This is a genomic window from Saccharothrix australiensis (assembly GCF_003634935.1).
Taxonomy (GTDB): domain Bacteria; phylum Actinomycetota; class Actinomycetes; order Mycobacteriales; family Pseudonocardiaceae; genus Actinosynnema; species Actinosynnema australiense.
Genome location: NZ_RBXO01000001.1, coordinates 4,828,476 through 5,289,848 on the forward strand (window position 1 = coordinate 4,828,476; position 461,373 = coordinate 5,289,848).

The 461,373-nt window shown below is 73.7% G+C and carries 347 protein-coding genes, 2 tRNA genes and 15 pseudogenes (2 of these 364 running past the window's edge); 147 read left to right on the forward strand and 217 right to left on the reverse strand.

Going from position 1 to position 461,373, the window contains the following annotated elements; translation table 11 throughout:
• Both C8E97_RS20545 and C8E97_RS20550 read right to left on the reverse strand, forming a co-directional pair.
• Positions 1-1,426, reverse strand: partial view of a hypothetical protein gene (locus C8E97_RS20545; protein ID WP_121007163.1) — the 5' portion only. It extends 44 nt beyond the left edge of the window; 1,426 of the gene's 1,470 nt are visible here — the first part of the coding sequence; its start codon is at positions 1,424-1,426; its stop codon lies off the left edge, out of view.
• A gap of 23 nt (positions 1,427-1,449) precedes the next feature.
• Entirely contained in the window at positions 1,450-2,934 is a 1,485-nt protein-coding gene (locus tag C8E97_RS20550; RefSeq protein ID WP_121007164.1) for a PKD domain-containing protein, read from the reverse strand.
• Between the two features lie 326 nt (positions 2,935-3,260).
• On the opposite strand from C8E97_RS20550, the gene C8E97_RS20555 reads away from it, so the two are divergent.
• Together C8E97_RS20555 and C8E97_RS20560 are read left to right on the forward strand one after the other, a co-directional pair.
• On the forward strand, positions 3,261-3,785 hold the full coding sequence (locus C8E97_RS20555) for an anthrone oxygenase family protein (RefSeq protein WP_121012000.1): 525 nt from the start codon (positions 3,261-3,263) through the stop codon (positions 3,783-3,785).
• 131 nt (positions 3,786-3,916) lie between these two features.
• Positions 3,917-4,687: a class I SAM-dependent methyltransferase gene (locus C8E97_RS20560; protein ID WP_121007165.1), complete on the forward strand. Its 771-nt coding sequence runs from the start codon at positions 3,917-3,919 to the stop codon at positions 4,685-4,687.
• Between the two features lie 88 nt (positions 4,688-4,775).
• On the opposite strand, the gene C8E97_RS20565 is transcribed toward C8E97_RS20560, so the two are convergent.
• Positions 4,776-5,207: a hypothetical protein gene (locus C8E97_RS20565; RefSeq protein ID WP_121007166.1), complete on the reverse strand. Its 432-nt coding sequence runs from the start codon at positions 5,205-5,207 to the stop codon at positions 4,776-4,778.
• Positions 5,208-5,395: 188 nt separating this feature from the next.
• On the opposite strand from C8E97_RS20565, the gene C8E97_RS20570 reads away from it, so the two are divergent.
• The gene (locus C8E97_RS20570; RefSeq protein WP_121007167.1) at positions 5,396-6,652 is read left to right on the forward strand and encodes a metal-dependent hydrolase family protein; all 1,257 of its coding nucleotides are present in this window, start codon (positions 5,396-5,398) and stop codon (positions 6,650-6,652) included.
• 39 nt (positions 6,653-6,691) lie between these two features.
• On the opposite strand, the gene C8E97_RS20575 is transcribed toward C8E97_RS20570, so the two are convergent.
• From C8E97_RS20575 to C8E97_RS20585, 3 genes are all read right to left on the reverse strand, one after another.
• A complete protein-coding gene (locus tag C8E97_RS20575; RefSeq protein ID WP_121007168.1) occupies positions 6,692-7,168 on the reverse strand; it encodes an arsenate reductase ArsC in 477 nt (158 codons plus the stop codon).
• Positions 7,169-7,271: 103 nt separating this feature from the next.
• Entirely contained in the window at positions 7,272-8,336 is a 1,065-nt protein-coding gene (arsB, locus tag C8E97_RS20580) for an ACR3 family arsenite efflux transporter (protein ID WP_121007169.1), read from the reverse strand.
• On the reverse strand, positions 8,333-8,632 hold the full coding sequence (locus tag C8E97_RS20585) for an ArsR/SmtB family transcription factor (RefSeq protein ID WP_121007170.1): 300 nt from the start codon (positions 8,630-8,632) through the stop codon (positions 8,333-8,335). Before C8E97_RS20585 ends, arsB begins: the two co-directional genes overlap by 4 nt.
• A gap of 488 nt (positions 8,633-9,120) precedes the next feature.
• Here C8E97_RS20585 and C8E97_RS20595 point away from each other — a divergent pair, with 488 nt between their 5' ends.
• Both C8E97_RS20595 and C8E97_RS20600 read left to right on the forward strand, forming a co-directional pair.
• Entirely contained in the window at positions 9,121-10,746 is a 1,626-nt protein-coding gene (locus tag C8E97_RS20595) for an MFS transporter (protein ID WP_121007172.1), read from the forward strand.
• Between the two features lie 254 nt (positions 10,747-11,000).
• Complete coding sequence (locus C8E97_RS20600; protein WP_246019044.1) at positions 11,001-11,990, forward strand: sigma-70 family RNA polymerase sigma factor; 990 nt, start codon at positions 11,001-11,003, stop codon at positions 11,988-11,990.
• Positions 11,991-12,322: 332 nt separating this feature from the next.
• Here C8E97_RS20600 and C8E97_RS20605 read toward each other — a convergent pair whose 3' ends face one another.
• Positions 12,323-13,858, reverse strand: a complete 1,536-nt coding sequence (locus tag C8E97_RS20605; RefSeq protein ID WP_121007173.1) for an alkaline phosphatase D family protein — start codon at positions 13,856-13,858, stop codon at positions 12,323-12,325.
• Positions 13,859-13,889: 31 nt separating this feature from the next.
• Positions 13,890-14,630, reverse strand: a complete 741-nt coding sequence (locus tag C8E97_RS20610) for a hypothetical protein (RefSeq protein ID WP_246019045.1) — start codon at positions 14,628-14,630, stop codon at positions 13,890-13,892.
• A gap of 140 nt (positions 14,631-14,770) precedes the next feature.
• Between C8E97_RS20610 and C8E97_RS20615 the strand changes: the two genes are divergently transcribed.
• The 7 genes from C8E97_RS20615 (at position 14,771) to C8E97_RS20645 (ending at position 23,715) form a co-directional block, all read left to right on the forward strand.
• Positions 14,771-17,653, forward strand: coding sequence for an AfsR/SARP family transcriptional regulator (locus tag C8E97_RS20615; protein ID WP_121007174.1), 2,883 nt, complete (start codon positions 14,771-14,773; stop codon positions 17,651-17,653).
• A 93-nt stretch (positions 17,654-17,746) separates the two neighbouring features.
• Complete coding sequence (locus C8E97_RS20620) at positions 17,747-18,958, forward strand: hypothetical protein (RefSeq protein WP_121007175.1); 1,212 nt, start codon at positions 17,747-17,749, stop codon at positions 18,956-18,958.
• Positions 18,959-18,980: 22 nt separating this feature from the next.
• The gene (locus C8E97_RS20625; protein ID WP_121007176.1) at positions 18,981-19,859 is read left to right on the forward strand and encodes a M23 family metallopeptidase; all 879 of its coding nucleotides are present in this window, start codon (positions 18,981-18,983) and stop codon (positions 19,857-19,859) included.
• Positions 19,860-19,870: 11 nt separating this feature from the next.
• A complete protein-coding gene (locus C8E97_RS20630) occupies positions 19,871-21,430 on the forward strand; it encodes a sialidase family protein (protein WP_121007177.1) in 1,560 nt (519 codons plus the stop codon).
• A gap of 361 nt (positions 21,431-21,791) precedes the next feature.
• On the forward strand, positions 21,792-22,106 hold the full coding sequence (locus C8E97_RS20635) for a hypothetical protein (RefSeq protein WP_121007178.1): 315 nt from the start codon (positions 21,792-21,794) through the stop codon (positions 22,104-22,106).
• Positions 22,103-23,266, forward strand: coding sequence for a WXG100 family type VII secretion target (locus C8E97_RS20640; protein ID WP_121007179.1), 1,164 nt, complete (start codon positions 22,103-22,105; stop codon positions 23,264-23,266). Before C8E97_RS20635 ends, C8E97_RS20640 begins: the two co-directional genes overlap by 4 nt.
• Positions 23,263-23,715 carry a hypothetical protein gene (locus C8E97_RS20645; protein WP_211347093.1) on the forward strand — a complete coding sequence of 151 codons (453 nt, stop codon included), beginning with the start codon at positions 23,263-23,265 and terminating at the stop codon, positions 23,713-23,715. Before C8E97_RS20640 ends, C8E97_RS20645 begins: the two co-directional genes overlap by 4 nt.
• A gap of 146 nt (positions 23,716-23,861) precedes the next feature.
• On the opposite strand, the gene C8E97_RS20650 is transcribed toward C8E97_RS20645, so the two are convergent.
• From C8E97_RS20650 to C8E97_RS20710, 13 genes are all read right to left on the reverse strand, one after another.
• Positions 23,862-24,878, reverse strand: coding sequence for a 3-deoxy-7-phosphoheptulonate synthase (locus C8E97_RS20650; protein ID WP_121007180.1), 1,017 nt, complete (start codon positions 24,876-24,878; stop codon positions 23,862-23,864).
• Complete coding sequence (locus tag C8E97_RS20655) at positions 24,871-26,274, reverse strand: MDR family MFS transporter (RefSeq protein WP_246019046.1); 1,404 nt, start codon at positions 26,272-26,274, stop codon at positions 24,871-24,873. Before C8E97_RS20655 ends, C8E97_RS20650 begins: the two co-directional genes overlap by 8 nt.
• Positions 26,275-26,291: 17 nt before the next feature.
• Positions 26,292-36,920 (reverse strand): non-ribosomal peptide synthetase, encoded by a 10,629-nt coding sequence (locus C8E97_RS20660; RefSeq protein ID WP_246019047.1) that lies wholly within the window; start codon positions 36,918-36,920, stop codon positions 26,292-26,294.
• A gap of 435 nt (positions 36,921-37,355) precedes the next feature.
• Complete coding sequence (locus C8E97_RS20665; RefSeq protein WP_121007181.1) at positions 37,356-38,378, reverse strand: FecCD family ABC transporter permease; 1,023 nt, start codon at positions 38,376-38,378, stop codon at positions 37,356-37,358.
• Positions 38,375-39,373, reverse strand: coding sequence for a FecCD family ABC transporter permease (locus tag C8E97_RS20670; RefSeq protein ID WP_121007182.1), 999 nt, complete (start codon positions 39,371-39,373; stop codon positions 38,375-38,377). The genes C8E97_RS20665 and C8E97_RS20670 overlap by 4 nt, the downstream gene beginning before the upstream one ends.
• A complete protein-coding gene (locus C8E97_RS20675; protein WP_121007183.1) occupies positions 39,370-40,368 on the reverse strand; it encodes an ABC transporter substrate-binding protein in 999 nt (332 codons plus the stop codon). The genes C8E97_RS20670 and C8E97_RS20675 overlap by 4 nt, the downstream gene beginning before the upstream one ends.
• Before the next feature lie 54 nt (positions 40,369-40,422).
• Positions 40,423-41,313 (reverse strand): siderophore-interacting protein, encoded by an 891-nt coding sequence (locus C8E97_RS20680; RefSeq protein WP_121007184.1) that lies wholly within the window; start codon positions 41,311-41,313, stop codon positions 40,423-40,425.
• A complete protein-coding gene (locus C8E97_RS20685; RefSeq protein WP_121007185.1) occupies positions 41,310-41,552 on the reverse strand; it encodes a phosphopantetheine-binding protein in 243 nt (80 codons plus the stop codon). The genes C8E97_RS20680 and C8E97_RS20685 overlap by 4 nt, the downstream gene beginning before the upstream one ends.
• On the reverse strand, positions 41,549-42,217 hold the full coding sequence (locus C8E97_RS20690; RefSeq protein WP_121007186.1) for an isochorismatase family protein: 669 nt from the start codon (positions 42,215-42,217) through the stop codon (positions 41,549-41,551). Before C8E97_RS20690 ends, C8E97_RS20685 begins: the two co-directional genes overlap by 4 nt.
• Before the next feature lie 3 nt (positions 42,218-42,220).
• Positions 42,221-43,858 (reverse strand): (2,3-dihydroxybenzoyl)adenylate synthase, encoded by a 1,638-nt coding sequence (locus tag C8E97_RS20695; protein WP_121007187.1) that lies wholly within the window; start codon positions 43,856-43,858, stop codon positions 42,221-42,223.
• Positions 43,855-45,060, reverse strand: coding sequence for an isochorismate synthase (locus tag C8E97_RS20700; RefSeq protein WP_121007188.1), 1,206 nt, complete (start codon positions 45,058-45,060; stop codon positions 43,855-43,857). The genes C8E97_RS20695 and C8E97_RS20700 overlap by 4 nt, the downstream gene beginning before the upstream one ends.
• A 161-nt stretch (positions 45,061-45,221) precedes the next feature.
• The gene (locus C8E97_RS20705; RefSeq protein ID WP_246019048.1) at positions 45,222-46,001 is read right to left on the reverse strand and encodes a 2,3-dihydro-2,3-dihydroxybenzoate dehydrogenase; all 780 of its coding nucleotides are present in this window, start codon (positions 45,999-46,001) and stop codon (positions 45,222-45,224) included.
• A 695-nt stretch (positions 46,002-46,696) separates the two neighbouring features.
• The gene (locus C8E97_RS20710) at positions 46,697-47,215 is read right to left on the reverse strand and encodes an FBP domain-containing protein (RefSeq protein WP_121007189.1); all 519 of its coding nucleotides are present in this window, start codon (positions 47,213-47,215) and stop codon (positions 46,697-46,699) included.
• A gap of 70 nt (positions 47,216-47,285) precedes the next feature.
• Between C8E97_RS20710 and C8E97_RS20715 the strand changes: the two genes are divergently transcribed.
• The 3 genes from C8E97_RS20715 to C8E97_RS20725 all read left to right on the forward strand — a co-directional run bounded on the left by C8E97_RS20715 (position 47,286) and on the right by C8E97_RS20725 (position 49,625).
• Positions 47,286-47,999 carry a TetR/AcrR family transcriptional regulator gene (locus C8E97_RS20715; RefSeq protein WP_121007190.1) on the forward strand — a complete coding sequence of 238 codons (714 nt, stop codon included), beginning with the start codon at positions 47,286-47,288 and terminating at the stop codon, positions 47,997-47,999.
• Between the two features lie 181 nt (positions 48,000-48,180).
• The gene (locus C8E97_RS20720; protein ID WP_121007191.1) at positions 48,181-48,687 is read left to right on the forward strand and encodes a SigE family RNA polymerase sigma factor; all 507 of its coding nucleotides are present in this window, start codon (positions 48,181-48,183) and stop codon (positions 48,685-48,687) included.
• Positions 48,687-49,625 carry a hypothetical protein gene (locus tag C8E97_RS20725; protein WP_121007192.1) on the forward strand — a complete coding sequence of 313 codons (939 nt, stop codon included), beginning with the start codon at positions 48,687-48,689 and terminating at the stop codon, positions 49,623-49,625. Before C8E97_RS20720 ends, C8E97_RS20725 begins: the two co-directional genes overlap by 1 nt.
• A 237-nt stretch (positions 49,626-49,862) precedes the next feature.
• On the opposite strand, the gene C8E97_RS20730 is transcribed toward C8E97_RS20725, so the two are convergent.
• The 3 genes from C8E97_RS20730 to C8E97_RS20740 all read right to left on the reverse strand — a co-directional run bounded on the left by C8E97_RS20730 (position 49,863) and on the right by C8E97_RS20740 (position 53,249).
• Complete coding sequence (locus C8E97_RS20730; RefSeq protein WP_121007193.1) at positions 49,863-51,014, reverse strand: YcaO-like family protein; 1,152 nt, start codon at positions 51,012-51,014, stop codon at positions 49,863-49,865.
• A 209-nt stretch (positions 51,015-51,223) separates the two neighbouring features.
• A complete protein-coding gene (locus C8E97_RS20735) occupies positions 51,224-52,471 on the reverse strand; it encodes a serine hydrolase domain-containing protein (RefSeq protein WP_121007194.1) in 1,248 nt (415 codons plus the stop codon).
• A 172-nt stretch (positions 52,472-52,643) separates the two neighbouring features.
• A complete protein-coding gene (locus tag C8E97_RS20740) occupies positions 52,644-53,249 on the reverse strand; it encodes a TetR/AcrR family transcriptional regulator (RefSeq protein WP_121007195.1) in 606 nt (201 codons plus the stop codon).
• 75 nt (positions 53,250-53,324) lie between these two features.
• Here C8E97_RS20740 and C8E97_RS20745 point away from each other — a divergent pair, with 75 nt between their 5' ends.
• Positions 53,325-54,302 carry a quinone oxidoreductase family protein gene (locus C8E97_RS20745; protein WP_121007196.1) on the forward strand — a complete coding sequence of 326 codons (978 nt, stop codon included), beginning with the start codon at positions 53,325-53,327 and terminating at the stop codon, positions 54,300-54,302.
• Positions 54,303-54,538: 236 nt separating this feature from the next.
• Here C8E97_RS20745 and C8E97_RS20750 read toward each other — a convergent pair whose 3' ends face one another.
• On the reverse strand, positions 54,539-54,961 hold the full coding sequence (locus C8E97_RS20750) for a winged helix-turn-helix transcriptional regulator (protein ID WP_121012022.1): 423 nt from the start codon (positions 54,959-54,961) through the stop codon (positions 54,539-54,541).
• Between the two features lie 107 nt (positions 54,962-55,068).
• Here C8E97_RS20750 and C8E97_RS20755 point away from each other — a divergent pair, with 107 nt between their 5' ends.
• Positions 55,069-56,469, forward strand: a complete 1,401-nt coding sequence (locus C8E97_RS20755) for an FAD-dependent monooxygenase (RefSeq protein WP_211347094.1) — start codon at positions 55,069-55,071, stop codon at positions 56,467-56,469.
• A 107-nt stretch (positions 56,470-56,576) separates the two neighbouring features.
• Here the strand turns inward: C8E97_RS20755 and C8E97_RS20760 are convergent, their stop codons facing one another.
• The gene (locus C8E97_RS20760; RefSeq protein ID WP_121007197.1) at positions 56,577-57,461 is read right to left on the reverse strand and encodes a helix-turn-helix transcriptional regulator; all 885 of its coding nucleotides are present in this window, start codon (positions 57,459-57,461) and stop codon (positions 56,577-56,579) included.
• Between the two features lie 204 nt (positions 57,462-57,665).
• On the opposite strand from C8E97_RS20760, the gene C8E97_RS20765 reads away from it, so the two are divergent.
• The 9 genes from C8E97_RS20765 to C8E97_RS20805 all read left to right on the forward strand — a co-directional run bounded on the left by C8E97_RS20765 (position 57,666) and on the right by C8E97_RS20805 (position 64,680).
• Entirely contained in the window at positions 57,666-58,601 is a 936-nt protein-coding gene (locus C8E97_RS20765) for an aldo/keto reductase (RefSeq protein ID WP_121012028.1), read from the forward strand.
• Positions 58,598-58,996: a carboxymuconolactone decarboxylase family protein gene (locus tag C8E97_RS20770; RefSeq protein WP_121007198.1), complete on the forward strand. Its 399-nt coding sequence runs from the start codon at positions 58,598-58,600 to the stop codon at positions 58,994-58,996. Before C8E97_RS20765 ends, C8E97_RS20770 begins: the two co-directional genes overlap by 4 nt.
• On the forward strand, positions 58,993-60,201 hold the full coding sequence (locus C8E97_RS20775) for an MFS transporter (protein ID WP_121007199.1): 1,209 nt from the start codon (positions 58,993-58,995) through the stop codon (positions 60,199-60,201). The genes C8E97_RS20770 and C8E97_RS20775 overlap by 4 nt, the downstream gene beginning before the upstream one ends.
• 275 nt (positions 60,202-60,476) lie before the next feature.
• Positions 60,477-61,211, forward strand: coding sequence for an AfsA-related hotdog domain-containing protein (locus tag C8E97_RS20780; protein WP_170211930.1), 735 nt, complete (start codon positions 60,477-60,479; stop codon positions 61,209-61,211).
• Between the two features lie 2 nt (positions 61,212-61,213).
• Positions 61,214-61,882, forward strand: a complete 669-nt coding sequence (locus C8E97_RS20785; RefSeq protein ID WP_211347096.1) for an HAD family hydrolase — start codon at positions 61,214-61,216, stop codon at positions 61,880-61,882.
• On the forward strand, positions 61,879-62,925 hold the full coding sequence (locus C8E97_RS20790) for a 3-oxoacyl-ACP synthase III family protein (RefSeq protein ID WP_246019049.1): 1,047 nt from the start codon (positions 61,879-61,881) through the stop codon (positions 62,923-62,925). Before C8E97_RS20785 ends, C8E97_RS20790 begins: the two co-directional genes overlap by 4 nt.
• 90 nt (positions 62,926-63,015) lie before the next feature.
• Positions 63,016-63,633, forward strand: coding sequence for a hypothetical protein (locus tag C8E97_RS20795; RefSeq protein ID WP_121007201.1), 618 nt, complete (start codon positions 63,016-63,018; stop codon positions 63,631-63,633).
• Positions 63,633-64,454: a hypothetical protein gene (locus C8E97_RS20800; protein ID WP_121007202.1), complete on the forward strand. Its 822-nt coding sequence runs from the start codon at positions 63,633-63,635 to the stop codon at positions 64,452-64,454. Before C8E97_RS20795 ends, C8E97_RS20800 begins: the two co-directional genes overlap by 1 nt.
• A 16-nt stretch (positions 64,455-64,470) precedes the next feature.
• Positions 64,471-64,680: a tautomerase family protein gene (locus C8E97_RS20805; protein WP_121007203.1), complete on the forward strand. Its 210-nt coding sequence runs from the start codon at positions 64,471-64,473 to the stop codon at positions 64,678-64,680.
• A 113-nt stretch (positions 64,681-64,793) separates the two neighbouring features.
• Here C8E97_RS20805 and C8E97_RS20810 read toward each other — a convergent pair whose 3' ends face one another.
• From C8E97_RS20810 to C8E97_RS20845, 8 genes and pseudogenes are all read right to left on the reverse strand, one after another.
• Positions 64,794-66,059, reverse strand: a complete 1,266-nt coding sequence (locus C8E97_RS20810) for a DUF2399 domain-containing protein (protein ID WP_211347097.1) — start codon at positions 66,057-66,059, stop codon at positions 64,794-64,796.
• Positions 66,056-70,249, reverse strand: coding sequence for a TIGR02680 family protein (locus C8E97_RS20815; RefSeq protein ID WP_121007204.1), 4,194 nt, complete (start codon positions 70,247-70,249; stop codon positions 66,056-66,058). The genes C8E97_RS20810 and C8E97_RS20815 overlap by 4 nt, the downstream gene beginning before the upstream one ends.
• On the reverse strand, positions 70,246-71,391 hold the full coding sequence (locus C8E97_RS20820) for a DUF2398 family protein (RefSeq protein WP_121007205.1): 1,146 nt from the start codon (positions 71,389-71,391) through the stop codon (positions 70,246-70,248). Before C8E97_RS20820 ends, C8E97_RS20815 begins: the two co-directional genes overlap by 4 nt.
• Positions 71,388-72,917, reverse strand: a complete 1,530-nt coding sequence (locus C8E97_RS20825) for a DUF2397 domain-containing protein (protein ID WP_121007206.1) — start codon at positions 72,915-72,917, stop codon at positions 71,388-71,390. The genes C8E97_RS20820 and C8E97_RS20825 overlap by 4 nt, the downstream gene beginning before the upstream one ends.
• A 217-nt stretch (positions 72,918-73,134) precedes the next feature.
• Positions 73,135-73,666, reverse strand: a pseudogene (locus C8E97_RS20830) (SDR family NAD(P)-dependent oxidoreductase).
• 25 nt (positions 73,667-73,691) lie between these two features.
• Positions 73,692-74,306, reverse strand: a complete 615-nt coding sequence (locus C8E97_RS20835) for a DUF3558 domain-containing protein (RefSeq protein WP_121007207.1) — start codon at positions 74,304-74,306, stop codon at positions 73,692-73,694.
• Between the two features lie 34 nt (positions 74,307-74,340).
• The gene (locus C8E97_RS20840; protein WP_121007208.1) at positions 74,341-76,422 is read right to left on the reverse strand and encodes an ATP-binding protein; all 2,082 of its coding nucleotides are present in this window, start codon (positions 76,420-76,422) and stop codon (positions 74,341-74,343) included.
• A 202-nt stretch (positions 76,423-76,624) separates the two neighbouring features.
• Positions 76,625-77,092, reverse strand: a complete 468-nt coding sequence (locus C8E97_RS20845; protein WP_211347098.1) for a MarR family winged helix-turn-helix transcriptional regulator — start codon at positions 77,090-77,092, stop codon at positions 76,625-76,627.
• Positions 77,093-77,179: 87 nt separating this feature from the next.
• Between C8E97_RS20845 and C8E97_RS20850 the strand changes: the two genes are divergently transcribed.
• Positions 77,180-78,760: an amidohydrolase family protein gene (locus C8E97_RS20850; RefSeq protein WP_121007209.1), complete on the forward strand. Its 1,581-nt coding sequence runs from the start codon at positions 77,180-77,182 to the stop codon at positions 78,758-78,760.
• Between the two features lie 652 nt (positions 78,761-79,412).
• On the opposite strand, the gene C8E97_RS20855 is transcribed toward C8E97_RS20850, so the two are convergent.
• The gene (locus C8E97_RS20855; RefSeq protein WP_121007210.1) at positions 79,413-79,796 is read right to left on the reverse strand and encodes a hypothetical protein; all 384 of its coding nucleotides are present in this window, start codon (positions 79,794-79,796) and stop codon (positions 79,413-79,415) included.
• 113 nt (positions 79,797-79,909) lie between these two features.
• Between C8E97_RS20855 and C8E97_RS36165 the strand changes: the two are divergent.
• Positions 79,910-80,121: pseudogene (locus C8E97_RS36165) on the forward strand (IS701 family transposase); the annotation flags it as partial.
• A 218-nt stretch (positions 80,122-80,339) separates the two neighbouring features.
• On the opposite strand, the gene C8E97_RS20865 reads toward C8E97_RS36165, so the two are convergent.
• From C8E97_RS20865 to C8E97_RS20880, 4 genes are all read right to left on the reverse strand, one after another.
• Positions 80,340-80,708, reverse strand: coding sequence for a hypothetical protein (locus C8E97_RS20865; RefSeq protein WP_211347099.1), 369 nt, complete (start codon positions 80,706-80,708; stop codon positions 80,340-80,342).
• 391 nt (positions 80,709-81,099) lie between these two features.
• Complete coding sequence (locus C8E97_RS34115; RefSeq protein ID WP_147455182.1) at positions 81,100-81,528, reverse strand: hypothetical protein; 429 nt, start codon at positions 81,526-81,528, stop codon at positions 81,100-81,102.
• 308 nt (positions 81,529-81,836) lie between these two features.
• Complete coding sequence (locus tag C8E97_RS20875) at positions 81,837-82,940, reverse strand: Gfo/Idh/MocA family protein (RefSeq protein ID WP_121007212.1); 1,104 nt, start codon at positions 82,938-82,940, stop codon at positions 81,837-81,839.
• Between the two features lie 20 nt (positions 82,941-82,960).
• Positions 82,961-83,899: an aromatase/cyclase gene (locus C8E97_RS20880; protein WP_121007213.1), complete on the reverse strand. Its 939-nt coding sequence runs from the start codon at positions 83,897-83,899 to the stop codon at positions 82,961-82,963.
• Between the two features lie 169 nt (positions 83,900-84,068).
• On the opposite strand from C8E97_RS20880, the gene C8E97_RS20885 reads away from it, so the two are divergent.
• Positions 84,069-85,079 (forward strand): aldo/keto reductase, encoded by a 1,011-nt coding sequence (locus C8E97_RS20885; RefSeq protein WP_121007214.1) that lies wholly within the window; start codon positions 84,069-84,071, stop codon positions 85,077-85,079.
• A 160-nt stretch (positions 85,080-85,239) separates the two neighbouring features.
• Here the strand turns inward: C8E97_RS20885 and rfbH are convergent, their stop codons facing one another.
• Together rfbH and C8E97_RS20895 are read right to left on the reverse strand one after the other, a co-directional pair.
• Positions 85,240-86,544 carry a lipopolysaccharide biosynthesis protein RfbH gene (gene rfbH, locus C8E97_RS20890; RefSeq protein WP_121007215.1) on the reverse strand — a complete coding sequence of 435 codons (1,305 nt, stop codon included), beginning with the start codon at positions 86,542-86,544 and terminating at the stop codon, positions 85,240-85,242.
• Complete coding sequence (locus tag C8E97_RS20895) at positions 86,537-87,544, reverse strand: Gfo/Idh/MocA family oxidoreductase (RefSeq protein WP_121012045.1); 1,008 nt, start codon at positions 87,542-87,544, stop codon at positions 86,537-86,539. The genes rfbH and C8E97_RS20895 overlap by 8 nt, the downstream gene beginning before the upstream one ends.
• A 307-nt stretch (positions 87,545-87,851) precedes the next feature.
• On the opposite strand from C8E97_RS20895, the gene C8E97_RS20900 reads away from it, so the two are divergent.
• Positions 87,852-87,934 (forward strand) — tRNA-Leu (locus C8E97_RS20900).
• Here the strand turns inward: C8E97_RS20900 and C8E97_RS20905 are convergent.
• The 5 genes from C8E97_RS20905 to C8E97_RS20925 form a co-directional block, all read right to left on the reverse strand.
• Entirely contained in the window at positions 87,916-89,673 is a 1,758-nt protein-coding gene (locus C8E97_RS20905) for a recombinase family protein (RefSeq protein WP_121007216.1), read from the reverse strand. The genes C8E97_RS20900 and C8E97_RS20905 overlap by 19 nt on opposite strands.
• A gap of 138 nt (positions 89,674-89,811) precedes the next feature.
• A complete protein-coding gene (locus C8E97_RS20910) occupies positions 89,812-91,878 on the reverse strand; it encodes a cell division protein FtsK (protein WP_121012048.1) in 2,067 nt (688 codons plus the stop codon).
• Positions 91,879-91,889: 11 nt separating this feature from the next.
• Positions 91,890-92,417: a hypothetical protein gene (locus C8E97_RS20915; protein ID WP_246019393.1), complete on the reverse strand. Its 528-nt coding sequence runs from the start codon at positions 92,415-92,417 to the stop codon at positions 91,890-91,892.
• Between the two features lie 56 nt (positions 92,418-92,473).
• Entirely contained in the window at positions 92,474-92,809 is a 336-nt protein-coding gene (locus C8E97_RS20920; protein ID WP_121012051.1) for a hypothetical protein, read from the reverse strand.
• Complete coding sequence (locus C8E97_RS20925) at positions 92,806-93,135, reverse strand: WhiB family transcriptional regulator (protein ID WP_121007218.1); 330 nt, start codon at positions 93,133-93,135, stop codon at positions 92,806-92,808. The genes C8E97_RS20920 and C8E97_RS20925 overlap by 4 nt, the downstream gene beginning before the upstream one ends.
• A gap of 348 nt (positions 93,136-93,483) precedes the next feature.
• Between C8E97_RS20925 and C8E97_RS20930 the strand changes: the two genes are divergently transcribed.
• The 3 genes from C8E97_RS20930 to C8E97_RS20940 all read left to right on the forward strand — a co-directional run bounded on the left by C8E97_RS20930 (position 93,484) and on the right by C8E97_RS20940 (position 95,933).
• Positions 93,484-93,867 (forward strand): XRE family transcriptional regulator, encoded by a 384-nt coding sequence (locus tag C8E97_RS20930; protein ID WP_121007219.1) that lies wholly within the window; start codon positions 93,484-93,486, stop codon positions 93,865-93,867.
• A gap of 150 nt (positions 93,868-94,017) precedes the next feature.
• A complete protein-coding gene (locus C8E97_RS20935) occupies positions 94,018-95,586 on the forward strand; it encodes a transcriptional regulator (RefSeq protein WP_121007220.1) in 1,569 nt (522 codons plus the stop codon).
• Complete coding sequence (locus C8E97_RS20940) at positions 95,583-95,933, forward strand: signal peptidase I (RefSeq protein WP_121007221.1); 351 nt, start codon at positions 95,583-95,585, stop codon at positions 95,931-95,933. Before C8E97_RS20935 ends, C8E97_RS20940 begins: the two co-directional genes overlap by 4 nt.
• On the opposite strand, the gene C8E97_RS20945 is transcribed toward C8E97_RS20940, so the two are convergent.
• The 8 genes from C8E97_RS20945 to C8E97_RS20980 form a co-directional block, all read right to left on the reverse strand.
• The gene (locus C8E97_RS20945) at positions 95,922-97,475 is read right to left on the reverse strand and encodes a transcriptional regulator (RefSeq protein ID WP_246019053.1); all 1,554 of its coding nucleotides are present in this window, start codon (positions 97,473-97,475) and stop codon (positions 95,922-95,924) included. The genes C8E97_RS20940 and C8E97_RS20945 overlap by 12 nt on opposite strands.
• 351 nt (positions 97,476-97,826) lie before the next feature.
• Positions 97,827-98,198, reverse strand: coding sequence for a hypothetical protein (locus tag C8E97_RS20950; protein WP_147455183.1), 372 nt, complete (start codon positions 98,196-98,198; stop codon positions 97,827-97,829).
• A gap of 5 nt (positions 98,199-98,203) precedes the next feature.
• Positions 98,204-98,425, reverse strand: a complete 222-nt coding sequence (locus tag C8E97_RS20955; protein WP_121007223.1) for a hypothetical protein — start codon at positions 98,423-98,425, stop codon at positions 98,204-98,206.
• Between the two features lie 101 nt (positions 98,426-98,526).
• Positions 98,527-100,293, reverse strand: coding sequence for a GmrSD restriction endonuclease domain-containing protein (locus C8E97_RS20960; protein ID WP_121007224.1), 1,767 nt, complete (start codon positions 100,291-100,293; stop codon positions 98,527-98,529).
• 396 nt (positions 100,294-100,689) lie between these two features.
• Positions 100,690-101,790, reverse strand: coding sequence for a recombinase family protein (locus tag C8E97_RS20965; protein WP_121007225.1), 1,101 nt, complete (start codon positions 101,788-101,790; stop codon positions 100,690-100,692).
• A gap of 34 nt (positions 101,791-101,824) precedes the next feature.
• Entirely contained in the window at positions 101,825-101,992 is a 168-nt protein-coding gene (locus C8E97_RS34775; RefSeq protein WP_170211933.1) for a hypothetical protein, read from the reverse strand.
• Positions 101,993-102,299: 307 nt separating this feature from the next.
• Positions 102,300-103,610, reverse strand: a complete 1,311-nt coding sequence (locus C8E97_RS20975) for a hypothetical protein (protein ID WP_121007227.1) — start codon at positions 103,608-103,610, stop codon at positions 102,300-102,302.
• A 6-nt stretch (positions 103,611-103,616) separates the two neighbouring features.
• Positions 103,617-105,047 carry a recombinase family protein gene (locus C8E97_RS20980; protein ID WP_121007228.1) on the reverse strand — a complete coding sequence of 477 codons (1,431 nt, stop codon included), beginning with the start codon at positions 105,045-105,047 and terminating at the stop codon, positions 103,617-103,619.
• Between the two features lie 297 nt (positions 105,048-105,344).
• Here C8E97_RS20980 and C8E97_RS20985 point away from each other — a divergent pair.
• Positions 105,345-106,233 (forward strand): annotated as a pseudogene (locus C8E97_RS20985) (IS5 family transposase).
• A 45-nt stretch (positions 106,234-106,278) separates the two neighbouring features.
• Here the strand turns inward: C8E97_RS20985 and C8E97_RS20990 are convergent.
• Both C8E97_RS20990 and C8E97_RS20995 read right to left on the reverse strand, forming a co-directional pair.
• Positions 106,279-107,226: a hypothetical protein gene (locus C8E97_RS20990; protein WP_121007229.1), complete on the reverse strand. Its 948-nt coding sequence runs from the start codon at positions 107,224-107,226 to the stop codon at positions 106,279-106,281.
• Positions 107,227-107,406: 180 nt separating this feature from the next.
• Positions 107,407-108,861, reverse strand: coding sequence for an AbiJ-related protein (locus tag C8E97_RS20995; RefSeq protein WP_211347102.1), 1,455 nt, complete (start codon positions 108,859-108,861; stop codon positions 107,407-107,409).
• 160 nt (positions 108,862-109,021) lie between these two features.
• Here C8E97_RS20995 and C8E97_RS36695 point away from each other — a divergent pair, with 160 nt between their 5' ends.
• Positions 109,022-110,701 (forward strand): P-loop domain-containing protein, encoded by a 1,680-nt coding sequence (locus C8E97_RS36695; protein ID WP_121007230.1) that lies wholly within the window; start codon positions 109,022-109,024, stop codon positions 110,699-110,701.
• A 4,039-nt stretch (positions 110,702-114,740) separates the two neighbouring features.
• On the opposite strand, the gene C8E97_RS34120 is transcribed toward C8E97_RS36695, so the two are convergent.
• The 3 genes from C8E97_RS34120 to C8E97_RS21015 form a co-directional block, all read right to left on the reverse strand.
• A complete protein-coding gene (locus tag C8E97_RS34120; protein WP_147455185.1) occupies positions 114,741-114,995 on the reverse strand; it encodes a hypothetical protein in 255 nt (84 codons plus the stop codon).
• Between the two features lie 193 nt (positions 114,996-115,188).
• Positions 115,189-115,812: a hypothetical protein gene (locus C8E97_RS21010; protein WP_121007232.1), complete on the reverse strand. Its 624-nt coding sequence runs from the start codon at positions 115,810-115,812 to the stop codon at positions 115,189-115,191.
• Positions 115,813-115,896: 84 nt separating this feature from the next.
• On the reverse strand, positions 115,897-116,784 hold the full coding sequence (locus C8E97_RS21015) for an NACHT N-terminal Helical domain 1-containing protein (protein WP_147455186.1): 888 nt from the start codon (positions 116,782-116,784) through the stop codon (positions 115,897-115,899).
• Positions 116,785-117,034: 250 nt separating this feature from the next.
• On the opposite strand from C8E97_RS21015, the gene C8E97_RS21020 reads away from it, so the two are divergent.
• Positions 117,035-118,204 carry a DUF5677 domain-containing protein gene (locus C8E97_RS21020; RefSeq protein ID WP_147455187.1) on the forward strand — a complete coding sequence of 390 codons (1,170 nt, stop codon included), beginning with the start codon at positions 117,035-117,037 and terminating at the stop codon, positions 118,202-118,204.
• A gap of 292 nt (positions 118,205-118,496) precedes the next feature.
• Here C8E97_RS21020 and C8E97_RS36855 read toward each other — a convergent pair whose 3' ends face one another.
• Positions 118,497-119,243, reverse strand: coding sequence for a hypothetical protein (locus C8E97_RS36855; RefSeq protein WP_425470671.1), 747 nt, complete (start codon positions 119,241-119,243; stop codon positions 118,497-118,499).
• A 185-nt stretch (positions 119,244-119,428) separates the two neighbouring features.
• Positions 119,429-119,536, reverse strand: a pseudogene (locus C8E97_RS36860) (hypothetical protein); the annotation flags it as partial.
• On the opposite strand from C8E97_RS36860, the gene C8E97_RS21035 reads away from it, so the two are divergent.
• From C8E97_RS21035 to C8E97_RS21075, 10 genes are all read left to right on the forward strand, one after another.
• On the forward strand, positions 119,517-119,903 hold the full coding sequence (locus C8E97_RS21035) for a transposase (protein ID WP_121007236.1): 387 nt from the start codon (positions 119,517-119,519) through the stop codon (positions 119,901-119,903). The pseudogene C8E97_RS36860 and the gene C8E97_RS21035 overlap by 20 nt on opposite strands.
• Complete coding sequence (locus C8E97_RS34125; protein ID WP_147455188.1) at positions 119,900-120,172, forward strand: hypothetical protein; 273 nt, start codon at positions 119,900-119,902, stop codon at positions 120,170-120,172. The genes C8E97_RS21035 and C8E97_RS34125 overlap by 4 nt, the downstream gene beginning before the upstream one ends.
• Before the next feature lie 46 nt (positions 120,173-120,218).
• Entirely contained in the window at positions 120,219-120,659 is a 441-nt protein-coding gene (locus tag C8E97_RS21040) for a hypothetical protein (protein WP_211347103.1), read from the forward strand.
• Complete coding sequence (locus C8E97_RS21045) at positions 120,646-122,073, forward strand: SUMF1/EgtB/PvdO family nonheme iron enzyme (protein ID WP_121007238.1); 1,428 nt, start codon at positions 120,646-120,648, stop codon at positions 122,071-122,073. Before C8E97_RS21040 ends, C8E97_RS21045 begins: the two co-directional genes overlap by 14 nt.
• A 15-nt stretch (positions 122,074-122,088) precedes the next feature.
• Positions 122,089-124,611, forward strand: a complete 2,523-nt coding sequence (locus tag C8E97_RS21050; protein ID WP_121007239.1) for a hypothetical protein — start codon at positions 122,089-122,091, stop codon at positions 124,609-124,611.
• Entirely contained in the window at positions 124,611-125,963 is a 1,353-nt protein-coding gene (locus C8E97_RS21055) for a hypothetical protein (protein WP_121007240.1), read from the forward strand. Before C8E97_RS21050 ends, C8E97_RS21055 begins: the two co-directional genes overlap by 1 nt.
• Positions 125,964-126,012: 49 nt before the next feature.
• Complete coding sequence (locus C8E97_RS21060; RefSeq protein WP_121007241.1) at positions 126,013-126,780, forward strand: Bax inhibitor-1/YccA family protein; 768 nt, start codon at positions 126,013-126,015, stop codon at positions 126,778-126,780.
• Between the two features lie 74 nt (positions 126,781-126,854).
• On the forward strand, positions 126,855-127,190 hold the full coding sequence (locus tag C8E97_RS21065) for a hypothetical protein (RefSeq protein WP_121007242.1): 336 nt from the start codon (positions 126,855-126,857) through the stop codon (positions 127,188-127,190).
• 356 nt (positions 127,191-127,546) lie between these two features.
• Positions 127,547-129,580, forward strand: coding sequence for an RHS repeat-associated core domain-containing protein (locus C8E97_RS21070; RefSeq protein WP_121007243.1), 2,034 nt, complete (start codon positions 127,547-127,549; stop codon positions 129,578-129,580).
• Positions 129,577-129,906 (forward strand): DUF7716 domain-containing protein, encoded by a 330-nt coding sequence (locus C8E97_RS21075; RefSeq protein ID WP_121007244.1) that lies wholly within the window; start codon positions 129,577-129,579, stop codon positions 129,904-129,906. Before C8E97_RS21070 ends, C8E97_RS21075 begins: the two co-directional genes overlap by 4 nt.
• A gap of 692 nt (positions 129,907-130,598) precedes the next feature.
• Here C8E97_RS21075 and C8E97_RS36700 read toward each other — a convergent pair.
• Complete coding sequence (locus C8E97_RS36700) at positions 130,599-130,868, reverse strand: hypothetical protein (protein ID WP_211347320.1); 270 nt, start codon at positions 130,866-130,868, stop codon at positions 130,599-130,601.
• Here C8E97_RS36700 and C8E97_RS21085 point away from each other — a divergent pair.
• Positions 130,843-130,992 (forward strand): annotated as a pseudogene (locus tag C8E97_RS21085) (RNA polymerase sigma factor); the annotation flags it as partial. The gene C8E97_RS36700 and the pseudogene C8E97_RS21085 sit on opposite strands and share 26 nt — an antisense overlap.
• 612 nt (positions 130,993-131,604) lie before the next feature.
• Here the strand turns inward: C8E97_RS21085 and C8E97_RS21090 are convergent.
• The 6 genes from C8E97_RS21090 to C8E97_RS21115 all read right to left on the reverse strand — a co-directional run bounded on the left by C8E97_RS21090 (position 131,605) and on the right by C8E97_RS21115 (position 137,202).
• Entirely contained in the window at positions 131,605-132,426 is an 822-nt protein-coding gene (locus C8E97_RS21090; protein WP_121007245.1) for a tryptophan 2,3-dioxygenase, read from the reverse strand.
• Entirely contained in the window at positions 132,423-133,235 is an 813-nt protein-coding gene (locus tag C8E97_RS21095; protein ID WP_121007246.1) for an alpha/beta hydrolase, read from the reverse strand. The genes C8E97_RS21090 and C8E97_RS21095 overlap by 4 nt, the downstream gene beginning before the upstream one ends.
• A complete protein-coding gene (locus C8E97_RS21100; protein ID WP_121007247.1) occupies positions 133,226-133,801 on the reverse strand; it encodes a DUF6875 domain-containing protein in 576 nt (191 codons plus the stop codon). Before C8E97_RS21100 ends, C8E97_RS21095 begins: the two co-directional genes overlap by 10 nt.
• 45 nt (positions 133,802-133,846) lie before the next feature.
• Positions 133,847-135,028 carry an FAD-dependent monooxygenase gene (locus C8E97_RS21105; RefSeq protein WP_170211935.1) on the reverse strand — a complete coding sequence of 394 codons (1,182 nt, stop codon included), beginning with the start codon at positions 135,026-135,028 and terminating at the stop codon, positions 133,847-133,849.
• A gap of 516 nt (positions 135,029-135,544) precedes the next feature.
• Complete coding sequence (locus tag C8E97_RS21110; RefSeq protein WP_211347104.1) at positions 135,545-135,688, reverse strand: transcriptional regulator; 144 nt, start codon at positions 135,686-135,688, stop codon at positions 135,545-135,547.
• Positions 135,689-135,924: 236 nt separating this feature from the next.
• Positions 135,925-137,202 carry an aspartate aminotransferase type Ic gene (locus tag C8E97_RS21115; protein WP_246019058.1) on the reverse strand — a complete coding sequence of 426 codons (1,278 nt, stop codon included), beginning with the start codon at positions 137,200-137,202 and terminating at the stop codon, positions 135,925-135,927.
• Positions 137,203-137,388: 186 nt separating this feature from the next.
• Here C8E97_RS21115 and C8E97_RS36560 point away from each other — a divergent pair, with 186 nt between their 5' ends.
• Positions 137,389-137,514 carry a hypothetical protein gene (locus C8E97_RS36560; RefSeq protein ID WP_281275448.1) on the forward strand — a complete coding sequence of 42 codons (126 nt, stop codon included), beginning with the start codon at positions 137,389-137,391 and terminating at the stop codon, positions 137,512-137,514.
• A 395-nt stretch (positions 137,515-137,909) separates the two neighbouring features.
• On the opposite strand, the gene C8E97_RS21120 is transcribed toward C8E97_RS36560, so the two are convergent.
• The 5 genes from C8E97_RS21120 to C8E97_RS34785 form a co-directional block, all read right to left on the reverse strand.
• Positions 137,910-138,638, reverse strand: a complete 729-nt coding sequence (locus C8E97_RS21120; RefSeq protein ID WP_121007250.1) for a G1 family glutamic endopeptidase — start codon at positions 138,636-138,638, stop codon at positions 137,910-137,912.
• Between the two features lie 3 nt (positions 138,639-138,641).
• Positions 138,642-139,910 carry a hypothetical protein gene (locus C8E97_RS21125; RefSeq protein WP_121007251.1) on the reverse strand — a complete coding sequence of 423 codons (1,269 nt, stop codon included), beginning with the start codon at positions 139,908-139,910 and terminating at the stop codon, positions 138,642-138,644.
• Positions 139,911-139,934: 24 nt separating this feature from the next.
• On the reverse strand, positions 139,935-143,852 hold the full coding sequence (locus tag C8E97_RS21130) for a hypothetical protein (protein ID WP_121007252.1): 3,918 nt from the start codon (positions 143,850-143,852) through the stop codon (positions 139,935-139,937).
• Between the two features lie 15 nt (positions 143,853-143,867).
• Positions 143,868-147,044: a hypothetical protein gene (locus C8E97_RS21135; protein WP_121007253.1), complete on the reverse strand. Its 3,177-nt coding sequence runs from the start codon at positions 147,042-147,044 to the stop codon at positions 143,868-143,870.
• A 1,636-nt stretch (positions 147,045-148,680) separates the two neighbouring features.
• A complete protein-coding gene (locus tag C8E97_RS34785) occupies positions 148,681-148,827 on the reverse strand; it encodes a hypothetical protein (protein WP_170211936.1) in 147 nt (48 codons plus the stop codon).
• A 186-nt stretch (positions 148,828-149,013) separates the two neighbouring features.
• On the opposite strand from C8E97_RS34785, the gene C8E97_RS21145 reads away from it, so the two are divergent.
• Together C8E97_RS21145 and C8E97_RS21150 are read left to right on the forward strand one after the other, a co-directional pair.
• Complete coding sequence (locus C8E97_RS21145) at positions 149,014-150,303, forward strand: lipase family protein (protein WP_121007255.1); 1,290 nt, start codon at positions 149,014-149,016, stop codon at positions 150,301-150,303.
• A 245-nt stretch (positions 150,304-150,548) separates the two neighbouring features.
• Positions 150,549-150,854 (forward strand): hypothetical protein, encoded by a 306-nt coding sequence (locus tag C8E97_RS21150; protein WP_246019060.1) that lies wholly within the window; start codon positions 150,549-150,551, stop codon positions 150,852-150,854.
• Positions 150,855-151,478: 624 nt separating this feature from the next.
• On the opposite strand, the gene C8E97_RS21155 is transcribed toward C8E97_RS21150, so the two are convergent.
• Entirely contained in the window at positions 151,479-152,045 is a 567-nt protein-coding gene (locus tag C8E97_RS21155) for a TetR/AcrR family transcriptional regulator (RefSeq protein ID WP_246019062.1), read from the reverse strand.
• 72 nt (positions 152,046-152,117) lie between these two features.
• On the opposite strand from C8E97_RS21155, the gene C8E97_RS21160 reads away from it, so the two are divergent.
• A complete protein-coding gene (locus tag C8E97_RS21160) occupies positions 152,118-153,362 on the forward strand; it encodes an NADH:flavin oxidoreductase/NADH oxidase family protein (RefSeq protein ID WP_121007258.1) in 1,245 nt (414 codons plus the stop codon).
• Positions 153,363-153,507: 145 nt separating this feature from the next.
• On the opposite strand, the gene C8E97_RS36185 is transcribed toward C8E97_RS21160, so the two are convergent.
• Both C8E97_RS36185 and C8E97_RS36190 read right to left on the reverse strand, forming a co-directional pair.
• Positions 153,508-153,828: a recombinase family protein gene (locus tag C8E97_RS36185; protein WP_246019463.1), complete on the reverse strand. Its 321-nt coding sequence runs from the start codon at positions 153,826-153,828 to the stop codon at positions 153,508-153,510.
• 101 nt (positions 153,829-153,929) lie between these two features.
• Positions 153,930-154,388: pseudogene (locus tag C8E97_RS36190) on the reverse strand (recombinase family protein); the annotation flags it as partial.
• 381 nt (positions 154,389-154,769) lie between these two features.
• On the opposite strand from C8E97_RS36190, the gene C8E97_RS21170 reads away from it, so the two are divergent.
• From C8E97_RS21170 to C8E97_RS21230, 14 genes and pseudogenes are all read left to right on the forward strand, one after another.
• Positions 154,770-157,226 (forward strand): ATP-binding protein, encoded by a 2,457-nt coding sequence (locus C8E97_RS21170; protein ID WP_147455192.1) that lies wholly within the window; start codon positions 154,770-154,772, stop codon positions 157,224-157,226.
• Between the two features lie 95 nt (positions 157,227-157,321).
• Positions 157,322-157,540 carry a hypothetical protein gene (locus C8E97_RS34130; RefSeq protein WP_147455193.1) on the forward strand — a complete coding sequence of 73 codons (219 nt, stop codon included), beginning with the start codon at positions 157,322-157,324 and terminating at the stop codon, positions 157,538-157,540.
• Between the two features lie 454 nt (positions 157,541-157,994).
• Positions 157,995-158,645 carry a hypothetical protein gene (locus tag C8E97_RS21180; RefSeq protein WP_147455194.1) on the forward strand — a complete coding sequence of 217 codons (651 nt, stop codon included), beginning with the start codon at positions 157,995-157,997 and terminating at the stop codon, positions 158,643-158,645.
• A complete protein-coding gene (locus C8E97_RS34135) occupies positions 158,627-159,463 on the forward strand; it encodes a hypothetical protein (RefSeq protein WP_147455195.1) in 837 nt (278 codons plus the stop codon). The genes C8E97_RS21180 and C8E97_RS34135 overlap by 19 nt, the downstream gene beginning before the upstream one ends.
• A 38-nt stretch (positions 159,464-159,501) precedes the next feature.
• Positions 159,502-159,663, forward strand: a complete 162-nt coding sequence (locus C8E97_RS34790; RefSeq protein WP_170211938.1) for a hypothetical protein — start codon at positions 159,502-159,504, stop codon at positions 159,661-159,663.
• Positions 159,664-159,924: 261 nt separating this feature from the next.
• Complete coding sequence (locus C8E97_RS21190) at positions 159,925-160,431, forward strand: hypothetical protein (RefSeq protein ID WP_121007263.1); 507 nt, start codon at positions 159,925-159,927, stop codon at positions 160,429-160,431.
• Between the two features lie 204 nt (positions 160,432-160,635).
• Positions 160,636-161,160, forward strand: a pseudogene (locus C8E97_RS36195) (UbiD family decarboxylase domain-containing protein).
• 223 nt (positions 161,161-161,383) lie between these two features.
• The gene (locus tag C8E97_RS21200) at positions 161,384-162,076 is read left to right on the forward strand and encodes a GntR family transcriptional regulator (protein ID WP_121007264.1); all 693 of its coding nucleotides are present in this window, start codon (positions 161,384-161,386) and stop codon (positions 162,074-162,076) included.
• Positions 162,073-162,861, forward strand: a complete 789-nt coding sequence (locus C8E97_RS21205) for a carbon-nitrogen family hydrolase (protein ID WP_121007265.1) — start codon at positions 162,073-162,075, stop codon at positions 162,859-162,861. The genes C8E97_RS21200 and C8E97_RS21205 overlap by 4 nt, the downstream gene beginning before the upstream one ends.
• A gap of 2 nt (positions 162,862-162,863) precedes the next feature.
• Complete coding sequence (locus C8E97_RS21210) at positions 162,864-163,520, forward strand: DUF2848 family protein (RefSeq protein ID WP_246019394.1); 657 nt, start codon at positions 162,864-162,866, stop codon at positions 163,518-163,520.
• Positions 163,520-164,977: a 4-hydroxyphenylacetate 3-hydroxylase family protein gene (locus C8E97_RS21215; RefSeq protein ID WP_121007267.1), complete on the forward strand. Its 1,458-nt coding sequence runs from the start codon at positions 163,520-163,522 to the stop codon at positions 164,975-164,977. The genes C8E97_RS21210 and C8E97_RS21215 overlap by 1 nt, the downstream gene beginning before the upstream one ends.
• Complete coding sequence (locus C8E97_RS21220; RefSeq protein WP_121007268.1) at positions 164,974-165,315, forward strand: cupin domain-containing protein; 342 nt, start codon at positions 164,974-164,976, stop codon at positions 165,313-165,315. Before C8E97_RS21215 ends, C8E97_RS21220 begins: the two co-directional genes overlap by 4 nt.
• Positions 165,316-165,324: 9 nt before the next feature.
• Positions 165,325-165,846 carry a flavin reductase family protein gene (locus C8E97_RS21225; RefSeq protein WP_211347107.1) on the forward strand — a complete coding sequence of 174 codons (522 nt, stop codon included), beginning with the start codon at positions 165,325-165,327 and terminating at the stop codon, positions 165,844-165,846.
• A 106-nt stretch (positions 165,847-165,952) separates the two neighbouring features.
• Positions 165,953-167,284, forward strand: a complete 1,332-nt coding sequence (locus C8E97_RS21230; protein WP_121007269.1) for an MFS transporter — start codon at positions 165,953-165,955, stop codon at positions 167,282-167,284.
• 67 nt (positions 167,285-167,351) lie between these two features.
• Here the strand turns inward: C8E97_RS21230 and C8E97_RS21235 are convergent, their stop codons facing one another.
• From C8E97_RS21235 to C8E97_RS21250, 4 genes are all read right to left on the reverse strand, one after another.
• Positions 167,352-168,239 carry a dioxygenase family protein gene (locus tag C8E97_RS21235; RefSeq protein ID WP_121007270.1) on the reverse strand — a complete coding sequence of 296 codons (888 nt, stop codon included), beginning with the start codon at positions 168,237-168,239 and terminating at the stop codon, positions 167,352-167,354.
• Positions 168,236-169,303: a maleylacetate reductase gene (locus C8E97_RS21240; RefSeq protein WP_121007271.1), complete on the reverse strand. Its 1,068-nt coding sequence runs from the start codon at positions 169,301-169,303 to the stop codon at positions 168,236-168,238. The genes C8E97_RS21235 and C8E97_RS21240 overlap by 4 nt, the downstream gene beginning before the upstream one ends.
• A gap of 32 nt (positions 169,304-169,335) precedes the next feature.
• Positions 169,336-169,740: a nuclear transport factor 2 family protein gene (locus C8E97_RS21245; RefSeq protein ID WP_121007272.1), complete on the reverse strand. Its 405-nt coding sequence runs from the start codon at positions 169,738-169,740 to the stop codon at positions 169,336-169,338.
• Positions 169,741-169,805: 65 nt separating this feature from the next.
• A complete protein-coding gene (locus C8E97_RS21250; protein WP_121007273.1) occupies positions 169,806-170,546 on the reverse strand; it encodes a helix-turn-helix domain-containing protein in 741 nt (246 codons plus the stop codon).
• 175 nt (positions 170,547-170,721) lie between these two features.
• On the opposite strand from C8E97_RS21250, the gene C8E97_RS21255 reads away from it, so the two are divergent.
• From C8E97_RS21255 to C8E97_RS21270, 4 genes are all read left to right on the forward strand, one after another.
• Positions 170,722-171,855: a zinc-dependent alcohol dehydrogenase gene (locus C8E97_RS21255; RefSeq protein ID WP_121007274.1), complete on the forward strand. Its 1,134-nt coding sequence runs from the start codon at positions 170,722-170,724 to the stop codon at positions 171,853-171,855.
• A complete protein-coding gene (locus C8E97_RS21260) occupies positions 171,849-172,691 on the forward strand; it encodes an NAD(P)-dependent oxidoreductase (protein ID WP_121007275.1) in 843 nt (280 codons plus the stop codon). The genes C8E97_RS21255 and C8E97_RS21260 overlap by 7 nt, the downstream gene beginning before the upstream one ends.
• Before the next feature lie 85 nt (positions 172,692-172,776).
• The gene (locus C8E97_RS21265; RefSeq protein ID WP_281275449.1) at positions 172,777-174,003 is read left to right on the forward strand and encodes an MFS transporter; all 1,227 of its coding nucleotides are present in this window, start codon (positions 172,777-172,779) and stop codon (positions 174,001-174,003) included.
• A gap of 106 nt (positions 174,004-174,109) precedes the next feature.
• A complete protein-coding gene (locus C8E97_RS21270; RefSeq protein ID WP_121007276.1) occupies positions 174,110-174,844 on the forward strand; it encodes a hypothetical protein in 735 nt (244 codons plus the stop codon).
• A gap of 363 nt (positions 174,845-175,207) precedes the next feature.
• Here C8E97_RS21270 and C8E97_RS21275 read toward each other — a convergent pair whose 3' ends face one another.
• Both C8E97_RS21275 and C8E97_RS34795 read right to left on the reverse strand, forming a co-directional pair.
• Complete coding sequence (locus tag C8E97_RS21275; protein ID WP_121007277.1) at positions 175,208-175,393, reverse strand: hypothetical protein; 186 nt, start codon at positions 175,391-175,393, stop codon at positions 175,208-175,210.
• Between the two features lie 91 nt (positions 175,394-175,484).
• Entirely contained in the window at positions 175,485-175,667 is a 183-nt protein-coding gene (locus C8E97_RS34795) for a hypothetical protein (protein WP_170211939.1), read from the reverse strand.
• Positions 175,668-177,365: 1,698 nt separating this feature from the next.
• Here C8E97_RS34795 and C8E97_RS21285 point away from each other — a divergent pair.
• Both C8E97_RS21285 and C8E97_RS21290 read left to right on the forward strand, forming a co-directional pair.
• A complete protein-coding gene (locus C8E97_RS21285; protein ID WP_121007278.1) occupies positions 177,366-177,923 on the forward strand; it encodes a NucA/NucB deoxyribonuclease domain-containing protein in 558 nt (185 codons plus the stop codon).
• A 179-nt stretch (positions 177,924-178,102) separates the two neighbouring features.
• Positions 178,103-178,705, forward strand: coding sequence for a hypothetical protein (locus C8E97_RS21290; RefSeq protein ID WP_121007279.1), 603 nt, complete (start codon positions 178,103-178,105; stop codon positions 178,703-178,705).
• Positions 178,706-178,800: 95 nt separating this feature from the next.
• Here the strand turns inward: C8E97_RS21290 and C8E97_RS21295 are convergent.
• Positions 178,801-179,041 (reverse strand): annotated as a pseudogene (locus tag C8E97_RS21295) (transposase); the annotation flags it as partial.
• Positions 179,042-179,278: 237 nt separating this feature from the next.
• Between C8E97_RS21295 and C8E97_RS21300 the strand changes: the two are divergent.
• Positions 179,279-179,893, forward strand: coding sequence for a hypothetical protein (locus tag C8E97_RS21300; RefSeq protein WP_121007280.1), 615 nt, complete (start codon positions 179,279-179,281; stop codon positions 179,891-179,893).
• Positions 179,894-180,471: 578 nt separating this feature from the next.
• Here the strand turns inward: C8E97_RS21300 and C8E97_RS21310 are convergent.
• From C8E97_RS21310 to C8E97_RS21335, 6 genes are read right to left on the reverse strand one after another with little or no spacing between them, the layout of a single operon-like run.
• The gene (locus tag C8E97_RS21310; protein WP_121007282.1) at positions 180,472-181,242 is read right to left on the reverse strand and encodes a cyclase family protein; all 771 of its coding nucleotides are present in this window, start codon (positions 181,240-181,242) and stop codon (positions 180,472-180,474) included.
• Between the two features lie 17 nt (positions 181,243-181,259).
• The gene (locus tag C8E97_RS21315) at positions 181,260-182,477 is read right to left on the reverse strand and encodes an FAD-dependent monooxygenase (protein WP_121007283.1); all 1,218 of its coding nucleotides are present in this window, start codon (positions 182,475-182,477) and stop codon (positions 181,260-181,262) included.
• A complete protein-coding gene (locus C8E97_RS21320; RefSeq protein ID WP_121012061.1) occupies positions 182,470-183,231 on the reverse strand; it encodes an SDR family oxidoreductase in 762 nt (253 codons plus the stop codon). Before C8E97_RS21320 ends, C8E97_RS21315 begins: the two co-directional genes overlap by 8 nt.
• Positions 183,228-185,513, reverse strand: coding sequence for an AMP-binding protein (locus C8E97_RS21325; RefSeq protein ID WP_121007284.1), 2,286 nt, complete (start codon positions 185,511-185,513; stop codon positions 183,228-183,230). The genes C8E97_RS21320 and C8E97_RS21325 overlap by 4 nt, the downstream gene beginning before the upstream one ends.
• On the reverse strand, positions 185,506-186,453 hold the full coding sequence (locus tag C8E97_RS21330) for an aromatase/cyclase (protein WP_121007285.1): 948 nt from the start codon (positions 186,451-186,453) through the stop codon (positions 185,506-185,508). Before C8E97_RS21330 ends, C8E97_RS21325 begins: the two co-directional genes overlap by 8 nt.
• A 17-nt stretch (positions 186,454-186,470) precedes the next feature.
• Entirely contained in the window at positions 186,471-187,253 is a 783-nt protein-coding gene (locus C8E97_RS21335; RefSeq protein ID WP_121007286.1) for an SDR family NAD(P)-dependent oxidoreductase, read from the reverse strand.
• 219 nt (positions 187,254-187,472) lie between these two features.
• Here C8E97_RS21335 and C8E97_RS21340 point away from each other — a divergent pair, with 219 nt between their 5' ends.
• From C8E97_RS21340 to C8E97_RS21355, 4 genes are read left to right on the forward strand one after another with little or no spacing between them, the layout of a single operon-like run.
• Positions 187,473-187,913 (forward strand): nuclear transport factor 2 family protein, encoded by a 441-nt coding sequence (locus C8E97_RS21340; protein ID WP_121007287.1) that lies wholly within the window; start codon positions 187,473-187,475, stop codon positions 187,911-187,913.
• A gap of 9 nt (positions 187,914-187,922) precedes the next feature.
• Positions 187,923-189,071: a cytochrome P450 family protein gene (locus C8E97_RS21345; RefSeq protein ID WP_121007288.1), complete on the forward strand. Its 1,149-nt coding sequence runs from the start codon at positions 187,923-187,925 to the stop codon at positions 189,069-189,071.
• A gap of 34 nt (positions 189,072-189,105) precedes the next feature.
• A complete protein-coding gene (locus C8E97_RS21350) occupies positions 189,106-189,426 on the forward strand; it encodes a hypothetical protein (protein ID WP_121007289.1) in 321 nt (106 codons plus the stop codon).
• Positions 189,423-190,712 (forward strand): DUF6365 family protein, encoded by a 1,290-nt coding sequence (locus C8E97_RS21355; RefSeq protein WP_121007290.1) that lies wholly within the window; start codon positions 189,423-189,425, stop codon positions 190,710-190,712. The genes C8E97_RS21350 and C8E97_RS21355 overlap by 4 nt, the downstream gene beginning before the upstream one ends.
• 138 nt (positions 190,713-190,850) lie before the next feature.
• Here the strand turns inward: C8E97_RS21355 and C8E97_RS21360 are convergent, their stop codons facing one another.
• From C8E97_RS21360 to C8E97_RS21395, 8 genes are all read right to left on the reverse strand, one after another.
• Entirely contained in the window at positions 190,851-192,488 is a 1,638-nt protein-coding gene (locus C8E97_RS21360) for an FAD-dependent oxidoreductase (RefSeq protein ID WP_170211940.1), read from the reverse strand.
• 33 nt (positions 192,489-192,521) lie between these two features.
• Positions 192,522-192,779 (reverse strand): acyl carrier protein, encoded by a 258-nt coding sequence (locus tag C8E97_RS21365; protein WP_121007292.1) that lies wholly within the window; start codon positions 192,777-192,779, stop codon positions 192,522-192,524.
• Positions 192,776-194,023: a ketosynthase chain-length factor gene (locus C8E97_RS21370; protein ID WP_121007293.1), complete on the reverse strand. Its 1,248-nt coding sequence runs from the start codon at positions 194,021-194,023 to the stop codon at positions 192,776-192,778. The genes C8E97_RS21365 and C8E97_RS21370 overlap by 4 nt, the downstream gene beginning before the upstream one ends.
• Positions 194,020-195,291, reverse strand: a complete 1,272-nt coding sequence (locus C8E97_RS21375; protein WP_121012064.1) for a beta-ketoacyl-[acyl-carrier-protein] synthase family protein — start codon at positions 195,289-195,291, stop codon at positions 194,020-194,022. Before C8E97_RS21375 ends, C8E97_RS21370 begins: the two co-directional genes overlap by 4 nt.
• A 40-nt stretch (positions 195,292-195,331) precedes the next feature.
• Positions 195,332-196,405, reverse strand: coding sequence for a methyltransferase (locus C8E97_RS21380; protein WP_121007294.1), 1,074 nt, complete (start codon positions 196,403-196,405; stop codon positions 195,332-195,334).
• Between the two features lie 30 nt (positions 196,406-196,435).
• On the reverse strand, positions 196,436-196,822 hold the full coding sequence (locus C8E97_RS21385) for a PPOX class F420-dependent oxidoreductase (RefSeq protein ID WP_121007295.1): 387 nt from the start codon (positions 196,820-196,822) through the stop codon (positions 196,436-196,438).
• Between the two features lie 13 nt (positions 196,823-196,835).
• Positions 196,836-198,476, reverse strand: a complete 1,641-nt coding sequence (locus C8E97_RS21390) for an FAD-dependent monooxygenase (RefSeq protein ID WP_170211941.1) — start codon at positions 198,474-198,476, stop codon at positions 196,836-196,838.
• Between the two features lie 68 nt (positions 198,477-198,544).
• A complete protein-coding gene (locus C8E97_RS21395) occupies positions 198,545-199,606 on the reverse strand; it encodes a methyltransferase (protein WP_121007297.1) in 1,062 nt (353 codons plus the stop codon).
• A gap of 204 nt (positions 199,607-199,810) precedes the next feature.
• Between C8E97_RS21395 and C8E97_RS21400 the strand changes: the two genes are divergently transcribed.
• Both C8E97_RS21400 and C8E97_RS21405 read left to right on the forward strand, forming a co-directional pair.
• Positions 199,811-201,451, forward strand: coding sequence for an FAD-dependent monooxygenase (locus C8E97_RS21400; protein ID WP_121007298.1), 1,641 nt, complete (start codon positions 199,811-199,813; stop codon positions 201,449-201,451).
• A 29-nt stretch (positions 201,452-201,480) separates the two neighbouring features.
• A complete protein-coding gene (locus tag C8E97_RS21405; RefSeq protein ID WP_121007299.1) occupies positions 201,481-203,379 on the forward strand; it encodes a KedN5 family methylcobalamin-dependent radical SAM C-methyltransferase in 1,899 nt (632 codons plus the stop codon).
• Between the two features lie 15 nt (positions 203,380-203,394).
• Here C8E97_RS21405 and C8E97_RS21410 read toward each other — a convergent pair whose 3' ends face one another.
• Together C8E97_RS21410 and C8E97_RS21415 are read right to left on the reverse strand one after the other, a co-directional pair.
• Positions 203,395-203,916, reverse strand: coding sequence for a PadR family transcriptional regulator (locus tag C8E97_RS21410; RefSeq protein WP_121007300.1), 522 nt, complete (start codon positions 203,914-203,916; stop codon positions 203,395-203,397).
• Between the two features lie 123 nt (positions 203,917-204,039).
• The gene (locus C8E97_RS21415) at positions 204,040-205,929 is read right to left on the reverse strand and encodes an AfsR/SARP family transcriptional regulator (RefSeq protein WP_246019395.1); all 1,890 of its coding nucleotides are present in this window, start codon (positions 205,927-205,929) and stop codon (positions 204,040-204,042) included.
• Between the two features lie 260 nt (positions 205,930-206,189).
• Here C8E97_RS21415 and C8E97_RS21420 point away from each other — a divergent pair, with 260 nt between their 5' ends.
• Positions 206,190-206,465, forward strand: coding sequence for an acyl carrier protein (locus tag C8E97_RS21420; protein ID WP_121007302.1), 276 nt, complete (start codon positions 206,190-206,192; stop codon positions 206,463-206,465).
• 48 nt (positions 206,466-206,513) lie between these two features.
• Here C8E97_RS21420 and C8E97_RS21425 read toward each other — a convergent pair whose 3' ends face one another.
• The 8 genes and pseudogenes from C8E97_RS21425 to C8E97_RS21490 form a co-directional block, all read right to left on the reverse strand.
• Positions 206,514-207,746: a class I SAM-dependent methyltransferase gene (locus C8E97_RS21425; RefSeq protein WP_121007303.1), complete on the reverse strand. Its 1,233-nt coding sequence runs from the start codon at positions 207,744-207,746 to the stop codon at positions 206,514-206,516.
• 10 nt (positions 207,747-207,756) lie between these two features.
• The gene (locus tag C8E97_RS21430; protein WP_121007304.1) at positions 207,757-208,248 is read right to left on the reverse strand and encodes a cupin domain-containing protein; all 492 of its coding nucleotides are present in this window, start codon (positions 208,246-208,248) and stop codon (positions 207,757-207,759) included.
• Positions 208,249-208,268: 20 nt separating this feature from the next.
• Positions 208,269-210,977 carry an ATP-binding protein gene (locus C8E97_RS21435; RefSeq protein WP_121007305.1) on the reverse strand — a complete coding sequence of 903 codons (2,709 nt, stop codon included), beginning with the start codon at positions 210,975-210,977 and terminating at the stop codon, positions 208,269-208,271.
• A gap of 441 nt (positions 210,978-211,418) precedes the next feature.
• A complete protein-coding gene (locus C8E97_RS21440) occupies positions 211,419-212,666 on the reverse strand; it encodes a class I SAM-dependent methyltransferase (RefSeq protein WP_121007306.1) in 1,248 nt (415 codons plus the stop codon).
• Positions 212,667-212,771: 105 nt separating this feature from the next.
• A pseudogene (locus C8E97_RS36200) lies at positions 212,772-220,547 on the reverse strand (SDR family NAD(P)-dependent oxidoreductase); the annotation flags it as partial.
• 26 nt (positions 220,548-220,573) lie between these two features.
• Positions 220,574-226,606, reverse strand: a pseudogene (locus C8E97_RS36565) (SDR family NAD(P)-dependent oxidoreductase); the annotation flags it as partial.
• A gap of 120 nt (positions 226,607-226,726) precedes the next feature.
• Positions 226,727-232,327 (reverse strand): type I polyketide synthase, encoded by a 5,601-nt coding sequence (locus tag C8E97_RS36570; RefSeq protein ID WP_121007308.1) that lies wholly within the window; start codon positions 232,325-232,327, stop codon positions 226,727-226,729.
• Positions 232,317-244,553 carry a type I polyketide synthase gene (locus tag C8E97_RS21490; protein ID WP_121007309.1) on the reverse strand — a complete coding sequence of 4,079 codons (12,237 nt, stop codon included), beginning with the start codon at positions 244,551-244,553 and terminating at the stop codon, positions 232,317-232,319. The genes C8E97_RS36570 and C8E97_RS21490 overlap by 11 nt, the downstream gene beginning before the upstream one ends.
• Before the next feature lie 279 nt (positions 244,554-244,832).
• On the opposite strand from C8E97_RS21490, the gene C8E97_RS21495 reads away from it, so the two are divergent.
• Entirely contained in the window at positions 244,833-245,558 is a 726-nt protein-coding gene (locus C8E97_RS21495; RefSeq protein WP_121007310.1) for a class I SAM-dependent methyltransferase, read from the forward strand.
• Positions 245,559-245,673: 115 nt separating this feature from the next.
• Here the strand turns inward: C8E97_RS21495 and C8E97_RS21500 are convergent, their stop codons facing one another.
• Entirely contained in the window at positions 245,674-246,426 is a 753-nt protein-coding gene (locus C8E97_RS21500; protein WP_121007311.1) for an NAD-dependent epimerase/dehydratase family protein, read from the reverse strand.
• Positions 246,427-246,446: 20 nt separating this feature from the next.
• Positions 246,447-247,292, reverse strand: a complete 846-nt coding sequence (locus C8E97_RS21505) for an MSCRAMM family protein (protein WP_170211943.1) — start codon at positions 247,290-247,292, stop codon at positions 246,447-246,449.
• Between the two features lie 114 nt (positions 247,293-247,406).
• Here C8E97_RS21505 and C8E97_RS21510 point away from each other — a divergent pair, with 114 nt between their 5' ends.
• A complete protein-coding gene (locus C8E97_RS21510) occupies positions 247,407-247,967 on the forward strand; it encodes a TetR/AcrR family transcriptional regulator (protein WP_121007313.1) in 561 nt (186 codons plus the stop codon).
• Here the strand turns inward: C8E97_RS21510 and C8E97_RS21515 are convergent.
• The 9 genes from C8E97_RS21515 to C8E97_RS21555 all read right to left on the reverse strand — a co-directional run bounded on the left by C8E97_RS21515 (position 247,964) and on the right by C8E97_RS21555 (position 260,922).
• A complete protein-coding gene (locus tag C8E97_RS21515; protein WP_246019064.1) occupies positions 247,964-249,391 on the reverse strand; it encodes an AMP-binding protein in 1,428 nt (475 codons plus the stop codon). The genes C8E97_RS21510 and C8E97_RS21515 overlap by 4 nt on opposite strands.
• On the reverse strand, positions 249,388-250,518 hold the full coding sequence (locus C8E97_RS21520; RefSeq protein ID WP_121012067.1) for an acyl-CoA dehydrogenase family protein: 1,131 nt from the start codon (positions 250,516-250,518) through the stop codon (positions 249,388-249,390). The genes C8E97_RS21515 and C8E97_RS21520 overlap by 4 nt, the downstream gene beginning before the upstream one ends.
• 17 nt (positions 250,519-250,535) lie before the next feature.
• Positions 250,536-251,570: a ketoacyl-ACP synthase III family protein gene (locus C8E97_RS21525; RefSeq protein WP_121007314.1), complete on the reverse strand. Its 1,035-nt coding sequence runs from the start codon at positions 251,568-251,570 to the stop codon at positions 250,536-250,538.
• A 13-nt stretch (positions 251,571-251,583) separates the two neighbouring features.
• Positions 251,584-252,774 carry a nucleotide disphospho-sugar-binding domain-containing protein gene (locus C8E97_RS21530; protein WP_246019398.1) on the reverse strand — a complete coding sequence of 397 codons (1,191 nt, stop codon included), beginning with the start codon at positions 252,772-252,774 and terminating at the stop codon, positions 251,584-251,586.
• A gap of 46 nt (positions 252,775-252,820) precedes the next feature.
• Positions 252,821-254,272 (reverse strand): MFS transporter, encoded by a 1,452-nt coding sequence (locus C8E97_RS21535; RefSeq protein ID WP_170211944.1) that lies wholly within the window; start codon positions 254,270-254,272, stop codon positions 252,821-252,823.
• Between the two features lie 98 nt (positions 254,273-254,370).
• On the reverse strand, positions 254,371-255,576 hold the full coding sequence (locus C8E97_RS21540; protein ID WP_121007316.1) for a cytochrome P450: 1,206 nt from the start codon (positions 255,574-255,576) through the stop codon (positions 254,371-254,373).
• A gap of 2 nt (positions 255,577-255,578) precedes the next feature.
• Positions 255,579-257,054 (reverse strand): NDP-hexose 2,3-dehydratase family protein, encoded by a 1,476-nt coding sequence (locus C8E97_RS21545; RefSeq protein WP_121007317.1) that lies wholly within the window; start codon positions 257,052-257,054, stop codon positions 255,579-255,581.
• A 35-nt stretch (positions 257,055-257,089) separates the two neighbouring features.
• Positions 257,090-260,134 (reverse strand): non-ribosomal peptide synthetase, encoded by a 3,045-nt coding sequence (locus C8E97_RS21550; RefSeq protein ID WP_147455196.1) that lies wholly within the window; start codon positions 260,132-260,134, stop codon positions 257,090-257,092.
• 5 nt (positions 260,135-260,139) lie between these two features.
• A complete protein-coding gene (locus C8E97_RS21555) occupies positions 260,140-260,922 on the reverse strand; it encodes a hypothetical protein (protein ID WP_121007319.1) in 783 nt (260 codons plus the stop codon).
• Positions 260,923-261,092: 170 nt separating this feature from the next.
• On the opposite strand from C8E97_RS21555, the gene C8E97_RS21560 reads away from it, so the two are divergent.
• A complete protein-coding gene (locus C8E97_RS21560) occupies positions 261,093-262,214 on the forward strand; it encodes a nucleotide disphospho-sugar-binding domain-containing protein (RefSeq protein WP_121007320.1) in 1,122 nt (373 codons plus the stop codon).
• A gap of 578 nt (positions 262,215-262,792) precedes the next feature.
• Here C8E97_RS21560 and C8E97_RS21565 read toward each other — a convergent pair.
• A complete protein-coding gene (locus C8E97_RS21565) occupies positions 262,793-264,259 on the reverse strand; it encodes an FAD-dependent monooxygenase (RefSeq protein ID WP_121007321.1) in 1,467 nt (488 codons plus the stop codon).
• Positions 264,256-265,281: a class I SAM-dependent methyltransferase gene (locus C8E97_RS21570; RefSeq protein WP_121007322.1), complete on the reverse strand. Its 1,026-nt coding sequence runs from the start codon at positions 265,279-265,281 to the stop codon at positions 264,256-264,258. Before C8E97_RS21570 ends, C8E97_RS21565 begins: the two co-directional genes overlap by 4 nt.
• 167 nt (positions 265,282-265,448) lie before the next feature.
• Here C8E97_RS21570 and C8E97_RS21575 point away from each other — a divergent pair, with 167 nt between their 5' ends.
• Together C8E97_RS21575 and C8E97_RS21580 are read left to right on the forward strand one after the other, a co-directional pair.
• Positions 265,449-266,465, forward strand: coding sequence for an acyltransferase domain-containing protein (locus C8E97_RS21575; RefSeq protein WP_121007323.1), 1,017 nt, complete (start codon positions 265,449-265,451; stop codon positions 266,463-266,465).
• Positions 266,462-268,057 (forward strand): FAD-dependent oxidoreductase, encoded by a 1,596-nt coding sequence (locus tag C8E97_RS21580; protein WP_121007324.1) that lies wholly within the window; start codon positions 266,462-266,464, stop codon positions 268,055-268,057. The genes C8E97_RS21575 and C8E97_RS21580 overlap by 4 nt, the downstream gene beginning before the upstream one ends.
• A 177-nt stretch (positions 268,058-268,234) precedes the next feature.
• Here C8E97_RS21580 and C8E97_RS21585 read toward each other — a convergent pair whose 3' ends face one another.
• From C8E97_RS21585 to C8E97_RS21615, 7 genes are all read right to left on the reverse strand, one after another.
• Entirely contained in the window at positions 268,235-268,810 is a 576-nt protein-coding gene (locus C8E97_RS21585) for a YceI family protein (RefSeq protein ID WP_121007325.1), read from the reverse strand.
• Positions 268,811-268,828: 18 nt separating this feature from the next.
• A complete protein-coding gene (locus C8E97_RS21590; protein WP_170211945.1) occupies positions 268,829-270,454 on the reverse strand; it encodes an MDR family MFS transporter in 1,626 nt (541 codons plus the stop codon).
• Between the two features lie 47 nt (positions 270,455-270,501).
• Complete coding sequence (locus C8E97_RS21595; RefSeq protein ID WP_121007327.1) at positions 270,502-270,972, reverse strand: hypothetical protein; 471 nt, start codon at positions 270,970-270,972, stop codon at positions 270,502-270,504.
• 124 nt (positions 270,973-271,096) lie between these two features.
• On the reverse strand, positions 271,097-273,133 hold the full coding sequence (locus C8E97_RS21600) for an ABC transporter ATP-binding protein (protein ID WP_170211946.1): 2,037 nt from the start codon (positions 273,131-273,133) through the stop codon (positions 271,097-271,099).
• A gap of 83 nt (positions 273,134-273,216) precedes the next feature.
• Entirely contained in the window at positions 273,217-273,594 is a 378-nt protein-coding gene (locus tag C8E97_RS21605) for a MaoC/PaaZ C-terminal domain-containing protein (RefSeq protein ID WP_170212141.1), read from the reverse strand.
• Between the two features lie 5 nt (positions 273,595-273,599).
• Positions 273,600-273,968: an FAS1-like dehydratase domain-containing protein gene (locus C8E97_RS21610; RefSeq protein ID WP_121007330.1), complete on the reverse strand. Its 369-nt coding sequence runs from the start codon at positions 273,966-273,968 to the stop codon at positions 273,600-273,602.
• A complete protein-coding gene (locus tag C8E97_RS21615) occupies positions 273,958-274,974 on the reverse strand; it encodes a beta-ketoacyl-ACP synthase 3 (protein ID WP_121007331.1) in 1,017 nt (338 codons plus the stop codon). Before C8E97_RS21615 ends, C8E97_RS21610 begins: the two co-directional genes overlap by 11 nt.
• Before the next feature lie 146 nt (positions 274,975-275,120).
• Here C8E97_RS21615 and C8E97_RS21620 point away from each other — a divergent pair, with 146 nt between their 5' ends.
• The 5 genes from C8E97_RS21620 (at position 275,121) to C8E97_RS21645 (ending at position 281,802) form a co-directional block, all read left to right on the forward strand.
• Positions 275,121-275,378 carry an acyl carrier protein gene (locus C8E97_RS21620; protein WP_121007332.1) on the forward strand — a complete coding sequence of 86 codons (258 nt, stop codon included), beginning with the start codon at positions 275,121-275,123 and terminating at the stop codon, positions 275,376-275,378.
• A gap of 250 nt (positions 275,379-275,628) precedes the next feature.
• A complete protein-coding gene (locus tag C8E97_RS21625; RefSeq protein ID WP_121007333.1) occupies positions 275,629-276,852 on the forward strand; it encodes a PP2C family protein-serine/threonine phosphatase in 1,224 nt (407 codons plus the stop codon).
• 620 nt (positions 276,853-277,472) lie between these two features.
• Positions 277,473-277,766 (forward strand): DUF1330 domain-containing protein, encoded by a 294-nt coding sequence (locus C8E97_RS21635; RefSeq protein WP_121007334.1) that lies wholly within the window; start codon positions 277,473-277,475, stop codon positions 277,764-277,766.
• Positions 277,767-277,891: 125 nt separating this feature from the next.
• The gene (locus C8E97_RS21640) at positions 277,892-281,020 is read left to right on the forward strand and encodes a hypothetical protein (RefSeq protein ID WP_121007335.1); all 3,129 of its coding nucleotides are present in this window, start codon (positions 277,892-277,894) and stop codon (positions 281,018-281,020) included.
• Positions 281,021-281,229: 209 nt separating this feature from the next.
• Entirely contained in the window at positions 281,230-281,802 is a 573-nt protein-coding gene (locus C8E97_RS21645) for a hypothetical protein (protein ID WP_147455197.1), read from the forward strand.
• A gap of 47 nt (positions 281,803-281,849) precedes the next feature.
• Here C8E97_RS21645 and C8E97_RS21650 read toward each other — a convergent pair whose 3' ends face one another.
• On the reverse strand, positions 281,850-282,347 hold the full coding sequence (locus C8E97_RS21650; RefSeq protein ID WP_121007337.1) for a hypothetical protein: 498 nt from the start codon (positions 282,345-282,347) through the stop codon (positions 281,850-281,852).
• 175 nt (positions 282,348-282,522) lie between these two features.
• On the opposite strand from C8E97_RS21650, the gene C8E97_RS21655 reads away from it, so the two are divergent.
• The 3 genes from C8E97_RS21655 to C8E97_RS21665 all read left to right on the forward strand — a co-directional run bounded on the left by C8E97_RS21655 (position 282,523) and on the right by C8E97_RS21665 (position 285,581).
• Entirely contained in the window at positions 282,523-283,650 is a 1,128-nt protein-coding gene (locus C8E97_RS21655; RefSeq protein WP_170211947.1) for a sensor histidine kinase, read from the forward strand.
• On the forward strand, positions 283,647-284,369 hold the full coding sequence (locus tag C8E97_RS21660; protein ID WP_121007339.1) for a response regulator: 723 nt from the start codon (positions 283,647-283,649) through the stop codon (positions 284,367-284,369). The genes C8E97_RS21655 and C8E97_RS21660 overlap by 4 nt, the downstream gene beginning before the upstream one ends.
• A gap of 192 nt (positions 284,370-284,561) precedes the next feature.
• On the forward strand, positions 284,562-285,581 hold the full coding sequence (locus C8E97_RS21665) for a competence protein CoiA family protein (RefSeq protein WP_147455198.1): 1,020 nt from the start codon (positions 284,562-284,564) through the stop codon (positions 285,579-285,581).
• A gap of 192 nt (positions 285,582-285,773) precedes the next feature.
• On the opposite strand, the gene C8E97_RS21670 is transcribed toward C8E97_RS21665, so the two are convergent.
• The 4 genes from C8E97_RS21670 to C8E97_RS21685 all read right to left on the reverse strand — a co-directional run bounded on the left by C8E97_RS21670 (position 285,774) and on the right by C8E97_RS21685 (position 289,002).
• The gene (locus C8E97_RS21670; protein WP_121007341.1) at positions 285,774-286,553 is read right to left on the reverse strand and encodes a methyltransferase domain-containing protein; all 780 of its coding nucleotides are present in this window, start codon (positions 286,551-286,553) and stop codon (positions 285,774-285,776) included.
• 178 nt (positions 286,554-286,731) lie between these two features.
• Positions 286,732-287,388, reverse strand: a complete 657-nt coding sequence (locus C8E97_RS21675) for an ESX secretion-associated protein EspG (protein WP_121007342.1) — start codon at positions 287,386-287,388, stop codon at positions 286,732-286,734.
• On the reverse strand, positions 287,388-288,698 hold the full coding sequence (locus tag C8E97_RS21680) for a WXG100 family type VII secretion target (protein ID WP_121007343.1): 1,311 nt from the start codon (positions 288,696-288,698) through the stop codon (positions 287,388-287,390). The genes C8E97_RS21675 and C8E97_RS21680 overlap by 1 nt, the downstream gene beginning before the upstream one ends.
• Positions 288,699-288,705: 7 nt before the next feature.
• Positions 288,706-289,002 (reverse strand): hypothetical protein, encoded by a 297-nt coding sequence (locus tag C8E97_RS21685; protein ID WP_121007344.1) that lies wholly within the window; start codon positions 289,000-289,002, stop codon positions 288,706-288,708.
• Between the two features lie 162 nt (positions 289,003-289,164).
• On the opposite strand from C8E97_RS21685, the gene C8E97_RS21690 reads away from it, so the two are divergent.
• Both C8E97_RS21690 and C8E97_RS21695 read left to right on the forward strand, forming a co-directional pair.
• The gene (locus C8E97_RS21690; protein WP_121007345.1) at positions 289,165-289,920 is read left to right on the forward strand and encodes an FHA domain-containing protein; all 756 of its coding nucleotides are present in this window, start codon (positions 289,165-289,167) and stop codon (positions 289,918-289,920) included.
• A gap of 226 nt (positions 289,921-290,146) precedes the next feature.
• Entirely contained in the window at positions 290,147-291,910 is a 1,764-nt protein-coding gene (locus C8E97_RS21695) for a serine/threonine-protein kinase (protein WP_147455199.1), read from the forward strand.
• A gap of 165 nt (positions 291,911-292,075) precedes the next feature.
• Here C8E97_RS21695 and C8E97_RS21700 read toward each other — a convergent pair whose 3' ends face one another.
• Positions 292,076-293,521, reverse strand: a complete 1,446-nt coding sequence (locus tag C8E97_RS21700) for a polysaccharide lyase 6 family protein (RefSeq protein WP_211347109.1) — start codon at positions 293,519-293,521, stop codon at positions 292,076-292,078.
• Positions 293,522-293,755: 234 nt separating this feature from the next.
• Here C8E97_RS21700 and C8E97_RS21705 point away from each other — a divergent pair, with 234 nt between their 5' ends.
• The 4 genes from C8E97_RS21705 (at position 293,756) to C8E97_RS34805 (ending at position 297,344) form a co-directional block, all read left to right on the forward strand.
• A complete protein-coding gene (locus tag C8E97_RS21705; protein WP_121007348.1) occupies positions 293,756-295,372 on the forward strand; it encodes a GH92 family glycosyl hydrolase in 1,617 nt (538 codons plus the stop codon).
• 107 nt (positions 295,373-295,479) lie between these two features.
• Positions 295,480-296,670 carry a cytochrome P450 gene (locus tag C8E97_RS21710; protein ID WP_121007349.1) on the forward strand — a complete coding sequence of 397 codons (1,191 nt, stop codon included), beginning with the start codon at positions 295,480-295,482 and terminating at the stop codon, positions 296,668-296,670.
• Positions 296,667-296,870, forward strand: coding sequence for a hypothetical protein (locus C8E97_RS34800; RefSeq protein ID WP_170211536.1), 204 nt, complete (start codon positions 296,667-296,669; stop codon positions 296,868-296,870). Before C8E97_RS21710 ends, C8E97_RS34800 begins: the two co-directional genes overlap by 4 nt.
• Positions 296,871-296,999: 129 nt before the next feature.
• Complete coding sequence (locus C8E97_RS34805) at positions 297,000-297,344, forward strand: hypothetical protein (protein WP_170211537.1); 345 nt, start codon at positions 297,000-297,002, stop codon at positions 297,342-297,344.
• Positions 297,345-297,493: 149 nt separating this feature from the next.
• Here the strand turns inward: C8E97_RS34805 and C8E97_RS36575 are convergent, their stop codons facing one another.
• The 3 genes and pseudogenes from C8E97_RS36575 to C8E97_RS21720 form a co-directional block, all read right to left on the reverse strand.
• Positions 297,494-297,616 carry a hypothetical protein gene (locus tag C8E97_RS36575; RefSeq protein ID WP_281275501.1) on the reverse strand — a complete coding sequence of 41 codons (123 nt, stop codon included), beginning with the start codon at positions 297,614-297,616 and terminating at the stop codon, positions 297,494-297,496.
• Positions 297,567-297,860: pseudogene (locus tag C8E97_RS21715) on the reverse strand (beta-ketoacyl synthase N-terminal-like domain-containing protein); the annotation flags it as partial. The gene C8E97_RS36575 and the pseudogene C8E97_RS21715, both read right to left, overlap by 50 nt.
• 478 nt (positions 297,861-298,338) lie before the next feature.
• Positions 298,339-298,992 carry a TetR/AcrR family transcriptional regulator gene (locus C8E97_RS21720; protein ID WP_246019065.1) on the reverse strand — a complete coding sequence of 218 codons (654 nt, stop codon included), beginning with the start codon at positions 298,990-298,992 and terminating at the stop codon, positions 298,339-298,341.
• A gap of 130 nt (positions 298,993-299,122) precedes the next feature.
• Here C8E97_RS21720 and wzt point away from each other — a divergent pair.
• Both wzt and C8E97_RS21730 read left to right on the forward strand, forming a co-directional pair.
• A pseudogene (gene wzt, locus C8E97_RS21725) lies at positions 299,123-299,913 on the forward strand (galactan export ABC transporter ATP-binding subunit Wzt/RfbE).
• A gap of 201 nt (positions 299,914-300,114) precedes the next feature.
• On the forward strand, positions 300,115-300,483 hold the full coding sequence (locus C8E97_RS21730; RefSeq protein ID WP_121007351.1) for an MFS transporter: 369 nt from the start codon (positions 300,115-300,117) through the stop codon (positions 300,481-300,483).
• A 48-nt stretch (positions 300,484-300,531) separates the two neighbouring features.
• Here the strand turns inward: C8E97_RS21730 and C8E97_RS21735 are convergent, their stop codons facing one another.
• The 6 genes and pseudogenes from C8E97_RS21735 to C8E97_RS21760 form a co-directional block, all read right to left on the reverse strand.
• Positions 300,532-301,587, reverse strand: coding sequence for an ABC transporter ATP-binding protein (locus C8E97_RS21735; protein ID WP_121007352.1), 1,056 nt, complete (start codon positions 301,585-301,587; stop codon positions 300,532-300,534).
• Entirely contained in the window at positions 301,587-302,408 is an 822-nt protein-coding gene (locus C8E97_RS21740) for a carbohydrate ABC transporter permease (protein WP_121007353.1), read from the reverse strand. Before C8E97_RS21740 ends, C8E97_RS21735 begins: the two co-directional genes overlap by 1 nt.
• Positions 302,405-303,286 (reverse strand): carbohydrate ABC transporter permease, encoded by an 882-nt coding sequence (locus tag C8E97_RS21745; RefSeq protein WP_121007354.1) that lies wholly within the window; start codon positions 303,284-303,286, stop codon positions 302,405-302,407. The genes C8E97_RS21740 and C8E97_RS21745 overlap by 4 nt, the downstream gene beginning before the upstream one ends.
• A 1-nt stretch (position 303,287) precedes the next feature.
• Positions 303,288-304,679 (reverse strand): extracellular solute-binding protein, encoded by a 1,392-nt coding sequence (locus C8E97_RS21750; protein WP_121007355.1) that lies wholly within the window; start codon positions 304,677-304,679, stop codon positions 303,288-303,290.
• 88 nt (positions 304,680-304,767) lie between these two features.
• A pseudogene (locus tag C8E97_RS34810) lies at positions 304,768-305,148 on the reverse strand (erythromycin esterase family protein); the annotation flags it as partial.
• Positions 305,082-306,122, reverse strand: a complete 1,041-nt coding sequence (locus tag C8E97_RS21760; protein ID WP_121012076.1) for a LacI family DNA-binding transcriptional regulator — start codon at positions 306,120-306,122, stop codon at positions 305,082-305,084. The gene C8E97_RS21760 and the pseudogene C8E97_RS34810, both read right to left, overlap by 67 nt.
• Positions 306,123-306,325: 203 nt before the next feature.
• Between C8E97_RS21760 and C8E97_RS21765 the strand changes: the two genes are divergently transcribed.
• The 6 genes from C8E97_RS21765 (at position 306,326) to C8E97_RS21795 (ending at position 311,841) form a co-directional block, all read left to right on the forward strand.
• Positions 306,326-307,366, forward strand: coding sequence for an asparaginase (locus C8E97_RS21765; RefSeq protein ID WP_121007357.1), 1,041 nt, complete (start codon positions 306,326-306,328; stop codon positions 307,364-307,366).
• Positions 307,363-308,241, forward strand: coding sequence for a polysaccharide deacetylase family protein (locus C8E97_RS21770; RefSeq protein WP_121007358.1), 879 nt, complete (start codon positions 307,363-307,365; stop codon positions 308,239-308,241). The genes C8E97_RS21765 and C8E97_RS21770 overlap by 4 nt, the downstream gene beginning before the upstream one ends.
• Positions 308,242-308,366: 125 nt before the next feature.
• On the forward strand, positions 308,367-309,713 hold the full coding sequence (locus C8E97_RS21780; protein WP_121007359.1) for an MFS transporter: 1,347 nt from the start codon (positions 308,367-308,369) through the stop codon (positions 309,711-309,713).
• A gap of 10 nt (positions 309,714-309,723) precedes the next feature.
• On the forward strand, positions 309,724-310,521 hold the full coding sequence (locus C8E97_RS21785; protein WP_121007360.1) for an SDR family NAD(P)-dependent oxidoreductase: 798 nt from the start codon (positions 309,724-309,726) through the stop codon (positions 310,519-310,521).
• Between the two features lie 12 nt (positions 310,522-310,533).
• Positions 310,534-311,310 carry an SDR family NAD(P)-dependent oxidoreductase gene (locus tag C8E97_RS21790; protein ID WP_121007361.1) on the forward strand — a complete coding sequence of 259 codons (777 nt, stop codon included), beginning with the start codon at positions 310,534-310,536 and terminating at the stop codon, positions 311,308-311,310.
• 3 nt (positions 311,311-311,313) lie between these two features.
• Positions 311,314-311,841: a hypothetical protein gene (locus C8E97_RS21795; RefSeq protein WP_121007362.1), complete on the forward strand. Its 528-nt coding sequence runs from the start codon at positions 311,314-311,316 to the stop codon at positions 311,839-311,841.
• Between the two features lie 301 nt (positions 311,842-312,142).
• Here C8E97_RS21795 and C8E97_RS21800 read toward each other — a convergent pair whose 3' ends face one another.
• Positions 312,143-313,327 (reverse strand): MFS transporter, encoded by a 1,185-nt coding sequence (locus C8E97_RS21800; RefSeq protein WP_121007363.1) that lies wholly within the window; start codon positions 313,325-313,327, stop codon positions 312,143-312,145.
• 130 nt (positions 313,328-313,457) lie between these two features.
• Between C8E97_RS21800 and C8E97_RS21805 the strand changes: the two genes are divergently transcribed.
• Positions 313,458-313,919: a MarR family winged helix-turn-helix transcriptional regulator gene (locus C8E97_RS21805; protein ID WP_121007364.1), complete on the forward strand. Its 462-nt coding sequence runs from the start codon at positions 313,458-313,460 to the stop codon at positions 313,917-313,919.
• Positions 313,920-313,979: 60 nt separating this feature from the next.
• On the opposite strand, the gene C8E97_RS21810 is transcribed toward C8E97_RS21805, so the two are convergent.
• Positions 313,980-314,723, reverse strand: a complete 744-nt coding sequence (locus C8E97_RS21810; RefSeq protein WP_121007365.1) for an AraC family transcriptional regulator — start codon at positions 314,721-314,723, stop codon at positions 313,980-313,982.
• A 55-nt stretch (positions 314,724-314,778) separates the two neighbouring features.
• On the opposite strand from C8E97_RS21810, the gene C8E97_RS21815 reads away from it, so the two are divergent.
• Entirely contained in the window at positions 314,779-315,948 is a 1,170-nt protein-coding gene (locus tag C8E97_RS21815) for an MFS transporter (RefSeq protein ID WP_121012079.1), read from the forward strand.
• Between the two features lie 319 nt (positions 315,949-316,267).
• Here C8E97_RS21815 and C8E97_RS21820 read toward each other — a convergent pair whose 3' ends face one another.
• The 16 genes from C8E97_RS21820 to C8E97_RS21895 form a co-directional block, all read right to left on the reverse strand.
• A complete protein-coding gene (locus tag C8E97_RS21820) occupies positions 316,268-317,110 on the reverse strand; it encodes a bacteriocin fulvocin C-related protein (protein ID WP_170211948.1) in 843 nt (280 codons plus the stop codon).
• Positions 317,111-317,384: 274 nt separating this feature from the next.
• Positions 317,385-318,425, reverse strand: a complete 1,041-nt coding sequence (locus C8E97_RS21825; protein WP_121007367.1) for a WxL protein peptidoglycan domain-containing protein — start codon at positions 318,423-318,425, stop codon at positions 317,385-317,387.
• A 70-nt stretch (positions 318,426-318,495) separates the two neighbouring features.
• On the reverse strand, positions 318,496-320,457 hold the full coding sequence (locus C8E97_RS21830) for a purple acid phosphatase family protein (RefSeq protein ID WP_170211949.1): 1,962 nt from the start codon (positions 320,455-320,457) through the stop codon (positions 318,496-318,498).
• Positions 320,458-320,891: 434 nt separating this feature from the next.
• Positions 320,892-321,998, reverse strand: coding sequence for a 3-dehydroquinate synthase II family protein (locus tag C8E97_RS21835; RefSeq protein WP_121007369.1), 1,107 nt, complete (start codon positions 321,996-321,998; stop codon positions 320,892-320,894).
• Between the two features lie 37 nt (positions 321,999-322,035).
• A complete protein-coding gene (locus C8E97_RS21840) occupies positions 322,036-322,860 on the reverse strand; it encodes a 2-amino-3,7-dideoxy-D-threo-hept-6-ulosonate synthase (RefSeq protein ID WP_121007370.1) in 825 nt (274 codons plus the stop codon).
• Between the two features lie 17 nt (positions 322,861-322,877).
• On the reverse strand, positions 322,878-324,119 hold the full coding sequence (locus C8E97_RS21845; protein ID WP_121007371.1) for an aspartate kinase: 1,242 nt from the start codon (positions 324,117-324,119) through the stop codon (positions 322,878-322,880).
• 185 nt (positions 324,120-324,304) lie between these two features.
• A complete protein-coding gene (locus tag C8E97_RS21850) occupies positions 324,305-325,351 on the reverse strand; it encodes a methyltransferase (protein WP_121007372.1) in 1,047 nt (348 codons plus the stop codon).
• Positions 325,344-327,122, reverse strand: a complete 1,779-nt coding sequence (locus C8E97_RS21855; protein WP_121007373.1) for a class I adenylate-forming enzyme family protein — start codon at positions 327,120-327,122, stop codon at positions 325,344-325,346. Before C8E97_RS21855 ends, C8E97_RS21850 begins: the two co-directional genes overlap by 8 nt.
• A gap of 92 nt (positions 327,123-327,214) precedes the next feature.
• Entirely contained in the window at positions 327,215-327,583 is a 369-nt protein-coding gene (locus C8E97_RS21860) for a VOC family protein (RefSeq protein ID WP_121007374.1), read from the reverse strand.
• A 148-nt stretch (positions 327,584-327,731) separates the two neighbouring features.
• Positions 327,732-330,557 (reverse strand): helix-turn-helix transcriptional regulator, encoded by a 2,826-nt coding sequence (locus C8E97_RS21865; protein WP_121007375.1) that lies wholly within the window; start codon positions 330,555-330,557, stop codon positions 327,732-327,734.
• A 510-nt stretch (positions 330,558-331,067) separates the two neighbouring features.
• Complete coding sequence (locus tag C8E97_RS21870; RefSeq protein WP_121007376.1) at positions 331,068-331,808, reverse strand: SDR family NAD(P)-dependent oxidoreductase; 741 nt, start codon at positions 331,806-331,808, stop codon at positions 331,068-331,070.
• Between the two features lie 76 nt (positions 331,809-331,884).
• Positions 331,885-332,787: an NAD-dependent epimerase/dehydratase family protein gene (locus tag C8E97_RS21875; protein WP_121007377.1), complete on the reverse strand. Its 903-nt coding sequence runs from the start codon at positions 332,785-332,787 to the stop codon at positions 331,885-331,887.
• A gap of 28 nt (positions 332,788-332,815) precedes the next feature.
• Complete coding sequence (locus C8E97_RS21880; RefSeq protein ID WP_121007378.1) at positions 332,816-333,685, reverse strand: NmrA family NAD(P)-binding protein; 870 nt, start codon at positions 333,683-333,685, stop codon at positions 332,816-332,818.
• 1 nt (position 333,686) lies between these two features.
• Positions 333,687-334,838, reverse strand: a complete 1,152-nt coding sequence (locus C8E97_RS21885) for an NAD(P)/FAD-dependent oxidoreductase (protein ID WP_121007379.1) — start codon at positions 334,836-334,838, stop codon at positions 333,687-333,689.
• 124 nt (positions 334,839-334,962) lie between these two features.
• Positions 334,963-336,570: an FAD-binding oxidoreductase gene (locus tag C8E97_RS21890; RefSeq protein ID WP_121007380.1), complete on the reverse strand. Its 1,608-nt coding sequence runs from the start codon at positions 336,568-336,570 to the stop codon at positions 334,963-334,965.
• 109 nt (positions 336,571-336,679) lie between these two features.
• Positions 336,680-337,051: a DMT family transporter gene (locus tag C8E97_RS21895; RefSeq protein ID WP_425470562.1), complete on the reverse strand. Its 372-nt coding sequence runs from the start codon at positions 337,049-337,051 to the stop codon at positions 336,680-336,682.
• Positions 337,052-337,239: 188 nt separating this feature from the next.
• Here C8E97_RS21895 and C8E97_RS21900 point away from each other — a divergent pair, with 188 nt between their 5' ends.
• Positions 337,240-337,854: a TetR/AcrR family transcriptional regulator gene (locus C8E97_RS21900; protein ID WP_121007381.1), complete on the forward strand. Its 615-nt coding sequence runs from the start codon at positions 337,240-337,242 to the stop codon at positions 337,852-337,854.
• An 8-nt stretch (positions 337,855-337,862) separates the two neighbouring features.
• Here C8E97_RS21900 and C8E97_RS21905 read toward each other — a convergent pair whose 3' ends face one another.
• Positions 337,863-338,363, reverse strand: a complete 501-nt coding sequence (locus C8E97_RS21905) for a cupin domain-containing protein (RefSeq protein WP_121007382.1) — start codon at positions 338,361-338,363, stop codon at positions 337,863-337,865.
• Between the two features lie 238 nt (positions 338,364-338,601).
• Here C8E97_RS21905 and C8E97_RS21910 point away from each other — a divergent pair, with 238 nt between their 5' ends.
• The 4 genes from C8E97_RS21910 to C8E97_RS21925 all read left to right on the forward strand — a co-directional run bounded on the left by C8E97_RS21910 (position 338,602) and on the right by C8E97_RS21925 (position 344,224).
• Positions 338,602-339,999 carry an FAD-binding oxidoreductase gene (locus C8E97_RS21910; RefSeq protein WP_170211950.1) on the forward strand — a complete coding sequence of 466 codons (1,398 nt, stop codon included), beginning with the start codon at positions 338,602-338,604 and terminating at the stop codon, positions 339,997-339,999.
• A gap of 275 nt (positions 340,000-340,274) precedes the next feature.
• Complete coding sequence (locus C8E97_RS21915) at positions 340,275-341,333, forward strand: patatin-like phospholipase family protein (RefSeq protein ID WP_170211951.1); 1,059 nt, start codon at positions 340,275-340,277, stop codon at positions 341,331-341,333.
• Entirely contained in the window at positions 341,330-343,729 is a 2,400-nt protein-coding gene (locus C8E97_RS21920) for a protein kinase domain-containing protein (RefSeq protein WP_121007385.1), read from the forward strand. The genes C8E97_RS21915 and C8E97_RS21920 overlap by 4 nt, the downstream gene beginning before the upstream one ends.
• A 126-nt stretch (positions 343,730-343,855) precedes the next feature.
• On the forward strand, positions 343,856-344,224 hold the full coding sequence (locus C8E97_RS21925) for a hypothetical protein (RefSeq protein ID WP_147455201.1): 369 nt from the start codon (positions 343,856-343,858) through the stop codon (positions 344,222-344,224).
• A gap of 85 nt (positions 344,225-344,309) precedes the next feature.
• On the opposite strand, the gene C8E97_RS21930 is transcribed toward C8E97_RS21925, so the two are convergent.
• Positions 344,310-345,371 carry a helix-turn-helix transcriptional regulator gene (locus tag C8E97_RS21930; RefSeq protein ID WP_121007387.1) on the reverse strand — a complete coding sequence of 354 codons (1,062 nt, stop codon included), beginning with the start codon at positions 345,369-345,371 and terminating at the stop codon, positions 344,310-344,312.
• Positions 345,372-345,546: 175 nt separating this feature from the next.
• On the opposite strand from C8E97_RS21930, the gene C8E97_RS21935 reads away from it, so the two are divergent.
• Positions 345,547-347,205, forward strand: a complete 1,659-nt coding sequence (locus C8E97_RS21935) for a RecQ family ATP-dependent DNA helicase (RefSeq protein ID WP_121007388.1) — start codon at positions 345,547-345,549, stop codon at positions 347,203-347,205.
• A 14-nt stretch (positions 347,206-347,219) separates the two neighbouring features.
• Here the strand turns inward: C8E97_RS21935 and C8E97_RS21940 are convergent, their stop codons facing one another.
• From C8E97_RS21940 to C8E97_RS21955, 3 genes are all read right to left on the reverse strand, one after another.
• Complete coding sequence (locus tag C8E97_RS21940; RefSeq protein WP_121007389.1) at positions 347,220-348,497, reverse strand: glycosyltransferase 87 family protein; 1,278 nt, start codon at positions 348,495-348,497, stop codon at positions 347,220-347,222.
• A gap of 712 nt (positions 348,498-349,209) precedes the next feature.
• A complete protein-coding gene (locus C8E97_RS21950; protein WP_121007391.1) occupies positions 349,210-349,533 on the reverse strand; it encodes a hypothetical protein in 324 nt (107 codons plus the stop codon).
• A gap of 493 nt (positions 349,534-350,026) precedes the next feature.
• On the reverse strand, positions 350,027-351,235 hold the full coding sequence (locus tag C8E97_RS21955; RefSeq protein ID WP_121007392.1) for a cytochrome P450: 1,209 nt from the start codon (positions 351,233-351,235) through the stop codon (positions 350,027-350,029).
• Positions 351,236-351,600: 365 nt separating this feature from the next.
• Here C8E97_RS21955 and C8E97_RS21960 point away from each other — a divergent pair, with 365 nt between their 5' ends.
• Complete coding sequence (locus C8E97_RS21960) at positions 351,601-352,500, forward strand: phosphorothioated DNA-binding restriction endonuclease (RefSeq protein WP_211347110.1); 900 nt, start codon at positions 351,601-351,603, stop codon at positions 352,498-352,500.
• Between the two features lie 111 nt (positions 352,501-352,611).
• Here C8E97_RS21960 and C8E97_RS21965 read toward each other — a convergent pair whose 3' ends face one another.
• Complete coding sequence (locus C8E97_RS21965; RefSeq protein WP_147455202.1) at positions 352,612-355,905, reverse strand: S8 family serine peptidase; 3,294 nt, start codon at positions 355,903-355,905, stop codon at positions 352,612-352,614.
• A gap of 473 nt (positions 355,906-356,378) precedes the next feature.
• Here C8E97_RS21965 and C8E97_RS21970 point away from each other — a divergent pair, with 473 nt between their 5' ends.
• The gene (locus C8E97_RS21970) at positions 356,379-359,246 is read left to right on the forward strand and encodes an AfsR/SARP family transcriptional regulator (protein ID WP_246019066.1); all 2,868 of its coding nucleotides are present in this window, start codon (positions 356,379-356,381) and stop codon (positions 359,244-359,246) included.
• Between the two features lie 62 nt (positions 359,247-359,308).
• Here the strand turns inward: C8E97_RS21970 and C8E97_RS36865 are convergent.
• Positions 359,309-359,662, reverse strand: a pseudogene (locus tag C8E97_RS36865) (alpha-glucosidase C-terminal domain-containing protein); the annotation flags it as partial.
• A gap of 227 nt (positions 359,663-359,889) precedes the next feature.
• Here C8E97_RS36865 and C8E97_RS21980 point away from each other — a divergent pair.
• Both C8E97_RS21980 and C8E97_RS21985 read left to right on the forward strand, forming a co-directional pair.
• Positions 359,890-361,245 (forward strand): cytochrome ubiquinol oxidase subunit I, encoded by a 1,356-nt coding sequence (locus tag C8E97_RS21980; protein ID WP_246019067.1) that lies wholly within the window; start codon positions 359,890-359,892, stop codon positions 361,243-361,245.
• Positions 361,242-362,261 (forward strand): cytochrome d ubiquinol oxidase subunit II, encoded by a 1,020-nt coding sequence (locus tag C8E97_RS21985; RefSeq protein ID WP_121007396.1) that lies wholly within the window; start codon positions 361,242-361,244, stop codon positions 362,259-362,261. The genes C8E97_RS21980 and C8E97_RS21985 overlap by 4 nt, the downstream gene beginning before the upstream one ends.
• A gap of 37 nt (positions 362,262-362,298) precedes the next feature.
• Here C8E97_RS21985 and C8E97_RS21990 read toward each other — a convergent pair whose 3' ends face one another.
• Together C8E97_RS21990 and C8E97_RS21995 are read right to left on the reverse strand one after the other, a co-directional pair.
• Positions 362,299-363,147: an alpha/beta fold hydrolase gene (locus C8E97_RS21990; RefSeq protein WP_121007397.1), complete on the reverse strand. Its 849-nt coding sequence runs from the start codon at positions 363,145-363,147 to the stop codon at positions 362,299-362,301.
• 260 nt (positions 363,148-363,407) lie between these two features.
• Entirely contained in the window at positions 363,408-364,733 is a 1,326-nt protein-coding gene (locus C8E97_RS21995) for a M20/M25/M40 family metallo-hydrolase (protein WP_121007398.1), read from the reverse strand.
• A gap of 359 nt (positions 364,734-365,092) precedes the next feature.
• Between C8E97_RS21995 and C8E97_RS22000 the strand changes: the two genes are divergently transcribed.
• On the forward strand, positions 365,093-365,929 hold the full coding sequence (locus C8E97_RS22000; protein ID WP_121007399.1) for a class I SAM-dependent methyltransferase: 837 nt from the start codon (positions 365,093-365,095) through the stop codon (positions 365,927-365,929).
• Positions 365,930-365,968: 39 nt separating this feature from the next.
• On the opposite strand, the gene cph is transcribed toward C8E97_RS22000, so the two are convergent.
• Positions 365,969-366,802, reverse strand: coding sequence for a capreomycin phosphotransferase (gene cph / locus C8E97_RS22005; RefSeq protein ID WP_121007400.1), 834 nt, complete (start codon positions 366,800-366,802; stop codon positions 365,969-365,971).
• A 261-nt stretch (positions 366,803-367,063) separates the two neighbouring features.
• Here cph and C8E97_RS22010 point away from each other — a divergent pair, with 261 nt between their 5' ends.
• From C8E97_RS22010 to C8E97_RS22020, 3 genes are all read left to right on the forward strand, one after another.
• Positions 367,064-367,579, forward strand: coding sequence for an OsmC family protein (locus C8E97_RS22010; protein WP_121007401.1), 516 nt, complete (start codon positions 367,064-367,066; stop codon positions 367,577-367,579).
• A 244-nt stretch (positions 367,580-367,823) separates the two neighbouring features.
• The gene (locus tag C8E97_RS22015; RefSeq protein WP_121007402.1) at positions 367,824-369,575 is read left to right on the forward strand and encodes a M28 family peptidase; all 1,752 of its coding nucleotides are present in this window, start codon (positions 367,824-367,826) and stop codon (positions 369,573-369,575) included.
• Between the two features lie 393 nt (positions 369,576-369,968).
• On the forward strand, positions 369,969-370,625 hold the full coding sequence (locus tag C8E97_RS22020) for a maleylpyruvate isomerase N-terminal domain-containing protein (protein ID WP_121007403.1): 657 nt from the start codon (positions 369,969-369,971) through the stop codon (positions 370,623-370,625).
• A 31-nt stretch (positions 370,626-370,656) separates the two neighbouring features.
• Here C8E97_RS22020 and C8E97_RS22025 read toward each other — a convergent pair whose 3' ends face one another.
• The 10 genes from C8E97_RS22025 to C8E97_RS34815 form a co-directional block, all read right to left on the reverse strand.
• Positions 370,657-371,445, reverse strand: a complete 789-nt coding sequence (locus C8E97_RS22025) for an FHA domain-containing protein (protein WP_246019068.1) — start codon at positions 371,443-371,445, stop codon at positions 370,657-370,659.
• A 10-nt stretch (positions 371,446-371,455) separates the two neighbouring features.
• Positions 371,456-372,601 (reverse strand): serine/threonine-protein kinase, encoded by a 1,146-nt coding sequence (locus C8E97_RS22030; RefSeq protein WP_121007404.1) that lies wholly within the window; start codon positions 372,599-372,601, stop codon positions 371,456-371,458.
• On the reverse strand, positions 372,598-374,643 hold the full coding sequence (locus tag C8E97_RS22035) for a transglutaminase TgpA family protein (protein ID WP_121007405.1): 2,046 nt from the start codon (positions 374,641-374,643) through the stop codon (positions 372,598-372,600). The genes C8E97_RS22030 and C8E97_RS22035 overlap by 4 nt, the downstream gene beginning before the upstream one ends.
• Positions 374,640-375,776, reverse strand: a complete 1,137-nt coding sequence (locus C8E97_RS22040) for a DUF58 domain-containing protein (RefSeq protein WP_121007406.1) — start codon at positions 375,774-375,776, stop codon at positions 374,640-374,642. Before C8E97_RS22040 ends, C8E97_RS22035 begins: the two co-directional genes overlap by 4 nt.
• 2 nt (positions 375,777-375,778) lie before the next feature.
• Positions 375,779-376,744, reverse strand: coding sequence for an AAA family ATPase (locus C8E97_RS22045; RefSeq protein WP_246019069.1), 966 nt, complete (start codon positions 376,742-376,744; stop codon positions 375,779-375,781).
• A 5-nt stretch (positions 376,745-376,749) separates the two neighbouring features.
• A complete protein-coding gene (locus C8E97_RS22050; protein WP_121007408.1) occupies positions 376,750-378,921 on the reverse strand; it encodes a fibronectin type III domain-containing protein in 2,172 nt (723 codons plus the stop codon).
• A gap of 57 nt (positions 378,922-378,978) precedes the next feature.
• Positions 378,979-380,631, reverse strand: a complete 1,653-nt coding sequence (locus C8E97_RS22055) for a serine/threonine-protein kinase (RefSeq protein WP_121007409.1) — start codon at positions 380,629-380,631, stop codon at positions 378,979-378,981.
• Positions 380,632-380,842: 211 nt separating this feature from the next.
• Entirely contained in the window at positions 380,843-382,300 is a 1,458-nt protein-coding gene (locus C8E97_RS22060) for a purine-cytosine permease family protein (RefSeq protein ID WP_121007410.1), read from the reverse strand.
• Positions 382,301-382,700: 400 nt separating this feature from the next.
• Complete coding sequence (locus C8E97_RS22065; protein ID WP_121007411.1) at positions 382,701-384,308, reverse strand: amidohydrolase; 1,608 nt, start codon at positions 384,306-384,308, stop codon at positions 382,701-382,703.
• Positions 384,305-384,499, reverse strand: a complete 195-nt coding sequence (locus tag C8E97_RS34815; RefSeq protein ID WP_170211952.1) for a pentapeptide repeat-containing protein — start codon at positions 384,497-384,499, stop codon at positions 384,305-384,307. The genes C8E97_RS22065 and C8E97_RS34815 overlap by 4 nt, the downstream gene beginning before the upstream one ends.
• 184 nt (positions 384,500-384,683) lie before the next feature.
• Between C8E97_RS34815 and C8E97_RS22075 the strand changes: the two genes are divergently transcribed.
• The 5 genes from C8E97_RS22075 to gabT all read left to right on the forward strand — a co-directional run bounded on the left by C8E97_RS22075 (position 384,684) and on the right by gabT (position 391,743).
• A complete protein-coding gene (locus tag C8E97_RS22075; protein ID WP_121007413.1) occupies positions 384,684-386,186 on the forward strand; it encodes a PucR family transcriptional regulator in 1,503 nt (500 codons plus the stop codon).
• Between the two features lie 157 nt (positions 386,187-386,343).
• Positions 386,344-387,639 carry a flavin monoamine oxidase family protein gene (locus C8E97_RS22080; RefSeq protein WP_121012094.1) on the forward strand — a complete coding sequence of 432 codons (1,296 nt, stop codon included), beginning with the start codon at positions 386,344-386,346 and terminating at the stop codon, positions 387,637-387,639.
• Between the two features lie 391 nt (positions 387,640-388,030).
• A complete protein-coding gene (gene speB, locus C8E97_RS22090) occupies positions 388,031-388,978 on the forward strand; it encodes an agmatinase (RefSeq protein ID WP_121007415.1) in 948 nt (315 codons plus the stop codon).
• The gene (locus C8E97_RS22095; RefSeq protein WP_121007416.1) at positions 388,975-390,405 is read left to right on the forward strand and encodes an aminobutyraldehyde dehydrogenase; all 1,431 of its coding nucleotides are present in this window, start codon (positions 388,975-388,977) and stop codon (positions 390,403-390,405) included. The genes speB and C8E97_RS22095 overlap by 4 nt, the downstream gene beginning before the upstream one ends.
• A 42-nt stretch (positions 390,406-390,447) precedes the next feature.
• Positions 390,448-391,743 carry a 4-aminobutyrate--2-oxoglutarate transaminase gene (gene gabT / locus C8E97_RS22100; protein ID WP_121007417.1) on the forward strand — a complete coding sequence of 432 codons (1,296 nt, stop codon included), beginning with the start codon at positions 390,448-390,450 and terminating at the stop codon, positions 391,741-391,743.
• A gap of 276 nt (positions 391,744-392,019) precedes the next feature.
• Here gabT and C8E97_RS34820 read toward each other — a convergent pair whose 3' ends face one another.
• Entirely contained in the window at positions 392,020-392,340 is a 321-nt protein-coding gene (locus tag C8E97_RS34820; protein ID WP_170211953.1) for a hypothetical protein, read from the reverse strand.
• 3 nt (positions 392,341-392,343) lie between these two features.
• On the opposite strand from C8E97_RS34820, the gene C8E97_RS22105 reads away from it, so the two are divergent.
• Entirely contained in the window at positions 392,344-392,601 is a 258-nt protein-coding gene (locus C8E97_RS22105; protein WP_170211954.1) for a tyrosinase family oxidase copper chaperone, read from the forward strand.
• 26 nt (positions 392,602-392,627) lie between these two features.
• Complete coding sequence (locus tag C8E97_RS22110; RefSeq protein ID WP_121007419.1) at positions 392,628-393,446, forward strand: tyrosinase family protein; 819 nt, start codon at positions 392,628-392,630, stop codon at positions 393,444-393,446.
• Between the two features lie 151 nt (positions 393,447-393,597).
• Here C8E97_RS22110 and C8E97_RS22115 read toward each other — a convergent pair whose 3' ends face one another.
• The 4 genes from C8E97_RS22115 to C8E97_RS22130 all read right to left on the reverse strand — a co-directional run bounded on the left by C8E97_RS22115 (position 393,598) and on the right by C8E97_RS22130 (position 397,425).
• On the reverse strand, positions 393,598-394,101 hold the full coding sequence (locus tag C8E97_RS22115; RefSeq protein ID WP_246019399.1) for a YbhB/YbcL family Raf kinase inhibitor-like protein: 504 nt from the start codon (positions 394,099-394,101) through the stop codon (positions 393,598-393,600).
• A 383-nt stretch (positions 394,102-394,484) separates the two neighbouring features.
• The gene (locus tag C8E97_RS22120; RefSeq protein ID WP_121007420.1) at positions 394,485-395,291 is read right to left on the reverse strand and encodes a carbohydrate ABC transporter permease; all 807 of its coding nucleotides are present in this window, start codon (positions 395,289-395,291) and stop codon (positions 394,485-394,487) included.
• Positions 395,291-396,184, reverse strand: a complete 894-nt coding sequence (locus tag C8E97_RS22125; RefSeq protein WP_121007421.1) for a carbohydrate ABC transporter permease — start codon at positions 396,182-396,184, stop codon at positions 395,291-395,293. Before C8E97_RS22125 ends, C8E97_RS22120 begins: the two co-directional genes overlap by 1 nt.
• Complete coding sequence (locus C8E97_RS22130; protein ID WP_121007422.1) at positions 396,181-397,425, reverse strand: ABC transporter substrate-binding protein; 1,245 nt, start codon at positions 397,423-397,425, stop codon at positions 396,181-396,183. The genes C8E97_RS22125 and C8E97_RS22130 overlap by 4 nt, the downstream gene beginning before the upstream one ends.
• A 293-nt stretch (positions 397,426-397,718) precedes the next feature.
• On the opposite strand from C8E97_RS22130, the pseudogene fdh reads away from it, so the two are divergent.
• From fdh to nrfD, 3 genes and pseudogenes are all read left to right on the forward strand, one after another.
• A pseudogene (fdh, locus tag C8E97_RS22140) lies at positions 397,719-400,955 on the forward strand (formate dehydrogenase); the annotation flags it as partial.
• 131 nt (positions 400,956-401,086) lie between these two features.
• Positions 401,087-401,977 (forward strand): 4Fe-4S dicluster domain-containing protein, encoded by an 891-nt coding sequence (locus C8E97_RS22145; protein WP_121007425.1) that lies wholly within the window; start codon positions 401,087-401,089, stop codon positions 401,975-401,977.
• Positions 401,977-402,957: an NrfD/PsrC family molybdoenzyme membrane anchor subunit gene (gene nrfD, locus C8E97_RS22150; RefSeq protein ID WP_121012100.1), complete on the forward strand. Its 981-nt coding sequence runs from the start codon at positions 401,977-401,979 to the stop codon at positions 402,955-402,957. Before C8E97_RS22145 ends, nrfD begins: the two co-directional genes overlap by 1 nt.
• A gap of 71 nt (positions 402,958-403,028) precedes the next feature.
• On the opposite strand, the gene C8E97_RS22155 is transcribed toward nrfD, so the two are convergent.
• The 3 genes from C8E97_RS22155 to C8E97_RS22165 form a co-directional block, all read right to left on the reverse strand.
• Entirely contained in the window at positions 403,029-404,741 is a 1,713-nt protein-coding gene (locus C8E97_RS22155) for a SelB domain-containing protein (protein WP_121007426.1), read from the reverse strand.
• On the reverse strand, positions 404,732-406,021 hold the full coding sequence (selA, locus tag C8E97_RS22160) for an L-seryl-tRNA(Sec) selenium transferase (protein ID WP_121007427.1): 1,290 nt from the start codon (positions 406,019-406,021) through the stop codon (positions 404,732-404,734). The genes C8E97_RS22155 and selA overlap by 10 nt, the downstream gene beginning before the upstream one ends.
• A 12-nt stretch (positions 406,022-406,033) precedes the next feature.
• Positions 406,034-406,128: transfer RNA gene (locus C8E97_RS22165), tRNA-Sec, on the reverse strand.
• A 187-nt stretch (positions 406,129-406,315) separates the two neighbouring features.
• On the opposite strand from C8E97_RS22165, the gene selD reads away from it, so the two are divergent.
• Entirely contained in the window at positions 406,316-407,320 is a 1,005-nt protein-coding gene (gene selD, locus C8E97_RS22170; protein WP_121012103.1) for a selenide, water dikinase SelD, read from the forward strand.
• Positions 407,321-407,466: 146 nt separating this feature from the next.
• A complete protein-coding gene (locus C8E97_RS22175; protein WP_121007428.1) occupies positions 407,467-409,089 on the forward strand; it encodes a cation:proton antiporter in 1,623 nt (540 codons plus the stop codon).
• A 191-nt stretch (positions 409,090-409,280) separates the two neighbouring features.
• Here the strand turns inward: C8E97_RS22175 and C8E97_RS22180 are convergent, their stop codons facing one another.
• Positions 409,281-410,501 (reverse strand): MFS transporter, encoded by a 1,221-nt coding sequence (locus C8E97_RS22180; protein WP_121007429.1) that lies wholly within the window; start codon positions 410,499-410,501, stop codon positions 409,281-409,283.
• 94 nt (positions 410,502-410,595) lie between these two features.
• On the opposite strand from C8E97_RS22180, the gene C8E97_RS22185 reads away from it, so the two are divergent.
• On the forward strand, positions 410,596-411,516 hold the full coding sequence (locus tag C8E97_RS22185; RefSeq protein WP_121007430.1) for a LysR family transcriptional regulator: 921 nt from the start codon (positions 410,596-410,598) through the stop codon (positions 411,514-411,516).
• 221 nt (positions 411,517-411,737) lie between these two features.
• On the opposite strand, the gene C8E97_RS22190 is transcribed toward C8E97_RS22185, so the two are convergent.
• The 3 genes from C8E97_RS22190 to C8E97_RS22200 all read right to left on the reverse strand — a co-directional run bounded on the left by C8E97_RS22190 (position 411,738) and on the right by C8E97_RS22200 (position 417,047).
• Positions 411,738-413,756: a P-loop NTPase family protein gene (locus C8E97_RS22190; protein ID WP_121007431.1), complete on the reverse strand. Its 2,019-nt coding sequence runs from the start codon at positions 413,754-413,756 to the stop codon at positions 411,738-411,740.
• Positions 413,757-413,952: 196 nt separating this feature from the next.
• Complete coding sequence (locus C8E97_RS22195) at positions 413,953-416,460, reverse strand: EAL domain-containing protein (RefSeq protein ID WP_147455203.1); 2,508 nt, start codon at positions 416,458-416,460, stop codon at positions 413,953-413,955.
• Entirely contained in the window at positions 416,460-417,047 is a 588-nt protein-coding gene (locus C8E97_RS22200; RefSeq protein ID WP_121007433.1) for an RNA polymerase sigma factor, read from the reverse strand. Before C8E97_RS22200 ends, C8E97_RS22195 begins: the two co-directional genes overlap by 1 nt.
• Positions 417,048-417,578: 531 nt before the next feature.
• Here C8E97_RS22200 and C8E97_RS22205 point away from each other — a divergent pair.
• Positions 417,579-418,355 (forward strand): SAM-dependent methyltransferase, encoded by a 777-nt coding sequence (locus tag C8E97_RS22205; protein WP_121007434.1) that lies wholly within the window; start codon positions 417,579-417,581, stop codon positions 418,353-418,355.
• Positions 418,356-418,604: 249 nt separating this feature from the next.
• Here C8E97_RS22205 and C8E97_RS22210 read toward each other — a convergent pair whose 3' ends face one another.
• Positions 418,605-419,483 carry an RNA polymerase sigma-70 factor gene (locus C8E97_RS22210; RefSeq protein ID WP_121012106.1) on the reverse strand — a complete coding sequence of 293 codons (879 nt, stop codon included), beginning with the start codon at positions 419,481-419,483 and terminating at the stop codon, positions 418,605-418,607.
• A 246-nt stretch (positions 419,484-419,729) separates the two neighbouring features.
• Here C8E97_RS22210 and C8E97_RS22215 point away from each other — a divergent pair, with 246 nt between their 5' ends.
• A complete protein-coding gene (locus C8E97_RS22215) occupies positions 419,730-420,470 on the forward strand; it encodes an SDR family oxidoreductase (RefSeq protein ID WP_121007435.1) in 741 nt (246 codons plus the stop codon).
• A 184-nt stretch (positions 420,471-420,654) separates the two neighbouring features.
• Here C8E97_RS22215 and C8E97_RS22220 read toward each other — a convergent pair whose 3' ends face one another.
• The 4 genes from C8E97_RS22220 to C8E97_RS22235 form a co-directional block, all read right to left on the reverse strand.
• Positions 420,655-422,430 (reverse strand): ABC transporter ATP-binding protein, encoded by a 1,776-nt coding sequence (locus C8E97_RS22220; protein ID WP_121007436.1) that lies wholly within the window; start codon positions 422,428-422,430, stop codon positions 420,655-420,657.
• 1 nt (position 422,431) lies between these two features.
• Entirely contained in the window at positions 422,432-423,484 is a 1,053-nt protein-coding gene (locus tag C8E97_RS22225) for an ABC transporter permease (protein WP_246019070.1), read from the reverse strand.
• An 11-nt stretch (positions 423,485-423,495) separates the two neighbouring features.
• Entirely contained in the window at positions 423,496-424,497 is a 1,002-nt protein-coding gene (locus C8E97_RS22230; protein ID WP_121007438.1) for an ABC transporter permease, read from the reverse strand.
• A gap of 82 nt (positions 424,498-424,579) precedes the next feature.
• Positions 424,580-426,148, reverse strand: coding sequence for an ABC transporter substrate-binding protein (locus tag C8E97_RS22235; protein ID WP_246019071.1), 1,569 nt, complete (start codon positions 426,146-426,148; stop codon positions 424,580-424,582).
• Positions 426,149-426,353: 205 nt separating this feature from the next.
• On the opposite strand from C8E97_RS22235, the gene C8E97_RS22240 reads away from it, so the two are divergent.
• Positions 426,354-426,818, forward strand: coding sequence for a hypothetical protein (locus C8E97_RS22240; RefSeq protein ID WP_121007439.1), 465 nt, complete (start codon positions 426,354-426,356; stop codon positions 426,816-426,818).
• Positions 426,819-426,921: 103 nt separating this feature from the next.
• On the opposite strand, the gene C8E97_RS22245 is transcribed toward C8E97_RS22240, so the two are convergent.
• Together C8E97_RS22245 and C8E97_RS22250 are read right to left on the reverse strand one after the other, a co-directional pair.
• On the reverse strand, positions 426,922-427,956 hold the full coding sequence (locus tag C8E97_RS22245; protein ID WP_121012112.1) for a LacI family DNA-binding transcriptional regulator: 1,035 nt from the start codon (positions 427,954-427,956) through the stop codon (positions 426,922-426,924).
• A 188-nt stretch (positions 427,957-428,144) separates the two neighbouring features.
• Positions 428,145-429,953, reverse strand: coding sequence for a B12-binding domain-containing radical SAM protein (locus C8E97_RS22250; RefSeq protein WP_170211955.1), 1,809 nt, complete (start codon positions 429,951-429,953; stop codon positions 428,145-428,147).
• Between the two features lie 261 nt (positions 429,954-430,214).
• Here C8E97_RS22250 and C8E97_RS22255 point away from each other — a divergent pair, with 261 nt between their 5' ends.
• Positions 430,215-431,375, forward strand: a complete 1,161-nt coding sequence (locus C8E97_RS22255; RefSeq protein WP_170211956.1) for an MFS transporter — start codon at positions 430,215-430,217, stop codon at positions 431,373-431,375.
• Between the two features lie 42 nt (positions 431,376-431,417).
• Here C8E97_RS22255 and C8E97_RS22260 read toward each other — a convergent pair whose 3' ends face one another.
• From C8E97_RS22260 to C8E97_RS22270, 3 genes are all read right to left on the reverse strand, one after another.
• Positions 431,418-431,996 carry an RICIN domain-containing protein gene (locus C8E97_RS22260; protein ID WP_121007442.1) on the reverse strand — a complete coding sequence of 193 codons (579 nt, stop codon included), beginning with the start codon at positions 431,994-431,996 and terminating at the stop codon, positions 431,418-431,420.
• Positions 431,997-432,292: 296 nt separating this feature from the next.
• Complete coding sequence (locus tag C8E97_RS22265; protein ID WP_170211957.1) at positions 432,293-432,973, reverse strand: response regulator; 681 nt, start codon at positions 432,971-432,973, stop codon at positions 432,293-432,295.
• A complete protein-coding gene (locus C8E97_RS22270; RefSeq protein WP_121007443.1) occupies positions 432,970-434,166 on the reverse strand; it encodes a sensor histidine kinase in 1,197 nt (398 codons plus the stop codon). The genes C8E97_RS22265 and C8E97_RS22270 overlap by 4 nt, the downstream gene beginning before the upstream one ends.
• Positions 434,167-434,537: 371 nt before the next feature.
• Between C8E97_RS22270 and C8E97_RS22275 the strand changes: the two genes are divergently transcribed.
• A complete protein-coding gene (locus C8E97_RS22275; protein WP_170211958.1) occupies positions 434,538-435,776 on the forward strand; it encodes an alpha/beta fold hydrolase in 1,239 nt (412 codons plus the stop codon).
• A 364-nt stretch (positions 435,777-436,140) separates the two neighbouring features.
• Here C8E97_RS22275 and C8E97_RS22280 read toward each other — a convergent pair whose 3' ends face one another.
• The 5 genes from C8E97_RS22280 to C8E97_RS22300 are packed head-to-tail and all read right to left on the reverse strand — an operon-like array spanning position 436,141 to position 443,229.
• Entirely contained in the window at positions 436,141-437,184 is a 1,044-nt protein-coding gene (locus C8E97_RS22280) for a methyltransferase (protein WP_211347112.1), read from the reverse strand.
• A gap of 45 nt (positions 437,185-437,229) precedes the next feature.
• Entirely contained in the window at positions 437,230-438,432 is a 1,203-nt protein-coding gene (locus C8E97_RS22285) for a CHAT domain-containing protein (RefSeq protein ID WP_121007445.1), read from the reverse strand.
• Positions 438,426-440,672 carry a hypothetical protein gene (locus C8E97_RS22290; protein WP_121007446.1) on the reverse strand — a complete coding sequence of 749 codons (2,247 nt, stop codon included), beginning with the start codon at positions 440,670-440,672 and terminating at the stop codon, positions 438,426-438,428. The genes C8E97_RS22285 and C8E97_RS22290 overlap by 7 nt, the downstream gene beginning before the upstream one ends.
• Complete coding sequence (locus C8E97_RS22295) at positions 440,642-441,685, reverse strand: hypothetical protein (protein WP_121007447.1); 1,044 nt, start codon at positions 441,683-441,685, stop codon at positions 440,642-440,644. Before C8E97_RS22295 ends, C8E97_RS22290 begins: the two co-directional genes overlap by 31 nt.
• Entirely contained in the window at positions 441,682-443,229 is a 1,548-nt protein-coding gene (locus tag C8E97_RS22300) for a hypothetical protein (protein WP_121007448.1), read from the reverse strand. Before C8E97_RS22300 ends, C8E97_RS22295 begins: the two co-directional genes overlap by 4 nt.
• 100 nt (positions 443,230-443,329) lie before the next feature.
• On the opposite strand from C8E97_RS22300, the gene C8E97_RS22305 reads away from it, so the two are divergent.
• Positions 443,330-444,469: a PA2928 family protein gene (locus tag C8E97_RS22305; RefSeq protein WP_147455204.1), complete on the forward strand. Its 1,140-nt coding sequence runs from the start codon at positions 443,330-443,332 to the stop codon at positions 444,467-444,469.
• A 159-nt stretch (positions 444,470-444,628) separates the two neighbouring features.
• Here the strand turns inward: C8E97_RS22305 and C8E97_RS22310 are convergent, their stop codons facing one another.
• The 5 genes from C8E97_RS22310 to C8E97_RS22330 form a co-directional block, all read right to left on the reverse strand.
• Positions 444,629-447,616, reverse strand: coding sequence for an amidohydrolase family protein (locus C8E97_RS22310; RefSeq protein ID WP_121007450.1), 2,988 nt, complete (start codon positions 447,614-447,616; stop codon positions 444,629-444,631).
• Positions 447,617-447,690: 74 nt separating this feature from the next.
• A complete protein-coding gene (locus C8E97_RS22315; RefSeq protein WP_121012121.1) occupies positions 447,691-449,271 on the reverse strand; it encodes an outer membrane protein assembly factor BamB family protein in 1,581 nt (526 codons plus the stop codon).
• A 95-nt stretch (positions 449,272-449,366) separates the two neighbouring features.
• The gene (locus C8E97_RS22320) at positions 449,367-450,386 is read right to left on the reverse strand and encodes an acetamidase/formamidase family protein (RefSeq protein ID WP_121007451.1); all 1,020 of its coding nucleotides are present in this window, start codon (positions 450,384-450,386) and stop codon (positions 449,367-449,369) included.
• Positions 450,383-451,774, reverse strand: a complete 1,392-nt coding sequence (locus C8E97_RS22325; RefSeq protein WP_121007452.1) for an APC family permease — start codon at positions 451,772-451,774, stop codon at positions 450,383-450,385. Before C8E97_RS22325 ends, C8E97_RS22320 begins: the two co-directional genes overlap by 4 nt.
• Positions 451,775-452,085: 311 nt before the next feature.
• Positions 452,086-453,201 (reverse strand): ABC transporter substrate-binding protein, encoded by a 1,116-nt coding sequence (locus tag C8E97_RS22330; RefSeq protein WP_121007453.1) that lies wholly within the window; start codon positions 453,199-453,201, stop codon positions 452,086-452,088.
• Positions 453,202-453,248: 47 nt separating this feature from the next.
• On the opposite strand from C8E97_RS22330, the gene C8E97_RS22335 reads away from it, so the two are divergent.
• Positions 453,249-453,674 (forward strand): MarR family winged helix-turn-helix transcriptional regulator, encoded by a 426-nt coding sequence (locus tag C8E97_RS22335; protein WP_246019073.1) that lies wholly within the window; start codon positions 453,249-453,251, stop codon positions 453,672-453,674.
• Between the two features lie 30 nt (positions 453,675-453,704).
• Here C8E97_RS22335 and C8E97_RS34825 read toward each other — a convergent pair whose 3' ends face one another.
• On the reverse strand, positions 453,705-453,848 hold the full coding sequence (locus tag C8E97_RS34825) for a hypothetical protein (RefSeq protein ID WP_170211959.1): 144 nt from the start codon (positions 453,846-453,848) through the stop codon (positions 453,705-453,707).
• Between the two features lie 425 nt (positions 453,849-454,273).
• Between C8E97_RS34825 and C8E97_RS22345 the strand changes: the two genes are divergently transcribed.
• Complete coding sequence (locus C8E97_RS22345) at positions 454,274-454,849, forward strand: hypothetical protein (RefSeq protein WP_147455205.1); 576 nt, start codon at positions 454,274-454,276, stop codon at positions 454,847-454,849.
• A gap of 214 nt (positions 454,850-455,063) precedes the next feature.
• Positions 455,064-455,849, forward strand: a complete 786-nt coding sequence (locus C8E97_RS22350) for a DJ-1/PfpI family protein (RefSeq protein WP_121007457.1) — start codon at positions 455,064-455,066, stop codon at positions 455,847-455,849.
• An 89-nt stretch (positions 455,850-455,938) separates the two neighbouring features.
• Here C8E97_RS22350 and C8E97_RS22355 read toward each other — a convergent pair whose 3' ends face one another.
• Both C8E97_RS22355 and C8E97_RS22360 read right to left on the reverse strand, forming a co-directional pair.
• Positions 455,939-456,373, reverse strand: coding sequence for a DUF3995 domain-containing protein (locus tag C8E97_RS22355; RefSeq protein ID WP_121007458.1), 435 nt, complete (start codon positions 456,371-456,373; stop codon positions 455,939-455,941).
• A gap of 54 nt (positions 456,374-456,427) precedes the next feature.
• Complete coding sequence (locus C8E97_RS22360) at positions 456,428-456,889, reverse strand: MarR family winged helix-turn-helix transcriptional regulator (protein ID WP_425470564.1); 462 nt, start codon at positions 456,887-456,889, stop codon at positions 456,428-456,430.
• 93 nt (positions 456,890-456,982) lie between these two features.
• Between C8E97_RS22360 and C8E97_RS22365 the strand changes: the two genes are divergently transcribed.
• Positions 456,983-458,017 carry an LLM class flavin-dependent oxidoreductase gene (locus C8E97_RS22365; protein WP_121012124.1) on the forward strand — a complete coding sequence of 345 codons (1,035 nt, stop codon included), beginning with the start codon at positions 456,983-456,985 and terminating at the stop codon, positions 458,015-458,017.
• A gap of 81 nt (positions 458,018-458,098) precedes the next feature.
• Here the strand turns inward: C8E97_RS22365 and C8E97_RS22370 are convergent, their stop codons facing one another.
• Positions 458,099-458,944 carry an NAD(P)-dependent oxidoreductase gene (locus C8E97_RS22370; protein WP_121007460.1) on the reverse strand — a complete coding sequence of 282 codons (846 nt, stop codon included), beginning with the start codon at positions 458,942-458,944 and terminating at the stop codon, positions 458,099-458,101.
• 190 nt (positions 458,945-459,134) lie between these two features.
• Here C8E97_RS22370 and C8E97_RS22375 point away from each other — a divergent pair, with 190 nt between their 5' ends.
• Complete coding sequence (locus C8E97_RS22375; RefSeq protein WP_121007461.1) at positions 459,135-460,313, forward strand: hypothetical protein; 1,179 nt, start codon at positions 459,135-459,137, stop codon at positions 460,311-460,313.
• A gap of 126 nt (positions 460,314-460,439) precedes the next feature.
• Here C8E97_RS22375 and C8E97_RS22380 read toward each other — a convergent pair whose 3' ends face one another.
• Positions 460,440-461,081 carry an NAD(P)-dependent oxidoreductase gene (locus tag C8E97_RS22380; RefSeq protein ID WP_121007462.1) on the reverse strand — a complete coding sequence of 214 codons (642 nt, stop codon included), beginning with the start codon at positions 461,079-461,081 and terminating at the stop codon, positions 460,440-460,442.
• A 103-nt stretch (positions 461,082-461,184) separates the two neighbouring features.
• On the opposite strand from C8E97_RS22380, the gene C8E97_RS22385 reads away from it, so the two are divergent.
• On the forward strand, positions 461,185-461,373 hold the 5' portion of the coding sequence (locus C8E97_RS22385) for a helix-turn-helix domain-containing protein (protein ID WP_121007463.1). Its footprint extends 663 nt past the window's final position; only the first 189 of its 852 coding nucleotides appear in the window; it begins with the start codon at positions 461,185-461,187; its stop codon lies off the right edge, out of view.

The window sequence follows — 461,373 nt, forward strand, 5'->3', positions numbered from 1 at the left end:
GCCGTTCGTTGTCCGCGGGCCGCGCGTCACCGTCGTACCGCTCGCTCAGCTTCGCCACCGCCTTGAACGTGACGCCGGCCGCGACGTCCTCCGCCCGGTAGGTGTAGGCGAAGGGGAACGCCACCGCACCGCCCGCCGACGCCGCGACCCACTGCGACAGCGCGCCGAGCCGCTCGGAGTAGCCGCTCGCCGCCTGCCGGTACAGCTCCACCTGCACCGTCTCGTCGTAGCGGGTGTTGGTCACCGAGACCCTGATCGTCCCGGTCCGGCCGACGCGCCCCGAGGCGGGCACCGCGAAGTCGCCGATCGCCACGTCGTGCGTCCGGACCTCCACCATCCGCGTGGCGGTCCCGCTCCGGCCGTCGTCGGTCGACAGGGTGGCCTCGACGAGGTAGTCGCCGTCGACGGCGTACCGGTGCCGGGGCGCGTCGCCGCCGACGGGCGCGGAAGCGCCGTCGCCGAACCGGATCGCGCCACCGGTGACGGGACGACCCAGGGCTCCGTTCGCCCACAGGTCGAACTCGATGTCGTCGAAGACCGACGGTCGCGGGGGATCCGGCGACACGACGGGCACGAGGGACGGCGCGTTCCGCACCCGCAGGTCGAACCAGCCGGCGTGCTCGGGCCGCGCGGCGACCCGGACGAGGTAGGTCTCGCCGGCGGTCGCGGTGAACACCGACCCCGGCCCCTGGTCCCCCACCACCGCGCAGTCCACCTCGGTGGCGGGGTCGGCCGTCACGCCCCGGTAGACGGTGACCACGGCCTGGTGGCGGAGGCTCACCGACACGCTGACCGACCGGGTGCGGTCGGGCGTGTAGCGGTACCACGCGGACCGGTCGGCGGCGGTGTCGCAGCTCGCCGCCGCCTCGCCCGGCTCGGCCGACGCGTGCGACAGGTCACCGGTCCGCGCCGCGGGGAAGTCGAGCACCTCGGCCGCCGCGCGGTCGTCGTTCGGCGCGGGCGGCTGGGCGCTGACGTCGAGCCGGACCTGTCCCCCGCCGTAGTACTCGATCAGCAGGATGTGGTAGGTCGTGCCCGCCGTGGCGGGGAACGTCTCCGGCGTGCCGGTGTCGGCGCTGCACGCGCCCGGCACCTGCGTCAGCGCGCCGCGTTTCCCCGTGTACACGGCGATGAGCGGTCGCTGGGCGGTGCTGTTCGCCGCCACCCGGACCAGGCCGTCGGCGGTGGGCGTGTAGTGGTACCACACGGTCCGCGAACCCCAGTGGTAGCAGGAGGTCGGGTCGTCGTCCGCCTTGGTCGCGGTGGTGGTGTCCTCGGTGGTGGTGAACGGCAGTGCGCCGATGGTGGTGGCCGTGTCGAAGTCGTCGTTGGCCGACGGCTCCGCGTGCGCGAGGCCGGGCGCGAGCACCGCGATCGCGAGCGCGACCAGGGCGACGACCGACGTGCGCTTGGTGGTGCGTCTCATGGTTCTCCCCCTCGGGAACGCGGTCAGGCGGCCTTCATGGCGGTGGTGCGCGGTTTCACGGTCGTGGCGATCGCGACCACCTCGTTGTCGGCCGACCTGGCGTCGCGCACCGGGTACGGCAGTTCCGCCACGGCCCGGAACGCCACCTTGCCGGCCACCGCGTCGTCCGGCGTGAAGGTGTACGAGAACGGGAACTGCACCCTGCGGGTCGGGTGCGCGGGCACGTCGAGGGTCAGCGACCCGACCGGCCTCCAGGACTCGTTCCCGGAATTCTTGTAGAGCGTGACGGTCGTCTTCTCGGTGTACCGCGTGTTGGCGACGTGGACCGTGATGGGCTTGCTCTGGCCTTCCCTGGCCGCGGTGGGCACGGCGAACCGCTCGATCGCCACGTCGTGCGTGCTCACCGTGATGTTGCTGCGCACGGTCGCGGTGCGGCCGTCCGGTGAGGTCACGCGCGCGGTGATCGGGTAGACGCCGTCACGGGTGTAGCGGTGCGCCACGCGTCCGACGGTGGCGGGCGCGGTCGTGCCGTCGCCGAAGTCCCACTCGGCGGTCAGCGGCCGGTCGATCGCTTGCCACGACGTGGTCTCGAAGGTGACCGTCTCGTAGACCGTCGGCTCGTGCGTCGACGTGCTCAGGCCCGGCGCGAGGGGCGGCGCTTCCGCCAGGAACAGGGTGAGCGGCTGGTAGGCGCGCTGCGGCCCGGTGACCCGCAGGTGGTAGGTCGTGCCCGGTCGCGCGGCGAACACCGTCGGGTCGGAGTGCTGGTTCGCCTCGCACGTGATCTCGGTGAGCCCCGGCAGCGAGTCCCCGGTGTAGACGGTGACCGCCCCCTCGTACGTGTCGACGCGCGCGGTGACCGACGTCGCCTGCCCGGCCGCGGTGTAGGAGTACCAGACCGACGGGACGCTCTCGTCCTGCACGCAGCGGGACTCCGGTTCGTCGGCCTCGAACGACGCCGTCGACAGGTCCGGCTGCCGCGTGGCGGGCAGGGCGGTGACGGGCTCGGCGTCCGCGAAGCGGTCGTTGGCCGCCGGCGCGATGCGGTCCAGGGCGAACGACAGCGACCCGCCGGTGGTGCGTTCGCCCGCGACCAGGAAGTGGTAGGTCGTGCCGGCCGTCGCGCGGATGGTGGCCTTGGCGTTCCGCCCGCTACCGCAGCCGTTCTCCACCCAGTGCAGGTCGCCGCGCGAGCCCGTGAAGGCGCTGACGAGCGTGCCCTGGTCGTCGGCCGCGGTGGTGGCGCGCAGCAGGCCGTCCTCGGTGGCGGTGTACCGGAACCAGATCGAGCCGCCGTGCTCGTAGGGGTCGCACCCGGTCGGGTCGTCGGTCGCCTTGGTCGCCTCCGCGGTGTCCTGCCGCGCCGTGAACGGCAGCGCCCCGACCTCCGTCGAGTGGTCGAAGTCGTCGTTGGACGGCGGCTCCGCGTGCGCGATGCCGGGTGTCGACATCGCCGTGAGCGCGGCGAACGCGACTATGAGCGCGCGCGACCGCGAGGATCCCGTCATGGACTGCCCCCCATTGCCTGCTTGCACAGTGGTTCTCATGCGGATGATCGGCGTGCCGCGGGCGGGTATGACGCGTTCCGCCCGAAGTTGAGCCGTCCGACGCAGCGGCGCTACGTCGTTCACCGGCCGGGCGCGGCCGGTCGGTCCAGGGCACGTCCACGGCGGGCTGCGAGCAGCGCTGTCCGTCCACTGTGGATTGTGTCGGTCGCGGCGCGGGGCGGTGCCGATCGCCCCGGTCCGGTCGGGGTTTCCGTTGCGTGGCCGGTGGTCCGGGGGTTGAGCGGCCGACCCGCTGTCGCATTTCCGCGAGCGCTAGGGTGGACGGCGTGCCAGCGTCCACGAGCCGGGCCGATCGCGGGTCCCGGCGCTTCCCGGTTCGACCGGTCACGGGTGTCGCGCTGCTGTCCACCGGCCTGCTCTCGGGCGCGTTCGGGTACGGCGCGGTGAACCTGGTGACCACGTTCAACGCGGTGCCGCTCGACCTCCGGCTGACGTTCCACGCCGAGATCATGAAGGTCAACGGCCCGGTCATGCAGACCACGATGGCGCTGGCGGCGCTCAGCACGCTCGCGCTGGCGGTCGGCACGCGGGGTGTGCCGCGGCTCCTGACGGGCGCGGCGGGCGTGCTGGCCGTGGCCTCGTTCCTGATCACGCGGTTCGGGAACGTGCCGATCAACGGGCTGATCAAGGTGTGGGCCGTGACGTCGCCGCCGGCCGACTACGCGGCGGTCCTCCAGCGCTGGGAGGCGTTCAACGTCGCGCGCACCGTCGCCGCGCTGATCGCGTTCCTGCTCGTCATCGTGGTCGCCACCCGGTTCCCGGCGTGCCGGCGGTGCAGCGCCACGACCTAGTGCTCCAGCCGTGGAACGGTCCCCATGGCGTCGTCGGCACCAAGCCCGAGCCGCGCCCGCCACTACCGACGGCGAGCAGCCGCGAGCAGTCACGGGTCACGGACAACGGTTGAGGTACTAGCGTTACGTCGGTGGACCGATCGAAGATCTTCGACATCGCGCACCTGCGCCACCCCATCGCGGCGCCGGTCGCGCCCGACCGGTTGCGCGAGTTGGTCGGGTGGTTGAGCCCCGCCGACGGCGCCCGCGTGGTCGACCTCGGCTGCGGTGAGGGCGAGTGGCTGCAGCAGGTGCTGCTGGACCATCCCGCGACGACAGGCGTCGGGATCGACCACATGCTGCCGGCCTCGGCCGCCCGGCGCACCGGCGAGCGCGGGCTGGCGGACCGGGTGCGATGGATCGAGACCGACGCCACCACCTGGAACGACGGGCTCTTCGACGTGGTGCTCTGCGTCGGCGCCCGGCACGCCTTCGGCGGGTTGGAGGACATGCTGGTCGCCGTCCGGCGGCACCTGCGCCCCGGCGGTCAGGCGCTGATCGGCGAGATGATCTGGGAAGGGACCCCGTCCGCGGCGGCGCTGGCCGCGCTCGGGCTCCCGGCCGACTCCGTCCCCGACCTCGCCGGCCTGGTGCACGCCTTCCACCGGCACGGTTTCGAGCCCTCCTTCGGGCACGTCAGCACACTGACCGAATGGGACGACTACGAGTTCAGCTGGACCGGCTCGCTCATCGACTGGGCCGTGCGGTCGGCCCCGACCGCCGAGGACCGCGACCAGGCGCTCGCCGCCGCCCGCGAGCACCGTGACACCTGGCTCGGCGGCTTGCGGCGTGAGCTCGGGTTCGCCACCTTCGTCTCGCACGATGTCGCGCCCGGACCGGTCCGAGGGGCCATCGGCTGCTGATCACGAACTACTACTGGAGCACCAGGCGGCCGTCCGCCCGCTCGGCACGGCCGGTCGCGCCCGGACCGACCGGCCGTGCTCGCGGGTCCTAGCTCCGCGCCGCAGGCTCGCGGTGGGGCAGTCGGGCCTTCCGGAGCGCGACGAGCAGCACGAGCGGCACGAGCACGGCCAGGCCCAGCGTGACGACGTTGCCGACCTGGTCGACCACCGGCATGTGGTCGAGGTGCAGCAGGTGGAACCACATGTGCGGCACCGCGAACAGCAGGTACCCGATCAGGACGACGCGCACCAGCAGGCGGTCCAGGGTGACCAGGGCGTAGGCCAGCCCCACGCCGATGGCGAGGTTGAGGCTGCCGAAGTCGCGCACCAGGTGCTCGTTGTACGGCGGGAACATCGCCACCCAGTGGTGGCCCGGCGCGGGGAAGCCGTCGTAGAAACCCCGGGGCGAGAGCAGCGCCCAGCCGCCGACGACGAGCTGCGTGGCGGTCAGGAACAACAATCCGACGCGGAAGAACTTCATGCCCGGTGGACGAGACCGCCGGCGGGAACGTGACAGCCGCGGCGTCGGTGATCCGCCGCACCCCGACGCCGGCCCCCGGAGCACCGCCCGCGCCCCACGGCCCCGCGCCCTCGTCCCACGACCTGCGGACGGGCCTCGCGCGGATTAGGGTGGGTGTGGTGCCCACCTGGTCGAGCCGGGGAGGGGTCATGGCGTCCGAATCGACCGTGGTGTCCGCGCCCGCCCTCTGGGACGGCGACGGCGGGCTCCCGAGCGGACCGGCCCGGATCGTCGTCACCGGCGGGGTGATCAGCGGGGTCGGCCCGGACGCCCCGGCGCCGCCCGGCGCGCGGGTGGTCGAGCTGGACGGCCACACCCTGCTGCCCGGCCTGATCGACGCGCACGTCCACTGCGCCAACCGGCCGATCGACGGGCCCGTCCACGCGGGCACCCAGGTGAGCCGCCACGTGCTGGGCGCGATACCCGCCCTGGAAGCCCTGCTGCACAACGGGTTCACCACGGTCCGCGACCTCGGCTGCCCCGTCGGCGAGCCGATCACGGTCGCCCTGCGCGACGCGGTCGAGGCGGGTGTCCTGCCGGGTCCGAGCATGGTGGTCGCGCCGCACATCGTGTCCTCCCACGCGGGGCACGGCGACGAGTCGATCGGGCTCACCACCGGCAGCAGCGTCGAGCTGGGCGCGCTGGCCGACGGCGTCGACAGCGTGCTGACCCGCGTGCGGGCGGAGGTCCGGGCCGGCGCGGACTGGATCAAGTTCGCCGCCAGCGGCGGGTTCACCTCCGGCGGCGACGACCCCGACGACTGCGCCTACACGCGGGCGGAGGTGGAGGCGCTGGTGGCGGCGGCGACCGACTTCCACCGCCCCTGCGCGGCGCACGCCCTCGGCGACCGGGCGGTGCGACGGGCCGTGGCGGCCGGGGTGCGGTCGGTCGAGCACGCCCTGCTCGCGACCGCCGACACGCTGGCGCTGATCCGGCGGCGCGGGATCTTCGTCGTGCCGACGGTGCACGCGGCCATGCACCTGGTGGACCGGCTGGACGACGACGAATTCTGGCGGACGCGGCCGGCCGACCTGCGCCGCAAGCTGGAGGTCCACGCCGAGGCGATGCGCGCGGCCGTCCGGCGGATGGCGCACAGCGACGTGCTCATCGCGTTCGGCACGGACGCGGGGGTGTTCCCCCACCGGGACAACGCGTGCGAGTTCGCGGCGCTGACGCGGCACGGGTTCTCGCCGCACCGGGTGCTGCGGGCGGCGACGTCGGTGGCGGCCGACCTGCTGGCGATGCCGGACCGGGGTCGGGTGCGGTGCGGTGGGCGTGCGGACCTGGTGGCGGTGCCGGGCGACCCCTTCGCGGACATCGAGGTGATGGAACGGGTCGACTTCGTGATGCGCGGTGGTCGGGTCGTCCGGTCACCGGAGCGGGAGCCGGGGCCTGAGCCCTGGTGACGGGGCGCGGGCCGGGGCTCGGGCGACGGCGCGCGGCCGTCAGCGATCCGGGTCGCGCCGCTCGACACCGAGTTCCGCCACGAGCCCTTCGACCAACTCCCTGATCCGGTCCCGGATGGGGCGCACCGCCGCGACGCCCCGGCCCGCCGGGTCGTCGAGCGGCCAGTCGAGGTAGCGCTTGCCGGGGAACACCGGGCACGCGTCGCCGCACCCCATCGTGACGCAGACGGTCGACTCGCGGACCGCGTCGTGGGTCAGCACGGCGGGCACCCGGCCGGCCAGGTCGACGCCGACCTCGCGCATGGCCTCGACCACGGCCGGGTTGACCTCGTCGGCGGGCGCCGAGCCGGCGGAGCGGACCTCCACGCGGTCCCCCGCCAGGTGTTCCAGCCAGGCGGCGGCCATCTGGGAGCGGCCCGCGTTGTGGACGCAGACGAACAGCACCGACGGACGCTCGGCCGCGGTCGCGCCGGGGTCGGCGGTGGAGGGCTCGGTCGGGGAAGGCAGGTCGGTCATCGCGCTCCTCCGTCGGGTGCGGTCGCCGCACCGGGTCGTGTGGTCGCACCGGACGTCCCGAGGGATGTCGTGCCGCGTCGCCGACGGCCCGTGCACGTGCCGCTCACCGCGCGACCCACCGGCGGCGCAGCCACAGGCTGACGTAGACCAGGCCGACCAGCACGGGCACCTCGATCAGCGGCCCGACCACGCCCGCCAGGGCCTGCCCCGAGGTCACGCCGAACACGCCGATCGCCACCGCGATGGCCAGCTCGAAGTTGTTGCCCGCCGCGGTGAACGCCAGCGTGGTCGTGCGCTCGTAGGACAGCCCCGACGCCCGGCCCAGCAGGTACCCGCCGCCCCACATCACCGCGAAGTAGACCAGCAGCGGCACCGCGATCCGCGCCACGTCCCACGGCCGTGACGTGATCCGGTCGCCCTGCGACGCGAACAGCACCACGATCGTGCCCAGCAGCCCGTACAGCGCGACCGGCCCGATCCGGGGCAGGAACCGCGACTCGTACCACGCCCGGCCGCGCACCCGTTCACCGACGCGGCGGCTCAGGTAGCCGGCCGCCAGCGGGATGCCCAGGAAGACCACCACCGACAGCGCGACCTCCCACGGCGAGAAGTCCAGCGACGTCGTGCCCAGTCCCAGCAGGCCGGGCAGCAGCTCCAGGTAGCACCAGCCCAGCACGCCGAACATCAGCACCTGGAACACCGAGTTCACCGCCACCAGCACGGCGGCGGCCTCCCGGTCGCCGCACGCCAGGTCGTTCCAGATGACCACCATCGCGATGCACCGCGCCAACCCGACGATGACCAGTCCCGTGCGGTACTCCGGCAGGTCGGCCAGGAAGACCCACGCCAGCGCGAACATCAGCGCCGGGCCCAGCACCCAGTTCAGCAGCAGCGACAACACCAGGGTGCGGCGGTCGCGGGTCACCGCGTCGAGCCGGTCGTAGCGCACCTTGGCCAGCACCGGGTACATCATCAGCAGCAGGCCGAGGGCGATCGGCAGCGACACGCCGGCGACCCGGACCGCGTCGAGCACGCCCCGGAGGTCCGGCACGAACCGCCCCAGGACCAGGCCCGCGACCATCGCGGCCCCGATCCACACCGGCAGCAGCCGGTCCAGGAGCGACAGCTCGCGCAGGACGGCGGGGCGTTCCGGGGAGGTGGTGCTCAACAGGGCCTCCGGGGGCGGTCGGTGGTGCGGGCGCGGCGCGCGAGGGCGTCCAGGGAACCGGCGACGCGTGCCAGCGCGTCCGGCACGAGCCGGTAGTAGGTGAACCGCCCCTGCGGCTCCGCCGCCACCACCCCGGCCTCGCGCAGCACCCGCAGGTGGTTGGACACGTTCGTCTGCCGCGCGCCCGTCTCGGCCACCAGGTGGCAGGTGCACAGGTCCTCGGCGGCCAGCAACTCGACGATCCGCGCCCGCAGGGGGTCCGCGAGCACGCGCAACACATCAGCATCCAGTGACATCAGCGTGGGATGATACGTCAGCGGTCGGCGCCCGGTCGACCGGGGCACGCCGACGTCGACGCGACCCCGACCCCGGTGCCGGCGACGGTCGCGGGCTTGGCCGCCGCGTTCGTGCGGGCTCGCTCGCCGCCCCGACCGCGCAGGGCGGGTTCACGGCGGCCCTGGGGCAGAACGGTGTGCTGCTCGATCACCGGCCGGGCGCGGCGGCGTGGGCGGCGGGGCGCGGACGGGCGCGACATACTCGTCCCGGAGCGGTGGAGCGGGTTTGGCGGCGCAACGGCGAGGTACCTGCTGGTGATGACCGGAGAGGCGCCTGAGACGTCCGGGTGGTCGGCGGCCCCCGTACCGCCCGGCCCTGCTCGACACCGTTCGCGGCGGGTGATCGCCGGTGACGCACGGCACGCCGCAGCGGCGCGCGACGACGACCACCCGCGGTCAGGGCCCGGACACGGCTCGTGGTCGAGTGCTTTCACCGGGGCAGCCGCCGCATGACCGCTCCCCCCGCTCCCCCCGCCCCCACCGCGTGGGCACCGCTGCGCCGCCGCACCTACCGCGCCCTGTGGCTGGCCCAGTTCGCCTCCAACATCGGCACCTGGGCGCAGACCGTCGGCGCGCAGTGGTTCATGGGCGACCTGGGCGGCAGCGACTTCGAGATCGCGCTGGTGCAGGCGGCGACCACCCTGCCGGTCTTCCTGCTGGTCGTGCCGTCGGGCGCGGTCGGGGACGTGCTCGACCGCCGGCACGTGCTGATGGCCGGGCAGGCGGTGATGCTGGCCGGCTCGGCCGGGCTGGTGGCGCTGGCCGCGAGCGGGTACGCCACGCCCGTGGCGCTGCTCGCCCTCATCGCCCTGATGGGTGTCGGGCAGGCGCTGTCCATGCCCTCGTTCCAGGCCATCCAGCCGGAACTGGTGCCGCGCGCGGAGATACCGCAGGCGGCGCTGCTCAACGGCGTCAACATGAACGTCGGTCGCGCCATCGGGCCCGCGCTGGGCGGCGCGCTGATCGGCGCCGCCGGGCCGGGCGCGGCGTTCGCGGTCAACACCGTGTCGTTCCTCGGCGTGCTGCTGGTGCTGGGTCGGTGGCGGCGGCCGTCCGACCACCGCCCGCTGGGCGCGGAGGGCGTGCCGACCGCCGTGCGCTCCGGCGCGCGGTACGTCCGCAGCTCGCCGCTGTTCGCCCGCGTCCTGGTGCGGTGCGTGCTGTTCGTCGTGTTCGGCAGCGGGCTGTGGGCGCTGCTGCCCGCCATCGCGCGCGGACCGCTCGGGCTCGGCGCGAGCGGGTACGGCGCGCTGCTGGGCTGCATCGGGGCCGGTGCGATCGGCGGCGCGGTCGTGGTGCCGCGCCTGCTGCGCAGGATCGGGAAGAACGTGCTGGTCACGGTCGCGACGTGCGCGTACGCGGTGGCGACGGGCGCGGCCGGCCTCACGACGTCCACGTGGGTCGCCATCCCCGCGATGCTGGTCGCGGGCGCGTCGTGGATCGCCGTGCTGTCCACGCTCAACGCCACGGCGCAGGTGCTGCTGCCGGCGTGGACGCGGGCCCGTGCGCTGGCCTACTACCAGCTGATGTTCATGGGCGGCCAGGCGTTCGGCGCGGTGGTGTGGGGCGCGGTCGCCGCCGGGTCGGGGCCGCGGGCCGCGCTGCTCGTGCCCGCCGTCGCGATGGTGCTGGTGGTGCTGGTCGCGGCACGGCTGCTGCCGCTGACCGAGCGGCAGCTAGACATCTCGCCCGCGCGACTGTGGGACGCGCCACCGGAGGTCGCCGACGCCACCGCCGGCCCCGTGCTGGTGGCCGTGTCGTGGCGGGTCCGCGCGCCGAGGGTCGCGGAGTTCGTGGCGGCGATGCGCAAGGTGGGCCGGTCCCGCAGGCGCACCGGCGCGACGTCGTGGGGCCTGTTCCGCGACTCCGAGGACCCGGAGCTGTTCCTGGAGACCTTCACCGTCGCGACCTGGCGCGAGCACCTGCGGCAACACTTGGAGCGCGGCACGGCGGTGGACGTCGAGGTGGAGCGGATCGCCCGAGCGCTCGCCGTCGAGGGGCCGGAGGTCCGCCACCTGCTCTGGGCGGCCCACCTCGACCGAGGCCGCGCGGGTGACGCCCCGGACGAGGAGTGACGGCTCACTGAGCGTGAACGACGTCACCCGCCGGGCGTGAACGACGTCACGCTGCCGGTGACGCGCAGTGACGGGAATACGGGTCGCCCCGGTTCCGTTGAACCAGTCGACGCCCTAGGAGGCGCACGGGCGAGGCTCCGACAGCCACCGCGATCGCGGACCGCCCTCCCCCGCACTCGATGTGCCACCCCGCACGTGTCAGCACCCGACCGCGCCGCGATCCGGCGAGGTCGCGACCCGCCAAGGAGACGGTCATGTCGTCGACGATGGAAACGCCCCGCCGACCGCGCACGGCCGCGTCCGGCCGTCGTGAGTGGTCCCCGGACGCCGACCTGGTCGGCCACTACCTGCGCGAGGTCGGCGCCACCCCGCTGCTGACCGCCGAGCAGGAGGTCGCGCTGGCGAGGCGGATCGAGGCCGGCGTGTACGCCGCCGAGCTGCTGCGCCGCGCCCGCGACGGCGAGGAGCCGCAGCCTGACGCCGAACGCGCGCGCGGGCTGCGCGCCGTGGTCCGGGACGGCGAGCAGGCGAAGGAGCACATGATCCTCGCGAACCTGCGCCTGGTCGTGTCGGTCGCCAAGAAGCACTCCTACCGGGGGCTGCCGTTCCTGGACGTGGTGCAGGAGGGCAACCTGGGCCTCATCCGCGCGGTCGAGAAGTTCGACTACGCCAAGGGCTACAAGTTCTCCACGTACGCCATCTGGTGGATCCGCCAGGCCATCGAGCGCGGTCTGGCCGACCAGACCCGCACCGTCCGGCTGCCGGTCCACGTGGTCGAGGAGCTGAACCGCACCATCCGGGCGGAGCAGCGGCTGCGGCGCGAGCTGGACCGCGAGCCGACCGAGGAGGAGGTCGCCGCGGCGGCCAGGGTGCCCGTCGCGCGGCTGCTGGAGCTGCGCCAGGCGGGCCGCACCGTGATCAGCCTGGAGACGCCCGTCGGTGACGACGGCAACTCCTCCGTCGCCGACCTGATCGAGGACGTCGACGCGGTGCGGGCGCACGAGGTGGTCGAGCAGGCCGAGCTGACCGCCGAGCTGAACACCCTGGTCAAGACCCTGCCGGAGCGGCAGGCGCGGATCATGCGCCGGCGCTACGGCCTGGACGACGGCCGCCCGTGCAGCCTCCAGGAGATCGCCCGCGAGCTGGGCCTGACGCGCGAGCGCATCCGCCAGCTGGAGAAGGAGTCGCTGCGGCTGCTGCGCGACACCGAGCGCAACCGGGCGGTGCTGGAACTGGCGGGCTGACCGCCCGCGCGCCCCGGTGCGGGCCCCGCGCGGACAACCGGCCCGCACCCGCCGGCCGTGCCGCGATCCCCCGCGCGGCACGGCCGCCGCCTCCCCGGACCGATCCCTGCCCGGTCCGGGGAGGCGGCACACCCGCACTCCCGCGCCCGACGCCGCGACGGCCGGCACGGGACCGCACCCCCGACGCCGGCCCACCCGACGCCGGCCCACCCGAGGCGGGCCGGCACCGCGACGGCCGGCCCGACACCGCGCCCAGCCGGCCCGGACCCCGCACGCGCCGAGCCGCTTCCCCGCGCCGCCCGCCGGTCACGCGGGCGCGGGACCCCGCGCCCTCACGCCCGGCGCAGGCCCCGAACGCCCTCCTCGATGACGTAGCTCGCGTCGGTGTTGATCGAGACCTTGGCGGGGTCGGCCTCCCACACGTCGGAGATCACCCGGAAGTCGGCGCGCACCTCCCGAGGCGTGGTCGTCACCCGCACGTACCCGCGCTTGTTCTGCGAGTACTTCACGTGCGGGTTGCGCGCGTACCAGGTCGAGTCCGGCGGCGCGCCGGGGTTGTTGCTGGTCGCCGACGTGACCACCAGCTCCGAGCCCACGATCGGGTCGCCGTGGTCCCAGTAGTCCAGCCGCAGGTCGGCCGCGTAGTGCCGGTGCACGTCGCCGGTCAGCACCACCGGGTTGGGCACGCGGCGGTCGATCCAGCCCTTCGTGACCCGGTCGCGGGAGGCCGCGTAGCCGTTCCACGAGTCCGGCGCGTGGCAGGTGGACCGGTCGCCGTCGTCGTCGCGCTGGGCGAAGAACACCTGCTGGCCCAGGAAGTCCCACGTGGCCGGGTGCTGCTCGAAGTTCTTCAGCAGCCACCGCTCCTGCGCCGCGCCGGTGATGGTGCGCCCGGTGTCCAGGTACGGCCCGCAGGCGCTGCCGGTGGCCTGCGCGCTGCGGTACTGCCGGGTGTCGAGCATGTGGAACCGGGCCAGGCCGCCCCACAGGAAGTCCCGGTAGAGCCGCATGGACGCCCCGCTCGGGCGGGCCGTCGAGCGCAGCGGCATGTTCTCGTAGAACGCCTGGAACGCGGCGGCCTTGCGCGCGCTGTTCGCCGGGGAGTCGGAGCCGTTCCAGTTGTTGTCGACCTCGTGGTCGTCGAGGATCACCACCCACGGCGTGGCGGCGTGCGACGCCTGGAGGTACGGGTCGGTGTGGTACTGGCCGTACCGGGCGCGGTAGTGCGCCAGGGTGGTGGTCTCCTCGTCGAACGCGAGCCGGCGCACCTTGTCCGCCGCGGGCAGGCCGGAGGGCTTCTCGTAGATGTAGTCGCCGAGGAACACCACCAGGTCCGGGTCGTCGGCGACCATGCCGCGGTGCGCGTGGAACCAGCCGTCCTCCCACTGCTGGCAGGAGGCCAGGCAGTACTTCAGGGCGGCCACCGCCGCGCCGGCCGCGGGCGCGGTCCGCGTCCGGCCGACCGGTGAGACGTGGCCGCCCGCCCGGAACCGGTAGAAGTACTCGCGGCCCGGCGCGAGGCCGGCCGGTTCGACGTGCACGCTGTGGCCGAGCGCGCGGTTGGTGGCGGTGGTGCCGCGCTGGACGACCGAGGTGAACGCCTCGTCGGTGGCGACCTCCCAGTCGACGTCGTAGGTCGCGTCGGGCATCCCGCCGAGGCCGTCGGGGTTGAGCGGCGCGGGCGCCAGCCGGGTCCACAGCACCACGCTGTCGGGCAGCGGGTCGCCGGAGGCCACGCCGAGCCGGAACGGGTCGCGGATCGGCGGCGCGGCGGCGGTGGTGCGGGCGTGGGCCCACGACGGCAGCGTCACGGCCCCTGCCGCGGCCAACCCGCCGAGCAGCACGGCACGTCGGTTCATCGGTGACATCGGTATCCCTCTCGAAAGCCGCGTGGTCGGGTCAAGCCGCGTAGTCGGTCAGCCCGTCGCTGCACGACTGGAGTCGGGGATCGGTGGCCGAGTAGTCGGCGACGCAGACCTTGTAGTAGATCCAGTCGTCGCGCGCCATGTCGACGGTCCGCTCGACGGCGGTGCCGCTGCCGCCGGAGTTCCAGGCGTACCGGGGGCCGACGCCGTTCTTGAGCCAGTACGCCACGACCGCCGACTTCCCGTCCGGGGCGCGGTCGTGGACGGTGAACCGCGCGCCGGCGGAGCGGAACTGCGCCTCCGCCGCGCACGCGCCGGTCGAGCACTCCGCGCTGCCGGTGCCCACCCCGCAGTCGGGCGCGACCCGGCCGTCCGAGCCGGTGCGGACGTAGCCGTCGGACACGTACCCGCCGAGCGCGGGCACGTGGTCCCAGATCGTGGTGGTGCCGAGCGGGCCGCTGACCGACGTCCCGGTGGTCTGGCAGTCGATGGCGACGGCCGCGCCGTTGGCCACCGAGCCGATCGCGCTCGCCGCCGTCGTCGGCGCGCGGCGCACGGTCAGCGGGTCGCCCGCGGTCACGACCGTGCCGGTCGCCGCGGCCGCCGCGGGTCTCGTGGCCGCCGCCGGGGATGCGGGTGCCGTCGCGACGGGTGTCGGGGCCGTCGACGGGTGTGTCGTGGCCGCCGCCGCGGGCGTCGTGGTCACGGCCGGACCCACCGCGGCGGCGACCAGCGCGGTCGCGGCGGCGATCCGCCGGATACGGGATGACGTCATCGGCCGAGGGTTGCCGGCAGGCGTACAGGAGTCGTACAACCGGCGCGGCGGATCACGTTGTCCCCGGCCGGGAACCGGTCATACGATCGGAAACGGGACGGGACAGCGAGGTTCTGGGGGAGCCGATCGCGTTGACTACCATGGAAATCCGCCTGTTGGGCCCGCTGGAGGTGGTGATCGGCGGCCGGCCGGTCCCGTTGGGCGGCGCGAAACCGCGCACCCTGCTCGCCGCGCTCGCGCTGGAACCGGGCGTGATCGTGTCCGGCGACCGCCTGGCGGACGTCCTGTGGCCCGACCGCCCGCCGCGCTCCGCCGTGGCGAACATCCGGACCTACGTGCACGGGCTGCGCCGGGTCCTCGCCGAGCGCGACACGCGGATGGCGGAGCGCATCGAGAACCGGTCCGCCGGGTACGTGCTGCACGCCGCGCCCGAGGAGGTCGACCGCACCGTGTTCGAGCGCCGCGTCGCCGCCGCGCACCGGGCGCTGGAGGCGGGCGACCGGACCGCGGCGCTGGCGGAGCTGGCGTCGGCGGAGGCGCTGTGGCGCGGACCGGTGCTCGCCGACCTGCCGCACGGGCACAGCTGGAGCGCGGCGCTGGCCCGGCTCACCGAGCTGCGGCTGGCCGCGCAGGAGCTGCGGACCCGGGTGCAGGTCGAGCTGGGCCGCTACGAGGACGCGGTGGTGGAGCTGCGCGGCCTGCTCAGCGACGACCCGCTGCGCGAGGAGCGGTGGACCCAGCTGGTGACGGCGCTGGACGCGGCGGGCCGCCGGGCCGAGGCGTTCGCCGCGTGCGCCGAGGCCGAGCGCGTGCTGCGGGAGGAGCTGGGCACCCGGCCCGGCCCGCGGCTGCGCCAGATCCGGTCGTCGCTGGCGTCCGTGGCGGACGACGAGCACGTCCCGCCCCGCCAGCTCCCGCTGGACCTGCCCGACTTCACCGGGCGGCGGGCGGTCGTCGACGACCTGGTCGGCCTGCTGCGCGCGCGGGCGGCGGAGGGCAGGCCGGCCGTCGCCGCGGTCACCGGCCCGCCCGGCGTCGGCAAGTCGGCGGTCGCCGTGCGGGTGGCGCACGCGGTGCGGGCCGACTTCCCCGACGGGCAGCTGCACGTCGACCTCGGCGGCACCACGGAGGACCCGCGCCGGCCCGTCGACGTGCTGGCGGTGCTGCTGCGGTCGCTCGGGGTGCCCGCCATCTCGACGCCCGACGACCTGGCCGGGCGGTCCGCGCTGCTGCGGTCCCGGCTGGCCGCCGGGCGGGTGCTGGTCGTGCTGGACGACGCGGCCGACGCCGCGCAGGTGCGGCCCCTGCTGCCGGGCTCCGGCGGGTCGGCGGTGCTGGTGACCAGCCGGGTCCGGCTGCCCGACCTGGCGGGCGCGCGCTGCGCGGAGCTGGACGTGCTGCCGCTGGACGAGGCGGCGGGCCTGCTGTCGGGCATCATCGGCGCGGCCAGGGTCGCCGCCGAGCCCGACGGCGCGACCGCGATCCTGGAGTCGTGCGGCTACCTGCCCCTGGCGATCCGGGTCGCCGGCGCGCGGCTGGCCCAGCGCCCCGCGTGGACGCTGCGGCGGATGGCCGAGCGGCTGGCCGACGAGCGCCGGGTGCTCGACGAGCTGCGCGTGGGCGACCTGGCGGTGCGCGCCAGCGTGGCGCTGAGCTACGAGCAGCTGCCCGGCACGGCGGCCCGCGCGTTCGGCGGGCTGAGCCTGCTGGGTCGGGCCCGGTTCCCCGCCTGGATCGTGGGCGCGCTGCTGGACCGCGCCGAGGCGGACGACGTGCTGGACCTCCTGGTCGACACCCACCTGGTCGAGCTGGTCGGCTCGGACGGGTACGGCGAACCGCTGTACCGGCTGCACGACCTGCTCCGGGTGTACGCGCGCGAGCGGGTCGCCGCCGAGCCGCGCGCGGTCACCGCCGCCGCCGTGCGCCGCGTCGCGGAGGGCTACCTGGCGTTCGCGCTGGCCGCCGCGGACGCGTCGCCCGCGAGCTTCTTCGGCCTGGTGCCGACGTGGGACGACGACGGCGCGTGGCGACCGCCGCGCCGGACGGCGCCCGCGGTGGACGGCGCGTCCTGGTACGACGAGGCGGGCAGGCGCGGCGTCACCGCCGTCGCGCAGGCCGCCGAGTGGGGGCACGACGACCTGGCCTGGCGCATCGCCGCCGCGCTCGCGCCGCACTTCGACCTGCGCGCCATGCACGACGACTGGCTGTGCACCCACCGGATCGCGCTGGAGGCGGCGCGCCGGGTGGACGACCGGCGCGGCCAGGCGATCGTGCTGCGCAACCTCGGCCAGGTCCACCTGTGCCAGGACGCCTACGGCGAGGCGATGGGCGCGTTCGAGTCCTCCCGCGCGCTGTTCGACGGCATCGGCGACGAGCACGGCGCGGCGATCGCGCTGGCCGGCGCGCTCACCGTGGCCCGCTTCCTGGGCGAGTACGACGTGGCCCTGGAACGCGGTGAGCGGGCGCTGGAGGTGTTCGTGCGGCACGGCGACCGGCACCGGGAGGCGGCGTTGCGCCTGGCGCTGGGCGCGGTGCGCATGGACCAGGGCGACCACGACGCCGCCGAGCGGTGGTTCGAGGACGCCCTGGTGCTGGCCGGGTCGATCGACGACCGGCACCGCGCGGCGCACGCCCGGCACAAGCTCGCGCGGCTGGCCCGGCTCCGCGGCCGACTGGCCGAGGCGCACGAGCAGCTCGACCTCGCGATCGCCGCGTTCGACGCGCTGGGCGACCAGAAGTGCGTCGTGCACGCCCACCAGAGCCTGGGCGAGGTGTACCTGCACGAGGGCGACCTCGCGCACGCGGAGGTGCTGCTGGGCAACTGCCTGGTGGCGCACCGCCGCAACCGCGACCGGCGCTCGGCGGCGCGGGTGTGCGGGCTGCTGGGCGAGCTGCACCAGCAGGCGCGGCGGTCGGCGGCGGCGCGGGAGCACTTCGAGGCGGCGCTGGCGCTGTGGCGCGAGCTGGCCGCGGGCGCGGAGGTGCGCGCCCTGACCGAGCGGCTGCGCTCCGTGGCGACCTGAGCGGACCGCGCGTTTGTACGGATCGTGTAGCGCCGGTCCGTTCACTCCTGCCCCAGCACGGAGAACCGTGCCACTGGGGAAGGGATTCCGGCATTGACCAGGAGAACGAGGACCACCGGACGGGTCGTCGCGCTCGGCGTGGCCGCGCTGTCGCTGCCCGCCGTGCTGGCGGCGGCGCCCGCACAGGCCCGGACGGCCGAACCGGCGTGGTCCGCCGATCTGTCCACTGTAGACGGTGATGACGTGAACGTCGCCGTGCGGGGCGACGCGCTGACCCTGCGCGACCCGGCCTGGCGGCCCGCCGAGGGCGTCGGGCAGGGCTACCTGCTGCCCGCGGGGCGCGACCTGGACCGGCCCGTCAACCGGGTGACCGCCCGGGTGCGCGGCGACGTGCCCGCCGACGCGGCCGTCGAGGTGGACGTGCGCGGCCGGACGGCCGACCGCGACTGGACCGAGTGGACGCCCGCGGGCGAGGTGCTGGCCGCGTCGGTGACGACCGTGCAGGTGCGGGTCACGCTGACGACGACCGGCGCGACGCCCGCCGTCCGGGGCGTCGACCTCGTCGGCGACACCGCGCCCGCGCCACGCGCCGGGGTCGCCGCCGCGCCGCTGACCTTCCGCGTGTTCGCCACCCGCGAGGGCCTGCCCGGCGGCACCACCGCCAACGGGCACGTCATCAAGCAGCGCGACCACTTCGTCGCCCTGCCCTCGCGCCGGGGCCTCGCGCCGAAGAACACCGGCGACTACACCGTCCGGGTGTGCCGCACCGACAACAGCCGCTGCGAGTACGCGCCGGTGTGGGACGTCGGCCCGTGGAACACCAAGGACGACTACTGGAACCCCCCGTCGGTGCGCCAGATGTGGCAGGACCTGCCGCAGGGCAAGCCCCAGGCGCAGGCGGCCTACCAGGACGGCTACCACGGCGGCAAGGACGAGAGCGGCAGGCGCAGGGTCGGCAACCCCGCGGGCATCGACCTTGGCGACGGCACCTTCTGGGACGGCCTGAAGCTGAGCGACAACGCCTGGGTAAACGTGTCCTACCTGTGGACCGGCTCCGGACCGACCGGTGTGGTCGGCACGGCGGGCGACCCGCTCAACATCCGGGCGCAGGCGAGCACGTCGGCGGCGGTCAAGGGCCTCGCGGCGAACACGGCCAAGGTGATCATCGAGTGCCACGTCGAGGGCGAGCAGGTGACCGGCCCGTTCGGCACCAGCACCATCTGGGACCGCATCGGCCCCGACCACTACGTCTCCGACGCCTACCTGCGCACCGGGTCGGACGCGCCCGTCGCGCCCAAGTGCTGACCCGGACCGGAAGGAAGCGCACATGAGGATCAAGTCCCTCGCCCTGGCGTTCGCGACCGCCGTGGCGGGCCTGGCGGTCACGGCCTCGCCCGCGTCGGCCGAGCCGAAGTTCCAGCTCCCGTTCCCCTGCGGCCAGACCTGGAACGGCGACAACGACAACAGCAGCGCGCACCGGGCGCACGAGATCGACTTCAACCGGGGCAGCACCGGCGGCGCGGACGAGGGCGACACCGTCCTCGCGGCGGCCGGCGGCACGGTCACCATCTCCTCGCACCAGGGCTCGACGAACAACTTCGGCAACCTGGTCAAGATCGACCACGGCGGCGGCTGGTACACCTACTACGCGCACCTGCGCGTCCGCAGCGTCAGCGAAGGGCAGCAGGTCGAGCAGGGCCAGAAGATCGGCGAGGTGGGCCACACCAGCGCGCCGGGCAACAACATCACCGCCCACCTGCACTACGAAGTGCGCGTCAACGGGACCTGGCCGGGCAACATCCGTCCCGCGTACTTCGACGGCGTGCGGTTCGGCTACCCCAACCAGAACGTCACCTCCCGCAATTCCTGCGAGGGCAACCCCTACGGCGTGACCGACGTGTGCAAGGGCGCCGGCTACAAGGTGATCGACACGGCGCAGCTGCCCGGCTCGGCGGGCTCGGTGCACCTGCTCTACGACGCCTCCACCCGCCGCAACTGCGTCGCCACCCTCAAGAAGACCTCGCTGGGCACGGCCGGCCCGACGTCGGCCTACCTGGAGGTGCAGGGCTCGGCGCGGCAGACCGACCAGGGCGACTACACCTTCTACGCCGGGCCGGTGAGCGCGGTGGCCGACGCCAAGTGCGTCAAGTGGGGCGGCTCGGTCGGCGACGCGAAGTACGACAGCGAGTTCGAGCACTGCGACTGAGAGGACCCTCGATGCGATTCCTGACCGGGGCGGCGGTCGTGCTGGCCGTCGCCTCGGCCGTCGGGACGCTCCCGCCGGCCGAGGCGCACACCGCCGAGGGCACCACCGAAGCGGTCGCCGCCGACGCGGCCACGACCCGCGCGGTCGCCGCCGACGAGGTCGCGAGCACCGTGACCGTCGCGAACACCGTGGTGTACCGCGAGAAGAGCGAGGGCTACGACTGCTTCCGCATCCCGGCGGTGGTCAAGGCCGACAACGGCGACCTGCTGGCGTTCGCCGAGGGCCGCAACGGCGGCGACCGCTTCTGCGGCGACCTCGGCGACATCGACCTGGTGGTCAAGCGCTCCACCGACGACGGCCGGACGTGGGGCCCGTTGGAGGTGGTGATCGAGGGGCACGGCGACACGAAGGGCAACCCGACGCCGATCGTCGTGCCCGGCACCGGCCGGATCGTCCTGCTGTCGGTGATGCAGTGCCACCGCAACCCCGCCTGCGGGCGCATCCCCCGCGTGTCGATCAGCGAGGACCACGGATCCACCTGGTCCACGCCCAGGGTGCTGACCGAGCAGCTCGGGTTCGACGGCGCGCCGCGCTGGCTGGCCACCGGCCCGTCGCACGGCCTGGTGCTCACCAGGGGCCCGCACGCGGGCCGGCTCGTCGCGGGCATGAGCTACACCATCGGCGACCGCGGCCACGGTTCGATCGTCTACAGCGACGACCGGGGCGACACCTGGCGGCGCGGCGCGGTCGGCGCGGGCGGACCGGGCCTCAACCCGCAGGAGATCAGCCTGGTCGAACTGGTCGACGGCCGCGTCTACGCCGCCGCGCGCAACGACGCGAACAGCGGCGACAAGTGCCTCGACGGCGGGCGGCGGAACCGGGCCTACGCGATCAGCCCGGACAGCGGCGAGACCTTCTCCGCCGGCTTCGCCTTCGAGGAGGACCTCGTCACGCCGGTCGTCCAGGGTTCGGCGGTCCGGATGAGCGCGACCGACCGGGGCGCGGGGCACAACCGCGTGCTGTTCGCCGCGCCCTCCACCTGCGACCGCCGCAAGCAGCTCGTCCTGCACTCGTCGTTCGACGAGGGCGGCAACTGGACGCCGAAGTCCGCCGGCTTCCCGGTGTGGGACCAGGACGCGGCGTACTCCGACCTGGTCCCGCTCGGGGCGTCGTCGGTGGGCGTGCTGTACGAGGCGGGGCCGGCGTCGAACGCGAACGCCTCGATCCGCTGGTCGAGGGTGACCGAGGACGACCTCGGCGCGCCGGTGTGCGGCAGCGGCTACCGGGTGATCGACTCCGAGCGGCTCGCCGACTCGGCGGGCACGGTGTACCTGGCCTACGACGCGCGGACGGGGGCCAACTGCGTGGCCACCACGAAGGCCACGTCGGTGGGCCGTGCTTCGCCGACGTCGGCGTTCCTGGAGGTCCAGGGCGGTGCGCGGCGCACCGACGCGGGCTCGTTCGGGCACTTCGCGGGACCGGTGACCGCGGTCGCGGCCGGGAAGTGCGTGCAGTGGGGCGGAAACGTCGGATCGGCGACCTACGAGAGCCGGTTCGAGCACTGCGGCTGACTCCCCCTCGCCGCGGTGGGGCGCACGCCACCTACCCCACGGGTGGCGTGCGTTCGTCCCTTCCAGGCGAACGCCCTTGGTGTGCGGACGATGCGCGAAGATCACCGATCCGATCGAATCCGATCCACGATCGCGGTACTTCGGACCGATGCCCGAACGGCGGCACCACCGGAACGGGGTGATGGACAGCGCCGTCACTGGGCCGTTCGAGTGCGGGCCGTTCGAGTGCGATGCCGTGCCCGACGCGCGCCGCCCGCCGCAGACCCCCGGCATCACCCGATCGGCAGCCGAGTTCGGCGGACGGGAACGACCCGACTTCCGGCACCCTTCAGAACCGGGCACCGGTGGAGGGAGGAGCGCGATGTCGGACGCCAACGGGTTCACCGTGCACCTGCCTGCCCTCCGCGAGCTGAGCGGGCGGCTGGTGGACCTCGCCGGCCGCGCCGGGCAGCAGGGCGACGCGCTCGCCGGGGTCACCGCGGACACCGGGCGGCCCGACAGCGACGAGGCGGGCAGGCTCTGCCCGGCGGGCGCGGCGGAACTGGTCCGGCTGCTCCGCGACGCGCTGACCGACGACAGCGGCCAGGTCGAGCAGTGCGTGGCCGGGTACGCCGACGTCGACCAGGGCGAGGCGCGCTCCCTCCTGGGCATCCGGGGCGCGGGCGGGGTCGCGTGACCGCCTACCTGACCGCGAAGGCCGCGGTCGGCGGCGACCCGGCCCAGCTGACCGCGATGGCCGACGTGCTCGCCACCGCCGCCGAGGACGTGGACGGCCTCGCCACCGCGTTGCGCCGCGCCGCCGACGACACGGACCAGTCGTGGCAGGGCAAGGCGGCGACGGCCTACCGGACCCGCACCGCGACCCACGTCGGCTCGCTGGCCAAGCTCACCACGCCGCTGAACCGGGCCGCCACCGCGTACCGCGCGCTCGCGGGCGAGCTGGAGGGCGCGCAGCGCAAGGCGGACAAGGCCATGCAGGACTCCGTCGCCCTGGGCATGGGCGAGGGCGACCTGGTCGGTCGCCCGTTCCAGGTCGCGAAGTTCGCCCTGCTGCACCCGCAGCACGTGGTCACCATCGGCCACCTGATCGGCGACGTCGTGGACGCGCGGGCGATGGCCGACGCCGCCCGCGACCGGTTCGTCACCTCGGCCGACGGCGTGCGGGCGGACGTGGCCGCGCTGCGCGACCCGGACGGTGCGGGCGGTCAGCGCCAGCGCAACGACCGGCTGTGGCGGCGGCCCGAGGGCGGGGACAGCCGCGACCTCGGCCGGGGCGTCGACCTGTCCAGCGACTGGGCGGGCCGGGCGATCCTGGACCGCTACCTGCGCGGCGGCGGCGACTGGACCATCGTCGACGACGCGGACTGGTCGAAGTACATGATGGGCAACGAGCAGCTGCGCACGCAGCTGTCGTCGGTCTCCGAGGCCCAGGCCCAGCAGGCGCTGCGCGACCACCTCGCGGGCAAGCACCCGCCCGGCGCGGTCGACCGGACGTTCCACGCCGAGATCCAGAACGGCGAGGGCATCGTGGGCTACCAGTACCTGCACGGCACCGACAGCAAGAAGGGCGACTTCCGCTACCAGGGCGAGTCGTCGGTGCGGGAGCTGCCCGACGGCACGTACGAGGTCACCACCAAGGCCGGGTACACGTGGAACGACACCATCGACCCCAACCCGCAATACTCCACCGACAAGTGGAAGAGCAAGTTGGCGGAAGTCCTCACGCTCGGTCAGGCTGACCCGTACGACCTCCACATCACCTGGCACGCCGAGAACAGGACGGTCCTGGACAAGGACGGCCGGGTGATCCGAGCGCAGGGGTACCCCGGATCGTGAACAGGCAGCGGGCCACGCTCGTCATCGGAGCCGTCGTGGTGCTGACGGTGGTGTCACTCGTACTCGTGCTGGGGTGGTTCTTGTTCGGCGGGGAAGCGGGCCCGGCCCGCGACGACGACCGGTTCGTGCGCCCCGACGCGCCCAAGGCGTCGCCCTCGGGGTCCTACACCGCGCACGCCGAGCTGGGTCCGGCGCAGAACGGCGTGGCGACGTGGGTGGTCGTCATCCGCGACCGCGGCGGGTCGGAGGTGTTCCGGGACGACTACGCCTACAGCACCCGGCACGGCGTGGGCATCACCTGGCTGTCCACCGCCGACCAGTTGTGGGTGCTGTCCTCGGACGTCGGCGACGCGCACGTGGACCGAGTCGGCACCACGTGGACGAAGACACCCATCACTCCGGACACGCTCGGCGACGAGCCGGAGGAGATCCGCCGGTTGAGCGGCTGAGCCGGGCGGCGTCGTCGTCCCGCGTGCCGCCTCGACGCCCGCACGACCCAGAGCGCGGCCTCTCCGGCGGCCCGAGGCGCGCGACGCCGGACAGGCGGCCGGACCGGCGTTGTCCGACCACTCCGCCTCCCCGACGCCGTGCGCCTTCACCCGGTCGCGCGCCGGCGGGCCGCCGCCCGTGCCAGGGTCTCCAGCAGTGGCACGGTGCGGTCCCAGCCCAGGCACGCGTCGGTCACGCTGAGGTCCGGCCTCGGCGTGCCCGCCCCCGCGTCCTGCCGCCCGTCCGACAGGTAGGACTCGATCATGACGCCGACCAGGGCCCGGTTGCCGTCCGCCACCTGACCGGCCAGGTCCTCGACCACGCCGGGCTGGCGGTGGTGGTCCTTGCCGCTGTTGCCGTGCGACGCGTCGACCACCACGCGCGCGGGCAGGCCGGCCGCGGTCAGGGCGGCCAGGGCCGCGGCCACGTCGGCCGCGTGGTAGTTGGGCGTCGGGCCGCCGCGCAGGACCAGGTGGGCGTCCGGGTTGCCGGCGCTGCGCAGGGTGGTGAGCCTGCCGTCGGCCGCCACCCCGGGGAACGCGTGCGGCAGGCCCGCCGCCCGGATCGCGTCGACGGCGGTGTCGACCCGACCGGACACGCAGTTCTTCATGCCCACCGGCATGGGCAGCCACGACGCCAGGTGCCGGTGCGGCTGGCTCGCGACCGTGCGCGCGCCCACCGCGCCCCACGTCACGACGTCGGCCACGTAGTGCGCGAGCATCGGGTCGACGAACTCGTAGGCCAGGGGCAGCCCGGTGGCCGCCGCCGCCAGCAGGAACGTCCGCCCCAGCCGCAGGCCGGCCGCGATGTCGCCCTTGCCGTCGAGGGTGGGGTCGGGCAGCAGGCCGGTCCACCCGGCGACGGTGCGCGGCTTCTCCAGGTACGCCCGCAGCACCACGACCAGGTCGTCGGACAGGCGTTCGGCGGCGGTGGCGAGCAGGTGCGCGTAGTCCAGCGCCGCGGCCGGGTCGTGCACCGAGCAGGGTCCGACGACGACCAGCAGCCGGGGGTCGCGGCGGGCGAGGACGGCGGCGACGGTCTCCCGGTGGCGGGCCACGGCGGTCGCCACCACGTGGTCGGCGGCGACCTCGCCGGGTGTGGGCAGGGTGTCCTGGTCAGGCATCTGACGAGCCCTTCTCGTGATCCGTGTTCCGGGGACGGGGCAACCTGGTCGCCCCGAGGGCCGCGACGAGGGCGAAGCCGAGGACCCACCAGAAGGTGTCGGCGAACGCCGCGGGCACGTCGGGGCCGTGCGCCGCCAACCGGCCGTGCAGGACGACCGCGAGGACCGCGGTGCCGACGGAGCCGCCGACCGTGCCGAGCAGGTTCAGCGCGCCGGCGGCCCGGGGCAGGTGGGCGGGTTCGATGCGGCGGTAGACGATGTTCATCACCGGCGCGCCGATCATCGCCGCGCCGACGCCGCGCACGAGCAGCGACAGCGCGATGACGGCGTCCGGCAGCGCCTGGTCGAGCTGCGTGAACGGCGCGGTGCCCGCGGCGACGAGGGCGATGCCGGTCAGGACGAGGGTGCGCGGCGACACGGTGGTGATGACGCGGGTGACGACGGTAGAGCCGACCGCCGCGCCGAGGCCCTGCGGCGCGAGCAGCAGCCCGGTCTCCCAGGCGGACAGGCCGCCGCCGGTCTGGAGGTACAGCGGCAGCAGGAACATGGTGCCGAACACGGACGCGCCCAGCACCGCCAGCGCCAGCGCCGCCACCCCGAAGGGCGGCCGGGTGAACAGGCGCGGGTCGATCAGCGGCGCGCCCGTCGTGCGCAGCCCGTGCACGACGAACCCGGCCAGCATCCCCAGGCCCACCAGCACCGCCGCGCCCGCCACGGCGGGCGGGAGGGTCCGGTCGAACCCGGTGAGCCCGAACACCAGCACGGCCAGGCCGGGCGACAGCAGCAGCGCGCCGCGCACGTCGAACGGCGTGCGCCCCTCCGCGCGCGGGCAGACGGGCACGGTGCGGCGGGCGAGCAGGATCGCCGCGACGCCGATCGGCAGGTTGACGTAGAACAGCCACGGCCAGTCCGCGACGCCGAGGATCGAGCCGCCGGCCAGCGGCCCCAGCACCGGCGACAGCAGGGGCACGACCGCGACCACGCCGAGGACGCGGCCGATCCGGTCGCGCCCGGCGGCCCGCGCCAGCAGCGCCTGGCCGGTCGGCGGCAGCAGCCCGCCCGCCAGGCCCTGCACCACCCGGAACGCCACCAGGCTCGGCAGCGACCAGGCGCAGGCGCACAGCACGGAGCCGACCAGGAACACGCCGACCGCGACGACCCAGGTGCGCCGCCCGCCGAACCGGTCCACCAGCCAGCCGGACGCGGGCACGGCCGCGACCACCGCCAGCAGGTACGCCGTGCCGACCCACTGGATGTCGGTGACCGACGCGTCGAACCGGTCGGCCAGCGCATCGATGCCGACGGAGACGATCGTGCTGTCCAGCGTCGCCATGAAGGTGCCGAGCACGAGGGTGAACGCCGTGCGCCACAGCGCGGCGTCCACCTTCGCGCCCACGCGGACCTCTCCCCCGGTCACCGCGGCGGCTTCCGGAACAGGGACGCGACGTCCCGGTCGAACCGCTCGGGCAGGTCACGCAGCACCCGCAGCAGGTCCGCCGCCAGCGCCCTGGCCTCGTCGGCGCGGAACACCCCGGCCTGGTAGCCGAGGACGCCGGTCCAGCCGCCGTCCTCGGGCACGACGGTCAGCGTCACCGGGTGGTGCGTCCGCTCCCGGAACCGGGTGGCGGTGACGGTCAGCCCCGGCGCGGGTTCGCGCAGCCGCGCCGGGTCGACGGGGTAGTTCTCGAACACGACGAGGCTGTCGAACAGGCGCTCACGCCCGGCCTGCTCCGCCAGGTCGGCCAGTGCGACGTGCTGGTGCTCGGCCATCGCCTGCCGCCGCGCCTGCGCGTCCACCAGGGAGCGCGCGACGGTGCCGTCGAACCGGACCCGCACCGGCACGGTGTTCGCCAGCAACCCGATGATCTCCTCGACGCCCTCGACGTCGGAGTCCCGCCCGGCGACCATCGCGCCGAAGCACACGTCGTCGCGCCCGGACCGCTCGGCGAGCACGGCCGCCCACGCGCCCTGGAGCACCGTGTTCGGGGTCAGCCCGTGCCGCGCGGCGGCCCGCGTGAGCGCGGCGACCTCCGCCGGCTCGACCCGCAGCAGCACCGGCTCCGCCGCGCCGACGGTCCGCGCCCGCCCGGCGGTCAGGTAGTCGCCCTCGGGCAGCCCGGCCAGTTCGGCGCGCCACGCCCGCAGGTCGGCGGCCCGGTCGCGCCCGGCCAGCCAGTGCAGGTGGCGGGCGAACGGGACGGGCGCGGGCAGCGCCCGGTCGACCGCCTCGCCGCGCGCCGACGCGGTGTACAGGGCGAACAGCTCCGCGAGGATGCGCGGCGCCGACCACCCGTCGGACAGCACGTGGTGGCTGGTCAGCACGAGTTCGTGCCGGTCGGGCCCGTGCCGCAGGACGGTCAGCCGCAGCGGCGGCCCGACCGCCAGGTCGAACGGCTCGGCGAGGTCGTCGGCCAGCGCCCGCGCCACGTCGTCCGCGCCGGACACGTCGGCGACCCGGAACCCCGGCTCGGGGTCGACCGGGACGACCTGCACGGGGTGGGACGGCGGGAACACCGCGCCCAGGTTCGGGTGCCGCCGCAGCAGCGCCCCGCCCGCCGCGCGCAGCGCGTCGACGTCGAGCGCGCCGGACAGCGAGAACGCCGCCTGCACGGTGTAGGGGTCGTCGCCTCCCGACCGCGCGTGCCGCACCATGAGGTCCTGCAACGGTGTCAGCGGCAGCACGTCGGCCACCGCGTGCGCCCGCTCCAGCGCGTCGATCGCGGCCTGGTCCAGGCCGGACAGCGGCACGTCGGACGGGGTGAGGCCCGCCTCGTCCAGCGCGTAGGGGTCCTCGGCGACGCGCGTGGCGGCCCGGCGGAAGCACTCGGCCAGCTCGGCGACCTCCTCCTCGGTGAACAGCGCGGACGGCCAGGTGAACCGGATGCCCAGCGCCTCGCCGTCGCCGTCGTCGCGCGCCAGGGCGTTGATCATCAGCGCGTGCGGCAGCGGCAGGTCGTCGCCGCCGCCCGAGCCCAGCGGGTCCGCGTCGGGCGGCGCCTGCCACGCCGTCGCGGTCGGCGGGAGCGCGGCGAACCGCCCGAGGTAGTTCCAGGCGACCTCCGGTCGGCGGCCCGGCGCGTCGGCGCCGAGGATGCCGTGGCCGAGCCCGTCGCCCGCGGCGCGCAACTGCTCCTTGACCGCCTTCAGCGCCGCCGGCACGCCCGCGTCGGGCACCCGGACGCGCGCGGGGTGCACGGCGGTGAACCAGCCGACGGTCTGCGACAGGTCCACCGGGCCGGACCGGTCGGGCGCGTGCCGCGGCCGGCCGTGCCCCTCCAGGGCGACCAGCAGGTCCGGCGCGCCGCCGCGCCACACGGCCACCGCCTCGGCGAGCGCGGTGAGCAGCACGGTGTCCGGGGTGGTGCGGTAGGCGGCGGGCAGCGTGGTGAGCAGGGTCCGCGTGGTCGCGGGGTCCAGCCGGACCTGGTGGTGGACGGCCGTGGCGGCGGTGTCGCGCACCGGGTCCAGCGGGGTCCGCGCCAGCGGTGTCACGGGCGCGGCGGCCACCTCGCGCCAGTGCGGCAGCTCGGCGCGCCGGTGCGGCACGGCCGCGCGCAGCGCGCGGGCCCAGCCGAGGAACGACTCGCCGTGCCGGGGCAACGCCGGCACGGCGGGGCGGCCGTCCGCGTCGACGGTGGCGGTGTCGTGGCAGTGCGCGAGGTCGTCGAGCAGGATGCGCCACGACACCGCGTCGACCACGATGTGGTGCGCCACCAGGACCAGCCGGCCGAGGCGGTCCGGTCCGGCGTCGACCCACACCGCCCGCAGCAGCGGCCCCGCCCTGAGGTCCATGCGGGCGCGTGCGTCGGCCACGTGCGCGTCGACCAGGGCGCGCAGGTCGTCGGACCCGGTCGCGCGCACGTGGGTCAGCACGTCGCCGCCGGTCACCGCGCCCACCCCGGGCACGCGCAGCACCGGTTCGCCCGCGTCGGCGTCGGCCAGGTGGGCGCGCAGGACGTCGTGCCGGGCCAGCACGGCGTCGAGCACCGCGCGCCAGGTCGCCGCCGCACCGCCCGCGGGCACGCAGACCTCCACCCACTGGCAGAAGCCGTCGGCGGGCGCGCCGGCCGCCGCGCACCGGTCCAGCAGGTCGCGCATGACCGGGGTGAGCGGCGCGTCGCCGGTCGCGGGCGCGGCCCCGGTCCCGGTCCCGTCGAGGCCGCCGCAGCGCGCGGCGATGCCGGCGACGGTGCCGCCCTCGAACACGTCGCGCGCGGTCAGGCTCAGCCCCGCGCGCCGCGCGCGGGACACCACCCGCAGCGACACGATGCTGTCGCCGCCGACGTCGAGGAACGCGTCGTCGAGGTGGACGTCGGCGGAGCCGAGCACCTCGCGGAACACGGCGAGCAGCACGGCCTCCGCCCGCGTGGCCGGCTCCCGCGCCGGCGCGCCGGACCCGGTCTCCGGCGCGGGCAGCGCGGCCCGGTCCAGCTTCCCGGACGGGCCGAGCGGCAGCCGGTCGAGCGCCACGAACGCCGTCGGCACCATGTGGTCGGGCAGCTCCGCCGCCAGGTGCGCGCGCAGCGACACCGGGTCCGGTTCGTCCGCGCCGTCGGCGGGGATCACGTAGCCGACGAGCCTGCGGTCGCCCGGCCGGTCCTCTCGGACCACCACGGCGCACGCCCGCACGGCGGGGTGCCGGGTCAACACCGTCTCGATCTCGGCCAGCTCGACGCGGAACCCGCGGATCTTGACCTGGTGGTCGGCGCGGCCGAGGAACACCAGTTGGCCGTCGGGCCGCCACCGCACCAGGTCTCCGGTGCGGTACATGCGGTCGCCGGGCGGGCCGAACGGGTCGGCGACGAACCGCTCGGCGGTCAGCCCCGGCCGGTTGAGGTACCCGCGGGCGACCTTGGGACCCGCCAGGTACAGCTCGCCGACCACGCCGACGCCGACCGGCAGCAGGCCGCCGTCCAGCACGTACGCGCGCACCTCCGGGTCCGGCCTGCCGATCGGCAGCGGTCCGGGGTCGTCGGGCTCGTACCGCCAGGTCACCGAGTTGATCGTGACCTCGGTCGGGCCGTAGGCGTTGAACAGGGCGCGGCGGTCGCCCCAGCGGCGCGCCAGCTCCGGGTCGAGCCGCTCCGCGCCGACGACGAAGAACACGTCCGGGTCGACGGCGAGGTCGTCGGGCACGGCGGCCAGGAACGACGGCAGCAGGTTCAGGCCGGTGACCCGGTGCCGGGTGACGTAGTCCAGCAGCTCGTCGCCGGGCACGCGCGCCTCGTCCGGCGCGACCACGCACGTGCCGCCGGACAGCAGGGGCAGCATGAACTGCCAGAACGCCACGTCGAAGCTGGTCGACGCGAAGTGCAGGTACCGCTCGCCGGTCCCGATGCCGACGACGTCCTCCTGTAGCGAGATCAGGCTGGGCACGCCGCGGTGGGTCACCGCGACGCCCTTCGGCCTGCCGGTCGTGCCGGAGGTGTAGATGACGTAGGCCAGCGAGTCCTCGGTGAGGCCGCGGCGGGCGTCGGCGGGGTCGGCGTCCCACGCCGCCGGGCCGGCGGACGCCGACGGGTCGTCCAGCCGCAGCACCGGCAGGTCGCGCCCGGCCACCACGTCCGCCGCGCCACCGGTGACCACGGCCGCCGCCGGCGCGACGTCGTCGAGCATGAACGCCAACCGGTCGCGCGGGTAGTCCGGGTCCAGCGGCACGTACACCGCGCCGGCCTTGAGCACGCCGAACAGCGCCACGACCATCTCCACGTCGCGGCCGACGAGCACCGCGACCGCGTCCTGGGGCCGCACACCGCGGTCGAGCAGGGCGTGCGCGAGGCGGTTGGCCCGCCGGTCCAGCTCCGCGTAGGTCAGCGACCGGTCGCGGCACACCACGGCCTCCGCGCCCGGTGTCCGGCGCACCCAGCCGCCGAACTCCTCCAGGCAGCCGCCGCGCGGCCGGGTCGGCTCGGGGCCCGTGCCCATGCGCAGCACCCGCGCCTGCTCCTCGTCGTCCAGCGCCCGCAGCCGGGCGACCGGCCGGTCCGGGTCGGCGACGATCCCGTGGAGCAGGGTGCGCAGCCGGCGGCCGTAGTCGCGGACGGTCGCCTCGTCGAAGGCGTGCGGCTGGTAGCCGAGGCCGATGACGATCTCGTCCTCGGGGATGACGATCACGGTGAGCGGGTAGTGCGTGGCGTCGGTGATGTCCACCCCGACCAGGTCCAGGCCGGGCGCGAGCGGCGTGCGCCGCCTGCTGGAGAGGGGGAAGTTCTCCATCACCAGCATCGTGTCGAACAGCTCGCCCACGCCGACCGCGCGCTGGATGTCCGGCAGCCCGACGTGGTGGTGCTCCGACAGCGCGACGCTCTCCTCGTGCACGCGGTCCAGCAGCCGGGCCGCCGTCTCGCCGGGGTCGTGCCGGACCCGCACCGGGATCGTGCCGCCGAGCTGGCCGATCATCGACTCGACGCCGTCGACCTCGGCGGGCCGGCCGGACACCGGGCAGCCGAACACGACGTCGCGCCGCCCGGTGAGCCTGCCCAGCAGCACGCCCCAGGCGGTCTGGAGCACCGTCGTCGGCGTGATGCCGCGCTCGCGGGCGAACGCGCGCAGCCGCTCGCTGAACGCCGCGCCCAGGCCGATCGTGACCCGTTCGGGGCGGTCGACGGCGGACGCCGCGCCCGCCGGCGCGAGCCGGGTGCCCTCGTCGACGCCGGCCAGCGCGTCCCGCCAGGCGGCCAGCGCGGCGTCGTGGTCGCGGGCGGCCAGCCAGCGGTGGTACTCCGACAGCGGCGGCGCGACCGGCGCGACCGGCCCACCGCCCAGCTCGGCGTAGATCGCGAGGAGCGTGCGGCCCACCAGCGGCATCGACCAGCCGTCCAGCAGCGCGTGGTGGTTGGTGATGACCAGGCGGTGCTCGTCCGCGCCCAGGGTGCACAGCAGGAAGCGGATCAGCGGCGGCCGGGCGGGGTGGAACGGCCGCTCCAGGTCGGCGCGGCAGTGGCCGGTCAGCCGCTCGTCGCGCCGGTCCGGTTCGTGCGCCGACAGGTCGACGTGCCGCCAGTCGAGGGTGACGTCCGCGGGCACGACCTGGACGACGTCGCCCGCCGCCGTGGTGTGCAGGTGGACGCGCAGCGCCGGGTGCCTGCGCAGCAGCTCGGCGGTGGCCGCCCGCATCCGGTCGGCGTCCAGCTCGCCGCGCAGCAGCGTCACCGCCTGGACGATGTAGACGTCGGTGTCCTCGTCGCCGCGCACCAGGCTGTGGAAGGACAGGCCGACCTGCAACGGCGTCGCGGGCAGGACGTCGGCGACGCGACCGCCGCGCTCGACGGCGTCGATCGCGGCCTGGTCGAGGTGCACCAGGGGCAGGTCGGACGGGGTGAGCCCGCCGCCGTCCGGCCCGATGCGCGCGGCGTGCGCGGCCAGCGCCTCCAGGGCGGTCGCCCAGGCGCGCTGGAGCGCGGCCACGGCGTCGGGCGGCAGCACCTCGCGGGCGGCGGTCCACTCGACCGCGATGCGGGGCGCGTCGCCCTCGTGCACGAACGCGTTGAGCGCCAGCACCTGCTCCAGCGCCTTGGCCGCCGGCTCCACCACGGAGAACGCGTCGTGCTCGGGCAGCCGCCAGCCGGCGCCCGGCAGCGGCGCGAACCGGCCCAGGTAGTTCAGCAGGACGTCGGGCGGCGGCACGGCGGCGAACTCCGCGCGGGTCACCGGGTCCAGGTGGCGCAGCACGCCGTAGCCGATGCCGCCGTCGGGCACGGCGCGCCGGGCCTCCTTGGCGGCGCGCAGCAGCCGTCCGGCGGCGTCGCCGCCCGCCAGCGCGTCGGCCAGGTCGGCGTCGGCGCGCACGGCGTCGGCCGGCACGCGCACGGGGTGCTCGCTGGTGAACCAGCCGACCGTGCGGGACAGGTCGGCGTCGGGCGCGAGCTGCTCGCGGCCGTGCCCCTCCACGGTGACCGTCACGCCGTCGGCGACGTCGTGCCGCCACTGGCGCAGCGCCAGCACGAGCGCGGCCAGCAGCACCTCGTCCACGCCCGCGCGGTAGGCCGCCGGCAGCGCCGTGAGCACCGCGTCGGTCACCTCCGGGGACGCGGTGGTGGTGGACCGGTCGGCGGTGGCCACCGTGTCCACCGCCTGGTCCAGCGCCCGGCCGCCCAGGCGGGTGTCGTCCAGGACGCCGCGCCAGAAGTCCAGCTCGCCCCGGCGGGCACCGGTCGCGCCCTGCTCGGCGAGCAGGGTCGCGTGCCGCCGCCACGACGTCCCGACCGGCGGGAGCGCGCCGCCCGAACAGGCCGTGCGCAGGTCGGGCAGCAGGACCCGCCACGACACGCCGTCGACCACCAGGTGGTGCACGACCACGACGAGGCGGTCCGGCACGCCCGGCGCGGTGCGCACCGCGGCCACCCGCACCACGTCGCCGGCCGCGGGGTCGAGGGAGGCCGCCAAGCGCCCGGCGACGGCCGCGATTTCTTCCTCCGCGACCTCTTCCGCCGTGACCTCTTCCTCAGCGACCTCTTCCGCCGTGACCTCTTCCTCAGCGCCCTCCCCCGCGTTCACCCCGGGGTGCTCCCCCGCCGCGATCCCGTTCACCGCCCCGTGCTCAGCCCGGCTCGCGGACCCGTCCCCGGACCCGCTGACGGACCCGCCGGCGGACCGGCTCACGACCTCGCTCACGACCCGCCCGGCCGGCACCGCGCCGCGCGGGCGCACCACCAGCTCGCCGTCGGCGACCACCAGGCGCAGCGCGTCGTGCCGGTCCAGCACCGCGGCCACGCCCGCGAGCAGGTTGCCCAGCGGCAGCTCCTCGTCCACGCGCACCGCCGTCCACTGCGCGTACCCCGCGATGGCGCCCACGTCGGGGTTCGCGTCGAACAGCGCCCGCACGATCGGCGGCGCGGGCACGACGCCCGTCGGGTCGTCCGCCACCGGCGCGGGGCCGTCGTCGACCAGCCTGCCCGCCGCCGCGAGCGACGCGAGGCTGCGCCGCGCCAGCAGGTCGCGCGGCCGCAGCTCCAGGCCGTGCGCCCGGAGCCTGCTGCTGACGCTGATCGCGGTGATGCTGTCACCGCCCAGGGCGAAGAAGTCGTCGTCCACGCCGACGTGCTCCGCGCCCATCACCTCGGCGACCGTCGCGCACAGCAGGCGTTCCCGCTCGGTGCCCGGCGCGCGGCCCGCGCCCGTCACCCTCGGCGCGGGCAGGGCGGCGCGGTCCAGCTTGCCGTTGACCGTGACCGGCAGCTCGTCCAGCAGGACCACCACGGCGGGCACCAGGTGGTCGGGCACCCGTTCGGCCAGCGCCGCCCGCACCGCGTCCGGCGTGAGCGCCGCGCCCGCCGCCGGCACGACGTAGCCGACCAGGCGGTGCGCCCCCGTGCCCGCGTGCACCGCCGCTGCGGCGGCGCTCACCCCGGCGACCGCGCCCAGCGCCGCCTCGACCTCGCCGACCTCCACCCGGTGGCCGCGGATCTTGACCTGCCCGTCGTGCCGCCCCAGGAACTCCAGGCCACGGCCGGGCACCCAGCGCGCCAGGTCGCCGGTGCGGTACATCCGCTCGCCGCCGCCCGCGAACGGGTCGGCCACGAACCGCTCGGCCGTGAGGCCGGGCCGGTCGAGGTAGCCGCGCGCCAGGTGCGGACCGGCCAGGTACAGCTCGCCGCGCTCGCCGTGCGGCACCGGCTGGAGCGCGTTGTCCAGCAGGTACACCCGCGTGCCCGACACCGGGAAGCCGATCGTCGGCGCGTCGCCCTCGACGCGGGCGCCGGTGCTGTCCACGGCGGCCTCGGTCGGCCCGTACATGTTGCGGGCGGCCACCCCGGACGCGGCGACCCGCCGCCACAGCGCGGGCGGCGCGGCCTCCCCGCCCAGCACGAGCAGCGCGGGCCGGTGCGGGCCGGTCAGCAGGCCCGCCTCCAGCAGCGGGGCCATCATCGACGGCGTGGTGTCCACGACGTCGATGCGGTCGCGCGCGAAGGTCGCCGCCAGCGCTTCGGCGTCCCGCGCCAGGTCGGCGTCGTAGAGGTGCAGCTCGTGCCCGAGCAGCAGCCACGACAGCTGGTCGAGGGCGGAGTCGAAGGCGAACGAGTAGGTGTGCGCGACGCGCAGCCGACGACCGGCCGCCCGTTCCGCCTCGGCGGCGGTCACCGCCCGGTGGTGGTGCAGCAGCCGCGCGAACCCGTCGGCCCGGCCCAGCACCCCCTTGGGGCGTCCCGTCGAGCCGGAAGTGTGGATCACGTACGCCAGGTGCTCGGGGTGGCGCGGCGCGGCCAGTTCGGCGTCGGACAGCGGCCCGTCGGGCAGGGCGGCCAGCTCCGCGCGCGTGCCGGGGTCGTCCAGCGCGATGCGCCGGACCCCGGCGGGCACGGCGTCGGCCGTCGCGCCGGTGCACAGCGCGAGCACCGCGCCCGCGTCGGCCACGAGTTCGCGCAGCCGCTCCGGCGGGTGCTCCACGTCCAGCGGCAGGAATGCCGCACCGGCGACCCGCACCGCCGCCAGCGCCACCACCAGGTCGGCCTCGCGGGGCAGCGCGAGCGCCACCACGTCGTCCGGCCCCGCGCCCGCCGCCCGCAGCGCGCGGGCCAGGCGGCGCGCCCGCGCGCCGAGGTCGCGCCCGGTCAGCCGGTCCGCGCCGGCGACCAGCACGACGTCGTCCGGGCGGTGCGCGACCAGGTCGTCCAGCAGGGCGGGCAGGTCCCGCGGCTCGCCGGGCGGCGCGGGCGTCGCCCACTCCGCCAGCCGCCGCGCGCGCTCGTCCGGCCCCACCAGGTCGACGCCGCCGATCATCGGCTCGTCCGGGCCGGTCAGCGTGGTCAGCAGGGTGCGCAGGGCGGTCAGCTTGCGCTCCACCGCGGCCTGGTCGTGGGTGCGCGCGTCGACCTCGAACCCCAGCAGCAGGCCGCCGTCGCGGGTCGGCAGGACGCTCAGCCCCATGTCCTCCGGCGGTCCGCCCGCGACGTTGCGCATGACGCCGGTCGCGCCCGCGAAGTCGATGGCCAGGTCGAACGCCTTGAGGTTGATCCCCCGGCCGTGCAGCAGCGCGCCCGCGCCGGGCACGGCCAGGTCGCGCGGCAGGTTCTCGCCGCGGTAGCGCTGGTGGGCGCGCATCTCGCGCATCAGGCCGGCCACCCGCGTGCTCAGCTCGCCCAGCCGGTCGCCGCCGCGCACCTCGACCCGCAGCGGCAGGACGTTCACCGCCATGCTCGGCGTGCGCAGCGCCACGCCCGTGCGGCACATCAGCGGCAGGGCGAACACGACGTCCGTGTGCCCCAGCATCCGGTGCAGGAAAGCGGCGTAGCAGGCGATCAGCACCTCGCCCCAGGTGACGCGCTCCCGTTCGGCGACGGCGCGCAGCCGCTCCACCTCGTCGGCGGGCACCACGGCGCGCGCGGTGAGCGTGCGGTCCGGCGGGCCCGCCGAGTCCGGTGCGTCGTCCAGCTCGGGCAGCGCGGCGAACCGCTCGCGCCAGTAGCGCCGGTCCTGCTCGGACCGCTCGCTCGCCAGGTAGTCGCGGTCGGCGGCGACCAGGTCCGCGAACCGGCCGAAGGTCGACGGCGGCGGTGGCGTGCCGGTCGCCAGGGCCGTGTGGTGCGCGGCGGTGCGGCGGGCCAGCATCGCGGCGGTGTAGCCGTCGAACACCAGGTGGTGGCCGAGCTGGGTGTACCAGACCTCGCGGTCGGACAGGCGGATGACGGTGGTCGAGTACAGCTCGCGGTCCACCATCGCCCGGCACGCCTCGGCGGTGCGCGCCCGTTCGGCCTCCACGAGGGCCTGCGCCGCGGCGGCGGGGTCGGGCTCGCCGCTGACGTCCACGATGCCGGGCAGCGCCACCGGCTCGTCGGAGACGACCTGGCGCGGGCCGTCGGGTGTGTCGAACACCCGCAGCCGCAGGCTCTCCGCCTCCTCGACGGTGGCCTGGACGGCGCGGGCGACCAGGGCGGCGTCCACGGGTTCCGCACCGGTGATCTCCACGACGTCGCCGACGACGTAGTACGGCGAGTCCGGCTCCAGCCGCTGCGCGTTCCAGATGCCCAACTGCGCGCTGGTCAGGTCGAGGACCTCCTCGACCGGTGGCGCGGCGGTGCGGTGCTGGACGTGGGCAGTGCTCAACTCGCCCTCCTGGGAGTACTCGGTCGTCGTGCCGCGGCTAGGGCTCGGGCACGAGCGTGGGTGGGAGACGGCGTGGCGGGAGGCGGCGTAGTGGGAGGCGGCGTAGCGGGGGACGACGTGGGTGGAACGACGTGGCGCGGAACGGTCCGCCGGGTCGGCCCGGCCCCGACCCGCCCGACCCGGACAGGCCCGACTCGAACAGGCCCGGCAGAGATCGGCCCGGCCCGAACCCGCTCGACCCGGACCGGGCCGGCTCGACCCGGCCTGCCGCGGTCGGAAGCCACCCGGACCGGGCCTGCGCGCGGGGACCTGAGCCGGATCTCCCCGACCCGGACCGGCCGGGCGCACGGCCACCCGCCGCGGACCGGCGGCCCGCCCGCCCGGCCCGGACCGCGCCACGCGCCGCCGGGACGTGCGGCGCGGCCGGCTGCGTCCTCATGTGCGCCGCACCTCCCTGGCCAGCAGCCAGATCAGGTAGCACCCGCCGATCGCCGTGCTCACCACGCCCACCGGCAGCGCCACGGGCGCGAGCAGCACCTGCGCGAGCAGGTCCGCCCCCTGGAGCAGCAGCGCCCCGGTCAGCGCGGCGGGCAACAGCGGGATGCCGGGCGCGCGGGCCAGCCGACGCCCGATCTGCGGCGCGGCCAGCGCGATGAACGCGATCGGGCCGGCCACGGCGGTCACGGTCGCGGTGCAGCCGACGCCGATCAGCACCAGCTGGAGGCGCAGCCGCTCCACCCGCACACCGGTCGTGACCGCGACGGCCGTGCCCAGCGCCGCCTGGTGCAACGCCCGCGACAGCAGGGCCAGCAGCACGAACAGCACGGCGATGACCGCGAACGGGATGCCCAGGTCGCCCCAGCCGACGCCGTTGAGGGAGCCCGCGCTCCACCCGACGGCGGCGATCGCGACCTCCAGCTCGGCCCGCAGCACGATCCACGAGTTCAGCGCGGTCAGGATGGCGTTGACGGCGATGCCGATCACCACCAGCCGCAGGCCGGACAGCCCGCCGCCCAGCGACAGCAGGTACACCGCCGCCGCGGCGAGCACGCCGCCCACCACCGAGCCCACCGTCAACTGCGCGGACGTGCCGGCCAGCAGGGTGATCACGGCCAGCGCGCCGGTGTACGCGCCCGCGTCGAGGCCGATGATGTCCGGGCTGCCCATCGGGTTGCGGGTGACGTTCTGGAAGATCGCACCCGCCACGCCGAGCGCCGCGCCGAACACCAGGCCGGCGAGCACGCGCGGGAGCCGCCACTCGCGGATCACCACGTTCGCGCCGCCGCGCGCGCCGCCGAGCGCCTCGACCACCTTCGCCGGGCTCGCCCACGTCGCGCCGTGGCACAGGCCGAGCAGGGCCAGGCCGGCCAGCACCGGGACCAGCACGGCGAGCAGCACCAGCGTCCGCCGCCCGACCCGGACGGAGAGGCCGCCGCGGCGGAGCACGACCGCGTTCACAGCGCCGCCTCCCCGTACCGCCGGACCGCCCAGATCAGCACCGGGCCGCCGAGGAACGCGGTCACGATGGCGACCGGCACCTCGCCGGTGGGCAGCAGGACCCGCGACCCGATGTCGGACACCAGCAGCAGGATCGGCCCGAGCACGGCCGCGTAGGCGAGCAGCCACGGCACCGACGCGCCCGCCGCGCGGCGCGCGAGGTGCGGCACGATCAGGCCGACGAACAGGATCGGACCGGCCACGGCCGTCGCCGCGCCGGCCAGCACGGTGATCAGCAGCAGGGTCAGCCCGCGGACCACGGCGACGTTCGCGCCCAGCGTGTGCGCCACGGCCTCGCCGAGTGCCACCGCGTCGAGCTGCCTGCCCAGCAGCAGCGCGCCGACCAGGGCCACCGCGATCACCAGCAGCGGCAGGCCCATCGCGGACTGCTCGCGGCCGGCCAGCGAGCCGACCGACCAGAACCGGAACTGGTCGAACACGTCGGGCAGCAGCAGGCGCAGCCCCAGCGTCACGCCCGCGAGCACCGAGCTGAGCGCCACGCCGGTGAGCACGAGCCGCAGCGGCGACCGGCGGCCGACCGCGTAGACCAGCGCGACCGCCGCCACCGCGCCGACCGCCGCGAGGCCGAGTTCGGCGGCGGCGGAACCGGCGAAGCCGAGCGCCGAGCCGACGGCGATCGCGAACCCGGAACCCGCGGTGACGCCCAGCACGCCGGGCTCGGCCAGCGGGTTGCGCGACAGCACCTGGATCAGCACGCCCGCCACGGCGAGCGCGGCGCCCGCGCCCGCGGCCAGCAGCGCGCGCGGCGCCCGGATGTCCCACACCACCACGTGGTCGCTGGACGCGTCGCGGTCCAGCAGGGCGCGCACGACCTCCGCGGGCGGGATCGCGTGCGCGCCGACCCCGATGCTGACGACCGCCACCCCGGCCAGCAGGACGAGCGCGGCGGCCAGCAGGGCCACCCGCCCGCCCTGCCGCCGACGGGTGGCCGTCACCGGTTCAGCAGCGGTGCGAACGCCTGGTCGACCGCGTCCAGCGTGGTCATGGCCGCCCGGTAGGTCGCGGCCTCGGTGTAGCGGAACGCGTAGGTCCGCCCCGCCTTGACCGCGGGCAGGTTCTTCCACAGCTCCGAGTCCAGGACGTACTTCACCGGTGCGGGCGGCGTGCCGTCGGGGTTGACCGAGTAGGTGATGGCGTCGGCCTCGCCGAACGCCGTCGTCAGCTCCTCGATCGACGGGTACTCGCTGACGTCCTTCGAGCCGCCGCCCTTGACCTTGACCTCGCCGTAGTAGTTCGCGCCGACGTCCTGGGCGATGTTGGTGCCCCACGAGCCGTTGAACTCGCGCTGGAAGTTGCCCTTGGCGACCTCGCCGTACGCGCCCACGTGCCCGAGCTTGAGCCGCGGCAGCACGGCGGCGTACTTCTCGGCGATCTTGGCCGCCTTGTCCTGGTAGGTGGCGCGGACGGAGTCGAACTGCGCCAGCGCGCCCGCCGCGTCGGCCTGCTTGCGGGACAGGTCGCGCCAGGCCGACGGGATCGACGGGCCGATCGCCACGACGGGCGCGACGGCCTCCAGCCGCTTGAGGTCGATGTCGGCCAGCACGGGCTTGGGCACGCCGATGACGATCAGGTCCGGCTCGGCCTGGGCGATGGCCTCGTAGTTGGTCTCGGTCGCCAGCTCGCCGGCCACCTTGGGCAGCTGGTCGTACTTGGCCCGGTCCTCGGGCCCCATCAGCGGCAGCCCGCGCTGCCAGGTGGAGATGCCCACCAGCGGCGCGCCCGCCTCCAGCAGCGCGGGCACCGCGTACCCGGTGGCGACCACGCGCTCGGGCTTGGCGGGGATCGTGATGTCGCCGTTGTCGGCCTTGAAGACCCTGGTCTGGGCGGACTCGGCGGGCGGCTGCTCGGTGCCGCCGGAGCCGCAGCCCGCGACGAGGGCGAACGCGAGCGCGAACGCGCCGGCGAATCTGGAGGTGCGGGCGATGGACATGGGTGTTCCTCGGGATCTGCTCGTGCAGGCGGCGGTCATCGTGCGTGCGGAAGGTCAGTGGTCGTGCTCGTCGTGCTCGTGATCGTGGTGCTCGTGCTCGTGGTCGTCGTCGAAGTCGGCGACGCCGCGCTTCCAGTAGCCGGTGATGTCGTGGTCGTCCTTGGCCAGGCGCAGCTCGTCGCGCACCCAGCGGCGCAGCGGCTTGATCGCGCCCGCCTCGCCCGCGACCCACACGTAGACGCGTTCGCCCTCGGGGACGGACACCGCGCGCACGGCGTCGGCCAGCAGGTCGCCGGTGCCGGGCGGCGCGTCGCCGCGGTGCAGCCAGCGCACCTCGACGTGCTCGGGCGCGGACAGCGGGATCTCCTCCGCCGCGTCGGCGACCTCGATGAACGCCCAGCCGCGCGCGGTGCGGGGCAGCTCCTCCAGCCACCGCGCGATGGCGGGCAGCGCGGTGAGGTCGCCCGCGAGCAGGTAGCGGTCGTAGTGGTGCGGCACGATCAGCCCGCCGGGCGGGCCGGCGACGTGCGCGACCGCGCCCGGTTCGACCGCGCGCGCCCAGTCCGCGCCCAGCCCGCCGTCGTGCAGGGCGATGTCGATGTCGAGTTCGCCGGTCGCCGGGTCGTAGCGGCGCACGGTGTACTCGCGGGACGTCGGCGACGGCCGCGGCCAGCGCAGCATGTCGCCGTCCTGCTCGGGCAGGCGCAGCGTGCCGTCCGGTTCGGGGAAGATCAGCTTGACGTGCTCGTCCGGCGAGTGCGCCTCGAAGCCCGCCGTGCCGGGTCCGCCCAGGGTGATCCGCACCAGGCCGGAGCCGACCTGCTCCGTCCGCACCACCTCGGTGGTGCGGATGCGGATCGGGTAGGGCACCTTCTCCGCGCTGCGGCCGGCGCGGACCTCGGCGATGCGCTCCAGGTGGCGGTGCCGGTGGTCGACGCGGCTCACGAGTCCGCTCCCAGCAGCGCGGTCCAGTGCCCGAGGCTGGGCTGCTCGGCCAGGTCCGCGAACTCCAGGCCGGTCGCGCCGGCGGCGCGCCAGCGCTCGACCAGGCTCATGATGCGCATCGAGTCGAGACCGAGGTCCTGGAGGTCGGCGTCGGGCGCGAGGTCGGCGGGGTCGCACCCGAGCAGCTCCGCGACGTCGGCGCGGACCCGCTCGGCGGGCAGTGACGGTGTGGTGCTCATAGCGGTGCTCCAGCGGCGATCGGGGCCGACAGCGCGGCCAGCGCGTCGGCGGTGGTGGTGACGGCGCCGCAGCGCTGCGCGACGTACTCGCACGCCTGGTCGTGCCGTTCGCGGGAGAAGTCGGCGACCGCGTCGCACACCAGGAACGGGCGGACGTCGCGCATGAACGCCTCGACGGCCGTGGCCTGGCAGCCGATGTGGGCGTAGACGCCGGTGATCAGCAGCTGGTCGCGGCCGAGCGCGGCGAGCTGCTCGGCGAACGTGCTGCGCTGGAACGCACTGTAGCGCCACTTGGCCAGCACGGTGTCCCCCGGTTCGGGGGCCAGGTCGGCGACGATGTCCGCGGCGCGCGGGTCGGCGTCGATGACCGCGCCGATGCCCTGCCCCCAGAACTCGGTGAGCAGGCCGCGGTCCGCGGCGTCCTGGTGCCCCGGCTGCGCCGTGTAGAACACGGGCGCCCCCTGCGCGCGCGCCGCCGAGGCGAGCGCGGCGATGTTCGCCGTCATCTCGTCGACGGGCGCGCCCTGGTAGGGGGCCAGGAAGTAGCGCTGCACGTCGTGGATCAGCAGCGCCGCCCTGGTCGGGTCTGGCCGCCAGTCCACCCGGCCCGCCGGTAGTTCCGCGGCGGTGGGCAGCGGGTAGGGCTGGATCTTCGGCAGGGACACTCGTCACCCCTTCTTCCGCGCCAGGGCGGACAGCGCCGCCCGCAGCTCGCGCTTGCTGGTCTTGCCCACCCCGGTCACGGGGAACTCCTCGACCACCTGCACCAGGTCCGGCACCTTGAACGCCGCGACCCCGCGTTCCCGGACGAACCGGCGCAGCTCCGCGCCGCTGGGCGCGGCGCCCGCGGCGGGCACGACGTAGGCGCAGGTCCGTTCGCCCAGGTACTCGTCGGGCACCGCGACGACGGCCGCGTCGAGCACGTCGGGGTGGGCCATCAGGTGGTTCTCGACCTCCTCGGCGGCGACCTTCTCACCACCGCGGTTGATCTGCTCCTTGGCGCGGCCGACGACCTCCAGGTGGCCGGTCGGCGTGCGCCGCACGAGGTCGCCGGTCCGGTAGAAGCCGTCCGGGGTGAACGCGGTGGCGTTGTGCTCGGCGGCCCGGTAGTAGCCGCGGATCGTGTACGGGCCGCGGGTGAGCAGCGCGCCGACCTCGCCCGGCGGCACCTCGGCGTCCGACGGCGCGGCCGGGTCGTCGGGGTCGACGACGCGGATCTCGTCGTCCAGCGAGATCGGCCTGCCCTGCGTGCCCAGCACGACGTCGTCGGGGTCGTCCAGGCGGGTGTAGCAGACCAGCCCCTCGGCCATGCCGAACACCTGCTGCAACCGGCAGCCCAGCGCGGGGCCGATCCGCTCGGCCAGCTCCCGGCCGCACTTCGCGCCGCCGACCAGCAGGACCTCCAGGGAGGACAGGTCGTGGGCGGTGCGCGCGGCGGCCTGCACCCAGGCCGCCGCGAGCGGCGGCACGACGCCGGTGATCGTCACGCGCTCGGATTCGATGAGCCGGAACGCGGTGTCCGCGTCGGGTCGTGGCGCGAGCACCGCCGCCGCGCCCGCGTGCAGCGCGCCCAGCACGCCGGGCGAGCTGAGCGGGTAGTTGTGCGCCACCGGCAACGCCGCCAGGTACACGCTGTCCGGGCGCAGCGCGCAGATGCGGGCGCTCTCGCGGACGCTGTAGAGGTAGTCGTCGTGGGTGCGCGGGATGAGCTTGGGCAGGCCGGTGCTGCCGCCGGACAGCTGGAGGAACGCCACGCCCGCCGGGTCCGGGTCGGGCAGCTCGCGCGGCCAGGTCGCCGCCAGGTGGTCGAACTCGGCGGAGCCGACGACCAGCACCTGCCGCACCGAGGCCACGTCGCCCGCGACGGCCCGCGCCGTGCCCGCGTGGTCGTGCCGCTCGTGCCGGTCGACGGTGACGATCGCGACGGCCTCGCTCTGCTCGGCGAAGTGCCTCAGCTCGCTGTGCCGGTGCGCGGGCAGCGCGAACACCGGCCACGCGCCCGCCCGCCACAGCCCGAACACCACGGGCAGGAACTCGGGCACGTTCGGCAGCTGCACCACGACCCGGTCGCCGGGGCGCACCCCGGACTCCACCAGGCCGGCGGCGATCCGGTGCGCCCGGTCGTCCAGCTCGGCGTACGTCCAGCGGGTGGTGGTGCCGTCGCGCTCGCCGACGACGGCGGGGCGGTCGGCGTGCGCGGCGGCGAGCGCGGTCAGCAGCGCGCCGAACGTCTGCCCGCGCCAGTGCCCGGCCGCGCGGTAGCGGGCCGCGACCTCCGGCGGCCAGGCCACGTGGTCGGCGGTCACGCGACGCCCTCCAGGCCGAGGGCGCGGAGCAGGGTGCGGAACTTGGCGCTGGTCTCGGCCAGCTCCGCCGCCGGGTCGGAACCCGCGACGACGCCCGCGCCGGCGAACAGGCGCACCGTCCGGTCGCACACCTCGGCGCTGCGGATGGTGACCACCCACTCGCCGTCGCCGGCGAGGTCGGTCCAGCCGACCAGGCCCGCGTAGTAGCCGCGGTCGACCGGCTCCAGCTCGGCGATCGCGGACGTGGCCCGCTCGGCGGGCACCCCGCACACCGCGGGCGTCGGGTGCAGCGCCTCGGCCAGCGCCAGCGCCGACACCGCCGGGTCGGCGGGGTCCGCGAGCCGACCGGTGACGCGCGTGGACAGGTGCCACATGGTGGGCGTGCCGACGACCACGGGTTCGGGTGACGCCTCCAGGTCGACGCAGAAGCGGCCCAGCACCTCGGCGACCTGCCCCGCGACGTGGGCGTGCTCCGCACGGTCCTTCGCCGAGGCGAGCAGCGCCGCGACGCGCCTGCGGTTCTCCTCCTCGTCCGCGACCCTCGGCAGCGAGCCGGCCAGCGGGTTGGCGACCACCGCCGGGCCGCGCCGGGAGACCAGCAGCTCCGGGCTCGCGCCGACGAGCGTGCGCGGCGCGGGGTCGCCGGGCGCGCTGACGTCGACCGCGAACGCGTGCGCGGCCGGGTCCAGCAGCACCAAGCGGGCCAGCAGCGAGGGCACCGGCACCGGCGCGTCCGCGACCAGTTCGAGGGAGCGGGCGAGCACGACCTTGTCCAGTTCGCCCGTTTTGATCAGCTCCAGCGCCCGGCGCACGCCGTCGACGTAGCCGGCGGGTTCGGGCCGGTGCGCGATCGACCACGCGCCCGCGTCCCACGGCGGCGCGGGCGGGTGCTCGGCGGTCGCCGTCGGCGCGCCGGACCGCCGCACCACGGCGGGCACGACCAGGCTGGCCTCCGAGTCCGGGCGGAACCCGATGGCGCCGACCACCACCGGCTCGTCGACCCCGCTCACCGCCGCGGCCTCCAGCGCCTCCGCCGCCGCGCCCGCGCGCGTGCCGTGCCCGGCCCGGACGGTCGCGTGCACGCCGTCCGCCAGCAGCGCTCCGCGAGCCGAGGAGTAGTAGAACGACCCCGGCAGGTAGGCGGCCAGCAGGTCGGCGGCCCGGTGCACGGGTCGCGGGCGGACCAGAGCAGATGGCGACACGTCAGGATTCCCTTTCACTGAAAGCGGGAAAACGCTTACCGGCCATTCGGCCGAGCGGATCCCGCGATGTGGAGGGCGGCACCGGCGGCAAGCCGCTTGCTTCGGTTAGCCTAACCTCATGATTCGGGCGACGGAAGGTCTTCCGCCCCCGACCGGCGGAATCACGCGCGAAGAGTGGCTCCGCCGTCCACGAACAGGTTCTGCATGGTGATGTGCCGCGCGCGGTCGGACACCAGGAACAGCACGGCCTCGGCGATGTCGACCGGGTCGGCGATGCGACCCAGCGGGATGCCGACCCGGAACTGGTCGGGGTCGCCCTCGATCACCCTGGCCGCGCCCCGGTCGTCCGTCCACAGCAGACGCTGCATCGAGGTGTCGGTCGAGCCCGGCGACACGACGTTGCAGCGGATGCCGGAACCGGCCAGTTCCAGCCCCAGGCAGCGGGTCAGCATCGTCGCGGCGGCCTTCGACGCCGCGTAGGCCGCCATGCCGGTGCGCGGCACGCCCGCCGCGTTCGAGCCGACGGTGACCAGCGCACCGCTGCCGCGCGGCACCATCCGCCGCGCCACCTCGCGCAGCACGTGGAAGACGCCGTTGGTGTTCACCGCGAAGGTGGCCGCCCAGTCCTCGTCGGTGGTGTCGCAGACCGAACCGGGCCGCAGGACGCCTGCCACCGAGACGCCGATCCCGATCGGACCGAGGTCGCGCTCCACCTCGGCCACGACGCGCGCGACCGCCGCGGGGTCGGCGACGTCGACGACGTGGGGCACGACCTTCCCCTCCAGGCCCGACAGGCCCTCGGCGTCCACGTCCAGCGCGGCCACCGTCGCGCCCGCCCGGACCAACTCGTCCACGACGGCCGCTCCGATGCCGCGGGCGGCTCCGGTCACCAAGGCGACCTTGCCCTCGATCCCCGCACCCCAGTGCTCCAACGAGGTCACTCCACACCCCCTCCACGGCCGAAACTTTACTTAGCCTTACCTAAGCTGATGTCCCGTGTCCAGCCTCCGAACGGCGGCTCGGGGTGGGTGATCCGGATCATGGCGACAAACCCCGCACAATATGCGCACCCGAGGCAAGTCCAGTGTGGATGGCAAGCGGACAAAACGGCCCGCCTTCACTTTTCACACTGCTCCGCTCAGTCCATTGTGGAGCGTGCGGCCCGGTTTCGCGAGATCAGCGGCGCTCGCGCCGACCGATCAGCGGATCACCGGGCGACCGGCCGCCTTCGGGATCACGCCGGGCCGCCGCGCTGCCGGCCGGCCGCCGGTCCCCCGCCGTTGACGCGCCACGGCCCGCGAGCGCCGCGTGACACGCCGGTTCGGGCCGTTCCGGGGCCCGCCGGGACCGTCCTGTGATCGATGTCATCGCGCGCGTGCGCACGCCCGAACGGCCGGGCGGTGAGGCCACGCGGCCGTGGCGCGACCCTTCGGAAACCGCGGCGCGCTCCTTCGGAAGCCGTGGCGTACCGCCTCGGACGGGACCGGGAGCGATCACCCGAGCACCTCAGGCAGCACGGCTCGCCGGTCGGCGCCGGGCCGACGGAGCCGGGCGATCGGCCGGAGGTGGTCGGCGCCCGGTGATCGGCGTCCCGTGGTCGGCCGATCACCGGTCGGCGGGACCAGCGGTCGGCCGATCACCCGTCGACGGAACCAGGCGGTCGGCCGGTCACCGTAGCGAGGAAGGCCGCCAGGTTGGCCACCGTCCGCTCGACCTTCTCCTCCAGCGTGAGCGACTCGTGGGGCCGCGCGCCGGGACCCGCCTGCTTCTTGCCGCGCAGGTACAGGGAGCAGGCCAGGTCGGCGCACATGTAGGTGCCCACGGAGTTGCCCTGCTGCCCGCCGCGCCCGGCCTTGCGCGCGGTCATCAACGTGACGCCGTCGCCCGTGTGCGTGGTCAGGCACAGCGCGCACATGCCGCTGCGCGGGTGCTTGGCACCGGATGTCGCCCGCCGCAGCGCCACGCCCACCAGCCCGTCGCCGGACTCGGCGACCAGGTAGGCGCGGTGCGGCGCGGACGGGTCCTGCCAGCCGAGGAAGTCCAGGTCCTCCCACGGCCGCGCGGCCAGATCACCGGGCAGGACCATCCGCTTCGCCTCGCCCTTGGTGCAGTTGACGAAGCAGGCGCGGATCTCGCGTTCGGTAACCGGTTTCACCCGACGGAAGGTAGTCTTCCTAGGAGCACTAGGCAAACGCTTAGGCTGATTAGGCAGCGGAGGGTGGCGCATGGCACGCGCGGGGCTGACCGCCGAGCGCCTGACCTCGGCGGCGGCGGAGCTGGCCGACGAGGTCGGCTTCGACAACGTCACCGTCTCGGCGCTCGCGCGGCGGTTCGGCGTCAAGGACGCCAGCCTCTACTCGCACCTCAGGAACGCCCGCGACCTGCGGGTGAGGGTGGCCGGGCTGGCGCTCGCGGAACTCGCCGACCGGGTGTCCGCCGCGATGGCGGGGCGCGCGGGCCGGGAAGCGCTGGCGGCCTTCGCCGACGCCTACCGCGACTACGCCAGGGAACACCCCGGCCGGTACGCCGCGATGCGGGTCGACCTCGACCCGTCGGCGGGCGGCGCGGCGCGGGAGAACCTGGAGCAGCCGGGCGAGGCCCCGAAACCGGATGGCAAGGGGCGCGCGGGCGACGCGACGACGACAGCCGGCGCGGAGCGGGCGCACAGCGCGGAGCGAGCCGAGCGGGCGGCCGTCGAGGCGGCGCGCCGGCACTCCGACCTGACGCGGGCGATCCTGCGCGGCTACCGGCTGCCCGAGCCCGACCAGACCGACGCGGTGCGGCTGCTGCACAGCGCGCTCCACGGATACGTCAACCTGGAGGCGTCGGGCGGGTTCGACCACCACCCGCGCCCGGTGGGCGTTTCCTGGTCCAGGGCCATCGACGCGCTCGACGCCCTCCTGCGCAACTGGCCCTCCGCCGGAAGCACCGGCCCATGATTCCGGGTGATGTCATCGACTGACATCACCCGCACGACAATTCCGCCGAAGAAGGCGGACCGAGTGCGCGCTGTTCATTCCTCGATCCATGACGACGTCCGACGCAACCCCGCTCGGCATGCGGTGCAACCCGCGCAGGCACATCGGCGTAGAGCCGGTGACCGAAGTGAGGGGACGAGGGATGCGAAGGGACGACGAGTTCTCCGAGTTCTTCGCCGGCCGGTTCGACCAGGCGCGCCGCACGGCGCACGCCCTGTGCGGCAACTGGGTGGAGGCGGAGGAGATCGCGCAGACCGCATTCGTGCGCGTCTACGTGCACTGGGCGCGGATCCGGAGGGAAAGCGCCGATGCGTACCTGCGCACCGTGCTGACCAGAGTGTTCCTCGACTCCCGTCGACGCGGGCGGGCGCGGGAGCACGTCGTGGCCTCGCCGCCCGAACCGCCCGTGCCCGCCGTGCCGCCGCACACCGCCGCGGCCGACGAGCGCCCGCCGCTGCTGGCCGCCCTCCAGCAGGTGCCGCCGAGGCAGCGCGCCGTGCTGGTGCTGCGGTACGTGCACGACCTGTCGATCGAGCAGGTCGCCGAGGCGATGGGCTGCTCGACCGGCACGGTGAAGAGCCAGGGCGCTCGTGGGCTCCAGGCGCTCCGCAGGGCCTATCGCGGGGCCGCGACCCCAGGAGGTGCGTGATGTGGGAGAACGAGCAGCAGTTGCGCGACGCCCTCCGGACGGAGGTGGGCGGTCCCGCGCCCGCCGCCCGGACCGACCTCGCCGAGGTGTTGCGGCGCGGGCGGCGCGGTGTGCTGGTGCGCCGGGCGGGCGCGGTGGTGGGCGTGCTGGTGGTGGTCGGCGTGGTCGGGTTCGGCGCGACGACCCTGGGCACGTTCGCCGGCAGCAGCGACCCGGCGTCCGGTGACACCGTGCCGACGTCGAGCGCGCGACCGCACGTGTGGACGACCCTGAACCGGGCGGCGCAGCAGCCGTACGGCACGTACGCGCCGGGTGCCAGCGCACCGCCGCCGACCGACAGGCAGTTGCAGAACACGCAACTGTGCAGCGTCGTCGAGGACGAGCGGAGCACGGAGTGGCTGCTGCCGGCGCCGTCACCCGACGTGCTGCGCGCGTGGGAGACCGCGGTCGGCAAGGCCGCGGCGCCGGCGCAGGCCGGTCCGCCGCGGTCGCACCTGTTCCCGGCGGACAAGGAGAAGAACCCGGCGTCGGTGGACGGGCACACGCACTGGATCGACGTCGCGGACCAGGCCGGCACGGGCAGCGTCGACCTCGAACGCGGTCGGACCGGCCTGTCGCCGGAGGCCGCGGCGGACGCCGACCTGTTCGCGGTCGGCAACTGCCTCCCGCCGCGCCGGGCGGTGCGGCCGAACGGCGTGGTGCTCCAGCTCTACGAGGTGCGGGCGAGCGAGCCGTTCCAGTCGCTGACGCAGGCGCTGCGGGTGTACGCGCCGTCGGGCGACGTGTACCGGATCACCGTCCGGAACTTCGGCAGCCCCGACTTCCACCCGCGGGCCGACCACCGGGCTTTCCAGCGGACGGGGCCGGGGCGGGCGACGCTGCCGCTCACCGAGGAGGCCCTGACCCGGATCGGGCTGGCGGTGGCCGACGCGCTGTGACCCGGAACCGGCTTGCCCGCGGCACTTCGGCTCGCCCACGCCGGATGTCCCCCGCGCGACACCGCCTGCGCCGGAACACCGCTTGCGCCGAACACCGCCTGCGCCGGAACACCACTCGCGTTCGTCCCCGCATCGGACGCGCCGCACGGCCGTCCCCGCGTCGAACGCCCCGGGGCGACGTGCTGCGGGCGCGTCGACGCGCTGACCGGACCCAGGGCGACGGTGCCCGGGGTCCGGTCAGCGCGCGAGTTCCGACATCGTGCGCGGGTCGATGAACTCCAGTCCCGGCGCGAAGACCTTGCTCACCGCGATGCCGATGTCCCGCCGGGTCAGGTCGACGACGAACGGTTCGACGCCGGTCCTGCGCTGGACGCGGCGCGCGCACGCGCGCACCGCACCCGCCACGTCGTCCGGCACCGGGATCGACGGCCGGACCGGCACCCGCGGCCGGTCACCGGTGCCGGGGCGTGGCTCCCCGGTCGACTCCTCCACCCGGTAGCGGTCCAGGTGGAGGTCGTCACCCAGCCCGGACGCCGACAGCAGCCGGGACTGCGCGGCCTCCAGCAGCGCGCGGCCCAGCGCGATGCCGGCGTCCGGGTGGCAGCCGTAGCCGCTGAACCAGGCGTTGCGGCCGGCCGCCCGGACCAGGGCGTGGAAGCACGGCACGCCGATGTCGTTGGTGATGTCGTAGACCCGGAACGGCGCGCCCGCGCCGGTGAGCGCCCCGACGACGTCCCGCGTGGCGGGGTCCTCGACCGTCGCCGGGTCGACCAGCGCGCACCTCGGCGGCCTGGTCCGCACGTCGGTGGCCAGGCAGTCGCGCTCGACGGCCTCCAGCAGGGCGTGCAGCGTCGCCTCGGCCGGGTCGTTGCCGCACGCCACACCGTTGGCCGTCGCGCCGAAGACGGTCGTGGCCCACGACGGCGGCCCGGTGTCCTCCGGCGGGATCACGGCGAACGGGGCCAGGCACGCCGACCCGCTGAGCAGCCCCTCGCCCGCCACCCAGTCGACCACGGCGGAGGGCGTCAGCGGGCTGCGCGCGGGGAAGTTGAGCCGCCGGACGTCGTAGTGCAGCGGGAGCCGGCCGGCCGGCGCGCGTTCCACGACCTCCAGCCGGGGGTGCTCGGCGTGCCAGGTCTCGACGGCTGCCATCACCGCGCCGACCCGCGACTGCGCCGTGGTCACGCCGGTGCCCGCCGAGACGGCGAGCGCCGGACCGGTGGCGCGGTAGGCGAGGTGCGTGGGGAAGCCGAGGTCGTCGAGCCGGGTGATGTCGGTGACCTTGGTGACCGCGAACAGCGGCAGCAGGGGCCGGACGTCCCGCCAGGTGTCCTCCGCCGTGCGCGTCCGGTACGTCCCGACGCGGTGGACGATCCTGCCCTCAGCCATCGCGGTACCCGGCCCCCTCGGTGTCGGTGCCGCTCGTCCCCGTTCGAGGGGTCGAGCCGTCGCACCGGCCCACCGTGCTCCGCCGAGCCTTCGTCAATCGTTGGTGATCCTTGTATCGGCTGGTCAGCCGGATGGGACAGGACCGACCGGGCCCGTGGCGGCGCGCGCCCCGCCGTCCTGCGGCGGCCCGGTCGGGCGGGGGTCGTCGGTCAGCCGAGGCAGGCTCGGACGGCCTTGATCAGGTTCGACGCCCGCGGGTCGTCGGGCCGGAAGGACCAGTGGTTGGTGACGTAGCCGAAGCCGACGCGGGCGTCGGGGTCGGCGAAGGCGATCGACCCGCCGGAACCGGCGTGGCCGAACGAGCCCGGCCCGAGCAGGGGCAGCGGCCGGCAGGCCAGCCCGAAGCCCAGCGCCATGTAGAACGAGCGGTCGGCCGGGATGTCCAGGCCCGGCGGCAGGCCGTACATCCGGGTCTTGTCGGTCTGCACGGCCGTGGCCCGCTCGACGGTCGCGGGGTCGAGCAGCCGCACGCCGTCGACGTCGCTGACCGTGGCGGCGTACATCCGGGCCAGTGAGTGCGCGTCGGTGAGCATGTTGGCGGCCGGGAACTCCGCCGCTCGCCAGGCCCGCGTGAGGAAGTACCCGGTCCCGGGGTCCGTGGCGCCGCCGAGCGTGCCCGCGCGGATCTGGAGGGCGTCCGGGGTCCACATCGATTCGACCCAAGCGTGCACCGTGTCCGCGTCGAGCCCGGTCAACGCGATCAGCCCGGCGGTCAGCTCCTCCGGGGTGAACGGCGCGGCGTTCTCGATCCGGGCGATCCGCGGTTCTTCCTGTTCGGGCAGGCCGATCCACGCGCTCAGCCCCAGCGGCGCGGCCACTTCCTCGGCGAAGAACGTGCCCAGCGACTTGCCGGAGATCCGCCGCACCACCTCGCCGACCAGGAAGCCGTAGGTCATGGCGTGGTAGCCGTGCGCGGTGCCCGGTTCCCACAACGGCTCCTGGGCTTCCAACGCCCGGATCACCGGGTCCCACTCACACGCCTGCTCGAAGGTCAACGGCCCGTCCACCACCGGCAGGCCCGCCTGGTGCGACAGCAGCCACCGCACCGGGATGTCCTCCTTGCCCGCCGCGCCGAACTCCGGCCAGTACCGGGTCACCGGGGCGTCCACGTCCAGCTCACCGCGCCGCGCCAACAGGTGCGCGCAGATCGCCGTCGCGCCCTTCGTCGTCGACGCCACCTGGACGATGGTGTCCTCGGTCCACGGCCGGTTCGCCTCGCGGTCGGCCAGGCCGTCCCACAGGTCGACGACCGGGCGGCCGTCCACGTAGACGCCGCACGCCGCGCCGATCTCACCGGGGTCGCCCTCGAAGTTCGCGCGGAACGCGTCGGCGACCTTCCCCCAGCCCTCCGCGACGCCGTGCTCGCCGTCGCGGGTGAACTCGTTCTTCGTGTCCACTGTGCCCGTGTCCTTCCTGGACTTCGATCGCCGGAAATCCGGTCCGCCGGCCGCCCGGCCGGCGGACCACCCCCTCGCACTACCCAGTCTCGCTAGGTACCAGTACACAGTAGCACTTACTAGTGTGGGCGCAAGGGTCCCGGACGAGCGCGCCCGCCCCGGCCGGGCGGCGTCAGGCCGAGGGTGACCGCAGCAGGGCGTCGGTCATGGCGAGGAGGCCCGCCCGGACCTCGTCCATCGTCATGCCGCCGCCGTCCACGAGCATGTCCACGAACTCCGCGCGCGGGGTGGTCAGGACCGCGTGGGCGATGAAGCGGGCGTCCAGGTCCGGCCGGGCCTCGGCCACCACCGGCGTCAGCGCGGCGTGCCAGGCGAGGTACCGGGCGGTGCCCCTGGCGTTGGCGTGACCGCCCTCCAGCACCCTCAGCAGCGGGCGGCCGGACACCACGACCACGTCGAACAGCTCGCCCATGAAGTTGCGGACGCGTTCCGCCGCCGGGCGGTCCGGCGTGGTCAGCCGGGCCAGCGCCCCCGGCTGCCAGTCCTCGGTCAACTGGTCGAACAGGGCCGCGAGCAGGCCCTGGCGGTCGCCGAAGTGGCGGAACGGGGTCCCCTTGCCGACGCCCGCCTCCGCCGCGATGTCCTGCATCGACACGTGCTCCAGACCGCGGTCGCAGATCAGCCTGCGCGCCGCCGCCAGGACCGCCTGCCGGTTGCGGATCGAGTCCCGGCGCTCGGCGCGCCGCCTCGGCGCCGGGCCGACACCCTCCACCGCCATGCCAGCAGTGTAGGTACCCTTAAGTTGACCGCCGGTCCGGAACAGATCGGGCCGTCGGAGGGAGGGACAGCGAGGATGAAGGCGATCCGGTTCCACGAGCTGGGCGGACCCGAGGTGCTCCGGCTCGAAGAGGTGCCCGACCCGACGCCGGGCGCGGGCGAGGTGCTGGTGCGGGTGTCGGCGGCCGGCATCAGCTACGCCGAGGTGCAGATCCGGTCCGGCGCGATGGCCGCGCACCCGTGGTTCCCCGCGCCGCCGCTGCCGTTCACGCCGGGCTTCGAGGTCGCCGGCACGGTCGCCGCCGTCGGCGAGGGCGTGGACGGGTCGCTGGTCGGCACGCGCGTCGTCGGCGGGCTCGCGGGCGGCGGGTACGCCGAGCGCGCGGTGCTCGCCGCCGGGGCGGTGCTGCCCGTCCCCGGCGCGCTCGACGACCACCGGGCGCTGGCCCTGTTCGGCCAGGGCGCGACCGCGGTCGGGGTGATCGGGACGGGCGAGCCGCGGGCGGGCGAGGTCGTCCTGGTGCTGGCGGCGGCGGGCGGCGTGGGCAGCCTGCTGGTGCAGCTGGCCAAGCGGTCCGGCGCGACGGTCGTGGCCGCGGCCGGTGGTGGGCGCAAGCTCGCCCTGGCCGAGCAACTCGGCGCGGACCTCGCGGTGGACTACACCGAGGACGGCTGGGCGGAGCGGGTGCGGGCCGAGGTCGGGCAGGTTCACCTGCTGCTCGACCCGGTCGGCGGCGCGGTCAGCCGGGCCGCGTTCGGGCTGCTGGCGATCGGCGTCGGCCGCGCGGTGGTGTTCGGGTCGGCCGGCGGCGAGCTGCCCGCCGTCACCCCGGTCGACTTCCTGGCCCGCGGTCTGCGGGTGTCCGGCTTCGGGCCGCGCGTGGTCGTCGACCCGGCGTACGGCGCGCGGTTGCGCGCGGAGGCGTTCCGGCTCGGCGTCGAGGGCGTCCTGAATCCGGTCGTGGGCGGGGTGCTGCCGCTGTCGTCGGCCGCCGCCGCGCACGCGCTGTTCGAGGAGCGCGGCACCACCGGGAAGATCGTGCTGGTGCCGTGAGCGCGGCGGGGCACCGCCGGCCCGGCCGGTTTCCCGGTCGACTCCCTGCCGGCGCCGCGGTGCTCACGCACTTCGAAGTGCCTTTTGTAAGCCCTCTTTTACTCACTCATGATGGTGTTACGCACTACCAGTGAGGTGAGGAAGATGGTCACGAGCAGGCGGACGCTGCAACGGGTCCTGGGAGCCGATGAGCGCCGCCGACACCTCAACCCGCCGACACCCAGCCCGCCGACGCCTCAGCCCGCCGACGCCTTGGCCGCGGCCTTGGCCCGGCCGATCCCGGTCAGCTCGCTGGCGGCCCGGTTGCCGGCGATCTCGCCGTGGTGGGCGACGGCCCACTCGGCCATCGCCAGCACCACCTCGATCAGCGACCGGCCCAGGTCCGTCAGCTCGTACTCCACTCGCGGTGGGACCTCGGCGTACGCGGTCCGGGTGATCAGGCCGTCGCGTTCGAGGTGCTTGAGCGTCTGGGTCAGCATCCGCTGGGAGATGCCCGCAATGTTCGCCTGCAAGTCGGAGTAGCGCAGCGGGCCGGCGCTCAGGGTGCTGATGGTCAGCATCGTCCACTTGTCGCCGATGCGGTCGAGCACCTCGCGGATGAAGGCGCTGTCCTCCGGCCATGCCTGGCACGGACCGCTGATCTGCCGCGCTGACGCCATCTCGTTCACCTCTCATCGGGGTGCTACCGCACCACCAGTATGTAACGCCCGCGTGCCCCGCCGGCATCACCGCACGCGTCACACCTCGATCCAATGGAGAGATCACCTTGAACGCACACGACACCATCGTGGTCGGCGCGGGCCCGGTCGGGCTGTGGACGGCGGCGGAGCTGGCCCTGGGCGGCGGGCGACCGCTGGTCCTGGAGCGGGCCGAGCGGCGCAGCCCGCACTCGAAGGCGCTGGCCATCCACCCGCGCACGATCGAGGTGCTGGCGATGCGCGGGCAGGAGCAGCCCTTCCTCGACGGCGGGCTGGCCGTGCCGGACGGGCACTTCGCCATGCTGCCCGCCCGCCTGGACTTCCGCGAGCTGGCCACGCCGTTCCGGTTCATGCTCGCCCACCCGCAGGTGCGCACCGAGGAACTGCTCGAACAGCACGCCCTCGCCCTCGGGGTGGTGATCCGGCGCGGGCACCGGGTGTCCGGGCTGAGCCAGGACGAACACGGCGTGACGCTGCGGGTCGACGGGCCGGACGGCGAGTACGGGATCACCGCGGACCACGTGGTCGGGGCGGACGGCGCGGGCAGCGTCGTGCGACAGGCGGCGGGCATCGACTTCCCCGGCACCGACTCGACCGTCTTCGGCTTCCTCGGCGACGTCGAGCTGGCCGACCCGCCGGAGCGGCCGGGCTTCTGGCACAACGCGCACGGCGCGCTGCTCGTGGCCCCGATGCCCGGCGGGCGCCACCGCGTCACCGGGTACGCCCCGTCGGTGCCCGCCACCCCGACCCCGGAGTTCCTGCGGGAGACGACGAACCTGATCGCGGGCACGGACTTCGGCCTGCACTCCCCGGTGTGGCTGTCCCGCTTCGGCAATGCCACCCGCCTCGCGGCGCGGTACCGCGAGGGCCGGGTGTTCCTGGCGGGCGACGCCGCGCACATGCACTTCCCGGCGGGCGGCGTGGGGCTGAACGTGGGCTTGCAGGACGCGATGAACCTGGGCTGGAAGCTGGCCGCGGTCCAGCGGGGCCGGGCGGACGCGACCCTGCTGGACACCTACCACTCGGAACGCCACCCCGTCGGCGTGGCCCTGGGCGAGCACACCAAGGCCCAGACCGCCCTGATCACCGCCACCACCGAGGAGGGCCGCTCCCTGCGCCGGTTCATGGCCGACCTGCTGCGCACGCACCCCGACGTGGCGACCGCGCTGGCCAACATGCTGACCGCGCTGGACGTGCGCTACCCGGGCGCCCACCCCCTGGCAGGTCTGCGCCTCCCGGCCACCCGCGAGCAGCTGCACCTGCTGCGCGAGGGCCGCCCGGTGCTGCTGGCCCGGGAAGCCGACCCGGCGTTGAAGGACCTGGCCGCGAACGCGGACCTCCAGCTGTACGAGACCGAGCTTCCCTGGCCCACGGCCGCCGTGCTGATGCGCCCGGACGGGCACGTGTGGGCCGCCGGGGACACCGCCGAGCAGCTCGCGGACGCCATGGCGGAACTGCCCCTGGCCTGACGAAGAGCCGCGTCCCCCGGGGAACTCCCCCAGGGGGACGCGGCACCGGCGGAGAACTCACCGACGCGGCCCCGGTCGTGGGCCCGCCGTCCTGGACGCCCGAGGGGTCAGCGCTGGTCCAGCCAGTGGCGCGAGCGCTCGTCCCCCGGCACGTCGGCGTCCGGGTGGATCAGGTTGAGCAGCGACATCGAGTCGTGGTCCGCGGTGCCCGGCGCCGCCTGGTAGACCACCAGGCGCTGGTGGTCGTTGGTGATGTCCAGCACCTCGTAGCTCAGCGTCATCCGGCCGACGCCCGGGTGGTCGAGCACCTTGCGGCCGGTCGACAGGCTGCGCACGTCGTGCCGCTGCCACAGCCGCCGGAACTCGTCGCTCTTCGCCGTCAGCTCGTCGACCAGGGCCGTCAGCGCGGGGTCGCCGGGCAGCAGGCCCTCCATCGCGTGCAGGTGGGCCACCGAGTTGAGCGCGATGGAGTCCCAGTCCACGAACAGCTTCCGCGCGGTCGGGTGCAGGAAGATGTAGCGGATGGTGTTGCGCCGGGCGGGCGGCCACGTGTCCAGGCCGGCCAGCAGCGCCAGGCCGGGCGTGTTCGCGGCCAGCATGTCGTTCCAGCGGTTGAGCACGTAGGCCGGTGACGGGGTGACGCCGTCCAGCAGCTGCCGCACGGCCGGCCGCACGCGGCGGTTCGCCGTCGACGTGGTCGGGACGCGCTTGCCGGAGTGCGCCGCCAGCCGGAACAGGTGGTCGCGCTCCTCGCCCTCCAGCAGGAGGGTGTCGGCCAGGGACTCCAACACCGCGATGCTCGGGTTGCGCTCCCGGCCCTGCTCCAGGCGGGTGTAGTAGTCCACGCTGACGCCGGCCGAGGCCGCGACCTCCTCGCGCCGCAGGCCCTGCGTGCGCCGGAGGGTGTGCCCCTCGGTCAGGCCGATGTCCGCCGGCCGGACCTTCGCCCGGCGCGATCGCAGGAAGGTGCTGAGATCCGTTTGCTGGGCCATGCGTCCATGCTCCCACGGGCGCGGGCCGGCAACCTGGCAGTGGCGCACCCGGGCGGGACGCACCCAGGGAGGGACGCGTCCTGCCGCCGCCCGGCCGGCGCGCGCAAGCTCGACGTCGTGACCGAATCCAAGACACCCACCGCCACCGGGTCGCCGGCGCGGGAGCTCGGCGGCCGGCAGGTCGGCGCCTTCGGCCTGGGCTGCATGGGCATGAGCGAGTTCTACGGCAGCCGCGACGACGCCCGGTCGATCGCGGTGCTCCACGCGGCGCTCGACGCCGGCGTGACCGTGCTGGACACCGCCGACATGTACGGCGATGGCCACAACGAGGAGCTGATCGGGCAGGTGCTGCGGCACCGGCGCGGCGACGCCTTCGTGGCCACCAAGTTCGGCATCCGCCGCGAGGCCGACCGCAGGTGGAGCGACTCCAGCCCGGAGTACGCCCGCGCCGCGTGCGACGCCAGCCTGCGCCGGCTCGGCGTGGACGCCATCAACCTCTACTACGCCCACCGCCTCGACGGGCGCACGCCGGTCGAGGACACGGTGGGCGCGCTCGCCGACCTCGTGCGCGCGGGCAAGGTGCGCCACATCGGGCTGTCCGAGGTGAGCGCGGCGACGCTGCGCCGCGCGCACGCCGAGCACCCGGTCGCGGCCGTGCAGAGCGAGTTCTCGCTGTGGACGCGCGACGTCGTCACCGACGGCGTGCTGGCCGCCGCCCGCGAGCTGGGCGTCGCCCTCGTGGCCTACTCGCCGCTGGGGCGCGGCTTCCTCACCGGAGCGCTGCGCGACCGCGAGGGCCTCGCCCCGGACGACTTCCGGCGGGTCAACCCCCGGTTCACCGAGGAGAACCTGGCGGCCAACCTGCCGCTGCTGGCCGCCGTGCACGCGGTGGCCGGGCGGTGCGGCGCCACGCCCGCGCAGGTCGCGCTGGCGTGGGTGCTCGCGCAGGGCCGGGACGTGCTCCCGATCCCCGGCACGAAGCGGTTGGCGTACCTGCGGGAGAACCTGGCGGCGGCGGAGATCGCGTTGAGCGCCGCCGACGTGGCCGCGCTGGACGCGGCGTTCAGCCCCGACAAGGTGCACGGCGACCGCTACCCGGCGGCGACCATGCCCGACACGTCGGCGGTGGTGCGGCCGTGAGCGACCGCGAGGAGGCCGGCCGGCGGGTCATGCGCGACCTGGGCATCGACCCCGACGCGGTGATCGCCTCGGTCGCCGAGCTGGACGAGCGGTTCGGCCACACGATCGCCGAGTACGCGTTCGGCGACGTCGTCGGCAGGCCCGGCCTGGACCTGCGCACCCGCCAGCTGGTGACGGTGGCGCTGCTGGCCGCGCAGGGCGGGTGCGAGGCGCAGCTCGACACCCACATCCCGGCGACCCTGCGCGCGGGCGCGACCCGCGAGGAGATCGTCGCGCTGCTGATCCACCTCACGCCCTACGTCGGCATCCCCCGGTCGTTGAACGCCCTCTACCAGGCCAAACGACTGTTCGCCCACGCTGACGCCCCGACCTCGAACCAGGAGAGCCGCTCATGACCACGTCCCGGTCCGCCCCACCGCCCGGCGCGGTGGCCGAACAGGTCGAGCCCCGGTCGTGGCCCGCCGTGTGGGTGCTCGGCCTCGGCACGTTCCTGTTCGTCACCACCGAGCTGCTGCCGGTCGGCCTGCTGCCGTCCATCGGCGCCGGGATGGGCGTCCCGCTCGGCATCGCGGGCCTGGTCGTGTCGGTGTACGGCGGGATCGCGGCGGTGAGCGCCGCACCGCTGACGTCCCTGGTGCGCCGGCTGGACCGCCGCACGCTGCTGGCGGCGCTGCTCGGCCTGCTGGTGCTGGGCAACCTGGTGTCGGCCGTCGCGCCGAACTACCTGGTGCTGATGGCCGGCCGCGTGATCATCGCCTTCGCGCACGGCGTGTTCTGGTCGACCACGCCCGCCGTCGGCACGCGCCTGGTCGACCCCAAGAGCGCGGTGCGGGCGCTGTCGGTCGTGCTGGGCGGCATCTCCGTCGCGTCGGTGGTGGGCGTGCCGCTGGGCACCGCCATCGGGCAGGCCGCGAACTGGCGGGTGGCCTTCCTGGTCGCCGCGGGTGTCGGGCTGCTGGTGCTGGTCGCCGTGCTGGCGCTGCTGCCGCCGATGGCCGCGCGCAACGGCGGCAGCCTCTCCGCCATCCCGAAGCTGCTGCGCAACGGCCCCTTCGTGGTGGCGATCGGCGTGGCCGCGCTGACCATGATCGGCCACTACCTGGCCTACACCTACGTCACGCCGTACCTGGAAGCCGTCGTGGGCATCCCGCCCGGCTTGGTCAGCGTGCTGCTGCTGGTGTTCGGCGCGGCCGGGGTGGCGGGCAACTTCCTCGCGGGCGGCGCGATCGCCCGAGGGCTGCGCCGGGCCCTGCTCGGCGGTGTCGGGCTGCTCGCCGGTTCGCTGCTGGTGCTGTCCGCGGTGGGTGCGGGCTCCGCCGTCACGGCGGTCGTGCTGCTCGTGACGTGGGGCCTGTCGTACGCGGCGCTGCCGGTCTGCCTCCAGACCTGGGTGCTGCGCTCGGCGCCGGAGGCCACCGACGCGGCGTCCTCGGTGTACGTGGCGGTGTTCAACGCGTCCATCGCGCTCGGCGCGCTCGGCGGCGGACTGGCCGTGGAATCGGTCGGTGTCGCGGCCGTCACGTGGGTCGGGGGAATTCTGGTGGGCGCCGCGCTCGTTGTGGTGGTGGTCACCCGTAATGTGCGCCGGACCGCCGGATAGCGCAGGACCGATTCGCGGCGCAGGCGAATAACCGACTTGCCGGCGAATTTCTCGAAAATGCGTGCTACGTTTACAGGGCAAGGTTCCGGCGGGAGCGCGCTGCCCAAAAATCTCCGGGCCCGCCCGCCGGACCGGACGCGAGTAATCCTTGTGAATTCACCGATCATCCGAAGCTGCACCCAAAGGGGAGATGTGTGATGTCAGGCACGAACGCGGCGGTCCACTTATCGAGGTACCGCGCCAGGGGGGCCGGGAAGTCGCCGGCGGACAACGTCGTGTGCCTGGTCGGCGACCGGTTCAGCGGGATGCGGGACGTGCCCGGCGTCCGCACCCTGGGCCAGTTGGTCGGCGACCTGCGCTCCGGCGCGCCCGCGCCGGACGCGATCGTCGTCGGCCAGGGCATGGGGGACTACGAGCTGGACTACCTCAACGCCGCGCTCGCCCGGCGGGAGGACGCGCGGGACGTGCCCGTGCTGGGCGTCGCCCGCACGCCGGTGGCGCGGTCGCTCGTGCACAAGCACCGCGAGCAGAACGTCCTGCTGTCCGGCCTGCGGGCGCTGCCCGACGGCAGGCACGCGGCCGACCTGGCGCTGCACGGCGAGAACGAGCTGCTGCTCGACCACCAGACCGGTCAGCACGTGCAGGGCATGGTCGTCACCGAGGCGATGCGGCAGATGTTCATCGCGGTCTTCGAGGCCGAGCACGGCGTCCGGTTCCCCGGCCGCCGCTTCTACGTGGTGTGGAACTCGATGTCGCTGACCTTCGAGTCGTTCCTGTTCCCGCTGCCCGCCGAGATCACCTGCGCGATCGTCGAATCGGCGGTGGCGGACCCGGAGCGGATGACCTTCCGGGTCACCATGGAAATCACCCAGGCGGGCACCTCGGCGGCGTGCGCGGACATTCGTTTCGCCGCGTTCGACGACCACCGGATCAAACGGTCCGAGTTGCGCCGGGCCACTTCGGCGGTGCAGACGCTGATGGCCGACCGCACCGCCGAAATGGCGTGGTGATGATGCGGGTCGCGGCTTTCTTCGACATCGACGAGACGCTCATCGCCGGCAAGAGCATGTTCGACTTCCTGCGCTTCCACCTCGCCGACGACCGCACCCCGGACCGGGGCCAGGCGGCGCGGCTCGCGGAGTTCGACCGCCTCGTGGCGGCCGGCGGCGCGTCCCGGTCGACCGTCAACCGGCAGTACTACCGCATCTACCGCGGCGTGCCCGCGGACCTGGTGCGGCGGCAGGGCCTGGAGTGGTTCGCGCGCAGCCGCCGCACGGCGGGCTTCATCAAGCCGGAGGTGGTCGGCGCGCTGGTCCGCCACCGCCTGTCCGGCCACCGCGTCGTTTTGGTCAGCGGCTCGTTCCCGGCGTGCGCGGACCCGCTGGCGAGCGCGCTCGGCGCGCACCACGTGCTGTGCACGAGGCCCGTCGTCGGCCCCGACGGCCTGCTCACCGGCGAGGTGGACCGGTCCGTCATCGGTGACGTCAAGTCCACCGCCGTGCGCGAGCTGGCGCGGCGGGAGGGCCTCTCGCTGCCACTGAGCTTCGGCTACGGCGACCACGCCAGCGACCTGCCGCTGCTGCGGGAGGTCGGGCACCCGGTCGTCGTGGGCGCGGACCCCGAGCTGGGCAGGCACGCCGACCGCAACCAGTGGCTGCGGATCGCGGGGGTGGCGGCGTGACGCGGGACTGCTTCTGCGGGTGCGCCCTGGCCGAGCCGCTGGACGGCGCGGGTGTCCACGAGCCGCGGACCCCGGTGCCGGGCGTGGGCGTCCTGGGCTGCGGCAGCCACCTGCCCGAGTGGGAGGTCGGCAACGACGTCGTGGCCACCGAGGTCGGCGTCGAGGAGTCCTGGATCGAGCGCAAGACCGGCATCCGGACGCGCCGGCGGGCCGCGCCGTGGCAGGCGGCCTCCGACCTCGCCGCGCCGGCGGCCGAGGAGGCCCTGCGCCGGGCCGGGCTGACCGCCGCGGACCTGTCGGTGGTCGTCGTCGCCACGTCGACGCCCGACTCGCCGCAGCCGGCGACCGCCTGCGTGCTCCAGGACCGGATCGGCGCGGTCGGCGCGGCGGCGTTCGACGTGAACGCGGTGTGCAGCGGCTTCGTGTTCGCGCTGGAGACCGCGCGCCGCCTGATCGCCGACGGCGGGCACGCCCTCGTGGTCGGCGTGGACGTCTACTCCCGCATCCTGGACCCGACGGACCGCCGCACGGCGGTGCTGTTCGGCGACGGCGCGGGCGCGGTCGTGCTCGGCCCGACGCCGCCCGGTCGCGGCATCGTCGCCTCGGCGCTGACGAGCTACGGGCAGCACGCCGACCTGATCAAGGTCGCGGCGGGCGGCAGCCGCATCCCCGCGTCCAAGGAGTCGCTCGCCGCGGGCGAGCACTACTTCAGCATGGACGGCCGCGGCGTCCGCGACTTCGTCGCGCGGGAGGTGCCGACCGCCGTGCGGTGCTTCCTGGCCGACCTGGGCTACCCCGCCGACACCGTCCGGCACTTCGTGCCGCACCAGGCCAACGGCCGGATGCTCGCCGAGCTGGAGGCGGAACTCGCGTTCCCGGCGGCCCGCGCGCACTACACCGTCGAGCGCTACGGCAACACCGGCGCGGCGTCGGTCCCGATCACCCTGGCCGCCGCGCAGCACGAGTTCGCCGAAGGCGACGTCGTCGTGCTCGCCGCGTTCGGCGGCGGCATGGCGATGGGCCTGTCGCTGCTCCACTGGTGATCCACCCCAGAACCGATCCCGCAGTACCGATCCCCCAGAACCGATCCCGCGGTACCGATCACCGCAGGACCCCACGGAAAGGGAACAACCATGCCTGCGACCACCTTGCTGGTCACCGAGGTCACCACCGCGCCGGGCGCGCTCGACAGCGCCGCGAAGGAGTGGGCCCGCCTGCGCGCCGACGACCGCTCGGGCAGCGTGCTGTACCGCGCCCTCGAAGGCGACACGCTGATGGAGCTGACGCCGCTGGCCGACCTGGCCGCCCTCGACGCCGAGACCTCGCTGTTCGAGCGGCAGTTCACCGAGCTGGCCCCGCACGTCGCGGGCGACTTACGCCGTCAAGTGCTCCGGTTCGTCGAAGCGCCCAAGTCGACGGCCGACGCCGTGCCCGCGACGCGGTACGTGCAGCTGCGGCACATCGAGGTGCCGCCCGCCGTGTTCGCCGACTACCGCCGGTGGCGCGAGGACACGATCTTCGACGTCGTGCGCCGCGCCGACGAGGTCGTGGTGTTCCTGGCCTACCACTCGCTGCTGAGCACCGAGCCGGGCGTGATGTTCGTGTCCGGCTTCGACACCACGCCCGAGCGGTACGGCGCGGTGTTCGCCTGCCCCGAGTACCGGGAGATCGTCCGGCAGGCCGGGTCCGCCTACATCGCCGGCGGCGAGCGCGGCCTCTACACCGCGGTGTACGAGCGGGTCGACGCCTGATGGCGGCGATCCCGCTGAGCGTCACCACGCAGGGGCCGCTGTACCCGCCCAGCGAGATCATGAACGAGGACGGCGACTTCGTCGTCGTGGGCCGGGTGAACCGGGCCGCGGCCGACGGCGGCGTGGTCGCGCCCTGGGAGTCCGTCCTGGTGAGCGCCGGGAGCCCGGTGCCGGAGTTCGGGCGGCACCTGCCGCACGAGGTGATCCGGCCGCTCACCGCCGAGGACGACGACATGGTGCTCCACACGCTGCCGGTACCCCTGCCCTGCAACAACTACCCGATGACCTTCGCGCCGGACCAGCCGCCCGCCGAGCGGGAGCTGCCGAGCTACCCGCTGCACCGCGTGCCCGTCCCCGACCTGCGGGACGAGGACGGGCCGAAGGTCACCGAGCCGATCACCCTCGGCCGGTGGCTGCGGGCCAGGGGCGAGGTGGCGGTGCGGGTCGCGCCGGACCGCACGGCGGCGGACTTCGAGTTCGAGTTCGCCGACCTCATCCCGAACAGCCTGTACACCGTGATGTCGCTGCGCGAGCGGGACCTGGACCCGGCCGGCCCGACCAGGCCGGGACCGCTGGGCGTGCCGAACGTGTTCACCACCGACCGCCGCGGCGCGGGCCGCTACTCGGCGACGATGCCCGACCCGTTCCCGGCACACGACCGGCCGGGCCGCAACCGGATCGTCAACGTCATCGTCCTGTGGATGAGCTACCAGCGCAGCTACGGCGGCGCGATCGGGCAGTTCGGCCTGGGCGGCGACATCCACGCCCAGCTGAAGCTCACCGCGCCGGGCTTCCACGAGCACACGACCACCGCCCCGTGAACCGAAGGAGAAACCCATGCCCATCGTGTCGGTGACCACCTGGCCCGGCCCGGACGACCTGGCCCGGCGGTTGGTGGAGGAGCTGACCGGAACCGTGCACCGGGTGACGGGCGCGCCGATGGACAAGATCACCGTCTACGTCCAGGAAGTCCCGCGCGACCGCTGGGCGGAGGGCGGCGTGCTCGGCAGCAATCCCGACTTCGCCACCCTGAGCCGCCGCACCTGACCGGGGCACCCGCTCACCGCGATGCGGTCGGCGGTGGGGAGCGTGCCGGCACGAGGCCCGGCGACACCCGTCGCCGGGCCTCGCCGCGCGCCCCTCGAACCCCGCACCACGAGTCATCGGTCCCGAGTACGTGACGGCCAGCTCGGCGAGCGGGACGCGTTCGCCAGGTCGGCCAGCAGTCGGTCGAGGAGACGCTCCTCGTGCACGGGAGCGCACATCCGGTCGTAGGCGGTCCGCAGTTCCTCGACCGCGGCCATGAGGCCGTCCGGGGTGGCGAACGAGCCGTCCAGCCCGGTCTCGTCGGCGTAGGTCGTCGCGTCGAAACGCCAAGCTCGGGCGCCGGGCGCGACGAAGAGGACTTGTTCGGCGATGGTGAACCCGGCGGGGTCGAAGTCCGCCCGTGCGTGGATCGCGCAGCCCGCGGCGGCCAGTCCGGCGAGCAGGTCGAGTGCCGCGCCGGACGCCATCCCGTCCGTGCACACCAGTGGCGGGCAAGCGTCGCCGAACGCGTCGGCGGCGGCTTCCGCGACGGTGGGGTTCTCGCACACGAAGACGTCGACGGCGGGTGCGGTCCACGTGCCGGTGAGCGAGCGGAGCGTCAGCCAGACGGGCTCGCCGGGCGCGGCGGCGCACAACCGCACCGCCGGCGACTCGCCGGTGAGCGGGAGGTTCAGCGCCAGCACCCGCGAGGACACCCCGTCGCACACCACCCCGGCGCTCGCCCACGCCGCACGCCACGCCCGACCGGCCCGCTGTGGCCGGGGAAGCCCGTGCACGACCGCCAGCACGCGGGCGACCGCACGGCCCAACTGCCGGTCGGGATCGAGCGCGTGGGCATCGCGCAGGAGGTCCGCCGCGAGGTGGGCGAGCCGCGTTCCGCCGCTGGTGGTGCGCAGCCGGGTGACGACGGCCGCCACCTGTTCGGCCAAGCTCTCCAGCGCACCGGCGCCGGCCTGCGGCGAACCGGGGTCGGCCAGCCACTGCTCCACCGCGTGCGCGGGCACGCCCGCCTCGACCAGGTGCGTCGCCGCGCGCGCCGTTTCGGCCGCCGCCTCGGCCCGCGCCCGGTCGCGGCGAGCGCGATCCGGTTCGACCCGCCCGCCGCTCAGGGCTTCGAGGAGCCCGCGCACGGTCAGGCCGTGCTCGGCGAGCTTCGCCGCGAGGTCCTGGAGCCGGACCGGCTTGCCGGACAGCTCCCAGCGGGTGCCGAGCAGCAGCGCGACCTCCCGACGCTGCTGCTCGGTGAGCACGAGCGCGGTGAGCGTGCCCGCCTCGGTGCGGTGCCCGCGCCTGGCGCGGGTGTGGACGACGTCGAGCACGCTCGCGGGTCCCGGCAAGCGGGCCCAGTCCTCGACACCCGACGGGATCTCCGCCGTCACTCCACATCCGCCTCGGCGAACAGTCCGTCGGCGGGCAACGGCGCGTCGTCGGTCGTCGGCAGCGCGACCGCGGTCCAGTCGCCACCGCACCACAGGTACGGGACCGCGTCGACACCGGGCAGGCCCCGGTGCCTGGCGAGGTCGTACACGGCCACCGCCGGAACGGTCGGGTACTTGCACCACTCGTCGTGGGCGGTCAGCATCACGTCCAGGTCGAAGTTCACCGTCAACCCCATGAACGACGCCTTGATCTCCTCGTCCACACCGGTCATCGCCTCGTCCAACCACACACAGCGCGGGGCGTGCCCACCGGCCGCGTTGTAGGCCACGACCGCGGCGGCGAACAGCGGCTGGGACAACAGCACGACCTTCTCGCCGCCGGACTTGGCTCCGTGCTTGGCGGTGTCGAACGGCGTCCACCGGCTGGTCGAACCGGGCCGGTGCTGCAAGGAGATCTTCAGCCAGCCGCGGTAGTCCAGCGCGGCGGACAACTGCTCCCGCCAGTCCGCCGAGCCGCCGGCCGCCGCGTCGGCTCGGGCGGCGTCGATCCTGCGGGCGAGGAAGGAGCGCACGGTGTCCTGTCGCGCCGACGACAGCTGCTGGTAGCCCTGGCTCAGCGCGTCCACCACGGCGCCGGCGTCCGGGTCGGTGGGATCGGGTTCCCACTTCAGCTGGACGGCGTTGCCGTGCCGGGTCGTGTGGCTCGCCAGCTGCTTGTTGATGTCGCTGAACGTCCGCGCGGTGTAGTCCAGCCGTTCCTTGAGGTGTTCGATGAACGTCGACCCCAGCAGCGTGGTCAACACCCGTTGCTGCTCGGCGTCGAACGACGCCTCCTGCGCCTGGACCTGTCGGGCCAGCAGGCTCGCGGCGTCCGCGGGCGCCTGCCAGCCGGCCGTGCTGTCGGTGAGCACGAGCACGCGCTGGATCCCGCCGTCGTGGTCCGGCTCGGACACCCGGGCGTCGCGGTCGGGCAACAGGTGGCGCCGGAGGTCGTCGAGCTTGCTGTAGCAGGTCCGCCAGGCGCGGTCTTCGTCGCCGGCGTCGGGCAGTTCCCGGCGGGCGGCACGGGTCGACTCGCGCGCCGACTCGACACTGCGCCGCTCCGGTTCCTCCAGTCCGAGCGGTCGTGCGAGGCCGGCGTCGTGGACCTCCCACCACCGCGCGAGCGCGAGGTCCCGCTCGTGCTCGGCAGCCCGCCGTCGGTCTTCGTGCCGCGCCAGCGTCTCCTCGGCGCGGGTGGCCGCGATTCGGGCATCCGTGAGAGCTTTCCGCTGGTCCTCCAGGTCCCGCTCGGCCTCCTGCACCAAGCCGTCCAACTCGGTGCGGCGGAGCAGCCGCGCGCGGACGTCGGTGGTGAGCGCCGCCTCGGCGGTGTGCAACCGGACCTCCGCCTGCCGCCGGCGCCCGCTCAGGTCGTCCAGTTCGGCGTCGACCTCGGCGAGCCGCCGCTGTGCGGCGGTGAGATCGCGGCGTGCTCGCGCCAGCGCGGCCGAGCGCAGGCCGAGCACTTCGCTCCGCCCGGCCAGTTCGTCGACGGCCTGGCGATAGGCGTGCAGCGCCGCCTCGTGCGCGGACAGGTTCTCCACCGGGAACGCGTGTTCGCCCGCGTAGTAGGCCAAGTCCGCCCGCGCGGTGTCCCGAGCGGTTTCGCGGGCGCGGTGGTCGTTCCTGGCCTTTGCGGCCTTGCGTTCGCTCTCGGCGGCCCGCCGTTCCCGCTCGCGCAGCGTGGTGACGGTGTCGGTGACCGAACGCTCCGCCGGGATTCCGGCGGACTCCTCGGCGAGGCGCCGCAGGTCCCGGTCGAGGTCCTCGATCCCGGCGTCGACAGCGCCGGTCGACGTCTCCAGCTCCGCCAGCCGCGTCCGCAGGCGATCGATCTCGCGCTGCCTGGCGGACTCGCGCGCGGTGGCCCCGAGGTAGGAGGCGGGGCGGACGACCTCGGCGCGCCCGGACAGGGCCGCGCACCGCCAGGTGCCGTCCGCCGCCAGCCACAGGTCCGCGGCCTCGTCGTCGCCGGGCCGGGCGGCGTGCCACCCGATCGCCGCGAGAACGGCGCGAACAGCGGTCTCCGGTACGCCGCCGACGGGTGTGGGCTCCAGCACCTCGGTGAGGTTGGCGGCAACGTGCGTTCCGCCCGCGTGCACGAGCGTGTCGGCCGGGCCCGAACCGCCGAGGACCGGCTCCCCGTCGGCGGTCAGCCAGGCGTCGAGCACACCCGCGGCGGCCAGGGTCGCCTCCAGCAGGTCCACCTCGTCGGTCGACAGGCCGTCGACGGGCTGGACGCACCGCCAGAACGGCGCACCGAGTCCGCGGTCGGGTTCCGGACGGTCGCGACGGCGCCAGGAGTCGGGCGGGGCCGGCGGGCGCTCCGCCCGGCCGAGCACGTCCGCCAACTGCGCGGTCGCCTGCTGGTGCTCCTCGACGAGTCCGGCGCGCTGGTGGTCGAGTTCGGTGCGCCGCGACCACAGCGTGTCGCGAACCCGCTCGACGTGCTGGGCGATCGCCGACGAGGGGTGGGCTCCGCGCCGGTCCCCCGGCGAGCCCGACGGGTCCGCGGTCAGGTCGGCCACCAGGTCGCACCAGCGCTCGACCGTGTGCTCGTCCGCCTTGGCGAGCACGGCGTCGGTGTTCCACGCCCTGATCCGCTCGCGCAGCGCCTCCACCGCGGCGGCGACGTCCTCCTCGGCTCGTGCCCGCTGCTCCGCCGCCTCCACCAGGTCCGCCTCGCGGCCGGCCAGCGTTTCGGCCGACCGCACCACTTCCTGGTCGGCCTGGTCGAACGTCGCGCGCAACGCCTGCAAGCGCGCGAAGCGCTCCCGGCGGACGGAGAGGTCGGCGCGCAGCGCCGCCACGTCACGTGCGGGCAGGTGCCGGGCAGCGGAGTCCTGTAGTCCGGCGGGCTGCCCGGTTTCCCGGACCCGTCCGGCGGCGCGCTCCACGGCCGTTTCGGCTTCCCCGGCGTGCGAGGTGGCCTCTTCCGCCGCTTCGGCGGCGTCGGCCGCGTCCTGCGCGGCCGACGCGCGGCGGTCTTCGACCCCTCCGAGCTGTTCGGCCAGCACGGCGAGTTGTTCCCGCAGCACTTCGACCCGGCTCGCCACGCTCACGGCGTCCTGGAACGCCTGGCTGTCCAGCAGCTCGCGCAGCTCGGTGCCGAGGTCCAGTTGCCGGGACCGCGTGCGGGAGATGCTCTCCTCCAGCTGTCCCACCGCGCCGAGAGCGGCGCCGAGGGCGGTTTCCGCGGACCGACGGTCTTTCGTGGTGCCGTCCAGCTCGGTGGTCGCCGCCGTCAGCGCATCGGCACGGCGGCGCACGACGGCGCGCGCCCACGGTGTCCAGCCGGTGCGGACGAACCCGGCCAGCCGCACGGCGGCGGTACGGGTCTGCTCCACGGCCGTCCGCAACTTCTCCAGGTTGTCCCACCCGTCCGCGAGCTGGGTGATCTCGGTGCCGGCCAAGGGCGGCAGAGCCGCGCGCAACGTCTCGGCCAGGCTCGCGGGGTTGAGCCGTTCCCCCAGCTTGGGCTTGCGCAACTGCTTGAGCAGTTCGGTGAGGTTGTCGTAGGCCCCGGTGCCGAGACCGAACAGCTCGGCAGCCAGCCTGGCGCGGTACCGCGCCGCGCTGTCGGGCACCGAGACGCCGGGGACCTTCTTCAGCTCCTTCTGGTCGAGCGGGCGGCCCGCCGCGGCGAGCTTGAAATCCCGCCCCGGGCGCAGGTGGGTGATCAGGTGCCACGTGGTCACCGCCGACGTGCCGCTGCCCCGGCGGGCGCTGACACCGAGCCCGCAGACGAAGAACCGCGCCGTGCCGTCGTCGTCCACCCTGCCGTACTCGGCCCAGGCGTAGCCCAGGCCGGCGTCCGAAGGCGGACGCGGGTCGTCGTCCTCGCCGGTGGGCAGCAGGTTGAAGCGCATCGTCCGGTGCTGGGAGCCGAAGGGGTCGAGCACGGACGCGCCGATCTCCCCGCGCAGCAGCATCAGGGTCGTCAGTTCGAGCACCTTGGTCTTGCCCGCCCCGTTGCCGCCGCGCAGCACCAGGCGGCCGTCGGCGAACCAGAACTCCGCTTGGTCGTACTCCCACAGGTTGACGATCCCGACGCGCAACGGCTGCCACCGCCGGAGGACCGGCTCGGGGAAGCCGCCCGTCGACGCAGCGGCCAGCCACCGCTCGCGGTCCGGTTCCCGTCGGGTCAACGGGCGCCCTCCTCGTCCAGTCTCGCGGTCACCGCCACCACCCGGGGATCACGGTAGCGCGCCGCCGCGGGCGTCAGCCGCCACCCGCGCGGGGTGCCGGTCGGGCGCAACAGGTCCAGCGCGCCGAGCACGTCCCGTGCCGCGGCCTCCACGGCGTCGCCCGTGCGCAGGTCGTTCGTCATCGCCTTGGCGTGGCGCACCCTGACCTCGGCGGCTGCCGAGGCGAGGTCGTCGGCCGTGACCACCGAGTCGACCCCGTGCAGGCGCAGGAGTTCGTCGAGCACCATCAACGCGGCGAAGTCGGCGGCGCGCAGCCGCGGGAAAGGCAGGTCCGTGTCGGCCTCGTCGGCGGCGATGAGCGCCATTCCCTCCGCCCGTTGCTCCACCACCCACCCCGTCATCTCCGCGCACCAGGCCAGGACGCGGTGGCGCTGACCGGTGAGGTAGGCCCTCTCCGCGTCGGTGAGGTCCTCGTGGAGCACCACGGGCAGTTCCACCAGCTTGCGCATCAAGCCGACGCGCGCCGCCGCCTCGTGGGGCGGTCCGTCGTGGCTCCGGTCGCCGAGGGCGGCGCGCAACGAGGTCGGGTCGACCAAGCGCAGCAGCAGCTCCCGGCGGACCTCGTAGGCACCGCCGATCGCGTCACGACGATGCGCCCACCCCTCGCGCTGCTCCTCGTCGTCCCGGCCGGTCGGTCGCAACGCGCCCAGGGACACCAGCAGTCGGACGGCCTTGACGAAGAGCGTCCGCTCGGCGAACCGGTCCGGGTCGTAGGTCGCGAGTTCGACATCGTCGCGGGTGGAGAGCACGCGCACCCGGTCGGAGAGGTCCTGCGTCGTGGTGAGGTCCTCGGCGTCCTCCGCGGCCGCGGCGGCGAGGACGGCCAGCACGAGCACGCGACGGCTCGGTGGCCGGAACCGCCGGGGCGCGAGCACGACGCCGTCGACCGGCAACCGGAACAGCCTGGCGGCGGAGTCGGTCACCAGCAGCCGGTAGCCGAGCCGCTGGGCGAACCACTCGCCCAAGGTCACCCGGTGGACCCGCACCAACGGCCACACCTCCGGGTGGCTGTGCCGATCGACCACCGGCGAGCGGAGCAGGGCGGTGAACGCCCGCTGCCGCTCGGCCGCGTCGCGGTTCACGCGGGCTCCATGCCGAAGTACCAGTTCAGGGTCGTCATGCTGCCGCTGTCGGCGCGCAGGGTCGTGGTGTCGTGCAGGTGCGGGGGTCTGCGCAGCGTGATCCGCCAGCGACCGTCCCCGGTCACCGCGCTCTCCGACCTGGTCCGCCGGACCACGCCGACGAACTCCAGCAGCAGGTCCAGTTCCGCGTCGGTGACCGCGCCCCATTCGGCCAGCCGGGTTCCGGATCGCTGCCGCAGCGCCGCCTCCGCGCTGCCGCGAGCGGCCTGGGCGGCGAGCCTGGCGCGTCGGGCCGCGTTCTTGCCCGTCGAGTAGTCCGGGATTTTGGTTCGCCTGCCGACCGCGGCGCGTGCGCCCTGCTCGCGGAACCGCGCGGTGACCGGAGCGGGTGGTGCGGCGGACCAGCTCACGTCGTGCTCGTCGGTGGAGCCCGAGGCCAGCAGCAGGTGTCGCGCGGAGAACGCGCCGACCGCGGTGTCCCAGATCCGCCAGGCGCTGTCGTCGTCGGGGGCGCGCTCGACGGCGACGGCCAGGGCGAGCAGTTCCGCACGGCGGGTGACGGCGCCCCCGGTGTCCAGCAGGAGGTTCATGTTGCGGGCCCACGGCGCGACGAGGTCCCGGAGTTGACGCCGCAGCCTCCGCGCCTGGCTGTCGACGCCGCTGAACCACGAGCCCAACGCCTCCCACGTGCGTTCCCAGCGGGCTGCCTGAGCGGCCACCAACTCCTCGTCGACGTCGGCGCCCAGGGCGGCGCGAACGCACGCGCGCCACACCTCGGGCGTCAGCAACGGGCCCAGCTCCACCAGCAGCTCCGCGATCCGCGGGGTGTGCACGTCGACCTGCTCGCCCCACATCCCGAGGTAGGACCGCAGCGTCTGCCACAACAGGTCCTGCTTCGCCGGGTCCGGCCCACCCGACAACGCGTGCGCCAGCGTGCGCTGCCAACCGCGGGCCGCGGTGGCCATCGCCAGGTGCATCGCCCCGATCTGCTGGAACTCCGTCGCCGCGGCCGTGTAGACGGCCCGGCGAACCGACTCGGCGAACGCCACCAGCCGCTCGTGGATGGCGCGCGGCGCGAGCGTCAGGTCACCCGCGGCCTCCTCCGTGTCGTCGACCGACGACCAGAAGACGTGGAGACCGGCCGCTCTCGGCGTCAGCTGGTAGCGGTCGCGCCGGCGCAGGAAGTCCTCCCCCGAACGGGCGGGCTCCTGCCAGCGGGTCAGGACCCGCCACTGCACGAGTCGCTCCAGCCGCTTGTCGAGGTGCAGCACCTCATCGGCGAGCAGGCGATCGACGACGTCCTCCGGCACCCGCGCGGCCAGGTGCGCCCGGATCCCGGCGGCCACCTCGTCGTAGGACAGACCGGTCAGGCTCGTGTCCTGCTCGGCCAGGAGGACGTCGACGATCACCCGGTACTGCGCCGCGAACCGCGAGGTCAGGTAGGCCGGGACGAACTCCTGCCCCGGCAGCAGCGCCGACCACGGATCAGCGGGCGCCTCCGCCTCGGGCGACTCGTCGTCGATCACGCCGTCCAGGTTACGAAGACCGGGCGCGGGACCCGGAAAGACGGCGGCACATCACCCGTTTCGCGGAGCCGATCCGTTCGAACGGCCCACCCGACACGCCTCGACGCCGATTCGGTGCCCTGCATGCGTTCACACCGGCGTGCCGGACCCGAGTTCGCCGATCCGGACAACGTCGCGGCTGAACGCGGTGCGAAAAACTTCCGCTCACCCGGCCCCCTCACGCCCCGGCGCCGCCGTCGACCGGCACGACCGCGCCGGTCGCCATCGACGCCCGGTCGCTGAGCAGCCACGCGGCCGCCTCCGCCACCTCGCGCGGCCCGGCCGTGCGCGCGGCGGCTGCCGATGCCGGAGGTGTTCACGATCACCCCGCCACCACCCCGGCGCATCAGCACTGCCTCGGCGGTCATCGCGGTCCGGTGCGCCCGGAAATTCACTTCGAACTGCTGCTCGACGTCCTCGTCGCCGGTCGTGTCCAGCGGGCCGGGCCGCTGGATCACCGCGCCGTTGTCGAACGCGCCGTCGAGCCGGCCGTGCGGCTGTTCGACCCGGTCGACCGCGGCGCGGATGCTCGCGCGGTCGGCGAGGTCGGTGGTCACGGCGTCCGCGACGCCGCCGTCGGCGCGGATCCCGGCGACGACCCGCTCCAGGGCGTCGGTGCCGCGGGCGGCGAGCACGACGACCGCGCCCTCCCGCGCGAAGAGCCGGGCCGCCGCCGCGCCGATCCCGCGGCTCGCGCCGGTGACGAGCACGACCTTTGTGGCTGTGGCCGCCGGGTCAGGCTGCGGGCAGCCGGTCCAGGACGAGTTCGGTCAGTGACTGCGCGCTGCGGCACACGTCGGCCCCGGCGTCCTGCACCTCCAGCATGACTCCCATCACCGGCCGATCGGTGTGCCTGTCCCCGGCGGGCTCGCGCAGCCCCACGCGCAGCAGGCACAGCCCATCACCGGCGCGTCGCCGCACCGGGTGCCCGCCGACCGCGCCCTGCTCGGTGCCCAGCCACAGATCGGCCGGGTGCGCCAGGATCATCAGCCACGCCACCGGCACGCCCTTGTCGTTCAGGGTGTCGCTGAGCTGCCAGCGGCACCACGCGTTCGGCTCGGTCGCGGCCACCCGCGCGAACGGCGCACCGGTGATCGACACGATCTCCTGTCCGGTCACCAGCGCGCACAGATCCCCGTCGTCGGCGAACCGCTTCGGGGCGTCGTTGGCCAACTCGTGCGGCCGGACCGATTCCCTGGACGGTTCCACCGACACCCAGGAGCTCGACTGCGCCGTGGTTTCCGACGTTTGCCCGGTCACCGCGGGAGCCGGGGTGGTGCATCCGCCGATCAGGAACACCGACGCCAGCAGCAGGCTTGAGACGGCCGACCGGCCGGCGAAACGGATCACGCCGGGATGATAATCCGACCGCCGAGGCTCGACCTCACTGCACCCGATCGAGGTCGTTCGCAACCGCGACCGCCACGGGATTTCCCAGTTCCCGATAGAGCGCGAGAGCTTTTCGCCAATGGGTCGCGGTCTCCTTCCAGCGCCCGGCCATTGCGGCCAACTCACCCAGGTCGCGCAGCGCTCGTGCTTGCTCGAACCGACTGCCGCACCGGTGGGCGGCGGCCAGCGCTTGGGACAGGGCGACCTCGGCTTTGATCGGTTCACCCGCGATCCGATAGCCGGCGCCCAGCGTCGTACTGGCTTGAGCGATGTCCAAGTCGTATGCGAGCCACGTCGCGATGTCCACGGCCTCTTGAGCGCAGCGGACCGCTTGCCAGGCTTCGCCCAGTTGGAGGTACGCACCGGCCATCCCCCGGAGAGTGATGCCCACGTAGCTCAACACCCCCGCGCGCCGGTAGTAGGACAACGCCTCCTTCTGGAGGTCGAGCGCTTCGCTGACTCTGCCCTGGCGGCGCAGGACGGAGGCGGTGTTGGCCACGGCTTTGCAGCGCCCGTACTCGTCACCGAGCCGGGCGAACAGTTCGCCGGCTTCGGCGTAATGCGTCAGGGCCTCCTCCCATCGGCCGCTCGCGGTCAGGACCATGCCGAGGTTGTTGCGCGTCGCGGCCTCTGCCCAAAGATCGCGCAGGCGCATAGCGGCCTGCAAGGCTTGCTCGTGCGTGTCCAGCCAACCATCCAACTGCTTCGTCAGGTAGAAGTGCGTGCGCAGCACGTAGGCGAGTTGCCAGCGGTGGACGTCCAAGGCGTCGTTGTCGAACCTGCACAAGGCGATCAGGTTCGGTTCTTCGGCGTGCAGCCACGCCTGTGCGGAATCCTTGTCCGCGAACGGCTCACGGAGCGGAGGTTGTCCGACGAGCTGCACACGGGTGCGATGGGGGGTGAGCACCAGGTCGGCGCTTGCCGCTGTGTGGAGGTAGTGCTCGAAGATCCGTCGTGCGACAGCCCCTCGTTCCTCGGGTTGAGCGGCGGCGAGCTCGGTCGCGTACGCGCGGAGAAGGTCGTGAGCCGAAAAACGCCCCGGCGAGACCTCGGTCAGCAGGTGGGCTTGCACCAACTCGTCCAACGCCGCGTCCGCGGTGGCCAGGTCGAGGTCGGAGGCCGCGGCAGCCGCGTCGAGGGCGAAGGTGCCGCGAGGAGCCGTGCCGACCGTTCGGAACACCGCGGCGGCATGGGGGCCGAGGCACCGGTAAGACCACGAGAAGATCGCCCGCACATCCACATGGCCGCTCAACGACGAGATGCGGGTTCGCTCGGCACCCAACTGGCGTACGAGCGCGGCGGCCGACAGCCCTGGACGCGACACCAGCCGTTCGGCGACGATCCGCAGTACCAGCGGCAGGCCGGCGCACAACGTGGTCACCACGCCGGCAAGCTCCGATTCGCCGGTGACCCGCTCCCCCGCCAGCGCGGTGAGCAGCCGCGTTCCGGCCGCCGCGTCCAGTGGTGCCAGGCGGACCGCCGGAACGTCGTGGTGGAGGCGCAGCCCGCCGAGCGCCGCGCGGCTGGTGACCATCACCGCGCTGGGGCTCGGACCGGGCAACAGGGGCAGGACCTGCTCGGCGGACCGGGCGTTGTCCAGCACCAGGAGCACCCGCCGGTCGCTCAGCACCGTGCGCAGGCGCGCCGCTCGCTCGGTGGCACTCGGGATCTCCTCCGGCCTGGCCACGCCCAACGACCGCAACAACCGCGCCGCCGCTTCCGCCGAGGTGAGCGGCGGTTGTCGATCGAAGCCGTGCAGGTCGAGGAAGAGCTGCCCGCCGGGGAACCCGGCGGTGTGCCGGTGCGCCCACCTGAGTGCCAACGCGGTCTTGCCCACTCCGGCCGTGCCGGTGACGACCGCGATCGCGGGCAGCCCGTCGGCGCGAATGGCCAGCAGCTCGTCCAACGCGGCCAGTTCGGTGTCGCGTTCGACGAAGTGCACGGGGCCAGTGGGCAGTTCGTGCGGCACCACGGCCGGCTCGCCGGTCACGACGACGTCCCCGTTGATCACCCCCGCCTGCACGACCGTGTCGACGGTGCCCCTGAACTGGTTCCGGATCGGTTGTCGGGCGTCCACGGGTGTCCTCCCCGCCTGTCGGTCTCAACGTCCGGCGCGCACGTACGCCGCCCGGATCGAAGGGCGTCGTCAGCGTTCCACGCGTCGGAGGAGGAAGCGGCGGAGTTGCCGGCGCAATCCCCTCCGATCCGGCCCGCCCCTGGCACGTCGGGGAGATTTCCCGTTCGTCGAACGGTATTCCGTGTGGCGAAGGGCCGCCTGATCAGGCCCCGCCGGCCGGCAGGTCCGCCTGGAGGTTGTCGAGGATCGTGCCGGCGATGCGGGCGAACCGGTCCAGCTCTTCCGCCGTGAGCGGGTCGACGAACAGCCGCCGGACCTCCCGCGCGTGGCCGGGCACGGCCTTCTTGAGCGTGGCGAGGCCCTTCGCCGTGATCACGGCGTCCACGCCCCGCGAGCCGCACTGCTCCCTGGTGACCAGACCTCGCTTGCCCATCCTGGTGAGCTGGTGGTGCATGCGGCTCTTCTCCCAACCGGCTGCCTGCCCCAGCTCGTAGGGGCGCATCCGGCCGTCGGGCGCCTCGGAGAGCAACGCGAGCACGGTGTAGTCGGCGTTGGACAGACCGCTGCTGGCCTGGAGCTGCTGCTCGACGCGTGTCCGCAGCAGCTCCAGCATCCGGAAGGACGTACGCCAGGCGCGGAGTTCGCGTTCGCTCAGTCGCTGCTGCACCATGCGGCCATCGTACTCGCGAGTTGATGTGTCAACCCAACCGTGTACCCTTGAGTTGATACATCAACTCGATGGCACGAGGGGGGCACCATGAGCAGGCGACGTGACGACGGCGAGCCGCAGGAGCCGTCGGCGGCTCGAACCGGGCGGCGTGACTTCCTGAAGAACTCCGCGGTGGTGACCGCAGCAGCGGCTGGTGCGGTCACGGGCATCGCCGGCCCGGCCGACGCGCACGACGACGGTCAACCCCCGAAGGACACCGGCCGCCGAGGACGCCGCTACGTCATCCGCGGCGGCGCGGTGATGTCCATGGACCACAACGTCGGCGACTTCGAGCGCGCCGACGTCCTGGTCGAGGGCAAGCGGATCGTCGAGGTCCGGCCCGACATCCGCGCCGCCGGCGCCGGCGTGATCGACGCGCGCGGGCGGATCGTCATGCCGGGTTTCGTCGACACCCACCACCACCTGTTCGAGACCGCGGAGCGGGCGTTCCTCCCCAACGGCCTGCTCCGCGACGACGGAACCGGGTCGCCGAGCGCGCAACCGAACTACAGCGAGCACATCCTCGAAGGGTTCGCACGGGTGTACCGGCCGCAGGACGTGTACATCAATGAGCTGTTCGCGGGGCTCTCGCAGCTTGACGCGGGTGTCACCACGGTGCTCGACGTGTCGCAGATCCACCACTCCCCCGAACACACCGATGCGGCGATCCAGGCTCTGATCGACACCGGGCGGCGTGCCGCCTTCGGCTATTTCGAAGGCGACGGCCGCATCGGAGCCCGGTACCCGGCGGACGCCCACCGCATCCGGGACACGTGGTTCCCCTCCGACGACCAGCTCGTGACCATGGTCATGGGCGGCGAACTCCACCTCGGCAGGGAGGTGTACACCAGGGCGTGGGCGATCGCCCGCGAGCTGGGTCTGAGGATCGCCGCGCACTCCGTCGGCTCGTGGGGGATGCGGCCCGTCGTCGACGCCGTCGCGCGGGGCGACGGCGGGGTCGAGGTGGGGTCGGACAACCTCTTCATCCACATGACCGGCATGTCCGACGAGACCTGGCAGCGGTTCCGGGACGCCGGCGCGCACGTCTCGCTGGCGTTCCCCATCGAGATGACCATGCGGCACGGCACCCCGCCCATCCTCAAGATGCAGGAACTGGGCATGGAGCCCTCCCTGAGCTCCGACGTCGAGACGACGATGACCGCGGACCCGTTCACGCAGATGCGCACCGCGATGACCATGCAGCGCATGATCGTCAACCAGCTCGTCCTGGACCAGGGAACCCCTGTGCCGCCCAATAACTGGCCGACGCCCGCCCCCGGCACGCCGGACCTCCTCACCGTCCGCGACGTGCTCCGCTACGCGACCGTCAACGGCGCCAAACACCTGGGACTCGACGGCAGGACCGGCATCCTCACACCGGGCAAGGAAGCCGACATCGTCCTCCTCGACGCCACCGCGCTCAACGTGGCCCCGCTCAACAACGTGCCCGGGGCGGTCGTGTCCCTGATGGACCGAACCAACGTCGAGACCGTGATCGTCGCCGGCCAGGTGCGCAAGTGGCGAGGACGGCTGCTCGACGCGGACCTGAACCGGCTGCGCCGGGACCTTGAAGCATCACGCGACCACCTGTTCAAGGCGATGAGGCTACCGCAGGACCTATTCGCCTGAAGCGGGCCGTCGCCGCGCACGGAGAGCGCTGCGGATCGACGGTGGAGCCGGTGCCCCACAGCCGGCCCTCGCGTCGTCGCTCGCGGTAGCGAGGATCGTGGCGTTGGGACACGACCGCCCGCCCGTGAGAGGTGCCGAAACGGCTGCGCGCGGACCGAGGGGTGCTCGGTCCGCGCGCATGACCGGACCAAGCGGAGGTCTTCTGGAAGTAGAGGGGACGTGAGGAAGCGGCTGAGGTCCTTCGGGCGGTGATGGATCCGGTTGCTGTTCTGCGAGGGCCCGGCGACGTTGCGGTCACAGATGGTCGCCGAGGCCCGGAACACCCCCGAACTGGCCGTCGCCCTGCTCGACGCCGATCGCGGTGTGGTGCTGCGGGACTTGGCCAGTCTTGTTTGTCGGCCCGGCCGGCGTTGGCCACAGCCAGGGCCAGGCCGAAGTCGGGTTCGTCCGCCAGCCGTGTTTGCCGGGCGGCAGCGGTCCCAGCGCAGTCGCAGGGCCCGTCGGTACTCCTCCCTGGTGCGCTCGGCCAGGCGCTCGCGCAGGTCTGCGCGTACTTGTGGGGACATCGCCTCGACGTCCTCGCCGAGGGTGTTCAGTACGAAGGGATCGTCGACGCCGGTTGCTTCGCAGGCCCAGACGGCGGCCAGGGTGGTCACCGCGCGCACCCGCGGGCCGTCGGCCGTGGCCAGGCGCGCGTGCAGTTCCGGGGCGTTGCCGGCCAGCCGTGCGCCGGCGTCGGGAAGGTCGAGCCAGCGGGGTGGTAGCCGTTGTCGTCGGCCAGCACCACCCACCCGTCGAGGGCGTCGGCGACCACCAGCGGCAGCTCGTCGGGGAACGCGGCGATCGAAGCTTGACCGGCGTCGACCAGCGTCGCCCGCCGCCCGGTGGCCTCACCGTGAAAGCGGATCAGCGCCTCGGCGACGGGAAGCCCGCGCACGACGGTCAGGCACATCATCTCGCCCGGCCACTGGTCATCCGCCAACAGCGCCGCGTAATGGTCCACCGCGTCGACTCGGATGATCGGTTCCGGCAGCACCGCCCCACCTTCCCATGATCACTACTACCACGATGCCAGGAGGCTGCCCGCCGCGAGCAGGGCGGACAGCCTCTCAATTCAAGGGCTGGGATCCAGACCTTGAACGGATCCCCATCGAATATGAGGACGTCCGGGCGTGGGCCGCGGGTTTGGACGAGTTGTTCGGGCTGGTGGCGGGGCGGTTGCTGCGGGCGGAGCCGCGTCGTCGGGCTCGGGCGTATGTGCGGGGGTTGCTGGCTCCGATCGCGGCAAGAACGGCTGGACGTTGGCGGAAGTGGCCGGTAAGGCGACTCCGGACGGGATGCAGCGTCTGCTCAATGCCGCCGCCGTCGCTGCCCGCATCGGCGTCGGCGTAGTAAGGCCAGCCGTGAATCCACCGACCGTCGAACCCGCACGTCGTCACAGGCGAGGCCCACCGGCTTGTAAAGACCTCGCCGTTCCTCCGGACCACCTTCAAATCGACACTACTAACGACACGGGATCTCTTGTCCTCCAGCCCTCACCGCTCGCACGAGCGCCGACTCCGGTTCGTGAACCTCATCGTCACGCCAGGACGAGTCGGGGAGCGCCCTCCGTGAAGACGCGCGCTTCACCCCAATCCCCTCCGATCAGCCAATAGTCGTCTACCCGATCCAGGTAATCGATGTTGCCGAGGTCTTCCTCACCTGCCGCATCGGTGAAATGTCGGGTCGAGCGACGAACCCATTCGACGCGCGTGACGTTCGGAAAGGTCAGCATTCCGTCAGCATAGCAGTACTGCTCGCCCGAGGCGGGGGTGCTGTAGCGGGGATGGTTCTCGGTAAGCACAAACTCGCCCCTGAAAGACGGTTCACCCGACGGTTCGAGGATTTCCAGCACAAAGCTGTCCTCCAGGTACACACTCGACAGAGTGTCGATGTCGGCGTAATTCACCATTTCACCAATCCCAGTCGAGGGGCGTATGAGCACTGGCAAGCCGCTCGGGCGTCGAGAATGCCAGTACCCACTGCCCTTTGCCGGACAAGGTCGACACCATCACACCCGGTCGATGCCCGTGAGGTCGCCGCGCGAACACGATGGCCCCGGAAAACGCATCGTCAAAGTCACCAGGCGGACCTCAGCAGCGCACGTACATCCCGCGCGACCTGCACGATGTCCGGTTCCAACCGCGACGACTCGGCCATGAGTCTCAACTTATCGCATGCAAACGACAATTACGTCGGCATCGTAACAGCAGGCATGGGCGCCCTCCGATCGGATTGCCGAGTCATGATGGCAGCTCACGAATCCTCTGCCATGCAGAATAGTCGGCTCATCGAACAGCTCAGGAACTGCTTGTCGGCTCTTGCGGAGGTAGGGGCATCAGCGGGGAACGGGGTCTCTGGTTCCACCAAGGAACGCAGCTCGGGGTCCGGCCGGTAGGAGAGACGACGTAGCGCAGCGGGATCGCCGGCAAGGCGGCCTTGGCTACGGCGGCGTCGATCCACGGCTCGTCCGGCCCGATCGGGAAGTCCGGGTACGGGGTTGCGCGCAGGAGCATGTCCGTGTGGATCGTGTCGTCGTCCTCGAACGGTTGCCAGGTCGGCCAGCCGCTGCCGCTCGGCGCGCGGGACACCGCGTCGAGCAAGGCCCGGAACGAGGCGTCGCCGGGCACCCACAACTCCGGGTCGCTGCGGTCGACCACAGCGCACGCTGCCGCCACCGCGGCGTTGCCCGCTCCGACGGCGGCCACCGGCTCCGGGGCGTCCGACATCGCGGACGGTGTCCGGGTCGGCGGCGACCAGCCGTGCGATCGACGGCGCGGGGTCCCGGACGGCGGGGCCAGGACGATCATCGCCCGGCGCATGCGGATGGTGCCCTGCTTGCCCCGACGCACGTGGTTCAGCAGGCGACGGCCCTCGTCCTCGGTTGACCGGCGTGCTCTCACGGGCTCGGCTATCGATGCCTCTCATGCTCGGCGGCGACTACGTCACCACCGAGCATGAGATCCACCCTGCTACCGGTCGCGGACCTCACGCGCGCGTCCCCAACCCGGCGAACGTTCGTGGTCGACGCACTGGGCTATGCAGGGGCGCAGGCGACCCACGACCGCTCGGCGACCGCACGGGCGGCGACGTCGAGCACCAGCTGCGCGGCGTGCCCGTCGGCCAGCGAGGGGACGCCCTCCGGGGCGGCGCCGGCGAACGTCGCCAGCACGTCGCGGGCCTGGTGGGCGGCGGCGTGCCCGGTGACCGCCAGCATCTCCTCGAACGAGCCGGGCGCGACATCGCCGAGAGTGGGGCCGTCCGCGGGGATCACCTTCGGTTCCGCGCCCGACGCGGTCAGCACGACCTCGGCCGGGCGGTCGGAGTCGTAGGCCAGCGCGCCCGCGCTGCCGATCACCTCCAGCGCGTGGCGGAACCGGCGGTACGGGCTCGGCGGCAGCACCCGGCTGGCCGTGACCGACGCGCGGGCCCCCGAGGCCAACCGCAGCGAGAGCGCGCAGTCGTCCCAGTTGCCGACAGGCCGCGTGCCACCGCCCTCGGCGGGGCGGCGCGTGGTCACCGTCGTGGCGGTCGCGCTCACCTCGTCGACCTCGCCGACCAGCCACCGCACCAGGTCCACCGCGTGCGGCCCGAGGTCGCTGAGCACCCCGTAGGAGTACTCCGACGGGTCGTGCCGCCAGTCCCACGGGGTCGAGGGGTCGGCGGCGAGCACGCTCGCCGTGGTGTAGCGCAGGTGCCGGACCTCGCCCGCGGCCCCCTCGGCGAGCAGCCGCCGCGCGGTGCGGATCGCGGGGTTCCAGCGCTGGGTGAACCCGGCGACACCGGGCACGCCCGCGCACGCCTGGACCATCCGGGCGCTCTCCTCGGCGTCGCGGGCCAGCGGCTTCTCGCAGAACACGGCCAGCCCGCGCGCTGCGGCGCCGAGGGCCGCGCCGGCGTGCGACGAGGGCGGTGAGGCGATCACCACCCCGTCCAGCTCCACGGAGTCGAGCATGGCGTCGAGCCGGTCGAAGGAACGCGGCACGCCGAGCGCCGAGGCGGCCGCGGCGGCCCGCCCGGCGTCACGGCCGCAGACCGCGGCCAGCTCGGCGCCCGCGCCGCGCAGCGCGGGCGCGAGGTACTTCGCGCACCACCAGCCGTGGCCGAACAACCCGATCCGCGGCGAGGGACTGTCGGACATCCGTCCTCCTCCTGGTCGGGTCAGCCACGGCGCCGCAGGAATTCCTCGGCGCTCTTGATCGCGTCGAGGTTCCGGCCGCCGCGGACCTCGGCGACGTGCTGCTTCGCCTCGTCCATGCTCCAGCCGCGCTTGGCGACGCCGGTGGGCTTGAGCAGCTCGGTCTGCCCGGTGCGCACCTCGACCCCGGCCGGAGTCCGGGTGAACGTCATGTAGCCGTACAGCATCTCGTCCAGCGGCGGCAGCCCCTCGAGCTGGCGCCACATGATCTTCTCGTTCGGGAAGCACACCCTGGCCTGCTTGGTGGTGTGCAGCGCGCCGCTGGGCACCTGCACGTCCATCACCACGACCTGGAGGTTAGGCACGTCCTCCCGCCGTTCGGCGTTGAGGCAGTGGGGGATCCGCTCCCGCCACTTGTCGACCTCGTAGAAGTAGCCGTAGACGTCCTCGATGGGCTGGTCGATGGTGTAGGAGACCTCGTAGGACACCTCGCGCGCGCGCAGTTCGTCGTACTCCTCGGCGAAGTTCTTGACCCGCCCGAGCTGCATCCCCGCGCCGCGGTCGAACATCGCCGCCGTGCGGTCGGCGCCCTCGGCGTCGGGGTCGAGGGTGAACTCGTGCCGCAGCTCCACCTCGGTCAGCCCGTCGGACAGCGGTTTGAACGACCACTCCCCGGTCACCTCCAGCAGGGGCGCGGCGGGGTTCTCGTGGCGGAAGGCGATGCGGCCGGCGTCCCGGTCGAGCGTGCGGCTCGCGCGCCAGGTGCGCACGGCGTCGAGGTGGGCCTCCCACGTCCAGCGCTCGACCCGGTCGGCGGTCCCCCCGCGCTCCAGGAACGCGGTGTGGACGACTGGCGTGAAGATGCGGCGCATCTGCTCGACGTCGGCGACGAGGTCGTACAGGAACCCGGCGGACGCGGCGACGCTCGCGGTGTGGGTCGAGCTCTGCGTGACGGTCGGCACGGAGCACTCCTCTCAGGGGAACGCGGACGCCGCGGGCGCCCGGTGTTGGACCCGAGCCTGACCCGACCCGCTCGAACGGCGCTGTAGCGGCGGTGAGCGTTCGTCGAGCCGGGGTCGAGATCACCGCCGGAAGCTGGGCGGGTCGTGGTGCCGAGCGGGAGGAGCCGACGTGGAGAGCCGACAGCTGGGTACCGGCGGGCCGGTGGTGGCCGCCGTCGGGTTGGGCTGCCTGGGTTTGTCGGGCGGGTACGGCGCGGTGGCCGGGCACGAGGCCGCCACGGCGATCCGGACCGCGCTCGACCTCGGGATCACGCTGCTGGACACGGCGGACTTCTACGGTGGCGGCGAGAACGAGCGGCTGGTGGGGCGCGCGATCGCCGGTCGGCGGGACGAGGTCGTGCTCGCCACCCGCGGCGGGGTGCGGGCCGCGGCGCCGGGGGCCCCGCCCACGATCGTCGACGGGGCCCCGGACTCGCTGCGCGCCGCCTGCGAGGCTTCGCTGGAGCGCCTGGGCGTCGACCACGTGGACCTCTACTACCTGGCCCGCGCGGACCCGCGCGTGCCGGTGGAGGACAGCGTCGGCGCGCTCGCCGAACTGCGGGCCGAGGGCAAGGTCCGGCACGTCGGGCTGTCCGAGGTCGCGGCAGGCACGCTGCGCCGGGCGGCGGCCACCTGCACGATCGCCGCGCTGGAGAGCGAGTACTCGCTGTGGGAGCGGCACGTCGAGGCCGAGATCCTGCCCACCGCGCGCGAACTCGGCATCGGGCTGGTCGCGCACACCCCGCTGGGGAAGGGTTTCCTGACCGGCGCGCACCGCTCACCCGGCGATCTCGGCGAACGCGACCACCGTCGCAACCACCCCCGCTTCCGCGAGGGCAACTTCGAGCGCAACCGCGAGCTGGTCGAGGAAGCCGCCGCGATCGCCGCCCGCACCGGGATGACGCCCGCTCAGCTCGCCCTGGCGTGGCTCCTCTCGGCCGGCCCGGACGTCGTGCCCATTCCGGGCTCGCGGCGGCCGGAGCACCTGCGGGAGAACGTCCGGGCGGCCGCGCTCCGCCTCGACGCGGCGGACCGCGCGCGGCTCGCGGAGGTCTTCGCCCCCGAGCGGGTGGCGGGGGAACGCCACCCCGCGCACCGGCGGGTGGCCGGGGTCGCCGAGGACGGTCGACCGGCGGGTTGACGGGCGCGGACCCGAGGCCGCGCTCGCCGTGCGAGGCCGCCTGGACGCCGTCCGCAACGCGTCCGTCAGCACCCCGCCCAGGGGCCGCACCCCCGTCCGGTCCGCACCCCGCTGGGCCGCACCCGCCCGTCCGCACCCGCCCGTCCGCGTAGCCCGCCGGTCAGCGGCGGTGCGCGGTGACGAACTCCGTGATGGTCGCGATGACGAAGTCCAGCATCTCATCCGTGATACCGGGGTACACGCCGATCCAGAACGTCCGGTCGGTCACCATGTCGCTCACCGCGAGGTCGCCGCTGACGCGGTAGCCGGCGTCGGCGTAGGCCGGGTGGCGGGTCAGGTTGCCGCCGAAGAACCGCCGGGTGGCGATGCGCCGGGACTCCAGGTGCGCCACCAGGTCCCGGCGCGTGTAGGGCGCGTCGTCGGTGACGGTGAGGACGAACCCGAACCAGCTCGGGTCGGCGCCCGGCGTCGGCGCGGGCAGCAGCAGGCCCGGCAGTCCGTCCAGCGCCGCGCGCAGCTGCGCCCAGTTGCGCCGCCGTGCCGCGCCGAACTCCTCCAGGCGCCGCAGCTGCGCCGACCCCATCGCCGCCTGGATGTCGGTGGTCTTCAGGTTGTAGCCGACGTGGGAGAAGATGTACTTGTGGTCGTACCCGTGGGGCAGCGTGCCCACCTGCTGGTCGAACCGCTTGAGGCAGCGGTTGTCCTCGCCGGGCTCGCACCAGCAGTCGCGGCCCCAGTCGCGCAGTGACTCCACGATCCGGGCCAGCGCGAGGTCGTCGGTCAGCACGCAGCCGCCCTCTCCGGTGGTGATGTGGTGCGCCGGGTAGAAGCTCACGGTCGACAGCTGGCCGAAGGTCCCGGTGAGCCTGCCCCGGTAGCGCGAGCCGACCGCGTCGCAGTTGTCCTCCACCAGGAACAGGTCGTGCTCCCGCGCCAGCTCGGCGATCTCCGCGGCGGCGAAGGGGTTGCCCAGCGAGTGGGCGGTCATGATCGCGCGCGTGCGCGGCCCGATGGCGCTCGCGACCCGGTCCGGGCTGACGTTGTAGGTGCCCGGTTCGATGTCGATGAACACCGGCACCAGGCCGTTCTGGAGCACGGGGTTCACCGTGGTGGGGAACCCCGCCGCCGCGGTGATCACCTCGTCGCCTGGGCGCAGCCGGCGCTCGCCGAGCTGGGGCGAGGTGAGCGCGGTCACGGCGAGCAGGTTCGCCGAGGACCCCGAGTTGGTCAGGTGCGCTTTGCGCAGCCCGAAGTAGCGGGCGAAGTCGCGCTCGAACCGACGGGCGTACGGCCCCGCCGCGATGCGCAGGTCCAGCGCGGCCTCGACCAGCGCCACCCGGTCGGTCTCGTCGAGCACAGCCCCGGAGGTGAGCACCGGGGTGACGCCGGGCACGAACTCGCCCGGGGCGTGCCCCTGGTGGTACTTGCGGACCAGTTCGAGGATCCAGTCCCTGTCCTCACTCATGTCTCGTCCTCGCTTCGGCTGCGCGTGTGATTCGGTCGACGACCACGGCCTGGGCCAGGGTCGCCGCGGTGTTCGGGGAGCAGCCCGCCCGCACGGCCTCGGCGAAGCGCCGGACGGCGCCGGCGTACTGGTCCTCGACGGGGAGCACGCGCTCCTCGCGGCGACCGCCGCGGTCCAGTCGGACCACCGGCCGGTGGTCGGCGGGGGTGGTGAACACGTGCTCGGTGGTGAGCCGGCCCTCGGTGCCCAGGAACCAGTACTCGGAGGTGTAGGCGTGCCGCAGCCCGAACCCGAGTTGTGCGGTGACGCCGTCGGCGCGGGTCAGCAGCGCGGCCCCGCCGAGTTCGACGCGACCGTCGCCGCTCAGCGCGGCGCCCGCGACGGAGAGCCCGGTGCCGAGGAAGTGGAGCGCGGCCCGCAGGGGGTAGCCGCCGGTGTCCAGCAGCGCGCCGCCGCCGAGCGCGGGGTCGAGCCGGATGTCGCCGGGTGGCCGGGGCGGGATCGTGAACGTCGCCCCGAACGCCAGCGGCGTGCCGACGGCGCCGTCGTCGACCATCCGCCGCACGGCGGCGTGCCGGCCGTGCGCGAGGAACATGTAGTTCTCGACGAGCACCAGACCGAGCCGCGCGGCGAGCCCGAGAAGCCGTTCGGTGTCCGCGGCGGAGGTCGTCAGCGGTTTCTCGGCCAGGACGTGCTTGCCCGCCAACAACGCCCGCTCGACCCACCGCGCGTGCAGGGCCGCGGGCAGCGGCAGGTAGACCGCGTCGACGTCGTCCTGCGCGAGCAGGGCGTCGTAACCGGTGACCGCGGCACAGCCGAACCGGCCGGCGAAGTCGGCGGCCTTGGCGGAATCCCGACTGGCCACCGCGACCAACCGAACCTCGGAACAGCGCGCCACCGCGGGCAGCACTCGCCGCGCCGCGACATCAGCGCAACCAAGCACCCCCAATCGCACCGCGACGTCCATGCGCACCCTCCACGACTCGACAGGTGCGCACATGTTCACCGCCGGGGCTCGGCTCGGGCTCGATCGCGGCTGAACGCGGTGCGAGAGACGCCCCAGCCCACGAATCCCCTCCACACACGCCCGCCGCCGGCGTGACGCCCACCCGCGGGCGGGCGAAGGCGCAGGTCACCGCGACCAGCAGGTCCCGACCCACTCCACGGCCAACCCCGGTGCCGCGCGAGCCCCCCACGCGGCACACCCGCCCAACAGCCTCTGAGCAGCTCAAACGCACTCGGTCGACCCCGATTTGGACCGTGAATGACGATCATGTAATCTATGCACACACCACGGCGAGAGCCGAGTCCGGGTGGCGGAATGGCAGACGCGCTAGCTTGAGGTGCTAGTCCCCGAAAGGGGGTGGGGGTTCAAGTCCCCCCTCGGACACGAGCACTATTCACATAGCCCATTGGCTTGATCATCACATCAGCCACGTGGGCTTTGTCTTTGTAGCGAACTTGCAGGTCAAGCCCCTGATAGACCCGCAACAGGCTCTCCGTCTTGGCTTCCCTGAGCGCCGCTCCGACGTCCCCGAGTGAGTCGATCATGGCGTGCACTTCCGCCGCCGTGAGGTTGTCGGGTGGAGGCGTGCCCTCCAGCTCAGCCTTAGCCGCAGCCCTCACCGCCTGAGCTTCGTTCATCGGCTCCACCAGCGCCAACGGGTCAATCCCCGCCTTGATCGCCGCCTGAAACCGAGCCAACTCCTTCTCTGCCTTTGCCAGCCGCTTCCGCGCTGAATCGTGGTTCGTAGGGGTCACAGTCCCTTGCGAGTCGACCAAGGCGCTTACGGTCCGGTCGACGTTCTTGGGCGCGAAGAGCTCCCCGAGCCACTTGTTCACCGCGTCCACCAGAACGTCCTCTCGGAGGTAGACGGTCGGTGGGTGGATGCCCAACGCCGGCGACCCGTTCGGCAACGTCCTTGCCGGGCACCGGTAGTACATCCCACGGGCGCGCGGGCTGGCTTCCATCTTCCGTTCGCAGACCGTGCACCGCACCCGCCCCCGGAACAGATAGGTCTGTTTCGTGGCTCGTTCGGCTCGCTCCGTCTTACGTGCGGTCCTGAGCCCGCCGGCGTACTTGGACTTGCGGAGCAACTGCGCTTGCGTGAACTCCTCCACCGAGACGATCTCCGGGTGCGCCGGCCTACGCGACCGCACGACACGATCGGCACTCGCGCGTCGGAATCGGATCACGTTCCCGGCCGCCACGTCGTCCGGGTCGAGCAGCATCTCCTGTCGCATCCACCGCCCGAAGAACGCGTACCCGGTGTACCTCGGGTTGTCGAGAATCGCCCGGACAGTGGAGCCCTGCCAACCGTCGCCGGACCGGTGTGGGTTCTGGTCCGGCCGCCGCGCCGATGGACAGGGAACCCGGTCTCGGTTCAACCCTGTGGCAATCGCCCGGTCACCACGTCCGCTCAGGTACTCGGCGAAGATCCGCCGCACCACCCACGCCGAACCCTCGTCCACCGCCAACACCCGCAACCGATATCCCTCCATCGCCTTGCGCGGGTTCGGGTGCGGCCCACCGTCAACCGTCTCGTATCCGTATGGCGCTCGCCCGCCCTGGTGTCGCCCTTCGTTGAGCACCTGCGCGTCCATTGCCGCCCGCACCCGCGCTTGAACGTGCTGACGTTCCGACTCGCTCATCCCACCAAGCACGCTCATCAACATCTTGTGAGATGGGTTGCGCGGGTCGTACTTCCCACCCAACTCAGGCACCCACAGGTCAACCCCGTACGCCTCGAACCGAGGTGCGATCAGCGAGAACTGATTGCCGAACCAACACCGCGTGCCCTCGCCGACAACCACGGCGTTCCACCCGCGATACGGGTTCTTCAACGCCGCCAACAACCGCGACGCCTCGTCTCGCCGCTCCCACGGCACAGACCGCGACTGTCCAACGTCAAAGAACTCCTCAACCACCACCCCGCCGAACGGCTCCACGAACTTCCGGCCGTTGCCGAACTGCCACCCGCGTGAGGTCGCCGGATCTTGGTTGTCCTCAGTCGAGCAACGTCCATAACCCGCCATCGGCCCGATTCCGTCCTCGACGGTCTCCGCGACCTCGATCCCCAGCAGTTCATCCAGCGTCACCCACGGGTCACGGCTGATTTCAGCAGTCACGGTCTACGCCTCCCCGAGGTCCGTCCAAGACCTCCACGGTGGTCAGTTCCACCAGTATGGCAAGCAGAGCACGGCTGGTCACGGGTGTGAGCGGCGGCAACCCGTCCGGCAGGTTCACTTCAACGTCCTCACCTGCGCTCACGTCCGCCCAGACCCATCAGAGCCGATTTCATCAGCCAGTCCGGCAGCCGCGCGAACGTCCGCAGTCAGGTACCCGCGCACCCTCCGGACTCCGTCGCCGTGCGGGACGTACTGCCTGACCGGCGGACAGCCAAGTTCGCCCATCTCCCGCCCGAACGTGCCCGCGTCGACCTCCAACGCCTCCACCAGCTCAGCGGTAGGCACGAAGTCCCGTTCGTAGAGCTCCTCACCAAGGTGATCAATGACCGCCGCCAACAGTTCGGGAACCTCATCCGTCCACGCGTCGGCCGCTCCGCTCCCGAGCACCCCCACGACGGCCGATGAGTCGACAGGCCGAGCAGCGTCATCACCGACTGCGTGACCGCCGAGCGTCCCGGCAGCCTCCCGCAACGCCCGCCCACGCTCGCAGATCACCCGCCAGTCGGTGTTCGGCATGTAGTACGTCCGCACGGTCATGGCGACCAGATCCGCCCCGGCGTCGGTCTCCCCGTCCGGCCGCAGGATGCCCACACCCTTGTGGCTGGGCAGCAACGTAGAGGCGTCATACCCCCGCGTGTTCATCTGCTCGCCCAACACGATGTTCGAGTCACGCCAGTCCATCACCCGCAACGCGAACCGCGACCCCAACACCGCCCGCAACCGCGACGGAATCGTGTTCGAGTCCGGCCGCTGAGTAGCCAGGATGACCACCACCCCAGCCGCTGGCCCCTTGCGCACAAGGTAGGTCAACAGGTCCGCGATGTACGCCCCGAGCGTGGTCTTCTTCCCGCCAACCTCCTCCCGGATCGGGCTCTCAAGGAAAACCTGAACCTCATCGATGATCACCGCCGTGACCGGCATCCCCAGCTCAACGTCACGCGACATGGCGGGGGTGATCTTCGATTCCGGACACACCGCATCGTCCAACGTGGCCATCCGCGCGTACCGCGCCTGAACCTCTGCCACCAACTCCACAAGGTGGTCCCGCACCGCGTACGCCTGTGTCAACTCGTCCCCGCACACGTACCGGTACGCCAACTGCTCCGCAGCGTCCCAGTCCTTGCCACCCTTGCCATCGAACACATACAGCCGCGCGTACGGGTCCAGCACCAGCCCGGAAGCAGCCAGCCGAGCGGCGAACGTCTTGCCCTGTCGAGGAATCGCCCCGACAAGCAGCGAAGTCCACACCAACGGCAGGTCAATCCGCCGCCCCCGAGCGTCACGCCCGAACGGTACCGCCTGCCAAGCGTCCCACCGCTCCACCTCGACCAATGGCGTCCGCACCGGCGGCCCCGCGTACGGGTCCTCATCCGCCACCCAGAAGAACACCCGCCCGGCATGACCCCCACGACCACGCACCCGCTCCACGATGAGCTGAACCTCATCCACAGCCAACGCCGAAGCAAGCGCATCCCGACTCTTGATCACATCCACGGCCTTGCGCGTAGCCGGCAGGTCAACCGTGACCGCCCACCCGTCACCGACCCGCGTGGCCCGCTCGACCAACCGCAACGACTCGTCCTTGCCGATCAACTTCGCGTCCCGGAAGGCATCCACCAACACCTGAGCGTCCATGGTCCACGTCAGCGTCCGAGGCCCACCCAGCACAGCCTTCCGCCCCGGAGCCCCATCCTTCCGACGCCCAGCGACTGCCAACGCAACGGCCACAACCCCAGCCAAGCCCCACAACACCACCGAGCCGTACACCAGGTGCCCAACAGCAACCGCCACCGCAGCCACACCCACAACAGCCCCGGTCACCTTCCACCGGAACAGCGTCAACGCCCGAATCTCAACGAACTTGTCCGCCAACTTCTCCGACTGCGCCGCAGCCTCCCGGTAGTCCCGCACCCGCACCCACCGCCGCCAAGCGCGAAAACCAACCACCACACCGCGACCCACCGCCCGGAGAACCCGCCCAGGCACCCGCACCAGCCACCCAAGCCCGTCGTTCACGGCGTGCCGCAGTACATCCCGCGACCTCAACCCAGAAGGCATAGAACGCCACCGCCCAGGGCTGACCCTCGGAACGACCTCACCCCGCTCCGCGACCGCCTCACCGTCATAGACCGGCTGGACCGGCACCAGCTCCCCGCTCACGACCGGTCTCCGTCCTCGACAAGCGTCGCCGCAAGCCGAGACGACAACCCACGCGAACACCCCGTGACCTGCCGAACCCACGCCGGCGTCACGACCACATCCGCCGTACGCGCCGCCCGAGCAACTTCCAGGTACTCCGCGAACGACGTACGCGGAGTAGGCGCAACGTCCGCCCGACCAGGTGCAGCGTTAGCAACCACCGCACCAAGCTTGTCCCGCAACTCAGTGACCGCCTCAGCCGCAACGAACACCACCAACGGCGGCACCGAGTGCAGCACCACGAGCACGGCCGAGCCGTCCATGAACGCACTCCAAGTGTTCATGACGTACGTGGCCGCAAGCGTGAACCACTTCGCGCCACGAACCCACCCACCCATCCGGACGCCATGCCGAGCGGTGACCTGCTCAGCCCGCAGGATGGCCAGCAACACGAGCGACACCATCGGGTCCAACAGCCAAGCCGCACACCACCCCAACGACCACACACCCGCCCCGGCCGCCGCGAACTGCTGAACGTTGGTCATGGTGAACGCCAACCCCAGCCGGTCCACCTGAACCGCCACCCGCTCAACCGACTCACTCAACGTCGCTCACCCCGCCGACGCTGCTGGGGTTCGTAGGTGGTCACCATCAGCGCCCGCGTCAACGTGTAGGACGCGAGCAACGCCGGCACGACCAACACAGCCAGGAGCAGCCACCCATCTCCGCGATACGTGACCACCACCCACTGAACGAGCACGATCAACGCCGCGTTGACCACCACCCGCCCAGCCAACGACACCAGCCGAACACCACCACGCGCAGCCCGAGCCGCAGCCTTACCCCGACGAGCACCCGCCCGCCACACCACCAGCAGCGCCAGGACCACGCCGAGCCCCGCCACGACCTCAACGGGCGTGAGAACAAGACCGTTCATGAACACGGCCCCCTCTCGGCACGCTCACCACGCCGGAGCCAGTGCGGGTACAACTCCCGCCGATCGTCAGCGGACAGCGCACCCCACACCCCCACGGTGTCCGCACCGGCCGTCCGTAGCTCCAGTTCCAGGCACTCATCCCGCACCGGGCACCCCGCGCACATCCGCGCGGCCAGCTCCCGATCGGTCAGCTCCTCATCACCCCACGGCGGCACGTCCGAGAACGCCCACATGCACAGACCGTCCCGCGCCACCACGTCCGCAAGCACCCCAGACGGCACCCACCGCAGCCGATCAAGCTCCCAAGCAATCCCGACCAGGTTCACGGCGTACCCCCGCCGCAGGACTCACCGAGCAGCCGAACCACCACACCCGCCGGAACCACACACCGCCCGTGACGCCACACCACCGGCAGCTCCCCGACCCGGATGGCCCGGTGAACAACAGACGGCTTCACCCCGAGCAGCCACGCAGCCCGCCGAACGGTGTAACCGGAAGAAGACAGAGAAGTCCGCATGAGAAAAGCCCTTCAAGTAAGCGAAGATGACGATTTCAGCTAAAAACTACTGATTTCAGCGCATCACAACGCGCGTTTGATGAGGCGTTGCGTGTACGCACGACGCAACAGCCGAAGACGGCTAATCTCAGCGCCGAGGCGGAGCGCGGAGGAATACGTGTCGGAGGACTGGGCGGCAGTCGCCAAGGCCATCAACCAGCGGGTGAACGAACTGGGATGGCGTCAACGGGAGCTTGCGGAACGCTCGCACGTCTCCCAAGCGATCGTCCGAGAGGTACAACACCACACCGTCGAACGCCGCCGCAGCCCGCGCACTCTTGAGTCCCTGTCGACAACTCTCGGCTGGCACCCGCAACACCTCGATGCCGTGCTGCACAACCGAAGGCCACCCGAACCAGGCGAACCAGTCGCCAACCCGACCGACACCCTGTGGTCCCGTTTGGACAGTGTCGAACAGCGCCTGGCGGAGATCACCGAACGCCTCGACGACCTCAAATCGACCCTGGCGACGGTCGCCGAACATGTCCGCGAACGCCGGTAGCCCGGTGCGTTTCCGCTGGTGGGATGAGGTGGTTTCCATGAGGTCAATTCCACTGCGATTACCCGCCGGGCCCCATGCATCACCGATGCAGGTCCCATGCACAACCAGTGCAGGTTCTCCACACATCGCGCTCGGGGGAGTGGCGACGAGATGAGCTTGAACGACGGCTGGACCGGCCGAACCGCGTCGGCGCTCCAACTCGCACTCCGACTGACCCACGAGGCATTCGCCGAACACCTCGGCATCGGCGTCCGCACGGTCGCGTCCTGGCACCAGAAGCCGGACCTGCGCCCGAAGACGGAGATGCAGCAGCTCCTGGACACGGCCCTCGACCAGGCACCCGCAGCCGTCAAGGCCCGGTTCACCGCACTCGCCGCAGAACCCGCCCTAGACCTCCCCGACGGCGCAGCCGAAGACGCGGAGGTACGCCTTGGCGCAGACCCAACGGTCGTCGCCGCTCTCGACTGGCTGGACGAACACGCCGGCTGGGAACCAGGCACGGCCCGCCGCCGCGTCGCCGAACGCCTCGTTCGCCTCGATGTCCGCGCACTCCAAGACCGAGGCGTCCGCCGCAGCCGCGTCAACCAACGCGACACGGCCCGAGCGCTCACCACCTACTACGGCACGCCAACAACCGGCCACGGCCGCTACACAGCCACGTTGGGCAACATCCAGGCCACCACCACAGTCCTAACTCACCCCGACTGGCTAGACCTGGCCTGCCCACTCCTCCCAGCTCACGACCGTCTGAAGCTCTCCGGCGTAACCCCGGACGATGATCTAGCGATGGACGAGGAGACCGCGGGGCGCACAGCCCAGCGGTTGGCCGAAGCGCTCGCGCTGGGAAACCGCATGGTCAACCTGCCGCTGTTCCGGCTGCTCGACGTGGACGCGCGCAAGGGCGCGATCACCGGTTCCGTAGGCGTGACGAGCTTCGTGGGGTACGTGGTGACGATGGACCTGCTCGAAGGCGAGCTGGTCGACGCCCTCACCACCAACACCCCAACCACCCCCGGCGCCCTCCCACTCCGAGACGCCTACCTCCCGAACCTCTCCGCAGCACTCGACGTCTCCGACCGCATGTGCGCCGGCGGCACCCTCGCCCTCACCGCCATCGCACGCCCAGCCGACCCGTTCCGCGGAGGCCCGGACTACCTACTCCTGGTGCAGGAACGCTCAGGCCACGTCATCAACGCCGCCCGCCGCCTGGCCGTCATCCCCAAGGGCTTCCACCAGCCACTCACGGACTACCGAGCCGACGCCCAAGTCGGCGCGACCCTCCGCCGCGAGATGGAAGAGGAACTGTTCGGCCGCGAGGACATAGACCACACGGTGGGAGAGCAGCGCCACGCAGACCCCATGCACCCCAGCCGCATGTCGGACCCGATGCGCTGGCTCACCGCCGAACCCGGCCGCCTACGCATGGAGTGCACCGCCTTCGGTCTCAACCTGGTCAGCGGCAATTACGAATTCGCCAGCCTGATCGTCATCGAAGACGAAGAGTTCTGGACGCGCTACGGTGGCCAAGTCCAAGCCAACTGGGAGTCCGCAAGACTTCGCCAGTATTCCAGCCTCGACACCGAACAGTTGGAAGAACTAGCCAATGATGTAGCGTGGAGCAACGAAGGACTGTTCGCGCTCCTGCAAGGTCTCCGACGCCTACGCGAACTAGGCGGACCCCGCGTCAACCTGCCCGCGATCGAATGGGAGCTAAAGTGACCGCCAACTGGCAAGCCGGAAACGCCAACGAAGACGGCGAAGCCACCCGCGGATGGCTGGTAGGCCACTTCATCGACCCATCCCAAGGCGTCCGCTCCCAGAAGGACGTCGAAGTCAAGTGGGCGAACCACCCCGCAGGCGACAAGCGCACCGACTGGACCTCAGACGACCAGCGCACCACTCTCGTCTTCCTGGTGACCGGCCACTTCCGCGTAGAGACCACCGAAGGCAACTCCACCATGACCCGCCCAGGCGACTACATCATGTGGGGACCGGGCATCGACCACTCATGGGAAGCCGTAGCCGACTCCACCGTTCTAACGGTCCGCTGGCCGTCACAGACCTGACAGCTCAACGGCAGGTAGATCAACCCGCCCGCCTCCAATCTCCCTGAGCCGCCGAAGTCCTTGGAGCAACGCGAACAACCCTTCGTTGCTCCAAGACTCCCGCGCCACCAGATCCCCGATCAGTTCACTATCAAGACTCGAATAGAGCTGCAACCCGCCCGCTTCCCAGTTCGCTTCGACCTGCCCGCCGAACCGCGACCAGAACTCCTCATCCTCGATGACAATCAGGCTGGCATACTCATAATTCCCACTCACCAGGTTGAACCCGAACCCAGTGCATTCCAACCGCATCCGCCCAGGCTCCGCAGCAAGCCACCGCATAGGTTCCGACCACCGCCCCGGATGCATAGGTGAGGCCGCGCGAGTCTCCCCGGTAGTCGTATCCAACTCCGCGCGCCCGAACAACTCCTCTTCCAGCTCACGGAGCAGCGTCGCGCTGACCGCCACGTCCCCGCGAAGGTCGTTGAGCGGCTGGTGGAACCCCTTGGGGATGACAGCAAGCCGTCCGGCCGCGTTGAGCACATGCCCAGAACGCTCCTGCACCAGCAACGCATAGTCCGGCTCACCCCGAAACCGGTCACGGGGCCGCGCGATCGCACACAACGCCAGCACCCCGCCCGCACACGTCCGGGCTGGCAAGTCGAGCACAGCCCTCAGATCCGGCAGGTACGCATCCCGCAACGGCAACCCGCCCCGCCGCTGGCTGACGGCGTCAACAAGCTCGCTCTCCAGCAGATCAGCCGTCAACGCATACTCAACGAACGGCACCAGCCCCACCGTGCCCGCAAGCGGGTTGCCCTGCTCAATCCCCAACAGCCGGTACAGCGGAAGATTGGCCACCCGCACCCCAAGCACAGCCGACTCCGCAAGCTTCGCCGCCGCCGCACCCGCCATCGCTCCATCCAACACGCGGAGCGCACTCCTGTTCTCCTGCAACAACTTCAGCCGCTCACTACCATCCGCCAACGGTCGAACAGCAGTCCACCACTCCGACACCCCGAACATAGTGGTCTCCAGCACTTGACCGCCGACACCCGCGCGGTACATGCCGTACCCATCCACCTCACCGCGGTAGTAGTGAGCGAGCGCCCGCACGAGTTGCCGACGCCCAACCTTGGTCCGCACCGCCCGCCGATCAAGCACGGCCCCAGGCTGCAACCCGGACAGTCCAGAGCGGACCTTGGTACGACTCGTGCCCGCGGGCCACCCAGCCCGATCGTCCAACCAGTCAAGCGCCGCAGCAAACTCGACGTCAGCGCGCACAGGTGGCTCAGCAGTCGCAATCTGAACGAGACCATCATCCGGCGCAGGCACGGCCAGCAGCTCATCAATGCTGACCTGAAAGATGCTCTCCAACAGCCGAGCCGTGACCGCCCGGACAGGCCCCAACGGCTCCCCGGAGGACTTGCGCCCAGCGGCCAGGCGCTGAAGGTGCCGCAGCCCCAACGTGCCAGGCTCACCACGCTCACGCGCGAAGGTCTCCGCGTACTCGGCGAACTCCTCCAACGTCATCCGCCGCTCGCGGATCTTCTCCTCAAGCACCGTGCGAGGCGTCCGCATAGCCATGCCCTCCCACCACGTCCGACCGATGATCAGAGCTGATCAAGCGCTGACAGCGTCTTGATTTCAGTCTGACACGTCAACGCGCGGTTGATTCCAAGCCCCACCCACAGAGATCAACCAACCGTCCCAACGGCCGTCCCACCCGTCCTTCGCCCACCGCGACGGGACACCCCAAATCACAGCTCTGACCAGCAGAAACACCGCCACGGGACACCGGGACACCTTTTCGCAACTCCGTCCCAACAGCCAAAAAACGGCTGTGGGCGGCACATCCGAAGATGCGCCGCCCACGGCCGTCCTGTCCCACTCACTCCCGAGTGGAGTCAGGCACTACCCCATGAGCATCTTCTGAAGCGCCAACGCCGGCGACACCCACACCACCCGCGCCGCCACCTCGTCCGACTCGCCGTAGGGCTTCAGTGCCTCCTCCGTCGTCCCGAACGTGCCGCACGCCTTCCCATCCACCGACACCACGTGCACCCACTCATCAGCGGACACCCCGTACCCCATCACCCGAGCGATCTCCGGATGCGCCACCTCGTACTCCACCACGGCAAACAAGCTGGGAGCCGAATCCATCACCATGGCCAGCATGTCCGGGTCGTACGGCTCAGACCCGAGCCCTCCCGCACCCTGCTCCTCCGCGGCCCGCTCCTCCGTCACGTCGTCCCCGAACCCCGCCAAAGCCGTCCTAGCCGCCATACCGATCACGTTCCTTCCAGACGATGCCGACCAACAGACGACGGCCCCTCAAGCACAGCCAAAACCTCCTGCTGCGCCCACACCGCCGCCGCAGCGCTCTCCACGCACTGCCGCACATACCGCCGACCAAGGGCGATGACGTAGAGCGGAGGCAACACCAACCAGACCAGGAACAACACGATCCCGCCCACGTCGACGCTCAGCACGCTCCACATCTCCACCGCCACCTCGACCGAATTAGTTCGTGTCAGTCAACTCTGAAGGGTGTTCCGCATCTGCAAAGCGACATCAGAGTGACATGGCGCGACTTGTTGCGACATAGTCCGCGCTAGAAGCGTCCAGCCAAGCGCACTATGGCTTGAGGTTCTGTAACCTCTACAGTCTCGTCTCCCTCGCGCGCAAAAACCTTGCCGTTAACGAAAGAGAGTTGCTGTTGTTCTGGAACGGTTATGGCGATTACGCCAAGGCCAAAATAGTCGTTGAAATCCATAGCTGAAAGGACTGATTCGCGCAAAGGATCGGTGAGTCCGGAATTACGGACCGCGCCTTTCCACCGGGCGAAATAGGATTCTGTCGATTCGCCGAGTTTGCGAGCTTCGCGGCTGACTCCGACGACGTATCGCGCCGACACCTTACGTGGCGATAGCTCGTACAGTTTGGCGACACGCGTAGCATCGACACCATTGTCACTGACGCCGATCAGGATCGTCCCCGATCGACCTCTGCCGTTGTTTGCAATTGCGCAGATGGTGTTTACAACCTTGGAGAAAACATTCTCATCGATCGTGCCCGCATCGTCAAGTCGCAGAATTCCCTGCTTCAATTCGTAGTGAGGGAGTTCGATCTCCGATCGGCGAATTATGGAGTCAATATCGGTGCTTGAGTGACTACCTCCATAGTTCAAAGGGTTACCAGGTACCAGGTGAGAGTCGATAAGGCCCTTAATCGTGTCGACGTTCTTTCGCCGCTGTTCGGGGGTGGTTGACTTTCTGCTTGTTTCAATCCGGTCTGACAAATCCGTCAGCGCCGTCTTCACTCCATCGTAGCTGGCAATCTTCCTTTGTCCGGAAATCAATGCCTCATGCAATGCGATCATGAGTACGGCGAATGCTGAAGGAAATGGATTTGTCGTTTTCTTCTTGAATAGGACTGAGCGTAGCTTCTTCGGCTCCCCGCTATCGCAAACCTTAAGCAATTCATCGACACAGTGCTTGAATTCAATCTTGAACCGATCCTCCCCGTAAATGTCGAGGGCGGTCGAGATCCTCTTGCTCTCGACGCTGTCGGACTGATAAATGTCATCGAGAGTTTCTTTTGATCGGTCTACTATTTGTCCTCCGACGATGCTGGCAGCGATATCGGCGATACACTGCTCGTCCATCGAGTCGCGGAGGTCCGTTGATCGAAGAATACCTTGATTTACCCAGAAGACTTCGTCGGCGACGACGGAGTAGCCATGCTTAGTCTTTGGGAGGTCGATACTAATCGCTGGCATATTCGCGAGGGGGAGGATGTCGCTTGAAGCATCCCCGCGCAACTCGCAGGATAGTTCTCGAACGAGGTTCGAAAATTCTCCTTGTACGCCAGCCTGTCGGCGCTCTTGATCGCTGAGTCGATGGCCGTATGTATTGATGCGAGAAAATACATCATCGATTTCAGCCTCTGTTGCGCCCCGCATCACCGATACTGCCAGCGAGTAGTCAAGAAAAGTGCTCACCTCCTTCGGAGTGAGCTTGCTTTCATCCGGGCCTGAAACTATTTCAAACGCGCCCTCATCTGCCCGGCTGCGTGCGGTGGGAAACTGTGACACATCGAAGAACTTTCCGTCAATTGCCGGAAAGGAGTTCTCGATGAACGATACAAGAGTGTGAAGTCTTTGAAGGCCGTCGATTACTTCATAGTCGCCGGTTTCGCGCTCCGCGAGCAAGACGGCTGGTACTGGATAGCGCTTCAAGACTGACTCGATGAGTTTTTGTTTCTCTACCTGGGTCCAAACGAGTTTACGTTGGTAGCGTCGATTGACGAAAAGTTTGCTCTCGCTATACCATGAGTAGATTGACTGGATGGACTTGGGTTGAGAGTCGAGTTCGGCCATACGCAGACTTTGCCATACTTTCTGCTCTCGCACAAATCTTGCCTCGGCAAGAGTTGGAGCAAGGTGTTTCAGCGAGTAGCTACCGAAAGGTCGATCGCACCGACCTCCGGAACTGTGGGATAGTCGGAACTGGTGCCGCGCGGTAAATAGCGTTTGGAGATATCGGAGCCCTTTGAGGCAAATGACAAGGATGGGTCAGCGGGAAATTGAGAACGAAAGCGGGTTCACGCGAACTTATCTGTGAAAATTGTATGAATATACTTTCTTGTGGTTCCTGTGGATCGGGCTAATGCATTAGTTCGACCTGGGTGAATAGTGCGCAAGTCCGGCCTCGGACACAGTTCTACCCCACGGGTTCGATCTTGAGTTTATCAGATCGGACCCGTGGTTTCGTGTTTATGCGACCCGCAGCATCGGGCGAGGCAGCTCGACGGACACTCCGTCGGCGGTGCACACGATCACCATGTGGTGGGTGCGGAGCTGGGCGGCAACGCGGCTCGGGCTCGCGACCACGGGCATGTGCAAGGCATGGCTGATCCTGGTGATCAGGTGGTCCTCGCGCAGGTACAGCGTGGCCAGGGTGTGCTGGGTACGCGGACCGGTGTGACCGTGGCGGCAGCGATAGCCGGGACGTCCGTGCACCCAGTGGCTGTCCATCCGCCGGCCACAGACGCCGCAGCGCAACAGCCCGGCGAACAAGTACTCGCGGGACTCGCCGTCCTGGTTAGGGCGGTTCGAGCGCAGTCGCTGGACTGCGACGAAGTCAGCTTCGCTGACCAGTTGGGCGTGGGAGCGCTGCCGGGAGACGACCCAGCGGCTGCTCGGGTTCCACCTGGTGACGCGGCGCCGCCTGCGCTCGCCGGGAGTGTGATGGTCGTGGTCGACGCTCTGCCGGTTCCACACCTGCCAACCGGTGTAGCGCGGGTTGGCCAGGATCGACGCCACCGACTGCGCGGTCCACCGACGACGTGTCCGATGCTGGTTGCGCTCGGGGTCATGCTCGGCCGGACACGGCGTACCTTGGCGGTTGAGTGTGACGACCAGGTCCTGCACGCTGCGCCCGGCTCGACGCTCGGTGAACAGCCACCGCACCGTGGGCGCGGTGTCCGGGTCGGGCTCCAGGCGGTAGACGCACCGACCGCGACGGGCCTCGGCCAGGTTCGGGTGCGTGCCTGCGGGAACCAACCGGTAGCCGTAGGGGGCACGCCCGCCCAGGTAGCGGCCGTGATCACGGGTCTGAACACGCATGGCGGCCATCGCCCGGTGCCGGGCGCGTACGACCTCGCGGAGCGCCTGCGCACCCAGCATCCGGATCAGTGCCCGGTGCTCGGCGTTGTCCAGGTCCAGCGGACCGCCCGCCTCGGGCAGCCACACCTGTACACCGTGTCTGCGGCACAGCGCCACGACGTGCTCGATCTGATCCCCGGCGAACCCGCGCTCGAACTCGCCCACCACGATCGCGTCGAACCCGCGATTCGGATCCCGGATCGCCGCCAACAGCTCCGCCGCTTCCGGCCGATCCCGCCACCGATCACGCCGTGGGTGGCCTCCCGGCGTCGAAGAAGTGCACCACGATCCGGCCGTGCCCGGCGACCAGGTCCTCGCACACCTCCAACTGCCACGCCCGCGAGGTCTCCGGGTCCTGGTGCTCAATGGTCGAGGTACGGCCGTAGAAGGCGAACCGCAACCCGTCTACCACGGCAGGTCCTGGATGGACTCCGCGGGCACCGTAGGTGTCGTCCTCGGTCCACAGTCCCATCCAGTCGGTCAGCACATCTCGGTCGCACAAGGCCGCCACGATCCGCCTCCCTCGTCCACACTCGAACTTCGAGGCTGGCACGGTGGCAAGAACATGGATTGGGACAGGCCCGATCAGCCGCACACCATCACCCCGCTGTCCGATCCGGGCCGTCACGACATCGACGCCCCGACAACGGGATCACGGACACAACCCGCGATCGAGTGACCTCGCCGGCTTTGTGGCTGTGTTGTCGGCACTGCCCCGGTCAGGAGGACGTGTCGTCGCGGTCGGTCGTGAGCAGCTCGGTGAGTTCCTCAGTCACCCAGTCGGGCAAGGTGACGACGGCGGTGTCGGGTTCCCCTTCGATACGGCGTCGGGACTGTTCATCGAAGATGGCGCGGGTAAGCCAGTACAGGAGGTCGTCGTCGAGGCCGTCGGGGGCGTGGGCGGCGATGTCGGCGAACCGATCCGCGTCGGCGAACAACTCCAGCGCCGCCCGAGGCAGCTTGCCGACCTGTGCCCCATTCTCGATCACCAGTCGAGTGAGGGTCTCGAAGTGCCCCGAGCCCCACCAGTCGCCGACGGACTCGGTGCGCGAGCCGTGCATGCTCAGCAACGCCAGCACGGTCTGCGGTCCGAGTTCGTCCTCCGCGCGCTGCCACAGGTCCACCTGGCCGTGGATCGAGGCGAGGATCGGTTCCCAGCCGTCCTCGAACAGCCCGACCAGGGCGCGGCCGTCGGCCAGGCGCCGACCAGGGAAGGTCAGAGCCAGGCGCACGGCGGGCCAGTCGACACCTTCGAGGTGCACGTGGGGCAGGACCGCCCGGGTGGCGGCGATGTTGGCACGTGCCATCGTGAGGTCGTCGACCTTGTGGTGCCACTCCTCGACCACGCTCTCCCGGCGCCAGCACCACTCCGCGATTCCCCGCGCCGCGGCCGACGGCACCGCCGCGGGCACGATCAGCGGATAGGCGCGCATCCCCGAGGCGATCCGCCAGGAGAACTCCTCGCCCAGCGACGCGAACACCCCGGCGAGATCGTCGCGCCCACGGTGACGTATGGCTACGTCATGCACGTAGTCGGCCCGGAAGGACATGACCAGATCGGCGTGCAGGGAGGTAGCCGGTTCGGACAGCCGGATCCGCGTAGCGTCCAGCAGTCCTGCGGCAGCGAACGCCCGACGTGCGGTCTCGGCACGAACGGCCTGCGAACTCCCGCCTGCCAGGTCTACGGTGATCTCCTCGTCAAGCGGGAACAGCGGCGGCAAGAGCCCGTCGTCCCCATCCCAACCCTCGGTCGGGTCCGCGACCACCAGTTGACCCGTCACCGGATTCCACGACACAAGCAGGTGGAAGCCCGACCGCCTTAACTCGACGGTGACCTCCGCGACCTCGGCACCTCCCCGGTCCGGATCCTCGTCGTCGTACCACTCCTCGACCGCGGCCTCCGACCATCCCGCCCGCACCAACGGAGCTACCAGACGACGCAACAACAGCCGCCCCTCCGCCTCCCGGGACCGTGGAGGCACGGCACCCGAGATCGCGGAACCCACCGCGTCCTGTTCACCCTCGGACATGGCCGCTCACCGTAGTGCATCGCCGGTCAGCGCCGAACCCCGTGACGAAAGAGCAGGCATCAGACCTTCAACCACTTCGATCCCTTGGTGCCCACAGACAACAGTAATGGCCTTCTCGCGCAGCAACACCACCATGCCAGCGCCCACGGCCGACCGCGCGAAACCTGCGGACGCCACAGCAACCGAGATGTCCTCCAGCAGACGATCCTCACGCCAGTACAACGACTGGGGCCCATCCGCCGGACGCGGCCGGGCACTGTTGAAGCCGTGACGGCACCGGTAACCGGGACGTCCGTGCACCCAGTGCGCGTCCATCCGCCGCCCGCACACCCCGCACACCACCAAGCCCGATAACACGTACCGGCGTTCACCGCCGTCGCCGTTGGGACGTCGGGCGCGCACGTTCTGGGCCGCAGTGAAGTCGCGCATGCTCACCAGCGGCGTGTGCACCACTTCCCGGGAGATCGCCCAGTCCTGCGGCAGGTTCGGCACCTGCCCCGACCGACCGGTGCGGAGGTCGACCTCGTCGCGGTCGTTGGCCACCCTGTTCCAGACCTGACGGCCGGTGTAGCGCGGGTTGTCCAGGATCGTTTGCACCGACTGCACACTCCACCCCATGCCCGAGCGGTGCCGGTTTCGCTCCCGATCGGCCGCAGTCGGGCACGGCACACCACGCTCGTTCAACTCCCGCGCGATCCCGGCCATCGACACCCCGCTCAACCGGCGGGCGAACATCCACCTCACGTGCCCCGCGGTCCGCGGATCCGGCGCCAACTTCCGCGCCCGCCGCCCCCAGCGGGCATCCGCGCGCCGCGGACGCGGTCCGCCATCGACCAGCATGTACCCGTACGGCGGGCGACCACCCAGATACCGACCCAACTCGGCCTGCGCCTTCATCGCCGCCAACGCCCGGTTACGCGCCCGGATCACCTCCCGCTCCGACTGCGCACCCAGAAACGTCATCAACCTGCGGTGCTCGCCGTCATCCAGGTCCACCCGGCCGCCGACCTCTGGCAACCACACCTGCACCCCGCCAGCGCGCAGCAGCGGCACCAACTCGTCGAACTGACGACCGCAGAACGCCCGCTCGTACTCGCCCACCACGATCGCGTCGAACCCGCAGTCCGGATCGGCCAACGCCTCCAACAGCCGCGCCGCCTCCGGCCGGTTGGACCACCGACGCCGCCGCGAGGCACCCTCGTCGAAGAACTCCGACACGATCGCCCCGTGCCCGGCGACCAAGCGCCCACACACCTCCCGCTGCCACAACCGCGAGGAGTACCGGTCCTGGTACTCCGAGGTCGACATCCGCCCATAGAACGCGAACCGCAACCCCAGGTGCACGTACGAGTCCAGCGAACGCCTCCGCTCACCCTTGCGCTGCTTGCCCTGCAACCAGCCGTCCAGTAGATCCTGATCAGTCGTGGATGTCGTCATCTGTCACCTTCGCCGACGGGCAGTGGATGCCCTCCGCGACGACTCCGTACCGGTGGGCTGACGCAAACTCACAGCGTTGACACCCGAACAGCGCACTGCCTACACCCACATGGCAGCACACCGCCTCGCCCGGCGGACGAGCGAATCCAGCCGGTCCGGGCGACGTGGACTTCGTCCGTGACAGCCGGGCCACCGTCGCTCCTCTGCGGTTCGAAGAGCAACGGCGTCGCCTCCGGATGACACGGCCTAGGGCCTGTCCTCAAAGCGGGTGGTGCTGATCTGCTTTGATCTTGGGTTGTGGTGCGTAGGCACGAGTTGACCGATGAGCAGTGGCAGGCGATCGAGCCGTTGTTGCCGGCTTCGGGTGTGAAGGGTCGTCCTCGGGTGGACGACCGGCGGGTGATCAACGGGATGCTGTTCAAGGCCAGGACCGGTGTCGCCTGGCGTGACCTGCCGGAACGGTACGGGCCGTGGAAGACGGTCTACACCCGGTTCTGGCGCTGGTCGCGCGACGGCACCCTCGCCTCACTCGTGACGAGGGTCCGCGTCATCGCCGAGGCGATCGACGAGCTGGACCGCGAGGTGTCGGTGGACTCCAGCATCGTGCGTGCCCACCAGCACGCCGCCGGCGCCCGCCGCACGAGCGCGACCGTCGTCCACACGGGGGGCGGTCGGGTCGTGCGGCGGGCACAGCGAGCCAGGTGATCATGCCATCGGCCGCTCCCGGGGCGGACCCACCACCAGGATCCACCTCGCGTGCGACGGCCACGGCCGGCCCCTGTCGATCGTGCTGACCGGCGGCAACGTCAACGACTGCACCCGGTTCACCACCGTCATGGCCGGAATCGAGTTCCGGCGGCCGGGCCCGGGCCGCCCGGCGACCCGGCCGAGCCGGGTGATCGCGGACAAGGGCTACTCGACCAAGGCCATCCGTGACCACCTGCGCGGACGCGGCATCCGGGCCACGATCCCGGAACGCCGCGACCAACAGGCCAACCGCGGACGCAAAGGCCGGGCCGGCGGACGCCCACCGGTCTTCGACCGCACCGCCTACAAGCGCCGCAACGTGGTCGAACGCTGCTTCAACCGACTCAAGCAGTTCCGCGCCATCGCCACCCGGTTCGACAAGACCGCCATCTCCTACCGAGGCATGCTCGACCTGGCCACTCTGCTCATCTGGCTTTGAGGACAGGCCCTAGCGAACTGCGGCGTCATGGGATGCCGGGTCGGGTCACTCGCGGGATCGGTCGATGACCACGGGGCTGGGCAGCAGCCGGGTCCACTCGCCGAGCAGCTTGGCGAACGCGTCGTCATCGTCGGGCTCCACCTCGCCCAGCACCTCGCTCCCACCCGGCAGGCGTCGGGTGATGACCAGGGGCGCGAACGGGTCGGCGTCCTCCGTGTCCCACCTCCGGTCGTGCACTCGGACGTCGAAGATGTCCACGTCGTCGAGCGGGCTATCCGGGGTGCGCGGCACCACCAGGTGCGCGTGGGTGGGGTTCTCCTCGACCTCGGCCCTGCCGCCGTGGGCTTTGCACGCCTCGACTAGCTGCTCCAGGCGCATCAGCCGGTCACGCGCGCCCCACCGCCCGGCCGGCGAGCCCTGCGTCTCCCACACCCGGTTGATCCACCCCGCGCCGCCCTCGGGCAGCGGACCGGACTCGCCGAAGCTCATCGACCGGGTCACCTCGCACATCTGCCAGATGCGCGAGGTTGTCGACTCCGGATCCCATCCGGTCACCAGCAGTCGAAGTGCCTCCGCTCGCGCGTCCGCGTCCAGGACCAGCTCGTCGGCGATGGAGTGCCGTTGGGCACCGGTCAAGTCCCCCAACAGGTCGGGCAGCTGCGACGTCAGCAGCCGAGTGACATCGCTGTGGAGGTATCCCTCGGTATGCCGGTGATCGGTCTTCACCAGGTCCACCGGGGCGATGCGCGGCTCGGTCGAGCGCAGTCGCTCGACCAGCCGCGCGATACCGGCCTCGATGACCGGGCTGATACCCGACCATGCCGCCGCCGACCAGGCGTGCTCGGACAACCGGGTCAGTAGGTAGGCCAGCTCGGCGGCGGGCTCGGCATCGGCCAGAGTGGTGACCTTGGCACTGTGATCGGAGAACTCGCTGGTCCACGTCGCGATCACGGACGCCTTGGAACCGGAGGGCAGAACGCTGTAGCTGGTCAACGGATCATCCTCGCAAGTCGACCGCCGACCACGACGCCCGATGTGAGGGCAGCACGAAGCCGACGGAGAAGTATGAGTGTCCGGTAACCCCGAGGCGCCACCACAGAGCCGATCCGTGCGCACACCATAGACCACGTGCCACCCGATGACGACGCCAGTCCGCAGCGCTCACCGTCAGCTCTACGCGGCCGCCCCATACCGGTCGACCGAGGCCGCATGCCGACCGGTGCGTTCCTCTGCCGTCGACGTGGTTAGGCGGTCGACAGGCCGGTCGTGCGGTACAGATCGCGGAAGAACTCCTCGACGACGGTGCCTGCCTGCTCGTCGTCGGCGAGTTCGGCGGCGCCGAACCGGAAGACCTCGTAGCCGCTGAGCTTGAGCTCGCGGTCGGCTCGCATGGTCCTGGCGTAGATGTTCGGATCCGCTCGGTCGCCTGTTGCGTAGTGATGCTTCCCGTCGACCTCCAGCACCACCCGCCGCCCGTGGGGCAGCAGGAGCAGGAAGTCCATGCGGAACCTCAACAGGGCATCCTTGCCCCGCGCCTTCGCGGTCTGGGAATCCCAGTGCAGCCAGACCTCCGGCAGCAAGGCCGGAAGTTCCTGCACCCGGGCGGCGTGGACACGGTGGTACTGCTCGAACAGACGTCGCTGCGGAGGTGAGCTGTCCGGCAGGCAGGCCATGAGCCTGCTGTAGAGCCCGCTTGGCGTCCTCGTCGCTGTCCAGGCCGCGCGTCTCCCTCCACCACGCCTGAAGGTCCCGCCACCGCAGCCCATCACCGGTGATGGTGCGGTCGTAGACCAGAACGTCATCGGCGTTTCCGACAATCTCGACGTCGTTGTCGACCGCGTCGCGGAACCGCAGGTCGGGCTTCTTCCCGATGGAGGCGAAGATCAGGTTCTTCGGGCGGCCGCGGTGCGAGCCGACGGAGACCACGCCGAACACCGGGTCGCCGTCACGCTCCCCGGTCTCCCGCAATTCGACCCCGACCGTCCGCAGGTGTGGGTTGACTGCCTCGACGAAGGCCCGTTGCGCCCGCTCGTCGCAGCTGAGGTCACCCGATGCCAACCGCTCCAGGAAGACCCCGAACCGGGCATCGGGAGCCTTGAAGGCACCGAGCCGCTCGAACAACTCCTCGGTCGACCAGTCCCCCGGATTGCGGTAGACGTGCCGGTCGATGAGCGTACGCAGGTTGCGCCCGCCGTCGCCGAAGACCACGTCGAGCGGGTTGTCGTCCAGGATCCACAGGTCGTCCAGAACCTGGGTGAACCGGTCGGGGTGGTGGACGATGTCGGGAAGATGGAGGGCACGGGCCAACTCGCGCCGTACCCGCGCCGGAATGGGCACATATGCGCTCAACGCCCATAGTGCGTCCTCGACGCTGGTGCGCTGCTCGGCGGGCAGCGAGCCGGTGGCCAGCACCTTCTGTGCGACCTCCACCAGAGCCGAGTCCGGCAGGGCCGCGAAGCTGGCCGACGCCCGCCGGAACTTCGTCCCCTCCTGCTCCGACGGGGGCGTCGGCATACCGAGGGCTTCGCAGTCGGCGGCCAACTCGGCATGCGTGGCCGACTCGCTCAAGTGTCGCGGCAGGAAGTCAAGAGCTTCGCGCAAGGTCATCAAGTCTGCGGAACCGGCCATCGGCCGATTCTGCCAAACATGACCCGACGTCACCCGGACAGAGCAACGAGGCCCCACCCGACAGAGGTAACCGTCAGCGGGATGAGCGGTTGGGTCAGTCGCTTTGCGTCAGTCTGCTACCGCAGTCACGACAGGTTCAACGATCGCTTAACCTGATCGGATGCCCAACCTCCAGGCAGCCCATCGCGGGTACGAGTACCAGGATCTATTGACCGCGGGCCGCTTGGTTGATCTTGTCCTGGGAACGCTTTCCGCTGCACACGTCGACGTCAAGCATGTGGACGACGACCGATTCGACGATCTCACGGTGATCACGGTCGACGGTCGGCGTGAACGCACGCAGTTCAAGCACACCGACAACGACGACAGACCGTTGACGGTGGACACCTTCACCACCGACGGACGCGATCTCCGACTCGATCGTCTGGTGGCGGCCGCTGCGGCTGATCGGGACGGTCCAGGCAGCGCTGCGTCCGACCTCGCTTTCCGCGTCGTTCTTCGGGACACCCAACCCGTCGACGAGGCCCTCGCCGCTGTCCTGGTGCCCGCCGTCCCCGACCCTGGTCCATTCATCTTCGCATGCAGACGCGGCGGCTGCGGTTCGACGTCGACCCGGCTCTGGCCGCTCGAACCGCACGAGTCCAGACCCGCAAAGAAAACTGAACGTTCTCGATTCGATTTCCTTCGCTCGGGACCGAAGTCCGTCGACAGGAATGACCTGGCGTGGCTGTGCGCCCGGCTGGTCATCGAAGTCGAGGCACCCATGTCGAGCGGGGACATGAGCGTGCCTGGGCCGGCGGAGCGGATCCTCCTGACCAGAGTCCGCGCCGAGGTCGGCGCGGAGTCATACCCCAACACCGGCAGGTCCGCCGAGGATGTGGCAGAAGCGTTCACGACCTTCGCGCGGCAAGCGCGCCAGGGACTGAGCATCCCGACGGCCGAGACCATGATGCAACGTGCGCAGCTGAGGCGGGATTTCGGGGCCGTATCCCGAGTCCACCCGGTTGATCCCTCGATCGAGGTCGACCGCCGGACGACTGTGGCGGACCTCCACACACTGGCGACACAGGCGGCGTCGCAGGGCGCTCCATTGGTACTCACCGGGCCTCCCGGCCAGGGCAAATCCTGGGCATGCGACCGGCTCGTCCGTGACCTGGTCTCGGCCGGCTGGCTGGTTGCCGAGCACTACTGCTACCTCAACGACACACTCGACGAGCGCGACGAGCGTGTCCAGGCCGAGGCCGTACTCGGAAGCCTGCTGGGACGGCTGGCAGAAGCCGACCCGAGTTTGGTCGAAGCCCAAAGGCCACGATATGCCGCGGATGACGTGGCCTTGGCCAACGCGGCCACACGAGCTGTCACGGCTCGAAGCGACCGTCGGGTCGCCCTGGTCGTCGACGGCCTTGATCATGTCGCACGGATCCTGCCTTCCCAGCCGGGCTCCGATCCTTCTGCCGCTCTCGCCTCTGCTCTGGCTGCCTTGGACCTCCCGGCAGGCAGCACCCTGATCGTGCTCAGCCAACCCGGCGATCACCTCGCGCCGCTACGGGATGCAGGTGCTCTTACGGGGGAGATTCCCAGCTTGACGGAAGCCGAACTAGCCGCGCTGGCGGCGAAGCTCGGTGTCGTCGCCCGGACGGCACGGGCGCGCCCGTGGACGAGCAGCAGGCCGACGGCTTTCTTGCCCTGCTTGAGGAACGGTCCCGCGGCAACGCCCTGTACGCCACCTACCTCTGCCGTGAAGTCCTGGTCCGACCACACTCGGCAGCGGATCCCGAGGCCGTTCTCCACGCCCTCCCGCCTTTCGACGGCACGTTGGAGAACTACTACGACCACCTGACCGTCGCACTCGGGCCGGCTTCGACGATCGCGGACGTGCTGGGACTCCTGGATTTTCCGATGGACAGAACCGAGTTGGCCGAGATGAGGCCGGACCTCGCCCACTGGCTGGACGACGCGCTGGTGATCCTGGCACCGGTTCTGGTCGAGCGTGCCACACAGGGCGGACTGCGGGTCTATCACGAATCCTTCGCGCGTTTCCTGCGCCGACGCATGGAAACCCACCCGCGTGCCCTGACTGCCAACCTCCGCTTCGTCGTCGACTGGCTCGAAGCACGAGGGTTCTACCGCGACGAGCGCGCGTTCCGCTTCCTACTGCCGACACTGGCCGCTGCTGGACGCGATGACGAGGTGCTCGACCTGGTCGACGTCGACTTCGCGACCAACGCCGTGGCTCACGGCCATCCCGCGTCGGCGATCGCGGCCAACCTGGTGGTCGCGACGAGCTGTGCCGGGCGCCGGCAGAACCTGCCGATGCTGGTCCGATGTGTCGAACTGGCGCGTGCGGCACAGTCGTTCGAGTACGAGCGCTTGGGCTCCTTCGTGGCGGACTACATCGACGTCCCCCTGACGTTGCTGGGAAGCGAGGAGTTCGCCGGCAGACTCATGTTCGAAGGCAAGATCGCCGTGCCGCCACGCGACGGGCTGCGACTGTGCGCTGCCATCGACGCCGCAGGCGCCGTGGCTCCCTGGAAGGACTACATCCCCGCCTTCGCGAAGTGGGATGCCAGCGACGACACGCATTACATGGGCGACTCCGACCATGTGGTCGCGCTGGCCTGGGTACGAGGTCAGATGCGGCAAGCCAAGATCGGTGATGAGTCGAAGCGGCCGTGGCACGACCGCATCGCCCGCTTCCTGGACGACACCGGATTGTCTTACGACGCCCTCATTCCCGTCGTGGCAGACGTGATCGGGGTGCAGCTCACCGCAGAACTCGTCGACCACCTCAACAGTCCTGCGGTAGCAGCACTGGCCCTGGCAGAAGTCGCACATCGATTGGCAGACCCCAACACCCACACACTTCTCGCCCGACTGGTCCCGCTTGCGACACAGGACTACGCGCCAGGTAGTGCCCACCGCCTGATCGGGCTCGGCGCCGCCCCGGACGATGTAGGGAACATTGCAGACAGGGACGCACGAGCGCAGCTCGTGGAGAGCACCCGTGAGGTGACCAGCCGAAGCGCCATCCATGAGGAAGAGACGGTGTTGATCTGGCTCGACCGATGCGCGATCGCCGCTCACCGCATCCCGGACCTCCTTCCGACGGTGGAAGGCATGCTCGACGGCGAGGGTTGGTACCGCTGTTGGCTGAGGTTCGTTGTAGCGCTGGTACAGGCGGAAGCTGCCGAGACCGACCGTCCGCAGCGCGCACTGGGCGCCCTTCGCCACCTCACCGGCGATCTCGACCCGTTCACCGGCAAACCACGGGCCTGTGATCTCTACCCGATCCAGGACCAGATCACGGATACTCTCCGTCGGGCTGTCTCCCTGCTCGACGACGACACCTGGCCGGCGGCCCTGACCATCCTTCGAGAGGTCACCGAAGGTGTCGGTGTCTCCCTCCGCGGCCAGGACGCCGGCCCCGTTACCCCTGACTTCCTGCTGGCGCTGGCGATCGAGTCGACGACGATCCCAGCTCGACGGCAAGCCACTCGCGAGCTGATCGACCACGCGCTCGCCGAAGGCGGAGGGAACCGGTACTACTCGATCTTGGCCGAGTACCGACTCATGGCCGCGAGATTCGCGATCGTGTGCGGTGACACCGACGAAGCCGAGATCCACTGGAACCAGGCATGCCGCCTCATGACCGCCTACGGCTTCCGAAGAGACCTCACCATCTACGAGGTCCTCGACCCGCTGCCACAACTCATCGCCGCCGACCCCGCCCGCGCCCGGCTTCGGCTCGCGCAAGTGCAGTCGACCTGCCAACAGGTCGTGCGTCATACAGACGGGAAGGACACTCGCAGCTCCTGGCCGCAATGGTGGACCCTTCTCGCCGAGGCCGACCCCGCCGCGCTCACCGGGTTGGCCGTACCCGCGCTGCTCCAACGCTGCGGCCACCTGAGCGACCTCTATAACGACGCGCTCGAAGACCTGTGGCGAACCTGGCACCAACACGCCGATCCTGTTGTCGCCGGGGCATTTCGGCTCGCCTTGCCCATGCCGTTCGACGACGCAGATCGAGCCATGGTGGAACGGCTCGTTGACATCGCCGATGGCACAGGCGTGGATCTTCCCGGGCAACTACTCACCCTTCTCCTTGCTCGCGCAGATGAACGTCCACTTCGCCATCCGTACAGCAACGGGGATGAACTGATCGCTGAGGACACCGCACGAGTCGAGGTCATCAACACCGTCGCTGCCCGCGTGAACGCTCCGCTGATCGACGCCAAGCCCCTGGTCGACGAGCAAGATGGACAGCAGGATGAACTTCGGTCCCTCAAGACGCGAAACACGACACGTGCGGCTGCGCATCAGACCGCGGTCGACGGATTCCCTGGTGGCGCGAACGGTCTCGCCCGCGCCATCCGCGCTTGGCGCCGCCGTCCATACGAGTCGGACGCCCTGGACTGGGCACCTGAACGGTTCGCCAACATCATCGGCTACCGACTGGTCGAACTTGCAGAAGCCGGGGACGAACAGCATGCGGAAGCGGCGTTGCACAGCTTGGCCGGTGTCCTCAAACCGCTCGATCAGACCAGCCTTCTCGTGTCTCTCGGTGAAGGGCTTGAGCGTCACGGCCACCTCCGACTCGCGGCTGTCGCGTTCACCCTGGTGTGGACCCGCACCCGCGCACACGACGGCTGGATGAACTTCGGCGGCCAGACTGAACTGGACTCGCTCCGACATGCCACGCTCCTTGACGCGGACACAGCGTGGACTACCGTCGTATCCGAGGTCGCCCGGGTCGTCGCGGGAAGCGGCGGCGGTTCCATCGGCGTCAGCCAAGCGTTGATACACGGCAGCATCGCGGGCGGGTTGTGTCCTCGTCAGAGGCCACTCGACCTCGCCTTCGCCGCCTGGGACGCCGCACATGCAGTGATCGCGCACCGAACGCCGAAAATGACAGACGAGGAAAATCCGACACCTCCTACACCGCGCCTCCGCAGCACGTCAGCGACCGTCTCACCGGCGACATCAACGTGGTCTTCGGTGAGGGTGTCATCGGTGCGATGGCCCATCCCGGCCAGGAGAACCGCAGGCGTGCGCTTCTGGCTTTCCAGCTTCTCCTCCTGCATCGCACTGAGACCGCGGCCGACGCGTTGGCCGGGACCTTGCCCGCCCTCCACGAGCCAGCATTGCTCTCATGGCTGCTCAGCGTGGTCGTGGACGTCGACAGTGTCCATCCTGTGGTCGCCGACCGATGCCAGAACATCCTTCAGCGGCACAGCAACAGCCCTTACCTGACTGTACGGGCTTTCGCAGCCCACATCCTCGGTGATCACGCCTCTCCGCCGCCTCTGACACCTCCCGACTCGGCCCTGCTCCCCAGCGGAAGGTTGTTGCTACCTGATGACGATCCACTATTCGAACGCACCGCAGCGCGGGTCACGTTCGTGGCGGCGGCTCACCGCCTGACGGCAGCGGAGGAGTTGTTGCCGCACATCATCCGCGCGGTCATTGTCCGCGTCGACGCCGCCATGGCGGACCACGAGCACATGAAGGCGATCGACAAGGAGGCAAACGAGCTGGCCGACGTCAGACACAAGCGCTGGGCCGACGCGTTCACGGGCCGTCCGGCACTGGTGGAGGACGCCCTGCAACGAGCTGCCTCCGGCGGACGCGCCGCGCTTCTGGCTGCCGGAGAACCGCCCGCCGATCCAGCTGCGTGGGAGTACTCCCTGGCGCGGGTTCTCGTCAATGACCCTGCACTGCCTCTCGCGATCGAACGCACACGCCAGCCTCGCCTGGACATCATCATGCCACCGACCGCTGGGGATCCGGTTTGGAGCGGAGCACACGAGGTGGCGAATCGAGGACGCTGGCCGCAGTCCGCTGACACGGTCGTCACGGCGTCCTCCCTGGCACCTGCCGAGTCATGCGACATACTGCGAACGGGCCGCTTCCGCGGCTGGCGAATCATCGCTTCGACCGAAGAGCATGTCGTGCCGTCCGACTGGTCGGAGAAGGACGATCTCCTGCGCCGGTCGGGCTTCGATCGCGCGATGGGGTTTCGGCAGCCTGATTCCCAGGGCCGTCTTTTCGCCGACGATGCCGCAGTGAACTGGTTCCAGCCGCTCACCGGGCAGGTCGTGGTCCAGCCAGATCCGTCTTTGGCCGGCATCGACCACCGCAGTGACCTCATGGCAGACGCGCCGTTCGGCCTCGGTCTACACCGCCCGCTGCTCGTACCGACTCTCTGGTTGAGGCTGGTGCTCGCTCTCCACCCGGTCGAGGAGCCGTTCGTACTACACGACGGCACCGGACCGGCGTTGGCCATGATCACCTGGCTTAGTCATTACGAGACCGGCACGTACCCATTGATCAGCACCGCTGAGGCGCTGGTGGCGTTGCATGCAATGCCATCGCGTCGAGTCGGTCGATCGGGCTGCCCGCGTCCGCGGTCGCGATCTGTCCGACCGCGATCGCGGCCAACGCCAGATGCGCCTCGTCTCGTTCTCTCAGTCTGGCCAATGCTCCGGCGACTCGGTGCCAGCCGCCCGACAGCACGAAGCAGAACTGCCACGGCGTGGGCTGTTGGGCCGCCATACGCAGGCGGTGTTCGATCGACCGCTGGTGGACGCCGTCTCCCACGGTCGGATCAAGCAGGCTCACCTCACGGGTCAATGCCTCCAGGTCCTTCGACAGGGCCGCATAGAGCGTGGCCACCGCCCGCTCCTGTGCCATTCGCACCACGGGCGCGGGTCCCTGCACTGTCTCCGTGCTTACCACCAGTACCCACCGCTCCGATCCAGCGGCCTCCAGCACCTCCCGCAAGGTGTCACCGGGCACCGACTGCGCGTCGTCGATCAACGCGATCACCGGACCCTCCACGGCGAGCAGTTCGTCCACGACGCGATCACCGTCGAGATTCCGTGCCGAATCCCGCAGCCGCACAGGCTTCCAGCCCTCGCGAAGCCGGTTCGCCATGACCTGATAGGCGGTCACGGACTTGCCACAACCACTGTCCCCGGTCAGGATCGCCGAACAGGCCGTGAGGAGCGCGGTCTCGATCTCCGCGACTTCATGGAACTACGGACATGCCTCAGCATCACTCGGGCCCAGGCGAGTACCCGTCAACGCCGACAAGAGTTTCCTGCGCCCCCGGAAGTGAATCTCCTGCCATGATACCCTGCCGACAGCCGACGCCTCCACGTTCGACGACGAGGAACGATCTCCCCAGTAGTTGATCGTCACGTTGCCGGTAATCGGACCGGACTGCACCACCGGCCCCGCAACCACACCGCCGAGTGTGTTCTGCACCGTTATCTCCGGCCCGCGACCATCCTCGACGTCACGCGACGCGACAGCTTCGGCCCCATCCGGCCGCGCAGGGAGCAACGGATCCAGGCGAGCGTCGAGCCGGGCAAGCCCTCGGGACAGGTCACTGCTCAGTGTCGTCAGCCTCGACAGCATTTCGGTATCAGCCGCCGCCAGGAACTCGGAGCGGTGGGTGACCACCGCTACGAACTGGATGCAAGTGTCACGCAACAGCTGGCCGTAGAACTCTTCACCATCGCGGCCGAGCGCCGCTTGCCGTAGAAGGTCACCGGCCTCGTGGCGCAGCATGTCCGTCAACCGCTGAGGATCGCCGTCATTACCCGCGACAACACCAGGCCCGCCGCCGACGAGCTCGAACGTATCGATCACAGCCTGTACCGCTGCTGACCGATCACTCTCCGGCAACTCCCGGTACTCGTGCCCGTACCTGTCGACCAACTCGTCCGCCAGACGTCGGGCGACTCGCTCTTTCGTCCGCCGCGTTGTCCGTTCATCCGACAGTCCGGCTGCACGTCCGCCCAGAACGGCTGCGGCCCCGGCGCTCAACTCGCCAGCCATCTTGTTCCCGGTGCTGGCTTCGACCGCATACTTTACTACTGTCTCGGCAAGCTTGACGAGTACAGCTCCGAGCAACGACACCCGACACTCCTACCGAATCGACCTGCAGAGCCAGTATCGCTGACAACCCGCATCGTTACTGAACCAGGCGACGTAGCTCGATCGCAGAGCGGCGTTGTTACGCTACGTTATGAACGCGCTACCCGATCGTGGACGGGCGTGTGCTGGTCTGTAGGCGCTCCACCACCGTGAGCGTTACTGGTGGCGAACTCGATCACCAGAGTCAGGCCGACTACCTCGCTCCATCTCGATGCGCTCGTAGCATGCACCCATGAAGCTCCCCAAGCGTCGAGGTCACGGTCACCATGACTTCGATCAGGACATGCTCGCGATGATGGCCGAGGGGATCGACAAGCTCACGGCCGCGGGGATGGGCGAGGACGAGGCACACAAGGTCGCCGCCGACGCCTGGGTACAGGCAACCGACGCCCAAGCGCCCGCAGTGGCAGCCCAACTGCGACGAACCGCGCCCAAGATGCTGCGTCGCCGCCATCGCGGCGGCAAGCTGTTTCGGCGAGCCCTCAAGGTGTACTGGGGTCGCCCGCTCGACCTCTACCTGGCCACCTGGGTCGGCGCCCACGACGCGGGTGAGCGCTTCGACAGCCGCTTGGCCGCCCAGGCGGAGGAACGTCAGGACTACCACTTCGAAGTGTTGACCGGTCTCTACGCGCGTGCCTGTCGCACGGCGCTCGAAGTCCATCACGACCTCGCGGGCGGCTTCCCGATGGCGGCCCTGGCTCGTTGTCGCACCCTCCACGAGATTGCCGTGATCATGCTCGTGTTGGCGGAGTTCGGCGAGACCGCAGAGCACGCGGACCTGGCCGAGCGCTTCTACCTCCACGACCTGGTCCTCAATGCCAAGGACGCCAAGACCTACCAGGAGCACTGCGACGAGCTGGGCAGCGAGCCACTGGCCGACGAGGAGATCACCGAGCTGGAGCAGGCTCGACAGGAACTTCTCACCAGGTTCGGCACCGACTACAAGGAGTCCTACGGCTGGGCTTCCGGCGTGGGCGGACTACGGCGCCCGAACTTCGCCCAACTGGAGAAGCTCGTCAAGGTCGCCCACCTGCGCGGGCACTACAGCTGGGCCAGCCACGAGATACACGCCGACGCAAGAGGCGCACAGCTCAACGTCTTCGAACGCGGAGACATCCTCTACAAGCAGACCGGGCCGATGCTGTTCGACCTGGCTGAGCCGGCGACCTGGGCATTGGCGTCCCTCGAACTGTGCGTGACGACGCTGCTGCACAGCACAGACGACGTCTCAGCACTGGAAATGACCGGCAGCAAGGCGCTCCAACACCTCATCGTCGACGCGAAGGAGATGTTCGAGCAGACCGAAGCGTACGTGGAGGAGATGGAAAATCGCGTTCATCTATGGCCGCGCTGGAGGCGCGAACTCTGGACCAGATGGCGATTGCTGGTTCAGCCGTTCTGAAAAACCCAGTGCATCCATCATCATGGTCGACCGGGCCTCGCATCGTTTTCGTGCACCCAGATAAATGCCGCAGGCTCACCGAGATGTCACCAGAGAGTGATCACCGAGGCGACCGCCTGTTTCGCTGAGCGAAAGCTGGAGTGGGAAATTTCCACGCGTGTGGTAGAGTCGTTGTAGCTGGTAGGGTGTGCTCATGGACCACCACCTGTCGAAGGTGGTGGGATATCTCCCAATTTCAAGTGGACGAGCGAACCTCTCGGACACATAATTCGCCCCGCGAGATATTTCCAGGTCACCTGGGGTGCTCGTGGGGCGTTGTGTTTTCCGACATCAGTGCGAGCCTAGCTGGTGATCGCTGCCCGTGGGGTGTTCGCCGGTGGGACGGTAGGAGCAGCGGGCGGCGTCCAGCTCGTCCCACAACCTGTCGACTGCTGTCACCGCCGTGCTCGCCCCGCGGCGGGTACGCAACACCTCCGGCCTGGGATGCGTCCCGCGACCGGGTGGTGCGGAGGGCGACGTGAAACCCGGTCTGCCGGTGCCGACGCTGGGGTGCTGCTGCCGGGCGGATCGGTCTCCAGAGAGGCTGGTGCGGGGAGCGAATTGTGTGAGCCGGTGCCTCGACTTGGTCTGCGGGCGCGTCGGGCTGATCCGCCGCCGAGGCCGTCGCGTAACTCATGGTCAGTAGGAGTTGTTCGCCTGCTTTTCCACGATCTTCGGTCCGGGGCCTGTCATGGATGGGCTGCTGTGCCAGGTGCCTGCGTGGTGTGCGCGCTTGCCCGCTGTTCCCGCGGTCGAGCAGAGCGACCCCGGCGACGTCGCAGCGGAAGACGAGGTCGAGTTCGTCGACCAGGTGTGCAGCCTGCTCCGTGCCGGGGTTGTCGGCGATGCCCACGGCGGTGAGGTGTTCGGCGATGCGGCCGAGCAGGTGGTCCTCGCGCAGATAGAGGTTGCCCGGCGCACCTTCCGGTCGGGTACGGGCGCTGGTGTTACCGTGACGGCAACGGTACGCGGCCCGACCGTGGGAACGGTGCGAGTCCATCTTCCGCCCGCACAACCCGCACTGGAGTCGGCCCGCGAACAGGTAGATGCGCTCGCCGCCGTCGGTGTCGGCCCGGCGGGTGCTGTTCCTAGTGGCCTGGATGGTCTGGGCGGTGACGAAGTCCTGTCGGATACCAACGGCGTGTGGGCGATGCTGGTCGAGATCGCCCAGGCGTGCTGCTCGTTGCGCACGCTCGTCCGACGCCCGCTCGGCGAGCGGGTGGCACGGTCGGCGCTCGTGCGATTCCACACCTGACGACCGGTGTAGCGCGGATTGCCCAGGATCTCCACCACCGTACGCAGCGACCAGCCGAAATCGACCCGACGCCCGTCGCGCTCCGCGTCCGTGCCCGCCGGCCGGGCCTCCACCCGGTTGCTGCCGGCGATCGGGATCGCGGTCGGGCGGGACGCCGCCGTGCGGGTCCTGCTACGCATCCCGTTACCGGATCATGGGACGCCACGAGTGCTGGGAATCGACGATTTCGCCCTGCGCAGATGTCACGACTACGCCACCGTGGTGATCGACGCCGACACCGGCACCCGGATCGACGTCCTGCCTGGACGCGGCGCCGAGGTGGTGGCCGATTGGCTGCGGACGCATCCGGGAGTCGAGGTCGTGTGCAGGGACGGCTCGACCGCGTACGCGGGAGCCCAGCCGTGAGCACGCGCCTGGACCTCGACGCCGCCCGCCACGCCGTTCAGGCACTGCCCTCGGAGGTCGGCGACGCCCCTGGTGTCGGCGTCCACCCGAACCGGCGGTTCGCCGCCTTCGCCACGTCACGGGCGACCGGTGTGTCCTTGGCTGCCGCAGTGTTCGGCGGCGCGGTGGTGGTCTCGATCGGTCCGGGTGCGCCTCGAACGACCGCTATTCCCCGTCTATCGGAATTTTCTGTTTCCGCTCGACTTCCTTTTGTGTTGATTCGCTGTTGATATGCTGAACCGGGGAAAGCGTTCTCGTCCGCAATAAGGGGGAGACTTGGCAGAGTCGGTCGTCGGGGTGCTGCGCGTGACCAGCAGCAGGTACGCCTCCCACCACCCCGCGTGGTTGAGGCAGGTGGACGATCTTGTCGAGCAGTTGCGGGCCGTAGCGGGGGGCGGGGGTGACGGCGGCGATCTGGTGCTGCGCGTTGAGCCCGACCTTCTGGAGCCGCCGCCCGAACCGGCCGGTACCAAGGGGTTGATGGAGGTCTCCGCCATCGTGCTGGCCTCCGCGCAGGTCATCAGGTCGGCGGCCTGGGTGATCCGCGAGTGGGCGAAGATCGACGCTGGGCGCAAGGTTTCCTTGCAGATCGAGCGCGACGGGCACAAGGTAGCGCTCGACGGCACCGGCGGGCGCGGGGTCGAGGCCAGCCTGGAGCTGCTCCGCTCCGAACTGGGGGCCGGGGCGGAAGTCGAGCGTCGGGATGAGACCCGGTGATCTCCGACCGACCGCTTTCAAAGCCTTGGCGGTCGGCAACGCGCACTTCCCGGAGGACCCCCACAGGCTCGGCCGCCTGAATGGCCCGTTGAACGACGTCGACGCCGTGTGCGAGGCGCTGTCGACACCCGGAACGGGGCTGTTCCGCTGCGAACCGCCCCTCAAGGACGCGACCGCGCAAGCGGTGCTCGACGGCGTCGACCGGTTCTTCACCGATGCCGAGCCCGACGACTGCCTGCTCCTCTACTACAGCGGCCACGGCCGAGTCGACGTGCACGGTGACTTCTACCTCTGCGCACGCGACACCGACAGCGGCAAGTCCTTGAGCACACCCAGGGTCACCGGCGACCAGCTGCGCAAGATCGCGTTCAACTCGCCGGCGCTGCTCAAGGTCATCGTGCTGGACTGCTGCTACGCCGACCGCTTCACCGCCGCCCACGGCGACCGTCAGTACGTGCTGGCCGCGACCCGGCGCTCCGGTAACCCCCTCGTCCCCGATGCTCCCGGTCCCGACGAGCTGAGCCCGTTCACCGCGGCCTTCGTGGCGGCGCTGCGGCACGCCGCGCTGGACACCGACAACGACGGCCTCATCACCGCCCACGATGTCGCTCGGTACATCTGCGACCTCGCCGCCACGGACCGCAGGGTGCCGTTCGCCGACGAGCAGTGGCGCGGCAGCGGCAGCGTGCCCGTCGCGCGGTCCTCGCCCGCGCCCACCGCACGACCCGTCGTCCAACACGTCCGGGAGCCGCGCGAGAGCCGCACCGAGGCGCCCACCCTGCCAACACCCGTCGCGGTGCGCCCCGGATCCCTGCCGGATCTGCTGCCCGTCCCGCCGACGGGGAAGGCCCTGTTCCACCTGGGCCGCCACCTGGTCACCAACGGCCAGTTCCGCGCGTTCCTGCTCGACGACGGCAACGAGCGCTGGCGCCCGGACGCCGTGCGGTGCGACCCCGCCGCACGGGACTACCTGCGGTGCTGGGACGGCCTCGACATCGCCCCCGGCCGCGGGCACCGCCCGGTCGTCGCGGTGACCCCCGGCGCCGCCGCCGCGTACGCGGCGTGGGCCGGGCGCCGGCTCGGCCTGCCGCTGCGGCTCCCGCGCGTCGACGAGTGGGAGCGCGCGGCGGCCGCCGGTCGCGACGGCGACTGGCCCGCCGAGGACGTCCGGTCCGGCCGGGTCGGCTTCCGCGGCACGTCCGTCGAACCGTCGGACGTCGGCGACTTCGAGGCGAACCCGTACGGGGTGACCGATCTGCTGGGCAACGTGTGGGAGATCTGCGTCGACGGAGCGGGTCGCCCCGTGCTGAGGGGCGGCGCGTTCGACGCTCCCGCCGGCCGCCTGCTCGACGAGATCCCGCTCCCACCGGACGCGCCCTGCCGCGCGGACACCGGCTTCCGCTGCGCCTGTTGAGGGAGAGGTCCAGGAATGGCCGAAGGCGTGTTCGAAGAGTTGTTCCTCAAGGTCCCGTATGCCTGGGAGCCGGAGGAGGTCGAGCGGGTCAAGCAGGCGTTCCGCGACACCCGGCCCGCGGTGCAGCTGCCGGTCGTCTCGGGGCTGTGGCAGTACTGGCGGCAGCGAGCGGCCGACGTGCCGCTGTTCGACGACCCTGACGAGGACCTGGCGCTACTGCTCCACGCCAAGGCGCTCGGCCTGGACGTGCCGGTGCCGGACCCGGATGAGCCGCTCGCTGCGCTCCTGGGCCGCGCCGAGGACCCCGACGAGTGCGGACCGCTCATGCCCGAGGCGCTGTCCTGGGGGCCACGGGCGGCGCTGGCCCGACAGGTCCGCGCCGCGCTGCCGGGCAGCCTGGTGCGGGTCTGGGCCGTGGTCGACGACCAGGGCCCGGTCGAGGTGCTGGCCGTCGGCGAGGGCCTGCCGGAGATCCGCCAGCAGGTGGTGCAGTCGGCGCTGATGACCTCCCTGCGCATCAACGGCCTGGTCGACCCGTCCTCCGGACCCCAGGTCGAGGACTTCATCGGCGTCGGGTTGACCCACGTCTCGGCTGGGCTGGCCGGTCGGAACTCCGCTGTCAGGCTGCCGTCGGTGTTCGACGCCCGGCGCGCCGCGGTGCTGGACAGCGCCATGCCGACCGCGCGCGGCCTGGTGCGGGAACTGGTCAACGGCCTGCGCGCGCTGGAGCGCGAGACGAACCTGGTCGAGGTGGTCGAGGTGCGCCGGTCCGACGTCGCCGCGTTCAGCCAGACCGTCCGCGAATTGGCCGACCGGGCGGCCGATCACCCGCTCAAGGCGTTCCTGCGGCCCGCCCGCGTCGACGGTGCGACCGGGGGAGTGGCGGCCCTGCTGCCCTACCTGCGCACCACCAGGTCCGGCGGACCCGGCGCGAGCGCCCACGTCGTGCTGCACTCGGACCTGCTCAGCAGCCAGGCGTACCGGGACCTGGAGGAGGCGCACCAGCGGGTGCTGGCCCGGCGGCTGACCCTGGACGCCAAGCTCCGCCGCGACCGCATCGAGGCCGACATCAAGTGGCTCACCGCGGACCTCAAGTCCTACGAGCGCGCGACCAAGGAGGAGCGCGCGCTCAAATGGGACCCCACGGTGCTGCTGGTCGAGAAGTTCGACGAGCTGACCGGCACGGTGATCAAGCTCGCCGAGCAGGAGGAGATCGACGTCGAGGTGTACTACGCCACCAACGTCCCGCAGCTGGTCAAGAGCCGCGAGATCTGGCGCAAGCGGCTCAACGAGGTGGTCGCCAACCTCGACGCGGCGGCGGGCAAGCCCCACGCGCCCGCCCGGCAGCTCGCCGCAAGCCGCTTCCTGGACGCGGTGGTGCGCGACGTGGTGCCCGACGAGAGTCCGGCCACGGAGGCGGCGTTCCTGCGGTGGCGCGACCAGGTCGCGCCGATGCTGCGCTACGAGTGGCGCCGAGCGCTGCGGGCCCAGGGCATCGACCCCGCCGACGTGTTCACCCGCCACACCGCCTTCCTCACCCGCTACCTGCCCTCGGTCGAGGGCGACGAGGCCGCGCTGTTCGTGCAGCCCTACTCCGTCGTCGACGAGCACCTGTCGGCGGTGCTGGCGGACGCGCAGCGTCGCGTGCTGGTGGTGCGCGACACCACGGACCACGCGGTGCCCGAGCACGACGAGGCCGACACGCCCGAGGCGCGAACTCTCGCGGAGAGGGCCTGGGCGGAGCTGGCCCGACTCGGCGAGGACCTTGCCACCGACGAGAAGGCGTTCAACGCGGCGTTCCTCGACGCCCTGCGCGCCCACCCACGCCACATCGCGCGGCGCATGACCGAGGAGCTGCAACCCGAGGAGCCCGGCGCGGCCGAAGCCGAGGCCATCGAGGACGAGTTGCGCCACGCCACGCAAGCCATGTCGCTGGGTGAGGGCATGGACCGCGCCCGCAAGGCCATGCGCGCGTCCGCGTTCGTCACCGCTAGGCAGAGCCTGGACGAGGTCCGCGCCGACCCCCACTGGGAAGCTCGCGCCTGGCTGCTGCGGGCGGTCGTCGAGTGCGCGGCCGCCGACCTGGTCACGGCGGACATCCCCGGCATGCTGGGCAGCCAGATGCCCGGCGTGCCCGCCGCCGCCCTGCGGGCCCTGGACGAAGCCATGCACTTGGACGCGACTTACACCACCGGGTGGCTGGCGACCCTGCCGGACGTGGACCTCGACCGCGGCATTCGCAGGCTGTTCCACGGCATCCCCAGGATGCGCGCGAGCACCACCGACCGGGAGCGCGCCGTGTGGCTGTTCCGCGGCGCCGTGGAGGCCGCCCGCCTGGCCCGGCAGCTCGAACAGGCAGGCGAAGAACTGCCCGAGGACGAGGAAGCGGTCGACACCGCGCTGGTCAAGCTCGGCAAGGCCGTGGAGGACATCCTGGTCGGCCCCTACGTCGGCGGGGTGCGCAACGAGGCCGACAGCCTGCTGGAGGTGCTGACCGGCGAGGAGCCGCCGAAGTACGGCGGCAGGACGGGAGCCTGATGGAGCACGAGTTGTACGTCATGGCGCTGGTCAAGTCCTCGGAGCGAGCCCGCGCGGCGGTCGGTGGCATGGCACGCTCCGATCTGCTGCGCCACCTCGCCTCCGCCGGGCGCGCCGCGGAGGAGTGGGCGGAGCTGGCCGCCCGCATCCGCACCGAGTTCACCCCGCCCCCACTGCCCGCCGCCCTCACCCAGCAGCACCTGCGGGCGCTGCTCACCACCAGGTCCATCGCGGCGCTCGCCGAAGTGCTCCGCTGCCCGGTGCCCGACGTGCACGAGACGCTGCTGGACCCCGAGCGCCTGGAGTGGGCGCTGCGCGACTCCGGCAGCAACCGTCGCACCATCAGGGACGCGGAGCGCATGCTGATGGAGCTGATCCCGCGCCTGCCCCGGCTCGCCGCCGCGCACGCCCTGTCCTCCGGCGACTGGGGCTGGTTCGTCGAGCGCCACGGCTGGCTCACCGCGCACGCCGTCCGCTGCCTCACCGCGCACGCCCGCTACCGGGGCTGGCCCGCCGACGCCAGACCCGCGCAGGTCCTCGCCGCCGTCCTCGACGAGGTCGACGGCCCGCGCACCGAGGTCCACGACTCGGCCCGGTTCGACAGCCTCGCCCTGATCGAGCTGCGCCGCCGCATCGGTCTGCTCGCCGAGCAGCTGCGCGACGACGCACTGTCCCGCGCCGAGGAAGCCGCGCTGCTGGCGCCGGACCTGGCGAGCGTGAGCCGCCTGCCCGCGTGGTTGCAGCTCTACGAGCAGAACGCGGTCGCGATCGGCCTGCACCGCCTGTTCACCGGGGCCACCTCGCTCGCCGAACTGCTCCAGGGCGCCTACTCCGAACCGCCGCCGGTGGTCGGGGACCCGCTGCCCGCCAAGGGTTTCGGCATCGAGAACGAGATCTCGTTCGGCGTCTTCAAGCGGCGCGTCGCCTTCGACGTCACGTGTGAGGTGGAGGGGCACACCGGCCCGCAGGTCGTGCTGCGCTGCCGCGGCCTGCCTCGGGACGCGCACCAGCCCGTCCGCGCCAAGATCCTCCAGCTGCGGACCTCGGACCTGTCGCAGATCGGCTCGTCGGTCGGCGAGCGCCTGCTCAACACCAGGGTCGCCCAGCACCACGGCTTGCGAGGCAGGCTGCGACTGGCCCTGCACCAGCACGGCGCCGAGGCGATCCAGGCCGTCCTGCTCACCGGCATCCGCCGCCCGATCAGCGTCCCCGCGCCGTGGCGTGACCACCTCGAGACCGCGCTGCCGTTCGCCGAGCCACCCGCCCACGACACCGGCTTCGGCGATGTGGGCGAGGTCAACCGGGCGCTGCGCGACAGCGCCGGCGACCGCCGGGTCGAGGAGGTGACCTGAGCGGCCGGGCACAGCCGCACCCCACCGACACCCCACGACGGAGGCGACCGTGCGCACCACGACCAACCCCCCGATCCGCAGCCTGCTGACCCCCGCCCCCACCGCCTCCGCCAAGCCCCGGAAGCGACCGCCGACCCGGCACCCGGCGTACCGGCAGATCGGCCGCGGCCGCGGCCTGACCACCGACGACGTCGTCACCAAAACCGCCTTCGTGCTCGGCGCGACGGTGGCGTCGGCGGTCGTGACCCTCCAGGTCCGCACGTGGGTTCCGGTCGCCGTGGCGCTGCCGCTGGCCCTCGGGCTGGCCGTCTACCTCACGTTCCGACCGAGGGACAGCGCCGTCCTCGCCGTGCTCTACGCCGTGGCGCAGGGTGTCGTGCTCGGCACGATGACGCGCGTGTCCGAGGCGGTCGCGCCCGGCGTGGCCGGGCAGGCGGTGATCGCCACCACTTCGGTGTTCGTCATCATGCTCGCCGTCTACAAGCTGAGGCTGGTACGGCTGACGACCCGGCGCGTGAAGTGGCTCATCGTGGTACTGGTCGGGTTCCTGCTTACAGTGCTCGTGGACGTCATGCTCGGGCTCGTCGTCGGCGTGGACCTCGGGGTGCGTCACATCGGTTTCATGGGAATCTTGTTCTGCCTGCTGTCGATCTGCCTCGCCGCGTTCAGCTTCCTGCTCAGCTTCGACGCGGCCGACCGGATGATCAGGGACGGCGTGCCCGCGTCGTGGGCATGGTACCTGGCGTTCGGTCTGGTGATGACGCTCATCTGGCTCTACACCGAGCTTTTGTGGCTGCTGACGACCGCGCGGGTGTAGCGGGCGCAGGACGCTGGCCGTCGGTCAGGTCCGACCACCGGCACGACGCTGGTCAGGCGGGCAAGGTCGGATGCTTGACGAGCAGGAAGTTCGGGACCTGGCCGCAGCACAGGCCGCCGGGCGCGGTGGAGAACCGGACGATGGAGTCGTTCGAGGTGCTTGCGGAGGCCGTCGGCCTGGCGAAGACGTTCGGCAAGGCCGACAGCGCGGTTGCACGCGCACTGGGCCGACTCGTCAGGTACGCGCCCGAACGGACGTTGACCACGCTTCTGGACGCCGTCCCCGCCGCGCTCGGTGCCGGCGGCAGCGCGTGGGAATCCGAGCACCCGCAGAACGCCGAACTCGCCCGGCACGTACCGCGTGTGCCGAGGAACGATCGACGAGTTGCGGGCGCTCAAGGCGTTGCATAGCCACGCGGTGGTGGAGGCGTACGCCGCGGTGCCACGCCACCTGTTCGCCTCGGAAGCCGCCCTGGACCAGGCGTATACGCCCAACAGGTCTGTGGTAACCAAACCTTGCACCGATGGGGCGGCGTTGAGCAGCGTCTCCGCGTCAGCGATCCAGGCGGCGACGGAGCAGGCCGACCTACACCCCGATCTCCAGCACCTGCGTCCCGGCTCAGGCGGCTACGACGCCGCGTTCATCTCCGAGATCGTCGACCCGGGAACTCCTCGACGCCAGTTGGCAACGCGACGCGGAGGCGCCGTCTGCACAGTGCTCGCGTCATCCGGGCTGAAACTCAGGCAGCGCACGGAGGTGAAACGCCGTGACCCGCATCGAACTCGATCACGACGGCATCGCCGAAGCCCTCCGCAGCGACGGCCTCCGCGGCGCCGTCCGCCAGGCCGCCGAGGAGGTCGCCGCCGAGGTGCGCGGCCGTGGCCTTCGCACCCAGGACGGCGAGCCGCTGTCGGTGCGAGTGCACGCGCCTCGGCCACAGCGTCTGCGCCTGGTGGCGGTCACCAACCCGCTGGGGCGGGTGTGGCGCTACGACTACGACCCGGCGGGGAACCTGGTGCGGGAGAAGGACTTCACCGGGCGCGAGCTGCGCTACGACTACGATGCCGCGGGCCGGCTCGTGCGGCGCACCAACGGCGCGGGGGAAACCGTCGACTACGTCCGCGACGCGCGCGGCAACGTCGTCGAGCAGCGCACGCCCGACGAGACGACGTCGTTCACGTTCGACGCGGTCGGCCGGATGACCCGCGCGGTCAACGCCCACGCCGACGTGAGGTTCGAGCACGACGCGATGGGCCGGGTGACCGCCGAAACGGTCAACGGCCGCACCCTGTCCTCGGCCTACGACCTGGCCGGGCGACGAACCCACCGACGCACCCCGACCGGGGCCGAGAGCGCGTGGACCTACAACGGCGCGCACCAGCCGACCACCCTGCGCACCGCCGGGCACACGCTCGCCTTCCGGCACGACCCGGTCGGCGACGAGGTCGAACGCGTGCTCGGCACGCGACCCGTCCTCACCCAGACCTGGGACGCCGCACACCGGCTCGTCGCGCAGACCCCCGGCTCCACCGGCACGCGCCACTACCGGTACCGGCGCGACGGCCGCCTGCACTCAATCGAGGACCCCCGCACCGGTGGACGGCGCTTCGACCTGGACGCGGCCGGGCGGATCACCGCGGTCACCGGCACCGACCGGGTCGAGCGCCACACCTATGACCGGGCCGGTGCGGTGGTCGGCGTCGCCGACGTCCACCACCAGCGCGACGCCCAGGGCCGGGTGGTGCTGCGCCGCCGCAAGACCCTCTCGGGCAAGTTCCTGACGTGGCGGTACCGGTGGAACGCCGAAGACCGGCTGATCGGCGTCACCACCCCGGACGGCACCACGTGGCGCTACCGGTACGACCCGCTGGGGCGGCGGATCGCGAAGGAGCGGTTGGCGCCCGACGGCGAGACCGCGTTCGCCCGCACCGACTTCACCTGGGACGGCACCGCGCTGGCCGAGCAGGTCGACGCCCCGGGCGTCGCGACGAGCTGGGACTACGAACCGGCGAGCCACCGCCCCGCCACCCAGCTCCGCCGGGCGCTGGACGCCGACCAGCACTGGATCGACCGGGAGTTCCACTCGATCATCACCGACCTCGTCGGCGCTCCGGCCGAACTCCTCGACGCGCGCGGCGACGTCATTTGGCGCTCGTCGCGCGGTCTGTGGGGCGCGGGCGACGGACCGACCCCGCTGCGGTTCCCCGGCCAGTACCACGACCCGGAAACGGGGCTGCACTACAACTTCCAGCGCTATTACGACCCGTTGGCCGGCCGGTACGCCAGCGTCGACCCCCTCGGGCTCACCGGCGGGCCCAACCTCGACGGCTACGTCGACAACCCGATGCACCGCGTCGACCCGCTCGGCCTCACCACCACCTGCACCACCCCGCCGCCCCGGCCGTCGAACAGCCCGCACTACTCCGTCGCCTACGAGGCCGAACTCGACTCGTCCCACTTTCCGGGCCGCAGCGCCAACCACCACTTCAGCGAGGCCAACCGGCAGCTGCACGCGGCGTTCCAGTCCGACCCCGCCTTCGCCCGCTCGATGGAGCAGCTCTACCCCGGCATCGTCGACGGCGTCGCACCCGGCCCGCGCGGCGGCTTCCCGCGCCGCGGCCCGATACCCGGCGTCGACGGCGGCGACCCACCGCTAACATGGCACCACCACCCCACCCGGCCCGGCGTGCTGCAGCTCATCCCGTACGAGCACCACACCGCCGCCGGACCGGTGCAGGGGTCGCTGCACCCGAACGGCCGGGGCGGCATGGAGAACTGGGGAGGCGGACGACGCCGATGAGCACCGACGAGCGCCCGTGGCTCACCACCTGGGGCGAGGTGGTCGAAGCCCTGCCCCGGCTCGGCCCCGACGACCTGGTCTGCTTCGGCGACGGGCCAACGACCCCGGCCGACCCCTGCCTGGTGGTCGACGCCACGGAACTGGGCGAGGACGAGGACGTCCCGCCCGAGGCCGGGGAGCGGGGCTGGCACACGGTGCTCGGCAAGGACGAGGTGCAGGGCGTCCTGGGCAACCTGCGCCGGCAGACCGCCGACCCGGACCTCGACCTGATCGTGCGCGCCGTCGAGCACTACGTCGACCACGACGCCTACCTCACCATCGACTGACCGCTCGGCACACGGGGCGAGCGGGGTCAGCGGTGTTCCGACGACAGTTCCGTCGCACCGGTCAGGTCTTCGAGGTGTGCGAGCACGGCACCGGGGGTGAAATCGGTCCGCTGGTAGCGGAAGGACATGTTGCCCCAGGCGTCGTAACCCGCCAGACTCCCCTTGAGCCCTTCGACGTACCGCTCGACCGCCTCGCCGTAGATGTCCAGCGCGCGGCTGACGACGAAACTAGGTCGTCCGTCCGGTTGCCGGCGTTCGCCTCTTTCTCGAATGAGTGCAGGTCATTGCTGATCCACGTCGTGCGAGCGATGATCTCCCTCATCAACCGCGGATGAGGACAGCACTTGATCTCCTCCGGAAGCTCGTACCCGCCGATCCGTTCCGGCGCCCTGCACCATTCCCACTCGCCGCGCCCAGCGGATACCGTGCTCGCGCGCCTGCTCCACGAATGGGGACATGCGGACCTCGAACGGAATCTCCAGTCCTGACAGGGACATGCTTCCCCACTCCTCCGGACCTCCGCGCTGCCTGTTCGTCCACGCTCCTCCGACGCCAGGGCGACCGACACCCCTGCCGCCAGGGAGCCGTGTTGAACCGGTTGAAGTCGACGCTCCCCGTCAGGCCCGCCGACCGGAGGTCCGGGGACGGTGTCGGATCGGGGCACTGCCGTTCGTAGGAGGGACGAGGGCCGCCTACGAGAGGAACAGTCGACGAAGCTGACGACCATCACGCACGTCTCGCTCGACGGGGTGGTACAGGGGCTCGGCGGGTGGGCCTTGCCGCTGTTCGACGACGAGGCCGAGGCGTTCGTCGGCGGGGTCTTCCGGCGTGCCGACGCCTTCCTGTTCGGCCGGCGGACCTACGACATCTTCGCCGGCTCCTGGGGTTTCAACTCGTGGGGCACGGATCAGGGCCACAACCCGATCTCGGTAGTGGATGAACGGGGTCGACGCGGCGATCACCCGCGCCCACCTCGAGGAGTGAGCGCGGGTGATCGCCGCGCTGGCCAAGCGCCTCGGCGACCTCGACGGGGCCGAGGAGGCGGCGGCCGAGGCGTTCGCGACCGCCGTCGACCGGTGGCCGGCTCTCGCCACAAATTCCCTGCGAGTCAAGGCGTTTGGCTGAATGCCGGCAAGGGTGCGGAGGTCCCGGTCGTGACGGGCCTGGTCGGCGGACTCGAGTGGAAACGGCCGCTCGAGTGTTGCCGGTTCAGGCCCGTCCGGCCGAGATCAAGTGCTCACGTCTTCCGCACCTCCAGAACCAGCGGCCGACCGTCGTCGACCGCGACCAGCGCATCGAAGTCACCCGAGAGCGAATACTTCGCCGGGCCGAAGATCGGGACTTCAAGCTTGGGCACTGAAGCTGGACTCGCGCCTGGGCTGTCGCCGAGAGCGTTCTCTCCAACGCGGAGCGATTCCGTGCCGCGCGCGTCCAGACCGGCTGCCGTCGCCGCCGCGTGCACAGCTCACGTCCGTGTGACCAAGCGCGGCCGCTTCGTCGGGCGAACCCGTGGCCATCACCAGCGAGACGAGCTTGACCTGGCTGATCGCGCGGGCTCGGGCGTAGTCGGCTCCGTGGCCGGCGACGGCTTCGGCCAGGCAGCAGTTCGCCGCCGGTCACGGCCGGGGTTTCGCGCACCGTGTCGGCGTAGCGGCCGTGCTGCCCCTTGGCGGGAGCTGTGCGTCGGCCGTGGTCCGCTCAGAGGAGGGTTCGGGCGGCCCACAGCTCCGGGAAGAACCGGTGTTCGTTGACCCGGCGCAGCCAGGAGGCGCCGCAGGTGCCGCCGGTGCCGGGTTTGGTGCCGATGATCCGCTCCACCGTCAGCAGGTGCAGGGCGCGCCAGCGGCTCATGCCCTCGGCCAGGTCCATCAGGGCCTCACCCAGGCGCGGGAGCTCCGCCTCGGGCGGGGCGTCGGCGTACACGGCCCGCCACGCCTGTTCGACGGCCGGGCTGGGAGCGTGGGGGACGGCCGGGTCGCGGGTCAGGATGTCGGTGGGGACGGGCGCACCTCGGCGGGCCAGGAGGGCCACTGCGGCGTCGTACAGGCTCGGGGAGCGCAGGGCGGATCGCACGGCTTCGGCCACCTCGGCCGGTTGGTCGTGGGGGCGGGCCAGGGCCGGGTTCTTGTTGCCCAGCACGTACTCCACCATGCGGTACATGTAGGACTGGACGCCGGACGCCTGCCCCAGGTGTTCCCGGAAGGCGTTGAACTCCTGCGGGGTCAGGGTGCTCAGCACGTCCCAACAGGACACCAGCAGGTCCACCACCTTGCGGACGCGGTGCAGGACCCGGGTGGCGCGGCCCGGCTCGTCCTGGTCCAGCAAGGCCCGCGCTCGGCAGGACTCCTCGTACAGCAGCTTGAACAGCAACTCCTTGACCTGGCCCACGACGTAGAAGCTCAGCTCGGCGGGTTCGGTGGAGCGGGGGTGCTGGAGGGACAGGAGGGTGTCGATGCTCTGGTAGTCGAGGTACGGCGTCCTGCCGCCGAAGTCCAGGAGAGGGCCGGTGTCTGCGTTCATGTCGGGGTCACCTCGAGGAGTGCGGTCACCGACGCGCCCAGGGCAGTGGTGGGGTCGGCCAGGTCGAAGCAGAGGTCGAAGTGGTTGCGCCCGCGGACGAGTAGCCCGGTCACCCGGTTGCCGCGCAGGGCCCGGTGGAAGTCGTGGTGCTGGCGGGCGAACTCCGCCGTCTCGTGCTCGCCTCGGGCCAGCACCACGGGTGGGACGCGGGCCGGGAGGTACCTGATCGGGCTGTTGCGCAGCGCTTCCTCCCGGTCCATGCCGATCGCGTCGTTGACGTAGGTGTGCAGGAGGGGTTCCAGGTCGTAGATGCCGCTGAGCAGCACCGCGCCGCGCAGTGGCAGGCGCTCGGTGAGCAGGCACATCGCGGCCAGGTGCGCGCCGGCCGAGCCGCCCGCCAGGACCAGGGCGCCGGGTGGGCAGCCCAGGGAGGCGGCCTGCGCGCACAGCCGGGTGACGGAGCGGCGCACCGCCGTGACGATCTCGTCCATCCGGTGCGCGGGGGCCAGGCCGTAGCCGACGGCGGCGTAGGAGATGCCCTGCGGCACCAGGCCCAGGGCCGGGAAGGACGCATCGGACCGGTCGAGCTGCTGCCAGTACCCGCCATGGATGAAGATCAGCAGCGGTGAGCCGGGGCCGGCCGGGAAGAAGTCGGTCCCGCCCAGGTCGCACCAGGGCAGGTGGGCTCGGGCGCGAGCACTCTCCCGGGCGTAGCGCTCCAGTTCCGCGTCCAGGCTGGGGACCAGGGAGCTGGGTGAGTACTCGCGCTCCAGCTCGGCCCGCGGCAGGTCGTGCCAGGTCACGGCCACCGGGCGGCGGCTTCCGCGTAGAGGGCGGCGAACAGGGGGTCGACGCGGTGCTCCGGGTCGTACCGGTCGCCGAAGCGGGTGCGGTACTCGGTGAACCACTCCGGGTCCTCGTGCAGGAACAGGATGTCGTGGTAGGCCATGTGCCGCAGGGCCAGCAGGGGGATCGGGGAGCAGGAGACCGGGAAGCCGGGGTTGCGGGCGGCGCGCTCGTCGCAGAGCGGGTGGAACTGGCCCAGCATGAGGCCCTGCTTGACCAGTTCGGTCTTGGCCGCGGCCTGCACCCGGTCCAGGGCCGGCCAGTCGGTGAGACCGTCGAGGATGACGACCAGGGTGTGCAGGACCTGGTTGTCGGTCGTCCAGCGATGCGCGTGGAACGCCTCGGTCATCTCGCGGATCACGGCGGTCAACTCGGCCTCGCCCGCGTCGGGGCGGACCGGCCACCGCTGCACGACCAGGGTCCCCGCCGAGCGGGCCGGGCCGACGAACGGGCACACCGCCCCTGCCCGGCCGATACCCGGGTGCGGCTTGGTCAGGTATTCCTCGACCCACCGGTCCACGCTGTGCACTGCGTCGGGGGTCGTTCCTCGTCGTTTCCGCATGGGAACCTCGTTTCAAGGCGGGTCGCCGAGCGGGTCGTGGCCGTAGAGCAGGTCGGCCTCCTGCCGCACCTCCAGGGGGTAGGCGGCGTCCCGGGCGCGTTGCTCGGGGCCGTCCGGGAGGTGGAACTCGTAGCAGCGCTCGCGGCTGCGGAGCTGGACGTCGGTGGCCCGGTCGATGCGCAGGGCCTCGTATCGGCGCAGTGCCGCGGGCACGTCCGCGACGTGGCCCTCCGCCAGGCAGCGGGCCAGCACGACGGCGTCCTCGGCGGTCTGCCCGACGCCCTGGCCGAGGAAGGGCAGCATGCTGTGGGCTGCGTCGCCGAGCAGCGCCACCCGGCCGGCGGTCCAGCCGGGCAGCGGGTCCTTGTGGAAGATCGGCCAGCAGCTGCCGTCCCCGGCCGCCGCGAGCAGGTCGTGCACGTCCTCGTGCCAGCCGGTGAATTCGGCGTGCAGGGTGCGGGCGTGGACCGGTGCGCCCGGTGGGCGGGGGTCGTCGCGCTCGCCGGGGAGCCAGGCCATGAAGTTGACGACCTCGCCCCGGCGGATGGGGTAGTGCACGAGGTGGCGCCCCGGTCCCAACCAGGCTGTGTAGGAGTGGCGGGCGAACTCCGGTGCCCGACGTGCGGGCACCAGGAACCGGAACGCGCGCTGGCCGGCCTGGTTGAGGCGGTTCGCCTCGCCGTGCATCCGGGCGGCCACGGCGGAGTGCAGGCCGTCGGCGCCGATCACGACGTCGGCCCGGACCCGGTGCCGTCCACCCGACCGGTCGACCAGGTCGACCTCGGCCTCCCGCCCGTCGTCGCGGAGACCCTCGCAGCGCAGTCCGGGGTGGACCCGGTCGGGCGGCAGGGCGTCCAGCAGGAGGCGCTGGAGGTCGGCCCGGCAGACGCCGTGGGTGGCGTAGCCGTACCGCCGCACCGCGGCGCGGCCGATCGGTTTCTCCGCCACCACGGCGCCGTTCTGCCAGCGCCGCAGCGGCCCTTCGGCCTCCTGGACGAAGCTGACCCGCTCGAACCGCTCCCCCAGGCCGAGGCACCACAGCAAGCGGACCGCGTTGGAGCCGATGATGAGGCCGGCTCCGATCTCGCGCAGCTCCGCGGCCCGGTCGTAGACCTGGGCCGCCAGCCCCCGCTGCTGGAGCGCGATCGCGGTCAGCAGACCTCCGATGCCCGCGCCGACGATGGCGATCCGCATGGCGCCTCCCGTCATCCGTTGCCCCCACCATCTTGCGCGCGGGAAAGGGGTCGGGCACCACGGCGCGGAGTTCAACAGCGCTGGTCAACCTGATTGGGCGACAGGGGGTCCTTCCCTGTCGGGTAACCAGGGACAAACCGGCCTGAATGGACGGACAAGAGTCCTCTTCGACCACTCGAACGAGTGGCAAATCGCATCCACGGGGTTACGCATCGAGACGGTGCCGGGGGCGGCGGGCCGGGCGTGCCGCCGAGGGCGGTTCGACGCCGGCCGGGTGGTGTACCCGCCGTCAGGCTGCGGCGCCGAGGTCGCGCACGTCGTGGCACCCGAGTCAGCGCCGCAGGAAGCGCGGCATCCACGTGGCGGCGGGGGTGAGGGGCGGCCCGGACAGGAGGCCGTGCGGCCACAGGCGACGTCGTGCGTGCGACCCCGCCGGCTGCCCTCGACGACGCGGATCTGAGGACCCCGGCCGCGATACCGGACCGGGCGCCGCGCGGTCGACCCCGGCGGTCCGCGTCATTCGGGCGCCACGGCGCGGCGGGCGCTGTCGCGCAGCAGGGCCCGGCGGCGGTCGTGGACCTCGGCGGGTTCGTCGGCGGTGCCCGCGTAGACGTTGCTCACCGACGACCAGGCCATCGACAGGGCGATCACCACGGCCATCAGGTGAACGGGTCGCCAGCCCGGACCAAGCCCGCGGCCTGCGCCTCGGCGCCGCGGGGGGGCAGTGGAGCAGGCCGCGGGCGGCAGCGGCGCGGCGACCCAGCGGTGCGGGCCGCGGGGCCGCAGTGGCGCGGGCCGCGGGGCCGCAAGCCGTGCGGCAGCAGCTCGGCCGGTGGACCACGCGGCAGTAGTCGGGTCCGCCGGCCGAGCGGCAACGACGCGCGGTGGCGCGGTTGTCAGGCCGTGGCGAGCGCCTTCTCGTAACCCACCAGGCGAACGCACGTGGCGAGCCCCGTGATGGCCTGCTCCAGCTCACCGAGGCCGGGGTAGGTCGGCGCGATGCGGATGACGGCGTCCCGCGGGTCGTCGCCGCGGGGGTGGGTGGCACCGGCGGGCGTCAGCACGATGCCCGCCGCCGCGGCGCGGCGCACGACCTCGCGGGCGCAGCCGTCCGGCACGGTCAGCGTGACGAAGTAGCCGCCCAGCGGTTCGGTCCACTCGGCCAGCCCCGTGTCGCCCAGCCGGTCGGCCAGCACTCGCCGCACAAGGTCGAACTTCGGCCTCAGCAGCGCCCGGTGCCGCTCCATGTGCGCCCGCACCCCAGCCTCGTCGCGCAGGAACAGCGCGTGGCGCAGCTGGTTGACCTTGTCCGGCCCGATGGTGCGCTTCGCGGCGTGGCCCAGCAGCCACGCGACGTTGGCAGGCGAGGAGCCGAAGAAGGCCACGCCCGCGCCGGCCAGGGTGATCTTGGACGTGGAGCCGAACACGAACGGCCGGTCCGGGTGGCCGCCCTCCGCGCACGCGGCGAGGACGTCCGCGACCTCCACCTGCTCGTCGGTCAGGTGGTGCACCGCGTAGGCGTTGTCCCAGAAGATCCGGAAGTCGGGCGCGGCAGCGGCCACCGAGCCGAGGCCCCGCACCACGCGGTCGCTGTAGGAGACGCCGCTGGGGTTGCTGTACTTCGGGACGCACCAGATGCCCTTGACCGACGGGTCGTCGGCCACCAGGCGCGCCACGACGTCGAGGTCGGGACCCTCGTCGGTCATCGGCACCGGCACCATGTCGATGTCGAAGCGCTCGCACAGGGCGAAGTGCCGATCGTACCCCGGCACCGGGCACAGGAACGCGATCCGCTCCTGGTCCACCCAGCGGGAGGTGGCGCCGGGCAGCCCGCCGAGCAGCGCGTAGACCAGGCAGTCGTGCATGAGCCCCAGGCTGGAGTTGCCGGCGGCCACGAGCTGGTCGACCGGCACCCGCAGGGGTCCGGCGAAGATCTCCCGCAGCTCCCGCAGGCCGTGCAGGCCGCCGTAGTTGCGGCAGTCCGTGCCGTCGGCGGCGGTGTGCCGGTCACCGGGCAGCGACAGCAGCGGGGCGGACAGGTCGAGCTGCTCGGGGGACGGCTTGCCGCGCGTGAGGTCGAGGGACAGGCCGCGGTCGACCAGGTCCGCGTACTCCGCGCGCGCCGCGTCGAGCCCGGCGGTCACGTCCGCTCGGCTGGTTCCGGCGAGTTCCACGTCAGCGCCCTTCCACTGTGGAGTGCGGCCGGCGGCCACCGTCGGAACCTACCGCAGGGGGCGGGAGGGCGCCTCGTTCTGCCGTCGCAACTCCCGCTCACGCCGCGTCCACATCGGTGGCCTGCGAGACATGACGACGGGTGGACCGGCCGACGCGCGGGGCTCCCGTTCGGCGACGCCTGGACCGTGAAGGACGGCGACCGCGAGATCACTGGAACGTTCAAGAACATCGCGCCCGAGCAGGCACGCGAGCTGCTGCGCACCCTCGACCCGCCCGTCCCTGACGAACGCGGTGACGATGACACGGCCTGACTGTCGCAAGTCATAAGCGGTGCTCGTCGGCGTAAGCACATACCGGGATCTGTGGTGGGCGGCGGTTCCCGGGGCGCTGAAGAACTTCGAAGCGTTGCGGGACCTGCTCCCAGGCGAGGACGGCTGTATCGCACCAGAAATCCGCGTCCTCGTGCCCGACTCCTCCTCTCCAGCCGAGATCCTGCGGCACGCGTCCTGGTCGCCGGGGCGACGAGGTGATCGCACAACGCAAGATGGTGGTGATCGACAGCTGCCACAGCGGTCCAGCGGTGGACCACCTCGGCCCGGACGGATCACTGCTCGACATCAAGGGGACTTTCGTCCTCGCGTTCCGCCGCTCGCGAAGATGGCACGCCATCGGTTGCCAGGGCCGGCTGTGGTGGAGGACGTGGGGATCACTCTCGGCGCCAGAAGACGGGGAAGCCGTCCTTCCCGGCCGGTGTCGTGGCGATGGAGCCCGGTTCGGCTTCGGTCAGCGTGTCCTTGCTGTCGAAGGCGCGCCACTTCTCCGGGTTCGCCCTGCTGATCGGCAGGCCGTCGACGGCCACGCCCTGGAACGAGACGTTGCCGAAGTCCGGGTAGTTGTGCGCGGGCGATTCGACCACGGCCTCCGCAGAACTCGGCCCCACCTCGATGTTGTCGTAGGTCTTCGAGAACTGCCAACCCTTCGTGGTGTTGCTGATGGTGATGACCCAGGTGGTGCGGCGGTCGTAGGACACGCTCGCGGTGATCCGGTCGTTCGTGTCGACCGCGTTGCGCACCTTGACGGGCGGGGACGGGGTGCCCTGGGGGCGGACGGCTTCGTAGAACGCGTAGTGGCGTGGACGGCCGTCAGGGGTCTTGCAGTCCGTCACGGTGCCGCCCTGGACCAGCCAGTCGTCCGTCGGGGTGCCGCCGCCGAGGCCGACCCACGCCGCGTAGAGGTCCTTGCTGTGCTTGCACGTCACGGGCGGCACGGTCCACTCCGCGTAGACGGAGCCGAAGAAGTGCGTCGGCCGGGAGTCGTTGCGGGCGACGTAGCCCGCCCAGATCCCGAAGTCGCGCGGGTCGATCGCGGCCCGGGCGGGCGGGGTGGTGAGCGTGGTGGCCAGGAGGGCGGCTGCCAAGGCGGTGGTCCGGCGCATCGGTCACCGCCGCCCGGACGTGGCGGCCCAGATCGCGCCGCCCGCATACGTCGCCGAATAGCCCAACAGCGCCGCCAACCCCTCGGCCGCCCCTCCGCACGCCGCGACGCCGTCCGCACCCGTGACGGCGGTGCACAACGCCCGGGAGCCGGCGGCGAAGGTCACGGTCCGGCCCGGCACGGGGCGGCCGGCGGTGGTGTCGGTGAGGGTCGCGGCCAGGCTCGGGCTGCCGCCGACCCGCACCGGGGCCACCGACAGCGCGGTCGGGTACGGGGTGGTGGGTGTGGCGAACAGCGACGCCGTCACCCGCGCGCCGGACGCCATGCGCGGGAACAGGTAGAGCAGGGCGGAGTCGGCCCCGGAACCGGTCCGCGTGCAGTCCGAAGCGGACGTGCTGACGTCGACCGTCGGATCGGTGCGGTAGGAGCCGAACGGCGCGCCCACCGCGCGTGGCCAGCAGACGTACTTCACCGACTCCGGCGGGGTCGGGGTCGGGGTGACGCGGGACGGCCCGGCGCCGGTGAAGCCGGTGGCCGTCGTCGGCGCGGCCGGGTCGCGGTCGTTGTCCGCCGCGGCGAAGCTGTTCGCCCCGGTGAACGTCGCCTCGGTGGTGACCGGAGTCGCGAACGGCCGGTAGCCGCCGCCCTCGGGCACCTGCTGCACGACCGGGCCGTCGTCCCGCCCGTTGGCCACGTCCCACAGGTACTGGACCTGGAAGGTGTCGGCGGTCTCGCCGTCGACGCCGGTGGTCACCTCGACGCTCGAATCGGCCACCGTCGTCCCGTGCACCACGATGTCCTGGGTCACCGTCGCGGCCGCCTCGGTGGTGTAGACAGACCAGGTGACGCGGGACGACGTCGGGCCGACCCGCACCACCTGGGGCGAGCGGTCGTCGAGGGACACTTCGCCCGGCTGCGTGAGGTACGGCGACTGGACGTTGTCCTCGCGCCGCACCAGGTTCCGCACGGTCATGAAGCTGGTGCCGGGCACGCCGTCGCCGAACAGGACGTTGAGCCCCGGCCCGGCGGGGTGGTCCGGCCCGGTCAGCACGGTGAAGCCGCCGATGCCGAAACCCTGGCGCTGTTGCAGGTGGACCTGGAAGATGCCGTTCCCGAACCCGCCGGGTGGCAGGGCGGCGGCGCGGGCGCGAACCACGCCCGCCTTCAGCTCGGCCGCCGAGCGCTCGGCAGGCACAGCGGACGCAGTGGACGCAGTGGACGCGCCGAGCAGCACCGCGAGCGCGGTGCACAGCAGTGGTGGCAACCGGTGCACGGGTTCTCCTTCGACGATGCTGTTCTAAAGCTCCACGGCGTCGGCGTAGACCAGCCGTTCGCCGCCTTCACGAGGTTTCTCGGCCTCCTCCACGACGAGCCGCAGGGGGCGGCTGCCGCGGGGCGCGGGCAGGGTGAGCGTGCCGCGCCAGAACGTCTGACCGCCCGACACCTCGCGCTCCAACACGACGGGCGCCGTGCCCGAGGACCAGCGGACGTTGCCGCTCAGCGCGGGATCGGCGGTCTGCACGGTCGCCGTCACCACGGCCGCCGTGCCCGTCACGACCTCGGTGTAGCCGACACCGACCACGGTCACGGCGATCCGGGTGGCGTCGGTGTCCACGACGGTGAGCGCCCGGTCCGGGTCGAGCTGCGCGAACTGCGCCTGCACCACGGTGGACAGCTCGACGCCGTGCAGCGACACCGGTTGGTACCGCGCCAGCGCGAGCCGGATGAACGGGCGGTACGGCGCGGGCTGGGGCGGGGTGAGCACGACGTCGCAGAACCACAGCCCCCGCTCGGCGTCGTACACCACGTCGTGCGGCGCGACCGACACGGTGGCGTCGGCGATCGTCTTGTCCTTCTCCCCCTCGGCGAGCCCCAGCCCCGATCTCGGGTGGGCGGCCAGCGGGAAGTCGGTCACCGCGGGCGGGCGGGTGACCGGGGTGGACCCCCACGCCGGGTCCTGCGCCCACCGCGTGGTGTACCGGGTGAGGTCGGCGGCCCGCGACCCGTCGTCCACGGTGAGCACACCGAGTTGCTCGCCGTCGCCGGACGAGTACCAGGGTCGGCGCAGGAACACGCGCAGACCGTTGCCCTGCCGCGTCCGGGTGATGCCGCGCTCGGAAGTCTCGGTGCGCCAACCGAAGGTGGGCACGACGTAGGCCACGTCCGGCGCGGTCGGGCGGGCCGACGAGGGCACGTCGACCGTCACGGCGGCGCCCGCGCTGGTGATCGGCGGCGGCACGTGGGCCACCTCGACCTCCGCCCCGGACGGGATGGCGTCGCCGACCCTGCTGATGGTGCCCGCCGCGTAGTCGACCGCGTAGTCGGCGCCACGCACGTAGGTGACGTCCTTGCCCCGCACGACGTCCGTGCCGGGCACGATGCCGTCCGCCACCTTCACGGGCTCGACGCCGGTCGGCCGCACCTTGGCGCGCTCCACGAAGTACTCGGCGAACCGGGTGGTGCCGATCGGGGTGTAGGTGACCTTGCGGTGCTTGGTGTCGTGGAACTCGTGCGTGCGGTCCACAGGCAGCAGGGTGTCGGTGGGGTCCGCCGATTCGGCGACGACCTGGAACGCGTGCGCGCTGCCCGGCCGGTTCACCGGCGCGGGCCGGTCGGGCAGGTCCACCCACTCGGTCCAGGTGGCCTCCAGGTCCACCTTGCCGGTGCTGGCCCGGTCGAACCGCAACTGGTCGATCACCCTGGCGTAGGTCTGCCCCGGCAGCCGGACGGCCACCGGCTTGGCGAAGACCGGCGGCGACACGGGCCGCTTGGTCGCGTGCACCAGGGTCAGCGTGCGGTACGGCGTGAGCAGCCACATCCGGCCCAGCACGGCGGAGTCCCGCTGGGACTCCAACGTGGTGCCGGGCGGCAGCGTGACCTCGCCGGAGCGCACGGCCCGCACGTGCCACGCCCACTGCCCGAGCAGCGCCAGGTCGGCGGCGTCGACGCGGCTGCGGTAGCGGACCTCGAACGTGCGCCCCTTCGGCACCCGGACCGTCAACACCCGGAACAGCGCGTCGAAGTCCGGTCTCCCCTCGCCTTCGACCAGCCGCACCCGGAACGGCCGCGCGTCCGGCCACGCGCCGAGCAGGCCGAAGTCGAAGTCCACCGTGACGACCTCGTCCGCGCCCGTGCCCGGCAGCCCGGTGAAGGCCGCGCCGCGGCTGAGCACGTCCGGCAGGTAGGGCACGGCGAGGCGGTCGGTGTCGAAGAACGGGATGCCGTACGAGTCGCCGTCCGGTGTGCCGCCCCGGTCGAACGAGCCGGTGTCCCGCTCCCGGATCAGGTCGTAGGCCGCCTTGTTCATCCCACCGGGCATCAGCGGGTTCGGCGCGACGTCGAACAGGCCGTGCTGCTCGGCCATCAGCTGGGAGATCCGGGTGGGCGCCAGGTGGCGCTGGCAGTCCGCGGCGGGCGGGGCGTCGACGTCGCTGCGCAGCACCATCCGCTCGGCGGACTCGCCTTCGGTGCGCGACTTGCGGAACAGCACGGTCGGCGCGGCGACCGGCTCGAACCGGTAGTAGGTCACCGGTTCGCTCGCCCCGGTGTCCCCCGGCGGGTCGGCGACAGTCGGCCCGTTGCCCGCGAGGTCGGCGGTGCGCGCGCGGAACCGGTAGGTGCGCCCGAAGCGCAGTTTGGGCAGGGTGCCCGGCTTCGCCCGGAACGCCGTCCGGAGGTCGAAGTGCTCGCCCGGCGCCGTGCTGCCGCCGTCGACGACGACGCCGCTGTTGTCGATCGCCCGGCCCGGCCGGGGTGCGACCAGGCTGTAGCCGGTCCAGCGGACGAGCGACTCGTGCAGGTAGAACGTCCGGCTCGCGTCGTCGGACTGCGTGGTGTGCGCGGTGGTGACCACGCCCTCGTCCGAGGCGGCGACCTCGGTGCCGGCGAAGGTGTAGACCCCGTCGCGCAGGCACAGGCTGTGCCACTTCCCCGTGGTGTCGTCGCGGACGTCGATCCGCAGGCCGCGCGTGATGTCCTCGGCGAACAGGTGTTGGCCGCCCTGCAACGCCTGCGCCTGCACGACGCTGGCGAAGACCCGCCGCGCCCGGCCGGTGTCGTTGATCGACAACCCGCCGCTCTGGAGCGCGGGCGGCGGTTCGGCGTCCGGGCTGTCCGGCGCGGGACGGCGGTCGGGGTGCTCCCCGATCGTGGTGCGCGACATGGTCTCGGCGAAGGCCAGGAGCTTGACCGCCGCCGCGTCGGTGTCCAGTTCGGTGACGTCGAAGTCGGCCGCGTCGAGCCGGAGCAGACCGTCGGCGACCAGCGCGTCGCGCGCGGCGGGCGTGAACGTCGTGCCGGTGATCACGCATTCGGTCACGGTCACCACCGGCGGCAGCGTCCGGACTTGACCGGGATCGGCGCGGGGCGTCCACACCGGGGTCACGGACACGCCGACCGGGCCTGCCGGGACCGGGTCCGGCAGCGGGACGCGCAGGTCGTGCACGAGGCCCAGCAGGCGCAGCAGCGCGGGGTACTGCCCGAGCGCGCTGAGCACCAGGTGGAAGTCCGGGTCCGGCGCGGTGACCGGGCCGTCGCCCGCCGTGTCCCGCGGTCCGCCGGGGTTGTGCTCCGGCCTGCGGTCGTGGAACTGCTCGGCCAGCAGGAAGTTCAGCTGCTGCGCCGACAGGTCGGCCGTCCTGGCCAGTTCCTCGGCGGTGCGGCCGTCGAGGACGTGCGTGGCGGCCAGCACCTCCCGCAGCCGCGCGACGGCGGCCCGCTTGGCCTCCGGGGACAGCCAGGTGGTGTGCAGGAGGTAGGTCGGCTTCCCCTCCCCGTCCCGTCCGCGCGGCTCCGTGTAGTCGTCCAGCCTCGGGTGCTCGGCCGGGTTGTGCGCGGCGATCGCCGCGTACTGCCCGCGCACGAAGTGGTGCACGCCGCGCACCGGGTAGGACCGGACGTACGTGGTCTCCGGCGTGATGTCCGGGGCGCCCCGGTGGTCGGTCACCGGCGCGTTGTCGCGGAACAGCTTCCGCCACAGGTCGGCGCGCCGGTCGGGGCCCGCCGGGGTGGCGCGGACCGGCGCGGCCGTGCCGATCCGGACGTCGAACGCGATCGGCGTGTCCGGCCAGGCCAGCCAGTCCGGGAAGGTCGCGAGCCTGTCCGAGCCGACCAGGCGCGGCGTGAGGTAGGCGGACAGGAACAGGAACGGCCGGCCGTCGACGGCGCGGACACCGTTCGGCAGCGCGGTGCTCACCAGGGTCTGGGTCGCGGGCATGGGTCGTCCTCCCCGTCAGGCCGCGAAGGCGTCGCAGTAGGTGTGCCAGTCGTCGCGGCCCATCAGGTCCCCGAACTTCGGCGGCGCGGCGGCGGCCCGGCCGTCGGTCAACGCGGTGGACGGCCCGGCGAAGCTCTTGTGCACCCGCAGCGTCACCGACTTGTGGAAGAACAGGATGTCGATCTCGACGGTCAGCGAAGCCTCGCCCTCCACCCGGTTGCCCTCGCTGGTGTAGCTCAGGCCGAGGTAGAACTCGGCGGAGATGGTGATCAGCCCCAGCACCGACAGCTGCCCGTTGGCCCGCAGGTAACCGGTCAGCGTGACCAGTTCGCGGCCGTCGGTCAGTTCGAGCTTGAAGTAGATGCCCGCCAGCACGGAGACACCGCCGCTGGCGACGCCGAGGTTGAACGCCACCGAGCCGCCGAACTCGATCGCCGCCTCCAGCATCTCGAACCCGTCGGCGCCCACCGCGAGCGCGAAGAACCCGCCGCCGCCGAACAGCGACACGGTGAGCGTGAACGGCTGTTCCCGGCTGCAGAAGGCGAATCGGGCGCGCGCCGGGCCGCCGTCGAACGGCAGGTGCAGCGCGGCGCTGAAGGCCAGGTGCTGGAGCGTGAACACGCCGATCGCGACGTCGGGGATCGCCAGCGTCCAGCCGGCCGAGATGCCGACGGGCTGGACGTCGATGGCGGGCCCGCGCCCGGAGCTGACCAGGAAGCGCTGCAACGTGTTGACGAAGTCGAGCGGCCCCTTGAAGGCCACGCCCGCCAGCTCGACGTGGATGTTCGGCTTGGCGTTGTCCCTGGCCTCGAACGCGAACCGGCGGAACGTGAGCTTGACGAACGACAGCACGGGGTCGTCGCCCTTGACCAGTTCGAGCGCGAAGTCGCGCAGGTCGCCGGTCATCACGTAGGTCGTGGCGCCGTCGCCGAGGGCGGTCCTGGTCTCGCCGTGCAGGGTGAGGCTCGCCGTGCGGCCGTCGTCGGTCTTCGGCCAGAACACGCCCGCGGTGAGCCCGGACGGCAGCCGCGGCGTCCAGTCCACGGTGGTGCTCACGGCCTCCGGCGGCTTCGTCACGTCGCCGCCGGGGTGCACCCTGGTGGTGACGATCCGCGGGCCGCTGTCCAGGTCGAGCCGGATCGGCTTGGTCGGGTCGACCGGATCCACGCCGCCGATGAGGTCGCCGATGCTGATCCCGCCGAGCAGCTTCGCGCCTTCGGCGAAGAACTTCTTGGGGTCGAACCGGCCGTTGCGGACGATGTCGGTGACCACCTCGGCGGGCCCGGACAGCGGGCCGAGCGCGCGGGACAGGCCGCCGATCACGAGGTCCGGGCTCGCCACGCCGCCCACGTTGGCGACGACCGAGCCGAACTGCGCCGCCACCTCGCCGCCGGTCGGCAGCGTCGCGCCCGGTGTCGCGAGCTTGAGGACCAGCTCGCCGACCTGCGCCACGGTCCGCTGGACCCGCGCGAACGCCTCGCCCTTCACCCGCTCGAACGAGCCGGCGACGTAGTCCGGATCGTACCCGATGGCCGCCGTGACCTCCTTGCCCACCAACGTCTCCACCGACGGCAGCCGGACCTCGGCGGCGAGCATCCGCGGCACGAAGTTCGGTTCCGCCAGCCACCGCCACGGTCCCGCCGGGTCGCCCGCGGCGCTGCTCAGGTACATCGCGGCCGTGGGCAGCACGGTGGAGCCCTCCGCCGGCGCGGTCCGGGCCGCGGGGTTGCCGCCCGCCGGCGGCGCGAAGGCGACCTCCTGACCGCCGAGCGCGTGGGTCCGCCGCGCGCCCAGGTCGCCCGGCCCGTAGCGGTCGGCGCCGAACACCGCCCGCAGCTCGGCCAGCGCGTCGCCCGCGTAGGCGTCCTCCACGTGCACGAACGCCAGGAACGCGGTGAACTCGACGCGGTTGCCCGCCCAGTCCGTGGCGGCCATCGGGAACGGGATGTCCCGGCGGTCCGCGATCGGGTCCGCCGAGCCCTCCGGCAGGTACTGCACCCAGAACGTGCGCGCCTCCGACGTCGGCGGCTCCCCCGGCTTGCGCGCCGGGATCTTCTCCGGGACGGGCGCGAGGTTCGGCGTGGCGGCGAGCAGGATCCGCACCGACGTGAAGGGGAACGCGTTCTCCGAGTACTCCTTCACCGGCTGCTGCACCCGGACGTAGGCGCGCTGGATGAGGTGCGCGGCGCCGTCCGGCATGATCTGGCGCTCGGTCTCGGTCACCAGCACCGCGCGATGCCCGTACGGGAACAGGAAACCGCGTTCCTCGACGCGCACGTAGTTGTCCCGGCCGAGGGAGGAGCGGTGCCGCCACTGGGCGATGGGCAGGTCGCCGCCCCACTCGCCGGCCAGCTCCACCGACGAGCCCTGGGCGCTGAGCAGCAGCAGTTCGGCCTTGACCGGCTCGACCGCGTTGCTCTGCGACACCAGCCGCTTCGGCACGTCCCGGTTGCCGCCGTACCCGATGAGGCTCTTGAACTTCGTGTCCGCCGGCACGTCGTCGGCCGCCACCGCGCGCACCGGGTTCGGCCCCCGGAACGGGTCCGGCCTGCCCCGCTCGTCCCGGGCGGCGAGCCGCGTGTGCCACAGCTCGGTCCGGCCGCCGGCGTCGACCGGGTGCCGCACGTGGGCCCACGACGCGACCTGCTCCGGCGTCAGGTGCAGCCAGTCCACCAGCCGCAGGTCGGTCTGGAGCCCGGTCGGCGCCTGCTGGGCGCCCTCGGCGAGCACCGGGACGACCCGCATCACCCAGCCCGACCAGTCGAGCAGCCCGTCCTCGGTGTAGGGCAGCGCCTTGACCGTCGGCGGGACGAGGAACGCGATCCGACTCGGCTCCACCGCTTTGGTCAGGACCTCACCCGGCGCGGGCAGCGCCTCCGGCGGCGGCGGGCTGCCGCCCTGGGTGGAGACGAACGTCGTCTCCTCCATGAGGTGCTGCGAGTCGAACCGCACGACGACCAGGGACTGCCGCGTGCCGTCCACCGCCACCAGCGTCGGCGGGTCGGAGGCGTGGGATACCTGGAGGTTGTAGAAGTCGTAGTGCAGCTTCAGCATGTCCTCGCGCCGCAGCAGGTCCAGCCGCAGCGTCGGCTCAGCCTCTTGGACGAACGACGCCAGGACCGACGACCCGCGCGGCAGACCGGCCAGCAGCAGACCACCGCCACCGACCACGAGGACGGTCCGGCGGGACACCGCCCCGCCCCCACCTCCGCGCCCGGCTTCCGAAGACGGCATGGCACTCCCCCATCTCGCCCATGCGCTGCCTCGCCGCGGAACTCGGTGGGCCATCGGTACGTCTGCTCGGGAGGCGTGCCCCGTTCCCCTTGACTTGTGGTGAAGCCCTCGCCTCGCGCTCGCCGACCCCCCGGCCCGACACCGTGCACCCCCGGGCAACCCCAGCGCCCCCCCACACCGACGATCCGCCGGTGCGCTGTGCTTGCGGGAACGTACCGCCATGACCGGCGTCACGGCTACGGTCTTTTCGCCGACGCGAACCTTATTCACCCGATCGTGCGACTTGCCGGCCGAGGGTGAATAACGGCGCCGCGCGGGTACGCGGAGCGTCCAGGCGCCGAAGAGTCGCGGAGGAGCCACCATGCATCACCCAGTTCCCACCCTGGAGGGAGGTGTACCGGCTGGACAAGCTGGTGGGGCTGGTCCTCCCGATGAACCGGACACCGTCGTGGCCCGACTGACCGCCTTCCCCGCCCAGCGCGGCGGGGTGTAGCGGCAATCCCGCACACCATCACCGCCTCGGGCCGATCCGGCGCAGGGACCGACGTCGCCTGCGCCACCCGTCCACCATGCCTTCCAGCAGTACAGCGCAGAAACAACGTCCGGCCACGCCGGCGTTGGATCACCTGCTCTGGCTCTGTCCATCGTCCGCGCGGCGATCGCGTCCACCGCCGGGTGGACCCGCGCGGGAATCACGATGTCCCGGACAGCGTCGACGATCGCCTGCCGCAGGTGCGGTTTGGCCATGTGGGTGGCTTCCCGCGCATCCGGGGCGGCAGGGGTACAACGGTGGACGGAGCACCCGAGGGCCGCATCCGCTGGTCCTCGTCGCGCGAGCCGCTGCGTTGGTCGGTCATCCGCGATGGCAGGCCGGGGGGACAAGCAACTCCTGACCGTGCCGGGGCGCGGTGAGAGGACGGCCTGCCGATGCGCGTGCCGACTTCCACACCCGCCCGGACGCCGTGGCCGCGGGAAGCGTTGCCGCAGAGCCTGCACACCGCAGTGCGCCGGTTGCGCGACCACCTCGCCGGGCGGGTCGACCCGTGCGGCGCGATCCACGAGCCGTGCCTGAGCCGGGTCCTGGAATCGGCCCTGGTCTGGCCTTTGTTCACCGGCACGACCGGCTACGACGACGCACGACTCCGCCTGCACCACTACCTCCGGCAGCGGCGAACCTCGCCGGACCCATTCGACGCCGTCCTGGCCGTAGTCGCACTCGACCCCGGCGGCACCGACAGGCGGACGCTCGACCGACTCGTCCAGGACGCCCCGACTTCACCGCACACCGCAAACAGGCGCTGCCGGCCGCCATCGAGACGATGCTCGACCTCCCCCATCCCGAGCACGGCAACCGCCCCCTGCCCCCGGCGGCGTTCTCCCCGCAAGGACTGCACCCCTGGCAGGCACGAGTCCAAACGACCGCCGCCACAACCATCCTCGCCCACCCACCCCGCGCTCACAGCGACGACCGACGACAGCACCGGGACCGCGCAACCCCGGTCGACCGGCAGGACGTCGCCCTGCTGCCGTCCACGCAACACCCGGGGCACATCTGAGAAGGCGACCTGCTGATCCACCTTCGGTGCTGCACGCCCTACACCTGCCGGGCGGCCACGACCGGGTAGTCGACCAGGGCCTGCGCGCGGCACTGCGCCACCAGCACGGCGACGGCGGACTGTCCTTCATCACCGACATCGACACCTGGTCCACCACCACCGGCCTCGCCCTTGCCGCGACACACGCACCAGCAAGCACGACACGCAACAGCCGAAACGCAGCTTCGGGCCGTGTAACCGACTTTCGCGCCTCACGCCCTCCGCAACCAACCCCGAACCGACAACCCGGCTCGCCATGACCACAACCTTCACCCGATACGGTGAGTGACACTCGACTACCATCAGTCGCGGATCAACACTGAGCGAGGCGGTTGAATCATGACTGTGGCACCCCGTATCGACGTCTCCACCACTCTCCGCGAGAGCGGGGCGGAACCCACCTCCGCCGAACTCGCCGAGCTGGCGGCGTCCTGTTCACCGTCCCGCTCCGCTCGGGCGGAGGCCGTGCGCCCGACGCGACCTGGCCGCTGGACGGTGGCCGGGCCACCGGCACGGCGGCCGTCTACTACGCCGAGGGCCGCGCCGACCTGCGGAAGCCGTTCCTGTTCGCGGACGGCTTCAACTACGGCCCCAGCGACCTACCCGCCCTCTTCGACTTCTTCAACGCCCCGGACGAGGAAGGCCGGCCGGGTCTGTTCGACCAGCTGCGCTCCCGCGGCTTCGACGTCGTGCTGATCGGCTTCGACGAGCGGCACACCCACATCCAGCACAACGCGGACGTCGCCATCGCCGCGATCCACCGCGCCATCGCCGAACGCCTCGGTTCCGAACCGCTGACCGTCGGCGGCGCCAGCATGGGCGGCATCGTCACCCGCTACGCGCTGGCCAAGATGGAGCGCGACGGCACCGACCACCAGACCGCCACCTACCTGTCCTGGGACTCCCCGCACAACGGCGCCTGGATCCCCCTGATCCTCCAGCAACTGGCCTACTTCTTCGAGGCGCTCTCGCCCGCCGAGCCGTCCCAGGCCGCGCTGATCCGCAGCCCCGCCGCCCAGCAACTGCTCTGGACCTGGGTGCCGGACGCCAAGTACTCCGGCGGGGTCGCCACCGCCAGCGAACTGCGCAAGGACTTCGTCCACGAACTCGCCGACCTCGGCGACTTCCCGCGACGCCCGCGACTGCTCGGCGTGGCCAACGGCCGCGGCGACGGCATCGGCCGCCCGCTGCCCGCGGGACAGATCGCGTTCGACTGGCAGGCACTGATCGCCAGCGCCACCGCCCGCTTCCAGCCCGACCGGGGCACCGAGCAGCGGATCGGCGGCATGCACGCCGGTCTGGAGATGCGCCGCTCCACCACCACCGAAGTCCCCGCCATGGACGGCGCGCCCGGCGGCACCCTGGACTCCTTCGGCATGGTCGCCGACGCGCTCAAGGTCGAGATCAGCGAGGAGAACCGCAGCGGCACCTTCGTTCCCGCGGTCAGCGCGGCCGCCCTCATCTTCGACCCGATCGCCTGGAACGTCGAGCCGGACCTCAACCTCCTCGACCAGACCCCGGACCGCTTCCACCTCCACGACGTCGCGTTCAGCCCCGAGAACCTCCCGCACGGTGCGGTCTCGGGCACCCTCGTCGGCTGGGTCCTCGACCGCCTCACCTGATCACCCGCGAGCCCCGGCCCGCTGACCTTCAAGCCCTACGCCGACCACAGCACGGTGCCGGCCGTAGAGGTGCGGACCGGTTGCAGCAAGAGGAACGACGGGGCACTCCCCTTTCGAGGGAAAAAAGCGCCTGTCACGTCCTGATTGGACCATCATCGGAAACCGACTGTTTCCTTACCCTACAGGGAGATACCGCTGTGCCCCGTTCCTCCGCCACGACGGCCGCCGGAGTCGTCCTCAGCGCCTTGGCCCTGCTTCTGGCCATGCCCGGCGCGGCCTCCGCAGCCACCGGCCAGTTCCGCTACACCTACACCACCGACGAGGGCTACGACGCCGTCGGCTTCCTCAACAACCCCGACAGCGGCGAGTGCATCACCCTCCCCACACCGGCCGCCAATCCCGGAGTGGCATCACGAGCACCCCGCAACCGCACCGACGCCACCGCCACCGTCTTCCTCGACGCCGACTGCGAAGGCGACACCTACTACACCCTGAATCCGGGCGCGGGCGCATCCGAGCGCCTCCTGCTGCGCTCCGTCGTCTTCTCCTGAACCAACCCACAGCACGCACAACAGAGACGCCTCCTCGGTTGGCGGCAGGGCCTCGTCAGCCGAGCAGGCCGAACTCGGCCAGGATCGCGGGCCGCTTGCGCAGCAGGGCTTCGAACTCGGCCGAGGGCCAGATGGTGATGTCGGACCGCCGGGCACGGTCCGAGGGTTCGAGCCGGAGGCTGTCGGCGATCGCGGGTCCATCCGTCCCGCAGCACGCTTCCCTTCGGCGCGCACCACCCCGCGCGGGCGGGCACGAGCAGATCGGCCCGGCCCAACGCGTTGTGCCGCCGTTCCGCGGGGGTGACGAGCCACAGCGCGGAGGGGAACCGCAGGCACGCGGACCTGACCTCGCCGTCCTCCGCGTCCCGCATGACCTTGTCCAGCAGTTCGAGGATGGCGTCGGTGCGGTACTCCCGAACCACGCCCTCCAGCCAGCGGCGACCCCGGCGCTGCTTGCGGTTGCCGCCGATCCAGCTACAGCCTCGGGCAGCTCGGGCAGTTCACCACCCTCACCGCGCACCCGATCGAAGTAGATCATCGGGTTGTGGTCATCGTCGGCAGCGTGGAGCACGCCGTCCTCCGTCACGATCGCCCGCCGGCCCGTGTAAGCACTGTCAACTCCGACTACCCGGTGTGGGGCACCAGGATCGCGGCCACCGCCGCGCGAACGTGGTCGGCGATCTCCGCACGCGTGCCCGCCGGGAGCTTGGCGTCCAGGTACAGGTACGCCAGCCCGTGCGCCAACGCCCAGCCCGCCGACGCCAGCGCCTGCCGGTCGCCGGTCGGGAAGACCAGGGCCATCGCGAGTTCGAGCAGTTCGCGGATCTCCCCCGCCGCCTTGACCCGTTCCTCGCTCCCCTGGTCGCACGCGTTGCCGAACATCAGGCGGAACAGGGCGGGGCGGCGCAGGGCGAACTCGACGTACCCGACCGCCAACTCACCCAGGTCCGCCACCGACGTCGGAGGTGTCCGCCCTTCGGTCAGATCCGCTTTCAGGTCGCGCAGACCTTGGGCGGCGAGAGCGGACTCCAAGGCGTCGCGGTCGGCGAAGTGGCGGTACGGGGCGGTCGGCGAGACCCCCGCCTCACGGGCGACGGCTCGCAGCGAGAACGGCTCCCCCGCTTCGAGCATGCGCATCGCCGACGCCAGCAGCGCCGCCCGCAGATCGCCGTGATGATAGGCACTCTTCACCGAAGTTGACACTGCTTACATTCCTTCCTACGCTCATGTGAGCAATGTAAACATACCGGATGAGGAGCCGCGATGCCGTCACCGATGCCCACCATCTTCGAGCCGTTCACGTTGTCCAACGGCTCGATGATCCCGAACCGGCTCGCCAAGGCGGCAATGGAGGAGAACATGGCCGCCGACGGCCAACTCCCCGACGACGCCCTTTTCCGGCTCTACCGCCGCTGGAGCGAAGGCGGAGTCGGCCTGATCATCACCGGCAACGTCATGGTCCACGCCGAGGCGCTCACCGGCCCCGGCGGAGTCGTCCTCGACGCCCACTCGCCGCTGGAGCCGTTCCGGCAGTGGGCGGCAGCCGCCAAGCGCGGTGGTGCCCGAGTGTGGATGCAGGTCAACCACCCCGGTAGGCAGGTGCAGGCCGACATGCCGGGCGTCGCCTGGGGACCGTCGGCCATCCGCGTCGACCTCGGCCGGAACAGCAAGCGGTTCGCCCAGCCGACCGAGATGACCGCGCGGCAGATCCAGGAGACGGTCGCCCGGTTCGCCACCACCGCGCGGCGCGCCGAAGAGGCCGGCTTCGACGGTGTGGAGATCCACGCCGCACACGGCTACCTGCTGTCCCAGTTCCTCTCGCCGCTGTCCAACCGGCGCACCGACGAGTGGGGCGGCGACCTGGACAACCGGGCCCGCCTGCTCCTCGACGTCGTGCGCGCGGTACGGGCCGCGGTGACGCCGCAGTTCGCCGTCGCGGTCAAGCTCAACTCGGCCGACTTCCAGCGCGGCGGCTTCGACGCCGACGACGCCGCGAAGGTGATCGCGCTGCTGGCGCCGCTCGGCGTCGACGTGGTCGAACTGTCGGGCGGCAGTTACGAGTCACCGGCCATGACCGGGCAGTCCGGCGACCAGCGGACCCGCGCTCGCGAGGCGTACTTCCTCACCCTCCCCGAGGAACTGGCCAAAACCAGCCCGCTGCCCTTGATGGTGACCGGCGGCATCGTCCGGCGACCGGTGGCCGAGGAGGTCCTCGCCGGTGGCATCGCCCTCGTCGGCATGGGCAGCGCGCTGGCGGTCGACCCCGACCTGCCGAACAAGTGGCGGCACGACGCCGATGCCAAGGTCGCACTGCCGCCCGTGCGGATCAAGGACAAGGCCATCGCGTCCGCCGCGACCATGGCCCACGTGCGCCAACAACTCCGCCGCCTCGGCAACGGCCGTCGCACCCGGCCGGGCACCAACCCCAAGGTCTCGCTGCTGAAGGAAACCCTGCTCCAGCGCCGCGCCCTGCGCCGCTACCGGACCTGGCTGGCCGGCCGCGCGTAGTCGACACGGCGAAACCGCACCGGATCGCCGTCGTCCCAGGAGACCGTCTGCACCGTCGTTTACATCGAGGCTCTGGTCAGAGTCCCGTCGCAATCGCCCGATCGCCCCGTCCGCTCAGGTACTCGGCGAAGATCCGCCGCACCACTCACGCCGACCCCTCGTCAATCGCCAACACCCGCAACCTGTAGCCCTCAACAGCCTTGCGCGGGTTCGGATGCGGCCCACCATCCACGGTCTCGTACCCACGCCCGGCGCGGTGCGTGTTGCGCTCAAGATCGTGCTCGGCCGGGCACGGCGTCCGCCGCTGGTTGAGGACCTCGACCAGGGCCTCAATGCTGCGGCCGGCCAAGCGCTCGGCGAACAGCCACCGCACCGTCGGTGCGGTCTCGGGGTAGGGCTCCAGTTGGACGATGCTGCGACCGCGGCGTGCGCCTGCCGGGTGAGGATGCGGGCCCGCCTCGACCAACCGATAACCGTAGGGAGCACGTCCGCCCAGGTAGCGGCCTCCTCGGTCAGTGCCTGCATGGCCGCCATCACCCGGTGTCGGGCGCGGACCACCTCGCGCAGCGACTGCGCACCCGACATCCTCACCAACGCCCGGTGCTCCGGCGTCTCCAGGTCGACCGGCCCGCCGGCCTCCGGCAGCCACACCTGCACACGGTGACGCCGGAACAACGCCAGCAGCCGCTCCAATTGATCACCGGCCAAGCCGCGCTCGTACTCCCCCATCACGATCGCGTCGAACCCGCGATCCCGATCCCGCACCGCCGCCAGCAACTCCGCAGCCTGCGGGCGGTCACGCCATCGGTCGCGCCGCGACCGCCCGGCGTCGAAGAACGTGGCTGTCATGGTGCCGTGTCCGGCGACCAGTTCCTGGGCCACCTCCAACTGCCACGCCCGCGAGGTCACCGGGTCCTGGTGCTCGGTGGTCGAGGTCCGACCATAGAACGCGAACCGCAGGCCACCGACGATGCCCAGTCCGAGGTCGAGGCCGCCGCCGGTTTGGTCTCCCACCCGCAGGCCCATCCAGTCCGTGAGCGTCCCGACCGGACAACACCACGACACCCACCCTCCGCGTCACTACAGGCAGGCAAGATCATCCCAACGTGGCTCCCACTGCGGTCAACACCCTGTACGGGATGACAGGCCGCAGCTTGAGCACTCCACCATACGGCGCCGGTTGCGCTCCCGACCTGGCCGACGGATACGGCATACGACGCCTGCGCCGGAACTCGGGTGGGTATGCGCTGACAAGTTCGGTGAGTGCAGAACTCGCTTCGTCGTCCTCGCAGTCCCGAACAGGGTTCGGCCGGTTTCCGATATGCTTGTTGGCCAGCAGGTGTCGGAACACGACCGCGGATCGGTGACATGGCTGGGCGATCGAGGCGCGACGGGCGCACCAAAGGCGTGACTGCCAGCCCGATTCGGAATGAGATCAGCGGTTCGGTCGAAGGTACGGCGGTGCAGGTCGGCATGGTGATGGGCGACCTGCACCTGCATCTACATGCCGCCCACAGAGAAGCACGCGACGAGCCCGACCAGTTGCGTTGGGATCATGACCCTCATTTCACCGGACGTGGCGACATACTCGAACGCTTGGAAAAATTACTGACACCTGCGGCCGATGAAGGTTTCACGCCGGTTGTCCTGCACGGGCTCGGAGGTACAGGTAAGACCAGCGTGGCGGTCGAACTGGCGGTTCAACTCTCGGAGCGCTTCCGGCCGGTGTTCGTCAGTGGTCGAACCCGCGCGTCGTTGATAGGAGACCTCATCCGGTTGGGCGGAGCCCAATATGACGACGTGTGGAATTTGGGTATCGCAGCCGCCGCCGGGCCGGTGACACCACAGTTACCTTTTCCTGCTGACACACTGCTGATCGTAGACGGCGTGACCGACGTAGAGACGCTGCGTGGGGTGATACCCCGTAGCGCGCCGTGCCGGGTTCTGATCACCAGCACGGTGCGGCAACTGGATCAAGGATATGCACAGGTCGAGTTGACCGAGTGGCAGCCCGAGGAGAGTGTCCGATACCTCGAACTGGTGTTGCCGGACGCCTCGGTCGAGGACCGACGCCTCCTGGGAAAGGCACTCCACCACCATCCCCTCGCGTTGACCCAAGCTGCCCACCACTGTCGCCTGATGGCACGCTCCGTGGACACTTTCTTGAAGCACCTCGTCAGCGAGCCGTTGGTCGCCCTCGATGTCGGCGAGGCGAGCGGACATCGCGACACCACCTTGCGAACGATCCAACTCAACATCAAGATGGCCGTCGGACGAGAGTCGCTCGCCGGAGACCTGCTGGCCATGCTCGCGCACCTCGGCACCGATCCGGTTCCTGTCGGCCTGCTCGCACAGCGGCTTCCGGTCACCTATGTGAAGGGTTACGGCACGACCGGCACTGAACCGCAAAACCGTTCGCAGTGGTTTTTCCGCCGCCGAGGCAAGCGCCCAGCCTCGTCAGAAGAACGCTCCGACACCGCCCGTGACATGGTCCGTGCGCTGAGCGATGCCGGACGACGCGAACGCGCCATAGCGTCCCTGGTCTCGCTGTCGTTGGTGAGGGTCGGAGCGGAGCGCCTTTCGGTCCACCCGCTCGTCGCGCTCGTCGCGCGCTGTCTCGCCGAGGACCCGCTGCCGTGGCTCCAGGTCGGCTACGGGCTGTTCGTCCAACACCTTAATCCCGCCGACGACCAGTTAGGCGGCAGTCGGGAGTCGTTTCTCGGCCCCATCGCCTCGTTGACAGACATTGCCATGCGCCACGGCTACGCCGGCACCGTGGTCCTCGCCGCCTGCGTGCACCTGGCACGACGCCTAGCATTCTATGGGGTACGCAACGATCCCAATCCGAGTCTTGGGGCCGACCCGGTCACACTGGCGCATTACGCCCTCTCTGCGGCCGAAGCCAACAGCGTTACAGCGCCAGAGTTGCGGGGAGTCGCGGTTGAAGCCCGCACGACGCTAGCCCAACTTGCGTGGTGGAAAGGCGACGTCGGCTCCGCCTATGAGCTATGCATGACCAACATGGCCATGGCACTCGATTACCAGGACTTCCGGCTCTACCTCCGCTTTCTCAGGTCAGTCGGTGAGATCGCCGCCGTCAGCGGAGATCGGAAGATAGCGCAGGACGTTCTAGAAAAGATCGTCTCAGAGGTGGATCCGAGGGTAACCGAACCGGCACTCCAAGCCGGCATCGCCTACACCAAGACTCAGATCCTTCGGTTGTTCAACCGCATCGACGAGGCACGCACGCTCAACGCAACGGTGCTTGAAATGCTCCAGGAACACTCCTTGGACCGCTACACCGTGGAGATGGCGCATCAGATGGCGGCGCAGCTGGCCAGGGATACCGATGACGCGGCCGCTGCCCTTCACCACGAATTGGCGCTGCTTGAGCTCCGACGCGCATCCGCGAACGATGACCGGCCCGACCGGCACCTCGTCGATTCACTACACGGGGCCGCCGATGCCGCCATCGATGTCAACAACCTGATCCTGTCCGCTAAGCTGATCGACGAAGCCTACACTTTGGCGAAAGACGGTTTTGGTCAGGACAGCGATGTCTACGCGACCGTCCTGGGGGTCCGAGGGCGACTCAGGTTGCATCAGCGTCACTACCAGGCGGCGGTCGAAGATCTCACGGCAGGAAACAGATTCTTCCAAGCCAATCCTGGCATGGCGCGAGGTGGCAGAACCGCGATCCTGATCCACCTCGCCTTGGCCACGGCAGCCCTGGGTGACCGCAAGCAGGCACTAATCTTCGCGAACGAGGCGTACACTCTCGATCGACAGATGTACGGCGAGGACCACCCGGAAACCTTGAAAGACAAGGAAACGATCCACTATCTGTCGAAGGGCATGCGGTAGTCGCCTACACGACGACAGCGGAGGGGTCGTCGGTGACGAACCGGGCGGCGGCTTCGAGGGCTTAGTTGTCGCCGCAGAGGCGGAGTGTCGTGTAGATGAGTTTCCACCACGACGACTCGGTGTCCCTGGCAACCGGGATCGGTGGGCATCGCAAAAGCAGCACTGATTACGCCGAGCGCTGGCGGATCGACTCCTCGAGCCTCGAGTGCGCGATCGCGGACCTCATGGCGCTCGTGCGTGTCACCGCAGAGCGACCGGCGACGACGAGTACGACGTGCGTGTGGGAATCGAGCGGGCCGGCGGGCAACCACTGATAATCCTGACAAGAAACGAATTCGACTACCTGCATGAGGGCGTTTCGATCCCACTGCCCCGCTACACGTCCGTCGAGACGACCGTGAACGCGGCAGGGCCTACCTCAGACTACCACCCGGCACATCCACGACCTCGCTCGGGACTGCGTGAACCAGGGCGGTGTCCCGGACGCGCGGATGATCCGTCCTGCGGTGCAGGACGACCGACGGTAGCCGCTGCCGTGGGCGCGGTCCGCGCCACAGCAGCACATCGCCTCTCGCACCTCGATGATCCGAGCAGTCCGGCAGGGAACTCTTGGCGGCCGTGTTTCGACCTTGGGTGCACGAGGCAGCACCACCGCGGCCCCGCACTGACCGACCGGCAGCCCTGGCGGGTGCGGCGACATGCTCAGCCCGGCACAGCTGACCGCTCACCGCGCCCGTCTGCACACTTGGGCCGTGGGCGTGGATGTCGGTGGCCCGGACAGCCGCCGAGAGCGGAGACCACGACCGGGCGGTCGACTACGCGAGCCGCATCAACAAGGACACACTGCGCACAGGCGTCGTCTGTCATGTGCTCAAGGTGTCGTGCAAGGCCGGCGACCACGGTCAGGCGGTCCGCACGGCGTTGTTGATCAGCGATCCGATCGTGCGCACCGCGGCGCTGACCACCGTCACCGATGCCCTGATCACGGCCGGCCGCCCGGAGGAGGCGGTCGCCCTGCGCGACGACGCGGAAAGCACGGCCACCACCATCACCGACCCCGGTCAGCACGTACACGCGCTCCTGAAGGTGGCCCTGACCTGCTCGGGGCTCAGGGACCGCGACCGGGCGGACCGACTGTTCGACCGTGCGGTCACGGACGTGCCGACCGTCGTCGATCCCGGCGAACGGGACCTCGTCTGGCCGGCCGTGGCCCGCGCGCTGGCCGCCGCCGGCCTGTACGACCGGGGTATCGACGTCGCATCCGGCCTTACCGATCCGGGTCGGCGCAGCCGAGTGTTCGCCCGGCTCGGGACGGCAGCGGCCACTGCGGGGATCACGACCGGGCGGCGGAACTGGTGCGGCCCACGATCGGATCCGCACACCTCATCACCAACCCCAGGATGCGGCGCGCGGCCCTGACGAGAATCGCCGACGAACTCGCGCGAGCCGGCATGTACGAGCAGGCGGTGGACCTGGCGCGCTCGGTGTTCGATGACCTTGACGCCGAGCCCTACGCTCTCGTCGGGGTCGCTCGCGGCCTGGCCCGAGCCGGTGATCACGATCGCGCGCTTGACCTCGCACATTCGATCACCGACACCCGTCGGCATGCTGGCGCGCTGGCCGCCGTCGCCGACGTACTCGCCGAGACAGGACACCCCCACCGGGCCACCGAACTGGCCGAATCCGTGCCCGTACCCGAACAGCGTTGTGAGGCACTGGTGCTCGTCACCGACACGCTGGCCAAGACCGGACGCCACGAGCAAGCGGCCGCCGTGCTGGACAGGGCGATCACCGACGCGCGTCCTGTCACCGACACTCCTCGCGACGGCCGGGCACGCGTGGCCACGGTGGGGGCACTGGCCGACATCGGCCGCATCGACCAGGCGATCCTCCTGGCCAACTCCATCTCCGATCATCGCCGAAGCGCTGGCCGGGCATGGGGACCACGACCGCGCCGACGCCGTACTCCGCACCGCCCTGCTGTCCAGCCCATGGCGATCGACGGCACGCACACTGGCCTTACTGTCGCCCGACCTCGCTCTCGAAGTCCACAGCTAGATACGCCGACTGCTGTTACCGCCGAATACACGCGCGGTTACTGCCTGCTGTCGGAATGTGCTCAGCCGTCACACTGTCGTCAGGCTCTCCGATACCTGAGCCGGTCGTTATCCGGCCCCAGGCGACCGAGCCGTGCGCGACCGGCACTGTCGTCGCCCGCGGTCACAGTGCGCGGATGACTGCGTGGCCCCCGGTTGGCAGAGACGATCTGCGACGCATGGCGGGCGACGCCGGGTTCGACACCGTCCTGCCGGTGCTGGTCCACCGGCTGATCACGGAGACCGGCCGGGATGTGACGGAGTTGGACACGCCCGGCGGGTCGGCGACGGCGGTCGGCAGGCTCGACGGGGCGGTCACCCCGCCTCGGGGTTTCGGATGAGATGCTGCGGCTGGTCGCCAAGCGGTTCGTCGAGACCGGTGGCGATGTGCCGGCCCCGTGTCACGCACCGCTACGACCGCCTGACCCGCAACCACCTCGGCGCGCTCAACCTGCTCGACTGGCTCCGTGACCTGTCAGACACGCCCTGGCTAAGGCGCTGCTTCCACAGCCGGCCGACGACTTCGCCTTCCAGCGCGGGGCGTGGGATGCGACCGGAACGTTCCACCCACGGCTGCACGGATCGTCGCTACCATCGGGCGAATGACCCTCCGCGTGCCACTGGCCGCTGTCGTCGTGCTCCTGCTCGCCGCCTGTGGCGGCGCACCGGAGACCACACCGGGAAGCACACCGAGGAACACTCAGGAGGCTGCACCGAAGAACACGCCCGGCAGCGGGCCGGAGGCGGCGCTGAAGGCCCTCGCCGCAGCCGCCGACGCCCAGGACGACGAGGCGGTGCGCAAGCTCGTCTGCCCCGAGCGCTGGAGCGAGTCCCGGACGTTCGCCGCGAAGAAGGCCGAGGCCGCGCAGCTCGACCCCCGCCTCGCCGACATCCGCTACCGGATCACCGCCAAGGAGGTCCGGGACCCGACCGACACGGCGGCCACCGGCCTGCTCGACGTCGAGGTGGAGGGCGTGCCCGACGACTTGCCGCCCGCGGCACAGTCGGGCCTGGACGCGATGGAGGCCCCGATCCCGGTTGCCCTCCTCGGGCCGGACCAGACGATCAAGCTGGTCAAGCAGGGCGACGCCTGGGTAGCCTGCCGCTGATCCACCCCCGGCCGCCCGCCGGACCTCGCACCGTCGGCTACCGCACGCCGCCGCGACACCCTCGCGGCGGCGATGCGTTCCGGCTTCCGGCTCGCGCCGGGCGCCGTGTCAGCTTGCCGAGCGCGCCGACGGGCGGCCCGTTGCGGCTGTGACCTGGGCTCAGTCCGATGGCGCACCCGAGGGCCGGCCTGGTCACTCGCCGAGGTGAACGAGGACGGGTACGTCGGCGCGCGGACCGGTCGGCCCGTCGAGGTCGTCCGCACCGAGACCAACGGACTGCACGTGCCCGCGAACGCGGAGATCGTGCTCGAAGGCTGGATCAGTCCCCACTAGACCGCGATGGAGGGACCGATGGGCGAGTACCACGGCTACCAGTTCGCGGAATCCCGGCCACAACCGGTCTTCCACGTCGAGGCGATCACCCACCGCACCGACCCGATCATCCCGTTCTGCGTGGCCGGGTTGCCGCCGGAGGAGAACCACACCATCCGGGGCACCATGATCTCCGCGGTCGCGCTCGACCTCCCGCGCTCGCACGACCTCCCGGTCGACCTGGCCTGGTGCCCTACGAGGCCGCGACCTGCCGGCTGGTCGTGTCGGTCGACCTCGACCGGCTCGCGGCGCGGCCCCTGGCCGAGCACGACCTCGTCATTCGCCACCTCGTACCCACCCGCCGTGCGGCAACGCGTACTGGACCGCTGGAGCGAGTACGGCTTCACGACGACCTGAACGCCCGGACGGCCGGTGAGGGCCCTCCGACGCGGTCGGTGACGCGGATCGTGGCACCCGGAGAACTCCTCGGCACAGCACACCGGCCGCTGGACCGGAGGCCGGACAGCTCGGCCGCCAGACCGAACGGCGATGCACACCCGGAGCTGGTCCGTCCCGATGTGCGAGGGAGTCCGTCCTCAGCTCTTGTGCCTCATGTCGACAGCTTGTATACATCTCGTTCATGAGCAGTGTACGAGTTGATGGGCAGGGAGGTTCGGCGCAGGACCTCACCTACCGGTGGCTCAAGCGGCACATCGCCACCCTGCCTCGGGACGGCGGCACGTTCCTCACCGAGTCCGAGGTCGCCCAGCAGGCCGGCACGTCCCGGACGCCCGTGCGGGAGGCGCTGCTGCGACTGGAGGCGGAGGGCTTCCTCCAGATCGTGCCCAAGAAGGGCGCGTTCGTGCCGCCGGTGTCCGACGCCGAGGTCCGCGCCGTCATGCAGGCCCGTGAGTTGATCGAGGACTGGTGCGTGCGCCGCGTGGTGCCCGTGGCCGAGGAGTTCCTGGCCGAACTCGGCAGGCTGGTCGCCGAGCAGGAGTCCCTGTTGGACGACCCGGTGGCGTTCATCGACTGCGACCGGGCCTTCCACCGGGCGATCGTGCGCCGGGCGGGCAACCCGGTACTGGCCGACTTCTACGAGACCTTGCGGGAGCGGCAGGTCCGGATGGGGTTGCGGGCGGTCGCGAACGAGGAGAACCGGGCGCGCACCGTGCTCGCCGAGCACGCGGCGATCGTGGCCGCCCTGCGCGAGCAGGACCCGGCGCGGGCGGGCGAGGCGTTGGCCGTGCACCTGTCCAGCACGCTCGCCGCGTTGCACCTGCCCGAGGTGGCCGGGTGGACCGGTGGGCAGTCCGTGGCGGGGCTGTCGTGAGAGTCGCCCTGGTGCAGGTGGCGAGCCCGGCCGAGGAGGGCGTGGCGCGGCGGCGTGAGCGGGTCGGCCGGATGGTGCGGGACGCGCGCGGCGCCGATCTGGTGGTGTTGCCGGAACTCTGGGCCGCGGGCTACTTCTCCTTCGACGCCTACGCCGAGCAGGCCGAGCCGGCCGACGGCTCCACGGTCGCCGCGGGGCGCGAGTGGGCGCGGGACCTGGGTGCTCACGTGCACGTCGGCAGCTTCGTGGAGCGGGACGACAGGGGTCGGCTGTTCAACACGGCGGTGCTGGTCGACCCGAGCGGGGAGGTCGTGCACGCCTACCGCAAGATCCACGTGTTCGGCCACGCCTCCCTGGAGGCCCGGCTGCTCACGCCCGGCGAGCGCATCGACGTGACCGGCACGCCCCTCGGGCCACTGGGCGCCACCACCTGCTACGACCTCCGCTTCCCCGAGCTGTGGCGGGAACTGGTGGACCTCGGCGCGCAGGCCGTGATCGTCCCGGCGGCCTGGCCCGCCGCGCGGCGCGAGCACTGGCGGCTGTTCACCTCCGCCCGCGCGGTGGAGAACCAGGTCGTGCTGATCGCCTGCAACGCGGTCGGCGAACAGCACGGCACCGCCCTCGGCGGGAACAGCCGCGTGGTCGACCCGTGGGGAACCGTGCTGGCCGAGGCCGGGACCGACGAGGGGATCACCTGGTGCGACGTCGACCCGAACGTGGTCGGCCGGGTGCGGGCGGAGTTCCCCGTGCTGGCCGACCGCCGCTCCCCCTGGAGGAACGCTTGATCGTGCGACTGCACGTGGCCGGCACCGGCGAGGTGCTGACCGTGGACCCGCGCCGGCTCGTCGTGGCCGGCTACACCGGGCGGGACGAACACGCCGTGGCCGAGCACATCGCCGAACTGGCCGCGATCGGCGTGCCGGAACCGGCGACCGTGCCCGCGTTCTACGACCTCGACCCCGGCCTGCTCACCACCGACCCGGTGGTCGAGGTCGGTGGGCCCGCCACCTCCGGTGAGGTGGAGCCCGTGGTGGTCCGCCACGACGGCCGGTACTTCCTCGGCGTCGGCTCCGACCACACCGACCGCGACCTGGAGCGCACCGACATCGCGGCGGCCAAGGCCGGCTGCCCCAAGCCGATCGGCGGGTCGGTGGCCGAGGTCGACCTGTCCACAGTGGACTGGGATCGGATCGTGGTCGACTCCAGCGTGGACGGTTGGCCCTACCAGCGCGGTCCGCTGTCGGCGCTGCGCCGGCCGGACGAGCTGCTGGCCCGGCTGACCGCCGTGCTCGGCGAGACCACCGGCGACCTGGTGGTGTTCTGCGGCACCCTGCCGCTGCTGTCCGGGCAGTTCGTGTACGGGGCCTACTGGCGCACGCACGTCGAGCTGCCCGGCGGCCCGACCCTGACCCACGCCTACGAGACCAAGCAGAGGAGCGAGTGATGCGCACGGGTGCCGAGTACCTGGCCGCATTGAAGGACGCGCGGCGGATCTACCTGGACGGCGCACCGGTGGAGGACGTGGCGCACCACCCGGCGTTCGCGCCGGTCGCCCGGACGATCGCGGAGCTGTTCGACCTGGCCGCCGACCCGGCGTCCGGCATGACCCGGACCGACCCGGACACCGGCGGCACGGTCAACCGGCTGTTCACCACCCCGCGCAGCCGGGAGGACCTGACCGCGTTCCGCGAGGCCGCCACCACGTGGGCGCGGCACACGCACGGTTGGGTCGGCCGCAGCCCCGACCACGTCGGCGCGTTCGTCTCCGCGTTCGCCGCGCACCCGGAGGCGTTCGCGGGCGGCGACCACGACTTCGCCGCCAACGTGGCCGCGTACCGGCGGCGCGTCGCGGAGGAGAACCTGTACGTCTCCTACGCGATCATCCCGCCCCAGGTCTCCCGCGCCACCACCGCGCACGCCTGGGAAGGCGATTTCGTGCAGGTCGGCGTGGTCGAGGAGCGCGCCGACGGGATCGTGGTGCGCGGCGCGCAGATGCTCGCCACCGGCGGCGCGGTCGCCGACGAGATCTTCGTGTCCTGCATCAAACCCCTCTCGCCGGAGGACACCGACTTCGCCCTCGGGTTCGCCGTGCCCGTCGCCGTGCCGGGCCTGAAGCTGTACTGCCGCCGCCCGTACGCGCCCGCGGCGACCAGCGGCTACGACTACCCGCTGACCACCCGGTACGACGAAACCGACGCGCTGCTGGTGTTCGACGACGTGTTCGTGCCGTGGGAGCGGGTGTTCGTCTACAAGGACGTCGCCGGTCTGCGCCGCCAGTTCTTCGACACCGGGGCGCACGCGCTGGGCAACTGGCAGGCGCAGATCCGGTTCGCCGTGAAGCTCCAGTTCCTGGCCGGCCTGGCGCGCAAGGTCACCGCCGTGAACGGCGTCGACAGGTTCCCCGGCGTGGTGGAGAAACTGGGCGAGCTGGCGAGCCTGGTGTCCCTGGTCGAGTCCGCCGTGCTGGCCGCCGAGTACACCGCCGAACCCGACGCGCAGGGCATGTGGCGGCCCGGCGCCCGCGCCCTGTACGGCGCGATGGGCCTGCAAGCGGAGCTGTACCCGAGGGTGCTGGGCATCCTGCGCGACCTGGTCGGCGGCGGCGTGCTCCAGGTGCCCTCCAGCGTCGCCGACCTGACCAGCGACGAGACCCGCGCCGACATCGACCGGTACGTGCACAGCCCCGGCACGCCCGCCGAGGAGCGGGTGAAGCTGTTCAAGCTGGCCTGGGACGCGATCGGCAGCGAGTTCGCCGGACGCCACCACCAGTACGAGCTGTTCTACGCGGGCGCGCCGTTCGTGGTGAAGGGCTACGCGTTCCGCAACTACGGCTTCGACGGCCCGGTGGCCGCCGTCGACGGCTTCCTGTCCGCCTACGGCCTGGCCGAGGAGAACGCGTGAGCAAGCCCGAATCCGAATTCTTCCCGGTGTCCGACGTGGACTTCACGGTGTGCCCCGGAGACGACCCGAAGATCACCGAACGGGTGCTCGCCCGCGACCCCGAAACCGGTGTGGCGACCCGCATCCTGCGCTACGAGCCGGGCGCGGACTCCACCCCGATGGGCGTGCAGCGGCACGACTTCTGGGAGGAGGTCTACATCCTGGAAGGCTCATTCACCGACCTGACGCTGGGGAAGACGTTCACCGCCGGCATGTACGCCTGCCGCCCGCCGGGCATGCCGCACGGCCCGTGGCGCACCGACGAGGGCGTCGTCACCTTCGAGGTCCGCTACCGCTAGGAGGTCCGCATGGCACCCACGTCCACGGCCGTGGACCCGATGACGATGCGCCGCAGCATGGGCCGGTTCGCCACGGGCGTCGCGGTCGTCACCACCCAGACCCCGGACGGCACCCCGCACGGCATGACCGTCAACTCGCTCACCTCCGTCTCGCTCGACCCTCCGCTGCTGCTGGTGTGCCTGACGACCGGCGCGCGCAGCACCGACGCCGTCACCGGCGCGGGCCGGTTCGCGGTGAGCATCCTCTCCGCCCGGCAGGAGCACCTGGCGCTGCGGTTCGCCCGGCGCGGCGAGGACCACTTCGCCGGCTTGGAGGTCATCCGCGGCCGGCACCGGGTGCCGGTGATCCCGGACGCCTTCGCGCACCTGGAGTGCGACGTGGAACGGCATTTCACCGCCGGTGACCACGTCGTCGTCATCGGGCACGTCCGCCACGTGTGCGAGCGCGACGGGCAACCGCTCGGCTTCCTCGGCGGCCGGTTCGGCGACGTCGTCGACCGGGGCCACGACCCGGCACCCTGGTTCTGCTGACCCGGCCGGCGATCTTCGCTCCCGAAGATGCGCCTCGGCGACTGTTGGCGCAGTCGCCGAGGCGTGCTGGTACCCGCGCTCGCCGATCCCATGACACGGAGCAGACATGGCGACTACCACTACCGAAAATAGCACCGGACGGGGTGGCGGGCGCACCGCCCACACCCAGCTACCGGTCATCGCGGCGTCGAGCCTCGCCGGCACGGCTGTCGAATGGTACGACTTCTTCCTCTACGGCACCGCGTCCGCGCTGGTGTTCAACGAGCTGTTCTTCCCCGCGTCGGACCCGATGGTGGGCACGCTGCTCGCGTTCGCCACCTACGCCGTCGGTTTCCTCGCACGACCCGTCGGCGCGGCCGTGTTCGGCCACTACGGCGACCGCAAGGGCAGGCGGGCGACGCTGATCGCCAGCCTGCTGCTGATGGGCGTCTCCACGTTCCTGATCGCCCTGCTGCCGACCTACGACACGATCGGCGTGGCCGCGCCCGTCCTGCTGGTCGTGTGCCGCCTGGTGCAGGGCTTCGCGCTCGGCGGCGAGTGGGGAGGGGCCGTGCTGCTGGTGTCCGAGCACGGCGACAGCACGCGCCGCGCGTTCTGGGCGTCGTGGCCGAACGTCGGTCCGCCGCTGGGCAACCTGATGGCCGCCGGCGTGCTCGCGCTGCTCGGCGCCGTCATGTCACCGGACGCGTTCCTGTCGTGGGGCTGGCGGATCGCGTTCGGCCTGTCCGCGCTGCTGGTGGTGATCGGCCTGTGGCTGCGGCTCTACGTGGCCGAGACGCCGCTGTTCCAGGCCGAGCGGGCGGAGCGGACGACGTCGGCCCCGCTGGGCGCGGTCGTGCGGGGGCACTGGCGGCAGATCCTGCTCGGCGCGGCCACCCGGTTCGGCGAGAACGCCGGGTTCTACCTGTTCTCGCTGTTCGTGATCACCTACGTGACCAAGGTCCTGCACCTGGGCGACTCGGTCGGGTTGACGGCGGTGATCACCGGCCAGGCGGTCGCGGTGGTGACGATCCCGCTGTTCGCGATGCTGGCCGACCGGATCGGCCGCCGCCCGATCTACCTGGCGGCGTCGGCGGCGACGATCGTGTGGGCGTTCGTGTTCTTCGCGCTGCTGGACACGCGGAACACGGCGGCGATCGTCGTGGCGGTCGCGGTCGGCCTGCTGATCTTCGCCGCCTACAGCTCGGTGATCGGCGCGTTCTTCTCCGAGCTGTTCCCGACCGCGGTCCGCTACTCGGGCACCTCGCTGGCCTACAACCTCGCGTCGGTGCTCGCCGGGTCGCTCGCGCCCATCGTCGCGATCGCCCTGCACCGGTGGTCCGGCACCGGGTACGCCATCTCCGCCTACCTGGCGCTGATGGGCCTGGTCTCGCTGGTCGCCACGCTGATCTCGAAGGAGACCCGGTCCGTGGACCTGGCCGACGTGGGTTCGCGATGACCGGTGCGGGTGGGCGGGGTCGGCACCCGGCCACCCGCACCGGCCGGGCCGAACGGCCCAGCCGCCGTCACGGGGTTCCGGGGGCCAGGACGATGTCGAAGCGGGCGCGGGCCCAGGTCCGGTCTCCGAGGTCGCGGCCGTCCGGGGTCGGTGTTCCGGCGGGCTGTTCGACGAAGTCCTCGACCAACGAGTCCCGGACGCCGAACACCGCGTCCTGCTCCAGCAGGTCGTCGCCCCGGACGAAGATGTGGGTGACCAGGGTCCGCATCCCCGCCGCGCTCACCATGAAGTGCAGGTGCGCGGCGCGCATCGGGGACCGGCCCGTCGCCCGCAGGAGCCCGCCGACCGGGCCGTCGTGCGGAATCGGGTAGGGCGTGGGCGTCAGGGCCCAGAAGCGGTAGCCGCCGTGCTCGTCCGTGTGGAGGTGGCCGCGCGCGGCGACCCTGCCGTCGGCGTACTGCACGTCGTAGAAGCCGTCGTCGTCGGCCTCCCACACCTCGATCCGCGCGCCCGGCACCGGACGGCCGGCCACGTCGGTGACCCGTCCTTCGACCCAGCACGGCTGCCCCCGGGCACCGCCGGAGATGTCGCCGCCCCGCTCGACCTCCGGCGCGTCGTCGACGAAGAACGGCCCGAACACCGTGGCCTCGGTCTCCCCCGCGACGGCTTCGTTGTTGACGGTCACCGTCTGCATGGAGGCGCCGAGCACGTCGGACAGCAGGATGAACTCCTGCCGCCGGTCGTCGGTGATGTGCCCCACGGCGGTGAGGAACCCGATCGCCTTGGCCCACTCGTCCTGGGTGAGGCGGACTTCGCGGATGAAGGCGTGCAGGTGCTCGGTGAGCGAGCACATCAGCTCACGCAGCCGGTCGTCCTCGGTGCCCGAGAAGCTGGCGAGCACCCGGTCGGTGAGCGCGCGTTCGCGCCTGGCCTGCTCGTCGTGGTCGGTGCTCATGGTCGTGGCTCCTCCGCGGGGTCGGCTCCCGTCCAGGCGTTGCGCAGCAGCGCGGCCAGGGACTCCCTCGTTACCGGACGCGGGTTCGACTCCGGCACTACGGGCAGGACGAGATCCACGGCTTCGTCCAAATCGGACTCACGCATCCCGTGGTCCCGCAACGCGACGGGTGCGTCGAGGGTGCGGCGCAGCGCCGCGAGCCCGCGAACCGGGTCGGTGGCGCCGAGCGCGGATGCGATGCGCCGCGCCGCTTCCGGTGCGGCGGGCGCGTTGTAGGCGAGGACGTGCGGCAGCACGACCGCGTGGGTCCGGGCGTGCGGGAGGTCGTATGCGCCACCCAGGACGTGGCAGACCTTGTGGTGCAGACCGGAACCGGCGGAGGCGAAGGCGACGGCCGACAGGTACGCGCCGTACAGGCACTGCTCGTGTCCGGCCAGGTCGCCGGGATCGGCCTTGACCACCGGGAGACCGGCCGCGAGCGCGCGGACCCCCTCGACGGCGAGCGCCTGGTTGATCGGGTCGGTGCGGGGAGCCCACATCGCGTCGACGCCGTGCGCGACCGCGTTGAGCCCGGACGCGACGCTCGACTCCACCGGCAGGGTCGCGAGCAGCGTCGCGTCGTAGACCACGGCGGCGGGCAGGACCCGGGCGTCGACGCCCGTCGTCTTGCGCGCGGCCTCGGTCAGGCCCCACACCGGCGTCGCCTCGGAGCCGGCGTACGTGGTCGGCACGGCGATGACCGGCAGGCCGCTGGTGAGCGCGACGGCCTTGGCCAGACCGGTCGTCGACCCGCCGCCGATGCACACCAGCAGGTCGACGCCGTGGTTCCGCGCGGCGGCCCGCGCCTCCTCCGCCTTCTCGACCGGCACGTGGGGCGCCACGTCGGTGTGCACCAGCGCAGGCTCGAAACCCCGGCAGAGCGCCGCCGCGGTCTCCGGCTTGTCCGCGATCACCATCACGGTGGGGCTGCCGAACCGGGCGACCTCGGAACGCAGGTTCTCGGCGGCTCTGCCCGACGCGAACAGGACGCGTTGGGCGAGCGTGTCGTGTGCGAATTCCAGCACGGTGTCCTCGCGAGGTGGAAGTGGACGGCGGGTCAAGCCGCGTCGGGGCGCGGAGTGGGCTGGTAGGCGAGCAACAACCACGTGCCGTTCTCCCTGACCCACACGGCGATCGAGTTGTTGACCAGCCGTTTCCTCTTGCCGCCCGCGGTGATGCTCGCGTTCATCCGCCCGACCACGACGGCTGTGTCACCGGTCACCAGGACGTCGTCGACCGGGTGGTCCACCTGGTGGTAGACGTAGTGGCCCGACGCGCACTTGTCGAGGTAGGACCCGATCGAGTCCCGGCTGCCGTCGGAATGGGTGTACACGAGGTCCGGGTGGCACAACTCGCGGAACGCGTCGAACTCCGCGTCGACCACGGCCCGGTACCGCCGGGCCTCCAGTTCGAGGATCCGCGCCTTCGCGGCGGCTACGTCGGCCGGCACGTGCTGCGTCATCTGGGTGCTCCCCCGGCGGCGATTGTCGATGTCAACGCCGACGGTAGGCGCGCCTTCGCTTCCTGTCAATCAATACTGGACATGTGCCGAGGCCGTCCTTGGCGGCCGACGACGAACCAGATCGCCACGCACGTCTCGTCGAACGGGTTGCTGAGCCGGTGCGGGATCGACGAGTCGAAGTTCAGGCTGTCGCCGGGGAAGAGCACCTGGCGCGCGAAGGCGACCTGCACCTCCAGACGCCCGGCGAGGACGTGGACGTACTCCTTGCCCCCGTGGTTCATGAGGTTGTCCACCGGGCACGACTCGGTGCCCGGTGGGTAGGTCACCCGCAGGAACTCGACGTCGGGGTCGTCCTCGGGCGTCAGGCGCTCCCACCGCACCCCGTTCAGGTACAGGTCGGGCCGTTCTCCCGCCCGTTGCAGACCGGGCAGGGCACCGACCTCCGGCAGCGCCACGACCTGCGACGGTCCCTCCGCGCCAGGGGCGGGGACCACGCCGGCGTGGCGCGATCCGGCGTCACCGGCCATCAGGGAGTCCAGCGACAAGCCCAGCTCGCGCACCATCGCGTACAGCGTTCCCACCGACGGGGCGGCGCGCCCCAGTTCCACCTGCGAGACGAAGCTGGGGGAAAGGCCGACGCGGCGGGCCATCTCCCGGAGCGACATCTTCGCCGCCTCGCGGGCGGCGCGCAGGCGCAGGCCGACTCGCGCGTTCCGGTCCTGCGCGGCGCCGTCGGCGGGTTCGACGCCCCCGGGCTCCGATGCCGGCTGACGTCCCGCGTCGTCCGTGCTCGCCGTGGCGCTCATTCCCCGTCCCCGTCCTCCATCGCTTCGGCACTACTGCACGCGACCGTGCGTGTCGATTGTGCATGGCGGCCGTGCGGCCTGCGTCGGCACCACTTCCGGGGTGAACATGTGAAGTGCTACTGTACAGTTCGTCGGAGCCGATGCCGGACGTCCGTCTCGCCGAGGAGACCGCCACATGCCACGAACGATGAGGGCCGCCCTGTATCACGGGGCCCGCGACATCCGCGTCGAGGAGGTGCCGGTGCCCACGACCGGCCCCGGCGAGGTGCTGATCCGGGTGCTGCGCTCGGGCGTCCGCGGCACCGACGCGGCGGAGTGGACATCCGGTCCGAAGACGTTCCCCGCCGCACGCAGGCATCCCGTCAGCGGTCACCTTGGACCACTGATCCCCGGTCACGAGTTCGTGGGCGAGGTCGTCGAAGCCGATCCGACGTCCGACCTCGCGGTCGGTGACCTCGTCGCGAGCGGCGCGGGCATCTGGTGCGGGCGGTGCCGCCGGTGCCGGGAGGGGCGCACCAACCAGTGCGCCGCCTACCGGACCCTCGGCCTCAACGTCCACGGCGGCATGGCCGAGTTCGTCGCGGCACCGTCCAGGACACTGCGCCGCGTCCCCGCGGGGCTGTCCGCCGACCACGCCGCACTCGCACAGCCGTTGGCCGTGGGGGTCCACGCCGCCCGCCGTTCCGGCGCCCGCGACGGCGACACCGTCGTGGTCATCGGCGCAGGCGCGATCGGGTCCTTCGTGCTGGCGGCGCTCAAGCACCTCGGAACCGGTGAGGTCCTGGTCGTCGACCACCCCGGCAGGCGGCTCGACCGGGCGTCGCGGCTCGGCGCCGACCACGTCCTGCCACCGTCGGAGACACTCGACGCCGACGTGGTGGACGCGCTGGGCGGCGCGCCCGACGTGGTCGTCGAGGCCAGCGGGGCACCGGGGCAGCTGGCCGCGGCGCTGCGCACGGTGACCGACGGCGGTCGGGTGCTGGCCGTCGGCGTGCCCGAGCGCCAACCCGCGCTGGACGTCCGGTCGATGGTCTACCGCGAGATCACCCTCGACACGACGCTCGCGCACATCTGCGACACCGACCTGCCCGTGGCGCTGGAGATCCTCGCCCGGGGACAGCTCGGCGCCGAACTCGCCGAGACCCCGGTCGGACTCGACCGGCTGGGCGAATCGCTCGACCGCCTGGCAGCCGGTCACGTCGAGGGCAAGGTGCTCGTCGACCCCGGCCTCGCACAGGGCTCGTCAACGCACCGGTTGTCGAGGGATCCCGCACCGCGACCACGCAATCCCAGGAGGAAACCGTGCTGATCGGATTCGCCGGTCTCGGCCGGATGGGCCGGCCGATGGCAGCCAACCTGACGCGCGCCGGCCACACCGTGCTCGCCTACGACCCCTACGCGGACGGCGCGCCCGAGGGCGTGACCCTCCTGGGTTCCGCGACCGGGCTCGTGGACGCACCGCTGACGATCAGCATGTTGCCCGACGGCGCCACGACCCGGCATCTCGTCGTGAACGGGCTGGCCGCAGCCGCGCAAGGGCACCTGCACGTGGTGATGGGCACCGTCGCTCCGGAACTCGTGCGCGAGCTGGCCGGCACCGCGCCCGTCGACGTCGTCGACGCGCCGGTGTCCGGCAGCGTGTCGATGGCCGGGACCGCGGCCATCACCACGATGGTGGGAGGCACCGCCGAGCAGTTCGAACGAGTCCGCCCGGTCCTGCGGGCGATGACCTCCGCCCAGTTCCACGCCGGGCCGGTCGGCTCCGGGTCGGTGGCCAAGCTCGCGGTCAACGCCGTGCTCGCCACGCTCAACCAGGGCGTCGCGGAAGGGCTGCTCGTCGCCGAGGCCGGTGGACTCGACCCCAAGGTCTTCTACGACGTGCTGCGCACCAGCGCGGCCGGCGCACCGTACGTCGGCTACAAGGAAACGGCCTACCTCTCGCCGGAGACCGCCGGCGTCGCCGCCCCGGTGTCCCTCATCCGCAAGGACCTCGGGCTGGCGCTCGACCTGGTCCGCGCCAAGCGACTCGACCTGCCGGGCGTCCGGGCCGCCCGCACCGTCCTGGACGACGCGACCGCGGCCGGGCTCGGCGAGGCCGACATGGCACGGGTCCTCACGGTGCTCCGCCTGCGCAACGGCCGCTGACCCCTCCCCGTCCTCGACGGACCGTTCCGGCACCGCCCACCCGGCCGGCGGTCCCGGCCGCTTTCGCCTGCAACTCGACGTAGAGGTGCGAAAATGCGACGTACTCGTTGGATCGTCCTGGGCGGGTGCTTCCTCGCCTACTTGTTCGACGCGCTGGAGATCGTCCTGCTGTCCGTGGCGCTGCCGGCGATCCGGCAGGGACCTGGGCCTGTCGGTGACCCGGGGCGGACTCCTCGCCACCGCCACGCTGCTGGGCATCGGCGTCAGCAGCGTGACCGGCGGCTACGTCGCGGACAACTTCGGTCGCAAGAAGGCGTTGATCGCGTCGTTGGTCGTCTTCGGCGCGTTCACGGCGTTGCTCGCGGTCGTGCCGAGCTTCCCGGTCTTCCTGCTCCTGCGGTTCCTCGCCGGGATCGGGCTGAGCGCGGTGTGGAGCGTCGTGTCGGCCTACGTCGTCGAGACGTGGCCGAGTGGGAGCCGAGGCCGCGCCGCCGCGTTCGTGATCAGCGCCTTCCCCGCCGGAGGCGCGCTCGCCGCCACCGTCTCCGGCTGGTTCCTGCCGGACTGGCGGCTGATGTTCCTCGTCGCCGGCGCGGCGGCCGTCCTCCCCGTTCTCGTCGTCGCCTTCTTCTTCCACGAGTCGGTCGGCTGGACGGCACAACGGTCCGAACACCCCGTCGGCGCGGTTTCCGTGCGCCACGTGCTGGATGGGCCCCTGCGCCGCACCACCTTCCTGGGCACCCTGATGGCCGCGCTGGCCCTGACCGGGTACTGGGGCGCGACGACGTGGCTGCCCACCTACCTCACCACCACCCGCGGCCTGCCCGCCGAGGCCGTGGCGCTGTTCATCACGATCCTGAACCTCGGGATGTTCCTGGGCTACAACGGTTTCGGCCTGCTCGCCGACAAGTTCGGTCGCCGCCGGACGATCGTCCTCACCCTCGTCGGCGTGGCGCTCACCATGCCCGTCTACGCCCTCACCACCCACCAGGCCGCCCTGCTCTGGCTGGGCCCGCTGTTCGGCGCGTTCACCGCCTTCTTCGGCCTCTTCGGGTCCTACCTCGGGGAACTGTTCCCCACCCGCGCCCGCGCCACCGGTGCCGGGTTCTGCTTCAACGTCGGCCGCGGCGCGTCGGCGTTCGCGCCCTTCGCCCTCGCCGGACTGGCCGGCGTCGTCGGGTTCAGCGGCGGACTCGTGGTGTGCGCCGGGTTCTTCGCCCTGGCGGCCGTCGTCGCGCTCCTGCTGCCCCGCGCCGGCGAACCCGGCACCACCGGGAGTTCACCCATGGTGGTTTCGCACCTGCGGTCGTGATGCCGACACCCCCGTCGGTCCACATGATGGTGCACCGATCCCCGCGTCGATCGCGACCGGTCCGACACCCGCACGAACCGCAACCGCACAACCGTCGGAGAATCCCATGCCCAACGCCCCCGCCATCCGGACCTTGATCAACGGCCGGTGGGTCGCCCGCGACGAGGTCCTGGCCTGGGAGGCGGCCCGCCTGCCCAAGGCGGCCCGCAAGATCGGGCTCCCCGTCCCCGGCGGCAGCCCGGCCCGCCGTCGGGCGGCGTTCGCCGAGAGCAAGCTGGCGCTCGGCGCGGACGAGATCCGCCGCCGCCTCCACCGCGACACCCGCCTCGCCGACACGATCGCCCGCACGGCCACCCGCCTGTCCCGAGGGCACCGCGCCACCAGCGTGTGCGACCTCCACGTCACCGGCGGCAGCGCCGAGGACTTCGTCCGCTGGTTCGCCGACACCGACCGCGCCGACTACACCCGCGGCATGATCGCCGCGAACCCCGACCACTTCCTCATCGACACCGCCGAGGGCGGCCGGCAGGAAGTGGTGGAAACGACCGGCGGCAGCCCCCTGGCCACCCGCTTCTTCGTCGACTACGACGACACGGCCTCACTGGTGACACCGAGGGACCCCGCCTTCCCCCTCGACCTGTCCGGTGCCGCCCGCGACGGGCGCGGCCACCTCATGGGCGGCGTCCGCCACGAGTTCCGCGACGAGCCCGACGGCTTCCACGCCCGCCTGCGCGTCGAGTTCCCGGCGTTCACCGCCCCGCACATGATCAACCGACACCGCTGGCACCTGGCGTGCGAGTTCGGCAACTGGATCGAATTCGCATTCACCGGCAACCAGTAGCCGGCCCACGAACCACCCGGTCCTGAGCACAGATCCATGGCCGGTCCAGGCGGTGGAACCAGCTGCTCCGAGGAGTTCGGTGGGTCGGAGAACGCGTCGCGCACGGCCGCGAGCCGGAAGGCGCCCTCGCCGGTGCGGAGCCGGGTGGCGTCGGTGGCCCACAACCGGTCCGGCGCCGGCGCGGTGAAGTCCCGGTCCACCCGATCGGACGCCGGTGCGGCCCGCGGACCCCGTCTGGAAAGCCACCGAGCTACCAGGGGGACCTCGACCTTCGCACTCGTCCCGTCGAAAGTTTGGGCGTGTCCGCTGGGTTCGACCGACTGCTGCGCGACTCCACGATGTGCCGACCGCGGTGGCGGTGGATCAGCCACCCGGACGGCTGTCGGCCGACGGGCGCGGGGCGGGATCGGCGCGCCTGCCCGGCAAGACGGTGAACGCGACCACCGCGCCCACCGCCACCACGGCGACACCGAGCAGCTCGGTCGGTTCGTAGTCGAACCCGGCTCCGAGCATGGTCATGTAGACCGCGATCGCGATCGCACCGCCCACGTGGCTCATCGACTCGAACAGCGCCGAGACACCGTGCCCAGGCCCTTCGGGCGCGTCTCCGCTGCAACTGCGGGTGAGCCGGACTGTCACCTCACGCACACCCCGATATGTCGTAGTCGTACCGTCGAGCTTCTCTCCGGAACTCCGGTCCGGAGAAGAACTCGGCCGGCTCCGGGGTCATCCAGTCCTTGCGTGCCGCGGCGACCCGGTCCTCGTACTCCCGCATCCGGGCGAACGAACCGGCCACGATCGCCAACGCCCGATCACTGCGCACGCTGCCACCAGCCGTCACCGATCAAGCAGCGATCACCCGACTCGACTTCCGCCGACGACCGCGACTGGGCGGACTCCTCAACGACCCGCCTGGCCTGCACGGACGACATTTTTCGCAAGCACAGGGCTCGCAGTGGAGAAACCCTGTCCTGACACGGTTCGTCAGTGCTCGACCGCCGAGTGAACACGCGGCTTCGGCTTCCGCTACCTCCGGCGTAGTCGGAGAAGCGCAACGACCACCGTGAAGGCAGCCGCTGCCACCCGCAACCGCAGCACCTCACGCTCCGCAGGCGACAACCGATGCGCACCCTCGACCTCAATCATGAGCGATCAACCTACCGGAAGACGATCACTTTCGACTCAATACTCGGGGAAATTCGATGCCCAGGTTGGAAGAGTTGAATCGCCTTGTGTGCAAGGTATCCGAAAAGATTGTGTACGCGAACTGCGAATCAGTCCACACGGAAATCCGGACACGCACGACAAAGATCCACGGAACTGCAACTTGGGAGTTTCCAGGACTTGCCTGCCGAAATTGACGCCGACCTATGGCAGGACAAGCGGGCAGATCGCACGAGATTGAGCGTGTCAATAGGACCGATGTCGTAACTCGATCCAACTTTTCGAGGCGTCCGCGAGCCTTGTGAACCCTTCCACACCTTCAGGTCAATGTGTCCGCAGTCACTTCTGGACCTACCCGGCAGGTAGCGTGAGTGATTCCAACTGTTTCACGCCTACACGCCGTGCTGCTGCTCCTGGTCCACCGGTATGGCGGTGGCGGACGATTCATGGGCGCTGCGAGTATCGAACGCGGCCGGTGGCGATCCGCTGGCTCAGGGCACGGGGAACCGGCGGGGGCAGATCGAACGATCGCGGTTCGACGGGGTCATCCGCATTTAGTGAGGTCACGGCCAGTTTGCCGTTGTCGACATCGACAGCGGTTTCTCGGGTTGCCCTTATCGAATTCATTATGCTGGACAGAGGGGTTTTGAGTGTCTCGTTCGATGAAGCTTCGTCGTGGCGTGATAATCGCGCTCGCCCTGTTCGGAAGCCTGGCCACGATGGTGACAGGGGCCTCAGCCCAGGAGGCGCCATCGTCGCGCACGCCCGTAGGCGCGGCGCACTCCGAGGGCTCGCTCACCGATCCGTCCATCAAGGACGCGGCCAGAGCACCCGAGGTGTTGCAGAGCCGGGTACGAACCGACGAAGAGAACTGTGCGACCGCAGCGGATGGCGTACACAGAGCCTGCCTGGACGTAACGGTTCCCGACAAGGCCGACCTCACGACGCCCCCGACGGAGATGTCGTCCCAGGCGATCGTGGCCTTCCCGGAGTACTGCTCCCAGAACCCGTACACGGGAATCTGGGCGACCAGGATCGGTGCGTGCGAGGTGACGCGGTTGAGGTACTACACCGAGCGGATCGTCGACGGTGTGCCAACGCCGACCGGTGAGGCGTTGATGAACGTCTACCCCTACGCCTACGCCTCGACCTCGCTGCCCACCTGGGGCCACCAGATCCAAGTCTCGGCGTACCAGGGTTGGGGTGACGCGCTCAACGCCACGGTGCAGGGTGACGCGACAGGCTCGGGGAGCTGCGTCCGACGCAGCTCGTCGTTCCCGCCCAGGCGCTACTCCCGCTCAACACCTTCAAAAACGGCGAGTCCGCCTTCGACACGACCGCGACCGCCGCCGGCGCCGTGGGCAGTTGCGTCACCTCGTGGAACCTGACCTTCCTCAATGGGGCCTACACGCCGGCGGGCATCAGCTACGAGATGACCCCGATCCGGTGCGACAACGCCACGGCGGGCACGACGTCGACCGGGTGCGTGGTGCCGTGGTACGCGGCCGCGGCCACCTACACCCGCAGCTCCTACCCGTCACTGGCCTCGCACGTCGAACGGGCGCAAGCCTCGGGCCTCCCCGGTGCCACCTTCGCCGCGCCGCTGACGCGCACGACCAACCAGGCGGTGCAGGACACCAACCGTAACCTGGCCTGCGGCGACGCCCCGAGCATCTCGGGGCTCAGCTGCGACGAGTACCCGCCCGCCGTCAGCTACCAGGGGCTCAGCGCGGGCGGCACCCGACGCACCTTCACCGGCTGCAACTTCGGCCTGCCCAGCGGGACCGGCCCCACCGGTGTGAGCGTCTGCATGATTACCGCAACCGAGAACAACGCTCAAGGCGGCATCCACACCCAGTTCTTCCGCTCCTGGCGGGTCCTCGACGGCGACCCGTTCCGCGTGCTCATCGGATGACGGCCTACACCGACAGCCTTCGCAGACGAACCTGAGCACACCCCACCGCGCGGGCTTGACCCGGATCGGTATGGTCGATCACCGGTCCGGGTCAAGCCCGCGCCGCCGCGGCGAGGCCGCCCCAGGCGACACCCGGCACGGACAACATCCCACCACCCGGCAGCGAAAGCGGGGCAGCCATGACCGAGCACTGGTACCCCCTGCACGTAATCGACCACGGGTTCGCCGTGCTCGACCACGGAGACCTGCCTATGACACCCGGCGGCTGGTCCAACGGCCTGGTCCGCGCCCTTCCCGCCGGAGCACTGATCTACACCGGCATCAGCCAGGGATACGTCCGCGTGCACGCGGCCACCACACCCGACGAACCGGCCGTGCCCGCGGAGACCTCGTGGGAGGAGATCGTCGACATCAGCGTCACCGCCCCCCGCGGTGGACTGCGCGTCGACTCCCACGAGCACGGCGCACCCGCGGCACTACCACTGCTCAGCACCCAGGGTCCAGGCACTTATCGGCTGCGCGTGCACGCGAGAGGCCGCGACCGCCACTACGACCAGGTTCACACCGACCCGGGCGAGGACTACCTGATCCTGTGCTGGCCGTCCCCGTGGGCATCCGAGTCGGTCATCCGCGCCACAGACGACTGCGGACGACAACTACGGCAAACCACGCCACCTCCCACGCCGGCCACACCCCCATCCACAGCAGGACAGGACGTGGTCGAGGCCAACCACCAAGCCATCCTCAAGCTCATCGCCGAATCCCACCGGCCCTCGCAATAGATCCACTCTGACCCTGTGCCTGCCGACAACGGGTCTGTCAAGCGAGCGAGCGGTGCAACTGGGGTTGAAGTGGGTTGCTTGCGTCCGGTGGCCAGGCGGCCGTCGATGGCGATCTCGAAGGCGTTGAGGGCGGGCTTCCAGCGGATCGTCCAGCGTTTGCGGCCGGTGCCGGTCGGGTCCGGGCTCATCACCGCGAGGTAGACGCAGGTGAGCGCGGCCTGCGCGTTGGGGAAGGGGGCCTCGGGCCTTCACCGCGCGGGCCTTCACCGCGCGGCGGATGCGGGCGTTGACGCTTTCGATGGCGTTGGTCGAGCAGATCACCCGCCGGATCTCGACGACGATGCCGATGTCGAACCGCAGTTCACCGGATTGATGGACGCGCTGGCGTTCGACACCGCCCCGTCGACCGGTCGAGCTGCTGAGAACGCGAACCCGGACCGGCCGGACGAAGCTTGAAGCGCGTTCGGTGGCGCACGGCGGAAATCCGCCGGCGCGTCGGGCCGGGTGCGTCTCCTCGTTGGTTTGCCGTGCCTCGTTGACGGGAAATCCGCGTCCGATACGAAGGGGGCGGGGATGGAGGACGAGGTTCGGCGGGCCCGTGACGAGGTGGTCAACATGATCGCCTTACGCCCGGAGGTGGCCTCGGCCCGCCGGCGGTCGTTGCCGCGCGGGCTGCTGTGGCGTGACCTCTGGTCGGTGCCCGTGTCCGGCGCTCTGGACGTGCTGACGGCGGCAGCCGTGATCGGGGTCGGGCCGGACACGTGGCTCACGAAGGCCGCCGGCTTCGCGCTGGGCATCAACGGCGCGAATGCGCTCGTCGACGGTTTCCACCAAGCGCATCAGCGCGCCCGGCACGTCGCCCGGCTGCGCGAGCACGGCCCCGACCCCGCCGACACCCTCGCCGCGCTGCGCGCCGACAAGCCACGACCGCGTCTGGTGCGGGTCCTGCGGATCGCGTACGAACTGGCCCTCTTCGTGCTGCCGGCGACGGCCCTGTTCCAGTCGCACCCCGAAGGCGTTCCGGCCTGGACGGTCGTCGTCGCGGCACTGGTCGGCCGGCTCTCCGCCGCCGCGCTGGTGGACCGGTACGCCCGACGCGGGCAGCACTGGGAGCAGCGCTTCATCCGCCTCGAAGGCATTGCCCTGCCACCGCTGCCCGACCGCTGGCGCGTCCTCGTGACCCGGTAGGCGGTCGAGGGCAACGAAAAAGCGGTCCGGGACAAACCCGCGTGCGCCGCGCGGTGACTTCCAAACTATTTTGGAATAGTCGACCGCCCGTGGTCGGGATACCGCGGCAGGAGGTGGGGGCGCAGGGCCCCGGCGACGTCGGGGCCGGGCTCGCGCAGGCGGGTGTCCCGGAGGTGACCTGGCCGGGCGGCGCGGCGGCCGACCTGGCCGTCGCGCAGAGGGCGGAACGCGCCCGAGTCGGGTCCACGGCGGTGTCGGTCGCCCGGCCGGGGAAGGCCGGCACCGTGCCGGCCGATGTGGACGTCGAGGTGTTCATCGTCGACGCGGTCGCGGCCACCGGCACCGACAACGTCACCGAGACGGTCACCACGGCGTCGGAGTTCGCCGGCGGTGAGCACGGTCCGGTCGCCCTCGGAGCGGGCCGGGCCGAGCGGTTCGACCGGGCGCCGCAACGCGAAGTCCCGGACCCGGCGGCGTGTGCACCGCTCGTATCGGCCGACCGGGACCAGCGCGCTGACCTCGCGCATCCGCACCACCACCCGTTCGCCAACCAGCAGTCGCACGTCGTCGCCGCGCCGTCAGTCGAGCATCGCCACCGCGCGCGCCCACCCCGCCCCGGCCCGTGCCAGCTTGACCGGGAAGCACACCACCCGGAACCCGGTCGGCGCGGGCAGCGCGCCCAGGCTGCCCAGCCGCTCGATCTGGCAGTACTCGCGCTCCCGGCCCGCGAAGTGCGCCGGCCACAGCACCGACCGGTCGCCGGTGGCGAGGTAGCGCTCGATGATGATCGGGAACGGCGCGTCGAGGCTGAAGGCGTCCGTGCCGATCACCCGCACGCCCGCGTCGAGCAGCAGCCGCACCGCGTCGCCGTCGAGGCCCGTGAACTCGCTGAAGTACTTCCGCGTGCCCAGGTGCACGTCGGCGCCCGTCCACAGCAGCACGACGTCCATCGGCGCGGGCCGCGCGCCGGCGCGCTCGAACGCGCGCTCCAGCGCGTCCGGGCCCGCCGCGCCCGGCGGCTCGTCCCGCAGGTCCAGCAGCAGTCCCGGTCGGCAGAACCAGTCCAGCGGGAGCTGGTCGACCGTCCGCGGCGTGCCGTAGGCGGCACGGGACCCGTAGTGCGCGGGCGCGTCGACGTGGGTGCCCGTGTGCACGGTGAGGGTGAACGTGTCGTTGTTGAGGAACTCCCCGTCGGGCAGGACCGCCGGGTCGAAGTCGAGGCCGAGGTGCTCGCGCATCTCGTCGGCCATGTGCCGCGCGCCCTGGGCGGGCGTCAGGACCCGGTGCTCGACCGGGTCCGGCTCCCAGAACTCGGCGTCCACCGGGGACGACAGGTCGATCAAGCGCACCGGGCGCTCCTCTCGGGTCAGGAGGTGAACAGCTCGGCCGCGACCCGGATGCCGGGCCGGCCGTAGGCGAGCTGCCGCAGGACGCGGGCGAACACCGGCGTGCGGGCGAGCACCTTCGCCGCGCGCGGGCGGACCGCGGCGGCCACCCGGCCCTGCGAGAGCATCGCCCGGCTCTGGCGGACCTGGAGCCGCGCGACCCGCGCGATGTCGGCCCGGCGCGGCTCGGTGTAGCGGGCCAGGAACGCGGCGCCGGCGTCCTTCGCGGCCAGCGACCGCATCAGCACCGGGTGCGCGAGCACGGCGTCCTGGACGGCCAGGTTGATGCCCTGCGCGCCGATCGGGCCGTGGCTGTGCGCGGCGTCGCCCAGCAGCAGCAGGCCGTCCACCGCCCAGGTCCGCGCCGTGCCGGTGAACACGTCCAGCAGCGACAGGTCGCCCAGCGCCGTGACGTGCTCGTGCACCAGGTCGGCGTAGTCCGGCGCGGCACGGGCGATCTCCGCGCGGACGTGGTCCAGGCCGCGCGCGGCCATCGCCCGGTAACCGCCGTGCGGCAGGGTCCAGCCGAGCTGGACGCTGTCCGGGTAGGACCGGTAGGCGAGCACGGGGTTGCCCTCGGCGCGGAAGATCCGGACGTCGTCCGACTCGTCCCGCGCGGGCACCTTGAACCACAGCACGTCGTGGGCGAAGCCGTCCACGCGCTCGTACGCGATCCCGGCCAGCGAGCGCATCTTGGAGTACCGCCCGTCCGCGGCGACCACGCAGTGGGCGGTGATCTCGCGACGGTATCCGGGCCCGGTGACCACCACGCCGGTGACGCGGTCGCCGTCGCGCAGCAGCTCGCCGGCGCGGGCACCGGGCAGCACCTCCGCGCCGTGCGCGAGCGCCTCGGCCTCCAGCTCCGCGAGCAGGTGCCGCTGCGGCAGGCTCAGCAGGTGGTTGAACGGCTCCGGCAACGTCCGGTAGTCGATGTCCACCAGCACGCGGCCGCGGTCGACGAACCGGAACCGCGAGTGCTCGTGCGCGCCGCGGGCCCGCACCCGGTCCAGCAGGCCCAACTCGGCCAGCGGTGCCAACCCGCCGGGTTGCAGGATCTCGCCCCGGTAGGCGCGATCCATCGTCGGGCTGCGCTCGACGACCGCGACGCGCGCCCCGGAGCGGGCCAGCAGCACGGCCGCGGTCAGCCCGGCCGGGCCGCCGCCCACCACGCAGAAGTCGGTCTCCACCGGGTCAGGCACGGAGACCCAGCCCGCCGTCGACGGTGAGCACCTGCCCCTGGATCCACGCGGCCTCGTCGGTGCACAGCAGCGCGACCGCGTTCGCGACGTCCTCGGGCACGGTGAGCCGCCCGCCGGGGGTCCGCTCGGCCAGCAGCCGCGCCGTCCGGTCGTCGCGGGTGTCGGGCCCCTTGTCGACCTTGCCGGTGGACACGGCGTTGACCGTGACGCCGCGCGGGGCCAGCTCGACGGCGAGGTAGCGCACCAGGCTCTCCAGCGCCGCCTTGCCGATGCCCTGGGAGACGTAGCCGGGCACCACCGACCGCGCGCCGGAGCTGGACACCGCGACGACCCGGCCGGTGCCCCGCGTCAGCAGCTCCGCCAGCCCGCTCGCGGCCTGCACCAGCGGGCTGACCGCGACCCGCACGTCGTCCCACAGCTCCCCGATGTCCGGCCGCAGCGCGGACATCGGGTGGTAGGAGGCGGCGTTGTGCACCAGGATGTCCAGGTGCCGGCGCCGGGCACGGGCGAGCCGCAGCAGCCGTCCCGGCGCCTCGGGGTCGCCGACGTCGAACTTCAGCGCCGTCACCGTGCCCTTGAGCCCGGCCAGCTCCGCGACCGCGCGTTCGGCGTCGCTGTCGGAGTGGGCGTAGTTGACGTAGACGTGGCAGCCGGCGCCGCACAGCTTCCGGGCGATCGCCAGGCCGAGGCCCCGCGTCCCGCCGGTGACCAGCGCCACCCGCCCGGCCAGGCCCAGCTCCGCGCCGCCGCTCACCGCCCGCTCCCCGCGGTCGCCCCCGCCGTCTCCCCGTCCGCGCCGATCGCGCGGTTCCACGCCACGTGGGTGACCTCCTCGACGGTGATGTCGGCCAGCTCGGCGAGCGCGCGGTAGGGCTCGCTCGCGGTGACCTCCGCCAGCACCTGCGGACGCCACCAGTAACCGATCCCCAGGTAGGTCCCCGGCCGTTGCAGCGAGCGGTTCAGGTCGGCGTAGCCGAACCCGTGGCGACCGCGGATGTCCTTGGCGTAGGCGGCGAACGCGGTCTCGAACTCCTCGGCCGACGCCGTCGCCCGGAACGTCATGACGGTCATCAGCGGTGTGTCGAACTCGCCGCGCTCGCCGGCGGTCTCGCCGGCGTTGACGCGGAACAGGTTCTTGCACAGGTCGATCTCGGCGCCCTCCAACATCGACCGCATGGTGGCCTGGTGCGCGCGGAACTCCTCGCTCGCCGTGACCTTCCGGAACGCCTCCTGGCTCAGCCACCAGCCGAAGTTCACGTACACCGAAGGGTTGTCCACCAGCCGCACCGCCTGGTGGGAGCCGAAGCCCTCCTGCGCGCGCATGTACTCGACGTGCTCCAGGAAGAACTTCTCGAACTCCTCCGGGTCGCCCGAGGTCCGGAAGCGGGTGACCACGGCGATCAGGTTGCTCAGGTCCGGGGTGTCGTCCGTCATGGCTGGGTTCCCTCCTGTTGTCTGCTTCCCGGTCAGTTCCCGGCGGGTGATCAGCTCGGCGAGCAGGTCGCGGCGCCGCACCTTGCCGTTGGGCGAGCGCGGCAGCGCCGTGACCAGTTCCAGGTGGCGCACCCGCTGGTAGTAGGGCACGCGCGCGGCGACGAAGGCGGTGATGTCGGCGGCCAGACCCGGCTCGCGGCGGCGGTCCTCGGCGACGGCGGCGAACGCGGTGACCACGTGTCCGCTCAGCGGGTCCGGGTAGCCGACGACCGCGCTCTCCAGGACGGCCGGGTGCCGCTCCAGCACCGCTTCGACCTCCGACGGTGAGACAAGGTAGTTGTCGGTCTTGAAGAAGTCCTTGAGCCGGTCGACCAGGTGCAGCACGCCGTCGTCGTCCTCGTAGCCGACGTCCCCGGTGGCCAGCCAGCCCTCGGCGTCGATGCCGCTGGGTTCGGCGGGGTCGAGGTAGCCGCGCATCACCTGGGGCCCGCGGACGTGCACCTCCCCGCGCCTGCCCGGCGGCAGGGCACGCCCGGTGGCCAGGTCGACGATCCGGCACTCGGTGCCCGCCACCACCGGCCCGACCGTGCCCGGCCGCGGGTCGTCCGGTCCCGCCGAGTGCGTCAGCGGCGACGTCTCGGCCAGGCCGTAGCCCTGGAACACCGGGATGCCGAACCGGGCGGAGAGCCGTTCGGCCACCGGTGCGGCGAGCGCGGTGCCGCCCGAGGCGATCATCCGGACGGTGTCCAGGCGCAGCCCGCCCAGCGCGGGATCGGTGTCCAGCCGGTTGAGCCGCATGGGGATCGTGTAGAGGTGCGTCGCTCGGGAGTCGTTGGCCAGGGCGAACGCCTCGGCCTGGTCCGCCGCGGCGCAGGGCACCTGGAGGGCCTGTGCGCGCACGGCCGAGTTGAGGTGCATGACGTGGTACTTCGGCAGGTGGTTGAGCACCACCGAGTCGGGGCCGAGCCGGTGCGCCCGCACCACCTGCTCGGCGTTGGCCACGAGGTTGCGGTGGGTGAGCAGCACCCCGCGGGGCGCGCCGGTGGTGCCGCTGGTGAACTGGAGGCAGGCCACGTCGGACGGGTCGGTCGCCGGCCGGGCCATCCGGTTGCCGCGCACCTCGTAGGCCGCGCTCAGGTCGTCGATCGTGCGGATGTCGTTGGCGTCCTCGCGCGGGCCGGGACCGACCAGCACGGCCTCCGCGAGGTCCGGCAGCCGGTGCCGGATGCGGCGCAGGTGCGCGAACAGCTCGGTGGTGACGAACGCGAGCCGGGCCCGCGAGGTCAGCAGCAGGTGCTCCAGCGCGTGCTCGGGCAGCAGCGGGTTGATCGGCGCGACCACGTTGCCGCTGCGGATCGTGCCGTAGAAGCCCGTGACGAAGTCCGGGTGCAGCGGCGAGGCCAGCGCGACCACGCACCGCTGCTCGCCGAGCAGCCCGCGCAACGCCGCCGCGCACGACGTCGCCGCGTCGTCGAGGTCGGCGAAGGTGAGGTCGCCGTAGGACGCGCGGACGCCGGTCCGCTTGGGCCCGCTCGCGGCCGCGGCCCCGAGCAGCCCGTCGACCGTCGTGTCCGGGAAGAAGTCGGGGCGCGCCTCAGCCACGGCGTCGCTCCTCGGCGAACGCCCGCGCGTGCTTGAGCGTGGTCGTGCTGTTGGCGCGCAAGGACTTCTCCACGAGTTCGCGCGCGTCGGCGACCGTGCTCGACGCGCCGAGCACGCGGGGAACGGCCGCCGGTTCGAGGACCACGGTGTGCTCGGCGGTCGCGGTGACCGCACCGTCCACTCCGGACAGCGTCCAGGAGCCGGTGTGCGCGGCCATCAACGCGGGCACCGCGGTCTGCTTGTAGACGATCCGGTTCGGGGGGAAGCACACGCGCACCGACTCGGTCGTGTGCACCGCGCCGCCCGCGGCCACGGTGTCCATGGCCATCACCTGGATGCCGGCCACCTCCTCGGTCAGGTCGAGCCGCGCCACGTGCGGCAGCCGCTCGGGCCAGCGCGCGGCGTCGGCGAGGAAGTCGTAGACGTCGACGAGGTTCCCGGCGATGGAGACCGAATCGCGGAACGCGAGGGTGAGCGCGTCCCGGTCGGGCGCTTCCGCCGCGGTCTTGAGCTTCTCCAGCTCGGCCCGGCTGTTGCGGTCCACCGCCTCGCGTATCCACCGCACGCCGGCGGGGTCGTCGTCCAGCGCCCGGAACTCGTGCTTGAGCGCGACCAGGGTCTTCTCCGCCGAGAGGGGGGTCATGACCCACTCGCCGCCCATCTCCGCCACCGGCGGCTGCGACACCTCCTGGCGGAACCGCACGCACAGGCCCTCGGGGTCCAGCACCCTCGCGGACGTCCAGGTCTTCACCTCGCCGTTGGCCAGGGCCCACAGGCGGATGCGCTCCGTCCCGCCGCCGGACTCCAACCGCTCGGCGTGCACGGTCGGCGGGAAGGTCCAGGGCCACCGGGTGACGTCGGCCGCGATGTCGTAGACGGCACGCGCGGGTGCCGCCACCAGGATCTGGTGCTCGTCGTAGTGCGCTGCGGGCTCGGCCACGGCGCGCTCCCTTCCGATCAGTAGTTGCCGAGTCCGCCGCAGACGTTGATGGCCTGGGCGGTCACCGGCGCCGCGGCCGGCGAGACGAGGTAGGAGACCAGTCCGGCGACCTCCTCGGGCGTGGTGTAGCGGCCGAGCGGGATCTTGGCCTCGAACCGCTGGAGCACCTCGTCCTCGGAGATGCCCCAGTGCGCGGCGTAGCCCTGCCGGACCCGCTGTGCCATCGGGGTCTCCACGTAGCCGGGGCAGACGGCGTTGACGGTGATGCCCGTCTTGGCCAGTTCGAGGCCGAGCGCCTTGGTGAAGCCGACGACGCCGTGCTTCGACGCCGAGTACGGCGCGCCCAGCGCGACGCCCTGCTTGCCACCGGTGGACGCGATGTTGATGATCCGCCCGCTCGGCCTGCCGCGCATCCCACCCGTGGTGAGCACCGCCTTGGTCATGTGGAAGACGCTGTGCAGGTTGGTCTCCACGACGTCGAACCACAGTTCGTCGGGTATCTCGGCGGTCACCCCTCCCCCGCTGCGGCCGGCGTTGTTCACCAGCACGTCGACCGGGCCGTAGCGCGCGACGGCGGACGCCACGAAGGAGGACACCGACGCGGGCGAGCGGACGTCGCACGGCGAACCGTCCGCTTCGTACCCGCGTTCGCGCAGTTGCTCCACGGTGGCGGCGAGGGTGTCCTCGCCGCGCGAGCAGACGTAGACGGCGTAGCCGAGGCGCGCGAGCTCCTCGGTGACCGCGAACCCGATTCCCCGGGTCGCCCCGGTGACCACGGCGACCCCGCGAGCTGCTGGCACGGGTCCCTCCTCTCCCGACCGGTGTCCTTCTCCGCTGGTTCCCCGGCAGCGTCGCGACGGCGGCTCGAACCCCACTGGAGCGGCGGTGGACGGCCCGCGGTGTTCCACCGGTGTTCGAGCCCTGGTCGAGCAGTGGCGGACAGGCTCGGCCGGGCCGTGCGGACGGCCCCGACGAGCCGACCGCACCGCGTCCGCCGATCGGCCAGGAGAGGAACCCCCATGACGTCGTCCGTGTCCACCGAACCCGGCACCGCCGAGCTGTACCACCGGGTGCAGCAGTTCTACGCCCGCCAGATGCAGTTGCTCGACGACGGCGCGGTGGCCGAGTGGGCGGCCACCTTCACCGCCGACGGCTCGTTCGCCGCGAACGCCCGGCCGGAGCCGGTCGTCGGCCGCGCGGCGATCGAGGCGGGCGCCCTGGCCGCCGCGCGACAGCTCGCGAGCGAGGGGATCGTCCGCCGGCACTGGCTCGGGATGCTCTCGGTGGAGCAGTTGCCCGGCGGGCGGGTGCGGGCCCGCTGCTACGCCCTGGTGATCTCCACGCCCAAGGGCGGGCAGGCGGGCGTGCACGTCAGCACGGTCTGCGAGGACGTCCTGGTGCCCGACGGCGGGTCGTTCGCCGTGCAGGAGCGCCGGGTCACCCGCGACGACCTGTCGTGAGGGGACGCCATGACATCCGTGATACCCCTCGCCGAGAGCCCGGTGTGCGCGGCCGACCCCTACCCCCGGCTGGCGCGGCTGCGCGAGCTGGGTCCGGCGGTGCGCGTGCAGACCGCGTTCATGGGCGAGGTGTGGCTGGTCACCGGGTACGACCTCGCGCGCGAGCTGCTCGCCGACCCGCGGTTCAGCCGCCGGGGCCCGGAGGAGAACGCGGTCGCGGCCGTGGACTCGGACCCGCCCGACCACACCCGCATCCGCAAGCTGGTCGGCAAGGCGTTCACCCACCGCCGGATCCAGTCGCTGGAGCCGTGGTTGCGCGCGCTCGTCGACGACATGCTCGACGAGCTGCCGACCACCGGCGTCGTCGACCTGCTCGACCGGTTCGCCTACCCCCTGCCGATAGCGGTGATCTCCGAGCTGCTCGGCGCGCCCGCCGCCGACCGCGTGGACATCCGGCGGCGCACCGAGAAGATCCTCGCCGGCGAGGTCGCCGAGAACCGCGAGGAGGTCTACGCGCGCACGAAGGAGTACGTCGTCGGCCTGATCGCGGCCAAGCGGGCCGAGCCGGGCGACGACCTGATGAGCGCGTTGATCGCCGCGCGCGACGGCGACAGCCGGCTGTCCGAGCCGGAACTGGTGGAGCTGGGCATCGCGCTCATCGCCGCCGGTTACGCCACGACGACCAACCTCGTCGGTAACGGCGTGCACGCCCTGCTCACGCACCCGGACCAGCTGGCGCTGCTGCGGGCGCGGCCGGAGCTGATCGAACCCGCCGTCGAGGAGTTCCTCCGGTTCGAGAGCTCCTTCAGCGCCGCGGGGCAGATCGCGCGCGAGGACGTCGGCGTCGGCGACCTGACCATCCGGGCGGGCGAGGTCGTGCTGATCTCCTTCTGCGGAGCCAACCGCGACCCCCGCCGGTTCCCCGAACCGGACCGGCTCGACATCACGCGCTCACCGAACCCGCACCTGGCGTTCTCCCACGGCATCCACCACTGCCTGGGCGCGCCGCTGGCCCGGCTGGAGGCGCGGGTCGCGATCGACGCGCTCGTGCGCAGGTTCCCCGACCTGCGCCTCGCCGGGCCGGTGCGGTGGCGGGAGAACATCATGCGCGGCCTGCACGAGCTGCCGGTGGCGCTCGCCCCCGAGGGGGACCGGTGACCGGCGGGAGCACCGGGGCCGCCGGGCGGGCGGGATGAGGGTCCTCGGGACGGGGATCCCGCACGCCCACCGCATCCCGCCGCAACCGCTCGGCGACGCGCGCGGGAGGTTCCGGGAGGTGCGGCGCGGCAGCGAGCCGGTCGCGGCGCTCGGCCGCCCGTCCACCGCCGGGGTCGACCCGGACCCGGTCACCCCGTGGCTGTCCACCGAGCCGCCGCCGTGCTCGGCGGAGGGCGTCGTCGCACCCGGCCCGGCCGAGGCCGCCTCGCGCGGGCTGCCACCGGGGCCCGCCGGGTTCCCCGCCCGCCACGCGAACCCGCGCCAGGCGCAACCACTTCCCAGGGAGGTACCGTGAAACTGCTGTTCTTCAGCCTGTCGGCGGCGGCGTCCGGCGAGACGTTCATCGGGCTCTCGCTCGCCGAGCAGCTGCGCCGCGCCGGCGTGGAGAGCCACTTCGTGCACCCGCCGGTGACGTCCGGCGCGGTCGAGCACTTCGGGTTCGACCACACCGTCGTCGACTACGCGGACTGCCCGAAGGGCCCGTCCGCCCGCGCGTTCGTGGACGAGCTGGTGGCATCGGTCGCCCCGGACGCGATCGTGCTGTGCGACTACAACGTGTTCATCCGCAACGTCCGCTTCCACTTCCAGCTCGACCCGGTGTTCATCGACGACTACGGGCTGCCGGTGCTGCCGGTCGACCTCATGGAGTGGGAGGACACCGACTTCGAGATCGACCTGTGCGGCGCTCCCCCGCTGCCCGTGGACCGGGGCATCCTGGCCTACCCCGCGCACCTGCGCCCGGTTCCCCCGCTGCACCTCGACCGGGGCGGCAGCACGCGTGCGCTGCCGTACCGGGTGGTCGCGCCCGAGTCGGTCGACCCGGCGACGTCGGCGCGGATCCGCGCGGACCTCGGGCTGGGCGGGCGGGACCGGCTGGTGATGCTGCCGGTGTCGGCCTGGCAGCGCCCGCCCGGTGGGCGCGGGCTGTGGAGCGACATGATGACCACCCTGACCGACCACGTGCCGGACCTGGTGGTGCGCTACCTCGGCCGGCTGCCGGAGCACGTGCACTTCCTGGTGATCGGCCAGGCCCCGCCGGCGTTCGACCGGCTGCCCGCGGGCCGCCTGCACGTCCGGCCGCCGTGCGCGATCGACCGCTACACCGAGTACCTGGGCGCGTCCGACGCGGTGGTGCTGCTGAGCCCGCCGAGCGTCACCGGCGCCCGCGCGGTGCTGATGGACAAGCCGGTGCTGATCATGCAGAACCGGTTCCCGGTGCGGGACGGGGCCGAACTCGCCGCCGTGGCGGCCGAGGTCGACCTGACCCCGTTCGTGCGCGACTGGCTGGCCGCCACGGGACCGATCGACCGCTTCCGCATGTGGCCCAAGGGTTCCTTCCGCGCGCTCGACGCCGTGTTCACCGCGAACGACTACACCAACGCGCTGATCACGACCGAGCTGCTCGACGAGACGGGCACGGTCCGCGCCCTGCACGACCTCGTGGCCGGCCCGGACGACCCGTCCGGCGCGGCCGAGCGGCTGGCGAAGTCGCGGGCGCGGTACCTCGAAGCCGTGGCGGCGCTGCCGGACGCGGTGGAGGTGATCCGGGAGGCCGTCGGCCGAGGGCCGGCACGGCGCTGACAGCGGGCCGCCGACAGCGGGCCGGTGGCCCCGGTCGCGGGTGGTGGGGGGCCCACCCGCGACCGGGGCCACCGGCCCGTCCGCCGTCCGCCGTCCGCAGTCCGCCGGTCGTCGGTCGTCGGTCGTCGGTCGTCGGTCTCAGCGGGCCAGGATCGCGCGCAGCGCCCCGCCGAGCGCGGTGCCAGGGGCGTCGACGCCCGCCACCGCGCGCCAGCCGACGAACCCGTCCGGGCGCACGAGCAGCGCCCCGTCCGGCTTGATCCCGGCCAGCGCGGCCCACCGCTCCTCGGGGTCGACCAGGTCGCCGTCCGCGGCGACCCGGTACGCGGTCACCGGCACGCCCAGCTCGTCGGACACCTCACCGGCCGCGACCGACCACGCGCCGCCGGCCGGCCCGGCCAGCACCACGAACCCACCCGCCAGGTCGACCGTGGACACCCTGCGCCCGGACCGCTCGACCCACAGGTGGGGAACCCGGCTGCCGGGGTGGCCGTCGAGGTCGGCGGCGGCGTCGGCCGGCGACGGCAGGCCGCCGCGCGGGCCCACCACGGCCGTCGAGTCGTATTGGTAGCCCAGGGACACCACGAACGGGTCGGCCATGCCGATGCGCTCGCGCTCGGCCAGCGAGGACTTGAGGTCCCAGTGCAGCCGCGGGTTGCGCTGCACCAGCATCGCCTGCTCCACCGTGAACCTGGCCACCGGCAGCCGCTCGGCCTCGTAGGTGTCCAGCAGCGCCTGCCCGGCCCGGCCGCCCAGCACCAGCCCCAGTTTCCAGGCCAGGTTGTGCGCGTCGGCGATGCCGGTGTTGAGGCCGTACGCCCCGCTCGGCGGCATGACGTGCGCGGCGTCGCCGGCCAGGAACACCCGCCCGGCGCGCATGGCCCCGGCCACGGCGGCGGCGGGCTGCCACGGCATGACCGCGAGGATCTCGGGGTCGAGCCCCGGCAGGCCGATCGCCTTGCGCACCTGCTCGGCGCACTTCTCCGGCGGGAAGTCCTCGGGGGTGAGGCCGCTGTCCGGCGGGCAGGAGATGTAGAAGACCCAGCGGTCGGTGTTGTTGATGGCCAGCAGCAGCCCGGTGGCCTCCGGGTGGTGCACCTCGCACACCACGAACTCGTGCCCGCGCACCAGGTCGGAGAGGTCGGCGCGGAACAGCACGCTGATCATGGTGCCGCCGAGCGGTCCGGGCCCGTCGAACCCGAGCCCGAGCCGGGTCCGGATCGGGCTCGCCGCGCCGTCGGCGGCGACCACGTAGTCGGCCGCGAGCGTCGACACCCGCCCGGTCCGGGTGTCCGTCGCGGTGACGACCACGCGGTCGGGCCCGGCGTCGAGGGCGGTCGCCTCGGTGTCGAAGCGGATGTCGGCGCCGAGGGCGCGGGCCCGGTCGAGCAGCAGCGGTTCCAGCAGGTCCTGCGGGCAGATGCCGTCGGCGCCGCGGACCGGGCTCACCCGCCCGAGCGCGGCGCCGGAGCCGTCGGCCACCGGGACCATCCGACGCGCCGCGCCCAGGTCGGCGCCGGCGAGCTGCTCGACGACGACCTTGCCGCCGCTGCGCGCCATCGTGCTGCCCGCCGCGGCGACCGCCTCGTCGAGGCCGGCTTCGCGCAGCAGCTCACGGGTCCGCGGCGCGAGGCCGGTCGCCCGCGGGTACGGGGAGGTGCCGGATCGCCGTTCCAGGAGGACGGGCCGGAGGCCCTGCCGCGCCAGGAAGAGGGCGGCGGCCAGTCCGACGCTGCCGCCGCCGACGACCAGGACGGAGACTCGTTCTTGGGGCACGGTTGTCCTTTCCAGGGTCCGGTGTGGTTCGGTTCAGGCCGTTCCGGCCCGCCGGGCGGCGACGAGCGCGACGAACTCCGCCGGCCGCCGCACCCCCGCGATGTCCTCCTCGGGCAGCGCCACGCCGAACTCGCGGCCGATGGCGGCGGCGGTCTCCAGGATCGCCAGCGAGTCGTAACCGAGGTCGGCGAAGTCGGTCTCGCCGACGTCACCGCCGAGGTCGACGGCCTCGTCCTCGCCGGCGCACTCGCGCATGATCCGCAGCAGGTCGGCCATCGTGAAGTCCTTCATCGTCCTTCCCTCCCGTCCATCGGGCCGCGGAGCACCACCGCGGCGTTGAACCCGCCGTGACCGCGGGCCAGCACGAGCGCGGCGTCGCCGCGCAGCGGTCGCGGCCGGCCGGTGACCAGGTCGAGGGCGAGACCGGGCTCGGCGCCGGGCACCGCCGTCGGCGGGATCACCCCTTCCCGCAGCGCCATCAGCGCGGTGGCCACGTCCAGCGACGCGGCGCCGGAGTAGAGCCGGCCGGTCAGCGCCTTCGGCGCGGTCACCGGGACACCGCGGGGCCCGAACAGCGAGCCGATCGCCTCCGCCTCCGCGCGGTCCAGCTCCGGGGTGCCCGCCGCGTCGGCGAAGACCACCGCGATGTCCGCCGCCGACAGCCCGGCGTCGGCCAGCGCGCGCTCGACGGCCCGGACCAGCGTCGGCGGACGCCCCGACCCCGGCGGCGGGTCGAAGGTCGCGCCGTACCCGGCCACGGTCCCGTAGACCCGCGCGCCGCGCGCCCGCGCGCGTTCGGCGTCCTCCACGAGGAGGATCGCCCCGCCCTCCCCCGGCACGTGCCCGGCCGCCTCCGCCGTGAACGGCAGGTACGCCCGCGCCGGGTCGTCCGCGCGGCTCACCCGGCCGGTCGCCAGCTGCGCGGCCAGGCCGTAGGGGCACAGCGACGCGTCCATCCCGCCGGTCAGCGCCGCCACGAGGCCCTTGCGCACCTTGCGCCGCGCCTGCGCCACGGCGTCCAGGCCACCCGCCTGCTCGGTGACGAACACCCCGGTGGGCCCGCGCAGGCCGTGGCGGATGGAGAGCTGCCCCGAGTTGACGGCGTAGAACCACGCGAACGACATGTAGGCGCTCACGTGCGTCGGGCCCTTGCTCCACAGCTTCTCCAGCTCCCGCTGGCCGTACTCGAAGCCGCCGGACGCGCTGGCCGTGATGACGCCCAGCGAGAAGGGGTCCAGCTCCGCGGTGTCCAGCTCCGCGTCGGCCAGCGCCCACACCGAGGCCGCGAGCGCGAACTGGGTCATCCGGTCGGTCTGCGGCAGGAGCCGGCCCGGCACGTCCGCACCAGGGTCGAACCCCGCGACCTCCCCCGCCAGCGTGCTGGGGTACGGCGTGGGGTCGAACCGGGTGATCCGCCCGATGGCGCGGCGGCCGGCCAGCGTGGCGGCCCAGTGCGCCGCCAGACCGACCCCGGTGGGCGCCACCACGCCGATCCCGGTCACCGCGACCTCGGCGGCGCGCACGGCCGCGGTCACGCCACCGCTCCCTCGGCCCTGGTGAGCACCATCGCGCTCTGGAAACCCCCGAACCCGCTGCCCACGGTGAGGGCGACGTCGACGCGCCGCTCACGGGCGGTGAGCGGCACGTAGTCCAGGTCCAGCTCGGGGTCGGGCTCGGTCAGGTTGGCCGTCGGCGGCACCACGCCGTGCTCGACGGCGAGCGCGCACGCGGCGACCTCGATCGCGCCGATGGCGCCCAGCGAGTGGCCGATCATCGACTTGATCGAGCTGACCGGCACGTGGTGGGCGTGCTCGCCCAGGCTGCGCTTGAGCGCGCTGGTCTCGTGGCGGTCGTTCTGCTTGGTCGCGGTGCCGTGTGCGTTGACGTAGTCGACCGCGGTCGGGTCGAGCCGGGCCTCGTCGAGCGCGCCGGTGACCGCCGCGGCCAGCTCCAGGCCGTCCGGGCGCAACCCGGTCATGTGGTACGCGTTGCTGCGGTTGGCGAACCCCGCGACCTCGCCGTAGACGTGCGCGCCGCGGCGGAGCGCACCCCGGAGCTCCTCCAGCACCAGGACGGCGGCGCCCTCGCCGAGGACGAACCCGTTGCGGGTGCGGTCGAACGGCCGCGACGCGCGCGCCGGGTCGTCGTTGAGCCGCGAGGTGGCCCGGATCGCGTCGAAGCACGCCACCGTGATCGGCGAGATCGGCGCGTCGGACCCGCCGGCGACCATCACGTCCACGCTGCCCTCGCGGATCAGCTCGCACGCGTAGCCGATCGCGTCGATCCCGGACGTGCAGCCCGCCGAGAGCACCGTCGCGGGTCCCTCGGCGCCGGCGAGCCAGGCCAGCTCGGCGGCCATCGAGCTGGGCACCATGTAGTCGTAGAGGTGCGGCACGCCGTAGGTGTGGTCGACCAGCCAGTCCCGTCCGGCGTCGCTGAGGGTCACGTACTCCTCCTCTAGCCGCTGGGTGCAGCCCACGGCGCTGCCGATGCTCACCCCGACCCGGTCCGCGTGCGCGCGGTCCGGTTCCAGGCCGCTGTCGGCGAGCGCCTCCCGCGCCGCCACCACCGCGAACTGGGCGACCCGGTCCAGGCGTCGGACCTCACGCGGGGTCAGGCCCTCGCCCGCCGGGTCGAAGTCGCACTCGGCCGCCACCCTGGAGCGGAACGGCGTCGGGTCGAACGCGGTGATCAGCCTGGTCGCCGGCGTCCCCGAGGTGATCCGCTCCCAGAACGCCTTCGTGCCGACGCCGCCGGGTGCCACGACGCCGATGCCGGTTATCGCGACGCGACGCTCATGCACCACGACGGCCTCCTGTCGGCCGGGTTGCGGTTCTCATCGGCTACCCCTCGCTCTCCGCGGTGACCGCCTCGACGAGGCTGGTCGAGACGACACCGGTCCAGGCCGGCCGGATCGGGATGAACCGGGTCGCGCGCAACCCGGCCCGCGCCAGCAGGTCGCGGTACTCGGCCTCGGTCCGCTCGCGTCCCCCGATGCTGCTGAGCAGCATCATCACGTCGCTGCGCGCGGCGATGCGGTCGGCGACCGCCGGCCGCGCCGTCTCGCCGAGGACGGTTTCGACGACCAGCAGCCTCGCGCCGGGCTTCATGGCCTCGCGGACCTTGACCAGCAGGTCCACCGCCCGCTCGTCGTTCCAGTCGTGCAGGACGCTCTTGAGCAGGTAGAGGTCGGCTCCGGCGGGCACCGACCGGAAGAAGTCGCCGATGACGGTCTCGCAGCGGTCGGCCACCCCGGCCTCGGCGAGCGAGGCCCGCGCGATGTCCATGATGAACGCCTGCTCCAGCAGGGTGCCGCGCACGTCGGGGTTGGCGTCGAGGATCGCCGCCAGCAGCGCGCCCTGCCCGCCGCCGACGTCCACGACCGTGCCGACGCCGCCGAAGTCGTACGCCGCGGTGATCGCGCCGACGGTGTAGCGCGAGAAGAACGCCAGCGACTCGTGCAGCAGGGCGATGACCTCCGGCGGCGGCTCGTGGAACACCTCGGAACCCTTGTGCTCCACCACGGAGCGGCCGGTGCGGACGGCGTCGCCGAGGCTGCCCCAGCGCTCCTGGTGGCCGGGGCTGGCCATGGTCATCGCCACGGCGTGCAGCGAGTCCGGCCGGTCCCGCGCCAGGTGCTCGCCGACCGGGGTCAGCGCGAACACCTCCGGCTCGGGCTCGGTCAGCACACCGGAGCTGACCAGCAGCCGCGCCAGGCGCAGCAGCGCCGTCCGGTCGGCGCCGGTCTCGCGCGCCAGGTCGCCGACGCCGCGCGGGCCGCCCGCCAGCAGGTCGCCGAGGCCCAGCCGCGCGGCGACGTGCACCGCGCTCGACCCGTGGTGACCGGTGATCAGTTCGAACAGCCGTGCCGCCGCGGCCGGGGTGTCGCTCCCCGGCGCGTCCTCCACCAGGACCATCGCGGCCCTCCTCCCAAGCTCGGGTGCGTGTCACAGGTTCCTGGCGTTCGGCGGGTCGTACCGGTCGCCGTCGATGCCCCAGCCGATGATGCGGCGCGGCGTGACGCGGATCTTCGGCGCGTCGGTGTCGGCGTCGGCGGTCACCGCGGACCCGCGGACCTCGATGCCGCGCGGGCTCCACGGGTCGACCGAGGCGAGGTCGTCGACGACCAGCGCGGCCTCGCCGGTCGCCTCGACGTCCCGCCACTTCTTGCTGCGGCGCATCACGTCGGGGTAGCCGGTGATGTCGACCGTGCCCAGCTCGTCGTTGATCTCGAACGCGACGGGGATGACGTGCAGCCGTCCCAGGGCGTCCGCGGTGGCCAGCCGGCACAGCCGCTGGCTCGCCAGGAACTTCAGCTCCTTCTCGGTGAACATCGCCGCTCCCCGCTCAGCCGCGCCGCAGCAGGGTGGTGACCAGCTCCGTGAGCAGGGCCCGGTGGTCGGCGTGCCCGGACGGGCTGCGCCACGCGACGAAGTTGTCCGGCCGCACCAGCAGCGCCCCCGTCGGCGTGATGCCGGCCAGCGCGGCGAACGTCCCGTCGGGGTCGTCCACCTCGGCGCCCGGCCCGATCCGGTGGGCGGTGAGCGGCAGCCCCGTCGCCTCGGCGACGGCCTCGGCCGCCGCCACCCAGCCCTGCCCCTCCGCCCCGGCCAGCACGGCGAAGCCGCTGCCCGCGAGGTCCAGGGTGGACACGCGCTCGCCCTTGCGCTCCACCCAGGCGTGCGGTACCCGGCTGCCCGGCGAGCCGTCCAGGTTGGCCTCGACGTCCTCGATCGACGGCAACTCGGCCCGCGCGCCGACGATCGCGCCGTCGGTGTACTGGAAGCCGAACCCGGTCACCAGCGGCGCGGCGATCTTGAGCTGCGCCTTCTCCTTCTCGGCCTCGGGGCTGTTGTCCCAGTGCAGCTCCATGTAGCGGAACCGCAGCTTCGCCTGCTCGCAGGTGAACCGGGCGATGGGCAACCGCTCCTGCTCGTAGGTGTCGAGCAGTCCCTCGCCCGCCTGCCCGTTCAGCACCATGCCGAGCTTCCAGGCGAGGTTGTAGGCGTCCGAGATGCCGGTGCTCATGCCGAAGGCGGACACCGGCGGGATGGTGTGCGCCGCGTCGCCGCCGATGAGCACCCGGCCCTTGCGCAGGTTGTCCGCCACCAGCGAGGACATCTGCCACTGGAGCCGGCGCAGGATGCGCACCTCCAGGTCGGGTATGCCGACGGCCTTGCGGATCAGCTCCTGGCAGCGCTCGACCGGGTAGTCGGCCAACGACTCCTTCGAGTCGTCGATGGTGACGTGGAAGACCCAGCGCTTCCGGTTGTCGATGGTGAGCAGCAGCCCCTCGAAGCCGTCGCCGCGTACCTCGCAGAACGCGAACTCGTTGCCGCGCACCACGTCTTCCAGGTCGGCCTCGAACAGCATGTTGATCATCGGGTCGCCCAGCTTGGGCAGCCCGCTCATGGTGAACCCGACGGCCTCGCGCACCTTGCTGGATGCGCCGTCGGTGCCCACCAGGTACCGCGCGCGGATGGTGCGGCGCTCGCCGGTGGCGGTGTCGCGCACGACGGCGGTGACGCCGTCGGCGTCCTGTTCCAGCGACTCGAACTCCGCGTTGAAGCGGACCTCGACCCCGCGCTCGGCCGACGCGGCCACGAGCATCCGGTCGATCTGGTCCTGCGAGCACGGGCCGATGTCGGTGGGGCTGATCCGCCGCGTGGTCTCCAGCACGGCCTCGGGCGGCGTCGGGAACCGGGGCACCTCGGCCAGGTCCGCGCTCACCAGCGAGGGCGACACGTTGATCTTGCTCATGCTCGGGGCGAGGGCGCGGCTCGCTTCGCGCATCGCCTCCTCCAGGCCCATCGCCCGGAAGAACTCCCTGGCGGGCGGCTGCACGCCGGTGGCCCGCGGGTGGATCGACGGTTCGTCGCGGCGCTCGACCACCAGGGCCTGCACACCCTGCCGGGCCAGGGCGACCCCGGTCGCCAACCCGACCGTGCCACCGCCGACGATGAGGACCGGAACGTGCTCCTGCGCCATGTCAAGCCTCTCTGCGCTGGTCCGGCGCGTGCCGGGCCGGGATGGGTCGTGCCGGGGAGGGGTGCCGGTCATCGGTGGGTGGCTTCGACGATGCTGCTGCTGCGGATACCGCTCCACGCGGGCCGGATCCGCAGCACCCGGTCCAGGGTGAAGCCGGCCTTGTCCACCAGTTGCTCGAAGTCGTCCGCGCCGCGTTCGCGGGCGGCCATGTTGACCATCATGTTCACGTCGCTGCGCGCGGCGATCTTCGAGGCGAGCGAGTCGTCGAACCGGTCCGGGTACAGGGTTTCGACGATGAGCAGCTTGCCGCCGGGGCGCATCGCCGCGTGCACGTTGGACAGGATCTCCACGCCGCGCCGGTCGTCCCAGTCGTGGATGACGTTGTTGAGCAGGTAGGCGTCGCCGCCACCGGGCACCGACTGGAAGAAGTCGCCACCGACCACCTCGCACCGGTCGGCGACCGGCTCACCGGCGATCCGCCGCTTCGCGCGGTGCGCCATGTACGGCGTGTCGAACAGCACCCCGCGCAGTCGCGGGTACTCGGCGAGGATCGTCGAGAGCATGATCCCCTCGCCGCCACCGACCTCGACGAGCGTGCCGAAGCGCGAGAAGTCGTAGGACTTCGCGACCGACTCGGCGCTGTGGCTGACGAAGAAGGTCATCACCTGGCCGACGAGCTTGACGATGTGCGGCGGCAGCTGCTTGAACGGGTCGTCCAGGTGCTCCTCCTCCACCGCCGAGCGCCCGGTGCGCACGACGTCGCCCAACTGGCCCCAGCGCTGCTGGTGGCGCGGGTTCGCCATCATCAGCGCGACGGCGTTCATCGAGTCCTCGTGGTCGGTCCGCAGCAGCTGCCCCAGCTCCGTCAGCGCGAACACGCCCGCTTCCGGTTCCGCCAGCACACCGGAGCTGACCAGCAGCCGCAGCAGCCGGCGCAGTGAGGGTGCGTCGGTACCCGTCTCACGGGCCAGCCCGGTCGCGTCCCGCGGGCCGGCGGCCAGGTGGTCGGCCACGCCCAGCTGCGCCGCGACGAAGATCGCGCTCGACGTGTGGTGCGCGGTGATCAGCTCGAACAGCTCGACCGCCGTCGTGGGGGCGTCGACCCCGCCGGACACCTCTACCAAAGCCATGGAGGCACTCCTCACTTCCTGGTCGGGACGCCGCCACTGTGCGGAGCGCGACTAGACCAAGCCTCGAACCGCGCTTGAGAGCGCCCTTCGAGCCCGCGTGGATCTGGTGTCAAGGAAGCCGGGCGACAGTGCGGTGCACACCACCTCCAAGGAATCGTGCACGGGCTCTCCGCACCCGGTCGTCCAGTCTCGAAAGGCGCCAGCATGACGGAAGAACACGTACCGGTCCTCGTCGTCGGCGCGGGCACCGTCGGACTGTCCACGGCGGTCGCGCTGACCAGGCACGGGGTGCGCCCGCTCGTCGTCGAGCGGCGGGACGGCACGCTCATCCACCCGCGGGCGACCGGTCTGCACCCGCCGGCCAGGGAGTTCTTCCGGGCGGTCGGGGTGGCGGACCGGATCGCGCAGGTCTGCGCCGACCTCGCACCGAGCATGACGAAGATCAGCGTGTCGCCGAGCCTCGCCGCGGCCGATCTGTCCACTGTGGACCGCGTGCCGACGCCGCCGCTCGACGTCGTCGCCGACACCCTGCGGCTCAGCCCGACGACGGTCGGGCCGTGCGCGCAGGACCAGATCGACATCGTGCTGGCCGAGGCCGCGGTCGCCGCGGGTGCCCGGATCCGCTTCGCCGCCAAGGTGTGCGGGCTCCACCAGGACGACGACGGCGTCACCGTCCGGCTCGTCGACCCGACGACCGGGCGCGGCGACACCGTGCGCGCGCGGTACGTCGTGGGCGCCGACGGCGCGTCCAGCCGGGTGCGCCGCGAGCTGGGCGTCCGGATGCCCCTTGAGGACGACCTGGCCAACCCGATGATCCACATCCTGTTCCGCGCGGACCTGGCGGACCTGGTGCGCGGCCACGAGTTCAACTTCTGCGAGGTGTGGCACCCCGACCACGAAGGGCTGCTGCTGTCCATCGACAACAAGACCCGCTGGGTGTTCCACCGCAGCTACGACGCCGCGCGGGAATCGCCGGAGGACTACCCCGAGCAGCGGTGCGCCGAGTTGGTGCGCGGCGCGGTGGGCATCCCGGACCTGGACGTGACCATCGAGGCGATCATGCCGTGGCGGATCTCCGGCGGCTGCGCGGAGCGCATGCGCCGGGGCCGGGTCTTCCTCGCCGGCGACTCCGCGCACGTCGTGCCGCCGGTCGGCGGGTTCGGGATGACCACGGGCATCTCGGACGCCTACAACCTCGCCTGGAAGCTCGGCATGGTGCTCGACGGGCACGCCGGTCCCGGCCTGCTCGACACCTACGAGGAGGAGCGGCTGCCGGTCGCCCGGTTCGCGTGCGAGCAGGGGCTCAACCGGCTGCGCGCGATGATGCTCACCTGGGACCCGCGCCCCGAGGAGGAGAAGGAGCGCGAACGGGCCGGGCTGCGCATCGCCGCGCCCCTGGTGACCAGCATGGGCTACGACTACCGATCCGCGGCGGTGGTCGGCGCGCGGACCGGGTCGCCGTCGATCGAGGACGTCGAGGCCAACCTGGACGGCTCACCCGGCAGCCGGGTACCGCACGCCTGGGTCGAGCGCGCCGGCGAGCGCGTGTCCACCCTGGACTTCGCGGGCACGGGGTTCGCCCTGATCGCCGGGCAGGCGGCCGGGGACTGGGCGGCGGCCTCCGAGAAGGCCGCCGCGGCCACCGGCATCCCGCTCACCGCGCACCGGGCGGGCGTCGACTTCACCGACCCCGGCGGCGCGTTCGCGACCGCCGCGGGCATCGGCCCCGCCGGCGCGCTGCTCGTGCGCCCGGACAACTTCGTCGCCTGGCGCAGCACCGGGCCGCACCCGGAACCCGACGCGCACCTGCACGACGTGCTCCACACCCTCATGCAACGCGGCTGACCCCAGCCCGGAGAGAAGGAAGCCCGCCCATGTTGCACATCCGCCTCGTCCAGCAGGGCGCCTGGGACATGCCGGTCGACTCGATGCCGCTGGCGGTCGGCTACTTGAAGGCGACCCTCGACGCGGACGACGCGCTCACCGACGAGGTGTCCACCGAGATCCGCAACTTCCGCGGCGGCCGGACGCTCCAGGAGATGGCCAAGGAGCTGTTCGGTGACCGCGTGCCCGACGTCCTGGCGTTCTCGGTGCTCGGTTGGAACTACCGCAGCTTCGGCGTGCTCGCCGAGACGTTCAAGCAGCTCAACCCCGGCGGGCTGGTGGTGTTCGGCGGCAACCACGTCGCCTACCAGTCCGAGCGGGTGTTCCGCGAGTTGCCGTGGGTGGACGTCGTCGTCAACGGCGAGGGCGAGCACACCTTCCACGAGTTGGTGCGCTACCTGCTCCTGCACCCTGGCGAGCGCGACCCGGCCGACGTCGAGGGGCTGTCCTACCGCCGTCCCGACGGCGAGCACGTCACCACGAAGGACCGCGACCGCATCAACGACCTCGACGTCATACCCTCGCCGTTCCTCACCGGCGCCATCCCGATGGCCGACGCCGCCGGCGGCTTCCGCTACGACGTCGCGCTCATGGAGACCAACCGCGGGTGCCCGTACAAGTGCTCGTTCTGCTACTGGGGCGGCGCGGTGGGGCAGAAGATGCGCTCGTTCTCCATCGGGCGCCTCGCCGAGGAGCTCGACCTGTTCGCCTTCCACCGGGCGCCGTCGCTGGTGCTGTGCGACTCGAACTTCGGGCTGCTGGAAGCCGACCAGGAGTTCGTCGAGCTGGTGATCAAGGCCAAGGAGAAGTACGGCTACCCGCAGGCGCTGATCACGAGCTGGGCGAAGAACAAGTCGCAGCGGTTCTACCACATCGTGCGCAGGCTCAAGCAGCACGGCTTGCAGAGCCTGTTCACCCTCGCCCTACAGACCCTCGACGACACCGCGCTCACCGACATGCTGCGCAAGAACATGAAGGTGAACCAGTGGGAGAGCCTGGTCGACTGGCTCACCGAGGAAGGGCTGGAGTGCTACGGCGAGCTGATCTGGGGCGCGCCGGGCGAGACGCCGGAGTCGTTCCTGCGCGGCTACGACCGGCTCGCCAAGAAGGTCTCGCGCATCGCGGTGTACCCGATGCTGCTGCTGCCCAACACCTCCTACGTGGAGAACCGCGAGGTGCACGGGTTCGTGACCGTGCGCGGCGAGGACGACGACTTCGAGTACGTGCTCGCCAACCGCACCGCCACGCTGGCGGAGAACCTGGAGATGCAGCGGTTCGTGTTCTGGGCGCGCGTGCTCGGCGAGCAGCAGTACCTGCGCCACGCCTGGAAACCGTTGTTGGACGTCGCCGGCATCACGCAGTCCCAGGCCATACTCGGGGTGAAGGAGTACTTCGAGGACCACCGCGACGACGACCCGGCCGCGGCCGCGTTCCTGGCCCGTATCCCGATGCTGGCGGAGTCGCCCGCCATCGCCGACGCGCTGCGGTCGCTGCACAGCCGGCCCGAGCTGCGCGAGTTGATCCGACGCTGGTGGCACGAGCGCGTGGTGCCCGCGTTCCCGGAGGAGTGGCGGGAGTTCGCCGAGGCGCTCTACGACTTCGAGCAGTGGTCGCGCCAGGTGTACGTCGAGCCGGGCGGCGTGCTGCCACCGGCCTGGCACGAGACCGGGGACGGCGAGTGGTACGAGAGCGAGCCGGTGACGTTCGCCTTCGACCTGCCCGCCGCGCTGGAGAACTGGTCCGACACCGTGCAGACCGGTCCCAAGCGGGAGGACACCACGTTGGTCTTCGTCGCGCGGGCGGGTTACTACGAGAACCTGGACAACTACGAGATCGCCGCGCAGCACCTGGCCACGCCGAAGCGCGCGACGTCATCGCTGGAGCGGTGATCCGCCGGGCGCGGGTCAGGCGTCGCGCCGCTCGATGCGGCGCACCGCCTCCCGCGCCCAGGCCAGCCGCGCCTCGGCGAGCAGGCGGCGGCGTTCGGTGGACAGCGCGCGGATGTCGTGGTCCGGCACCAACCCGGCCATCCGCTGGAGCAGGTGCCCGATCTGCTCCAGCTTCGAGGTGAGGAAGTCGATTTCGCGGTGGAGGACCTTCAACGCCTGGTCGCGGGGCAGCTCCAGGGTCAGGAAGTCGCGCAGCGCCGTCTCGCTGCGCAGGTTGCGGTCGGGCTCCTCGTCGACCAGCCACCGGGACAGCTCGACGCGGCCGGCCCCGGTGGCGGCGTACACCCGCCGCCCGCGCGGACCCTCCTCCACCACCTCGGCGTAGCCGTCGGCGGTGAGCTTGGCCAGCTCGGCGTAGAGCTGGTTGTTCCGGGCGAACCAGACCTCGGGCAGGGTGGTCTCGAAGTGCTTGGCCAGCTCGTAGCCGCTCGCTTCGTGGATGGCGAGCAGCCCGAGCACGGCGAACCTCAGGGACATCCACGCTCCTCGTGCCGGGCACTCGGCACCACCTCGGTCCGACCTGTCCGATGCTACCGGTCCGGTCCGTCTTGGACTCGTCGCCGCGGGCGTCGCGCCCCGTCCGCGGCGTGCGCGGGCGCGTCAGTCCGCGGCGTGCGCGAGGGCGCGCACCGGGAGCGCCGCACGCGGTCCCGCGGCCCCGCGGTGGTCGGCGGCGAGCTGGGCGGCGGCCAGCGACACCAGCGTGGGCACGCGGTAGCGGAATTCGCCGCCGTGGACCTGTTCCCGGACCAGCCGGGCGTCGACGAGCTGGTCCAGCACGGCTTCCGCGGCGGCAGGCGTGCCGCCGAGCTGGGCGGCCAGCCCGTCGGCGGTGACCGTCCGCAGTCCGCGGCTCCCGAGCAGCCGGACCGCCGTCGCGGCCGGGGCGGACAGCCGCTCGCAGGTGTGGCGCAGGCTGGTCAGCAACCGGTCGCCGCCCCAGCCGAGGGCGGCCAACCGCGCCGACGGGTCGCGCAGCCGGTCGACGAACCGGCTCAGCGGCCACTGCGGCCGCCCGGCGAGCTTGCGGGCCGCCGCGCGGATGGCCAGCGGCAGGTGGTCGCACAGCTCGACGAGGCGTTCGGCGTCCGCGCGTTCGGTGTCGACCCGGTGCCGCCCGATCTCGTCGCCCAGCAGCCGCAGTCCCTCGGCGGTGCTCAGCGGGGGCAGCTCGACCATCCCGGCCGCGGGCAGGCCGGGCAGCCGGCTGCGGCTCGTCCACACCATCGCGCAGGCCGATCCGCTCGGCTGGAGCACGCGCACCAGGGACGCGGACGGGATGTCGTCGAGCACCACGAGCACCCGGCGGTCGGCGGTCCAGGTGCGGAACATGCTGCCCAGCTCCAACTCGCGGGTGGGCAGCCGCTCCGGCGGCACGCCGCAGCCGCGCAGGAACCGCCCCAGGATCTCGGTCGTGCTCTCGCCCCCGGACTCCGTGTCACCGACCTGGGCGTAGAACTGCCCGTCCGGGTAGGAGCCCCGCAACTGGTGCGCCAGGTGCAGCGCGAAGGCCGAGTTGCCGATCCCCGGCGCGCCGCAGACCTCCACCATGCGCAGCCCGTCGCCGCCGTCCGGCCCGGCGAGCATGGCCCGCACCCGCGCCAGCTCGGCCTCCCGGCCGACGAAGTCGCGCACGTCCGGTGGGAGTTGGGCGGGCACGGCGAGCACGGTGGCCGGCGCCGGCGCCCCGACCCGGCTCAACTGCCCGGAGAGGTCGCCGTCGTCGCTGAGGATCAACTGGTGCAGCCTGCGCATGTCACCCGAGGGCTCCAGGCCCAGTTCGGCGACGAGCGCCGCGCGCGAGCGCTGGTAGACCTCCAGCGCGTCGGTGCGCCGCCCGGCCCGCACGAGCGCGAGCATCAGCTTCGCCGCGAACCCCTCGTGCGTCGGCTCACCGCCGACCAGCGAGGTGAGCTCGCTGATCACCTCCAGGTGGTGGCCGGTCTGGAGGTCGATCTCCAGGCGCAGCTCCAGCGCGGCCTTGCGGCTCTCCTCCAGGCGGGTCGCCTCCGCGTCGAGCAGCGGCCCGCGGTCGATGTCGGCCAGCGGCGGGCCGGACCACAGGTCGAGCGCGGAGCGCAGCACCGCGGCGGCGTCCTCGAGCAGCCCCTCGCCGTGCAACGTGCGGGCCTTGGCGAGCAGTCGCTCGAAGTCGTGGACGTCCAGCTCGTCACCCTCGCCCAGGCGGAACTGGTAGCCGCCGAGCCTCGTGAGCAGCGCGCCGCCCCGTTCGGCCCCTCTCGGGCAGGGGATCGGCTCACGGGCGCCGAGGAGCTTGCGCAGCTGGTAGACGTAGGTCTGCAGGGTGGTACGCGCGCTCAGCGGCGGGCGGTCGCCCCACAACTCCTCCACCAGCCGGCCGACCAGGACGACGCTGTCGCTCTGGAGCAGCAGCAGCGCGAGCACCCGTCGCTGCATGGGCGCCGTGAGCGTGACGACCTCGCCATCGGCCTCGACGGTGAGCGGACCGAGCAGCCGGAAACGGATCACTTCTCTCAACCCCCCACGTTTGGTTCGATGGAGCCCGGCGTTTTCCTGCACACCCTTCCCGAGACCCCCAAACGTTCGTACCGTAAGATCGAACACCCCCTGCGGCCAACCCCTACCCGCCCCAGTCGGCATTGTGCGTCGACTTGCGGAGAGCCGGCGGGAACGCTTTCCAGCGCGTTGTGCCGTCGCTACCATCGACAGCGAAAACTCGCCTAGCAGGTGCCACTAGCTGCGGCGATACCAGGTCAAGCGGAGGAAAGATGGCTGACGAAGACACCCGGACCGACCTCGTGGAGCGATTGTTGAATTTCACGAGGAACGACCTCCTCGGCGATCGCGAAATCGAAGACCTCACCGCGCGGACACCCCTGCTCGAATGGGGTGTGCTCAATTCGATGCAGACCGCCAGGCTGGTCGCCTGGATTCGCGAGGAACTGGGCGTGCGCATTCCGCCCGCGCGGATCGTGAGCCGCAACTTCCGCACCCTGGAGACCGTGGCCGACCTCGTGCTGTCCCTGCGGGAGGGGGCGGCCTGACCGCCGGGGGCGCCGCGATCCCGAGCGGGGCCGCGGCGCCCGGCCGGATCAGGACGTGCCCGGCGGGACCAGCGCGTCGATCGAGCGCGGCACCCACGCCGGCACGCCGCCCTCGTCGTTGCGCCCCTTCTCCAGGAACGCGATGTTGTGGTAGACGTGCAGCCCGGTCAGCGCCCCCCGGATCGCGGGGGCGACATCGGGCTCGCCCGAGGCCGGTGGCCGCTCCTCGTCCTGCAACGCGTCCACGAGCGACTTGAGCAGCCCGAGGCTCGTCCCCTGGTGGCGGGCCGGGTCCTCGGCGCCGCCGAAACCGGGGCAGAACGCCGTCCACAGGTCCTCGATGACGTAGCGCCCGCCGGGGCGCACGAACGGGAACAGCGTGCGGAACGAGGTGCGGATGTGCTCGTTGACGTGGCTGCCGTCGTCGATGACGACGTCGAACGGCCCGTGCCGCCGCGCGATCCCGACCAGCTGCTCCGGGTCGCTCTGGTCACCGCGCAGCGTGGTGATCCGCTGCTCGTCCAGGTGGGACTTGTCGAAGATGTCCAAACCGAACACGTGCCCGCGCGGGAAGTAGTGCTTCCACATCTTCAACGAGCCGCCGCCCGCCTCGGGGTGGCCGTAACCGCCGATGCCGATCTCCAGCACGCGCACCTCGGCACCGCGCAGCGCGCGGAAGTGCCGGTCGTAGTGCGGGGTGAACCAGTGCAGCCCGCCCCACTTGTCGGAGAAGTGCTTGACGGCCAGCCGCTCCAGGTCCGGAGGCCGGGACGCGCAGCCGGACAGCACGACCTCGGTCGCCTGGAACACCGAGTGCAGGAACACCGGGTACGGCACCTCGGCGGCGAAGAACTCCAGCAACGCGGGCACCCCGCCGTCCTGGGGCGCGTAGGGGAACATCCGGGTGCCGCGCACCCCCGACTGCCTGTCCCGCGGTGGGCCGAACAGCTCGCGCGCCAGATCGGTGAGCCGGTACTCCACGCGCATCACGGCCTGGTCCGGCGGCTCGTCCGACGGGGTGGGCGGCTGGTCCGCGGCCACCCTCAGCACGTGGCTCGACCGCTGCCCGTCGTGCTCGACGACCAGCTCCACCAGTGACGGCACCCGCACCGGCGCCGGGTCGGCGCGGAACAGCACCTCCGACAGCAGGACCGGCACCAGCCCGCCGAGACCCAGTTCGCCGGCCAGCGCGGTCAGCTCGGCCTCGTGACCGCCCGCCGCGCGGATGACCCGGCTGGTCACGGCGTCGGTGTTCGCGGGCTTCCGCGTCGTCTCTCCCACGGTGCTCCCTTCAGGCGAGGTTCTGCATGAACTGCAGGAGGGTCGGTTCCGAGTCACCGGTGCGCCACGCGTGCCGCAGGCCGGGGATGACCACCGAGTCACCCGCCTCCAGCGCCACCGAGCGGTCGTCGAGCAGCAGCTCGATCCGGCCGGAGAGCACGTGGATCAGGTCGAGGGTCTCGGTGGTGTGGAAGCCCGACTCGACGTCGCGCCCCCAGCGGGTGAACCGCCAGGTGAACCCGGTGCCGGGTAGGACGCTGCGGAACGTCTCCAGCCCGGCGGTCAGGTCGGGCGCGGTCCGCTCGGCGGGCGCGTGCGCGGTCGCCCACAGCTCGGCGACGGCGGTCTGCCGCGGGGGCAGCCGGTCCGGCACGTCCGGCAGCGCTTCGATGACGAGGTGGTCGGCGTCCTCGCCGGAGATGTGGAACACCGCCCGCGGCGGCCCGTCCTCCACCACCGTGGAGCGGCCGTTCTCGTCGAGCCCGGTCACGACCCTGCGCATGGTCCACCCGCTTTCCTCGATCAGGCCGGGTCGGCTCCCGCGAGCTGGAGGCTCGCGGGCAGCTCGGACCGGCGGTGGACGCCGAGCTTGCGGTAGACCCGCGTGAGGTGCTGCTCGACGGTGCTGACGGTGATGTAGAGCTTGCGTGCGATGTCCCGGTTGCTGTAGCCGAGCGTGGCCAGCCCGCCGACCCGGCGCTCGGCCTCGCTCAGCGCACGGGGGTCGGCGGTGTCGCCACCCGCCGCGCCGACACCCGCGGTCGGCCCCAGCGCCTCCAGCAGCGGCTCGGCCCCGCATTCGAGGGCGGTCCGCCAAGCCCTCCGGGCCACCAACCGGGCGCGGTTGGACTCGCCGAGCGCGTGCAGCGCGTGGCTGAGGTCGCCGAGCGCGCGGGCCAGCTCGTACCGGTCGCCGACGGCCTGCAACAGCTCGACCGCCTCGTGCAGGTGCGCCAGCCGCACCGCGGGCTCCGCGGTCGCGGCGGCTTGGCGCAGCGCGAGGCCGCGGGCCCGCGGCAGCCGGTCACCGGCGATGCCGAGCTGCGCGTGCGCCAGGTCGGCGGCCCGGTCCGGGTCGCCCAGTCGCAGCTCGGTCTCCGCGAGGTCGCTGCGCCAGGGCACCAGCGCGGGCGCGTCGATACCCCAGTCCCCCATCAGCTCGCCGCACCAGACGAAGTCCCGCCGCGCCGCCTCCAGGGCCCCGGTGGCGAGGTAGAAGTGCCCGCGGGCGTGGATGTACTGCACCGCGTACCGGCTGTCGAACATCGCCTCCGGCATCTGCTGCCCGAGCAGCCGGGCGGCCTCGTCGTAGCGGCCGCGCGCGGTGGTCGCGCGCACCAGCAGGGACTGCGGCAGGCCGACACCGATCCCCCAGCCGGTCGAGGGCAGGTGCTCCAGCGCGGCGAGCGCCGCGCCCTCGGCCGCCGCGAGGTCACCCGTGCGCAGGGCGATCAGGGCGCGGACGGCGGAGAGCTTCCCGCGCGCCGCGGGGGTGCCGCGCTCCTCCGCCTGCCGCGCGTACTCCGCGATGAACGGCTCGGCGCGGTGCACCCGGTCGCCGTAGACCAGCACGAGCAGGGACCACACCACGGGTTCGAGGCCGACGCAGATCAGCCGGGTGCTGCGCAGCACCTGCTCGGCCCGCGCCACCACGCCCTCGTCCGACATCCCGCTGAGCACCGCCGAGAGCGCGGAGATCGCCTCCACGCGCTCGCCGGTCACGGCGTGCGCCGCTCGCGGGTGGCCGGTGGGCTCCGCCGCGGGCTCGGCGGCCAGCGCCGGATAGGTGCAGCGCAGCCACGCACGGGTCACCGAGAGGTCGCCTGCCCCCGGCGGGCGCTCCGTGCCGAGCACCTCGGCCGCCTCGGCGGCGCGCCCGTTCCACAGCAGGAGGCGGACCAGCCGGCCGGTGTGGCGCCGGGCCAGCGCGCCGGACCTGGCGGCCTCGGTGAGCGCGTCGAGGTGGTCGGCGGCGGCGATCGGGTTGACGTCCCAGAGCACCGACGCCAGCGCCATCCGCAGCTCGACGTTGCGACGCGGGTCGCGGCACCCGGCGCGGGCCAGCTCCAGGCACCGCACGGCGAGCGCGGTGTCCCCGCCGGCGACGGCGGCGCTCGCGGCGTCCTCCAGCACGTCGACGGCCCAGGGCTCGGGCGGGAGGGCAGCGGCCAGCAGGTGCCCGGTGACCACGGCCACCGGCGCGCTGTGGCGGTGGCGCAGCCGGGCCGCCAGGGCGTGCAGCCGGGACAGCGCGCTCGGCGCGATCCCGCCGAGCACGCCGTCCCGCGCGGCGGGGAGCCGGAACCGGCCGCCGTCCAGCAGTCCCGTGCGGTCGAGCTGGTGCAGCGCGGCGGGCACGGCGGCCGGGTCGACGGCGGCCAGCGCGGCCACCACCTCCGCCTCGACGGGCTCGCCCAGCACGGCGCAGGCCCGCGCGACGGCGAGCAGCTCCGGCGGCAACCGGTGCACCACCGAGGCGACCGCCAGGTCGAACGCCTCACCGGGCACCACACCCCCGCCGCGCTGGGCCGGCACGGCCCGGTCCTCGTGGTCGTCGAGCAGCGCCCGCACCAGTAGCGGGTTGCCGCCGGTCGCCCCGTGCAGCCGGGACGCGGTCGGGCCGCCCCGGCGGCGCCCCAGCAGCTCGGCGACGCCCGACGGCGAGAGCGGTGCCAGCCGGACGCGCCCGCAGTGGGGGTGCCGCAGCAGCTCGGCGTGGAGCAGCGGGTGCCACGTGCGCGGGTACGCGCTCTCGGACAGCACCAGCATGATGCGCGCCGCGGTGAGCCGGCGGACGACGTGCAGCAGGCACTGCAAGGACGGCCCGTCGGCGTGGTGGACGTCGTCGACGGTGATGAGCACCGGTTCCCCGGCGGCCAGGTCGAGCAGGGCCGCGCCGAGCTGTGACACGACGACGGCCTCGGCGGCGGTGTCGCCGGCGGCCGAAGCGTGGCGGGTGGCGGGACCGGCGGGCCCGTCGCCCCGCGGGGACGCCTGGCGCAGGAGCTGGTCCACCACGGCCAGCGGCAGCCCGCGCTCGTCCTCGGCGCACGCGGCGGCGAGCACCCGCGCGCCGGTTCCGGCGACGTGCTCGGCGAAGGTGTGGAGGAGTTCGGTCTTGCCGCTGGCCACGGGCCCGCTCACGACCACCAGGCGCCCGCGGCCCCGCCGGCAGTCGGCGAACCGCCGTCGCAGCAGGTCGAGTTCGTCGGCCCGTTCGACGAGAAGCATGCTGAGTCGATCCCCTTCCCCCGGACACGACCGTCCGCGGGCAGGGCATCGACACGACGTTGACCCCTGTGGCCGCGTGACCGGTCCAGTGAACGTTGACGTACGCGCACCACGCCCGTATCGCGGCGGTGCCAATTCACGCCCGTCGAAGCGCCCCCATGACAGGGGGATTCATCCCCAGTATTTCAGTCGAATATGCCATCCGACCTTCTCAACGTACTCCGACGGCGCACAATGTGTCAACAGAGAACGATCGACACCACCGGGCCGCAACGCGTCACCCTTTTGTCGGATATGGTTGCGCCCGCGTCACCCTTTTGACGTATGGCGGTCGTGACACCACCCCTTTCGACGGGTGCGACCGAGAAAGGGCATGACATCCGTGCGATTCGCCGCAATTCGGACGCGTGCGGCGGGATCGACCCCCGGAGGGTGCGCCCGTCAGCCGAGCCCGTCGCGCAGCGGCTCACGAGCCCACCTGGGCCAACCGTTCTCACCATTGGTTCCTTTGGTGACGAAAACGATGTTGTGATAGAATGTCAGGCTCGTCACGTGGCGTGCGGCGTACGATGAGGAATGCTCGGGATCATTCGCCCACTCGCGGTGGTTCAGCTCGTCGACGAGGCTCTTGAAGAATCCCGCTGCGGTCGACGGCGAGGCGCGGTCGACGGGATCGCCGCCGTAAGCGGGCCAGTACGAGGTTTGCAGATCCTCGACCACGTAGAGCCCCTCCTCGCGGACGTGCGGGAACAGTGCACCGAATGAGGTGAGCACGTGCTCGTTGCGGTGGCTGCCGTCGTCGATGACGATGTCGAACGGCCCGTGCTCGGCGGCGATCGCGGCGAGGGTGGCGGCATCGCCCTGATCTCCGCGCAGCGTCCGGACGCGCGCGGTGTCCAGACCGCGCTTGTCGTGGACGTCCAAGCCGAATACCAGACCCCGCCGGAAGTACTGCTCCCACATGCGCAGCGAGGCCCCGCCCGAGTCCGGGTCCGCATAGCCGCCGATGCCGATCTCCAGCACGCGCACCGGCTGCTCGCGGAACGGCCGGAAGTGGCGGTCGTAGTGCCGGGCGTACCAGTGGTGGTGCCCCCACTTGTCGGAGCCGAACCGGACGGCCAGGTCCTCCAGCGACGTGCCGGTGGGCGCGACCGCGGCGCGCAGGGCGTGCGCCGCGGCGGCCACCGCGCGGACCCGCGCGTCGAAGTCCCCGGCCACCGCCGCGGCGGGCAGCTCGCCGGCGCGGACGCGGTCCACCCCGGCCCTGACCTCGTCGACCCAGCGCGGGTCGAAGTCCCAGCCGTGGGCGGCCCGCGGGTCCAGGTTGCCGTACAGCAGGGCGGCCAGCTCGACGACGTCCCAGGCCACCTCGGCGTCGGCGACCTCGGCCGCCGGACCGGGCCGCACGCCCGCCGGGCCGAACCGCAGCACCTCCCCGACCCGCTCCTCGCCGTGGTGCAGCGACACGCGCAGGCGGGTCCCGTCGGCGGGCGGGGTGACGCGGCGCAGCCGGTCGCGGATCTCACCGAGCAGCACCTCCGCGCAGGCACGGGCGCCGCGGGTCCGCAGGACGCCGTCGAGCGCGCGACCGCCCGCGGCCGCGGCCGCGATCAGCTCCTCGGCGAGGGCCCAGCGCCCGACCGCGTCCCCCGTGGTGCGATCACCGATGTCGTCGCTGGCTCCGGTCATCCGCGCGCTCCGTCCGGTCGGTGTGCCGCCGCCGCCCGACCCTAGGCGCGTTCGCTCGAAGCTCGTTCGAGCCGCTCAGGCCAGCGCCCCGGCGAGGTAGCGGGCCAGCGCCGCCGGCGTCGGGTGGTCGAACACGACGCCTGCCGACAGCTCCAGCCCGGTGATCGTGGCGATGCGGTTGCGGAACTCCACCGCGGCCAACGAGTCGAACCCCAGCTCGGTGAAGTCGCGGTCCATGTCCACCGCCGCGGCGTCGCCGTGGCCCAGCGCCTCGGCGAGCTGGGCGCGCACCACGTCCGCCCAGCGCGGGTCCCGCCGGTCGGGCGGCTCCTGGACCCGCGCCCCGTCCCGCGTCGCCCGTCCCCCCGAATCGTCCGGTCGCCCCGGAACGGGATCGTCGGGCCAGAACCGGCGGCGGCGGAACGCGTAGGTCGGCAGGGCGACCCGCCCGCCGCCACCGCAGGCTCCCGCCCAGTCGACGTCGACGCCGGCGGCGTGCAACCGCGCGAGGGCGGCGAAGGCGCTGTCCGCCTCGTCCCGGTCCGGCCGGCACAGCGGGACGAGCAGGGCGTCGGCACCCGCGCTCGCCGCGGCGAGCGCGCTCAACGTCGCGTCCGGGCCGACCTCCACGAACCGCGTCACCCCGGCGGCCCGCGCGGCGTCCACCGCGTCGGCGAACCGCACCGGCTCGCGCACCTGGCGCGCCCAGTGCTCCGGTCCGAGCTCCCCGGCCCCGGCGACCGCCGACACGACCGGCAGCAGCGGCTCCCGGTGCACGGCCTTCCGCGCCTCGGCGGCGAGGCCGTCGAGCACGGGTGCCATCATCCGCGAGTGGAAGGCGTGCGCGACCCGCAGCCACCGGGTCCGCACCCCGCCTTCGCGCAGCCGGTCCGCCAGCGCTTCGACACCCGGTCGCGGGCCCGAGACGACCACCGAGGCCGGACCGTTGACGGCCGCGAGGTCGACGTCGGGGGTGAGCCACCCGCGGACCTCGGCCTCGCCGGCCCGGACGGCGAGCATGGCGCCCGGACCGGGCGCCGCGGCCATGAGCGCTCCCCTGGCCGCGACCAGCGCGCAGGCGTCGGGCAGCGAGAGCACCCCGGCCACGTGCGCGGCGGTGAGCTCGCCGAGCGAGTGCCCGAGGACCACGTCCGGCAGCACGCCCCAGGAGGCGAGCAGCCGGACCATCGCGACCTCGACGGCGAACAGCGCGGGCTGGGCGTACCGCGTGTCGGCCAGCGCTTCGGCGTCGTCGAGCACGGCAGTCAGCGGGCGATCCAGCTCGAAGGTGGACGCCACCTCGGCGAGCGCGTCGGCGAAGACGCCGAACCGGGCGGCGAGCCCCCGGCCCATCCGCGCGCGCTGGGCGCCCTGGCCGGCGAACAGGAACGCGATCCGGCCCTCACCCGCGGTCCCGGACACGACGTTCGCGGCGGCTTCGCCCTCGGCCACCGCCGCCAGGCCGTCGAGCAGCGCGCCCCGGTCACGGCCGAGCACGACCGCCCGCGAGCCCCAGTGGGTGCGCGCGGTGGCGAGGGTGAACCCGACGTCCGCGGGCGCGAGGCCGGGCCGGGCGTCGAGGTGGTCGAGCAGGAGCCCGGCCTGGGCGCGCAGCGCGCCGGCGTCGGGTCCGGACACCGGCCACGCGAACGGCGGCGGCGCGAGGGGCGGCGGGGCGGTCGCGGCCGGGGCGGGCGCCTGCTCCAGGACGACGTGGGCGTTGGTCCCGCCGATCCCGAAGGACGAGACGCCCGCCCGGCGCGGCCGACCGGTGTCCGGCCACGGCCGCGCCTCGCGCAGCACGTCCACCGCACCCCGGTCCCAGTCCACCCCGGTCGACCGGGCGGCGGCGTGCAGGGTCTTCGGCAGCAGGCCGTGGCGCATCGCCTGCACCGCCTTGATCACCCCGGCGACACCGGCCGCCGCCTGGGTGTGGCCGAGGTTCGACTTGACCGAGCCGAGCCACAGCGGTTCCCCCGGCCGGTCGCGGCCGTAGGTCTCCATCAGCGCGCCGATCTCGATCGGGTCGCCGAGCGCGGTGCCCGTGCCGTGGCCCTCGACCACGTCGACGTCGCGGGCGGACAGCCCGGCGTCGGCGAGCGCCTCGCGGATCACCCGCTGCTGCGCCGGGCCGCTGGGCGCGGTGAGGCCGTTCGACGCGCCGTCGGAGTTCACCGCGCTGCCGCGCACCACCGCCAGCACCTCGTGGCCGAGGCGGCGCGCGTCGGAGAGGCGTTCGACCAGGACCAGTCCCACGCCCTCGGCCCAGCCGGTGCCGTCCGCGCCCGCGCCGAAGGACTTGCAGCGGCCGTCCGCCGCCAGGCCGCCCTGGCGGGCGAACTCGGTGAACGTGCCCGGCGTGGCCATCACCGTCACCCCGCCCGCCAACGCCAGCGAGCACTCGCCCGACCGCACCGACCGCACGGCCCAGTGCAGGGCGACCAGCGACGACGAGCAGGCCGTGTCGAGCGTGACCGCGGGGCCCTCGAAGCCGAGCGCGTAGGCGACCCGACCGGAGGCGACGCTGCCCGCGGTGCCGGTGGCGACCAGGCCGTCGAGCCCTGGCACCGCGGCCAAGCGGGGCGCGTAGTCGTGGTACATGACCCCGAGGAAGACACCGGTGGCGCTGCCGCGCAGCGCGCGCGGCGGGATCCCGGCGTTCTCCAGGGTCTCCCAGGCGGTTTCGAGCACGAGCCGCTGTTGCGGGTCCATGGCGAGCGCCTCGTGCGCGCCGATGCCGAAGAAGGCGGCATCGAACAGGGCCGCGTCGGCGAGGAAGCCGCCGGCGCGGGCGTGATCGGCCGGCCAGCCGCGATCCGCGGGCGGTGGGCCGATCGCGTCGCGCCCCTCGGCGACGAAGTCCCACAGCGCCTCCGGTCCGGTGACGCCGCCGGGGTACCGGCAGCCCATGCCGACGATGACGACCGGGTCCTCCTCCGCCGCGCACGCCGCCCGCGCGTCGGGCGCGGGGACACCGGGGGCTGCGGGCGCGGGGACATCGGGCACGGGGGCCGCATGCACCGGGGCGGCCGGCGCAGGGCCATCGGACGCGGGGGCGGCGGGCACAGGGGCGGCGGGCACCGGGGCGGCGGGGGCGGCGCCGGCGGTGAGCCGGTCCGCCAGGGCCCTCGGCGTCGGGTGGTCGAACACGAGCGTCGAGGGGAGCCGCACGCCGGTCGCGGCGACGAGCCGGTTGCGCAGCTCGACACCGGTCAACGAGTCGAACCCGAGGTCGGCGAAGGCGGCATCGGGTCCGATCGCGACCGCCGAGGCGTGCCCCAGCACGGCCGCCGCGTGCTCGCGGACCAGGGCCAAGGCCGCGTCGGGGCCCGTCCGTCCGGTGGGCGGGGCGGTCGGCGCGGGTCCGGGCAGGCGCGGTGTTCCCCGGACCGGCACGACGACCGGGTCCGGGAGACCGAGCGCGCCGTCGAAGGCGGCGAGACCGGTGGCCGCGGTGAACGGCAGCATCCCGGCGCGTGCGAACCGGCGGCGGTCGGCCGCGCCGAGCGCGGTCGTCATCCCGACCTCCCACGGGCCCCAGCACAGGGAGAGCGCGGGCAGGCGGAGGGCGTGCCGGTGCTCGGCGAGGCCGTCGAGGAAGGCGTTGGCGGCCGCGTAGGCGCCTTGGCCGGGCGCGCCGAGCACGCTGGCGGCCGAGGAGAACAGCACGAACGCCTCGACGTCCGGCAGCAGCTCGTGCAGGTGCAGCGCGCCGAGCGCCTTGGCCGCGAACACCTCCCGGACCCGCCGGGGCGTGAGCGCCTCCAGCAGGTCGTCGCCCGCGGCGCCGGCGGCGTGGACGACCGAGCGGACCTCCCGACCCCGCAGGGCCGCGGCGAGCGCGTCGCGGTCGCCGACGTCGCAGGCGAGGGCCTCGGCGCGCGCGCCGGCGGCGGTCAGCTCGGCCACCAGCGCGGTCGCGGCGGCCGGGCCGCGACGGCTGAGCAGCAGGAGGTCGCGGACGCCGTGGCGGTGCACGAGGTGCCGGGCCACCAGCGCGCCGAGGCCGCCGGTCCCGCCCGTGATCAGGACCGGTCCCCGCAGCACCGCGGCCGGGCCGGGCGCGGCGCGCACCAGCCCCGGTACCGCGAGGCGGCCCTCGCGGACCGCGGCCTCGGGCGCGCCGGACGCCGCCAGCGCCGGCAGCACGTCCGCGACCTCGGCGTCGCCGGGGTCGAGCAGCGCGAACCGGCCGGGGTGCTCGGCCTGCGCCGACCGCACGAGCCCGCGGACCGCGGCGGACGACGGCGTGCCGTCGGTGACCACGACGAGCTTGGCGTGCCCGGTGCGCTCGTCGGCGAGCCAGCCGCGCAGCACCTCGACCACCCCGGTGGTCACGGCCTCGGGCTCGCCCGGCGGCACGCGGTGCACGACCCAGTCCGGCGCCGCGCCGGTGTCTGGCAGGCGGTCGGCCCAGCGCACCGGGTGCGCCTCGGCCGGCGCGACCGGGGTCCAGCGGACGCGGCTCAGCGACGTCGCGACCGGTGGCCGCAGCACGAGCGAGCCCACCTCCAGCAGCGGGCGGCCGGCGGCGTCCTCGGCCCGCAGCGACACGGCGTCCCCGGCGCGGCGGGTGACGCGGATGCGCGCCGAGCCGGGCGACCCACCGGCCCAGCGCACGTCGGAGAAGCTGAACGGCAGCAGTGGCCCGTCGCCGAGACCGGCCAGCGCGGCGGCCTGGGCCATCGCGTCGAGCAGCACGGGGTGCACCGCGACCGGCCCGACGTCCGGGAGCGCGACCTCGGCGAAGACCTCGCCGTCGCGCCGCCGGACCGCGGTCAGGGCGCGGAAGGCGGGGCCGTGCGCGAAGCCGAGCCCGGCGAGGCGGTCGTAGACGTGCCCGGTGTCCACCGGCTCCGCGTCCTCCGGCCAGGGCGTCCCGCCGGTCGGCTCGGCGGGACCCGCGAGGACGGTGCCGGTGGCGTGCTCGGTCCAGCCGTCGTCGCCGCGCGAGCGCACGACCACCGAGCGGGCGCCGTCCTCGCCCGGACCCGACAGCACGACCTGCACCGCCGCGCCGGACTCCGGCAGGACCAGCGGCGCGTGCAGGGTCAGCTCGCCGATCGGCCCCGCGCCGGCCGCGTGCGCGACCAGGTCGACGACCGCGGCGCCCGGCACGACGGTCTCCCCGCCGACCACGTGGTCGGCCAGCCACGGCTGCTCGGCGACGTCCAGCCGGCCGGCGAGCAGCCGGCCGCCACCCGGCAACCCGGTCGCCGCGCGGAGCACGGCGTGCCCGGCGCCGGTGAGCCCGGCCGCGACGGGGTCGGCGCGCCGGGGTGCGGGCAGCCAGTGGCGCACCCGCTCGAACGGGTAGGTCGGCAGCTCGACCGGCGCGCCGGCCGGGACGACTCGCGGCCAGTCGACGGCGGCGCCGCTCGCGAACAGCTCGCCGACACCGCGCAGCAGCGCGGCGTCCTCGTCGTCCGCGCGGCCCAGGGCGACCGCCGCGACGTGCCCACCGACCGCGTCCACGACCAGCGGGGTCAGCACCGCGCCGGGGCCCACCTCGGCGAAGCGGGTCGCGCCCGCGCGGTGGGCCGTCGCGACCGCGTCGGCGAACCGGACCGGCTCGCGCACCTGGCGGACCCAGTACGCCGCGCCGAAGTCCTCGTCCAGCTCGCCCGTCACCGCGGAGACGAGCGGGACCGCCGGCTCCGCGTAGGTGAGCGCGGCGGCGACCTCGGCGAACTCGGCGAGCACCGGTTCCACGAGCCGGGAGTGGAAGGCGTGCGCGACCGGCAGCCGCTTGGTGCGGGCGCCCCGCGCCGCCAGCGCCGCCTCCGCCTCGGCGAGGTCGTCGAGCGGTCCGGACAGCACGACGGAGGTCGGGCCGTTGACCGCGGCCAGGTCCAGGCCCAGGTCACCCGACAGGCCGCGGACCTCGTGCTCGGCGGCGGCGACCGCGAGCATCCCGCCGCCCGCCGGCAGCGCGGCCATGAGCCGCCCGCGGGCCGCGACGAGCGCCGCCGCGTCGGCCAGCGACAGCACCCCGGCGACGTGCGCGGCGGCGAGCTCACCGACCGAGTGCCCGATCAGGAACCCCGGTCGCACGCCCCAGGACTCCAGCAGCCGGGCGAGCGCGACCTCGACGGCGAACAAGCCGGCCTGGACCGCGTCCGTGCCCCCGCCGGCGACGTGCCGGTACCGCTCGCTCCCGCCGAGCGCCGCGCGCGCCTCGTCGAAGGCCCGCGCGAACACCGGGAACGCCCGGTGCAGCACCTGCCCCATGCCGGCGCGCTCCGCGCCCTGCCCGGGGAACACGAACGCCAGGTCACCCGGCGCGGCCTCCGACGGGGCGATCCCGCCCTCGGCCACCGCGCGCAGGTCGCGCAGGAGGCGGTCGCGGTCCGCGCCGAGCAGGACCACCCGGTGCGGCAGCGGCGCGCGGCGCGCGAGCGCGGCGCCGACGTCCGCGGCGGAGACCTCCGGCCGGGCCTCCACCGCGGCGAGGACCCGCCGGGCGTGGACCCGCACGGCGGTCGGGGTCTTCGCCGAGAGCACCCACGGCACGGGCCCGGCGGCCCGCGCCGGTGGCGCGTCCGGTTCGGGTGCCTGCTCCAGCACGACGTGGGCGTTGGTGCCCGAGATCCCGAACGACGACACCGCGGCGCGGCGCGGTCGCCCGGCGCCCGGCCACGGCACGGCCTCGGTGGCGAGGGTGACCGCGCCCGCGTCCCAGTCGACGTGGGGCGAGCGCTCGGCGGCGTGCAGCGTGCGCGGCACGACGCCGTGCCGCAGCGCCTGCACCAGCTTGATCACGCCGCCGATGCCGGCCGCGGCCTGGGCGTGGCCCAGGTTGGACTTGAGCGAACCCAGCCACAGCGGCCGGTCCCGGCCCTGGCCGTAGGTCGCCTGGAGGGCCGCGGCCTCGACGGGGTCGCCCAGCACCGTGCCGGTGCCGTGCCCCTCGACGACGTCGACGTCGCCCGCCGACAGCCCCGCGTCGGCCAGCGCGGCGCGGATCACGCGCTGCTGCGCCAGGCCGTTGGGCGCGGTCAGGCCGTTGGACGCGCCGTCGGAGTTGACCGCGCTGCCGCGGACCAGCGCCAGCACCCGGTGGCCGTGGCGCAGCGCGTCGGAGAGCCGTTCCAGGACGACCAGCCCGACGCCCTCGGCCCAGCCGGTGCCGTCCGCGCCCGCGCCGAAGGACTTGCAGCGGCCGTCCGGGGACAGCCCGCCCTGGCGGGCGAACTCGGTGAACATGCCGGGGTTGGCCATCACCGCCGCGCCCCCGGCGAGCGCGAGCGCGCACTCCCGGCGGCGCAGCGACGCCGCGGCCCAGTGCAGGGCGACCAGGGACGACGAGCAGGCCGTGTCGACAGTGACGGCCGGGCCCTCGAACCCGAAGGTGTAGGCGATCCGCCCGGAGGCCACGCTCGTCGTCGTCCCGGTGAGCACGTGCCCGGACGTGCCGGGGCCCGCCTCGTCGAGCCGCGGCCCGTACCCCTGGGCGGCGACGCCCGCGAACACCCCGGTGGGGGAGCCCTTGAGCGCGGGCATGGCGAGGCCGGCGTGCTCGACCGCCTCCCAGGCGACCTCCAGCAGCAGCCGCTGCTGCGGGTCCATCGCGACCGCCTCGCGCGGGCTGATGCCGAAGAACGCGGCGTCGAACACGGCCGCGTCGGCGAGGAACCCGCCGCGCACCGGCGGCAGGCCGGCCACGTCCCAGCCGCGGTCCGCCGGCGCGGGCCCCACCGCGTCACGGCCCTCGGCGACGAGGTCCCACAGCGCGTCCGGGCCGTGCGCGCCGCCGGGGAAGCGGCACCCCATCCCGATGACCGCGATCGGCTCGCGCTCCCGCGCCGCGCGCAGCAGCCGCCGGGTCTCGCGCAGCTCCGCCGTCGCCCGCCGCAGGTACTCCCGCAGCTCGTCTTCGGTCGCCATGCGTCTGCCTCCCGCGGCGCTCAGGAACCGTCGAACTCGGCGTCGAGGACGTCGAACAGCTCTTCGTCGGTGGCCGCCGCGAGGTCGGCGTCCGGGTCCACGCTGCCGCGCCCGGCTCGAACAGCGGTCCACCGGCGCACCAGCCCGGCCAGCCGGGCGGCGACCTCGTCGTGGGCCTCGGCGCCACCGGCCTCGGCGAGGAGGCGTTCCACGCGGTCGAGCTCGGCCAGCAGCGACGGGCCGGTCGCGCCGCCCGCCTCGGCGAGCAGGTGCGCGGCCAGGGCGGACGCGGTGGGGTGGTCGTAGATCGCGGTGACCGGCAGACGCAGCCCGGTGGCGGCGGCCAGCCGGTTGCGCAGCTCGACCGCGGTGAGCGAGTCGAGGCCGAGTTCCCGGAGCGGGGTCGAGGGGTCGAGGGAGGCGGGGTCGGCGTGGCCCAGCGCGGCGGCGAGGTGGGCGCGGACGACGTCGAGCACGGCGCTTTCCCGCCGTGCCGGTGGCAGGCCGGCGAGGCGGTCGGCGAGGGAGCCGGCGGGCGCCGGCGCGGAGGTGCGGGCGGGTGCCACGAGGTCGTGCCAGATCGGCGGGGTGGCCGGGGCGCGCAGCGCGGCGCGGTCCAGCCGGGCGAGGACGGTGTGCGGTCGGTCGTGGCGCAGCGCGGCGTCGAACAGCTCCAGCCCCTGCTCCACCGTCAACGGCACCATCCCCGCCTGCCGCATCCGCCCCAGATCCCGACCACCCAACCCCGCCGCCATCCCCCCACCCGACCACGGACCCCACGACAACGACGTCCCCACCAACCCCCGCGACCGACGAAACTCCGCCAACCCGTCCAAAAACCCATTAGCCGCCGCATACACACCCTGCCCCGCCGACCCCACCACACCCGCCGCCGACGAAAACAACACAAACGCATCCAAATCCACACCCTCGGTCAAACAATGCAAATTCCACGCACCACCCACCTTCGCCCGGAACACCCGATCCACCACCCCCTCCGACACACCACCCACCACCCCGTCCTCCAACACACCCGCCGCATGCACCACACCCCGCACCACACGACCCTCCAACACCCCCGCCAACGCACCCCGATCCCCCACATCACACGACACCACCACCACCCGCGCCCCCAACCCCCGCAACTCCTCCGCACACCCCACAACACCCGAACGCGACACCAACACCAACGACCGCACCCCATGCACCACAACCAAATGACGAGCCACCGCCGAACCCAACGCACCCGACGCACCCGTCACCACCACCCACCCCACCCCCGACCACGGCGAACCCACCCGCAACACCACCTTGCCGGTGTGCCTGCCCTCGGCGAGGTGGCGGAACGCCTCCCGGACCCGGCCCAGCCCCCAGGAGCGGGTCGGCAGCGGGCGGTACACGCCGTTCTCGACGGCGGCGACGACCTCGGAGATCAGCTCGCGCAACCGCTCGGTCCCGAGGTCGCCGATGTCGCGGACGCGGTAGTCCACCCCCGGGTACCGCGCCGCGACCTCCGCCGGATCACGCACATCACGCTTGCCCAACTCCACGAACCGACCACCCGGACGCACCAACCGCAACGACGCATCCACCAAACCACCCGACAACGAATTCACCACCACATCCACACCCCCCGAAAACACCCCCTCAAAACCCCCATCCCGCGACGACGCCACCCGCACCACACCCAAACCCCGCGCCACACCCCACTTCCCCCGCGACGCCGTACCCCACACCACACCCCCACCACCCCGCACCACCTGCACCACAGCCATCCCCACACCACCCGTCACCCCATGCACCACCACCACCTCCCCCACACCCACACCACCCACCGCCACCAACGCCGTCACAAACACCACCAACACACCCGCACCCACCACAAAGGACCACCCCGCCGGCAAGGGGTGCACCAGGGCGCGGTCCGCGACCGACGCCGGTCCCACACCGCCCTCGAACAACCCGAGGACGCGGTCGCCCGGCTCCAGGTCGGTGACGCCGGGCCCGACCTCGACCACGACCCCGGCGCCTTCGGCGCCGGGCAGCCCGGCGTCGGCGGGCACCAGGCCCAGGGCGACGAGGACATCGCGGAAGTTGATCCCCGCGGCGCGGACGTCCACGCGCACCTGACCCTCCCGCAGGGGGGTGATCTCCTCGGGCACCAGGGCCAGGCCGTCGAACGTCTCGTCGCCGCCCACCCTGGACCGCAGCCGCCACGCGCCCTCGCCGGGCGGGACGACCACGTCGGCCGAGGCGTCGTGGAGCCGGGGCACGCACAGGGTTTCGCCGTCCAGGGCCAGCTGCGGTTCGCCGGTCGCCACGGCCTCCGCCACCACACCCCCCGCATCCACCCCCACCGCCAAGTCCAACAACACGAACCGACCCGGATGCTCCACCTGCGCCGAACGCACCAGACCCCACACCGCCGCACCCGCCGGGTCGTCGCCGGTACGCACCCCGCGCGTCACGACGACGAGGCGGGCCTCGGGCCGCGGGTCGGCGAGCCGCTCCCGCAGGGCGGCGAGCACGCCCACGACCGCGGTCCGCGCGTCCGGGTCGGTCACCTCGTGGACGTCGGGTACCGGGGAGCCGCCCGCCGCGGCACGGGGGATCGCGCGCCAGGCGACGGCGAGGACGCTCCCCGCCGGGCCGAGCCGCCCGGCCGCGACCGGCCGCAGCACCAGGGAGTCCACCGCGAGCACCGGGCGTCCCGCGGAGTCCGCGGCGACCAGCGCGACGGTGTCCGGGCCGAGCCGGGTGACCCGCACGCGGGCCGCGGTGACGCCCACCGCCCACAACGAGACCCCGCTCCAGGCGAAGGGCAGCCACAGCCCCTCGCCGAACCCGAGCGCGGCGGCGGCGTGCACGACCGCGTCGAGCAGCGCCGGGTGGACGGCGAACCCGCCTGCCCCGCCGGCGGCCGACGGCAGCACGACCTCGCCGACGACCTCGTCGCCGCGGCGGGTGGCCGACGCCAGCCCGCGGAAGGCCGGGCCGTACCGGTAGCCGCGCGCGGCCAGTTCCGCGTAGACCTCCTCGGCGCCGGCGGGGTCGCCGGGAGCCGCGGGCGCGGGCTGCTCCGCCGGCGTCGCGGTCGCCGGGGTGGCGGTGCCCGTGGCGTGCGTGCGCCACGGCTCGTCCCGTTCGGTCCGCGCCCGCACGGTCACCGCGCGGGCGCCGCCGTCGCCCGGCGCGCCGAGCAGCACCTGCACGTCGTTCGCCGCGCCGGGCCGGATGCCCAGCGGCTCGGTCAGCGTCAACTCGGCGACGTGCCCGCAGCCGCTCGCCGCGCCGGCGTGCAGGATGAGCTCGACGATCCCGGCGCCGGGGTAGAGCGGCGCGCCGCCGACGACGTGGTCGGCCGGCCAGCCGTCGGCCGGGAGGCGGCCCGTGAAGACCAGCTCGCCGCCGGGCAGCTCGATCCCGCCGCCGAGGACGGGGTGCTCACCCGGTCCCGCGTCGGTCAGCCAGAACCGGTCACCGGCGAACGGGTAGGTCGGGAGGTCCGCGGGCGGGCGGCGCCGGCCGAAGACGGTCGTCCAGTCCACCGCGACGCCGTGCACGTGCGCCTCGGCCAGCGCCGCCGGGAACCGGTACCCCTCGTCGCGCCTGAGCGTGCCGAGCGCGACCGCGTCGGCGCCCGCCTCGTCGAACGACTCGCGCAGGCCGGGCACCAGCACCGGGTGCGGGCTCACCTCCAGGAAGCACCGCGGGCGTCCGTCGAGCAGGCTCCGGGTGGCCGCGGCGAACTCGACGGGCTCGCGCAGGTTCCGGTACCAGTACCGGGCGTCCAGCTCCGTGGTGTCCAGCGCCGCGCCGGACACCGTGGACACGAACGGCACCGCGGCGGCCCGCGGCGTGATCGGCGCGAGTCCGGCCAGCAGCTCGTCGCGAACCGCCGCCACCTGCGGCGAGTGGGAGGCGTAGTCGACCGCGACGAGCCGGGACCGCACGTCGCGCGCGGTCAGCTCGGCGTGCAGCGCGCCCAGGGCGGCCGGGTCACCGGAGAACACGACCGACCGCGGCCCGTTGACGGCGGCGACCGAGATCCGCTCGTCCGCGTGCCGGCGGGCCTCCTCGACCGGCAGTGCCGCGGACAGCATCGCGCCACCGCCGGCGAGCGCCGTCAGCAGCCGCGACCGCAGGGCGACCACCCTGGCCGCGTCGTCGAGGGACAGCGCCCCGGCGACGCACGCGGCGGCGATCTCGCCCTGGCTGTGGCCGACGACGGCGGCCGGTTCGACGCCGTGCGCGCGCCACACCGCCGCCAGCGACACCATCACGGCGAACAGCACCGGCTGCACCACGTCCACGCGCTCGGCCGCCGGCGCACCGGGTTCGCCGCGCAGGACCGCGGTGAGCGACCACCCGGTGTGCGGCACGAGGGCGCGTTCGCAGTCCCGGACGCGCTCGGCGAAGACCCGGCTGGCCGCCAGCAGGTCCAGCGCCATCCCCCGCCACTGCGCGCCCTGGCCGGGGAAGACGAAGACCACCTCGCGGGCGCGCGGGGCGTGCCCGGTGAGCACCTCCGCCGCGGGCGTGCCCTCGGCCAGCGCGGCCAGGCCCCGGAGCACGCCGGCGCGGTCGATCGCGACGACGGCGGCCCGGTGCGGGAACGCCGTCCGGGCGGTGGCCAGGGTGCGGCCGACGGCGGCGAGGTCGGGACCGGGGCGCAGCCGCTCCGCGAGCCGGGCGGCTTGGGCGCGCAGGTCCTCGGGGTTCCGGGCGGAGAGCAGGACCGGCGGGACCGCCGGTCCCGGTTCGGGGCCGTCGGCTTCCTCCTCCGGGGCCGCCTCCAGCACGACGTGCGCATTGGTGCCGCTGATGCCGAAGGAGGAGACCGCGACGCGGCGCGGGCGGCCGGTGTCCGGCCACGGCGTGCGCCGGGTGAGCAGCTCGACCGCGCCGGCCGACCAGTCGACGCGGGACGACGGCGCGTCCACGTGCAGCGTCCTGGGCAGGACACCGGCCCGGAGGGCGAGCACCGCCTTGAGCACGCCCGCCACCCCCGCCGCGCCCTGGGTGTGGCCGAGGTTCGACTTCAGCGAGCCGAGCCTGAGCGGTTCGACCCGGTCCCGGCCGTAGGTGGCCAGCAGGGCCTGCGCCTCGATCGGGTCGCCCAGCGTGGTGCCGGTGCCGTGCGCCTCGACCGCGTCGACGTCCGCGGGCGACAGCCCGGCGTCGGCGAGGGCGGCCCGGATCACGCGTTGCTGCGAGGGCCCGTTGGGCGCGGTCAGGCCGTTGGACGCGCCGTCGGAGTTGACCGCGCTGCCGCGGACCAGCGCCAGCACGGGGTGCCCGCGGCGGCGGGCGTCGGCGAGGCGTTCGAGGAGCACCAGCGCGACCCCCTCCGCCCAACCGGTGCCGTCGGCCGCGTCGGCGAACGCCTTGCAGCGGCCGTCCGGGGACAGCCCGCCCTGGCGCGCGAACTCCCGCAGGGTGCCGGGCGTGCCCATCACGGTCACGCCGCCGGCGAGGGCGAGCCCGCACTCCCCCGCGCGCAGCGACCGCACCGCGGTGTGCAGGGCGACCAGCGACGACGAGCACGCGGTGTCGACGGTGATCGCCGGCCCCTCGAAACCGAACGCGTAGGCGACGCGGCCGGAGACGACGCTGGTGGTCGTGCCGGTGAGCACGTGGCCGGCCACCTCGTCGGGCGCGCGGTGCTGGCACGGGCCGTAGTGCTGGTGGGTGGCCCCGATGAAGACGCCGGTGCGGGAACCCTTCAGCGCGCCGGGCACGATCCCCGCCCGCTCCAGGGTTTCCCAGGCGACCTCCAGGGTGAGGCGCTGCTGCGGGTCGGCGGCGAGGGCCTCGCGCGGGCTCAGGCCGAAGAAGGCGGCGTCGAAGCGGGCGGCGTCGTGCAGGAACCCGCCGGCGCGCACGGGCAGGTCGTCGGTGCGCCAGCCGCGGTCCCCCGGCAGCGGCGTGATGGCGTCGCGCTCCTCGACGAGCAGTCGCCACAGGCCGTCGGGGTCGGTGACGCCGCCGGGCAGCCGACAACCCATCGCCACGACGGCGATCGGCTCGCGGTCGGCGGCCCCGCCGGCGGCGAGGCGGGCGTTCTCGTCGCGCAGCCGGGCGTTCTCCTTGGCCGACGTGCGCAGTGCCTCCAGCAGTTCGGCGGTGGTGACCACGGGTTGTTCCCTCCCTGCGCTGTCCGCTGCGCCCGCTCAGCCGGCGTGTCGGTTGACCAGGCGGATGAGTTCCTCGGCGGCCATGTCGTCGATACCCGCCTCCGCCGCACCGCCGAGCAGGGTGCGCAGGTGCGCGGCCAGCTCCGCCGGGGTGGGGAAGTCGAAGACGAGCGTGGCGGGCAGGGTCAGGCCGGTGGCCGCGGCCAGGTGGTTGCGCAGCTCGACACCCGACAGCGAGTCGAAGCCGAGGTCCTTGAACGTGCGGTCCGGGTCGATCGCGGCGGCGTCGCCGTGGCCGAGGACGACGGCCGAGTGGTGGAGGACGGCCGAGGTGAGCGCACCGGTCCGCTGCTCCGGGTCGAGCCCGGCGAGGGCGGAGGGGGCGGGTGCGGGTGCGGTGCGGCGTGCCGGCTCGTCGGTGAACGCCGCCGGGACGGTGTGCGGTCGGTCGTGGCGCAGCGCGGCGTCGAACAGCTCCAGCCCCTGCTCCACCGTCAACGGCACCATCCCCGCCTGCCGCATCCGCCCCAGATCCCGACCACCCAACCCCGCCGCCATCCCCCCACCCGACCACGGACCCCACGACAACGACGTCCCCACCAACCCCCGCGACCGACGAAACTCCGCCAACCCGTCCAAAAACCCATTAGCCGCCGCATACACACCCTGCCCCGCCGACCCCACCACACCCGCCGCCGACGAAAACAACACAAACGCATCCAAATCCACACCCTCGGTCAAACAATGCAAATTCCACGCACCACCCACCTTCGCCCGGAACACCCGATCCACCACCCCCTCCGACACACCACCCACCACCCCGTCCTCCAACACACCCGCCGCATGCACCACACCCCGCACCACACGACCCTCCAACACCCCCGCCAACGCACCCCGATCCCCCACATCACACGACACCACCACCACCCGCGCCCCCAACCCCCGCAACTCCTCCGCACACCCCACAACACCCGAACGCGACACCAACACCAACGACCGCACCCCATGCACCACAACCAAATGACGAGCCACCGCCGAACCCAACGCACCCGACGCACCCGTCACCACCACCCACCCCACCCCCGACCACGGCGAACCCACCCGCAACACCACCTTGCCGGTGTAAGCGCCGTCAGCCATGCGGCGAAAGACCTCGCGGGCGGAGTCGAGGCCGTGCGAGGTGACCGGCAGCGGGCGGAACCGACCCGCCGTGAAACCGTCCACGACCTCGCCGATCAAACGGCCGAGACCGTCGACACCCAGGTCGAGTATGTCGTGGGCCCGGTAATGCACCCCCGGGTACCGCGCCGCCACCTCCGCCGGATCACGCACATCACGCTTGCCCAACTCCACGAACCGACCACCCGGACGCACCAACCGCAACGACGCATCCACCAAACCACCCGACAACGAATTCACCACCACATCCACACCCCCCGAAAACACCCCCTCAAAACCCCCATCCCGCGACGACGCCACCCGCACCACACCCAAACCCCGCGCCACACCCCACTTCCCCCGCGACGCCGTACCCCACACCACACCCCCACCACCCCGCACCACCTGCACCACAGCCATCCCCACACCACCCGTCACCCCATGCACCACCACCACCTCCCCCACACCCACACCACCCACCGCCACCAACGCCGTCACAAACACCACCAACACACCCGCACCCACCACAAAGGACCACCCCGCCGGCAAGGGGGCGAGCAAGCGCTGGTCGGTGACGGCGGTGTCGCCGAAGGCGCCGAAGAAGATGCCGAACACGCGGTCGCCCGGCCGGAAGCGCGTCACGCCGGGTCCGGTCGCGGTGACCACCCCGGCGGCCTCGCCGCCCAGCGGCGGCGCGTCGCCGGGGTACGAGCCGAGCGCGATGAGGACGTCGCGGAAGTTGAGCCCGGCCGCGCGGACCTCCACGCGCACCTCGCCCTCCCGCAGCGGCCGGGTGGCCGCCGGGTCGGGTGCCAACCGCAGCCCGTCGAGGGTCCCCTCCTCCGCGCGGACGAGCCGCCAGTGGTCCGCGCCCGGCGGCGGGGTCAGCCCGTCGCGGCACGCGTCCACGAGCCGGGGCCGGTACAGCGCGTCCCCGCGCCGGGCCAGCTGCGGTTCGCCGGTCGCCACGGCCTCCGCCACCACACCCCCCGCATCCACCCCCACCGCCAAGTCCAACAACACGAACCGACCCGGATGCTCCACCTGCGCCGAACGCACCAGACCCCACACCGCCGCACCCGCCAGGTCGCGGACCGGCTCGTCGGCCACCCGGACCGCCTCGCGGGTCACGACCACCAGCCGCGCGGTCGCGGCGCGGCTGGTGTCGGCGGCCCACTCCTGGAGCGCGGCCAAGACCCGCGTGACCGCCGCCCGCGGCTCCTCGTCGGGCACCGGCAGGACCACCGCGTCGCCCTCCGGCGGCGTGGTCGGCGTCGGGACGGCGGTCCACTCCAGGCGCTTCAGCCCCGGTTTCCCGTCGTGGCGCGCGGCGGGCCGCAGGCTCAGCGAGCCGACCGCCAGCACCCGTTGCCCCGCCTCGTCGAAGACCTCGACCGACACCTCGTCCGCGCCCGTGCGGACGATGCGCGCCAGCAGCGCCGTCGTGGCCGGCGCGGAGGTGGTTGGCGCGGAGGTGGTGACCGCGCGCCAGGAGAACGGGAGCCCGGTCCGCTCGCCCGGCCAGGCCAGCGGGATGGCGTGCAGCACCGAGTCGACCAGCGCGACGGGCAGGCTCGCCGGTGCGGCGTCGGGCAGGGCGCAGTGGACGACCGCGGTGTCGCCCGCGACGGCGAACCCCCGGAGCCCGCGGAACGCCGGGCCGTAGTCGTAGCCGAGTTCCGCCAGCCTCGGGTAGGCGTCCTCGGTGGCGGGCGGCGCGGCGGGGCACTCCCCCGCGACCCCCTCGCCCGCGGGGCTTTCCCCGGAGGGCGTCGCGAACCCGCCCGCGTTGTGCCGCCACGGGTGGGACTCCTCCTCGCGGGTGTGCACGTCGAGCGCGCACCGCCCGTCGGGCCCCGGTGGCCCCACGACGACCTGGAGGAGCAGTTCCCCGCCGTCGGGTACGGGTACCGGGCGGTGCAGGGTCAGCTCGCCGATCCGCGCGCGGCCCGACGACGCGGCCGCGTGCCGTGCGAGGTCGAGCAGCAGCACACCGGGCAGGACGGGTTCCCCGAGCACGCGGTGGTCGGCCAGCCACGGGTGCGCGGCGGTCCGGATGCGACCGCCGAACACGCGACCGCCGACGCCTGCCAGGTCCACCCCGTCGTCCAGGAAGGGGTGCCCGCCCCCGGTGCCCGGCACCGGGTTGTCGAGCCAGAACCTGCGGCGGGCGAACGGGTAGGTGGGCAGCGGCACCCGGCGGCCGCCGGCGAGCAACGCGGTCCAGTCGACCGGGACGCCGCGCACGTGCAGCGCCGCCAGCCCGGCGAGCAGCACGGCGGCTTCGTCCTGCCCGGCCCCGCCCAGGGTTACCGCGGCATCGCCGATCAGGGCGGTGAGCGACCCGTCGGGCCCGAGTTCGGCGAAGTGGGTGGTGCCCATCGCCCGCGCACGGGCCACCGCGTCGGCGAACCGCACCGGCCCCGTCACCTGCCGCACCCAGTACTCCACGCCCAAATCCACCACAGGCTCACCGGTCAGCGAAGACACCACCGGAATCCCCGGCTCACGAAAGGACAACCCCGCGATCTCCTCCCGGAACCGATCCAACACCGACTCCGAACCAGGACCACCCAGCCCCGCCGTCACCCTTTCCCGCGCCGCCACCAACACGCACGCGTCCTCCAACGACACAACCCCCGCCACACACGCAGCCGCAACCTCACCCACCGACCGACCCACCACACAACCCGGCCGCACACCCCACGACTCCAACAACCGGAACAACGCCACCCCGAACCCGAACAACCCCCCATCCACACCCAACCGCCCAACCACACCATCGAAAACCTCCGCGAACACCGGGAAAACCCGCAACCCCGCGCCCACACGCCGCGAACCCCGCCCCGGAAACACCAAACCCAACCCACCCGACACCGCCACACCCCGCACCACCGACGAGGACGACCCACCCCCCGCCAACACCCGCAAACCCCGGACCAACTCAGCCCGATCCGACCCCAGCACCACCGCCCGGTGATCCAGGCGCGCACGGGCGGCCAGCGAGAAGGCGATGTCGCCCACGGGGTGGTCCGCGGCGGGCAGGAGCCGTTCCGCGACGACGGGCAGGTCGTCCGGGCGTCGGGCCGAGACGACCCAGACACCCGGTGCCCGGCCGGTTTCCCCTGGCTCCTCGGGTGCTTGTTCGAGGATGACGTGCGCGTTGGTGCCGCTGATCCCGAACGACGACACCCCGATCCGACGGGGACGACCCGCCTCCGGCCAGGGCATGGCCTCCGTCAGCAGACGCACCGCACCCGAACCCCAATCCACATGGGACGAAGGCTCATCCACATGCAGCGTCCTCGGCAGAAAGCCCTGCCGCAACGCCGACACCGACTTGACGACCCCGGCCACACCGGCTGCGGCTTGCGTGTGCCCCAGGTTCGACTTCAACGACCCCAACCACAACGGGACGTCACGATCCCGCCCGTAAGTCGCCAACAACGCCTGCACCTCGACCGGGTCACCCAGCACCGTCCCCGTCCCGTGACCCTCCACCGCATCGACGTCCATAGTGGACAGACCAGCATCCGCCAACGCCGCACGGATCACCCGCTGCTGAGCCACCCCATTCGGCGCGGTGAGCCTGCTGCCGGCGCCATCGGAGTTCACGGCGCTGCCGCGCACCACCGCCAACACCTCATGACCACGACGACGCGCATCCGACAACCGCTCCACCAACACCAACCCGACACCCTCCGACCACCCCGTACCATCCGCAGCAGCCGAATACGACTTGCACCGCCCATCCGACGCCAAACCACCCTGACGCGCGAACTCGTGGAACGTCCCCGGCGTCGCCATCACCGTCACCCCACCCGCCAACGCCAACGAACACTCACCCGACCGCAACGAACGCACCGCCAAGTGCAACGCCACCAACGACGACGAACACGCCGTGTCCACCGACACCGCAGGCCCTCGGAAGCCGAAGGTGTAGGTGATCCGACCGGTGAGCACGCTGCCCAGGCCCGCCGTGCGCAGGTTCCCCTCGACCTCGGGCGGCGCGTCCACGAACCGGGCCGTGTAGTCCTGGTACATCACGCCGGCGAACACCCCGACGTCCGCGCCCCGGTAAGCCCCGGGGTCGATGCCGGCGCGCTCGAACGTCTCCCACGCCACCTCCAGCAGGAGGCGGTGCTGGGGGTCCATGGCCAGCGCCTCGCGCGGGCTGATGCCGAAGAAGTCCGCGTCGAACTCGGCCGCGCCGGCCAGGAAACCGCCGCGCCAGGCGGGCAGCCGACCGAGCGGCCAGCCGCGGTCGACGGGCAGCGGCCCGATCGCCTCGTCCCCTCGGGCGAGCAGGTCCCACAGGTCTTCGGGACTGCCGATGCCACCGGGGAGGCGGACGCCCGCGCCGACGATCGCGATCGGGTCGCCGTCCCGGTCGGACAGCTCGGCCAGGCGCCGCTTCGCCTCGTGCAGCTCGACGGTCGCGCGCCGCAGGTAGTCGCGCAACTGCTCTTCAGTGGCCACCGTGGGCTCCTCTCGGGGGAAGGCCGAGCTCGCGGTCCAGGAACCCGAACAGCTCCTCGTCCCCGGCGTCGGCCAGCCGTGCGGCCAACGACGGCTCGACCGGCTCGGCCGGGTCGCCGAGCAGCTCGGCGAGGTGCGCGGCCAGCGCGTCCGGTGTCGGGTGGTCGAACACGAGCGTCGTGGGCAGGGACAGGCCGGTGTCGCGAGCCAGCCGGTTGCGCAGCTCGACACCGGTGAGCGAGTCGAGCCCGAGGTCCAGCAGGCCGCGGCCGGGGTCGACGGCGTGCGGGCGCGCGTGCCCGAGGACCGCGGCGACGTGGCCACGCACCAAGTCGGCGAGCGCGCGGGCGCGTTCGGGCGCGGTCAGCCCGGCGAACCCCGCTGGCCGAGCGCCGCCGTCCCCTCCGGGCTGGCGCGGCGCGAGTTCCGCGAGCAGCGGCGGGACGTCCTCGCCGGGGTGGTCGAAGCGCGCGGGCACGAGCACCGGGCCGGACCGGCCGAGGGCCGCGTCGAACAACGCGAGCCCTTCCGCCTCGGCAAGGGGCGTCAGCCCGGTGCGGCCGAGGCGGCGGCGGTCGGTCTCCGCCAGCCCGGCCGCCATCCCGGTGGTCCACGGCCCCCACGCCAGCGAGAGCGCGGGCAGCCCGTCGGCGTGCCGTCGGCGTGCCAGGGCGTCCAGCGCGGCGTTCGCCGCGGCGTAGGCGGCCTGGCCCGGCGTGCCGAGCACGCCCGCGACCGACGAGAACAGCACGAACGCGTCGAGGTCGTGACCGGCGGTCAGCTCGTGCAGGTGCCGCGCGCCCAGCACCTTCGGCGCGAGTACCGCGCGCAGGCGCTCACCGGTCAGCCGCTCCACCACGCCGTCGTCCAGGACGCCCGCCGCGTGCACGACCGCCCCGAGCGGTCGCGCGAGGACTTCGGCCAGGGCGGCGCGGTCGGTGACGTCGCAGGCGACGACCTCCACCCGGGCGCCCAGCGCGACGAGGTCGGCGCGGACCTCGGCGGCGCCCGCCGCGGCGGGCCCACGACGACCGAGCAGGACCAGCGAGCGCACCCCGTGCGCCGTGACCAGGTGCCGCGCCACCAGCGCGCCGAGTCCGCCGAGCCCACCGGTGACGAGCACCGGCCCGGACAGCTCCACCGGCCTCTCCTCGCCGGACGCCCGCACCAGTCGCGGCACCCGCAGCCCGCCGCCGCGCACCGAGACCTCGGGTTCGCCGACGGCCAGCGCGGCGGGCAGGACCGCGGTGACGTCCGTGCCCACCTCCGCGTCGAGCAGGACGAACCGTCCGGGGTGCTCGGCCTGCGCCGAGCGCACCAGCCCTCGCGCGCCCCCGACGCCGGGGTCCGCGTCGTCGCGGGTCACCACGACGAGCGGGTGCGGCCGGTCGGCGTCGAGCCAGGACCTGATCCGGGCGAGCACAGCGGGGACGACCTCCTCCGGTGGCCCGCCGGCGACTTCGAGGACTTCGCCGGTCCCGCCGCCCGGCGGCGGTTCCACCGGGCGCCACGCGGTTTCCAGCAGTGCGCGCGGCGCACCCGCGCGGCGCAGCACGAGGGCCGCCGCGGTGAGCACCACCCGCCCGGCCGGATCGGTCGCGACCAGCGACACCGTGTCCGGGCCGGTCCCGGTGAGGCGGACCCGCAGCGCCGACCCGGCCCGCGCGTGGCGGCGGACGCCGCGCCAGGCGAAGGGCACCCGGACCGGTCCGCCGGGCGTGGCGGCGGGCAGGGCGTGCAGCACGGCGTCGAGCAGCAGGGGGTCGGGTCCCGCCCAGCCGGTCCGCACCGGGAGGTCGACCTCGGCGAACAGGTCGTCACCGCGGCGGCGGAGCCTGCTCAGGCCGCGCAGCTCGGGCGCGTACTCGTACCCCTGCCCGGCCAGCCGCTCGTAGACGCCGTCGAGCGCGACCTCCTCGGCGTCGGCCGGCCAGGGCGGCGCGGTGGCGGGACCGCTCGCCGGGACCACGGCCCCGGTGGCGTGCCGGGACCACGGCCCGCCGTCGCGCCGCGCGTGGACGTCCACGCTCCGCCCGCCTGCCTCGTCGGGTGCGCCGAGCACCACCTGGACCTCGACGTCGGCGTCCAGCACCACGGGTTCGAGCAGCGTCAGTTCGGCGACCTCGTCGCAGCCGCACGTCTCACCGGCTCGCGCGGCCAGTTCCAGCAGCACCGTCCCCGGCAGGAGCGGGACACCGCCGATGACGTGCCCGGCGAACGGGCCGTCCGCCGCGATCCGGCCGGGTACCAGCCACGTGCCCGAGCCCGCCGGCTCCACGCCCTGGCCGAGGAGCGGGTGACCGCCGGCCGGTGCGACGGGGGTGAGCCAGTACCGCTCGCGCTCGAAGGGGTAGGGGGGCAGCGGAATCCTCCGCCCGCCACCGGCGGCGCGGGCCCAGTCGACGGGCACGCCTCGGACGTGCAGCCGGGCGAGCCCGGTGAAGATCGCGGTGACCTCGTCCTGGTCCTCGTCCCCGGGGGCCAGCGGCACCACGTCGGCCACCGTCGAGTCGGCTCCCGTCAGGTCTGCCGAGGTGCCGGTAGGGCCGAGTTCGGCGAAGTGGGTGGTGCCCATCGCCCGCGCACGGACGATCGCGTCGGCGAACCGCACCGGCCCCGTCGCCTGCCGCACCCAGTACTCCACGCCCAGATCCACCACAGGCTCACCGGTCAGCGAAGACACCACCGGAATCCCCGGCTCACGAAAGGACAACCCCGCGATCTCCTCCCGGAACCGATCCAACACCGACTCCGAACCAGGACCACCCAGCCCCGCTGCCACCCTTTCCCGCGCCGCCACCAACACGCACGCGTCCTCCAACGACACAACCCCCGCCACACACGCAGCCGCAACCTCACCCACCGACCGACCCACCACACAACCCGGCCGCACACCCCACGACTCCAACAACCGGAACAACGCCACCCCGAACCCGAACAACCCCCCATCCACACCCAACCGCCCAACCACACCATCAAAAACCTCCGCGAACACCGGGAAAACCCGCAACCCCGCGCCCACACGCCGCGAACCCCGCCCCGGAAACACCAAACCCAACCCACCCGACACCGCCACACCCCGCACCACCGACGAGGACGACCCACCCCCCGCCAACACCCGCAGGGCATCCCGATCACCGCCCAGCACCACCGCCCGGTGATCCAGACGCGGACGCGAAGCCAAAGCACGACCCAGATCACGCTCATCAGCGTCCACAAGGGACAGCGAGTGCGCCACAGCCCTGAGGCCGGACTCGGTGGCCGCTGACAGGACCCACGGCACGGGAGGTGTTCCACCGGACGGGGTTGCGACGGTTTCAGGCGCTTGTTCGAGGATGACGTGCGCGTTGGTGCCGCTGATCCCGAACGACGACACCCCCGCCCGACGAGGACGACCCACCTCCGGCCAGGGCATGGCCTTCGTCAGCAGACGCACCGCACCCGAACCCCAATCCACAAGGGACGAAGGCTCACCCACATGCAACGTCCTCGGCAAAACCCCATGCCGCAACGCCAACACCGACTTGATCACACCACCGACACCCGCCGCCGCCTGCGCATGACCGAGATTCGACTTCAACGACCCCAACCACAACGGAACCCCACGATCCCGCCCGTAAGTCGCCAACAACGCCTGCACCTCGACCGGATCACCCAGCACCGTCCCCGTCCCGTGACCCTCCACCACATCGACATCCACACTGGACAGACCCGCATCCGCCAACGCCGCACGGATCACCCGCCGCTGAGCCACCCCACTCGGAGCCGTCAAACCATTCGACGCACCATCGGAATTCACCGCACTGCCCCGCACCACCGCCAACACCTCATGACCACGGCGACGCGCATCCGACAACCGCTCCACCAACACCAACCCGACACCCTCCGACCACCCCGTACCATCCGCAGCAGCCGAATACGACTTGCACCGCCCATCCGACGCCAAACCACCCTGACGCGCGAACTCGTGGAACGTCCCCGGCGTCGCCATCACCGTCACCCCACCCGCCAACGCCAACGAACACTCACCCGACCGCAACGAACGCACCGCCAAGTGCAACGCCACCAACGACGACGAACACGCCGTGTCCACCGTCAACGACGGCCCCTCGAAACCGAACACGTACGACACCCGACCCGACAGCACGCTCCCGGTGTTGCCGGTGAGCAGGTATCCCTCGACGTCCTCGGCCGCACGGGTCATGCTGCCCGCGTAGTCGTGGTACATCAGGCCCGCGAACACCCCGACCGGTTCACCGCGCACCGCGGCCGGGTCGATGCCCGCGCGGTCGAAGGCATCCCAGGCGACCTCCAGGAACTGCCGCTGCTGGGGGTCCATGGCCAGCGCTTCCCGCGGGCTGATGCCGAAGAAGCCCGCGTCGAACAGCGCCGCGTCCCGCAGGAACCCGCCACGGCCCACCGGCACCGCCGAGCGGTCCCAGCCCCGGTCGTCCGGCAGGTCCGACACGGCGTCCCGGCCCGCCGCCACGAGGTCCCACAGGCTGTCGGCGTCGGTCACGCCGCCGGGGTACCGGCACGCCATGCCGACGATCACCACCGGGTCGTCCGCGACCTCGACGCGGGCGGGCACCGGTTCCGGCGCGGACGCCGGACCGGAGAGCAGCCCGGTGAGGTGCTCGGCGAGCCGGGCCGGGCTCGGGTGGTCGAACAACACCGTGGCGGGCAGCCGGACGCCGGTCGCACCGGCGAGCCGGTTGCGCAGGTCGAGCGCGGTCAGCGAGTCGAACCCGAGGTCGCGGAAGGCGGTGCGCACGTCGATCGCGGCGGCGGTCCCGTGCCCCAGCACGGCGGCGGTTTCCGCGCGCACCACCTCCAGCAGCGGCCGGTCCGCCACGCGGGCCGGCGCGGGCGCGGCGGGGAGCAGGCCGCGCAGCAGGGCCGGTGGCGCCTGCACGGCCGCGAGGTCGAACCGGGCGGGCACGACGACGGGCTCCGGTGCCTCGACGGCCGCGTCGAGCAGTTCGAGCGCACGGGCCGGGTCGAGCGGCGCGAGGCCGAGCCGCCCGAGCCGGCGCAGGTCCGTTCCGGTGAGCGCCGCCGCCATGCCGGCCGAGCCCGCCCACGGGCCCCAGGCCAGCGACACCGCGGGCAGCCCGGCCGCGCGCCGCTGCCGGGCCAGCTCGTCCAGCGCGGCGTTCGCCGCGGCGTAGGCGGCCTGGCCCGGCGTGCCGAGCACGCCCGCGACCGACGAGAACAGCACGAACGCGTCGAGGTCGTGACCGGCGGTCAGCTCGTGCAGCACCCGCGCGCCCTCGACCTTGGGGTGGAGCACGGCGGCCAGGCGCTCCGGGGTGAGGGCGTCGACGAGCCCGTCGTCCAGCACGCCCGCGGCGTGGACGACGGCCTTCGGCGGCCGAGCGGCGAGCGCGCCCGCGACGGCGTCCCGGTCGGCCGCGTCGGCCGCGACGACCTCGACGTCGGCACCGGCACCGGCCAGCTCGCGGACGAGCTGCGCCGCGCCGTCGGCGACCGGACCGCGGCGGCTCAGCAGGACCAGTTCGCGGACACCGTGCCGGGTGACCAGGTGGCGGGCCACCAGCGCGCCGAGCCCGCCGGTGCCGCCGGTGACGAGCACCGGCCCGGCCCAGCGGCGACCGGGTCGGGCAGCGGTGCGCGCCAGGCGCGGCACACCCGCGACCCCCGCCCGGATGCGGACGTGCGGCTCGCCGGTGGCGACGGCGGCGGGCAGCGCGGCGGCCGACGCGGGGTCGTCGTCGACGTCGACGAGCACGAACCGGCCGGGGTGCTCGGCCTGCGCCGACCGGACGAGCCCGCGCACCGCGGCCGCCGCCGGGTCGCCCTCGCGGGTGCGCACGACCAGGACCCGGTCCGCGGCCCCGTCGTCGAGCCGGTCCCGCACCAGCGCCAGCGCGGCCGTCGCGGCTGCGAGCGGGTCGTCGCCACGCGGGTCGGCCACCGCGAAGTCCGGGCGGGAACCCTGGATGACGGGGAGCGGGAGGGGTTCCCACACCACGGAGTGGAGGTGCCCGCCCGCGGGCCGCCGCAGGTCCCGCCAGGCCAGGGTCGCCGCGGTGAGGACCGGCCTGCCACGCTCGTCGCGGACGTCGAGCGACACCGCGTCCGGCCCGGCCGGGGTGATCCGGACGCGCAGCGCGGCCGTCGTCGCGGAGTTCCCGTGCGCCGTCACGCCGCGCCACGCGAACGGCACCCGCAGCCGGTCAGCGGACAGCAGGACGTGCAGGGCGGCGTCCAGCGCGATCGGGTGGACGACCGCCCCGTCCAACCCCGGCTCGACGCGGACCTCGGCGAACAGCTCCCGGCCGCGCCGCCGGACCTCGTCGAGGACGCGGAACGCGGGGCCGTAGGTGTAGCCGGCCTCTTCGAGGGCGTCGTAATCGGGCAGCGGCGCGGGCTCGGACCCGGCGGGTGGCCAGTCGGCGGCGTCCCCGGCGCCGGTCGCGGTCGCGGTCGCGGTCGCGGTCGCGGTCGCGGACAGGAGCGTGCCCTCCGCGTGTTCGCGCCAACCGGCGTCGCCCTCCGCGTGCACGGTGACCGACCGGGACTCGTCGGCGTCGGGCGGGCCGATGCGCACCTGCACGCGGGTGGGGCCGGCGCCGCCCGGTGCCAGGGGTTCGCTCAGGGTCAACTCCTCGACCACCGGGCACCCGGCGGCCGCACCGGCGCGCAGGACGAGGTCGAGCAAGGCGGTCCCTGGCAGCACGGGGTTCCCCGTGATCGCGTGGTCGGCGAGCCAGGGCTGCACGGCCGGCGCGAGCCTGCCGGTGGCGAGGTGGCCGCCGTCCGGCAACGGGATCACGGTGTCGAGCAGCGGGTGGCGCACGGGGTCGAGCCCGAGGGCAGCAGCGGTGCCGGAGCCAGTGCCTGTGCCGGTGTCGGAGCCGGTGCCGGTGCCGGTGCCGGTGCCGGCGGGGAGCCAGTAGCGGGTACGCCGGAACGGGTAGCCGGGCAGGGTCGCCCGCCTGCCGTGCCCGAGCACGCGCGCCCAGTCGACGTCGACCCCGTGCGCGAAGCACCGCGCCACCGCCTCGACCAGGCTCTCCGCTTCACCTCTAGGCCGGCAGGCGGCGACGGCGAGGGCGTCGGGCGCGCAGTCCGGGATGAGCGGCGTCAGGGTGCCGGTGGGGCCGAGTTCGGCGAAGCGGGTGGTGCCCATCGCCCGCGCACGGGCGATCGCGTCGGCGAACCGCACCGGCTCCCGCATCTGCCGCACCCAGTACTCCACGCCCAGGTCCACCACAGGCTCACCGGTCAGCGTGGACACCACCGGGATCTCCGGCTCCCGGAAAGTCAACCCCGCGATCTCCTCGCGGAACCGATCCAACACCGGCTCCACCGACCGCGAATGAAAAGCGTGCGACACCGCCAACCGCCGCGCCCGCACCCCGCGCTCCCGCAACACCGCTTCGAGCGGGACCAGATCCTCCTCCCCGCCCGACACCACCACCGACCCCGGACCGTTCACCGCCGCGATCTCCACACCTCCCAACAGATCGCGCAGCGCCCCTTCACCCGCACTCACCGCCAACATCCCGCCACCCGCCGGCAGCCCCGCCATCAACCTCCCCCGCGCCGCCACCAGCACGCACGCGTCCTCCAAGGACAAGACCCCCGCCACGCACGCAGCCGCCACCTCGCCCACCGAATGACCCACAACACAACCTGGCCGCACATCCCACGACTCCATCAACCGGAACAACGCCACCCCGAACGCGAACAACCCCGCCTGCGCATGATCCGTACGCCCCAACAACCCCCAATCCACACCCAACCGCCGGCACACACCGTCGAAAACCTCCGCGAACACCGGGAAGACCCGCAGCCCCTCACCCATGCCCACACGCTGCGAACCCTGCCCTGGGAACACGAAACCCAACCCACCCGACACCGCCACACCCCGCACCACCGACGAGGACGACCCACCCCCCGCCAACACCCGCAGGGCATCCCGATCACCGCCCAGCACCACCGCCCGGTGATCCAGACGCGGACGCGAAGCCAAAGCACGACCCAGATCACACCCATCAGCGTCCACAGAGGACATCTGTCGGGCCAGCACGGGGAGATCGGTGGCACGCCGCGCCGACAGCACCCACACGACCGGGCCCTCGGCGGTCGCGCTCGTGGGTGATTCGCCGTCGGGGGCTTGTTCGAGGATGACGTGCGCGTTGGTGCCGCTGATCCCGAACGACGACACCCCCGCCCGACGAGGACGACCCACCTCCGGCCAGGGCATGGCCTCCGTCAACAAACGCACCGCGCCCGAATCCCAATCCACAAGGGACGAAGGCTCACCCACATGCAACGTCCTCGGCAAAACCCCATGCCGCAACGCCAACACCGACTTGATCACACCACCGACACCCGCCGCCGCCTGCGCATGACCGAGATTCGACTTCAACGACCCCAACCACAACGGGACGTCACGATTCCGCCCGTAAGTCGCCAACAACGCCTGCACCTCGACCGGGTCACCCAGCACCGTCCCCGTCCCGTGACCCTCCACCACATCGACGTCCACACTGGACAGACCAGCATCCGCCAACGCCGCACGGATCACCCGCCGCTGAGCCACCCCACTCGGAGCCGTCAAACCATTCGACGCACCATCGGAATTCACCGCACTGCCCCGCACCACCGCCAACACCTCATGACCACGGCGACGCGCATCCGACAACCGCTCCACCAACACCAACCCGACACCCTCCGACCACCCCGTACCATCCGCAGCAGCCGAATACGACTTGCACCGCCCATCCGACGCCAAACCACCCTGACGCGCGAAGTCCACGAAGATCCCCGGTGACGTCAGCACGGTCACCCCGCCCGCCAACGCCAGCGAGCACTCACCCGACCGCACGGAACGCACCGCCAAGTGCAACGCCACCAACGACGACGAACACGCCGTGTCCACCGTCAACGACGGCCCCTCGAAACCGAACACGTACGACACCCGACCCGACAGGACGCTCGGGCTCGTGCCGGTGAGGCCGTAACCCCTGGCGTCATCGGGGAGTTCGGCCAGGCGGGGGCCGTACTCCTGGGCCATCGCGCCGAGGTAGACCCCGGTCGCGCTGCCGCGCAGGGTGGCCGGGTCGACGCCCGCGCGGTCCAGCAGTTCCCACGCCGTTTCCAGGACGAGCCGCTGCTGCGGGTCCATGATCAGCGCTTCCCGCGGGCTGATGCCGAAGAACTCCGCGTCGAACGAGGCCACGTCGTCGAGGAACCCGCCGCGCCGCACGGGCAGCTCCGCGACCGCCCAGCCGCGGTCGCCCGGCAACCCCGAGATCGCGTCCCGGCCTTCGACGAGCAGGTCCCACAGCCGTTCCGGGTCGGTCGCGCCGCCCGGGTACCGGCACGCCATGCCGACGATCACCACCGGGTCGTCCGCGTCCCGGTCGGGAGCGGGCGCGGGCACCGCCTCCTCCCCGCCCCCGTCGGCGAGGTGGCGGGCGAGGGCGGCCGGGGTGGGGTGGTCGAACAGCAGTGACGGCGGCAGCCGTTCGCCGGTGGCCTCGGCGAGCCGCTCGGTCAGCTCGGTCACCATGAACGAGTCGAAGCCCAGGTCCCGGAACGAGCGGTCGACCGCCAAGGTGTCGGCGGGGCCGTGGCCGAGCACGGCGGCCACGAGCGAGCGGACGAGCCCGAGCGGGTCTCGCGGCCCCACACCGGCCGCGGGCCGCGGCGCGGGCTCGGGCGGTGCCTCGCCGAGCCAGTGCCGCCTGCGCTGGAAGGGGTACGTGGGCAGGGGCACCCGACGTCCGCGCCCGGCGGTGAAGGCCCGCCAGTCCACGTCGACGCCGTCCACGTGCAGGCGGGCGAGGGCACGGGCGACGGTGTCCGGCTCGGGGCGGCCGGCCCGCAGCAGCGGCACCACGAGCGCGTCCGGCTCGGCGCTCTCCCGCACCGGGGCGGACAGCGCCGCGCCGGGGCCCAGCTCGACGAACCGCGTCACGCCACGGGCGGTCAGGAACCGCACCGCGTCGAGGAAGCGCACCGGCCGGCGGACCTGCCGCACCCAGTGCTCCGGTGCGCGCAGGTCGGCGAGGTCGCCGGTGAGCGTGGACACGACCGGGACGCGGGGGTCGGCGAACCGCAGGCTCACCAGCACCGCGCGGAAGTCCGCGAGCACCGCCTCCACCCGCGCCGAGTGGAACGCCCGGCCCACCCGCAGCCGCCGGGCGCCGGGGAACCGCGCGGCGACGGCGAGGACCGCTTCCTCGTCACCGCTGAGCACCACCGAGGACGGCCCGTTCACCGCCGCCACCTCGACGCCGGGCGCGAGCAGCGGGACGACGTCGGCCTCCGCCGCGCGCACCGCCACCATCGCACCGCCCGGTGGCAGCGCGGCCATGAGCGCGCCGCGCGCGGCGACCAGCGTGCAGGCGTCGGGCAGCGACAGCACCCCGGCGAGGTGCGCGGCCACGACCTCGCCGACCGAGTGCCCGGCGAGGAAGTCCGGGACGACGCCCCAGGACTCCAGCAACCGGAACAGCGCGACCTCGAAGGCGAACAGCGCCGCCTGGGCGCAGGCGGTGTCGTCGAGGGCGGACGGCTCGGTCACGACCTCGCCCAGCGGCCGCCCGAGGAGGGGGTCGAGGCGAGCGCACACCGCGTCCCACGCGTCGGCGAACGCCGGGTGGGTCGCGCGCAGCTCGACGCCCATGCCGGCCCGTTGGCTGCCCTGCCCGGCGGCGAGCACCGCCAGCCCGCCGCTCCGGGCGACCCCGCGCAGCACGTCCGCCGGGAGCGGCTCGCCGCCGGCGAGCGCGGCCAGCCCGGCGGCCGGGTGCGCGCCGACGACCACCGCGCGGTGCTCGAAGGTCGCGCGCGTGGTGGCCAGGGACACGGCGACGTCCGCCGGCGCGGCGTCGAGCGCGGCCAGGCGGGCGGCCTGCTCGCGCAGGGCGCCTTCGTCGCGGGCGGAGACCACCCAGGCCAGCGGGCCGCCCGCGGCGGGCGGGCGGGGCACGGGCACGGGCGGCGGCGCTTCGGCCAGCACGAGGTGGCAGTTGACGCCGCCCATGCCGAAGGAGCTGACGCCCGCGACCACCGGTCCCCGGGGCCACGCGGTCTCTCCGGTGACCACCCGCAGGTTCAGCTCGGCGAGCGGGGTGTCCGAGCGCGGCCGGGTGAAGTGCAGGCTCGGCGGGATCCGCCGGTGCCGCACCGCCAGCACCGCCTTGAGCAGGCCGGCCGCCCCGGCTGCTCCTTCGAGGTGCCCGATGTTGGTCTTCACGGAGCCCACCGGCAACGGCCCGGTCCGGCGTGCCGCGCCGAGCACCGCGCCGAGGGCGGCGGCTTCGACCGGGTCGCCCACCGGTGTCCCGGTGCCGTGCAGCTCCACGTACCCGACGTCGGCCGGGTCGACGCCGGCGCGCTCGCAGGCCAGGCGCAGCACCTCCTCCTGCCCCGCGCGGCTGGGCACGGCGAGGTCCTCGGCGGCGCCGTCGCCGGTGACCGCGCCGCCGCGGATCACGCAGTGCACGGGATCGCCGTCGGCGAGCGCGGCGGCCAGCGGCTTGAGCACGAACAGCGCGCCGCCCTCGCCCCGGACGTAGCCGTCGGCGCCTTCGTCGAACGTCCGGCACCGGCCACGGGGCGACAGCGCACCGAAGTCGGTCAGCGCCGCGCCGGTCTCCGGGGCCAGCATCAGGTGCACCCCGCCGGCCAGCGCGGTGGCGCACTCGCCGGAACGCAGGCTCTCGCAGGCCAGGTGCACGGCGACGAGGCCCGACGACTGGGCGGTGTCCACGGCCAGGCTGGGGCCGCGGAGGTCGAGGTGGCGCGACAGCCGGTTCGCGAGCAGGCCGCGGCTCAACCCGGTGACGCCGTGCCGGTCGGTGATGCCGCGGGACTGGGCGAGCCGGGCGTAGTCGTCGGCCGTGGCGCCCACGAACACGCCCGTGCGGGTGCCGGCCAGCCGCGCCGGGACGATGCCCGCGTCCTCCACCGCTTCCCAACCGAGTTCGAGCACGAGCCGCTGCTGGGGGTCGAGCAGCGCCGCCGCGCGCGGGGCGATCCCGAAGAACCCGGCGTCGAACCCGTCCACCGCGTCGAGGAACCCGCCGTGCGCCGGCCCCGCGCCGGGCGCCCAGCGGTCCGGCGGCACCCCGGTGACCGCGTCGCGGCCGGCGCGCAGCAGGTCCCAGAACGCCGCCGGGCCACCGGCGCCCGGCAGCCGGCACGCCACCCCGACGACCGCGATGTCGTGTGCCTCGTCCATCCCACGCCTCGCGATCTCCGTCGAGAAACCGGTACGAGGTCGCGCGGAACCTCTTCCCGATTTCCGCGCGCCGACCGACGACGCTACCGATCAGCCTTTCGGGCACCCAACTCCTGAAGAACCCTTACCGACCCCTGTCCACTTCGGGGCGAACCCCGCCCGATTGACACGGAACGCGCCGCCGAGTACGCATGGGATAACCCGCACCAACCTTCCGACGTGCTGTTTCACCAGCACTTGGGCTTCGTGGAAAAGCAGGCAGAGACGACGGAGAGCGGCATGTCGACCCCGTATGGATCACTGTGGGAAAGCTACTGGAAAGAACTACCGGCCGGCTTCGGCGAAGCGTTCTGGGACGCGTCCCCGGAAGTCGGCGCGGCGCGGCACCTGCGATTGTTCGGGCCCCATTTCGACCGGGCGCTCCCGCTGGTGGACCTCGGGTGCGGCAACGGCACGCAGACGCCGTTCCTCGCCCGCCACTACGCCCGCGTCGTCGGCGTCGACATCTCGGCGTCGGCGGTGGCGCAGGCCCGGGTCGAGAACCCGGCGCCCAACGTCGAGTACGACGTCCTCGACGTGCTGGACACCGCCGGGGTGGACGCGCTGAGGGAGCGGATCGGACCCGCCAACGTCTACATGCGCGCGGTGATCCACCAGCTGTCGCCGACCGACCGGCTGCTGTGCGCGCGCAACCTCGCCCGGCTCGCCGGGCCGGGCGGGTGCGTGTTCGACCAGGAGCTCGTCCGCGAGAGCTACGAGGTCTTCGAGCGCCTCCTCGCCGAGTCGCCCGACCCGCTGCCCCGGCTGACCCGGCTGGCCGGGCACTTCCAGGTGGGGCTCAAGACGACCGCGGCGGGCGCGGAGCACCTCGACCGGATCTTCGCGGAGGCCGGGTACGAGGTGCTGGCCACCGACCGGCTGGAGCTGCCGACCTCGGAGCGCTTCGCCGACGGGAGCGTGCTCCGCATGCCCGCGCAGTACGTCATCGCCCGACCGGCCGCCTGACCCGCCCGCCGGTCCGGCGGGCACTTCGGCCGCCGGGTCCCGACCACGCCCCCGATCCGTCGAGCGCCCCCGGCCACCGGGTCCCGACCACGCCCCCCGATCCCGGGTGCGTCGCTCACACCGCCTCGGCGTAGGCACCGACGTACTTGTCCAGCACCGCCTCGAAGTACCGTGGCCCGAACGCCATGCCCGACGCCGCGGGCACGAGCGCCCGCAGCTTCGCGGTGCACACCGGCTGCCCCCGCGTCCCCGGCTCGTACGCCCACGTCGCCCGGAGGCCCAGCCGCGCCTGCACCCCCTCGACGATCCGCTCCACCGGCACCGGGAACCCCGACGCCACGTTCACCACCTCGCGGTTCACCCCGGTGGCGAGCAGGTGCCCCACCACCGCGACGACGTCGGCGACGTCGATCAGGTCGCGGTCCGCGCCGCGGAAGACCCGCACCGCGCCCGTGCGCACCTGCGCCACCAGCGCGGGCAGCAGTTGGTGGCGGGCCTGGCCGGGGCCGACCACGTGCGACAGCCGCAGCACCAGGTGGTCGACGCCGGACGCGGCGAGCACGGCTTCCATCGCCAGCTTGTGCCTGCCGTACACCGTCGCCGGGTACACCGGGCCGTCCTCGCGGGCGGGCGGCGCGCCCGGCACGGCGTACATCCCGGCCGCCGCGGTGGAGAAGTACACCAGCCGCTCGCCGGTCGCACCGCACCGCCGGATCACGTCGTAGAGCAGCCGCGCCTCGCGGTCGAAGCCCTCGGGCTGCGTGTGCGCCGCCGCGGACACGCCCGCCGCGAACACGACGGCGCCCTCGTGCGCGCCGACCAGGGGCGCCAGGTGCCGGGCGAGGAAGCCATTCCCGACGATGTCCACGGTTCCCTCCCGGACGGCCGTCAGAGCCGCAGGTCCCGTTCGTGGTCGGCCGCCTCGACCCGCACGGGCGCCGTCGGCCCGCCCCGGACGCCGATGAGGTAGTCGCCGCGGAGCAGGTCGTCGAAGCGGTACTCACCGGTCGGTCCGCTGACCACCGTCCTGGTCACGCCGGACGCGTCGGTCAGGACGACCTTGGCGTGCCCGACGGGGCGACCGGCGCGGTCGAGCACCGCGCCCCGGACGCACCTCGCGTCGACCAGCTCGGCGTCCAGCGCCGCCGTCTCGCCCTGGGCGACCGCGACGTCGAGGGCCAGCGGGTGGTGGCCGGGGTGGTCCACGGCCACGACGTACCGCCCGGCCGGGACGTCCTCGAAGGCGTAGTAGCCGGTCGGGTCGGTGACCCGCGCGCCGAGCAGCCGCCCGGACCCGGCGGCGAGGACGACCACCGCGTCGGCGATCGGCGCCTGGTCGTGCTCGTCGCGGACGAACCCGCCGACCGCGCCACCGCCCGGCAGGACGAGGGTGAACTCCGGGGTGTCGAGCCGCCGCGCCAGGGGTCTCCGCCCGGGGCACGCCGCGATCAGGGTGTACCGGCCGGGCCGCGGCACGGCGAACTCGCACGTCCCGTCCTCGCCGGTGGCGGTCGAGCCCACCTCGACGCCCGCCGGGTCGGTCAGCGTCAGCACGACACCGGCGGCGGGTGCGCCGTCGGGCGCCACGACGCGGCCGCGCACCGTCGCGGGCGGGGCGGGCCGGCCGACGGGCGCCGGCGCCGCGCGCATCGCCGCCGCGCCCAGCAGACCACCGACGACCAGCGCGAAGAGGACGACCCCGGCACGACCCCGCGCGACGACCCCGATGCCCATGCCCCGACCCCTTCCTGGCACGGTGCCGCTGCCACCGGCCCCGTCGGCGGTCCGCGCCTCACGTATGCTTGATACTAACCGGCCGTCAAGCAAGCACATGACCAGGGACACCCCATGCCTCCTCGCCGCCGCGACACCCGCGAGCGCATCCAGGACGTCGCCCTCACGCTGTTCAGCGAGCAGGGTTACGAGAGGGCCTCGCTGCGGGAGATCGCCGAGCGGCTCGACGTCACCAAGGCCGCGCTCTACTACCACTTCAAGACCAAGGAGGACATCCTCACCAGCGTCGTCGAGGAGGTCGCCGCCGCGCTGGACGACGTGGTCGCGTGGGCCCGCGAGCAGCCCCCGGTCACCGAGACCCGCCGCGGGATCGTGCGCCGCATCGCGCGGCTCATCCGGGAGGGCCGGGTGTACCACATCATGCGGTTCTTCAACGAGAACCAGACCGCGATGCGCGACCTGTCCGCGGGCGAGGAGATCAGCGACCGCATCCGGGCGATCTGGGCGCTGCTCAACATCCCCGGCGGCGACCTCACCGCGCAGCTGCGCTCGCGCCTGGCCGTGACCACGTTGATGCTCAGCCACGTCACCACCCTGGACCTCGACGGCACCGACGACGAGCGCGCCGAGGCCGCCCTCGCGCTGGCGCTCGACCTGGTCACGGCGGACGACTAGGTCGCGCCCGCGGCCACCGCCGCCGCCACCGCCGCGCGGTCGAGCTTGCCGTTGGCGGTGCGGGGCAGTTCCCGCACGTGGGACACCGAGTCCACGACCATGTAGCCGGGCAGTCGCTCCGCCAGGTGCGCTTTGAGCGCGAGCAGCCCCGGCCGCGCGCCGTCGCGCGGCACGACCGCGGCGTGCAGCCGGGCGTCGAGCCCGGCGCCCACCACCACGACCGCGGCGCCGGCGACCGCCGGGTGCGCGGCCAGCGCCGCCTCGACCTCCCCCGGCTCCACGCGGTGCCCGCGCACCTTGACCATCGCGTCGCGCCGGCCCGCGTAGCAGAGCCGGCCGGCTTCGTCGTACCGGCCGAGGTCCCCGGTGCGGTAAGGCCCGCGGTGCGGTGCGGCGCCCCAGTACCCGAGCATCACCGTCGGCCCCGACACGACGATCTCCCCGTCGGGGTCGAGCCACACGTCGTCGCCCGCGCACGGCGAGCCGATCGGCGGCGGCGCGTCACGCGCCACGTCGGCGTCGGTGACCTCGTGCGAGGTGCACACGTTCGTCTCCGTCGGGCCGTACCAGTTGAACAGCCGCACCCCCGGCCAGGCCGCCCGCAGCGCCCGCAGGTCCGGCGGCGGGAAGGGCTCCCCGGCGAACGCGCACACGCGCAGCGCGGGCGGGCGGCCGCGGTCGAGCAGTCCGCCGCGGCGCGCCATGAGCGTGAGCGCCGAGGGCACCGAGTACCACACGGAGATCCCGCGCCCGTGCAGGAAGTCCACCAGCTCGTCCGGCGCGTAGGCCAGGCCCGGCGGCACCAGGTCGACCGCCGCGCCGGCGTGGAAGGCGCCGTAGAGGTCGAAGACGGACAGGTCGAAGTTGAACGGCGCGTGGTTCGCCAGCCGGTCCCGTGGCGTCAGCCCCGTCTCGCCCGCCGCCCACGCGACGAACGCCGAGGCGTTGCGGTGGCTGAGCACCACGCCCTTGGGTTCCCCGGTCGACCCGGAGGTGTAGAGGATGTAGGCGGGGTCGTCCGGTGCGCGGTCGGCGGCGGGCGGGTACGGCGCCGGACCCGACAGCTCGTCCACCGCGGCCGTCGGCACCCCACCGCAGGACCCGGCGTCGGTGACGACGAGCGCCGCGCCGCAACCGCGCGCGATCCGCTCGACCCGCGTCACCGGGTTCGCCCGCGCGACCGGCGCGTAGACCGCGCCCAACCGCAGGACCGCCTGCAACACCGCGACCGCGTCGGCGCTCTTGTCCAGCCACACCACCACCCGGTCGCCGCGGCCGACGCCGCGGGCGGCCAGGCCCGCGGCGCGGCGGTCGGCGAGGGCGTCCAGTTCGCCGTACGTCAGCGTGCGGTCACCGTCGTGCACCGCAGGCGCGCCGGGGGTGCGCCGGGCGGCCCTCGCGACCAGCTCGTGCAGCCCGCTCACAGGCCCAGCTCCATCGCCACGAGCTGCCGCTGGACGTCCGAGGTGCCGGAGAAGGTCACGCCGCCCACCGCGTCCCGCAGGGCCGCCTCGATCCCGTGCCCGGCGAGGTACCCGCCCGCGCCGAAGAGGCGGACCGCGTCGGTCGCCGAGGCCAGCGCCGACTCCGAGACCGCGAGCTTGGCCAGCGCCGTCGTCGACGCCGCGGGGCGCCCCTCGTCCAGCTCCCAGCAGGCCCGGTACAGCAGCAGCCGCGAACCCTCCAGCCGCAGCTTCATCTCGGCGATCCGGTGGGACACGGCCTGGAACTCCGCCAGCCGCCTGCCGAACTGCCTGCGCTGCCGCACGTGCGCCACGCAGCGCTCGACCAGGGCGTCCTGCACGCCGAGGAAGAGCGCGAACAGGCACGAGCGCTCCCAGGCCATCGAGTGCTGGAAGACCGCACCGCCCTGACCGGGCTCGCCGAGCAGCGCGCCCGCCGGGACCGAACAGCCGTCGAACACCACCGGGCCCGCCTCGCAGCCCGCCATGCCGAGCTTGTCGAACGCCGCTCCCGCGCGCACGCCGGGTGTTCCGGCCGCGACGGCGAAGGCGCTCGTGCCCAGGTGCCCGGCGGTCGGGTCGGTGACCGCGTAGGTGACGTAGACGTCGGCGACCGGGCCGTTGCTGACGAAGCTCTTCGTGCCGGACAACGTGTAGCCGCCCTCCGCCGGCACCGCCGTCGTGGCCAGGGCGGACACGTCGGAGCCCGCGCCGGGTTCGGTCATCGCGTTGCCCCCGACCAGTTCGCCCGAGCACATGCCCGGCAGCAGGCCCTCCCGCAGGGCGGGTGCGCCGAACCCGGCGATCGGCACGGCGCAGGCGAACAGGTGCGCCGCGGCCGCGAACACCACGCCCGTGGCCGTCGTGGCGCGGCCCGCCGCCTCGAACACCAGCGCCGTGTCCAGCGCGCCGAGGCCGCGCCCGCCGTACGCCTCGGGGACGCACGCGCCCAGCAGCCCGATCTCACCCAGTCGACGCCAGGCCGCGCGGCTGAACCTCGGCTCGTCCGGCCCGGGGAAGGCCGCAGCGACCGCTTCGGCCGTCTCCCGGTACCGCCGCTCCTGCGCGGGCGTCCAGCTGAACTCCATCACCGCACCCCTCCCGCTCACGCCGACCACGGCGGGGTGGCGGTGATCTCCAGCACCGCCGCCGCGATCGTCACGCCCGGCCCGAGGCCGACCAGCAGCACCCGGTCGCCCGCGCCCAGCTCGCCCGCGGTGAGCAGGTGGTCGAGCGACATGAGCTGGTCGCCGGCGCCCAGGTGGCCGACGCCGCGGCCGAAGGCCCAGTTCGACCGCTCCAACGGCAACCCGAGCATGCCGAGCAGGCCGTTCTCGACGTACTCGCGCGAGCCGTGGTTGTAGAGCACCCTGGCGAGGTCGGGCACCTCCACACCGGCCTCCGCCAGCACGCGGTCCAGCAGTTCGCCGCGCGCCTTCACCACGGCGAGCCCCGCGTCCGCCATGCCGCCGCGCGCGGCGAACGCCGCGAACCGGGCCGCGAAGTCCAGCGGCCGGCCGAGCGCGGCGCCCGGCGGGTGCAGCGGCTCGTCGCCGCGGTGCAGGCCCTCCAGCCCGGTCACCGTCACCGACCCGACCGAGAGCAGCCGGGCGAACCCCGGCGCCCGCGTCAACAGCACGGCGGTCGCGCCGTCGCCGAGGATGAAGTCGGGCCGCAGGCACTGCCAGCGGTCCACCAGCGGTGAGGTCATGTTGTCCGCGGCGGTGATCAGCGCGGAGGCGCCCCGGCCCGCCGCGCCGAGGTAGGCCGCGGCCAGTTCCAGCGCGCCGAACACGCCGTTGCAGCCCTGCCGCACGCCGGCGGCGAGCGCCTCGCCGCCGACCAGGTTGGCCTGGAGGTAGGCGTGCGGGAACCACCCCTCGGGGCCGGCCTGGAACGCGTCCGCGTAGAGGAGCAGCCCGACCGCGGCCGGGTCGTGGCCGGTGCGCTCGAACAGCCGGCGGGCGGCGGTCAGCGCCATGTCCGGCGCGGGCACCTCGCCGGCCACCGCGGCGCCGGTCAGCCCCGTGCGCTCGGCGGCTTCGGCGGAGTAGGCGCCCTGCGCCACCGCGACCCCGATCGGCACGACCTCGGGCAGGTAGGAGCCCAGGCCGGCGAGGTGGACGTCGGTTACCTTCACGTGCCCTCCCGGTTCAGTGTCCGGCCAGGTCCCGCAGCCGCGCCGCGGTGGCCGCGGGCGACGGGTGGCCGAGGATCCCGGCGCGCAGGCCGTCGGCGGCGTGCGCGGCGTCGTCGGACAGCAGCCGGTGCACGGCGGCGCGGATCCCGTCCGGCTCCGCCCCGCCGACCGGCAGCGCGGCCCCGGCACCGGCGGCGGTCAGCCGGGCCGCGTTGAACTCCTGGTCGCCCACCGTGCCGCCGACCAGTTGCGGCACGCCGTGGTACGCGGCGGTCATCACCGTGCCCGAGCCGCCCTGGTGCACGATCGCCCGGCAGCTCGGCAGCAGGGTGTGCAGCGGCAGCGGCCCCGCGACCCTGGCGTTCGGTGGCGGGTCGCCGACGAGCGCCGCGTCGGACTCCTTGGCGGCGACCACGACTTCCACGTCCTCCGTGGCCAGCGCGGCGAGGATCGCGGGCACCGGGTAGGCGTCGCTGCCCAGCGCCCTGGTGGAGGCGGTGCCCCAGGTCACGCAGACCCGGGGCCTCGTCGGCTCGTCGAGGAGCCAGCGCGGCGCCAGGCCGGGCCCGTTGTAGGGGGTGTACCGCAGCGGCACGCGGTTGCGGGCGCCGGGCACCTGGAGCGCCGCCGGGCAGGTGTCCAGGGTCAGGTCGGCGAGGTCGTCCCGCGGTTCGGCGCCGTGCCGCCGGAAGAACGCCGCCAGGTCGGCGGGCCACGCCGGCACGTCCGCCGGGTCCTCGGCGCCCATGCCGGGCCAGCGCAGCAGCCGGGTCACGTCGGGGCCCCACGTGTGCCGGACCGACAGCGCACCGCAGCGCTGGGCCGCCAGGGGGCCGGCGAACATCGCGGGGTCCCACACGACGACGTCGGGTCGCCAGCGGGTCGCGAAGTCGGTCAGGTCGTCGACGACGGTCTCCGCGAGCCTGAGGTAGCGGGTCACGGGCGTGGCGCGCAGCAGGTCGGTGACCGCTTCGCCGGGGCCCCGCCACCTGAGCGGCCCGCGGCTGGCCGCACCGAAGTCGGCCATGAAGTCGAAGCCGCGCCCGACCGGCACGCCGACCATGCCGGAGGACAGCACGGCCTCCACGACGCCCGCGTCGGCCGCGACGCGCACCTCGTCGCCCTGCAGCCGGCAGGCCCAGGCCAGCCCCACCATGGCGAAGTGGTGCGTCGGCCACGGCAGCGGGACGAACAGCACCCGCATGTTCGGCACCCCCCTTGTCCTCCTCAGGCGGCCGGGGCCGCTCCGGTCATCCCTTCGCGGCCTCGGCCCGCCGGGGGTCCGCGGTGATCATCAACCAGGCCAGCGCCACCGCGGCGAGCACGATGCCGCCCGCCCAAGCCGCTGCCCGGGTGTAGCCGTGGACCGTGCCGACGACCGCGGGCACGTCCGGGTGCGCGGCGGCGAACGACGCGGTGGCGCTCGTCGCGATCGTGTTGAGCGTCGCGACGCCGAGCGAGGCGGCGATCTGCTGCGTCGTGCTGAGGAACGCCGACGCGACGCCGACGTCGGCGGGGTCGACCCCGCTGGTGGCGGTGTGCAGGCACGGGGTGGACACCAGGCCCATGCCCAACCCGAGCAGCAGCTCGGCGGGCAGCACCCCGACGGCGAACGAGCTGTCCGGCCTCAGCCCGACCAGCCACAGCACACCCGCGGCGGCCAGCGCGAGGCCGGGCGCGACGAGCAGGCGCGGCGCGGTGCGGGGCAGCCACCGGCGGGCGAGCTGCGTCGACGACACGATGATCGCGACCGTGAGCGGCAGCACGGCCAGGCCGGTCTCCACCGGCGAGTACCCCATGACCACTTGCAGCTGGTAGGTCAGGAACAGCGACGTGCCGAACAGCGCGAACATCGCCAGGCCGATCGACAGCGCCGCGCCCGCGCGGTTGCGGTCGAGCACCACGCGCAGCGGCAGCAGCGGGTGTTCGCGCCGCGCCTGCACCAGGACGAACACCGCCAGCAGCACGAGCCCGGCGGCGAGCGGGCCGAGCACCGCCGGGGACGCCCAGCCCAGCCCGCCCGCCGCGCCGAGGCCGTACACCAGCGCGACGACCCCGGCGCAGCCGAGCACCGCGCCGGGGACGTCGATCGGCCCGCCGCGGTGGGCGGGTACCTCGGGCAGCAGCAGCGCACCGCCGATCGCCCCGAGCACCGCCAGCGGGACGTTGATGTAGAGGCACCAGCGCCAGTCGAGGTAGCCGGCGAGCAGGCCGCCGGCCAGCAGCCCGAGCACGCCGCCGCCGCTGGCGACCGCGCTGAACACGCTGATCGCCTTCGCGCGGTCCGCGGGCTCGGTGAACACCGCGACGAGCAGCGAGAGCGTGGAGGGCGCGAGGATCGACGCGAACACGCCCTGCAGGGCCCGCGCGAGCACGAGCACCCAGCCCTCCGCCGCCGCGCCGCCGAGGGCGGAGGCGGCGGCGAACCCGAGCACGCCGAGCAGCACCGCCCGCTTGCGGCCCACCCGGTCGGCGACCCGGCCGGCCGGCAGCAGCAGGCCGCCGAAGGCCAGGGTGTAGGCGCTCACCACCCACTGGCGGTCCACATCGGACAGACCGAGGTCGCGCTGCGCCGAGGGCAGCGCGATGTTCACGATCGTGGCGTCCACCCCGACGATGAGCGCCACCAGGCAGATCACCACGAGGGCCCACCAGCGGCTGCGCACCGCCCGCGTCCCGGCCGTCGAGACCCCGCTCGCCATCACTCGCGCCCCTCTCCCGTGTCGGCTCCCGGCGGGACCGGAGGCCCTCTCGCCGGCGGAACTTACTTGCTGACAGGTTAGTAACACCTAGCCCGTCGTCAAGTAAGTTCGGCGTCCCACGCCACCGGCAGCGCGCGCACGCCCTGCACGTCGGCCGCGGGCTTGAGCACCAGGTCCGCCACGGGCGCCGCGAGCCGCAGCCCCGGCGGCCGCCGCAGCAGCGCGGCGAAGGCGATCTCCAGCTCGGTCCGGCCCAGGTGCTGCCCCACGCACAGGTGGATGCCGTGCCCGAAGGCCAGGTGCCGCGGCCCGTCGCGGCGGACGTCCAGGCGGTCGGGGTCGGGGAACACCGCCGGGTCCCGGTTCGCCGCGGCGGTCGCGACCAGCACCGCCTCCCCCGCGCGGATCGCCCGCCCGGCCAGTTCGAGGTCGGCCAGCGCGACCCGGCGGGTGACGACGTCGGTCACCGACAGGAAGCGCAGCAACTCGTCCACCGCCCGCGGCACCAGCCCCGGTTCGGCCCGGAGGGCGGCCAGCTGGTCCGGGTGCTCCAGCAGCGCCAGCACGCCGAGCGCGATGGTGTTCGCCGTGGTCTCGTGGCCGGCGGTGAGCAGCAGCAGCGCCATCCCGACCAGGTCGTCGCGGTCCAGTTCCCCGGCCGCCAGCGGACCGGCGGCCAGCTCGCTGATCAGGTCGTCGCCGGGATCGGCGACCTTGTCCCGCACCACGCGGTCGAGGAAGCCCAGCAGGTCCCGGACCGCCCGCCCGGCCACCTCCGGGTCGTCGGCCAGCCGCTGGCCGGTGCGGTCCTGGAAGAACCCGTGCTCGGCGTACGGCACGCCCAGCAGCTCGCAGATCACCGACGACGACACCGGCAGCGCGAACCCCGCGACCAGGTCGCCCGGCGACCCCGCCGCCAGCAGGGCGTCCAGCACGCCGTCGACCGCACGCCGGATGGCCGGGCGCATCCCCCGCACGCGGCGGACGGTGAACCGCGGCAACACCATCCGGCGGTGGACCATGTGCTCCGGGTCGTCCATCCCAGCGAACATCCGGAACCGCGGCCCGCCGGTGAAACCCGGCGCCAGGGCGGGGAAGTCGGGACGCGCGCGGTCGACCGACAGGCGTTGGTCGGCGAGCGCGGCGCAGGCGGCGTGGTAGCCGGTGACCAGCCACGCGGGCCGGCCGTCGAACAGGGTCACCCGCGACACCGGTCCGCCCTCCAGCTCCCGGTAACCGGGGGGCGGGTGGTACGGGCAGGCGCGGGGCATGGGGTAGGCGGGCGCGGTGGCCGGGTGGTCCATCGTCACGCCCCCGGTCCCGAGGCGGCCAGGCCGTGCAGGCAGGCGGTGAGGGTGCGCGCCTGGACGTTGACGTAGTAGCTGTGCCGGATCAGCCCGACGAGCTGGTGCAGGGTCATCCACCGGAAGCCGGCGGGCGCGTCCAAGCGCGCGGCGGCGGGCAGCTCGACCACGAGGTAGCGGTTGCGGGCGTGGAAGAACCGGCCGCCCTCCTCCGACAGCACGGTGTCGAAGCGGATGCGCTCCGGCGGCGCGTCGAGCACGTCGTCCAGGAACGGCGGGCGGGCCGAGGGCGGCAGCCGCGCGTAGTTCTCCGGCGTGCACTGCACCGTCGGCGCCAGCTCGACCTCGTCGAGGTAGCCGGGTTCGACGCGGGCGGCGACGAGCACGTGCAGCACGCCCGCGACCCGCTTGACCAGGAACGCCACCACGCCCAGCCCGCACGGGCGGATCAGCGGCTGGGTCCACGTCGCGACCTCGCGGTTGCCGATCCGCGCCTCGACGGCCACGACGTCGAAGAAGATCCCGTCGTCGTGGGTGATCGCGTCGGCGGTGACCCGCCAGCCCCGCACCCGCCGCAGCGGTATCGGCGTGGTCCGCACGCGGTCCGCCGAACGCGCGTCGGTGATCCAGCTCAGCAGTTCGGTCGTGGTGTGCAGGCCGCCCTCGTCCTCGCTCATCGAGCGCGCCACCGACGCGGTGAACCCGTCGGCCGCGGCGGGGAACAGCCCGGTGAGCCCGGTCCCGGCGAACGGCAGGCAGGACAGCACGGTGCGCGCGTCCATGTTGACCAGGTCCTCCTCGGCGAGCAGGCGGTGCAACTGCCCGACGGTGAGCCAGCAGAACCCTTCGCGCACCTCCACGTCCTCGTCCGGGCCGACCTCGACCACGACGTTGCGGTTGCGCTTGCGGTAGAACCAGGACCCCTGCTCGGACTGGAGGACGTCGGCGATCACGTGCCGCGCGCCGGGGTCGCGGAAGTACTCCAGGTACGGCACCGACCGGCCGCCGTGCACCTGGGTGTAGTTGCTGCGGGTCGCCTGCACCGTCGGTGACAGCTGGACGCCGTTGCAGTTGCCCGGCTCGACCTTCGCCTGCACCAGGCAGTGCAGGACGCCGTGGAACTCCTTGACCAGGAAGCCCAGCACACCGATCTCGGGTTGGTTGAAGATCGGCTGCGACCACTCGCGCACCGGGCCCGCCTCCGAGCTGACGCGCAGCCCCTCCACGGTGAAGAACCGGCCGCTGTCGTGCACGAGGTTCCCGGTGCCCGCCTCGAAGTGCCAGCTCCTCAGCGCGGCGAACGGGATCGGCCGCGCCGACCACGGCGCCTGCTCCCGGCACCGGTCGAGCCAGCGCGCGAACGCGGCGGCGTCGGTCACCCGGCCGTCGGTGGCCAGGGCCGAGGCCACCAGCCGCGGCGACGTCGTGGCGTCGACCGTGCGCAGCACCGGTGTGGCGCCGGTGGCTTCGACGACCATGCCTGCCTCCTCGGGGTGTGGTCCGGGTCCGCGGCTCAGCGCAGGCGCTCGGCGAGCGCGGCCGGGGTCGGGTGGGCGAACAGATCGGCCAGCGACAACTCGACGCCCAGCTCCTCCTCGACCCGCTGGAGCAGCCGGGCGCCGAGCAGCGAGTGGCCGCCGTGGGCGAAGAAGTTCGTCGACGCGGTGACGTCGTCCCGGTCCAGGGCCTCGCGCCAGAACCCGAGCAGGCGGGCCACCACCGGGTCGGCGGGCGCGGGTTCGACCGCCGGACCCGCGTGCCCGGCGCGCCCCTCCGCGAGCAGCGCGTCGAGCGCGCGGTAGTCGACCTTGCCGTTGGGGTTCACCGGCAACGCGGCGACCCGCCGGAACTCGGCGGGCACCGCGGCGGGCGGCAGCTCGGCCGAGGCGTGGCGCCACAGGGCCTCGGCCGGGTCGGCCTCGGATTCGGTCTCCACGAACGCGACCAGCACGCCGTCCGCGCCCGGGTCGCCCGCGGGCACCACGGCCGCGGCACGCACGTCGGGGTGGGCGGCCAGGACGGCCTCGACCTCGCCGGGCTCGACGCGCACCCCGCGCAGCTTCAGCTGGCGGTCGGCGCGCCCGCGCAGTTCCAGCGTGCCGTCGGGACGCCAGCGCCCGAGGTCGCTGGTCCGGTAGAAGCGGCCGAACCCCGGCCGGCGGCCGAAGCGCTCGGCGGTGAGCCGGGGCCGGTCGTGGTAGCCGAGCGCGACGCCGTCGCCCGCGATGCACAGCTCACCCGTCACGCCGACCGGCAGCGGGCGGCCGGCCGGGTCGGCGACGAACACGCGCGTGTTCGCGATCGGGCGGCCGATGTCGACGTCGCCGTCCGCGCCGATCCGGCGGCAGGTCGAGTAGATGGTGGTCTCGCTGGGCGCGTAGGCGTTGCGGACCTCGGCGCCTGCCCGGACCAGGCGCGCGGCCAGCGCCGGCGGGAGCGGCTCGCCGCCGCTGAGCAGCCGGCGACCGGCCAGTTCGCCCCGCAGGTCGGCGGCGACGACCCGCCAGGTGGTCGGGGTGGCCTGGATGACGCCCACGCGCCGGCGCACCACGACGTCGAGCAGGTCCGCGGCGCGGACCCGTGCCCGGTCGGGTGCGACGACGAGCCGGCCGCCGGTGGTGAGCGGGAGGAACAGCTCCAGGCTGGAGATGTCGAAGGTGAACGTGGTCAGCCACAGCGTGCCCTCGCCGGGCCGCGCCCCCAGCTCGTCGGCGAAGTGCGCGACGACGTTGGCCAGCCCCCGGTGGGTCAGCAGGCTCGCCTTCGGCTTCCCGGTCGACCCGGAGGTGTAGACCAGGAACGCGCACGAGCCCGGCTCGGGCGGGTGTTCCGACCCGGCTCCGGCGGCGTGCGCGGGCGGCTCCGGCACGGTGAGCGCGGTGACCGCGTCCGGCACGGCCACCGCGCCCGCGGTGAGCACCGCGCGGGCGCGGGAGTCCTCCAACTGGTACCGCAGGCGGGCCGGCGGGTGGTCCGGGTCGAGCGGGAGGTACGTCGCGCCCGCGCGCAGGACGCCGAGCGCGGCGGCGGCCAGCGCCGCGCCGCGGGGCGCGGCGAGGGCCACGACGTCCCCCGGCCGGACACCGGCGGCCCTGAGCAGGTCGCGCGTCCCGGTCGCCGCGTGCCAGAGGCCGGCGTAACTGGTGGTCCGGTCGCCCTCCTCGACGGCGACGGCGTCCGGCGTCGCGGCGACGCGCGCGGCGACCGCCTCGACGACGGTGGCCGGCTCGACCGGCCGGGCGGTGTCGTTGGCCGCGCCGATCACCGCGTGGTCGGCGGGCGACCACGCGGTGACCTCGCCCAGCGGCCGGTCCGGGTCGGCGGCGAGCGCGACCAGCAGGGCCTCGAACCGCGCCAGCAGCCGGTCGACGTCCTCCGCGTCGAGGGCGTCGGCGCGGTGCACGGCCCGCACGCGCAGGCGGTCGTCCGCGCTCGTCACGAAGAACTCCAGGTCGTAGCGGCTGCACCCGTTCTCCACGAGCACCGGCCGGGCGGGCATCCCGGCCAGGTCGAACTCCGCGAACCCGAGACCGGGCAGGTAGTTGAACAGGTGGCGGACCAGCGGGGCGCGCCACGGGTCGCGGTCGCGGGGCAGCTCGGCCGCCATCCGCTCGGCGGGCACGTCGGTGTGCGCGAGCGCTTCGAGGAACGTGTCCCGGCAGCGGCGGGCGAACGCGCGGAACCCGTCGGCCGGTTCGGCCGCGACCCGCACGGGCAGGACGTTGACGTAGTAGCCGACGACGCCGGCGCACCCCGGCGGTCGCACCCCGGCCGGGGTGCCGATGACCTGGTCGTCGCCCGCGCCGTGCGCGGCGAGCAGCACGTGGTAGGCGGCGAGCAGGACGGCCGCCTCGGGCGTGCGCAGCAGCGCGGTCAGCTCCCGGACCGCCCGGACCGCCGCCGCGGACAGCTCGCGGGTCCGCGCGCCGCCGTCCGCCGTCGGCACGGGCCCCGGCGCTCGGCCGCACCACAAACCGGACTCCGGCGGGCGGAACCCGGCGAGCAGGCCCCGCCAGAACGCCAGCCCCGCCTCGGAGGGCTCCCGCGGCGCAGGGGCGGGCACCTCGCCGGCGGCGGGCGCCTCGCCGGCGGCGAACGCCTGGTAGGCGGCGGCCAGCTCGCCGAGCACCACGTCACCGGACACGGTGTCGAACACCAGGTGGTGGACCACCAGGCAGAACACGTCGCCGTCGGCGCGGCTCAGCACCCCCGCGCGGACGAGCGGCCGTCCGTCCAGGGTGAACGGGCGCGCCACGAACGCGGCCAGCGCGTCCGGCACCGGCCCGTCGTGCGCGGGCAGCGATCGCGGGTGCAGCTCGACCAGGTCGGCGGGCAGCACCTGGCGTTCGAGCCGGCCGGGGCCCGCCACGAAGACGGTGCGCAACGCCGGGTGCCTGCGCAGCAGGTGGTTCACCGCCGCCGTCAGCGCGACCCGGTCGAGCCGCCCGTCCACGGCGAACACCACGGCGAGGTTGTTGACGCCACGCCCGGGCAAAAGCTGCTCCAGCAGCCACAGCGCCTCCTCGCGGGCGGTCGCCGCCGTGATCGTCGCGTCCACGGCGCTCACCCCTCGCCCAGCAGGCCGGCCACCGTCTCGGCGACGGCGGGGTCCCGCAACAGCTCGGTGTGCCCGCTGTCGAAGCGGAACCGCGCGGCGGAGGCGACCGGGTCGTCCGCGTCGGCGGAGCTGATCGTGACCGCGGACGACCACGCCGCGTCCGGGTCGAGCGTCGCCGCCGCGCCCAGGTACCCGACGAACGCCTCGAAGGTCGCGACGAGTTCGGCGCCGCGCCGGGCGGTGAGGCCGGCCCGCGCGAACGCGACCTCACCGGTGCGGCGGAAGATCGCGACCAGCGCCGAGCCGAACCCGGCGAGGTCCGGGCACGCGGCCCTGGCCTCCTGGGCCTCCTGTTGCGCAGCGGCGCGCTCCTCGGCCGACAGGACGGCGGCGAAGCTGTCGACCACCCGGTGGAACTGCCAGTACAACGCCGGTGCGGCGGGCTTCTCGGGATCGAGGAGGATCAGCTTGGGTGGGTCCTGCCACCGCTTGAGCCCGTCCGCGAGCGCGGCGGCGAACACGGCGCCGGCGCAGAACCCCAGCACGGCGCGGACATCCGTCCCGCGCTCCCGAGGCTCGGCGAGCCAGTGCGCGGTGTAGCCCGCCCCGTCGGGTGGGCAGGCGCCCGGCGCGGGCGGCAGGGTCTCCCACAGCGCGGCGCGCCCGCCCAGGCCGGCGGCGAGGTCGCCGAACCCGGCCTCTGGACGCCCGGTCACCGGGAAGTCCGCGGCCAGCACGACCTCCGGGCGATCGGCGCCCAGCACCCGCCACGCACGCAGCTCGACCATGGTTCTCCCCGACCGTCCGGACCATTTACCGCACCATCAACATATTTTCCGAGCCGGGTTCCGATCATCCCCTAACCGCCCCCTGGGGACCCCTGTCCGACCACGGGCCTTGACAACTCGGATAACCCGTCAGAAAACTGCACGCGCAGCACATCCTCAGTTTCGCCGGAATGGAGAGCGCCATCATGCGCGTGTTGTTCGCCGCCGTTCCCGCGGTCGGCCACCTGTTCCCGCTCGTCCCGCTCGCGTGGGCGTGCCGGGCCGCGGGCCACGAGGTGCTGGTGGCTTCCCTCGACGGGGCGGAGATCATCACCGGAGCCGGGTTGCCGCTGGTGAACGTCCACCCCGGACTGGCGATGTACGACGAGGTGCTCGGCCGGGCGGGCGGCGCGCGGCCCGACCTGCTGGCGCGCACGCGGGCGAGCGCGGGCGCGGACCGGGACGCCTTCGCGCGCCTTTTCGCGATGTTCAACGCGCGCGTCGCCGACGATTTTTCGGCACTCGCCGAGGAGTGGCGGCCGGATTTGGTGGTGCACGAGTACCTGTGCCCGGCCGCCGCCGTGGCGGCCGGGCGGACGGGCACCCCGGCGGTGCAGCTCGGCATCGGTTTCAGCCCGTTCCCGGCATTGCGCGCGGCGATGGCGGAGGAGCTTTCCGGGCTGCTGCCCGACGGCCCGTTCGCCGCGCTGCACACCGTTCCGCCGAGCATGGCGGGCCCCGGCGCGGCGGGAGAGGCGGTGCGACCGGTGCCCTACGACGGCGGCCGGGCGTTGCCGGGGTGGCTGCGGCGGCGGCCGGCCCACCCCAGGGTCGCGGTCACGCTGGGCACGGTCTCCCCGGTGATGAGCGGCCTGGACCGGGTTCGCCGCGTCGTCGCGGCGGTGGCCGGTCTCGACGTCGAGGTCGTCCTGGCGACCGGCGACACCGACCTGGGCCCGCTGGGCACCCTGCCGCCGAACGTGGTCGCGCCGGGCTGGGTGCCGTGGTCGGCGCTGCTGTCGACGTCCGACGCGGCGATCCACCACGGCGGCTCCGGCACGACGCTGGCCGCCCTCGCGGCCGGGGTACCGCAGTTGCTGCTGCCCGACGGCTCGGACCGGCACCTCAACGCCGACGCGGTGGTCGCGCGCGGGGCGGGGTGCCGGGCCGCGGCGGACGAGATCACGCCGGGGCTCATCACCGCCCTGCTCGCCGACGAGGACGTCCACGTGGCCGCGGGCGAGGTCGCCCGCGAGATCGCCGCGATGCCGAGCCCGGCCGGGTTCGCGGCGGGGCTGGACCGGCGGACCTGATGTCCGGGTCCACGCGGTCGGTGCCGGTCAAGGCGCAAGCCGCCTGAGGACACCCCGACCAGCACCCGTCCGCTCCCGCCCGGCGCGCCCGCTCCCGGCCGCGCGCCGCGCAGACCGATGGCCTCGTGTCCTCCCCGTACGGCCTGGGCGCAGCCCAACCGCGCTTGGTCGGTCGGGTCAAGCACGCTTTTCGCTTGACGCGACCGACCAAGGGTGGTTGCCTCCGGCAGGCCGTGCGGGGAGGACACGACCGCCTTTCCTCCTTGGTGGCCTCCCGGCCGCTTTTTCTCTTCGACCAACAGCGCGCAGTGGGACAAGTCGCCATCTTGACGACCCCGGCCCCAAACGCAGGTCATTCGTCAAAAAGAAAAGAACAGCGTCCTCGCCGGACCGGCAGGCCGCCAAGGAGGAGGAAAAGCGGTCGGCAGCGGCGCGGCTGAAGGCGGGTTGTCGCCACCGGAAATGCGGTGGGGTACCACGCGGTTGGTGCCTGCCAGGTGGGACCGGTCGGTCGCTGTGCGTCCGTGGCGAGGAATTCGCGCGTCGCGGGCGACCGGTGGCGCGCACGTCCACCGGCCTCAGGTCCCGAACCACCGCTCCAAAGCCGCGCGCGGCCCGTCGGAGCGCCCGTCGGTGGCGGCCCACGCGACGTACCCGTCCGGCCGGACCAGCAGCGCCGCCGCCGGCGGTGCGTCCGCGCGGGCCACGCGCACCTGGACGCGCGGCTCCCAGGGCCGTGCCGTCTCGGCGTGCGCGCCGCTCTGCGTGAAGTCCACCAGTACCCCGGTGCCCGCGCGCAGCAACTCGACCAGGGTCGTGTGGCCATCGGCCGATTCGAGCCGCAGGTCGGTCGCGAGCGCGCCGACCAGCGGGTGCGCGCCCTCCTCGCCGAGGTCCAGCCGCAGCGCCACCCCGGTGACCAGTTCCGCGAGGAACCTGTTGACCTCGGGGAACTCCAGCAGCCGCTGCACCAGTCCGCGCAGCGCGGTGACGTTGCGGTGCGGGTGCAGCAGCGCCAGCTGGGTGCGGCTGTAGTCGAGCACGCCCTCGGCGACCGGGTACCGCTCGGCCTGGTAGGTGTCGAGCAGGCCGGCGGGCGCGTGCCCGGCCACCTCGGCGGCGAGCTTCCACCCCAGGTTCACCGCGTCCTGGAGGCCGAGGTTCAGCCCGAGCCCGCCGTACGGGAAGTGGACGTGCGCGGCGTCCCCCGCCAGGAGCACCCGGCCCGCGCGGTAGCGATCGGCCTGCCGGCAGGTGTCGCCGAAGCGCGTGAACCAGGTCGGCTCCTCGATGCGCAGCTCGCGGCCCAGCACCCGGGTCACGGCCGCCGCGAACTCGGGCAGCGCCACCGGTGCGTCCCGGTCGGCGTGCGGTCGGTCGAACTCGGTGACCACGACCCGGACCTGGCCGTTGGGCCGCGGGTTGAGGTTCACGGTCCCGCGCCCGGTCCGCGTGATGCCCCGCCGCTCCTGCCGCATGGTCGGCAGCGTGCAGTCGCACAACATCCCCGCCACCGTGGCGTCGCTGCCGGGGAACCCGATGCCCGCGAGCTTGCGGACCGCGCTGCGCCCGCCGTCGCACCCGACCAGGAAGCGCCCGCGCACGCGGTAGGCGCCGCCGGGGCCGGCGACCTCGACGTCGACGCCGTCGTCGTGCTGGGCCAGCCCGGTCACCTCGTGCCCGCGCCGCACCTCCGCGCCCACTCGGGCCGCTCGCGCCGCCAGCACCTCCTCGACCCTGGTCTGCGGGACGTTGACCAGGTACGGGTGGTCGCAGTCGCGCATGGCCGAGAGGTCCAGCAGCGGCCACATCCCGGCGAAGGGCATCTTCGGCCAGGTGGCGCGCTCGTGCAGCAACCCGGCGAGCAGGCCGCGCCGGTCGAGGGTCTCCGCGGTCCGCGGGTGCAGGCCCCACGCCCGCGAGTGCTCGTCGCGCTCGGCCGCGCGTTCCAGCACGAGCGCGCCCACCCCGGCGAGCCCCAGCTCCCCGGCGAGCATCAGGCCGACCGGCCCGCCGCCCGCGATCACGACGTCGACGTCGCTCACGGCCGCTCCCCGGTGATCACGCGCAGCGGGAACCCCGGCCGCTCGTGCGCCTCGGTGGCGCCCAACCCGGCCGTGGCGAGCATCTTCCGGTACGCCGTCGGCGAGTGCATCTCCCCGCCCGCGGTCCAGCCGAGCATGAGCAGCCCGAGCAGGTGCGCGTGGTGGTCCTCGGCGGGCGGCCGGTCGCCGGTGGTGAAGCTGACGATCACCACCCGCCCGCCTGGCTTGAGCACGCCGGCCAGCCGGCGCAGCAGCTCCGTGGCCCGCCGCTGCGAGAACTGGAACAGCACGTTGCCGAGCAGGACCACGTCGTACGGCCCGCCGAGCGGCGCCTCGAAGGCGTCGCCGGGCAGGTGCGCCACGCGGTCGGCGACACCGAGTCGGTCGGCGTGGCGTGCCGCGACCTCCAGCACGTTCGGCCAGTCGAGGCACCACCCGCGCGCACCGGGGTGCCGCCCGAGCAGGGTGAACCCGAACAGGCCGTGCCCGCAGCCGACGTCGAGGACGGTCAGCCCCTCCCTCCCGCCCGCCCACGGGCCGAGCAGCTCGGCGACCCACTCGGCGCCCGGCTTGGTGGCGAACGTGAGGTGCTCGGCGAAGTCCACCCAGTAGTCGAAGCCCGGCGCCTCGGCTCCCGTCCCCAGCAGCGTGCCGCCTCGGCGCACCACCTCGGCCAGGTCGCGCATCGCATCCCACTCGTGGTCGCTCGCGGCGACCTTGACCACGCCGCCGCCGTAACCGGGGCTCGTGGTGACCAGCAACTCCGCCGCGCCGGGCGCGAGGGTGAACTGCTCGCCGGACACCTCCAGCAGTCCCGTCGCGGCCAGCGCGCGCAGCAGCACCCGCGTGGCGCGCGGGTCCGTCCTGAGGATCGCCGCCACGTCGTCCGGGTCGCACGGCCCGTTCGCGAGCGCGTCGAACACCTTCAGCTCGATGGCCGCGCGCAGCAGGTAGGTGGACTTGTAGGCGGTCATCATCTCCAGCAGCCGCTCGCGGGTGACCGCGTTGTCTCGGCTCGGCATACGGACTCCTTCGCGTAAGGCGCCTGCACAGCACGGCGCAGCCTGTCGAGCACCGCTCGAACCCGGTTCGACGGGGACTCGACGCGGGCCCTCGAGCGGAGGCCGAACGCCGGTCGAGCGGGCGGGCCGAGCCTGGGCCCGTCCCCACCCCCTCCCGGAGGAGCCCGATGGACGCGCCCCCGCCGCCCACACCGCCCGTCGCCCTGCTGCTGCCGGGGCAGGGCGCGCAGCAACAGCGGATGGGCGCCGGCCTCTACGGCGCCGACCCCGCGTTCACCGCCGCCATGGACGAGGTGTTCAGCGCGTTCGGCGACTTCGGCGTCGCGTTGCGCGCCGACTGGCTGGCCGAGGACCCGATGGAGCCCGTCGACGTGCCCACGCGCTCGCAGCCGCTGCTGTTCGCCCTCGGCTACGCGCTCGGCCGCATGGTGCTGTCGTGGGGCGTGCGCCCGGCGGCGCTGCTCGGGCACAGCATCGGCGAGGTCGCCGCGGCGGCGCTGGCCGGCGTGTTCGACCCGGCCGACGCGGCGGCGCTGCTGCGGCTGCGGCTGGACCAGCTCGCCGACGCGCCGGAGGGCGGCATGTTCGCGGTCGCGGCGGGCGAGGAGGACGTGCGGCCGTTCCTCGGCGGCGGCGTGGTCGTCGGCGCGGTCAACGGTCGGCGGCAGGTCGTGCTCGCGGGCCCGGCCGCGCCCTTGGCGCTGGCCGTGGAGCGGCTGCGCGCGGCCGGTCTCACCGGCACGCCGGTCCCGTCGACCCTCCCGTTCCACTCGCCCGCCCTGGCCTACAGCGTGCCCGGCTTCACCGAGGCCGCGCGGCGCGTCCGGCTGCGCCCGCCGCGGTTGACCGTGTACTCCGGCTACACCGCCGCGCCGCTCGGCGTCGAGGCGACCGACCCGGCGTTCTGGGCGTCGCACCCGGTGGCGCCGGTGCGGTTCTGGCCCGCGCTGGACGCGCTGCTCGCGACCGGCGACCACCTGCTCGTCGAGGCGGGGCCGGGGCTCGGCCTCGTCACCCTGGCCCGGCGGCACCGGTCGGTGCGCCCCGGCGGCAGCGCCGTGGCCGCGCTGCTGCCCGCGCGCGCGGGCGACCCGGCCGCCGACCGCGCCGCCGCCCGCGCGGTGGCCGACCTCGTCACCGCGGGCCGAGCCCGCGTCCCGTCCCTCCGGAGGAACTCGCGATGACCCGAACCGATCCCGACATCGACGTCCTGGTGGCGGGCGCCGGCCCGACCGGCCTGGTGCTCGCCCACGAGCTGCTGCGCCGCGGGGTGCGGGTGCGGGTGGTCGACGCCAAGGACGCCCCGGCCACCACCAGCCGCGCCGTCGCCACGCACCCGCGGACGCTGGAGGTCTACGAGCAGATGGGCGTCGTCGACGCGATCCTGGAGCGCGGGCAGCAGGTCCGGGCGTTCACGCTGTTCCAGGACGGCGGGCTGCTCACCCGGCTCGACGCGGACTACCGCCGGATGCCCACCCGGTACCCGTTCACCGTCTGCATCGACCAGGTGCTCACCGAGGAGGTGCTGCGGGACGCCGTGCGCCGGCTCGGTGTCGAGGTGGAGTGGGGTGTGCGGCTGGAGGACCTGGCGCAGGACGCCACGGGGGTGGCGGTCGGCCTCCGCGGTCCGTCGGGGAGGACCGCGACGACCCGGGTGCCGTGGCTGGTCGGCTGCGACGGCGGGCGCAGCACGGTCCGCAAGCGGCTCGGGTTCCCGCTGGTCGGCGAGACCAGCGAGACGTGGCTGATCGCCGACGCGGACCTCGACGTCGACCTGCCGCGCAACAGCATCTACTGGGTCCGCAACCGCGGGCTCGCGTTGATGATGGCGCCGATGAGCGGGCAGCGGCGGTGGCGGCTGCTCGACACCGCCGCCGCCGACCTCGGCGCGGACCCGGAGGAGGTGGCGCGGCGGTTCGCCCGCGAGCTGTCCGCGGGCCTGGGCCGCCCGGTCGGGGTGGGCACCCCGAGCTGGGTGTCGGTGTTCACCTTCCAGCAGCGGATGATCCGCCGGATGCGCGACCACCGCTGCCTGGTCGCGGGTGACGCCGCCCACGTCCACAGCCCGGCCTCGGGCCAGGGCATGAACACCGGGGTGCAGGAGGCGTACAACCTCGCCTGGAAGCTCGCGATGGTCGTGCGCGGCCAGGCGCACGAGGCCGTGCTGGACACCTACTCCGCCGAGCGCGTCCCGGTCGGCGAGGCGCTGCTGCGCTCGACGAGGACGGCCACCGGCCTGATCCAGCTGAAGAACGCGGCGGCCTCGCGGCTGCTGCCGGTCGTGTTCGCCGTGGTGCGGCGGGTGGCGCCGCTGCGCGGCCGGATCCAGCGCAAGGTGCTCGGCGGGGTGTCGGGCCTGAACCTGCGCTACGCGCCCGGCCCGCTGGTGCGCGCCGGCGGCGAGGGCCGCGGTCCGCGCCCCGGCGAGCGCGTCACGAACGTCCCGGACGCGGTCACCGGCGGTCCCGCCTGGGCGGCGCTCGCCGCGCGGCTGCGGGAGCCCGGCTGGGTGCTGCTGCTCGGCCCCGCGGCGACGCCTCCCGGCGCGCTCACGCCGGACTGGCTCACCGCGTGGACGGTCGGCCCGGACGGCGCCGGTGCGATCGCGGACCCCGGCGGGACCCTGGCCGGCGGGCTGGGCCTGGGACCGCGGGCGTGGCTGCTGGTCCGCCCGGACGGCTACGTGTGCGCCAGGGGCGACCGGTTCGAGGCGGTCGCGCTGGACCGGATGCTCCGGGACGCCGGGCTGGTCACCACCGCGCCCGCCACCCGCTGACGTCCGCCCACCGCGCACGGGCCGCTCCCGGCGCGGTGGCGCCCGTGCCGTCCCGCCAGGGGGAGCGCCCGGCTCCCGCGTCGCGGGGGCCGGGCGCTCCCCCGAGGCAGGGGACCCGGGCGAACCGGTTGGGGGATGCCGGTCGCCCGGGTCCGGGGCAGGTGGGCCCGTGCGGCGTCAGGAGCCGGGAGGTTCCTCGGTCGCCCGCACCGCCTCGATCTCCAGGTGCACCGCGACGTCGGTGCCCACCAGGACTCCACCCGAACCGAGCGGGACGTTGAAGTCCAAGCCGAAGTCCCGCCGGTCCAACGTCACGTCGGCGACGAAACCGATCCGCTGCGCCCCCCAGGGGTCGATGCCCAGGCCGGTGTGCTCGACGGTCAGCTCGACGGGTCGGGTCCGGTCCCGCACGGTCAGCTCGCCCGCCACCACGGCCGAGGACGGTCCGGTGAGCCGGACGCCGGTGGAGGCGAACCTGATCGCGGGGAAGTTCACGACGTCGAAGAACCCGCTGCCGCGCAGGTGCTCGTCCCGTGCGGGGTTGCGGGTGTCGAGCGTCGTCGTGTCGATCTCGGCCACGACCGACGACGCGGCGGGGTCCTCGGCGACCGTGATGGCGCCGGTGAACGCGGAGAACCCGCCGCGGATGCGCGCCATCATCATGTGCCGCACGCTGAACGACACGTCGGAGTGCCCCGCGTCGATGCTCCACACGCCGGTGAGGAGCCCGGCGGGGGTGGTCTCGGTGGTCATGCGCTGTGTCCCTCCGGTCTAGTGCTCTTGCCGCGCCGCTTCGGGCCGCGGCGCGGTTCCGCCGACGCCTCCCGCCGGACCGGCGGTCGACGCGGGCGCGTCGGCGGGGTGCGTCGACCCGGACGACGGGGGTCCGGTGCGGGCGGGCGGGGGCTTGGGCGGGCCGACGCGCAGCGGGATGTCCTCCATGACGGCCAGCGCCGCGAAGGCGAGGACGCCGCTCACCAGGCCCAGGACGGCGATGGTGCTCCCGATCGTGCTCGACATCAGTTCCGGGTCGGCGACGCCCGGCGCGCCGGCCCCGGTGAGGCGCTGGGCGAACAGCGTCTGACCCGCGGCCAGGCCGATGGTGCCGCCGAGCTGCCCCAGCAGCACGAACCCGCCCGTGGCGCTGCCGACGTCGGCGCGGTCGACCGAGCTCTGCGCGACCATCGAGATGCCGCCCATCGACGGACCGAGGCCCAGCCCGACCAGCACCAGGAACGCCGAGGTGGTCCACAGCGAGGTGTCCGCGTCCAGCAGGGCGAACAACCCGGTCACGACGGTGAGCAGCCCGGCCGCGGCGACGAGCACGGCCTTGGCCCGCCCGCGCCTGACCACGACCAGCGAGGTCAGCCGGTTGCTCGCCACCAGGCCCGCCATCACCGGCAGCAGCAGCAGGCCCGAGGTGGTGGCGTCGTGCCCGCGGACCTGCTGGAAGTACAGCGGCATGAACAGCACCGTCGGGAACATCGCGACCCGGAAGAACAGCCCGGCCACCGTCGCCGACAGGAACGTCCGGTTGCGCAGCATGTGCAGCGGGAGCACCGGGGCGCCCGCGCGCCGCTCCACCCGCACCAGCACGACCAGCAGCACCAGGCCGAGCGCGAGCAGCCCCGCCACCTGCGGGCTCCACCACGGCAGGAGCGTGCCGTCGACGACCGACGCCTTGTTGCTCAGCCCGAGCAGCACCAGCGACACACCGGAGATGAGCAGCACGACGCCGGGGACGTCGAACCGGCCGGTGCGGTGCTCCACCTTCTGGTGCGGCAGCAGGACCGCGAGCACGCCGACGATCACCACGCCGATCGGCAGGTTGATGAAGAACGCCCAGCGCCAGGTGGCGTGGTCGGTGAGGAAGCCGCCGATGAGCGGGCCGCCGAGGAAGCTCAGCACGAGGTTCGCCGCGAGCAGGCCCTGCAGACGGACCACGGTGTGCGGCGGGTAGAAGTCGCGCAGCAGGGTCGCGCCGAGGGTCAGCAGCGCGCCCGCGCCGATGCCCTGCACGGCGCGGAAGAAGATCAGCGCGACCATCGACGTGGCGAGGCCGGACAGCAGCGATCCGACGAGGAAGATGGTCAGCCCGGTCAGCAGCAGGGGTTTCCGGCCGTAGAGGTCGGAGAACCGGCCGTACAGCGGCACGGTGACCGTGGACGTCAGCAGGTAGGTGGTGACGATCCAGGTGTACATCGCCTCCGTGCCGTGCAGGTCGGCGACCACCTGCGGCATCGCGGTGCCGATGACGGTCTGGTCCAACATGCTCAGCGCGATCCCGGCCAGCACGCTCAACGTGATCGCCCAGCGCGAGCGGCTGCCGAGCGCGGCGAACCGCTGCTCGACCACCGCGGAGACGCCGCCGGTGTCCGCGGGTTTGCCCGTGGTCATCGCCCTTCCCTCCTCGTTCCCGCTCGACACGCGTGACGTGCCGGCTCTCATCGACCTCGGTCGTCCGTTCGACCCGGCCGGCGTCGGCGTTCTTCCGACGCCGACGCCGACGGCGGCTCCCGGCGCACGACGTCCCAGGCCAGCAGGTTGGCCGGCAACCCGCCGCCGCGCCGCTTGCCCTCGGCGACCAGCTCGAACCGCCGCCGCGCGGGCGTGCGCGTGACCCCGAGGGCGCTCGCCAGGTCCTCCCACGACCCCGGTCCGCCGCCGTCGCGCTCGTGGGCGACGCGCACGGCGTGGAGCAGTTCGTCCTGCACCCCGGACAGCCACCTCATCAGCTCGGTCAGCGCGACCAGCTCCCCCAGCGGGTCCCGGCCGGCCACCGCGCCGGGGTCCGCGCCGGTGCCCGCGACCGCCGGGTCGCGCCGGGCGGCGTAGACCCGCGCCGCGACGTCGAAGGCCACCTGGAGCGCGACCGCGTGCCGGCCGCCGTCGTGCAGCACCGCCGGCCAGGTCACCTCCCGGCTCTCCGCCGCCCGATCACCCCGGTCCGCCGGTCCGCCCCGGCGGGGCGGCATCGCGGGGGAGCTGCGCGGGCGGGGTGCCGGCGGGACCGCCCCCGGCTCGCGGGCGCCCACGCCGTCAGCCCTTCCGCCGGGCGTCGACGACCCCCGGACCGGCCTCGGACCCCGGCCCGGTGTCGGCCTCGTCGACGTAGGCCGACGCCTGGAGGGTGAACAGCTCGGCGTACCCGCCGTCGAGGTCCATCAGCTCGCGGTGGGTGCCCTCCTCGACCAGCCTGCCGTCGTCGAGCAGCAGGATCCGGTCCGCTTGGCGCACGGTGGAGAACCGGTGCGAGATGTAGAGCGCGGTCCGCCCGCTGGCCAGCGTGCGCAGCCGGGCGAACAGGTCGTGCTCGGCCTCCGCGTCCAGCGCCGACGTCGGCTCGTCCAGCAGCAGGATCGACGCCCGGCGCAGGAAGGCCCGACCGAGCGCGACCTTCTGCCACTCGCCGCCGGAGAGGTTGACGCCCTGGTCGAACCAGCGGCCCAGCGGCGAGTCGTAGCCCCGCGGCATCCGCTCGATGACCGCGTCGGCCCCGGCCTGGCGCGCGGCCTCCTCGATGCGCGGCCGGTCCTCCAGGTGCGCGATGTCGCCGAGGCCGATGTTCTCGGCCGCGGTCGCCTGGTAGGTCACGAAGTCCTGGAACACCGCGGACATCCGCGACCGCAGCTCGTCGGGGTCGACGTCGCGGATGTCGACACCGTCCACCAGGACCCGCCCCCCGGTCGGCTCGTACAGCCGGCACAGCAGCTTGAGCAACGTCGACTTGCCCGCGCCGTTGCGCCCGACCACCGCCACCGTCTGCCCCGGCCGGATCTCGAAGCTCACGTTCCGCAGCGCGGGCCGGTCCGCGCCCGGGTAGGTGAAGGACACGTCGTCGAACACCACGTGGCCGCGCAGCGGTTCGGGCAGCGGCACCGGGCGCTCCGGCGCCTTGATCTTCACCGGGGTGTTCAGCAGCGCGTACATCCGGTCCAGGTAGAGGTTGTTCTCGTACATCTCCGAGAAGTTCGAGAACAGGCCCTGGATGGAGGTCTGCACCGAGTTCGCCGCCTGCGTGTACAGCGTCAGGTCGCCGAGCGTGAGCCGGCCGACCACCGCCTGCGCGGCGACGTAGAGGTAGGTCAGCGAACCGGTCAGCGTGGTCAGCGACGTCCACACCGCGCCGACGGCGTTGCGCCGCACGGTGACCGCGCGGACGCGCTCGTACCACGTGCGCGCCAGCAGCCGGAAGCGCTCGACGAAGTAGTCGCCGAGACCGAAGACCTTGACCTCCTTGGCGTAGGTGTCGGTGGTGACGAGCGTGGACAGGTAGTGCATCCGCCGCTTGACCGGCGAGCCCCACAGCGCCACCACGAACGCGCGCCCGCTGTAGCGCGCCTGGGAGATGAAGGCGGGCACCGGCGCCAGGACCGCGACCAGCGCCAGCCACGGGTTCATCTGCGCCAGCAGGACGATCATGCTGGCGAACGTGACCGACGTCTGGACGAGGCTGAACGCGCCGTTGACCATGAACAGCGGGCGCGTGGGCGCCTCCTCCTGCGCCTGCCGCAGCAGGTCGTACGACTCGGAGCCCTCGTAGAAGGACAGGTCCAGCCGCGCGGAGTGCTCCATCACCTTGATCTGGATGACCTGGGAGAGCCGTTCCTGCAACAGCTGCTGGCAGCCCTGCCGCAGCGCGCCGAGCGCGGTGTTGCCCAGGTACAGCAGGAACTGCACCGCGACCAGCGCGACGATCTTCTGCATCGACGTCAGGTGCGGGTCCGGGAAGAACGGCACGTCGAACGTGACGTCGTCGGGGCGGCCGGCGCTGTGGATCTGCACCGCCGCGACGACGGTGTCCAGGGTCAGCTTCACCAGGTACGCGGTCGCGGCGGGCAGCGCTCCGGTGGCCACCGAGGCGACGCCGAGCCCGATGGTCAGCCCCGGCCCGGCCTGCCAGGCCAACGAGAACACCCGCGGCAACGCGGCGAACGTCCCGGCGGCCGTGCGCCGCCACCGCGCCACCCGCTCGCGGAAGGCCACCTTCCGCTCCGCGCCGATCTCGTCCGGGATCGTCGCCGGGCCGGTGAGCCCGCTGTCCGGGACGTTCGACGCCCCCTCTTCGAACGGCATCCGCCTCAACCGCATCGGTCCTCCGCCAACGCCCGCGCGCACCCAACCAGTAAACTATGACATATAAGATTTGACCTGTCACATCACCTCGCCACGGCCGCCGTCACCCGCGCCACGGGGCGCCCGCCGGCGCTCACCAGCAGCTCCACCACGCGCCTGCCGTCCGGCTCCACCGAGGTGACCGCGCCCTCGACGGTCAACTCGGCGGGCACCGCCACCGGCCGCGTGAACCTCGCCGAGACCTCGCGCACCACCCCGGCGCCCGCCCCGTCCGCGACCGCGCGCAGCACGTGCGCCAGCACCAGCAGCCCGTGCGCCACCACGCCGGGCAGCCCGGCCGCCGCGGCGGCGGTCGGTTCCCGGTGGATCGGGTTGTGGTCGCCGGACGCGGCGGCGTAGCGGGCCACGTCGTCGTGGTCGAGGCGGACGACGAAGGTGGGCAGGGCGTCGCCCCGCGACATCGCGGTCACCGGGCCAGCACCAGCGTGGTCACCGTTCGGCACACCGGCTCGCCCGCGGCGGTGGACACCTGCCCGCGCGCCAGCACGACGGTGCGGCGCGCGACTTCCTTCACCGACTCCAGGCGCACCGAGACCGCGAGCCGGTCCCCCGCCCGGATCGGGCGCTCGCAGGCGAACTCCTGCTCGCGGTGGACCACCCCGGACGCGCCGAGCCCGGTGGCGGGGTCGGCGAGGAGCCGCTGGAGCACGCCGAGGACCAGGGCGGCGGCGAAGGTCGGCGGCGCGACCGGTCCCGGCTCCGCTCCGACGGCCGCGGCGAACGCGTCGACCTCGGCGCGGTCGGCCTCGTGCGCCTCGTGGCGCTCAGCGGGCACCGGGGCCTCCGGGCAGCATCGCGACCTGCCCGGCGTAGTTCAGCCCGGCGCCGAAGCCGAACAGCAGCGCGGGCCCGTCGACGGCGGCGCCCGAGCGCACCAGGCGCTCCATCGCCAGCGGGATGGACGCCGCGGAGGTGTTGCCCGCGGACACCACGTCCCGCGCCACCACGACGTGCCCCGGCAGGCCGAGCCGGTCGGCGAGCACGTCGATCATCCTGGTGTTGGCCTGGTGCGGGATGAAGGCGGCGAGGTCGCCCACGGAGAGCCCGGCGGCCTCCACGGCCTTGAGCGCCGCCGGAGCGACGTTCTCCACCACCCACCGGAACACCCGCCGCCCGTCCATCCTCATGGCGGGCGGTTCGCGGGACGGGTCGGCGCGGAACTCGTCCCACGTGGTGTTCATGCGGAGCGCGTCCCGCTCGCCGCCGTCGGCCCACCGCACGACCGGGCCGATCGCGGGCACCGGCGACGGGCCGACGACGACCGCGCCCGCCCCGTCGGCGAACATGAAGGCCACCGAGCGGTCGGCGGGGTCGATGATGTCGGTCATCCGCTCGGCACCGACCACGAGCACGTGCCGGGCGCTGCCCGCGCGCACCATGTCACCGGCCACCGCGAGCGCGTGGCAGAAGCCGGCGCACGCCGCCGAGAGGTCGAACCCGGCCGCCGCGGACGCGCCGAGCCCGGCGGCCACGAGCACGGCGCGCGGCGGGGTCTGCACCAGCACCGACATGCTGGCGACGACCACGCAGTCGAGCTGCCCCGGCGCGACCCCGGCGTCGTCGAGCGCCGCCCGCCCGGCCGCGACGGCCATCGCGCACAGCGTCTCGTCGTCGCCGGCGAACCGCCGGGTCCGGATGCCCGAGCGGGTCTCGACCCACTCGGGGGTCGAGTCCATCCGGGCGCACACCTCTTCGTTGGTCACGACGCGCCGGGGCCGGTACGCCCCGACGCCGAGTATCCGCGCGTGCTCCGGCCGGGGTACGGCGAGCTGCTCGATCACACCAGGTCCTTTCGCCGCGACCACCCTGGGCCGCGCGGCTCGAACCCGGGCGGAGAACCGCTGGAACCCGCCTCCGGACCCCCTCGACCGCGCTTCGAGCCCCACCTCGAAGGCTGGGCGGCCACCGCGCCTGAAGGGACACCACCATGATCACGCTGACCATCACCGACTTCGGCCGCATCGTCGAGTCCTGCGTCGGCACCGGCAACGTCGCCGCCCTCGACACCGCCGCGCTCGACACCGAGTTCGCCGACCTGGGCATCGACTCGCTGGCGGTCTACGAGATCGTCACCCGGCTCCAGGACGAACTGGGCGTGCGGATCAGCGACGACGAGATCGAGCGGCTCACCACTCCCCGGGCGTTGATCGCCTTCGTCAACGAGGGCCTGGCGGCGGACGTCTGACCACACGCGACGGACTTGTCCGGCCGCGTCGAACGGAAGGCCGCATTCCACATCACGTGAACTCCGACACCACGCCGTCCGCGAGCGGGCCGGGGTCCGGGAACGCCCTCTTGTTCCGGGGCCGGCGGATTTCGGCTCGCCGCCGTTCCAGGTACCCTTTTGTGAACTGGACCGACACCGACCTACACGGCGCCCGTCATGTGCTCGCGCTGTCCGCTCGGCACACGTGATCAATGGACGGGGTTGACGGATGGACGATCGGGAGGATCCCGCGACACGGTTGCGGGTGCTGGAGGCGGTCACCGACGGCGCGCTCCGGGAACTCGACCTGGACAAGGTCTTCGACGTGCTGCTGATGCAGGTGCGCGACCTGTTCGCGGTGGACACCGTCACCGTCCTGCTGACCGACGTGGACGGCGGGCACCTGGTGGCCAGGGCGGCCTCCGGCCTGGAGGAAGAGGTCTTCCAAGGTGTCCGGATACCGGTGGGCGTCGGCTTCGCCGGGCAGGTCGCGCAGCGCCGGGAACCGGTGCAGATCTCCCACGTCGACGCATCCACCGTGGTCAACCCCCTGCTGTGGCAGCGGGGCCTGCGGACCCTGCTGGGCGTGCCGATGGTGGTCCACGGCGACCTGGTCGGGGTGCTGCACGTCGGCAGCACGACGCCCCGCCGGTTCACCGACGCGGAGGTCGAGCTGCTGCAACTGGTCGCCGACCGGCTGGCCACGGCCGCGCACGTGCACCGGTCGCGCTCCGAGCGGGCCGCCGCCGCGATGCTGCAGGAGAGCCTCCTGCCCGCGCACCTGCCCGCCACCGAGGGCTGGGAGATGGCCGCCCGCTACGTCCCCGGCACCGACAGCGGCGTCGGCGGCGACTGGTACGACGTGTTCCCGCTCCCCGACCGGCGCATCGGCCTGGTGATCGGCGACGTGGTGGGCAGCGGGCTGGCCGCCGCGGTGGTCATGGGACGGCTGCGCAGCGCGCTGCGCGCCTACGCCCTGGAGTTCCCCTCCCCCGCCGACGTGCTCGGCAAGCTCGACCGCAAGGCCAGCCACTTCGAGGCCAACACCATGGCCACGGTCGCCTACGCGGTCATCGACCTGCCCACCTCGCGCGTGGAACTCGCCCTGGCCGGCCACCTGCCGCCCGCGCTCGCCGTGCCGGGACGGCCGACCGCCTTCGTCGACGCCCCGCTCGGCCCGCCGATCGGCTACCACCTGGGCGTGGAGGGCCGCCGCGCCACGGGCGTCGACCTGCCACCCGGCGCACTGGCCGTCCTGTTCACCGACGGCCTGGTGGAACGCCGGGGGCAGGACCTGGACGACCGGTTGGACGCACTGCGCCAGGCCGTGTCCCCGGCCGCACCGGAAACCGCCTGCACCCACATCATGACCACCCTGGTGGGCGACCGACCAGCCACCGACGACATCGCCCTGCTGGCGATCCGGCACAGCCCCACACCCGACCGGCCCTGATCACCCGAGCACGTCTTTCGGGCACACGATCCGCCACCACGCCGGCGGCCGAACCCGCGACACGGTCGAACACCTGGTTCCACACGCTCGCCGCACCGACGAGAGGCCGACCGAGCCGAGGTTTCAGGCGTCGGCCGGCGCACCGCCTCCGGGCAAGCACAGCTGTCGTCACGGAGCCGACTCTTCACTTTGTCCAAAGTGGACAGGATCTCGGCCGCCGGCTTCTCCGGCGTCGGCGCGTCCAACCCGCGCACCCGGTCGGTGACGACCTCCGCCGGCAACTCCAAGCCCCGGTGGCGCACCAGGTCCGCGACCTCGTCCACGTCCGGGAGCCACAGCCGCGCGGTCCGGTCCCAGGAGCCGGCGGCCGGCACGCCGTCGCCGAGCGGCACCGCCGACACCGGGCCGCCTCTTCCCGAGCGACGGCGCCTACACTGCGGCAGGGCTGGTCGGCATCGCCGCGATGGCGATCACGACCCTGATCAGCCTCACCCTCGCCCGCCGCTCGCCCGCGACCGATCCGGTGGCGGAACACGAATCACGAGTCGGTGCCCGACGGCACTCGACTTGAGGCCGGCGACGTCCGAAATCCGATACGCCCTGCGAACACCGGAGATTCCATGCCCAAGGGCTACTGGGTCAGTTCCTACCGCACCATTTCAGACCCGGAGAAGCTGGCCGCCTACAACGAACTGGCCGGTCCGGCCGTCCGGGCCGGGGGCGGGCGGCCCCTCGTCCTGGGCGGCCGGGTCGTCGCACACGACGCCGGGATCGCCGAGCGCACCGTCCTGATCGAGTTCGACAGCTTCCAACAGGCCCTCACGACACACGAGAGCGCGGCCTACCAGGAGGCGCCGGCCGCCCTCTCCGACGGCGTCGAGCGCGACTTCCGCATCGTCGAAGGCATCGACTGACAGTCGGCGACCCGCCCGGCGTCCGGCTCCGACGCGCACCGCGACGGAGGAGGAGCACCACACCGCCGGGCGGGCAGGCCGTCCGCGCCGCCGCACGGCGGGTTCGGTCGGCCACAATGGGGCGCATGGCCGAACACCACAACCACGTCCAGGGTCCGGTGTTCGAGCCCGTCGTGCAGGCGCGTGACATCCACGGCGACGTGCACGTCGACACCCCGTCCCGCCCGCGGTCGCGCTACCTGGAGCAGGTGCGGCAGATCGCGCCCGAGGAGCTGGTGGGCCGCGAGGCGGAACTGGCCGCGCTGGCGGCGTTCTGCGCCGGTGACGAGGGCGACCACCTGTGGTGGCGCGCGCCGAAGTGGGCGGGCAAGTCGGCGTTGCTGTCGTGGTTCGCGCTGCACCCGCCGGAGGGGCTGCGGGTGGTGCCGTTCTTCGTCACGGCCCGGCTGGCGGGCCAGGACGACCGGGGCGCGTTCGTGGACGTGGTGCTGGAGCAGCTCGCCGACCTGCTCGGGCAGCCGATGCCGGCGTTCCTGACCGAGGCGACGAGGGAAGCGCACTTCGCCGGCATGCTCGCCGACGCGGCGCGGCGGTGCCGCGACCGAGGCGAACGGCTGGTGCTCGTGGTCGACGGCCTGGACGAGGACCGGGGCGCGGCGGTCGGCGGCACCAGCATCGCCGCGCTGCTGCCCGCCCGCCCGGCCGCGGGCATGAAGGTGGTCGTGGCCAGCCGCCCCAACCCCCCGCCACCGGCCGACCTCGACGCGCGCCACCCCCTGCGCTCCCCGTCCGCGGTCCGCGAGCTGACGCCCTCGCCGCGGGCGTCGGTGCAGCGCGACGACATGGAACTGGAGCTGCACCGCCTGCTGCGCGGCAGCCCGGTGGAACAGGACCTGCTGGGCCTGCTCACCGCCGCGGCGGGCGGGTTGACCGACACGGACCTGGCGGACCTGACCGGCTGCCCGACCGCCGGTATCCGCGTCCACCTGCGCACGGCGGCCACCCGCAGCTTCGACGTCCGGCCCGGCCACTACCGCCCGGACACCCGGATCTACCTGCTGGGCCACGAGGAGCTGCGCGCGACCGCCGAGGAGCACCTGGGCCCGGCGCGCCTGGCCGGCTACCGCGACCGCCTGCACGCGTGGGCCGACGCCCACCGCGCCCGTGGTTGGCCCGAGGACACGCCGGAGTACCTGCTGCGCGGCTACTTCCGGGTGCTGACCGCGACCGGCGAGGTGGCGCGCGTCGTCGCGTGCGGCACGGACCCCGCGCGCCACGACCGGATGCGGGCGCTGTCCGGTGGCGACGCCGACGCCCTCGCCGAGGTCACGGCGGCGTTCGACGCGGTGGCGTCGGCACGACGCCCCGACCTGGCCGCCCTCGCGCGCCTGGCCGTGCACCGCGACCGGTTGATCGCCCGCAACTCCGCCCTGCCCGTCCTCCTGCCCGCGCTGTGGGCGCACCTCGGCGAGCACGCCCGCGCGGAGGCGTTGGCCGACCCCCGGCGGACGCCGGCCGCCGCGGCGCACCTCGCGGGCGCCCTCGCCGAGGCGGGCGAGTTCCACCGGGCGCTGGACCTGGCTACGGCGATCACCGACCTGGGGCACCGCGACCGGGCGTTCGGGGCGATCGCGCGTGCGCCGGGCGTGCCGGCGGAGGTGTCGCGCGCACTGGCGGAACGCCGGTCCCCGCTGGACGCCCGCGCCCCGGACGCGGGGTCGACGCCGGACCTCGCCGCGCTGGCCGCCGAACTGCGGCGACCGGGGGGCCGGACGACCTTCGACCGCCTGCGCGCGCTCGTCGCGGACACGTCGGTCGGACGGGCCGCGGCGGGGCGCGGGACGTGGGAGCCGCCGGCGGAATTCGCCGGGCTGCTGCCGGCGGACCCGGTCGACGCGGTGGTGCTGCTCGGGTTGGCGGCGGTGCGGGCCGGGGAGCCGACCGCCGCGCGTGAGGCCGCCCTGCGCGCCGAGGAGCTGATGCGCTCGGCGCCCGACTCGGGGCGGCACGACAAGGTGCGGCGCGCGTTGATGGACGCCCACGCCCGCGCCGGCAACGCGGTGGCCCGTGACCTGGCCGACGGCTCGACCGACCACCGGGCCGTCCTGCGCGCCATGTCGTGGTTGGGCGACCTGGACGCGGCGGAGGCCGCCGCGCGGGCCATCGCCGACCCGGGGCAGGCGGCGGACGCGACCGCGGAACTCGTCGGCCACGCCGCCGCGCGCCGCGACCCCGACCGCGTCGAACGCCTCGTCCGATCACAGGCACCGGGCGACCGGATCACCACCCTCCTGGACGTCGTCTCCTCCCTGGCCGACCACCCCGCCGCGGTGGACCGGCTGATCGGTTCCCTGCCCCACCCCGGGGTCCGCGTCCGGCTGCTCAGCGCCTTGGCGCGCGTCTCGGCCGCGCCCGAGGAGGCGGTGGACCGCGCCGACGCCGTCATCCGCCGGATGGCGAACCCGTACGCGCGGGTCCGGGCGCTGGTCCGGGTGGCGGGCGTGTCCGGGCGCAGGCGCGACTTCCTGCGCCGGGCGGTCGCGGAAACCGACGCGATCACCACGCCGGCGCACCGGGCCAGGGCGAAGGTCGCGGTGGCGGCGGCGATCGCGGCCACCGGCGACCACGACCAGGCGCTGGCCGTGGCGGCGACCATCGGCGACGACGCCCACCGGGACGTCGCGCACACCGCCGTGGTGAAGGCGTTGGCCGCCGCCGAGGAGTTCGACCGCGCCGAACAGCTCGCCGCCCGCCTGACCACCCCGCGCCGCGTGGTCGAGGCGCGGGTGTTCCTGGTCAAGGCCGTCGCGACGGCGGGCGACCTGGCGCGGGCCGTCCGGATGACCGGCGACCTCCCGGCGCGCCGCCGCGACGAGGTCCTGTTCGGGCTGGCCCGCGTCGGCTCGTGCCCGGAACTGGTGGCCTGCCTGTCCACCGCCGCGCGGTCGACCGACCGGGCCCGCCAAGCCGCCGCCGTGGACGCCCTCGTGACCCTGGCCCTGGCCGACGACGACACCGACCGCGCGGAGCACCTGGTCGGGACGATCGCGGACCCGGCGGGGCGGGCACGCGCGTGGACGCGCCTGCTGGCCGTGGAGGAGCTGCGCGCCACCGGTCGACCCGCCGCGCGGCTGCTGCACCTGCTGGACTGGACCGACGCGCTCGACGCGCTGGTCACGGCGCACCCGGAGGTGCTCGCCGCGGTGGATGACGAGGTGCGCGGGCGGTGGCCGGTCGAGGAGCGGTGGGGGTGAGCGGGTTCGCCGGCGACGAGACCGCCGGCTCGCCGAAGCGCACGGGCCCGTCGACGGACGTGACGGGACGTGGCACCGCCTCGTCCGGGTCGAGACCCGCTCCACCGCCCCGGAGCCCTCGGACGTCCCGCCCGGCGAGCCCACCGGGGGTGGTCCACGGCGGCCGTCGGGACCCGCGGATCCGGCGTACCGCGGCGATACCGTGGAACATGCGCTTCGACGGCAACCCTTCCTGGTCGATCAACCATGACTCGTTCGGCGAGATCGCCTTCGCCCTCTACGTGCGCGACGCCCTCGGCATCACCTCCCCGACCGCCGATTCGATCCCACCACTCGAACCCGCCGCACCCGCACGAAGCCATCCCGACCCACCGGGCCTGGCCGGGCATTGGGACGACTGGTGGACCCGCATCACCGGCGCCCGCCCCGCAGCGGGCCACGAGGCACCCGCACCCGCAGGCCCACCCGAGGCACTGGACGACCTCCTCCCGCGGTTGCGGCGGGACCACTCGCGGTGGGCGGCCGGCCTCCGCGCGGAACAAGCCCGGACCGGACAGCCCCACACCCGGGACGTCATCCCGTTCCACGACCTGGTCGACGAGGTCCGGCGTGAGCTGGGGCGGGACGGACTCGACTTCACCCTGTCCATCCACGAGGTGCCCGTCGCAGGCCCCTACTGGCTCCGAATCGGCACCGACACCGTGCTGGCATCGTCGGACCTGCTGCGCTCCCCGGACGCCGTCGCGCCGCTGCGGTCGGTGATCCGTGACCTGGCCGCCTGAACACCGCCGCGACCGCCCCACGTCGGTCGCGGCGGCGGGGCGAGCGGTCACCGGTCGGTCCGGTGGGCCCAGGCCGTGCGGAAGCGGAGGAAGCCGGCGATCAGCGCGGCGGAGAGGAGCAGCGCCCCGCCGTCGGTGATCAGGGTAGGGAGCAGGCCCGCCACGCCGTGGGTGTCGACGGCCGCCCGGTAGACCACCGGCGGGATCATGCCCATCGGTCCGGCCGCCTGGGTGACGTTGACCAGCAGCGCCAGCCAGAAGGTCCACGGCCGGCCGCGCAGGGCGAGCACGCCGAGCGCGTTGCCGATGACGTACAGGACCGCGACGGCCCGGAACGCCACCAGGAAACCCGGCGCCTCCGCCGCCGCCTGCTCGGCCGTCCTGCCGCTCAACCGCATCATCGCTTCGAGCGTCTCGGGGGTGATCACAAGCCACCCGTGCAGCACGGTACCGGTGGTGAACACCACCGAGCACACGGCGGTGAGCACCTGGAGCCGCCTGGTCCACGGGGTCGGGGTGCGCGTCACGTGCCTTCCGATCGTCATGGCCGAAGCCTGTCGCGCCGCGGCCGCCGGGTCGTCGTCCCGACGCGGGTGTTCGCGGCTGCTCCGGCGGGTGGCGCGGTCGGGCCGGAAGCGGCACGCCTACCGCGTCGGGAGTACGTGCCGGACCCGTCCGGAGGAGGATGGCCTGCCCTCGGCACCCGGTTACCGTGTCCGGGTGGTCGAGTCGAGGGCGGACGTCGCCGCCGCTGCCGCGACGGGGCTCGGGATGGTCCTGGGCACCCTGCTGGTGCCGCGTACCGGCGTGCAGACCGCGCTGGACGCGGTCGGGTACGCGCTGCTGGTGGCCGGGGCCGTGCCGCTGGCGTGGCGACGCCGGTTCCCCCTGGCGGTGGTGTGGGCGACCGCCGCGACGTGCGTGGCCTACTACGGCCTGCGGTACCCGGGCATCTTCGCCTCCGCGCCGGTGCTGCCGGCCGTCTACACCCTGGTCGCCGCCGGTCGCCGGTGGCAGGGCGTCACCGCGGCGCTGGCGTTCCTCGCCGCCCTGTACCTGGTCGTGGCCATCCCGCTCGGCACCGCGCGCCCGCACGGCGGTGTGGCGTGGAACGCCGGGTTCCTGGCCGCCGCGGTGGTGATCGGCACGATGGTGGCCGGCCACCGCGCCTACCTGCGGGTCGTGGAGCAGCGCGCGGTCGAGGCCGAGCGCACCCGTGAGGAGGCGGCGTTGCGCCGGGCCGGTGAGGAGCGGCTGTGGATCGCCCAGGAGCTGCACGACACGATCACCCACAGCATGTCGGTGATCAACGTCCACGCCGGTGTGGCCGCGCACCTGCTGGACCGCGACCCGGACCGGGCCCGCGCAGGTCTCGTGGCGATCAAGGAGGCCAGCCGCGACGTGCTGCGCGAGCTGCGGGCCACCCTCGGCGTCCTGCGCCGGGCCGACGACGGCGTGCCCGGCATGGACGGGTTGCCGGTGCTGGTGGCGAGGGCGCGACGGGCGGGTCTGGCCGCCGAGCTGCACGTGCGCGGCGTCCCGCGCCCGGTGCCCGACGCGATCGGCCTCGCCGCCCACCGCATCGTCCAGGAGGCGTTGACCAACGTGCTGCGCCACTCCGGCGCGTCCGCGGTCACCGTGTCCGTGGCGCACCGGCCCGACGCGATCCGGCTCCGCGTCCGCGACGACGGCACGCCGCCCGGCACCACCGCGACCCACGGCACGGGCCTGATCGGCATGCGCGAACGGGCCCTCGCCCTCGGCGGCTCGTTCTCCGCGGGCGCGGCTCCCGGCGGCGGCTTCCTGGTGGAGGCGCTGCTGCCCGTCCCGACGGGGCCGCACCGGTGATCCGCCTCCTGCTCGCCGACGACCAGCCGCTGATCAGGGCGGCGTTCACGGCGCTGCTGGACTCCGAGCCGGACCTCACCGTCGTGGCCGCCGCCAGGGACGGCGCGGAAGCCGTCGACCTGGCCCGCGCCCACCGGCCCGACGTCGCCCTGCTCGACATCAGGATGCCGGGGCTGGATGGCATCGCCGCGACCCGCCGCATCGCCGACGACCCCGACCTCGCCGCGGTGCACCTGGTCATCCTGACCAACCACGCCCTCGACGAGTACGTCTTCTCGGCCCTGCGCGCGGGTGCAGCCGGCTTCCTGGTCAAGGACGTCGAGCCGGGCGAACTGCTGCACGCCGTGCGCGTCGTGGCACGCGGCGACGCGCTCCTCGCGCCCGCGGTGACCAGGCGGCTGATCGAGCAGTTCGTCGCCACCCCGCCCGGCCGGACGCGCCCGCCGGAGCTGGACGTGCTGACCGACCGGGAACGCGAGGTGCTCGCGCTCGTCGCGGCCGGCATGTCCAACGACGAGATCGCCCGCCACCTGACCATCAGCCACCTCACCGCCAAGACCCACGTCAGCCGGGCCATGACGAAGCTCCACGCCCGCGACCGGGCGCAACTGGTGGTCCTGGCCTACGAGACGGGCCTGGTCGTCCCCCGGTCGCGGCACGGGTCTCCACGCGGCCACCGGACCGGCGCGGTCGACGACCACCCGGACCGCACCGCCTGACGGGTGTCGCGCGTTCGCCCGTCCAACCGCCGATATGACGTCGACACCACCGACGGCCGCATGTCGGGCCGCCGTCCGCACAGCTGCCCGCGTACCGCTCGACGAGCCCGAGGGAGGAGCCGGTTCGTCGTACCATCGCGGCACGCAGCTCTTCGCTCAACCACCTACCGGTCGTGAGAATGCGGGGCCGTCATGACGACGCGTGTGCTGTACGTCCCGGACAACCGCGAGTTGGACCTCTCCCGCCTCTCCGAGAGCGACTACCGGATGGTCGCCTCGCTGCGGGGCAAGATCGGGCGCGGCGACCGCGTGCTGCTCTGCATGGAACCGGCCGTGCCGGGCCACGACGAGATGTTCGTCCGCGTGCGTGACGGCAAGTACTACGCGAGCCACTTCGCGGGCGGCGGTCATGGCGCGCATGCGATCGCACGGGAGAGCGACGAGCACAAGCGGCAGAAGGAGTACTGGCACCGAGCCGGCGACGACGCCGGCTTCCGCAGCGACACCGAGTTCACGACGAGCACCGGGAACGTCCTGGACGTCGCGATCCACGGTCCCACCCCTACCGGTGTGGAGGTCCAGCTCTCCCGCATCAACCTGTCGACAGCGAGTGGGCGCACCGCTCGATCACACCGAGCCGGTTGGTTGTCGCTGTGGTTCACCGCGGCGGAGCGCGTACCGAAGTGGTTCCACCGCGTGCCGTCGGTGGGCTGCAACCACCTCCCGTGGGACGACCTGCCTCCCAGGGGCTCGGCCGTGGCCACCGGGCTGCGCCGAGTCGAGGCCGCCAAGTGCACCCTGCACAACTTCGGGACATGCCCGGACAACCACCGCCACTGCGGCGGCGATCACCCGAAGCTCAGACCGTGGGCGGGTCTGACGCTGGACAAGGTGGCGGCCCTGGTCCCCGCCGGCCGGGCGGTGCCGCTCATGACCAGCAGCCGGACCGTGTACCTGGTCCCGCCGAACGACCTTCGACTCTACGAGTCGCTGACCGGCGGCCCCGCCCGCTACACGCCGGAAAGGCCGGCCGGCACCGACCGCGCCTCGGCGGATCCCGCCGATTGCCGCAACGCGTCGCACGTCGCCGCCGACTCGAACGTGGAGTGCGAGCGGTGCAACGAACGACTCCTGTGGATGCGCCCGGGCCGAACCCGCTGCGAACGTTGTGACCCGATCATGCGCCTACCGACGAGTCCCTACCCGATCTGAGCGCCGGCGCCGCCGGGATGTCGACGGGCCGACGACCGCACGGGCCGCACCGGCGGACAGGCGCCACACGCCCCGCACCGGCTGACGGGCGCCACACGCCCCGATCGCCACGTCCGCCGACGAGCGCGCGTCTCGCACCGGGACGAACCCGAGGTGGACCGGCGTCCCCGAGGCTGGTGGGGGCTCACACCATCACGTGTCCGGGCCGGTTTCCCAGACCGACACGTGCTTGGTGCTCTCGGCCGTGAACTCCGAGCGGTCCCAGTCCGACCAGCGGTGCTTCAGGCTCATCCCGGCCAGGCGCGCCATCAGGTCCAGCTCGGCGGGCCAGGCGTACCGGAAGGGGATGCTGCGGAACCGCCCCGTCCCGTCCGGTGACACGGTGACGTGGTTCGACGTGAACCGCTGCGTCACGACGTCGTACCGGTCGAACCCGACGTAGCCGCCGCCGTCCGCGCCGGGCGTCGTCGCGAACGGGACGGTGTCCTGGCCCGGAGGCAGGCGGCGCAGGGCCGGCACGCCCACCTCGACGAGGAACAGCCCGCCCGGCCGCAGGTGCGCGGCGGCGTTGCGGAAGACGGCGACCTGCCCGTCCTGGGTGGTCACGTTGTCGATCGTGTTGAACACCAGGTAGACCAGCGAGAACCGACCGGGCACCCGCGTCGTCGTCATGTCGCCGATCGTGACCTCGACCGCGTCGCCGCCCGGCTTGCCCGCGACCCGCGCCGCCATCGCCCGGCTCGACTCGACGCCGCTCACCGGCACGCCGCGAGCGGCCAGCGGCGCGGCGATCCGCCCGGTGCCGACGGCGAACTCGAGGACCGGGCCGTCGGCCAGGTCTTCGAGCAGGTCCACCGCGGGCGTCACCACCTCGGGCGCGTTCGCGCCGCCGGGCGCGTCGTAGCGCACGGCCACGCTCTCGGGGAACCAGCCGTCCGCCGGGTCGTCTCCCGCGTTCACCGCAGTGGTCACGACCGCCGACGCTACGCCTGCCACCGCCCGCTCCCCACACCATTTTCCGGAGCCCCGCAAGGGCGCCCGGCCGTGGCCGTCGCGGTCGAACCCCGGATGCCGGGTCCACCACGTCCGCGCACGGAAGGCCGAGCAGCAGGCCGGCTCCACCCACGGCCTGCTGCTTGCGCGTTCCCGGTCAATCGCCGAGGCGGTGCAGCCACTGCGCGATGATCGGGCGGCCCGCGGGTGTGGCGTGCACCCATGCCTGGCCTCGGTTGTCGACGTAGCGGACGACCAGCCAGCGGCCGTCCGGGCAGTCGAGCGTGGTGACGAACGACGTCGAGCGCCGGCGTCGCCCGTACCGGTCGCGCTTGGCCGCGAAGAGCTTCGCGACGCCGGTGCGCGGGCGCTGCATCAGCTCGACCAGTGCCCGCGACCCCTGCGCCTCCTCGGCGCGGGCGTTGATCGACGAGCCCCGGCCGGGCGGCACCTCCGGCAGGCACGCCGCGAGCGCGACGGAGGGGTCGCCGTGCAGCGCGTCGATCCGCACGTGGCCGTTGTCCCGCAACGCGAAGACGCCGTGCCGACCGGCGGTGGCGACGACGACCGGCAGCGTGACCTCGCGGTCGTACGCGATCCAGCCGAAGCACTCGAAGTCCGCGAAGGCGAGCACCCGCAACGCCTCCAGCGCCTCGTCGACCCGCACGCCCTCGCGGTGCAGCGCGTTCTCCACCTCCAGGGTGTTGGCGTCGGCGGGCGGCACGTGCAGGACGGTGTGGTGCTCGCCGAGGTCGTCGTGGTGCCACAGCACGTCGAACTCGGTGTCGGACAAGACGACCGGTGCGCGCAACATCAGTCCTCCCCGATCACTGGCGCCACGCTGTCGGGCATCGGGCCGACGAGCGCGTCGGAGTCGTCCTTGAGGTACACGGTGCGCTGGTGCTGCTCGTCCTCGTCCGCACGCGCGTACGGGGCGTGCGGGACGAAGCCGCCCATGCCGCCCATGCCCGCCATCGCCGCCCTGCCGGTCGCACCGCGGGCGCCGGGCGCGGCGGGGACGGCGTCGGTCGGCGTCCGGCCGAGGACGGCGGAGCGGTCGCCCGCGCCGAGGGTGGCGGAACGGTCCCCCGAACCCCGGGTGCCCCGCTGCCCCCTGGTGCCGGTCGGGTCGCCGACGCCCATCCCACCCGGCAGCATCGGGGCGCCACCGGCCAGGTGGTCGCCCTTCGGCACGCTCGACGTGCGCGCGGTGTCCCTGGCCGACGCCGGGCGCGCCGCGATCGGCACGCCGCCCGGCGCACCGGTGGACAGGTCGGCGATCGCCGTCCGCTCACCCGGCAGCCTCGGCGGGGCGGGCACGTGCGCGGCGGGCGCGCGACCGGCGAGGTCGCCCTTGTTGCTGACCGAGGTCCTGCCGCCACCCCTCAACGACGGCGGAGCCGAGGCGTGGCCACCGCCGGCCGAACCCGACGGTGACGTTCCGGAGGACTGGTCGCCGCCCGACCCGGTCGACGGCGGTGCGGAAGCCTTGCCCCCACCGGCCGAGCCGGCCGACGACGGCGCGGTGGCGCCCCCCTCGCCGGCCGCCCGCGGTGGCGCGGACGTCGCGGACTGCACGGTCGACGCGCTCGCGGTCTGCACGGCGGTGTCCGCGCCCGCTCCGCCGCCGCCGGACGCCGGGGCCATCTGCGGCAGCACCGCCTGGTTCTGCTCCGTCGCCGCGGCGTAGTCCGCGTAGACGCGGCGGTTGTGCGCGTCGGCCTCGAACCACTGCTTGCGCGCGATCTCGTTGTCGGTGTCCCACGGCGTGATCTCGTCGAAGAGGGTCAGCTCCGGCGGCTCCGGCGTCGCCACCGGCATCACCTGGTTCTTGAACTGGTCGCAGCTCTGCGCCTGGGTCCGCAACGAGGTGTCGACCTTCTCCAGCGTCTCCTGCGCGGTCTGGAGGCCCTGCTCGATCGGCTGCGCGGCCCGCGCCGCCCGCTCCGACGCCTTGCCCTGCCACGCGGCCTCCAGCTCGGCGGTGAGCCGGCGCAGCTCGTCGCCGAGGTTCTGGATGCGCGTGCGCGCGTCCTTGGCCACGTCCGCCGCCTGGTTCAGCCCGTCGGCGCCTTCGGCCTCGGACACCATCCGGTAGATCTCGTACCCGTTGAGCCCTGCCATCAGTCGTTCACCCCCAGCGTTCCTTGTTGGTCTGCTCGGAATCCGCGTACTGGTCGATCGACGCCTTCAGCTCCTCGATCCGCGTCTGCAGGTCCTGCTCGACCTTCGCGGCCGAGTCGAGGTGCCCCTGGCCGGCCTGGCAGGCCGCGGTCGTGAAGGCGGTGGTCGCCGGGTCCGGTATCGGGGGCTGGACCTGCGCGAGCACCTGGGTCTGCTGGTTGGTGGCGGAGAGTTCGTCGTGCACGACGCGGTGCCGGTCGACGAGCCCGTTGAGGGTGTCGAGGGTGACTTGGATGTCGCTCATGCCTGCAGGGTGGCGGAGGCCGTCCGGGACCCGTCCCCGCCGGTGAACGGGCGATCGGGTGGAATTCCCGACCGGTGACGAGGTGGCTGCCTACCATCCCCTCATGGCGGGACGGGTCCCGAGGCGATCGGGCGACACTGCCCGGCGACACGAGGAGGCCGGATGAACACCGAAAGCCTGGCGCGCGACGTGCCGCGCGCCGCTCCCGGAGCAGTCGTCGCGCTGGCGCTGAGCGGGAAGATCAGCGCCAACCCCGTGGAGGGGCGCAGCGTCCGCTTCGGCCGCAACCGCCCGGACGTCGACCTGTGCGTCGGCGAGACCGACCTGCGGGTGAGCCGCCGGCACGGCCTCCTGACCCGCCGCGCCGGCCGCTGGTGGGTCACCAACACCGGACGGCTGCCCATCCGCCTGCCCAGGACCCGGTGGCTGTTCCGCGACGAGGAGCCGGTGCCGCTGGACAACGGCTACACGCCGCTGTTCATCCGCGGCTCCCACGACCGCGAGCACCTGCTGGAGCTGTACGTCGCCGGCGAGGACGGCGGCCACCCGTCGGCCCACCACGCCACCGCGACGCAGCCGCCCAAGCGGTGGCGGCTCACCCCGGACGAGCACCTGCTGCTGGTCGTGCTGGGGCAGCGGTACCTGCTGCACGAGGCGAACCCGCAGCCGGTGTCGCGCCAGCACGTCGCCGAGGTCCTGAACGAGCTCCAGCCGCACGCGGGCTGGGGCGTCAAGCGGGTCGAGCACATGGTCGCCGACGTGCGGGCCAGGCTGTCCGCGGCGGGCGTCCACGGCCTGCTGCGCGAGGAGGTCGGCGAGCCCGTCGGCAACGCGCTCAACGACAACCTGCTGCGCGAACTCGTCCTGTCGACCACCCTCGTGCCACCGGACCTGGCGCTGCTGGACCCCCTGCCCTGACCGGGCGCGGCGCGGGCGTCCCGCGGAAATCGATCACCGGATCGGTTTCACCGACACCCCTTTCGCGGGCATGCCCCGAGTCGACCGCGACAATTGACCGCCGGAAATGCGAGCAATGGTCAAGTGACCGCCCATCGGGTGAAAGTGCGGCGCATCCGACCAGTTCACGACGGATCCACCGGACGAAATCCGGACGCACGCGAACGTGGTCACTACACTACGCGCCGTGCGCACCGGTGATGTCGTGGGCGGGCGGTACGAGTTGGAGGACGCCCGTGGCTCCGGATCGGGTGGCGTGGTCTGGGGCGCGTTCGACCGGAAGCTGAAACGGCGGGTGGCGCTCAAGCACCCCCACACGGCGGCGGACCACACCGACCGGACGCGGTTCCGCCGCGAGGCCGAGACCGCCGCGCAGGTGCACCACCCGAACGCCGTGTCGGTCTTCGACACCGTCGACGGCGACGACTGCTGGCTCGTCATGGAGTACGTGCCGGCGAAGAGCCTCGACCAGGTGCTGGCGGCCGAGGGGCCGCTGCCGCCCGAGCGGGTCGCGAGGATCGGTGCGCAGATCGCCGGTGCGCTGGCCGCCGTGCACGCGAAGAACATCGTGCACCGCGACGTGAAGCCGGGCAACATCCTGATCACCGACGACGGCGTGGCCAAGCTGACCGACTTCGGCGTCTCCATCTGGCGGGAGGTGACCCGGACCGACGACGGCAGGGTCACCGGCACACCCGCGTTCACCTCGCCCGAGGTGGCCGGCGGGTACCCGGCGGGTCGCGCCTCGGACGTCTTCTCGCTCGGCGCGACGCTGTTCGCGGCGGTCGAGGGCACGCCGCCGTTCGGCACCGGCGAGCCGCACGAGGTGCTGGAGCGAGTCCGGCGCGGCGAGGCGCTGCCGATGCGCCAGGCGGGTCCCCTCACCCCGCTGCTGGGCGAGATGCTGCGGCCGCGTCCCGACGCGAGGCCGACCGCCGACGAGGTCCGCTCGCGCATCGGGGAGGTCGTCGGCGACCGGGAGCCGCCACCGCCACCGGCGCCGGCCCGACGCCCCGCCCGCGCCCCGGTGTGGCGTCGTGGCGCGTTCAAGGTCGCCGTCGCGGCCGTGTTCGTCGCGGCCGTCGGCGCGGTGGTGCTCACCTGGCGGCACCAGGCGCCCGCGGCGCAGCGGGCCGGCGGTCTCGTCGGCGACGAGCGCACCGCCGACCCCTGCGCGCTGATCGACGAGGGCGAGCTGCGCCGGTTCGGCCCGACGCGGCTGTTCACCACCTACGGCAACTTCAACCGGTGCGACAGCCTGGTCGACGTCGGCTCGAAAGCGCCGGTGGACGTCGAGGTCCAGCTCATCACCCGCGCGTCGCGCGCGGTGCAGGGACAGCCGTTCGAGGTCGTCGAAGGCGCTCAGGACGCCGGCGAGTGCGACCGCACCGTGGTGGTGGACGACAAGTACGCCGTCCGGGTGTCGGCGAAGCTGAAGAACCCGCCGCTGGACCTCTGCACGGTGGCCGGTGTCGCGACGGACACCGTGGTGGAGGTGCTCCGCAGCGGTCCCATCCCCCGGCGGGGCACGCCGTTCCCCGCCGGCTCGCTCGCCCACGTCGACGCCTGCGCGCTGCTGGACGACGAGGCGCTCGCCACGCTGGCCGCGATCGACGGCGACTCGGCCGTGAACGTGTTCGGGAACTGGGCGTGCAAGTGGTTCAGCACCATCGGCGGCCCCGGTATCAACCTGCGCTACGACCAGCACCCGGCGACGGAGGTGGTCGCGGGCGAACTGGTGGACCTGGACGGGCGCCCGGGGTACGTCGAGCTGGACAAGGGGTCGGGCACGAGCTGCACCGTCAACGTCCCGCACCGGCCGCCGAACCTGCCGCAGCGGGCGCAGATCGACGTGGTGGTCCTGACCGTGACGGGCGATCGGCCGGGCGCGGAGTACTGCGCCAGGGCCAAGCGCCTGGCGGCGGTGGCCGCCGCGAAGCTGCCGTCCTGACCGCACCGGAACCGCGTCCTGACCGCACCGGAACCGCCGTCCTGACCGCGCCGGGAACCGCCGTCCTGACCGCGCCGGGAACCGGCGGGCGTCGTCGCACCCGCCGGCTCCCGGTGGCGGACGTGGCCGTGGAGGTGGTCCCGGACGTGGGCCGGGCGAGCCGTCCTACCGCGCGTCCGGGCCGACGTCGGTCGCGCGGAGCGGCTTCCGGACCACCGCGGCGGTCGACCGCTCGTCCGCGCCGACGTCGGGGACGCCGGCCCGCGGCTGGCCGTCCATGTCGTCGGTGACGAACGGGTAGCGGCCGGTGCCGGTGTCGACGGCCGGGCTGCCCGCGCCGATCCGGTGCACCGGTCCCTCGCGGCGCAGCAGCGGGTCGACCACGCGGACGGCGTCGGCGGGCCGGGTGACGCCGACGGTCGCGGACCCGGTCGGCCACGCGACGTTCCCGGCGTACGTGGGGTTCACCGGCGCTTTCAGCTCGTTGAACAGCTTGCCGCGGGCCCCGGTCACCACGTTGTCGGCGATGGTGGAGTCGACCGGCGGGTAGGTGTAGTTGGCCCCGATCTCGATGTTCGACCTGTTGTCCACGAAGGTGTTGTGCACGACGGTCGCCCGGTAGACGCGCCAGTGCGCGGTCAGCGCCCCCGAGGTGTCCACGTCGCCACCGTCGAGCTGGAGCGCGGCGTCGTAGCCGGAACCCGTCAGGCCCTCGAAGTGGTTGTTGTAGACCTTGTGGTCCCGGCCGTAGATCCGGATGCCGCCGGTCTTCTCCTTGCCCTCGCCGAGGAAGAAGTTGCCGTGGAAGGAGCCCCGGTCGCCGTGGCGGTGCGACAGCGTCCCCTGCGAGGACCGGAAGGTGTTGTAGCGGACGGTGTTGTCGTTGCTCTTCACCGAGACGATCTCCGGGTCGCCGTCGCAGTCCTCGAACAGGTTGGCCTCGACGACGGTGAACCCGCTGGAGCGGGAGATCGTGCTGCGGCCGACCCGGATGGCCTCCATCTCGTTGACCGCGCGCGGGCCGATGTTCCGGAAGTGGTTGTGGTCGATGCGGTCGTGCCGCGACTGCTCCGTCTCCGACCCCTCGACGGTGACGAAGTTGCCCAGCTGGTGCTTCTCCTCGAACAGGTTGTGGTCGATCCGGTTGTGGTGGCTGTCCTCGCCCCGGACGAGCACCCAGGTCAGCGACGACTCCTCGGTGAGCCGGAAGTGGTTGCGGGTCAACCGCACGTGGTGCGAGCCGGTGATCCGCAGGGTCGACCGGTTGGTCCACCGCAAACCCTCGAACGTCACGTGCGAGGAGTCCGCCACCTCCAGCTGCCCGTCGTCCACCACCGCACGGCCGCGGTGGGCCGCCACGACGGTGATGGGCTTGGCCGCGGTGCCCTTGCGCCCGGTCATCGCGCCGATCGTGTACCGGCCGTCGGCCACCACGATCCGGTCGCCGGCCTTGGCGTTGGCGAGGGCGTCCTGGAGCCGGGCGGAGTCCTTGACGGTGACGGTGCGCTCGACGCCGGGGGCGGCGGGCCACCGGTCGGCGGGGTCCGGTGTCGGCGGGGCCGCCCACGACGTGGTCGGCCAGGACGCGGTGACGCCCGTTGCGAGCGACACCACCAGGAGCACAGCAGGGGCCCGTGTCATCGGGTTCCTCGTTCTCGACCGGGGACGCGACATCCCTCCAGCTTCTCCCATCGGCGATGGGACCAGTCCCGGTGACCGGGATTCGACCTGCCCACCCAGGGCCGCCGGGCCGCCACCGCGTTCTTCACCAGTCGGTCGAGTTCGGGGTTCGGCCCGCCGGGGCACACCCTCGCCGCCGACGCGCCGGACTTCGACTTCGACGCGATGCGCGCCAGGGCGTCCGCCGCCTGGGAGCGGAGCCTGGGCAAGGTCTCCGTCGCCGGCGGCCGCTACCTCGGCTACGACGACCGGGTGCACCGGGCCGACGGCCGGACCCGGTACGCGAACTTCTCCGGGTGGGACGTCCACCGCGCGGGGGCCGCGCTGATCTCGGTGGTCGAGCCCGCCGTGGCACGCGACGTGGTGACGAGCCTGGTCGTCGCCGGCGAGCAGTGCGGCGCGATGCCGAAGTGGGGCGTGGCCACCGCCCACGCGTTCGGGGTCCGCGACTTCGACACCCGGTCCGCCCTGGCGCTGATGCTCGACAGCGCGCTGCGGCCCGGCACGAAGTGCAACGAGTACCTGATCAGACCGGGACTGGCCGCACAGCGGTCCCTGGGCTACGTCCCGGTCGGCGACACCGACCCCGTGTCGGTGCCGGTGGCGAGCTTGGACGGCGTCGCGTCCCGCACGCTGGAGCACGCGATCGCGGACGCGGCGATCGCCGGGTACGCCGCCGCGCTCGGCGACACCGCGCACGCCGCCGTGCTGGCGAAGCACGCGCAGGACTGGCAGAACCTGGTCAACCCGACCACCGGGTTCGTCCAGCCGCGCAACGCGGACGGCACCTTCGCGGCGGACTTCGACCCCACGTCCGGCCGGGACTTCAAGGAGGGCAACGCCTACACCTACACCTGGGCGGTGCCGCAGAACCTCGCCGGCCTGGTCGCGGCGCTGGGCGGCAGGTCGGTGGCCGCCGCCCGGCTGGACGCCCACCTCGCCGAGGTCGACGGCGCGGCGGACAGCCCGAACGCGGTGCCGGGCAACGAGCCCGGCCTCGGCGTCACCGCGCTGCACAACTGGGTCGGCCGACCGGCCGAGGCGCAGGCGGCGTCGCGCCGCGCCCTGGCGCTCTACCGCGACTCCCCCGACGGCCTGCCCGGCAACGACGACCTGGGCGCCCTGTCCGCCTGGTACGTGTGGAACGCCATCGGGCTCTACCCGCGGGTCCCCGGCGTCGGCGGGCTCACGGTCACCAGCCCGCTGTTCCGCCACGTCCGGATCGCGCTCGCGAACGGCCGCGCCATCGACATCTCCGCGCCGCACGCGTCCACCGCGACGCCGTACGTCCGATCCGCCCGGCTGGACCACCGACCGCTGCACCGCACCTGGTTGACCTGGGACGAGCTGAAGGGCGGTGCCGCGCTCCGCTTCGACCTCGGCCGGGAGCCCGGCGACTGGGCCGAGGGGCACACCCCGCCGTCGCTGTCGGCCGGTCAGGCGCCGGGCATCGGGTACGTCAGCAGCGGCGCGGTCGGCGTCGGAACCGGTGAGCGGCCCGGCCCCCTCGGCGGCGGCGCGACGTTCGCGGTGGGCGTCCGGAACATCACTGGTTCGGACCTCGACGTCACCGTCACCACCACCGGCCTGCCCGACGGCGTGACGCTCAGCCCGGCCACCGGCGCCCTGCACGTCCCGGCCGGGCAGCACCGGGAGCTGACGCTGCGGGTGGGCACGACCGCCCGAGCGGCGACCGGCACCAGCGTGGTGAGGCCGGTCGTCACCGCCTCGGACGGGACGCGCATTCCCACGGCGAGCGTCAAGGTCACCGTCACGACATGACCGCGAGGGGCCTGCGTCGGATCGGGTATCCCCCTGTCGGTCGGAAGCTCGCCCACGTCGCCTAACAACGGTGACATCGCAGGTCTTTCGGGCTCTACCGTGGAGGCATGGAGCAAGTGCTGTTCGGGGAGGGCTACTGGGACAACGCCGACGAGGTGCACGCGCGGTTGCGAGACCGGCTCGGTTCCCCGTGGGTGGTCAACGTGATGCTTCCGGGCCTGTGCCCGGTGTGGGTGCTGGGAGGCAGCTGGGAGTCCGTGCGCTCCGCTCTCGCCGACCGACGCCTGGCCAAGGACGTGGGGCTGGTCGGGGCCACCATCGTGCGCAAGAGGGCGGAAGCGGGACTGCCGCCCCTGGACGGGCCGCTGCCGGCGATGTTCCGGCAGACCGCGCTCTTCAGCGACGGCGACCTGCACGTCCGACAGCGGAGGCTGCTGGGCGAGAACCTCACCGCCGACCGGGTGCAGCGGATGGTGCCCCGCATCGAGCACATCACCGACGCGCTGCTCGCCGGGCTGGACCTCACCGGGCCCGTCGACCTCGTCCGGGAGTTCGCCTTCCCCCTGCCGCTGACGGTGATCTGCGAGCTGCTGGGCATCCCGGAGGTCGACCGGGACGGATTCCGCGCCATGACCGCCGCCCTGATGCAGGACGACCCGCTGGTCGCCCGACCCGCGTCCCAGGCGATGCAGCGGTTCTTCGCCGACCTCGTCGCCGCCAAGCGCGCACGTCCCGGACCGGACCTCACCTCCTCGCTGCTCGACGCCGGCGACCAGGAGGTCATCGACCACTTGATCCTGCTGTTCGTGGCGGGCCACGAGACCACGACCAACCTGATCGCCAACGCGATCGAGGCGCTGGCGGGCACCGGCGCCTGGGACGACCTCGCGGCCGACCCCGGCCTGATCCCCCGCGCCGTCGACGAGGTCCTGCGCCACACCAGCCCCGTGCGGCACGCGACCCACCGCGTCACCGTCGAGCCGCTCGCCTACGGCGACGTCACCATCCCGGCGGGCGAGCTGGTCATGGTGTCGCTGGCGTCGGCCAACCGCGACCCGGACAAGTTCGACCGACCCGACGAGATGAGGCCGCACCGCGACGCGCGCGGCCACGTGGCCTTCGGCCACGGACCGCACTTCTGCTGGGGAGCCCTGCTCGGACGCCGGGAGGCCGAGGTCGCGCTGCACCGGCTGGTGACGGGCTACCGGGCGGCCCGGCCGCCGGGACCGGTGCGCTGCGCCCGCTCGGCGATCATGAGGGGCCCCGAGCGGCTCCTGGTGACCCTGACGCCCCGGTGACCGGTCCGACGCGGTCGTTCGGCCCGGCCGACGTGAGCGCGTGGCCGTTGTCGATCGCGGTGGAGTCCGGGGAGGGGCCTGCGGCGGAGCGGATCACCGCCGCGCCCGGTTGCGACGCGGCCGTGACCGCCGCCGACCGGCGTGCCCGCGTGCGGTCGCGGGAGCTGCGTCCGCCGCGCGACCGGCTCGGTGTTCGTTAACCGTCTGTAAAAATTCGGCCACAGAGTGTGTTCCAGCGCCCTTGGCATGGCCGTTGCCGTGATCCTTCTCGGTGGGTGGACGACCACCCCGGCCGGGTCTTCGACCGACGAGCGTGTGGAGGTGCGCCCGTGCCACTGGTGATCCCCGGCGAGGCGGAACGCCTGGTCCTCGCCCTGTACCCCGAACTCCGGCACCTGCTGGACCTGCGCGGCGCGGGCTGGCGGTTCCTGCCGCCCGAACGGGGCCGGGCGCAGGTGGACGGGTTCCGCCGATGGGGCGGAGGCTGGACCGACTGCGTGCGCATCCGCAGCGCCGACGACGCGCTCGGCTTGCGCATGGACCGCGACCAGCGGATCACCTGGGAGCTGTCGGGCAGCCTCGCCCAGGTCGTGCCGGAGCTGCTGGTGCTGCCGCACCCGGACCACCGCACCGCGCCCCGCCTGGCCCGGGGCCGGGGGCCGCGGTTGGGGTGACCGGGCCGGTACGGCCGAGCTGTCGTCCGTGTCCGACCTCGCCGACGAGCCGAGGCCGCACGGCGACACGGGCGCTCCGACCCCGGTCCGGCGGCACGGGCGCACACCGCGTGGGTCGCGTTCGCCGGGGCCGGGCGCGCCGGGTGGGCTCAGGGAGCGGCGGCGTACACGTCCTCCACGTACCTCCCCTCCACCATGAGCCGCTGGAGCCAGTTCTCGCCGTGGGTGGATGCACGCCTCGGCGCCGCCGGCGACGACCACGTCCGCCGCACCCGACTTGATCATCCGGAACGGCCGGGCCGGCGCCTCCGCGCCGGAGGCGCAGGCGGACACCGGCGCGTGCACGCCCGCCCTGGCCTCCAGCTCCAGGCCGACGTACGCGGCGGGGCCGTTGGGCATCAGCATCGGGATGGTGAGCGGCGAGACCTTGCGCGCTCCACCCGCCTCCAGCAGGTCGTCCTGGCCCAGCAAGGAGATCGAGCCGCCGTTGCCGGTGCCGACAGCCCCGCCTTGCCGGCCGCCTAGCTGGTCTGCCCGGCGATGCCCATGAGCGCGGCGACGGAGGACACGTAGACGATGCGGCCGTACCGCCGGCGGGTCATCACCTTGAGCGCGTGCTTGGTGATGAGGAAGCCGCCGCCGAGTGCCGCGTGACGGACGTGGTGGGGTAGGCGAACCGCAGGCCGCGCCCGTTCCGGTCGTCCACCAGCAACTTCGGCAGCGCTGCGCGAAGCGGGCCGGCTCGGGGACCACCACTTCGGCGCCTACGTCCTCCCCTGCCTCGGCTACGACCTGAGCCGGCACGGCGAAGCGCGGGACGCGGGTCGGGCACGGCACCGGTTCGAGGCGCTGGCGAAGGGCTTCGCCGAGCACGACGCGGTGGCCGCGCACGAGGCGGGTGACCGCATCCGGCAGTGCCTGTCCGACCACCGGCGCAGCCACGGGGTCGTTTGAGCGCGCGGGAGCGACCCCGTGACCCCTGGGCGGCGGCGGATCAGGTCCCGGCGTGCGGCCGTCCGGGGCGCTCCGGTGCGAGCAGGTAGGCGAGCGCCAGCTCGGTCGTCTCGGCGGCCCAGGTGCTCCAGTCGGCGTCGTCGGGCCAGTACCGGCAGGTGGCGGCGCGGTGCACGCAGGAGCCGATGATGGTCCGGCAGGCCATCCGGACGGCCAGCGCGCGGTCCGGTCGCCGGACCTCCCCGAGGCAGGGCTGGACGGCTTCGACGAAGGCGTGCTGGATCGCGGCCAGCGCCTGGAGCCCGCGGTCGCGGCCCTCGGCGCGCTGACCGTCGAGCAGCTCGGGGAAGATCCGGTTGTGGCGCGTGAAGGTGCGCGCCAGCGCCCTGGTGAACGCGCCGACGATCCCGCTCAGCCCGGGCGCCGGCGCGCGCAGCGCTTCGTGGACACCGGTCTCCAGCAGGCCGAGCAGCTGGTCCTTCACGGCGTGCAGCAGCTGGTCCTTGCCGGAGAACCGGCGGTAGATCGCGCCCACCGACATGCCCGCCTGCTCGGCGACCGCCGCGACGGTGAACTCCTCGATGCCCCGGTGGGCCAGCACGTGCTCCGCGGCGGCCAGGACCTTGTGCAGGGACTCCCGGCTCCGCGCCTGCTGCGGCGGGCGAAAGCCCAGGGCGTCGGATCGTTCACGCACCGATCGCACGTTACCTCCCACCGGTGTGCGCCCGGGCCCGGCCCTCCGACCGGTGGGCGTCGCGACCCGTCAAACGAGAATGATAACTTCCGTTCGCATCTGACAGGGTCGATCAGGAGGACAGTGCGGCATGGCGAACATCGAGGTGCGGGGCGCCTACGTCGATTTCCCGCTCTTCGACGCCAAGAGCCGGTCGCTGAAGAAGCAGGTGCTCGGCAAGGTCGGCGGCAAGATCGGCACCGACGCGAAGGTGCCGGTGATCGAGGCCCTGCGGGACATCACCCTGTCCCTGCGCGAGGGCGATCGGGTCGCCCTGGTCGGGCACAACGGCGCCGGCAAGTCCACCCTGCTGCGCCTGCTGTCCGGCATCTACGAGCCGACCAGGGGCAGCGCGCGGATCGTCGGCAAGGTCTCGCCCGTGTTCGACCTCGGCGTGGGACTGGACCCCGAGGTCTCGGGCTACGAGAACGTCATGATCCGGGGCCTGTTCCTCGGCATGACCCGCAAGGAGATGCGGAAGCGGGTCGACGACATCGCGGAGTTCACCGAGCTCGGCGACTACCTCGACCTGCCCCTGCGGACCTACTCCGCCGGCATGCGGGTGAGGCTCGCGATCGGCGTGGTGACCACCATCGACCCCGAGATCCTCATCCTGGACGAGGGCTCGGCGCGGTCGACGCGACGTTCATCGCCAAGGCGCGCCGTCGGCTGGTCGACCTCGCCCGGCGCTCCGGGCTGCTGGTGTTCGCCTCGCACGTCGACGACCTGCTGCGGGAGCTGTGCACCACCGCCATCTGGATGGACGAGGGCCGGATGCTCATGCACGGCCCGCTGGAGGAGGTCCTCGCGGCTTACAAGGGCGAGTCCTCGCCCGGCGGCACCAGGGCGACCGCCGACGCGGCGGTCTGGGGCACCGCCTGAGCACACCCGCACCCAGTGCAACTGCCGGGGCCATGCGGTTGAAACCGCGGGCCGCCCGAGCCACCCGGACGGCGCCTCGCGGTGCTCGTCGAGGCCCGCGACGAGTCCCGGCGCGGCGATCGCGCGGATGACCCGGTGGCGCCTTCCGCCGTGCCCACGACCACGCGATCCCCCGACAGACGACCCGGCAGGGGAAGACCCATGACCCACCCCTCGGTGACGACGCGTGCCCGGGGAGGTGCGGGACGCGGCACGGCGGGTCCGAGGACGACCGCGCCCTGGCTGACGCTCGCCGTGCTGTCGCTGACCACGACCTCGGTGGCGATCCAGCAGACGCTGGTGCTACCCCTGCTCGCCCAGCTTCAGGCGGCCTTCCACACCTCGCCGGCGTCGGCGACCTGGGCGTTCACCGCCACCCTGCTGCCCGGCGCGGTGTCGACGCCGCCGGCGGGGCGCTTCGGCGACCTGCACGGCGAGCGGCGGGTCCCGGTGGTGTGCCTGGTCGTGCTGGTGATCGGGTGCGCCGTCGCGGCGTCGGCCGGTTCGATGGGTACGTCCTGTACTTCCTGATCGCCGGGGCGGGTTGCGTGGTGGCCGCGGCGCGCTCCGCGCGGGCGGTCAACCACCGAGCAGCCGGCCGTCGTCCGCGTCGTAGAACAGCAGCCTGCCGGGTGCGGCGTCGACGGTGAGGGCGGTGCCGAGCGCCGGTTCCTCCTGCTCCGGCACGGTGAGGCTGATCGGCGTGCCGTCCGGGCAGTCGAGGGTCACCAGGGACGACACGCCCAGGTTCTCCACCGCGACCACCCGGCCGGTGATGCCCTCGTCGGCGGGCGCCAGGTACTCGGGTCGCACGCCCACCACGACGCGCGTGCCGTCGGCCAGGTCCGGCGGGCCCGGCAGCGCCGCCCCCGCGCACTCGACGCGACCGCCGCGCACCTCGGCCTCGACCAGGTTCATCGGGGTGGAGCCGATGAAGTTCGCGACGAAGGTGTCGGCGGGCCGCTGGAACACCTCGCGCGGTGTGCCCGACTGGCGGATCCGGCCCGCCTCCATCACCGCGATCCGGTCGGCCAGCGCCAACGCCTCGGCTTGGTCGTGCGTCACGAAGACGGTCGTGAGCGCCAGGTCGTGTTGCAGCCGCTTGAGGAACGCCCTGGCCTCCAGCCGCAACCGTGCGTCCAAATTGGATAGCGGCTCGTCCAGCAGCAGCACGTCGGCGCTCGCGGCGACGGCCCGGCCCAGCGCCGCGCGCTGCTGCTGACCGCCGGACAGCTGTCCGGGCCTGCGGTCGAGCAGGGCGGACAGGCCCAGGCCCGCGGCCACCTCGGCCGCCGCCTCCCGCTGCCGCGCCTTGGAGGCCCGGCGCACCCGCAGCGGGTAGGCGATGTTCTCCGCCACCGTCATGTGCGGGAACAGCGCGTAGTCCTGGAACACCATCGCCACCCCGCGCCGGCCGGGCGGCAGCCGCGTCACGTCGCGCGCCCCGATCGTGATGACGCCCGCCGACGGCTGCTCCAGGCCCGCGATCGTGCGCAGCAGCGTGGTCTTGCCGCAGCCGGACGGGCCGAGCAACGCGAACAGCTCGCCGTCCGCCACGCGCAGGTCCAACCCATCCACCGCGCGCACCCCGTTCGGGTACGCGGTGGACACCCCGGTGATGTCGATGCCCGCCATCAGCTCTTGATGCCCCCGTGGAATCGGAACCCGTAACGCCGGTCGACCACCAGGTACAGCAGCACCACCGGGATCGAGTACAGCAGCGAGAACACCGGGATCACGGTCAGGTTGGCGCTGCCGCCCTCGTCCTGCAACGTCCGCATCAGCACCGCCGCCGGCTGCTTGCCGACGTCGCGCAGGAGCAGGAACGGCAGGAGGAAGTTGCCCCAGGCGTTGACGAACGACCACACCAGGACCACCGCGAGACCCGGCCTGGCGACCGGCAGCACCACGTGCCCGAGCACCTGCCCCGGCGAGGCGCCGAACACCCGCGCGGACTCCTCGTACGAGCGCGGCACCGAGTCCATGAAGTCCTTCAGCACGAAGATGGCCGCGGGCAGCATGCCGCCCGCGATCACCAGCGCCGTGCCGAAGCGCGAGTCGACGAGCCCGAGCTGGAGCATCAGCACGAACAGCGGCACCATCGCCGCGGTGCCGGTCACGACGCTGGACAGCAGCAGCAGCACGTACAGGAGGACGTCCCGGCCGGGGATGCGCACGCGGGACAGCGCGTAGGCGGCCAAGGCGGCGAACGCCGTCGTCACCGCGGTCGCGACCACGCACAGCACCAGCGAGTTGACCAGCGACCGCACCGCGTACGGGTGGCGGAACGTGGCGACCACGTTCGCCGAGGTCCACTCGGGCCAGCGGACGCCGAAACCCGGCCGCGCGTCGAACGGCGCGCCGGCCAACCACAGCATCGGCACCGCGAAGAACGCCAGCACCACCGCGATCAGCACGTAGCGGCCGATCCGGCGCACCACCCACGCCGGTGTCACGCGCGCCTGCGCAGCAGCCGCAGGTACACCAGCGCCACCACCAGGTTGCCGACCAGCAGCAGCGTCGACATCGCCGACGCGTACCCGAGCCGGCCGCTGTCCAACGCCTGCCGGTAGATCAGCACGGGCAGCACCTCGGACTCGTGGTTCGGGCCGCCGGCGGTGAGCAGGAACGGCGTGAAGTCGTTGGCCGTCCACAGGCTGATCAGCAGCGTGTTGGTCAGCACGTGCCCGCGGATGTGCGGGAACACCACGTCGCGCACCGTCCGCCAACCGCCCGCGCCTGCCAGCCTGGCGGTCTCCAGTTGCGACGGCGGCACGGCGGCCAGCGCGGAGGTGTACAGCAGCATGGAGAACGCCGTGCCGCGCCAGGTGTTGAACACGACCAGGCTCGCCATCGGGTACTCGACCAGCCACGCCGTCCCCGGCCGGCCGAGGAGCAGGTCGAGCGTGCCGCCGTCCCGGCTCAGTACGGCGAACCACAGGTAGGCGACGACCGGGCCGGGCAGCACCCACGCCAGCAGCACGACACCCTCGACGGCGCGGCGGAGCACCGGCCGCACCCCGCGCAGGAGCCAGGCGAGCGCGAAGCCGAGCGCGTTCTGCCCGACGACCGCGGAGCCGAGCACGAACAACGCGGTGAGCCGGAGCGAGTTGGCGAACAGCGCGTCGTCCAGGGCAGTGGCGAAGTTGTCCAGGCCGACCACCCTCGGTTCGGCCGCGGCCGGTCCGGTCAGCTGGTAGTCGGTGATCCCGATGTAGAGCGCCCACAGCGCCGGGAACGCCAGGAACAGGCCGATCAGCAGCAGCGCGGGCGCGACGAGCCCGATCGCCCGCGGCGTGCCGAGCCCCGCCGGGTCGCGGTCGCCGGCGGACACGTCAGCCGCCCGCGACGGCGTCCGCGCCGACCGCCGCGACCAGCGCGTCGTGGTAGGACCGGGCGGCGTCGTCCGGGCTGCGGCCGGCCACCACGTCGGCGGTCGCCTGCCGCAGCGCGGCCGACACCTTCGGGTAATCCGCCAGACCGGGCCGGTACCGGGTGATCGGCAGCACCCGGTCGGCGATGAAGCCCAGCATCGGGTCGCCCGCCAGCACCTCGTCGTTCACGTCCGCGCGCTGGGTGACCTGCGCGGCGCCCGCCAGCGCCGACTTGACCGCCTCGGCCGAGTTCAGGAACTTCATCAGCTCCCACGCCTGCCTCGGGTACCGCGTGTTCGGGTTGATCACCCGCACGCCGCCGCCGGACGTGCTGACGAAGTCCTGGCCGCCGACCCCGGCCCCCGGCGCGCGTGCGGGGATCAGCGCCCACCCGACGGCCGTGTCCCGGTCCGCCATCCTGGCGACGCCGGCGCGCGGCTCGACCACGGAGCGCCAGAAGTAGTCGCTCTCCAGCAGGATGCCGATCCGGTGCTCGGCGAACAGCGCGAACGACCGGTCGCGCCCCTTCGCCTCCTGCTGGAGGACGGGGTCGCCGAGCCCGTCCCGGTAGACGCGCCGGTAGAGCGAGAGGACGTCCCTGACGCCCGGCGTCGCGCCCTGCCACTTGCCGTTCTCGTGCACGGCCGTCCCGGTGCCCAGCAGCGCGGGCAGCACGCCCTGCATCGTGGTGGCCTCGCCCATCGCGGTGCCCGCGTTGAGCTGGAGCGGCCAGACGCCCGGCAGCGCCTTGAGCTTCGCGGCGGTGTCGAGGACGTCGTCCCAGCCGCGCGGCTGCCAGTCGATGGGCAGTCCCGCCCGCGCGAACAACTCCTTGTTGTAGAACAGCACCCGGCCATCGGTGCCCATCGGCACGCCGTAGCGCCTGCCGCCGAACTCGCCGAGGTCCTGCACGGCGTCCGGGATCTGCCGCCAGCCGTCCCACGCGTCGACCTCGCCCGCGCCGACGATGTCGTCCAGCGGCTCGACCTGCCCGGCCTGGGCGAACTCGCCGAGCCAGATGCCGTCCAGCTCGACGACGTCACCACCGCCGCCGGTCTTGAAGTCCAGCGCGACCTTCGTCTTGAAGTCCTCGTCGCCCGCGCCGTTCTGCTCGAAGCGGACCGTGGCGCGGACGCCCTTGGCCCGCTGCGCCTCGGTGAACCTCGGGATGACCCAGTTCGCGATCCAGTCCGCGCCGCGCGCGTTCTTCCCGCCCGCCACGGCGTTGGCCGTGATCGTCAGCGTGACGTCGGTGGCGTCGGCGTTGCGCGTCGGGTCCGCGTCCCGGACCTGGCCGAGGCACCCCGCGAGCAGGCCGGCCACCGACAGCAGGACGACCGTTGTCCGCCGCATCGCGCTCCCCCCGCCAGAGTGCACGCCACCTCGCCGCCTCCCAACATGGCACCGCGGTCGCCCGGACGCAGCACCACGGGTCCCGGCATCACCCGTTTGACGGCCGGACGTCGTGGCTCGCGGACGTGATCGCGTCGAGCGTGCCCGGCCGGGGCGGCTCCAGGTCGGCGAACAGCTCGCCCGCGTAGAAGTCCGCGCTGGTGCTGAGGGTTCGGCCGGTGCCCGTGGTGGTGCCGATCGCGACGTGGTCGGAGCCGAGGCGGTCGGTCGGGAGCAGGCCCATCGGCGTCATCGAGGCCGTTCCGGGCCGGCGCTGGACATGGCCGTCGTGCGCGGCGAGCACGATCCGGTCCTCCCTGCGCAGCACCCGTTCGACGGTGTCGGCGATCGCCGCCTCGCGGATCAGCGGGTGGCGGTGTCCGCGGGTGCGGTGTCCGCGAACCGCGGACCCAGCGTGGACCGGCGAGCGGACAGGGTGGGCGGCAGCAGCAGCGACTCGCCGCCCGGTCTGCCCTCGACCAGTGCGATCAGCATCTGCGCAGCGCGCGTGCCCATCTCGCGCATCGGTGAGCGCACCGAGGTCAGCGCGACCGGCAGTTCCGCGGCCGGCGGCACGTCGTTGTAGCCGACGACCGCGACGTCCTCGCCGACCCGGAGCCCGGCGTCGCGCACCGCGCCCATCGCGCCGATCGCGGCGAAGTCGTTGACCGCGAACAACGCCGTCGGCCGGGGCGAGAGGCGCAGCAGGGACTCCGCCGCCGCCCGCCCGCCCGCCACGTCGAACCGGGAGGGCAGCACCGCTTCCGCCGGGACCCCGACACCGGCGGCGGCGCAGGCGTCGAGGAAACCCCGCGTGCGCTCGACGCCGGTGGAGGCGTACGGCTCGCCGGCGATCACACCCAGCCGGGTGTGCCCCAGGCCGAGCAGGTGCTCGGCGGCCAGCCGGCCGCCGAGCAGGTCGTCGCAGGTCACCGAGAGCACGCCGGGCAGCCTGCGCGAGGTGAGCACGAGCTTCGTGCCCCGCTCCACCAGCTCGTCGACCAGGGTGGCGTCGGTGCGGGCGTCACCCAGGATCAACCCGGCCACCCGCGCGCCGAGCAGGGTGGCCACCCGGCTCCGCTGCGTCTCGGGCCGGTCCTGGCTGTTGGCCACCACCGCGTGGTACCCGGCCTCCGCCGCGCCGTGCTCGATGCCCTCGTAGATGGTGGCGAGCACGATGTCGGTCAGCGACGGCACCACGACGCCGAGCATCCGGGAGCGCCCGGTGCGCAGGCTGGCCGCGACGGGGTGGGGCAGGTAGCCGAGCCGGGTGGCCACCTCGCGGATCCGCTCGGCCGTCGCGCTGCCGACGCCCTCGCCGCCGCGGAGCGCGCGGGAGACGGTCGTGGGGTGGACCCCGGCCGCCGCCGCGACGTCGGCCAGCTTCACGGGCTCGGCTCCCACGGCACTGCCCGGTTCGCCCCAGTCGCCACTCACCGTGTCAAGCCCTTCGCTCGTTGTCGGTAATCCTGGCGGCTCCTGCGGCCAGTTGCCCACCAGGCTGCCAGAGTCACCGGTAGGTGACGTTCGGGATCAGCCCTTGACCTCGGACGAGCTAGCTCACATGATGCTACGAAATCGATTGCGCAATCGTTAGCGGAGGACTTGTGGCGCATCTCGTCCTGTTGGGCACCGGCGGAACCATCGCCACCCGGGCGACCGGCGGCGGTCGCGCCGTCCAGGTGGGTGCGGCGGAACTGCTGCGGGCCGCCGACGCGGTCTGGCCCCGGCCGGGGGTGCGCGTCGAGCCGCGCGACGTGGCCGGGAGGGCCAGCTTCGCGGCCCGGCTCACCGACGTGCTCGACCTGGCCGCCCGCATCGCCTCCGCCGCCGGGACGGCCGACGGGGTGGTGGTCGCCCACGGCACCGACACCCTGGAGGAAAGCGCCTTCCTGGTGTCGTTGGCGCACTCCTCGCCGACGCCGGTGGTGTTCACCGGCGCGCAGCGGCCGTTCGACGACCCCGCCCCGGACGGTCCGCGCAACCTCGCCGCCGCCCTGCGCTGGGCGGCGTCACCGCGGTCGCGCGGCACCGGGGTGACCCTGGCCTTCGCCGACCAGGTCCTGCCCGTGGTCGGCGCGCGCAAGACCCACACCCTCGCCCTGCGCGCGTTCGCCGCTCCCGGCCGCGGCCCGGTGGGGCACGTGGACGAGGCCGGTGTCCGCGCCCTCGCCACCGTGCGGCCCGCCCCGCTGCTGCCACCGGGCGTGCGCGACCTGCCCCGCGTGGAGGTCGTCGCCCAGTACCTCGGCTCGGACGCCGCGGCCTTCGCCGACGCCCGGTCCAGGGGCGTGCGCGGGGTGGTCGTCGCCGGGTTCGGCTCCGGCAACACCACGCCGGACGCGACCAGCGCCTGCCTGGACCTGCTCGCCGCCGGCATCCCGGTGGTGATCACCAGCCGGGTGGGCGAGGGACCCGTGGTCGGCCTCTACGCCGGGGGCGGCGCCGACCTCGCCGCCGCGGGCGCCGTCTTCGCCGGCGACCTCTCGCCGTGGCAGGCCCGGCTGCTGCTGGCCGCCGTGCTCGCCGGCACCGAGCCCGGCGACCTCGACGCGGTCCGCGACCGCTGCCTCGCTTGGCTCCGCGAGACCGGGGCCGTCTCGTGCCCGGACCCCACCTCACCACCCAGGAAGGACCCAACACGATGACCAAGGAAATTCTGGTGGCCTACGGCGTCGACGTGGACGCGGTCGGCGGCTGGCTCGGCTCCTACGGCGGCGAGGACTCGCCGTGCGACATCTCGCGCGGCCTCTTCGCCGGCGAGGTCGGCGTGCCGCGCATGCTGGAACTGTTCCGCCGCAAGGGCATCCCGAGCACCTGGTTCTGGCCCGGCCACTCGATCGAGACCTTCCCCGAGCAGTTCGACGCCTGCGTCGGCGCGGGGCACGAGATCGGCGTCCACGGCTACAGCCACGAGAACCCCATCGCGATGAGCCGGGACCAGGAGTCCGCGATCCTGGACCACTGCATCGACCTGATCCGGACCCGGACCGGCCGCCGCCCCACCGGTTACGTCGCGCCGTGGTGGGAGTTCTCCCCCGTCACCAACGAACTGCTGCTGGAGCGCGGGATCAAGTACGACCACTCCCTGATGCACCGCGACTTCGAGCCGTACTACGTGCGCGTCGGCGACACCTGGACGAAGATCGACTACGACCGCCCCGCGCAGACGTGGATGAAGCCGCTGGAGCGGGGCGAGGAGACCGACCTCATCGAGATCCCCGCCTCCTGGTACCTCGACGACCTGCCGCCGATGATGTTCGTCAAGGCCAGCCCGAACAGCCACGGCTTCGTCAGCCCGCGCGAGCTGGAGCAGATGTGGCGGGACCAGTTCGACTGGGTCTACCGGGAGTCCGAGTACGCCGTGTTCACCATGACGGTGCACCCCGACGTCTCCGGCCGGCCGCAGAACCTGCTGATGCACGAGCGCCTGATCGACTACATCTCCGGCCACGAGGGCGTCCGCTGGGTCCAGTTCGACCAGATCGCCGACGACTTCGCCGCCCGGCGGCCGCGTCGTTGACGCGGCCTACCCCGGCCCGATCCCCTGCCCGGTCCCCGGCCCGGTCCTCCGCCCGGTCCCCCGCCCGGCACCCCGCCCGATCCCCCGCTCGGTTCCTCGCCCGAGCCACTCCGAAAGTTCCCGCCATGTCCGAGAAACCCCGCGGCGTCCTCCCACCGGGTGGCGCTCCGCTCGCACCGCGCATGGTGCGCCGCGTGTCCCTCGTCTGCTTCCTCGCCTGGGTCTTCAGCGTCTTCGACCACACCCTCTTCGGCACCCTGCTCCCGCAGATCGCGGCGGACTTCGGCTGGAGCGCGACGGAGAGCACGGCGGTCGCGACCTGGGTGACGGCGGGGACCTTCGTGGTCTCCCTCGCCGTCGGCCCCATGCTGGACCGCTTCGGCCGCAAGCCGGCGCTGATGATCACCACCGCCGGCGCCGCGCTGACCTCCGGCCTCAGCTCGCTGGCCGGCGGCAAGCTCTCGATCATCCTGGTGCGCTCGTTCTCCGGCCTCGGCTACTCCGAGGAGGTGGTCAACAGCGTCTACCTCAACGAGGTGTACGGCCGCAACGGCAAGCGCGGCTTCATGTACAGCTTCGTGCAGAGCGGGTGGCCGGTCGGCGCGCTGCTCGGCGCGCTGCTCACCGCGCTGCTGCTGCCCAGCATCGGCTGGCGCGGCGTCTTCCTGTTCGCCACCTTCCCGGCGCTGGTGATCGTGCTGCTGGCCTGGCGGCTGCCGGAGTCCCCGGTGTTCGTCAACCTGCGGCACCTGCGTCGGCTGCGGGCGGCCGGGCGGGACGAGGAAGCCGCCGAGGTGGCCGCGGCGGCGGGCATCGAGGACGAGCGCGGCGGCAGCCTGCGCGAGCTGTTCGCGCCCGGCCTGCGGCGGCACACCCTCAGCCTCTCCGCGGCCTGGCTGCTGAACTGGATGGCGATCCAGGTGTTCTCCGTGCTCGGCACCACGGTGTTGGTCGAGGCCAAGGGGGTGAGCTTCGACAGCGCGCTGGTGGTGCTGATCCTGGCCAACGCCGCCGGCTTCGGCGGCTACCTCTTCCACGGCTACCTCGGCGACCGGATCGGCCGTCGCCGCACCATCATCCTCGGCTGGTCGATCGGCAGCGCGGCGATGACCGCGATGCTGCTCGGCCCGGCCGACGCGCCGTTCGTCATCGGCATGTACGCGCTCGGCCTGTTCTTCCTCACCGGCCCGTACGCGGCGCTGCTGTTCTACATGGGCGAGTCCTTCCCCGCCCACCTGCGCGGCATCGGGCCGAACACCGCGCACATCATGGGCCCGATCGGCGCCATCCTCGGCTCCGCCGTGCTCTCGCTGCTCGTCAGCGCCGGGGTGTCGATGACGGTCGCCGCCCTGTGCGCGGGCTCGCTCGGCCTGGCCGGCTCGGCGGTCGCGATGCTCGGCACCCGCCGGGTCGACCAGTCCGACGCCGGGTCACCGGCCGACCACACCCCGTCCGTCCGAACCACCGTGTAGGGAGAAGTCCTTGAGCACCGACGAAACCACGCCGCGCGACGACGGGCTGCCGGGGAAGGTCGCCGTCATCAGCGGGGGCGTCAGCGGGATCGGCCTGGCGCTGGCGCTGGCGTACGCCCGGGCCGGGGTCGCCACCGTGCTGGGCTACCACCCCGGCGACCCCCACGACCCCGAGGCGGCGGTGCGCGCCGTCCGGGAGCAGGGCGGCCGGGTGCTGGCCGTGCCCGCGGACGTGCGCGACCGCGCGGCGGTCGACCAGCTCGCCGACACCGCCGTGCGCGAGTTCGGCCGGCTCGACATCGCCGTGGCCAACGCGGGCATCCTGCGCCAGGCCGCGCTGGCGGAGCTGTCCGACGAGGACTGGCACGCGATGCTGGACGTCGACCTGACCGGCGTGCTCCGCCTGCTGCGCGCGGCGCACACCCGGATGACCTCCGGCGGTGCGATGGTCGCGGTGTCCTCGATCGCGGGCGGCGTCTACGGCTGGGCCGACCACGCCCACTACGCGGCGGCGAAGGCCGGTGTGCTCGGGCTGGTGCGCTCGCTCGGCGTGGAGCTGGCTCCCCGCGGCATCCGCGTGAACGCGGTGATCCCCGGTCTCATCGAGACACCGCAGTCGCTGGACGCGCGGAACTCGCTCGGCCCGGAGGGGCTGCGCGCCGCGGGGGCGGGCATCCCCGCGGGCCGCGTGGGCCGTGCCGACGAGGTCGCCAGGGTGATCCGGTTCCTCACCTCCGACGACGCCGCCTACGTCACCGCGCAGCACGTCGTCGTCGACGGCGGGCTCACCGCGCGGTTCCCGGACTGAGGAGGAGAGGGCATGGGAAGGAGTGACGAGGTGGACGGCACCCGAGGGGCGCTGGCCGGACGCCGGTGCCTGATCACCGGCGCGGCCAGCGGGATCGGCGCGGCGATCGCGGTGGCCTACGCCCGCGAGGGCGCGGTCGTCGCGCTGGCCGACCTGGACGAGCCGGGGCTCGCCCGGACCCTGGCCGCGCTGGGCGACGCCGGTGGGCACACCCGGCACGTGGTCGACCTGACCGACCCGGCGGCGGTCACGGCCGCCGTCGAGGCGGTGGCCGAGGCGCACGGCGGGATCGACGTGCTGGTGAACTGCGCGGGCATCCTCGACGAGACGCCCCTGGTCGAGATGGACCTCGACACCTGGCAGCGCATGATCGACGTCGACCTCACCAGCGTGTTCCTGATCTGCCGCGCGGTGGTGCCGCGGATGCTCGCGGCGGGCGGCGGCCGGGTGGTCAACGTCGCCTCGCAGCTCGCGCAGAAGGGCGGCGCGGGGCTGACCCACTACTGCGCGGCCAAGGCGGGCGTCATCGGCTTCACCAAGGCGCTCGCCAGGGAGGTCTCGGGCCGGGGCGTGCTGGTGAACGCGATCGCGCCCGGACCGATCAGCACCCCGCTGATCGACGGCCTGAGCGAGCAGTGGCGGCGGGACAAGGAGGCCGAGCTGCCGCTGGGCCGGTTCGGGCTGCCCGAGGAGGTCGCGCCCACGGCCGTCCTGCTCGCCTCGGACCCCGGCGGGAACCTCTACACCGGGCAGACGCTCGGCCCCAACAGCGGCGACGTGATGGCCTGAGCGGTGTGCGGAGCGTGCGGCGCGCCGACGACCTCCTGGACCGAGCGGATCTCCCCGCTCGGTCCGGGCGCGGCGCGCCGACGAGCCCGTGCCCTGACCACCGCGCTGGAGCTGGCCGGCACGCCACCGCACCGCGTCCGGGTCGTGCCCTGGCACGGCGGCGGGCTGTCCCTGCGCACCCCGACCGGCCTGCACTACGCGCCCTCGCTGGTGCTCGCCGCCCGGTGGCTCGGCGCGCGGTTCGGACCGCTGGTGCCCGCCGCCGGGGACGACCCCACCACCCGCGCGCCCCTGCCGGAACACCGCGAGGCCGACGGCGTGGCGGTGTGGTGCGCCCTGGTGGCCGCATGCGGGCGCGGACCGGTCGTGCTCACCCTGCCCGGCCTGCGGGTGCGGCTGGCCGACGAAGTCCTCGTGGCACCACGCCACGAGGCGGAAGCAGGGGACTCGGCGCTGCACGCCCCGGCCGGCGCGCACCGCCTGCTCGCGCACCTGCGAGCCGTGGCCCCGCCGTGCCGGGACCCCGGCTGAACGGGGTGCCGGCCCCAGGGCCGGGGTGCACGATGCCCGGCCGTCGGGTCGCGCGTCATGGCGACGTGGATGTCGTCGTGCCCCGGGGGGCGGCGTGGATGATCCCGGCCGGGTCGACGACCGGCACCGAGTCGAACTCCGGCCCCTCGGCCTGGAGGGGCGTCGGCACGACGACGGGATCGGTGATCGTGGCCGGTGCGGCGAGGCGCAGGGACCGTCGGAGCCGGGCCGCCCGTCGGTGCTGCCACGTCGCTGGCGGGTGTCCGCGCCGCACCGCGTGGCCTCAGCCGACCGGCAGGGCTCAGCCGACCGGCAGGGCCTCTGCCGTCGCCGGCGCGGCCTTGGCGCGGCGGTCGAGCGACGCGGCCAGGAACGACAGCAGCAGCGCGGCACCGGTCAGCAGGGCGCCGACCCAGTTGGGCGAGGTGTAGCCGAGGCCGCCCGCGATGGTCAGGCCGCCGAGCCACGCCGCGAGCGCGTTGCCCAGGTTGAAGGCGCCGATGTTCGCCGCCGAGGCCAGCGTGGGCGCGGCGGCGGCCTGGTCGAGCACCCACTTCTGCAACGGCGGGACGCTCGCGAAGCCCAGTGCGCCGGTCAGGGTCAGCGTGATCGCCGCGAGCACCTTGTCGTGCGCGGTGAAGGTGAACAGCAGCAGGACGAGCGCGAGCGCGCTCAGCGAGACGAACAGCAGCGGCATGAGCGCGCGGTCGGCGTACCGGCCGCCCAGCAGGTTGCCCGCGAACGTGCCGACCCCGAACAGGACGAGCAGCCAGGTGACCGCGCCGGCGGAGTACCCGGCGACCTCGGTCATCATCGGCGCGATGTAGGTGATGGCGGCGAAGACGCCACCGAAGCCGAGGACCGTCATCGCCATCGCGAGCCACACCTGGACGTTGCGGAAGGCGGCGAACTCGGTCCGGACGGTGACGCCCTCGGGCCGGCCCGTCTCCGGCACCAGCCTGGCCACGCCGAGCAGGCCCAGCACGCCGAGCCCGGCCACGATCGCGAAGGTGACCCGCCAGCCGGCGGACTGGCCGATCATCGTGCCACCGGGGACGCCGACGATCGTCGCGACGGTGAGCCCGGTGAACATCAGGGAGATGGCGGACGCCTTGCGCTCCGGCGCGACGAGGCCGGCCGCGACCACCGAGCCGACGCCGAAGAACGCGCCGTGCGCCAGCGAGGCGACGATCCGACCGACCAGCATGACGGCGTAGACCGGCGCGACGGCGGAGAGCGCGTTGCCGGCGATGAACAGCCCCATGAGGAGCATCAGCACCTTCTTCCGGGACGCCCTCGCGCCCAGGACGGTCAGCAGCGGCGCGCCCACGAGCACGCCGAGGGCGTAGCCGGTGACGAGCCAGCCGGCGGCGGGGATGGACACCCCGAACTCGACGGCGACCTCGGGCAGCAGGCCCACGATCACGAACTCGGTGGTGCCGATCCCGAAGGCGCCGATGGCCAGGGCCAGGAGCGCGAGCGGCATGGAGTCCCCCTCGAAGAACTTGCGTCAGACTGTTACGAGCGCCGACAATAGTTGCACGCGCGGGCTAAGCGCAAACGCGGGTTGTGCTACCGTGAGCTAGGCTTCGGTGCGCACCCGTGAGGAGGCCGTGATGACCGCCACCGCTCCCGCCATGACGGCGCTGGCCAACGGCTGGTGCGCGCTGTCGGTCCTGCACGGCCGCATCGAGGCGCGCGTGGAGCACGCGCTCCAGGCCGAGCACGACCTGAGCGTGCGGGAGTACTCCCTGCTGGAGGTGCTCAGCCGCCAGCACGACGGCGAGGGCGGCCGCCTCCAGATGCGCCAGGTCGCGGACGCCGTCGTGCTGAGCCAGAGCGCCACCACGCGGCTGGTGACCAGGCTGGAGGACCGCGGCCTGCTGTCGCGCTACCTGTGCCCGACCGACCGGCGCGGCATCTACACCGACGTCACCGACGCCGGTCTGGCCCTCCTGGCGGCCGCCCGGCCCACCCACGGCCGCGCGCTCCGGGAGGCCCTGGACGAGGCCCGGCGCGACGAGGCCCTGTGCCCGCTGGTCGAGGCCGTCGAAGCGCTCGGCGCGGCCAGGGCGTAGCGGTCGGCCTGCCCCCGGTGCCCGGTGCCGGCGTTCGAGCCGTGCGTCGGGTGGCGGGCGTCAGGTGGCCGGCGTCGAGCCGGGGGTGTGCCCGAAGGTGCGGCGGAAGACGCTGATGAAGGTGCTGGCGGACGACCAGCCGCAGCGGTGGGCGACCGCGGTGACGGGGGTGTCGTCGGCCAGGAGCACCAACGCGTGGTGCAGCCGGATCTGGGTGCGCCACTGCGGGTAGGTGAGGCCGAGGTCGTCGCGCAGGCGCCGGGACAGCGTGCGCGCGCCGGCGCCGAGCTGCCTGCCGAGTTCGTCGAGCGAGCGGTTGTCCGCCGGGTCGGCGCGCAGGACGTCGTGCAACTCCCGCAGCAGGGCGCTGGTGGGCGTGGGCAGGCGCAGCGGCTGCTCGGGGGCCGCGGTGAGCTGGTCGAGCAGGACGGCGCGCAGGCGCAGGCGGGCCGCGCCGCCGTCCTCGGGGGTGCGCGTGTAGGCGACGACGAGTTCGCGCAGGAGGGGGCTGACGGCGAGGACGGCCGGCCGGTCGAGGCCGAGCGGGTTCACCGCCGCGGGCAGGCCGACCAGGTGGAGGTCGAGTTCGCCGTGCGCCTGGTGGCGGTGGGCGGTGCCCGCCGGGATCCACAGCGCGCGGGTGGCGGGCGCGACCCAGGAGCCGACGTCGGTGGTGACCGCGATGGTGCCCCGGCCGGCGTAGACGATCTGGTGGTCGTCATGGCGGTGCGCCTCGATCCGGTCACCGGAGGAGAGCCGCCGGGTCGAGGTCGGCGCGACGGGCTGGTGGCGGATTTCCTGCATTGCTTGGCATTCTATCGAAAGCGGGACACCGGTCGCGTCGCCCAGCATGGGTCCGGTGCGAAGGAACACCTCGATCTCCCTGCTGGCCGCGGGACACGCCTGCGTCGACCTCTACCAGGGCGCGGTCGCCGCGCTGGTCCCGTTCTTCGTGGCCGAGCGCGACTACGGCTACGCCCTCGCGTCCGGCATCGTGCTGGCGGTGTCGCTGCTGTCGTCGGTCGCCCAGCCGGTCTTCGGCATGCTCACCGACCGGTGGGCGATGCCGTGGCTGCTGCCGGTCGGCACCGTGCTGGGCGGCGTCGGCGTCGCGTTGAGCGGGCTGGGCGACTCGTACGGGCTGACGTTGGCGTTCGTCGCGATCTCGGGGATCGGCGTGGCCGCCTACCACCCCGAGTCCGCCCGCGTGGCCCGGCTCGCCGGCCGGGGCAGCCACAGCGCCATGAGCTGGTTCTCGCTGGGCGGCAACGTCGGCTTCGCCGTCGCGCCCCTGCTGGTCTCGCTCGTGGTCGGTCAGGGCTCGCTGCGCTGGACCCCGCTGTTGGTGCTGCCCGCGCTCGTCGGCGCGGCCCTGTGCGTGCCGGTGCTCCGGGCGCTCGGCAGGCGGGCGGGCGGCGCGGCCACGACGCCGTCCGCCGGGGGCGACGACGACGTGGCCTCGTTCGTGAAGCTGTCCCTGGCGGTCGTCTGCCGCTCCGTCGTCTTCATCGGCCTGAGCACCTTCATCTCGCTGTACGTGCGGCAGCGCGTGGACGGCGGGGACACCGCCGGCACCGCGGCCCTGTTCCTGCTGTTCCTGGGCGGGGCGGTCGGCTCGGTGCTGGGCGGCTCCCTGGCCGACCGGTACGACCGGGTGCGCGTGTCGCGCTGGTCCTACCTGGTCTCGGTCGTGGCCGTCGCCGGAGTGGTCCACGTGCCCGGCCCGGCCGTGTTCTTCTTCGTGGCCCTCACCTCGGTCGCCCTGTACGTCCCCTTCTCGCTCCAGGTCACCCTCGGCCAGGACTACCTGCCGTCCAGGGTCGGCACCGCCAGTGGCGTCACCCTCGGCCTCACCGTCAGCGTCGGCGGCCTGGCCGGCCCCCTGCTGGGACGCCTGGCCGACGTCACCTCGCTGCGGACGGCCCTGACGCCCCTGATCGCCATGCCGGTCCTGAGCTGGCTCCTGTTCCGCCTCCTGCCCGAACCCGCGGTCGACCGGCCCGCCACACCGGCACGACAGGGCGCCTGAGGGCGGTCACGCGACCCGGTGGTCGATCCGGCCGGGATGACCTGGTGGCGCAGGTGATCCCGTCGTCCCCGGTCAAAGCGGATCGCCCCGCCCACGGGCTTGCCGCCAAGGCGGTTCCGCGCGGACCGCGCCCGGCATGATCACGCCGATCATGCCGGGCGCGGTGACACCGCCCACCGCCTGCCGACCCTCCTCCACGGACGACGGCCGGACGAACACCTCCGGACGACGAGCCACCACCTCCCGCACGCGATCCACGGGACCTGCCCGCCCGTCGGCACACCACACCGGTTACCGGGCCGACGTTCCGAGATGCGCGCTAGATGACGGAATGACCGACGTTGGCGGCGGCACGCGCCAGTGGGGGATCGGCCGACTCTTGCGCGGGAAGCGTCGACCCGGACGAGAACCCGTCGCCGCGAATCGCGATCGCGTGCTGCCGGTCGATGCCGGCGGACAGGTTGTAGCCGCACTGACCGGTACACGTGTACGCGCCGAGAGTCCCGCAACCCGGCTGGGCGTCGCATTCGTACTGACCGGTGTTCCTGCACGACGTGCCGCCGGTACACCAATCGTCCCTGATCGAGCACGTGCAGAGGGGCTTCTTCTCATCGGCCGGCTCAGCCGCCGGCGAGACCTGTTCGGGAGGGCCGAGCGTTGCGACGATCGACCGGGCCTCGTCGCGGCCGAATTCCCGTACGGCCGCGTTCTTCAGGCTGTCGAGCTCCCGGCTGACGTCGGCTCCGGGGGTGGGAGCCGCGTACAGGTCCTCCCGGTCCAGCAGCGACAGGGCGTGGTCGAGGACGGCGTGCTGACCTGTCGACAGCTCGGGCCGGTCCTGGCGGTACTGCCGCAGGTGGTTCCGCCAGAACTGCGCCTTCGACTCGGCCGGGAGCGCGGCGAAGATGGCCCTGCGGTAGACCATGGAATGTTCGACGATGCTGTCGTAATCCGTCGGGAGGCGTTCCTTGTTGGCCTGCACCCAAGCCTGCGCCGCACCGCACGTCGGCTCGCCTTCGGGAATTCGGGACGGTCGATCGGCGACCGGCGAGGCACCGGTCGACGCAGGTGGAACGATAGCGGCAGCAGCACCGGAGATCATGCTCGCCGAGAGCACGGCGGCGGCCAGGACCGCCTTGGAGAATCGTTGGGGAAATCTCATCGCCATTCCTTGTCAGATCGGGGACCAAGGTATCCGGGACAGGACGGTTCCCGCCGACGCATTCGCTGCACCGGTCCGGGAAACGTTCAGGTGGTCGTTCCCTTTCCGAGTCCCAGCGTCGCATGGGCAACGGTCACGGAGCACCACCTGGAGGTGGACGCGCTACCCGCCACCCGGTGCTTGACATGACCGCCGTCCTGGCTGCGGAGGGCGGGCTGCGGTCGTGGGGTTCGCGGCGGGGCGTGATCACGCCGGTTGCCCCGATCCGTCGCGGTCAGCCGCCCGCCCGCACGCGGTCGGCCCGCAGGGCCTCCTCGACCGCCTCCGCGATCTTCCGCTCGGTGCCGGCCCGGCGCGCGCGTGCCCGCAGGCGGATCGCCACGACCAGCCCGACGGCCACGGCCAGCAGGGCGAGCTGGCTCCACGGCACCGCCCAGGTGCTCGCGGTGGCGGTCACCTCGGCCGGGTGGTGCCCGGTGGCGTCGCCCTCGACCCGTGGCACGAGCCGGACCGACGCCTCCAGCCGCAGCAGGGGCGCCACGTCGGCCACCGGCACGGAGAAGTCCAGATGCGCGCCGGGCAGCAGTTCCGGCACGGTGACCACCTGTTCCCGGCCGCCGAGCCCGAACAGGCCCCGCAGCGCGACGGTCTGCTCGGCGCTCACGCGCAGGTTCCCGGTGTTGGTGACGCGGAAGCCGACCGTGGCCGAGCCGAGGCCGAACGGGTTGGCCGTGCCGCGGTAGTCGACCGCCAGGTCGCCGATCGCGAGGGCGGGTGCGGCCTCGCCGGTCACCCGCAGGTGGACGCGGCTGCCGAGCCTGCGGTCCACGGTCACCCCGGCCGACTGCCCGGCGGTGGCCAGCGAGGTGACGATGCCGCCGCTGTGGTCGCCCGGTTCGGCGTCGGCGGGCACCGCGATGGTGAACGGGACCTCCACGGACCCCTTGGCCGGGACCTCGACCTGCGACCGGGCCGTGCTCACCCACGCGCCCAGGCCGGTGGACCGCTCGCCGCGCGGCAGCAGGTCGAGCTGGCCGCTCGCGGTGGTGAACCCGTCGGCGGCGTAGACCAGCAGCGTGATCGGCCGGTCGCCGTGGTTGGCGATGGCGACGGAGTCGCGGACGGTGCCGCCCGGTTCGACCGCGTAGCTGTAGTTGGGCCGGTTGTCGCCGTGGCCGGTGCCTGCGGCCGGGCGCACGCCCCAGGTCACCGGGTCCTGCGCCTGGGCGACGCCGGGCGCGGCGGCCCACGCGAGCGCGATCCCGGCGAGCAGCGCGGTGACGAGGACGAGCAGCGGGCGGGCGGGGCGGTGCATCGGTCGTCTCCAGGGAACGCGGGGGTGGTGGGGCGGCGTGCCGCGCCGCCCCACCGGGGAAGTGGACTGCTCAGCCCAGCGCGGTCAGGGTGAGGGTGCCGTGGTAGGTGCCGTCGGCCACCGTGACCGGCAGCCGCAGGTCGAGGTCGGCCCGCAGGACCGACGAACCCTCCGCGTGGCCGACCGGGGCGCTGCCCAGGGTGGCCGACTCCGCCAGGCCGTTGCCGGACAGGAAGCCGGAGGCGACCGCCGCGCCCGCGACGGCGTCGCCGCCGTTCTCGCCGACGAACGGCGACCAGCCCAGGTACTTGCCGCTGAAGGTCTTGCCGGCCGAGGTGAAGTCGCCGACCCGGCCGGACAGCGACCACCGCGGCGCGTCGACGCGGGTGTCGGTGACCCGCACCGGGTTCAGCGAGCCGGTGGCGGCGTAGTGGTCGCCGGACCGCTTCGCCGTGCCGAGGTCGACCACGCCGTTGCCGCCGTCGATGCTCCACACCAGCTCGCCCGGCGCGCGCTCGGGCACGGTCACCTTGATGCGCTGCTCGTCGTCGGCCGAGGGCGGTTCGACGCCGGCCTCGGTGACGTGCTTGACGCCGCCGCGCTTGGTGATGGTGAAGGAGTCGAACAGGTCGCCGACCTGCTCGGGCTCGGGCGAGTCGGCCTTCTTCTCGGCCACGTAGGACCGGTAGGTGACGGTGTCGCCGTTCACCGAGACCACCTGGTAGGTGGTCACGCCCTGGCCGCGCTTGACCTGGGTCGCGCCGTTGCGGGTCCACACGTTGTCGCCGGCCGGCGCCAGGGTGTAGTGCTTGGCCCCGGAGTTGCTGACCGCGTACACCGGGCCGTTGGTGGTGCCGGGCGCGTCGGTGGCGTTGGTGTTGTTGTAGCCGCGGGCGTAGGTGTGGTCGTGGCCCATCAGCACCAGGTCGACGTTGTGCTTCTGGAACACCGGGACCCAGTTGGCGCGCAGCACCGGCTCGTCACGGCCCGTCGAGGTGCTGTAGACCGGCTGGTGGAACGTGACCACGGACCACTTGTTCGGGTTCGCGGTCAGGACGTGGTCCAGCCACGCCGCCTGGAACTCGACCCACAGCGGGCCGGGGCTCGGGCAGTCGACCGCGCAGGACGGCAGCGTCGGCGGGCGCAGGTAGCCGGTGTTCTGGGTGGCGTTGAGCGTGATGAAGCGGACGTCCTGGAAGTCGCTGTAGTACACCGTTTCCTTGGCGACGTTCTCCCAGTGCGCGAAGTAGGCCGCGGTCTGGCGGGCGGCGTCGGTGTCGCCCTTGGCGCGCTCGGCCAGCGCGCCGATGGTGGCGGGGCCGGGGTGGTTGGCCGGGTACTCGAAGTTCATCTTCCAGTTCCGCAGCGCGCCGTCGCCGGTGTACTCGTGGTTGCCGGGCGCGGCGAGCACCTGCGTGGTGGCCGCGCTCTCGCCCATGCCGTTGAACCAGCTCGTCCACTGGACCTGGTTGCTGGAGTCGATCAGGTCGCCCGCGTGGACGCTGCCCGCGGAGCGGGGGGCCTTGGCGTTCGCGGCGGCGACGACGGCGGGCCAGGTGGAGTCCAGGCCGATCTGGGCGTCGCCGTAGTAGAGGAACTCGAAGGGCTTGGCGCCCTTGGCGGCCGAGCGGAACGGCCGCCAGCGGCTCCACCGCTCGCCGCCGCCGACGCGGTACTCGTAGGCGGTGTCGGCGGTGAGGCCGGTGGCGGTGGCCGAGTAGTGGACGTAGTCGACGCCGGCGAGGTTGCTGGTGTCCACGGCGGTGGCCGCGACGTCCACCGGCGCGCCGCCGACGGGGCGGACCTGGACGGTGCCGCCGCCCGCGGTGGTGCTGCGCCAGGTGAAGCTCTGCGAGTCGGCCGGCGTCGCGGTCGGGGTGAGGATGAGCCGGCTGACGTCCGGGGTGTCGGCGTCGGCCGAGGCCGTGCCGGGCAGCGCGAGCACGCCGGCCACGACCGAGCCGAGGACGGCGGCGGCCAGTGCGGTGCGCGGGCGTCTGCGGGCACCGCGTCTCGGTTGCTGGGAAGACATGCTGCGGAGTGCTCCTTCGCTCGGGGTCGTGCGGCGCAGACGCTCGCACAGCGACCTCGATACGCGAGTAACACTCGGCGAACTGGAGGTTGCCATCCCCGGACCGGCGGACGCACTACCGTCCGCGACGGAACGGTTCCACCACGCGCCGTGCAGGTCGCCGCGCCCGCCGCGCCGGGAACACCGGCCCCGCACCGCCTCCCGGTCCCGACGGCCGCGGGTTGGCCGGCGCGGCGATCCGACCGACGCCGGAACGCTCGACCGGCTCGCGTTCGTCGCCGGCGGCCGGCTCGCGACAGCCGGGGCATCGCGTCCGATCGGCTACCCGGCCGTGGTCTCGGACCACCTCCGGCGGCAGTCGCCGCCGTTGCGGTCCCGCGGGTACACCGAGCCGGGCCCTGCCCGCGGCTCCGGCCCGTCGTCGCGCCCACGCCTCACTGCTCCAGGCAGAACTCCTCGATCGGGTAGCCGACGTGCCGGTCCGCCCGCGGCAGGTGGCCGAGCACGACGTCGCCGGGCGACAGCTCGGTGCTGTTGAGCACGACGCCGCCGGGACCGAGGACCCGCACGTGCCAGTCGTCCTGGAGCACGAGGTTCACCGCGCGACCGTCCGGCGACGCGGCGTCGATCGAGATCAGCGGCCGGGACTCGATCTTCACCCGGCCGACCGTGACGACCCTCGTCCGGCCCTTGGTGTCGACCGCGAGCACCTTGCTCCCCGTCCTCAGCTCGCTGAGGTAGTTCGTCCGGGAACCCGTGGACAGCGTGTAGGAGTGGATCGCGCCGGCGTTGACGCGGAACGGCCGGGTGGGCATGTAGGGCAGCGGGTGGGTCTCGCTGACGCACAGGATCATGCCCTTGGAGTGCGAGCCGACCAGCATGCCCTCGTCCTCGCGGAGGTACGTGCACGTGTCCACGCACGCCCGCTCGCCCATGCCGACGTGCGCCGTCGCCGTCACGGTCAGCTCCACGAGTTCGAGGTCGGGGCTCGCGCCGCCGGCCGCGGCCTTGAGCGCGGTGGCGTCGCCGACGGCACGGGGCGCCATCAGCACGCCGTCGGAGCCCAGCTCCAGCACGCCGAAGATGATTTCGGCCTCCTCGACGTCCGCCGCGACCGTCACGATGGCGCCGGGCGCGCCCGCGGCGGCGGCGATCACGATCTCCAGCGGGATCTTGGTCGGGTCGCGGAACAGCAGCAGGCTCCACTTGTCGGTGCGCGCGGACCGGCAGGCCGCCTCCAGCGTCGGCGCGTCGACGACCTCCACGAACCGCCCCACCTCGACGTCGGGGTGCCGCGCCGCCAGTTCCGCCGGGTGGCCGTGCACCGCCGGGTCGGCGATCAGGACGTCGGTCGCACCCAACTCGTCCGGCAGCGGCCGTTGTCCGGTGAACAGCACCTTCCGCAGGGTGGGCGGCAGCCCGGCGAAGTCGTCCGGGTCGTCGGAGAGCACGCCGTCGAGTCGGTGGTGGATCGCCTCCTGCAGGATCGCGCCCTTCGCGTCCTGCGCGATCCGGCGGATGTCCAGCCAGCACAGCTTCATGTGTCCTCGTCCCTCCCGGTCGCTTCCCGGCCCGGTCTCACCGGCCGCGGCCGGCGGTCAGCAGCGCCTGCTCGTGCGGCGACGGCGCGGCGCGGTGCACCACCTCGGCGACGGCGCGCGCCCTCGCGCCCGGCTCCGCCGCCTGGAACACGTTGCGCCCCATCGCCACCCCGGCCGCGCCCGCCGACAGCGCGTCCTCCACGAACGCCACGACGGACGCGGTGTCGCCCCGCGCCGAGCCGCCGGCGACGATCACGGGCACCGGGCAGCTCCCGACCACGTCGGCCATGGCCCCCGGCGAGCCGGCGTACACGGACTTGACGACGTCGGCCCCGAGGTCGGCCGCCACCGTGGCGGCGTGGGCGATCAGCGCCGGGTCGAGCGGGTCGGCGATCCGCGGCCCCCGCGGGTACATCATGGCCAGCAGGGGCATGTTCCACCGGTCGCACGCCTCGGCGACCGCGCCCAGGGCGGAGATCTGCGCGCGCTCGCCGTCCGAACCGAGGTTCACGTGGACGCTCACCGCGTCCGCGCCGAGCCTGAGCGCCTCCTCGACGGTCGCCACCGGGTACTTGTCGTCGGGGTCGCTCGCGTGCACGGTGCCCGCGCTCAGGTGCACGATCAGCGACGTGCCGAGGAACACCTCCGGGTCGAGGTGCCGCGCGCTCCCCTTGTGCACCACCACCGCGTCCGTGCCGCCCGCGGCCAGCTCGCACACCAGCCGGGAGAGCCCGCCGGGCCCGCCGGTGATCGGCCCGTCCGTGAGCGAGTGGTCCAGCGGCACCACGAACAGCCGGTCGGGTACGCGCCGGAACAGCCGGCGCAGCCGCAGGTCGCGGCCTGACGAACGACGAGTCGTCACCTCGGTGTCCTTTCGCGTCAAGCGGTGGGCGTGGCCGGTGACCCGTCGCGGTCCAACCCGAACCGCCGGTGCAGCGCCCGCACGCCCTCGGCGAGCCGGTCGACCGGGACGAGCACCGACGAGCGCAGTTGCGTGGTGGCGAGCCAGATCGGCGTGATGCCCAGCTCCCCCAGCACCCGCACCATCAGCGCCGTGTGCTCCGGGCGGTTGAGCAGGCCGGTCCCGACGACGGACAGCTTGCCGACCCGCCCGGTCAGCTCGACCGCGCAGCGGTGCCGGTCGACCACTCCCGCGAGCGCGGCCTCCGCCACCTCCAGCCGGCTGCCGTGCAGCGCGAACCCCAGCACCGGGCAGTGCTGCCCGGAGCCCGTCCAGGACACCATGTCCACCGCGACCCGGTGGCCCGCGAGGGCGGAGAGCACCGAGGCCGGCACGTCGTGGTCGGCCGCCCGGACGCGCGCCAGGACCACCTGGTCGTCCTGCGCGACGGCGGTCACGAACCCCCGGGTCTCGTCGAGCATGCGCTGGTCGCTCCGCCCCAGGACGGTGGTTCCGGGTGACCGGCCGGACGCGTCGCGCACGACCAGGCGCACCCCGGCGCTCGCGGCCAGCTCGGCGGCGCGCGAGTGCAGCACCCGCGCGCCGGCGAACGCCAGCTCCGTCATCACGTCGGCCCCGACCGCCGGCAGCAGGCGGGCTCCGGGCACGACCCTCGGGTCGGCCGTGTGGACGCCGTCGACGTCGGTGCGGATCTCGCAGTCGCGCACGCCGAGGGCGGCGGCCACCGCGACGGCCGTGGTGTCCGACGCGCCGCGCCCGAGCGTCACCGTGTCGCCCTTGCCGTCGCAGCCCTGGAAGCCGGAGATCACCACGACCTCGCCCGCCGCGAGGTGACGGCGCATCCGGGTCGGGTCGACGTCCTCGATCATGGCCGAGCCGTGCTCGCCGGTCGCCGCGATGCCCGCCTGCGCGCCCGTGAGCGACACGGCCGGGACGCCCAGGGCGGTCACCGCGAGGGCCAGCTGGGCGGCCGAGGCGATCTCGCCCGTGGCGAGCAGCTGGTCGACCTCGCGCGGCGCGGGTGAGGGCGTGATGAGCGCCGCGGTGCGCAGCAGCTCGTCGGTCGTCTTCCCGCGGGCGGACACCACGACGACCATCGCCTGGTCGCGCGCCCCGGCGGCGACGGCCCCGGCCACCGCGCGGAGATCGTCGAGGGTGGCCAACGAACTGCCACCGTACTTCCGGACGACTGTCTTCATGTGCCCCTCGCGGTTCCTCACCGATTCGGTCGAATCCTGTATACCGAAGGACGGAGCGCCGATAATCCCGCGAACACGGGATAATGCTCTACCAGACAAGTCCACAAAGGACTGAATCGCGGACGCACCGGTGCGCACACGGCCGTGCGGCGCGGAAGCGCCGCCACCCCGGCGCGACACGCCGCCTAGGCACGGGTCGCGACGACGACGCTGGTGGGCGAGGGGGTGTTCCGGGTCTCCACGTGCCGCAGCCCGGCCCGCTCGAACAGCGCGCGGAGTTCGGCCTCGGTGCGCACCTGCCCGGTCAGCAGGCACATCATCACGACGTCCTCGAACTTGCCGAAGTGCCGCGCGTCGCCTTCCGGTATCACCTCGTCGATGACGAGGAGCCGGCCGCGCTCCCCCATCGCCTCGCGGATGTTCCGCAGGATGGTCACCGCGTCCTCGTCGTCCCAGTCGTGGATGGTCCAGGACAGCACGTACGCGTCCCCGCCCTCCGGCACCTCGCGCAGGAAGTCCCCGCCCACGCACCGCGCCCGGTCGGCGAACCCGGCGGCGTCGAGCTGCGCCCTCGCCTCGGGCACGACCCTCGGCAGGTCGAACACCACCGCGCGCATACCCGGGTAGCGGTCCAGCAGCATGGCCGCCAGGGTGCCCCTGCCGCCGCCCACGTCCACCAGCAGTTCCACATCGGACAGGTCGCAGCTGTCGAGCGCCGCGCCGTTGACCATGCGGGCCATGCTCGACATGGCGCTGTTGAACAGGGTGGCCAGTTCCGGGCGCGCGGCGAAGAAGCTCCACCAGTCCTGGCCGTGCACGTGGTCGAACGACGGCTTGCCGGTGCGCAGGCTTTGGGCCAGTGCCCCGAACGCGCGCTGCCGCTCCGGCAGGCCGACGTACCGCGCGAGGTCGCGCATCGAGCCGGGCCGGTCCGCGCGCAGCGTCTCGGCCAGCGGCGTCAGCGCGAAGCGCCGGGGCGAGGTCTCGGTGAACACCCCGACGCTCGCCAGCGCGCGCAGGGCCCGGTACAGCGAGCGCGGGTCGCTGCCGGTGGCCTCCGCCAGCTCGTCCACGTGGCGCGTCCCGTCACCCACGGCGTCCGCCACGCCCAGGTCGGCCACCGCGATGATCAGCTGGCTCACCAGGGAGCTGTAGAGCAGCTCGTACATCCGGACCGCGGGTGGCTTCCCGTCGCCGCCCGTGCCGGTGATGTCGGAGGAGTCGTCAGTCATGGTCGCCCTTCTCGAACGTGCCCGCGCGTGCCACGTCGGGACCTGTCGGCGTCACGTCGTCCGGCACGAGGACGTCGGCGAACCGCTCGCGCAGCGCTCGCTTGAGGACCTTGCCGGTGGCGCCGGTGGGGAAGTCGGCGGCGTCCCGCGCCGCCACCGCGCCGCGCACCTCGTCCAGCCCCCGTCGCCGCAACGCGGCGTTGAGCAACGCGGGCAGGTCGTCCGGGACGGCGACGCCGCGCCGCAGCTTGACCGTCGCGAACGGGACGTGGCCCCCTTCGGGCCCCGGCGACCGCACGGCGACCACCGCGCAGTCGACGACGTCCGGGCACCCCGCCAGGATCGCCTCCTCCAGCGGCAGGCTGTAGACCGGGCCGCGGGCGGTGTGGATGACGTCGGGAACCCGGTCCAGGTGGTAGAACCGGCCCTTGGCGTCGCGCTGGACCACGTCGCCGGTCAGCCAGTACCCCGAGAACGACGACCTGGTGGTCAACCCCGAGTCGTTCCAGTAACCGGGGGTCCGGGTCGGTGACCGGACACCGAGCCGGCCGGGCCGTCCGGGGCCGAGTTCGCGGCCGTCGTCGTCCAGCACCGCGGCCCGCTCGACCACGCCGATCGGCGCGCCGACGCACCGGTCGTAGTCGTCCCGCCCCGGCTCGCTCACCTTGCGGAACAGGGCCATGCCCATCTCCGACGAGCCGAGGCCGTCGATGAACCGCGACCCCGGCGTGCCGCCACCACGACCGGGTCGGCGACCGTGCCGGATCAACGCCTTGATGTGCGCCTCGTGCGCGGCGTCCCCGGTGTTGATCCAGCTGTGCACCTCGGCCGTCGCGGCGGGGTCGAGGTCCATCGCGGCGAGTTCGGCGTAGGTCTGCGGGAAGGCGACCACGATGGTCGGGGCGAACCGGCGCATCGCGGCGTGCACGGCCGCGCCGGAACTCGACGCCATGACCAGGGTGGGCAGCCCGAGCAGGGTGGCGGTCATCAGGTAGCTGATCCCCGCCGAGTGCGACTGCGGCAGCGCCGTCAACATGCGGTTGCGCGTCGCGGGCGGGAAGCTCCACAGCCGGTGCCGCTTGCCCAGGAAGAACTGCCGGTGGGCGAAGATCGCCGACTTGGGCGGTCCGGTGGTGCCCGAGGTGTGGCAGAGCATGACGGGGTCGTCGTCCCCGTGCGGGTACGGGTAGACCGCGGGCAGCACGTGCGCGCCGCCCGCGTCGCGGGGCAGCTCCGCCGCGGGCTGCCGGAAGCCGACGGTCCCCGGCAGCGCGCCGCTGCCGGTCAACGCGGCCAGCCCGGCGGGGTCGGCCACCACGCCGACCGCGCCGACCCGGCCGAGGTAGTCGGCCGCGACCGCCGGGTCCATCCGCCCGTTGACCAGCGCCGGTATCGCGCCGAGCGAGCTGATGGCGAGGAAGTGCAGGAAGGGTTCGACGCCCTCGCCGAGGTACACGCCGACCGGATCGCCCTTGCGCACACCGCGGGCGTGGTACCAGCCCGCGTACGCGGTGCGGATCGCGACGAGCCGGTCGAGGCTCATCGGTTCGACCACCTCCCCACCCGCGGCGTCGCGTCGCTGGGCGAACAGGAAGGGCTCGTCCCGCCGGGGGCTGACCCGCCGGGCGCGGTCGAGGAAGTTGCCGAAGCCGAGCCGGCGGTCGCGCAGCAACCGCAACCGGGCCGGCCAGGGCATCGCCGCGACGGGCTGGAAACCGGACGGGATCGGGTGGGCCGGACGCGGGGAGGCCGCACTGGCGCTCTCGGGCATGTGCCTGTCTCCGGTTCAGCGGTGCGGGTGGACCACGTGGGTGGTCCCGGCACGCCGCGGGTTCCGACGGCGTGCCGGGACGGTGCGGGCGCTCAGCCCTCGTAGACGGTCAGCTCGTAGCCGTCGGGGTCGCGGAACTGGAACTCCCGGCCGCAGAACCCGTCGCACGGCGGCTTGGTGATGGTGACGTCGGCCGCCGCCAACTTCGCCGCGAGCCCGTCCGGGTCCTCGGCCTTGATCCACAGCACCACGCCCCAGCCGAGCCGGGGCACGGCGTCCAGGTCGATCCCGGCCCTGCGCAGCGCGACCTTGATCGGCCGGGTCTCCAGCACGACGGCGTCGGGGTTCTTGGACGACTCCGCCGCCGGGAACCCCACCAGTTCGGTGTAGAAGCGGACGGACCTCTCCACGTCGCGGACCTGGAGGGTCAGGAAGTTCGGGCCGATCGCGTTGTCGGGCACAGCATTCCCTTTGTTCGCCACGGGTCGGTTGGACGGTTCCAGCCTGGTGCCCGGCGGGTGGTCCGGGCATCCCGTGAACGCGCGATCCTGGCCGACGCCCGGCCACGCGCCCTCCCCGCGCGGTCGACGCCGCACCGGCGCGAGGCGCTCAGAAGTGCTGTTCCGCTTGGCGCGTCAGGGAATCCGCCGCGCCGGGTGGGGACGGCGCCGCGCCGGGCCCGTCGTCGTGGGCGATCACCAGCCGCGTCAGGTCCACCCGGCTGGTGATGCCGAGCTTGACGAAGCTGTGCCGCAGGTGGCTGTCGACCGTGTGGGGCGACAGGTGCAGCTTCGCCGCCACCTCGCGGTTGGTCAGGCCCTGCGCCACCAGGCGCGCCACCCGCAGCTCCGACTGGGTGAGGCTGGACCAGCCGAGGTCACCGCCGCCCGGCTCCGCGGCGCACCGCCGCGGCGCGCCCAGCCGGCGCAGCACCTTCTGCACGGCGGCGAGGTCGCGCTTCGCGCCGCACTCGGCGTAGTGCCGCGCCGCCTCCTCCAACGCCGCCACCGCGCCACCGCGCCGTCCGGAGGCCAGCTCGGCGGTGCCCAGGTCGACCAGCGCGGCGGCCAGCGCGAGCGGCCTGGACGCGCGCCGGAAGCCCGCCACCGCCTGCTGGAACAGCTTCAGGTCGCCGACGCGCAGCGCCCGCGCCTGGTCGGCGGCGGCGCGCAGGGACGCGGCGTCCGGGTTCCGCTCGGCGAGGCCGCGCAGCGCGTCGGCGACCGCGCCGGCCACGTGCGGCACGTCGGCGGCCAGCGCCAGGCGGATCAGCCACGGTCCGGCGGCCGGTTCCCGCGTCAGCAGCAGGACGCGCGCCGGCAGCCGCTCGACCACCGGCGCCACCGCGGCCAGCGCCGCCGCCGGTTGCCCGAGCGACGCCCGCAGCACGGCCTTGGCGAACGGCAGGTCCTCCGGGTGGGCGGTGAGGCCGGGGCCGACCAGGTCGTCGGCCCGGCGGAGGTAGCCGCGGGCGGGCGCGAGGTCGTCGCGCCGCACCGCGATCCGCGCCGACAGGGCGAGCAGCGGCAGGCCCAGCGGTGCGACGCCGAGCCGCTCGCAGGCCAGGAACCCGGTCTCGGCCTCGGCCGCCGCGTCGTCCAGGCGGCCCTGGGCGTACCGCAGGTCCGCCCGCTCGCGGTGCCACAGCGGCTGCGGCCACCACGTGCCCTCCGGGTCCGCGTCGCCGGTGACGCGCGCCAGTTCCCGCTCGGCCGCGGCGAAGTCGTCCACCGCCGCGTGCGCGGCGGCGCGCCACAGCCTCGGCAGGCGCGCCGGCGGGTGCTCGCCGGTGCGTTCTGACGCCTCGACGGCCGAAGCCGCGTGGTCGAGCGCCGCGGTGAGGTTCCCGGTGACGCGCGCGGCCGTGCTCCGGGCCACCGCCGCCACCGCGACCGCCGCGTGGTCGCCGGTGAGGACGCCCGCCTCGACCGCCGAGGCGGCGACGGCGTCGGCGTTGACGACGTCGCCGGAGCCGAGCAGGGCGTGCGCGTGCGTGGCCAGCAGGCCGGCGTTGGCCGGGGCGCCGCGCGGGCCGGCGGCGGACGGGCACGCCGGGTGCGCGGGCGGGCGCGCGGTCCCGCCGACCGCCGACAGCGCGACGGCGAGCCCCAGCAGCCGGTCGACCCCGGAGTCCGCGTCGAGGCCGGCGGGTGCGCCCGGCCGCGCCGGGACCGGCACCGCGCCGGCTCGCTCGGCGAGCGCGGTCGACCGGCCCGCCGTCCCGCCCGCCGCACCGCCGGCGCGCGGTCCCGGCGCGTGCCGCGGCGCGTCCGGGTCGGCGCGGGGCACCGGGACGCCCCGGTCCGAGCGGGGCGGCGGCGCGGCGGGCGGCGCGCTCCGGATGACGTGTTCGAGCACCTCGGTCGGCGTCGCGCCCTCCGCCCGCACGACGCACGCGGCCTCCCGGTGCAGCGCGTGGCGGACCGGGCCGGGCAGCCGGTGGTACAGCGCCTCGCGGACGAGGTCGTGCCGGAAGCGCAACACGTCCTGCCCGGCGACCAGGATCGCCGCGCCGATGGCCTCGTTGACGGCCCGCACCACCGTCGGCACGGACCGGCCGACCAGCCGGGAGACCTCGTGCACGGTGAACGGCTTGCCCAGCACCGCCGCCGCGTCCAGCACCTGCCGCGCCTCGTCGGACAGGTCGCGCAGCCGGTGGTGGACGGCGCTGAGGAAGGTGTCCCCGAGCCGGTCGCCGGTCAGCGTCGCCACCCCGTCCTCGACGGTGACCTGCCCGGTGTCCAGCAGGGTGCCGAGCAGCTCGTCGAGGAGGAAGGGGTTGCCGCCGGTGCGGGCGGCCAGGGCGAGCAGGGAGGCGTCCGGCTCGGCGTCCAGGACGCGCCGGCACAGCGTGCGCACCCCCTGCTCGGACAGCGGTTCCAGGCTCAGCCGCAGCGCGCCCTCCCGGAGCAGCCAGTCCGCGGTGTCCTGGGCGTGGCCGCGCGCGAAGGCCGGCCGGCGGGCGAGCAGCCACATCACCGGCGACGAGTCGACCGCCGGGATGAGCACGCGCATGACCAGCGCGGACAGCTCGTCGGCCCAGTGCGTGTCGTCGAGCACGATCAACAGCGGCCGGCGCGCCGCGCTCCGGTCGATCAGGTCGCCGAGCCGGTCGACCAGCCGCAGCGGGTTCCCCGCCGACTCCGGACCGCTGACCGCCTGGTGCGACAGCGAGCCCAGCGCCGCGCGCAGCGAGGCCAGCGGCACCCCGCTGTCCAATTCGGTCGCCCGGCCCTCCAGCACGGTCAGGTCGAGCGCGGCGGCCTCCTCCGCCGCGGCTCGGAGCAGGCTGGTCTTGCCGATGCCCGCCGGGCCCTCCACCACCGAGCAGCAACCGCTGCCCGCGGCCGTGGACCGGAGCGACCGCCGCAATTCGGATAACGCCGGTTCGCGCTCGACCAGCAAAGTTTTGACCGTCCGCATGAATTCCCCCATCAGAGGATGGTTCACGTGGGCCGCCGACCGGCCGGCCCACGCGGGGATCGAGGAGCGAATTGCCCCCTACTACCTCGATCGCCTCTGCCCCAGGATGTCGACAGTGATGTCGCCACGATACCGCTCCCCCGACCGACGGAGTCGGCCGAAACCAGTATAGGCACAGAACTACCGGACCGGCGACGCCGATGACGCCCGCACGGTGCGGCGATCCGCGACCGGAACGGAATTCCACGCGACTCGGACTGCCTGCGAGTCCTTTTCGAATCCCACCTGGGGCGACGGTGGAGTGCACGGACGGTGTCGAAGAGATCGGCGGCCCGGATGACGGGGCGGAATTTCTTCACCGTCGAAGTTGTGGCCGAATACCGGCGGCGCGCCGGACGGCGGGGACCTTTCCCCGCTCGGTTTCCGCGCACGCGCCGGACAGGCCGGGATCACGCCGCGCGGGCGGACACGCGGAATCGGTCGGGGCACCCTGCGCGGTGCCCCGACCGAGGGAAAGCGGGATTACGCGTTGGCCCCGCCGTCGACGGTGAACATGGCCCCGGTGATGTTCGCACCCCCCGGACCGACCAGGTGGGCCACGGTGGCGGCGATGTCGTCCGGGCTGCCGTAGCGGCCCAGCGCGGTCAGCGCGCGCTCGTCGTCCGCGGTGGGGCCGTCCTCGGGGTTCATCTCGGTGTTGGTGGAGCCGGGGTGCACCAGGTTGACGGTGATGCCGCGCTCGCCGACGTCGCGCGCCAACCCGCGGGTGAAGCCGATCAGCGCGGACTTGCTCATCGCGTACAGCGCGACACCGGGGTACGGGACCCGCTCCGCGAGCGTGCTGCCGATGCTGACGATCCGCCCGCCGGACGTCATGTGCCGCAGCGCGGCCTGGCTGGCCACGTACACGGCGCGGGTGTGGACCGCCAGCGTCCGGTCGACCTCCTCCAGGGTGACCTCGTCGATCACGCCGTAGGGGAAGATGCCCGCGTTGTTGACGAGCACGTCCAGCCGGCCGAACTCGGCGGCCGTCCGGTCCACGGCGCCGACGACCGCGTCGGCGTCGGCGTTGTCGGCGTTCACGGCGAGCCCCCGTCGACCGAGGGCCTTGACGCCCTCCGCGACGTCCTCCGCGCGGTCCTTCGCGGAGGCGTAGGTGAGAGCGACGTCGGCGCCGAGGCTCGCGAGCTTGCGGACGATCGCGGCGCCGATGCCCCGGCTGCCCCCGGTGACCAGCGCGACCTTGCCGGAGAGTTCGGACATGAGCCCTCATTCAATTCCGTGTCGATCGATACATAAATGACTATCGGGTGCCGGGGGCGTCCTGTCAAGGCTTTCTTTACCGACCGCTACAGAAAATCCCGCGCGCCGCCGCCCCGTCCGACGGCCAGATCCCGCGCACCGGCCGCCAACCGAGCGCCTGCCGGGCGGCGGCGCTGCACACCCGGTGGGACACCGCGTCGGCGCGCAGGCCCGGCGAGAGCACCGGTCCCGGCACGCCGTCCAAGGCGGCCAGGCGGGCGAGGTACGCCCCGTTGCGCACCGGCTCGTCGGACACGTTCAGCACCAGTCCCCGCGCCGGCCGCTCGACGGCCGCCACGACCGCGTCGGCGAAGTCGGCCACGTGCACCATCGACACGAACTCCCGCCCGTTCCCGGCAACCCGCACCGTGCCCGCGCGCAGGTCCGCGCGCTGCCGGTCCTGCACGGTGCCCGGCCCGACGAACCGCGCCGCGCGCAGGACCGTCCAGGCCACCCGCTCGACCGGCAGCGCGCGCACGGTCGCCTCCAGGTCCGCCACGGGAGCCGCGATGGCGGCCCTGGCGGCGCAGGCGTCCAGGGGCTCGGTCTCGCGGAGCAGGCGCTCACCGCCGTCGGGGTAGGCCATCGTGACGCTCAGCTGGACGAGGGCGGGCACCCCGGCGGCCGACACGGCCCCGGCGACGACCCTGGTCCCCTCCACCCGGACGCGGCTGTTCTCCGCCCAGGCGTCCTTGGCGGCGAAGTCACGGGGTATCGCGGTGGCGGTGTTCACGACGACGTCGAAGCCCCGCACCCGCGCGGCGAGCAGTTCGCCGGCGTCCGGGTCGAGCAGGCTGCCGCGCACCCGGTCCACCCCGGGCGGCAGGGCCGCCTGCCTGCCGCCCGGCGACATCACCGCGACCTGGTGGCCGCGCGCCACCAGCCGGGGCACCAGCTCCCGGCCCAGCACACCGGTGGCCCCGATCGCGAACACGCGCACGCTTCCGTCCTTCCCCGGCGCGGGCGGGTCACACCGGCGTCCGGCCGAGCAGTTCGCCGACGACGGAGGTCAGCGCCCGCGCCGGCCTGCCGACCACGTCCTCGACGGTGGTGGTCACCAGGGCCGCCTCGCCCGCCCGGTAGGTGGCGTAGAGCCCGAGCCTGGCCTCGGCCGCCCACGGCGGCATCCCCGCGCCGGTCATGGCGTCGAAGGCCGCCTCCGGCGACACGTCGACGAACCGGACCTCCCGACCGAGTTCGCGGGAGAAGTACCCGGCCACGGTGGGGTAGTCGAGCGCCCGCGGGCCGGTCACCTCCAGCACCGCGCCGTCCAGCGCGGGATCGGTGAGCGCCACCGCCGCCACCGCGGCCACGTCGCGCACGTCGACCCAGCTCACCTCCGCGTCGCCGACGGGCAGCGCGATGGCGCCGCGGGCGGTGATGCCCGGCAGCCACTGCCGCAGGTTCTGCGCGAACCCGTTGGGCCGCACCAAGGTGTGGCGCAGACCCGACTCCGCCAGCGCCTCCTCGACCAGCCCGTGCTGGCGGTGGATCGAGCACCGCGCGGCGGGGTCCGCGCCGAGCGCGGACACCTTCACCACGCGTTCGACGCCCGCCTCCTTCGCCACCTCGACGATCGCGCGCTGCAAGGAGTCCTGCGCCGGGTGCAGCGGCGTCAGCAGGAGCAGCGTCCGGGCGCCGGTGAGCGCGGGCAGCAGGCTCTCCGGTCGCGTCAGATCGCCTTCGACCACGTCGGCGACGTCGCGCGACGGGCCGCCCGACCCGGGGCGCACCACGGCCAACGGCCGCACCCCGCGGGCGGCCAGGTCGACCAGCAGCGCGGAGCCGACGGCGCCCGTGGCCCCGAGCACGGCGACCGGTCCGATGCGGTCGGCCACGTCACGCCACCCCCATCGCCGCGTCGCCGATCTCCCGCAGGGTCGCGGGCAGCTCGTCGGACTGCGCCGTGTCGGCCAGCAGCTCGCCCAGCACGGGCGCGAGCTTGAACAGGTTGTGCCCCGCGACCGCGCTGACGCCGGGCGCGTGCCAGACCCGGAACCCGTCGCTGCCGACGGGCAGCTTGGTCATCACGCAGACCCGGATGCCGACCGGCTCCGGGGCCAGGCCGGGCATCGCCTTCCGCGCGTACGACCGCAGCCGCTCGACCCGGGTGTCCATCGTGGACCCCGGCGGCAGCGCGCCGCGCGCGTCGAAGGGCACGTCGACGTCCGGGCCGATCAGGCCGAGCACGTAGCTCCCCGTGGACCCGATGGGCGAGCCGTACACCCACTCGCCGAACTCGCCGGACCGGTCGACCCAGCAGGGCAGCGGCCCGCCGCGGCACTCCTCCCGGACGCGGAAGTGCGGTCGCGCGTGCAGGGCCTGCCGCAGCGGGATCTCGAACCCGGCCCCGGACGCGAGCCGCGGCACCGCGGTACCCGCGCAGAGCACGACGTGCCTCGCCCGGTAGATCGCCTCGGTGGTCTGGATCTCCACCCCGCCGCCGGACGGCACCGTGACGCTGTGGACGTCCGCCGGGACGACGCGGTCGCCGACCCAGCCGGCGAGCGCGTCGATCACGCGGCGGGCGCGGATCGCGCCGCCGCCGGGGTCGACGAGCAGCCGGCCGGAGACCGGCGCCAGCACCCCGAACAGCTCCCGGTGGCGCGCGGCGTCGGCGAAGTGGTGCGCGACCCCGTTGGCGCGCAGCCCCGCGGTGTCCGCCTCTCCCATCCCCGCGTACACCGCGCCCTCGTCACCGACCAGCCTGCGCCCGAGGCGCCGCTCCCACTCGCGGTAACCGGCGCGGCCGGCGACGGCGAGCCGCACCACCCGCGGGTCGTCGTGGCGGTTGCGGAACGTCCGGGTGAGACCGCCGGAGAGCCCGCTCCCCGGTGGACGCCCGTCGAAGCAGGTGACGTCCGCGCCGCGCCGGACGAGGGCGTCGGTCGTGGCGAGGCCCAGCACGCCCGCGCCGACCACCGCTATGTCCAGTTCGCGGCGGTACCCGCCGCGGCTCCCGTCGACGAACCGACCGCCAACCACCGGCATCGCCCCTCCTCGTGCCGCGCGCGCCCCTCCGCCGTGGGCGCCCCACGCCGGCTCCAGCATGGCCGGGCGCCCGCCGGCGGCTCATCCCGCGTTCTCGTGATTGAGCGCGCCGACACCGCGCCCCTCATGCGGGCAGGCGGATCGACTGCGCGTGGCGGAACACGTCCCGAGGGTCCCACCGCGCCTTGACCGCTTGTAATCGCGGGTAGTTGTCCTTGAAGTACAAGGTGCTCCAGGGGACGCCGGAGGTGTTCCACCGCGGGTCGCCGAGGTCGACGTCGGCGTAGTTGACGAAGCACCCGTCCGTGCGGTCGTTCGGGACCGGCACACCGCCGGTGTCCGCGTGCACCGCCCGGTAGAACTCGCGGTGCCAGCGGAGGTTGCGCTCGTCGTCCGCCGCCTCCGACCAGCTCGTGCCCCACAGCAGCTTCAGCACCGAGTCGCGGTGCGGCTGCGCCGTGGCGTCCGGCGCGACGGTGTTGACCTTCCCGCCGTACGAGGCGATGGAGACGGCGAACCCGACGTGCCGGTGGTCGGTCTCGCTCAGCGACCGGTGGAACGCGCCGATCTGGTGCTCGCTGAAGCCCTTGCGCTGGTAGCTGGACTTCTGCTTGGCGCGCTCGGTCGGGTTGCTCACCCACAGCCCCGGCCAGCCCGTCGACTGGAGCCACGGGAGCAGCCTGCGGTCGGTCGTCTCGCGCGGGCCGACGCCCGCGCCGACCTCCGCGACGAAGTCGTCCATGAGCCGCTCGGCGTCGGGCGCGCCGGCGTCGACCTGGACGACCAGGTAGAGCGGGCCGGTGGGCCGGGTGGTCAGCTCCAGCCGGGCGAACAGGCCGGCGCACGGGCCGCCGGCGTCGCTGTTGCGCTCGTGCCACGCGCCGTAGTTGCGCAGCAGCGCGGCGAACCGCTGCTCGGTGATCCCCTCCCACGGCCACTGCACCCGGTGGGTCCACATCGCGGCCGGCGGCGCGGGCAGCAGCCGTGCCGGGTCGCCGCCGACGGCGTCCGGCGAGCGGAACCAGTACCGGGTGACGACGCCGAAGCTCCCGCCGCCGCCACCGGTGTGCGCCCACCACAGGTCGCGGTTCGGGTCGTGGGCGTCGCGGGTGGCCACCACCGCGCGGGCCCGGCCGTGCCCGTCGACGACCACGACCTCGACCGCGTGCAGGTGGTCGACGATCACGCCGTGGCGGCGGCTGAGCTGGCCGTAGCCCGCGCCCGCGACGTGCCCGCCGACGCCGACCGGGTGGCAGGAGCCGCCCGGCAGCGTCACGCCCCAGCGCTTGTAGAGCGCCCCGTACACCTCGCCGAGCGTCGCGCCCACCTCGACCATCACCGCGTTGTGCCGGTGGTCGTACTCGATCGCGGCCATCCCGGACATGTCGATGATCACCTGGGTGCCGGGGTGGTCCACGAAGCCCTCGTAGCAGTGACCGCCGCTGCGCACCGCCAGGCGCTTGCCGTCGGCGACGGCGGCCTGCACCGCGTCGACGACCTGCCGCGTCGAGCGGGGCAGTGCGATCCGCTCCGGGTTGCTCACCCAGCGCTGGTTCTGCCCCCTGGACAGGCTGGCGTGGCGCGGGTCGCCCCGGAGGACCTCGGGCGCGGGTTCGGCCGAGGGGTCCGGGTGGCCGCCTGCCGCGCCCTGGCGCGCGGCGGGCGCGACCAGCGTCGCGCCGCCGAGCAGCGCGCCGCGGGTCAGGATCGTTCTGCGGGACAACGGGCTCATCCGGGCGGACCTCCGGGTCGACGTGACGGGCAGAGGTCGACAGGATTCAGCGCGCACCGGTTCCGCACATCCCGCGTTCACGCCATGCGCGGCGCCGGGAGGGCGGTCGTCAACCGCCGATGAGGTGGAGCCCGACGATGCCGATCGTGATGAGCGAGAGGAACAGCACCCGGAGCGGCGAGGTCCCCTCGCCCAACAGCACGATGCCCACGACCGCGGTGCCGACCGCGCCGATACCCGCCCAGACCGCGTACGCGGTGGCCACCGGCAGGCTCTTGAGGGCGAAGGTGAGCAGGATGAAGCTGGTCCAGGCGGTCACCAGCCCGATGACGGTGGGCCACAGGCGGGTGAAGCCCTCCGAGTGCTTCATCGAGATCGCCCAGATGATCTCCAGGAACCCCGCACCGACCAGAATGACCCAGGCCACGGTCATCGCCTTCGCCTTCGCTCGTGCCTCGTCCAGGACGTCGTGCTCACGCACCGGCCGACCTCCCACGCGTCACCCGAACCGGTCCACCGCGGTCACCGGCGCGCCCTGGTCGCGGGCGCGGGCGGACCGCCCGCCACGAGCCGCCCGCATATTCTGTATCGTTCGCTACAGTAAAGCTAGCTGGACAGGACCGGTCCGTCAAGGCCAATATGTACTGGTCGATACAGAAGGATGGCCCGATGGCGAAACGCGGACGACCGCGCGCGTTCGAGCGGACCGAAGCGCTGCGCGCGGCCATGAACCTGTTCTGGGAGCAGGGCTACGAGGGCACGTCGATCAGCGAGCTGGCCGCGGGCATGGGCATCAACTCGCCCAGCCTCTACGCCGCCTTCGGGTCGAAGGAAGCCCTCTTCCGCGAGGCGGTGGCCCTCTACGACGCGACCGAGAGCGACGCCACGGCGTCGGCGCTGGCCGAGCCCACCGCACGGCGGTCGATGGAGGCGCTGCTCCGCAACAACCTCGTCGCCTACACCGATCCCGGCACGCCGCGCGGCTGCATGATCGTGTTGGCCGCGAACACCGGGAAGACGAGGAACGAAGAGGTCCGCGAGTACCTCGCCGAGTACCGCCGGAGCACCATCTCGGTGGTGGCCGACCGGCTGCGCCGAGGCGTGGCGGACGGCGACGTGCCGCCCACCGCCGACATCGCGGCCATCAGCGCCTTCTTCACCACCGTGCTGCACGGCCTGTCCATCCAGGCGCGCGACGGCGCTTCCAGCGCGGAGCTGCAGCAGGTGGTCGACGTGGCCATGGCGGCGTGGGACGGCATGGTCCGGCCGGCCGCGACGCCCTGACCGCGCCGTCACGTCTCGTAGTAGCGGAGCCCGTACTTCTCGTGGCCGAGGGCCACCGACCTGGCCACGTCGTCCGGGTACCGGTCGGAGGGCGGCGGCGTCGGGTGCTCCGCGGTCGGCAGGCCGACGTCCAGGAAGTACTGCTCGAAGCCCGCCGGGGCGAACAGCAGGAGCAGCTTGCCGTGCGCCTCGCCGATGTTGCGGAAGCGGTGGAACGTGCCCTTCGGCAGGTAGATGAAGCCACCCGGCTCGACGGTCAGCTCACGGTCGTTCGCGACCACCTCGAACCGGCCGTCGAGGATGTAGAACGCCTCGTCCTCGTTCTGGTGCGTGTGCAGCGGCGGGCCGCTCAGCGGCGGCACGACGACCTCGATCAAGCCCATCGCGCCGCCGGTCTCGTCCGCGCCCGCCTTGATCGTGTACTGGTCGCCGCTGAACGCCCAGACGCTCGGCCCCTCGTCGGCGGCCAGGTAGTGGGCCTGCGGCGGGTTCTTGGCGGGGATGCTCATGCACGACTCCCTTGCTCCAGGCGCGGTTCGTCCACCGGGCGTGCCGACGGTAATCACCTCCCGTGGGCCCGGACATCACGCGATCACGCGATTGCCCGCCGTCGCCGGGAGTCGCACGGCGGGCGCGGGATGGCCCGGTCACGCGATTACGCGCCACCCGCCCGCGGACCTACGGTCGGGAGCCGGGAACGCGGGCGCGAACCCCGCGGAGGACATCGGCGCAGGGAGCGGGCACAGCATGGACATCCTGGACCTCCGGCGGCGCGTCTCGGGCGAGGTCGTCCACCGGGAGGACGCCTCCTACGAGGAACTCCGCCGCTCGCTCGTCTGGAACGGGCTGAAGACGGCCCGCCGCCCCGAGGTCGTCGTCCGGGCCGCGCACGAGCCGGACGTGGTCGAGGCCGTCCGGTTCGCCCGTGCCAACGGGCTTCAGGTCGCCGTCCGGGGCGGCGGGCACAACTGGGTCGGTTTCTCGCAGCGCGACCGGGGCCTGCTGCTCGACGTCTCCGCGCTGACGGCGGTGTCCGTCGACGTGGGGTCGCGCACGGCCGCGGTCGGGCCGGGCGTGCGCAGCCAGGACCTCGACCGCCTGCTCTCCGCCGAGGGCCTCGCCTTCCCCGTCGGGCACTGCGCGACCGTCCCGATGAGCGGCTTCCTGCTCAACGGCGGCCTCGGCTGGAACACCAACGCCTGGCGGCCGGCCTGCTTCAGCGTGTCCAGCGCCCGCGTCGTCACCGCGGCCGGGACCGTCGTCGTCGCCGGCGAGGAGGACGACCGCGACCTGCTGTGGGCGGTCCGCGGCGCGGGCCCCGGGTTCTTCGGCGTCGTCACGGAATACCGCCTGCGGCTGTACCCCGAGCCGCGTCGGATCACCTCGAACACCTACTACCACCGGATGTCCGATGTGGACGGCCTGGCCACGTGGTTCGAGGAAGCGGTGCACAGGCTGCCGGAGCAGGTGGAGGTCTCCTTCTTCATGCAGCCGGCGCCGCCCGACCTCGCGGCGGCGGCCGAGCCGGACAACGGGTACGTGTGCGTGCTCGGCGCGACGGCGTTCGTCGACTCCCCGGACGAGGCCCGCTCGGTCATGTCCGTGCTCGACGAGAGCCCGGTGCTCGCCGACTGCCTCCGGGTCGAGCGCGACCAGGCGACGCCGATCGACGCGCTGCTGCGACCCAGCCTCGCCGCGTGGCCCGAGGGGCTGCGGTACCTCGCCGACACGGCGTGGTCCGACTCGCCGGCGGAGGTCGTGCGCCGCAGCCGGGACCACCACCTGCGCGCGCCTTCGCGGCGGTCGTTCGCGACGACGTGGTTCTCGACCGGTCCGCGGGGCATCGCCTCGCGGCACCCCGACGCGGCGTTCTCCCTGACCGGCCGCACGCTGACCCTCAGCTACGCGATCTGGGACGACGAGGCGCAGGACGAGGCCAACCACCTCTGGCACCGCACGATGGTCGACGACCTGCACGAGGTGTCCACCGGTCACTACATCGCGGAGGTCGACATCGTGCGCCACCCGGAGCGCCACGAGCGGTCCTTCAAGCCCGAGAACTGGAAGCGGCTGCACGAGCTGCGGCAGCGGTACGACCCGGAAAGCCTTTTCCACGGCCCGTACACCGACGGCGAGGCCGGCTGACGACGTCCCCGGCGGCACGCGAGGCCCTACGAGGCGCGCGAGGGGACCGCCGGCCGGGGTGCGGCCGGACCACCCATCACGCGCCTTCCCGCCAGGCCACGCCCGGCGGACACGAGCACCCCTCGGTGCTTCAACCCGCAATTGTGGGGATCGCGTACGAGCTTGCGCCGATCCCGCGAAGCCGGTGCGGTGATCGGCTACGGTGAGCGGGTCGACAGCTCTTCCGGAGGCGTTCTCTCATGGCGTGGCCGAGTGGCGTGCGCAGGTCGCGCGCGGTGTTATCCGACGGACGCGACTCGTGTCCGAGCAGCTCGCGGGTCGAAGCGCACTGGTCGGCCGACCACCCGGTGCGCGACGTGCTGAACCGCCGCCGGGCGAGCGGCAGCAAGCCCGGCAACCGGTCGGACGGGTTCAAGGTCGGGCTCGCCGTCGAGGGCGGCGGTCTGCGCGGGGTGGTCTCCGGCGCGATGCTCAGCGCCCTGGAGGACCTGGGGTTCGCCGACGGCTTCGACGACGTCTACACGTGCTCGTCGGGCGCGGTGAACGGGGCGTACTTCATCACGCGGCGGACCTGGTTCCCGTTGTCCATCTACTTCGACGACCTGACCACCGGGACGTTCCTGGACTTCCGGCGGGTGCTGCGCGGCGTGGGCCCGATGAACCTGGAGTACGTGTTCGAGGAAGTCCTGGCCCACCGCAAACCCCTGGACTACGCCGCCGTCATCGCGGCGCCGCAGCGCCTGCACGTCATGGTCACCGACGTCGACGGGCTGCGCACGCTGGACGTGCACGAGTTCCACTCGCCCGAAGACCTGCGGTCGGCGTTGCGCGCGAGCACGTGGTTACCGCTGGCGATCCGGGGCACCGCCGACTTCCGGGGGCAGCGCGCGATCGACGGCGGAGTGCTGCGGTTCCACCCCTTCCGCGCGGCCGTGCTGGACGGCTGCACCCACGTCCTGTCGTTGAGCACCCGGCCGATCGCGCCGTCCCACTCCGGCACGCCGCTGATCAACCGCCTCGTCGCCCGGCACCTGGAGCGCGTGCGCCCCGGCCTGGGCACGGGGTTCCTCAAGTCGATGGAGGACTACCGCCTCAAGGACCGGCCGCACCTCGCCCGCAGCCGCCGCCACCCCGGCGAGCCCGCGGTCCTCGACCTCGCGCCGCTGCCCGGCACACCCGAGATCAAGCGCCACGAGGTCGACCGGGGCAAGCTCATCGACGGCGCGCGGTCGGCGTACCGGCTGGTGCACCAGGTGCTCGAAGGCAGGGACGTCGTCGTCGTGCCCCGGATGACGGTGTACCCGCCGAGGCCCGACGCGGAAGGGCCTTCGTGACCGGCGTCGGGACCGCGGACGCCGAGGTCCTGCGCCACGTGCTGCGGCACGCCCTCCGGCTGGGCCGGCGGGAGTCGGAGGCCGAAGCCCTGCGCGCGATCCACGAGCTGTGCGGCAACGGCGCCTCGTGGCGGCAGGTCCTGGCGCGCATCCCGCTCGACAGGCTGTCGTTCCAACTGGAGGCGGGCGTCGAGCGCACGGCCGCCATCGCGGCGCTGACGAGTTGGTGCCGCGGCTTCAAGACCGGTCGCGAGGGCGGTCACCAGCGGCGCGAGTCCGAGGTGTTCGGGTACCTGTCGGTCCTGCTGATCACGCTGATCACGATGGAGCCGTCCGACGGCGACGCGGCGCGCGAGGACCACGACTGCCCGAACCTGTGCCACGCCCTGGTGCGGGACGCCTCGGTGCGGCGGGCCCTGGTCGAGCTGTACTCGCCCGCCCGCACCGCCGAGCGCCACGTCGTCGGCGAGTGGGCGACCGTGCGGCGCGCGCGGTTCGAGTTCCACCGGCACGGGACGACGTCGTTCCTGCTGCGCGGCAAACCCGAGCAGGTGACCGCGCGGCACACCGAGTTCGCGCTCAAGTGCGTGCTCTTCCCGTACGCCGACATCCCGGTGATCGCGGCGAAGACCCGTTCCTACGAGGCCGAGCACAACTCGCTCGACGCCAACGGGCGGCTGGTCGGCCACATGGTCCGCGTCTGGGCGAGCACGGACAACTGGATCCTCATGGACTTCGCGGAGGGCCGCACCCTCGCGGAGGAGATCGACGCGCTCAAGCGGGAGGCCGCCCTGCCTGCGGCCGGCCGGTTCCGGCGACGGCGGCCCTCACCGGCCGGGAACGTCCGGCTGGACCTGATCCGCCGGGTGGGGCTGCCGCTGCTGGCCGCGCTGGCCGAGCTGCACCGGTGCGGCAAGCGCCACGAGGACCTGTCGCCGACCAACATCATCGTGCACCGCCGCGTACCCGACCGCGACGGCCGGGAGTACGACCTGACCTTCGTGGACTTCGGTCGCAACTACCTCTACAGCGGCGCGCTCGCGGGCTCGCACGCGGCGCAGAGCGTCTACGTCGCGCCCGAGGTGCGCGCCAACTCGGAGGACGTGCCGAAGGCCGACCTGTACTCGCTGGGCCGTATCCTGATCGCGCTCGGCGACGTCGGCGAGAACCGCGACGACACCATCCCGGACCGCTTCTACGGCCAGGCGCCGCTGATCGCGCGGGTCGTCGAGGACCTGATCGACGTGCGGCCCGACCGCAGGCTGCTGGTCTTCCCGGTCCCGATCGACGACACCGACGTCTACCACTACCTGCGGCAGGTGCTGGAGCAGGAACTGGACGTCACCCAGGCGGCGCTGGTGAACGACCCCGAGCTGCGCCCGCTCGCCATCCCCTACGACCGGCACACCGTGGTCGAGACCGTGCGGACGCTGTTCCCCGTGTCCCGCGAACCCAAGCGGCGACGGCGCATCTACCGCATGCGCAAGCAGCAGGGCGTGCTGGGCGACGCGCGGCGGTCGATGCACGCGCGGTGGCTGCTGTTCTTCTCGGTGGTGTCGTCGCTGAGCTACTTCGTCAGCGCCACGGTCTGCGTCCTGTGGTTCCTGCGCGACCTCGGCATCGACGTCCTCGGGCCGCCGGTGCAGCTCCTCCTGCGCCCCTGGGACGTGCCACCCGACGTCATCCCGCTCGTCGACGACCTGCGCGCGCCGGATTACCGGCTGGGCAAGGAGCACGTGTGGGAGAACCTCCCGGCGCGCATCATCGGCTTGAGCTTCGCCCTGGCGTCGGTCCGCTACTACCAGAACATCCTCGGTGGCCTCACCACGCTGGTCGCCGGCTCGTCCGCGCTGCCGGGGTCGCTGCTGCGGGTCGCGACGGAGGTCGCGATCCGCCTCATGGCGCCGTGGGCGTCGTGGTTGATCCTCTGGGTGAACCTGGTCGACGTCGACCACTGGCCGCTCGGGACGGCCATCGGCTACACCGGCGTGGTGTTCTCCAACCTGCTGTGCGCGGCGTTCGCGAGCCGGTACCTGGCGCTGGCGAGGGAGGCCAGGCTCAGCACCGTGCCGCCGGAGCACCAGAAGATCATCGGCCTCGACGCGTTCCGCCAGTGGGGACCGACGGTCACGCTGTACAGCACCACGGTGTGGATCTTCGCGTACCTGATCATCAACAAGACGCTGAAGGACACGTACGTGTACGCGCTCTCGGTGGCGCTGGTCAACATCGGCCTGTTCTACGTGCTCAAGACCGGCATCAACGCGCTCGACGTCCGCACCGGCCTGAACCGCTGCTTCCTGGCGGCCGAACGCCTGCGCTACGAGGCGGAGGCGACCTACCGCCCCAAACCCCTGTCCGCGCGGAAGGAACCGGTGCTCGTCAACCCGGACTGACCCCCGCTCCGGGGTGCGACCGCGGGAACCCGACCGCGGCCGGGCATCGCGCGGTTCCCCGACCACCGTGTCCATCCCCACATCTCGGGATGTCGGGAGGCCGGGGCGAGGCGGCACGGTGGGGTCATGTCGGCAGCTACGAGGGGGAGTTCGATGAAGGTCTCGACACGTGTGGTGGCGGCGTTGGTCGCGGTGGGGGTCGGTGGTGCGACGCTCGCCTCGGTGGCCGCGGCGCAGCCGCGAGCGGAGCGGTTCGCCACGACCATCTGCCACCCGCCCGCGCGCGGGGTGAACACGATCGACTTCAACGGGGCCCCGGTGTCGGCGAGTCAGCCGGTGGCGGTGTCGATCAGTGAGGGATTCCTCCACGGCGAAGGGCTCGGTGACGCGCGGATGACCGTCGAGAACGTGACCGTCGTCGAGCGCTTGGTCAAGGTGCGGATCAACGTGCAGTGGGGTGAGCCGTTGCCGTTCTGCCTGCACTACGTGGGGTAGCCGGGGACGACCGGTCCGTCGGGCGAGGGGCCTCGACGGGCCGGGCCGGCACCCGCGGGGACACCGACAACGGCCGGACGGCCCGTCACCACCCGCCGCGGAGCAGGGCGGCGGAGAGTTCCTCGCGGCTGTTGACGCCCGTCTTGCGGTAGACCACGTCGAGGTGCTGGCGGACGGTGTGCACGGACAGCGCCAGTCGGCGCGCGATCTGCTTGGCGGGCATGCCTTCCAGGGCCTGCTCCAGCACCATGACCTCCCGCCGGGTGAGGCCGTGCCACGCGCCCGCCGCCGACAGCAGCACCCGGCCGGAGGCGGGCTGCGCGGTCACCGCCACCTCGGCGACCGCGCCGCCCGACAGCGGCTGCGCGCGCAGCTCGACGAACCCCGACGGGGTGGGCACCCGGCAGACGGTCTCGGTGGCCCGGTGGTGCGACAACGCGGCCAGGTGCCAGGCCGCTCCCCGGTGCTCGCCGGGCGTCCGCGTGGCGTGGGGCAGCAGTTGGGCGAGCCAGTCCCCCGCGGAGGGCGTCGCCCTGAGCACCGCCCCGTCGGCTCCGACGACGAACACGCCGGGTGGCGCCGCGTGGCTGCTGGGCCGCAGCGGCCGGTCGGCCACGAACCGCCGGACGCCGGCGGCCAGCACCCGGCGGAGGCGTTCCGCGCGACGCCGCTCCTCCGCGGAGAACGACCTGCGCCCCCGCTCCCGCACGACGATGAGGGTGCCCCAGACCCGACCGCCGTCGGCCAGGACGATGGTCATCTCGACGCCGACGCCCTCGGCGGCCATCACCTCGCGCAGCGCGGTCTGCCGGTCGCCCACGGCCGGATCCGGCGGTGGGCCGCCGAGGGGGCCGCCGGCGGCGTCGATCACGCACAGCCCGCCCGGTGCCGCGTCCAGCAGGAACGGGTCCACGCCCAGCAGTTCGCCCACGCCGACGCGGTGGGCGGTCGCGGCGCTGTAGCCGTGTTCCTTGGCGTAGAAGCACCCGGCCCCGCTGACCGGGTCCAGCCCGGTCAGCATGTACCCGTCGTGCGGGATCAACCGCCCGACCTGCCGGGAGAACAGCGCACCGAGTTCCTCCACGGCGAGGTTGCCCGCGGCGGCGGTGGGAATGCCGTCGCGAACCGCTTCCCACTCCGCTCGCACTTGCGGAGTATGGCAAGGGACCCGCCGGAGCGCACCGCCATATCGACGGCGGCGGCGTGCCGACCGACGCGTCGGAGGGCCGAACCCCCGGCGCACGCGGTCGGGTGGAGCGCGATGCCCGGATCGGTGCGGGCCGGCCGCGTTTCCCGCGGGTGCGCGGTGGTATGCCTCGGCGATGACGACTTCGTCGGGTTCCGGTGACGAGTTGCGGCGGCTCGCCGCGGACAAGTTCGGCTGGTCGCACCTGCGCGACGAGCAGCTCGAAGCGATGGAGCAGGTGATGGCCGGGCACGACGTGCTGGCCGTGCTGCCGACCGGTGCGGGCAAGTCCGCCATCTACCAGGTGCCCGCGCTGCTGCTGGACGGGCCGACGGTGGTGGTCTCCCCGCTCATCGCCCTGCAGAACGACCAGGTGGAGGGCATCGGGGACAGTCGCGCGCCGGACGCCGTGGTGGTGAACTCGACCCAGCGCGACGACGAGCGCCGGGACGCCTGGGACGCCGTGCGCCGGGGTTCCGCCGAGTACGTCTTCCTGTCGCCGGAGCAGCTCGCGGACGACGACCGGGTCGACGCGCTGGCCGCCATCGGGGTGTCGCTGTTCGTGGTGGACGAGGCCCACTGCGTCTCGGCGTGGGGCCACGACTTCCGGCCGGACTACCTGCGGCTCGGGCGGGTGGTCGACCGGCTCGGGCACCCGCGCGTGGTCGCGCTGACGGCCACCGCCGCGCCGCCGGTGCGCCGCGACATCGCCACCCGGCTGGGCCTGCGCGACCACCGCGAGGTGGTCGCGAGCTTCGACCGGCCCAACCTGCGCCTGGCCGTGGAGCGGTCCACCGACGACGCCGGCAAGCGGGCCGCGGTCACCGCCGCCGTCCGCGCCCGGACCGCCGACCCCGCCACGCGCCGCGGCCTGGTCTACGTGGCCAGCCGCAAGGACGCCGAGCGCTACGCGGGCGAACTGGCCGGCGTCGGAGCGCGGGTGGCGGCCTACCACGCCGGCATGAGCGCCGCCGACCGCGAGCGCGTGCACCGGGACTTCCTCGCCGACGAGGTCGACGTGGTCGTGGCCACCTCGGCGTTCGGCATGGGCATCGACAAGCCCGACGTGCGGTTCGTCCTGCACGCCTCCGTACCGGACTCGCTGGACTCCTACTACCAGCAGATCGGCCGGGCCGGGCGCGACGGCGAACCCGCCGACGCCACCCTGTTCTACCGCCCCGAGGACCTGGACCTCCAGAAGTTCCTCACCGCGCGCCGCGCGCCCGAGGACACCCTGCGCGAGGTGGCCACCGCGCTCGACCGGCAGGACCGGCCCCGTCGCCCGGCCGAACTCGCGGACGAGGTCGAGGCGTCCCCGGCCCGCCGCACCAGGGCGGTCAACCTGCTGGAGGAGGTCGGCGCCGTCACCACCGACGCGTCCGGCCGCATCGACACCGCGCCGGGCCGCACGCCCGAGCAGGCGGTCGAGCAGGCCGTGGACGCGGCGGAGGCCCAGCAGGAACTGGTCCGCTCGCGCATCGGGATGGTGCGCCGCTACGCGGAGACGACCGGGTGCCGCCGGCAGGAGCTGCTGGGCTACTTCGGCGAGCAACTGCCCGATCCGTGCGGCAACTGCGACACCTGCGACGCCGGCACCGCACGACGCCGTTCCCCGGGCACCGACGAGTTCCCCGTCGACAGCACCGTGCACCACCCCCACTGGGGCGCAGGCGTGATCATGTCGACCGAGGAAGACCGCGTAACCGTCCTCTTCGACGAGGTCGGCTACAAAACCCTGTCCCTACCCGACATCCGCGAGCACAACCTCCTGAGCCACGAGAAGCCACACCCGTAACCCGTTCCCCTCACTCACTCCCCCCGGCTCCCCTTCACTCCCCCTACGCGCTCAGTCCCGCGGAGCCGCGCCGCGAGCCGCCGGCTGAACGGCGGCCGAGCCCGCCCGGGGTCGGGCCGATCGAACACGACCAAACACACCAGTCCCAACACGACCTCAACGTTCTGCAGCGCGAACGCGACCGGCCCGTCGGCGGGGTGGGACGGCAGGAAGATCAGCCCCGGGAACGGCATGTCCCAGTTGCGCCCACCCGGCCACGCCAGCACCGACAGGTAGCCGGCGACCACCGGCACCCACGGCCACCACCGGCCCGAGGCCGCCGCCCACTGGACGCCGAGCACGAAGAACGGCACGAACCAGACCCAGTAGTGGGACCAGGCGACCGGGGCCACCAGCACCATCGTCGCACCCACGAGGGCGGTCGCCAGGTAGTCCTCACCGCGCCGCGACGCGCGACGGGCCAGCAGCAGGCCCGCGATCCCGACCACGGCCGCGACCGGGACCCAGCGCGCGGCGGCGAGGTCGGGGTCGCCCAGCAGCCGCGCGACGACGCCCCGGATCGACTGGTTCTCCGGCGCGTCCGCCGAACCGCTGCCGGTGACGCGGTCGGGATCGGTGACGCCGGCGCCCCAGAAGTACGCGGACTCCCCCGGCAGCACCAGGAAACCGAGGCCGACCGTGACCAGGAACGCGACGGCGGACGTCCCCGCCGCCCGCCACCGCCCGGTCAGCACCAGGTGCGCGATGAAGATCAGCGGGAGGAGCTTGATCCCGGCCGCCACGCCGGTCGGCACGCCCTTCCACCGGCTCCGCTCCGGCAGCGCGGTGTCCACCACCACCAACGCCATCAGCACCAGGTTGACGTTGCCCCACAACAGGTTCCACTCCACCGGCTGCATCGCCAGGCACAGCGCGCCGAGCAGGAACGCCATCGCCACCGTCGTGCGGTCGCGTCGCCTGCCCGTCATCCGCAGGCCGAGCCAGATCACCACCAGCAGCAACACGACGTTGGCGCCCAGCGCGAACACCGGGAGCGCCTGGGTCGGCAACCACGCCAACGGCACGAACACGACGGCGGAGAACGGCGGGTACTTCAGGGTGCCCGCGATGGTCGGCAGGTGGGCTTTCCCCTGCTCGTACAACGGGTCGGCGTCCAGCACGGCCTGCCCGGCGGCCACGTACACCTTGAAGTCGCCGAGATCCGCCCCCGTCCTGGCCCACACCCCGTGCCACCACAGGTAGAGCGCGCCGGCGACCAGGAACACGAGGACGGCCGCCGCGACCGGGACCATCGATCGGGTCGGATGTGGCCGCACCGGCGCGGAGTTGTCGGAAGCCGTCCCCGCCGTGAGTTTTCGGCAGGCGGTCGCGCGGACGTCCCGCTCGGGCTCGGGCATGGCGGCGACCCTAGGGCGGCCCGGTGCGACTCGCCGTCATCGGCGTCCGTTCTGCCCTTTTCGTCCTGCCCCACCCGGCCTCAACCACTCGGTCGGGTGTATCCATTGGTATGAATACCCGCAAAAGCAGGGCATCCGGCAGCACAGGGGGCCAGGCTCCCACCCCAGCCGTCACCGACCTCCCGGCCCAGGGACAGTGCCCGGTCGCCAGTGCCCGGTCGAGGTGGGCCCGCGCGGCGTCCCGGTCCCCGAGCAGGCGGTGGGCGTTGCCCGGCCCGGCCGGCGCGCGGTTCCCGCCCCGGGTGTCACCCGTCTCCCGGCAGAGGTCGGCGACCTCGCGCTGACCGGCCTTCCGGCACTCCGCCCGGTGCAGTGGGGCGCGATGAGAAGAGGTCACCCGATCGACCCGAAGCCGGCCGGGAGGGCACAGCGCACCGACGCTGCGGCACGCCGCGCCGCGCGCCGGTCGGGTCGAGCAGCGGCCCGGACGGCCGGACGACCTCCCCGACAGCCCGGCGGAATCGTCACGACGGCGATTCCCGGACTACCGGGAGAGGTCCGCGAACCACCCCGGCCAGCCCCGGACAGCCGCCCGGTCGAGCGCGACTCAGGGCAGCTTGATCCAGAGCAGCGTAACCCTCCTCTTCTTCATGGGGATGGTGACGCACGTGTAATCCGTTGCCTTTCCCTGCTGCACGTACCATTTCCCGATCTTCTTGCAGGTGCTCCTCTTCGTGAAAACACCGGCCGGGGCCCACCCGGCCGGTGCGGCCTCTTCGGGTCCGGTCGAGTGCATGGCCCGACTCTCACCGGTCGCGGTCCGCGACGGGATCCCCGCGGCGGTCGCGGCATCGGCCGCACCCAGCAGTGCCAGCACGGACACGAACGCGACCACCGGACCGCGAAGGGCCTTCTCCATCATCATCTCCATCGATCGGCACGACCGATCCGCACCGAGGTGATCACCGCCGCGACAACGGGCCTGCCTCATCACCGGCCGACCGCTCGTGATTGTTCGCGCGTCCACACCGCGACCAACGGATCGCGGCCGGCGGGACAATCAGCCCGTGTCGCGGAAGCGGTTCGCCCCGCGGTGCGCGGCGTACCGCCGGCGGGACCCGGTAAGCGATCCGTCACCGCTGCCGCACAACACGAACCGGCTTTCGGAATTGTCGTCTGCCAATTGTTTCCGTGGCCCCACGGTCGCACTTGGCGACGACCGGAGTCAACGGTCGTCCGCCGAGTTCAGGCGGTCGGGCAGCGCGCGACCACACGGGCGGGCACGCGGTCACCGTCGGCCGGTCGCAGGGCCGCCGAGCGGTCACCACGCCGAGTGCCGCACGGCTGAGCGGGTGAGGGGAAGTCACCCCGAGTGCCGACCGGGCAACGCCGCGGGCGCCTCGGAGCGGGCCGGCGCTCCGCCCTCAGCGCGGCGGGGTGTTCCAGCGGACCGGGAGCGCGGTGAGCGTGCGCATGGTCGGTGTCACGGTCCACGCCAGGTCCCGTTCCGCGCCGGCGAGCGACAGCCGAGGTGCGCGGCGGGCCAGCGCCCGCAGGGCCGCTCGGACCTCCACGCGGGCCAGGTGCGCGCCGAGGCAGTGGTGCGCGCCGTGGCCGAAGGACAGGTGTCGCGCGCCGCGGGAGCCGGGGTCGAACAGCGCCGGGCGCGCAAACGCCCGGTCGTCGCGGTTGACCGCCGGCAGCACCGCGGTGACGCGGTCACCGGGCTCGATCCGGGCGTCGGCGAGGCGGACCGCCGCGGTGGCGACCCTCGTCATGCTGAAGTTCACCGAGGGGCTGTAGCGCAGCGCCTCCTCGACCGCGGTGGCCAGGAGGTCCGGCTCGCGGCCCAGCGCGGCGAGCAGGCCCGGTCGGGACACCACGCACAGCACGGCGTTGGCGATCTGCGCCGCCGCCAGGGCGTGCCCGTCGAAGAACAGCGAGGCCGCCAGGCCGGTCAGCTCGGTCGCGCCGAGCAGTCCCCGGTCCCGGCGCGCGGAGACCAGCTCGGCGATCAGCCCGGTCGGCGGGTCGGCGGCGTCGGCCAGCATGGTCGACACCTCCTGGTGCAGCAGCAGTTCGCCCCGGTAGACCTCGACGCGCGAGGAGCCGGGCCCGCCGAGCCGCGCGGTGGCCCGCTCGCGGATGGCGGTGCGGCGGGCCGGTGGCACGCCGAGCAGTTCGGCCTGTGCGGCGAAGGTCAGCGGCGCGCAGAACTCCGCGAGCAGGTCCGCGGTGGGCGCGGCGGCGATCAGCCCGTCCAGCGCGTCCTCGGCGGCGCGCTCGACGTGGTCCCGCAGCCGCGCGGTGCGCCGCGCGGAGAAGGCGCCGCCGATCAGGGCGCGGAACCGGGTGTGCGACGGCGGGTCGAGGTCGGTGACCGACATCCGGGTCGCGGGACCGCGCGGGTGCTGGTCAGCGACGAGGAGCGCTCGGCTGAACCTGTTGTCCCGCAGGAAGTTCCGGGCCTCCGGGTAGCCGGACACCAGCCACTCGCGCCCGCCGTCGGGTGCGGCGCGGGCGGTGACGGGGCAGCCGCTCCGGAGCGGGACGCCGTCCCCGACCAGGTGCCGGTGGCCCCGCCCCGCCACGAACTCGACGCCGCCACGGCCCCTCGTGACGTCGCGCGTCACCTGGTCACCGCGCGCGGGGTGCCAGGGGCGCGGGGCAGGTGGCCGACACCGCACCGGGTGGCGTCGCCCCGGCGCCACGCGCCGGATTCCCGACGGGTACGCGATCGTCCCAAGACACCCTCCCGCGTCGAACGGCGAAGCGTCCGGTGATCCACCTCCGGAGAACCACGCCGAACCCTACTGCGGGCCCCGCCGCTTACCAGGGATCGACGGCGTGGCGGGTTCGGTGGTTCGACCTTCCGAGCCGGCCGCGCCCGCCGTGTGGCCGACGAGGCCCCACGAATAGTGCGGTCCCGGTCACGATTCCGGGCGGAGCGGACGGCACCCCTGTCGCCGGCGGCGGGACGTCGGTCATGATGCGTGGCGTGGTCGACCGGTCGATGTCCGAGGAGGAGGTGCTGAGCCGGCTGTCCTCGTTGCGGCAGCACCGGTGGCAGGGCAGGCGGTCACCGCACAAGCCCCTGCTGGTCCTGCTGGCGCTGGGGCGGTTGACGACCACCGGGACCAGCGAGGTCCCCTGGTCGATGGCCGGGAAGCTGGCCGAGCTGATCCGGGACTTCGGCCCGCCCTCCGCCACGCAGCCCGCGCAGAGCGCGGCCTACCCGTTCACCCGGCTGCGGTCGGACGGCATCTGGGTGCTCGACCACGACGTGCCGATGGACCGCGTGCAGCCGCTCGCGGCGCACGGGGTCGTCGGCCGGTTGGCGCCGCCGGTCGAGGACGCCCTGCGCGACGCGGGGATCGCCGCCGCCGCGGCCCGACGCCTCGTCGAGTCCGAGTTCCCGCCGACCGTCGCGCCCGACGTGCTGGCCGCCGTCGGCCTGGACCCCGACGCGGTCCTCGGGTCGCACGGCGGGACCGCGGTCCGGCGACGCCGCAGCGGGTCCTGGCCAGCCACCGTCCTGGAGGCGTGGGACCGGCAGTGCGCCTTCTGCGGCTTCGACGGGCAGCTCGGCGCGGCCACCGTCGGCGTCGAGGCCGCGCACGTGCGCTGGTTCACCTTCGGCGGACCCGACGACCCGGACAACGGCCTGGCGCTGTGCTCCCTGCACCACAAGCTGTTCGACCGCGGCGTCCTCGGCCTCGGCGACGACCTGCGGATCGCGGTGTCGGCGCGGTTCACCAGCCGCACCACCACCGGGCGCTCCGTCTACGACCTGCACGACCGACCGCTGCGCCCGCGCCCCGGTACCCCGGTGCCCGCCGCGGCGCACGTCGCCTGGCACACCCGCGAGGTGTTCAAGGGCCCGGCCCTGACCGCCTGACCCGCACCCCGGCTCGACGGCGACCCGACGGCGGCGACCGGGACCCGCCGGGAACGGCGAACGGGCGGGCGGTCGTGCCCGACCGCCCGCCCGTCCCCGTGGCACTCCCGGTCAGCGCACGGCGAACAGCCTCGTCATCGTCTGCTCGATCCGGTTGCCGGCCGCGTCCGCGGCCACCGCCCGGACCGACAGCGCACCGTTGGCGTGCAGCGACGCACCCGGCACCGTGGCGCGCTGCACCGCGCCGACGGCGGTCGTCGGCAGCCGCCGCCAGGTGGCCCCGTCGTCCGCGGACACCTCGAAGGCGAACTCGCGCAACGCCGGCGTCCCGCGCGACTGGAGCAGCGTCGGGCGGATGTCGAAGGTCAGCGGCCGGCCCGCGACCGCCTTGCCGTCCGCCTCCAGCTGCGGCTGGTAGTCCAGCACCAGGGCGTCGGGCTGGCTGGTGCCGCCGTCGGGGCCCGGCTCGGACGAGGTGAACGTCCAGCGACTGGCGGCGGTGTGGGACGTCGGGTAGGACGCCGGGTCGAGCCGGACGAACGCGTCGAGGGTGTACCGGGTGGTGCCCTGCTCCGCCGGGAGGAAGCCGGTGAAGTCCGGGACCTCGCCGACGAGCCGGCCGTCCCGGTACAGCTTCAGGTGCGCCTGCGCGACCGGCGACCCGTCGAGGCGGCCGACGCCCGCGCCGTCGCCGTACCGCGATTCGAGCTGGAGCAGGTCCGCGGTGCGCCCGAAGTACGGGATGTGCCGCAACGGCATCAGCCGGTTCACCGCGATCCGCTCGCCGGGCTGGTGGACCGTCGCCGGCGTGCACAGGTACGCGACCGGCGGCTCGTGCGCGGTGACGCAGTGCGTCCAGCGCACGTTCGGGCCGGCCGTGACCGCTTCCACGCGGCGTGCCGGCAGTTGCAGTTCGTGGCCGGTGTGGAAGGCGGACGGGACCACGTCGCTGTCGAAGGCGCGGGTGTCGTACGTCCGGCCCGCCTTGCCGAGCGCGCGGTAGGTGATGGTCTGCTGCGACAGCCGCGCGGCGTCGGCCGGGGTCAGCTGGTGGTGCGGCCGGTCCGGCACCCGGTCGTCGGTGAACACCAGGTCGTAGAGGTTCGGCCGGCCGGCGAGGCCGTCGGCCAGCAGCCGCCACCGCGACGTGAGGACGAAGCGGCCCGCGGTGACCGGTTTCGACGGCTGCACGAACAACCGGCCGGCCACGTCGGGGTCGCCCCCCTGCGGATCGCCCCGGAACAGGGAGTACAGCAGGATGTTGTTGTTCGGCGCGACGCGGGAGTAGTACAGGTCCTGCTGCGCGACGCGGGTCGAGGCCCCGTCGACGCCCGCGGTGGCCGCCACGGCGAGCCGCGCGTCGATGTCGACCGACGTGTCGGCGGTGACGTCGACCTGCGGGTTGCCCGCCGCCGTCAGCGATTCCGGCTCCGTGCCACTGCCGGGCGTGCGGATCTGCGCGGAGACCTGGTAGGGCCCCGGCGGGATCCGGGTGCTGCCGCGGCCGTGCTCGTCGAGGCGGACCGTGTAGTGCCGGCTGAGGCCGTCGGTGATCGGGTACACGTCCACGGCGCCGCCCGCCCAGGGCGCGCCGTTGCGGTCGACCACGCCGACCTTGAGGTCGTAGCTCTCCGCTTCCTTCTCCAGGCCCACCGGCAGCCGCACCAGGGGGCTTCGCGCGCCCTGCGGGGTCACCGACAGCACGCCGTCGTACTGACCGGGTCCGCCCGGCGCGGGGTCGAGGGTGACGGTCGCGGTGGCGGTGCCGCCGGCGGGCACGGTGACCGTGCCGGGCGAGACGGTGAGCATCCCGGCCGGTGCGGGCGTGGCGGCGGGCAGCGCGCGCAGCGACGCGGTCAGGTCGACCACGTGCGGCGCGGCGCCGTGGTTGCGCAGGGTCACGGTGCGGGTCAGGGGCCCGGTCTGCGGGTACTTCCACAGGCCGAAGTCGAGCGTGCTCGGCTCGGCGACCAGGGGCGTGGTCGTCGCACCGGCCAGGTCCAGGCTGCCCGCGCCCTGGTCGAACGCCGTCAGCCCGGCGTTCGGCAGCGGGGTGGCCGTGCCGACGAGCGCGCCCTTGAGCTGCTGTGCGCTCCACTCCGGGTGCTGCTGCGCGAGCAGCGCGGCGGCGCCGGCGACGTGCGGCGTGGCCTGGGAGGTGCCCTGCATCGTGGTGTACGGCCCCGGCTCGCCGCCGGTGCCCTCGGCGCGCGCCGCGGTGATCTCCTCGCCGGGCGCGACCAGGTCGGGCTTCAACCCGGACCGCCCGATCGCGGGTCCCCTGGAGGAGAACCAGGCGATCGCGTCCGTGCGGGTCGTCGCGCCGACGGTGAGGGCCGACTCGGCGACGCCGGGCGAGTCGATCGTGTACTGGCCCCAGCCCCGGTTGCCCGCGGCGACCACGAACAGCGCGCCGGAGGTGGCGGACAGCCGGTCGACCGCGTCGCGGAGCGGGTCCGGCCCCTCGGTCGCCCGGCCGCCCAGGCTCACGTTGACGACCTTCGCGCCGCGCGCGGTCGCCCACTCCAGGCCCGCGATGACCCAGGACGCCTGGCCCTCGCCGTTCGCGTCGAGCACCTTCGCCGAGAGCAGCCGCGCGTCGAACGCCACGCCCTTGCGCGCGCCGCCCGCCGCCGCGCCGGTGCCCGCCACGATCGACGCGACGTGCGTGCCGTGCCCGGCCTGGTCGGCCGTCGTCCCGCTGCCGGTGAAGTCCTCGCTGGTCACCTTGCCGGCGAGGTCGGGGTGCCCGGCGTCGACCCCGCTGTCCACCACGGCCACCGTGGTGCCCGCGCCGGTGAGGCCGGCCGACCACGCGCCCGGCGCGCCGACCCTGGTGAGGTTCCAGTCCAGCTCGCTCGCCCGGACCTTGCGGTCCAGCCGGATCGACGTCACGCCCGGCAGGGCCGAGCGCCTGCCGTCGGCGGTGGTCGCGCCGACGCCGCCGGCGAGCCGCGCGCCGACCCCGGCGGCCTCCGACTTCGGCAGCCGCACCGCGCTCGCCCCGATGGCGGGCAGCTCGCGCGTCGCGCGCAGCGCCGGGTCGACCGCCTCGGGCCGGATGCCGCCCGGGTGCCCGACGATCAGCGGGAGGCTGTCGGCGCGGGTGTCGTCGTAGCCCATCTCGACCAGGCCGGTGACGTCGAACAGGGCCGGGTCCAGCACGTCGGGCACCAGGTGGGCGACGTCGTCGGGCACGATCCGCACCCGATCGCCCGCGCGGTGGGTCCGGAACCCGACCGGGCGGCCGTCGCGCGGCGCGGGCAGCACCTGGAAGTCCGGCCCCGCGCCGCCGCCCACGCGCACGTCCACCCGGTCACCGGTGATCAGGGTGACCCTGGTGGTGGCCGGCGCGGGCGACGACGCCCCCGCGACTGCGGCGGACGCCCCGCTCGGGACGACCACCCCCGCCACCAGGGCGGCTGCGGCGAGCGAGGAGGGAAGTCTTCGACCTGACACGGATGTCCCCCGTCCGAAGAGTCGAAATCGCGATCACCTCGACCTTGGCACGGGGTGATCCGCGGCGGATCGGGCCGGGGGCGGCGGGATGTGTGATCCACATCGCACCACGGCGAACGCCGCGCCACCCGTCGGTCACCCGGCGGCAGGCGCTGCCCGGATCGCCGCTGTTCGTTCGGTCAGGGGTCACACGTTCGTCCACTGTGGACATAAAGGCCGTGACACGACAGTCGTCCACAAAGGACTTCGCGCGGTGGTGCGACGCCGCCCGCACCGCCGGGACACCGCGAGGCGACCTCGGCGCCCTCCTCCTCCGAAGGCGTATCGTCATGCTGCGATCTGCGACTCGCTGTGCCCGTACCGGTACTCCATGCGGTCGACGGGTCGCCGCCGGTGGTGTCGAGTGCCAGGGGTGTGGCGTGGAGATCCGTCTGCTGGGTCCGGTGGAGGTCGTGGTCGACGGTGCGGTGGTGGGGGTGGGGTCGCCTCGGCAGCGGCACGTGTTGGCGGTGTTGGTGGCGGAGCCGGGTCGGCCGGTGCGGCCGGAGGTGGTGGCGCGGCGGGTGTGGGGTGAGGGGGTCGGGCGGGTGCCGCCGTCGTTGCACACCTACATCTCGCAGTTGCGGCGGGTGTTGGGGCCGGTGGGGGTGGTGATCGCGCGGGAGGGCGGGGGGTACGTGTGCGGGGTGGAGGCGTCGGCGGTGGACGCCCACCGCTTCGCCGACCTGGTCGCACGGGCCCGTGCCGCCGACGACGCGGAGCGGGCGGTGGGGTTGTGGGAGCAGGCGTTGGGGTTGTGGCGGGGTGAGCCGGTGGCGGGGCTGGACACGCCGTGGGCCGTGCGGTGGCGGGCGCGACTGGGTGACGAGCGGGCGGCGGCGGAGTCCGACCACGTGGACGTGTTGTTGCGGGTGGGTCGGCACGGCCAGGCGCTGCCGGTGCTGGCCGCGCGGGTGCGGGAGCGGCCGTGGGACGAGCGGGTGGCCGGTCAGTACCTGACCGCGTTGTACCGGTCGGGTCGTCAGGCCGAGGCGTTGGCGCACTACGACCTGGTGCGCAGGCGGCTGGTCGAGGAGCTGGGCACCGACCCCGGCCCCGACCTGCGCGAGCTGCACCACCGCATCCTCACCGCCGACCCCGGCCTCGCCGCCCCACCGGACCCGACCACCAGACCGGACCCGACCACCGCGGCACCGCGGTCACCGGCCCCCGTCCCGCGGCAGTTGCCGCCGGCCCCGCCGTACTTCGTCGGCCGCGCCACCGAACTGGCGAACCTGACCGACACCCTCACCGAAGCCACCCGGCACGGCGGCACCGTCGTCATCTCCGCCCTCGCCGGCGCGGGCGGCATCGGCAAGACCTGGCTCGCCCTGCACTGGGCCCACCACAACCTGCATCGCTTCCCCGACGGGCAGTTGTTCATCGACCTGCGCGGCTTCAGCCCCGACAGCCTCCCCGTCGACCCCACCGTCGCCGTACGCGGATTCCTCGACGCACTGGACGTCGACCCCGGCCGCATCCCCGCCGACCCACAGGCACAGACCGCCCTCTACCGCAGCCTCCTGGCCGACAAACGGATGCTGGTGGTCCTGGACAACGCGGCGACCAGTGACCAGATCGCCCCGCTGCTGCCCGGCGGCGCGTCCTGCACCGTCGTGGTCACCAGCCGCCGCCGGCTGACCACGCTGATCAGCCGCCACGGCGCCCACCACCTGCACCTGGACCCCCTCACCGACCACGAGGCCCACGCCCTGCTGGTCCAACGCCTCGGCACCCACCGCGTCGACGCCGAACCCCACGCCGTCACCGACCTGCTCACCTACTGCCGCGGCTTCCCCCTGGCCCTGAGCCTGATCGCCGGACGCGCCCAGGCCGAACCCCACCTACCCCTGACACAGATCGTCACCGAACTCCGGGAACCGGGCCTGGCCGCCCTCGACGACGACGAACCCACCGGCAGCCTGCCCACCGTCCTGTCCTGGTCCCACCACGCCCTGACCCCCGCCCAACAACACGCCTTCGCCCTGCTCGCCATCGCACCCGGACCCGACATCGCCCTACCCGCCGCCGCCAGCCTCATCGGACAACCACCCACCCACACCCGACGCCTGCTACGCACCCTCACCGACGCCTCACTGCTCGACCACGACCCCCACGACCGCTACACCATGCACGACCTCATCCGCGCCTACGCCACCACCACCAGCCACCACCTCGACCCCACCGAACGCGACCACGCCCTACGCCGCGTGCTCGACTTCTACACCCACACCGCCGACACCGCCGACGACGTCCTGCGCCCCTTCCGCACCCCCATCCCGCTGGACCCGCCCGTGCCCGGCGTCCAACCCCACCCGGTGCCCGACACCGCCGCCGCCCTGGCGTGGTTCGCCGCCGAGCACCCCCACCTGCTCGCCGCCCAGCGCACCGCCGCCGCCCACGACTGGCACCCCACCGTCTGGCACCTGGCCTGGACCACCAGCGGCTACCACGTCGGACGCGGACACCGCCACGACGAACTCGCCGTCTGGCAGACCGCGCTGGACTCCGCGCCGCACCTGCCCGACGCCACCAACCGCATCCTCTACGCCCACCGCAACCTCGGCCGCGCCCACGCCCGGCTCGGCCGGTACGACCACGCCATCGACCACCTGCACCGCGCGCTGCGCCTCACCGAGGAGCACCACGACATCACCCAGCAGGCCCACACCCACCAGGCCATCGCCCTGATCTGGGAACACCAACAGGACTTCCGGCAGGCACTGCACCACAGCACCCGCGCCCTGGAACTGTTCCGCACCGTCGACGAACCCGTCTGGCACGCCAACGCCCTCAACTCCGTCGGCTGGTTCGCCGCCCGCCTCGGCGACCACGACACCGCCCGCGACCACTGCCGCCAGGCCCTCACCCTCCTGCGCCGACACCACTTCCCCGAAGCCGAGGCCAACGTCCTGGACAGCCTCGGCTACATCGACCACCACACCGGCCACCACCACCAGGCCGTCGAGCACTACCAGCAAGCCCTCGCCCTCTACCGCGACCTCGGCAGCACCGACCTGGCCGCCGACATGCTCGACCACCTCGGCCACCCCCACACCGCCCTCGGCCAACACCACCAGGCCCGCACCGCCTGGACCGAAGCCCTCACCCTCTACCGGCAACAAGGCCGCCACGACGACGCCGCCCGCGTCCAACGACAACTCGACGCCCTGGACCGACCGACGCCCACCGACACCGACCCCGGCACCGGCGCTGACACCGGCACTGACACCGGCACCGGCTCCTGAGCCGGCACGTCGACGGGCCCGGCTCGGCCGGCGTCCGACAGCCCCAGCACCGCGAACCCGCGAGCGGGCAGCGACACCGCGTGCGACGAGCCGGTGATGGGCGTCGCCGGACCACCGCCGAGCAGGTCGACCGGCGTCTGCGCCGCGATGCCCGACCCGGTGAGGTCGACCGTGACCCGCTGCGGCGTCGCCTGGTGGTTCAGCACGACGAGCGCCCGGTTCGAGCCGTCGCGGCTGGTGCACGCGAAGGCGTGGAACCGCTGGTCGCCGTCGGTGGGCAGGCGGACCCGCGAGCCGGAGGGGGCCGGCGCCCGACCCCCTCGGTCGTCCACCCGTCCCCCGCCGGTCTCCCCGACCCGCGGCGCGAGCGCGGCGGGGGGCGAAGCACCCGGCCGGCCGCGACCCACCTCGGCCATTCCGGTCGACGAACCCGATCACCCTCACCGCCGAACGTGGCCTCTTCCGAGCGCCGCCCGGCTCGGCGGTCCCGTGCGCGAGGCTGCCCCGACCCGGTGAACCGGCCCCGCCGGCGGGCGCGCGGGACGTGCTCCGAGTGGCGGTGGTGCGGCGGACCGGTTGGTATCTCCTGGCACGGGTACACACCGCGGGGTACGCCCGGGCACGCGAGGTGAAGGGGGTTCATGTGGCCGCGTTGGGGCTCGTGCTGGCGGAGACCTCGGGGAACCTGTTCCCGGCCCGCACGCAGATGGCGTTGTCTCTGGGCTGGCACATCGTCTTCGCCTGCTTCGGCATCGCGTTCCCGGCGATCGTGGTGTTCACCGAGTGGCGCGGGCACCGCCGGGGCGATCCCGTGCTCACCGGGTTGGCCCACACCTGGGCCAAGGCGATGGGCGTGCTGTTCGCCGCCGGCGCGGTGTCGGGGACGCTGCTGTCGTTCGAGATGGGCATCCTGTGGCCCGGCCTGATGGACCGGTTCGGCCAGGTGTTCGGCTTCCCGTTCGTGCTGGAGGGCTTCGCGTTCTTCGTCGAGGCCATCTTCGTGGGCGTGTACCTGTTCGGCTGGAACCGGCTCTCGCCGCGTGCGCACATGCTCAGCGCACTGCCGATGGTGGCGGCCGGCATCGCGGGCGCGTTCTTCGTCGTCTCCGCCAACGCCTGGATGAACAACCCCACCGGGTTCGCGCTCGACGCCGACGGCGACGTGGTCGACGCCCGGCCGTGGGCCGCGATGTTCGGGCCCTCGACGTGGCCGCAGTTCGTCCACATGTGGCTGGCGGCGTTCATGGTGACCGGTTTCCTGATCGCCTCGGTCTACGCGGTCGGGATGCTGCGCGGCCGGCGCGACCGGCATCACCGGCTCGGCCTGCTCATCCCGCTCACCGTCGCCGCGATCGCCACCCCGGTGCAGATCGGGGTGGGCGACTGGATCGCCAACGCGGTAGCGGACAACCAGCCGGCGAAGCTGGCCGCGATGGAGGGCCAGTACGAGACCACGGCGGGCGCGGGGCTGTCGTTCGGCGGCGTCTACCGCGACGACGCGCTGCACTACGCGCTGGAGATCCCCTACGGGCTGTCGCTGCTGATCCACCACGACCCGGACGGTGTGGTGCCGGGGCTGGAGGAGGTGCCCGCCGACGAACGGCCGCCGGTCAACGTCGTGCACCTGGCCTACAACGCGATGGTCGGCATCGGCACGGCGCTGTTGCTGCTCGCCGCCTGGTTCGGGCTCGTGTGGTGGCGTCGGCGGCGGCTGCCGGGCACCGACTGGTTCCTGCGGGCCGTGGCCGTCTCGGGCGTGGGCGCGGTCGTGGCGATGGAGGCCGGGTGGGTCACCACCGAGGTCGGCAGGCAGCCGTGGATCGTCTACGGGCTCATGCGCACGGCCGACGCGGTGAGCCCCGCGCCCGGCCTGGGCTGGGGCCTGGTGGCGGTGCTGGCGGTGTACGCGGTGCTGACCGCGTTCACCGTCGTCGTGCTGCGCCGGCTGGCGCGCGGGCGCGACACGCTCGCGCCGCAGGAGGGCGGTGTGTCGCGATGACGCTCGCGGAGGCGGTGCTGGGCGCCGCGTTCGTCGGCCTGGTGGCCTACGCGCTGTTCGGCGGCGCGGACTTCGGCGGCGGCGTGTGGGACCTGCTGGCCGGCGGCACCGAGCGCGGGCGGCGGACGCGGGACCGGGTGGAGCGCTCGATCGGCCCGGTGTGGGAGGCGAACCACGTCTGGTTGATCTTCGTGCTGGTGGTGCTGTGGACGGGGTTCTCCGGCGCGTTCGCCGCCGCCGTGACCACCCTGTACCTCCCGCTGACGCTCGCCGCGTTCGGGATCATCGCGCGCGGCGCGGCGTTCGCCTACCGCAAGAGCGTCGGCACGCCGGGGATGCGCCGCTTCTTCGGGGCGGCGTTCGCGCTGTCGTCGCTGCTCACGCCGTTCTTCTTCGGGGCGGTCGTCGGCGGGGTCGCCTCCGGCCGCGTGCCGCCGGGCATCGCGGGCGGCGACGTGGTGCGCGGTTGGGTGAACCCGACCTCGTTCCTCGGCGGCGCGCTCGCCGTGCTGGTGTGCGCCTACCTGGCGGCGGTGTTCCTGTGCGGCGACGCCCGCCGCGACGGCGAGCACGACCTGGCCGAGGCGTTCCGCCGCCGGGCGCTGGTGACCGCCGCCGTGACCGGCGCGGTGGGGCTGGCGGGCATCGCCGTGCTGCGCGCCGACGCGCCCCTGCTGTTCGACGGGCTGACCGGGCGCGGGCTGCCGGTGGTGCTGCTGTCGGTGGCGGCCGGGCTGACCGCGCTCGGCCTGCTGCTGGCCCGCCGCTACGCGGCGGCGCGGATCGCCTCCGCGGTCGCCGTCGCGGCGATCCTCGTCGGGTGGGCGGTGGGCCAGTACCCGTACGTGCTGCTGCCGGAGCTCACCGTGGAGGAGGCCGCGACGGGCCGGTCCACCCTGCTCGCGCTGCTCATCGCCCTGGCCGTGGGCGCGCTCGTGCTCGTGCCCGCCCTGGTCTACCTCTACGTGCTGTTCCAGCGGCCCGCGCCGACGTCCGGGCCGGAAGGCCGGGGGTGACGCGCGGGCCGGGCGCGCCCGACGGAGGAGGGCGGGTTCAGCACAGCTTCGCTATCTGCGCCGCCACCTCGGCGGGGCTCTCCAGCGGCAGCATGTGCCCGGCGTCGGCGACCACCACGGCCTCCCCGCCGACCGCGCCGGCCAGCGCCCGCGCGTCGGACTCCGGGCACAGCCGGTCCTCGTCGCCGACGATCGCGACCACCGGCCGCTCACCGGCCACGGTCAGCGCGGCCTCCCGGTCGTACCGGTCGACGGCGGGCCGGAACAGCGCGACCGTGTCCGGCCAGTGCGCCCGCACCATCTCGGCGGTCAGCTCGACGTCCTCCGGGCGCGGCTCGTCCCCGAACAGCCACCACCGCAGGCCGGCGGTCTTGGCCGGCTCGATCCTCGCCCGGATGGTCCGCACGAGCGGCCCGAACGCCCGCTCCAGCTCCCGGACCAGCTTGCCCACCGCCTTGGGCCACGCGAGCGACAGCTCGGCCGGCCCGGTGACGGCGGTCGACACGAACACCACGCCCGCCACCCGCTGCCGGTAGAGCCGGGGCCGCCGCTCCGCCATCGCCATCGCCGCCATGCCGCCCATCGAGTGGCCGGCGACCACCACCCGCCCCTCCGGCACGAGCCGTTCGACCAGCTCGCCGAGGTCGTCACCCAGCCGCTCGATGGACGCGGTGCCGGGCGTGGCCGGGTCGGACCCGCCGTGCCCCCGGTGGTCGTAGCTGATGACCCGCACGGACGCCGGCAGCTCCGCCACCACCCGGTGCCAACTGCGGTGGTCCAGCGCGTAGCCGTGCGCGAGCACCACGGTAACCCCGGCATCCGACGCGCCACCGACCCGAACGTTCAACTCGGTGCCGTCCTCCAGCCGCACCCGCTCGGTCGCCACACACGCCTCCCGTCGTCAACCCCCACCCGCTCCAACGACCAGGCAGACAAGACGTCACGGTGCCGCCCCCCACTCCCCTCTTGCCGCCCTCCCCTCTCCCTGCTCTCCCTTCCACACGCACCCCGCGAGGCCGCGTCGGGTTGTCGCGCCTCATTTCCCGCCGATCACGCTTTTGGATCGGCGGGAAATGAGGCGCGATGGCCCGACTAAAGGGCGGCCGAGCCCGCCGCGACGAAGTCGCGGCAATCCAACACAGCAGATCAGGCGCTCCGCAGGAACCGGTCCAGCACCCGGACGCCGAACTGGAGCGCGTCCACCGGCACCCGCTCGTCCACCCCGTGGAAAAGCCCGGAGAAGTCCAGGTCGGCGGGCAACTTCAGCGGCGCGAACCCGAAGTTCCGGATGCCCAGCTGCTGGAACGACTTGGCGTCCGTCCCACCGGACAGCATGTAGGGCAGCACCCGCGCGCCGGGGTCCTCGGCCGTGATCGACGCCGTCATCGCGTCCACCAGCGCGCCGTCGAACGTCGTCTCCACCGGCGGCAGCCCCAGCCACTCGCGTTCCACGTCCGGCCCGAGCAGCTCCGCCAACTCCCGGTCGAACGCCTCCTCCCGGCCGGGCAGGATGCGGCAGTCCACGGTCGCCTCGGCGACCGACGGGATGACGTTCGCCTTGTAGCCGGCGGTCAGCATGGTCGGGTTCGCGGTGTCCCGGATGGTCGCGCCGATCATCCGCGACAGCGCGCCCAGCTTGCCGATCGCGCCCTCGATGTCGTCCTCCGGGAACTCCAGCCCGGTGATCTCCGAGACACCGGCCAGGAACTCCCGCACCGACGGCGTGAGCACGACCGGGAACCGGTGCTGCCCCAGCTTGGTCACCGCCGCGGCCAGCTTCGCCACCGCGTTGTCGTGGTGGATCATCGACCCGTGCCCGGCGGTGCCGCGCACCCGCAGCTTCAGCCAGCGGATGCCCTTCTCCGCCGTCTCCACCAGGTAGGCGCGCACGTCGTCCTTCAGCGTGATGGAGAACCCGCCGACCTCGCTGATCGCCTCGGTGACGCCCTCGAACAGCTCGGGCCGGTGGTCCACGAGCCACTTGGCCCCGTACACGCCGCCCGCCTCCTCGTCGGCGAGGAACGCGAACACCAGGTCGCGCGGCGGCACCACGCCGTCGCGCTTGAAGCGACGCGCCACGGCCAGCGTCATCGCGACCATGTCCTTCATGTCGACCGCGCCGCGCCCCCACACGTAGCCGTCCTGCACCGCGCCGGAGAACGGGTGCACCGACCACTCGGACGCGTCGGCGGGCACCACGTCCAGGTGCCCGTGCACCAGCAGCGCGCCGCGCGAGGGGTCGGCCCCGGCCAGGCGGGCGACGACGTTGCCACGGCCCTTCGCACCGGACTCGACGTAGGTGGTCTCGTACCCGACCTCGGACAGCCGCTCGGCCACCCACTCGGCGGCGGCGCGCTCCCCGACCAGCGTCTCCGGGTCGCCGGTGTTGGTCGTGTCGATCCTGATCAGCTCGCTGGCGAGGGTGACGACCTCGTCCTGCGCCACCCGGAGGCCCTCTTCGACGTTGCTCACCGGGCCTTCCTACCACTGCGCGCGGCTGTGTTGGATTTGCCCTCCTTCGTCGGGCGGCTCGGCCGCCATTGAGTCGGCGGCTCGCGGGGCGGATTCCCCCGATCGAAAAGCGTGATCGTCGGAACCCGCGCCGCGAACCACCGACGCGGCTGTGTTGGATTTGCCCTCCTTCGTCGGGCGGCTCGGCCGCCATTGAGTCGGCGGCTCGCGGGGCGGATTCCGCCGATCGAAAAGCGTGATCGTCGGAACCCGCGCCGCGAACCACCGACGCGGCCTCGCGGGACTGGGCGCGAGCGGTAGCGAGCAAGGAGCGGGAGTGGGAACGGGGGTGGGTGGGTTGTTTGTGGGAGGGTGGTGGGGTGCCGGTGGGGTGGGAGTGGGACGACACGTTGTTCGCCGGGGCCGCGCCTTATTACCGGCGGGGGCGGCTGCCGTATGCGCCGGGGCTTTCCGGGTTGCTCGCTCGGGAGTTGGGGCTTGACGGTCGGGGGCGGTTGCTCGACGTGGGCTGCGGGCCCGGTGTCCTCGCGCTGGAACTGGCGCACCTGTTCGGCGAGGTGGTCGGGGTGGACCCGGACGGTGGGATGATCGCCGAGGCCGAGCGCCTGGCCGCGGGTGTGGCGGGACGGGCGCGGTGGGTGCGCACCCGTGCCGAAGACCTGCCGGCGGGGCTCGGCACGTTCACGGTCGCGACGTTCGGCCAGTCGTTCCACTGGATGGAGCGCGACGTGGTGGCGGCCACCGTCAGGGACATGCTGTGCCCGGACGGGGCGCTGGTGCACGTCTCGGACCTCAAGGCGGAACGGCGGAGCGTCGACGGGCTCCCGCACCCGGCCGTGCCCTACGCGGGGATCGGCGAGCTGGTCGCCCGCTACCTGGGGCCGGTGCGGCGGGCCGGGCGCGGCGTGCTGCCGCACGGTACGCCCGCCGGCGAGTCCGAGGTGTACCGGCGGGCGGGGTTCTCGGGGCCGCGCCGGCACGTGCTGCCCGGTGGGCAGGTCGTGGAGCGGACCTGCGACGACGTCGTGGCGTGGGTGTACTCGAACTCCTCCTCCGCGCCGCACCTGTTCGGCGCGCGGCGCGGCGGGTTCGAGGCGGACCTCGGGCGGCTGCTGCGGGCGGCCTCGCCGTCGGGTCGGTTCTCCGAGCGCCTGCCGAGCACCGAGGTCGTGGTCTGGCGCAACGCCGCCCGGTGAGCGCGCCCGCCGCCACCGGGGGGACAGCGGCAGCCGGGGTCAGCGGTAGCCGGCCAGGCCGTCGTCCCGTTCCGCGTCGTCACCGTCGAGCGCGCCGGCCAGGGCCTGCTGGAGGGCGAACGTGCCCTGGTACGCCCTGATCCGTGGCCCGACCACCGCCCGGTCGAGGCCGAGCAGCCCGATCACCCGGTCCAGCAGGGCGGGGCCGTAGCTCGCCCCGACGGCGGCGAGGTCCTCGGCCGGGTCGCCGACGACCGCGCCGTCCCAGTCGACCACGCCGACCAGCCGGGGCGGGTCCGCCTCGTCCCACAGCACGTTCTCGCCGCCGAGGTCGCCGTGCACCAGGCCGGTGGCGACGTGGTCGAGGGCGAGCACGGCCGCCAGCTCGCGCTCGGCGCGCTCCCGGCCGGCGGCGGCCATCAGCGGGAACAGTCCACTGTGGACGCCGTCGGCGAACTCCGCCCAGCGGTGCGGGTCGGCGGTGGGCACGTCGGCCGGCCGCCGGTCCGCCATGACCCGCAGCAGGCGGGCGAACCCGGCCGCCACGCCATCGACCCGCGCGGCGCCCACCCGGTCCAGCGGCGCGCCGGGCACCCGGTCCAGCTCCAGGAAGCGCTCGCCGACCGGCGCGGCGAGGTCGACGTCGGCCGACGGCACCGGCACCCGCACGCCGAGGTCGAGCGCCGCCACCGCGGCCGCCAGGGCGGCCCGCCGGGGCAGCGCGGCGGCGGCGGACGCCGTCCTCGGGAACCGGAACACGCGGTCCGCCGTGAGCAGCACGTCGTGGGACTGGCCTCGGTGCAGGGTCGCGTCGCCGAGGTCGTGGCCGGGTCGGGCGCGCCGGACCACGTCGAGGTAGTGGGCCAAGGTCATGACCGCGCATGGTGCCGTCGCGGCGGGGCGGGGGCGAGCGGGTTTCGGCCGGGCCGCGAGCCGCCGCGCGTTCCCGGTGACGGCGTGCTCGGGCGGCGCGGCCGGGTGTCCACGCGCTGGGACGGTCGCCGTCCACATCCCGGACGGCTCGGGTTATTCCCGCGACCCGGCCGCCGTCCCAGGGCGTGGCGGGTGCTGTCGGCGGGCCCGGCGCGGGCCCCACACTGCGCGTGCCCCTTCCCCGACCCGAGGAGAACCGCGATGACCGTCGAAACCCGGCTGAACGACGTCGACATCCAGGCCGTTGGCGCGCTGGTCGCCGCCGTCCAGGCCGACGAGGCCAAGGCGAGGACCACGTGGGCGGCGCACGTCCGGTGGCGGGGCGGGTTCCGGTCCGAGGCGCGGGTCCGCGGTTTCGCGCCGACGCCCTCGGACGAGCCGACCGCGCTCGGCGGCGGCGACAGCGCCGCGAACCCGGTCGAGCAGCTGCTCGGCGCGCTCGGCAACTGCCTGGCCGTGGGGTACGCCGCGAACGCCACCGTCGCGGGCATCGCGATCGACGGGCTCACCATCGACCTCAAGGGCGACGTCGACCTGCGGGTCTTCCTGGGCCTCGCGGAGGGGCACGCGGGGTTCGACTCGATCACCGCGCGGGTGCGCATCGACTCGACCGCGCCGCGCGAGGAGATCGAGGCGTTGCACGCCAAGGTGATCGGCTCCTCCCCCGTCGGCCACACGCTGGCGAGGGCGGTGCCGGTGGCGGTCGAACTGGTGTGAGCCGCCGGGCCACCACGACCACGTGCCGCCCGGTATGCCCTGTTAGTCCGAATGTCCCGAGGCAGACGATCACCGCGCAACCCGACAGTGTCGCGGTGAACGGCGCTCACCGGTACCTACCGCAAGCCCTACCTGGCAGGACCCGCGCGGTGCGACGCTTCCTTGGTTCGGCCGCGCCCCGGTGACGAGGCCGCCCTTCCTGCGGGGTGGGCCGGGCTTTCCCTGCCTTGTGAGGAGTATTCGGATGAAACGCAGAATCCTGGGTGCGGTGGTCGCCATGACGGCCCTCGCCTGGGTGACCACGGCCGCGACCCCGGCCCTGGCGGACCAGGAGCAGCCGGGTGGCACGGCGACCGTGACGTCGCTCGCGCCGCCCAACATCGACGTGGCGGCCGTGCAGGGCCACCTGGCGCAGTTCCAGTCGTTCGCGAGCAGCGGCGGCGGCCACCGCCGCGCGGGCAGCAGCGGGTACACGCAGTCGGTCGCCTACGTGAAGGCCAAGCTCCAGGCCGCCGGCTACACCGTCGCCGAGCAGCGGTGCACCTCCTGCACCTACGTGTCGAACAACCTGATCGCGGACTGGCCGGGCGGCGACGCCAACCAGACCATCATGTTCGGCGCGCACCTCGACGGCGTCTCGGCGGGACCCGGCATCAACGACAACGCCACGGGTTCGGCCACCCTGCTGGAGAACGCGCTCCAGCTCGCGGCGCGGAAGCCGACGATGGCCAAGCACGTCCGGTTCGCCTGGTGGACCGACGAGGAGCAGGGCCTGAACGGTTCGAGGTTCTACGTCGGCCAGCTGTCCTCGACCCAGCGGTCGGCCATCAAGGCGTACTACAACTTCGACATGGTGGGCTCCCGCAACGCGGGCTACTTCATCAACAACATCAACACCGCGGCGGCCGCGCCGCTGAAGGAGTACTGGAACTCGCTGGGCCTGTCCCCGGAGGAGAACACCGAGGGCGCGAACCGCTCGGACGACGCCTCCTTCCAGCGGGCGGGCATCCCGTCCTCCGGTTACGCCACCGGCGCGTCGTACCGCAAGACCAACGCCCAGGCGGCGAAGTGGGGCGGCACGGCGGGCGCGGCGTACGACTCGTGCTACCACAGCTCGTGCGACACGACGAGCAACGTCAACCCGACCGCGCTGGACCGGGCGGCGGACGGCGTCGCCTACACCATCTGGAAGCAGGCCGTCACCGACGCGCCGGTCAACGACTTCTCGCTGTCGCTGAGCCCGTCCTCGGGCTCGGTGGCGGGCGGCGGCTCGGGCACGTTCACCGTCGACACCGCGACCACGTCCGGCTCGGCGCAGAGCGTCGCGCTGACCGCGACCGGCCAGCCCAACGGGGTGTCGGTCTCGTTCAGCCCCGCGACCGTCCAGTCCGGCTCGGCGTCGACCGCGACCGTGTCGGTCGGGTCGTCGGTGGCCAACGGCACCTACCCGATCACCGTGAAGGGCACCGGTTCGGTGGCCAAGACGGCGACGTACAACCTCACCGTCACCGGTGGCGGCGGTGACGACTTCTCGCTGTCGCTGAGCCCGGCTTCAGGCTCGGTCGCCGTCGGCGGCTCGGGCACGTTCACCGTCAACACCGCGACCACGTCCGGCTCGGCGCAGGACGTGGCGCTGACGGCGACCGGCGCGCCCAGCGGGGTCACCCTGTCGTTCAACCCGGCCACCGTGCGGTCCGGCTCGGCGTCCGCGGTGACGGTCTCGGTCGCCGACTCGACCGCGAACGGCACCTACTCGATCACCGTGGTCGGCACGGGCGCGGCGACGCACAGCGCGACCTACAGCCTGACCGTCACGGGCGGCGGGGGTCCCGGCGGCTGCGACGGTGTCGAGGCGTGGAGCGCGTCGACCTCCTACGTGCCGAACGACGTGGTCTCCCACAACGGCCACAAGTGGAAGTCCACCTGGTACTCGGCCGGCGCGGAACCCGGCGAGCCGGGCTCGTGGGCGGTGTGGGAAGACCAGGGCCCCTGCTGACCCGCAGAACCCCTGACACCCCCACCGGGGCGGCTGCAACGCGATGAGCCGCAGCCGCCCCACCCCTCCCCTCGATCCCTCCCCCCGCGCTCTCCCTTCCCCGGCAGGGTGAACACCAGCCGACCAGTTCGCACGCACTTCACACCCATACCGCTCCCGCACCGCGAGGCCGCGTCGGGGTGTCGCGCCTCATTTCCCGCCGATCACGCTCTTCGATCGGCGGGAAATGAGGCGCGATGGCCCGACTTGATGGCGGCCTCGCCCGCCGTCTGCGGAGCAGCGGCCATCCAACACAGCGGGAAATCAGGCGCGATGGCCCGACTTCCAGGCGGCCTCGCCCGCCGCGACGGAGTCGCGGCAATCCAACACAGCGGCAATCAATACAGTGCAACCGTGGATCTCTTCTCGCTTTCCTGGACGGTACTGCTGGCGGCGGTCGCCGACCTGTCGGACGAGGACTTCGCGCAGCCGTCCGGCTGCACCGGCTGGTTGGTGCGGGACCTGGTGTGCCACCTGGTCATCGACGCGCAGGACGTCCTGATCACCCTGGCCACGCCCACCGACGCCGAGCCCACCCGCGACGCGGTCACCTACTGGCAGGTGACCGACACGCCGCCGACCGGCGACGACCCGCTGGACGCGCTGACCGTCCGGCTGGCCGCCGCCTACGGCGACCCCGGCCTGCTGAAGTTCCACCTCGACGACGTCGGGCAGGCCGCCGGCCGCGCCGCGCGGCTCGCCGACCCCGCCGGCCGCGTCGGCACGCGCGACGTCGTCCTCACCGCGGGCGACTTCCTCTCCGCGTACGTCCTGGAGTGGACGCTGCACCACCTCGACCTGACCGCGCACCTCGCCGACGCCGCGCCGCCGCCCGCCGAGGGCCTCGCGCGGTCCCGCGCGGTGCTGGAGCAGATCGCCGGCACCGCGTTCCCCGCGTCGTTCTCCGACCGGGACGCGCTGCTGGTCGGCACCGGGCGGCGGCGGGCCACCGACGCGGAGCGCGCCGAGCTGGGCGGGTTGGCCGCGCGGCTGCCGTTCGTCATCGGCTGAGCACCCCACCGCACGCGCGCACCCCGCGACCTCAGTCCGCGATGGACAGGTCGCGGGGTGTCAGGGTGGTCGAGCGCACCAGTTCCCGCAGCAGGTTGTCGTTGAGGGCGTTGCCGACCGGCTCGCCCACCTCCTCGCGGGTCAGGCAGGGCACGCCGCGGGCGGACAGGCGGTCGCGCACGACGCAGACCCGGTGCTCGACCTTCTTCGCCGTCCAGCCCACGTGCGGCTGGAGCTGCGCCAGGCGCAGGGCGGCCTCCTTCCACGTGAGCGGCTTGGGGTTCGGCTCGTGGAGCAGGTAGTGCCACCCGAGCACGACCAGGATCAGGCGCTCGTCGGCGCTGAGCGGGTACGGCAGGGGCGGGTCGGTGACGTCCTCGTGCCGGGAGCGGGGCTGGTCGCCGTCGGGACCGGTCACGAACACCTCCAGCAGGTGCTCGCGCTCGCGCGAGCCCGGCACGTGCACCGGGGTGTAGCCCTCGGCCAGCGGCACCGCCTCCTCGTCGGCGAACAGCCACTGCGCGCGGGGCAGCCGGATGGGCCTGCGCCCGGTGTTGCGCAGCCACCAGCGCCCCCGGCGGTGGACCAGCTCGCCCTGCCTGCGGCTGACCTGCCGGTCGTCCTCGCCGAGGCAGACGTGCACGTCCGGGCGGTTGCGCCCGAAGTAGACGGTCCGGCTCTCGCGCGGGCCGACGGCGTACCCGCCGCCGATGGCCAGGACGTGGATCGCGCCCGCGACCGCGCGCGGGACGCCGCGCGACAGGCTGTCGTGCCCCCTGGGCAGCAACAGCCCGCCCGCGTACTGCAGTTCCGGGTTCACTCCGCTCTCCTCACCTGCGGCAGACCGCACCTCGTACGCCTTTGGGGCGGCTCTCGACCACCCGGTCCCCCTTGGTGCCGCGGACCAGGAAGCAGTACTTGCGGCCCGCCTCCACCGACACCTTCTTGGCGCGGTTGCGTTCCGCCAGCAGGGTTTCGCCCTGCCCGCCCTCGACCCAGTACACGACGGCGAAGAACAGCTTGTCGTCGTTCGCGGTCCACGTGAGGGACACCGCGTCGACGAGGTCGGTGGGCTCGTCGAGCACCACCTCGACCGGCGGCGCGGAGGTCGCCGACGACGGCGGCGGCGCGGGCGACGGCGGCGGTGCCGCGCGCTCCTCGGCACGTGGCCACGCGACGAACGCCACCAGCACCGCCAGCGCCACCGCCACGGCCGCCGCCGGCCACCACCGCCGGACCCGGCGGCGTGGTGGGCCCGCCGCGGGCGGCGCCTCGTCCGCCTGGAGCGACCGCTTCGCCGGGTCGGGCGCGAGGAGGCGGCCGATGGCCGTGGACAGCCCGACCGGCACGTCGGGCCGGCTGATCGCGGGCACGGGGTCGCCGAGCACGCGCAGGACCCGCTCGGCGGTCATCTCCCCGATCCGGCTGGGGTGCGGCGACTCGCCGGTCAGCGCGAAGTGCAGCACCGCGCCGAGGCCGTACAGGTCCGTGCGCGCGTCGGCCACGCCGGTGCGCAGCGTCTCCGGCGACACCCACTCGATGCCGTGCAGCGGGTCGCGCCGGAACGCCTGCCGCACGGCGATCCCGAAGTCCGCCAGCACCGGCTCGCCCGTGCCGCGGAACAGCACGTTCGACGGGCTCACCCCGCCGTGCAGCACGTCGACCCGGCGGGCGGCGACGAGCGCCCGCGACAGCGCGCCGCCCAGCGCGGCGACCTCCTCCGGGGACAGCGGGCCCGCGCGCTCCACCCGCTTCGCCAGCGACTCGCCGCACAGCTCCATCCGCAGCGCGTGCCTGCCGTCCACCACCTCGACGCGCTCGACCGGCAGCACCGGCGCGGACAGCCTGGCGAGCCGGGCCCGGTCGCGCTCGACCGCGGCGAGCGTGCGCCGGTCGAACCTGCCGGGGAACACCTTCAGCGCGCTTCCCCCGACGGCGTAGACGTCGGCGACCGGGCCATGACCGAGCAGGTTCATCGAACCGCGAACACCGCCTTCAGCCGCGCGCCGACCGGCCGCCGCGCGAGGGCCAGGCGTACCTCCCGCACGGCCTCCCACGCGGCGGCCACGTCGCCGTCGTCCGCGCCCGCGCCCGACCACAGCGCCGCGTCCAGCCGGTGCGCCAGCCGGTGCAGGGTGTCCGCCACCGGGCCCTCGGACACCGCGGCGAGGTCGCGGGGCGTCATGCCGGGCGTGACCCGCGTGCCGTGCGCGCGCAGCCGGTCGCGCACCTCCCACCAGGCGGCGACCACGCCGCGCGGACCGGTGAGCCGCCTGCGCCGCCAGGTCCGGACCACCTTGGCCGCCGGGATCGCGACCAGGCCCAGCGCGAGCAGCGCCACCAGGCCGAGCGCGGCCCACGCCGCCAGCTCGCGGAAGTCGATGTCCGGCCCCGGCGTCGGCACCGGCTCGTCGGCGGGCAGCGGCGGGTCGGGCAGCTCGTCCTGCGGCGGCGGCAGGTCGGCCCGTGCCGCCGCGGTGACCTGCGCCAGCCCGGACCGGGCCGCCGCCGCGCCGCCCGCGCCGCCCGCCGGGTCGAGCGGGACCCAGCCGACACCGGCCACCGCGACCTCGGGCCACGCGAGCACGTCCCGGTTCCGCACGACCACCCGGCCGTCGGGGGCGGGCGTCGGCGCGCGGTACCCGACGGCCAGCCGCGCCGGGATGCCGACGATCCGGGCCAGCACCACGTACGCGGCGGCGAACTGCTCGCTGGTGCCCCGCTTGGCGTCGAACAGGAACTCGCGCAGCTGGGGCCAGCCGCTGCCGGTCGGCAGCGGCTCACCCGTCGCGACCTTGTACTCGCGGCTCAGGTACTGCTCCAGCACGAGCGCGCTGCGGAAGGTCGGGCGCGCGCCGCCGGTGGCCTCGCGCGCCAGCTCGGCGACGCGGGGCGGGACGATGCCGAGGTCGCCCGGTGCGAACTCGGCGGACACGCCCGCGTCGCGCAGCCGGTCGGGGTCGACCCGCGGCTCCCACCACCGCAGGTCGTACTCCACCCGCCCGGTGCGGCCCGGCGACAGCAGCGCACCGGTGGCCTCGTCGACCAGCGGCGCGATGCCGTCGACCGACGCGGGCATGGCCTGGCTGGGCACCCACGGCCCGTCGCCGGGGACGGTGAGCCGCGCGGAGTGCGACTCCGTCGGCACGGTCACCCCGGCCGGCGGCCCGATGCCCACGCCGAGCCTGCGGTACCGGTCGGCCGGGGTCCAGGTGACGCCGTCGAACCCGTCCAGCACCACCAGCCGCCAGCGGTCGACCGGTGCGTCGCCCGTGTAGCTGAACACCTCCGCGTCCGGGTCGGACAGCCGCGCCGCGACCTCGCCCAGCGGGCTGGTGGTGCGCGGCAGCGGCGCGTGGGCGGCCTGCGTCCGCCGGAGCGAGAACGCCGGTCCGGGGTCGACCGCCGCCACGGCCACCCCGGCGACGAGGCACAGCGCGACCGTGGGCACGACCGCCGAGCGCGCCCACGAGGCGAGCAGGCAGGCGGCCACCAGGGCGTAGCCGAACGCGACCAGCACCGCCACCGCGCCCGACACCGCGACGAACGCCTGGCTCAGCGCGAGCAGCGCGAGGCTCGGCGTGACCGCCACCGCCGGCCACCGCAGCAGCTCGACCCCCAGCACCGCGGTCAGCAGCACCAGCAGGGGCACGAACAGCAGCAGTTCGGCGTCCGGCCGCACCGGCCACGTCGACTGGAGGGTGAGCTGCCAGGAGTCGGTGACGCCCGCGGCCAGCGCGCGCAGGCTCGCCGCCGTCGGCAGGCCGTGGAACGTCGTGCGGAACAGCGACACCTCGACCAACGCCACCGCGCCCGCCACGAGCGCGAGCACGGGGCGCACCGGGAGGAGCGCGGGCACGCGGGCGCACAGCTCCACGACGGCGTAGCAGGCCACCAGCACCGCCGCGATCGGCGGCGCCAGCGCCCACAGGCCGAACACCGGCGCGAACAGCAGGCCCGCCACCGCCCCGGCGGCGAGCACGCACAGCGCCCGGCCCCTCATCACCCGCCCCCTCATCGCGCGACCACCGTCTGCCAGCGCAGCGTCGCGTCCAGCGCGTCCGTCGCGCGCAGCACCCGCACCCCCGGCACCTGCGGCGCGGCGGAGTCCAGCGCGACCACGACGACGTCCACGTACCGGGGGCGCAGCGCGGCGAGCGCGGAGCGGTCCTCCGGCGCGGCGACCGGCGAGACCACCACGAGCATCCCGCCGCCGCCGTGCGCCAGCGCGGCGGGCACGAGCGGCAACCCGGTCCGCGCGGTCCGGTCCACCACGCACAGCTCGTCCAGGAACCGCCGGACCGCGCCCGACCCCGGTGTCGCGCCGACGTCGAGACCGCCCGACGCGACCAGCCGGCACCGGTGCTCCTCCTGGGCCGCCGCGACCACCAGGGACGCGGTCAGCTCGACGGCCTCCTCGAACCCCGGTTCCGCCGGGATCTCCCGGCGGTTGTCCAGCAGCACCGTGAACTGCGGCTGGTGCGGGTCGGCGTAGTCCCGGATCATCAGCTTCCCGGTCTTCGCCGTCGCCTTCCAGTGCAGGTGGCGCACCTCGTCGCCGGGCACGTACTCGCGCACCTCGCGGACGTCCAGCGACCCGCGCGGCGAGGTCTCGGTGGCCGCGCCGTCGTGGTGGTGCAGCGGGAGGCCGCCCGCGACGGACCGCACCGGGTGCGTGCGCGGGTAGACCCACAGCGTCGTCGTGCCGCCCAGGAACAGCTCGGACCGGCTGAGCCCGAGCGCGTCGGCCCGGCGCAGGCTCAGCGGACCCACCTCGTGCTTGCCGCGCCGCCCGGTCGGCAGCTCGTTCAGGTAGGACTGCTCCGCGCCGGGCGCGAGCGAGCGGACGGCGACGGTCAGCGTGAAGTCGCCCACCCGGTCGACCGCGGTGAAACCGTGCTGCCGCCGCGCGGCCGGGTTGTGGACGCGCAGCGTGATCCCCGCCCGGCCGCCGCGCTCGACGCGGTCGCGGAACAGCTCCCGGTGGACGTCCACGCGGGGCCGCCGCGCCGCCACCAGCACCGCCGCGACGACCGCGCCCACCGCGATCGCGCCGAGCGCGAGCGGCAGCGGGTGGCCGGCCGCCAGGCCGAGCGCCACCAGCAGGGCCGCGGCCACGAGCGTGCCCGCGCCGCGCCGGGTCAGCCGCATGGTCAGCCCCCCGAGGCGCCGGCGACGGGCACCGGGATCTTGGCCAGCAGGTCCCGCACGACGTCCTCGGCCGTGCGCTGCCGCAGCTCGGCGTCGGGGGTGAGGATCAGGCGGTGGTCCAGCACCGGGTGCGCGACCTGCTTGATGTCGTCCGCCGTCACGAACTCCCGCCCGTGCGTCGCGGCGATGCCCTGCGCCGCACGGATGAGGGCGATGCTGCCGCGCGGGCTCGCGCCGTACCGGACGTCCGAGTACTGCCGGGTCGCGGAGGTGAGGGTCGCCGCGTACCGCACGAGGGCGGTGTCGATGCGGATGCCGCGCACCTGCGCCACGGCGTTCTGGAGGGTCGGGATGTCCACCACCGGCGGCAGTTCGTCCGGGTCGACCCCCGCGCGGTCGCTGATGATCACCATCACCTCGGCGTCCAGGTCCGGGTACCCCATCCGCAGCCGCATCAGGAACCGGTCGAGCTGCGCCTCCGGCAGCCGGTAGGTGCCCGCCATCTCGATCGGGTTCTGCGTGGCGATCACCAGGAACGGCGTCGGCACCTCGTGGCGCACCGCGTCGACCGTGACCCGCCGCTCGGACATCACCTCCAGCATCGCCGACTGGGTCTTCGGCGTGCCGCGGTTGATCTCGTCCGCGAGCACCACGTTGGCGAACACGCCGCCGGGGTGGAACACGAACTTCTCGTCGTTCTGGTGGTAGACCTGCACACCGGTGATGTCGCCGGGCAGCAGGTCGGGCGTGAACTGGATGCGGTTCCAGGTGCCGCCGATGCTGCGCGCCAGGCACCGGGCGAGCGTGGTCTTGCCGATGCCCGGCACGTCCTCGAACAGCAGGTGCCCCTCGCACAGCAGGGCTGCCACGGCCAGCCGCACGACCTCCGGCTTGCCGCGCACCACGCGCTGCACGTTCGCGGCGATCCGCTCGTAGACCTCGCCGGCCTGGGTCACGTGTGTGGTCAAGGCTGTCACTTCCAAGTGATTCTGTTGGACTCGATGACTTCCTGGCGCGACTCGGTCAGCACCGTGACCCAGACCCTCTCACCGGGCACGTCGTAGTTCAGCTTGTTGTAGACCGCGGCCCCGGTGGCGTCGGTCGTGAACGGCTCGGTCCGGACGTCGAGGGTGGAGTTGGAGCTGAGCCTGAGCAAGTAGGTCGTGTTGGGGTCGAGCCCCGACATCGTGGCGTTCACCCAGGCGCACGCCGGCGGGTGGCAGCGGTCCGTCTGGGACGGCCCGCCCTGCTCGATGTGGGCACTGGCGGTCTTCGGCTTCTCGTCCCGGATGGAAATGGAGGCGGCTTCGCCGTCGAGGAGCTGCCCGTCCGGCGTCCTGGTCACCGCGTGCACGGTGAACGTGTACGCGGTGGCGGCCTCCAACTGCTTGTACTTGGCCTCGGTCGCGGTCACCTGCCGCGTCCCCTGGCCGGTGGCGGCGACGACGTAGTGCACCAGCGTCCCGCCGTTGAGCGCCGGTTGGCCCCAGCTCACCGTGACGTCCCGCGTCGGCCGGTCGTCGGGGTCGTAGCTCGCCTTGAGCCCGACCGGCGGCGCGGCGGGCGAGACCGGCGCGACCGGGACCACCGGGTTGGCCGACGTGCCCGGACCCGCGCCCACCTGGTTGGTGGCGGCCACCGTGATGACGTACCGCTCGCCGTTGACCAGGCCCTCGACGACCGCCTGGCGCTGGTCGCCGCCGACCGGGAAGGACCCGCTCCCGCCACCGCCCTGCCAGGACACCAGGTAGGACGTGATCGGGGCCCGGTTGTCCGGCGCCTCGCCCCAGGTGACGGTCGCCGACCCGTTGCCGGCCTGCGCCAGGACCGACGGCGGCGCGCCCGGCCGGCCCGCCGGCACCGGGGCCGGTGGCGGCGGCGGTGTCGTCCGGTCCTGCCGGTCGGGCTCGCGCTGGTCGGTGGCGCGCTGGTCGGTGCCGCGCTGGTCGGGGTGCTGCCGGCCGGGCAGCGGGTCGCGCCGCCCGTTGCCCGGCGTGGGCACGCCGACGTCCGGCTCGGACGTGTCGTCGGGCGGCTGCGGTTGCGACTGCGGGGTGGCGGCCTGCTTCCCGGACACGTCGACGTCCCGCACCCTGCCGTCCTCGGCGACCACCAGGACCTGGGTGCCGTCGGAGTCCTCGACGTAGACCCGCCGGTCCTCGCCCTGGGACAGCCGCGGCTCGCCTTGGTCGCGCTTGACCGGCTTCTCGTCGCGCCGCGCGCCGTCCGGGCCGAAGGTGAGCACCGTGCCCTGCTTGCGTTCCACCAGGGCGACCACGTCGCCGGTCGACACCGGGCCGTCGTAGTCGCCGGCGGGCAGCGGGACCGTGACCGCCGCCGCCGCGGGCCGCGCGTCCGGGTCGACCAGGACCAGGTTGCGCCGGATCGGGTCGAGGATCGCCACCCGGCCGCCCAGGTCCCTGGCGGCGGGCCGGGAGTTCGGCGACAGCGAGACGCCCAGCGCCTTGCCCGGTCCCAGGACGCCGTTGTCGACCGTGTGCAGCGAGCCGGTGAACAGGTCGACGAACGCGGGACGCCCGCCCACGACGGTCAGCGCGCCCGCGTGGTCGGCGGGCGCGGAGACCGGGCAGCCGGACAGCTCGACGGCGGACCGCGCGATGGTGCAGATCGAGCCGACACCGGTGCGGTGCAACCACATCGTGCCGTCGTCGGTCACCACCGGGTTGCCGATGGGCCCGCCCGCGGCGATCGTCGCGGTCGGGTCGCCGAGGCGGACCACCTTGCCCGCCCCGCGGTACACCGCGTACGGGCCGCCGACCACCTCGATGCCCAACGGGTGCTCGTCGGCGGGCGCGGGGACGGAGCCCTGCGGCGACAGCGTCGCCTTGTCGAACGGCGTGATCCGGCCCTGGCCGACGACGAAGGCGCGGGTGTCGCCCTGGAGCACCTGGCTGCCCACCTCGGCGTCCACCGGCAACCGCGCGTCGACGTTCGCGGTGCCGCCGTCGATGTGGAACACCACGCCCAGCACGGAGTTGTACACCCAGTGGCCGGTCGTGGTGAACGCCGCGGCGGACAGCGGGCGGGTGGCCCCGGTCAGCGTGGCCACCAGCACCGCGGCGCAGAGCACCGCCACCAGGGCGTACGGCCCGCCCTTGCGTGACGCCGAACGCGTGATGATCACGAGAGGCAACCTATCCGTGTGGTCCGGGACCGGTCCCCGGCTCTGCTACCTGCGGGTTCAAGGGTGGAAGCGGAAGCTGTCGCGGATGCGGGCGAGCAGCGGCTGCGCGGCGCGCCACTGGTCGCGCAGGGCCGCCGCGTCGGCGGTGTAGAGCGTGAACGTGACCGTGTAGACCGTCGACTTGCGCGGGACGGCCCAGACGCGCGTGACGAACCACGGCGCGCCCGCGACCGCGCGCTGGGTGTACTCCAGGTCGGCCGACGAGCCGTCGCCGCGCAGGGAGACCTGCTCGAAGTCGACGTACTCCCGGTCCTCGCGCCGGGACTTCGCCTCGTCGGTCAGGTACGTCAGCGCCGACACGCCGGGCCTGCTGGTGTCCCGCCACACCTGCACGCTCAGGACGCCCGCCTTCGGGTCGGAGCGGCGGCTCTCCCAGCCGACCTGGTTGGCCGGGCCGTCCGGCGCGTAGCGCTGCCAGTCCGCCGGGATGCCGACCTCGAACTCCAGCTGCGGTTCGCGGTGGACCTTGAGCGGGGTCTGCTGGGCCTCGGCCGTCGACGGCCGCGACGACGTCGAGGAGGCGGACGCGGCGAGCTGCTGGTCGCCCCGCGACCGGTCGACCACGATCATCGTCGCCACCGCCGCGCCGAGCGCGAGCACGACGCCGGCCGCGATCAGGGGACCGCGCCCCCCGCGGTGCGCGCGCGGCGGGAACGGGTCGAGGGTCCGGTCGTCCGGCGCGGCGGGGCGCGGGCCCGGCGGCGGGAGCGGCGGCGGGAGCGTGCGGGTGTTGGGCGTGGTCGCGTCGACGACCGTCACCGCGCCGCCGGGGTTCTCCAGGAGGGTGGGGTACTCGATCCGCACCCTGGCCCCGTCCGGCGCGGACGCGGGCAGCGGCGTGAGGGCGGTGAGCTGGTCGATGGCCTGCCTGGCCGTCCACCGCTCGGCGGGCTTCTTGCGCAGCAGCCCCTGGATGGTCGGCCAGAACCGGCCGATGGCGGGGTGCGGGTCGGGTTCCTGGGACAGCGCCGCCGCCAGCGTGGACTGGATGTCGGGGCGCTGGAACGGCGTCCGGCCGACGAGCATCCGGTAGAGCATGATCCCCACCGACCACATGTCGGCCGCGGGCAGCGCCTCCTCGCCGAGGATGCGCTCGGGCGCGATGTACTCCGGCGCGCCGGGGACCTGGCCGGTCGCGGTGAGCACGGACGCGCCGTCGATCACGGCGATGCCGAAGTCGGTGAGGACCACCTTGTCGCCGGTGAGCATGACGTTCCCCGGCTTCACGTCCCGGTGCAGCACCCCGTGGGAGTGCGCGTAGTCCAGCGCCTCCAGCACCTGGACGCCGATGCGCGCGACCCGGTCGGCGGGCAGCGGGCCGTCGGCGTCGAGCGCCTCGCCGAGCGAGCAGCCGGACAGCAGCTGCATCACGATCCAGGGCAGGCCGCGCTCGTCGGTCACCACGTCGTGGACGGTGATCACGCCGGGGTGCTCGCTCAGCTTCGCGGCCGCCCTGGCCTCCCGCAGCGTGCGCCGCACCTCCGGGTCGGTGTCCCGGATCTCCCGGCCGCGCGGCTGGATCTCCTTGACCGCCACGTCCCGGTGCAGGTACTCGTCGTGCGCGAGCCAGACGACACCCATCCCGCCCCGACCGAGCGACCGGAGCAGGCGGTACCGCCCGACGATCAGCCGCCCCTCGACCTCAGTCACGCCGGTAATGTACCGGCCACGGTCCGTGTCCGATATGAAAGGGCCGCGATATCCCTCGCGCGAATGCGCGCCCGGCCCGGATCGCCCTTGTCGCGAATCCGCCGATGGCGGCTCGGGGAAGCGGTCCCGGTGGCGGCGGATTCGCTTCCGGAGGGGCGTCGCCGCAGGCCAGGGGACGGCTCGGGCGGCACCGCGCCGAAGTTCCCGGTGATCACGGAAATTGAGAATTGTTCGTATTCATCGAGGTGAGCCGCCGGCGCATCGCGGCGGTGTAGACGAGCGCCGGCAGCACCAGGCCCACCGGCAGCGACAAGCCGATCCCGCCCAGGGCGTCGGTCAGGAAACCGGTGTACAGCCCCGGAACGGACAGGCACGCGACCGCGACCGCGGCACCCGTGACGAGTGCGCCGACACCGGCCCAGTTGACGCCGCCCGCGTACCAGAACGGCCCGCCCCTGGTCTGGTCGGCGAGCGCGTGGCCGTCGTACCGGTTGCGCCGCAGCAGCACGTCCGCGGCGTAGATCGCCATCAACGGCGCGAGGACCGCGACCGTCAGTTGCATCAGGTCGCTCACGGCGTCGAGGAAGTCCGAGATCAGCAGGGCGTACAGGGTGAGCAGGACGCCGACGGTCCCGTCCAGGAGGACGCTGCGCGTGCGGCGGATGCGCAGGCCGATCGCCTGGAGGGCGAGACCCGCGCTGTAGACGGTCATGGCGTTGTTGGCGATCGCGCCGAGGATCACGGCGACGAAGAAGACGGGCGTGAACCAGTTCGGCAGCACCCCGGCCAGCGCGGTTTGCGGGTCGCTCATGTCGAGCGTGGTCGCGGCGAGCGCGCCGAGCGCGGTGAACAGGACGCTGGGCACGTACGCGCCGAGCGCGGTGCACCCCGCGACGGCGACCGGCTTCGCGGTCCGCGGCAGGTACCGCGCGAAGTCGGCGCTGGTGTTGTACGACAGGGCGGTCGAGGCGACGAGGGTCAGCCCGGCCGCGACGGCCGCCCACAGCTCGACGCCCCGGAGTTCGACCGCCGGCCGGTAGGACCAGTCGGTGTGGCCGAGCACGTGACCGGCCAGGACCACGAAGACGGCGGCGAGGACGAGGGTGAGCCTCGGGTACAGCCGCACGATGGTCGCGTGGCCGTAGACGCTGATCACCAGGGTCGCGGCGGCGATGCCGACGATGATCAGCACCTTCCCCGCGGTGCTCGGCTCAAGGCCGGACCGGGCGCACAGGGCGAAGGCCGTCACGGACGCCGCCGACCAGCTGAGCGCCAGGTAGCACACCGAGATCAACCAGCCGTTGACACCGATGACCACCCGGTTGCCGCGCGGGCCGTACACGGCGCGGGTGATCACCTCGCTCGGCGCTCCGGCGGCCGGGCCGCTGACGGCGACCACGCCGACCAGGACCCAGCACAGGTTGCCGACGACGATCACGGCGAGCGCCTGCCACAGGGTCAGGCCCAGGACCACGAGCGCGCCGCCGATCACCAGGTTGAGGTAGCTGACGTTGGGCGCGGCCCACACGCCCAGCAGGTCGCGCGGTCGGCCGTGCCGCTCGTCGTCGCCGATCACGTCGATGCCGTGGGCCTCGACGCGGGTGGGGCGGGCGAGCCGGTCGGGGGTCGGGTCCCGCTCGGCGGAACCCGCGTCGGGGTTGGCGGTCATGACGAGCCTCCGATCCGCCGCGCCGGCCGACGGCGACGAGTGGCGTGAGCCGCGCGGCGGGCGAGGTGGCCCGCCCGGCAGGCGGCGTGATCCCCGCCGCGGGTGACACGGCCCGCGCGACCCACGCGGCAGGCGGCACAGCCCGCCCGATGCGCACCGCGGGCGGCACAGCCCGCCCGATGCGCACCGCGGGCGGCACAGCCCGCCCGATGCGCACCGCGGGCGGCACAGCCCGCCCGATGCGCACCGCGGGCGGCACAGCCGCCGATGCGCACCGGGGCACAGCCCGCGCGTCCCGCGCGGCAGGCGGCGTGATCCGTGCGGGTGGTCGCGTCCGACCGCGTCGCGGGGTGCCGGCCACACCCGGTGGAGAGCCGCGGTCCCGATGTCCGCCGGCGTCTCACGAGTCCGCCCGGTGGGCGATCCGGCCGCCGACGACGGTCAGCGCGATCGGCAGGTCCGGCAGTTCCTCGGCCCGGCAGGCGAGGGGGTCGCCGCCGAACGCGGTGAGGTCGGCGCGGAAGCCCTCGCGGACGCGGCCGGCGACCCGCTCCTCGCCGACGCCGTAGGCCGCCCAGGTGGTGTGGCCGGCGAGCGCCTGCCACGCGGTCAGCGCCTGGTCCGCGCCGACCGGCGCGCGGTCGGGTTCGGCGGCGGGGCGGCGCAGCCGCGCGCCCGCCATGACCACGCGCGGGTCGTAGTGCGCGACGGGCCAGTCGGAGCCGAGCGCCACCCGGCCTCCCGCGCGCACGACGTCGGCACAGCGCCAGCCGTGCCCGCAGCGCGGCGCGCCGAGCCGCCGCGACCAGTTGTCGCGGTGGTCGGGCAGCGTCCAGTCCATGTGGGTCGGCTGCATGGACGCGACGACGTCGAGTTCGGCGAACCGGGCGACGTCGGCGTCGGCGAGCAGTTCGGCGTGCTCGACGCGGTGCCGCCCGTGCGCCGGGCGGCCGACCGCCTGGTAGGTGTCCAGGGCGGTGGTGACGGCGCGGTCGCCGATGGCGTGGGTGAAGCAGGGCAGGCCGAGGTCGACCACGCGCCGCACGGCGGCCCGGTACCGGCGGACGTCCAGCCACAGCGGGCGGGTGCCCTCCCCCGCGCAGTCCGCGTGGCCGAGCCAGGCCGAGCCGCCGTCGATGGTGCCGTCCAGGAAGAACTTGACCGCGCCGACGCGCCACCGCCGGGCGTCCCCCCTGCCCCGCAGGGCGCGGACGACGTCGAGGGTGTCCTCGACGCCGCTCGGGAACAGCCACGGCGCGAGCACGAGTCGCAGCGGCAGCCGGTCCTGCTCGTCGAGCGCGGTCAGCACCTCCTCGGTGCCCGCCCAGTGGTCGGGCACGTGGACGCCGGTGATGCCGCACGCGGCCTGCTCGGCGAACAGGTCGGCGGCCAGCCGGGTGATGTCGTCGGCGGAGGGCGGTGGCACGGCGGCGTGGCCGTGCAGCACGGCGGACATCTCGTGCAGCAGCCCGGTGGGCACGCCGTCGTCGTCCACCACGACCTCGGACCGGTCGCCGAACCCGATCGGCCCGGTGATGCCGGCCAGGTGCAGCCCGCGGCTGCTCATCAGGGCGTTGTGCGAGTCGGCGAGCCACAGGAAGGCGGGCCGCCCGTCGACGGCGTCGTCCAGGAACGCGCGGGGCCGCTCGGGCAGCGCGCCGTACTCGACCCCGTTGACGACCACCCAGGCGTCGGGCGCGAGCGCGCCCGCGGCGCGGCGCAGCAGGGCGCGCAACTGCTCCGGGGTGCCGAGCCCGGCGGCGTCGACGCCGCCCGCGTCGCCGAGGCCGAGCAGGGGGTGCTGGTGCGAGTCGACCAGCCCCGGCGTGATGACCAGGCCCCGCCCGTCGACCACCTCCGTCCGGGGTCCGAGGTGCTCGCGCACGTCGGGCGCGTCGCCGACGGCCACCACCAGGTCGTCGCGCACGGCGAGGGCGGTGGCGGACGGGCGGGCCGGGTCCATCGTGTGGATCACGGCGTCGAGGACCACCAGGTCGGCCGCGGTCATCGGTCGGCCCCAGCCGGTCGGGTGCCGGACAGGGCGCTGCCGGACAAGGCGCTGCCGGACAACGCGGTGCCGGACAGGGCGCTGCCGGACAAGGCGCTCCCGGACAGCTCGCTCCCGGACAGCTCGCTCCCGGACAGCTCGGTGCCGGACAGCTCGGTGCCGGCCGGGCGCGTGCCGGGCGTCCCGGTCATCGGTTCCCCCGCTCGGCGTCGGGCGCGGCGGAGGCCGGGCGGGTCGGGTCGTCGGTCACGGCTGGCCTCCAGGGGCTCGGCGGGTGAGGCGTGGATCACGTGGGGAGGGACAGTAGGTCGCGGTGTCGCGCGCCGTCGATGGACCTGTTGTTGAACTTCGCGGGCGGACGTGGACACTGCGTCCATGCCGTTGACGGTGGATGCCCTGCTCGGCCTCCGCGACCTCCGCCTGACCCTCGTCGCGGGCGAGGCCGGGCGCGACCGGGTGGTCGAGGCCGCCCACGTGTCGGAGCTGGCGCGGCCCGGCGAATGGCTGCGCGGTGGCGAACTGCTGATGACGGCCGGCCTGGTGCTGCCGACCGACCCCGACTCGTGCCGCGCCTTCGTGCGGGACGTCGTCGGCGGCGGCGCGGCGGCGCTGGCGTTCGGCGTGGGGCACGGCCAGCCGCACCGGCAGCCGCCGGCCGGGCTGGTCACCGCCGCCGAGGAGGCCGGGCTGCCGCTGCTGGTCGTGCCCGACGAGGTGCCGTTCATCGCCGTCACCAAGGCGGTGTTCGCCGCGCTGGCGGCCGAGGACCGGCGGGCCCTGGAGCACACGGTCGAGGTGCAGCGCAGGCTCACCGTCGCCGCGACCGCGGGCGGCCTGCCCGAGATCCTGGCGGTGTGGCTGGACGCGACCGGCCGGGCCGCCGTGGTGACCGACCTGCTGGGCCGGGAGCTGGCCGCCGTCGGAGCGGCCGCGCCCGCCCTGGTGGCGGCCGGCCGCACGGTGCTCGACGCCGTCGGCGCGCAGGGCCTGCTGGGCAGCGCCTCGCTGGCGGTGGACGGCCTGACCGTCGCCGTCCAGCCGATCGGCGCGCGGCGGCTGCGCGGGCACCTCCTGCTCACCCGCGCCCCGCAGCCCCGGCTCGGCACGCTGGACGCCGCGCTGGTGTCACTGCTGACCCTGGAGCTGGAGCGCCGCCTCCTCGCCGACGAGCCGCGCAGGCGGGCCGGCGCGGAGGCGGTGGCGCGGGTGGTGGCCGGCCTGCCGGAGGACCAGGTCGGACCGGTGCTCGCCGCGGCCGGGCTGTCCGCGCCGCGGGTGCGCGGCCTCGCCGTGGCGGCGCGGCCGGGTGAGGCGGCCGACCTGGCCGCCGACCTCGCGCTGGTGCTGCCCGGCGGCCTCGTCCGGTGGTCGGGCGACACCGTCGAGGCCCTGGCGGCGGGCGAGGCGGACGCGACCGCGCTGCTCGACCGGTTCGCGCCGGGGCGGGCCGCGGGCATCGGCGCGCCGCTGCGGCCGGGCGCGGCGGCGGTGTCCCTCCGCCAGGCCCGCGCGCTGCTTGCCACCAGCGCCCGCCTCGGCCGGCCCGCCGAGGCGGGCGAGCACAGCACCAGCCGGTTGCTGCTCTCCCTCGGTCCGCCCGAGCTGCTGGCCGCGTTCGCCGACACCGCGCTGGCCCCGATCGACGCCGCCGATCCCGGCGGGCAGCTCCTGGCCACGCTGCGGACGTGGCTGGACGCGAACGGCGCGTGGGACGTCACCGCCCACCGCCTCGGCGTGCACCGGCACACCGTGCGCAACCGCGTCGACCGGATCGAGCGGTTGACCGGTCGCGACCTCGCGACCGCGACCGCGCGCCACGAGCTGTGGCTCGCGCTGGAGGCGCGCGGCGCGCTCGCCCACGCCGCCGTCACCGCGTAGCGCGAGTCCCCGTGATCCGACGACGATGCTGGACACGGTGTCGAGATCGAGCCGGAAAATGGGACGCGGTGTCCATCGACCGGGTCGTCCCGGTGTCCGTACGTTGCCGGACACGGCCGCGACGGCGCGGTGCGCGGTGAAGGGAAGCGGGTGCTCGATGCAATCTGCGGAAGTCGATGTCGCGATCGTGGGCGCGGGGTTCGCCGGCCTGACGGCGGCGCGTGACCTGGGCGCGGCCGGGCGCACCGTGCGCGTGCTGGAGGCGCGCGACCGGATCGGTGGCCGCACCTGGTACCGCACCGACCTGTTCGACGGGTTCGGCCTGGAGATGGGCGGCACGTGGATCGTGCCCGAGCAGACCCACGTCACCGAGGAGGTGCGCCGGTACGGCATCGCGGTGACCGACAGCGCGCTGCCCGGCCGGATGACCTGGTCGGACCGGGGCCGGGTGCTGCCGTCGCTGCTGCCGGTGCCTGCCGAGCGGCTCGACGACCTGGAGCACGCGGTGCGGGCGCTGGTGGCCGCCGGCGCGCGGCTCGACGTGGACCGCCCGCTGTCCGAGCAGGGCCTCGCCGACCTCGACGTGCCGATCCGGCGGTGGGCCGACGACGCCGGCCTGCGCGGCAACGCGCGGGAGCTGCTGATCTCCTGGTTCTGCGGGTGCGGCAACGCGTCGGCGGACACCGGTTCGGCCCTGGACGTCCTGCGCTGGCTCGCCGCGATGGGCAACTCCGTGTGGGGCATGGTCCGGGCCAGCGTGCTCGGGCAGACCTTCGACGCGGGCACCGCCTCCCTGGCCTCGGCGATGGCGGAGGACGGCGGCGCGGACATCCGGCTGGACTCGCCCGTGTGGTCGGTGCGCCAGGAGGGCGACCACGTCCTCGTCGCCCACGACGGCGGGGTGGTGGCGGCCCGGCGCGTGCTCGTCACCGTCCCGATCGGCGTGCTGCGGCACATCGACTTCCGGCCGGGGCTGTCGGCGGGCAAGCTCGCCGTCTCGGCGGAGAACCACGCGGGGCAGGGGCAGAAGGTGTGGGCGCTGGCCCGCCACGTCCCCGAGGACCTGAGCGGGTTCGGGTGGGGCACGGCGTTCGACTACGTCGGCGCGATGCGCACCCTGCCCGAGGGCGTCGTGCTGGTGTGCTTCGCCCCCGAGCACGACCGGGTGGACGGCGACGACCGCGCGGCCGTGCAGCGCGCGGTGCGCGAGTTCGCGCCCGACGCCGAGGTGGTCGCCACCGCCACGCACCGGTGGGTGGAGGACGAGTGGTCGAGGGGCACCTGGACGACGTTCCGGGCGGGGCAGATCACCCGCTACGAGCGGGACCTCGCCGTGCCGGAGGGCCTGGTGCACTTCGCGGGCGCGCACACCGCCCACCGGTGGCCCGGTTTCATCGACGGCGCGATCGACAGCGGCAGGCGCGCCGCCGCGGAAATCCTGGCGGTGCCGTGATGGCCCACCCCCCGACCGGCCCCGTCGACCCGACCGGCCCCGTCGACGCCACCCGCGTGCCCCGCTACGCCGGCGAGGCCACCCCCGCCCACCTGCCCCGCCAGACCGAGCCGCCCCGCCAGACCGACCGGCCCCGCCAGACCGACCGGCCCCGCCCGACCGACCGGTCCCGCCGGACCACCCCGACCTGCCCAGCCCGCCCGACCCACACGGCCCGCCCAACCGGGTCGCCCCGCCGGACCCCCACGGCCCGCCGGACTCACGCAGCCCACTGGACCCGCCGGACCCCCACGGCCCGCCTGCCCCACGCCGACACCCCGATGCCGAGGGCTTTCGAAGGCACCACCGGCACCCGCCGGCCCGCCGCCACCGCACTGCCGGCGGTGTCGTGATGGCCCACCCCCCGACCGGCCCCGTCGACGCCACCCGCGTGCCCCGCTACGCCGGCGAGGCCACCTTCGCCCGCCTGCCCCGCCTGTCGGACCTGCCCGACGCCGACGCCCTGGTGTGGGGCGTGCCCTTCGACGCCGGGGTGAGCTACCGGCCGGGCGCCCGGTTCGGCCCGGCGCACGTGCGCCAGAGCTCGCGGCTGCTGCGGCCCTACAACCCGGCGCTGGACACCGAGCCGTTCGCCGCGCGCCAGGTCGCGGACGCCGGTGACGTCGGGGTGAACCCGTTCGACCTCGCCGAGGCCGTGGCCGCCGTCGAGACCGCCGCCGACGCGCTGTGCGGCACCCGCCGCAGGCTGATCACCATCGGCGGCGACCACACCATCGCGCTGCCGCTGCTGCGGGTGCAGCACCGGCGGCACGGCCCCGTCGCCGTGCTGCACTTCGACGCGCACCTGGACACCTGGGACACCTACTTCGGCGCGGCCTACACGCACGGCACGGCCTTCCGCCGGGCGGGCGAGGAGGGGCTGCTCGACCCCGGCCACTCCGTCCACGTCGGCATCCGGGGTCCGCTGTACTCGCGGCTGGACCTGGCCGAGAGCGCCCGGCTGGGCTTCACCGCCGTGCACGCCCGCGACTTCGCCCGCACCCCGCTCGACGACGTCGTCGAGCGGGTCCGGGCCCGGCTCGGCGACCGGCCCGTGTACGTGTCGGTCGACATCGACGTCCTGGACCCCGGTTTCGCGCCGGGCACGGGCACCCCCGAGGCGGGCGGGCTGTCCAGCCGCGAGCTGCTCGAAGTGCTGCGCGGCCTGGCCGGCCTCAACGTGGTGGGCGCGGACGTGGTCGAGGTCGCCCCGGCCTACGACCACGCCGAGATCACCGGCATCGCCGCCGCCCACGTGATCTACGAACTGCTGAGCGTGCTGCCCGAGGAGGAGCGGTGACCGGTTCCCAGACCGTGCGCAACGTGATCGGCGGGGTGCCCGTCGACGCGGTCGACGGCGCGACCACCGAGCTGGTCGACCCCTGCACCGGCGCGGTGGACGGCGTCGCGCCGCTGTCCACCGCCGCCGACGTGGACGCCGCCTACCGCGCGGCGACCGCCGCGTTCGAGGTGTGGCGGGACGTCACGCCCAAGGAGCGCCAGGAGGCGCTGCTGCGCTGTGCGGACGCGCTGGAGCGCCGGGCCGACGAGTTCACCGCCGCCGAGTCGCGCAACACCGGCAAGCCGCTCGCGACCACGCGCGCGGAGGAGGTGCTCGCCGCCGTCGACGTGCTGCGGTTCTTCGCCGGCGCGGCGCGGCAGCTGCCCGGCGTCGCCGCCGCCGAGTACACCGCGGGCCACACCTCTTACGTGCGGCGTGAACCGGTGGGCGTGGTCGGGCAGGTCGCACCGTGGAACTACCCGCTGCTCATGGCGGCGTGGAAGGTCGCGCCCGCGCTGGCCGCGGGCAACGCGGTCGTCCTCAAACCGGCCGACACCACCCCGGTGACCGCCGCGCTGCTCGGCGCGCTCGCGGCCGAGTTCCTGCCGCCGGGCGTGCTCAACGTCGTCTGCGGCGACCGGGACGCCGGCCGCGCGGTGGTGGCGCACCCGGCCGCCGCGATGGTGTCGATCACCGGGTCGACCAGGGCCGGGGTGGAGGTGGCGCGCACCGCGGCCGACCGCGTCGCCCGCGCCCACCTGGAACTCGGCGGCAACGCGCCCGTGCTCGTGTTCGCCGACGCCGACCTCGACGCCGCCGCGGCGGGCATCGTCGCGGCGGGGTTCTTCAACGCGGGCCAGGACTGCACCGCGGCGGCGCGGGTCCTCGTGGAGCGGCGTGTGCACGACGAGTTCACGGCGCTGCTGGCCGACCACGCCCGCGGCGTCCGCACCGGACCGCCGTCCGACCCGACCGCCGACTACGGCCCGCTCAACAACGCCGACCAGTTCGCCCGCGTCCGCGCGGTCCTGGCCGGACTGCCCGACCACGCGCGGGTCGTCACCGGGGGCGAGGTCGTCGGCGACCGCGGGTACTTCCTCGCGCCGACGGTCGTCGCCGGGGTGCGCCAGGAGGACGCCGTGGTCCGGGACGAGAACTTCGCGCCGCTGCTGACGGTGCAGCCGTTCGCCGACGAGGCCGAGGCGCTGCGCCTGGCGTGCGGCGTCGAGCAGGGCCTGGCGGCGAGCGTCTGGACCGGCGACCACGGCCGCGCCCTGCGCGCGGCGGCCCGGCTGGACTTCGGGTGCGTCTGGGTCAACACGCACATGGTGCTGGTGCCCGAGATGCCGCACGGCGGGTTCAAGAAGTCCGGCTACGGCAAGGACCTCTCCCAGTACGGCCTGGAGGACTACACCCGCCTCAAGCACGTGATGCACAAGCACTGACCTCCGTCGAAGCCCACCCGTGCCCGAAGAAAGGTGCCGGCCATGACCGTGCCGACCAGTTCCACCGGCGCCGCGCTCGCGGCCCGCCGCGCCGCCGCGGTCGCCGCCGGCGTCACCAGCCTGCTACCAGGGCACTTCGCGACCGGGGCCGAACCCGGCGTCCTCATCGACCAGGACGGCGCCAGGCTGATCGACCTCGGCGCGGGCATCGGCGTCACCACGGTCGGCAACGCCGCGCCCGCCGTGGTCGAGGCGGTGCGCCGCCAGGCCGCCGAGTTCACCCACGCCTGCTTCATGATCAACCCCTACGAGGGCTACGTCGCGGTGTGCGAGCAGCTCAACGCGCTGACGCCCGGCGCGCACGAGAAGCGCTCGGCGCTGTTCAACTCGGGCGCGGAGGCCGTGGAGAACGCCGTCAAGATCGCCCGGCACGCGACCGGCAGGCCGGCCGTGGCGGTGTTCGACCACGCCTACCACGGCCGCACCAACCTCACGCTCGCGCTGACCGCCAAGAACATGCCCTACAAGCACCGGTTCGGGCCGTTCGCCGGCGAGGTCTACCGCGCGCCCACGTCCTACCCGCTGCGCGACCCGGCCGGCCTGACCGGTCCGGACGCGGCGCGGCGCGCGATCGCCCACCTCGACGCCCAGGTCGGCGCGACCAACCTCGCCGCCGTGCTGATCGAGCCGATCCAGGGCGAGGGCGGCTACATCGTGCCCGCGCCCGGTTTCCTGCCCGCGCTGGCCGACTGGTGCCGGGCCAACGGCATCGCGTTCATCGCCGACGAGGTGCAGACCGGGTTCTGCCGCACCGGCTCCTGGTTCGCCTGCGACCACGAGGGCGTCACGCCCGACCTGGTCGCCACGGCCAAGGGCATCGCGGGCGGGCTGCCGCTCGCGGGCGTCACCGGCCGCGCCGACCTGATGGACGCGGTGCACCCCGGAGGGCTCGGCGGCACCTTCGGCGGCAACCCGCTGGCCTGCGCCGCGGCCCTGGCCACCATCGACACCATGCGCGCGGAACGCCTGGCGGAGGCCGCCGACCGCATCGGCGCGACGATCGCCGCGCGCCTCGGCCCCCTGGTCGCCGAACACCCCGCGCTCGCCGAGGTCCGGGGACGCGGCGCGATGGTCGGCCTGGAGTTCGTCGGGCCGGACGGCGCGCCCGCGCCCGAGGTCGCCCGGCGCGTCGCGGCGCGCTGCCACCGGGCGGGCGTCATCGTGCTCACCTGCGGCACCTACGGCAACGTGATCCGCCTGGTCCCGCCGCTGGTCATCCCCGCCGACGTCCTCGACGAGGGCCTGCGCGTCCTGGCCGACGCCATCCGGTCCTGCTGAGGCACGCGCGCCGCACCCGCCGATGCCGCCGGCGGGTGCGGCGGCGGTGCGGTGTGCCCACCCGCGCCGACACGGGTCGGACGGCCTGCCAAGCCCGGCGTGCGCGTTGCCGAACCCACCGATCCGGCCGCGCGGGGCAATGTGAGCATCCTACCGAAACCGCGGCGCGATGGTCGGCGCGAAACGAGATGCATCGGGCGCCGAAGGGCCCGCGATCAGCGCGGAAGGCGCCGCGGAGCGGGATTCCGCAGTACACGTTCGGCCGATCACCCTCCCTTATCGAACCGACCGATCGGCGACAAGGTGATCAGCGCCACTGTTTGAACCCGGCCCAACCGGAATCGTCTGTTTGGCGGCCATTTCGCCGAAAAACCCGCTGCTAACGTTCGAACAGCGGCGCTCCGGGGTTCGGGCGCAGTCCGCCTCCGGATTGTTCGCGTCGCATTCACCGAACAGACGGGTGAGACGAACATGCACGTCCAAAAGCATGCGGAAGACCGTGTCGTCGGCCGGCGGAGATTCCTCGTCGGCGGTCTGGTCGGCGGCGGTGTCGCCATCGCCGCGGGGGTCGGCCTGCTCGGCGGCGCGCACGCGCACGCGGTGGAACTGGAGGAATTCGACGAGGTCTACCAGGGGCGGCACATCCGGGGTTGGGCCGTCAAGGAGGGCGAGAACCCGCGCAGCGAGGCGTTCGTGGACGACGACCCGCTGCACGTCATGCGCAACGGCGACGGCACCTTCACGACGTCGGTGAACCACTACGAGTCCTTCGACACCCTCCGGGCCGCCACCCGACGCGCGGTGGAGACGCTCGGCGACCTGCGGCCGGAATTGCCGCCGACCCACCACGGCCACTGAGTCGGGTCGCGGACAGGGGGAGCATCATGGGTATCCGCAAGAATCAGGCGAGCCTGAGCCCGACCGAGCGGTCGAATTTGGTCAACGCCATTCTCGCGCTCAAGCGGAGTGGCCGTTACGACCTCTTCGTGCGAACGCACATCGACCGGGCGAACGGGGACAGCGACTGGTCGACGCGCATCGGGCACCGGGCGCCGTCGTTCCTGCCGTGGCACCGCAAATACCTGATCGATTTCGAGCTGGCGCTCCAGGAGGTCGACCCGTCGGTCACCCTCCCCTACTGGGACTGGACCACCGCCGGCAGTTCCTCCACGCTCTGGGCGAACGACTTCATGGGTCCCAACGGGACCGCCGCGAGCAACTGGCGGGTCAACGCGGGCCCGTTCGCCCGGTCGACAGGTGCGTGGACGCTGAGCGTGCGCAGCGACTCGGCCGACTTCCTGCGCCGCAGCTTCGCGCCGGGTGGGATGCAACTGCCCACGGCGGCCGATGTGTCGTCGTTGCTCGGGATCACGACCTATGACACCTCCCCCTGGAACAGCACCTCGCTCAACAGCTTCCGCAACCACCTGGAGGGCTTTCGCGGTCCGGGCCTGCACAACCGGGTGCACAACTGGGTCAGCGGCACGATGGCGGGCGCGGGCTCGCCGAACGACCCGGTGTTCTGGCTGCACCACTGCAACGTCGACCGCCTGTGGTCGCAGTGGCAGGCCAGGCACCCCGGCTCGACCTACCTGCCCACCGCCGGGACGGCGGACGTGGTGGACATCGACGAGCCGATGCACCCCTGGTCCACCACGCCGCGCGACATGCTCGACCACAGCGCCGTCTACCAGTACCAGTGACCGCGGCGCACCGGCCCGGCGACCGCCCGAGGGCGCGCCCGCCGGGCCGGTGCGCCCGGTGGCGGTGCGCCAGGGTGCGGGGCCGGGGCGGGGTGGACCGGGCGGCGTCGCCCCCGCGACCGGAGCCGGTCGCGGGGGCGACGCCGCCCGCTCAGCGCCCGAACAGGCCGACCAGCGTGCCGGCGGCCAGCACGTGGCCCTCGGTCGCGGAGCGCAGGTCCTCCGCCGTGACGCCCTCGCCGAGCCCGAGCGGGCGGTCGACGGCGAGCACGCGGAAGAGGTAGCGGTGCGGCTCGTCGCCCACCGGCGGTCGGGGCCCGCCCCAGCCGGGCTCGCCGTAGTCGTTGCGGCCGACGACCGCGCCGGCGGGGGTCGCGCCCTCCTCGACGGAGGTCACGTCGGCCGGGATGCCGGACACCACCCAGTGCGCGAACGTCCCGCCGGGCGCGTCCGGGTCCTCGCACAGCAGCGCCAGTTCCGCCGTGCCCGGCGGCACGTCGGACCACTGGAGCGGCGGCGAGGTGTTCCCGCCGTCGCGCGAGTACCGGTCCGGGATGAGCGTGTTCCCGCTGAACGCGGCGCTGCGCAGGGCCAGGCCGCCGTCGGCCGCCGCGCCGCCGCCACCGCCGGCCGGCCCCGAGGCCCGCTCGCCCACCGGTCGCGGCGGGTGGTCGCGCTGGAGCCGCTCGTTCGCCGCCGCGTCGGCGTGCCGGTCGGGCACGCCCCGGTCGTCCAGCTCGGCGCGGAGGCGCGTGCGCCGGACGTCGTACGCGTGGCTACCAGGATCAGGCATGTCCGCTTCCTCTCCGTTCGGTCGCGCCGGCGGGCCGTGCGGCCGGCCCGCCGCGGGCGCTCCTGTCGCCCGGCACCGGTTCCCCGGCGGCGGCGCCTCGCCCGACGACCGGGCCGCCGGGTCGTGCGCGACGACCGGGCGGTCCCCGCCGGGCGACACCGGTCGGGTACCCGGCGCGGGCGGTGTGATTCGGCACCGCGGTCGTCACCGGGTCGCGCCCGCGGCGGGGCGCCCCGGCCGCCCGGCTACCCCGTCAGCCCGGTCTCGGTCACGCCGCGCACCAGGTAGCGCTGCAGCAGCACGAACACCAGCACGATCGGCAGGATGGACACCGCCGCCGCGGCGAACAGCAGGGTGATCTTCGGGTTCTGGGCGGTGAGCAGGCTGGACATCGCGACCTGCACCGTCCAGCTGGTCGAGTCCTGCGCGATGACCAGCGGCCACAGGAACTGGTTCCAGCTGCCGATGAAGTCGATGACCGCGATCGCGGCGAAGAACGCCGTGGAGTTCGGCACGACCACCCGCCGGAACACGCCCCACCGGGACAGGCCGTCCAGCCTGCCCGCCTCCTCCAGCGCCACCGGGAAGTCCAGGAAGTACTGCCGGAACAGGAACACGTTGAGCGCGCTGAACAGTCCGGGCACCACCAGCCCGCGCAGGTCGGACAGCCAGCCCAGGCTCGACACCACGACGAAGCTCGGCACGAACGTGACCGCGGTCGGCACCATCAGCGTCGCCACGATCGCGTACAGGACCACGGGCGCGTGCCGGTAGGGCACGCGCGCCAGCCCGTACCCCGCGAGCGAGCACACCAGCAGCTGGCCCGCGGTCTGGAGCACGGCCACCACGGTGGAGTTCAGCAGGCTGCGCGCGAACGGGACCTCGTCGCCGGAGAACACCTCGGCCACCGTGGACCACCCGGTGGCCACCCCGTCCCGGACCAGCACGGCGAACGGCAGCAGGAACAGCGCCGCCGCGACCACGAGCGCCACCCAGCGCGCGACCGCGCCCACGCGCCCGGCCGGGGTGTGCCGGTACCCCACGGGTCGCATCAGCCCACCCTCCGCAAGACCCGGCCCGACAGCAGCGTCACCAGCGCGATCACCAGCGCGAGGACGACCGCGCCCGCGCTGCCGCGCCCGAGGTCCTGCCCGCCGGAGCCGAGCGAGGTGTAGTACAGGTAGACCAGGGGCGGTCGCGCGAACGGCGGGTAGCCCCGCGAGTCGCCCAGGATGTTGTAGAACTCGTCGAACGCCTGGTAGGCGTTGATCAGGTTCAGGGTGAGCACGGCGACCAGCGCGCCGCGCAGGCCGGGCAGCGTGACGTGCCGGAAGGTCTGCCAGCCGGGCGACGCGCCGTCGGTCCACGCCGCCTCGTACAGGTGCGCCGGGATCCGCTGCAACGCGGCGATGAACAGGATCATGTAGAAGCCGAGCTGCAACCACAGCCGGGTGGTCACGAGCACGACCCAGTACAGCGGCGGGTCCACGGTGCCGGTCCACGCCTGCGGCTCGCCGCCGAACCAGCCGAGCACCGTGTTCGCCACGCCGCTGTCCACCCCGGAGAACAGCGCCATCTTCCACACCAGCGCGGCGACCACGTAGGAGCAGGCGAACGGCAGGAAGAACACCGACCGGAAGAACGCGCGCGCGACCGGGACGCGGTCGACCAGCAGGGCGAGCGCCAGCGCCGCCACCACCGTGGCGGGGATGACGAACGCGGCGAACACCGTGAACGTGCCGATGCTGTCCAGGAACGCGCGGTCGGTCAGCACGCCCGCGTAGTTGTCGAACCCGACGAAGTCGGTCGGCGTCACGGTGTTGCGCGCGTCGAAGAAGCTGAGGTAGGCGCTCCAGCCGATCGGCACGTAGGTGAACAGCAGCAGCCCGGCGGCGAACGGGCCGACGAACAGCCAGAAGGCGAGCGCGGCGCGCCGCCCGCTCACCGGTCGAGCCGCGCGATCTCGTCCCGCGCCACGCCCAGCGCCGCGCGGAGTTCGCCCGTCGCGTCGGCGCCCTCCCGCGCGATCCGCGCGACCGCGTCCGCCAGCGCCGTGTTGGCGCGGGCCGACCAGCGGGCGGGGCTCGCGATGCGGCCGCTCGCGGTGACGAACCCGACGACGTCCTTGCCCGGTCCGGCGCGCAGCGGCTCCGCCTTGGCGGCCAGGCTGTGCCGGGCGGGCAGGTGCGCGCCGAACCCGGTGGCGAACTCCGCCTGGTGGTCCACCTGGTCGACCCACAGCCACTTGACGTACGCCTTGGCCGCGTCGACGTCGGCGCTGCGCGCGTTCACCATCGCGCTGTACGCGCCCACCGGCACCGACTCCGCCCCGGCGGCGTCCAGGCGCGGGAACGGGAGCACCCCGACGTCGTCGCCGTGCGCCGCGGTGATCTTCGGCAGGTTCCACAGGCCGGTCCACTGCATGGCCACGAGCCCGTCGACGAACGCGCCGGGGTCGGCCCAGTCGGTCGGCGCGCCGAGCAGCAGGCCGCCGCCCTGGTGCAGCTCGCGGAGCTTGCCGAACGCCGCGGCCGCGCGGGGGTCGTCGAAACCGGGCTCCCGGCCGTCCGCGGACAGCAGGTCCAGCCCCGCCGACCACAGCAGCGGCGCGGTGAGGACGGCGACGCCGCCGTCGTTGCCGGCGAACAGGCCGCGCACGCCGCCGGCGGTGAGCCGCCGCGTGGCGTCGACCAGCTCGTCGACGGTCCGGGGCGGTGCGACGCCCGCCCGTTCGAGCAGGCTCGGCCGGTAGTACAGCACCTGGGTGTCGACCGCCTGCGGGATGCCGTAGAGCCTGCCGTCCACGGTCTGGGAGTCCAGCAGCGTCTTGAGGAAGTCGTCCCGCGCGTCACCGAGCAGGTCGTCCAGCGGCGCCACCTGGTGCTGCCGCACCCACTCGACCTTGACCTGCGCCTCGAACACGTCGGGCACCGCGCTGTTCTGCAACGCCGTCACGATCTTGGAGTCGTAGTCGCCGGGGTTCCACTGCACCTCGACCTTCGCGCCCTGGTAGGCGGCGGCGTAGCGGCGCACCGCGTCCTGCACGCCGTCCTCGCCGTAGGCGTGGTACCAGTGCCGCAGCGTGCCGGCGGCGGACCCCTCACGGCCGGTGTTGGACCCGCACGCGGTGAGCCCCAGCAACCCCGCCACCGCGAGGAACGACCGACGGCTCAGTTCGGCGACCACGCGACCACCTCCCCCTGTTCGACCCCCGACGATTATCGGAACCCGGTGATCATCTGTCGAGCCGTCCCACCGGTGGGGACGGACCGCCGGGCGGGCGACCACCGCGAGCGGACCGGCGCGGGAGCCGCCGCCGGTCGCCCGAAGCCTCCCAGCGCCGACCTTCCCCGGTCGCACCGGCCCCGCGGCACCGCCGCGACGCCACCGATCGGGCGGGCGGGGGCGTCCCCGACCGGCGGCCCGGCCGGGATGCGTGCGGCGGCCGGCGGTGTGAGCATGGGACCGAGGAGGTCGACGTGGGACCGAGGCGGTGGCTGGAGCTGTGGCCGGTGTACCGGCAGCTCACCGGCCGCGACCCGCTCGGCCGGGGCGAGGCCGCCCGGTCGGGGCGCTCCGCCGGGCTGACCGCCCGCACCGCGCACGCCGACCACGTCGCCAAGTCCGTCTGCCCGTACTGCGCCGTGGGCTGCGGCCAGCGGGTCTACGTCGCGGACGACCGGGTGATCCAGGTCGAGGGCGACCCGGACAGCCCCATCTCGCGCGGCCGGCTGTGCCCGAAGGGCTCGGCGAGCACCCAGCTCGTGAACGGCCCGCAGCGCGTCGACAAGGTCCTCTACCGCGAGCCCTACGGCGCCGAGTGGCGGGAACTGGACCTGGACACGGCGATGGACATGGTCGTCGACCGGGTGCTCGACGCGCGGGCCAAGGGCTGGCAGGACGTCGACGAGCACGGCGCCCGCGTCCGCCGCACCCTGGGCCTGGCCGCCCTGGGCGGCGCGACGCTGGACAACGAGGAGAACTACCTCATCAAGAAGCTGTTCACCGCGCTGGGCGCGCTCCAGATCGAGAACCAGGCCCGCATTTGACACTCCGCCACGGTTCCCGGTCTGGGAGCCTCCTTCGGTCGCGGCGGCGCGACGGACTACCAGCAGGACCTGGTCAACTCCGACCTCGTGGTCATCATGGGCTCCAACATGGCGGAGGCCCACCCGGTGGGTTTCCAGTGGGTCATGGAGGCCAAGGAGCGCGGCGCGCGGGTGCTGCACGTCGACCCGCGGTTCACCCGCACCAGCGCGCACGCCGACCTGCACGTGCCGCTGCGCGCGGGCACCGACATCGCGTTCCTCGGCGGCGTGGTGAACCACATCCTGAGCAACGAGCTGGACTTCCGCGAGTACGTGGTGGCCTACACCAACGCCTCGTTCCTGCTGCGCGAGGACTTCCGGGACACCGAGGACCTCGACGGGCTGTTCAGCGGCTACGACCCGGCGACCGCCTCGTACGACCCGACGTCGTGGCAGTACGAGTCCGCCGGGCAGGGCTCGGCCGACGAGCAGGCGGGCACGGCGAAGGAGGAGTCGACGCCCTACCAGCATGGCTCGGGCGGGCCGAAGGTCGAGGGCGGCAGCGACGGGATCGCCGCGGACCCGACGCTGCGCCACCCCCGGTGCGTCTACCAGGTGCTGAAGCGGCACTTCTCCCGCTACACGCCGGAGCTGGTCGCCCGCGTCTGCGGCGTGCCCGAGGAGGCGTTCCGCGCGGTGTGCGAGGCGTGGACGGCGAACTCCGGGCGCGAGCACACCGCCGCGCTGGTCTACAGCGTCGGCTGGACCCAGCACACCACGGGCGCGCAGTGCATCCGCGCGGGCGCGATCATCCAGTTGCTGCTGGGCAACATCGGCCGGCCCGGCGGCGGCGTGTTCGCGCTGCGCGGCCACGCCAGCATCCAGGGCTCCACCGACATCCCGACGCTGTTCAACCTGCTGCCCGGCTACCTGCCGATGCCGACGCCGGGGCACACCGACCTGGCCGCCTACGTCGACGCCATCCGCGCCGACCACCAGAAGGGCTTCTGGCGCGCCGCCGACGCCTACGCGGTGTCGTTGCTCAAGGAGTACTGGGGCGACCGCGCCACCGCCGAGAACGACTACCTCTTCGACCACCTGCCGCGCATCACCGGCGACCACGGCACCTACCGCACGGTGATGGACATGGTCGACGGCAAGGTGTTCGGCTACTTCCTGCTCGGCCAGAACCCCGCCGTCGGCTCGGCGCACGGCAGGCTCCAGCGGCTGGGCATGGCCAACCTGGACTGGCTGGTGGTGCGCGACCTGACCATGATCGAGTCGGCGACCTTCTGGAAGGACTCGCCCGAGGTCGAGACCGGCGAGATCGCGCCGGAGCGCTGCCGCACCGAGGTGTTCTTCTTCCCCGCCGCGTCCCACGTGGAGAAGGAGGGCACGTTCACCCAGACCCAGCGGATGCTCCAGTGGCGCGAGAAGGCCGTCGAGCCGCGCGGCGACCGGCGCTCCGACCTGTGGTTCACCTACCACCTCGGCCGCCGGCTGCGGGAGCGGCTGGCCGGCTCCACCGACGAGCGCGACCGCCCGCTGCTCGACCTGTGGTGGGACTACGCGGTGGTCGGCGACGAGCCGCAGGCGGAGGACGTCCTGCGGCGCATCAACGGCGTCGACCTGACCACCGGCCGCGCGGTCGGCGGCTACACCGAGCTGAGGGCCGACGGGACCACCGCCGCGGGCTGCTGGATCTACAGCGGGGTCTACGCCGACGAGGTCAACCAGGCCGCGCGCCGCAAACCCGGCCGCGAGCAGAACCTGTACGCCACCGAGTGGGGCTGGGCGTGGCCGATGAACCGCCGGGTGCTCTACAACCGCGCGTCGGCCGACCCGGAGGGCAGGCCGTGGAGCGAGCGCAAGGCGCTGGTCTGGTGGGACGCCGACCGCGGCGAGTGGGTCGGCCACGACGTGCCGGACTTCGAGCGGACCAAGCCGCCGGGCCACGTGCCGCCGGCGGGCGCGGTGGGCCCGGAGGCGCTGCGCGGCGACGACCCGTTCATCATGCAGGCCGACGGCAAGGGGTGGCTGTTCGCGCCGAGCGGGCTGCACGACGGGCCGCTGCCGACGCACTACGAGCCGCACGAGTCGCCGGTGCGCAACCTCTTCTACGGCCAGCAGGGCAACCCGTGCCGCAAGGTCTACGGCCGGCCGGACAACCCGTCCAACCCCGCGCCGCCCGAGCCGCGCGGCGAGGTGTTCCCGTACGTGCTCACCACCTCGCGGCTCACCGAGCACCACACGGCGGGCGGCATGAGCCGGACCCTGCCGCGCCTGGCGGAGTTGCAGCCGGAGCTGTTCGTGGAGGTCTCGCCGCGGCTCGCGCACGAGCGCGGCCTGGAGCACCTGGGCTGGGCGCACCTGGTCACCAGCCGGGCGGCGGTGGAGGCGCGGGTGGTCGTCACCGACCGGGTGCCGCCGCTGCGGGTGGACGACCGCGTCGTGCACCAGGTGTGGCTGCCCTACCACTGGGGCGCGACCGGGCTGGTCCGCGGCGATTCGGCGAACGACCTGTTCGGGGTGGTGGTCGACCCGAACGTGTTCATCCAGGAGACCAAGGTCGCGACGTGCGACGTGCGGCCCGGCCGCCGACCGCGCGGGCGGGCGCTGCTCGACTACCTGGCGGAGTACCGCCGGCGGGCCGGGATCACCGCCGACACCGGCACGCACGTCCTCACCGCGGCTCAAGGGACGGCGGGTGCCCCGAGCACGAGCGCGCGGAGCAGGGATGCGCGGAGCACCGGCACGCGGGGCGTCGACGAGCGGGGCACGGGTGCCGACACGGGTCCGGCGCACACGGAGGAGGAGTCGTGACCGAGAACAGCCTGTACGGGCGGCTGGACGACGTGGCGGGCGAGGCCGGGTACGACGACCACCCGCCGCGCGTGGGCTTCTTCACCGACACGTCGGTGTGCATCGGGTGCAAGGCGTGCGAAGTGGCCTGCAAGGAGTGGAACGGCGTCCCGGCGGCGGACTTCGACCTGCTGGGCATGTCGTTCGACAACACCGGGCACCTCGGCGCGAACGCGTGGCGGCACGTGGCGTTCGTCGAGCAGCCCGCGCCGCCGGAGCCGCAGGACCTCGGCATGCCCTCGTTCGACCGGCCGGGCGACGCGGCGGGACCGGAGGCCCGCACCGACTTCCGCTGGCTGATGGCGTCGGACGTGTGCAAGCACTGCACCCACGCCGGGTGCCTGGACGTGTGCCCGACCGGCGCGCTGTTCCGCACCGAGTTCGGCACGGTCGTCGTGCAGCAGGACATCTGCAACGGCTGCGGGTACTGCGTGTCGGGCTGCCCGTACGGGGTGATCGAGCGGCGGGAGGGCGACGGTCGGGCGCAGAAGTGCACGCTGTGCTACGACCGGCTCCGGGCCGGCGAGGAGCCCGCGTGCGCGAAGGCGTGCCCGACCGACTCCATCCAGTTCGGCGAGCTGGACGAGCTGCGCGACCGCGCCGCCGCGCGGGTGGCGACGCTGCGGGAGCGCGGGGAGGTCGGCGCGCGGCTGTACGGCGCGGACCCGGACGACGGCGTCGGCGGCAACGGCGCGTTCTTCCTGCTGCTGGACGAGCCGGAGGTCTACGGCCTGCCGCCGGACCCGGTGGTGCCGACCCGCGACCTGCCCGCCATGTGGAAGCGGGCGGGGCTCGCGGCGGTCGCGTTCGCGGCGGCGGCCGTGGCGGCGTTCGCGGGTGGCCGCTGATGCGCGACGACCCCGCGCCGCGGTTCCGCTCGTACTACGACCGACCGGTGCTGCAACGGCCGGCGTGGCGGTGGCCCGTGCCCGCCTACCTGTTCGCGGGTGGTCTGTCGGCCGGCTCGACGTTGCTCGCCGTGGGCGCGGACCTGACCGGGCGGCCCGCGCTGCGGCGAGCCGGGCGGCTGGGCGCGCTGGCGTCGCTGGGCGCGGGCACGGTGTTCCTGGTGGCGGACCTGGGCAGGCCGGAGCGGTTCCTGCACATGCTGCGGGTGGCCAAGCCGACCTCGCCGATGAGCGTGGGCACGTGGTTCCTGGTCGCCTACGGGCCGGGCGTCGGCGCGGCGGCGGCGGCCGAGGTGCTGCCCGCGCGGTGGCGGGCGGGCCGGCTGCTGCGGTGGCTGGCGCGGCCGGCGGGGCTGTCGTCGGCGGTCTTCGCGCCCGCCGTCGCCTCCTACACCGCCGTGCTGCTGTCGCAGACGGCCGTGCCCGCGTGGCACGAGGCGCACCCGGACCTGCCGTTCGTGTTCACCGGGTCGGCGGCGGCGTCGGCGGGTGGGCTGGGCATGGTGTGCGCGCCGGTGTCGCAGGCCGGTCCGGCGCGGGTGTTCGCCGTCGCGGGCGCGGTCGCGGAACTCGTGTCGTCGCGCGTGCTGGAGTCCCGGCTGGGGCTGGTGCGCGAGGCTTACGCGACCGGGCGGGCGGGTCGGCTGCGGCGCTGGGCGGAGCTGCTCACCGCCGGTGGGGCGGTGGGCGCGGCGCTGGCCGGGCGGAGCCGGTGCGCGGCGGTGCTGTCCGGGTTGGCGCTGCTCGCGGGCAGCGGGTTGCAGCGGTTCGGCGTGTTCGAGGCCGGGGTGGCGTCCACGGAGGACCCGAAGTACGTGGTGGTGCCGCAACGCGAACGGGTGCGGTCGTCGGAGGCCGGGACGCGCGCGACGAGGTCGCAGGGCACCGCGTCACGGGACGCCGCACCACCGGAGGTCTGATCGCGGAACACCGCGTCGCGCGGCACCGCGTCGCCGACCTGGGCACGGGGCGGGAGCCGGGCGGAGCCGGGTCACGGGATGACGCGGGTGTCGCCGGGCAGCCGCCTCGTCAGGCCGAGCGAGTCGAGCAGTTCCAGCAGCGGCACCGCGACCCGCCGCGTGGTGCCCAGCGCCGCCTTGGCCTCGCCCACCGTGAACGGTCCGGGCAACCCGGCCAGCACCCGCGCGGCCCGCTGGGGCGCGTCGGGTGCGAGCACCACGCCGTCGGTCACGCGGATCAGCCTGCCGACCCGCACGGCCGCCGCGAGTTCCCGAGTCCGCAGCCCGAGTTCCGCCAGCCGGTCCGCGTCCGGCGCGCGGAACGGCGACCGCGCCAGGTCGGCCTCCACGGCCGCGACCGCGCGGTCCACCGCGGCGGGCAGCGCGGGCGGCGCGGGCACGTGCCCGTCGACCACGCGCAGCCCCGCCCGCCCGGCCACCTGCCCGACGACGTCGCGCGGCACCCCGAGGCGGTCGCCGAGGGCGTCCACCGGCATCCCGGCGGCCAGCGGGTGCCCGCCCCGCCAGTCGGCGACCGCCTCGGCCGCCCGCCGGGCCAGCCCGGCCCAGTGGTCCGGGTCGAACCGCCACCGCCCCACCGGCACGCCGACGTCGCCGAAGCCGAGCGACCGCAGCTCGCCTGCCTCGACCAGGCCGCGCGAGCGCAGGTGGGCGACCGCCGGGTCGCCCGCCAGGTCCGCGCCGCGCCGCCGCGCCGCGCCCCGGCGGGTCAGCGCGGGCGGGCGCGGGTCGAGCACCAGGACGCCGGCGGCGATCCGGCGGCGGCCGGGGTCGCGCAGCAGGCCCCGGTCCCCCGCGCGCAGCGGCAGCGGGCGGGCCGGCACCAGCCGGGCGGTGTCCGCGCCCAGCGGCCGGACGTGCACGGGGACCGCCGCCGAACCGACGTGCAGCACGAGCCGGGTGGGCAGGTCCGCGGCGGTCACCCGGACGTCCAGCTCGCCGGTCGACCGCCACGCGCCGACGGTGAGCAGCGCGTCGCCGCGCCGGACCAGCTCGCGCGGCACGCCGCGCAGGTTGACCGCGACGCGCGCGACGCCGGTGACCCGGCGCGCCGGCTCGCCGAGGGCCTGCAACCCGCGCACCGGCACGCGCCTGCCCGCCACCTCCAGCTCGTCACCGACCTCGATGGTCCCCGCGCCGAGCGTGCCGGTGACGACCGTGCCCGCGCCGGCCACGGTGAACGACCGGTCCACCCACAGCCGCACGTCGGCCGCCGGGTCGGGCTCGGGCAGCGAGCGCGCCACCGCGTCCAGCCCAGCGCGCAACGCGTCCAGGCCCTCGCCGGTGCGCCCGCTGACCACCAGCGCCGGCGCGCCGCGCAGCGACGTGGCGGCCAGCCGCGCGCGGGCCTCGGCCAGCGCGGGCGCGGCGTCGGCGAGGTCGGCCCGCGTCACCACGAGCAGGCCGTGCCGCACGCCGAGGCCGTCCAGGGCGGCCAGGTGCTCGGTGGACTGCGGCATCCAGCCCTCGTCGGCCGCGACCACGAACAGCACGGCGGGCACCGGTCCGACGCCCGCCAGCATGGTGGTGGTGAAGCGCTCGTGGCCGGGCACGTCGACGAACGCCACCGGTCCGCCGGGCAGCGTCGTCCAGGCGAAACCCAGGTCGATGGTCAGGCCGCGGGCGCGCTCCTCGGCCAGGCGGTCCGGCTCCATCCCGGTCAGCCGCCGGATCAGGGTGGACTTGCCGTGGTCGACGTGGCCGGCGGTGGCGATCACCCGCATCGCAGGACGGCCTCCCGCAGCGGGCCGTCGTCCGCCGGGTCCACGGTGCGCAGGTCGAGCAGGCAGCGCCCGCGCTCGACCCGGCCCACGACCGGCGGACGCCCGGCGCGCAGGGCGGACGCCCACCGCTCGGGCAGGCTGACCGCCGCGCTGGGCAGCTCCACGCCGGGCGCGCCACCACCGCCGACCGCCGCCGCGCTCGGCACGGCGACGGCGTCGACGCCGGCGGCGACCAGCCGCCCGGCCAGTTCCCCGGCACGAGCGCGCAGGTCGGCCACGTCGGCGGCCAGCGCACGCGCCACGGGCGGCGGCGGGCCGAGCAGGGTGGCCTCCAGGGCGGCGAGGGTCAGCTTGTCGACGCGCAGCGCGCGGGCCGCCGGGTGGCGGCGCAGCCGGTGCACCAGCTCGGCGGCACCGAGCAGCAGCCCGGCCTGCGGTCCGCCGAGCAGCTTGTCGCCGCTGGCCGTGACCACGGCGGCCCCGGCGCGCAGGGCGCTCGTCGCGTCCGGCTCGTCGGGCAGCAGCGGGTGGGGCGCGAGCAGCCCGGACCCGACGTCGACCACGAGCGGCACGCCGAGGCCGGCCAGCTCGGCGTCGTCCGGCGTGCCGGCGAAGCCGGTGACGCGGAAGTTCGACGGGTGCACGCGCAGCACGAACCCGGTCTCCGGGCCGATCGCCTCGGCGTAGTCGCGCGGGTGGGTGCGGTTGGTCGTGCCCACCTCGCGCAGCCGCGAGCCCGCCGAGGTCAGCAGGTCGGGTATGCGGAACCCGTCGCCGATCTCCACCAGCTCGCCCCGGCTGATCACGATCTCGCGGCCGGGCGCCAGCACCAGCGCGCACAGCAGGAGCGCGGCGGCGTTGTTGTTGACCACGTGCACGTCGCCCGCGGCCGGCACCGCGGCGGCCAGGGCGGTCAGCGCGCCGCGCCCGCGCCGGGCCCGCTTGCCGGTGCGCAGGTCGAACTCGACGTCCGTCCAGCCGGTGGCGTCCGCGACGGCCGCCGCGGCGGCCTCCGACAGGGGCGCGCGGCCGAGGTTGGTGTGCACGACGACCCCGGTCGCGTTGATCACCGGCCGCAGCGAGGACGCCCGCGCCGGCAGCGCGGCGAGCACGGCGTCCACCACGCCGGCGGGCGCGACGAGCCCCTCCCGCGCCCGCTGCTGCGCCCGGACGACGACGTCCTTGACCAGGGACCGGCCCAGCGCCGCCACGGCAGGCGCGAGCCTCGGGTCGGCCAGCACCAGGTCGGTGCGGGGTATCGCGCGCCGGGCGTCGGTCACCGGGCGCCGCCGTGGCGGAGGCGGACGGGAATCGAACCCGCCAGCGACAGGTGCTGCCGCTCAACGGTGTTGAAGACCGCGCCGGCCACCAGGCCGGGTACGCCTCCTCGCGCCATCGGCCCATCGTGCCGGCCCGCGCGCCGCCGTGCTCGGCGCGAACCGCCCCGCTTGACCCGGCGTGGCGCCCCGCACACGATCGAGTTCCACGCCGCCCACGGCCGGCCCGCCCCTCCCCGGCCGCTTCCCGAGCGTCCCACCGTGCGCGCGGTCGCCCTACCCGCCACGCTGGTCCGGGTGACGACCCTCGCCGGACACCGGTTGACCCAGCACGCCCGCGGCGGCGGCTGCGCCTGCAAGATCCCTCCCGGCGAGCTGGAGGAGGTGGTGCGCGGCCTGACCGCCGCGCCGCCGCCGGACCCGCTCGGCGAGCTGGTCGTCGGCCTCGACGCGGGCGACGACGCGGCCGTGGTGCGCGTGCGCGGCGGCCTCGCGCTGATCGCCACCACCGACTTCTTCACGCCCGTCGTGGACGACCCGTTCGACTGGGGTCGCATCGCGGCGGCCAACGCCCTGTCCGACGTCTACGCGATGGGCGGCGAGCCCGTGGTGGCGGTGAACCTGCTCGCGTGGCCGCGCGGGGTGCTGCCGCTCGAACTGGCGACCGAGGTGCTGCGCGGCGGGCAGGCGGTGTGCGCGGAAGCGGGCGCGCACCTCGCCGGCGGGCACAGCGTCGACGACGCCGAGCCCAAGTACGGGCTGGCCGTGACCGGCGTGGGCGACCCGGACCGCCTGCTGCGCAACGACGCCGGCCGGGCGGGCACGCCGTTGTCGCTGACCAAGCCGCTGGGCGTGGGCGTGCTCAACAGCAGGCACAAGGCGACCGGCGAGGTGTTCCCGGCGGCGGTGGCGACGATGACCGCGCTCAACCGGGACGCGTCGCGCGCGGCGCTCGCGGCGGCTGCCTCGTGCGCGACCGACGTGACCGGTTTCGGGCTGCTCGGGCACCTGTACAAGCTGGCGCGGGCGAGCGGCGTGACGGCGGTCGTGGACGCCGCGGCGGTGCCGTACCTGGACGGGGCGCGGGAGGCGCTGCGGGACGGCTACGTCAGCGGCGGGACGCGGCGCAACCTCGACTGGGTGCGCCCGCACAGCGACCTCGCGGCGGTGCCGGAGGACGAGGCGCTGCTGCTGGCCGACGCCCAGACCTCGGGCGGGCTGCTCGTGGCGGGCGAGGTCCCCGGCGCACCGGTGATCGGCGAACTGGTGCCGCGCGGCGAGCACACCCTCGTCGTGCGCTGACACCGCGCCCCACCACCGACACTGGACCGCTCCGGTACCGGACGGCCGCCACGACCAGGGGAAGTCCGGCCCGGCGGCCGGGCGTCGAGGGGCAGGGAGCGGGTTCGTGGCCCAGCATGGTGGGGCACAACCGCGGAGGAGGACGCGTGCTGGAGGTCGTCGCCGTCTCGGTCCTGGCGCTCGTGGTCATCGCCGCCGCCGCGGCGCTCGCGCCGAAGGCGGGTCTCCCCGCCCCGCTCGTCCTCGTGCTGGTGGGCATCACCGTCGCGGTGGCCCCGGTGCTCGAGGACGTCGAGGTCGACCCGGAGTGGATCCTCCAGGGCCTGCTGCCGCCGCTGCTCTACGCCTCCGCGGTGTCCATGCCCGCCATGAACTTCCGCCGCGAGTTCCGCGCCATCAGCGGCCTGTCCGTCCTGCTGGTCGTGGCGAGCGCGCTCGTGCTGGGCGCGCTGTTCTCGTGGCTCGCGCCCGGCGTCGGGTTCGTCTGGGGCGTCGCGCTCGGGGCGATCGTCAGCCCCACCGACGCGGTCGCGACCTCGATCATCAAGCGCACGGGCATCCCGCACCGCGCCCTGGTGATCCTCGACGGCGAGAGCCTGCTCAACGACGCCACCGCCCTGGTGCTGCTGCGCACCGCGGTCGTCGCCACGGCGGCCGGGTTCTCCTTCTGGGGCGCGGTGGGCACCTTCGCGTACGCGATCGTGGTCGCGGTCGTCGTCGGCGGCGTCGTCGGGTGGGCGAACCTGGCGGTCCGCCGCCGCGTGCCGGACGCGACGGTGAACACGATCCTGTCGTTCACCGTGCCGTTCGTGGCGGCGGTCCCGGCCGAGCTGCTGGGCAGCTCCGGCCTCGTCGCCGCCGTCGTGGCGGGGCTGATCACCGGTTCGCGCGCGCCACGCGTGCTGCCGCCGCGACACCGGATGTCGGACGCGCAGAACTGGGCGAGCGTCGAACTGGTCCTGGAAGGCGTGGTGTTCCTCGCGATGGGGCTCCAGCTGTCCACCATCCTGAGCGAGGTGCAGCGCGAGCGCACCGGCCTCGGCACGGCGATCTGGATCGCGGTGGGCGCGCTCGTGGTGGTGCTGCTGGTGCGCGCGGCCTACGTGGCGCCCCTGCTGTGGGCGCTGCGACGGCGCGCGGCGCGCGGGCAGGCGCTCCAGCCGCGCATCGCCGCCGTGGGCAGACGCCTGGAAGCCGGTGAACCGGTACTGCGCCGGCACACCCACGCCACCCCGCGCGACCTGCAACGGTTCGCCACGCGGGTGCGCCGCTCCCTCGCCGACATCGACTACCTGCTGCGCCAGCCGCTGGGCGTCCGGGAGGGTGTGGTGGTGGTGTGGGCGGGGATGCGCGGCGCGGTCACCGTCGCCGCCGCGCAGACCCTGCCGGAGGACACGCCGCACCGCCCCCTGCTCGTCTTCGTGGCGTTCACCGTGGCCACCGCGTCGTTGCTGGTGCAGGGCGGCACGGTCGGTTTCCTGGTCGAACGGCTGTTCCCGCCAGGTCCGCCCGACGAGACCGACCGCGCCGAACAGGACGCCGAACGGCGACAGATCCGGGCACTGCTCGACGAGGCGGCCCGCACCACCCCACGCCGAGCGGGCTCGTCCGACGACGAGCACCACCTAGCGGTACTCAACGCACAACGCGCGGCACTCCTGGACACCCGCGACGAGGGAACGTTCGACGCGGAAACCCTATCCGCCGCACTACGCGACCTGGACGCCCGACAAATAACCCTGGAACTACGCGCCACCCCCACCACATAACCCTCCGCCCCACCCACTCCGCCTCACCCCATCCCGTGGCCCGTACTCCGTGCCCCACCCCCGCCCACGCCCCACTCCCACCCCCGCCCACGCCCCACTCCCACCCCCGCCCACTCGCACCCTTGCCCCGTCCCTCACCCCGCTCCCGCTCCCACCCCCACGCCGCGAGGCCGCCGTCGGGTTGTCGCGCCTCATTTTCCGTCGATCACGCTTTTCGATCGACGGGAAATCAGGCGCGACGGCCCGACCACAGGGCGGCCGAGCCGCCGCGACGAAGTCGCGGCCAATCCAACACAGCACGCCCCCAGCCACATCACCGCGGTGAGCCCGAGCCCGTCGACCACCAGGCCGCCCCCGAACGCGCCCAGCGCGATCGCCCCGTTGAACACCCCCGAGAACAGCGCGGAGGCCGGCTCGTGGGCGTGCGGCGCGGCGTTGAGCAGCCAGGTCTGCGTGCTCACCGAGACCGCGCCGTAGGCCAGTCCCCACACCACCAGCAGCACCGACGCGACCGGTACCGACGTGCCCACCAGCGGCACCAGCGCCATCGCCGCCGCGAGCACGCCGCTGACCACCAGGAGCGTCGCCCGGGGTGAGCGGGCCGCACCCGCGCCGCCGGCGAAGTTGCCCACGACACCCGCCACCCCGTAGGCGAGCAGCAGCGCCGCGATGGTGCCCGGCGTGGCGCCGGACACCTCCTCCAGCACCGGCCGCACGTAGGTGTAGGCGGCGAAGTGCCCGACGACCAGCAGGACCACCACGACGAGCCCGGCCCGCACCGGCGGGTGGCCCACCAGCCGGAACGTGTCGCCCAGCCGCAGCCGCCCGCCCGCGGGCAGCCGGGGCAGCGCGAACACCAGCGCGACCAGCACGGCCAGCGCCAACCCGCCCGCGAGCGCGAACGACGCCCGCCACCCCACGACCTCACCGAGGTGGGTGCCCGTCGGCACGCCCAGCACGGACGCCACGGCGACACCGCTGAACACCAGCGACGTCGCCGGCCCCACCGCGCCCGGCGGCGCGAGGCGCGCGGCCAGTCCCCCGGCGAGGGACCACACCCCGCCCACGCCCAGCCCGACCAGCACCCGCGCGACCACCAGCACGGCGAACGAGGGCGACCACGCCGCCAGCGCGTTGCCCAGCGCGAGGACCGCCATCAGCGCGGCCAGCACCGCCCGCCGGTCGGTCGCGCCGAACAGCGGCACCAGCAGCGGCGCCGACACCGCCGCGACGAGACCGGTCACCGTGAGGCTCAGCCCGGCGGCGCCCTCCGTCACGTCCAGGGCTCCGGCGATGGGGGTCAACAGGCCCACGGGCAGCATCTCGGAGGTGACCACGGTGAAGGTCGCCAACGCCAGCGCCGCCAGGGCGGACCACGCGCGCACGCCGTGCCGTTCGTCGATCTTGTGCATGTGGTCCACACAACCGGCGGGCGGGAGCGGGAACAACGGCCGATCACTCACGCTTGCATGAGCGTGACTACTCGATCGCACCGGGAGGGCGGACGTGAGCGGTCTGGAGCTGCGGGAGCTGGAGGCGTTCCTCGCGCTCGCCGAGGAGCTGCACTTCGGGCGGGCGGGTCGGCGGCTGTACGTGTCGCAGAGCCGCGTCAGCCAACTGCTGCGGTCGCTGGAGCACCGCGTCGGCGCGCCGCTGGTCGAGCGGACCAGCCGCCGCGTCCGGCTGACCCCGCTCGGTGAGCGCTTCCTCGCCGACCTCGGACCCGCCTACGCGGCGCTGCACCGGGCGGTGGACGAGGTCCGCGCGGCGGCGCGCGGTGTCGGCGGGTCGCTGCGGGTCGGGTTCCAGGGCGCGGTCGACGGCCACCTCGCGGACGCGCTCACGCTGTTCGGCGACCGGCACCCGGACTGCGCCGTCGACCTGGTGGAGATCCCGCTGTCCGACCCGTTCGGCGCGCTGCGCAGGCGGGAGGTGGACACGGCGGTCGTGCTGCTGCCGGTGCGGGAGCCGGACCTGGTGGTGGGCCCGGTGTTCTCGCGGCACGACCACACCCTGGCGGTGGCGGCCCGACACCCGTTCGCCGCGCGGGAGTCGGTGAACGCCGAGGAGCTCGCCGAGTGCAGGGTCATCGGCATCCACCAGGACGCGCCCCGGTACTGGCGCGCCGTGCACGCGCCGACCCGCACGCCCGCCGGCCGTCCGGTGCCGGCCGGACCCGCCGTGCACACCCTCCAGGAGGGCCTGAGCCTCGTCGCGGCGGACCGGGGCGCGATGCTGCTGTGCCGGGCGACGGCCGCGCACCACCGGCACCGCAGCTCGGTGGCGTTCGTGCCGGTCACCGGCCTGCCGGTGTCGGAACTCGGCCTCGTCCGCCACCGCGACGACACCCGGCCCCCGGTCCGGGCCTTCGCGCGGGCCGTGGTGGAGACGCTGCCCGAGGAGACCGACAACGCGCTGACCGGGTGACCCCGCGGGCACTCGCGGCTCGCCTTACCAGGTGGCCGCGATGCTGGTGCAGAACGACGATGAACCGAATGTGGAGCCGATGATCACCCAGTAACACGCCTGGTCGAGAAGTGTCCTCCCCGCGCGAGCGGGGGTGGTCCGTGCGCCGCCGCCTCACGGCCTGCGGCGTTGATGTCCTCCCCGCGCGAGCGGGGGTGGTCCGGACCTTCGACAGGCCGCCGTCACCGCCCGCCGCAGTGCTCGCGCCAGTGCTCGAACCGCGCGAACAGCTCCCGCGCCGTCGCCCGGAGCCCCACGAGCCCCTGAGGCAGCCGGTGGTGGACGTCGGTGTGCTGTTCGAGGTCGTCGAGCATCGCGAGCAGCCGGGTGAACTCCGCCCGCACCGCCGCGGTGTCCGGTTCCGCCGCCTGGTGGGCCTCCCGCCACAGCCGCGTGACGAGCGTGAGCTGCGCGGTGACCCCGCTGACGTCGTGGTGACCCAACGCCGCGCGCTCGGCCCGGATGACGTCGCGGTGCCGGTCGAGGGTCGACGGGTCGCGCTCCAGGCACGAGTCGATCCAGCTCAGGTCGAACCGGCACGCCAGCGTCAGCGGGTGGGAAGGGCCGAGGTGGGCGGCGCAGTCGTCGGCCAGCGCCGCGATCCCCGCGCGGCGGCGCGCCGTGTCCTCCGGCGTCGCGGTGGTCCAGCCCAGCCAGGCCAGGTCGCGCCGCACGGTCAGCACGTCCGGGTGGTGCTCGTCCAGGTGCCTCCTGCGCACGTCGAGCACCCGGCCGAACAGGGTGCGGGCGCGGGCGTGCGCGCCGGTCAGGTGCGCGAGCAGCGCCACGGCCCGCGTGAGCCTGGTGGCGAACAGCTCCCACCGGGGCGGCAGGCCGCCGTGGCGGGTGACGTGGTCGACGACGTGCTCGCAGTGCGGCGCCAGCGCGGCCCAGCGGGACAGGTGGTCGGGATCGGTGGTGGACAGGTGGGTGGTGGTGCCGTCCAGGACGGCGGTGCACAGCGCGAGGTAGGGGTGCGGCGCGGCGAGCAGGTCGGGCTGGTGGCGGTTGGCCTCCCGGATCAACGGGTGCAGCAGCAAGCAGCGGGTGGTCGCGGTGGAGGCGCGGGGGTCGTGGAAGGTGACCTCGTCCACCAGGCCGAAGTCGGTGAGGGCGGTGAGGGTGCGGGCGACGTCGATGCCGGTGATGCCCTGGAACAGCGGCGAGTGGGCGAGGATGTCGGCGTCGACGACCGTGTACGGCAGCGGGGCCTGCGCGAAGCACGCCAGCCAGCGCAGCAGCGGGCGCGCCCTGGGCAGGCCGAGGTCGGCGAGCAGGTCCAGGCTCAGCTCCCACGTGCGGGTCAGCAGCGCGCGGTCGGCCAGCCCGCCGCCCAGGAGGTGCAGCCGGTCGACGCGGGGGAACTGCTCGCGCAGCACGCGCCGGTAGTGCTCGAAGTCGACGGGGAGGTCCAGCCCCGGCACGGGCGGGAGGTCCGCCGCGGCCCGCAGGTAGCGCCCGGCCAGGTGCAGGGCCAGCGGCAGCCCGCCCAGGGTGCGGGCCAGGCCCAGCGCCTGCTCGCGCGTGCCCGCGCGCGGCGCGAGGGCGAGCAGCAGGTCCGCGGCGTGCCCGGCGGCGAGCGGGCCGACCGGGTGCAGCCGGGTGTCCGGCGGCCAGGTGTCGGTGTTGCCGTCGCGGCTGGTGATGACGACGGCCCCGGTGCGCTGGCGCAGGGCGGGCAGCCAGGGGCGGTGGGTGCGCGTGTCGTCGGCGTTGTCGATGACGACCAGCCACGGCCCGGTCGCGGCGGCCAGCGCGTCGGCGAGGACGCCGATCGGGGACCGGGTGCCGGTCCACGCGGCGACGACGTGGTCGACCGGCGCGCCGGCGTTGAGCGCGACCTCGCGGAAGCCGGCCGACAGGGACGGGTCGGTGGACGCGTCGATCCACCACACCCTGGTCCGGGGGTGCCGCCGGAGCACGTGGTCGGCCAGGGCGAGGGCCACGGCGGTCTTGCCGCTGCCGCCCGCGCCGTGCAGGACGACAGTGGCGCCGTCCTGGCGCAGGGTGAGGTCGGCGAGGGCGTCGAGGAGCCGGTCGCGGCCGTGCAGGTCGATGGTGAGCCGGTCGATCGGCGGCACCACCGACACCAGCCCGGTGACGACCGCGGGCTGGTGTCCACTGTGGATGGAGACGGCCCCGTGGACCGAGCCGACCTGGATCACGACCGCGTGGTGGTCGCCCGTGACGCGGTTGTGCACGTCTCCGGGTGTTGTCGGCCCTGCTGGCGGTGTGCGCACCATGTGCGGCCTTCCGGGGGTGTGCGGGCAGGGGGGCGAGCGGGCAGGGGGCGTGCGGGCAGGGGGCGTGCGGGCAGGGGGTGAAGCGGGCGGGACGCGGCGGGAGCGCCACCGCGACGCCGTCGCGCCGCGGTGGCCGTCCATCCACAGAGGACCGTCAAACGGCGATGACGCCGCCCAGGAGGTCCTGGATCTTCTGCGGCGCAAGGGGTCCGCCGAAGAACAACCCCTGCCCCAACTTCGCGGACAGCCGGCGCGCGTTGTCGCGCTGCGCCGCGGTGGTGATGCCCTTGACGGTGACCTCGTGGGTCAGCTCGTTGCCGATCCGGATGAGGTTCGCGGCCACCGCCTGCCGGCACTGCTCCTGGGACGAACCGTCCAGCGAGGCGGTCAGCTGCGGCGGGATCACCACCGTCTGGAGGGTGAGCTTGGGCAGCGTGTCGTAGCGGGAGAACTCGGTGCCCAGGCCGTCCAGCGCGAGGGGCACGCTCAGCCCGCCCAGGTCCAGGAGGTGGCTGCGCGGGTCACCGTGCTCGTCGACCACGGCGGACTCGGGCATCGACAGCATCAGCTGGGACGCGGGCAGCACGGCCTCCTCCAGCGCGGCGCGGACGTGGACGACCAGGTCGCCGTTCCGGGCGAACCGGCGCGGGACGTTGACGGTGACGCGCGGCGCGGCCTTGCCCAGCGCCTTGCGCCACCGGGCCGCCTGCCGGACCACCGTGCGCAGCATCCACGGCACCCACGGCAGGGTCAGGCCGATCTCGTCGGCCAGCGCCACCAGGTCGTCGGCCGGCCGGACCCGGCCGTCCGGGTGGTGCCACTGCGCCGACGCCTCCGCGCCCACCACGACGCCGTCGCGCAGGCGCACGATGGGCGTGTAGGCGATGGTGATCTCGCCGTCCTCCAGCGCGCGGGGCAGCGCGGCGAGCAGGCGCACGCGGTCCTCGTCCGGGTCGCCGTGCGCCCGGCGCGGGAGCACCGCCTGCCACGGGGTGCCGCGGTCGCCGCCGACGTGCAGCGAGAACCCGGCTCGCGCCAGCAGTTCGACCGCGTCGGTGTCGCCGCGCGCCTCCGCGACGCCCACCGCCGGTGCCAGGGCCAGCTCCTGGCCGTCGATGCACATCGGCTCCGACAGCCAGTCCACCAAGCGCCGCAGCGTCCCGGTGACGCCGTGCCAGCTGTGCGGGTCGGTGAGCAGGACGCCGAAGGTGTCGCGGTCGAGCCGCCCCACGGTGGTGGCGGGCATTTCGGCGACCGCGGCGACGACGCGGGCGGCCAGCGTGGTGACCACCTTGTTGCGCACGCCCGGTCCCAGGGCGCGGGTGATGGTGTTGAGGTCGCGGAACCGCAGGGCGCACAGCCCGATCGTGGTGCCGGGCCGCGCGTCGTCCAGGTGGGACTGCACGCGGTGCAGGAAGTTCCGCTGGTCGGGCAGCATGGTCACCTCGTCGTGGTCGTTGCCCGGCAGCAGCGCCCGCTGCCACGCGCGCAGGACCGTGGTGTCGTGCAGCAGCACGAGGAACCGGCCGGCGGGGCCGTCGGCGCGCCACTCCACCGCCGCGGACACCCTGGCGACGGGCGCGCCGGCGGCGCCCACGAGGGCGAGTTCGACGCCCGCGGCGGGTTCCTCGCCGGTGCTCGCCTCCGCCAGCGCGGCGGCCAGCGCCGCGCGATCGCCCTCCGCCACGACGTGGTCGCCGAGGTGGGTGCCCACGAGCGCGTCGGCGGGTCTGCCCAGCAGCGCGCACAGGGCCGGGTTGGCGTGGGTCACCGTGCCGTCCGCCGCCAGCGCGCACCCCGGCTGCGGCGACCGGTCGAGCACCGCCTCGTCCAGCCGCGCGCCCGGCGGCGGCAGCGGCGGTCGGCGCGCCGCCGCCCACGCCGCGCTGGTGATCCGCAGCTGCTCGTCCAGGACCCGGTCCCGCGCGCCGTCGGCGAAGCCGCCGGCCAGGGCCGCGATCACCTTCGACCGCCTGCCCGCGGTCGCGCCGCGCCTGGTCTCCAGCCACGGGATGATCAGCTCCAGGACGTCCTGGAAGGACTGCGGCGTCAACCGCAGCCGCAGCGCCAGCTCCCGCCCGATCCGCTGGGCGGGCCACTCGCCGGGCCCGCGGCCGGACACCTCGCGCGCCAAGGCGTCCGCGAACCGCGTGAGTTCGTCTTCCAGCTCGTCGCTGGTCATCGCCAGGTAGCTGTTGGCGGACATGGTGCGCGCCCACTCGGCCACGGTGTCCGCGAAGCCGACGGTGTCCGCGATGCCAGTGGTGGTGTCCACCAGGCCAACGCCGTTCACGGTGCCGATGGCGTCCACGGTGCCAACGCTGTGCTCCACGGTGCCCACGCTGTGCACGGTGTCGGCGGTGTCGATGGTGCCGGCGGTTCCGGCGGTGTCGATGGCGTCGGCGGCCTCCACCGCGTCCACCGCCCGGACGACCTCGCCGCCGGGCGGTGGCGTCGCGCCTGCCTCGTCGTCGCCGGGCACGCCGGCCGGCGCATGGGCGGCGTCCCCGCCGGCGAAGATCCACGCCAGCACCGCGTCCTGCTCCGCGACGCTGGTCCGGGCCGGCCGCGCCGCCGCCAGCAGCGCCAGCTTCTCCGCCGCGGCGCGCCGGCGCGCGAACGCCGCCGTGCCGGGTACCCACTGCACGATCCGCTGCCACATCACGCGTCACCCCTGTCCTGTTGTCCCCCGTGGCCTCCCCGCCGGGGGTCACCACGCCCCGGACCGCCACGCCGAGCCGTCCGGCCGTTCGTCTCGCCCAACCGCTGCCGGGCCTCCCACAGGTAGTTCGACACGGTGTGGGGTCGGCAGCCCAGCATCTCGGCGATCTCCCCCGCGGCGAACCCGGCCACGTTGAGCCGCAACGCCTCCCGCAGGTGCACCGGTAATCGGTCGACGTCCGCGAGCACCTCCCGCAGCAGGCAGCTCGCCTCCGGGGTCCACCCCGGCGCGATCACCGCCCGGTGCCAGTCCTCCGGCTCGATCGGGGACGCCTGCCGCCGCCGGTTCCGCGCGCCGTCCCGGATGCCGTTGAGGGCCACCGCGTACAGGTAGCTCCACCGCTCGCCGTCGAGGTCCCGCCAGTGCGCCCACAGCTGGTGGAACGCTTCGTTCGCGATCGCCTCGGCGTCCAGGTACGGCGCTTTGAGGTGGATCAGGTTGCGCAACTTGTCGTAGTGGGCACGGAAGAACCGCGTGAACTCCTCCGCGACGTCGTCGTCGCGGTCGTGCGGGGGAATGTGGATCACGGACTGTCGCCCCGACCCGTCCTCGCGGCGAGAACCGTTCGCAGTGCCGTCCGTCGCGCGTCACCGGCGGCGCGGCGCGCCGCCGGTTCCCGTCCTCTCCCGGCGCACGCGACCACGACCGACCGGTGCACCGCGCGGCAAACCCGCCGACCGGGCCACCGGCCCGCCGACCCGGCCGCGCCCGGACGTCCGGGCGCGTCCACCGCGATCTCCTCGTGGGGCAGCAACACACAACCCTTCGAACTCGAACGGCCAAGGCAGCACGTCCCGTCGCGGACGTACACCCCTCAGCACTCCGCCGGACCGCCGATATCCGTGCCGCACTCGCGATGTTCACTCGAAGGGCCCATGCCCCGTGCGGCGCGGACCGGTGAGACCACTCGAATGGCGACCCGCGCCACGGGCAGGGTGGACCGAGGGCCGCCCCCGCCGCGGCAGCCGGGTGACGACGTCCACACCACTTCCCACCCCTTGGGCCTCCCGCAGAAGTGCGGACCGGCTCTATGATCATCTTCAGCGGAAGGAGCTGCCGTGCCCGACCACCCGGACCGCCACGCGCCAGCCGACTTCGACAGACCCAGCACCGCCCGCGTCCACGACTGGCTGCTCGGCGGCACGCTCAACACCCCCATCGACCGGGATGCCGCCGCGCCCGCCCTCGCCGCGCTCCCGGACCTGCCGGGCATCGTCCGCCGCAACCGGGCGTTCCGGAACCGGGCGGTGCGCCACCTGGCCGCCTCGGGCATCCGGCAGTTCCTCGACCTCGGCGCGGGCCTGCCGACGATGACGCCCACCCACCGCGTCGCCCACCAGCACGACGGCGACATCGCCGTCGTCTACGTCGACCGCGACCCGACCACCGTCGCGCACTCGCGGCACCTGCTGGACGGGGTCGCGCGGGTCACCGCGGTCCGGGCCGACCTCCGGCGGGCCGACCAGGTGCTGCGCCACCCGGAGGCGCGCGGGCTGCTCGACCTCGACCGACCGGTGGGCGTCCTGGCGGTGGACGTCCTCGACACCCTCACCGACGACGACCGGCCCGGCCACGTCCTCGACGCCTACCTCGACGCGGTGGCGCCCGGCAGCGCGCTGGTCCTCACGCACCTCGCGACGGCGGCCGGGACCTCGGAGGAGCGTGGCACGGACCTCCTGCCCCGCGTCGCGCGGCCGCCGCGCGCCATCGCGGCCTGGCTGGCGCGCCTCACCCTCGTGGAGCCCGGCCTCACCGCGCCGGAGGCGTGGGGCGCGGGCGTCCCGGCGCCGGCGCCGCCCCACACCGTCGTGTGCGCGGTCGGCCGGCTGCCGTGAGGCGTCGGCGGGCGGACGGGTAAGGCGGCACGGGCCGGGCGCACACGGCCGAGCGGACGGAGCAGGACGAGCAGAACCGGTCGGACGCAGCCGAGCACAGGGCAACGAAGCGCACACGGCCGAGCGGACGCAGTCGACGCACGCAGTCGACGCACGCGGCCGGGCGGTCGCAGACGAGCGGGCACGGCCGAGCGCACGCGGCCGGACGGGTGCCACCGATGCCCGCGCGGACCGCGCCGCCGGCCCGGCTCAGCCGACCGCCGCGAGCTTGCCGGGGTTCATCATCCAGAAGATCCGGTCGACGCCCTCCTCCGACGCCGCCACCGTCAGCACCGCGAACGCCACGCCGTCCCGGCGCAGCACCGCCGCGCCACCGCCGTTCACCGTCGCCCAGGACACCTCGGCACCCGCCCAGAAGCGCCCGGCGAACGCGCGGACGTACCGGGCCACCCTGCCCGCGCCGCACACCGGGATGCGCGACGCCCGCACCACGCCGCCGCCGTCGGCGTAGCTCACCACGTCGGCGGCGAGCAGCTCCTCCAGCGCCGCCAGGTCGCCCTCCCGCGCGGCGGCCACGAACGCCGCCAGCAGCCGCCGCTGCTCGGCACCGCCGACCGGCGCGCGGCGCTCGTCGGCGAGGTGGCGGCGCGCACGGCTGACCAGTTGGCGCGCCGCGGCCTCCGTCACCTGGACGATCTCGGCGATCTCGCGGTAGGAGTAGTCGAACGCCTCGCGGAGCACGTACGCCGCGCGCTGGGTCGGCGTCAGCTTCTCCAGCAGCAGCAGCACGGCGACTTCCAGCGCGGCGTCCCGCTCCGCGCCCAGCTGCGGGTCGGCCGAGGTGTCGACGGGCTCGGGCAGCCAGGGGCCGACGTAGACCTCGTGGCGCGCCCGCGCGGTGCGGCCGGCGTTGATCGCCAGCCGGGTGGTCGTGGTGGCCAGGTACGCGGCCGGGTTCCGCACCTCCGACCGGTCGCGGGACTGCCAGCGCAGCCACACCTCCTGCAGGAGGTCCTCGGCGTCGGCGGCGCTGCCCAGCATCCGGTAGGCGATGCCGAACAGCCTCGGCCGCACCTCGGCGAACACGTCGACCGCCCGGACCGGCTCCGCGCCGACGCCTTCCGCCATGATCGGCACGTCCTCTCCCCTGCCGCGCCAGGACTTCCGCGATCGTACCCGGCGCCCTCCGCCGATGATCACCTCCTCGGCGGCGTCACCGCCCGGCGCCGGACCACCGCACGCGACCGTCGGCCGCCCGGTCGGGTGATCCCGGCCACCGGCGGCGGCCGCGCTGTCACGATCCGGCGCTCCCCGCTGTCCTGGCTGGTGCGGGGCGTCCCGGACCGACCGGGGCGTCGACGAGAGGAGGCACCCATGAAGGTCGTCGTCATCGGCGGCACCGGGCTGGTCGGGTCGACCGTCGTGGCCCGGCTGGGCGAGCACGGGCACGAGGCGGTGGCGGCGGCGCCCTCGACCGGGATCGACGCCATCACCGGCAAGGGGCTGGCGGAGGCGCTGCGGGGCGCGGACGCGCTGGTCGACGTGTCGAGGTCGCCGTCGTTCACCGAGGAGGACGTGTCGGCGTTCTTCCGGACCGCCACCGCCAACCTGGTCCGGGCCGCTCAGGACGCCGGGGTCGGGCACTACGTCGCGCTGTCCGTGGTCGGGGCCGACCGCGCGCGGGAATCGGGCTACCTGCGCGCGAAGGTCGTGCAGGAGGGCCTGGTCCGCGCGTCCGGGCTGCGCCACACGGTGGTGCGCGCCACGCAGTTCTTCGAGTTCGGTGGCACCATCGCGGACTCGGCGACCGCGGACGGCGTCGTGACCCTGCCGGACGGTGGCGCGCAGCCGGTGGCCGCCGCCGACGTGGCCGCGGCGGTGGCCCGCATCGCGGTCGGCGCGCCGCACGACGGCCTGGTGGAGGTCGGCGGTCCCGAGGTGTTCACCGTGGCCGACTGGGTCCGGACCGTCCTGGCGGCGCGGCACGACCCCCGCACGGTGGTCGCCGACCCGCGCGCCCGCTACTTCGGCGCGCTGCTGGACGCGAAGACCCTGGTGCCCGGCCCCGACGCGCTGATCGGCGAGGTCCGGCTGGCGGACTGGCTGTCCCGCTGACCCCGCGCCCGCGCCGGGCACCCGCCACCCGGCGCGGGCGCACCACCCCGACGAGCGCCGCACCCGCACCACCCTGACGAGCGCCGCACCCGCACTATCCCGACGAGCGCCGCGACCCGCACGGCTGCCCCACGGGCACCGACGGTGCGCGGGTGCGGCCGACGAGCGCGCACCCGCCACACGCCTACACCGCGGAGTCGAGGACGTCGGGCACCTCCAGCGTCGCGGCCACGAGGCCCCGCGTGTAGGGGTGCACCGGCGTGGTGAGCACCGCGTCGGTGTCGCCCGACTCGACCACGCGCCCCCCGTTCAGCACGACGACGCGGTCCGCGATGCTGCGCACCACCGCCAGGTCGTGGGTCACGAAGACCATCGACAAGCCGTCCGCCAGCAGTGAGCGCAGCAGCTCCACCACGGCCGCCTGCACCGACACGTCGAGGGCGGAGGTCACCTCGTCGCAGAGGAGCACCTCGGGCTCGCACACCAGGGCGCGGGCGATCGCCACGCGCTGGCGCTGCCCGCCGGACAGCTCGGCCGGGCGGCGGTCGGCGAGCCGCGCCGGGATCTCCACGCGCTCCAGGGCTTCCCGCACCCGCCGCCTGCTGTCACGCGCGCTGACGCCGAAGTAGTGCCGCAGCGGCACGACCAGGCTGCCCTCCACGCTGCGATGCGGGTTGAGCGAGCCGTAGGGGTTCTGGAACACGTACTGCAACCCGCGCCGGGTGTCCTCGTCGCGGGCCCGCGCCGCCGCCGGGATCGGTCGGCCCCGGAACGCCAGCGCCCCTTCCTGCTCCTCGTGCAGCCCCACGAGGCAACGCGACATCGTGGTCTTGCCGCTGCCCGACTCGCCGACGACGGCCAGGCACTCGCCCCGCCCGAGGCCGAACGACACGTCGAAGAGGACCTGCCTGCCGCCGTGCCCGGCGTGCAGCCCGGACACCGACAGCACTTCCGGCTCCGCGTCGGATGCCACGCGCCGCTCGGCCGCGCGCGCCGGCACCCTCGGCGCCCGCACGACCTCGTCCGCGCGCGGGCACCGCGTCAGCGTCCCCGAGGGGCCGGGGACGAGCGCGGGCCGGGTCGCGCGGCACTCGGCCACGGCGTGGTCGCACCGCGGGGCGAAGACGCAGCCGCGCCGGTACCCGCCGACGCCGGGCGCGCGACCGGGTATCGGGACCAGGCGGTGCCTGCGGGTCGCGGACGGGACGGCGGCCAGCAGCGCCCGCGTGTACGGGTGGGCGGCACGGGTGAGCACGTCGCGGTCCGCGCCGCTCTCGACCACCTCGCCGCCGTACACGACGGTGACGCGGTCGGCGACCTCGGCCACCACGGCGAGGTCGTGGGAGACGTAGATCGCCGCCATGTCGTGCTCGCGGCACAGTTCCCGCACCATCCGGAGCACGCGTGCCTGCGTGACGACGTCGAGCCCGGTCGTCGGCTCGTCCAGGACGAGCAGTCGCGGCCCGGCCGCCACCGCCATCGCGATGGCGACGCGCTGCTGCTGGCCGCCGGAGAGGCGGCGGGGGTGGCGCTTGAGGAACGCGTCGTCGGCAGGCAGGTCCACGGCCTCCAGCAACCGCCGGACGCGCGCCGACGCCTCCCGCCGGGGCAGGCGCAGCCCCTCCGTCAGCTGGGTCGCCAGGCTCAGGCTCGGGTTCAACGCGGTCGCCGGGTCCTGCGGCACGTAGGCGACGCGGCTGCCCCGCGCGCGGCGCAGCTCCCCCGGCGGCAGGGAGAGCAGGTCCAGCCCGTCGACCACCACCCGCCCGGCGGTGATCGTCGCGCCCCTGCGCGCGAAACCCAGCAGGGCGAGCGCGAGGGTGCTCTTGCCCGAGCCCGACTCGCCGACCACGCCCATGACCTCACCCCGGTCGAGCCCGAAGGAGACGTCGCGGACGATGTCGTGCCCAGTGGCGTCGACGGTCACGGTGACGCCGGAGACCTCCACTGCCGTGGTCACGTCAGCCCTCCCCTTCCGCGCGGATCGTCCCGACCCGCTCCTGTCCGACCCGCCGCTTCCCGGTGCGCGTCCTTTCTGGGCGCGTCTTCCCGGTGCGGCCGACCGCCCTGGCGACCGACTCGGCCACCAGGTTCCCGCCGAGCGCCATCATGAGGATCAACGCGATCGGGGCCAGCACCGGGAGCGGGGCGATCGACAGTCCGTCCTGGTTCTCGCCGACCATCAGCCCCCAGTCCGCCGCCGGCGGCGCGACGCCGAACCCGAGGTAGTTCAGCGAGGCGATCGCGGACACCGCCCACACCAGCCGCATCCCGGTCTCCACCAGGAGCGGCGAGGTCACGCCCGGCAGCACCTCCCGCAGCAGGACGCGCGTCGCGGGCAACCCGTTCGCCCGCGCCCAGAGCACGTGCTCGCTGCCGACCACGGGCAGCGCCGCCCCGCGCATCACGCGGGAGACGCCGGGCGCGAACGCCACACCGACGAGCACCGCGGTCAACAGCGTGCCGCGCCCGAGCACGGACACGAACAGCAGCACGAAGATGATCTCGGGGAAGCTCAGCAGGACGTCCGTGCCGCGCATGAGCAGCGTGTCGACGGCCCCGCCCCGGTAGGCCGCGGTGAGCCCGACGAGGCAGCCGAGGACCACGCCGAGGCCCGCCGCGAGGACCGCCATCCACGTGAGGCCGAGACCGCCGTGCAGCAGGCGGCTCAGGACGTCGCGGCCGAGGATGTCGGTGCCCAGCGGGAAGGTCCCGTCCGGTCCCGCCAGGGGCGGTCCGACGATCGCGTCCGGCGCGTGCGGCGCGACCAGGGGCCCGAACACGACCGGCAGGCCGACCAGCGCGAGGAGCACGAGCCCGAACCGCGCCTGCCCGGTGCGGACCGCGCGGCCGAGCGCGGAGGGCCCACCGGCGCCCGACGGCGGCGCATCGACGGGCGCGGAGGGCCCGTCGGCGTCCGGCGGCACCACGTCGAGGAGTGCGGGGGACCCGTCGGCGTCCGACGGCGGCGCGCCGGCGGCCGGTGCGGGTCCGGGTGTCCGTTCCGTTGCCACGGCTCGCTCCTTCATCGCGCCCCGCCCAGTGCCGCGAGGACGTCCGCCAGGAGGTTGAACAGGTAGTACGCGGTCGCGAGGATGAGGATGGACGCCTGGAGCACGGGCAGGTCGTGCGAGTTCACCGCGCCGACGACCGCCGACCCGAGGCCGGGGTAGGAGTAGACGTGCTCGACCACGACGACGCCCGTGATGGTGACCGCCGCGACGAGACCGGCCGCCGGCAGGCTCGCCGCGACCGCGTTGGGCAGCGCGTGCCGGAACAGGACGCGCCGACCGCTGAGCCCCTTCAAGACCGCCGTCTGGACGTACTCGCTGTTCATCGCGTCGATGAACGAGGCGCGGACCAGCCGCCCCAGGTACATGACGCCCATCAGCGTGAGGGTGGTGACCGGCAGGACGAGTTCCGCCGGGTACCACCAGGGCAGGTCGCCCGGCGGGATGTCCGACACCCCCGGCAGCACGTCGAGGACGGACGTGGCGAAGAACGCGATCAGCAGCATCCCCACGACGAACGCGGGCAGCGCGGTGAAGAGCGACGACACCGCCACGAAAGCCTTGTCCAGCGCGCTGTCGCGCCGATGGGCGCTCACCACGCCCACGACCACGGCGAGCGGGAGGATCAGGGCCAGCGACGTGACGCCCAGCGCGAACGAGTTGAACGCCCGCGGCCCGATGACGTCCGCCACGGGTTCGCCGCTCTCCAGCGACGTGCCCATGTTCCCGCTGAGCACGCCCGAGAGCCACTGCCAGTACTGCGCGACGAGCGACCGGTCGAGCCCGAGCTGCCCGCGCAGCGCCGCGACCTGCTCGGCCGTCGCGTCCTTGCCGAGGATGATCCGCGCCACGTCGCCCGGCAGCGCCTGCGTCACGAGGAACAGCAGGACCGAGACGAGGAGCAGCACGAGCACGCCGAGCAGGAGCCGGCGGACCAGCCACCGGGTCGTCGCGCCACCCGGACCCGGTGGCGCGCTTCGCGCGGGGACGGACGCCCGCGTCGTCAGTCGAGGCATGTCAACCTCCGCCGTTCGCGTGTGGTGGGTCGGTGCGGTGGGGCCTGCCCGAGCCGGCTCGGGCAGGCCCTTCCGGGTCGGGTCAGCGCCCGACCGTCACGTTCGTCAGGAAGGAGAGCGGGCGGCCGTTCACGTCCGGCACCAGCCCGCGGACGTCGGCGCGGTGGGGCATCAGCACGTTGACGAACGCCGGGGTGATCATCGCGCCCTGCTCGTGCTCGATGCGGTGCATCCGGTTCATGATCGGGCACCGCTCGCCCTCGGGTGCCACGAACAGCCGGTCGGCGAGCGCGACGAACTCGGGGTCGTCCCAGTGGGTGGCGTTGCCGACGCGGCCCGGCAGCAGGCCGCCCAGCACGGTCGGCAGGTACGGGATCGGGTTGAAGTCGATGAACGCTGGCCACTGGCCCCACTTCGACAGCAGCTCCGGCACCGTGACGACGTTGACCTCGACCCGAACGCCCGCCTTCGCGGCGTTCTCGGAGAACACCTGGGCCAGTTCCCGCATGCCGGGCAGGAGCCCGTCGGTCGTGATCGCGAACGACAGGTCGCCGTGGCCCGCCTCGGCCAGGAGCTGCTTCGCCCGCTCGACGTCCTGCTCGCGCTGGGACAGGTCCGGCGCGCCGCACCTCGGCGTGCCGCCCTCGTGGTCGTTGGCCACCCGCGCGTACCCGCCGAAGGCGTTGGACACCACCTGCTCCCGGTCGACCAGCAGGCGCAGCGCCTGCCGCACCCGCACGTCGTCGAACGGCGCCACCGTCGTGTTGAGACCGATCCGCAGCGTGAAGTCGCCCTTGCTGTCGAGCAGTTCGACGTCGTCGCGGCCCGCGAGGGACTTCGCGATGGTGGGTGTCGCGCCCGACGCGATGTCGACCTGGTTCGACAGCAGGGCGTTCGCCTGCGCCTGCTGGCTCGGGTACTCGGTGATCTCGACCGCGCCGAGCTTGGGCCGGTCGCCCCAGTAGCCGTCGAACCGCTCCAGTGTGGACTGCCGGCCGGCGGCGAAGCCCTTGACGGCGAACGGCCCGGTGCCGATCGGCCGCTCCGGCACCGAGCCGGCCTTGGTCATGGGCAGCAGGACGTTGGCCCAGATGTCCTTGAAGGGCGCGAAGGGCTCGCTCAGGCCGACCCGGACGGTCAGCTCGTCCACCGCCGCCACGGCGGCCGGGTCGATCATCTCGATGAACGCCAGCCCCTGCACGGCGTTGGCGGGGTCGCGGAGGTGCTTGATGCTCGCGACCACGTCGGCGGAGGTGAAGCGGCTGCCGTCGGTGAACAGCACGCCGGGGCGGAGCTTGATCGTCCACGCGCGGAAGCCGTCGTCCGGCGTCATGTCGGTGGCCAGCCGCCACTCGACCTCGCCCTCGGGGCTCAGGCGGGTGAGGCCCTCGTACACCAGCGCGCTGCGGAGCTGCTGGGTGGGGCTCTGGTTGCTCGCGTAGGGGTTCAGGGTCTCGCCCGCGTCGGTGGCGGCGGCGATGCGGAGGGTGCCGCCCGCGCCCGCGCCCGCCCGCTCGGGCGGCGAGCAGCCCGCCAGGGTCGCCGTGACGAGCACGACGCCGGTCACCGCGCCGAGCAGCCGGGACGACGGGCGTCCGAACGGCGTGCCCGACCCGGCGACCGGCCGGGCGCGTGGGGGTCTGCGCAGCACTGGGCACCTCCGGTTCCGCGTGGCGGATGGTCCTGGATCTAAGCCGTTAGACCGGGCTCCCCCTGCTCGGTCCGGGATGAACTGCGCCACACAGTACGTCGACTCCGTGCGGCGCGGAAGAGGCAGCGCAGGTCTATCTAATCGTTTAGAACGTTGCTAGCCTCGGCGCCGACCGCCAGGGGGAACCACCCGGAGAAGAGGGACGATGACCAGTCCGTACGAGCACCTGTTCGTGAGGAAGATGCCGAACTGCATCGACGACCTCGTCAACGAAGGCGCCGCCGCCGGCGTCGTCGAACCGGACAACGTGGGCCCGGCGCTCGCCCTGATGCGCTCGAAGGACGTGCCCGCCAGCAAGATCCACCTGACCTACACGTGGATCAGGGAGTGCTCCGAGCCGGTGCAGTGGGTGAAGGAGCACGAGCACGACTACGACGAAGTCCTGATCTGGCACGGCAACGACCCCGACGACCCGGACGACCTCGGCGCGGAGATCTACCTCGACATCGAGGGCGTCCGGCACACCATCACCACGAGCGGTTCCGTGTACCTCCCGGCGGGCGTCCGCCACTGCCCGCTCGGCTTCACCCGCGTCGACCGGCCGTTCCGCTTCAGCGCCTTGTCGTTGAGCCCGAACTACGAGTCCGACGAGCACGAGCCCGCGTCGTAAGGCGCGCCGGAGGACGTCGGTCCCGTCACGCGCTCGCGCGGCGGGGCCGGCGCGTCGTCAGCCGCCCACGTGCTCGCGGGAGCCGCACCCGTGACCGGGCGCGTCAACCTCCTGCGGTGGCAACGGGTTCGCACCCGCACGTCACACCGATGCTGAGCGTGCCGTCCAGCACCACCGTCGCACCCGGACCGCCGCCCCCGTAGAAGGTCTCGTCCAGGGCGTCGAAAGCGCGGACGGCCAGTTCCTCGAACGGCAGGCGGACGGTGGTGAGCGGGAAGCTGCCGAGCCTCGCCTCGCGGACGCCGTCGAACCCCACCACCGCGAGGTCGTCGGGGACGCGCAGCCCCAGGCTCGTCGCCGTGCGGATCGTCACGAGCGCCTGCTCGTCGGTCGTGGCGTAGATCGCGCGGGGCCGGTCGTCGCCCTCCAGGACCCGCCGCACCGCCCGCTCCGCCTCGACCCGGTCGAAGAACGCCCGGACCAGCCTGCCCTCGGTGGGCAGCCCCGCGTCCTCCATCGCCCGCCGCCAGCCGCCCTCGCGGCCGATCGCCGGTCCCGCCTCGATCTCGCCGGCCACGCAGGCGATGTCGCCGTAGCCGTGCCCGATCAGGTGCTCGACGACGAGCCGCGCGCCCCCGAAGTCGTCGAACGTCACGCTCGGCGAGGTGGGGTCGGGCGCGGCCCACTGCACGTACACGCGAGGGGTCTCGTCCTCGTGCCGAGGCTGCTGGCCGGTCGTGACGAAGATGCCGCGCGGGCGCAGCTCCGAGAACGCCTCGCCGTACTCGTCGCCGAGCGACGAGTGGTAGCCGGTGTTGCCGAGCAGCGTCAGCAGGCCGCGCCGCCGCCCCTCGGCCTCGACGCAGCGCGACAGCTCGCCGAAGAAGGCGTTCGCGGTGTCGGGCACCAGCAGGCCGACGAGGTTGGACCGGCCGCCGCTCAACGCGCCCGCGAGCGGGTTGCGCCGGTAGCCGAGCATCCGGATGGCTTCCTCGACCTTGATCCGGGTCTTGTCCGACACGGGTCGGGGCCCGCCGTTGAGCACGTAGCTGACGACGGCCGTCGAGGTGCCCGCCAGCCGCCCGACGTCGTGGAGGGTGGGCCTGCGCGCGGAACCCGGCGTGCTCCTGGCTCCCACGCTGCCGCTCCCTGTCACGTCCTCCGCCACCGGCCGGGGTCGGACACCGTCCGCGCCGTGGCCGCCCCTCCACTCTAGAGCACGGCGACGCCCGGCACACCGGACGGCGCACGGCGGGCCGGGTGGCGGCGTGGCGACGACGTCGCCGGGGGCAGCGGCGGTGCGGGCGCGGCACCGCGGAGTCCGGGTCACCCGACGGCGACCTCCTCCTCCACCACCTCCCGCCGGGTGGCGTCGAGCCGGGCGACGAACTCCCGCTGGATCGGCGCGACGGGCTCGGCCTCGGTGGGGCGCAACAGGAACGAGCACCCCTGCCCGACGTCGGACGCGACCTGCTCGGCCGCGTGCGGCACGCCCGTGTACCCGGCGATCGCCGCGGCGATGACGTCGCCGGAGAACAGGCACAGGTCCGTCGTGCCGGTCCTGCGCACGTCGTCGGCGACCCGCTGGATGGCGCAGAAGCAGTTCTCCCGCGCGGTCCGGACGAGCAAACCCCCCTCGACGACCCGGTAGTCCTGCACGACGGCGCACACGTCCAGCCGCTGGCCGGACGCCTTCAGCGCCGCGCTGTGCTCGACCAGCCGCCGGGCGGCCTCCGCCGGCGTCACCGGCCCGTCCGCGCGCCGGGTGCTGCCCTCGACCGCGTACCGCGGCCACAGCGCCATCGCCTGCGTGCCGATCCAGGTCCAGTACAGCTGTTCCGAGGTCAGCTCGCCGTTGCCGAACGCGAAGTTGAACTGGTCGAACAGCGCGGGCTCGGTCAGCGGGTCGATCAGCCCCTCGGCCAGGCAGGTCCGGTAGTCCGGCGAACCGGGGATCGGGTAGAACGGGTTGGTGTAGAACCGCACCTCCCGCACCGCGCAGTTCACCGAGTCCTGCACGATCTCGGTCAGCGTCTGGCCGGGCAGCCCGGCGATCAGCGAGCCGTTGACGCTCAGCCCGTACTTCTCGAACAACGACGCGCCCTCGGCGACCTTGGGCAGCGAGGTGAACCCCTTGCGCATCTTGCGCAGCCGCTTCACGTCGGTGGTCTCCAGGCCGAAGAACAGGCTCTCGAACCCGGCCGACACCATCTTGCCGACCAGGTCCTCGGTCAGCTTGACCACGGTGATGCCGTTCGGCAGCCGCAACCGGACGTCGAGCCCGCGCGCCAGGATCTCGTCGCAGATCGCGTGCACCCGGTCGACGTCGAAGGTGAAGTTGTCGTCCTCGATGAGGAACCGGCGCACGCCGAGCCGCTCGACGCAGTGCTCGATCTCGTCCACCACGTGCTTCGGCGACCGGGCGCGGAACTCCCGCCCGACCGTGGCGTGCACCGTGCAGAAGGTGCACGAGAACGGGCAACCGCGACTGGTGATCAACGTGGTCGTGTGGTCGTAGCGGGCGAAGTCCAGCTGGTCGACGGCGGGCATCGGCAGCGCGTCGAGGTCCGGCACGAACGGCGCGCGCGGCCGGACGTGCGGTGGCCCCGGCGTCCCGCACGCGCAGCGACCCGCGCCGCAGCGGAACGCCACGCCCGCCAACCCGTCGAACGGCCGGCCCTCCTCGATCGCCGCGACCAGCGGGACGACCGTCGACTCGGCTTCACCGAGCACCACGGCGTCGATCTCGGGAACCTGCAAGGTGTGGTGGAAGAACACGGTCCCGTGCTGCCCGCCGAGCAGGATGGCCGCCTCGGGCAGCAACGACCTGGTCAGCCGCGCGAGGTCGTAGGCGGACTCGTAGAACGGCGTGAACATGCAGGAGATGCCGACGACGTCGGCCCGGCTCGCGGCGACGGCTTCGGCGATGCGCTCCCACCGGGCGCCCCAGTGCACGACGTGCCGCCACCGCGGGTGCGTCGCCAGCTTGAGCCGCTCGACACCGGTCAGCTCGTCGTCCGGGACCACGTGGTTGTCCTCGACGTGCGCGAGCGCGTCGAACACCACCGTCTCGTGACCGGCGGCGCGGAGGGTCGCGGAGAGGTACGCGAGCCCGATCGGTACGTGCCTGCCCACTTCCACCATGCACGCCCGAATCGGTGGTTTGACCAGAAGAATACGCATTGCGTCCCCATTCGCCTCGATTTCCCCTTCGCTCGCCAAAGTACTCGCGGCCACCACCGGTCGTCGCGCGCGAGCACAGGTCGGCCGGTCGGTGGGAATACCCGGTGAATTGGAATCGCGGAACACGGGCGGACCGCCTGGTATGTTCGCGGTCGGCCGATGATCGAGGGGCGGGGACCACCGTTGACAGCGCAAACCTCCGTTTCCTCGGGATTGACCACCGGCCTGTACCTGTTCGCCGCGTTGAACGATTTCGTCCCGGTCGTGCCGGTGGTCGTCCTGCTGTTCACCGACGCGGGGCTCGGCCCGGTCGAGGTGTCGTCGCTGTTCGCGATCCTGGCCTTCGCCGCGCTCGCGCTGGAGGTGCCGTCGGGCGCGTGGGCCGACGTCACGTCGCGCCGCCGGCTGCTGGCGCTCGGCGCGTCGGCGCGGGCGCTGTGCTTCGCGCTGTGGGTGCTGTTCCCCTCGTACCCGGCCTTCGTGCTCGGGGCGGTGCTGTGGGGCGCGTGCCACGCGTTGACCTCCGGCACGTTGGAGGCGCTGGTGTACGACCACCTGCGGGCCACCGGCGACACGGCCCGCTACCCGCGCCTGATGGGCCGGTCGCGGGTGGCCGCGCTGACCGCGAACGTGGCGGCCACGGCGCTGGCCGCGCCGCTGCTCGCCCTGGGGTCGTACGTCCTGGTGGAGGTCGTCAGCGGCGCGGTGTGCCTGGTGACCGCCGCGGTGGCGCTGTGCCTGCCGGAGGGCGCGGGGGCCCGGCGCCCGGAGCGCGGGCACCGGCTCACGGCCTACCTCGGGATGCTCGCGACGGGGCTGTCCGAGGTGCGCCGCGACGTCGTGGTGCGCCGGGCCGCGCTGCTCGCGGCGGTCCTGCCCGCCGTGCTGGTGCTCGACGAGTACCTGCCGCTGCTGGCGCGCTCGACCGGGGTGCCGACCGCGACCGTGCCGCTGATGGTGATCCTCGCCGTGGCCGGGAAGGCGGCGGGCGGTTGGCTGGCGGGCAGGCTGGCCGCGCTGCGCCCCACCGCGCTGGCGCCGGCGCTGGGCGCGGCGGCGGTGCTGCTCGCGGTGGGCGCGTCGAGCGGGCACCCGCTGGGCGTCGTGCCGGTCGCCGCGGGGCTCGGCGTGGTGCAGTTGAGCATCGTGCTGGCCCAGGCGCGGCTCCAGGACGTGGTGCGCGGCACGGCGCGCGCGACCGTCACGTCGGTGGCGGGCCTGGGCACCGACGCGGTGGCGATCGCGTTCTACGGCTGGTACGCGGTCGGGTCGGGCTGGTTCGGGATCGCGGCGCTGTTCGCCGGTTTCGCGGTGGTGCCGCTGCTGGTCGCCACCGCGATGCCGCGCTGGCTGCCCGGACCGGGCGCGCGGTGAGCGCGGGGCGGGGAGCCCTGCTCGGGCTCCCCGCGGACCGGGTCAGGACACCGTCCAGGTGTTGTGCGGCTGCTCGGCGCACTGCCAGAGGTCGATGCCCGCCCGCGGCGGTCCGCTGGTCTCCACGACGTTCAGGCAGAGCCCGGCGGTCTGGATCGCGACGAACTGGTGGCCACCGGACACGGCCTGGACGCGCCACCCCTGCCCTTCCCGGTCGCACCGCTCCACCCAGACCGGCTTGGGGTAGCCGCCGGGGTGGTAGGTCAGGCACTTGCCGGACTTCTGGTTGCGCAGCCGGAACTCGTACGAGGGCCGGTCGAGGATGGACAGCTGGTCGAAGAGCTGGTGCGGCTGGTCGGGGTCGCCTTCCCAGCGGCAGTCCCAGAGCTGGACGTTGGAGCGCGGCTTGTTCAGGGTCCGGGCGTCGACGTCGAGGCAGCGGTGGGGCGCGATCCGGGACACCAGGTGGGCGGCGGGGAACGCCGACACGCCGGTTCCCGGCGCGGTCAGGCCGGTGCCCGGCGCCGGCGCGCCGTGCGCGGCGGTGGCGCCGGCGGCGAGCAGGAGGACGGCGGAGGCGGCGGCCGCCGACAGCCGGGCCAGGCGTGCGAGGGATCTCATGGAACCTCCAGGTGAGAGTGTGGTTCGCCTCAGGGGAAATCGACCACCCCCGCCCCGACCGGATCAGGTTATCGTTCGGCGCGGTCGGGGCAATACGGCGAACAGCGTTGCCGCGATCAGCGGAAAGCCATATGGGACGCGGCATTCGCGCGGCCCCGGTACGCCGGTCGTATTCACCCGCCACCGGATCGACCCACAGTGGACCGACGAGTCGGGGCGAAGCACGCGCGGGTCGGTGACAAACGTCCTTCGCAGTGGAGGATCGCCCGCTTTCGCAAAAGTGGCGCGCGCTGTCCTCATCGCCCCGGTGTGATCACGCCGGTTTCATAGGCGACTATGACCAGTTGTGCGCGGTCCCGCACGTCGAGTTTGGCCAGCAGGCGGCTGACGTGCGTTTTGACGGTGCCCGTGCTGAGCCGCAGGTGCGCCGCGATCTCGGCATTGGACAGTCCTCGCGCCACCAGGACGAACACCTCCAGCTCCCGCGCGGTCAGCGCGTCCAGCTCGCCGGTGGCCGGCGGCGCGGGCGCCGGGCGGCTGAACGCGGCGATGAGCCTGCGGGTCACCGAAGGAGCCAGCAGCGCCTCGCCGGCCGCGATGGTCCTGATCGCGGCGAGCAGGTCGGCCGGTGGCGTGTCCTTGAGCAGGAAGCCGCTGGCTCCCGCGTGCAGCGCGGCGTGCACGTAGGAGTCCAGGTCGAACATGGTCAGGACGAGCACCCGCGCCTGCCCGGTCCCGCGGGAGTCGCAGATCCGGCGGGTGGCCTCGATGCCGTCCATCTCCGGCATGCGCACGTCCATCAGCACCACGTCCGGCCGGTGGACCGCGGCGAGTTCGACCGCTTGCGCCCCCGTCGCCGCCTCACCGACGGTGACCAGGTCCGGTGCGGTCTGGAGCAGGGCGCGGAAGCTGCCGCGCAGCAGGGCCTGGTCGTCCGCGATCAGGACGCGGATCGGCGCCGCGTCGACGCCGTTCACCCGTTCCGCCCGGACGTCGTGACCGCCGACGTGAGGGGCAGTCGCACGGATACCGCGAACCCGCCGCCCCGCCTCGGTCCCGCGGTGAACCCGCCCTGGTACATCAGCACCCGTTCCTGGATGCCGATCAGCCCCTTGCCGCCCTCGGACCCGCGGCGGGCAGCCCCGCCACCGCGACCGGTTCCGCCGTCGACGACGTCGATCCGCAGGTCGCCCGCGCCCGCTCGGACCGTCACCTCGCAGCGCGTGGGCGCGGCGTGCTTCACCACGTTGGTCAACGCCTCCTGCACGATCCGGTAGGCCGTCAGCTCCAGGCCCGGCGTCAACGGCGGCGTGTCCCGCACGTCCAGTTCGACCGCTACCCCGGCCTTCTCGGCCATCCCGGCGAGATCGGCGAGGTCGGCGAGCCCCGGCTGCGGGCGCAACCGCCCGTCCTCGGCGTGTTCCCGGTCCGGGCGCAGCACACCGAGCATCCGGCGCATCTCGGCGAGCGCGGTGCGGCCGGCCGTCTCGATGTCCGCGAGCGCTGCCCGCACCTCGGGGTCGGCGTCGGGCCGGGAGCGCAGGGCGTGGTGGGCGACGCCGGCCCTGACCGCGATGAGGCCGACGCCGTGCGTGACGACGTCGTGCAGCTCGCGGGCGATCCGCAGGCGTTCCCCGGTGACGGCCTGCTCGGCGACCCGCCGCGCCGCCGCCGCGGCGTGGGTCCGTCGTTCCCGGACCACCTGGCCGAGGGTCCACGCGAGGCCGAGCGCGATCGCGCCGACCGGGAACAGGCTCGCGCTGCCCGGCTCGGGAGCGGGGTACAGGCCGAGCAGGGGGAGGACGACGGCGCCGACCACGCCGGCGACCAGGATCGCCCTGGTGGTCACCCGGACGCGTCCCGGACTGGTGAGCGCGACGGTGTAGAGCGCGAAGGCGGCGGCGAAGAACGGCTCGCCGACCAGGTCGAGGCTCACCGCCAGGACGGACAGCGCGGTGACCGTGCCGAAGACCGCACGAGGCCGGACCCGGCGCACCGACAGCGGCAGCGCGATACCGGCGGCGAGCAGGCACTCCGGCCAACCGCCCTGCCTGGCCAGGACGGTCGCCACCAGGACGACGGCGTACTCGAGCGCCAGCAGGCCGTCGAGCGCGATCAGGTGCTTGCGGCCGAGCCTGGCGAACGGCGACACCTCGTCGGACTCATGCACGGCACAACGCTATCGGCGCCGATCACCGCGGACATCCATCCTCGGGATGTCGGTCCAGGGACAGAGGCGGCACCGGTTCCGGGGACCGGGGTGCGTCCCCGGACGGATCCCGGAGATCAACCTCCGCGCAGACGCGCGCGGCCATCAGCGCCCGGAACGATCGGGACATGGCCAATCGACATCTCCGACGACTCATCACCCTGGTGGCGGTCGTCGCACTCGCACCGCTCACGGTCGCCCCGGCGATCGCGGAACCAGCGCCCGCCTCGCGCCTGGACTGGGCGCCGTGCCCGGACGGGGGCGGCAGGTCCGGGGTCGAATGCGCCACGCTCGACGTCCCCGTGGACTGGTCCGAGCCACGCGGTCGGACCGTGACCCTCGTGCTCGGCCGGTTGAAGGCCGAGGGGCGTGCCCGAGGCAGCGTGCTGGTCGGCTTCGGTGGCCCCTCCGGCGGCTACGTGCGAGCGCTGGGCGACCTCTTCGGTGAGGCTTACGGCGGGCTGCGCCGCCGAATGGACGTCGTCACCTGGGACATCCGCGGCGGCCCCGGCAACCTCGGCATGAGCACCCCGCGCCTGCGATGTGACTGGCGGATGGCCGTGGTCCCCCGGTATCCGCGCGACGAGGCCGAATACGAGCAGCTCACCGCGACGAACCGGGCCGACGCGGAGAAGTGCCGCAGCACCGATCCGGAGCTGTTCGACAACATGGACTCGGCGAGCAACGCCAGGGACATGGAGGCGATCCGGCGCGCGCTCGGTGAGCCGAAGCTGAACTTCTACGGCGCTTCCTACGCGGGCTTCTTCGGCCAGGCATATGCCCGGCTGTTCCCCCACCGGGTGCGTACGCTGGTGCTGGACGGCACCTGGAGCCACAGCAACGAGAACTGGCAGTCCGAGCTCGCCGCCCTCGCCCAGGACCACGAGCGGACCCTACGACGGTTCTTCGACTGGTGCGCCGCGGACACGTCCTGCGCGCTGCACGGCGGCGACGCATCCCGCCACTGGCGCGAGGTGACCGCGAGAGCGGACCGCGAGCCGATTCCCGCGCCTTCGGTGGACGCCGACTACAGCGGGAGGGATTTGCGCGCCCTCGGGCTCCTCGCCGCGCTGCGCGGGCCCGAGCGGTGGGGCAGGCTCGCCGAGGCGATCCGGGACGCCGAGCGCGGCGACGCTTCGGGGTTCGCGCCGGCCGGCGCCCGCCTCCCCTACCCGGCCGTCCCGGCTCCCGGCGCGGTGGAGTGCCTCGACTGGCCACGCGCGCACGGCTACCAGCGCCTGTCCGCCATGACGGACCAGCTCCACCGAACCGCCCCGCACGTCGGCGCCTCGGCCCCGCTGCCGATGAACCTGCTGCGGTGCGAGGGGTGGCCGACTCCGGTGACCAACCCACCCCAGCCGCTGCCCCGGCACCTGCCGCCGCTGCTCGGCGCGGGGGCGTGGAACGAGATCGACGCGGTCGGCAGGGTCGTCGCCCAAGTGCCGGGCAGCAGGACGATCCGGCACGAAGCGGCCGGTCACACGCTGTACCTCGACAACCCGTGCGCGCGGGCGCACATCGATCGCTACCTCACCAGCCGGATCATGCCGGAACCGGGAACCGAGTGCTGACGCCGTTGGCGGCCCGGCCGGGGGCTGGGTCGGCGTGAAGGACGCCGCCACGTGGCAGAACGCCTGCACCACCGGGCGGTGGTCGGTCCGGCGGCGGGCGACCGCCGCCTGGCTCGCGCCGGCCTCCACCAGGTCGATGAGGCGCAACGGGTACCGGGCAGCGGGTGCCGGCGGCGCGCCACGTCCGCGCACGTCGCCGGCACGCCCAGGTTGCGCAACAAGGTCTCGGCCACCTCCCGCACCGACCTGGACCCACAACGGGGGCAACCACCAGCGGTGGCACATCGTGTTCCAGCCGCGCGAACGCGCTTCGACCGGTCGCGGCGGCCCGCGCGACCGGTCGCGGCGGCGGCCCGCGCGCGGGTCACTGCGCGGGGACGCCCTCGACGATCGACAGGCGCGTCCCGGTCGGGATCACGCGGGTCAGCTGGAGGTCCGCCGCCGCGAACAGGGCCTCGAACTCGGCGCGCGTGCGCTCCCGCCCGGTCAGCGAACTCATCATCAGCAGGTCGATGACCTTGCCGGGATCGGGCTCGTTGCCCGGCGGGACCACCGCGTCGACCACCAGGACGCGACCCCCCTCGGACACGGCCCGCCGGCAGTGCCGCAGGATGCGCGCGCACTGCTCGTCGTCCCAGTCGTGCAGGATCCGCTTGATCAGGAACACGTCGCCGGGCGGCGCTTCGGTGAAGAAGTCGCCGGCGACCAGGTCCCAGCGGTGGTCCGCGCCGAGTTCGCCGAGCCGGTGCCCGGCCAGCACGTGCTCCCGGTCGAACAGCACGCCCCGCGCGTCGGGGTGGTCGCGCAGCACGGCCAGCAGCAGGCCGCCGTGACCACCACCGAGGTCCACCACCACCGGCGACGGCGGCAGGTCGCAGGCCCGCGCGATGAGCGGGTTCTCCGGGTCGGACATGGCCGCCATGCCGACGTGGAAGACGGCCGCGGTGTCGGCGTCGCGCGCGAAGTGGTCGAAGAACGGCATCCCGAACAGCTCCTCGAACGCCGACGCGCCGGTGCGCACGGTCGTCGCCAGTTCGCCGGCGGGCCGCCAGAACGTCCGGTCGGTCAGCATCAGGACCGCCGGGCGGAACGACGACGCCACGTCCGCGCGCAGCAGCTCCGCCGCCGGGGTGAGCGCGAACCGACCGGCGTCGTCCTCGGTGAAGATGCCCCGCGTGGCCAGCAGCCGCAGCGTCCGGTACAGGTTGAGCGGGTCGGCACCGACCGCCTCGGCGAGTTCCGCGACCGGACGCGGCCCGCCGGTCAGGTGGTCGGCCACGCCCAGCACCGCGGCGGCCCGCAGGGCGGCCGGGAACAGGTAGCTCATGGCGAGGTCCATCAGGGCGAACCGGGGATCGGTCTCGCCCGGCCGCCCGGCGGGGTCGGGTGGGTTCTCCGCAGCCGTCACGCGACGGACACTACCGCTCACCGCAAGTGACAGCCGGCTTCCCGATCAGGAGTTCCGGGCTCGCGGCGCGGGGGCCCAGGCCGTCGCGAACGCCGCCCACACCACCGGCGAGCACGCCGGGTCGCCGGTCCGCTCCCAGCGGGTGGCCTGCTCGCGCTGCCAGGCGCCGAGCGCGGCGACCGGGTCCGCGGCGGACTGCGCCCGGTCCACCGCCGACACCGCGCGGCCCAGCACCGGCGTGGGCGGGAAGCCCGGCACGAGCGCGGTCAGGCCCGCGTCGGTCGGCAGGGTCCACCGCGTCGACAGCACGTACTCCGCTCCACCGTGCACCATCGCCGTCACCAGGCCGGACGGCTCGGCGAACCGGACGTCGCCGCCGCTCTCGCACGCCACCAGCGCCACCCGGTTGGGCATCCGCCACGGGCGGGGCGGTCCGGGTCGGTGGCCCAGCACGAGGTCGGCCGCCGTGAGCGGCCGGTGCGCGCCGACGGGCGCGGCCCGGCCCGTGGTGGTGTCGGCGCGGCACGACAGGTGCAGCCGCGCGGCCAGGCCGTGCCCGCCGGTCGTCACGTGGCCGACGTAGAGCAGGCGCGCCGCGTCGGCCAGCGCCCGCTCCAGGAAATCCCGGTCGACGTCGTCGCGCCGCACGCCGCCGGGCACCTGCCCCGCCGCCAGCGCGCGCAGCTCCGGGCCGACGTCGCCGAGCACGGAACCGAGCCCGGACGCGTCGCCGAAGCCCGGCACCCTCGGGTCGAGCACCCCGACGACCGGGCCGCGGAACGGCGACACCCGGCGGCCGACCGCGTTGCGCACGGTCGCGGGCGGGAGGACCGAGACGTCCGTCGTGTGCACGATCCGCTCGGCCTCGTCGACCCGCAGCGCCTCCCACGGCACCAGCGCCGTCGACGGTGACGGGCTGATCCGCAGGTGCGGCCGGACACCCCGCTCCAGCAACGAATTCAGCTCGGCCGCCAACCGGTGGGGCACGAGGGCCCGCGCCAGTCGCGTGGCCAGGTCGACCTCCCGGTCGCGGTCCACCAGCGGGCCGCGGGTGAGCGACCGGGCCAGCGCCTCGTCCGCGCTCTCACCCGGCAGCGGCGAGGGCACGGCGCGGGCCAGGTCGTCCAACGCCTCCCGGACCAGGTCGCGCGGCACGCGGATCACCCTGGGCTCGTCCGGCCGGTCCTCCCACCGCCACGACGCGTAGAGGTCGCCCGCGTCCACGAGCTTCAGCTGCACGGCTACCACGACGCCACCACCTCCGCCGACCGCACCGGGAAGCCGTAACGGCGCTCGGCGACCTCGATCCAAGCATCCAAAGTGGACGGTACGGCCGGGTCGAGCCGCACGCGCGGCGGCAGGGCGAAACCCGCCGCCGGGAACGCCGGGTCGTCGCCGACGCCGTCCAGGTACGCGGCCGCGTAAGGGAGATGGCCTTCCTCCGCGCTCGGCGGCGGTGGCAGCGCCACCAGTTCGTCACGTGCGAGCGGCGGTGCCCCAAGGGGGTCCACCGACACCCCGTCCGGACCCGACGACGCGCCCGCCGAACCCGGTGGCACACCCGCCGAACCCGACACCCCGTCCGGACCGGACCGCTCCCCGGCCGGAGCCGACCACCCGGCCGGGCTCAACGACACCGCGCCGGCGAGGTGGTCCACGTACTCGGCGGCCAGCCCGACGTCACCCACCGACGACAGCGCCGCGAACGCCGACCGGATCGCGGGCGCGGCGGCCAGCGCCACCCAGCGCTCGCGCAGCGGGCCGTGGGCGAACCGCTGCCGCACCGCCTCGGCCGCCAGCGCGGCGGGCAGCGCGTGGTCCAGCGCACGCCCGCACAGCGCGCGCCGCTCCTCACCGTCCACCGTGGACGCCCAGCGGAGCAGCGCGTCCGCACGCCACCACGCGATGCCCAGCGCCACGTGCCACAGCCCCGCCCGCCCGGCGGTCCGCTCCGCCGCGCCGTACCGCCCGTCCGCCGCCGCGTACTCGCCCGACGCCTCCAGGGCGGCGCCGCGCACCTGGTCGACCGCGATCCGCTCGACCGGCGTCGCGCCGTCGCCCAGTCCCGCCACCGCCCGGTCGAGCAGGTCCAGCGCCGCGCGCGGCCGACCCGCGCCGACCTCGACGGCCGCCCGCCCGAGCAGGCACACCACCAGGCCGTGCCGGTCGCCCGTCGCGCGCACCAACCCCTCGGCCTCGTCGTACAGCGCTGCCGCGCGCTCGTTGGCCGACTCCAGGTACGCCAGCCGGGCGAGGCTGAGCACGGCGGTCGCCTCCGCCGCCGCGTCACCGGTCGCCCGCGCCAGGTCGCGGGCCAGGCCGAGGTGTTCCGCGCCGCCCGCCCGGTCGCCGGTCGCGCCCGCGATCCCGGCCAGCGTCGTGTGCACGAACGGCGCCAGTTCCGGCGCGGAGCCGTAGGCGAGGTCCAGCGCCGCGCGCGCCGCGTCCGCCGCCTCGGCGAACCGCCCGCAGGCGGCCAGCACGGACGCCCGGACGGCCGCGATCGACGGCTCACCGCCCGCGAGCGCCGCCGCCTCGTCCAGGTCCGCCAGCGCTTCCGCGTGCCGGGCCGCGTGCCGCAGGTTCCCGGCGCGGGCGAGCAGGGCGTTGACGAGGACGCCGACCGTGCCGTACTCGTCGCCGACGCGGGCGACGACGGTCCGGGCGCAGGTCACCGCCTCGGTGTTCCAGCGCAGCGCCGCCGCGCCGTCGCCGAGCGCACCGGCCGCCCCGGCCCGGTTGCCCGCGACGGCCGCGCGGCAGACCAGCGCCTCGGTGTCGTCGGACCCGAGCGTGGCGGCGTGGGCGGCGGCGAACGCCGACTCGGCGGCCTCGACCCGACCCGCCGCCGCGAGCGCCGCGCCCTCCGCGTTGCGCCGGACGCACTCGTGCCACCGGGCGTCGACCGGGCGCACGCCACAGGGCCGTTCCGCCAGGTCCCGGAACTCCGCCGCGCGGGCCTCGTCACCGCCCGCCTCGGCGATCCGCGCCAGGTTCGCGTACGCGTGCGGGACGACCTCGGGCGCGTTCGCCGCGGCGAGGTCCACCGTGGCGAGCGCTTCCGCCTCCGCCTCCGCGAGCCTGCCCGCGACCATCAGCAGGCCGGTCCGGGCGTTGCGCAGCACGGCCTGCCCGCGCGCGTCGGCGTCGGCCAGACCGCGCGTCAGGTCCTGCCACGCCTCGTCCCAGCGATCCAGCCGCGCGAGGACTTCCCCGCGCGAGGCCACGACGACCGCGCGCGACACCGGGTCGGCCAGGTCGACCGCCTCGGTGAGCAGGTCCAGGGCCTCGGCGGGCGCGCCGGACAGGTCCTCGGCGGCGGCCAGGTTGACCAGGGCGGCCACCCGTTCGTCGCCGACGGCCACAGCGAGCGCGGCGCGCAGCGCCGAGCGGCCCTCGGCGACGTCGCCGTGCTGGAGCAGCCGCACGCCCTCGTCGTTCAGCTCGGCCCACCGGCTCACCGGCGACCCGCCGTCCGCTCGGTCCACGTCGCCGACGGCGCGCCCGACCGGGACCGGGCGTAGTCGAGGAGCGCCGCCCGGCGCGCGGGGGCGTCGGGGTCGGGTTCCGGCGTCGGCGCGGCGAAGTCCGGGGCGTACACGGTGAGCCGCCGCCGGTCCGGCGGCAGCAGGAGCACCGTCGGCGGCACCGGCACGCGGCCGACGTGCCTGCCGAGGCCGTCGACCCGGTCCAACGGCACGTCCACCCGGTCGAACCGCGCCGCCAGCCGGACCTCCGGCCGGGGGCCGGCGGCCACCGCGACGTCGAGGGAGGTCTCACCGCCGCGCCGGACGACCGCCCAGCGCGCCTCGGCCGCCGCGTCCACCGCGCCCGCGGGCACCAGCGCCCAGTCGACCGCGTCCGATCCACTGTGGACGGTCACGCCGTCGACCCGGTCCGCGTCGCCCGCCGCGAGGGCGTACTCGGCGCGGCCGGCCCGGACCGCCGGCGGCACCACGACGCCGTAGTCCTCGGCGAGCGCGGCGAGCCGCGCCGAGAGGCCCTCCACCCCGGGGTCGGCGGTGACCGCGCGCAGTGCCCGCGCGGTGGCGTCCTCGTCGTCCAGCAGGTGTTCCACGACGGCGGTCGCCACCGCGCGCTCGGCGCGCAGCACGGCGGGGTCGAGCGCGGGCACGCCCGCGATCGCGGAGGCGGGCCACCACGCCTCCGCCCAGTCCAGGTGGGCGACGGTGCGCGCCGCGTCGAGCGTCGCGGCTCCCGGGCCGCCGGCCGCCGGCCCGTCGGGGGGACCGCCCGTGCCGACCGCCACGGTGCCCGCGTCGCCGAGGATGCCGTCCGCCGCCTCGGGTCCGTACACCTCCCAGAGCCAGTCGGCCGCGCGGGCGGTGTCGTGGACGCGCGCCGCCGGCGCCGCGCCGCCGGTCAGGACGTCCCACGCGAGCAGCGCGCCACGCGCCTCCAGCACCGCCGCCCGCTCGGGGTGCGGCGGCCAGTCGCCGACCGCCACCCCGTCACCGGTCCGCACCACGCGCGCGCTCATCCCGCCGCCCGCCGTTCCAGCGCGGACCGCAGGCGGTCGCGCTGGTCGAGGATCACCGACCGCAGCACGCCGTCGAGCACGTCCCAGAGCCCGTCCACCGGCACGGGTTCGCGCCGCAGCTCGCGGCCGTGCGTGCGGACCCACAGCCGGCGCAGGTACGCCTGCCGCACGTCGAGCACGTCCGCCCGGACCCCGTCCGGCACGGCGGACGGCATCCGCCGCACGCGCCGCACGTACGCCTCGCGATCCCAGCGCGCCCGCAACCGCGCCGCCGCGTCGCTCGTCGCGCCGGCGTCCGACAGGCCGGCGGCGACCGCGCCGACGTCCACCGGTCCGGCGCCCGTCGGCGCGGCACCCGTCAGCTCGGCACCCACCGGTCCGGCACCCGTCGGCGCGGCGCCCGTCGGCGCGGCGTCCGACAGGCCGGCGGAGGCTGCCCGACCCAGCACCATCACCACGCGGCCGACCTCCTCGGCGAGCTGCCACGGCCCGGCCGACCGCGCGATCTCCTGCCGCACCAACGACGGCACGTCGGCCAGGGCGTCCCGATGGGCGTTGGTCAGCGGGACGAACAGGCGTTCCACGATCGACCGGTCGAAGGGCTTGGGCAGGTTCCGCGTGGCCGCCGTCGCACCCAGCTCCGGCCGGACCGGGCGGTCGCGGTCGGACAGGCCGTGCGCCCGCGCCTGCCCCGGTTCCGCCAACCCGACCGCACCCCTGGCGCCCACCCGGTCGGCGACCAGGGCGGCGAACAGGTCCGGGTCCGGGGCGGTCGCGCAGGTGGCGAGGAAGTCCTCCGGCCGCGCCGCCGGGTCCGGTCGCGCGCCGCCGGCACCGCCGTGGCCGGCGTCGGGGCGGCCTGACCGCCCCTGGCCGGCGACGTCGCGCCCCCGCCGGCCCCGATCGGCGACGTCGTGGTCGAGCCAGCCCCGATCGGCACCATCGCCCGGCCGCCCCGCACCGACACCATCGCCCGGCCGCCCCGCACCGACACCGGTGCGGTCCGGTCCGCCACCCCACGCCTCGTCGAGCAGGCGGGTCAGCTCGGCCGCCTGGCCGGGGTCGGTCACGAACCGGCGCAGGCCGGCCGCCGTCGGCCCGCCCTGCCCGTGCACCTCGGCCAGCACGTCGGCGGCCCGCCCGGCGGCGGCCGGGTCGAGCCTCGGGTCGCCGTGCGCGGTCGCCAGTTCGTAGCAGCGCTGGAAGTACAGGTCCTGCGGGTTGCCGTCGGTGATGCCCGCGCGCCTGCGCTCCTTCTTGAGCACCAGGAACCACGCCGCGGTCGCGGCGAGCACCGGACCGGCCCGGACGACCCGCTCCCGCAACGCGTCGGCGTGCTCGGCGGCGACCGGGCCCGCCGCGAACTCCGGGTGCAGCACCGGGCGCAGCACCAGCGGGTCGAGGATCAGCTTCACCGTGCGGGCCAGCGGCCGACCGGCTTCGTTGCTCAGCGGCGCGACCGACTCGCCCAGCGCGGACCACGCCTGGTCGAGCAGCAGCCCCCTCGGTGTCGACGCCGTCGCGACGGCCCGCGCGGTGCTCACCCGGACGAGCCTAGCCGGTCCGGCGTCCGCGCTGGTGGGGAGCCGTGCGCGGGGCGTTCCTGTGATCGGTAGGCGGCACCCGCGCCGGAAGCTCTGCGGCATGACGACGAAGGGCCCGGACGGGATGTACCCGCCGTACCAGACACCGCAGCCGTACCAGGTGCCGTCGCTGCACCAGCCGGTCGCGCCCTACGAGACGCCGCGCGTGCGCCGGCGCGCCCCGCTGCTCCTGCTGCTCCCGACGCTGCTGTTCGCCGTGCTGTTCTTCGGCGGCTCCTACCTGCTCGCGCCCGAGGCCGATGTCCGGGTCCAGCCCGACCCCGGCGTCGCCTCGGTGGACGGGCGCGACGTGCTGCTCGTGCCCTACGAGCGGCACGGCGCGCGCGGCATGTTCCAGCTGATGGCCCGCGACATGTTCCAGGTGCGGCTGGCCGCGCTGGACGCCGCGTCGGGTGACGTGCGGTGGGACACCCAGCTCTCCGACGAGCTGGTCTGGCAGGCGTCCGTGCTCGCCTCCGGGCAGCGCTACACCTACCTCGCCACCGACGGCGGCCTGGTGGTGCTGGACCTCGCCGACGGGTCGACGGTCGCCGAGGGCGACGGCGTCGAGGGCCTGGGCGACGCCTTCGTCGCCGCCCGCTGGGCCTACCGGTACGACCCGGACAACCGCCGCGTGGTCGTGATGAACGGCCACGGCGGCGTGCTGACCATCGCCCTGGACACCGCGGCGGCGACGCCCGCCGACCCGCGGACCGCGGCGACGTGGGCCGGGGTCCTGTCCGAGCGTGCGCTGCCCACCACCCCGCCCGGACCCGTGACCGCGGCGGACGTGCCGGACGGGCGGGTCGAGCTGCGACCCCGACCCGGCGGCGCGCCGGGCCACGTGCTGGTCCGCACCGGACCCGGCGGCGGGCCCGAGCCGGTCGGCGACGTCGTGTTCCACGGCGCGGGCCTGGTCGTGGACGGCACGGCGGCGGCCGGGTTCCCGACGGGCCACGTGCTGGTCGTGCACAGCCGCGACCTGAACGACCGGGAGCGGTCGATCAGCGCGGTGTCCCTCGCCACCGGGCGGGTCACCGGCTCGGTGCCGATCGACTCCACGACGTTCAGCCGCGCGACGGCCCGCGGCGACGGGACGGCGGCGGTCGGCGTCGGGTCCGCGGTCGTCCTGCTCACGCCCGACGGCCGGCTCACCGCGCGACCCGTCGGCACGACCGACCTGTTCGGCAACGCCTCCTGAGCACCGGCTCCCCGCACCCGACCCCCGCACCCGACCGCCCCGCACCCGGTCACCCCGCGCCGGGGGCGCGGACCGCCGCAGCGGGCCGGTCGGCCAACGCGGGCCGGCGGAGTGCCCGGTCCCGGACGGACGCACCGGGACCGGGCACCTCTCACGCGGTCACCCCGACGCCGGGCGACCGGCGTACGGCGCGAGCAGTTCGTCCACAGTGGACACCCGGCCGTTCTTCACCACGGAGCGGACGTTCGCCAGGGCCGCCACGTCGCGGCTCGGGTCACCCTCGACGAACAGCAGGTCGGCCAGCTTGCCCTCCTCCACGCTGCCGAGGTCGTCCTCGACGCCCAGGTGCCGCGCGGGCACGAGGGTCGTGCTCTGCAACACCTGGAACGGCGTGACGCCGTACTTGCCCATCGCCCGCAGGTTGAGGTGCAGGCTCACCGCCATCGTGTCCAGCGGCGCGTCGGTGCCCGCCAGCACGGTGCCGCCGGCCGCCAGCAGCCGCTTGACGATGTCGACCTGGCGTCGCGCCTGCTCGGGCGAGCCGTCCAGGAAGCCGCACGGCCCCTTGCCCTGCGCGCACAGCAGCTTCGCGTTCAGGACCTGCCGCTCCTGGTCGGTGTAGAGCGTGCGCACCCGCCGGTCCTCGACCACCGCCGGGTCGTCGGCGAGCAGCGAGCTGGAGCTGAACAGCGTCGTGCTGACCGCCATCCCGCTGCGGGCCGCGAGCTGGATCACGTCCTTGTACGGGCCGTTGCCCGACGAGTCGCGGGCGAACGCGAAGCCCCACTTGGTCGGGCCGGTGAGGTGTTCCTTGCCGTCCACGCCGTGCGCCACACCGGGGTACAGGTAGTGCGACGTGGTCGGGATGCCCAACCGGTGCGCGAAGTCGGTCACCCGCGCCTGCCAGTCGAACGGGAAGCGCTCGTAGGTCTTCACCAGGTCGTAGTCCAGCTCGCGCGCCCTGGACAGCTCCAGCGCCAACTGCTGCTCGCCGCGCACCGGGCGGGCGAACTCCCACCCGACCCGCGAACCCTCCAGCATCTCGCCGGTCATGAAGAACCGGGGCCCGGTCCGCGCGCCGGCGTCCAGCGACTCGCGGTCCTCCAGCGCCCGGTACGCCGGGTCGCCGGTGGAGCGGGTGGTGGTGATGCCGTAGGACAGCAGCAGCCGGCCCAGCCGGTCGCCGACGAACTTCGACCGCATCTCCTGGTGCACGTGCATGTCCACCAGACCGGGTGTGACGGTCAGCTTGCCGGCGTCGACGAACCGCCAGCCCGCGCCGACCCGGTCCGGGCGGTGCGGCTCGATCTTCTGGATCCGGTTGCCCACCACCAGGATGTCGACGTCGGTGCGCGGCGCGGCGTTGCGGCCGTCCCACAGGCGGCCGGCGTGGATCACCAGGCGCGTGTCCGGCTGGTCCCGCGCGTAGCCCAGGTCGACCGGCACGTCCTGCGTCTTCGCACCGTCCACGCTGGTCAGCCGCAGCCTGCCGTTGTTCAGGTACAGCAGGGTCTTGGCGTCACCCCAGCTCGGGGCGTCGCTCGCCTCGCGGGTGACCTGCCGCGGCGGTCCGCTCGGCCCGCCGTTGGCGATCGGCAGCACCCAGATCGTGCTGTCCATCGAGAAGGCCAGCAGGCTGCCGTCCGGCGACCACAGCGGGCCGTCGTCGCCGCGGGTGGACACCGAGCCGAACGGCACGGGCTCGAACGTCCTCGTCCGGCCGGAGGCGACGTCGGCCAGCAGGATCTGGTTGCGCTCGGCGACGTTCACGGTGAGCGCCAGCGTCCGGCCGTCCGGCGACCACGACGGCCGACCGGGCGCGTTCTGCGGTCCCAGCACGCGGGTGGGCGTGCCGCCGGCCAGGTCCACCGTGAACGTCTGGGCGTTCTGGTCCTGGAACGCCAGCGCGCGGCCGTCCGGCGACCACGTGGGCGCGACCTCCGCGCCGGGCAGCGACGTGACCCGCTGCTCCTTGCCGGTGGCCACCTCGACGGCGTACAGGTCCTCGGTGCCCGCCTTGTCCGAGGCGTAGGCGATCCTCGCGCCGTCCCGCGACCACACCGGGTCGGTCTCGTGGAACTGGTCGCGGGTCAACCGCTTCGGCGGGCCGCCGACCGGCATCAGCCACAGGTCGTTCAGCGCCTTGAACACGACCGTCCGGTTGTCCGGTGACAGGGCGGGCGAGACGATGCCCCGCACCCGCTGCTCCCGGCGGCTGTCGAAGTCGTAGTCCTTGCGCTGGTAGGGCCGCCGGTCGAGGGAGAACGTCGCCTTGAACGGCACGACGCGCGTGGACGCGCTGCCGACGTGGGTGACCACGACGCGGCCGTTCGCGCCGTAGATCACCTCGTCGGCGGACAGCCAGCGCGGCGGGAACTGGAACACGTCGTCGAAGGTGCCGACCTGGCGCACCGCACCGGATTCCGCGACGGCGAGCGTCCGACCGGCGGGACCGCCGCGGACGAACGCGAGCCGCCGGCCGTCCGGCGACCACGACGGCGCGGCCACCGCGCCCTGCCCGGCCGGGACGACCGTGCGCACCGCGCCGGTCGCGAGGTCGACGCTCTCCACCGAGTTGCCCTGGACGTAGGCGATGCTGCGGCCGTCGGGCGCCCACGTCGGCTGGATCTCGCGGGTCCGGGCCGAGGTGATCCGCTTCAGCTCGCCGGAGGCCACGTCGACGGTCCAGATGTCCTCGGTGCCCTGGCGGTCCGAGGTGAACGCGATGTGCTTGCCGTCCGGCGACCACGCGGGGTACAGGTCGTCGTACTCGCCGCGGGTCAGCTGCCGGGGGTCGCGGCCGTCCGCGTCCACCGTGCGGATGTGGAACATGCCCTCGACGAACGACTGGAGGGCGATGCGGCCGCCGTCCGGCGAGAACACCGGCCAGAACGGGTCGAGGAAGTCGTCGCCGATCGCGGTCGCCGCGCCACCCGCGCGCGGCATCGAGAACAGCTGCCCCTGGAGGTCGAAGACGATCCGGCCGTCGCGGGGCGACACCGCCACCGCGAGGTTCGTGCCCTCCTCGACGGTGACCGTGGTCGGGCCGCCGCGGCCGGGTTCGGCCTCGGCGGCGGTGGCCGACGACACGGCGAGGAGGCACACCAGCGCCACCCCGCCGAAGCGGCGTGTTTTCGCAGTACGCATGAGAGAGACTCCTTGCGTTGCGCGGACGCGCTGCCGCACCGGCGGCGACGGGTGCGGTGCGGCAGCGGTGAACATCAGAGTCCGAACGCGAGCAGGACGTTGCCGTGGTCGCTCGGGTAGGACGGCCAGTACCCGGACTGGACGTAGAGCATCCCGTTGGCCACGACCGCGCCGCCGTTGCCGGAGATCGAACTGCCGTGCCCGGTGAGCCCGTTCACCCCCTCGAACTCGCGGATGGTGTCGAATTCCCAGCGGACCTTGCCCGTGCCGGCGTCGTAGATCCGCATCTTGCCGTCGTCGCTGCCCTCGTAGACCAGGCCGGGACTGGTGGTCACGGCCGGGGTGTGGGCGAGCACGCACACCTTCGGGTGCTTGGCCGCGCCGCCGGTGGTGCAGCCGTCGGCCGGGTTCGGCGTCTCCCACAGCACGTCGCCGTCGACCGGGTCGAGCGCGAACACCGTGCCGGGGTTGCCGTAGTTCGTCGCCGTGTACAGGCGCTTGCCGTCGTAGCTGCTGCCCCACTGGATGCCGCTGAGGCCGCCGCCCGGCATGGGCTTGGACAGCTGCCGCCGCCACGACACCTCGCCGGTGCGCGCGTCGAACACGTGGAAGACGCCGCTCTTCTGCCCGATGCCGACCATCGTCCGCCCGTTGGCGCGGAACAGCGTCGGCGTCGCGCCGAGGTCGTAGTCCAGCGCGGTCCCGTCCTTCTGGCCGGGGCAGTACCCCTCCGCGTCCGGGAAGCCGCACAGCAGCCGCCAGGTGTCGGCCTTGGTCACCTGCTGCTTCCAGCGCACGCCGCCGGTCCGGGCGTCCAGGGCGAGCAGGCTGTCGAAGTCGCCCGTGGTGCCGGAGTACAGGTTGCCGGTGCCGACGTAGAGGGTGTTGGTGCGCTCGTCGACGACCGGCGAGCTCCACACGCCCGCGCCGGACGGCTCGTAGCGGGTCGCGCCGCTGGGCCAGGTGCCGACCGCCTGCGGCTCGGGCGTGGTGAAGTAGCGCCACGCCAGCTCGCCCGTCTCGGCGTCGAACGAGTCGACGTGGCCCCGGAACGTGCAGCACGGGTAGTTCCGGTCGGGGTTGATGTTCTCGCCGCTGGACGCGCCGACGTAGATCCGGCCGTCGTGGTACAGCGGCGAGCTGGTGTGCATCCCGGCGACGTGGGGCTCGGTGTCCTTCGCCCACACGACCTTGCCGGTCCGCTGCTCCAGCGCGTACAGGAAGCCGCTGTTGTCGCCGAAGTACACCTTGCCGCGCGCCACCGCCGGCCCGTCGATCACGACCGCCCTCGGGTTGACCGGGGCCAGGTCGAACGTCCACCGGTTGGCGCCGGTCCGGGCGTCCAGCGCGTGGAATTTGCCGTCCGGGCTGCCGAAGTAGACGACGCCGTCCACCACGGCGGGCTGGCTCTTCGCCGGAAATCCGTTCTTCGGATAGGCGAATGCCCACTTCAGCTTGAGTTTTCCGACCGACCACGGCGCGATCCGGCGTTCCGCCGCGTTGAATCGCGAACCGGACTTGTCGCCCTGCCAGGTCGGCCAATCGCCGGACCGGTGCCCACTCGGCTCGCCGTGGGCGGAGGCCGCGCCGCCGACCAGCAGCGCGACCGCCGCGAGCACTGCCGAGACGCGGTGTTTCCCTTTGCGGACAGGCACGTCCACTCCTTTCGGGCGGGCGGCCTGTCCTCAACGTACTGGGCGGCTGCTCGGTTGCCTTGCGCCAAGCGAACCAAACTGCGAAACGAGACGAGTTATCCGCGTTCGGACAGATAGCGGGCACCCGTCGCCCGCAAGCGGGAATGCACCCCGTCAAATACCACGACGCCCGGCAGGACGCCCTTCGGCAATTTCGCGAGCATGGTGTAGTGGGTGTCCACCACGTTGCCCGCCGGCGCGAGCCCCGCCTGGCTCACGAGCTGGTAGGCGTCCAGGGCGTCGAGCCCGACCAGGTCCGCGGTCCAGCCGACCAGGTCGTGCTGGCTGATCCGGAACGCGTCCTCCAGCGGGCGCGCCGAGCCGGTCGACATCAGGAAGTCGTCGTCCTCCAGCCGGGGCCACGCCGGCGCACCGCCCTTGACCAGGTCGACCACGATCACGGTGGACATGGCCGCCTCGACCGCCGTGCCGCACACCTCGCCCTCGCCCTGGCGGCAGTGGCCGTCGCCGATGGAGATCAGCGCGCCGGGCACGTTGACGCCGAAGTACGCGGTCGTGCCCGCGCGCAGCTCCGGGGTGTCCATGTTGCCGCCGTGCGCGCCGGGCGTGATGCTCATGATCACCTCGTCGGCGGCGGGCGCGACGCCGACGGTCCCGTGCATGGGGTCCAGCGGCAGCTCGACCGAGAAGTCGCTCCGCCGCGCGTTGAACCGGCACACGCCCCTGGCCACGTCCACGTCGTAGAGCCAGACCCGCTCCGGCAGCGCCTCGTGCAGCATCGCCGTGGTGTGCGTGGCGGTCAGCGCGCCGAAGTGCGGGAAGGTCGTGGACACCGCCCAGTCCCTGGTCGGCCGGATGTCGACGAAGTGCACGGCCACCGTGTCGCCCGGCTCCGCGCCCTCCACCGCGATCGGGCCGGTCACCGGGTTCAGGTAGGGGAACTCGCACACCCGGCTCGGCAGGTCGTCGACACCCCGCACCGCGCCGCCGAAGCAGTCCTCGGTGGTCAGCTCCACCACGGTGCCCGGCTTGACGGTCAGCAGCGGCTCCCGCCCGCCGAACGCGTAGGCCAGGTCGGCCCGGTCCGGGTGCAGCCGCACGACCTCGATGCTCACTCGTCCTCCTCGTTCCCGCTGATACCGGCCAGTTCCGGCCGGCGGCCCGCCACGAGCAGACCGATCAGGACCACCACGCCGACGCCGAGCCAGACGAAGCCCACCGCCTGCGCCGCCACCTTCGCGTTGACCACCACGTAGGCCAGGATCGCGAACCCCACGACCGGCGCGACCAGGTGGGCCCACCAGTTCCGGCTGCGGCGGCGGATCACGTAGTGCGCGACCACGGACACGTGCAGCACCAGGAACGCGGTCATCGCGCCGAAGTTCACCAGCGAGCTGAGCAGCGCGATCCCGTCCTCGCGGGACTGCACGTACAGGCCGAGCACCAGGGACACGCCGGCGACCAGCAGCGTGGCGTTGACCGGGACGCGCCGCGTCGGGTGCACCTTCGCCAGGAACTTCGGCAGTTGCCGGTCCCGCGCCATCGCGAACAGCAGCCGGGACGTGGCGGCCTGCGCCACCAAGGAGTTCGCGAACCCCCACGACACGGCGGTGGCCGCCGCCGTCAGGGTGGCCAGCCAGCCGCCGCCCGCCGCCCGCGCCGCGTCGTAGAACGCCGTGCCGCCGCTGTCGCCGTTCGCGATCAGGCCCTCCGGGTCGGGCACCAGCAGCGCGGCCACCCAGGTCTGCACGATGAACAGCAGGCCGGTGACCAGCAGCGCCAGCACCATCGACCGGCCGATGGCGCGGGCGGGGCCGCGGTTCTCCTCGGCGAGCGTGGAGATGGCGTCGAACCCGAGGAAGCTGAGCACCGCGATGGACACCGCGCCGAACACCAGCGGCCAGGAGAACGCGGCGCTGTCGAACAGCGGCGCGAACGAGAAGCCCCGGCCCCTGCCCTGCGCCAGCGCGACGACCCCGATCACCAGGAAGCCCGCGAGGATGACCAGCTGCGCGACCAGCATGACGCGGTTGACCCTGGCGGTCGTCTCGATGCCGAGGTAGTTGACGGCGGTGTTGAGCAGCACGAAGGCGATCAGCCACAACCACACCGGCACGGCGGGCAGCAGCGAGTTCATCGCCACGCCCGCGATCAGGTAGAGCAGGCCGGGCACGAGCACGTAGTCGAGCAGGACCATCCAGCCGGCCAGGAACCCGACCGGCGCGGCGATGCCGCGCCCGGCGTAGGTGTAGACCGAGCCCGCGATCGGGAACGCCTTGGACATCTGGGCGTACGAGTTGGCGGTGAACAGCATGGCGAGCATCCCGATGGCGTAGGCCAGCGCGACCATGCCGCCGGAGCCCTGGAACACGCTGCCGAAGATGCCGAACGGCGCGATCGGCACCATGATGATCAGGCCGTAGACGAGCAGGTCCTTGAAGCCGAGGGACCGCCGCAGTTCCTGGGTGTAGCCGTAGCGCTCCAGGCCCGTGTCCTGCGCCATGCCGTCCTCCTGCCGTGCGGTGGTGCGGGAAGCCTAGACACAGTCCTTCCGGTTGGAAAGGTTCCGGGCGGAAGCATTTCGCGGGGCGGTCGGCCGATCACGGCGCGTCGAACCGGACGACCGCGAGCCGGCCCGGACGACTCCGCACCGGGCGGTCGCGGACCGGACGGTCGCGGATCGGACGACAGCGGGGGCGGGTCCGACCGCACCCGGTCCGACGGCGGGGCGGCGGGTCCGGCAGCGGGTCCGTTGGCGGGGCGGCGGGTCCGGTGGCGACAGGGGTGTCGTGGCGACGCGGGCGGGTGCCGCGCTCAGAGCCGGGCGATCACCCTGAGGTCCAGCCCGTCCGCGCGGGCGAGGAAACCACCCGACCTCGGCGGGCCCAGCGGCGCGCCGGACCAGGCGTCCCGCTCCGCGCGGTGCAGCAGCGCCGCCGCGCCGGCCTGCGCCCGCCCCGCCGTCAGCCCGCCCGACCTGGCCAGCGCGGCGACCAGGTGCACACCGTCGTAACAACCCTCGGCGTAGGCGTCGAGCACCGGGGCCCGCCCGCCGAACAGCGACCGGTGCCGCTCGGCCAGCGCGATCCGCCGCTCGTCGCCCTGCCCGGCGAACGACCGCATCGCCGCGTACAGCTCGCCGGTGTCGTCACCGCCCGCCGCGAGCAGCGCGTTCTCCTCCAGCGACCCCGACAGCCGCACCACCCGCCCGGCCAGCGGCGACGCCGAGAACACCCGGTTGACCAGCGCCAGGTCCCGGCCGACCAGGCTGAGCAGCACCGCGTCCACCCGCGCCCGCGCCAGCCGGGCGACGATCTCCTCCGCGTCGACGCCCGGTCCGGGGAAGGGCACCAGCCTGGTCGTCACGACCTCCGCGCCGAGCGCACGCACCAGGTCCGCGACCACCCGGTGCACGGCGCGCGGCCAGATGTAGTCGCTGCCCACCAGCGCCCACCGCCGCACCCCGCGCCGGTCCACCAGCCAGCGCACGGCGGGCGCGAGCTGCCTGCCCGGCGAGTCGCCCAGCAGCACCACGCCCGGCAATCGGGCGCCACCCTCGTGCGGCGGCGTGAAGACGTACGGCGCACGTCCGGTCAACGCCGCCTCCAGCGCCCGGTGGACGTCGCTGGTGTGGAACCCGACGAACGCGTCCACCAGCCCGACCAGGCCGACCGCCGACCGCGCCACCTCGTGCGGCAGCCGGCCGGCGTCCACCGGCACCAGCTGCACCCGCCGCCCGGCCACACCGCCCGCCGCGTTCAGCTCCGTCGCCGCCAGCGCCGCCGCGAGCAGCCCGGACGGCCCCGTCAGCCCGAGCGCGCCGGACAGCGGCAGCAGCAGCCCGAGCCGCAGCGCACCGGGGTCGGGTCCGTCGACCGCCACCCGCAGGTGGTCGCGCACCACGGCGTTCACGACCGCCGAGGAGTCCATGGGCGGACAGTATGCTCGCCGACGAGTTCCCCGGTGAAAGGCTCGCCATGTCCGACCGACCCCGACACCGCCTCGCCCGCGCGGACCTGGTGGACCTGCTCACCCGCACCCAGCGCGCCCTGGTCCGCGACCTCGGCGGCGTGCTGGAGGAGGAGGGCGTCACCGTCGACCAGTGGCGGGTGCTGCGCGCCCTGGCGGACGAGGAGCGCTCGATGGGCGAGCTGGCCGGCGCGCTGGAGATGCCGCACGCCACGCTGACCCGCATCGTCGACACCCTGGTCGACTCGGCGTTCCTCTACCGCTCGCAGTCCGGCGAGGACCGGCGCAAGGTCTCGGTGCACGTGTCCGACCCCGGCCACGCCAAGCTGGACCGCCTGGAATCCCTCGCCGCGGCCCACGAGCGCGCCCTCGCCGACCGCCTCGGCCCGGACACCGTGGCCGACCTGTCCACCCTGCTGCGCGGCCTGGCGTGACCGCGCGGGCGCGCACCCCACCGGGTGCGGTCAGTCGGCCGCGTCGGCCTCCGGGGCGGTCTCGTCCGCCACCGGCAGCGGGGTGGTGGCCGCCTCGGCGGCGGCTTCCGCGTCGACGACCAGCTCCGGTCCGCCCCACTGGCGGTCCGTCGCGCCCATGCTGTGCTTGCCCATCGTGGTGCTCCCCTCGACTTCCGCACGCTGGTACCCGGTCGACGCGCGGCCCACACCTCGGCGACGCCGGGACACCGCGAGCCGGCCTGCGAAAAGCCCTGCTTATGACGGAGATCACCGGGCGGGCGCGCCGCGCCGCCCACACCGGACGGCACCGCCCGGCGCGCCCGCGCGTCCACACGGCACACGCGGGCCCCTCCGGCGTGCCCGCACGTCCGCCCCGCACACCCCCGCACCCGCCCAGCGTGCCCGCGCGCCCGGTCACGCGCACCTCAATTCCCGCCCGGCGCGCCCGCGCGTCCACCCGCGACCCCGTCTTCCGACAGGGTGGGCGCGAGCCGCGCGGCAGGGGTGCCGCGCCGCCGCTCCCCGGACCTGACCGAGCGGTTTGCGGAAGCCCGCGGCGGCTTGTCAGGCTACGGATCATGGCGGATTGGCAGGTGCTGTTGGTGGGTGGCGCGTCGGGCAGCGGCAAGAGCGCGCTGTCCTACCCGGTGGCCCGCGCGCGGGGCGCGGCGCTGGTGGAGGTCGACGACCTGGTGGTCGCGCTCCAGAGCCTCACCACGGCGGAGGCGCAACCCGAGCTGCACCACTGGCTCCGGCACTCCGACGAGGGCATGTCGGCCGACGACGTGCTCGACGCGCAGGTGGCGCTGGCGCGGGCGTTGACCCCGGCGCTGGACGCGGTCGTCGCCAACCACCTGGAGACCGCCCTCCCGCTGGTGCTGGAGGGCGACTACCTGCTGCCCGAGTTCTGCGCGAAGTGGACCGGCGCGGTGGTGCGGTCGGTGTTCGTGCACGAGCCCGACGCGGACCAGTTGGAGCGGAACTACCTGCGCCGCGAGCCCGACGCGGGCGCGCAGCGCAAGCGGGCGCTGGACTGCGCGCACTACGGCGACTGGCTCGCCGCCGAGGCCGCGCGCCACGGCCTGCCGGTGCTCTCCGCCCGACCGTGGTCGGACGCGCCGGCACGGCTGGCGGCGGCGCTCGACGCGGCCTGACCACCCGACGCGCTCCGGACCACCCACCCGTCCCGATCGGACGCGACCGACACGCGGCCGGCACCCCGATCCCGCACGGGACGGCGGACCCGTCGGGGCACCGGCGGTCCACCCGTCCGAACGGGACGTCCGATCATCACAGGACCGCTCGGGAACTCCTCGGCCCCACCACGCGACTACCCGAGCGTGAGTGTCACCTACTTGGGGGTGTGACGTGGTGGAAGTTCATGGGCGTCGGCAGGTCCTGCGGGCCGCGGCGGTCACCGGCGTGGCCGCCGCGGTCGGCGGCACGGCGGCCCTGGCCGGTCCGGTCGCCGCGGCGGCCGGCGAGGACACGGCCGCCGCCGGCGGGCGCAAGCGCCGGATCGGCGTCCTCGTGTACGACCGGATGACCCTGCTGGACGCGATCGGCCCCGCCGAGGTGCTGTCGCGGCTGCCGGGCCACTCGGTCAGCCTGATCGGCCGGCGGCGCGGCGACGTGCGCGGGGACACCCGCCACGGCGCGGTGGTGGCCGACTACCGGATCGACGAGGTCGACCACCTCGACATCCTGCTCGTGCCCGGCGGCAGCGGGCGGGGCGCCACGGCCGTGGTCGAGCACGAGCCCACCATGCGGTGGATCCGCCACATCGACGCCAGGAGCACGTGGACCACCTCGGTGTGCACCGGGTCGCTGATCCTGGCCTACGCCGGGCTGTTGCAGGGGCACCGGGCCACCACCTACTGGTCGGCCAAGGACGAGCTGAACGCCAAGGGCGCGGTGTACGTGCCCGAGCGCTTCGTCCGGTCCGGCAAGTACGTGACGGCCGCCGGCGTGTCGGCGGGCATCGACATGGGCCTCTACCTGTCCGCGCTGCTGGCCGACGACACGACCGCCAAGGCGGTCCAGCTCGCGCTGGAGTACGACCCGCAGCCCCCGTTCGACACCGGCAGCCCGGACAAGGCCGGTCCGGAGCTCCAGCAGCTCGCGATGCGGTTGCTGCTCCAGTCCCAGCACTGAGACCGGCCCCCGGTGACGCCGGGCCCTCGGCCCACCGTCACCGGGGCCGCGTGCCCCGCGCTCCCGTCGAGCGCGGGGCACGCCCCGGTTCAGGCCCACGCCGCGAGCGAGCCCGCGGCCGCCGCCAGGGCCAGGCACAGCGGCGAGTAGACCCGCAGGTCGAGGCGCGCGAACTCGGTGCCCTTCCCCGGCGACGAGACCAGCCCGCGCACGCCGCGCAGCAGCAGGACCGCGGCGAGCCCGGCCGTCCCGACCACCGGCAGCCAAGCGGGCCCCGGCACCGGCAGCAGGCCGGCGCGACCCAGGACCAGGTACGCGGCCACCCCGAGCAGCACCACCACCACGGCCGTCAACGCGGGCGGGGGCAGCCGGTCGCCCTCCACCCCCACCACGCGCCGCGCGAACTCCTCGCGCGAGCGCAGCGGCCACGGCGAGAACATCCACACCACGTGCAACGCTCCGACGGCCGCCAACACCAGGGCCGTGAGCAGGGCCAACACCGTCACCAGGGCCACCTCCCCCATGTCCGTACGGCACCGTACGGAGCTGTCCGTACGGTAGCGCACGGAACCTGAGGGTCACCCGGTGGCGGCGATCCGGGCCAGCACCCGCGCGAACACGCGCCCGAGCACGTCGACCTCCTCGTCGGTCAGCGCGTCGAACAGGTACCGCCGCACCGCCTCGACGTGCGCGGGCGCGGCCGACTCGATCGCCGCCCGGCCCGCCGGTGTCAGCCGCACCATCGAGCCGCGCGCGTCCTCGGGGCACTCCTCGCGCACCACCAGCCCGCGCTTCTCCATGCGCGCGACCTGGTGGGACAGCCGACTGCGCTCCCAGCCGACCAGCGCGCCCAGCTCGCGCGCCCGCACCAGCCCGTCCGGCGCCTCGGACAGCGGCGCCAGCAGCGCGTAGTCGGCGTTGGACAGGCCCGCCTCGCGGACCAGGCCGCGCTCCAGGACCGCCGGCAGCTCGCGGTTCAGGTCGAGGTACGCGCGCCACACGCGCGCCTCCCGGTCGTCCAGCCATCGCGGTTCGCCCACCCGCGCCAGGCTAGCGGGTCGTTGACGCGTCATCAATCTATTGTTGACGCGTCATCATCCTGGGTCTACATTGCCGTCGTGCGCACCGACAAGATGGAACTCGGCCTGCTGAGCTTCGCCGACCGCCACCCCGACCCGATCACCGGCGAGCAGGTCACGGTGGCCGACGCGCTGGCGAACCAGTTGGAGCGCATCAAGCTCGCCGACGAGCTGGGCCTGGGCTTCTACGGGCTGGGCGAGCACCACCTGGAGAACTACGCGATCTCCAACCCCGGCACGGTCCTCGCCGCCGCCGCGAGCATCACCAGCCGCATCACCCTCGGCAGCGCCGTCACCGTGCTCAGCACCGAGGACCCGGTCCGCGTCTACCAGCAGTTCACGACGCTCGACCAGCTCAGCCGCGGCCGGGCGGAGCTGCTCGCGGGGCGCGGGTCGTTCACCGAGTCGTTCCCGCTGTTCGGCGCGGCGCTGGAGGACTACGACGAGCTGTTCGAGGAGAAGCTCGCCCTGCTGCTCAAGCTGGACCGCGAGCAGCCGATCACGTGGTCGGGCCGGTTCCGCCCGCCGCTGGAGGACGCGCACGTCTACCCGCGCCCGTACGGGGAGCGGCTGCGCATCTCGATCGGCACGGGCGGCAACCCGGAGTCGTCGGTGCGGGCGGGCCTGCTCGGGCTGCCGATCGTGTACGCCGTCATCGGCGGCATGCCGGAGCGGTTCGGGCCGCTGGTCGACCTGTACCGGCAGGCGGGCGAGGCGGGCGGGCACGCGCCGGCCGACCTGCACGTGACCATGAGCGCGATCGGCCTGATCGCCCGCAACTCGCAGGACGCCAAGGACGCTTACCACCCGTACTGGCTGGAGACCATGAAGTACGGGTCACGGGCGCGCGGCTGGCCGGTGCCGTCGCGCGCCGAGTACGACGAGTGGACGCGGGGCGCGCGGTCGATCTTCGCGGGGAGCCCGCAGGAGGTCGCCGAGCGCCTGATCGCGGTAGGCCGCCTGACCGGCGCGAACCGGTACGCGATGCACATGGACTGGTCCGGCGTGCCGCACCGGCTGGTGATGGAGGCCATCGAGCTGCTGGGCACCGAGGTCATGCCCTTGGTGCACAAGGAACTGGCGGCCTGACCACCCCACCACCGCCGGCCGCCGACGCCACCCACCCGCCAGGGGCCGGGGCTGGACCGAACGCCCCAGCCACCCGACGCCTCAGCTGCCGAACGCCCGGACGACCGCCGCCATGTCGTCCGTCCCACCGTGGTCCGCCGCCACGCGGTACTGCTCGTGCAGGGCGCGCATCAGCCGATCGTCGGTGCCCGCCTCGCGCATCGCCGCCAGGATCAGGTCGGCGTCCTTCACCGCGCCCTCGACGCCGAACGACGGCGTGAAGTCCTCCGCGATCATCGCCCGCCCCTTCACCTGGGCGTAGCCGCTGTCCACCGCGCCACCGGAGATGGCGTCCAGGAACGCCGCGGGCTCCAACCCCAGACCTCGCGTCAGGGCGACGGCCTGCGCCGTGGCGGCGGTGATCGACAGCACCCACGAGTTGGCCGCCAGCTTGAGCCGCTGGCCGTCGCCGGGCCGCTCCCCCGCCCACACCGTCCGCGCGCCGATCGCGTCGAACACCGGCGCGACGCGGTCGCGCACGTCGCGCGGACCGGCGGCCAGCACGGTCAGCTTGCCCTCCTCGGCGGGCTTGCGGGTGCCGAGGACGGGCGCGTCGACGAACGGTGTCCCACCGGCCAACTCGACCAGGCGTTCGGTGCCCTCCAGCCCGACCGTGCCGCTCTGGACCCACACCGCGCCGTCGGCGAGCGCCAGGCCGCGCATCACCTCGGCGGTCGAGTCGGCGTCGAACAGCACGGTCAGCACGACGTCCGCGCCCGCCACCGCCTCCGCCGGGCTGCCTGCCACCGTCGCGCCGTCGCCGGCCAGCGGGCGGGCCTTCTCCGCGCTGCGGTTCCACACCGTCACGGCCAGCCCCGCGCGCAGCAGGCTCCGCGCCATGCCCGCGCCCATCATCCCGGTGCCCAACACCGCAACCGACTTCGCCACTGTGGGTTTCCCTTCCTCCCGACGCCTTCCGACGTCCTTCGCCGAACCGCAAATCTGCCACCGCGGCACCGGCGCCGCATCTTTCGTCTTCACTGGGACGGAGCAATTCCGCTTGCGCCCGAGCGGATCGCCGCCGTTGCCCCGGCCGCCGGCCCTACGGTGGTCCGGACGCACGCGTTCGGGGGGCGGTATGGACGGCAGCACGGGCTCACCCCGCACCCCGCCACGGCCGCGCGGCATCGCGCTGGTCCTCGGCGGCCGGTTGATCTCGTTGCTGGGACTGGGTTCCGCGCCGGTCCTGCTCTGGCAGGCCGGGGCGGGCCGGCCCGGCCTCGCCCTGATCCCGCTGCTGGTCGGCGGCGGCGCGGTCGTCCTCTGCGGCGAGCGGCTGCGGGCGCACGGGCGGCGACGCCTGGTGCGCGACGTGCCACCACCCGGACCGGGCGAGCTGTTCGTCCTGTACGTCAGAGCCTGGCGGCCCGCGCTCCGCGCCGAGGCCGCGCCACCCCGCCCGCTCCCCGCCGCGCGCACGGCCGAGGAGCACCTGTTCGACGCCCTCCGCGACCTGGGCCGCGTGGTCGCGGTCGGCCCGGCGGACGAGGAGCCGCCGCCCGCCGGCGCGCACCGGCTCGTGCTGCCGCACGACGACCGGCGGCGCGCGGTGCTCGACCTGATGGCGCGGGCGCGGCTGGTCGTGATCAGCGCGGACACCGACGCCGGCACCCGGTGGGAGTTCGCGGACGCGCTGCGGGTCGTGCCACCGGAACGGCTGCTGCTCGTGATCACCCCCCGGCGCGGGGCGGCGCACCGGACCGGCACGGGATGCCGCGCCGTCGCCGCGCCGCGGACCGATGTGGACGGTGCGCTGCGGGCCAGGGCCGCCGAGCTGCACCAGGAGACCGGCCGCGCGTGGCGCCCGCCACCGCTCCCCGCGCACCCGACGCCGCCCGGCGGGGTGCTCGGGGTCGTCTCCTTCAGGGCCGGCTGGGAGCCGACGTGCCACGTGCCCGCGTCCCCGGGGCTCCGCCGCGCCGCCGCGCTCCGCCGCGCCCTCGCACCGGCCTACGGGCGGCTGACCGCGTACGAGGACGGGCTGACCGCCGACCCGGTGGTGGCGCGGCGGAGGCGGCGCGGCGAGCTGATCCGCGTGCTGGGCCTCGGCCTGGTGCTGTTCGCCGTGGTCCGGCTGGCCGTCGCGGCGTGGCGGCTGATGCGCCGCGACTGGGACCTCGGCCCCGGCGGGTGCTCGCTGTACGTGGTCGTGGCGACGCTGGTCGTGCTGCTGTGCGGGTGGGGCTCGGCGCGCCTCGGGCGGCGGATAGCCCTGCGGGCCGCGGCCCCGCCGAAGACGACACCCGCCCCGGTCTGAGTCGCACACCACACCGACCCGAGAACGGGCCGGCCCCGGGATCCGCCCGAGCGAGCCGGTCCCGGCGGCCCTCCGCGGCCCGACCCAGCGGGCCGGCCGCAGGAGGGCCTAGCAGCTCGCGGCGGGTCAGCGCGCGACGGTGAACCGACGGCGCTCGTGCGACGGCGTCTCGATCTCGTCCACCAGGGCGACCGCGTAGTCCTCGGCGCTGATCCAGCTCACACCGTCGGCGTCGGTGACCAGGTCCTCCTCGCCGATCCGGTACTCGCCGGTGCGCTCGCCGGGCTCGATGGTCGCCGCCGGGCTGAGCGCGGTCCAGTTCACGTCCTCCACGCCGCGCAGGTAGTCCAGCGCGTCGCCGTGCGCGTGCATGATCTGGAGCAGCCAGTCGGGCAGGCCGGGCTTGTCCCAGACCCGCGAGCCGTCGGCGGTGCGGAGGCTGCCCGCGCCGTTCACCACGATCAGCCGCGGCGAGCCGTCGACCGCGCGCAGCGCGCCGACCAGGGCCTTGGCCGCCGGCGCGATGGTGGCCTGGTGACCGGGGCCGTCACCGCCGCCGACCGCGCTGACCACCACGTCGTGCCCCGCGAGCAGGCCGGGCAGCGCGGCCTCGTCCAGCACGTCGCCCGCCTTGACGGTGACGTCGGTACGGTCGAGCTTGGCCGGGTCCCGGACGATGGCCGTGACGGTGTGGCCACGGCGCAGCGCCTCGTCGAGGATTCGCGAGCCGATGGTGCCGTTGGCACCGATGAGTGCGATGTGAGCCATGACTGAACGACTTCTCCAAAGTGGACAATGGGCGCGGTTCGCCGCCCGTGGTGCCATCCAAACCGAGGACCGTCGACCCGGCGAGGTCAGAGGGGGACACGTCATGGTGAAAAAGCGACACATCCCGGATGTGTCGTACCACAACCCGGCGGTCGCCGAACTCGGCGTCGAGGTGCTGTCGCTGGGCGTGCTGCGGCAGCGCGCCGGCGCCGGGCACGACCTGACGCGCCCGCAGCGGCCGGGGTTCCACCTCCTGATGCTGGTCACCTCCGGCACGGGAACGCACACGGTC

Bases quoted from the DNA above. Each gene is read 5' to 3' on its own strand.
- C8E97_RS20550 (WP_121007164.1), bottom strand. From the start codon at position 2,934: ATGACGGGATCCTCGCGGTCGCGCGCGCTCATAGTCGCGTTCGCCGCG.
- C8E97_RS20565 (WP_121007166.1), bottom strand. From the start codon at position 5,207: ATGAAGTTCTTCCGCGTCGGATTGTTGTTCCTGACCGCCACGCAGCTC.
- C8E97_RS20570 (WP_121007167.1), top strand. From the start codon at position 5,396: ATGGCGTCCGAATCGACCGTGGTGTCCGCGCCCGCCCTCTGGGACGGC.
- C8E97_RS20575 (WP_121007168.1), bottom strand. From the start codon at position 7,168: ATGACCGACCTGCCTTCCCCGACCGAGCCCTCCACCGCCGACCCCGGC.
- C8E97_RS20585 (WP_121007170.1), bottom strand. From the start codon at position 8,632: ATGTCACTGGATGCTGATGTGTTGCGCGTGCTCGCGGACCCCCTGCGG.
- C8E97_RS20595 (WP_121007172.1), top strand. From the start codon at position 9,121: ATGACCGCTCCCCCCGCTCCCCCCGCCCCCACCGCGTGGGCACCGCTG.
- C8E97_RS20600 (WP_246019044.1), top strand. From the start codon at position 11,001: ATGTCGTCGACGATGGAAACGCCCCGCCGACCGCGCACGGCCGCGTCC.
- C8E97_RS20605 (WP_121007173.1), bottom strand. From the start codon at position 13,858: ATGTCACCGATGAACCGACGTGCCGTGCTGCTCGGCGGGTTGGCCGCG.
- C8E97_RS20610 (WP_246019045.1), bottom strand. From the start codon at position 14,630: ATGACGTCATCCCGTATCCGGCGGATCGCCGCCGCGACCGCGCTGGTC.
- C8E97_RS20615 (WP_121007174.1), top strand. From the start codon at position 14,771: ATGGAAATCCGCCTGTTGGGCCCGCTGGAGGTGGTGATCGGCGGCCGG.
- C8E97_RS20625 (WP_121007176.1), top strand. From the start codon at position 18,981: ATGAGGATCAAGTCCCTCGCCCTGGCGTTCGCGACCGCCGTGGCGGGC.
- C8E97_RS20630 (WP_121007177.1), top strand. From the start codon at position 19,871: ATGCGATTCCTGACCGGGGCGGCGGTCGTGCTGGCCGTCGCCTCGGCC.
- C8E97_RS20635 (WP_121007178.1), top strand. From the start codon at position 21,792: ATGTCGGACGCCAACGGGTTCACCGTGCACCTGCCTGCCCTCCGCGAG.
- C8E97_RS20650 (WP_121007180.1), bottom strand. From the start codon at position 24,878: ATGCCTGACCAGGACACCCTGCCCACACCCGGCGAGGTCGCCGCCGAC.
- C8E97_RS20675 (WP_121007183.1), bottom strand. From the start codon at position 40,368: ATGTCCATCGCCCGCACCTCCAGATTCGCCGGCGCGTTCGCGCTCGCG.
- C8E97_RS20685 (WP_121007185.1), bottom strand. From the start codon at position 41,552: ATGAGCACCACACCGTCACTGCCCGCCGAGCGGGTCCGCGCCGACGTC.
- C8E97_RS20715 (WP_121007190.1), top strand. From the start codon at position 47,286: ATGGCACGCGCGGGGCTGACCGCCGAGCGCCTGACCTCGGCGGCGGCG.
- C8E97_RS20720 (WP_121007191.1), top strand. From the start codon at position 48,181: ATGCGAAGGGACGACGAGTTCTCCGAGTTCTTCGCCGGCCGGTTCGAC.
- C8E97_RS20725 (WP_121007192.1), top strand. From the start codon at position 48,687: ATGTGGGAGAACGAGCAGCAGTTGCGCGACGCCCTCCGGACGGAGGTG.
- C8E97_RS20730 (WP_121007193.1), bottom strand. From the start codon at position 51,014: ATGGCTGAGGGCAGGATCGTCCACCGCGTCGGGACGTACCGGACGCGC.
- C8E97_RS20740 (WP_121007195.1), bottom strand. From the start codon at position 53,249: ATGGCGGTGGAGGGTGTCGGCCCGGCGCCGAGGCGGCGCGCCGAGCGC.
- C8E97_RS20745 (WP_121007196.1), top strand. From the start codon at position 53,325: ATGAAGGCGATCCGGTTCCACGAGCTGGGCGGACCCGAGGTGCTCCGG.
- C8E97_RS20750 (WP_121012022.1), bottom strand. From the start codon at position 54,961: ATGGCGTCAGCGCGGCAGATCAGCGGTCCGTGCCAGGCATGGCCGGAG.
- C8E97_RS20760 (WP_121007197.1), bottom strand. From the start codon at position 57,461: ATGGCCCAGCAAACGGATCTCAGCACCTTCCTGCGATCGCGCCGGGCG.
- C8E97_RS20765 (WP_121012028.1), top strand. From the start codon at position 57,666: ATGGGCATGAGCGAGTTCTACGGCAGCCGCGACGACGCCCGGTCGATC.
- C8E97_RS20775 (WP_121007199.1), top strand. From the start codon at position 58,993: ATGACCACGTCCCGGTCCGCCCCACCGCCCGGCGCGGTGGCCGAACAG.
- C8E97_RS20785 (WP_211347096.1), top strand. From the start codon at position 61,214: ATGCGGGTCGCGGCTTTCTTCGACATCGACGAGACGCTCATCGCCGGC.
- C8E97_RS20795 (WP_121007201.1), top strand. From the start codon at position 63,016: ATGCCTGCGACCACCTTGCTGGTCACCGAGGTCACCACCGCGCCGGGC.
- C8E97_RS20800 (WP_121007202.1), top strand. From the start codon at position 63,633: ATGGCGGCGATCCCGCTGAGCGTCACCACGCAGGGGCCGCTGTACCCG.
- C8E97_RS20805 (WP_121007203.1), top strand. From the start codon at position 64,471: ATGCCCATCGTGTCGGTGACCACCTGGCCCGGCCCGGACGACCTGGCC.
- C8E97_RS20845 (WP_211347098.1), bottom strand. From the start codon at position 77,092: ATGGTGCAGCAGCGACTGAGCGAACGCGAACTCCGCGCCTGGCGTACG.
- C8E97_RS20850 (WP_121007209.1), top strand. From the start codon at position 77,180: ATGAGCAGGCGACGTGACGACGGCGAGCCGCAGGAGCCGTCGGCGGCT.
- C8E97_RS34115 (WP_147455182.1), bottom strand. From the start codon at position 81,528: ATGTCGGACGCCCCGGAGCCGGTGGCCGCCGTCGGAGCGGGCAACGCC.
- C8E97_RS20875 (WP_121007212.1), bottom strand. From the start codon at position 82,940: ATGTCCGACAGTCCCTCGCCGCGGATCGGGTTGTTCGGCCACGGCTGG.
- rfbH (WP_121007215.1), bottom strand. From the start codon at position 86,544: ATGAGTGAGGACAGGGACTGGATCCTCGAACTGGTCCGCAAGTACCAC.
- C8E97_RS20895 (WP_121012045.1), bottom strand. From the start codon at position 87,544: ATGTGCGCACCTGTCGAGTCGTGGAGGGTGCGCATGGACGTCGCGGTG.
- C8E97_RS20915 (WP_246019393.1), bottom strand. From the start codon at position 92,417: ATGACCAACGTTCAGCAGTTCGCGGCGGCCGGGGCGGGTGTGTGGTCG.
- C8E97_RS20920 (WP_121012051.1), bottom strand. From the start codon at position 92,809: ATGAACGGTCTTGTTCTCACGCCCGTTGAGGTCGTGGCGGGGCTCGGC.
- C8E97_RS20935 (WP_121007220.1), top strand. From the start codon at position 94,018: ATGAGCTTGAACGACGGCTGGACCGGCCGAACCGCGTCGGCGCTCCAA.
- C8E97_RS20950 (WP_147455183.1), bottom strand. From the start codon at position 98,198: ATGGCGGCTAGGACGGCTTTGGCGGGGTTCGGGGACGACGTGACGGAG.
- C8E97_RS20960 (WP_121007224.1), bottom strand. From the start codon at position 100,293: ATGGCCGAACTCGACTCTCAACCCAAGTCCATCCAGTCAATCTACTCA.
- C8E97_RS20975 (WP_121007227.1), bottom strand. From the start codon at position 103,610: ATGTCCGAGGGTGAACAGGACGCGGTGGGTTCCGCGATCTCGGGTGCC.
- C8E97_RS20980 (WP_121007228.1), bottom strand. From the start codon at position 105,047: ATGACGACATCCACGACTGATCAGGATCTACTGGACGGCTGGTTGCAG.
- C8E97_RS20995 (WP_211347102.1), bottom strand. From the start codon at position 108,861: ATGGCCGGTTCCGCAGACTTGATGACCTTGCGCGAAGCTCTTGACTTC.
- C8E97_RS36695 (WP_121007230.1), top strand. From the start codon at position 109,022: ATGCCCAACCTCCAGGCAGCCCATCGCGGGTACGAGTACCAGGATCTA.
- C8E97_RS21020 (WP_147455187.1), top strand. From the start codon at position 117,035: ATGAAGCTCCCCAAGCGTCGAGGTCACGGTCACCATGACTTCGATCAG.
- C8E97_RS36855 (WP_425470671.1), bottom strand. From the start codon at position 119,243: ATGGACTCGCACCGTTCCCACGGTCGGGCCGCGTACCGTTGCCGTCAC.
- C8E97_RS21045 (WP_121007238.1), top strand. From the start codon at position 120,646: ATGAGACCCGGTGATCTCCGACCGACCGCTTTCAAAGCCTTGGCGGTC.
- C8E97_RS21050 (WP_121007239.1), top strand. From the start codon at position 122,089: ATGGCCGAAGGCGTGTTCGAAGAGTTGTTCCTCAAGGTCCCGTATGCC.
- C8E97_RS21055 (WP_121007240.1), top strand. From the start codon at position 124,611: ATGGAGCACGAGTTGTACGTCATGGCGCTGGTCAAGTCCTCGGAGCGA.
- C8E97_RS21075 (WP_121007244.1), top strand. From the start codon at position 129,577: ATGAGCACCGACGAGCGCCCGTGGCTCACCACCTGGGGCGAGGTGGTC.
- C8E97_RS21090 (WP_121007245.1), bottom strand. From the start codon at position 132,426: ATGAACGCAGACACCGGCCCTCTCCTGGACTTCGGCGGCAGGACGCCG.
- C8E97_RS21105 (WP_170211935.1), bottom strand. From the start codon at position 135,028: ATGCGGATCGCCATCGTCGGCGCGGGCATCGGAGGTCTGCTGACCGCG.
- C8E97_RS21110 (WP_211347104.1), bottom strand. From the start codon at position 135,688: ATGGCCGTGGTGATCGCCCTGTCGATGGCCTGGTCGTCGGTGAGCAAC.
- C8E97_RS21120 (WP_121007250.1), bottom strand. From the start codon at position 138,638: ATGCGCCGGACCACCGCCTTGGCAGCCGCCCTCCTGGCCACCACGCTC.
- C8E97_RS21130 (WP_121007252.1), bottom strand. From the start codon at position 143,852: ATGCCCGCGACCCAGACCCTGGTGAGCACCGCGCTGCCGAACGGTGTC.
- C8E97_RS21160 (WP_121007258.1), top strand. From the start codon at position 152,118: ATGCCGTCACCGATGCCCACCATCTTCGAGCCGTTCACGTTGTCCAAC.
- C8E97_RS34130 (WP_147455193.1), top strand. From the start codon at position 157,322: ATGAGTTTCCACCACGACGACTCGGTGTCCCTGGCAACCGGGATCGGT.
- C8E97_RS34135 (WP_147455195.1), top strand. From the start codon at position 158,627: ATGCGGCGCGCGGCCCTGACGAGAATCGCCGACGAACTCGCGCGAGCC.
- C8E97_RS34790 (WP_170211938.1), top strand. From the start codon at position 159,502: ATGGCGGGCGACGCCGGGTTCGACACCGTCCTGCCGGTGCTGGTCCAC.
- C8E97_RS21190 (WP_121007263.1), top strand. From the start codon at position 159,925: ATGACCCTCCGCGTGCCACTGGCCGCTGTCGTCGTGCTCCTGCTCGCC.
- C8E97_RS21200 (WP_121007264.1), top strand. From the start codon at position 161,384: ATGAGCAGTGTACGAGTTGATGGGCAGGGAGGTTCGGCGCAGGACCTC.
- C8E97_RS21215 (WP_121007267.1), top strand. From the start codon at position 163,520: ATGCGCACGGGTGCCGAGTACCTGGCCGCATTGAAGGACGCGCGGCGG.
- C8E97_RS21225 (WP_211347107.1), top strand. From the start codon at position 165,325: ATGGCACCCACGTCCACGGCCGTGGACCCGATGACGATGCGCCGCAGC.
- C8E97_RS21230 (WP_121007269.1), top strand. From the start codon at position 165,953: ATGGCGACTACCACTACCGAAAATAGCACCGGACGGGGTGGCGGGCGC.
- C8E97_RS21235 (WP_121007270.1), bottom strand. From the start codon at position 168,239: ATGAGCACCGACCACGACGAGCAGGCCAGGCGCGAACGCGCGCTCACC.
- C8E97_RS21245 (WP_121007272.1), bottom strand. From the start codon at position 169,740: ATGACGCAGCACGTGCCGGCCGACGTAGCCGCCGCGAAGGCGCGGATC.
- C8E97_RS21250 (WP_121007273.1), bottom strand. From the start codon at position 170,546: ATGAGCGCCACGGCGAGCACGGACGACGCGGGACGTCAGCCGGCATCG.
- C8E97_RS21255 (WP_121007274.1), top strand. From the start codon at position 170,722: ATGCCACGAACGATGAGGGCCGCCCTGTATCACGGGGCCCGCGACATC.
- C8E97_RS21270 (WP_121007276.1), top strand. From the start codon at position 174,110: ATGCCCAACGCCCCCGCCATCCGGACCTTGATCAACGGCCGGTGGGTC.
- C8E97_RS21290 (WP_121007279.1), top strand. From the start codon at position 178,103: ATGACCGAGCACTGGTACCCCCTGCACGTAATCGACCACGGGTTCGCC.
- C8E97_RS21300 (WP_121007280.1), top strand. From the start codon at position 179,279: ATGGAGGACGAGGTTCGGCGGGCCCGTGACGAGGTGGTCAACATGATC.
- C8E97_RS21340 (WP_121007287.1), top strand. From the start codon at position 187,473: ATGACGTCGTCCGTGTCCACCGAACCCGGCACCGCCGAGCTGTACCAC.
- C8E97_RS21345 (WP_121007288.1), top strand. From the start codon at position 187,923: ATGACATCCGTGATACCCCTCGCCGAGAGCCCGGTGTGCGCGGCCGAC.
- C8E97_RS21350 (WP_121007289.1), top strand. From the start codon at position 189,106: ATGAGGGTCCTCGGGACGGGGATCCCGCACGCCCACCGCATCCCGCCG.
- C8E97_RS21365 (WP_121007292.1), bottom strand. From the start codon at position 192,779: ATGAAGGACTTCACGATGGCCGACCTGCTGCGGATCATGCGCGAGTGC.
- C8E97_RS21380 (WP_121007294.1), bottom strand. From the start codon at position 196,405: ATGGTCCTGGTGGAGGACGCGCCGGGGAGCGACACCCCGGCCGCGGCG.
- C8E97_RS21385 (WP_121007295.1), bottom strand. From the start codon at position 196,822: ATGTTCACCGAGAAGGAGCTGAAGTTCCTGGCGAGCCAGCGGCTGTGC.
- C8E97_RS21390 (WP_170211941.1), bottom strand. From the start codon at position 198,476: ATGGCGCAGGAGCACGTTCCGGTCCTCATCGTCGGCGGTGGCACGGTC.
- C8E97_RS21395 (WP_121007297.1), bottom strand. From the start codon at position 199,606: ATGGCTTTGGTAGAGGTGTCCGGCGGGGTCGACGCCCCCACGACGGCG.
- C8E97_RS21400 (WP_121007298.1), top strand. From the start codon at position 199,811: ATGACGGAAGAACACGTACCGGTCCTCGTCGTCGGCGCGGGCACCGTC.
- C8E97_RS21405 (WP_121007299.1), top strand. From the start codon at position 201,481: ATGTTGCACATCCGCCTCGTCCAGCAGGGCGCCTGGGACATGCCGGTC.
- C8E97_RS21410 (WP_121007300.1), bottom strand. From the start codon at position 203,916: ATGTCCCTGAGGTTCGCCGTGCTCGGGCTGCTCGCCATCCACGAAGCG.
- C8E97_RS21420 (WP_121007302.1), top strand. From the start codon at position 206,190: ATGGCTGACGAAGACACCCGGACCGACCTCGTGGAGCGATTGTTGAAT.
- C8E97_RS21430 (WP_121007304.1), bottom strand. From the start codon at position 208,248: ATGCGCAGGGTCGTGACCGGGCTCGACGAGAACGGCCGCTCCACGGTG.
- C8E97_RS21435 (WP_121007305.1), bottom strand. From the start codon at position 210,977: ATGCTTCTCGTCGAACGGGCCGACGAACTCGACCTGCTGCGACGGCGG.
- C8E97_RS21440 (WP_121007306.1), bottom strand. From the start codon at position 212,666: ATGACCGGAGCCAGCGACGACATCGGTGATCGCACCACGGGGGACGCG.
- C8E97_RS21490 (WP_121007309.1), bottom strand. From the start codon at position 244,553: ATGGACGAGGCACACGACATCGCGGTCGTCGGGGTGGCGTGCCGGCTG.
- C8E97_RS21495 (WP_121007310.1), top strand. From the start codon at position 244,833: ATGTCGACCCCGTATGGATCACTGTGGGAAAGCTACTGGAAAGAACTA.
- C8E97_RS21505 (WP_170211943.1), bottom strand. From the start codon at position 247,292: ATGGGCATCGGGGTCGTCGCGCGGGGTCGTGCCGGGGTCGTCCTCTTC.
- C8E97_RS21510 (WP_121007313.1), top strand. From the start codon at position 247,407: ATGCCTCCTCGCCGCCGCGACACCCGCGAGCGCATCCAGGACGTCGCC.
- C8E97_RS21520 (WP_121012067.1), bottom strand. From the start codon at position 250,518: ATGGAGTTCAGCTGGACGCCCGCGCAGGAGCGGCGGTACCGGGAGACG.
- C8E97_RS21530 (WP_246019398.1), bottom strand. From the start codon at position 252,774: ATGCGGGTGCTGTTCGTCCCGCTGCCGTGGCCGACGCACCACTTCGCC.
- C8E97_RS21535 (WP_170211944.1), bottom strand. From the start codon at position 254,272: ATGGCGAGCGGGGTCTCGACGGCCGGGACGCGGGCGGTGCGCAGCCGC.
- C8E97_RS21540 (WP_121007316.1), bottom strand. From the start codon at position 255,576: ATGGACCACCCGGCCACCGCGCCCGCCTACCCCATGCCCCGCGCCTGC.
- C8E97_RS21545 (WP_121007317.1), bottom strand. From the start codon at position 257,054: ATGGTCGTCGAAGCCACCGGCGCCACACCGGTGCTGCGCACGGTCGAC.
- C8E97_RS21555 (WP_121007319.1), bottom strand. From the start codon at position 260,922: ATGGTCGAGCTGCGTGCGTGGCGGGTGCTGGGCGCCGATCGCCCGGAG.
- C8E97_RS21560 (WP_121007320.1), top strand. From the start codon at position 261,093: ATGGAGAGCGCCATCATGCGCGTGTTGTTCGCCGCCGTTCCCGCGGTC.
- C8E97_RS21570 (WP_121007322.1), bottom strand. From the start codon at position 265,281: ATGCCGAGCCGAGACAACGCGGTCACCCGCGAGCGGCTGCTGGAGATG.
- C8E97_RS21575 (WP_121007323.1), top strand. From the start codon at position 265,449: ATGGACGCGCCCCCGCCGCCCACACCGCCCGTCGCCCTGCTGCTGCCG.
- C8E97_RS21580 (WP_121007324.1), top strand. From the start codon at position 266,462: ATGACCCGAACCGATCCCGACATCGACGTCCTGGTGGCGGGCGCCGGC.
- C8E97_RS21585 (WP_121007325.1), bottom strand. From the start codon at position 268,810: ATGACCACCGAGACCACCCCCGCCGGGCTCCTCACCGGCGTGTGGAGC.
- C8E97_RS21590 (WP_170211945.1), bottom strand. From the start codon at position 270,454: ATGACCACGGGCAAACCCGCGGACACCGGCGGCGTCTCCGCGGTGGTC.
- C8E97_RS21600 (WP_170211946.1), bottom strand. From the start codon at position 273,133: ATGCCGTTCGAAGAGGGGGCGTCGAACGTCCCGGACAGCGGGCTCACC.
- C8E97_RS21605 (WP_170212141.1), bottom strand. From the start codon at position 273,594: ATGTCGCGGGGCGACGCCCTGCCCACCTTCGTCGTCCGCCTCGACCAC.
- C8E97_RS21620 (WP_121007332.1), top strand. From the start codon at position 275,121: ATGATCACGCTGACCATCACCGACTTCGGCCGCATCGTCGAGTCCTGC.
- C8E97_RS21625 (WP_121007333.1), top strand. From the start codon at position 275,629: ATGGACGATCGGGAGGATCCCGCGACACGGTTGCGGGTGCTGGAGGCG.
- C8E97_RS21635 (WP_121007334.1), top strand. From the start codon at position 277,473: ATGCCCAAGGGCTACTGGGTCAGTTCCTACCGCACCATTTCAGACCCG.
- C8E97_RS21640 (WP_121007335.1), top strand. From the start codon at position 277,892: ATGGCCGAACACCACAACCACGTCCAGGGTCCGGTGTTCGAGCCCGTC.
- C8E97_RS21645 (WP_147455197.1), top strand. From the start codon at position 281,230: ATGCGCTTCGACGGCAACCCTTCCTGGTCGATCAACCATGACTCGTTC.
- C8E97_RS21650 (WP_121007337.1), bottom strand. From the start codon at position 282,347: ATGACGATCGGAAGGCACGTGACGCGCACCCCGACCCCGTGGACCAGG.
- C8E97_RS21665 (WP_147455198.1), top strand. From the start codon at position 284,562: ATGACGACGCGTGTGCTGTACGTCCCGGACAACCGCGAGTTGGACCTC.
- C8E97_RS21675 (WP_121007342.1), bottom strand. From the start codon at position 287,388: ATGTTGCGCGCACCGGTCGTCTTGTCCGACACCGAGTTCGACGTGCTG.
- C8E97_RS21680 (WP_121007343.1), bottom strand. From the start codon at position 288,698: ATGGCAGGGCTCAACGGGTACGAGATCTACCGGATGGTGTCCGAGGCC.
- C8E97_RS21685 (WP_121007344.1), bottom strand. From the start codon at position 289,002: ATGAGCGACATCCAAGTCACCCTCGACACCCTCAACGGGCTCGTCGAC.
- C8E97_RS21690 (WP_121007345.1), top strand. From the start codon at position 289,165: ATGAACACCGAAAGCCTGGCGCGCGACGTGCCGCGCGCCGCTCCCGGA.
- C8E97_RS21705 (WP_121007348.1), top strand. From the start codon at position 293,756: ATGCGCGCCAGGGCGTCCGCCGCCTGGGAGCGGAGCCTGGGCAAGGTC.
- C8E97_RS21710 (WP_121007349.1), top strand. From the start codon at position 295,480: ATGGAGCAAGTGCTGTTCGGGGAGGGCTACTGGGACAACGCCGACGAG.
- C8E97_RS21730 (WP_121007351.1), top strand. From the start codon at position 300,115: ATGACCCACCCCTCGGTGACGACGCGTGCCCGGGGAGGTGCGGGACGC.
- C8E97_RS21735 (WP_121007352.1), bottom strand. From the start codon at position 301,587: ATGGCGGGCATCGACATCACCGGGGTGTCCACCGCGTACCCGAACGGG.
- C8E97_RS21750 (WP_121007355.1), bottom strand. From the start codon at position 304,679: ATGCGGCGGACAACGGTCGTCCTGCTGTCGGTGGCCGGCCTGCTCGCG.
- C8E97_RS21770 (WP_121007358.1), top strand. From the start codon at position 307,363: ATGACCAAGGAAATTCTGGTGGCCTACGGCGTCGACGTGGACGCGGTC.
- C8E97_RS21780 (WP_121007359.1), top strand. From the start codon at position 308,367: ATGTCCGAGAAACCCCGCGGCGTCCTCCCACCGGGTGGCGCTCCGCTC.
- C8E97_RS21790 (WP_121007361.1), top strand. From the start codon at position 310,534: ATGGGAAGGAGTGACGAGGTGGACGGCACCCGAGGGGCGCTGGCCGGA.
- C8E97_RS21800 (WP_121007363.1), bottom strand. From the start codon at position 313,327: ATGCCGCTCGCGCTCCTGGCCCTGGCCATCGGCGCCTTCGGGATCGGC.
- C8E97_RS21805 (WP_121007364.1), top strand. From the start codon at position 313,458: ATGACCGCCACCGCTCCCGCCATGACGGCGCTGGCCAACGGCTGGTGC.
- C8E97_RS21810 (WP_121007365.1), bottom strand. From the start codon at position 314,723: ATGCAGGAAATCCGCCACCAGCCCGTCGCGCCGACCTCGACCCGGCGG.
- C8E97_RS21820 (WP_170211948.1), bottom strand. From the start codon at position 317,110: ATGAGATTTCCCCAACGATTCTCCAAGGCGGTCCTGGCCGCCGCCGTG.
- C8E97_RS21825 (WP_121007367.1), bottom strand. From the start codon at position 318,425: ATGCACCGCCCCGCCCGCCCGCTGCTCGTCCTCGTCACCGCGCTGCTC.
- C8E97_RS21830 (WP_170211949.1), bottom strand. From the start codon at position 320,457: ATGTCTTCCCAGCAACCGAGACGCGGTGCCCGCAGACGCCCGCGCACC.
- C8E97_RS21835 (WP_121007369.1), bottom strand. From the start codon at position 321,998: ATGAAGCTGTGCTGGCTGGACATCCGCCGGATCGCGCAGGACGCGAAG.
- C8E97_RS21845 (WP_121007371.1), bottom strand. From the start codon at position 324,119: ATGAAGACAGTCGTCCGGAAGTACGGTGGCAGTTCGTTGGCCACCCTC.
- C8E97_RS21850 (WP_121007372.1), bottom strand. From the start codon at position 325,351: ATGACTGACGACTCCTCCGACATCACCGGCACGGGCGGCGACGGGAAG.
- C8E97_RS21855 (WP_121007373.1), bottom strand. From the start codon at position 327,122: ATGCCCGAGAGCGCCAGTGCGGCCTCCCCGCGTCCGGCCCACCCGATC.
- C8E97_RS21865 (WP_121007375.1), bottom strand. From the start codon at position 330,557: ATGGGGGAATTCATGCGGACGGTCAAAACTTTGCTGGTCGAGCGCGAA.
- C8E97_RS21870 (WP_121007376.1), bottom strand. From the start codon at position 331,808: ATGTCCGAACTCTCCGGCAAGGTCGCGCTGGTCACCGGGGGCAGCCGG.
- C8E97_RS21885 (WP_121007379.1), bottom strand. From the start codon at position 334,838: ATGCCGGTGGTTGGCGGTCGGTTCGTCGACGGGAGCCGCGGCGGGTAC.
- C8E97_RS21890 (WP_121007380.1), bottom strand. From the start codon at position 336,570: ATGAGCCCGTTGTCCCGCAGAACGATCCTGACCCGCGGCGCGCTGCTC.
- C8E97_RS21900 (WP_121007381.1), top strand. From the start codon at position 337,240: ATGGCGAAACGCGGACGACCGCGCGCGTTCGAGCGGACCGAAGCGCTG.
- C8E97_RS21905 (WP_121007382.1), bottom strand. From the start codon at position 338,363: ATGAGCATCCCCGCCAAGAACCCGCCGCAGGCCCACTACCTGGCCGCC.
- C8E97_RS21910 (WP_170211950.1), top strand. From the start codon at position 338,602: ATGGACATCCTGGACCTCCGGCGGCGCGTCTCGGGCGAGGTCGTCCAC.
- C8E97_RS21925 (WP_147455201.1), top strand. From the start codon at position 343,856: ATGTCGGCAGCTACGAGGGGGAGTTCGATGAAGGTCTCGACACGTGTG.
- C8E97_RS21935 (WP_121007388.1), top strand. From the start codon at position 345,547: ATGACGACTTCGTCGGGTTCCGGTGACGAGTTGCGGCGGCTCGCCGCG.
- C8E97_RS21940 (WP_121007389.1), bottom strand. From the start codon at position 348,497: ATGGTCCCGGTCGCGGCGGCCGTCCTCGTGTTCCTGGTCGCCGGCGCG.
- C8E97_RS21950 (WP_121007391.1), bottom strand. From the start codon at position 349,533: ATGGAGATGATGATGGAGAAGGCCCTTCGCGGTCCGGTGGTCGCGTTC.
- C8E97_RS21985 (WP_121007396.1), top strand. From the start codon at position 361,242: ATGACGCTCGCGGAGGCGGTGCTGGGCGCCGCGTTCGTCGGCCTGGTG.
- cph (WP_121007400.1), bottom strand. From the start codon at position 366,802: ATGACCTTGGCCCACTACCTCGACGTGGTCCGGCGCGCCCGACCCGGC.
- C8E97_RS22010 (WP_121007401.1), top strand. From the start codon at position 367,064: ATGACCGTCGAAACCCGGCTGAACGACGTCGACATCCAGGCCGTTGGC.
- C8E97_RS22015 (WP_121007402.1), top strand. From the start codon at position 367,824: ATGAAACGCAGAATCCTGGGTGCGGTGGTCGCCATGACGGCCCTCGCC.
- C8E97_RS22030 (WP_121007404.1), bottom strand. From the start codon at position 372,601: ATGAACCTGCTCGGTCATGGCCCGGTCGCCGACGTCTACGCCGTCGGG.
- C8E97_RS22035 (WP_121007405.1), bottom strand. From the start codon at position 374,643: ATGAGGGGGCGGGTGATGAGGGGCCGGGCGCTGTGCGTGCTCGCCGCC.
- C8E97_RS22040 (WP_121007406.1), bottom strand. From the start codon at position 375,776: ATGCGGCTGACCCGGCGCGGCGCGGGCACGCTCGTGGCCGCGGCCCTG.
- C8E97_RS22060 (WP_121007410.1), bottom strand. From the start codon at position 382,300: ATGACCGCCAACCCCGACGCGGGTTCCGCCGAGCGGGACCCGACCCCC.
- C8E97_RS22065 (WP_121007411.1), bottom strand. From the start codon at position 384,308: ATGACCGCGGCCGACCTGGTGGTCCTCGACGCCGTGATCCACACGATG.
- C8E97_RS34815 (WP_170211952.1), bottom strand. From the start codon at position 384,499: ATGACCGGGACGCCCGGCACGCGCCCGGCCGGCACCGAGCTGTCCGGC.
- C8E97_RS22075 (WP_121007413.1), top strand. From the start codon at position 384,684: ATGCCGTTGACGGTGGATGCCCTGCTCGGCCTCCGCGACCTCCGCCTG.
- C8E97_RS22080 (WP_121012094.1), top strand. From the start codon at position 386,344: ATGCAATCTGCGGAAGTCGATGTCGCGATCGTGGGCGCGGGGTTCGCC.
- speB (WP_121007415.1), top strand. From the start codon at position 388,031: ATGGCCCACCCCCCGACCGGCCCCGTCGACGCCACCCGCGTGCCCCGC.
- gabT (WP_121007417.1), top strand. From the start codon at position 390,448: ATGACCGTGCCGACCAGTTCCACCGGCGCCGCGCTCGCGGCCCGCCGC.
- C8E97_RS22110 (WP_121007419.1), top strand. From the start codon at position 392,628: ATGGGTATCCGCAAGAATCAGGCGAGCCTGAGCCCGACCGAGCGGTCG.
- C8E97_RS22120 (WP_121007420.1), bottom strand. From the start codon at position 395,291: ATGCGACCCGTGGGGTACCGGCACACCCCGGCCGGGCGCGTGGGCGCG.
- nrfD (WP_121012100.1), top strand. From the start codon at position 401,977: ATGCGCGACGACCCCGCGCCGCGGTTCCGCTCGTACTACGACCGACCG.
- C8E97_RS22155 (WP_121007426.1), bottom strand. From the start codon at position 404,741: ATGCGGGTGATCGCCACCGCCGGCCACGTCGACCACGGCAAGTCCACC.
- C8E97_RS22180 (WP_121007429.1), bottom strand. From the start codon at position 410,501: ATGCACAAGATCGACGAACGGCACGGCGTGCGCGCGTGGTCCGCCCTG.
- C8E97_RS22195 (WP_147455203.1), bottom strand. From the start codon at position 416,460: ATGTGGCAGCGGATCGTGCAGTGGGTACCCGGCACGGCGGCGTTCGCG.
- C8E97_RS22210 (WP_121012106.1), bottom strand. From the start codon at position 419,483: ATGGCGGAAGGCGTCGGCGCGGAGCCGGTCCGGGCGGTCGACGTGTTC.
- C8E97_RS22215 (WP_121007435.1), top strand. From the start codon at position 419,730: ATGAAGGTCGTCGTCATCGGCGGCACCGGGCTGGTCGGGTCGACCGTC.
- C8E97_RS22230 (WP_121007438.1), bottom strand. From the start codon at position 424,497: ATGCCTCGACTGACGACGCGGGCGTCCGTCCCCGCGCGAAGCGCGCCA.
- C8E97_RS22240 (WP_121007439.1), top strand. From the start codon at position 426,354: ATGACCAGTCCGTACGAGCACCTGTTCGTGAGGAAGATGCCGAACTGC.
- C8E97_RS22260 (WP_121007442.1), bottom strand. From the start codon at position 431,996: ATGAGATCCCTCGCACGCCTGGCCCGGCTGTCGGCGGCCGCCGCCTCC.
- C8E97_RS22295 (WP_121007447.1), bottom strand. From the start codon at position 441,685: ATGAGCGCGCGCGTGGTGCGGACCGGTGACGGGGTGGCGGTCGGCGAC.
- C8E97_RS22305 (WP_147455204.1), top strand. From the start codon at position 443,330: ATGACGACGAAGGGCCCGGACGGGATGTACCCGCCGTACCAGACACCG.
- C8E97_RS22310 (WP_121007450.1), bottom strand. From the start codon at position 447,616: ATGCGTACTGCGAAAACACGCCGCTTCGGCGGGGTGGCGCTGGTGTGC.
- C8E97_RS22325 (WP_121007452.1), bottom strand. From the start codon at position 451,774: ATGGCGCAGGACACGGGCCTGGAGCGCTACGGCTACACCCAGGAACTG.
- C8E97_RS22330 (WP_121007453.1), bottom strand. From the start codon at position 453,201: ATGGACTCCTCGGCGGTCGTGAACGCCGTGGTGCGCGACCACCTGCGG.
- C8E97_RS22335 (WP_246019073.1), top strand. From the start codon at position 453,249: ATGTCCGACCGACCCCGACACCGCCTCGCCCGCGCGGACCTGGTGGAC.
- C8E97_RS34825 (WP_170211959.1), bottom strand. From the start codon at position 453,848: ATGGGCAAGCACAGCATGGGCGCGACGGACCGCCAGTGGGGCGGACCG.
- C8E97_RS22345 (WP_147455205.1), top strand. From the start codon at position 454,274: ATGGCGGATTGGCAGGTGCTGTTGGTGGGTGGCGCGTCGGGCAGCGGC.
- C8E97_RS22355 (WP_121007458.1), bottom strand. From the start codon at position 456,373: ATGGGGGAGGTGGCCCTGGTGACGGTGTTGGCCCTGCTCACGGCCCTG.
- C8E97_RS22365 (WP_121012124.1), top strand. From the start codon at position 456,983: ATGGAACTCGGCCTGCTGAGCTTCGCCGACCGCCACCCCGACCCGATC.
- C8E97_RS22375 (WP_121007461.1), top strand. From the start codon at position 459,135: ATGGACGGCAGCACGGGCTCACCCCGCACCCCGCCACGGCCGCGCGGC.
- C8E97_RS22380 (WP_121007462.1), bottom strand. From the start codon at position 461,081: ATGGCTCACATCGCACTCATCGGTGCCAACGGCACCATCGGCTCGCGA.